Source organism: Marmoricola sp. OAE513, assembly GCF_040546585.1.
Lineage (GTDB): Bacteria > Actinomycetota > Actinomycetes > Propionibacteriales > Nocardioidaceae > Marmoricola.
In genome coordinates this window covers 55631-509097 of the sequence record NZ_JBEPOC010000001.1, presented here as the reverse complement: position 1 = coordinate 509097, position 453467 = coordinate 55631, and the positions used below count along the sequence as shown (strand labels likewise).

The following is a 453467-nucleotide window of genomic DNA, read 5'->3' as shown; positions in this document are numbered from 1 at the left end:
CCGACTCCATCTCGACGTACGAATCGACGCGTCCGTCGTGGAAGCCGGTCACGCAGCACTGATCATCGGCGACTCGCAGCGCGGACTTTCCCCATCTCTGCAAGGGGAAAGTCCGCGTCGCTCGTTTTCGAGCCAGGAGCGCGTCCTGGGAAATCGTGTTTCCTGATCATTTCCCAAGCGGAAATTTCGTACGACGACACGCGCACCCGAGCATTGTTCCGACGCGCCGTTTTGCCTAGCGTGCAAGGAGAAAGTCGAGCAAGGCGCTCGATACCAGACGTTCACGAAAGGGAAGCTTGTGAACAAGAGTCAGTTGATCGACGCTCTTGCGGCCCGCTTTGAGGGAAACAAGAAGGCGGCGGCGCACGCGCTGGAGTCGGTGCTCGACACCATCACCCGTGAGGTGGCCAAGGGCGAGAAGGTCGCCATCACCGGTTTCGGTTCCTTCGAGAAGCGCGTCCGCGAGGCCCGCTGGGTGCGCAACCCCGCGACCGGCGAGCGGATGAAGTCCAAGAAGACCAACGTCCCGAAGTTCAGCGCCGGCGCTGAGCTGAAGGCGATCGTCTCCGGCGCCAAGAAGCTCCCGGCCCTCGTCGAGTCGCAGGTGGCCCGTCCGGCTGCGGCTGCTTCGCGGACCGCCGCCGCGGCCAAGAAGACGGCGACCAAGACGGCCGCTGCTGCCAAGAAGACCGTGGCGAAGAAGGCTCCGGCCAAGAAGGCGCCCGCGAAGAAGGCTCCGGCGAAGAAGGCGCCCGCGAAGAAGGCTCCGGCGAAGAAGGCTCCTGCCAAGAAGGCTCCCGCGAAGAAGGCTCCGGCGAAGAAGGCTCCGGCCAAGAAGGCGCCCGCGAAGAAGGCTCCGGCGAAGAAGGCTCCGGCCAAGAAGGCGCCCGCGAAGAAGGCTCCGGCGAAGAAGGCTCCGGCCAAGAAGGCGCCCGCGAAGAAGGCTCCGGCGAAGAAGGCTCCGGCCAAGAAGGCAGCGAAGAAGAAGTAACGCCTGAGAGAAACGGCGGCATTCCCCTCGGGGAATGCTGCCGTTTCCGTTTCTCCGGTCGGTCAGGTGAGGCTGGCGGCGACTTCTGCGGTCCGCGCGCCGACACCGAACTGCAGGGCTGCGGTGAGGTCCTCGGTGGTGTCGACGTCCAGCCGCAGCGACACGTGGTCCAGGGCGACCGCGGCGGCCCCGGTGCCTGCGTGCGCCTGCGCCGACCCGACGCCGAAGTGCGGGTCCAGCTCGGTGCCGGCCGGCGCGAGCAGGAAGGTCGTCCCGGTGCCGCTGGCGTCCGGCACGAAGCAACGGCCGACGGCCGAGGCGAAAAGGCTGCGCACGTCATCGGTCCGCAGGCAGGGCAGGTCGGCCAGCATGACGGCGATCCCGGCGCCCGGGGCGGCGACGCGGGCGGCGGCCCGCACCAGTGCCCGGTTGAGGTCACCCTCGCCCTCGTCGGGGACGATCTGGCAGTCCACGCCGGCGAGCAGCTCCGTCAGACCGCCGGCGTCCCCGACCACGTGCACGCTCACCAGGTCGCACGCGGCGGCGGCGGTGATGGCGTCCCGGGCGAAGGCTGCCATCAGGCGCGCGCGGACAGCGGCGCTCCCTACTCCGAGGCGGCTCTTGGCGCCGCTCCCGTCCTTGACCGGGATCAACAATGCATAACGGGGTGTTGTCACAGCACTGATCCTCCCAGCCGCGTCGGTAGTGTGCTCCTGCACGGGTGCCTCGGGGTGCTCGGAGGTTGTCGTCTGGAGGTGTCGGTGTGGTCAAGGTGCGCAAGCTCCGCGAGCGACGCGGATGGGCGTGGGGCACGGTCGTCGCGATAGTGAAGCCCACCTTGCTGGCCACCACGAAGCACGAGTGGATCGACGGCGAGAAGATCCCGGCCACCGGCGGCTGCGTCGTCGCGATGAACCACATCTCGCACATCGACCCGCTGACGCTGGGCTGGCTGCTCTACGAGCACGGTCGCCTGGTCCGCTACCTGGCCAAGGACGCGCTGTTCGAGGTCCCGGTCTTCAAGTACATCATCCGGGACGCTCGGATGATCCCCGTGTCCCGATCGAGCACCGACGCCGCGAAGGCGTTCGACGCCGCCGTCGAGGCGATCAACGCGGGCGGGTGCGTGGGTGTCTACCCCGAAGGCACCATCACCAAGGACCCGACCGGCTGGCCGATGCGCGGCAAGACGGGTGCTGCCCGGATGGCCCTGGAGACGGGGTGCCCGGTGATCCCGATCGGTCAGTGGGGAGCGCACGAGATCCTTCCGCCGTACACGTTCCGACCGCACCTGCTGCCACGGCGGACCGCGCGCTACAAGGTGGGCGACCCCGTCGACCTGTCGGACCTCCGCGGCCGGCCGCTGACGAACGAGGTCCTGCACGAGGCCACCGACCGGATCATGGCGGCGATCGCGGGGTTGGTCGGGGATCTGCGCGGCGAGGCCGCTCCTGCCGTACGGTTCGACCCGAAGAAGGCCGGGGTCAACGAGACCGGCAACCCGAACGCCGAGGACCACAAGAGGGGACGGAACAGCTGATGGCACGCGTGGCTGTGTTCAGTGCAGGCTCCTGGGGGACGGCGTTCGGGATCGTGCTCGCGGACGCGGGCAACGACGTCACGCTGTGGGCGCGACGCGAGGACGTCTGCGCCAACATCAACGACAAGCACGAGAACACCGACTACTTCCCGGGTATCGAGCTTCCGTCCTCGATCACCGCGACCACCGACCCGGCGGTTGCTCTCGAAGGCGCCGAGTACGTCGTGCTGTCGGTCCCGTCGCAGTCGCTGCGCCAGAACCTCGCCGAGTGGGCACCGCTGGTGCCGCAGGACGCCGTCTTCATCTCGCTGATGAAGGGCGTCGAGCTCGGCACCACGAAGCGAATGAGCGAGGTCATCGCCGAGGTCACCGGCGCAGGCCCCGAGCGGATCAGCGTGATCAGCGGCCCCAACCTGGCCAAGGAGATCGCGCTGCGCGAGCCCGCCGCCAGCGTGGTGGCCTGCGCGGACGACGCGGTCGCGCGTCGGCTCCAGGAGCTCTGCCACTCGCGGGCGTTCCGGCCCTACCGCAGCACCGACGTGCTCGGCTGCGAGCTGGGCGGCGCCTACAAGAACGTCGTCGCGCTGTGCGTCGGCATGGCCGTGGGCCTGGGGTTCGGCGACAACACCACCGCCTCGGTGATCACCCGCGGTCTCGCCGAGACGGCGCGGGTCGCGATGGCCCAGGGCGCCGACCCGCTGACGCTGATGGGTCTCGCCGGTCTCGGTGACCTGGTCGCGACCTGCTCCTCGCCGCTCTCGCGCAACCGCACCTTCGGCGAGAAGCTCGGTCAGGGGATGAGCGCCGAGGAGATCTACGCGACGACCAGCCAGGTCGCAGAGGGCGCGAAGTCCTGCTCCTCGATCCTCGAGCTCGCCCGCAGCATCGGTGTCGACGCGCCGATCGCCGAGCAGGTCGACGCGGTCGTGCGCGGCGAGATCGGTGCGCGCGACATGATGGACGCGTTCATAGCCCGACAGACCAAGGCCGAACGCGACTGACCTCTCACGACGTCAGCGGGGCTGAGCCTCAGACGGCGATGCCGTAGTTGATCCACGTCGAGCTGATCTCCATCCCGAGGCCCAGGTAGAGGTCGAGCGCCCCTGTCCGGGAGTCGGTGCTCAGCTCGGAGCGGCCGTTGCCGACCTCGCGGGCAGCGGCGAACGCGGCGGCCAGGAGCGCCTTCGCCAGCCCCTTGCCGCGCTGGTCCGCCCGGACGGCGACCTTGCTGACGAACCCGGTCCCGTCGGGGTCGAGCACGACGTGCACGCCGCCGACGACCTCGCGGTCCGGTCCGGTGACCAGCTGGAGGTTCCACGGCTCGAAGCCGGGACGCTCGACGACCTGGGCGCGCCAGTCGTCGTACGGCTGCTTGTCACGCACCGACCACTCCAGGAACGCGTCCTCGATCACGTGGTAAGTCGCCTCGACGTCCTCCGCCTCGGCGATGCGCAGCCCGTAGCCCGCGGGGAGTGGGAGCTGCGGGATGTCGCGACCGGCGGGGAGCTCCAGCACCCAGGAGGTCCACCGCTGGTGGTAGCCGAGGTCCCGGAGCAAGGTCTCGCCGGGGGAGCCCTCCGGCACCGGCATGCCGATCTCGCTCTGCCCCTGGGCGCGCGCGGTGTCCTGCATCCAGTGCGCCAGGAAGGTGCCGATGCCGCGGCCGGTCTCCTCCGGGTGCACGCACGCGTCACCGCGGGCGGGTCCGCTGACCTCGGCGTACCCGAGCAACCGATCGCCCTCGAAGACGCCGATCGTGCCGGCGTCCAGGTCGAAGCTCGGGCGGTTCCAGTCGCCGATGATGTCGGCCTCGGTGATGACGACCGAGCCGATCGTCGCCATCTCGAAGGCGGCCATCACCTCGACGACCGCAGGGGCGTCGGCCAGGACCAGCGGGCGCGAGGAGACGCCGTCGGGGAGTCCGGTCACGACGGCAGCCCGGCGACAAGGTCGTCCCAGAGGTCGTCGACGTCCTCGATGCCGACCGAGAGCCGGACCAGCCCCTCGGGGATCGTGCTCGGCTCTGCGGCCCAGCGGCGACGCCGCTCGAACATCGACTCGACGCCCCCCAGCGAGGTCGCGTGCACCCAGAGCTTCGTGCTGTGGGTCAGCACGTCGGCCACGGCGGCGTTCTCCAGCACGATCGCCAGCATGCCGCCGAACCCGGGGTAGCGGACGTCGACCACGGCCGGGTGCTCGCGCAGCCGCCGGGCCAGCTCGGTCGCGTTCGCCTGCGCCCGCTCGACGCGCAGCGGGAGGGTGCGCAGGCCGCGCAGCGCCAGCCAGGCCTCGAAGGGCCCCGGGATGGCCCCCAGCAGGTCGCGGCGGCGCTTCAGCACGTCGTACAGCTCGGCGTCACGGGTGACGATGGCTCCCATCAGCACGTCGGAGTGGCCGGCGATGTACTTGGTCGCCGAGTGCACGACCAGGTCGGCGCCGAGGTCCAGCGGTTGCTGCAGCAGCGGAGTCGCGAAGGTGTTGTCGACCACGACGTAGGCACCTGCCGCGTGCGCTGCCTCGGCGATCGCAGCGAGGTCGGCCAGCTCCATCGCCGGGTTGCTCGGCGACTCCAGCCACACCAGGGCGGCGTCCTCGCAGGCGGCGGTCACGGCCGCGGTGTCGGTGAGGTCGACGAGCACGGTCCTGATCCGTCCGCGCGACTCGAGGTCGGCCAGCTGCATGGTGGTGCCGTTGTAGGCGTGCCGCGGCGCGACGACGACCTGGTCGGCGCCGACCAGGTCGAGCACGACGGAGACGGCGGCGAGACCGCTGGCGAAGGACAGGCAGAGCGCTCCCTGATCCCCGCCCTCGAGGTCGGCGAGCGCCTCCTCGAAGGCGGTCCACGTGGGGTTCGCGTAGCGGCCGTACTCCCGGTCACCCCCGGCGACGTAGGTCGCGGCCATGGTGATCGGGACGTTGAGCGGCTCGTCGCTCTCGTGCGGCGGGCGGCCGACGTGGACGGCGCGGGTGGCAGGTCGCATGTCCCAACCCTAGTGGCCGGTAGGGTCGTCCCCATGTCCTCGCAGCCCGCCGACAGCACCCCCGAGCGCTCCCGGATCCGGGTCGCGGTGGTCTTCGGCGGCCGCTCCAGCGAGCACGCGATCTCGTGCATCTCTGCGGGCAGCGTGATCAACGCGCTCGACCCCGAGAAGTACGACGTCGTGCCGATCGGCATCACCACCGACGGTCGCTGGGTGCTGGAGTCCAACGAGGGCGGACGCCTCGCTCTCGGTCCTGCCGGCGAGCTCCCTGCGGTGACCGGCGACCGCGAGGTCGCGCTCAGTCCCGAGGCCGACCTCGTCGTGAGCGAGCCCGGTGCCGTCCCGACCCGTCTCGGCGAGGTGGACGTGGTCTTCCCGGTGATGCACGGTCCCTGGGGGCAGGACGGCACGTTGCAGGGGTTGCTCGAGCTCTCCGGGGTCCGGTACGTCGGCGCCGGCGTGCTGTCCTCGGCGGTCGGCACCGACAAGATGTTCATGAAGCTGCTCTTCGCCGCCCAGGGCCTGCCGGTGCTTCCGTGGGTGCTCGTCCGTCCCGGCGCCTGGGAGCGCGACGAGGCGGCGATCTCCGAGGCGGTCGCCTCGCTGGGCTACCCGGTCTTCGTGAAGCCCGCCCGCGCCGGGTCGAGCTTCGGGATCAGCCGCGTCGACCGCCCCGAGGACCTGGGCGAAGCGATCACGGAGGCCCAGCGGTTCGACCCCAAGGTGCTCGTCGAGGCAGCGGCCGAGGGTGCCCGCGAGGTCGAGATCGGTGTGCTCGGCGGACTCGACGGCAAAGAGCCGCGCACCAGTGCGATCGCCGAGATCACCGTCGACGCGGCGCACACGTTCTACGACTTCGAGGCCAAGTACCTGCCCGAGCAGAACACCGCGCTGCAGGTGCCGGCGGACCTCGGGGACGCGGTCGCGGCCAGGGTGCGCCAGTTCGCGCTCGAGGCGTTCGCCGCCCTCGACGTGGAGGGGTTGGCACGCGTGGACTTCTTCGTCTTCGACGACGGACGGGTAGTCCTCAACGAGGTCGAGACCATGCCGGGATTCACCGCGACGTCGATGTTCCCGCGGATGTGGGCGGCCTCCGGCCTGGAGTACCCCGAGCTGCTCGACCACCTGGTCGCCCTCGCGCTGGCCCGGGGGACCGGCCTGCGCTGACCCGAGGGCTGGCCGGGCAGGCTAGAGGTGCACGACCTGGCAGGTCAGCGACCGGATGATCCCGTCGACCTGGCGGACCTTGGTCAGCACGAGCTTGTCGAGCTCGTCGAGGTTGCGGGCCTCGGTGCGGACGATCACGTCGTACGGACCGGTGATGTTCTCGGCCAGGGTCACGCCCTTGATCTCCCCGATGCGGGTCGCCACCTCCGCGGCTCGCTTGACGTCGGTCTGGATCAGTACGTATGCCTGAGCAACCATGTGAGCTCCCTGAGTTCTCGACGCTGAGTGGCCAGTGACGAACCTACCGGACACCTGCCGCGGTGCGAATCGCCGGTGGGATGACAGAATTGCCCCATGACGTCCCCGCCGCCGGGTGCCACCGTGGCCGACCTCGGAGAGTTCGGGCTGATCCAGCAGGTCGTCAGCCGCTTCGAGCAGGGCCCGGCGGTCTTCGTCGGCCCGGGTGACGACGCCGCGCTGCTGCGCACCCCCAAGGGTCACGTCGTGGTCTCCACCGACCTGCTGGTGGAGAACAGGCACTTCCGCAGGGACTGGGCCGGGGCCACCGATGTCGGGCACCGTGCCGCGGCGCAGAACCTCTCCGACATCAACGCCATGGGTGGCACCCCGACCGCCCTGACCCTCGGGCTGACGCTGCCCCCGGACCTCGAGGCGCGGTGGGTGCTCGACCTGGCCGACGGGGTCGCTGCCGAGGCGGCCCTGGTCGGGGCCAGCGTCATCGGCGGCGACATCACCCGGGGTACGGAGATCGTCATCGCCGTCACGGTCCTGGGGGAGTGCACGGTCGCTCCGGTGCTGCGCAGCGGGGCCCGCCCGGGTGACGTCCTCGCGATCGCGGGTCGTCAGGGCTGGGCAGCGGCAGGTCTCGCGGTGCTGGGGCGCGGTTTCCGCTCACCCCGCGCGGTCGTGCTGGCTCACCAGCGCCCGGAACCGCCGTACGCCGCCGGCCCACTGGCAGCGGCCGGGGGAGCGACCTCGATGATCGACGTGTCCGACGGGCTGGTGGCCGACGTGGGCCACCTGGCGCACGGTTCGGGTGTCCGCATCGACGTGTGGTCGGGGGCCTTCGACCTCGACGGGCCGCTGCAGGCCGTCGGCGCGGCGCTGGGGGTGGAGCCGATCAGCTTCGTCCTCGGCGGTGGCGAGGACCACGCGCTGGTGGCGACCTTTCCGGGCGACGCCGTGCTGCCCGAAGGTTTCCGGGCGATCGGTGCTGTGCTCGCGGCGGGGGAGGACGGCCCGGAGGTCACCGTCGACGGTGAGGAATACGAGGGTCCCTCGGGTTGGACGCACTTCTGAGGCACCAGGCACCTCAGGCCGAACTGGTTCAAAACGACAGCAACGGCGCCGTGCCGGAGCACCGCGCCGCTGCCGAGGAACGTACTTAGCGGGAGACCTTGCCGGCCTTGAGGCAGCCGGTGCAGACGTTCACGCGCTTCGGCGTGCCGTTCACGGTCGCGCGCACGCGCTGGATGTTCGGGTTGAAGCGACGCTTCGTGATCTTGCGCGACCAGGGTCGGTTGTTGCCGAAGCCGGGCTTCTTGGCGCAGATGTCGCAGACGGCAGCCACCGTGCACTCCTTGATTCTCGTTCAAACAAAGTCAGGGTCCCGTCCCGGACGTCGATCCGTTCTGGGCAACCGAAGAAGGATAAACGACACCACCCCCTGCGCGCGAATCGAGCACCGGATCGGTAGCGTGATCCACAACATCTGTGCACCCTGACCGGGCGCGAGGACCGAGGGCGGGGAATGACGGCTGGCACGCGTGGCGAGCAGATCGCCACCTTCGATCTGGGAACCGTACGCCGGTTCGCGGATCTGGCCGTCGAGGGGCTCTCCGCCGCCCGCGAGGAGATCGACGCGCTCAACGTCTACCCGGTCCCCGACGGGGACACCGGGACGAACATGTTCCTGACCATGGAGTCGGCCCGGGGAGCCCTGCGCGAGCACCTGGAGGCGGCCGAGGCCGCCGAGCCGGGCGTCGAGCCCGACCTCCGTGCCGCGCTGCAGGCCTACGGACGTGCCGTCCTCCTCGGCGCCCGCGGGAATTCAGGGGTCATCCTGAGCCAGCTGCTCACGGCGCTGCTGCGCCGGATGGGGAAGGGCGGCCCCGAGGACCGCTCCGCCGTGCTCATGGCCGAGGGCTTCGCGCTGGCCAGCGAGGCGGCGTACGCGGCGGTCGGGAACCCGGTCGAGGGCACCATGCTCAGCGTCGCGAAGGCAGCGGCCACCGCCGCTGCGGTCCGGGCCGAGGACCCGCAGGCCCACCTGGGCGACGTCCTGCACGCGGCCGCCGAGGCGGCCCGGGAAGCCCTGGCCCGCACCCCCGACCAGATGCAGCTGCTCCGCGATGCCGGCGTGGTCGACGCCGGTGGCCGTGGGCTCTGCGTGATCCTGGACGCCGCCGAGACAGCGGTGACCGGCCAGCGCCCGGTCGGCGCTCCGCAGAGCACCGGCAGCGCTCGCAGGATCCCGCAGCCGATCGCTCCCGCGCTGCCGACCGGCGACCTCACCGAGGGCGGGCCGGCGTACGAGGTGATGTACCTGCTCGACGTCGAGTGCTCCGAGGACGCGGACGAGAGCGAGGTCATCAAGGACCTGCGCACCCGGCTCGGCGCCCTCGGCGACTCCGTCGTGGTCGTCGGCGGCGAGGGTCTGTGGAACGTGCACGTGCACACCGACGACGTCGGGGCCGCCGTCGAGGCGGGCATCGACACCGGTCGTCCACGACGCATCCGGGTCACGCACTTCGCCGAGCAGATCACCCGTGCGCAGGAGCGGCGCGCGACCCGTCGAGGTCGTGCGGTGGTCGCGGTCGCCGCAGGCGAGGGGATCGGCGCGATCTTCGCCGAGGCCGGGGCGAAGGTGCTCATCGGCGGACCCGGACGTCGTCCGAGCACCGGCGAGATCCTCGAGGCCGTGCTCGGCAGCGGCGCCGACGAGGTCGTCGTGCTGCCCAACGACCCGGATTCCCTGGGCGTCGCGCAGGCCGCTGCCGCTGCCGCCGAGGAGGGCGGCGAGATCCGGGTGGTGGTGGTCCCGACCCGGGCGCAGGTGCAGGGCATCGCCGCGATGGCGGTGCACGAGCCCGGCCGCGGCTTCGACTCCGACGTCGTCCAGATGACCTCCGCGGCGCGCAGCACCCGGCACGGTGCCGTCACCGTGGCGGCCAAGCAGGCGATGACCACCGCCGGCCCCTGCGAGGTCGGCGACGTGCTCGGCGTGCTGCAGGGGGACTTCGCGATCGTCGGGCAGGACCGGTTCGACGTCGCCGTTCAGCTGCTCGAGCGCATGCTCGGCGGGGGCGGCGAGCTGGTGACCCTGGTCTCCGGTCAGGACTGCGGCGATCTGACCGAGCGGCTCGAGCAGTGGATCGCCGGTGCCCACGCCGGCGTCGACGTGCTCGTCTACGACGGCGGTCAGGAGCGGTACCCGTTGCTGCTGGCGGTCGAGTGAAGGTCAGCTGGGAGTCGGCCCTCACGACGATCGGGGGCAAGAAGGCCGCCGACGTCGTCAAGGAGACCGGCTACGAGACGGTCGGCGACCTGCTCGGCCACTACCCGCGCAGCTACGTCGAGAAGGGTCGCCTTAGCGACCTCGGCCAGCTGCAGGAGGGCGACATGCTCTCGCTGGTCGGCGAGATCGTGTCCTCGGCGCAGAAGACCTACCAGGACCGGCGGACCCGGAAGACGGCGTACCGGCAGGAGGTGCTGGTCAAGGCCGAGGACGGCACCCTGCGGATGACGTTCTTCGACCGCGCGCACCACACCGCTCGGTGGCGGGCCGAGCAGCTGGCGGCCGGGAAGATCGGGATGTTCTCCGGCAAGCTCAAGTGGTTCAACGGGCACTGGGAGCTGAACAACCCGAACTCGCGGATGTACGGCGACGACGCCGACGACGCGGCGGACGCCTTCGCGAAGATGCCCGAGCTGATCCCGATCTACCCGGTGACCGGCAAGGTCGACAGCTGGCAGCTCGAGGAGCTCATCGGCCTGGCGCTCGAGCTGGTCGACGACATCCCGGACACCCTGCCCGCAGCGGTCCGGGCCGAGCGGGAGCTGCTCTCGGCCGACCAGGCGCTGCGCTGGATCCACCGACCCGACAACCACGGAGAGCTCGGAGCCGCCCGCAAGCGGCTCAAGTACGACGAGGCGTTCACCACCCAGATGGTGCTCGCGAGGCGTCGTGCGAACCACCGCGCCGAACCGGCCGTGCCGCGTCCGCTGCGCACCGACGGGATCCTGGACGCGTTCGACACGCGGCTGCCGTTCACCCTGACGGCCGGCCAGGAGCGGGTCGGGGACGAGGTCGCCGACGAGCTCGCCTCGGACCACCCGATGCACCGACTGCTCCAGGGCGAGGTCGGCTCCGGCAAGACGCTGGTCGCGCTCCGGGCGATGCTGCAGGTCGTCGATGCCGGAGGACAGGCAGCCCTGCTCGCGCCCACCGAGGTCCTGGCCCAGCAGCACTTCCGCTCGATGGCCTCGATGCTCGGCGACCTCGCCGAGGGCGGCACGCTCGGCAGTCTTCTGGGCGGTGCCGAGCAGGCGACCCGGCTGGCACTGCTCACCGGGTCGATGAGCACGGCCGCGCGCCGCCAGGCGATGCTCGACGCGGCCAGCGGGGAGGCCGGCATCGTGATCGGGACGCACGCGCTGCTCGAGGAGAAGGTCCAGTTCTTCGACCTCGGCCTCGTCGTCGTCGACGAGCAGCACCGCTTCGGCGTCGAGCAGCGTGCGGCCCTGACCGGTAAGGCGGGGACCCCGCCGCACGTCCTGGTGATGACCGCGACGCCGATCCCGCGGACCGTGGCGATGACGGTCTTCGGTGACCTCGACACCTCCACGCTCTCCGAGCTGCCGGCCGGTCGTGGCGAGGTGCAGACCAGCGTGGTTCCGGTGCAGGTGCAACCGGCCTGGCTCGACCGCGCCTGGAGCCGGATCCGCGAGGAGGTGGCCCAGGGACGGCAGGCCTACGTGGTCTGTGCCCGGATCGGTGACGAGCCGCCGCCCGAGGACGGTCCGGACCTGTTCGCCGTGGAGGACCTCGCCCCCGACCTGGCGAGCGGACCGCTCGCGGGCCTGCGGGTGGAGATGCTGCACGGCCGGATGACCCCGGAGGACAAGGACCGTGTCATGCAGTCCTTCGCCTCGGGCCTGGTCGACGTCCTGGTCTCCACGACGGTGATCGAGGTCGGCGTCGACGTCCCGAACTCCACGGTCATGGTGATCCTCGACGCCGAGCGCTTCGGCGTCTCACAGCTGCACCAGCTCCGCGGCCGGATCGGCCGCGGAGGCCACTCCGGTCTCTGCCTCCTCGTCACCAGCGCGGCGCCGGACTCGCCGAGCATGGAACGCCTCACCGCGGTCGCCGGCACCCGCGACGGTTTCGAGCTCTCCCGGATCGATCTGGAGCAGCGGCGCGAGGGCAACGTCCTCGGTGTCGAGCAGAGCGGCCGACGCTCAGCGCTGCGGCTGCTGTCGGTCCTCACCGACGAGGACGTGATCGTGGCGGCGCGCGAGGCCGCGACGGCGTACCTGGCCTCCGACCCCGACCTGGACGGTACGCCGGCGCTGAAGCGCGCCGTGGAGATCCTGGAGTTCTCCGAGCGCGCCGAGTTCCTGGACAAGGGGTGAGGTCCGGATGACACGCATCATCGCGGGCACGGCGAAGGGTCGCCGGGTCCGGACGCCTGCGGGGGACGTCACCCGCCCGACCTCGGACCGGGTCCGGGAGGCGCTGTTCTCCGCGCTGGAGGCCCAGTTCGGTTCGCTGCACGGACTGCGCGTCCTCGACCTGTACGCCGGCTCCGGCGCCGTCGGGCTGGAGGCGGCTTCCCGCGGGGCGACCGCCGTGCTGGCGGTGGAGTCGGACCGGCGCACCGCGGCCCTGATCGCCGAGAACGCCCGCACCCTCGGGCTCGCCGTCGAGGTCAGCGCGCATCCCGTCGAGCGGGTGCTGACCGCTCCGGCCCGAGAACCGTTCGACGTCGTGTTCCTCGACCCGCCGTACCCGCTGCCCGCGGAGGCCGTGACCGAGGCGCTCGGTCTGCTGGCGACCGGAGGCTGGCTCTCGGAGGGCGCCGCTGTCGTGGTGGAGCGGTCCCGGCGTAGCGTTGAGCCTGCGTGGCCGGACGGACTCGGGACCGCGAGGCAGAAGAAGTACGGCGAGACGGTGCTTTGGTACCTTCGCCGCCCCGAAGCAACGGAGGAGTAGCACGTGCGGAAAGCGGTCTGCCCGGGGTCGTTCGACCCGGTCACCAACGGCCACCTCGACATCATCGCGCGCACCTCGGACCTCTTCGACGAGGTCGTCGTCGCGATCGGGGTGAACAAGTCGAAGGCCAGTGCCCGGCTGTTCACCGCCGAGGAGCGGATGGAGATGATCCGCGAGGCGATCGCACCGTACGGCAACGTCACCGTGGCCGGTTTCGAGGGTCTGCTGACCACCTTCTGCGAGCAGAACGGCATCAAGGCGATCGTCAAAGGACTGCGCGCGGTCAGCGACTTCGACTACGAGCTGCAGATGGCCCAGATGAACTCCTCGCTGGCGCCGACCGTGGAGACCGTGTTCGTGCCGACCAGCCCCGAGTACTCGTTCCTGGCGTCCTCGCTCGTCAAGGAGGTGGCGACCTTCGGTGGTGACGTCTCCGCGCTGGTGCCGCCGTTCGTGCTGGAGCGCCTGACCGCGCGGCTCGCCGCGAGGCGTGCCGCCGCCGAGGGGGCCTGACCGGTGAAGGAGGACATCACCCGACGCCTGGACGCGCTCCGCAGCGCGGTCGACGCCGCACGCTCGGTGCCGATGTCGGCGTCGGTGATGATCAACCGCCACGAGCTGCACGAGCTGCTCGGTGAGCTGGAGATGACGATCGACCAGTCGCTCTCGCACGCGACCCGAGGTCCTCGGGGAGCGGGACGCGTTCGTCGACACCGGCCGGATCGAGGCCATCGAGCTGCTCCGGGAGGCCGAGCGCCGCAGCCAGGACATGGTCTCCGACACCGACGTGTTCAAGCTCGCCCAGCTGCGCGCCGAGGAGGTCGTCGCGGACGCGGAGCGGGACGCTGCCCGTCTGCGTTCCGAGGCCGAGGAGTACGTCGAGGCGAAGCTGGCCAACTTCGAGCACACCCTCACCAAGACGGCCGACCGGATGGTGCTGGGTCGCTCGCAGATCGCCAAGCTGGCGCCCGAGGAGCTCGAGGACCTCAAGGTCGAGACCGACCAGTACGTCACCGAGAAGCTCACCGAGTTCGAGAACATGCTCGTCGAGGCCGTGCAGGTGCTCCGCAAGGGTCGCGCCCAGCTGACCGGGGGACACGTGCACGGGCTGGCCGACGACACCGATGTCGGCGCGATCAGCCTGCCCGAGCACCTCGACCGCTGAGCCGAGATGTCCGATTAGCCCCTCGGGACCGAGTCCGGCTAGACTCCCGGAGGTTCTGCAGAGGCTTAAACGGAAGTGACATCTTGCGCAATCTCGACCCGAGAGCGCCGCTCGTGCTCGATACACGCGAGCTCGGCCGCCGCCCGGGGTCCCAGCGCACGGTGACTCTCACCGCGGAGGCTCCTGCAGAGCTGGGTATCGAAATCCTGGGCGTGCCCGAGGGTTCGGAGGTCAGCTTTGACCTGCGGCTCGAGGCGGTCATGGAGGGAGTGCTCGTCAGCGGGACGGCGTCAGCCGAGCTCGAGGGTGAGTGCGCACGGTGCCTGGAACCGATCGAGGACGAGGTCACGATCGACATCCAGGAGCTGTTCCTCTACGACGACTCCCAAGACGGTCACTCGTCGAGCGACGAGGAAGCCGACGAGGAGACCGATGTCCGTCGGACCGAGGGCGATCTGATCGACCTCGAGCCGCTCCTGCGGGACGCGGTGGTGCTCGCACTGCCGTTCCAGCCGTTGTGCCAGGACGACTGTCCGGGACTGTGCGCCGAGTGCGGTGCTCGCCTGGCGGACGACCCGGACCACCGGCACGAGGAGCCGGTCGACATCCGGTGGGCGGCCCTGCAGGACGCAGTGCTTCCCGACGGGGAGTCCGACGAGAAGTAGCACCACCCCAGACGTTGAAACTGGCCGGGGGAACCCGGCCGCTGACAAGGAGTACATCGTGGCTGTTCCGAAGCGGAAGATGTCGCGCAGCAACACGCGCCACCGTCGTTCGGCCTGGAAGACCGTCGCCCCGTCGCTGGTGACGTGCAGCAACCCGGCCTGCGGCTCGAAGCACCTGCCGCACCGCGCGTGCCCCGAGTGCGGTCAGTACGGCGCCAAGGCCGACCGCCGCCAGGTCCTCTGACACCTGACGTCGGCGTGACGCAGACGCACGACGCGGAGGCGTTCAAGGACCTGCGCAGTTCGCTCGGTGACCCCGTACTGAGTCCCGAGCTGCTGGAGCTCGCCCTCACGCACCGCTCGTTCGCGTACGAGAACGGTGGCTTGCCGACCAACGAGCGCCTGGAGTTCCTGGGGGACTCCGTGCTCGGCGTCGTCATCACCGAGACCCTCTACCGCACCCACCCGGACCTCTCCGAGGGCCGGCTGGCCAAGTTGCGCGCAGCCGTGGTCAACGCCCGCGCACTGGCCGACGTGGCCCGCACCATCGGGTTGGGCCCCTACGTGCGCCTCGGCAAGGGTGAGGAGTCGACCGGCGGGCACGACAAGGCCTCGATCCTGGCGGACACCGTCGAGGCGGTCATCGGGGCGACCTTCCTGTCCGGCGGCCACGACGCCGCCGAGAAGCTCGTGCACCTGCTCTTCGACCCGCTCCTGGAAGCGGCTGCTGCGCTCGGCGCCGGCCTCGACTGGAAGACCAGCCTCCAGGAGTTCTGCGCCGAGCACGACCTCGGTGTTCCGATGTACCTGATCGAGGACGACGGTCCCGACCACATGAAGACCTTCACGGCCCAGGTCCGCGTGGCCAACCGGCTGCACGGCCACGGTGTCGGCCGGTCGAAGAAGGAAGCCGAGCAGCAGGCTGCCGAGTCGGCGTACGCGACGCTCGTCTCCGAGCTGCCTGCCGAGTCGTCGGCCGACGTGCCGGCGACCGACGGCGCCGACGCCTGATCGGCCCCCGTGCCCGAGCTGCCCGAGGTCGAGGTCGTCCGCCGTGGCCTCGAGGCGCACGTGCTGGACCGCCGGATCTCCGCGGTCGAGGTGCTGCACCCACGCCCGGTACGCCGGCACCTGCCCGGCCCAGCGGACTTCGCCGCGACCCTGACCGGTCGGACCTTCACCGCGGCTCGGCGGCGGGGCAAGTACCTCTGGTTGCCCCTGGACTCCGGTGACGCGCTCCTCGGCCATCTCGGCATGAGCGGTCAGATGCTGGTCCAGCCCCGAGGCGCCGAGGACGAGCGGCACCTTCGGGTCCGGTTCAGCTTCGAGGGTCGGGACGCGCCGGAGCTGCGGTTCGTCGACCAGCGGATGTTCGGCGGTCTGTCGTTCGCTCCCGGGGGAGCCGAGCTCCCGGTCGAGCTCGAGCACATCGCCCGGGACCCGCTCGACGAGCTGTTCGACGACGCGGCGTTCGTGGCCCGCGCCCGGCGCAGCGCCTCGGGCATCAAGCGGATCCTGCTCAACCAGACGGTGATCTCGGGCGTCGGGAACATCTACGCCGACGAGGCGCTCTGGCTGGCCGGGCTGCACGGCGAACGCCGCGGCGACCGGCTGCGCGTCGTCGACGTCGAGCGCGTGCTCGCCGGCGCGCGCACCGTCATGCTGGCCGCCCTGGGGCAGGGGGGCACCTCCTTCGACGCGCTGTACGTGAACGTGAACGGCGAGAGCGGGTACTTCGACCGGTCGCTGGAGGTCTACGGGCAGGAGGGCCGGCCCTGCTCGCGCTGCGGCACCGCCATCACCCGGGTGCACTTCATGAACCGGTCGTCCTTCTTCTGCCCGCGGTGCCAGCCCGCTCCCCGGGGCCGGGCAGGTTCGGTGCGCCCGCGCTGATCTTGCTCCTGAGCGCTCCTCGTGCGATTCTTGTAGACGGCCCGAACGGGTCCGACCACCGCCTCAGTTCCCCGGAGGAAACTTTCATGGCCAAGGCACTGCACGGCTACCTGGGAGGCACCGACCCCCGCGTGACCGCCCGCCTCGCTCGTGAGAACCAGCTTCTGCGTCAGCGCATCGCTGACCTGGAAGCCGTCACGCTTCGTCTCCAGATGGAGAACGACACGCTCGGCGCCCTGGTGGGCACCAACGACGAGGTTCTCGAACCCGCCTGACCTCCTCGGCCCTCACCGCCGAGGACTCCTCGTGAGCCCGCGTCCCGCAGGCCCTGAGGAGTCACCGACCCCGTCCCCGGGCCGGCGCCACGGTGGCCGTCCGACACGCGGTCGGCCTCTCCCGGAGCGGTCCGCAGCCACGTAGTCTCGACGTGCCGCTTCCCCCGGCAGGAGTTCTGCATAGGATTCCTGTTCGCGCACTCACATGATCGCGCCCCCTGCCGGAACGAGGAGCTGACGTTGTACCTGAAGAGCCTGACCCTGAAGGGGTTCAAGTCCTTCGCCTCCGCGACGACGCTCCAGCTCGAACCGGGCATCACCTGCATCGTCGGCCCGAACGGCTCCGGCAAGTCCAACGTCGTCGACGCCCTCGCCTGGGTGATGGGTGAGGCCAGCGCGAAGAGCCTGCGCGGCGGCAAGATGGACGACGTCATCTTCGCCGGCACGGCGGGACGCCCGCCCCTGGGTCGCGCCGAGGTCGTGCTCACCATCGACAACTCCGACGGTGCCCTGCCGATCGAGTACGCCGAGGTCACCATCAGCCGGACGATGTTCCGCACGGGTGGTTCGGAGTACGCGATCAACGGCACCCCGTGCCGGCTGCTCGACGTCCAGGAGCTGCTCTCGGACTCCGGCATCGGCCGCGAGATGCACGTCATCGTCGGGCAGGGTCAGCTCGACACGATCCTGCGCGCCACCCCGGAGGAGCGGCGCGGGTTCATCGAGGAGGCGGCCGGCGTCCTCAAGCACCGCAAGCGCAAGGAGAAGGCGCTGCGCAAGCTGGAGTCCACGGAGGGGAACCTGACCCGGCTCTCCGACCTGCTCAGCGAGATCCGTCGTCAGCTCAAGCCGCTCGGTCGGCAGGCCGAGGTGGCCCGTCGTGCGCAGACGGTCCAGGCCGACCTGCGCGACGCCCGCGCCCGCCTGATGGCCGACGACCTGGCCGCGGCCCGCGCGTCGCTCGAGCAGGAGCTCGCCGACGAGACGGTGCTGGTCGCCAGGCGCGCCGAGGTCGAGGCGGACATCGCCGCGACCCGCGAGATCGAGGCGGCGCTCGAGGCGGCCCTGCGCGAGGACCTGCCCGCGCTCGCGCGCGCCCAGGAGACCTGGTTCGGGCTCTCCGGCCTCCGTGAGCGCTTGCGCGGTACGGCGAGCCTCGCCGCTGAGCGGGTGCGCAACGCCGCCGTGGAGCCCGAGATCCCCGCCGGTCGGGACCCGGCCGAGCTCGAGGCTGCCGCCGAGCAGGTGCGCGTCGAGGAGGCAGCGATCCTCGCCGAGGTCGAGCAGAACCGCGGAGCCCTGGAGGAGGCCGTCACCGCCCGGACCGCTGCCGAGCAGGCGTTCGGCGAGGAGGAGCGTCGGATCGCCGGCCTCCAGCGCGCTGCCGCCGACCGTCGCGAGGGCATGGCGCGCCTGCACGGCCAGGTCAACGGCTTGCGGAGCCGTGCCGCCGCGGCCGAGGAGGAGGTCGCGCGGCTCGAGAACGCCCGCGCCGAGGCCGTCGCCCGCGCCGAGAAGTCCGAGCAGAGCTTCACCTCCCTGGAGACCCGGATCGCCGGCCTCGACGCCGGCGAGGAGGGACTGGACGCCGAGCACGAGGGTGCCAGCAGCCAGCTGGCCGACATCGAGGAACGCCTGACCAAGCTGCGCGAGGAGGCCCAGGCCGCCGAGCGCGAGAAGAGCGCCCTGGGCGCCCGCAAGGAAGCCCTCGAGATCGGTCTCAACCGCAAGGACGGGGCAGGCGCCCTGCTGGCTGCTACCGAGTCGGTCTCCGGCCTGCTGGGTTCGGTCGCCGCGCTGCTGACCGTGCGCCCGGGTTACGAGGCCGCGGTCGCCGCCGCGCTCGGCGGCGCTGCTGACGCGGTCGCCGTGACCGATGTCGACGCGGCGATCACGGCCATCGGACACCTCAAGGACTCCGACCTCGGACGGGCCGGCATCCTGCTCGGGGGTGCCGACGTCGACGACGCGTCCTGGCCCGGCCTCGGTGCCGGAGCCGTCTACGCGCTCGACGTGATCGAGTGTCCCGCGGACCTGCGTCCGGCGCTGTCGCGGCTGCTGTTCAAGGTCGCCGTGGTCGACGACCTCGCCGCGGCCAAGGCCCTGGTCGCCGAGGCCCGCGACGTCACGGCGGTCACCCGCGAGGGCGACGTGCTCGGTGCCCACTTCGCCGCCGGCGGCTCCTCGAGCCAGCCGAGCCTCCTCGAGGTCCAGGCCGCCGTGGACGAGGCGACCGAGTCGCTGAACCGCGCCGGTCACGAGCTGGACCGGCTCACCTTCGCGCTGAGCGCGCTGGAGTCCGAGCGCGAGGAGGCCTCGCACCGTGTGGACGTCGCGCTCGCCAAGCTGCACGAGTCGGACGCCGCGCTCGCCGCGGTGGCCGAGGAGCTCGGTCAGTACGGGTCGCAGGCACGGTCGGCCAAGGCTGAGGCCAGCCGCCTCGAGCAGGCGATCATCGCCGCGCAGGAGTCGCACGCCAAGGACCTCTCCGGCCTCGCCGAGCTCGAAGCACGGCTCGCGGCCGCCGAGGAGGCTCCCGAGGAGGAGCCGGACACCGAGACCCGCGAAGCGCTGGGCGACGCCGCGCGCGCCGCCCGGGCCCACGAGATGGAGTCGCGCCTGGCGCTGCGCACCGCCGAGGAGCGCGCCCGCGCGCTGCACGGCCGGGCCGACAGCCTGGTCGCCCAGGCGCAGGCCGAGCGCGATGCCCGGGCGAAGGCGATCGAGCGTCGCGAGCGGCTGATCCGTGAGGGCGCCGTCGCCGAGGCGGTCACCCGCGGTGTCGCGGTCGTCCTGGCCCGTCTGGAGGAGTCCGTCGAGCTCGCGTCGGTCCAGCGCACCCGCGTCGAGCAGGGTCGCGTCGGACGTGAGCAGGAGCTCGTGGACGCCCGCGAGAAGCTGCGCGGCCTGGCCACCACGTTGGACGAGCTGGTCAACTCGGTGCACCGCGACGAGATGGCGCGCACCGAGCAGCGCATGCGGATCGAGCAGCTCGCGGAGAAGGCGCTGGAGGACCTCGGCCTGGATGCCGACGCCCTGGTCGCCGAGTACGGACCGGACCAGCTGATCCCCTTCACGGGCGAGGTCGAGGAGGGCCAGGAGGTCCCCGAGCCGGCGTCGTACGACCGGGACGAGCAGACCAAGCGACTCCGGTCCGCCGAGCGGGCGCTGGCGCAGCTCGGTCGGATCAACCCGTTGGCGCTCGAGGAGTTCTCGGCGCTCGAGGAGCGGCACAAGTTCCTCACCGAGCAGCTCGAGGACCTCCGGCGTACCCGGCGCGACCTGCTGGACATCGTCAAGGAGGTCGACGAGCGCGTCGAGCAGGTCTTCACCGAGGCGTACGCCGACGTGGTCACGGCGTTCGACGCGACGTTCGCGCGGCTCTTCCCCGGGGGTGAGGGCCAGCTGGTGCTCACCGACCCGAGCGACATGCTCACCACCGGCATCGAGGTCGAGGCCCGCCCGCCGGGCAAGAAGGTCAAGCGGCTCTCGCTGCTGTCGGGAGGCGAGCGCTCGCTGGTGGCGGTGGCCTTCCTGGTCGCCCTCTTCAAGGCCCGGCCGTCGCCGTTCTACATCCTCGACGAGGTCGAGGCCGCGCTGGACGACACCAACCTCGGCCGCCTGCTGGAGATCTACGAGGAGCTGCGCGAGAACAGCCAGCTGCTGGTGATCACCCACCAGAAGCGGACCATGGAGGTCGGTGACGCTCTGTACGGCGTCTCGATGCGGGGTGACGGCGTCTCCGCCGTGATCAGCCAGCGCCTGCGCGAGACCGAGAGCGCATGAGCCCCGCGCAGGACCGCCCGACGCGGGCGGACTACGTCGAGTGGCGCCGTGCGACCACCCGGTGGCGCGACGACGACGCCTACGGCCACCTGAACAACGCCACCTACTACGAGCTCTTCGACACCGCGGTGAACGCCTACCTGTACGAGGCCACCGGGCTCCAGGTCCGGCTCCTCCCGCAGATCGGCGTCGTCGCCGAGACCAGCTGCCGGTACTTCCGCGAGATCGGCTTCCCGGCCCCGATCGACATGGGCCTGGTCGTGGACAAGGTCGGCACCTCCTCGATCATCTACCGGATCGGCCTGTTCCAGGGAGGTGACGGATCACCGGAGGAGGTCGCCGCCGCCGAGGGCCGTTTCGTCCACGTGTACGTCGACAACACCGACCCCGCACGACCCTCGACCCCGATGCCGGACCCGATCCGCGCTGCGGTCTCGAAGCTGTTGGTTTCCTCACAGCCCGCGGGGGAGTGAGTACCGGGCCTTGCCCGGGGGTAGAAGGATGGGGCTGCAAGCCCCTGCTGCTCTCTCGGAAGGACGACCCTGTGCTCTCGATCATCGTGGTGATGCTGGCGATCCTCGTCGCGGCGGCCGTCGTCGTCGTGTACGTCGCGTACCCGCACCGCGACCAGGAGGTCCCGGGAGCACCCTGGCTGGGTGACGCGATGAAGCGCGGTGTCGACGCGATGCCGACGTTGGAGGACGAGTTCACCCGCCGCTGAGCAGGTCTGCGGTGCTCTGGTTGGATTGACCCCATGGGTGCCACCGAATACCTGATCATCGGCGCGGTCGTCGCGCTGCTCGCGATCGCGCTCGTCGTCGGTCTCGTCGTCCGCGGGCGGGAAAGCGCCTCCCCGGCGCCGGCGCCCGCCGAGGTCGCTCCGACCGCTCCGGCTCCTGGCGAGGAGGACTCCCCGGCCGCCACCACCGAGTCCGCCGCGCCGACAGCGGTCCTCGACCGCCCGGAAGCACCCGCCAGCCGGCTCGTCCGGCTACGTCAGCGCCTTGCCGGATCCCAGGGCGGCCTCGGTCGCGGCCTGCTGTCGCTGCTGTCCCGCGACCGTCTCGACGAGGACACCTGGGAGGAGCTCGAGGACACGCTCCTGACCGCGGACATGGGCGTCGGCCCGACGACCGAGGTGGTCGGGCGGCTCCGTACCCGTCTGCGCGTCGAGGGCGGCAGCGCCGAGGACGCTCGCACGGTGCTGCGCGAGGAGCTCCTCGGTCTGGTCGACCCGAGCATGGACCGGTCCCTGAACCTCACCGGGCCCGACGGGGCGCCCTCGGTGATCCTGGTCGTCGGCGTCAACGGCGCCGGCAAGACCACCTCGGTGGGCAAGATCGCCCGGGTACTGGTCGCCGAGGAGCACAGCGTCGTGATGGGTGCGGCCGACACGTTCCGTGCCGCTGCCACCGAGCAGCTGAGCACCTGGGGGGAGCGGGTCGGTGTCGACGTCGTGTCCGGTCCCGAGGGGAGTGATCCCGCCAGTGTGGCGTTCGAGGCGGTCCGCACGGGTGTCGAGCGCGCCGTGGACGTCGTGCTGGTCGACACCGCCGGGCGCCTGCAGAACAAGGCCGGTCTGATGGACGAGCTCGGCAAGGTCAAGCGCGTCATCGAGAAGCAGACCCCGGTCACCGAGGTCCTGCTGGTGCTGGACGCGACCACCGGTCAGAACGGGCTGGTGCAGGCGCGGGTCTTCAGCGAGGTCGTGGACGTCACCGGCATCGTGCTCACCAAGCTGGACGGGTCGGCCAAGGGCGGCATCGTCGTGGCGGTCCAGCGCGAGCTGGGCGTGCCGGTCAAGCTGGTCGGCCTGGGCGAGGGGCCCGACGACCTGGCACCGTTCGACCCGGAGACGTTCGTCGACGCCATCCTGGGCTGAGCGCCGCCCTGCACGCACGCTCAGAGCGCGCTGTCCTGAGTTACGCCCCGCAGCCGCGGAGCACGAAATCGATCATCTCGTCCACCTCGTCGAGCGTCGGCTGCGCCTTGTCGATGGCGGCGTTGAGGACCAGCAGTCCGGAGATCCACGCCACCGCGAAGTCGACGCGCATGTCGGCGCGCAGCTCGCCACGGGCGATGCCGCGCTCGAACATGACGCGAGCGGCGGCCTCCTGGGCGGTGTGGGCCGCGGTGTAGAGGGCGCCGAGGCGGTCGTCGCGCAGGGACTCCGCGATCGTCATCCGCAGGTACGCCTTGCCGCTCTCGGTGGACACGAACTCCAGCGCCGAGCGGTAGGACTGGCGCAGGTCCTCGCGGATGCTGCCGGTGTCGGGGATGGGCAGCTCGGTGGTGTACAGCTGCTCGAGCGCAGCGAACGCCAGGTCTTCCTTGCCCGACCAGCGCCGGTAGACGGTCGCCTTGCCGGCCTTGGCCTTCGCGGCCACCTCGTCGACGGTCATGTTGTCGTAGCCGTGCTGGAGGATGAGCTCAGCAGCGGCCGCCAGGATGCGTTCGTCGGCGCTGGCGTCGCGCGGACGGCCCTTGCGCCGCGGAGCCGGCGGCTCGGTCGCTTCGGGGCTGGATACAGACTCGGGCACGGACAAAAGGTAGGACCCTAGACGGTCCGCGGGAAGCGAAACGCCGACATTGGAATGAGTTCAACAAATCAATTCCCGGGCGTCGCTCCCCGTGATCCGTGGCCCCGCTAGCCCGCCGCAGCGGAGAAGGGCCGCGGCGCCGCCGGTTTTCAGATCCTCTGCTCGGTAACAGGGCTCGTGGACGACGCTTTCGGCGGTCGGGTCAGTTCACACATTCGTAACACCGCCCCCGGATGTGTCACGCAAACGAAACCGCTCCGCACCGCTGCGTGAAACCTCGACCCAGGACTCTTCTCCAGACAACGCGACCCGCCCTGGTCCGACACCGCTGTCTGGCCCGGGGGTGAACGCGCAGCCACAGCAGTCTCACCACTGGAGGTTCCATGGACGGCTATTACGCCTGGATGCTCGTCGCCACAGCATTCGTGCTGATGATGACAGTTCCCGCGCTGGCCCTGTTTTACGGCGGCATGAGCCGCTCCAAGTCTGTGCTCAACATGATGATGATGTCGTTCGTCTCGGTCGGCATCGTCGGAATCGTCTACGTCCTCTGGGGCTGGTCGATGGCGTGGGGCCCCGACGAGGTCCTCGGCGGGGCGTTCACCAACCCGTTCGACCTGTTCGCCCTCAAGGACGTGCCGCACGAGAGCTACATCGGCATGGCGTTCCAGATGACCTTCGCGATCATCACCGCCGCGCTGATCAGCGGTGCGATCGCCGACCGCGTGAAGTTCTCCGCCTGGGTCGTCTTCCTGCCGCTCTGGGTGACGCTGTCCTACTTCCCGCTCTCGCACATGGTCTTCAGCTGCACCGAGGACTCCTGGATCTGCGGGCGCCAGGGAGCGCAGGACTACGCCGGCGGTACGGCGGTCCACATCAACGCCGGTATCGCCGCTCTCGTGCTCGCCGTGATCATCGGCAAGCGGGTCGGCTTCGGCAAGCAGCCCATGAAGCCGCACAACCTGACCCTCACGATGATCGGCGCCGGCCTCCTGTGGCTCGGCTGGTACGGCTTCAACGTCGGTTCCATCGTCTTCACCGGCGCCACCGACGAGGAGAACACCGCGCAGTTCATGTCCGAGACCGGGCTGACCTTCGTGAACACCACCCTGGCCACCTGCGCCGCGATGCTCGCGTGGCTGATCATCGAGCGCATCCTGCACGGCAAGGCCACCTCGCTGGGCGCGGCGTCCGGCATCGTCGCCGGCCTCGTCGCGATCACGCCCGCCTGTGGCGCGGTCGACGTCGGCGGTGCGATCGCGATCGGTGCGGTCGCCGGTGCGGTCTGCGCCTGGGCCGTGGGCCTGAAGTACAAGCTGGGTCTCGACGACTCCCTCGACGTCGTGGGCGTCCACCTGGTCGGCGGCATCGTCGGCACCCTGCTGATCGGCCTGTTCTCCACGCAGTCGGTCGACGGCCTCTTCTACGGCGGCGGCTGGGACTCGCTGTGGTCGCAGACCAAGGGTGTCCTCATCGCCGTCGCCTGGTCGGGCATCGCGACCGCGATCCTCGGCTACGCCATCAAGTACACGATCGGGTGGCGCATCACCGAGGAGGAGGAGGTCGACGGCATCGACTTCGCCGAGCACGGCGAGTCCGCGTACGACCTGGCCACCTCGGGCGGCGGTTCGGTCCTCACCAAGGAAGGGGCACTCTGATGAAGCTCGTCACCGCGGTCATCAAGCCGCACAAGTGGGAAGAGGTCCGGGAGGCCCTGGAGACCTTCGGCGTGACGGGCATGACCGTCAGCGAGGTCAGCGGCTACGGCCGGCAGAAGGGTCACACCGAGGTCTACCGGGGCGCGGAGTACGACATCGCCCTGGTGCCGAAGATCAGGATCGAGATTGTCGTCGACGACGGTGACGTCGAGGACGTCGTCGGGATCGTCGTGAAGGCCGCGCAGACGGGCCGGATCGGTGACGGCAAGGTCTGGGTCTCCTCGATCGACAGCGTGATCCGGGTCCGTACCGGAGACCGCGACGAGGCCGCGATCTGACCGGTCCGAGAACCGCACAGCAGTGAGCGTCCGTTAACACGGCCGTAACATTTCCGGCAGGCGTGCAACTTCGTGGAAACACGGGGCGCGCCTGCCGGAAACCTGTGCGCGTGAGGGTGTGGATCCATGAGCTCACCACTCCTCACACCCCTCGCCAGTGTGAGCGCGGGCGACACCGCCTGGCTGCTCACCTCCGCCGCCCTGGTCATGCTGATGGCACCGGGCCTCGCGCTGTTCTACGGCGGCATGGTCCGCTCGAAGAGCGTGCTGAACATGATCATGATGGTCTTCGGGGCGCTGGCCGTCGTCAGCATCGTCTGGGTGCTCGTCGGCTACTCGATCGCCTTCGGCGACGACGTCGCCGGTGGCCTGTTCGGGGACCCGTTCCAGTACCTCGGCTTCCGGGACGTCCTGGACACCGCGAGCGGGACCGTGCCCCACGCGGCGTTCGCGATCTTCCAGGGCCTCTTCGCCGTGATCACCTGCGGGCTGATCGCCGGCGCCATCGCGGACCGCACCCGGTTCGGCACCTGGCTGGTCTTCGCCGCCGTCTGGACCGTGCTGGTCTACGCTCCGGTGGCGCACTGGATCTTCGACTTCAGCGCGGGTGACCACGTGGGCGGCTGGATGGCCAACAAGCTCGAGGTGCTCGACTTCGCGGGCGGTACGGCGGTCGAGATCAACTCGGGCGCCTCCGGTCTGGCCGTCGCCCTGGTGCTCGGCACCCGGATCGGGTTCGGACGTGAACCGATGAAGCCGCACAACCTGACCCTGGTGATGCTCGGCGCGGGGCTGCTCTGGTTCGGCTGGTTCGGCTTCAACGCCGGGTCCGCCCTCCAGGCCGGCAGCACGGCCGCCACCGTCTTCGTGAACACCCTGATGGCCGGGTGCGCCGGCTGCCTCGCCTGGCTCCTGGTCGAGCGGATCCGCGACGGGCACGCCACGTCCTTCGGCGCTGCTTCCGGTGTCGTCGCCGGTCTGGTCGCGATCACCCCGGCGTGCGGCGCGGTGACGCCGCTCGGCGCCATCGCGGTCGGCACCGTCGCGGGTCTGGTCTGCGCCGTGGCGATCGGGTGGAAGTACAAGTTCGGGTACGACGACTCGCTCGACGTCGTCGGCGTCCACCTCGTCGGCGGTCTGGTCGGCACGCTGCTGATCGGCCTGCTCGCGACCACGGACGTGACCTCGGTCGACGGTCTGCTCTACGGCGGCGGGCTGGACCAGCTCGGCAAGCAGGCGCTCGGCTGCCTGGCGACCTTCGCCTACGCCTTCCTCGCCTCCGGCCTGATCGCGCTGGTCCTCGACCGCACGATGGGCTTCCGCGTCGAGGAGGACCACGAGGTGACCGGGGTCGACCTGGTGATCCACGCCGAGACGGCGTACGACCTGCACGCTGCCACGGGCGGGGCCCGTCCCCACCTCGGCGGCTGAGGTGGCAGTCTTCTGATGACGAACGAGAAGGAGTTGCGATGAAGCTGGTGACCGCGGTGATCAAGCCGCACAAGTGGGAGGACGTCCGGGCCGCCCTCGAGACGGTCGGCGTGACGGGCATGACGGTCAGCGAGGTCTCGGGCTACGGCCGGCAGAAGGGTCACACCGAGGTCTACCGCGGTGCCGAGTACGACATCGCCCTGGTGCCGAAGGTCCGGATCGAGATCGTCGTCGACGACGGTGACGTCGACGCGGTGACGCAGGCGATCGTGAAGGCCAGCCACACCGGTCAGATCGGCGACGGCAAGGTCTGGGTCGCCCCGGTCGAGAGCGTGGTCCGGGTGCGCACCGGCGACCGCGACGAATCCGCGATCTGACCCGACCGCTCATGACAGCTGCCGACCGGGCGGAGCGAGCCCGGGCCGCCGACGCCCTGTGCCAGGAGGCCTTCGCGTCGGTGGGCTGCCCCGAGACCGGGGTGGCCCTGGTCGCCGTCGGCGGCTACGGCCGGGAGGAGCTGGCGCCGTACAGCGACCTCGACGTCGTGCTGGTGCACGACGTGGAGGTCGAGGCGGGGGAGTGGGCCGGCAAGATCTGGTACCCGCTGTGGGACTCGGGCGCGAACATCGACCACGCCGTCCGCTCGTTCCCCGAGGTCCTCGAGCAGGCGGGCGCCGACCTCAAGGTCGCGCTCGGCCTGCTCGACCTGCGGCACCTGGCCGGCGACCCGAACCTGACCCTGCGGTTGCGGACCGCCATCCTGGCTGCGTGGCGCCGCGACGCCAAGCAGCGGTTGCCGCAGCTGCACGACCTGGTGCGCGACCGGGGCAGTCTTCTCGGGGAGATCGCGCACCTCTCGGTCCCCGACATCAAGGAGGCCACCGGTGGGCTGCGCGACGCCACGGTTCTCAAGGCGCTGACGGCCACCTGGCTCGTCGACGTCCCGCACGGTGAGCTCGAGTCGTGCAGGCAGGCGCTGCTCGACGTCCGCGACGTCGTGCACCAGGTGGCCGGGCGTGGAACCGATCGGATCGCCCCCGAGCTCTGGGCCGACATGGCTCCGCTGCTGGAGCTCCCCGACGCTGCGGCGGTCCAGCTGCACGTGCGCCGGCTCGGCAAGCGCATCACCCACCTGTCCCGGCTGGTCTGGCGTCGCGCGGACGCCGTCGTACGGCGTCCGGCGAGGTCGGCGACCACGCGCAGGCCGCAGCTGACCTCGCTCGGGAACGGACTGGCGATCGCCTACGAGGAGATCGTGCTGGACCGGGACGCCAAGCCGTCCGGGGATCCGCTCCTGCTGCTGCGCGCCGCCGCCGAGGCGGCCGAGCGCGACGTCGTCCTGGAGCCGTCGACCACGGCCCGCCTGATCGCTGAGGTGCCTCCGATCCCCGAGCCGTGGCCGGCCGAGGCGCGCGACCTGCTGGTTCGGCTCCTGGCTGCCGGGCGCGGGCTGCTGCCGGTCTGGGAGACCCTGGAGGAGACCGGGGCCCTGGCCACCATCCTGCCGGAGTGGGAGCGGGTGCGGTTGCTGCCGCACGCCTCGGTCGTGCACCGGTTCACCGTCGACCGGCACCTGGTCGAGACCTGCATCGAGGCCTCGGCGCTGATCCGGCGGGTCTCCCGCCCGGACGTGCTGATGATCTCCGCCCTGCTGCACGACATCGGCAAGGGCGGCACCGTGGAGCACAGCATCGCCGGCGAGCCGATCGCCCGCGAGATCGCTGCGCGGGTCGGGTTCGACGCCCGGGAGACCGAGCTGGTCGCCGCTCTCGTCCGCTGGCACCTGCTGCTGCCCCAGACGGCGACCACCCGTGACCCGGAGGACCCGCAGACCGTCGAGCTGGTGACCACCCGGATCCACGACCGCGAGGAGCTCGAGCTGCTCGCCGCGCTCACCGAGGCGGATGCGAAGGCGACCTCGGAGAAGGCCTGGACGACGTGGCGTGCCTCGTTGATCCGCAGCCTGGTACGGCGCGCGTCGGTCGAGCTCTCCGAGCACCTCACCTTCGAGGAGGAGCCGCGCACGGTCGACGTACCCGCATCGGTGCGCTCGGTGCCGAACGCGGTCGCGGTGACGGTGACCGAGGACGGGGACGGTTCGACGATCACCGTCATGTCGCGCGACCGTGTCGGCCTGCTCGCCGACACGGCGGCGGCGATCGCCCTGCAGCGGGTCTCCATCCGCGCCGCCCGCGTCTGGACCGAGGACGGCATCGGGATCTCCCGGTGGCAGGTCTCGCGGACCGGCATCGACGCCAAGGTGCTGCGCGAACGGTTGGAGGCCATCGCGGAGGGCCGCCTGGACGCAGGGACCCGGCTCCGGCCGGCCGACGCCGACGGTCTCGCCCCGATCGTCGTGCTCCACCCCGAGGCCTCGGAGCGTGCGACCGTGCTCGAGGTCCGTGCCGCCGACCGTCCCGGGGTCGTGCACCTGGTCTGCGCCGCACTGGCGGGGCTGGGTCTCACGGTCCGCTCGGCCCACGTCGACACCCTCGGCCCGCAGGCCGTCGACGTGTTCTACGTCCAGGACGCCGACGCCGAGGCGTTGAGCGCCGAACGGGCGGCGGCGGCCGCCGACGCGGTCCGGACGGCCCTCAGCCCCTCCGGCTGAACCTTCGCTGATCCTGACCGACGAGCCCCCGCGGGCGGTGAACTAGGCTGGTCAGCGCAGCTCTGACGTCCGACCTCGAGGATCGCCTTGTTCAACACCCTTTCCGACCGCCTTGCCGAGAGCTTCAAGAACCTTCGTGGGAAGGGCAAGCTCTCCGAGGCCGACATCGACGCCACCGCCCGGGAGATCCGGCTGGCGCTGCTCGAGGCCGACGTCGCGCTGCCGGTGGTCAAGGACTTCGTCGCAGCGATCAAGGAGCGCGCTCGCGGCGCGGAGGTCAGTGCCGCGCTGAACCCGGCCCAGCAGGTCATCAAGATCGTGAACGAGGAGCTCGTCGCGATCCTCGGTGGGGAGACCCGCCGGCTGCGGTTCGCGAAGAACCCGCCGACCGTGATCATGCTCGCCGGTCTGCAGGGTGCCGGCAAGACCACGCTGGCCGCGAAGCTCGCGCTGTGGCTGAAGAGCCAGAACTCCTCGCCGATGCTGGTCGCCGCCGACCTGCAACGCCCGAACGCCGTCCAGCAGCTCCAGGTCAACGGCGAGCGTGCCGGCGTGACGGTGTTCGCCCCCGAGCCCGGCAACGGCGTCGGGGACCCGATCTCGGTCGCCCGCGCGGGCGTCGAGGAGGCCCGCCGGACCCTGCACGACGTCGTCATCATCGACACCGCCGGACGCCTGGGCATCGACCAGGAGCTGATGGCGCAGGCCGCCGGGATCCGGGACGCGGTCAACCCCGACGAGGTCCTGTTCGTGGTCGACGCCATGATCGGTCAGGACGCGGTCAACACGGCGCAGGCCTTCCTCGACGGCGTCGGGTACGACGGCGTCGTGCTCACCAAGCTCGACGGTGACGCCCGCGGTGGCGCGGCGCTGTCGATCGCGAAGATGACCGGCAAGCCGGTGATGTTCGCCTCGAACGGCGAGAAGCTCACGGACTTCGACCTCTTCCACCCCGACCGGATGGCCTCGCGCATCCTGGACATGGGTGACCTGCTGACCCTGATCGAGCAGGCCGAGAAGAACTTCGACGCCGAGCAGGCGGCGAAGGCGGCCGAGAAGCTGCAGAGCGGCGAATTCACGCTCGACGACTTCCTCGACCAGATGCAGCAGATCCAGAAGATGGGCTCGCTCACCAAGATGCTCGGCATGCTCCCCGGCATGGGGCAGTTCCGCGAGCAGCTCGACAACTTCGACGAGCGCGAGATCGACCGGATCCAGGCGATCATCCGCTCGATGACCCCGGCCGAGCGCGCGAACCCGAAGATGATCGACGGTTCCCGCCGGTCCCGGATCGCCAAGGGCGCGGGCCGCACGGTCGCCGACGTCAACCAGCTCGTGGACCGGTTCTTCGAGGCCCGCAAGATGATGCAGCAGATGGCCAAGGGCGGCGGTATGCCGGGCATGCCCGGGTCGCCCGGGATGGCACTGGGCAAGCGCGCCAAGGCACGTCAGGCACCGCAGGCGAAGAAGGGCAAGGGGAAGCGCGTCTCCGGCAACCCGGCCAAGCGGGCGCAGCAGCAGGCGGCCGAGCCGGCCGCCCCCGCCGCGAACCCGTTCGGGCTGCCCGGCGGGGACGCCGCCGACTTCGACCCGAACGCGATGCCGGACCTGTCGAAGTACCTGAACTAGCTCCCGCGGCCGACGGGTCGCCGCGAGCGGCGCGCGATAGGTTCGCCGGGTGCCAGTGATGCGATTCCGGGGTCCGGTCCTGCCCGACGGCGAGGCCGCCGACCTCTACGTGGTCGACGGTGTCGTGTCCTACGACGCGCAGCCCGGCGCCGAAACCGTTGCCGAGGGCTGGATCGTCCCGGGACTGGTCGACGCGCACTGCCACATCGGCCTCGACGACCACGGCGCCACCGACCTCGAGACCGCGGAGGCCCAGGCGATCGCCGATCGCGACGGAGGGGCGCTGCTCATCCGCGACTGCGGCTCAGCGATGGACACCCGGTGGGTCCAGGAGCGCGCGGACCTGCCGCGACTGATCCGTGCCGGAAGGCACGTCGGTCGGACCCGCCGCTACATCCGCAACTACGCCGAGGAGGTCGAGCCGGCCGACCTGGCCGCGGCCGTGGCCGTCCAGGCCCGGCGCGGTGACGGCTGGGTGAAGCTCGTGGGGGACTGGATCTCCCGCGAGGAGGGCGACCTGGCACCGTCCTTCCCGGCCGACGCGTTCGCCGCGGCGATCAGCACCGCGCACGAGCACGGGGCCAAGGTGACCGCGCACTGCTTCGGGTACGACGTCCTGCCGGGCCTGATCGCCGCCGGCATCGACTGCATCGAGCACGGGACCGGCCTGACCACCGACCTGGTCGAGGCGATGGCCGCCGCCGGGACGGCGCTGGTTCCGACGGTGATGCAGGTCGACAAGTTCCCCGAGCACGCGGCCGGAGGGCGGGAGAAGTTCCCGGCGTACGCCGCGACGATGACCGACCTCTACGCGCGGCGTCGCGAGACCCTGATGTCGGCGTACGACGCCGGGGTGGCTCTGTACGCCGGCTCGGACGGCGGCGGGATCAGCAAGCACGGCAACCTGGCCGGCGAGGTCCTCGCGATGGCAGAGCTGGGTCTCCCGGCCGAGTACGCGCTCGGGGCCGCCTCCTGGCGCGCCCGGTCCTGGCTCGGCTGGAACGCCACGCTGGTCGAAGGGGCGCCCGCCGACTTCCTGGTCTACCCGCGCAACCCCCTCCTGGACCTCACCGTGCTGCGCGAGCCCACCGCGATCGTGCTGCGCGGCGCCGTTGTCGGCGGGCGGTCCTAAGGTCGGGACATGACCGACCTGGAGCTGGATGCAGCGACCGTGGCGCGTCTCGGTGACCTCTGCCTGACCCTGCCCGGCGTCGTGGAGGAAAACGCGTGGCACGGCGTCCGCTGGCGGGTGCGCGGACGCACCTTCGCCCACGTCCTCACCCTGGTCGACGGCCGCCCGGCCAGCTATGCGGAGGCGGCGGGCATCGACGGCCCGGCGGTCGTGCTGACCTTCCGGGTCACTGAGGAGGACCGCGAGCTCCTGCTCCGGCTGGGGCACCCGCACTTCGCGGCCAGGTGGGGGCGCGACCTCGGCGGTCTGATCCTCGCCGGTGCGGGCAGCTCACCCGACGGCGTCGACTGGAGCGAGGTCGCGGAGCTCCTCACCGACAGCTGGCGCCTGATGGCCCCGCAGAAGCTGGTGTCCCAGCTCAGTGCCGGGGGCGCCGGCTGATGAAGAGCACCGCCACCACGATCGTTCCGACCAGGCCGAGGATGCCGAACGCGAGGGCGCCGATCGCGGTGATGCCGATCGTGATCAGCTGGGACTCCCCGAACGGTGCGCCGACCCGCACCTCCTCCTCAGCCGCGGAGCAGGTGATGTCGACGCTGGTTCCGTCGGTGCTGAACTCCGCGAACGGGATCCAGGTCTCGCCGTCCGTGCCGACGTCGTAGTCGCCGACGTCCTCGGTGAGCGGCTCGACGGCGACCGCTGCGCCGTCCTCGGTAACGGCGCACTGCGGCGCGCCCTCCTCGGTCGGGAAGTAGAGCATGTGGTCACCCGAGTCGTCGAGGCTGATCGCGTGCGCCTCACCGTCGGCAGGAAGGTAGCCGTCGGTGCTGAGGCTCCGGACCACCGTCACCCCGAAGAGGACGCCGCAGACCACGGCGAGCACGAGTCCCAGCGCGCCCGGCAGGAACCACCAGGCGCTGGGCCGCTTCTTGCCCGGCGACGGTGGCACGGGGTAACCGTAGGGGACCGGCGCGCCGTACGGCGGCTGCGCCGGATATCCGTACGGCGGCTGCTGGGGCGGGTAACCGTACGGCGGCTGCTCCGGCGGGGGCGTCGTCATGGGGACAGTCTGCCGGACTCGATTTCCCGCGCTCCGCCTTCTCTGGCAGAATGTCCCGCTGAGTCTCAGGCGGTTTCGGACCCTCTATCCCGAACCGTGTGAGCCCCCCGAGCGGTTCGACCCGGTCCCCACCTGGTGCAGGCCCGCTCACCCACTCCAGAACTCGCAAGGAGACACCACAAACGTGGCCGTCAAGATTCGTTTGAAGCGTATGGGCAAGATCCGTCAGCCGTACTACCGCGTCGTCGTCGTCGACGGCCGGAAGAAGCGTGACGGAAAGGTGATCGAGGAGATCGGCAAGTACCACCCCAAGGAGGAGCCCTCGTTCATCGAGGTCACCTCCGACCGGGCGCAGTACTGGCTGGGCGTCGGCGCGCAGCCGAGCGAGGCCGTCGAGGCGATCCTCAAGATCACCGGTGACTGGCAGAAGTTCAAGGGTCTTCCGGGCGCCGAGGGCACCCTGAAGGTCAAGGAGCCGAAGCGCGACAAGCTCGAGATCTTCAACGAGGCGCTCAAGGACGCGGCCAACGAGCCGAAGCGTGAGGCCGTGACGAAGAAGAAGGCCGAGAAGAAGGCCGAGGAGCCGGCTGCTGAGGCTCCGGCCGAGGAGGCTCCCGCTGAGGAGGCTCCGGCCGCCGAGGCCGCCGCTGAGGAGGCTCCGGCCGCCGAGGCTCCGGCTGCTGACGAGACCGCCGAGGCCTGAGCACGATGCTGGCCGAAGCGCTCGAGCACCTGGTCCGTGGCGTCGTCGACAACCCCGACGACGTCTCGGTCCGGGACAAGCAGCTGCGTCGGGGTTCGATCCTCGAGGTCCGCGTGCACCCGTCCGACCTGGGCAAGGTGATCGGCCGCAACGGTCGCACCGCCACCGCCTTCCGGACCGTCGTCTCGGCCCTCGCGGGTCGCGGCGGAGCGCGTGTCGACTTCGTGGACGTCGACCGTCGTCGCTGATCGAGGCTTGATCGATGGCGGCTGCTGATCCCTCGGCGACGATCGTCGTCGGTCGGATCGGCAAGCCGCACGGCATCAAGGGCGAGGTCTCCGTGGAGCCCCGCACCGACGAGCCCGACCGTCGCTTCGCGACGGGAGCAGTACTGAAGACGGACAGCAGACGGCCCGGTGCTGCGGGTCCCGCCCACCTCACGGTGGCAGGCACCCGCTGGCACTCGGGCCGTCTGCTCGTCCGGTTCACCGAGATCGCCGACCGCAACGCGGCCGAGGAGGCCCGCGGCACGCTCCTGGTGATCCCGCTCGACCCCGACGAGCGCCCCGAGGACCCCGAGGAGTTCTACGACCACCAGCTGGTCGGTCTCACCGTGGTGACCACGGAGGGCCGCGAGATCGGCGAGGTGCGCGAGATCGTGCACGGTACCGCGCAGGACCTGCTGGTCATCGACGCCGACGGGCGCGACGTGCTGGTGCCGTTCGTCTCCGAGCTCGTCCCGGAGGTCGACGTCACCGGCGGGCGGATCGTCGTGGCGGACCGGCCCGGCCTGCTGACCGACCTGGAGGACTGACGTGATCCTCGCTCCGCTCGGCACCGTGCGTTCGCCCACTCGGTCACGAGCAAGCTCGGACGCTCGATAGGCTCCGCACGTGATTCTCGCTCCGCTCGGCACCGTGCGTTCGCCCACTCGGTCACGAGCAAGCTCGGACGCTCGATAGGCTCCGCACGTGCGCATCGACGTGGTCTCGATCTTCCCCGACTACCTCGCGCCGCTGGAGCTCTCGCTGCCCGGCAAGGCACGCGAGAAGGGTCTGCTCGACATCGTCGTGCACGACCTGCGCGACTGGACGACCGACAAGCACCGCACCGTCGACGACACGCCGTACGGCGGCGGGGCCGGCATGGTGCTGAAGCCCGAGCCGTGGGGTGAGGCCCTGGACGCGCTCGGCGCGGAGGGTGCCGTCCTGGTCGTGCCGACCCCGGCCGGGAGCCCGTTCACCCAGGTCTTGGCGGCCGAGCTCTCCGAGCGCGAGCACCTGGTCTTCGCGTGCGGGCGGTACGAGGGCATCGACCAGCGCGTGCTCGACCACGCCGCCACCCGGATGGAGGTCCGCGAGGTCTCGCTGGGCGACTACGTGCTCAACGGCGGGGAGGTGGCGGCCCTGGCCGTCATCGAGGCGGTGGTGCGGCTGATCCCCGGTTTCATGGGCAACGCGGAGTCGCTCGCCGAGGAGTCGCACGCGAACGGCCTGCTGGAGTACCCCGTCTACACGAAGCCTGCGGTCTGGCGCGGGCTGGCTGTCCCCGAGGTCCTGCTCTCGGGGGACCACGGGCGGATCGCCGCCTGGCGGCGCGAGCAGTCCGAGCGGCGTACGGCGGAGCGACGACCGGACCTGCGCCACCTCTCGGCCGGGTTCGCCGACGGGGAGATCCGCCTGGTCGCGCCTGCCGATGCCGGCGAGCTGTTCACCCTGCAGCGCGCGTGCTGGGTCCAGGAGCAGCAGGCCAACCCCGGGGTCGAGATCCCGGCGCTGCAGGAGTCGCTGGCCGACGTCGTCTCCTGGATCGCCACCGACACCGTGCTCGTCGCCCGTTCCGGTGGTCGCCTGGTGGGCGCGGTCCGGGCCAGGCTGCACGCCGAGGACGGCGCGGCGACCTGGGACATCGGGCGGTTGATGGTCGCGCCCGACGTGCAGGGCACCGGCCTGGGCCGCACCCTGCTGGAGCAGATCGAGGCCCTCGCCCCCGAGGGCGTGCAGGGCTACGAGCTCTTCACCGGGGCCGGCAGCGTGCGCAACCAGCGGATGTACCGCAAGGCCGGCTACCGGCTCCGCGGCGAGATCGAGCCGGGTGTCGTCCGTCTGACGAAGAAGGCCTGACCCCTACTTCGCTGCCACCGTCCTGGCCGTCGGGGTGCTGTCCTCGAGCAGCGCTGCCTGCAGCTCCACGATGCAGCCACCCAGCGGCGAGGCCGCCAGCTTCTGCGAGTACGGCGCCAGGGCGGCGGCGAGCTTGCCCTCCGCCTCCAGGAACGACTGCCGGTAGGGGCTGTAGAGCGGCGCGATCAGGTTGAAGCCCTGGTCGAGCAGCGCGGCGAAGGTGTCCAGCAGCGGCGTCAGCGCCGGCTCGATCTTCGGGGCGATCTCGGGGTACTTGGCCAGGATCGGGCCGAGCAGCTGGAGCAGCGGCTGGTAGGCGGCCGCCGGGGCGAACGCCTCGGCCTTGAACGGACCGAACGCGGGGGCGAACCCGATCAGGGTCTGCAGTCCACCGCTGGTGGTCGGCTCCTTGATCGGGATGACGCAGCGAGCGATCTTCACCGAGCCGGGTTCGGTCGGCTCCGCCGGGTCCGTCGGCTCCGGGGTGACCGGCGCAGCAGGCTTGCTCGGCGTCGGGGACGGCTTGGCCGGAGTGCTGATCGGCGTGCCCCCGACCCCGACCGAGACGGCCGGGAGTGCCGGCGGAACGGGCGCGGCGGGAGGTGCGGTGACCGGCGCGAGCACGGCTGCCGGTGGCGGGCCGGGGACGCTGGTCGTGGTGGTGACCGAGTCCAGCCGCACCGAGAAGGCAGCCAGGGCGAGCAGGTCGACCGCGATCAGGACGATCAGCGCGGGCTTGATGAACCGCGCGTTGCGGTTCAGCGCGGCGGCCGAGAGGACGTGGGGGACCTTCACGACGCCTCGCCCGGTGCCTCGGCCCGCCTGCGCAGGACGCTCAGGGCGAGCAGGGCGGCGAACCCCAGGACGGCGATGCCGACGGCCAGACCGATGACCGGCTTGGAGACCCGCCACTTCTCCTGGGTCACGGTCTTCGTGGTCACCGGGCCGGTCGCTGCCGGCTGCTGACCGGCGACGACCGGCGCGGCGCCGGGGACGTCGCCCGGGTTGGCGCCGGTCGGGATCGCGCCGGGGGAGGTCGGGGCGTTCGGCACGGCGGTTCCGGTGCCCGCGCCGTTCGCGGTGGTTCCGGGGTTCGCCGTTCCGCCGGCGCTGCCGCCGTTGCCGCTCGCGGCTGGCGGCTTCGTCCCGGCGGCCGGGACGAACTTGCCGACGAAGTACCAGGAGCCGGTGAACTTGTCGAAGGGCCCGCCGACGACCTGGCTGGTCCAGTGCAACGTGAAGGCTCCCGTGGCGGCGTCGTACGTGCCGGTCGCGGAGCGGGTGTTGCCGGGCGTGGAACCGTCCGGCTTCGGTGCCCCCTGGTTGAAGTCCTGGTTGTTCCAGGTGACGGCGAACGCACGCAGGTCAGCGGTGAGGGTGCTGCCGGTGACGGTGGCGCTGGGCGCCGGGACGGCCTTCTTGGTCTGCCGGTCGACCTTGGTGGTGCCGGTGGCGAAGCTGGTGCCGTAGAACGGGGCGGGCGCGGTCAGCCGGTTGGCCCTCGCGTTGCCCGAGGAGTCGAAGACCGGACTCGGCGGCGGCTGGTACGCGCCGCCGACCTTGAGGCCGCCGTCGGTTCCCGGGGCCAGGGGAGTGATGCTCTGGTCGGAGCACGAGGAGTCGTTGTTCGCCATGTAGGGCCCGTTGGGACCGCCGCTGGGCAGAATCATCCGCAGGTAGGTGCCGGTGACCTTCCCGCCCGCGCACTTGCCGGCGGTCAGCTGCAGCGTGCCGACGAGCCGGGTCGCCTTGGCAGCGGGGACGCCGGGGGCGGCCTGCGAGGGCTGCGGGACGACGACCGCGGCCAGTGCGAGCAGGGCCGCGAGCGGCGCCGCGGCGTACAGGCCCAGGTGTCGGCCCTGGTTCCTGTGCACGCGACGACCGGTGGGAATCGGGAGGGATCCAACGGAGTTCATGGTCTAAAGTCTAGCAACATGGTCGACTTGGATGACAAAGCGACCGAGTGGCGGACAGCGTCCCGACGCACCCGGACCTCGGTGCTCGTCCTTGGCCTGCTCGCACTCGGTCTGGTGGCTGGGCCCTTGGCGATGGGCATGCTCACGAAGGCCCCGCAGGGCGCCTCGATGCTCGAGGACTTCACACCCTTCATGAGCTCCGAACGCCTGGCCGGGTTCATTGCCGACCTCGACCTGATCGATGACGCCGTCTCCGAGCTGGACGCGACGGACGCGAGGGCGACCAACCCGACGTACGCGGAGTTCAGCGAGCAGTGGCCGCCGATCGAGGACGACATGTCGGGGCTGATGGGCGACGTCACCGACAACCTCGACAACTACCAGGCGATGGCGGACCTGCCCAGCTTCCGGCTGTTTCCGTGGTTCTTCCTCGCGCCCGGGCTGGTGCTCCTCGCGGTCCTCGCCGTGGTGGCGCTGCGGCGTCGCTGGACCCGGGGGAGCCAGGTCGCCGTCGCCGCCGTGGGCATCGCGCTGGTCGTGGTGCCGTTCGCCTTTGGCATGTTCGCCCGCGCGCCGAAGGGTGGCGAGATGATGTCCGCCTTTGCCGACCTCGAGACCAGCGAGAACGTCGGCCGGATCCAGGGCTACTTCTCCCAGATGGCGGTCGGTCAGGGCTCGATCCGGCTCGAGGTGGTACCGGCTCTGCAGGAGACCGGGCTGAGCGCCGCAGAGGTGGCACGGCAATTCCCCGCGACCACCGCGCTCAACGACGGCTGGGTCCACATCCTCAACGACATGACGCCGATGATCGGCGCGATGAGCGACAACGTGGACAACTACGACGCCCTCAAGTCGCTGCCGCCGTTCGCGATCTTCCCGTGGGCCTTCCTGGTCCCCGGGCTGATCGTCGTCGGCCTCGCCCTCCTCGCCGGCCGCCCGGTCCGGTTGACCCATCCGCAAGGAGAACCCGCATGAACCGCACCGTGATCGCGCTCGCCGCCGTACTGGCCCTCTCGGTGCTGCCTGGCTGCGGCAGCGACGGCGACAGGGCGCCTGCCCGGGCAGGCAAGGGCACCGAGCTCGTCGGGACCTTCCGGCTCGAGCCGGGACGGTGCACGGCGAAGGGCGCCGCGGGCTCGTACTTCCGGATGATCAACCGCGGCGGCACGGTTGCCGACGGTCCGTTCTTCGGCAACCCGGACTCGCCGTGCAAGGACAAGTCGTTCAACGTCCAGGTGCCCGGGAGCGACGGGGGACTGGTGACGGGGTCCTACCAGCCGAACCCGAAGGTCCCGTTCGACAAGGGCGGCAACGCGGTCGCCCGCCGGATCGCGCAGCCGGGCAGCTTCACCGCCATCAAGTTCGGGATCTCCACCGAGAAGGTCGACCCCGGCACCAAGAAGCGCAACCCGGAGCCGGCGATCTTCGTCGAGGACGGCAAGCTCACCGGCCAGATCACCGCCTGGACCGCGTCGTGGAACAACCTGTACTTCAACCAGGGCTCCCCGAAGCCGGGAGGCGGCACCCCCGGCCTGACGGTGCCCGTCTCGGGCACCTACGACGCCGCGACCGGCCGCTTCGTGCTCACCTGGGTCAGCGGGGTCGTCGGCGGACCGTTCGACAAGTTCGCGGGGGCCTGGCACCTCGAGGGGACCTTCGAGCCCGCGAACCGCGGCTGATTTCCCTCGGGCAGGCCGTCTCTGGCAGAATCTCCCCTCGGCCCAGTCGGCCACGATCGCCTGCGTTGCACTTCTGACCAGGGATCTGCGCGAGCACCTGCCACAGGGGGCGCAGCGCACCGGCCAGCAGCACCGGGTCATCCCACCGAGAAACACGTACCGCGGCTGACCTGTGGCGATCGCGAGGAGATACACCATGACCAACGTCATCGACACCCTTGCTGCCGCCTCGCTGCGCAGCGACGTCCCCGAGTTCCGCGCCGGCGACACCGTCAAGGTCCACGTGAAGGTCGTCGAGGGCAACCGCTCCCGCGTCCAGGTGTTCCAGGGCGTCGTGATCCGCGTCCAGGGCTCCGGCATCGGCCGCACCTTCACGGTGCGCAAGGTGTCCTTCGGTGTCGGCGTCGAGCGCACCTTCCCGCTGAACTCCCCGATCTTCGAGCAGATCGAGATCGTCACCCGCGGTGACGTCCGTCGCGCCAAGCTGTACTACCTGCGCAACCTGCGCGGCAAGGCTGCCAAGATCAAGGAGCGCCGCGAGTTCTGAGCTCCACCCTCGTTTGTGATTTCCACCAGCGAGTTGGGACTCGACGTTAGGCTCCGGACGTGACTGAACCTTCCCCCGGGCTCGCCCCGGGCGACGCTCCGAAAGACTCGGATTCGGGCACGTCATCGCCGGGGCCCAAGTCGCGCAAGGCCATCAGGTCGAAGCCTGAGAAGAAGCCGCTGCCGGTGTGGCAGGAGAGCATCCTGCTGCTCGGCATCGCGCTGGTACTCGCGATCGGGATCAAGTACTTCTTCATCCAGGCGTTCTACATCCCGTCGCCCTCGATGGAGCCCGCGTTCGTGAAGAACGACCGCATCCTGGTGCAGAAGGTCTCCTACTGGTTCGGCGGGCACCCCGAGCGCGGCGACATCGTCGTGTTCAAGGACCCCGGCAACTGGCTCAACGACATCGAGAGCAACTCGGCGAAGAACCCGTTCACCAAGACGCTCGAGGCGATCGGCCTCTACCCCTCGGGCGGCCACCTGGTGAAGCGGGTGATCGGCGTCGGTGGCGACTCCGTCGACTGCAACCCCTCCGACGCCAAGACCAAGGGCCGTCTGACGGTCAACGGCAAGGCGCTGGAGGAGAAGTCGTACCTGAAGAAGAACGTGCTGCCGTGCGACACGGAGTTCCACGTCAAGGTGCCCGAGGGTCACCTCTGGGTGATGGGCGACAACCGCAGCGACTCCGCCGACTCGCGCGCGCACACCGGCGACCCGGGCGGGGGCTTCGTCGACGACGACCTCGTCGTGGGCAAGGTGTGGTCGCTGATCTGGCCGGCCGGGCGCGCGAAGTGGATCCACACGCCCGACACGTTCAAGGACATCCCCAACCCGTAGGCGGGGCGCGGCCATGACGTTGTCCGACCGCCCGCGGGGCGCGACGATCCGGCGTGATGCCGGGTTGTACGGGTACGAGCGCGCGCTGCGCCGCGCCGGGCTGTCCCCGGTCGCGGGGGTCGACGAGGCCGGTCGGGGTGCGTGCGCGGGTCCGCTCGTGGCGGCCGCCGCGATCCTGCCCGAGGGCAAGGCCGGGTTGATCCCCGAGCTGGCGGACTCCAAGCTGCTCACCGCCAAGGCGCGCGAACGCTGCTACGCCCAGGTGGTGAAGCGGGCACTCGCGTGGTCGGTCGTGGTCGTGGAGCCGGCCGAGTGCGACCGGATGGGCATGCACGTGGCCAACATCGAAGCGCTGCGCCGGGCGCTCGCGCGGTTGGACGTGCGGCCGGCGTACGTCCTCACCGACGGTTTCCCGGTGGACGGCCTCGGGGTGCCCGGGCTGGCCATGTGGAAGGGGGACCGGGTGGCTGCCTGCATCTCTGCGGCCTCGGTGATCGCGAAGGTGACGCGCGACCGGCTGATGATGCAGCAGCACGAGCTCTGGCCGGACTACGATTTCGCCACGCACAAGGGATACATCACCGCCGAGCACACCGAGGCGCTGACCGAGCACGGACCGTGTCCGATCCACCGGATGAGGTTCGTGAACGTACGTCGCGCCGCGGGCCTCGTCGACGAGGAGCCCCTGAGTCTCGAGCCGCAGCTCGAGATCGACCTGGAGACGTTGGAGGAGACGAGCCGATGAGCGCCGAGGACCTCGAGAAGTACGAGACCGAGATGGAGCTGACGCTCTACCGGGAGTACCGCGACGTCGTCGGCATCTTCAAGTACGTCGTCGAGACCGACCGGCGCTTCTACCTGTGCAACTCCGTCGACGTGAAGGCGCGTACCGAGGCGGGGGACGTGTTCTTCGAGGTCTCGATGACCGACGCCTGGGTCTGGGACATGTACCGGCCCGCCCGCTTCGCCAAGAACGTCAAGGTGCTGACCTTCAAGGACGTCAACGTCGAGGAGCTCAGCAAGTCCGACTTCGAGCCGCCGAAGGGCTGAACCGAACCCTTCGGGAAATATGCGATAAAAGGGACAAAGGTCCCTTAAGGGCGCTAACCTCCTATCACGGATAGGGGGCCGCAATGTCGACGTGGGGTTCAGGGAAGCGCACCGAACGCGGAGCAGCCGCGGTCGAGACCGCGCTGTGCATCTGCTTCTTGGTTCTGCCGCTGGTGTTCGCGACGATCTCGTACGCCTACATGCTGAGCTTCCGGCAGTCGCTGTCCCAGGCCGCCGCCGAGGGTGCTCGCGCCGCAGCCGTGGCGCCCGCCGGCACCTCGCAGGCGGCCGCTGAGGCCGTCGCCAAGTCGGCCGTCGACGACGCCCTGGAAGGTGTTGCCGGCAACCTGGCCTGCGGCACGTCGAACCTGACCTGCACCTTCACCTGGAAGACCACGGGCTGCGGCAACGACGTGAACGGCAACGCGCTCAAGTGCCTGTCGGTCAAGGTCAGCTACCCGTACCGCGACCACTCGCTGATGCCGACCGTTCCGGGATTCGGCTTCCTGCTGCCCGACACGCTCGCCTACAGCGCCACCGCGCAGGTCGGCTGATGCGGCGCCGCGACCAGCAGGGCGCAGTCGCCGTCATGATGGCGCTGGTGACCTGCTTCGTGCTGATCCCGATGGCCGCACTGGCCGTCGACATCGGTGTCCAGCGGGTCGCCCGGCGCGACATGCAGGCGGTCGCCGACGTCGTCGCGCTCGACCTGTCGCGCCAGCTCACCGGGGGCACCTACGGCTCCTACACGGCGTCGAAGAAGGCTGCGCTGCAGACCATCGCCGAGGAGAGCCGCGACCGCAACGCCACCAACATCGGCTCCGGCAGCGGCGGCAAGAGCGCGGACATCTCCTACGAGCTGGGCACCGTGGACAACGCGGCGTACGGCACGGCGAACTACTTCACCCCGACCACCGCCTCCAACGTGATCCCCACCGCAGTACGGGTCAAAGCGACCGCGACGGTCGGCTTCGGTCTGGCCAACGCGCTGCCCGGCGACGGGTTCGGCAGCGGCTCGGCGACCCGGTACGCGATCGGCGTCCGGCAGTCCTCGGCCTGCTTCAAGCTGGGGTCGTACGCCGCCGCGATCGACACCAAGGGGTCGACGCTGCTCGGACCGCTCAACGATCTCCTCGGTCTCAACCTCGGCCTGGTCAGCTACCAAGGGCTGGCAGCCGCGAGCCTGAACCTGGCTTCGCTGGCGGCCGACTCGCACATCGGTTCGGTCGACGGTCTGCTCAACAACAACGTCACCCTCGGCAACTTCACCGCGGCGACGATCGCCGTGCTGCAGAAGCAGGACAAGCCCGGTAACGCCGCGGCGATCACCGCGCTGCAGGCCATTCAAGCGAGCGGGATCAACCTGAGCAAGCCGGTCCACGTACTCGACATGATCAGCCTGCAGAGCACCGACAGCGCCGCGCTGAACTCCGACGTGAACGTGCTCGATCTGATCTCGGGCGCGATCCAGGTCGCCAACGGGGAGCACGGCGTCGACGTCAGCAGCCTCAACGCGGCCGGGATCACCGGCAGCATCAAGGTGACCCAGGGCATCCAGACCTGGTGCGGCGTGCCGAACGACCCGAGCCCGACTGCGGTGGCGAAGTCGTCGCAGGTGAAGGTCGACCTGGGTTACTCGGTCCCGGCCAACACGAAGATCCTCGGGGTCGACATCACCGGTGGCGTCAAGATCACCGGCGGAATCGGCAACGCGACCGGCAAGCTCGTCAGCCCGAACCCGATCGTCTGCCAGGCAGGAACGGCGGCTGCCCCGGACTCCTACTCGGTCGCGGTCACGCCGGGCCTGCTCGGCCTCAGCGCGACCAGCAACCTCGAGCTCAACGGCACGATGGGAACCGCCCAGCTGGGCCTGCTGGGCACGCTGCTGCAGGGTGTCCTCGGCACGTTGATCGAGGTGAAGTTCGATCACGTGAAGCTCGGGGTGAACGCGATCACCGCGCCGTCGGCGACCTCCTCGACGAAGAACCTCCGGGTGCCGCAGAACTCGTACAACTCCACCCCGAAGGGCTCGCCGCTGTCGGCAGGAACCCGGTTCGACAAGCTCGGTCTGCTGCCCAGCCTGACCAACGACCCGCTGACGGTGGTGAGCGGCAAGATCACCATGACCACGAAGGTGCTGTTCGCGATCGCCGTCACCACTGAGATCAACCTGGACAAGAACGCCGGAGCAGGAACGGCGATCGCGGCCGTGCTCGACGGCGTCAGCAACATCCTCAAGACCGCTGTCAACACGACGCTCCCGCCGCTGCTGGACCCGGTCATCAAGAACCTCGGTGACCTCATCGGTCTGAACGCCGGCGGAGCGGACGTCTACAGCGTCTCCCGTCCGACCTGCAACGGCGCCAAGCTGGTCGGCTGAGCTCGCATCCTCCGGACCCGGTGTCCACGAGAGCGGTCCTGGGGGCTGGTCTCCACAACCTCGGGGATCCGGAGGATGCGTCTGCCTGAATCCGTGCTGTCCTCGCCGCGGAGGTGGGGACATGACCACAGCGGGACAGCGGCAGGCGCTCGGTGCCTACGGCGAACGGCTCGCCGCGCGACACCTGGCAGCGCTCGGCATGACGGTGCTCGACCGGAACTGGCGCTGCCCGGGCGGTGAGCTGGACCTGGTGCTCCGCGACGGCGAGGACCTGGTCGTGTGCGAGGTGAAAGCACGTCGCGGGGTCGGCTTCGGCCATCCGCTCGAAGCCGTGGACGACGTCAAGGTCGGTCGGCTGCGGCAGGCAGCCATGCTCTGGGTCGAGGCGCACGCGGTCGTCCCGGGAGGCATCCGGATCGACCTGGTCGGGGTGCTGCTGCCGCGACGCGGCCTCGCGGTGATCGAGCACGTCCGCGGGGTGGGCTGATGTACGCCGCGACGAAGACGGTCTCGTTGGCCGGCGCGGTCGGCCACGTGGTCGACGTTCAGGTCGACGTCACGGGCGGGCTGATCATCACCAGCATCGTGGGCCGTCCCGACGCGTCGATCAACGAGGGTCGCACGCGGTGCCGTGCGGCGATCGAGAACAGCGGCCTGGACTGGCCCTCGAGCAAACGGGTCACCATCCTGCTGTCGCCCACCGACCTGCCCAAGCGAGGCCCGCACTTCGACCTCGCGATGGCGGTCGGCGTCGTCGCCGCCACGAAGCCGTTGCCGGCCGGAGCGCTGGAGGACCTGGTGCTCATCGGGGAGCTGAGCCTCGACGGACGTCTCCGGGCGGTGCCGGGCGTGCTGCCGATGGTGATGGCCGCGGCAGCGGCCGGCATCGGACGCGTGGTCGTACCGGAGCCGCAGATCGGGGAGGCCTCCCTGGTCCCGGACGTGGAGGTGTACGGCGTCCGTTCGCTGTCCCAGGCGCTCGCGCTGCTCACCGGCGAGGACGTTCCCGAGGCGCCCGAGGTCGCACCGGTCACGGGGGAGTCGCTGCTGTCCTGGCGCGGCCAGGAACGGCTGGAACAGGTCGACCTGGTCGACGTCCTCGGGATGGCGGACGCCCGCTACGCCCTCGAGGTAGCCGCGGTCGGAGGCCACCACCTGCTTCTCACCGGCGCCAAGGGCACCGGGAAGACCACGCTGGCCGAACGACTGCCGACGATCCTCCCGGACCTGGACACCCGGGAGTCGCTGGAGCTCACGGCGATCCACTCCCTGGCCGGCGGGCTTCCGGTGGGAGCGACCGTTCTGAGGCGGCCACCGTTCCGGGCGCCGCACCACACGACGTCGCGCACCGGCATCCTCGGGGGCGGCACAGGCCGGGTCCATCCCGGCGAGGTCAGCAAGGCCACGCACGGCATCCTCTTCCTCGACGAGTTCCCCCTGCTGCCCTCGGACGTCATCGAGGCGCTGCGGCAGCCGCTGGAGAGCGGCGAGATCACCATCGCGCGCGGGGACGAGGACGCGACCTTCCCGGCCTCGGGGATGCTGGTGCTCGCGTGCAACCCGTGCCCGTGCGGGGAGTGGTCCACCCGGGTCCGGGAGAACACCTGCCTCTGCTCGGAGGTGAACCGGCGCAACTACCGACGCAAGATCTCCGGGCCGATCGCGGACCGGATCGACATCACCCGGACGATCGAACCCGTCCCGGAGCACGAGCGGAACGACCGGTTCTCGCAGCCGGAGTCCTCCGCGGTGGTCCGCGCGCGCGTCTCCGCTGCACGCCGCCGGCAGCAGGACCGGTACGGCGACGCCGGGTGGCGGCTCAACGGGCACGTCCCCGGGCCGGAGCTGCGCTCACGGTGGCCGTTGGCCGCGGAGGCCACCCGGCTGCTCGACCGCGAGGTCTACGGCGGGACGCTGACCCGGCGGGGTGCCGTCCGGGTGCACCGGGTCGCCTGGTCGGTGGCAGACCTGCGGGGTGTGGAGGTGCCCGGTCCCGACGAGCTCGAGATCGCGCTCAGGCTCCGGACCGGGGTCGACCTCGACCTGAGCATGCTCGCGCGGGTGCAACCGTGACCGCCCGGCCTGGTCCGCTCGACGCCGAGCGGCGCGCGCGGCTCGTGCTGAGCGTGGTGGGGGAGCCGGGGGATCCTCGGCTGCTGGACCTGGTCGCCGAGATCGGCCCGGTCGCCGTGCTCGAGGCGCTGGAGCAGCAGTCTGCCGGCGAGATCTCCGAGGCACTGGCCGAGCGGCTCCGCACCGCGCGGCCCGAGGACACCTACGCGGCAGCGCTGCGCAAGAAGGTCCGGTTCGTCACCCCGGCCGACGACGAGTGGCCGGAACAGCTGGAGGACCTCGCGCACGCTGAGCCGCTGCACCAGCGTGGGGGTGTCCCGCTGGGGCTCTGGGTCCGAGGACCGCTCCGTCTGGACGAGGTCGTGCAGGGAGCCGTCGCCGTCGTCGGCGCGAGGTCGGCGACGAGCTACGGGGCCCGGGTGGCCGGCGAGGTGGGTGCTGCCGTGGCAGCGTCGGGTGCGGCTGTGGTCTCCGGTGCCGCGTTCGGCATCGACCAGGCCGCCCACCGGGGTGCGCTGGCGGTCGACGGGCCGACCGTCGCGGTGCTCGCCTGCGGTGCCGACCGGGTCTACCCCCAGGCGCACCAGCAGCTCCTGGCGGTGATCGCGGACGAGGGGTTGGTGGTCTCCGAGGCGGCACCGGGCTGCGCGCCGACCCGGATCAGGTTCCTGGCAAGGAACCGCCTGATCGCAGCTCTCTCCTTCGGCGTGGTCGTCGTCGAGGCGGCGGTGCGCAGCGGTGCGCTGAACACGGCGAACTGGGGCGATCAGCTGTCCCGGGTGGTGATGGGAGTTCCGGGACCGGTGACCAGTGCCGCCTCCCAGGGCGTCCACCAGATGATCCGCGCCCGCAACGCCCTGCTCGTGACCGACGGCGGGGACGTGCTGGAGGCGGTCTCGCAGTCGGGGGAGCAGGCCGTCGTTCCGGTGGCCGGTCTGGTCAGCGTCCGCGACCTGTTGACGCCCCTGCAGCGCCAGGTTCTCGATGCGGTGCCGGTGGTGCGCGGGGCCACGCTGCCCCAGATCGCCCGTACGGCGGGTCGCCACCAGAGCGAGGTCGGCGACGCGCTCCGGGTGCTGGTCGCCCAGGAGCTGGTCGACCAGGGAGACGGGGTGCCCCGGTTGTGGCGGCTCAGAGCCGGGACAGCACCAAGGCCGAGCGGGTCCGGTTGACGCCAGGGTGGTTGCGGATGACGCCGAGCACCTTCTCGAAGTCCTGGGTGTCGGCCGCCCGCACCCGCAGGATGCCGTCGGACTCCCCGGTGACCGTGTAGGCCTCGACCACCTCGGGGATGGCGCGCACCAGGTCGCGCATCCGGTCAGGAGGAACCCGACCCTCGCAGTAGAGCTCCACGAAGGCCTCGATGGTCCAGCCGAGGGCGGTCGGCTCCACCTCGGCGCTGAACCGGCGGATCACGCCCTCGCTGCGCAGCCGGTCGACCCGCCGCTTCGTGGCCGCCGTGGACAGCCCGACCCGCTGGCCGAGGGTGGCGAAGGACTCGCGGCTGTTCTCCACGAGAGCCGCAAGAAGATTGTGGTCAATCGCATCAAGACGCAACATATGGACTCCATCTTCGAACATTCGGGGCTCTTTATTGTGTTCCGGTCATCCTACGCTCGGAGCATGACAAGTACGGTGGTTGCGCGGGAGGGCGCCGGGGACGGCAGCGCCCGCCGCCCTGCACCGCGGCACTACCTGATGTGTCCGCCGACCTACTTCGACGTGGTGTACGCGATCAACCCGTGGATGGACCCGCGGGTACCGGTCGACCGCGACCGTGCGCTGGCCCAGTGGTCCGCGCTCGTCGCTGCCTACCGGGCACACGGGCACCGGGTCGACCTCCTCGACCCGGTGCCCGGCCTTCCGGACCTCGTCTTCACCGCCAACGGCGCCACCGTCGTGGACGGACACGTCCTGCGTGCCCGGTTCGCGAACTCCGAGCGGAGCGCCGAGGCCCGGATCCACGAGGACTGGCACCGCCTCCACGGCATCCTGTACGGCGGCACCCAGGTGCAGCGGCCCGTGGCGGTCAACGAGGCCGAGGGCGACTTCGCCGTCCTCTCGGACACGGTGCTCGCGGGCTACGGGTTCCGCACCAGTCGTGCCGCGCACCGCGAGCTGGCGGCGCTGACCGGTCGCGAGGTTCTCGGCCTGCGCCTGGTGGACCCGCGGTTCTACCACCTCGACGTCGCGCTCGCCGTCCTGGACGACCGGACCGACCACGTCGCCTACTACCCGGAAGCGTTCAGCCTGGGATCGCAGAAGCTGCTCGCCGAGCGCTTCCCCGACGCGCTCCTGGTCAGCGAGACGGACGCGCTCGCGTTCGGACTCAACTGCGTCAGCGACGGGTTCCACGTGTTCGTCCCCGTGCAGGCGCCCGGCCTCGTCGCGTCGCTCGAGGCCGCCGGCTACCAGCCCGTGCCGCTCGACCTCTCCGAGCTCACCCGCGCCGGCGGCAGCATCAAGTGCTGCACCCAGGAAGTCCGTCCCGTTGCCCTGCGCCCGACCCACGACCCCCAGGAGAACTGATGACCGCGATCGCGGAGAACACCTCGCTCGGCCGGCGCCTGGTGGCGTCGGAGGACGAGCACGTCGCGCACAACTACCACCCGCTCGACGTCGTCGTGGCCTCCGGTCAGGGAGCAGTGCTGACCGACGTCGACGGGCGGGAGTACCTCGACTTCCTGGCTGCCTACTCGGCGACGAACTTCGGGCACGGCCACCCGGGTCTCCTCGCCGCTGCCCGCGAGCAGCTCGACCGCGTCACCCTGACGTCGCGCGCGTTCCACCACGACCAGCTGGCTCCGTTCGCAGCTGCGCTCAGCGCCCTGGTCGGCAAGGACATGGTCCTGCCGATGAACACCGGCGCCGAGGCGGTCGAGTCGGCGATCAAGGTGGCCCGCAAGTGGGGCTACCAGGTCAAGGGCGTCCCCGACGGCCAGGCCCGGATCATCGTCGCGGGGGGCAACTTCCACGGCCGGACCACCACCATCATCAGCTTCTCCGACGACCCGACCGCGCGGGACGGGTTCGGCCCGTACACCCCCGGGTTCACCGCCGTCGCGTACGGCGACCTCGACGCCGTGCGTGCCGAGCTCCGCGGTCCCGAGGGAGGCAACGTCGTGGCCGTCCTCATCGAGCCGATCCAGGGCGAGGCGGGGGTGCGGATCCCGCCGCCGGGCTACCTCGCCGGTCTCCGCGCGTTGACACGTGAGCACGACGTGCTGCTGGTCGCCGACGAGATCCAGTCCGGGCTCGGCCGCACCGGACGCACGCTCGCCTGCCAGCACGAGGGCGTCGAGGCCGACCTCTACCTGCTCGGCAAGGCGCTCGGCGGTGGCATCGTGCCGGTCTCCGCCGTGGTCGGCGACCGCGACGTGCTCGGGGTGCTGCGTCCCGGTGAGCACGGCAGCACCTTCGGGGGGAACCCGCTCGCCTGTGCGGTCGGGTCGGCGGTCGTCGCGCTGCTGGCAGGAGGCGGCCCGCAGGAGCGGGCAGCCCGGCTCGGGGTGCAGATGGCCGACCGGATCGCCGCGATGGTCGGGCACGGTGTCGTCGACTTCCGCGCCCGCGGACTCTGGGCCGGTATCGACATCGATCCGTCTCTCGGCACCGGCCGAGACGTGTGCGAGGCCCTCGCGCGCCGCGGGGTGCTCGCCAAGGACACCCACGGGTCGACGATCCGGCTCGCGCCGCCGATCGTGATCAGCGAGGAGCAGCTGCACCGCGGCCTCGACCAGCTCGAGGACGTCCTGCGCGAGCGCGCCTCCGGGTGAGCGGCAGGTCGGCTTCGTAGGCTGGCGCGATGGACCTGCCCGAGGAGTTCGCGACCGCGCTGGCGGCGTACGAGCGGCACCTCGTCTCCGAGCGCAACCTGACCCCGCACACCGTGCGCGCCTACCTCGGTGACGTCAGCGGGATGCTGCGTCATGCGGCGGCGATGAGCCACACCTCGCTGGAGGACCTCGACATCCGGACCCTGCGCAGCTGGTTGGCCAACCAGCAGACGCTCGGCAAGGCGCGGACCACGATGGCGCGCCGGGCGACCGCCGTCCGGGTCTTCACCGCGTGGGCACTGCGGACCGGTCGCGCGACCAAGGACGCGGGCGCCCAGCTGGGAAGCCCCAAGGCGCACAAGCCGCTGCCGCCCGCTCTCGACGTCGCCCAGGCCCGGGCGCTGCTCGAGGCGGCCGCCGTCCAGGCGGACGACGGGAGCGCGGTGGGGTTGCGCGACGTCGCGATCCTCGAGCTGCTCTACGCCACCGGTGCCCGGGTGGGGGAGCTCTGCGGCCTCGACGTCGACGACGTCGACCGTCCCCGCCGTGTCGTCCGGGTTTTCGGCAAGGGCCGCAAGGAGCGGATGGTTCCCTACGGCCTCCCGGCTGACCAGGCGCTCGAGCGCTGGCTGACCGAGGCGCGCCCGCGGCTGTTCGTGCCCGGGAGCGGTGCCGCCCTCTTCCTCGGCGCGCGCGGGGGGCGCATCGACCAGCGCGCAGTCCGCTCGATGGTCCACCGACGGCTGGCTGACGTCCCCGGCGCTCCGGACCTGGGGCCGCACGGGCTGCGGCACACCGCGGCGACACATCTGCTCGAGGGCGGAGCCGACCTCCGGACGGTGCAGGAGATGCTCGGCCACGCGTCGTTGGCCACCACCCAGATCTACACGCACGTGACCACCGACCGTTTGCGCAGCGCCTACCTGATGGCGCACCCACGGGCCTGATCGCACGTCTCAGGGTGGCCCGACCGGGAGCAGGCGGACCGGGCCCCGGCGTACCAGCGTGAGGGGATCGAGGTACTCCTCGCCGACGCGCAGTCCCCAGTGCAGGCACGCCCGCGGCGGGCAGTGGCTGCCGCCGGCCTGCACGGTGCCGAGCGTCGCGCCGCTGCCCACGTGATCCCCGACCGCGACCGAGGGCGCCACCGGTTCGTAGGTGGTCCGGCGCCCGTCCGTGTGCTCGACGACCACGACGCCCCGACCCGCGATGGTCCCTGCGAAGCTGACCGTCCCGGCCAGTGCCGCACGCACGGGAGCGCCGGCAGTGGCCAGCAGGTCGACGCCCCGGTGACCGGCGGACCAGCGTTGCTCGGGCGGGTCGAAACCGGCGACCACCTCGGGGACCGGGTCCAGCGGCCACCGGCCGGCCGAGACCGGAACAGGCGTCGTTCCGGGGCCGGCAGCGCCCTCGGCGGTCGGGGGAGCGGCAGCCGCCAGCGCGGCGGCGACGACGGCGTGCAGGGCGAGAGCAAGAGCGGGCATGGGTCGAGGTTCGCTCCGGCCACCCCCGATCAGGGCACGGATCGTCTGTGGCTGTGGAGAACCGCCGTCCAGCCGGATCTGGGGAGCGTCCGCCGTTTCGACAACCGGCCCGGCCCGCGGCTAGGATCTTCCCAGCAACCCACCTGGGTTGACTTCGCGCGCCCGCAGACCGTGCTGGTTCCTTCCTGGAGCCGGAACGCCCACGGGTGAGGGCCTTCAGTCCCGCTCGACCCCGGTCGAGAAGGTCAGGTTCTCACGCAGGCGCCAGGGCAAGCACCGCTTGCGTCCAACTGAAAACCGGAACGTGTGCGTCAGCATGCGCGCGTTCCACCACAGGAAGCAGAACAATGGCAGTCGTCACCATGCGCCAGCTCCTCGAGAGCGGCGTCCACTTCGGGCACCAGACCCGTCGCTGGAACCCGAAGATGAAGCGCTTCATCATGACCGAGCGCAACGGCATCTACATCATCGACCTGCAGCAGTCGCTGTCGTACATCGACACCAGCTACGCGTTCATCAAGGACACCGTGGCCAAGGGCGGGACGATCATGTTCGTGGGCACCAAGAAGCAGGCCCAGGAAGCGATCGCCGAGCAGGCCACCCGCGTCGGCATGCCCTACGTCAACCAGCGTTGGCTCGGCGGCATGCTCACCAACTTCTCGACCATGAGCCAGCGGATCAGCCGGCTCAAGGAGCTCGACGAGGTCGACTTCGACACCGTCGCCGGCTCGGGTCGCACGAAGAAGGAGCTCCTGCAGATGAAGCGGGAGCACGTCAAGCTCGACAAGACCCTCGGTGGCATCCGGGCCATGGGCCGGACCCCGTCCGCCGTGTGGATCGTCGACACCAACAAGGAGCACCTCGCCGTCGACGAGGCCCGCAAGCTGCGGATCCCGATCATCGCGATCTTGGACTCCAACTGCGACCCGGACCTCGTCGACTACCCGATCCCGGGCAACGACGACGCGATCCGCGCGGTCGGTCTGCTGACCCGCGTCGTGGCCGACGCCGTCGCCGAGGGCCTCATCGCCCGCTCCGGTCTGAAGACCGAGGGTGACGAGAAGGCGATCGGCGCCGACGAGCCGCTGGCCGACTGGGAGCGCGACCTGCTCGAGGGCGACAAGCCCGCCGAGGCGCCCGTTGCCGAGGCCGTCGTCGAGGCTGCTGTCGAGGCGACCGGTGGCGACTCCGCCGTCGAGGACACCCCGGCCGTCGAGGCCACCGGTGCTGCGTCGGAGGCCGCCGAGGCCGTCGCCGCCGTCGAGGCCGTCGAGAACAACGACGACACGAAGGAGGCCTGAGTCGTGGCGATCTCCGCTGCTGACGTCAAGAAGCTCCGCGAGCTCACCGGCTCCGGGATGATGGACTGCAAGAAGGCCCTCGAGGAAGCCGACGGCGACTTCGACAAGGCTGCCGAGCTGCTTCGTATCAAGCTGGGCAAGAAGGCCGCCGAGCGTGGCGCCGAGCGCGAGACCAGCGCCGGCCTCGTCGCGAACAAGGGCGGTTCGCTCATCGAGCTCAAGAGCGAGACCGACTTCGTCGTCAAGAACGAGGCGTTCATCTCCGCCGCGCAGAAGATCGTCGAGGCCGCCGAGGCGGCTCAGGCGGCCGACACCGAGGCCCTGCTGGCGGCGCCGCTCGACGGCAAGACCGTCGCCGAGGTCGTCGCGGACCTGGGTGTGACCCTGGGCGAGAAGATCGAGCTCGGCCAGGTCGCCTACTTCGGTGGCCGGTCGGTCGTCTACCTGCACCAGCGTGCGGCCGACCTGCCGCCGGCCGTCGGCGTCATCGTCGAGTACGACGGTGACGACGAGTCCGCCGCCCGTGGCGCGGCCATGCAGGTCGCCGCGATGCGTCCGACCTACCTCTCCCGTGAGGACGTCCCTGCGGACGTCGTCGCCAAGGAGCGCGAGATCGGTGCCGCCATCGCGCGGGAGGAGGGCAAGCCCGAGGGCGCCATCGAGAAGATCGCCGAGGGTCGCCTCAACGGGTTCTTCAAGGACGTCGCCCTGCTCGACCAGGCGTCGGTCACCGACTCGAAGAAGTCGGTCAAGGCCGTCCTCGACGAGGCCGGGATCACCGTCAAGCGGTTCGCCCGGTTCGAGGCAGGCGCCTGATCCGTTCCCGTTCCAGGGATACACGACACGAACACCGAGGAGGCCGGTCCGATGAAGTTCACTACGATCATCGGACCGGCCTTCTCGTACCACCAGGGCCACTCGGCGAGGGGAAACCAATGACGTACAAGCGGGTGCTGCTCAAGCTGTCCGGCGAGGTCTTCGGGGGCGGCGAGGTCGGTGTCGACCCGGACGTCGTCCAGACCATCGCGCGCGAGATCGCCTCGGTGCAGCGGGCCGGTTTCCAGGTCGCGGTCGTCACCGGCGGCGGCAACTTCTTCCGCGGGGCAGAGCTCCAGCAGCGCGGCATGGACCGCGCCCGGGCCGACTACATGGGCATGCTCGGCATCGTGATGAACTGCCTCGCCCTCCAGGACTTCCTGGAGAAGGAGGGCATCGAGACGCGCGTGCAGACCGCGATCACGATGGGTCAGGTCGCCGAGCCGTACATCCCGCGCCGTGCCATCCGGCACATGGAGAAGGGTCGCGTCGTCATCTTCGGCGCGGGCGCCGGCATGCCGTTCTTCACCACGGACACGGTCGCCGCGCAGCGCGCGCTGGAGACCAAGTGCGAGGTGGTCCTGATGGGCAAGAACGGGGTCGACGGCGTGTACGACGCCGACCCGCGCAAGGTCCCGGACGCCGTGAAGTACGACCACGTGACCTACCAGGAGGTCCTGACCAAGGGCCTCAAGGTCGCCGACGCCGCAGCGTTCGCGATGTGCATGGAGAACGACCTGCCGATGATCGTTTTCGGGATGGAGCCGGAGGGCAACATCCTCAAGGTCGTGCAGGGTGAGAAGATCGGGACGCTCGTCAGCGGAGAGAAGGAGTCACAGTGATCAACGAAACCCTCAACGAGGCCGATCAGAAGATGGGCAAGTCGGTCGACGCGACCCGCGAGGAGTTCGCTGCGATCCGGGCCGGACGTGCGAACCCGGCGATGTTCTCCAAGCTCGTCGCCGAGTACTACGGCTCGCTGACCCCGCTGCAGCAGCTCGCGTCGTTCGCCTCCCAGGACGCTCGCACGATCCTGGTGACCCCCTTCGACGTGGGCGCCCTCGACGCGATCGAGCGCTCCATCCGCGACTCCGACCTCGGCGTCAACCCGTCCAACGACGGCAAGACGATCCGCTGCGTGTTCCCCGAGCTCACCGAGGAACGCCGCAAGGAGTACATCAAGATCGCGAAGGCGAAGACCGAGGACGGCAAGGTCAGCGTGCGCAACATCCGCCGCAACGCCAAGCAGGCGCTCGACAAGCTCGAGAAGGACGGCGAGGTCGGCAAGGACGACGTCACCGGTGCCGAGAAGCGCCTGGACGGGCTCACCAAGAAGCACACCGACGAGATCGACGAGCTGCTCAAGAAGAAGGAAGCCGAGCTGCTCGAGGTCTGAGGACCCCGACCCACGCCATGAGCACCACTGACGCAGGAACTCCTGCCCCGCAGAAGGACCACGGCCGCGCCGGTCGCGACCTGCCTGCAGCCGTCGGCTCAGCCGTGGTGCTGCTGAGCGTGATCGCCGGCTCGCTGTTCTTCTTCAAGACCGCCTTCATCGTCGTCGTCTGCACCGCGGTCGTCGTGGCGATCTGGGAGCTGCACCGCGGGCTGCTCGCGAAGCAGATCGACATCCCGGAGCAGCCGCTGATGGTCGGCGGCGTCGTGATGGTGGCGGTCGCCTACTTCTGGGGTGCCCCCGCGCTGGTCACCGCCACGGCGGTCTCCGCGCTGGTGATCATGCTGTGGCTGCTGCGTCGCGGCGTCGACGGGTTCGTGCAGAACGCCACTGCGGCGGTCTTCACGCTCATCTACGTCCCGTTCCTGGGGTCGTTCGTCGCGCTGATGCTGGCCGAGGGCGGCGACTGGAGGACCACCGAGCACTTCGACGACGGCGTCAAAGGCATCGTCGCCTTCATCCTGCTGACCATCGCGTCGGACATCGGCGGGTACGTCGCGGGCGTGCTGTTCGGCAAGCACCCGATGGCACCGGTCATCTCCCCGAAGAAGTCCTGGGAGGGCTTCGCGGGCTCGCTGCTCTTCTGCGTCGGGGCCGGCGTCGGCCTGATGGACTGGCTCGACGGCGACTGGTGGATCGGCGTGGCCCTGGGGCTGATCGCCGTGGTGATGGCCACCCTCGGCGACCTCTGCGAGTCGGTGATGAAGCGCGACCTCGGCATCAAGGACATGAGCCAGATCATCCCGGGCCACGGCGGCCTGATGGACCGGTTGGACTCGCTGCTCGCCACGATCGCACCGATCTGGCTGCTGCTGCACTACTGCGTCTTCAGCTGATCGGGAACCGCGACGGAGCGGTGCGCGTCCCACCCGCATGACTCCCCGACATCTGCTCGGCACGTGCGTCCTGGTCGGTCTCCTGCTCACCGGCTGCGGCAGCACGGGGGTGGAACAACGACCTGCGGCGCGCAACGGCGTCGACGGCCCCGGGCTGACCGCCGAGTACGTCGTCACCGGGGCGACCTCAGGCGGCAAGCCGCGCCCGCTGGTGCGTGGCAGCGAGATCCGGATCAGCATCGCCGACGGGCGGATCTCGATCTCGGCAGGCTGCAACGCCATGAACGGTGCCTACACGCTGACCGGCACCCGCCTGGAGGTCGTCGGCGGGCTCGCGACCACGGACATGGGCTGCGAGAAGCCGTTGATGGACCAGGACGCCTGGGTGGCGGGGCTCTTCACCCGTCCGGTCCAGCTCAGCACCGGGAAGGACGCCGCGATCATCTCGGGCGACGTCGTTCTCGGTCTGGCTGACCGCGCCGACCTCCACCCGGACGAGCCACTCGCGGGGACGGTGTGGGTGCTCGACTCCGTCGGGGAGTCGAAGCCTGACAGCCCGGTCAGCTCGGTCCCCGAGGGCCTGGTCGCGTACCTGCGCCTCGAGGACGGGGAGGCGCTGACCTACGACGGCTGCAACGGCGGGGGAGCGCCGTACGAGCGGAAGGGTGACCGGTTGGTCTTCGGCGACCTGACCACCGACCTGCGGGGTTGCACCGGTCCGCAGGCCGACGACCTCGCCCGGCTCCACGAGGCGTACGCCGAGGTCTTCGCCGGCACGGCGTCGTACTCGATCAAGGAGAAGCGGCTCACGCTCACCCACGGCGACGTCGTGCTCGGTTTCCGGGCCGAGGATGAGGTCCCCGTCCACGACTGATTGGTCGCCTCGCTCGCGAGGTGGGAGAATCCTCAGGTCATGACTGAGCCCATCAAGACCCTCCCGCTCGTCTTCGAGGAGCCGAAGGGTCGAGGAAAGCCGCCGACGCACCTCGCCGACCTCACGCCTGCCGAGCGCAAGGCGCGCCTGGAGGAGCTGGGGCTGCCCGGGTTCCGCGCCAAGCAGCTCTCGGTGCACTACTTCGACCGGCTGGTCGACAGTCCTGATCAGATGACTGATCTTCCGTTGGGCACCCGCGATGCGATCGTCTCCGGCTTGCTGCCGAACCTGATGACCCCCCTGCGGGTGATGGAGGCCGACAAGGGCACCACCCGCAAGACACTCTGGAAGCTCTTCGACGGCTCGTTGGTCGAGTCGGTGCTGATGCGCTACCCGGGTCGCGTGACGATGTGCGTCTCCTCCCAGGCCGGCTGCGGGATGGCGTGCCCGTTCTGCGCGACCGGTCAGGGTGGCCTCCAGCGCAACATGTCCACCGCCGAGATCGTCGAGCAGGTCGTGGCCGGCGCCCGGTCCCTGGACCGGGGCGAGGTGCCCGGCGGGCCCGGTCGGGTCTCCAACGTCGTGTTCATGGGCATGGGCGAGCCGATGGCCAACTACAAAGCCGTGATCGGCGCCGTACGCCGGCTGACCGACAAGACCCCGGACGGTCTCGGCATGTCGGCGCGGGGCATCACCGTGAGCACGGTCGGTCTGGTCCCACGGATGAAGCAGCTGGCCGACGAGGGCATCCCGGTGACGCTCGCGCTGAGCCTGCACGCGCCGGACGACGAGCTGCGCAACGAGCTGGTCCCGATCAACACCCGCTTCTCGGTCGCGGAAACGGTCGAGGCCGCCTGGGACTACGCGCGGAAGACCAAGCGTCGCGTCTCGATCGAGTACGCGATGATGCGCGGGATCAACGACCAGGCCTGGCGCGCCGACCTGCTTGCCGACGTGCTGAACTCCTACGGGGACTGGGGCTGGGTGCACGTGAACCTGATCCCGCTCAACCCGACTCCTGGCTCCAAGTGGACCGCGAGCGACCCGGCCGACGAGCGCGAGTTCGTACGCCGCCTCGAGGCCAAGGGCGTCCCGACGACGGTCCGCGACACCCGCGGCAGCGAGATCGACGGGGCCTGCGGGCAGCTCGCGGCGGTCGAGCCCTGAGAATTAGACAGCCGCCCGGACGCTCAGCGTCCGGGCGGCTTCGTCGTTCGATCACTCGCTGATCAGGCGTCGACCATCGCCTCGTCGCGCCGTGCGATCACCTTCGCGGCGACCGCGCCGCCCGCGAGCGCGGCGACAGCCACCGGGTTGATGCTGCTCGCGGACAGGGTGGGCGCCTGAGCCAGGTTCACCCCCACCGGCACCGGCAGCAGCAGCTCGGCGTTCCGCGAGGCAGCGGTGCCCGACAACGACGCCAGGTTCGACTGCGGGTCGTTGGCCGAGAGCTCTCGCGACAGCGAGGCCAGAGCCAGCGTGCTGGTCGGGTTGGTGCCGGGGTCGGCCGGCCCGGCGTGGTCGATGATCGTGGTGAAGATCGACAGGGTGCCGTCGGCGTTGTCGGTGATCTCGATGACCCTGGCCTGCTGCGGGAAGTCGATGTGCGAGGCGGTGTTGATCTCCCAGAAGCCACCGGTGTTGTCGGCGCGCTTGTGGGCGATGATCTCGTTGCGGTGGGTGTGACCGTTGACCCAGGCGATCACCCGGGGCTGGGTGAGCAGGTAGCTGGTGACCGCGTCACCGAGCACCCGCAGGCTCGGGTCCAGGCCGGTCAGCACGAGCGGGTTCGCCATGCTGCCGCTGGTGTGGTGGCTGTAGACGATGACCGCCTTGTCGCCGGCCGAGGCGATGGTCGACTTGAGCCAGGCGAACTGCGCCTGGTCCAGGGAGCCGTCGGCGTACCCGTTGGGGTTGACCGTGTCCATCGCGATGTGTCGGAAGCTGCCCTCGTCGAAGTAGTAGTACGCGGTGCCGTTGGTCTTGTTGGCCGCCGTGTACCCGTGGCCGACCGGGCTGCTGGTGGTGTTGAAGTACTCGTTGATGACCTCCTTGCGCGAGAGGTTCTTGCGCGCCGGGTCCGGCGTGACCAGACGGGCGCCGGGCAGCAGGTTGATGCTGCTCAGCAGTCCCAGCAGGTCGAGCTTCTTGAGGGAGTTCAAGATGTCGCTCTGGGTGATGCCCGGCGGCACGGTGATCACCTTGACGGCGCCCCGGGAGAGCAGGTCGAGCTGGGTGGTCGAGTTCGGGAAGTTGCCCTGGATCAGGCCGTCGTGGTTGCCGAAGACGGTGTACCAGGGGAGGTCCAGGCCCTCGGCGGTGAACGGCTGGCGCGCGGTGTCGAGCAGGCCCGGGACGGTCGGGTAGCCGTGGTCCTTGCGCAGCTTGTCCGGCTGCTTGCCACCCGGCTGACCGTCGGGGTGCCAGTAGTGGGTGTCGTAGTAGATGACGTTCTTGTCCATCACGCCCTCGTACTTGGAGTGGCTGCCGCTGTCCGGGCGGACCGACTTGCCGTCGAGGATGTCGATGTTCCAGCGGATCTCGTTCTTCTGGCAGTTGTCGGAGTTGTCTCCGGTCTCGATCATGAACGACAACGGCTGGCCGGTGACCGGGGAGGAGTCCTTGATGTCGTTGACCGCCTGCACCATCGCGTCGGCGACCTGGGCGCTGAGCATCTCCCACGCCCGGTACGACGAGGACAGCAGGCCCGGCACGAGGCCGAGGTCGTTGGGGTCCTCGAAGCGGTCCAGCCACTCGACGCGGCCCGGCGACTGGTGGTCGACGACGTGGATGTCGCTGAACTGCACGAACGCCGCGAGCGGGCTGCGGGCGTTCTCGCGGTCCGGGTCGGCGGGGGTGGTGAGGAGGTCCTCGCGGACCACGTGCGCCTCACCCGCCAGCTCGACGATCTTGCCGTAGCCGGCCGCGTTGACGGGGCCGAGGCCGTAGGTCTTCGCGAGCGTGGTGCCGGCGGGGCTGACCACGCCGGCGACGGCGGACCCGGCCAGCGAGGTGACGAGGGGGACAGCGGCGGCAGTGCCGCCCACGAGTGCGGCTGAGCGCAGGACGTTGCGTCGGGACATCTCCATGTGTCGCACAACGAGCGGGCGTGGTTCAGGTCACGTTCCGGGACAGCTGGTCGGGCAGTTCGGCGGGCGGAAGTAGACCACCGCCCGAGATGTCCGGTTGGACGTCCCAGCGCGGGCCGCCCCGGTGGACACGTGTTGTCGGCGTCGGCGAGGATTGGCATCCGTGATCCGGCGGCACCGCCGGCCAGCAAGGAGTACTCGATGGCGGACGCGCCCGACCCCAGCAAGCTCGAGAAGCTGAACCGTCTCGACGCGCTCAGCGATGCCGACCTGGCGACCGTCGTCCGGGCCGGCCGCTACGTCACCCTCCCCGCGAACTGGTCGGTGATCTGGGAGAAGACTCCGGCCGACAAGGCGTACCTGATCGTCGACGGCGAGGTGTCGGTCCGCAAGGGCGGCGTCGAGATCGCCCGGCTCGGACCCGGCGACGTCATCGGTGAGATCGCGATCATCAACCACAAGCTGCGTTCGGCCAGCGTGGTGAGCCTGACTCCGCTCGAGGTCATCCACTTCACCCGCGAGTCCCTCGAGGAGCTGCTCGTCGCGGTGCCGGCGTTCGGGGATGCCCTGCGCGGCACCACGGCCGACCGCCTCGAGGCCGACCAGCAGGCCTGAGCTGTGGCGGAAGATTTCGACCCGCAGGCGATCTTCGACGCCCTCGAGCTGCACCTGCTCGGGAGCCACCCGACGCTCACCGGCCAGCAGCTCGCCGAGCAGATCGGCATCCCGCTCGAGCTCGCCCGCGCCCGCTGGCGGTCCCTCGGCTTCACCGCGGTCGGCGACGACGTGGTCGCCTTCACCGAGCTGGACCTCCAGGCGCTGCGGCTCACCCAGAAGATGCACGACCTCGGCCTGATCGACCCCGACGACGAGGCCGCCCTGATCCGCACCCTCGGGCGCAGCTTCGCGCGGCTGGCGGAGTGGCAGATCACCATGCTCGCCCGCTCGGTCGACCCCAGCCAGCTCGACGGCGTCGAGGGCCTGGTGGACCTGATGGACGAGGTCACCCCGGTCATCGAGGGCGTCCAGAACTACATCTGGCGGCGACACACGCTCAGCGCGGCGTCCCGGTTGCTGCTCGCACCACCGGTCGAGGAGGGCGTCTCCGAGGAGGTCCCGACGGCGATCGGCTTCGCGGACATCGTCGGGTACACCCGGCAGACCCGGTCGCTCACCCAGGGGGAGCTGGCCTCACTCGTCGAGCACTTCGAGGCGCTGGCGCAGACGATCATCACCGGTCACAACGGTCGGATCATCAAGACGATCGGCGACGAGATCCTGTTCGCCGCGGACTCCGCCGCCGACGCGGCTGCGATCGCGCTGGACCTGGTCGAGGAGCACGTCGAGGACGAGGACTTCCCGCAGCTGCGCGTCGGCGTCGCCTGGGGGCCCGTCCTGCACCGCCTCGGTGACGTCTTCGGGCCGACGGTCAACATCGCCTCCCGGCTCACCTCGATCGCGCGGCCCGGCCGCGTGCTGATCGACAAGGAGCTGGCCGAGGCGATCGAGGGCGACGAGCGCTTCAAGCTCCGCCGGATGCGGCGTACGTCGGTGAAGGGCTACCGGCGCCTGGAGCCCTGGGCGCTGCGCCGGCCGCTCGACGAGGGGGACCTACCCCCGGTCGCCGCCGTGCTGCACGAGCGCGGGCAGGACATCCTCCGGGTCGTCGACGAGCTCCAGGCGCGCGCCGAACGCCCGACCCCGCCCGAGCCGCTCGACTAGGTCCCACACCGCGATCTCGCGGGTCCAGTGCTCACGTCCGACGAGCACCATCGGGATCACCCCGGCCTCGCCGGCGTAGTAGTTCGCGCACGCCGCCTGGAAGATCTCCTGCACCGTGCCGGCTGCGCCGGGGAGGAACACCAGCCCTCCGCGGCACACCTTGAGCAGCACGTCCTCCCGCGTCGCGTTGCTGAAGTACTTCGCGATGGCCGAGGCGAGTGCGTTCGGCGGCTCGTGCCCGTAGAACCAGGTCGGGATGCCGAGGGACTCCGCGCCTGCGGGCCAGCGCTCCCGGACCTCGAATGCTGCCCGGGCCCAGGCTGTCACCTCGGTGAAGTCGGGCGCGTCCGCCAGTACGGCGATGGCCTCGTCCAGGGCTTCTTCCGGAGCCGTGGACAGCCACGCACCGAGGTTCGCCGCTTCCATCGCACCCGGGCCGCCGCCGGTCGCGACCGTGTAGTGCGCGGCGAGCGAGCGCCCGAGCGCGGCGGCGCCGCGGTAGCCGGGGTCGTCGCGCCGCAGCGCGTGGCCGCCGAGGACCCCGACGAGCGAGCGCCCGGTCGTGAACTCCTCGAGCGCGTCGTCGATGGCGTGGTCGTGCAGCGCCGCGGCCAGGGTCCGGTCCAGCGAGCGCTCGCCCCGGGACCACGCGTAGGCGACCGCGTCCGGCGTCGCGGCGTACCCGTCGGCCAGGTCGGCGTACAGGGTGTCGGGGGAGTAGAGAGAGCCCCGGTAGGGGTCGAACGGCACGTCCGGCACGGTGGGGAAGACGAGCCCGCCGCGGCGGTGGACGTCGCCCTCCGCCCCGGGGCCGTCCCCGGGAGCGAACCGGCAACCGAGGAACACCCCGCCGGCCACCGAGATGCGGGACAGCTCGTGCGCCCGCTCGGTGAGGTCGAGTGACTGCAGGTGCCAGCCGCGGAGCCGGCTCAGGCCGTCGTCGAGCGCCTGGTCGAAGTCCTCCAGCGTCTCGAGCTCGTGGATGTGCACAAGGGGAACCTAGCCGAGGCCTCATCTTCTGTTCACGTGACCGAAGCCGCAGGCTTGCTGTCCGTTATGGCCCGATTCCTAGCGTCAGGGCCATGAGCACACCTGGCCTGCTCCACCGACTGCCCGTTCCGCCGCAGGCGGCCCCCGGGCTCCGGGTACTGATCGTGACCGAGTCCTTCCTCCCGCAGGTCAACGGCGTGACCAACTCCGTGCGCCGGGTCCTCGAGAACCTGGAGGGGACGGCGCACCAGGCGCTGCTCGTCGCGCCGACGGGGCCCGAGGAGTACGCCGGCACGCGCGTGCGCCGGGTCACCTCGGTGGCGATGCCGACGTACCGCGACTTCCCGATCGGGCTCGCCTCCGCACACACGCTGCGGCGCATCTTCGCCGAGTTCCAGCCCGACGTCGTCCACCTCGCCTCGCCGGCGCTGCTCGGTCGCGCCGCCGGCGCGATGGCGCGGAGCCTCGGCATCCCGGTGGTCGCGGTCTACCAGACCGACCTGATCGGCTTCGCAGCTCGCTACCGCTTCCCGGGTGCGGTGGCGATGATGCGCAAGCTGACCACGAGCATCCACGGCGCGGCCGACCTCAACCTGGTGCCGTCCAGCGCGAGCGCCGACCAGCTCGGCGGTCTGGGGATGCGCAACGTCGCACTGTGGCCGCGGGGCGTCGACGACGTCCAGTTCACACCGGCTCGTCGTACCGACCAGCTGCGTGCCGAGATCGGGACGCAGGACGACGAGGTCATCCTCGGCTACGTCGGCCGGCTGGCCCCGGAGAAGGAGCTGGACCTGCTCCGCTCGATCCAGCACCTGCCGAACCACCGCCTGGTGGTCGTCGGAGGCGGCCCGGAGGAGGGTCGGCTGCGCGGGATGCTGCCCGACGCGCACTTCCTGGGCGTCCTGCACGGCGAGGACCTCGGTCGGATCGTCGCCTCGTTCGACGTCTTCGTGCACACCGGCAGCACCGAGACCTTCTGCCAGGCCGCGCAGGAGGCGCTCGCGTCCGGCGTACCGGTGGTGGCCCCGGACGCCGGTGGTCCGCGGGACCTGGTCCGCAACGGCGAGAACGGCCTGCTGTTCGCGCCGGGCGACGGCGGCGAGCTGTTCGCCTGCCTCGACGAGCTCGTCGCGAACCCGGCGCTGCGCGCGCGGATGGGCCGGGCGGCGTTCCTCGGAACCCGGGACCGGTCCTGGGCGCAGGTCACCACGACCCTGCTGGACTACTGGTCCGAGGTGGTGGTGACGCCGGCCGGGGTCCGGCTGGTGGGGTGAGGTGGCCGCCGGTTTCACACCAGCTGGCGTGAAACCGGCGAACCAGCACGTTGCAACGGTCTGATCTGCCAGGAACGGGCAGTCGACGCCCGCGAACCTGGATGGTTCACCAGGCGGAGGCCATCAGCTCCCCGAACAGCTCCTGCTCGTCGACGTCCAGCCCGCGCCGGGCGAACCAGGTGCAGACGTTGTGGCAGTCGCGCAGCAGGAAGTCGCTGCCGTTCGGGTTGGCTACCAGGTCGACCATCTGGGGCAGGTCGATGATCACGAGCCGTTCGCCCGCGGCGAGGATGTTGTACGGCGACAGGTCGCCGTGGACGAACCCGTTGCTCGCCAGCACCGTCATCGCGGTCCGCAGCTGCTCGAACCAGTCGCGGAGCAGGTCCGCCCCGGGCCTGGTCGCGGCCAACCGCGGGGCAGGTTCGCCGTCGACCGTCACGAGCTCCATCAGGATCTCGGTCCCGTCGATCTGCACCGGGTACGGTACCGGGACGCCGAGCTCCCAGCACCGCTGCAGCGAGTCCCACTCGGCGCCGGCCCACTGTCCTGCCGCGACCTCGCGACCGAAGGAGCTCTTCTTGGCCATCGCGCGGGTGACGCGGCTGTCGCGGACCCGACGGCCCTCGGTGTAGCCGCCGTTGCGGTGGAAGTCGCGGCGGTCCTCGCCCCGATACCGCTTGGCGGCCAGCTGGCAGGACTCCTCGGAGCCCGGGACCGAGCGCTCGAGCAGGTAGACCTCGGCTTCCTTGCCGGTCTTGAGGATGCCGAGCTCGTGCTCGACCGCGGCGCGGTCGGTCACCAGCCAGTCGGGGACGGGCTGCGGTCCGCGCTGCAGCGGTTCGAGGTCCCAGTACCGGCTGAACCGGGCACCGTCCTCGGGGTCGTCGATCGCGATGTACTCGAATTCGAACGCAGCGTCGACGGTGAAGAAGTCGGCGCCGTCAGGCGCCTGGTCGTGCGTAGTCATGAGAACTCCGGAAAGAAGTGGAAGGGGCGGCGGGCAGGCCGACGACAGCGACGTACATGTCACTTCTCCCTTCGCTTCGGAGCTCACGGTGACCAGAGCGGTCACGCACGGGATCGAGTGTGAACCAGGCGGCGCGGCGGCCGCAACGGGTTATTCGTCAGACGCCTCGGCGGGGTGCAGCAGGGCCGCGAGCTCTTCGACACCGTCGACCAGCCGGGTGCCGGGGCGGGCCCAGGAGGCGTTCGCGTCCACCGCGTGCACCGGTACGCCGACAGGCAGCACCCCGGCCGCCACCAGCTCCGCGGCGAGCGCCGACGAACCGTCCCGGTCGTAGCCGCAGGGAGCCACCACGACGACCTCGGGAGCGGCGGCGTGCACCTGCTCCCAGGTGACGCGCTCGGACTTGGCGCCCGGCGTCGCGAGCAGCGGATCGCCGCCGGCGAGCCGGATCATCTCCGGGATCCAGTGCCCCGGAGCGAACGGCGGGTCGGTCCACTCCAGGAACATCACGCGCGGGCGGGGCCTCCCTGCGACCCGCGCAGCGACCTCCGCGAGCCGTTCGCGCTGTGCGGCGACGAGCGTGCGGGCCTCGTCGAGATGGCCGGTCGCGGCGCCGAGGGTCTCGATCGAGCCGAGCACCTCGTCCAGCGTGTGCGGGTCGATGGTCAGGACCTCGGCGGTGCAGCCGAGGTGTGCGAGCGCGTCGTCGACCACCGAGACGTCCACGGCGCAGACGGCGCAGAGGTCCTGGGTGACGACCAGGTCGGCGTCCAGGCCCGCCAGGGCGCCCTCGTCGAGGTGGTACAGGTCCTCGCCAGCGGCCATCGCCTCGACGACGAAGGTGTCGATCTGTGCGGGGGTCAGGCCCTCGGGCATGGCCGAGGTGGACACGATCGTCCGGCTGCGCGCCTGTTCGGGGTAGTCGCACTCGAAGGTCACGCCGACGACGTCGTCCCCGGCGCCGATGGCGAACAGGATCTCGGTGGTGGAGGGGAGCAGGCTGACGATCCGCACACGTGAACTCTAAGGTGGACGCATGAGCAGCGAACCCACCGAGCAGTCCGTTCTGTCCGCCGTACCCAAGCAGCTCTACATCGGCGGGGAGTGGCGCGACGCGACCGGCGGCGCGACCTTCGAGGTGGAGGATCCGGCCACCGGCAAGGCCTTGTGCGAGGTCGCCGACGCGACTGCCGGCGACGCCCGGGCAGCCCTGGACGCAGCCGTCGCAGCCCAGGCCGGCTGGGCCGCCACGCCGCCCAACGAGCGCTCGGAGATCCTGCACCGCGCCTTCCTGGCGCTCGGCGAGCAGGCCGAGGAGCTGGCGCTGCTGATGACGCTGGAGATGGGCAAAGCCGTCTCGGAGTCCAAGGGCGAGCTCGCCTACGCCGCCGAGTTCTTCCGCTGGTTCTCCGGGGAGGCCCTGCGCCTCGACGGCTACTACAAGACCTCGGGCAACGGCGCGAGCCGGGTGCTGGTGATGCGTCAGCCGGTCGGCCCCTGCTACTTCATCACCCCGTGGAACTTCCCGAACGCGATGGGCACCCGCAAGATCGGTCCGGCCATCGCCGCTGGCTGCACGATGGTCGTCAAGCCCGCCCAGCAGACCCCGCTGTCGATGCTCGCCCTGGCGAAGGTGCTCGAGGAGTGCGGTCTGCCGCCCGGCGTGCTCAACGTGATCACCGCGACCCGTTCCGGTGAGGTCTCGTCGCCGATCATCGAGGACCCGCGGCTGCGCAAGCTGTCGTTCACCGGCTCGACCGAGGTCGGCAAGAAGCTGATCGCCCAGGCCTCCGACCAGGTCCTCAAGGTCTCGATGGAGCTCGGTGGCAATGCCCCGTTCCTGGTCTTCGCTGACGCCGACATCGACGCGGCCGTCGACGGCGCGATGCTCGCGAAGATGCGGAACATGGGCGAGGCGTGCACCTCGGCGAACCGGTTCCACGTGCACGAGTCGGTGGCCAAGGAGTTCGGCGACAAGCTGGCGGCGCGGATGGGCGCGCTCAAGGTCGGCCGCGGTACCGACGCGGGCATCGACGTCGGGCCGCTGATCGACGCCGCCCAGCAGGGCAAGGTCGCCGAGCTCGTCACCGACGCGGTCACCAAGGGCGCCACCGTGGTCACCGGCGGTAAGAAGGGTGAGGACCGCGGCTACTTCTACGAGCCGACGGTGCTCGTCGACGTCCCGCACGACGCCCGGGTGCTCAGCGAGGAGATCTTCGGCCCCGTCGCCCCGATCGCGACGTTCAAGACCGACGCCGAGGCGATCGAGGCCGCCAACCGCACCGAGTACGGCCTGGTGTCCTACGTCTTCACCAAGGACCTGACCCGGGCCTTCAAGGTCTGCGAGGCGCTCGAGACCGGGATGATCGGTCTGAACCAGGGCATCGTCTCGAACGCCGGCGCCCCGTTTGGTGGCGTGAAGCAGTCCGGCACCGGGCGCGAGGGTGGCAACGAGGGGATCGCGGAGTACCTCGAGACGAAGTACGTCGCGCTCAACATCTAGGCTCCGCGCATGACCACTGAGCGGCGCGACGTCGTCATCCTCGGCTCGACCGGATCGATCGGCACCCAGGCGCTGGACGTGGTCCGTGCGAACCCGGACCGGTTCCGGGTGGTCGGTCTGACTGCAGGCGGGTCCCAGCGCGACCTGTACGACGCCCAGGTCGCCGAATTCGCTCCGGCGTTCTCCGGGCTGGGGGAGAGCGCCTCGGTCGACGCCGCCGCCCTGGACTGCGACGTGGTCCTCAACGGCATCACCGGCGCTGTCGGCCTGCGTCCGACCGTCGCAGCGCTGGAGGCGGGCAACACGCTCGCGCTGGCGAACAAGGAGTCGCTGATCATGGGCGGCTCGGTGGTCACCTCGCGGGCCCGCCCCGGCCAGATCGTGCCGGTCGACAGCGAGCACAGCGCTTTGGCCCAGTGCCTGCGCAGCGGCTCGGAGGCCGAGGTCGCCAAGCTGGTGCTGACCGCGAGCGGGGGACCGTTCCGGGGCCGCAGCCGCGACGAGCTCGCCGAAGTCACCGTCGACGAGGCGCTGGCGCACCCGACCTGGGACATGGGCCCGGTCGTGACGATCAACTCCGCGACGCTGGTCAACAAGGGTCTCGAGGTGATCGAGGCACACCTGCTCTTCGACATCCCGTTCGACCGCATCGACGTCGTGGTGCACCCGACCTCGGTGGTGCACTCGATGGTCGAGTTCACCGACGGCTCCACGATCGCGCAGGCCTCACCGCCGACGATGCTGATCCCGATCGCCCTCGGGATGGCGTGGCCGGACCGGGTGCCAGCGGTGGCGCCGGCGGTCGACTGGACGACGGCCCAGACCTGGCAATTCTTCCCGCTGGACGACGAGGCCTTCCCCGCCGTACGGCTGGCCCGCGAGGCAGGAGCTGCCGGTGGCACCGCTCCGGCGGTCTACAACGCGGCGAACGAGGAGTGCGTGGCGGCGTTCCGTGAGGGGAGGCTGCCGTTCACCGGGATCGTCGACACTGTCGGAGATGTCCTGTTGTCGCACGGTTCCACCCGTACCGACGTAGGCTCGAACCGAACGAACCTCTCCCTGGACGACGTCCTCGACGCCGACGCCTGGGCTCGCACCGAGGTGAAACGTCTGCTGGAGAAGGACCGATGACCGTACTGCTCTACATCGCTGGTGTGCTTGCGATCGTCGTGGGCCTGGCGGTCTCCATCGGGCTGCACGAGTTCGGGCACATGATCCCGGCGAAGAAATTCGGCATCCGGGTCCCGCAGTGGTTCGTCGGTTTCGGCACCACGCTCTGGTCGACCAAGCGCAACGGCACCGAGTACGGCATCAAGGCGTTCCCGCTCGGCGGCTTCGTGAAGATCATCGGGATGCTCCCGCCGCACCCCGACAAGCCGTCGGGCAAGCCGCAGAGCGGCTTCTCCCGCCTGATCTCCGACGCCCGCGAGGCCGAGGCCGCCCTGCTCCAGCCCGGTGACGAGAACCGGATGTTCTACCAGCTGCCGTGGTGGAAGAAGGTCATCGTGATGGCCGGCGGCCCCACGGTGAACCTGGTCATCGCGTTCTTCCTGTTCGGCGGATTGTTCTACTTCCACGGCGTCAGCGAGGCCACGACGACCGTGGCGACCCGCGCGGACTGCGTGATCGCCGTCCCGAAGGGGGAGCAGGCGGCGCGCGACACCTGCCTGCCGACCGACCCTGAGGCGCCGAGCAAGACCGCGGACATCCGCCCCGGGGACAAGATCGTCGCTTTCGACGACACCAGGATCACCAGCTACACCCAGCTCCAGAAGCTGATCCGGTCGCACCCGGACGCCAGCGTCACCATCACCGTGCTGCGCGACGGCGAGACGCTGAAGAAGTCGGTCACCACCCAGGTCAACACGCTGCCCTCGATGGACGACGACCTGAAGTCGGTCAAGGTCGGCTACCTCGGCATCAGCCCCCGTACCGAGAACGTCTCGAAGGGCCCGCTCTACACCGTGGAGCAGATGGGGGACATGACCGTGGAGACGGTCAAGTCGCTCGGCCACATGCCTGCGCGGATCTGGGACGTCGGTCGCGCGGTGCTCGGTCTGCAGGACCGCGACCCCGAGGGCCCGATGAGCGTCGTCGGCATCGGACGTGTCGCCGGAGAGGTCAGCGCGGACGACTCGATCGCCGGCGGCAACAAGGTCGCGTTCATCATCACCCTGCTCGCGGGCGTGAACCTGTTCGTCGGGATGTTCAACTTCGTTCCGCTGCTGCCCCTGGACGGCGGACACATCGCCGGTGCCCTGTACGAGGCGCTGCGGCGGGGCTGGGCCAAGCTGTTCGGCCGCCCGGACCCGGGCCACTTCGACGTCGCGAAGCTGCTCCCCGTGGCCTACGTCACCGCAGGTGTCCTGCTGGTGATGACCGTCCTGCTGGTCTACGCCGATCTCGCGGTCCCGATCACCTGACGCTGATGGGTCCCGGTGCAGGTCAGACCGGTAGCCTGAGGGCATGACTTCGGTTTCGCTCGGCATGCCCGCGGCCCCGCCGCCGGTGCTGAACCCCCGCCGCCCCACCCGCCAGATCAAGGTCGGCAAGGTCGGGGTCGGGAGCGAGTCGCCCGTCTCGGTGCAGTCGATGACCACGACGCTCACCTCGGACGTCAACGCGACCCTTCAGCAGATCGCCGAGCTGACCGCGACAGGCTGCGACATCGTCCGGGTGGCGTGTCCCTCGCAGGACGACGCCGACGCGCTGCCCGAGATCGCGAAGCACTCGCAGATCCCCGTGATCGCGGACATCCACTTCCAGCCCAAGTACGTCTTCGCCGCGATCGAGGCCGGCTGTGCGGCGGTGCGGGTGAACCCGGGCAACATCAAGAAGTTCGACGACCAGATCAAGGAGATCGCCCGAGCGGCCACCGACCACGGGACCTCCATCCGTATCGGCGTCAACGCCGGGTCGTTGGACCCGCGACTCCTGGCCAAGTACGGCAAGGCCACCCCGGAGGCTCTCGTCGAGTCGGCGAAGTGGGAGGCGTCGCTCTTCGAGGAGCACGGCTTCCGCGACTTCAAGATCTCGGTCAAGCACAACGACCCCGTCGTGATGGTGCGCGCCTACGAGCTGCTCGCCGAGGCGGGGGACTGGCCGCTGCACCTCGGGGTCACCGAGGCCGGGCCGGCGTTCCAGGGCACCATCAAGTCGGCGACCGCGTTCGGCGCGCTGCTCTCCCAGGGCATCGGGGACACGATCCGGGTCTCGCTGTCCGCCCCGCCGGTCGAGGAGGTCAAGGTCGGCATCCAGATCCTGCAGTCGCTGAACCTGCGCCCGCGCAAGCTCGAGATCGTCTCCTGCCCGTCCTGCGGCCGCGCCCAGGTCGACGTCTACACCCTCGCCGAGCGGGTCACCGCCGGGCTCGAGGGGATGGAGGTGCCGCTGCGGGTGGCCGTCATGGGCTGCGTCGTCAACGGTCCGGGGGAGGCCCGCGAGGCCGACCTCGGCGTCGCGTCCGGCAACGGCAAGGGTCAGATCTTCGTCAAGGGCGAAGTCATCAAGACCGTGCCCGAGGCGATGATTGTCGAGACCCTCATCGAGGAGGCCATGCGGCTGGCCGAGGAGATGGAGCCCGTCGAGGGCGCCTCCGCGGAGGTCACCGTCTCCTGAGCGCTACCGCGTCGGGGTGACCGAGGCAGAGCTGGTCGGCGTGCCCGAGGGGGTCCCCGTCGGTGTCGTGGCGGGCGTTCCCGACGGCGTTCCACCGGGGGTGCTCGACGGCGTGCTCGTCGGGCTGCTCGTGGCCGTCGGCGCTACCGGCAGCGGGTCGTTCGGGCCGAGCCCCAGCTGTGCTCGCACCGCCTTCTCGATGACCGCGAGCGCCGCGTTGCACCGCACCCACGTCGGGCTGTCCTTCGCCAGGAATTCGAGGTCCTGGAGGGCCGCCTTCACGGCAGCCTCGTCGGTGAGCTCGACCGACGCGAGCTGACCCCAGCCGGGCGCGAGCTCGGCGTTCGCCGCCGCGGCGTTGTCCTCGAGCGTCTTGAGGGCAGCGGCGACCGCAGCCTTCTTCGGCGGTCTGCTCTTCTTGCCGCCCTTGCCCTTCGTCGGAGCCGGCAACGGGTCTGCCAGGTAGCGACCGACGTCGGCGGCGCGCTCGTCGGCCTGGAACTCCATGTCGTAGGGCTGGAGACGGGTGCTGAACTGGCGCAGGGCGGTGATCGCGTCGAGCTGGGCGGCGATCTTCTGCTGGCAGTCGGTCGCGGTGTCGGTGTTCTCGTAGTAGTCCACCGTCGCCACCACGCTCGTCCAGCGGCTGGCCAGTGCGGAGGGGTGCTTGTCCTCGTCCAGACCGACGATCGCGTCCGCGACGTCGCCCCACTGCTTGCGGCACTCGCTGAGTCCCGGGGTCTTCGCCGCGGTGGCCTTCTTCTCCTCGCTGCACCCGGCCGACCCGAGGCCGAGCACGAGGGTCGTGGCCAAGACGACCCTGGCAGCGTGGTTGACCATGTTCTCAAGGTAGCGGTTCCTCTAGGGTGTGGCCGTGATCGTCGCTTCGGAACCGGACGCCGAGCGGCCCGACGGCCGCCCCGGTACCGTGCGCGTCCTCGGCCCGGCTGACCTCTCCGCTGCGCTGGTGGTCCTGGAGGCGGATCCGGTCACCAATGTCTTCGCGGAGTACCGCAGCCGGATCACCCAGCTCGACCAGCGCTGGCTCGGCGGCCAGATGTGGGGCTACGAGCAGGAGGGCGAGCTGCTCTCGCTGTGCCACGTCGGCGCCAACATGGTCCCGGTCCAGGCATCGCCCGAGGCCTGTGCGGCGTACGCCGAGCGGGCGCTGAAGCAGCGCCGGCAGAGCTCGACGATCGTCGGCCCGCGCGATGCCGTCTCCGACCTGTGGGAGGCACTCGAGCCGTCCTGGGGGCCGGCCCGGGACGAGCGCTGGGACCAGCCGCACCTGGAGATCAGCGGTGCCGCCGAGGTGGCGCCCGACCCCGGCGTACGACGGACCGAGCCGCACCAGGTCGACGAGCTCTACCCGTCGTGCGTGGCGATGTACACCGAGGAGGTCGGCGTCTCCCCGGAGAGCGACGGCGGTCGCAACCTCTACCGCGCGCGGGTCTCGCAGCTGGTGAACCGGGGTTGGTCGTTCTCGCGGATCGAGAACGGCAAGGTGCTCTTCAAGGCCGAGATCGCCTGCGCGACGCCGTACGCGTGCCAGGTGCAGGGCGTGTACGTCGATCCGTCCCGCCGCGGGGAGGGCCTGTGCACCAGCGGCATGGCCGCCGTCGCGGAGATCGCGCGGGCCGAGATCGCCCCGACGGTGGCGCTGTACGTCAATGCGCACAACGCTCCGGCGAGGGCGGCGTACGCGAAGGTCGGGTTCCAGCAGACGGCGACGTTCTCGACCTTGATGTTCTGAGCCGGTTCGCCCACATGGCTAGGGTGGCGCCATGACTGCACCCCTGCGCCGTGACGCCAAGCTCCTCGCTACCGGATTCCTCGCCTCGGGCACGGTGCACCTCGTCAAGCCGGACGTGTGGGAACCGCTGATGCCGGACTGGGTCCCGGCGCACCGCGAGGTGATCATCTGGTCGGGTGTCGCCGAGATCGCCTGCGCCGCGGGCCTGCTGTTCCCGCCGACCCGCAAGGTCGCGGGTCTCGCCAGCGCCGCGCTCCTCGCCGGGGTGTACGTCGGCAACGTGAAGATGGCCGTCGACGCCTCGAAGTCGAAGAGCCTGCCGCTCAAGGCAGCGGCGTACGGGCGGCTGCCGCTGCAGTTCCCGATGATCCGGGCCGCCTTGCGCGCGGGCCGGAGCTGACTCAGCCGACCGGCGTCGCGCCGGCCCCGGAGAGCCGGTCGGCCTCGCGCAGGTCCTTGAAGAACCGGTACGCGACCCGGATCTTCTCCGGGCCGGCCTCGATCCGGTGCCAGATGCCCGAGCCCGGCCCGAGCCGGGTGGTCCGGGGGAGCTCGAAGGCGACGGCCTGGGGCTTCATCGAGCTCCAGTGGCCGCCGTCGAGCACCAGGACGCGGCGGTCGGTGACCGCGACCTGGCGGTACCGGTTGATGAAGAGGAACGGGATGAATCCCACGAGTGGCGCCAGCCACTGGCTGTGCGACTGCCCGATGAAGACGACCTGAAGCTGTTCGCCCGGCTGGAGGTACGGCTGTACTGCGGTCGCGAGCTTGTCCCTGAGAGCCATGGCGGAAGCCTAGAGAACGACGAGCACGGGCGGAACCGCCTAGTTGCCCCGGCACCCCCGCAGATAGCCTCTCCCCATGATCTTGAGGATGTCGTCCCTGTTCGTCCGGACGCTGCGCGATGACCCCGCCGACGCGGAGGTTCCCAGTCACCGGTTGCTGGTGCGGGCCGGCTACATCCGGCGGGCCGCGCCGGGCATCTACACCTGGCTGCCGCTGGGGCTGCGGGTGCTGCGCAACGTCGAGGACATCATCCGCGAGGAGATGGACGCGATGGGCGCCCAGGAGCTGCAGTTCCCGGCGCTGCTGCCCCGGGAGCCCTACGAGGCGACGGGTCGGTGGACCGACTACGGCGACGGCATCTTCCGGCTCAAGGACCGCAGGGACGGCGACTACCTCCTCGGCCCCACGCACGAGGAGATGTTCACGCTCGTCGTGAAGGACCTGTACTCCTCCTACAAGGACCTGCCCGTCTGGCTCTACCAGATCCAGACGAAGTACCGCGACGAGGCGCGTCCCAGGGCGGGCATCCTGCGCGGACGCGAGTTCGTCATGAAGGACTCCTACTCCTTCGACACCACCGACGAGGGCCTGGACGCCTCCTACGCCGCGCACCGCGCCGCGTACGTCAAGACCTTCGACCGGCTCGGGTTCGACTACGTGATCGTCAAGGCCACGGCCGGGGCGATGGGTGGCTCGAAGTCGGAGGAGTTCCTCGCGAAGGCTGCCGTCGGTGAGGACACCTACGTCGCCTGCACCACCTGCGACTACGCGGCCAACGTCGAGGCCGTCGAGGTGCCCGCTCCCGCCGCTGTCGGGTACGACGACGTACCGGCCGCGCACGCGGAGGACACGCCGGACACGCCCACCATCGACACGCTCGTCGCGCTGCTCAACGAGAAGCACCCGCGCGAGGACCGGCCCTGGGCTGCCGGCGACACCCTCAAGAACGTCCTCGTCGTGCTCAAGCACCCCGACGGCACCCGGGAGCCGCTGGCGATCGGTCTGCCTGGCGACCGCGAGGTCGACCAGAAGCGTCTGGAGGGCCAGCTCGAGCCGATCGAGGTCGAGCCGATGGGGGAGGCCGAGCTCGCCAAGCACGCCGCCCTGGTCAAGGGCTACATCGGCCCCGGCGTCCTCGGTGAGGAGTCGACGTCGGGCATCCGCTACCTCGTCGACCCCAGGGTGTCGGCGGGCACCCGCTGGGTCACCGGTGCGAACGAGGCCGGCAAGCACGTGATCGACCTCGTCGTCGGGCGCGACTTCACCCCGGACGGCACCATCGAGGCCGCCGACGTGCGCGACGGCGACGCCTGCCCGGTGTGCGCGGTCGAGGGACGTGACGGGACCCTGGAATCCGAGCGCGGCATCGAGATGGGCCACATCTTCCAGCTCGGCCGCCTGTACGCCGAGGCGCTCGACCTCAAGGTGCTCGACGAGAACGGCAAGCAGGTCGTTGTCACGATGGGCTCCTACGGCATCGGCGTCTCGCGCGCCGTCGCGGCGATCGCCGAGGGCAACAACGACGAACTCGGCCTCGTGTGGCCACGCGAGATCGCGCCTGCCGACGTGCACGTGGTCGCCGCGGGCAAGGAGGCCGAGATCTTCGACGCGGCCGCGGCACTCGCTGACGCGCTGTCGGGCGCTGGCCTCGACGTGATCTACGACGACCGTGCCGGCAAGGTCAGCCCCGGCGTGAAGTTCAAGGACGCCGAGCTGATCGGCGTCCCGACGATCGTGACGGTCGGTCGCGGCCTGGCCGACGGCACGATCGAGATCAAGGACCGTCGTACGGGCGAGCGGACCGAGGTGGCCGTCGGCGACGCTGCCGAGCGTCTCGTCAGCCTGGTGCGCAGCTGATCTGAACGACAGCGGGCCCCGGCACCAGCCGGGGCCCGCTGCGTCGTACGGGGTCTACCTGCAGGACGTCACCGGTGGTGGCGGTAGTGACGGTGACCCTTCTTGGCGAAGGCGTCGCCGGCGTCGAACGCGTCCGCGCCGGCCGCCTTGTCGATCGAGTCGGCGCCGGCATCGGTGAGCCGGAGGACCGTGCGGTGGTGGCCACGGTGCGTGGCGCGCGCCTTCCGGTCGGAGTCGCGGAACTTCAGCACGGCGATCCGCTCGCCGCCGACCACGGCGGTGACCTTGTTCTTCCGCTCGTTGATCCTGATCCGCGACCAGGTCACGTCGGCGTTCGTGCCGTCGAACGTGATCGACCCGCGCGCACCGTTGCGGTCGTGCGCGAGGCGGCTGTGGCGGGCGTTGCCGCCCCACTCCAGGTCGACGTCGAACTTGTCGAGCGTGGCGGCCGCGCTCCTGGTCAGCGAGAAGCCCTTGCCGCCGTTGCGGTGGTGCGATCCGTCGGCGTTCGCCGGCGCAGCGGTCGCGCCGAGGGTGCCGATGCTGAGTGCCGCGACGGCTCCAGCCGCCAGGTTCCGGGTGATGCGTGCCATGAGTAATCACCTCCAGGGAGTTCGGTTGTCATGGCTCCAGCGACCGTGCCCGCCTGGTTCGATCCGAAACACCTCCGCCAAAATCGCGTGCTCGGTCGCCTTGCTCCTCGGTAGGTTCGCCCGGTGAACCGTGCACCTGTTGACGCCGTCATCTTTGACTGGGGCGGCACGCTGACCGCCTGGCACGACATCGACTTCCACGCCGAGTCGCTCGCCCTGGCCCAAGCCGTCGTGAGTACACCGACACCCGAGGACGACCACCACCGCTACGCCACCGCGCTGCACCAGGCCGGGTCGGTCGTGTGGGGCTGGAGCCGCGACGAGCAGCGCAGCGCCACCGTCGACGACCTGTTCGAGCAGGCAGGGCTCAGCCACGACCCCGAGCTGCTGACGGCGTACCGCGAATTCTGGGAACCGCACACGCTGACCGACCCCCAGGTCGGCCCGTTGTGGACCGAGCTGCGTGCACGGGGGATCAAGGTCGGGGTGCTGTCGAACACCTTGTGGCCGCGGTCGTGGCACCGCGGCTGGTTCGAGCGCGACGGTGTCCTGGACCTGATCGACGGGGACGTGTACACCAGCGAGATCCCCTGGACGAAGCCCTCGCCGAAGGCTTTCGGAGCCGCGATGGAGGCGATCGGAGTCAGCGACCCGGCGCGCTGCGTGTACGTCGGCGACCGGCTGTTCGACGACGTCTGGGGCGCGCACAACGCCGGGATGAAGGCCATCCACGTGCCGCACAGCGTGATCCCGGCGGAGCAGGTCGGGCACACGGAGGGAGAGCCGGACGCGGTCGTGCACGAGCTCGCCGAGATCCCTGCCGTGATCGACTCCTGGTAGACCAGCGGGAACCCGGTCGACACGCCGTGTAACGCATCCGGGGGCACCTGCGCTGGTAGGTGGTGAGAGGCGATCCCGTCGCCGTCCCAGCCAGGAGGCCCTTGCATGTTCTCGTCCCTGCTTCGTCGTACGGCGACCGTCGCGGCTCTCGCGACCGCTGCCGCGACGCTGGTCTCCGTCGGCAGCGCCGTCGGCGCCGGCCCGCACACGACGTCGATCGCGATCCGCGCCACCAAGGCAGCGGTCGCACCTGGCGGCAGCGTCGCCATCAACGGCAGTCTTCGCATCGGAGGCGGTCAGGCGCTGCCGGGCAAGACCGTCACGCTGGAGGCGAAGCTCCCGGGCGAGGATGCGTTCCTCCCCGTCGGCACCGACGTCAGCGGCCCGCAGGGCGGTCTCTCCCTGACGGTCACGCCGGCCGAGACGACGCGCTACCGCTGGTCGTTCCCCGGCGATGCGGCAGCGAACAAGTCCCGCAGCGGTGTCGCGACCGTCAAGGTCCGGGTCCCGACCCACACCGCGACCCGCAAGGCGGCGTCGCTGTCGATCCGTCGTGCCACCGCGGTCGTCAACCCTGCGGGCTACGACACGGTGAGCGGCCGGTTGCTGTCGAAGAAGAAGCCGATCCGTCACAAGATCGTCGTGCTGCTGGCACGCAAGGCCGGCGCCACCGAGTGGGGCTTCGGAGCCGCGAAGCGGACCAACCACAACGGTCGTGTCCAGTTCACGGTCAAGCCGCTGGTGAAGACGTCCTACAAGCTCGTCTTCCAGGGCACCAAGAAGTACCGCAAGGCCCGCAGCGCCGTGGTGCACGTCGGGGTCCGGTCCACCGCGCTGACCTCCGCGGTCTCCGCAGGCACGATCACGCGTGGCAGCTCAGCGACCGTCAGTGGCGTGCTGACCAAGTCGGCCGTCGCGTACGCCGGCCAGAACGTCCAGCTGTGGGGCAAGCCGGTCGGCACGAAGAAGTTCGCAGCACTGGCGTCGGCGGTCTCGGGAGCCGACGGCAGCGTGACCTTCACCGTCACGCCGACCCGGTCGATGCGGTACTACCTGTTCTTCCCCAAGACCGCTGAGGCGCCTGCGGCGCGGAGTGCGACTCGTACCATCGTCGTGAAGTAACCAGCTCCGCGTGGTTCCACCAAGCCGTCGCCTCCCGTCGGCCTAGCGAAGGGATACCGGTCTGACCGGATCCGAACGCCCAGATCCGTCTCGTCGGCCTGATCACCGCACTGGTCAGGCCGACGAGTCGCTGGACCTCGCTCTCGAGCAGGCCCGGAACGGCGAGGAAGCGGGATTCGTGGAGCTCTGGCGCACGTTGCACCCCCCGCTGCTGCGCTACCTGACCGTCGGGAGGAACGACTCGCCCGAGGACCTGGCGGCCGAGACCTGGTTCCAGGTCATCCGGGATCTGCCGAAGTTCCAGGGCAGCTCCCGGGACTTCCGCGGATTCCTGTTCACCGTCGCCCGCAACCGGGCGATCGACCAGGGCAGGGGCCGTACGGCGAGACCGGTGATCTACCTCGCCGAACCGATCGACGACGAGGTGGCGCCGAGCGCCGAGGCGGACGCGCTGGAGAGCGTCTCCACCCGGGCCGCGCTCGACCTGGTGGCGACACTGCCCCGCGAGCAGGCCGAGATGGTGATGCTCCGGGTGGTCGCCGGCCTGGACGTCGCGACCGTGGCCGAGATGGTCGGCAAGAAACCCGGCACCGTCCGGGTCAGCGTCCACCGGGCGCTGAGAGCACTGGCGGAGAACCCGCGCGCACGCGCGAACGACGAGCACGAGGAGGTGGGGTAGTGATCGAGAACGACGACGAGGACTTCTCCTCCGACGACCCCATCGTGCGCGCCCTGCGCGCACCCGGAACCCCCGACGAGCTCGCCGGCGAACGCGATTTCGTCGCTGCCTTCGCTGCGCAGCGTCACCACGGGTCGGTACGCCGGATCTTCAGCCGTGTCGGGGTCGGCGCGACCACGGCGGTGGCGGCGGTCGCGCTCTCGACGGGTGTCGCGGCGGCGTACACGGGCGGTTTGCCGGACCCGGTGCAGGAGCTTGCGCACGACGTGCTCGGGCCGGTCGGCGTACCCGCGCCGGATCCGGTACGTCCCCCCGTCGTCTCGCGCACCCCGGAGCGGACCGCCGGCGCGTCGCCGACCGCGGGCGCCACCGGCCCGACCGCCACGCCCACCCCGACGGCCTCCGCCACCGAGCCGTCGGCACCGGGCTCGACGGCGACCGCCAGCTCCTTGCCGACGACGTCCGCGCCGCCGACCGCGCCCATCGGCGCGCCCACGCCGACGGCGAGCTCGTCGACCGGTGCGACAGTGCCTCCGGTACGCCGCGTCCCCGCCGCGGTCTCGATCGAGGTCTCCGACCGCCGCGTGCCTGCCGACACCCCGGTGACCGTCACGGGCGTCGTCACGGCTGAGGACGGACACCGGTTGCGCAAGCGCTCGGTCCGCCTGATGGCCCGGGTCGGCAAGCAGCGCTGGACCCAGGTTGCCGCGGCGAAGACCGACAGGCGGGGCCAGGTGGCGATCACCAGCCCGGCGCTCGCGCGGACCTCCGAGCTGCGCCTGGCCACTGCGAACAAGGTGCGGAGCAACGCCGTCCGCGTGGTCGTCGTCCCGGTGGTGACCGCGAGCAGCACGAACGAGGGTGGCACGACCACCATCACGGTCTCGGTGCGCGGCGCCAGGGCGGGAGACGCCGTCGCCGTGCTCCGGCGCAAGGACGGCACGTACGTCCGGCTGACGCAGGCCGGGCTCGATGCCGACGGCACCGCGGTGCTGACCGTGCCGACGCCCAGGAGGCAGGTGCGGCTCGTCGTACGGGTGCTGTCGACCCCGCAGCACCCGAGCGCTCAGACGAGCCTGAGGGTCGGACCGGAAGCGGGCTGAGCCCACCCTGCAGGAAGTTGCGGGGTTGTGCAGTGCACGAACCGGAAGCGGCGCGGTTGTTTCATCAGGTGCCGGGAACGGACAAGATCAAGACACGGAGCCGGGGAACATCTCGGGGGTTCCTCGGAGCTCCACCTGACGGACGGCTGCGCTGTCGAGAGCGACAAGGGCCCATCGGCGTTCTGCGCCGGCGGTGTTCTCGACGAGCTGGCCGTAGGTCTTGACGATGCGGCGCTCCAGCTGGAGCGCCGCATCGTTCAATTCTGCGGACGTGTCGAGCTTGGCCGGGATCGCGTAGGCCACCGCTGAAGCGACCGGCTCGGCGCCCGCTGCCCGCACCAGGGCCGCGAGCCGGTCCCGGTTGCGGCGGTGGAGCCGGTAGCCCTCGGACAGCTGGGCGTACAGCTGCGGCTGGGTGGACTCCGATGCCTGGGCGCCGAGCACCCCGCTCAGGTACACCGCGGCGTGCTCGTCGGCGAGGGCAGCCTGCAACGCGTCGACCGGGGTCATCCCAGGACCGCCAGCTGCTGGGAGATCCCCGCGGTCATCGTGGCGAGCAGTCGCGCGAACGGACCGCTCTCGGCACGCAGCGCCAGGCCGACGAGCTGGTCGTGAAGGGCCTTCTCGGCGGTGCGGACGTCCTTCATCGCCAGTGGGCGAGAGGCCGGAGCTGCCGGGGGAGCCTGGGCAGGTGCCGGGTCGACGTCGTCCGGTACGGCGTCCTGCAGCGCCTCCAGGTGCGCCTGGTGCAGGGCGGTCAGGCCGGCCAGCTTCGGTCCGAGACCCGGGAAGGTCGACGTCGCGAGCCGGACCTTCTCCTGGGTCGCGAGCAGCAGGCCGACGGCCGTGACGGCGAGACCGACGTCGGGAGCGAGGTCCTGGACGACCTCGGCTGCCGGCTCCTTGGTCGAGTCGAACGGGTTGTTCAGCGCACACCCGGAGAGGAGGGCCGCCGTGCCCAGGGCACCGCTCGCCAGCACGGTGCGTCGGCGAAGGACCGTCGGGCCGGTGCGGGGGAACGGGTCTGTCGGTGCCATCGTGCGCATCGTATCCAGCGCGGGGGTGGGATCCCGCGTTGCCCGGTTGCACTAGGGTTGGGGAACCACAACAACAGAGCAGGAGGTCGCCCATGGGTGTTCCGGGTACGACGGACATCATCGACCGCCTGACAGCCCTGCTGAGCGGGCCGGTGCAGGGCCTCGGCCTCGACCTCGAGGCGCTCGACCTGTCGAAGGCAGGCAAGCGGTCGGTCCTGCGCGTCGCCGTGGACAAGGACGGCGGGGTGAGCATGGACGACGTCGCCGAGGCCACCAAGGTGGTCTCCGACGCGCTCGACGAGGCCGACCTCATGGGGGGCAACCCGTTCACGCTCGAGGTCACCTCTCCCGGCGTCGACCGTCCGCTGACGCTGCCACGGCACTGGCGTCGCAACGCCACCCGGCTGGTCAAGGTGAGCCTGACCGAGGGCGAGGAGCTGACCGGTCGCATCGTCACCAGCGACGAGGACTCCGCGACGCTGGACGTGGGCGGCACCGAAGTCACGGTCGCACTCGCGTCCGTGGCCAAGGCCAAGATCCAGATCGAATTCAAGAGGGAAGGCTGAGACGTGGACATCGACATGAGCATCCTGCGCTCGCTCGAGCGGGAGAAGGAGATCTCCTTCGACATCCTGGTCGAGGCGATCGAGCAGGCGCTGCTGACGGCGTACCACAAGTCGCCGGGGGCGCTGGAGAAGGCGCGGGTCCACCTGGACCGCAAGTCGGGTCACGTCGTCGTGTACGCCCAGGAGACCACCGAGGACGGGGTCCCCGAGGGCGAGGAGTTCGACGACACCCCGGCCGACTTCGGCCGGATCGCCGCCACGACGGCGAAGCAGATCATGCTGCAGCGGCTCCGCGACGCCGAGGACGAGATCAAGTTCGGGGAGTTCTCCGGCAAGGAGGGCGACATCGTCTCCGGACTGATCCAGCAGGGTCGCGACCCCCACGACGTGATGGTCGACCTGGGCAAGCTCGAGGCGCTGCTGCCCTCGGGCGAGCAGGTCCCGGGGGAGGACTACTCGCACGGTTCCCGGCTCAAGGCGCTGGTGGTCAGCGTCCGCAAGGGCATGCGGGGGCCGCAGGTGATGCTTTCGCGCACCCACCCGAACCTGGTGAAGAAGCTGTTCGCCCTCGAGGTCCCGGAGATCGCCGACGGCACGGTCGAGATCGTCGCCATCGCCCGCGAGGCCGGCCACCGGACCAAGATCGCGGTGCGGACCGACGTCGCCGGGGTCAACGCGAAGGGCTCCTGCATCGGTCCGATGGGCCAGCGGGTCCGGAGCGTGATGGCTGAGCTGCACGGCGAGAAGATCGACATCGTCGACTGGTCCGAGGACCCGGCGGAGATGGTCGCCAACGCGCTCAGCCCGGCTCGGGTCACCAGCGTCACGGTCGTCGACGAGGCTGCGCGGGCCGCCCGGGTCGTCGTCCCGGACTTCCAGCTGTCGCTCGCGATCGGCAAGGAGGGGCAGAACGCCCGCCTGGCCGCCCGTCTGACGGGGTGGCGCATCGACATCCGCTCCGACGAGGCGCCCGAGGACTGAGCAGGAGTCGGCCGCGCAGCGGCCAGCCGGTTCGGAGTCGCGACCGGAACGCGCTAGACTCCTCGCTGGTGACCCCCCAAGACCCCCGACGCCCTTCCGAGCCTGTTCGGACGTGCATCGGGTGCCGGAAGCGGGCCGCCAAGAGTGAGCTGCTACGAGTCGTCGCAGGCGCCGGGACGGTCGTCCCGGATCCGGGCGGCTCGGCGCCGGGTCGCGGAGCGCACCTGCATCCGTCCCTTGCGTGCTTCGAGCTCGCCGAGCGAAAGCGTGCCTTCGGCCGGGCCCTGCGTCACGACGCGGGGAGCGGTGCGGGAGCGCTGGACCTGGCCGGGCTCCGCGAGCACCTCACCACCCCTGTCCGATGAACCGAGATGAAACTGGAGCATCAGCTCATGAGCCTGCGATGAGAACTTCGCGATGAGCATGCACATCAACTAGCGGTCCGCAGACCCCGGTTCATCCCCGGGCTCGGACCAGGAGGAACAAGAGTGTCCAAGGTCCGAGTCCACGAGCTCGCAAAGGAATACGGCGTCACCAGCAAGGACGTGCTGGGGATGCTGAGCGAGCTCGGCGAGTTCGTCAAGGCTGCTTCGTCGACGGTGGAGCCCCCCGTCGTGAAGCGCTTCCAAGACAAGTACGGCGCCGAGCTGACCGCCAAGGCGGAAGCAGCGGCGGCGAAGAAGGCCGCCAAGAAGGCGCCCGCCAAGAAGGCTGCTGCCAAGACCGCCGAGGCGCCTGCCGAGGCTGAGGTCGAGGCTCCGGCTGCCGAGGAGGTGGCTCCGGCTGCGGCAAAGGCTGCTCCGCGCCCGGGCCCGCGCACCAAGGCGACCGAGGTCGTCGAGGAGACGCCCGAGCCCGAGGCCCCCGCGGCACAGGCGCCGGTCGTCGAGCCCCCGGCCGAGGAGCCGCCGGCCGCCGAGGCGCCCGCCGCGCCGAAGCCGCCCACCCCGGGCGCACCGCGCCCCGGCAACAACCCGTTCGCCTCCACGCAGGGCATGGGCCGTCGTCCGGCGGCTCCCGCCCCGCGCGACGGTGGTGCGCCGGGTGCCCCGGCCGCCGGTGCTCCGGCCGGCCGGCCCGGTATGCCGCGCCCGAACCCGGCGATGATGCCCAAGTCCCCGGCCGCCTTCGGTGGTGGCCCCGGCGGTGCGCGTCCGCGTCCCGGCGGTCCTGGTGCCGGTGGTCCCGGTCGTGGCGGTCCCGGCGGTGCGCCGGGTCGCGGCGGTCCGGGTGCTCGTCCTGGTGCCGGCGCAGGAGCTCCCGGTCGCGGCGGCTTCGGCGGCGGTCCCGGTGGTGCTCCCGGTGGTGGCGGTCCCGGTGGCCGCCCCGGCGGCGGTGGCCGCCCCGGTCAGCGCGGCAGCACCCAGGGTGCCTTCGGCCGCCCGGGTGGCCCGTCGCGTCGTGGTCGCAAGTCGAAGCGCGCGCGTCGTCAAGAGTTCGAGCAGATGGAAGCGCCCACGATCGGCGGCATCCGCGTCCGCAAGGGCAACGGCGAGACCGTGCGTCTCGCTCGTGGTTCCTCGCTGACGGACTTCGCCGAGAAGGTCGGCGTCGACCCGGCATCGCTGGTGCAGATGCTGTTCTCGCTCGGCGAGATGGTCACCGCGACCGAGTCGGTCAACGACGAGACGCTGGAGCTGCTCGGCGAGGAGCTCAACTACGTCCTCGAGATCGTCTCCCCGGAGGACGAGGACCGCGAGCTGCTGGAGTCCTTCGACCTGGAGTTCGGCGCCGACGAGGGCGACGAGGAAGACCTGGTCATCCGGCCGCCGGTCGTGACCGTCATGGGTCACGTCGACCACGGTAAGACGAAGCTCCTCGACGCGCTCCGCAACGCGAACGTCGTCGACAAGGAGGCCGGTGGCATCACCCAGCACATCGGTGCCTACCAGGTGCACGCCGAGGTGGACGGCAACGACCGCCGGATCACCTTCATCGACACCCCCGGTCACGAGGCCTTCACGGCCATGCGTGCCCGTGGTGCCCAGGCCACCGACATCGCGATCCTCGTGGTCGCGGCCGACGACGGCGTGATGCCGCAGACGGTCGAGGCGTTGAACCACGCCAAGGCCGCCGGCGTCCCGATCGTGGTCGCGGTGAACAAGATCGACAAGCCCGAGGCGGACCCGACCAAGGTCCGCGGACAGCTGACCGAGTACGGCCTGGTGCCCGAGGAGTACGGCGGCGACGCCATGTTCGTCGACGTCTCGGCGAAGTCGAACCTCAACCTCGACAAGCTGCTCGAGGCCGTCGTGCTGACCGCCGACGCCTCGCTCGACCTGCGTGCCAACCCGCGTCAGGACGCGCAGGGTCTCGTCGTCGAGGCGCACCTGGACCGCGGTCGCGGCCCGGTCGCCACGATCCTGGTGCAGCGCGGAACGCTCCGTGTCGGCGACTCGATCGTCGCCGGTCCGGCGTACGGCCGCGTGCGCGCCATGCTCGACGAGCACGGCGAGAACATCGAGGAGGCCGACCCGTCGCGTCCGGCCATGGTGCTGGGTCTCTCCGGGGTCCCCGGCGCGGGTCAGAACTTCATCGTGGTCGAGGACGACCGTATGGCCCGTCAGATCGCCGAGAAGCGGGAGGCGCGCGAGCGTGCCGCCATGCAGGCCAAGCGCCGCGTGCGTCGCAGCCTCGAGGACTTCATGGCGTCGATGGAGAAGGGCGAGAGCCAGGAGCTCAACCTCATCCTCAAGGGCGACGTGTCCGGTTCGGTCGAGGCTCTCGAGGACGCGCTGGCCCAGATCGACGTCGGCGACGACGTCAGCCTGCGCGTCATCGACCGCGGTGTCGGTGCGATCACGGAGACCAACGTCGACCTGGCCGCCGCCTCCGACGCGATCATCATCGGCTTCAACGTCCGCCCGCAGGGCAAGGCGAGCCAGATGGCCGACAAGGAAGGCGTCGAGATCCGGTACTACACCGTGATCTACCAGGCCATCGAGGAGATCGAGGCGGCCCTCAAGGGCATGCTCAAGCCGGAGTTCGAGGAGTCGGTGCTGGGTCAGGCGGAGATCCGTGCGATCTTCCGCTCGTCCAAGATCGGCAACATCGCCGGTTGCATGGTCACCAGCGGCCTGCTGCGGCGCAACGCCAAGGTCCGGGTCATCCGCGACGGTGCCGTCATCGTCGAGACCGCCGACCTGGCATCGCTCAAGCGCGAGAAGGACGACGCCTCCGAGGTCCGTGAGGGCTTCGAGTGCGGTCTCGTCGTCAAGGGCTTCAACGACATCAAGGAAGGCGATGTCATCGAGGCCTACGAGATGAGGGAGATCCCGCGCGGCTGATTCGACGCGCCGGCGGCGGTCCGGTTTCCCGGGGTAACCGGTGAAACCGGATCGCCAGCCCGAAACTTCACCAGTTCGAGGTGGTTTTTCGTCGCCCCACGAAAAACCAGCAGGCAAGGAGCAAAGCCATGGCCAGCCCCCGCGTCCGCAAGGTCGCCGACCGGATCAAGGTGATCGTCGCCGAGATGCTCGAGCGGCGGATCAAGGACCCGCGGCTCGGGTTCGTCACCGTGACCGACGTCCGGGTCACCGGTGACACCCAGAACGCCTCGGTGTTCTACACGGTGCTCTCGCTCGGCGGCGAGCAGTCGGCGGAAGACCTGGCGGGCACCGCGGCGGCGCTCGAGTCGGCCAAGGGCCTGATCCGTTCCGAGGTCGCCAAGCAGCTCGGCATGCGCCACGCGCCGGCGCTCGAGTTCATCCACGACGCGCTGCCGGAGTCGGCCCGCGCGATCGACGACCTGCTCGACATCGCCCGGGCGCAGGACGAGCAGGTCGCCGCCAGCCGCACCGGCGCGACGTACGCCGGCGAGGCCGACCCGTACAAGAAGCCGCGTGTGGAAGACGACGCGGACGACGAGGACGAGCTCGAGGACGACTCCGAGTCGTGAACGGGCTGGTCGTCGTCGACAAGCCCGCCGGCATCACCTCGCACGACGTGGTGGCGCGGGTGCGTCGCCTCGCCGGGACCCGCAAGGTCGGCCACGCAGGCACGCTGGACCCGATGGCCACCGGGGTCCTGGTCGTCGGGGTGAACCGGGCGACCCGGTTGCTCGGGCACCTCCTGCTCACCGACAAGGGGTACGACGCCACGGTCCGCCTCGGCGCGAGCACCAGCACGGACGACGCCGAAGGTGAGTTCGTCGCGACCCACCCGGTGGGCGGTGTCTCCGAGGACGCCGTCCGCGCCGGCCTGGCATCGATGGTCGGCGAGATCGACCAGGTGCCCTCGGCGGTCTCGGCCATCAAGATCGACGGCAAGCGCGCCTACGAGCGCGTGCGGGCCGGCGAGGACGTGCAGATCTCGGCCCGTCGGGTGAGGATCAGCGCCATCACCGTCTCCCGGGTCGAGGCGGTCGACGACTTCCTCGACGTCGACATAGCGGTCGCGTGCTCGAGCGGCACCTACATCCGCGCGATCGCGCGCGACCTCGGCGCCGACCTCGGCGTCGGCGGTCACCTGACGGCGCTGCGGCGGACGGCGGTCGGGCCCTTCGGCATCGACCAGGCGCACACGCTCGAGGAGCTCGCCGAGGACTTCAGCCTGCTCGACATCAGCGACGCGGCCCGGGCGAGCTTCCCGGCGTACGAGCTGGACGACGTGCAGGCCGCCATGGTCCGGGTCGGCAAGAAGCTGCCCATCGACCTGCCCGAGCAGGTCCCCACCGCGGTGTTCGCGCCGACCGGCGAGTTCCTGGCCCTGTACGAGCGCGGGGGAGACCTCGCCCGACCCGTGGCGGTGTTCGTGTGAACGAGGACAACATCTTCCACCTCGCCCTGGTCTCGGACTGGGCAGCGGCCCAGGAGTCCGGCGACTACCGGATCTCCACGCTGGGGCGCACCCTGGAGCAGGAGGGCTTCATCCACGCCTCCCGCGAGGACCAGTGGCGCGGCGTCCGGACCCGTTTCTACACCGACGTCCCCGAGGAGCTGGTGCTGCTCGAGATCGATCCGGCGCGGCTGACCTCGCCGCTGGTGGTCGAGCCCGTGCCCGGCACCGACGACGAGTTCCCGCACATCTACGGTCCGTTGAACCTCGACGCCGTGGTCCGGATCCACGAACAGTAGGCTCGACCCGTGCGTGTGTGGCGTTTCCTCGAGCAGGTGCCGGCTGACCTCGGCCGGACCGTCGTCGTCATCGGCAACTTCGACGGCGTCCACCTCGGCCACCGGCACGTGATCGCCCGCGCCCGGGAGATCGCCGATGCCGCCGGCGTCCCGCTGGTCGCAGTGACCTTCGACCCGCACCCGATGGCGGTGCTGCGCCCCGACCACGCGCCGTTGATGCTGACCGACGTGGATACCCGGTGCGCGCTGCTGGCCGAGGCCGGCGCCGACGACGTCCTGGTCGTGCCGTTCTCCCGCGACATCGCCGCGTGGACCCCGGATCACTTCATCACCGCGGTGATCGTCGAGAGCCTGCAGGCCCGTGCGGTCGTGGTCGGTGCGAACTTCCGGTTCGGTGCCCGTGCCTCCGGCGACGTCACGACGCTGCGGGCCGCCGGGCACGACCACGACTTCACCGTCGAGGGCATCGCCCTGGACGGCGGGCCGCAGGTGTGGTCCTCGACGTACGTGCGTACCTGCCTGCTCGCCGGCGACGTCGAGGGAGCAGCCGAGGCGCTCGGTCGCCCGTACGCCGTGACCGGCGTCGTCGTGAAGGGGGACCAGCGCGGTCGCGAGCTCGGCTTCCCCACGGCGAACGTGCCGACCCAGGGGGTGGCCGCTCCCGCCGACGGCGTGTACGCCGGCTGGCTGCGCCGCACCGACGTCGAGGGCGAGGCGCCGTTCCCCGCTGCGATCTCGGTGGGCACGAACCCGACCTTCGACGGGGAGCGCGAGCGTCGCGTCGAGGCCTACGTCCTGGACCGCACCGACCTCGACCTGTACGGCGCCACGGTCGAGATATCGTTCGTCGCCCGACTGCGCGGCATGGTCGCGTTCGAGGGCATCGAGGCGCTGATCGAGACGATGAAGGGCGACGTGGTCCGGACCCGGGAGATCCTGGGCCTCTGAGCTCCGGCTCGCGACCGGCCCGGCTCAGCCGAAGGTGCCGCGGGCAAGCACGGCGCCGTCGTCGCCGCGCACGGCGAACGCCAACAGGTCGATCCCGGCCTCGCTGCCGGTCGTCGCGCTCACCCACACCAGCAGGTAACCGGGGTCGGCGGTCGTGCTGACCCCGGAGCGGACGTCGGTGTCGGTCGAGCGCGTCCGCACGGTGGCGGTGACGACCCGGGCGTCGGGGTTCGCGATCAGGCCGACGTACGTCGGCTCGCCGACGGGACCCGGCACCCGCACCATGCGTCCGTCGCGGCGCGGGAGGACGGGAGCGTCCAGGTAGCCGGCCCGGCGGACCTGGAGGTCGCCGTCGATGGCGCGCGAGCCGTAGGCGAGCCGGGGCCCGGGCTCCTCGGCCCACAGCGCGATGCTGCCGACCGAGCTTCCGTGCTCGCGGACGTAGAACTTCATGTCGACGTCGACCACCGATCCGACCGGTTCGGCGAAGGGTGCCGTGGACAGGAACACCTGCTCGGGGGAGCTGTCCTGGGTGCCCCGGCGGTCGGAGAAGCCCGCAGCATCGTGGTCGGCGTCGGGCAGCAAGGTCCACGGCGCCGCCAGCACCGCGGCGGCGACGGCGGCGGCAACCCCGATCCGCGCTCGTCGCAGGTGCGCCAGGGTCCGGCCCCGTCGTCGGATGTCGTCCAGGTCCGGGCCCGCGGACGGTGCTCGGGAGCCCTGCATTGCTTCGGTGAGCTCGGTGACGTTCATGAGTGGACCTCCAGTCCTGACCCGTTCTCGACCCGCAGCCGAGCCAGCGCGCGCGACGCCGTGCTCTTCACGGTCCCGACCGAGATACCGAGCTCCTCGGCGACCTCGGCCTCGGAGGAGTCGAAGTAGTAGCGGAGCACCACGATCTGTCGCTCCCGGACGGACAGGGTTCCCAGCAGTGCAGCCAGCTGGTCACGATCGGCGATCCGGTCGGACTGCGCGGAGCCGCCGCCGACGCCGCTCTCGGCGATGTCGGGGACGACGTCGGTGACCAGCTCGACGCGGTTCCGCCGACGGCGTACCCGATCGATCTGTGCGTTGAGCACGCACCGCCGGGCGTAGGCGTAGGGCTGTTCGGAACGCACCCTGCGCCAGGCCGCGAAGGTCTTGGCAAGCGCCGCGGAGGCGAGGTCCTCGGCATCCTGGTCGTGGCCGGTGAGCAACCACGCCGCGTGCCGCAGCCGCGGCCAAGCCGCCACCGCGAACTCGTCGAAGTCCTCGTGCACGATCAGTCCTCGCTCCCCGGGTCGCCGTGCTGGTGACCCTGTCACCCCTCTCAACGCAGCCGGTGCCTGCGAGTTTGAGTGACGGGTCGGCATCCTCAGACCCGCAACCAGGCCAGCACGGCCCGGACCCGGCGGTTGTCGTCGATGTCCGGCGGGAGGTCCAGCTTCGTGAAGATGCTGTTGGTGTGCTTGGCCACGGCCTTCTCGGTGACGAAGAGCGCGCTCGCGATGGCAGCGTTCGACCGTCCCTCGGCCATCAGGGCGAGGACCTCGCCCTCCCGTGCGGTGAGCCGGTCGACCGGCTCCTCGGGGCGCTTGGCCATGATCGAGGCGATCACCTCGGGGTCGATCACCGTGCCGCCCTCGATGACCCGGGCCAGGCCGTCGAGGAACTCGGTGACGTCGGAGACCCGGTCCTTGAGCAGGTAGCCGACCGAGCCCTCCCCGCTGGCCAGCAGCTCGCGGGCGTAGAGGTGCTCGACGTACTGGGACAGCACCATCACCGGGAAACCAGGTCGGCGCTCGCGCGCCGTGATCGCCGCGACCAGGCCCTCGTCGGTGAACGACGGGTGCAGCCGTACGTCGAGCACGGCCGCGTCCACGTCGGGTCCGGCCAGTGCGCGGTCCAGGTCGGGGGCGTTGTCGACCGAGGCGACGACGGTGTAGCCGCCGGACTCCAGGATCCTGGTCAGACCGGCGGCGAGGAGGGCATGGTCCTCGGCGAGGACAACTCGCACGGCACCTCCAGGGTGATCAGGGTGGGTCCCTGGTCGGGACTCGACACGGTCATCGTGCCGTCAAACGCTGCCAGACGTCGCATCACTCCCCGCATCCCGGTGCCTTTTTCCGGGTCGGCGCCGCCACGGCCGTCGTCGCCGACCCGGGCTCGCAGGACCGATCGCTCGTGGCTCAGCTCGACCCAGGCGTTCTCCGCGCCGGCGTGCTTGCCGATGTTCGCGAGGCACTCCGCGATGGCGAAGTAGAGCGCCGACTCCACCGGCGGTGCGGGACGTCCGGGCAGGTCGTTGGTGACGGTCACGGGGTACGCGAGGTCGAGGGCGAGCGCCTCGACGGCACCACCGACCCCGCGGTCGGCCAGCACCGGCGGATGGATGCCTCGGACCACCGAGCGCAGCTCGCCCAGTGCCGCGCTCGCGGTCGCCCGGGCGTCGGAGACCAGGTGCCGCGCCTGCTCCGGATCGCTGGTGAACAGGGTCTCCGCCAGGCCCAGACTCATCCCTACGGCCACCAGACGTGCCTGAGCACCGTCGTGCAGGTCGCGCTCGATCCGGCGCAGCTCGGCGGCGGAGTGGTCGATCGAGGAGGCCCGCGTCTCGGTGAGGACCTGGACCCGGCGCTCGAGGCGCTCGGTGTGACCGTAGCTGAGCAGCGCCAGGTCGATGCGGGCGCGGGCACGCATGATGGGCTCCGCGCCGTACCACCACACCGCCCCGGTCACGATGACGACGAAGAGCAGGAACGTCAGCAGCGAGAGCACGAACCCGATCGTCAGCGAGGTCAGCATCCAGGCGAGGTCGCGCCAGGTCATCGGGTCCCGTGCCCAGGTCGTCACCTTCGTGACCAGGTGGGCGCCCTCGGGCACCGGACGGTACTCGGCGGGAACCGTGGTGCGCAGGATCGCTGCGGCGAGATTGCGGTGCCGGGAGGCGATCCAGCGGCTTGCCGGGATGAACAGGAACAGCAGCGGCAGACCGATCCAGGCGATGGCCAGCACGCCGCCGACGACCGAGAGCACGAGGAACAGCAGGGTCGGCAGCACCATCAGCAGGTGCGCGCCGGCGTACAGGGTGAGCTTGAGGCGACCCGGGAGCGCAACCGGCTGCTCGAGGGTCAGGGTCGGCTCGGTCATGGGTTCCATTCTGGCCGATCCGGCCGGTCCGGACAGTGGTGCTGGGTCTACCCCGGGTGTGGTGCTCGCGCCCCTGACCGGAGCGCGTGGGCGAACCAGGCTGGACGCACCACCCCTGTCGGTGCGACAACCCAGGCAAGGAGCCCCCACCATGTCCACCTCCCCGCAGCACCACCCAGCAGAGCAAAAGCACAGTGCGCTCACCGCGCTTCCCCTCAGGGCCGCCCGCTGGAGCGCCACCCATCCGTGGCGCGCGATCGGCGCCTGGTTCGCCTTCGTCCTGATCGCCGTCGGCCTGGCCGTCGTGGTCCCGACGGCCGAGACCAAGGAGGCCGACTACGAGCTCGGTGACTCCGGCAAGGCTTCGTCCCTGGTCCGGGAGTCCGGCCTGGACGGCAACCCGTCCGAGGCGGTCCTCATCCGCGCCCGGGCCGGCCAGAGGATGGACCGTGACGCTGCGACCGCCGTGGCAGCCGAGATCGCGACGGACGCGAGAGCCGCTACCGGCGTCGCGTCGGTGGCCGATCCCGTGCTCAGCGAGTCCGGGAGGGCGGTCCTCGTCGACGTCGAGCTGAAGCGGGGGGCCGACGACGTCAGCGCCCTGACGAAGGTCACCGACGCGGCGGCGAAGGCGCACCCGGACCTGCGGATCAGCCAGGCCGGTGACGTCAGCATCGACGACGGCGTCGACGACCGGGTCAGCGAGGATCTCGCCTCGGCCGAGGGGATCAGCCTGCCGATCACGCTGCTGCTGATGCTGCTCGCCTTCGGTGCGCTCATCGCTGCCGGCATCCCGGTGATCATCGCGGCGAGCAGCGTCGCGGCCACCATCGGGATCACCGCACCGCTCTCGCACCTCGTGCACGCCGAGCCGACCGTCAGCAGCATGATCGTGCTGATCGGTATGGCGGTGGGCGTCGACTACTCGCTCTTCTACCTCAAGCGCGAGCGTGAGGAGCGGGCCAAGGGGCACAGCACCCCCGACGCCGTCGAGATCGCGGCTGCGACCTCGGGCCACTCGATCGTCGTCTCCGGCCTGGCGGTCATCGCGGCGATGACCGGGCTGTACGTCGTCGGCGGCGCCACCTTCAACTCGCTGGCGACCGGGTCGATCCTGGTCGTCGCGATCGCGGTGCTCGGATCCATCACGGTGCTGCCGGCGCTGCTGGCCAAGCTCGGCCGCTGGGTCGACCGCCCGCGCGTCCCGCTGCTGTGGCGCCTGAACGAACGGGTCGGTCAGGGCGGCGTGAGCAAGGTCTTCCTGGGCCCGGTCGTGCGGCGCCCGGTCGTCGCGCTGACGGTCGGCGGTGCTGCCGCGGTCGCGCTCGCCGTGCCGACTTTCGGCATGACGGTGCACGAGGCCAACCTCAAGACGCTGCCGGCCGACATCCCGCAGGTCCAGACGCTACGGGCGATCACCGCGGAGTTCCCGTCGCAGGGCGAGAGTGCCGAGGTGGTCGTGGAGGCCGCTGCGGCAGACTCCGGCAAGGTCGTCGCTGCGCTGGAGGATCTTGGCCGTGCCGCGGTCGCGACCCGGGACTTCGTCGCCACGGACGACGTCGTCCGGACCTCCACCGACGGCACGGTCTCGGTGCTGCACCTGGTCACGCCGTACGGCGAGGCCGACCCGCGCGTGGACCAGGCCGTGGCGACGCTGCGGGACGACCTCGTTCCGGCGGCCCTGGACGGGATCGAGAAGGACGGAGCCTCGGCGTACGTCGGCGGCGGCGCCGCGGAGTCCGTGGACTCGGCCGACCGGCTGCGCACCTACCTGCCGATCGTCGTCGGGTTCGTGCTGCTGCTGACCGTGGTGATGATGGGCCTCGCCTTCCGCAGCGTCGCCGTGGCGCTGCTGTCCGCGGTGCTCAACCTGGTCTCCGTCGGTGTCGCCTTCGGCATCCTGACGCTGGTCTTCCAGCACGGCTGGTTCGAGTCGCTCCTCGACTTCAGCTCGCCGGGCTTCGTCATCGACTGGCTGCCGATGTTCATCCTGGTGGTGCTGGTCGGCCTGTCGATGGACTACCAGGTGTTCGTGCTCAGCCGGATCCGCGAGCACATCCGTTCCGGTCTGCCGGTGCGGCTGGCCGTCGAGCGGGGAGTCCGCGACACCGCCGGCGTGGTCACCAGCGCTGCCGCGGTGATGGTCTCGGTGTTCGCGATCTTCGCCACGCTGAGCATGCTGGAGATGAAGATGATGGGCGTCGGCCTGGCCGCCGCCATCCTCATCGACGCCACGCTGATCCGGTTGGTGCTGATGCCGGCCGCGCTCGTGCTCATCGGTGACCGGGCCTGGAAGCGTGACGCGGGTCGGGCCCCGGTGGGGACGCAGGTGGCGGAGTCCGAGCCGGCGTACGAGCTGGTCTGAGCTGTTCCGGTCGTCGAGCTTGCCGAGACGTCTCGGCAAGCTCGACGACCGGAGTCACGGGTTCTTGTCCACCTCGGTGACCGCCCCGACCGACGGATCGGGGGCCAGGTCGCCCTCGTCCAACCAGGAGTGGTCGCCCTCGAGGTGGCCCTCGCGGAAGAAGACCACCATGTACGGGCCGCGCTCCCCGGCGCTCGGACCGGTGCGCTCGAAGTCGTGCTGGACCACGACGCCCTCGAGCCCGCGGGAGAAGGTCAGGCCGTCCTGCGGTGCGAAGTCCTTGGCGAGGACCACGTAGCTGCCCAGCTCGAGCCAGTCCGGGGCCCGGGTCGTGCTCACGCCGGCTGCGGCACCTTCTCGGTCACCAGCGCCTCGACCGTCACCGGCACCCCCGACAGCGCCGCGTTGCCGCTGACGTCGAGTCGCTCGGGGTCGGTCAGGTCGTTGATCGAGACGCCCGCGACGCCGGAGGCGTGCCCCATCCGGGTGCCGCCGACCTGGTGGCCGTAGCCGTGCGGCAACGAGACCACGCCAGGCATCATGTCGTCGGCTGCGGCGACGTCGATCTCGACCGAACCGACCCGCGAGGTGATCCGCACCAGGGCGCCGTCGGTGATGCCGCGAGCGGCCAGGTCGGCCGGGTTCATCAGCAGCTGGTGGCGCGGCTTGCCCCTGTGCAGCCGCTCGAGGTTGTGGGTCCAGGAGTTGCAGTCCTGCTTGTGCCGGCGCCCGATGAGGACCAGCTCGCCCTCGGCCGGCACGGGGAGGGTGGACCGCAGCCGGTCGAGGTCGGCGACCAGCGGCGCCGGTGCCAGGTCGATCCGCTTGTCCTTGGTCCCCAGCCGCTTCGGCATCGTCGGCCGGAGCTCGCCCAGGTCGACGCCCTCGGGGTGCTGCCGCAGCTGCTTCATCGACGTCTTGCGCCCCAGCGCCAGCAGCAGCGTGACCATCAACGTCGGGCTCATCGACATCCGGACCCGCTCGGAGACGCGCTGCAGCAACGGCTTCTTGGCGTTGATCCGCGCGTTCGTGCGGGCCGCGATCTGCTGGAAGATCTCCCAGTCGTGCAGGGCGTCCGGCTCCTTCTCGAACACCGCCGGCGTGAACCGGGCGGTGTTGCGGACACTGAGCGCGTGGAAGACCAGGTCGTAGTGGTCCCGCTCCAGCGCCGTGGTCGGCGGCAGGATCACGTCGGCGTGCCGGGTCGTCTCGTTGAGGTAGATGTCGACGCTGGCCATGAAGTCCAGGCCGGCGAACGACTCGCTGAGCCGGCGTCCGTCCGGGGTGGAGAGCACCGGGTTGCCGGCCAGCGTCAGTACCGCCTTGATCTGCCCCTCGCCCGGGGTGTCGATCTCCTCGCGGAAGACCGAGACCGGGAGCTCGCCGCCGAACTCGGGCATCCCGCGGACGCGGCTGCGCCAGACGTCGAAGTGCCCCGAGGACAGCAGCCCGTTCTTGACCACGTCGATCGCGGGCTCGGGGAAGAGCACACCGCCGACCCGGTCGAAGTTGCCGGACAGCAGGTTGAGCAGGTTGATCGCCCACTGGCAGATCGAGCCGAAACCCTGGGTGGAGAGCCCCATCCGCCCGTACGCCGCCGCGCCGTCGGCTGCGGCGAATTCCCGCGCGACCCGCCGGATCGTCTCGGCGTCCACACCACTGACCGAAGCCGCGTACTCCGGGGTGAACTCGGCGATCGCGGCCTGCAGCGCGTCCAGGTTGTCGACGTAGGACGGGGGAGTGGCCAGGTTCTCGGAGAGCAGCGTGTTGACCATCGCCAGCAGCACGACCGCGTCACTGGCCGGGCGGATGAAGTGGTGCTCGGTCGCGACCTTGGCGGTCTCGGTGCGGCGCGGGTCGAAGACGACCATCTGACCGCCGCGGGCCTTGAGGTCGCGGACCCGGTTGGGGAAGTCCGGCACCGTCATCAGCGATCCGTTGGAGGCCACCGGGTTCGCCCCGAAGACCAGGAAGTAGCTGGTGCGGTCGATGTCGGCGACCGGGAGCAGCAGCTGGTGGCCGAACTGCAGCATCCCGACGTACATGTGCGGGATCTGGTCCACCGAGGACGCGGAGAACTTGTTGCGCGTCTTGAAGGTCTTGATCAGCTCGAACCCGTGGGTCATCGAGCCGAGCGAGTGCGCGTTCGGGTTGCCGACGTAGATGCCGAGCGCGTTCTTGTCGTTCTCGTTGACGGCTTTGGCCAGACCGTCGGCAACGGCGTCGAGCGCTTCGTCCCAGCTGATCTCGGTCCAGGTCGCGTCCGCGCCCGTCCCGGTACGCCGCACGGGTCGCCGCAGCCGGTCGGGGTCGGTGTAGATGTCGGCCAGCGCCACGCCCTTGGGGCAGATGTGGCCGCGCGACAGCGGGTCCTCGTCGTTTCCGCGGATCGAGGTGACGACGTCGTTCGCGATGCTGATCTTCAGGCCGCAGATGGCCTCGCAGAGGTTGCAGACGCCGTGCTTGGTGCCGGTGAAGCCGGCGGAGGGTGCGCTCATGGAGGGATCGTCCCACCAAGTGCGCGACACGCCGGTGCGCGATCCGCAGTACTACGCAGTCCGTAGTACTGTGCGAGGCATGGATACCACTCAGCTCCTCAAGGGAGTACTCGACCTGACCGTGCTGGCGGTCGTCGAGGGCGAGGACGGCTACGGCTACGACATCGTCCGACGACTGCGCGACGGCGGACTGTCCGACGTCGGCGACGCCTCCGTCTACGGCACCCTGCGCCGGCTGTACTCGTCCGGGGCGCTGACCTCGTACGTCGTGCCGTCGGAGTCGGGTCCGCACCGCAAGTACTACGGCATCACCCCGACCGGGCGGTCGCAGCTGAAGAAGCAGCGCGACGACTGGACGGTCTTCTCCGGCACCGTCTCCGCACTTCTCGGCAAGCCCCACCTCGAAGGAGTCTCCGCATGAACACCGTCGTGATCGCCCCTGAGGTCCTGGCCTTCGTGGCCTCCGTCCGGGCACAGCTCGCCGACCTCGAGCCCGAGGAGCTGCTCGAGATCACCGACGGACTCGAGGCCGACCTGACCGACCTCGTCGCCGAGCAGGGGACCGGTGCGTTGGGGGACCCTGTCGCCTACGCCGCCGAGCTGCGTCAGGCGGCCGGCCTCGCCCCGCAGGTGCGGCGCCCCCGTGGGCGGGTGGCCCTGCTCGCGCTCCTCGACCGCGGCTTCGCCGAGGTGACCAGCCGCAAGGACGCCGCGCTCGCCGGACTGCCGGGCGATGCGTCCGGACTGCTCGCCAGCCTGCAGCCCATCTGGTGGGCCGTGCGTGGCTACGTGGCCGTGCAGTCGGCGCTGCTGTGGAGCGGAGGGTGGGCGTTGACCCCCGTGCCGGACGACAGCATCGACGGTGGACTGATCACCCTGGCGGTGATGCTGGTCAGCGTGCAGCTCGGTCGCAAGCGTCTCCCGGTCCTTCGTGACTGGGCCGGCAACGCGCTGTTCCGCATCGCGGTGATCGCTCTCAACGTGGTCGCCGCGGTGATGATCCCGGTCGTGGCCAACGGGTTCGAGCACCGGGACGCCCAGACCTTCGAGTCCGGGTACTCGCGGGGGATCAACGAGTCCGGTGCGTCGTACGTGAGCGACGAGAGCGGCGCCCAGGCCGGCCTGTACGCCGACGGCCGCTGGGTCTCCAACATCTTCCCGTACGACGCTGCCGGTCACCCGCTGGTCGGCGTCCAGCTCTACGACCAGTCCGGGAAGGCAATCGAGACGCTCGCGGCGAACGAGTGCGTCTACGACGCCGACCAGATGCCGATCGACTCGACCCGGGTGTTCTACCCGTGGTCGGACGGGGCCGCGCAGAAGAAGAACGTCTTCCCGGTGCCGAGCCGAGTGGAGGGGCCCGAGGTGGTCGACCCGGACCCGATGGCCTTCACCGGGGAGAACCGGCCCAGCGTCAGCGGCTTCCCGTTCGCCAGCGTCCCGAAGATCTCGCTCCCGGGCCTGCTCACCAGCTCGGCGAAGACCCCGGCCAAGGCGTTCGTGCCGGGACCGCGCACCGGGCCGATCAACCCGATCGACTACGGCTGCTGACCTGCGGTTTCGCACCGATCCGCTCGATTTCGGCAACGCCCGAGGCGCTGATAGTCTTGGGCGTTGCCGTCTGACGGCCGCGGATCCAGAGTGCCCGGAGGGACATGCCCCGGCGCGCCGCGCAGCACATTGTGAAGGGAGTCGACGTGTCGATCGGTACTGACGCAGAGACCAAGAAGAAGATCATCGCCGAGTACGCCACCACTGACGGTGACACCGGCTCCCCGGAGGTCCAGATCGCGCTGCTCTCGCACCGCATCTCGCACCTCACCGAGCACCTCAAGTCGCACAAGCACGACCACCACAGCCGTCGTGGCCTGCTCCTGCTGGTCGGCCAGCGCCGCCGCCTTCTCAACTACCTCGAGAAGACCGAGATCGAGCGCTACCGCTCGATCGTGCAGCGCCTCGGCCTGCGTCGCTGACAGCGTCCACGGCGGTTCGCCTTCACAGGCGGGCCGCCGTGTCTGTTAACTAGCACCTGCACGTACAACTGAATACAAACCACCATCAGGAGCGGCCCGCGATACGCCGGCCCGGTCCTCGGTAGTGGCCCCCCGTGTGCACCAGGTGCACCACCGGAAGATTCCGGTACAGCACGGTGGGCCTCGATCGAAGACCGGCCACCTTCCCCCACAGCTGTGGGGACGCAGGCAGTGCCTCACTCGTAGCCCTTGCGGGCTAAACCATGGGCTCGCGGAACGCTCCGCGAAGAGAAAGGGAAACCCTTGTCTGAGGGACCCGTCATTTCCGCCGTCGAGACCGTTCTGGACAACGGCAAGTTCGGCACCCGCACGATCAAGTTCGAGACCGGCCTCCTGGCCCGGCAGGCCGCCGGTGCGGTCACCGCGTACCTCGACGAGGACACCATGCTCCTGTCGGCGACCACCGCCGGCAAGCAGCCCAAGGACCACTTCGACTTCTTCCCCCTGACGATCGACGTCGAGGAGCGGATGTACGCCGCGGGTCGCATCCCCGGCTCGTTCTTCCGGTCCGAGGGTCGTCCGGGCGAGGACGCGATCCTCGCCTGCCGCCTCATCGACCGTCCGCTGCGCCCGACCTTCAAGAAGGGCCTGCGCAACGAGGTCCAGGTCGTCATCACCGTGATGGCGCTGAACCCCGACGCCCAGTACGACGTGCTGGCGATCAACGCCGCGTCGGCGTCCACCCAGATCTCCGGCCTGCCGTTCACCGGCCCGGTCGGCGCCACCCGCGTCGCGCTCATCGAGGGCCAGTGGGTCGCGTTCCCGTCGCACAGCCAGGTCGAGAAGGCCGTCTTCGACATGGTCGTCGCCGGGCGGGTCACCGAGACCGGTGACGTCGCGATCATGATGGTCGAGGCCGAGGCCACCGAGCAGACCATCGAGCTCATCCAGGGTGGAGCCCAGGCCCCGACCGAGGAGGTCGTCGCCAGCGGTCTGGACGCTGCCAAGCCGTTCATCAAGCAGCTCTGCGAGGCGCAGGTCGAGCTGGCCAAGCAGGCCGCGAAGCCCGTCCAGGAGTTCCCGATCTTCCTCGACTACGAGGACGACGTGTACGAGGCCGTCAAGGCGCACGCCTCCGAGGCCACCGCTGCCGCGCTCACCATCGCCGGCAAGCAGGAGCGCGAGGACAAGCTCGACGACATCAAGGCCGACGTGCTCGCCGCCCTCGGCGCGCAGTTCGAGGGTCGCGAGAAGGAGATCGGCGCGGCGTTCCGCTCGGTCAACAAGTCGCTGGTCCGCCAGCGCGTGCTGCGCGACAAGATCCGCATCGACGGCCGTGGCCTGACCGACATCCGGACCCTGTCCGCCGAGGTCGAGGTCCTGCCCCGCGTGCACGGCTCGGCGCTGTTCGAGCGCGGCGAGACGCAGATCCTGGGTGTCACCACGCTGGACATGCTCAAGCTCGAGCAGCAGCTCGACGGTCTCTCCCCGGAGAAGTACCGCCGGTACATGCACAAGTACATCTTCCCGCCGTTCTCCACCGGTGAGACCGGTCGCGTCGGTTCGCCGAAGCGTCGCGAGGTCGGTCACGGTGCGCTCGCCCGTCGCGCGCTCCTGCCGGTGCTCCCGAGCCGCGAGGAGTTCCCGTACGCGATCCGTCAGCTGTCCGAGGCGATGGGCTCCAACGGCTCGACCTCGATGGGTTCGGTCTGCGCCTCGACGCTGTCCCTGCTGCAGGCCGGTGTGCCGCTGAAGGCGCCGGTCGCCGGTATCGCGATGGGTCTGATCTCCGACACCGTCGACGGCAAGACCGAGTACGTCGCGCTCACCGACATCCTCGGTGCCGAGGACGCGTTCGGTGACATGGACTTCAAGGTCGCCGGTACCAAGCAGTTCGTCACCGCCCTGCAGCTCGACACCAAGCTCGACGGCATCCCCGCCGACGTGCTGGCCGGCGCGCTGACCCAGGCACGGGACGCCCGTCTGGCGATCCTCGAGGTCATGGCCGAGGCCATCGACGGCCCCGAGGAGATGTCGATCCACGCTCCGCGGATCATCACCATCAAGATCCCGGTCGACAAGATCGGCGAGGTGATCGGGCCCAAGGGCAAGGTCATCAACCAGATCCAGGACGACACCGGCGCGAACATCTCCATCGAGGACGACGGCACCATCTACGTCGGTGCCACGAACGGAGAGGCCGCCGAGGCCGCCCGCCAGGCGATCAACCAGATCGCCAACCCGACGATGCCGGAGGTCGGCGAGCGCTACCTCGGTACCGTCGTGAAGACGACCAACTTCGGTGCGTTCGTCTCGCTGATGCCGGGCAAGGACGGGCTGCTGCACATCAGCAAGCTCCGTGCGCTGGCCGGCGGCAAGCGGGTCGACAACGTCGAGGACGTCGTCTCCGTGGGTCAGAAGATCCAGGTCGAGATCGGTGAGATCGACGACCGCGGCAAGCTGTCGCTGGTCCCGTACATCGAGGACGCCGAGGGTTCTGAGGCTCCTGCCGAGGAGTCCGACGGCGAGTGACGCTCGCAGCTGAGCAGAAGCCCGGCACGACCCGCACCCTCATCGGAGGCGTCCAACGGACTGTCCTTCCGGGAGGGCTGCGGGTCGTGACCGAGCACGTCCCCGGTGTCCGCTCCGCGGCCATCGGGGTCTTCGTCGGCGTCGGGTCGCGTGACGAGACGCCGGCGCTGAACGGCGCCTCCCACTTCCTCGAGCACCTGCTGTTCAAGGGAACCCCGACGCGTACGGCGATGGAGATCTCCTCCGCGCTGGACGCCGTCGGGGGCGAGTTCAACGCCTACACCGCCCGCGAGTACACCTGCTACCACGCACGCGTGCTCGACGCCGACCTGCCGATGGCGGTCGACGTGCTCGGCGACATGCTGACCGCGTCGGTGATCACGCCTGAGGACGTCGAGGCCGAGCGCGAGGTGATCCTCGACGAGATCGCCATGCACGACGACGACCCGGACGACGTGGTGCACAACCTCTTCGCGGCCAAGGCGTGGGCGGGTACGTCGCTCGCCCGACCGATCGCGGGCACCGCGGAGTCGATCCGGGGGCTGACCCGTCCGCAGATCAACCGCTACTACAAGTCGCGGTACACCGCGCCGGCGATGACCGTGGCCGTGGCCGGCAACATCGTGCACCGCGACGTCGTGCGGCTGGTCCGCAAGGCGTTCTCGCGCAACCACTTCCTCGCCGACCTCGACGCGCGGCCGCTGCCGCCGCGGCTGGCCGAGAAGCCCCGGGCGACCAAGGCGGGCGAGGAGCACACGACCCGTCCGTTCGAGCAGGTGAACCTGGTCCTCGGCATGCGTGGTCTGACCCGGTCGGACCCCCGGCGCTACCCGCTGGGTGTCCTCAACGCGGCGTTCGGTGGGGGATCCTCCTCCCGCCTGTTCCAGGAGGTCCGGGAGCGTCGCGGCCTGGCCTACTCGGTCTACTCGTTCGCGACCAGCTACTCCGACGCCGGCATGGTCGGCGTCGCGGTGGGCTCGCTGCCCAGCAAGTCGGCCGAGGTGCTCGACGTGGTGCGCAGCGAGATGGCCCGGATGGTCGAGTCCGGGCTCACCCAGGAGGAGCTCGACCGGGGTCGCGGCCAGATGCGCGGCGGCATGGTGCTCAGCCTGGAGGACACCGGCTCACGGATGACTCGCCTCGGTGAGGTCGAGCTGTTCCAGGACCGGCTGCTCTCGCTCGACGAGGTGCTCGAGCGCCTCGACGCGGTTACGCTCGCCGACGTCCACGAGCTCGCGTCGGACCTGTTCCGGCGGCCGGAGACGCTGGCCGTCGTCGGTCCGGCCTGAGGGTTTTCGGCAGGCTCGACCAACGGGGTCGGCTCGATCAGTTCAGCGCGGTCCAGAGCACCCCGGCGCAGGTGATCGACCAGAGCACGCTCGTGAACGAGCCGATGATGAACCGTTCCGCGGCACCGGGCTGCTTGAGCTCGGGGTAGCGGCCCAGTCCCTTCATCGCGAGCACGATGGCCAACCCCTCGGGCCAGCCGGCGACGAGCGTCACGAAGATCGCGGCGCGTTCCATCGCGCCGATCCAGGCGCCGCCGCGCAGGACGTTGCCGGCCTGCTCGATCGGCCCGCCGTGGTCCACCACGTGCAGCACGGCTGCGGTCACCGGACCGCCGCCGAAGATCGCCAGGGCGGCGACGAGCAGGATCAGGGTGCCGCGCAGACCGTCGCCGTGCGCGACGTACGACGGGTCGAACAGCGCCCAGCAGCCCAGGCCCGTCAACGTGAGCACCCCGAGGGCCGACCCGAGCTGGTGAGCGCGGTCCTGGGTCCGCAGGAACCACCCGGGCAGGGTTCCGGCCAGGGCCAGCAGCAGTGCTGCGATCGTCACCCGTCCTCCTCCAACATCTCGTCCAGCAGGTCCGCGAGCAGCCGGGCGGCCCGGTCGCTCTCGATCAGTCCTGCCGCTTGGGCCCGCTGGGACACCGCCGACTGGCTGATACCGAGGCGGGAGGCGGTCTCCGCGTAGGTCAGGCCCTCGGCGAGCAGGTCGGCGACCTCCCAGCCGCGGTCGCTGCGCCGGGTGAGCACACCGGCCCACAACCAGGCGACGGTCTCGATCTGCTCCGCACGGTACGCCGAGGCCCCGACAACACAGAGGCGGCTCGCCAGCTGCTTGGCACGACCGACCGCCTGCCGCGCGAGCACGAACGCCTCGCCCCGTCCTGCACGGGTCGAGGAGGGGAGCGGGAGCTCGACCGCGCCGAGCCCGAGCCCGATGTTCCAGGCGCCGTCGCGCAGCAGCAGCTCGAGGCGGGCGACCACGGACCTGCCGTCGGACAGGACGCCCTGGACCTCGTCGCCGGCGGTCCGTTCGAACGGGAGCAAGGTCGGTCCGAGCCCAGGATCGTTCAGCAGGTGGAGCACCTCTGGCACCAGGTCCGGGCCCGCTTGGCTGCCGCGTTGGTCGACGGTGAGAACTGCGCTGGTCATCAAGGCACCATCCTTATCTCCTGAGACATAAGGAATATACCTTATGTATGCGTGCTGAAGGCAAGAACCTGTTCCGCTAGGCTGACCCGGTGAGCACACGGAAGGTCGGCGTCCTCGGGGCGCAGGGCAAGGTCGGGCGCGAGATCTGTGCAGGCGTGGAGGCTGCCGAGGACATGGATCTCGTCGCGGCGCTCGACGTCGGCGACAGCCTGGACGACCTGGTCACGAACGGCGCCGAGCTGATCGTCGACTTCACCCATCCCGACGCCGTTATGGGCAACCTCCGTTTCTGCATCGAGCACGGCATCGGCGCCGTCGTGGGCACCACCGGCTTCGACGAGGACCGGCTGGCCGAGCTGCGCGACCTTCTCGGCGACGCTCCCCGCAGTGGCGTGCTGATCGCCCCGAACTTCTCCATCGGCGCCATCCTGATGATGCGGTTCTCCGCCCAGGCGGCGAAGTACTACGAGTCGGTCGAGATCATCGAGCTGCACCACCCCACGAAGGCCGACGCACCTTCGGGCACCGCCGCCCGCACGGCCCGGCTCATCGCCGAGGCACGCCGCGACGCCGGGCTGCCGGCGCCCCCGGACGCGACGTCGACCGGTCTCGACGGAGCCCGCGGGGCGGAGGCGGACGGTATCCACGTGCACAGCCTCCGGATCCGCGGCCTGGTCGCGCACCAGGAGGTCGTCCTCGGCGGGCCGGGAGAGACGCTGACGATCCGTCACGACTCGATGGACCGGGCGTCGTTCGTGCCCGGCGTGCTGCTCGGCCTGCGCCGGATCGGTGGAGCCCCCGGCCTGACCGTCGGGCTCGAGGCTTTCCTGGACCTCGACCGGTAACTCCTGCACGTTCCTGCAGCGCAGGGATTGCCGACTACCCGCCCCCTGCGAGCGGGTGGATGCTGTGGCCTCCGAGGATGCCGCCAGGTGTCCTCGACATCTCTCGGGAGGAACACGCATGCGCACCCCTGCACGCCTCATCGGCGGTCTGGTCGTCTCCGCGACGACCGTGGTCGCCACCGCACTGACCCAGGCCCCCTCGGCCGTCGGCGCCGCCCGCCCCTCGGACCCCACGCCGGCCCAGGCCGCCGTCGCGGCGGTCAAGGACCACGCCGCCGGTACCCGGTTCGGCAGCGGCCAGACCCTCACGGCCACCAGCACCAGCACCGACCTGGACGGCACCCGGCACGTCCGGCTCGACCGCAGCTACCGCGGTCTGCCGGTGGTCGGCGGCGACCTCGTCGTGCACCTGAGCGCGGGAGAGCAGTGGAAGGGCGTGAGCCAGACGCTCGCGGTCGCTCCTGATCTGGCGACCGCCCCGGCAGTCGGCGCGGACCGGGCCGAGGACGTCGCGCTGGCCCCGCGCACCGGCCGCGCCCGCATCACCGGCCAGAAGGTCGACGGCTCCCGGCTGGTGGTCGACGCGACCGGCGCCACCGCTCGGCTGGCGTGGCAGGTGACCACGTCGGGCACCCAGGCGGACGGCACCCCGAGCCGGCTGCTCAGCTACGTCGATGCCCGGACCGGCGCGAGGATCCGTTCCGAGCAGCAGATCCAGACCGACGCCGGCTCCGGCCAGTCGTTGTACGCCGGCACCGTCCCGCTGGACCTCACGAAGAGCGGCTCGACGTACCAGCTCAAGGACCCGGTCCGCGGCGGGACCTACACCACCGACGTCGCCAACGGCACCGACAGCGGGCTGTGCACCCTGCTCGGCGTCGGTTGCAAGACCGGGACGCTGTTCACCAGCCCGGACGCCAGCTTCGGGACGGGGACGACGACCTCACGGGAGTCCGCAGCGGTCGATGCCCAGTACGGCACCGCGGTGACCTGGGACTTCTACAAGAACACCTACGGACGCAACGGGATCTTCGGCACCGGTGCCGGCTCCTACAACCGGGTGCACTACGGCACCAAGTACGTGAACGCCTTCTGGGACGGCGAGAAGATGACGTACGGCGACGGCGACGGCACGAACTACGGACCGCTGACCTCCCTCGACGTGGCCGGTCACGAGATGTCCCACGGCGTCACCGAGAACACCGCCGGTCTGACGTACTCGGGGGAGTCGGGTGGTCTGAACGAGGCCACATCCGACATCTTCGGCACCCTGGTCGAGTTCTACGCGGCCAACGCCAACGACCCGGGCGACTACCTGATCGGTGAGCGGTTCGACCTGAAGAACCACCTCGGGCTCCGCCGGATGGACAACCCGGCTGCCGACGGTGACTCGGTCAACTGCTGGTCGAGCACGGTGAAGAACCTGGACGTGCACTACTCCTCCGGGGTCGGCAACCACTTCTTCTACCTGCTCGCCGAGGGCTCGGGAACCAAGACGTTCGGCGGCGTGAAGCACACCAGCACGACCTGCAACGGTTCGACGGTCGGAGGCATCGGCCGTGCTGCGGCCGGGCAGATCTGGTACCGCGCGCTGACGACGTACATGACCTCGAACACCAGCTACGCCGGTGCCCGGGTCGCCACGGTCAAGGCCGCCACCGACCTGTACGGCGCGGGGTCGGCCCAGGTGGCCGCAGTGAACGCGGCGTGGAGTGCGGTCAACGTCGCCTGAGGTCGCGTGCCGTCGTACGGGAGCTGTCGGGACCTGCGTTGCATGTTCGTGCAGCGCAGGTTTTGACAGGTTCCGAAAGGTGCAGGAAACAGCCAGTCTGGGGGCGAGGAGATTTCTCGGCTTCCTCGTCCCGGAACCCCCAGGCGCGTCCCCGCCGCTGCTGCAGTCGCCACGGACCCAGCAGGCAGGTCGGACGGCGTGCAGAACCCGGGACCGGGCGCCCGTTTGGGAGAACGGCACCCCTCGCTGAGATTTGGTCCGGTCCGCCCCCAGCACCTCCCTGCCGGAGGCGGACCGGACCACCTAGCGCGAGGGGTCCGCACTGGGGGTGCGGGCTCCTCGCCCGCCCTCCGCAGCCGACCCCGAGCGGCTGCCGAGCGGCTGCCGGGCGGCTGCCGGGCGGCTACAGCAACCGCAGCAGCGCCGCCGTGGCCGCAGACACCACGACGACCAGCAGGAAGGGCGCACGCAGCAGCAGCGCCACCGCCGCGGCACCGAGGCCGGCCAGGCGCGCGTCGATCGTCAGCGTCGGGTGCGAACCGTCCCCGCCCGAGAACACCTGCACGGCGATGAGCGCCGCCAGCAGCGCGACCGGGAGCAGGTCGGCGACCCGTTGGACCGACCGGCCGCTCCAGCACCCGGGCAGGGACTGACAGGCCCGCCAGCTTGAGCAGGTAGCAGGCCGCGGCGCAGGCGCCGATCGCGATCCAGGTCATCGGCGCCGTCAGCCCCTCAGGCCCAGTCCGAGCGCGACCACACCGGCGGCCAGCACGGGGATACCGGCCGGGGTCAGCGGCACCAGCAGCAGCGCCAGGGCGGCGGCCAGGGCCGCCGCGATCCGGGCGGTCGGGGTGTCCAGCCGCGGCCACAGCAGAGCCAGGAACGCGCCCCCGACGGCGGCGTCGAGACCGTAGTCGCGAGGGTCGCCGAGCGAGTCGCCGGCGACGGCGCCGACCAGGGTCGCGGCGTTCCAGAGCACGAAGACGCCGATGCCGGTGGTGAGGAAGCCGACCCGGGCGGCAGCCTGCGTGCTCCGGGTGACGCTCATCGCGGTGGACTCGTCGATGAGCACGTGCGCGGCCGCCGCCCGCCGTACGCCGGTCCAGCCGAGCAGCGGCGCGAGCTTGAGGCCGTAGAGGCTGTTGCGGACCCCGAGCAGCATCCCGGAAGCCGCGCCGAGCAGAGGAGCCCCGCCGGAGGCGATCACCGAGATGAACGCGAACTGCGAGGCGCCGGTGAAGACGAGCAGCGAGAGCGCGCAGGTCTGGGCGGTGTCGAGACCGCTGCCGACGCCGAGCGCCCCGAACGAGATGCCGTACGCGCCGGTGGCCACCGAGACGGCCAGACCGTCCCGGACGATCTGGCGCCGCTCGACCGGGTCGAGCCCGTCCCCGGGGGCCGGTCGCACGACTAGCCCAGGTCCGTGTGCAACCGCACCTGCTTGACGGTGACGCTGCCGTCGCCGGTCAGGTCGAGCGTCCGGTGCGCTCCGTCGGGCCCCCAGCCGGCCGCGGTCAGGAAGGCGCGGGTGGTGTCGTCGGCGGCGGGCAGCCAGGTCACCGCGCGGCTGAACCGGTCAGCCTTGAGGGTGTCGACGGCGGCCTGCATCAGCCGGGAGCCGTGACCGCCGTTGCGCTTGTGCGGGTCGACGGTCAGGTCGGTGACCTCGCCGTCGGCGATCGGGTCGCGGTCGGGGTCGCCCGCGGGGCCGGTGACGGCGAACCCGGTCACCAGGTTGCGCTCCAGTGCGATCAGGACCCGGTTGCGGGCGTCTGCCGGTTGGGCCAGCGACGCTCGCCAACCCTCGGCGATCTGGTCGGGCTCGAGCGCGGCGAGCACCTCGGCGGGGAGCAGGCCGGCGTACGAGCTGCGCCAGGCGCGGACCTGGACTGCGGCGATCGCGGGTGCGTCGTCGGACCAGGCAACACGGCAGGAGACGTCGGCACTCACCAGGCCATCAAATCAGGTGTCTGCGGACTCCACGTCGGCGGCATCGAGCAGGTCGAGGCGGGTCTCCGCACCGCACAGCACGACGCTGGCCGCCACGCTGATCACGAACGCACTGATAGCGAGCGGCCACCAACCGTCGCGGACCTCGTCGTTGAACAGGGCGATGCCGACGGCAGCCGGGATCGCGGTCTGCAGCAGGATCTGCGGCGAGGTGGCTGCGGTGACCGAGGTCCGGTTGAGCGCCACCGAGTACAGCAGGAAGCCGAGCGACCCGAAGAGGCCGATGCTGATCGCGGTCGCCAACGTGTCCGGTTCCCAGGAGAAGTCGACCAGAGCCCTGGTCGCGATCGGGGAGAGGCCGTAGGCCACCCCGGCCAGCGTGGCCAGCACGACGCCGGCCAGGGGGTGGGTCGAGCGCCAGGCCAGCCAGCCCAGCAGGCCGACCGTCGCCAGGACCGAGTAGAGCGCGATCGTCGTGCGGTCGGTGAACGTCGACTGGCCGATGTCACCCGCGGCGATCGCGAGGATGCCCAGCCCGGCGACCATCGCTGCCACCGCGACCCAGTGCTCCCGGCGCAGGGGCTCGCCCATCACGAACGACGCGAGCAGGGCGGTGACGACGAGCGAGGCGCCGACGCCGACCTGCGCCAGGTAGAGCGGGAGCTCCGCGATCGCGACCAGGTGCAGCAACCAGCCGACCAGGTACGCGACCAGCACGCCGAGCATCGGCCGGGACAGCAGGCCGTGCTTGCGGATGATCGAGGCCTGGATGGCGGCGATGGCCCCGAAAAGCGCAGCGGCCAGCAACGCAGCCGACATGCCCACAATCACCCTCGGAGTCTGCCACGGGATGCCGACAACCGACGGTAGGTTAGGGGTATGCAGAGCTACCTCGACCTGGTGCAGCGGATCCTCGACGAGGGTACGGAGAAGTCCGACCGCACCGGCACCGGGACGTTGTCGGTCTTCGGTCACCAGCTGCGCTACGACCTCTCCGAGGGCTTCCCGCTGGTGACGACCAAGAAGATCCACACCCGCTCGGTCTTCGCCGAGCTGCTCTGGTTCCTGCGCGGCGACACCAACGTGAAGTGGCTCCAGGACCGCGGGGTCTCGATCTGGGACGAGTGGGCCGACGAGAACGGCGACCTCGGTCCGGTCTACGGCTACCAGTGGCGTTCCTGGCCCACCCCGGACGGTCACCACGTCGACCAGATCAAGCAGGTCGTCGAGCAGATCCGCAGCAACCCCGACTCGCGCCGGCACATCGTGTCTGCCTGGAACGTCGCTGACATCCCGCAGATGGCGCTCGCCCCGTGCCACACGATGTTCCAGTTCTACGTGGCCGACGGGAAGCTCTCCTGCCAGCTCTACCAGCGCTCGGCGGACGTGTTCCTCGGCGTGCCGTTCAACATCGCGTCCTATGCGCTGCTCACCCAGATGGTCGCCCAGGTCTGCGACCTGGAGGTCGGCGACTTCGTGCACACGCTCGGCGACGCCCACCTCTACACCAACCACCTCGACCAGGCCCGGTTGCAGCTCACGCGCGAACCGCGGCCGCTGCCCACGCTGCACCTCGACCCGTCGGTGAAGGCGCTCGACGAGTTCGACCTCGAGCACATCACCCTCGACGGCTACGACCCGCACCCGGGCATCAAGGCCCCGATCGCCGTATGACGGTGACCCTGGTCGCCGCCGTTGCCGACAACGGCGTGATCGGCAACGACGGTGACATCCCCTGGCGGTTGCCCCCCGACTTCGCGCACTTCAAGGCGCTGACGCTGGGGCACGTCCTGGTGATGGGACGGGCGACGTACGAGTCGATCGGCCGTCCGCTGCCCGGCAGGACGACGATCGTGCTGACCCGGGACCCGTCCTGGTCGGCCGAGGGTGTGCTGACCGCACCGGACCTGGCCACGGCCCTGCGGTTGGCCGAGGGCATCGACGACGAGGTGTTCGTCGTCGGCGGAGCATCGGTGTACGCCGAGGCGCTGGCGGTCGCCGACGTCCAGGTGCTCACCGAGGTGCACCTGGACCCCGAGGGCGACACGTTCTACCCGGAGTTCGACCCCACCCGGTGGGTCGAGACCCAGCGGGTGCCGCACACCCACGAGGGCACCGCGTTCGAGTTCGTCTGGTGGGAGCGGGTCTAGAGCTGCGCGAGAGCCTCGGTCGCGACCCGCTCGAACACTGCCGTCTCGGCGTGGAAGTAGGAGTCCGGGATCGGCCAGTGGATGACGAGCTCGTCGAAGCCCATGGCCAGGTGCCGGCCGGCGAAGTCCACGAACCGGTCGAAGGACTCCAGCGGTGCGTTGGCCTCCGGGGTGAAGCCGGTGAGCAGCACCTTGCGGATCGTCGCCGGGTCCCGGCCGATCGACGCGCAGGCGTTCCCGAGTCGCTCGACCTGCCCGGCGATGGCGACGTCGGACTCGGCTGCGGTGCCGGTCTCGAAGATCTTGTCGTCCCCGGTGGTGACCCACGCCTGTCCGAAGCGTGCCGCCAGCGCCAGACCTCGCGGCCCGGAAGCGGCCACCGCGAAGGGCAGCCGCGGGCGCTGCACGCAGCCCGGGAAGTTCCGCGCCTCGTACGCCGAGTAGAACGTGCCCTCGCTGGTCACGTCGGGCTCGAGCAGCAGCCGGTCCAGCAGGGTCACGAACTCGGCGAACCGGTCGGCGCGCTCGCGCGGTGACCACGGCTCGTGGCCGAGCACGGCGGCGTCGAAGCCGCTGGTGCCGGCGCCGATGCCCAGCGTGATCCGACCGCCGGAGACGTCGTCGAGGGAGATCAGCTCCTTGGCGAGCGTGACCGGGTGCCGGAAGTTCGCGTTCGTGACCAGGGTGCCGAGCCTGATCCGCTCGGTGGCGGTCGCCGCGGCGGTGAGCGTCGGGACTGCGCCGTACCAGGGGCCGTTGCGGAAGGTCCGCCAGGACAGGTGGTCGTAGGTGTACGCCGTGTCGAACCCGAGCTGCTCGGCGCCGACCCAGGAGTCCCGGGCGCCTTCCCTCCAACGCTGGTAGGGCAGGACGACGGTGCTCAGGACGGGACTGCTCATGCGAGCAGGCTAGTGCGGCGGGGTGCGCCCGAGCCTCAGATTTTCCCGGCCGCCAGGGTCAGGGCCGCGACGACCTTCTCCTTCACGACGTCGGCCGACTGGCCGTCGCCCTGGAGGTAGGTCACCTGGACCAGGGTGCCGCCCACGCGCACGAGTCCGCCGCCCTGCTGGTTCTCGCCGCCGGTGGTGCCGGTCTTGACGTAGGCCTCCTCGCCCACGCCGTCGACCGGGCCGCCGCCGTCACCCTGGAGCACGCCCGAGACGCCGGTGATCGCCGCTTCGAAGCCGCCGTTCGCATCGTCGTACGCGGTGGCGGTGAAGCTCACGCTGGGTTTTCGCGGGTCGTCCTGGGCGAAGTTGCAGCCTCCTCCCGGGACGTCCTCGTGGGTCACCGTGCCGCCGACGATGGCACCGGCCTCGTCCGCGGTGATCTCGGTGCAGACATCGATGAGACCGCCCGAGGCGGTGTCGGTCTCATCGTCGCCCGTGGGTGCCGTGGTCCCGTCGGTGCTCGAGGAGTCCGACCCCTTGTCGCCGTCGTCGGAGCCGCACGCCGACACGGTGGCGAGCGCGCCGATCAGCGCAGCCGTGGAGAGCAGACGGGGCAGGGACACCTGGGTTCGCATGGTGGCAACGTAGCCAGTCGGCGGCTTCGCCGATAAGTAGGGTTTTCGCCTGTTCGGTCAGGAGCTCTCGGCCACCGCGAGCCGGAGCAGGCTGACCACCAGCGAGCGCACCCGGCCGCGAGTGAGGCCCGCGCTCTGCGCGAGCTCCACGCTGATCAGCCGGTCACCGATGCGCACCGCGCCGGCGCCCTGGAGCTGGTCGCCGCCGAAGGAGGTCCCGGTGACGACGAACGCAGCGTCGCCGATGCCGGCGAGATCCTCGGGCTCGCCCTCGACCGCGGAGGTCGCGTTCTCCTTCGCGCCGGTCATGCCACCGGACATGTCGGCGTACGGGTGGTCGATGAAGTTCGCGGCCGGGGGCCGGGGCTTCTTCGGAGCGAAGGCGCAGCCGCCGCCGGGGATCGCCGCACCGGTGACGGTGTTGCCGAGCACCGCGCCGACCTCGGCCTCGCTGAGCTCGGCGCAGACGCCGCCGCCGGCCGCTGCCGGCTCGTCGTCGCCGTCGGCGTCACCGCTGCCGCGGGTGGGCTTCTTCGTGGGCTTCTTGGTGGGCTTCGCGCTGGCGGTCGGCGAGCTGAGGGGAGTGGGCGACGGGGTCGGCGTGGCGCTCGGGGTGAGGGCAGGGGCGGTCGGCTCCGGCGCTGTGACTGGCTCCGGATCGTCGCCCTTCCCGCACCCTGCCAGCACGCCGGCGGTCAGCACCGCGGCGATGCCCGCGGACAGCAGGCGGAGGGAGCGGGGGGCGGGCGCAGCGGAGGTTCTCACCCGGGCGAAGGTACTCCGGGAAGGCCGCCGATCCGGGGAGGCTGGCCGCCGCGGCACAACCCTGAGGCGCCGACGGCTCCAGGGCGACTAGCCTTGACCCCATGAGCCTGCCTGCAGCCCCCTTCGGCCGGGTGCTCACCGCGATGGTGACACCTTTCAACGACGACGGATCGGTCGATCTCGACGGCGTCGCGAAGGTGGCGGACCACCTGGTGAACAACGGCAACGACGGCATCGTCGTCAGCGGTACCACCGGTGAGGCCCCGACCACCTCGGTCTCCGAGGACGGCGAGATCCTGCGCGCGGTGATCGACGCGGTCGGCGACCGCGCCACCGTGATCGCAGGCGTCGGCACGAACCACACCGAGCACTCGGTCGAGCTCAACGAGCAGGCGGCGAAGGCCGGGGCGGACGGCGTGCTGCTCGTCTCGCCGTACTACAACAAGCCCACCCAGGCGGGCATCGCGGCGCACTTCGAGGCCGTGGCCGACGCCAGCGACCTGCCGATCATGCTCTACGACATCCCGGGCCGCACCGGGGTCACGATCGCCCCGGAGACCTTTGCGCGGGTCGCCAGCAACGCGAAGTTCGTCGCGGTCAAGGACGCCGTCGGTGACCTGTTCCGTGGGGTCTCGATCATGGCCGAGACGGGCCTGTCGTTCTACTCCGGCGACGACGTCCAGAACCTCGGCTGGTTGACGCACGGGGCGGCCGGCCTGGTCTCGGTCGTCAGCCACGTCGCCGGCAACCAGTACGCCGAGATGGTCGCGGCCGTCGACGCGGGCGACCTCGAGCGCGCGCTGGGTGTCTACACCGACCTGCTGCCCGTCGTCGACGCGATCATGAACCACGCGCCGGGCGTGATGACCGCGAAGGCGGCTCTGGAGCTGATGGGGGTCACCTCGAACCGGGTCGTGCGGCTGCCCTTGGTCGAGGCGGACGACGAGCTCGTCGGCCTGGTGCACGAAGCCCTCGCCTCGGCCCACCTGCTGCCGACCGCCGAGTCGAACTGAGCGGGTAGCTGATGAGCCACGCGCACCCCGAGCTGTCCGAACCGTCCGCCCTGGCGAAGGGAGGCCTGCGGGTCATCGCACTCGGCGGCCTCGGCGAGGTCGGTCGCAACATGACCGTCTTCGAGTACGGCGGCCGGCTGCTGATCGTCGACTGCGGCGTGCTCTTCCCGGAGGAGAACCACCCGGGCGTGGACCTGATCCTCCCGGACTTCGACGCCATCCGGGACCGCCTCGACGCGGTCGACGCGCTGGTGCTCACGCACGGCCACGAGGACCACATCGGCGCGACGCCGTACCTGCTCCGCGAGCGCCACGACATCCCGCTGGTGGGTTCGCAGCTCACCCTGGCGCTGCTGGACTCCAAGCTGCGCGAGCACCGCATCTCCGACACGGTCCGGCACATCGTCGCGGAGGGCGAGACGATCTCGTTCGGTCCGTTCGAGCTCGAGTTCGTCGCCGTCAACCACTCGATCCCGGACGCGCTCGCGGTGGCGATCAAGACCGGTGCCGGCGTCGTGCTGCACACCGGTGACTTCAAGATGGACCAGCTGCCGCTCGACGGTCGGATCACCGACCTGCGGGCGTTCGCACGGCTGGGCGAGGCCGGGGTCGACCTGTTCCTCACCGATTCCACCAACGCCGAGGTGCCGGGGTTCACGACCTCGGAGAAGAACATCACCCCGGTGCTCGACCGGGTCTTCCACACCAGCAAGGACCAGCGGATCATCGTCGCGTGCTTCGCCTCGCACGTGCACCGCGTCCAGCAGATCCTCGACGCCGCGCACGAGCACGGCCGCAAGGTCGCGTACGTCGGACGCTCGATGGTCCGCAACATGGGGATCGCCCGCGACCTGGGCTACCTCAACGTCCCGCCGGACCTGCTGGTCGACCCCAAGGAGCTGGCCAACCTGCCGGCGGGCATGGTCGTGATGATCTCGACCGGGTCGCAGGGCGAGCCGATGTCGGCGCTGAGCCGGATCGCCCAGCGCAACCACAACTTCGTGACGATCGAGGAGGGGGACTGCGTCGTCCTGGCCTCCTCGCTGATCCCGGGCAACGAGAACTCGGTCTACCGGGTGATCAACGGCCTCACCGCGCTCGGCGCGAACGTCGTGCACAAGGGCAACGCGTTGGTGCACGTCTCCGGCCACGCCAGCGCGGGCGAGCTGCTCTACTGCTACAACATCGTCAAGCCGCGCAACGTGATGCCGGTGCACGGCGAGATCCGGCACATGTACGCGAACGCCGAGCTGGCCAAGCTGACCGGCGTCCCCGCGGACAACGTCGTGGTGGCCACCGACGGTGTCGTGGTCGACCTCGTCGACGGCCAGGCCTCGATCACCGGCAAGGTCGACTGCGGGTACGTCTTCGTCGACGGGAGCTCGGTCGGCGACATCACCGAGAGCGACCTCAAGGACCGCCGGATCCTCGGCGAGGAGGGCTTCATCTCCGTGATCGTGGTGATCGACTCCCAGACCGGCAAGGTGGTCAGCGGCCCCGACATCCATGCCCGCGGCTTCGCCGAGGATGACGAGGTGTTCAACCAGATCAAGGGACCGATCACCGACGCGATCGACAAGGCCGTCAACGAGGGCGTCACGGACACCTACCAGCTCCAGCAGAGCATCCGGCGGGTGGTGGGTCGTTGGGTCTCCGGCAAGCACCGCCGCCGCCCGATGATCATCCCGGTCGTCCTGGAGGCCTGAGCCGATGCCTGTCCCGTCCGAGACCGAGTTCGTCAGTTACCAGCAGTGGGGTCTCGACTTCTTCGCCGAGGCCGTCAGCGAGGACCGGATCCTCGGGGCGGTGAACAACATCGCCGGGCAGCCGATCGACTTCGGTCCGATGGGCGTCGGGCCGGGCAAGATCGCCAAGGTCCGGGCGTACGGCGAGATCGGCGCCGCCAGCGCGCACCGGATCGAGGGTGCGCAGATCTCCTACCGGGTCGAGCTCCCCGTCAGCCTCACCTTCGAGGTCAACCTTCAGGTCGAGACGCACACCTTCCACGCCGAGCTCCTGGTGCCGCTGACCCTCACCGCGCAGGCCGTCGAGGGCGTGAAGATCTTCATCACGATCGACCCGCCGCGCAGCTCCGAGATCGAGGTCAAGGTCCAGGCCGAGGGCATCCGCGCGACGATCATGCAGCGCGTGGTCAACATCGAGGGCGAGCTCAAGCGCTTCGTCGCCAAGTACGTCGCACGGGAGACCAGCAAGCCGCACATCGAGGAGGCCCGGGTCATCGACGTCTCGGCCGCCATCGACAAGGCCTGGGGGTCGATCGCGCCGAAGCCGGCGAAGTCCACGGTGACCGACGACTTCGCCGAAGCACTCGAGGCCGAGATCCGCGAGAACGAGGACACCCTCCTCGGTCCGATCGAGGGCTGAGGTGACCGACCGCCGGCTGCCGCGCTCGAAGACGGTGAGCGTCGTCGTACCGGCACCGCCGGAGGCGGTCTGGGCCGTGCTCACGGATGTCACCCGGGTGGGGGAGTGGAGCCACGAGGCCACCGGGGCCCGGTGGGTCCAGGGCGACGGCCCGACGGCGGGCAACGCCTTCAAGGGCACCAACCGGCTGCGCTGGATCCGGTGGTCGCGGCCGTGCACGGTCGTCGAGTCGGTGCCCGGCGTCCGGTTCGCGTGGACGACGAACGGCGGGCTCGCGGGGGACGCGACCCGGTGGAGCTTCGAGCTCGAGGCGGTCCCCGAGGGGACCCGGATCACCGAGACCTACCAGATCGAGAAGATGCCTCGCCTGCTGGAGGCAGCTGTGGTGCGCCTGATGCCCACGCACCTGGACCGGGCCGCGGCGATGGCCGGCGACCTGGCGCGGCTCGGAGATCTCGCCGCGCGCTAGACGAGCACGTTGGAGAAGAACATCCCGCCGAGGTAGACGTACTGGACGGCGAAAAGTGCGAGCACCGGCAGCTTGACCGCGGGATGCAGGTTCTTCAGCAGCACCAGCCCGACGAACATCTGGGCGTGGTTGCGGTACCAGGACATCTGCGCGCCGGCGAGGAACGGCATCAGGAAGATCGCGCCGAGCAGCAGCACCGCGGCCCACTGCTCGACCTCGAGCCGGCGGTCGCGTACCAGCTGCCATCCGGTCCACGCGACGACCAGGACCACAAACGCCAGGTTGAACCAGAGCTGCCAGTGGTTGGCGCCGGTGCTGTGCGCGGCCAGCCACGAGTCGTTGCCCGGCGTGATCGGGAAGGTGAAGTCGAACTTCCGGGCGTCGTCGAACTCGGTGAAGGGGTTGCGCAGGCCGCCCTGTCCGTAGCTGGACCGGTTGATCTGCTCGTAGGCGTCCCAGTGCCCGGTTGCCGTCCACATCACCCACGTGGCCCAGAGCACGCCGCTCGCCGCGAGCGCGGCGGAGCCGAGCGCCTTGGCGACGCGCCGGCGTACGGGGTCGGACTGCCAGGCGAAGAACACGCTGAGGACGAGCATCCCGACGACCACGGCGCCGACGAGGTGGCAGGACGCGGCGACGAAGCCGGCTGACCCGGCAAGCAGCCAGGACCCGCGCTTGACCCCGATCACCGCGACCAGCAGCGCGAAGGTGCCGAGCGCGATCGGGAAGACGGCGTGGAAGTAGATCCCGCCTGCGAAGACCACCCCGAGCGCCATCGTGAGGCCGGTGGACCAGGTGAGCCGGGAGCCGAGCAGCCACCAGAGCGCGAAGAACATGCCGAGCAGGGCCAGCTCGGAGACCAGGATCCCCGCGGCGTCGTACGACAGTCCGGTCGCGGAGAAGATCCGGACCACCATCGGGTAACCGGGGAACCACGCCACGTTCCCGCAGATCACGTCGGGGAACCCGGCGTCCTTGTAGCCCGCCCGGTCCCAGCAGTTGAACATCTCGTAGCCGGAGCGCGAGATGGACAGGTAGTGGGTGGAGTCCCAGCGCTCCCGGCCAGCTGCCGACCAGTACGCGACGTCCGTGGCGCGGGCGACCGCCCAGGTCAGCAACGTCGCGGCGACCCAGGCGACCACCGGCGGGGTCGACCAGGTCAGCCAGCTCGCGGCGCCGTTCGGCGCGGGCCGGCGCAGCAGGGTCGGGGCCGCGGTCATGCCCGCATGATTCCACCTCCCGGAACCACGCCGACGACGTGCCGGGCAACACGCGGCGTGTGACGCATGTGAATGGTGGGGCTGACGAGTACATTGCGACCATGGCGACCCGTACGTCTTCCCCGCCGGCGTCGCGTAGCAGGAGCACTGCAAAGGGTGCTTCTACGACGCGTTCCCGGCCGTCCGGTAGCCAGGGCAAGCGCAAGCCTGCTGCACGGAAGCCCGCCGCTTCGAAGAAGAAGCGACCGGCCCCGCGAGCAGTCCGCAACGGTCCTGGTCCCGTTTCGCGTACCTTCGGTGCGCTCGGACGCGGCGTGGCCGCCGTCTGGTTGGGCGTGGCGGGAGGTGTCGGCTCCGGCGCCCGCAGGATCGGCCAGGGCGCCCGGGACCTCGAGCCCGAGCAGCGCCGCGACGGTGCCGGCCTGTTCCTGATGGCGTTCGCGGTCGTCGTGGCCGCCGCGGTCTGGTGGCAGCTGCCCGGCCAGGTCTTCGGCGGCGTGCGCGCCGCGGTGGCCGGCTCGGTGGGCCTGCTGGCGTACTTCGTGCCGCTGATGCTCGTCTACATCGCCTGGCGCAACATGCGCGACCCGGAGGCCAACGGCCCCGCCGGTCGCCAGGTCGTCGGATGGGCGGCCCTGCTCTTCGGCGTCCTCGGCATCGTGCAGATCGCCAACGGATCGCCCGAGCCCAAGCTCGGCGACACCACCGACATCCAGGACGCCGGTGGCGCCCTGGGGTTCGTGGTCGCCAAGCTGCTCACCGACCTGCTGAGCACGCCGTACGTCGTCGTGCCGCTGCTCGCACTGCTGTCGTTCTTCGGTCTGCTCGTGGTCACCGCCACGCCGCTCTACCAGGTGCCGACACGCCTGCGCACGATGCGCGACAAGGCGCTGGGCCGGTACGTCGAGCCCGAACCGGAGCCAGAGCCGAAGAAGCGCCGCAGCCGCAAGGCGCTGATCGACGACGGCATCGACCCGGACATGGGCGACGTCGCCTACGACAGCCCGGTCCTGGAGGACCGCGAGGTCAAGAAACGCCGGGGCAAGAAGGGCGACGACGCGGGTGTGGACGTCTTCGACTTCGACGCCGCTGCCGCCGAGTCCGACGCCAAGGTCGACCTCGAGCCCCCGCCGCACACGCCGTTGCCGGTGCGCGTCGAGCAGCTCAGCCTGTCCGGCGACATCACCTACACGCTGCCCGAGAGCGACATCCTCAAGCCGGGCAGCGCGCACAAGGCCCGGACGCCCGCCTCGGACGCCGTCGTGGAGCGTCTCACCGCGGTCTTCGAGGAGTTCGACATCGACGCGTCCGTCACCGGCTACACCCGCGGTCCGACGGTCACCCGGTACGTCGTCGAGCTCGGCCCCGCGGTCAAGGTCGAGAAGATCATCAACATCCAGAAGAACATCGCCTACGCGGTGGCCTCGGCCGACATCCGGATCCTCTCGCCGATCCCGGGCAAGTCCGCCGTCGGCATCGAGATCCCGAACACCGACAAGGAGATCGTCTCCCTCGGTGACGTGCTCCGGTCCAACAGCGCCCGCAACGACCACCACCCGATGGTCGCCGGGCTCGGCAAGGACGTGGAGGGCGGCTTCGTGGTCGCCAACCTGGCGAAGATGCCGCACCTGCTGGTGGCCGGTGCCACCGGTTCGGGAAAGTCGTCCTTCATCAACTCGATGATCACCTCGATCCTGATGCGGGCCACGCCTGATGAGGTCCGGATGATCATGGTCGACCCGAAGCGCGTGGAGCTGAACGCCTACGAGGGCGTCCCGCACCTGATCACGCCGATCATCACGAACCCGAAGAAGGCCTCCGAGGCTCTCCAGTGGGTCGTCCGCGAGATGGACATGCGGTACGACGACCTGGCGAACTTCGGCTTCCGGCACATCGACGACTTCAACAAGGCCGTCCGGGCCGGCAAGGTGCAGGTGCCCGCGGGCAGCGAGCGCCAGCTCGCGCCGTACCCGTACCTGCTGGTGATCGTCGACGAGCTCGCCGACCTGATGATGGTCGCGCCCCGCGACGTCGAGGACGCGATCGTCCGGATCACCCAGCTCGCCCGTGCGGCCGGCATCCACCTGGTGCTGGCCACCCAGCGCCCGTCGGTCGACGTGGTCACCGGCCTGATCAAGGCCAACGTGCCCTCGCGGCTCGCGTTCGCGACCTCCAGCCTCGCCGACTCCCGGGTCATCCTCGACCAGCCGGGGGCGGAGAAGCTGGTAGGCCAGGGTGACGGGCTGTTCCTGCCGATGGGAGCCTCCAAGGCGATCCGGGTGCAGGGCAGCTGGGTCACCGAGGCCGAGATCCACCAGGTCGTGAAGAAGTGCAAGGAGCAGCTCGAGCCGACCTACCGCGACGACGTCACCGCCCCGGCGGCGTCCAAGCGCGAGCTCGACGACGACATCGGTGACGACCTCGACCTGGTGATCCAGGCGATCGAGCTGGTCGTCTCCACCCAGTTCGGCTCGACCTCGATGCTGCAGCGCAAGCTCCGCGTCGGGTTCGCCAAGGCCGGGCGCCTGATGGACATCCTGGAGAGTCGCGGGATCGTCGGCCCGAGCGAGGGTTCGAAGGCGCGCGACGTCATGATCAAGCCCGATGACCTCGACGACGTCATCGCGTCACTGCAGGGGGAGCTGTGAGCCAGGAGCAGTACGACGGACCCGTCGTGGAGCAGGACGAGGACGAGCAGGACGTGGTGGCGATCCGTCGCAACGTCGTGCTCAGCGGTGCCGTCGGTGGCGCCGCCGTCCTGTTCGGCGTCGCCTACCTGATCCGTGCCGGGTCGACGTTCGAGGTGCTGGTCGGCCTGCTGCTGCTGGCGGTCGCCGCGATGAACCTGCCGGCGCTCGCCTCCGCGCGCACGCCGGTGCTCGTCGCCGACGGCCAGGGCATCCGGCTCCGCGTCGGCCTGACCTGGCGGGGCCTCCCGTGGGAGTCCGTGCGCCAGGTCGTCGTCGAGCCCCCGCGCTCGCGGTGGACCGACGGCCGCCTGGTGATCGTGCCGCGCGACCGTTCCCGGGTGCTGCGCCGCCTCGGCACGCTCGCCGAGCTGCACCTGCGCTGGAACAAGTACTTCTACGGCGCCTCGTTGAGCGTGCCGCTCGGGATGACCACGCTGAGCGACAGCGTCGACCTGGCTGCCGAGCTCGTCGACCTCGCGGACGGACGCGTGGAGATCGTGCACCTGCACGGCCGTGCGCCGTCGCACCCTGCCGCCTCCCAGGCGCCGACCAGCTACAACGACGAGGGTCTCCCGATCCCGGACGAGGACGACTGGGTCCCGTCGCCGCAGGCGTTCGACGAGACCGCCTTCGACGACGAGGTGCACGAGGTCGTGGCGGGAGCGGTCCTGCTCGACCCGGTGGTTGAGGTCGAGCCCGTCCTGCCCGAGCCCGTCCTGCCCGAGCCTGCGCTGCCCGAGCCGGTCCTGCCGCTGCGCGCGGTCGCCGAGCCGAACCGCGTCGACGTCCGGCTCGACCCGGAACCGGTCGAGGACCCCGAGGCGCGCACGTACCAGGATGAGGACGCGGTGCTCCCCGACGACGTCGAGCACACCGAGCCGGTGGTCCTGGCCGCTGTGGAGAACCCGCCGTCCTGGGACGAGCTCCCGCCGGAGATCGTGATCGACGACCTCGCCGACCGCCGTCCGCCGGTGCTCGAGCCGTTGATCGGCGCGAAGGTCGCGCACGCGCGCGAGTGCCTGGACATGAGCATCGAGGAGCTCAGTCAACGCACGCGGATCCGCCCCCACGTGCTCGAGGCCATCGAGCGCGACGACTTCGACCCGTGTGGCGGCGACTTCTACGCCCGCGGCCACCTCACCGCGATCTCGCGCGCCCTGGGCCTGACCCTGGATCCGCTGCTCGCCATCTACGACGAGCGCTACGCCCAGGCGCCGATCAACGCGCGCCGCGTCTTCGAGGCCGAGCTCTCCACAGGGCTGTCCGGCGGCATGCGGGCCACCCTGGGAAGCCCGCGGTGGAGCCTGCTGATCGGGTCCGTGCTCTGCCTGACGATGGTCTGGGGCCTGGCGCGGATCTTCGCGGGCGATCCGGAGGAGCTGAACGCGGCGCCGGAGACCAGCCATTCCGCCGGTCTCGCCGGCAACCAGACGCCGATCACGTCGCCGAAGATGAAGACCTCCGGGATCACGGTCCGCGCGGCGTTTGCGCCGAGCCACGTCGCGGTCAAGGACCGGGACGGGCACGTGCTCTGGTCCGGCGACCTGGCCCAGGGAAAGACCCGCAAGATCGTCGGCCTGGCGCCGTTCAAGGTGGTGGCCGACAACGCCGGCGCCATCGAGGTGATCATCAAGGGCAAGACCCAGGGCGTCGTGGGCACCGCAGGGGCCAAGGGTTCGAAGACCTTCGGCCACCGCTGAGGCGCGTCGTCCGGTTCGCTCTGGGGGCGGTCCGACCGGCATAATCGGCCCCGACATGACTTCACCCTCCGCTCCCGGCCACACCGTCGCGCTCGTCACTCTCGGGTGCGCCCGCAACGAGGTGGACTCCGAGGAGCTGGCCGGCCAGCTCGAGGCCGGCGGCTTCCTGCTGGTCGAGGACCCGGCCGACGCCGAGACGGTCGTGGTCAACACCTGCGGCTTCGTCGAGGCCGCCAAGAAGGACTCGGTCGACACGCTGCTCGCCGCGGCAGACCTCAAGGACGCCGGCTCGGCGAAGGCGGTGGTGGCCGTCGGCTGCCTCTCCGAGCGGTACGGCAGCGAGCTCGCCGAGTCGTTGCCCGAGGCGGATGCCGTCCTGGGGTTCGACGACTACCCCGATATCGCCGCGCGGCTGCGCTCGATCCTGGCAGGTGACAAGCAGCACGCGCACACGCCGTCGGACCGGCGCAAGCTGCTGCCGATCTCGCCCACCCAGCGGATCGACGTCGACGTCGTCGTCCCGGGCCACTCCTTCGAGGTCGCCGCGCAGGTGCCCGAGGACCTCGCGGACATCGGTGCGGGAGCGCCGTCGACCGGGCCCCGCGCCGTACGCCGCCGCCTCGACGGCGGACCGATGGCGCCGCTCAAGCTGGCCTCGGGCTGCGACCGCCGGTGCGCTTTCTGCGCGATCCCGAGCTTCCGCGGCTCGTTCGTCTCCCGCCGTCCCTCCGACGTCCTCGCCGAGGCGCGCTGGCTGGGGGAGCAGGGCGTCAAGGAGCTGTTCCTGGTCTCGGAGAACTCCACGTCCTACGGCAAGGACCTCGGCGACATCCGGCTGCTGGAGACGATGCTGCCCGAGCTGGTTGCCGTCGACGGCGTCGAGCGGGTGCGGGTGTCCTACCTGCAGCCGGCCGAGACGCGTCCGGGCCTGGTCTCCGCGATCGCCACGACGCCGGGGGTGGCCGACTACTTCGACCTGTCCTTCCAGCACGCCTCGCCGACGGTGCTGCGCTCGATGCGTCGCTTCGGTGACCCGGAGTCCTTCCTGACGCTCCTCGCTGACGTACGACGCCAGGCGCCGGCCGCGGGTGTGCGCTCCAACTTCATCGTCGGGTTCCCCGGCGAGACCGACGAGGACTTCGCGACGCTGAGCGACTTCGTCTCCGAGGCCAGGCTGGACGCCATCGGTGTCTTCGGCTACTCCGACGAGGACGGCACCGAGGCGGAGACGTACGACGGCAAGCTCGACGAGGAGGTCATCGCCGAGCGGCTCGAGCACCTCACCGCGCTGGCCGAGGACCTGACCGCCCAGCGCGCCGAGGAGCGCATCGGCGAGGAGGTCGTGGTGCTGGTCGAGGCACTCGGGCTCGAGGGTCCGGGGACCGCCGAGGGCCGGGCCGCGTGCCAGGGTCCCGAGGTCGACGGGTCGACGACGTTGACCGGCCTGTCGGGTGCCGTGGCCGTGGGTGACATGATCAGGGCGAGGGTCGTGGCCACCGAGGGCGTCGACCTGGTCGCCGAGGCTCTCTGAGTGAGCACCGAGCCGGCAGGAGCAGGGAGGGGAGCGATGAGCGAGCACAAGCCGAGCAACTGGAACGTGCCCAACGCCCTGACCACCCTGCGCATCGTCATCACGCCGTTCTTCGGGATCGCCCTGCTCCACGACGGCGGTGAGGACAACGGGTGGCGCTGGATCGCCTACGCGCTGTTCGCCGTCGCGATGATCACCGACAAGATCGACGGTGACCTGGCCCGCAAGCACAACCTGATCACCAACTTCGGCAAGATCGCCGACCCGATCGCGGACAAGGCGATCACCGGGATGGCGTTCATCGGCCTCTCGATCATCTACCCGGTCCTGTGGTGGGTGACGGTCCCGGTGCTGCTGCGCGAGTGGGGCGTCACGCTCGCCCGGCTCTCCATCGCGAAGCAGGTCGTGATGCCGGCCAGCCAGTCGGGCAAGGTCAAGACGATGGCGCAGGCGCTGGCGCTCGGTGGGTTGGTGGCGCCGTTCCACTACCTCAGCGGCGGTTGGGACGTCCCCGGTGACGTCGTCTGGTGGACCGCGGTGGTGCTGCTGGTCGTGGCCGTCGTGCTGACGATGACCTCGGGCTACGAGTTCGCGCGCGACGTCGTGCGGCACCGTCGCGGTGCTGCTGCCCCGGCTGACGCCTGAGCCCCAAGCCCGGCCCGAGCCCGGCCTGAGCCCCGGGCGGTCAGTCGCCGGTGCGCTGCTGCGGCACCCGAGGTGCCCGGTAGCGGGTGATCGCGGCGTGCATCAGCACCGGATCGATCTGCGTGGGCCCGAGCTCGACGACCTTGCCGTCGGCGGTCTCCAGGCGCACGCGCCAGTTCGGGCGGTTCGTGCGTCCGGTCTCGATGATCCGGCGGACCGGGCCGGTGAGGTCGAAGTCGTCGGTCTCCCGACCGCGACGCACCGAGACGACCGGGCCGTCGAGGGTGACCGTGGTCGGCGTCGAGACCGACAGCGCGGTGTAGGTCATCAGGGCGATGTTCGTGAACGCGACGAGGACGGCGAGTGCGTCGAAGGTCTGCACCCAGAGCGTCAGGAAGAGGCCGACCCCGGCACCGACGAGGGCGAGCGCGAGCAGCGCCTGCCCGAAGATCCGCCGCGGTTTCGGTTGCCGCCAGGTCCCGTGCAGGTCGCTCTCCGGGATCTCCGGCTGTGCCGGGGTGACGAGCCGGGCGAGCATCTGGGCACTGAGCTCGGCGCCGACCTGGGACCGGAGGTCGGGACCGGACCCCGCGGGGGTGGTCTCGCGTCCGCGCATCGGTCCTCCTTCGTACGTCGACCCGGCCGGTTCCGGTAGGGAGATTCTGCGTCACTGCCGCGCCCAGCGCGACCCGGGCTCGCCGCGCGGACGCGATGGTATAGACCTATTCGGCAGCAATTGCCCCGGTGCGCTCGATTTCCTGCCGAAGTGTCCGCGCTGCCTGTACCAGCGTCAGGTGGGTGAACGCCTGCGGGAAGTTGCCGACCATCCTGGCGTTCCCGGCGTCGTACTCCTCGCTCAGCAGACCGACGTCGTTGGTCAGCCCGACCAGCCGGGTCATCAACGCGGTGGCGTCGTCGTGCCGCCCGGCCAACGCGTACGCGGAGACCAGCCAGAACGAGCACGCCAGGAACGGGTGCTCGTCGCCCGGGAGACCGTCGACCCCGGTCTCGGTGCGGTAGCGGAGCAGGAGGCCGTCGCGGAGCAGGTCGTTCTCGACTGCCGCGATGGTGCCGAGGATCCGCGGGTCGTCGCCGGGGAGGAACCCCACGACCGGCAGCAGCAGGAGCGAGGCGTCCACCTCGTCGGTGTCGTCGTGCTGGGTGAAGGTCCCGCGGGCCGGGTCGAAGCACCTCGTCTCGACGTCGGCGCGGATCGTGTCGCGCACGTCCCGCCAGAGCTCGACCGGTCCGCTCAGTCCGTGGTCCTCGACGCCCCGCACCATCCGGTCGAAGGCGACCCACATCATCACCCGGCTGTGGGTGAAGTTGCGCTGCGGGCCGCGGATCTCCCAGATGCCGTGGTCCGGCAGGTGCCAGGTGTCGACCAGACCGTTGACCAGGGTGCGCTGCAGGCTCCAGCTGTCCCGGGTCTCGGCGAGACCCAGGTCCCGCGCCGCGCCGAGAGCGGCCAGGACCTCGCCGACGACGTCGCCCTGGCGCTGGTCCACCGCGGCGTTGCCGATCCGGACCGGACGGGAGTCGGCGAACCCGGCGAGGTGGTCGAGCTCGAGCTCGGGGATGTGGCGACCGCCGTCGACGGTGTACATGATCTGGAGGTCCTCGGGGTCGCCGGCGATCGCGCGCAGCAGCCAGTCGCGCCACGGGCCTGCCGTCTCCGGACGCGCGTCCCCGGGACCACCGATCATCGCCTCCACGGTGAGGGACGCGTCCCGCAGCCAGGTGTAGCGGTAGTCCCAGTTGCGGACCCCGCCGAAGTCCTCGGGAAGCGAGGTCGTGGGTGCGGCGATGATCCCCCCGGTGTCCTCGTGGGTCAGTGCGAGAAGGGTCAGCATGCTGCGCCGGACGGCATCGGTGAACGGGCCCTCGTCGGGGGCGCCACCGCTCCACTCCTGCTGGAGCTCGACGGTGCGGGCGAGCGCGGCTTCCACGTCGACGTGCTCGGGCAGGTCGCGGTGCGACGGGATCCAGGTCAGCGTGAAGTCGAGGGTGTCCCCGGCGGTGACGGTGAACGTGTCCTGGTGCCGGCCGTCCACGGCGTGCGGCAGGCGTGGCCCGGCCAGGACGAGCTTGTCGGGTCCGGCCACGGCGACGATCACCTCTGCGCCGTCGGTCACGGCGCGACGCACCCAGGGTCGGATCCGGCCGTAGTCGAAGCGGATCACCAGCTCGTGGCAGAGGTCGACGGTGCCCTCGAGTCCCTCGACCCGCCGGATCACGTCGGCCCGCCGGTCCCGGACGGGCATCAGGTCGGTGACCCGCACCGTGCCGGAGCTCGTCGTCCAGGTCGTCTGCAGGACGTTGGTGCCCTCGACGTACGAGCGCTCGGTGGTGTGCTCGCCGGCATCCGGCGCGGGCCCGATCTGCCAGCGGGACCTGTCCTCGTCGCCCAGCAGGGCGCTGAAGCAGGAGGGGGAGTCGTAGCGCGGCAGGCAGAGCCAGTCGATCGACCCGTCGATCCCGACCAGGGCGACGGTGTGCTGGTCGCCGATGATGGCGTAGCTCTCGATGGCAGGAATGCTCTGCGTCGGGGGCGCCATGACTGTGCAGACTAGCCTTGCCTCCATGAGTGCCGACCTCACCCCCGCGCAGAGCCTGGCGGCCACCGTGCACCGGGCGCTGCTCGCCCGTGGCGAGAGCGTCGGCTGCGCCGAGTCGCTCACCGGTGGTGGCCTGGCCGACCTGCTCAGCGGTACGCCGGGCGCCTCGGCCACCTTCGCCGGGGGAGTGGTCACCTACGCGACCCGGGTCAAGCGTGACGTCCTCGGCGTCACCGCGTCGCAGGTGGTCTCCGCCGACTGCGCCTCGCAGATGGCTCGGGGAGCCCAGCAGCTGCTCGGGACCGACTGGGTGCTGGCGACGACCGGCGTCGCCGGGCCGGAGAAGCAGGACGACAAGCCGGTCGGCACCGTGTACGTCGCACTGGCCGGCCCGAAGGGTGTTCAGGTCCTCCGGCACGCCCTGGACGGCGACCGGACGCAGATCCGCGCCGCCAGCTGCGTGGCCGCCCTGGAGGCGCTGGCCGATGCCCTCGGCTGAGCCGGACGCGCAGCCCGAGCTGGTTGCCGCCGCCGACCGCCTGTACGCCGGAGCGGTCGGCGACTTCACGGCGTCGCGCGACAGCGCGGCGAAAGCCGCGACCGCTGCGGGCGACAAGCCGCTCGGCGCTCGGATCAAGGCGCTGCGGAAGCCTTCGCTCGCGGCATGGGCGGTCAACGTGCTGGTCCGGCGGGAGAGCGAGCAGATCGACCAGGTCCTCGAGCTCGCGGCATCGCTGCGTGCGGCCGCCGAGTCGCTGGACGGGGACGGCCTGCGCACGTTGACCCGGCAGCGACGCCAGCTGACCGCAGCCCTCACCACGACCGCGGGCCAGCTGTCCCGCGAGCACGGCGTGCGCCTGACCCCGGCAGTCGCCGACCAGGTCGAGGGGATGCTGACCGCGGCCCTGCTCGACCCGGTCGCCGGTGACGTCGTGCGCTCCGGCTTGGTCGTCACGGCCTTCTCCTCCACCGGTGTCTCCGAGCTGGACGTCGCGGCCGTGTGCGCCGTGCCGGAGGCGCTGGGGTACCGCGCCGCGGCGGTCGAGGCACCGGGTGAACCGGCGCCGCCGGTGCTGCACGTCGTCCCCGACGACGGTCTGCGTCTCGAGGCCGCTCAGGAGAAGGTCGAGGATGCCGTCCTCGGGGTGGCTGAGGCGCAGGAGGAGCTCGACCACCTGGTCTCCCGTAACGAGAAGCTCCAGGCGCGGCGGTTGCAGCTGCAGGGCGAGATCGACGAGCTCCGGCGCAGGCTCGCCGGGCTCGAGGACGACGTGGACGCGGTCGACGAGGAGGTCGACGAGCTCGAGGACGCCGTGGCTGAGGCACGCGAGATCCTCGAGGTCGCCGAGGAGAACCTGGCCGAGACGCGGGCCGAGCTGGAGAAGCTCGAGCGCTAGCTGTAGTTCCCCGGCAGGTTGTGAACGGTCACGCCCAGCCCTTGCTGCGCTCGACCGCCTTGAGCCACAGTGCGTACGCCGCGGCGGTCTTGTCCGCGGCGGCGGGGTCCGGCTCGAAGACGCGGTCGAGCTGCCAGCTGGAGCGCAGGTCCTCGGTGCTGTCCCAGACGCCGGTGCCGAGACCGGCCATGAAGGCGGCGCCGAGCGCGGTCGTCTCGACGATCTTCGGACGTTCCACCGGGACGCCGAGCAGGTCGGCCTGCAGCTGGCAGAGCAGGTCGTTGGCCGCAGCGCCGCCGTCCACGGCGACCGAGGTCAGTGCAGGCATCGTGTCGATCACGTCGCGGACCTCGTAGGTGATCGCCTCCAGCGTCGCCCGGACGATGTGCGCACGGGTGGTGCCGCGGGTCAGGCCGAGGATCGCGCCGCGGGCGTGCGGGTCCCAGTGCGGGGCTCCCAGGCCGGTGAGCGCGGGCACGAACACGACCCCGTCGGTGGAGTCGACGGTCGCCGCGATCGCCGCCGTCTCGGCTGCGGTACCGACGATCTGGAGGCCGTCGCGCAACCACTGCACCGCGGCGCCGGTCACGAAGATCGCGCCCTCGAGGGCGTAGGTGATCTCCCCGGAAGGCGCCCGCCACCCGGCGGTCGAGAGCAGGCCGGCGTCCGAGCGCTCGACGGTGCTCCCGGTGTTGGTGAGGATGAACGAGCCGGTGCCGTAGGTGCACTTGGAGTCACCGACGTCGAAGCAGGTCTGGCCGAACAGCGCCGACTGCTGGTCGCCCGCGATCCCGGCGATGGGCAGGTCCAGGTCGAGGAAGCTGCGCGGGTCGGTGCGGGCCAGCTCCCCCCAGCTGTCGACCACCTCGGGCAGCGCGTCCCGCGGTACGCCGAACAGGGCGCAGAGCTCCTCGGACCACTCGCCGCGCTCGAGGTCGAAGAGCAGCGTGCGGGAGGCGTTGGAGACGTCGGTGACGTGCCAGGTCCCGCGGGACATCCGGGCGATCAAGTACGAGTCGACCGTGCCGACGGCGTACCGGCCAGACTCGACCAGCGCCCAGGTGTGCGGCTCGTGCTCCGCGAGCCAGGCCAGCTTGGTGCCGGAGAAGTAGGGGTCCAGCCGCAGACCGGTGAGCTCGGCGACCCTGTCCTCGTGCCCCTCGGTCTTGAGCCGCTCGCAGATGTCGGTCGTGCGGCGGTCCTGCCAGACGATCGCCCGGCGCGGGGACCCGAGGGTCTCGCGGTCCCACAGCAGGACGGTCTCGCGCTGGTTGGTGATGCCGATGCCGGCCAGGTCGGCGGGGGTCCCGTCCCAGGCCTTGAGCGCGGCGCGGGTCGACTCGATGGTCGCCTGCCAGATCTCCTCCGGGGAGTGCTCGACCCACCCGGGGTGCGGGAAGTGCTGGGCGAACTCCTGGTAGCCGCGGGCGGCGATCGTGCCGTCGGCGGTCACGACCACGGCCGTGACACCCGTCGTCCCGGCGTCGATGGCCAGGACGTTGCTGGCGGTCATCCGGCGGCCCCGGCGGTTCCGGCGGTTCCGGCGGCTCGGAGGGCCTCCAGCACCTGGGCGTCGATCCAGCTGCCGTCCTCGGCGACCCGCATCTCGTAGTTCTCGGTGCCCACCCAGGCTGCCAGGCTGGGGTGACCGGTGGCGGCGACGAGCCCGGCGATCTCGGCCTCGAGCTCGGGGGTGACGGTGATCCGCTCCTCCTCGGTGGAGGCCGTCAGGTACAGGTCGTTGAGTGCGAGCAGCCGCGTGAGCTCGGTGATCGGGGACGCGTGGTCGTCGACGCGCAGGTCGACCGCGACGTCGTCGTTGCCGCCGTACCCGGCTCCCTCGCTGACCACGAGCAGCGCGGCCGACTGACGACCGCGCTTGTCGCCGCCCGCGGCATCGCCGGCGGCGAGGGCGGCGAGCAGTCGTCGGGCCAGGGGTGCATCCTCGGGCGAGGCGTCCCAGGCGGCCTTCATCTCCTCCACGACCTCCGGGCCGGTGAGGATGTTGCCCTGGATCGCGACGCCCTCGCCGGTCAGCCCGCCGGCCCAGTCGAAGCAGTCGTGCCCGGTGTGCGTGGCGGCCCCACCGTCCACGTCGACCAGCCCGACCTGGCGGTGGCTGTGCTTGTCGTCCTCCTCGAGCATCCGGTCCAGCGCGACCTGGGCGGTGGCTCCCTCGTCGAGCAGGGAGAGGCCGATGCCCTTGAACGCGACGTTCGCCTCGGCCTGGGTGGCGACCGCGCCGACCCCGGCGACCGCTGCCGGGACCGCGTTGCCCACGGCGAGGAACTTCGAGGCGACGGCGACGCCCCAGGACTGCCCGTCGGCCGAGCGCGCGACGATCGAGAAGGTCATGGCGTGACCCTAGCGAACGTGGCTAGGGTGGGAGCACTCACTGGATCGTTCCAATTGTGGAGGCAGCGGATGCGCGTCGGAGTACTCACCGGAGGCGGTGACTGCCCGGGCCTGAACGCCGTGATCCGGGCCGTCGTACGCAAGGGCGTCAAGGAGTACGGCGACGAGTTCGTCGGCTTCCGCGACGGGTGGAAGGGGCCGCTCGAGGGGCTGACCATGGCGCTGGGGATCGACCAGGTGCGCGGCATCCTGCCGCGCGGCGGGACCGTCCTGGGGTCCTCGCGCACCAATCCGTTCTCTATCGAGGGTGGTGTCGAGCAGATCGAGGCGAACCTGGCGGCCGCCGGGGTGGACGCGTTGATCGCCATCGGTGGCGAGGACACGCTGGGTGTGGCCACGAAGCTGCACGAGCTCGGTGTGAAGGTCGTCGGTGTCCCCAAGACGATCGACAACGACCTCTCCGGGACCGACTTCACCTTCGGCTTCGACACCGCGGTGAACATCGCCTCCGAGGCCATCGACCGGTTGCACACCACGGCGGAGTCGCACCACCGGGTGCTGGTGGTCGAGGTGATGGGCCGGCACGCCGGGTGGATCGCCCTGCACGCCGGGATCGCGGGCGGCGCCAACGTGGTGCTCATCCCCGAGCGGCCCTTCGACATCGACGAGGTCTGCCGGTACGTCGAGGCTCGGTTCGAGACCAAGTACGCCGTCATCATGGTGGTCTCCGAGGGAGCGGTGCCGGTCGAGGCCGAGGACGGGAGCGGCATGACCCTGCTGACCGGGGAGAAGGACGCCTTCGGGCACGTGCGGCTCGGCGGCATCGGTGAGCGCCTGGCTGCCGAGATCGAGACCCGCACCGGCAAGGAGGCCCGTGCCGTCGTGCTCGGTCACATCCAGCGTGGCGGTACGCCCACGGCGTTCGACCGCTGGCTGGCCACCCGGTTCGGTCTGCAGGCGATCGGAGCGGTCCACGACGGCGACTTCGGGACGATGATGGCGCTGCGCGGCACCGACATCGTCCGGGTGCCGCTGAGCGAGGGGACCTCGGAGCTCAAGCTGGTGTCGCCCGAGGAGTACGCCGAGGCGGAGATCTTCTTCGGCTGAGGACGCATGAGGAGGGCGCTTTCTGGGTACCAGACGCCCATGTCTGCCCTCAGCGAGCGCGAAGAGACCGACGTCAACGGCCCCAGTCCCGACCTCAAGAGGGTGATGGGCCCGGGCCTGCTGCTGCTCTTCATCGTCGGAGACATCCTCGGCGCGGGCGTGTACGCGGTCACCGGTCGCCTGGCCGGCCAGGTGGGCGGCGTCGCCTGGCTTCCGTTCCTGGTGGCCTTCGCGGTGGCGACGCTGACGGCGTACTCGTACCTGGAGCTGGTCTGCAAGTACCCCCAGGCGGCGGGCGCGGCGCTGTACGCGCACAAGGCCTTCGGCGTGCACTTCGTGACGTTCCTGGTCGCGTTCACCGTGGTCTGCTCGGGGATCACGAGCGCGGCGACCTCGTCGGGCCTGCTGGCCAGCAACCTGCTGGTGGGCCTCGAGGAGGGCATCCCGGCGATCCCGACCGGCGACGGTGCCACGCTGGTCGTGGCGCTGGCCTTCATGGTGGTGCTGGCGCTGGTCAACCTGCGGGGTGTCGGCGAGAGCGTGAAGTTCAACGTGATCCTGACCCTGGTGGAGATGGCCGCGCTGGCGATCGTCATCGTCATCGGCTTCGTCGCGATCGGCGGCGGCGACGGTGACCTCGACCGCATCACGGTGTTCGAGAACCCGGACGACAAGGGCCTGTTCGCCGCCGTCACGGTGGCGACCGCGATCGCGTTCTTCTCGATGGTCGGCTTCGAGGACTCGGTCAACATGGTCGAGGAGACGAAGGACCCGCACCGGATCTTCCCGCGTGCGATGTTCACCGGCCTCGGGATCGCGGTCATCATCTACATGCTGGTCGCGGTCTCGGTGGTCGCGGTGATCCCGGCGGGGGAGATCGCGACGCCGAAGAACCCGGAGGCGGGCATCCTGCTCGACGTCGTGCGCGTCGGCGCACCGGACCTGCCGATCGACAAGATCTTCCCGTTCATGACGGTCTTCGCCGTCGCGAACACCGCGCTGATCAACATGCTGATGGCGAGCCGCCTGGTCTACGGCATGGCGAACCAGGGCGTCCTTCCCCGTGGTCTCGGCAAGGTGCTGCCGAAGCAGCGCTCGCCGTGGACCGCCATCGTCTTCACTACGGCACTGGCGCTCGTGCTGATCGTGGTGGTGCGCCTGGAGGCGGAGAACACCGTGGTGGCGGCGTTGTCCGGGACGACCGCGCTGCTGCTGCTCGCCGTGTTCGCGGTCGTGAACGTCTCGGTCCTGATCCTCCGCCGCGAGCCCGGACGCGACGGTGCCTTCACGGCTCCGACCGTCGTCCCGGTGATCGGGGCGATCGCGTGCCTGTACCTCCTCGGTCCGTGGGCCCGGCTGGACGCGGACATGATCCAGTACAAGATCGCCGCCGGCATGCTCGGCGTCGGCGTCCTGCTCTGGCTGCTGAACTTCGCGATCAACAAGCACGAGGGGGAGAGCACGACGTTCGAGGACGTCGGCAAGCTCGAGTAGCGGCCCTCGGCCCGGGTCAAGGCAGCAGGACGACCTTGCCGTAGGCCCTGCCGTCGTTCAGCAGGCGGTGCGCCTCGGCCACCTCGTCGAGGCCGAACGTCGCTCCGAGGTGCACCTTCAGCGATCCGTCACCGGCGTGCCGGGCGAGCGGGACCCGGGCGCTCGCCCGGATCTCCTCGCCCGGATCGGCTCCAGGTCCGCCGCCGAGAACCTTGATGCCGGCGGCCGGTCCCTGGGCGAAGTTGGCGATCGTCGCGATCCGGTCGCGGTCGGCGACGAGTGCGAGCGACGTCTCCAGGGCCTCGTCGGTGCCCACCAGGTCCAGCGCGACGTCGATGCCCCCGGGAGCCACCTCGCGCACCCGGTCGGCCAGTCCCGGCCCGTAGACGACCGGTTCCGCCCCGAGCTCCTCAAGCAGGCCGTGGCGCTTCTCGCTGGCGGTCGCGACGACGGAGGCGCCACGCAGAACCGCCAGCTGGACCGCCATCAGGCCGACACCTCCGGAGGCGCCGTGGATCAGGACGGTGTCGTTCTCGCCGACCGCGGTCGCGGTGAGCAGGTGCACGGCGGTCGCCCCGGTGAGCATCAGTCCGGCCGCCTCCGGCCAGTCCAAGTGGGAGGGCTTGCGGATCACGGCGCTGGCCGGGACCACGACGTCCCCGGCGTACGCGCCGGAGATGCGGAACGCGATCACCTCGTCGCCCACAGCGATCGGGCCCTCGGGTCCGTCCGCGTCCGGTCCGACGGCCGTGACGACTCCGGCAGCCTCGAAGCCCAGGCGCAGCGGGAGCTTGCTCGGGTCCGTGCCGAACGCACCGTTGTAGGACTTGATGTCGGCGGGGTTCACCCCGCACGCGAGCACGGAGATCGCGACCTCGCCCGGGCCGGGTGCCGGAACGTCGACGTCGACCAGGGCCAGGTTCTCGGGTCCACCGAAACCGGTAGCGACCACTGCGGTAGTCATGGTGGGCGAACGGCCCCGTCCGGACACCTATTCCCAGCCGCCGCGCGTGGCCACGTAGGCTTGGCGGGTGCTGGACCCGAATTCCTCGATCCCCGATCTCGCAGCGCTGCACGCCCTCGGCGCGGCGCAGCAGCCGACGTACCCGGACAGCGCCGCGGTCGACGACGCCGTGGCCAAGCTGCGGTCCTTTCCGCCGCTCGTCTTCGCGGGGGAGTGCGACGACCTGACCGCCAAGCTCGCGGCGGTCAGCAGGGGTGAGGCGTTCCTGCTCCAGGGTGGCGACTGCGCCGAGACCTTCGACGGGGTCACCGCCGACATCATCCGGAACAAGCTCCGCGTGATCCTGCAGATGGCCGTCGTGCTGACCTACGCGGCTTCGGTGCCGGTGGTGAAGCTCGGCCGCTTTGCCGGTCAGTACGCCAAGCCGCGCTCGAGCGACTTCGAGACGCGTGACCTGCCCGGGATCGGACCCGTCACCCTCCCGGCGTACCGGGGCGACGCGGTCAACGGCTACGAGTTCACCGAGGCGGCCCGGATCCCGGACCCGCAGCGGCTCGTCGACGTCTACCACTCGTCGGCCTCGACGCTGAACCTCGTGCGTGCGTTCACCACCGGTGGTTACGCCGACCTGCGCCAGGTGCACGCCTGGAACACCGACTTCGTGCAGGGCTCGGCCGTGGGCAGCCGCTACGAGGCCGTCGCCAACGAGATCGACCGCGCGCTGACCTTCATGAAGGCGATCGGCGCCGACCCGGACGAGTTCCACCGGGTCGAGATGCACTCGAGCCACGAGGCGCTGGTGCTGGAGTACGAGCACGCGATGACGCGCATCGACTCCCGCACCGAGCAGCCCTACGACGTGTCCGGCCACTTCGTCTGGATCGGAGAGCGCACCCGTCAGCTCGACGGCGCACACGTCGAGCTGCTCAGCAGGATCAAGAACCCGATCGGCGTGAAGCTCGGTCCGACGACGAGCGCCGACGACGCCATCGCGCTGGCTGCCAAGCTCAACCCGGAGAACACGGCCGGCCGACTCACGTTCATCACCCGGATGGGGGCGGGCAAGATCCGCGACCTGCTGCCGCCGCTGGTGGAGAAGGTCGAGGCCGCGGGCGTCCAGGTCGCGTGGGTCTGCGACCCGATGCACGGCAACACCTACGAGGCCTCGTCGGGCTACAAGACCCGCAGCCTGTCCGACGTCACCGCCGAGGTGCAGGGCTTCTTCGACGTGCACCGGGCACTGGGCACCTGGCCGGGCGGCATCCACGTCGAGCTCACCGGTGACGACGTCACCGAGTGCGTCGGCGGGCTCGAGGACCTCGCGGAGATGGATCTCGGCAACCGCTACGAGTCGGTGTGCGACCCGCGCCTGAACCGCGTGCAGTCGCTGGAGCTCGCGTTCCTCGTCGCCGAGATGCTCCGCAAGGCCTGACAGGCCCCTGCTGCCTCGTCGAGCCGACCGGGCCCCGGCGCTGGCCCCTGGCGCTGGCCCCCGGCGCTGGCCCCCGGCGCCGAACTCAGGCGCCGAACTCAGGCGTTGACCCCGGTTCTGACCCGCGAGCTCTCAGAACCCAGCCATGACTTTCAGTTTTGAGCTCGTCCGGTCCAGAACCCGAGCGGGTCTCCACGGTTCTGAGCTTCGGAGGCTCAAAATCGACTATGGCCTTGGGGATCTGGACCGAGGGGTGTCACGCACAAGTCGACGGGGCGGCTCTCGCACCGCCCGGGCTTCAGCGTCGGACCCGTTCTCCGGCGTCGACGCGCCCGACGACCGGCGGGATCTGGCGCACGGCCTGGGCCAGGGCGCGCAGCTCGTTGCCGAGCAGCGCCTGCGGACCGTCGCACAGCGCCGTCTCCGGGTCCGGGTGCACGTCGACGATCACACCGTCGGCGCCGACCCCGATGGCCGCCTTCGACAGCGGCACGACCAGGTCCTTGCGGCCGCCGGCGTGCGACGGGTCGACGATGATCGGCAGGTGGCTGATGCCCTGGATCACCGGGACGGCCGAGATGTCGAGGGTGTTCCGGGTGGACGGCTCGAAGGTCCGGATGCCGCGCTCGCAGAGCACGACGTCGAGGTTTCCGCGCTGGGCGATGTACTCCGCCGCCATCAGCCACTCCTCGATGGTGGCGGTCATGCCGCGCTTGAGCAGCACGGGCTTGCCGGCGTCACCGACTGCCTGGAGCAGCCCGAAGTTGGCCATGTTGCGGGTGCCGATCTGGAGCATGTCGGCGTGCTCGGCGACCACCGTCACGTCCCGGGCGTCGACGACCTCGGTCACGATCGGCAGACCGGTCGTCTCGCGGACGTCGGCCAGGATCTCCAGGCCCTTCACTCCGAGACCCTGGAACGCGTACGGCGACGTCCGCGGCTTGTAGGCGCCCCCGCGCAGCAGCGTCGCGCCGGCGGCCTTGGCCATCTCGGCGGCCTCCAACGTCTGCGTCGGTGTCTCGACCGCGCACGGGCCGGCGATGAACGTGAAGGTCTCGGGACCGATCGGCACCTGGTGGCCAGCAGGGCCGACCCAGACCGTCGAGCGGTCCGGGTGGTGCTGGCGACTGACCAGCTTGAAGGGATCGGAGATGCGGTGCACGGCGGCGACGCCGGCCATGCTGCGCAGGTTCAGGCCGTGGAACGACTCGATGTCGCCGACCAGTCCGATGATCGTCCGGACCACCCCGCGGGACACGAATGCCTGCCCGCCGACTCCCTCGACGCGCTCCGTGACGTGGGCGATCTGCTCGTCAGTGGCATCAGGGGCCATCACCACAACCATGGGGCAGACCCTAGTGCGGGCGTCCACCAGCCGGACACTGATTTCGGCCCGCGAGACGCCCGGCCGGTCCGCTACGTCGCGCGCAGACCATCCATGACGATCTTCAGGATGCGCTCGGTCTGCTCCCGGTCGAAGTTCGGCATCATCGTGCAGCCACCCACGAGGCGCAGCACGTCGGGTGAGGTGACGTCCGAGCGGATCTCGCCTGCTTCCTGCGCACGGGTCACGAGCACCTCGGCGTTGCCGTAGATGACTCCGCGCGAGTGCGTCATCAGCTCGGACTCGCGCCCGACGGCCTCGACGAGCTCGGCGAAGATGTGCCGCTTGGTCGCGGCGTAGTCCACGAAGGCTGCCAGCCACAGCTCCAGCGCCTCGACAGGGGAGTGGTTCGGGATCACCTTCTCCGCGGCTTCCCGCAGGAGATCGACCTCGTCGCGGTAGACGGCCTCGAGGAGGTCCAGACGCGTCGGGAAGTGTCGGTACAGCGTGCCGATGCCGACGCCGGCGGCCTTGGCGATCTGCTCGAGGGAAGCCTCGCCGCCCTCGGCGGTGAACACGTCCCGGGCAGTGGTGACCAGCTTGGCTCGGTTGCGCGCGGCATCGGCCCGAAGCTTGGGCGCGCCGTCGGCGGGCGTCGCATCAGTCATTCCACATGTCCCTTGCATAAACGGAGGCACCCTCCGTATAGTAAGTGGAGGCGCCCTCCATATATTACCTCAGCCCACCGGCTGAACAACCCTTCACCCAAAGGCGGATCACACCGTGTCCGAACAACTTATCGCCGAGAACCCGGCGACCTCTGCACCAGACGAGACCGAGCACATCAAGAACCCGAGCCGTGACCGGCGTGGTCTGGTCCTGGCCACCATCCTCATCGCCCAGCTGATGGTCGTGCTCGACCTCAGCATCGTCAACGTGGCCCTGCCGAACATGCAGGAAGCGCTCGGCTTCAGTGCCACCGGGCTGTCCTGGGTCCTCAACGCCTACAGCCTGACCTTCGGCGGACTGCTCCTGCTGGGAGCGCGTGCCGGCGACCTGCTGGGTCGGCGCCCCACCTTCCTGGTCGGGATCGCGATCTTCACGCTCGCCTCCCTGGCCGGCGGGTTCGCCACCTCGGGAGCCGCCCTGGTCGTTTCCCGGGCGGTCCAGGGCCTGGGCGCGGCGCTCGCCGCTCCCGCGTCCCTGTCCCTGCTGACGACGATGTTCCCCGAGGGCCGGGAGCGCACCCGAGCGCTCGGTCTGTACACGGCCGTCTCGGTCGGCGGTGTGTCCTTCGGCCTCGTGGTCGGAGGCATCCTCACCGAGTTCGCCTCGTGGCGCTGGGTGATGCTCGTGAACGTCCCGATCGGCATCGCCGTCGCGACCACGGCGTGGCTCTCGGTCCCGCACACCCCGCGGCGCCGCGGCCGGTTCGACCTGGCCGGCGCGGTGACGTCCACCGCTGGTGTCTCCGGACTGGTCTACGGCTTCGTGCACGCGGCCTCGGCCGGTTGGAGCAGCGTGGTCACCCTGACGTCGGTCATCGGCGGTGTCGCCCTGGTGGTCGCCTTCATCGCGATCGAGCGTCGCGCCGACGAGCCGATCACCCCGCTCGGTTTGTTCGCGAGCCGGGTCCGCAGCGGGGCGCTGCTCGCTCGGATGTTCCTGATCGCCGGTGCGATGGGCGCGTTCTTCTACTTGACCCAGTACCTGCAGGACGTCCTGGAGTTCACGCCGATCCAGGCCGGGCTCGCGTTCCTGCCGATGACTGCGGGCGTGTTCCTCGCCTCGCAGTCGAGCTCCCGATTCCTCGTCGAGCGTCTCGGTGAGCGGATCGTGATGATCGTCGGTGGAGTTCTCAGCCTGGCCTCGTTGGTCTGGTTGACCCAGCTCGACGTGCACAGCGGGTACGGGGACGTGGTCGTCTCACTCGTGCTCCTCGGTCTGGGCAACGGCCTGGCCTTCGTCCCGCTGACGTCCTCGGCCCTGCACGGTGTCCAGCCGCACGAGGCCGGCGCTGCGGCCGGACTGGTCAACGTCGCCCAGCAGGTCGGCTCGGCCCTCGGGCTGGCAGGCTTGGTGACCGTCTCCGGTCACGCGGCCCGCAACGCCGACCCCGCAGGAGTCCTCGACGGTGTGCAGCACGCGCACGCGGTGTTCCTGTCCGGGGCGCACGCGGCCTTCGAGGCGGCGACGGTCATGCTCGTGGTGACGCTGTTCCTGGTCACGTTCGTGATCAGGCGGGGCCAGGTCGCCGAGGAGCCGGTGCCCGTCCTGGTCGACTGATCCGGGCCTGAGGCCGCCGGCCCCGGACCCGGCCCGGCCCGTGTCCCGAGCCCCGAGCCTCTGAACCTCGGGCCCCGGCACACGACGCTGGCGCCCTGCGCGAGCCCGTCGTCCTAGATGACCGTCAGGACGACGACGCTCCCGTGGGGCGCCAGCGTTCCGGCGTCCGGGTCCGAACCGGCGACCACGTTGTACCCGAGGTAGAGCGCGCTCTGGCGGACCTCGACCCGGAACCCGAGGCCCTCGAGCAGAGCCTGGGCCTCGGTGGCGCTCTTGCGCCGCACCTTCGGGATCTCGATCATCTCGACGCCCTTGGAGACGACCAGCGTGATCGTGTCCTTCTTGAAACCCTTGCCCGAGTTCGGGGTCTGCGAGATGACGTCCCCGGTCTTGACGGTGTCGCTGAAGTCCTCGGTCAAGCGGACCTGGAAGCCCAGCTCCTTGAGCTTCTTCTCGGCCGTCTTCGCCTTCTTGCCCGTGTAGTTCGGGATCGCCACCGGCTCCCGGCCCTTGCTGACGGTCAGGTCGATCAGCGTGCCCAGCGGCTGGTCCTCGCCGGCGGCGGGGTTGGACCGGATCACCTGTCCCTTGGGGATGGTCTCTGCGTACCGCTGGGTCACGGTGCCGACCTCGAGCTTCACGCCCTCGAGGATCGCGGTCGCCTCGGCCACGGTCTTCCCCTTCAATGTCGGGACGGCGGTGAGCTCGGGGCCCAGCGACACGACGACCGTCACGGTGTCGCCCTTGCCGATCCGGTCCCCGGGATCCGGGTTCGTGCCGATGATGGAGTCCTTCGCCACCTCGGTGGAGTACTCCGGGGTCCCGAGCCGCAGCTTCAGGTCGGCCCGGGCCAACCTGGTCTTCGCATCCGCGACCTGCAGACCTTCCAGCGACGGCACGGTCGTGTACCGGCCGAGCTGCCACGCGCCGACGCCAGCGGCCAGTGCCAGGACGAGGACGGCGACGAGCGCCCACATGCCGCGGCGCCGCGACCGGTCGCGCTTCGGCCCCGGGACGACGGGCTCCTCGGCGAGCGGACGTCGCGCCTCCGGCGGGAGCGGCGGCGGAACGGAGTCCCGTGTAGGCGGCCGGACCGATCCGGTGGGCAGAGGCCCGGTCCGCACGGGCCCGGTCCGCACGGGCCCGGTCCGCACGACCGGTTCGGTGTAGTCGTCGTAGTCCGCGTCGGCGGCCTGGTCGTAGACCTCGTCGTGGGCCCGGACCGCCGCGCGGTCCACCGGGATCACCCCGGTCGGGATGCTGTCGGGCTGGTGCCGCGAGCTCGGCAGCAGGTCGGCCACGAGCTCGGGATCGTCGACGATCCCGTGGTCCAGCGCCTGGCGCACCCGACGTACCTGGTGCAGCAGCACCCGCGCGTCGGAGGGGCGGAGGTCGCGGTCGCGGGCGGTCGCGCGCGCGACCAGCGCGTCGACGTACGCCGGCAGCTCCGGCACCCGCAGGGACGGCGCCGGGATGTCCTCGTGCACGTGCTTGTAAGCCACCTGGATCGGGTTCTCGGCCTGGTGCGGCTTGACCCCGGTGAGCATCTCGTAGATCAGCACCCCGGCGGCGTACACGTCGGAGCGGGCGTCGGCCCTGCCGTCGACGACGAGCTCGGGGGAGAGGTAGGACACCGTGCCGATGAGGACGCCGCCCGCCGCGGTGTGCTGCGTCTCCGCGTTGACGGCGCGGGCCAGCCCGAAGTCGGCGACCTTGACCCGGCCGTCGTCGGCGATCAGGACGTTCTCGGGCTTCACGTCCCGGTGGATGATGCCGGCGGCGTGCGCGGCGGCGAGCGCGGCCAGCACCGGCTCGATCAGCGCCAGGGCTCGGCCGGCGTCGATCGGGGCCTCGCGGCGGATCACGTCGCGCAGGGTGATTCCCGGGACGTACTCCATCACCAGGAAGAGCGTGCCGCGATCGGCACCCTGGTCGAACACGGAGACGACGTTGTGGTGGGACAAGCGGGCGGCGGAACGCGCCTCGCGCTCGAAACGGGCGACGAACTCGGGGTCGTCGACGAGGCCGGCGTGCATCACCTTCACCGCGACGGTCCGCTCCAGGCGCAGGTCCTCGGCCTGGTAGACGGTCGCCATGCCGCCGCTCGCGACCTGCTCCCCGATCTGGTACCGGCCGTCGAGAACGCGCCCGATCAGCGGGTCGTCAGCACGACCCGTGTCCTTGCGCTCCACAGCGTCCTCCATCGTCGACCGGTGGGGAAGGTCCCGGTCAGTGCTGAAGTTTAGTTGCTCGGGACCCGGAATCGCGGGAGCGCGGCCCTTGCTGGCAGCATGGTCTCGTGACCGATTCCACCGCTCCCGGCGACGTCGACCTGTCCGAGCTGATCACCGACTGGCTCGACTGGAAGGGCGCGGCAGCTGAGCTGGGCGTCACCGTGAGCAAGGTCCGGCAGTACATCCGCGAGCACCAGCTCGCCGCCGCGGTGCCCGCTCCCGGCCTCGGACAGCTGGTCCCGGCCGAGCTCATCATGGACGGTGCCATCGTCAAGGGCGTCCCGGGACTGCTCACGACGCTGCACGACGGCAACTTCGAGGACCGCGAGATCCTCGCGTGGATGTTCACCGCGGACGACTCGCTCCCGGGGCGCCCGATCGACGCGCTGCGCGAGAACCGTGGGTCCGAGGTCAAGCGTCGAGCCCAGGCGATGTCGCTGTAGGCCTCACTCGTTTCGGTGCAGCCGCTTCGGGCTGTCAGGCAGCGCTGCCGGGGGCAGCACCAGCGGCGGAGCAGCGTCCGGTACGACGTCGTCGAGCCAGCCGTCGTGCTGGTCGACGAGCAGCTCGAGCACGATCGCCGGGGCATCGGTCAGCACCGCCCAGGGGTGGTCCTCGTCGTCGTCCTCGCCGGCGTACCGCTCCCGGGCGACCTCGACCTCGTAGCCGTCGGCGGCCAGCTGCCGCTCGACGTCACGAGCCGCGTCCTCGTCGAAAAAGATCCCGCGCACCGGCGTCCTAGAACCCGCGCTGGGTCGCAGCGGCGGCCAGCTCGCGCAGGACGCTGCGGGCCTCGTCGCGGACGTCGGCCACCTCCAGCGCCGCCAGAGCCCTGTCGGTCAGATCGGTGATCATCTCCTCCACCTGCGCCTCGGCACCGCTCGCCCGGATCAGGCGGCGCAGCCCGGCCACCTCGTCCTCGGTCAGCGGACCTCCCAGGCTGCTGTCCAGGTGCGCGCGGTCGGCCGGCCCGAGGCCGTCGAGCGCCAGCGCGATCAGCACGGTGCGCTTGCCCTCGGAGAGGTCGTCGCCGGCCGGCTTGCCGGTCACCGCAGGATCCCCGAAGACGCCGAGCAGGTCGTCGCGCAGCTGGAACGCCTCGCCCAGGGGAAGGCCGAAGCGGGTCAGCTGCTCGATCACCTCCGGCGAAGCTCCGGCCAGCGCGGCGCCCAGGTGCAGCGGTCGCTCGATGGAGTACTTGGCCGACTTGTAGCGGACCACCTGCATCGCGACCTCGACGTCGGTGGTGCCACGGGCCTGCGCCGAGACGTCGAGGAACTGGCCCGTGACCACCTCGGTGCGGGTCAGGTCGAAGAAGCCGAGCGCGGCGAGCACCCGCTCGGCCGGCAGCCCGCAGGTGCGCAGCAGCTCGTCGGACCAGGACAGCAGCAGGTCGCCGAGGAGGATGGCCGCGGAGGCGCCGTACTGGGCCGCGTCGGCGTTCCAACCCCGCTCGCGGTGCAGGGTCTCGAAGGCGCGGTGCGTGGCCGGACGGCCACGGCGGACGTCGGAGGCGTCCATGTAGTCGTCGTGCACCAGCGCGCTCGCGTGCAGCAGCTCGAGCGAGGCGCAGGCGCGGAGCAGAGCGGTCGCCGTGGCATCGTCGGTCGGCTCGGCCAGGGCCCGAAAACCCCACCAGCAGAAGGCGGCCCGGAAGCGCTTCCCGCCGGAGACGCTGACCCGCGCGTGCTCGACCAACCGGTCGGCGTCCTCGCCGAGCGCCGAGAGCCAGGTCGCCTGGTCGTCGATGAAGCGCTGGACGCACTCCTCGATGCCGTCGCGGAACGCCCCGGGGTCCCAGGTGGGCAGCACGACTTCCTGAGACTCGGTCACGCGCCGAGCGTATCGCTCGTATTCTCACTGCCATGGCGACGGGACGACCTGACAGCATCGCGACCCTCCTGGGTCAGGGCGAGCGCTCCTTCTCTTTCGAGTTCTTTCCTCCCAAGGACGAGGCCGGCGAAGAAGTGCTGTGGCGCTCCCTGGGCGAGCTGGAGGAGCTGAAGCCCACCTTCGTCTCCGTCACGTACGGCGCCGGCGGTACCACCCGTGACCGGACCATCGAGATCACGGGTCGGATCGCCCGGGAGACCTCGATGACGCCGATGGCGCACCTGACCTGCGTCGGCCACACCGTCGAGGAGCTCGGCGAGATCCTCGACTCCCTGGCAGATGCCGGGGTTTCCAACGTGCTGGCGCTGCGCGGTGACCCGGCCGGTGGTCCCGGAACGGCGTGGGTCAGCACCGAGGGTGGTGTCGACTACGCGGCCGACCTCGTCGGCCTGGTGAAAGCGCGGGACCAGTTCTCGATCGGCGTGGCGGTGTTCCCCGAGGGCCACCGCGACTCGACCTCGCTGGACTCCGACGTCGCGGTCATGAAGGCCAAGTACGACGCGGGCGCCGAGTTCGGCGTCACGGAGATGGTGCTGCGTGCGTCGGACTACTTCGGTCTGGTCGAGCGCAGCCGCGCCGCCGGTATCGACATGCCGATCATCCCGGGCATCATGCCGATCCTGGCGATCGGCTCGATGAAGAAGATGGTCGAGCTCTCCGGGCGGGAGATGCCGCAGGAGGTCCTCGACCGCATCGAGCCGCTGGCCGACAACCCCGAGGCGGTGCGCGCCGAGGGCATCCGGATCGCCACGGAGCTCTGCGACGACCTGCTCGCCGGCGGCGCGCCGGGCCTGCACTTCTACACGCTGAACCGGAGCAAGGCGACCCGCGAGATCTACGCCGCTCTCGCCGTCAACGCGTGACGGTTTCACACCATCTGGTGTGAAACCTCGCGAACTGCCCGAAGTATCAGGCTGTTCTGTCGGTTTCCCACCACCTGGTGTGAAACCGACACGCCTAAGCGGGCCCGATCAGCTGGGCCACCAGCGCTGCCGAGAGGCCGACGCTGGGAAGGCCTGCTCCCGGGGTCGTGTGCGCGCCGGCGAGGTACACCCCGCTGATCGGTGACTGCGTGCCGACGCGGTGCTTGACGGTGCCGCGGCCCTGCCACAGCACCCCGAACGGCGAACCGTTCCAGTGCTCGACGAGCTCGCGCGGGGACCGGTCGACCCGGACCTCGACCTGGTCGCGGACCCGGATGCCGCGCCGGGCGAGCGCGGTCACGATGTCCTCGGCGAGCTGGCCCCGGCCGAGCAGGGTCCAGGCGTGCGCGCCCTCGGGTGCCGTGCCCGTCGTCCGCAGCACGATGGTGGGGTCGCCGTGCAGGACGACCTCGTGCGGCAGGTCGGGCACCTCACCGGTGACGCCGATGTACGACATCACCGGCGGGATCGCCGGCATCGTGCGCTCGACGTGTTTGGCGAGCGCGGGCAGGCGGCGCGGGTCCATCGCCACCACCACGGCGTCGGCGGCGTGGTCACCGGACTCCGTCCGTACGGCGACCACGGCGCCGTTCTCCACGACCAGGTCCAGAGCCGTGCTCCCGCTGACGACGGTGACGCCGCGGGTGCTCAGACGGTCGGCGAGCACGTCGACGAGCTGCCCCATGCCCCCCGGGAGCGTCCAGGCGCCGAAGTTCTGCTCGACGTAGGACCAGACACCGACCCAGGCCGGCACGTTGCGCGGGTCGTGCCCCTCGAACTTCGCCGCGTGCATCGCGAGCAGCTGGAGGCGCTTGTCCTTGAACTCCTTGGTGACCATCTTGTGCAGCGTCAGGCGGGTCTCGAGCAGGGCAAGCGTCTGCTTGGCGGCGTGCTCGGGGAAGAACGGACGCTCGAACCAGTCCTTGCGCAGGACCTCCCACACCTCGGCGAAGTCGTCGACGTAGCTCGTCCACTTCTCCCCGGCGCCGTTGCCGAACGCGCGCTCGACAGCCTCGAGCTGGGCAGCGCGACTGCCGCCGGGAAGGTCGAGCACGGTCTCGTCCTCGAACCGGTGCCGCGCCACCGGCTCGACGGGGACGAGGTCGATCTCCTTCTCGGCGGGGCGTCCTGACTTGCGGAAGAAGTCCCGGATCACCGCCGGCAGCAAGGTGCTGGTCGGGCCCTCGTCCCAGCGGAACCCGTCCTTCTCGACGTACCCGAGCGCACCACCCAGGGTGTCGCGCGCCTCGAGCAGGGTCACCTCGTGGCCGAGCTTGGCCAGCCGGGCCGCACTCGCCAGTCCGCCGAACCCGCCACCGATCACCACTACGCGCGCCATGCGCACACCTTAGGGGTGTGTGCCAGCGGTCGGCCTCAGGCCGGCGCGGTCCTGTTCTTCCAGCGTCTCCAGCCGCGGCGGACCAGCCTGAGTGCGAGCCGCAGCAGCACCAGCCCGACGACGAGCAGCACCAGGCAGACGGCGCCGGCCAACCAGGGGTGCCGGATCGCGACCAGGACGATGCCGACCACCGCGATGTCCTCGACCAGGCTGGCAGCGATGTTGGTGAAGGGCTCGGGGGAGGTGTTCAGCGCCAGTCGGCCCCCCGCCTTGACGCTGTGGCTCGCGAGGGCGGTGCCGCCGCCGAGCGCGGCGTACCCGGCCTGCTCCAGCGAGGTCGCGTCCCCCGAGACCAGCAGGGCGATCGTGGTGCCGATGGCAGGACGGACGATCGTGGAGATCGCGTCCCAGGTGGAGTCGACGTACGGGATCTTGTCGGCGAAGAACTCGATCGAAGCCATCACCGCGGCGGCGAGGAGCACCTCGGTGCGTCCGAGTGCGTCGGGAAGGTCGGCGAACGAGCCGAACCGCTCCGAGAGGCCGAGCACGAGGACAGCCAGGTAGGCGTTGACGCCGCTGGCCCAACCGCTGGAGAACACCAGGGGGAGAAGGTCCATGGCGAGAGGCTATCCGGCGTTATTCGGTCGAGCCGGGTCCCGCTCGCGGCGTACCGTCAGCCGGGTGGAGATGACCGAGATCGCTGACCTGGACGCCTTGGTGGCCCTCATCGGGGAGCCGCTGCCGCGCGCCCGGGACAAGGCCAGGCACGCGCTGACCGACCTCGACCGCGACTGGCTCGCGGCGTCCCCGTTCTGCGTGATGGCCACGTCGTCGGCGGACGGTGCCTGCGACGCCTCGCCGAAGGGCGACCCGGCCGGCGACCTGGTGCACGTGATCGACGACGTCACGATCGCGATCGCCGAGCGACCGGGCAACCGGAGGGCGGACGGGTACAAGAACATCCTTGAGAACCCGCACGTCGGGCTCACCTTCTTCATCCCCGGTCGCGGTGACACGCTGCGGGTCAACGGGCGTGCCCGACTCGTCTCGGACGCACCGTTCTTCGACCAGATGGTGGTCAAGGGCCACCGACCGGTCCTGGCCGTCGTCGTCGACATCGACGAGCTGTTCCACCACTGCGCCAAGGCCTTCCTGCGGTCGGGTCTGTGGGAACCGGAGACCTGGGACCCGACCGGCACCGTGCCGCGCCGCGCGGTGATCGCCCAGCGGCTCGACGCCTCCGAGCTCAGCCTGGAGGAGCTCGACGAGTACTACGGGGAGCAGTACACGGCGGGTCTCTACGGCCCGACCCCCTAGTCGGGCACCACCCGGCTCGTCAGCCGCGCTCGACGATCGCCTTCAGCGTCTCGGCGTCGCGCGCGACCACCGTGGTGCCGTCGGTGGCGGTGACGATGGGTCGCTGGATCGTGCGCGGGTTCGCGACCATCGCGGCGATCCAGTCCTCGCGGTGGGCGGCGTCGCGGGGGAGGTCGATGCCGGCCTCCCGGGTCTCGGCCGTCCGCGCGACGTGCCAGGGGTCGAGCCCCATCCGGTCGAGGACCTCGCGCAGCTCGGCGACCGACGGTGGGTCGTCGAGGTAGCGCCGGACGGTGTACTCGATACCGGCGGCGTCGAGCTCGTCGGTCGCAACCCGGCACTTGCTGCAGGCAGGGTTGATCCAGATCTCCATCGGGTCCTCAGTTCACGTCGATCTCGGTGGCCCCGGTCAGGGCGAGCAGCTCGGGGTAGTCGGTGGAGAAGACCGCCGCCGGGTGCGCCGGCCGCGGCCCAGAGCACGTCGTACGACGCCAGGGCGCGGTCCAGGTAGGTGCGGATCGGAGCCGGGTGGGCGATCGGGGAGACGCCCCCGATCACCTGGCCGGTGTGCTCCTTGACGAACTCGGGCTTCGCGCGGCGCAGGGCGCTCGCTCCGATGGCGGCGGCCACCAGCTCCACGTCGACGCGGTGCGCGCCCGAGGTCAGGATCAGGACCGGTTCGAGGTCGCCGGACTCCGCCGGTGCGGCGAAGAGCAGGCTGTTGGCGATCGCGCCCACCGCGCAGCCGAGCGCCTCGGCGGCGAGCGCGGCCGTGTGCACCGAGTCGGGGAGCACGACGATCCGGCCTGCGCCGCCGAGCTCGGTCAGCCGGGCGCGGAAGCGGGCGATCGAGGGGTGCTCGTCCTGGGACTGCTCGGTCATGCGGCGAACGTATCCCAGGTGCCGCGCGGGGGCTTGACGTGGTGTCGGTGGGGAGGTGTACCTTGGATTCATTCGAACAGATGTTCGAATGACGCTCCGGTGGAGGGTGACTTCGACCCCCACTCTCCACCGGAGCACCGACACAACCGGTGACGGCCGAGGAGATGGGAAGGAGCAAGACGGTGCAGACATACCAAGACCTGGTGGAGGTTCGGAAGGGTCCTGTCCCCGGCTACGGGGCGGACGGCCCGGGCTCCGTCCTGACCGACCTCCGGCCTGACCTGCGGCTCGACCCCCTGCCCGAGGACGGCCCGCAGCAGTTCCTGTGGCGCGGCCGGCTCTGGCAGGTGCGCGAGATCTTGTCGCACTGGGTGGAAGCCGGCGCCTGGTGGCTCCGGCGACCCGAGGACGCTCCCGGCCGGTCCGCCCTGATGACCGAGCGCCTCGTCTGGCGCGTGACCGCGGCCCGCGGTCGCGCCGTCGCCACCGAGGACGACCCGGGTTTCGGCGTCTTCGACCTCACCTTCGACGGAGCCGAGGGCGTCTGGCGCCTGGCCGGCTCGCTGGACTGAGACCCGATGTCCTACCAGTCCCGACCTGCGATGAACGTCCAGCTCCCGGCCGCGACGCACTCCTACCTCGAGCGCTCGGCGGAGTCCTTGCGCGAGGCCATCACCTCCGACGACGTGCCGCAGCGGTACGCGCTGGCGCACGTGTCGGCACTGCGGGCGACTGCGGCGCTGCTGGCCGCCCGCACCCAGCCGACGCCGGTCGCACGCCGACGCCAGAAGAACGCCTGGGTGCTGCTCGCCGAGGTCGCGCCGGAGTTCAGCGAGTGGGCCGCGTTCTTCTCCTCGGGCGCCCAGAAGCGGTCGGCCGCCGAGGCTGGTTCGCGCCGTGCCGTGACCGAGCGCGAGGCCGACGACCTCGTCCGTGACGCCGACCGCTTCCTCGCGCTCGTCGAGACGTCCTTGGGGCTGGTCGAGCACCAGTCCATTCGCGTGGCCTGACGTCGCCATGCACGGCACCGGGCCGCGTGGTCGTCGCGTGAGCTCGCTGCGCACGAAGGAGCCCTGCGCCCTCCGCCGTGCCCTGCGCCGCACCTGGCAACGTCAGGACTCGACGTTGGTCGAGGTGCCCTAGTGTTTGAGGCATGGACCCTGAGCGCCCTCTGGAACGCCGAGCCTCCGTGCGGACGGCGGTCCTCTGGGACACCTGCCGTGCCCGGCTCGACCAGGCTGCCGACCAGACCGTGGTCGACATCGGCGGTGGCACGGGCGGGTTCGCGGTCCGGGTGGCCGAGCTCGGCCACGAGGTCACGGTCATCGATCCCAGCCCCGACGCGCTCGCGGCCCTGGGTCGTCGCGCCGCCGAGCGTGGCGTCGCCGACCGGGTCATCGCCGAACAGGGTGACCTCGCCTCGCTCGGCGAGCTGGTCGAGGCCGGTAGCGCTGACCTGGTGCTCTGCCACGACGTGCTCGGGCTGGTCGCCGACCCGGCCGAGGCGCTCGCCACGATCCACGCCGCGCTGCGTCCTGGCGGAGCGCTCAGCCTCCTCGTCAACCAGCGGCACGCGGCCGTGCTCGCCCGGGCGATGGCTGGTCAGTTCGACGCCGCTCGCGCAGCCCTCGACGACTCGACGTCGCCCGAGGGTCGGTTCACCGCGGACGAGGCCGAGGGCCTTCTCGTCGACGCCGGCTTCACCGTCACCGACGTGCAAGGCATCCGCGTCTTCGCGGACCTCGTCCCCTCGACGCTGCTGGACCTGGAGCCGGGCGCCGTCGCCGGGTTGGTCGAGCTCGAGCGCGCGGTGGCCGGTCGTACCGAGTTCTTCGCCCTGGCCGGTCAGATCCACCTCCTCGCCACCGCCTGAGTCGCCGCCTGCGCCGCCTCCTGAGTCGACTCCTGAGAGCTCGCAGGTTCAGGGGTGGTGGCTGGCAAGGCGGAGCGCAGCAAAGCGGACGTCGGCTGACGACAGCGCAACCAGGCGCAGCGCGTGAACCCGCAGGACGGGTCGGAGGAGTGCCACATCCTCCACGTCGACATGGACGCGTTCTACGCCTCGGTGATGCTGCGCGACCGACCCGACCTCCACCACGTCCCTGTCCTGATCGGAGGGGGACACCGCGGTGTGGTGCTCGCCGCCAACTACCCGGCCCGCGACTTCGGGGTCCGCTCCGGGATGTCCGGGCGCGAGGCGCAACGGCTCTGCCCGCAGGCGGTCCGGCTGTCCCCGGAGTTCAGCGAGTTCGAGGCCGTGTCGCGTTCGGTGATGGAGACCTTCCGGCAGGTCACGCCCCAGGTCGAGGCGTACTCGCTGGACGAGGCGTTCCTCGACGTCTCCGGCGCCGGACGACGGATGGGCACGCCGCTGCAGATCGCGGAGCGGTTGCGCGCCACGATCTACGACGAGCAGCGGATCACCTGCTCGGTCGGGCTGGCCGGCACGGTCTCGGTGGCCAAGCTCGCCAGTCGACGGGCCAAGCCCGACGGAGTGCTGATGGTCCCGCCCGACCGGGTCATCGAGTACCTGCACCCGCTCGACGTCGGCGAGCTCTTCGGAGTCGGGCCCAAGACCCGTGCCAAGCTGCACAAGCTCGGCCTGCTCACCGTGGGTGACATCGCCGCCATCGAGCTGCCCACCCTGAAGCTGATGGTCGGCAAGGCCTCGGGGGTGCACCTGCACGAGCTCGCCTGGGGCACCGACCGCAGCACGCTGACCCCGCGCCGCTCCGACGACGACCCCGAGCGCAGCATGGGGGCCGAGGAGACGTTCTCCCGCGACACCGCCGACCCCGACGCGATCAACGCCGAGCTGCTCCGGCTCGCCACCAAGGTCACGTCCCGGATGCGGCGCGCCGACCTGGTCGGGAGGACCGTGGCGATCCGGGTCCGGTACAGCGACTTCGAGACCATCACGCGGTCCCGGACGCTGCCTGACCCGACCGACGTCACCGCCGAGGTGTACGCCGCTGCGGCGGCGCTGTTCGCGGCCCTGCGCAACCAGCGCGGGATCCGCCTGGTGGGGGTCCGGGTCGAGGGGCTGCGGGCGCGGAGCAGCGCCGACCGGCAGATGACGCTGGGCGAGCGCGAACGGGGCTGGTCCGAGGCAGACCGCGCCGTGGACCGGGCGGGACAGCGCTTCGGGAGCGGAACGATCCGCCCTGCGACCCTGCTCGGGCGCCGCCGCCCGTGAGGAGCGTCCGGTCGCCCCGCCCGCGCAGGTCCCGACTTTCCCTATGAATTCGCGATCTCGGGTACCGCGTTGCCCAGTGCCTGCCTAGACTTGTGGTGTTGGATCACCATCTGTCCGTTGGAGGAACCCGTGCCGCTCTCGGAAGAAGAGCTCCGTCTGCTCGAGCAGATGGAACGCGCGCTCGCCGCGGAGGACCCCAAGTTCGTCTCCGCCCTTCAGGGCCGGACGCTCCGCCAGGCGGCGCGGATGCGCTCGCTGGCCGCCGGTCTCGTCTTCCTCGGCGGCATCGCGATGCTGCTCGGCGGCGTGATGACCGACGCCGGCACCGTCTCGGTCCTGCTCGGCGCTCTCGGCTTCGTCGTCATGCTGGCCTCCGCCATGGTGGGTCTCGCTGCGTGGCGGGGACACCAGGTTCCTGATGAGCGTCCGGCCGGTCCCGACGCCCTCTTCGACTTCGACGACCACCCGCACCGCTTCGAGGCGATCGACGGTGGTCGTGCCGGTCGCGTCAGCCGCCCGAAGCGTCAGCGTCGTCCGCGCAAGCAGGGCACGTTCATGCAGCGCATGGAGCAGCGCTGGCAGAACCGTCGCGACCAGGGCGGTTACTGAAAGCTCAGGTCTCGAGATCGAGCCCGGCACAGCCTCAGCGCAGGTCGCTGAGGCTGTTCTCGTTCCTGGCGGCCACGGCCCGGCCCGCGCCGGCGAACAGTGACCGCGGCGCCCACGCCGCGAGCCGTGCCTGTCGGGTGGTGACCGCCAGCTCGATCAGGTCCGACCACCGACCGACCGCTTCCAGCGCCTCGAGCCGGTCGAGCTCGTCCGGCTCGAACCTCTCCTGGTAGCGGGCACGCTCCACCAGGCGCACCAGCGTCTCCAGCACGGCGCGGTCCTCGGCGGTGCGGCTGCTGGTGTCCGAGCGGAACACCCGGTCCGCGACGAGGTCCGCGATCATCTGCGGCGACCGCGTCTCGGGCCAGGCGATGCCGTGGTCCAGGCAGGTGGCCCGGAGCTCGTCCCAGAGTCCTTCGACGTCGGCCCGCGGGTCGGCCTTGGGATCCAGGCGGCGCATCCGCTGGCGGTTCCGGAGCGCGCGCGGCGTGACCGCGGCCACCAGCAGGAGCAGCAGCGCACCGACCGCGATCGGCAGGACCGGGGTCGAGGTCGACCGGGTCGGCTCGACCGGGTCGACCTCGGCGTCCGGCTTCGCGGTCGGCGCCGGCGCGCTCGTCTCCGGTGCCTGCGTCGTCGTCGGCAGTGCCGGGTCCGGTCGGTCGACGTTGCCGCGGGTCCAGTTCGGAGCGCTCCCGGTCCGGGTGCTCGGCGTCGGTTCGAACCGCACCCACCCGTAGCCCCGGAAGTAGATCTCCGGCCAGGCGTGCAGGTCGTCGCTGGTGTAGGTCAGGTCGGTCCCCGAGGACTCGCTCGGGGAGAGGAACCCGACGACGACCCGCGCCGGGATGCCCAGCGACCGCGCCATCAGCGCCATCGTCGCCGCGAACTGCTCGCAGTACCCGACCTTGTCCGTCGTCACGAACCTGGCCAGCTGCTCGAGCCCCTCCCCGGCGGCCGGCGCGAGGGAGTAGGTGAAGCCGCCCTTGCTGCGGAACCAGTCCTGCAGCAGCACCGCCTTGGCGTACTGGGTCTTGCCCGCCGCGGTGATCTCCGTCGCGATGTCCGTGACGACCTTCGGCAGGTCCGGCGTCGCGGTCATCGTCTCCAGGACGTCCGGCGGGGGCGCCGGGGCCTGGTCGAGTGCGGCGGAGCTGAAGGCCGGGGTGAACGCCGTCAGCCGGTACCCGACCCCGGTCGGCGGGGTGTCGTCGACGTTGGCGATGTCGAGGAAATTCGGGTCGTAGCGCCAGTCGCCGTCGTCGATGCTGATCGTCCGGGTCGAGTACGGCGTCGGCAGCCAGGTGGTGCGGAAGGCACGGCTGGTCACGAGGTCCCAGCTCGAGCTGCTGCCCGGTCGACCCGGGCTCAGGCCTTCCGGTTCCGGGAGCCGACCGTCGGCCGCGTCCGCCGCCTCGAGGCTGCGCGGGGACGGCACCCAGGCGTCCTTGCGGAACCGGTCGAGGACGGTCAGGCGGACGTACGTCGGGTCGGACGCATCCGTCGTCGCGTCGAGCAGCGGCAGGTGGTCGTTGCGCACCAGGTCGCGGCGCAGGTTCACCAGCGGGTTGGTCAGCGACACGCTCTTGGCCTCGCCGGAACCGGTGCCGCCACCCTTGCCGGACTCGCGGAAGAACCCGTCGCCGACCGGTACGCCGAGGGACAGCACCAAGGCCGCCGCGGTCGTCGCCGCGCCGATGCCGAGCGCTGGTGCGCCCAGGGCGCCGAGCCGCAGCACCGGGTCGTCCTTGTTGACACCGCGCGTGTCGGAGGCGAGTCCCCAGGCCATCGCACGATCGGCCTCGAGCACCGCGAGCAGCAGCGCGAAGCCGAGCGCGGTGCCGACGTACACCGGGACCGGCAGGCCGCCGTCCAGAACACTGATCGGTATCGTGACCGCCACCAGGACCGGGAGGCCTGCCCACGCGGGGTGCCGCAGCCCGCAGGCCAGCAGGTCGACCAGCAGCACGACGCCGGCTCCGACGGCGATCAGGTAGACCGGCGCGTCGACGAAGCTCGCCGAGACCGGGGCCCCGTAGCTGTTGATCGCCTCGGCCCCGTCGCGGACCTGACCGAAGAGCTCGGCGAGACCGTGCGGCGTCGGGACCCACCCGCCGAGCAGGTCGTCGGCGCGCTGCCGGTGGTGGAACCAGACGGTCACGACGACCAGCTGCAGGGGGAGGACGGCGTACCAGCGGAGCCGCAGGACGCGCCCGGCCGAGCCGACCAGGGCGATCAGGAGAGCGGCGACGAGCGCCGGCCCGCTGAACTGTGCCGGGTGCTCGACCAGGCCGCGCCACGAGCAGATGGCGACCCACCCGAGGACGGCGGCGACCAGGGAGCCCGCGAGGGTGAAGGCGGTCCGCTCGGTCATCGGCCGAGCTCCTTCCACACCGCAGGCAGCGAGTCCGCGCGGTTCAGGTCGGTTGCCTTCCAGCCGCGCTCGCGGAGGTAGGTGGTGCTGGTCCCGGTCACGTCTCCGGCGAGCCGGTCGCGGGGTGACCAGGAGTCGACGGCGAGCGAGACGGCGTACGACGAGCTTCCTTGGGTGTGCAGCCGACCGAGGACCCGGCGGTCGTGGTCGTCCAGCGCGCCGAGGACGCCGATGAAGAGACCACCGGTGCCGCCCTCGTCGATCCAGGGAGTGCTGATCCGGGTCTCCGCGGTCGTGGCCAGGGCCGCGAGGTGCTCGAGGATCGGACCGGTCGACGCACCACCGGGCACGTCGTGCCAGGCGTGGTCGAGCTCGTTGCCGTCGGCGCTGACCAGACGCACCTGGAACCCGAGCCGGCTCAGGTGCACCGCGATCGACGCGGTCGCGGTCACCGCGCGCTCGAGGGAGGAGTCCGGTCCGCTGCCGCGGTGCGCGACCGCCCGGTTGTCGATGAAGAGCGTGCAGCGGGAGTGCCACGGCTGCTCCTCGCGACGCACCATCAGCTCGCCAGTGCGTGCCGTGCTGCGCCAGTGCACCCGGCGGAGGTCGTCACCGAGCCGGTACTCCCGGACACTCGTGTCCGCGGCGCTGCCGATGGAGAACGGGCGCGGACGGTTGTCGCCGCTCCCGGACCACGCGCCGATCGGTCCGATCACCGGCAGCGGCTCGACCACCGGGACGACGACCAGGGGAGTGGTCCGCGGGAAGGCCCGTTGCAGCGAGAGCATGCCGAACGGGTCGGCCACCTTCACCGACAGCGGGCCGACCTCGTAGATGCCGCGGACCTCGGCCTGGACCGGGTACTGGACCAGACGCTTGCGGCCGGACTGCATCCAGCCGATCAGGAACCGCGGTCGGTGACCCAGTGCCCAGGGAACCTGCTCCTCCACGAGCAGCAGCCCGGTCCGCGCGCCGACGTTGGTCAGGTGCAGCTGGACAGTCGTGCCCTGGCCGACCTCGACCACCGGTGCGGCGATGGTCCGGGTCAGGCTCAGCCGCGGTCCGGTGCGCGCGACCACCAGGGCGGTGACCACCGGGATCAGCAGCACCAGCACGCCGATCCGGACCAGGTCGCGCTCGCCGAGCGCCAGCCCGCACAACGCCGCCGTGACGCCGCCGGCCACGAAGGCACGTCCGCGCACGGTCAGCGTGCCCAACGTCGACCGCAGGCGCGAGGGCCGCCGTCCCGTCGTCCGCGCAGCGGTGGCCGTGGACATCGTCAGCTCAGCGGGGGACCGGCAGGGATGCCAGGATCGAGGCGAGGATGTCGCCGGGACCCCGGCCGCTCATCGCGGCGTCGACAGTCGGCAGCAGTCGGTGCGCGAGCACCGGTGACGCCAGTGCGTGCAGGTCGTCAGTGGTCACGAAGTCGCGGCCGTCCATCGCGGCCCAGGCCTTGCCGGCCCGGACCAGGTGCAACGTCGCGCGCGGTGAGGCGCCGAGCCGGAGCTCCGGCGAGGTGCGGGTCGCAGTCGCGATCGCCACGGCGTACTGCTGGACCGAAGGGCGTACGTCGACCTCCGAGACGATCGAGACCAGCTTGCGGATCTCGGCGGCGTCGGTGACCGGCTCGAGGTCGTCGATCGGGCTGGAGGTCGTGCGTGCCGAGAGCATCGCGATCTCGGCGGCCATCACCGGGTAGCCCATCGAGACCCGGGCCAGGAAGCGGTCGCGCTGCGCCTCGGGCAGTGCGTAGGTGCCCTCCATCTCCAGCGGGTTCTGGGTGGCGATCACCATGAAGGGGGACTCCAGGCCGAAGGTCTGGTTGTCGACGGTGACCTGCCGCTCCTCCATGCACTCGAGCATCGCGGACTGGGTCTTCGGCGAGGCGCGGTTGATCTCGTCACCGATGACGATGTTGGCGAAGATGCCGCCGGGGCGGAACTCGAAGTCCCGGGTCTCCTGGTTGTAGATCGAGACGCCGGTCAGGTCCGAGGGCAGCAGGTCCGGGGTGAACTGGATCCGGCGCACCGTCAGGTCGATGGAGCGAGCCAGCGCCTTGCTCAGCGTCGTCTTGCCGACGCCGGGGACGTCCTCGATCAGCAGGTGGCCCTCCGCGAGCAGCACCACCAGCGACATCCGGACGACGTCCGGCTTGCCCTCGATGACGCGCTCGACGTTCGCCTGCACCCGGTCCGTGACCGCTCTCAGTGCGGCCAGGTCGCTGCTGGGTGCTCCCGATCGCGCGCCTGCCGCTGGCTGCACTCGTTCCTCCATGGCCCTAGTCAACATCACCGCTCCACGTGGGGCGGCAGGACTGGGACGTCGGTGGGGGCCGATCGGTTCCGGGAGCTCGAAAACCGCCACCGCCAGAAATCTGGTGAGAAAGGGAGAGAAAGGGAGCGAAGGTGGTTGACGGTGGGGCGTTGTGGAGTAAAGTGGAGGAAAGTGGTGGAAGAGAAGGACGAGGTGGTGGGATGTTCTCCGGCACCTACCGCCCGAAGCTCGATGACAAGGGCCGTCTCTTCCTCCCGGCGAAGTTCCGCGAGGCGATGGGAGACGGGCTGGTGATCACCCGGGGGCAGGAGCGCTCGGTCGACGTGCGCACCCAGGCCGACTTCGACTCGTTCGCCGTCAAGCTGCAGAACGCGCCGCAGACCGACGCACGGCTCCGGCACCACACGCGGATGCTGTTCGCGCTCGCCTCGGACCAGAAGCTCGACAAGCAGGGCCGTTTCACGGTCACCCCGGAGCTGCGCGAGTACGCCGGCCTCTCCAAGGAGTGCGTCGTGATCGGCGTCTACAACCGGCTCGAGATCTGGGAGCCGGCCGCCTGGGCGGAGTACACCGCCGCCCAGGAGCAGGCGTTCTCGGACGTCGAGGAAGAGGTCTACCCGGGCCTCTGACCCACGTCAGGTTCCCGGCGCCCCACAACGCCCCACCAGAAGTCGCAGAACACAACTCAACACAGGTGATCGCCGGACCAGGCTCGTGTCCGCTCCCGCCTCACGGCCGTCTGTCGCACCTTCCCCGGTGACAGAAGACCGCTTCCCGAGGAGCGAGCGGACCCGAACCTGACCCGGCGATCACCAAATTCTCACCACCACACCAGCCATCAGGGGTCGAAACCATGAGCGGATTGAACGAGGCCACGCCGGCCCGACGCGTACGTCACGACGTACGCGACGGTGTCGCGCTGATGGCGTTCTCCGCGGTCACCAGCGTGGTGCTCGGCCTGGTCATGACGCTGCTCATCGGACTCGGCAAGTAGGGCTCGGGCAGATGACGACCCCCTCCCACGTCCCGGTGCTCCTCGACCGGGTCGTTGCCCTGGTGGCCCCCGCGCTCACCGCGCCGGGCAGCGTGTTCATCGACGCGACCCTCGGCCTGGGCGGTCACAGCGAGGCCGTGCTGACCCGGTGCCCCGAGGCGCACGTGATCGGCGTCGACCGCGATGTGCACGCGCTCGACATCGCCGGCAAGCGGCTGGAGCCGTTCGCGGAGCGGACCACCCTGGTGCACGCCGTGTACGACGAGATCCCCGACGTCCTGGCCGACCTCGGCCGGGGCCCGGTGCAGGGGATCCTGTTCGACCTCGGCGTCTCCTCGATGCAGCTCGACGTCGCCGAGCGCGGGTTCGCCTACGCCGTCGACGCACCGCTGGACATGCGGATGAACGACACCACGGGCCTGACCGCCGCCGACGTGCTCAACACCTACAGCGGAGCGGACCTGGCCCGGATCCTCAGCTCGTACGGCGAGGAGAAGTTCTCCCGCCAGATCGCCCGGGCGATCGTGAAGGAGCGCGAGACCGAGCCCTTCGCCACCTCGGCCCGCCTCGTCGAGCTGCTCTACGACGTGATCCCGGCGCCGGCGCGTCGTACCGGGGGACACCCCGCCAAGCGCACCTTCCAGGCGCTTCGCATCGAGGTCAACGACGAGCTCGGCGTGCTGCGGCGGGCGATCCCCGCGGCGATCGACTCGATCGGCATCGGCGGGCGGGTCGTCTTCATGAGCTACCAGTCGCTCGAGGACCGGATGGTCAAGCAGGTCATCACCAAGCGCGGCACGTCCACGGCGCCGGTCGACCTGCCGGTCGTCCCCGAGGAGCACCAGCCCGAGCTGAAGCTGCTCACCCGCGGCAGCGAGAAGGCCTCGGCCGCCGAGATCGAGGAGAACCCCCGCGCCGCATCCGTCCGGGTGCGCGCCGTCGAACGGATCCGCTTCAAGAAGGACGCAGCATGAGTCAGACGCAGAGTGTCCGGGTCCGGTCGCAGCGCACGGCCACGGCGGCCGTCGAGCGTGCTCGGCTCTCCCTGGTCCCCAGCCGCCCGTCGTCGGCTCCGCGGGCGCCGTTCGCGATCCTGGTCTTCCTCATCCTCGGCGCCGGCGTCCTCGGGCTGCTCATGTTCAACACCCAGATGCAGCAGGCCTCGTTCCACGCCACCGAGCTGCAGCGGAAGGCGGACGCGCTGCAGGCCAAGAGCCAGGCGATGAGCCAGGAGCTGGAGGACAAGCGCGACCCGCAGCGGCTTGCGCGCGCTGCCCGCAAGCTCAACATGGTGACGCCGCCCAACCCCGCGACGCTCAACCTCAGCACCGGGAAGGTCGAGGGCGAGCCGCAGGCCGCCACCCCGGAGAACCGGACGATCATCATGTCCGACAGGACGCCGCTGCCGCCGTGGGGAAACCGCAAGCCGATCACGAGGTTCATCGATCCTCCCGCCGGACAAACCTCCACCGCGAACGGCCCTGCCTCCGGCGCAAACGCGTCCGCCGCAGGTACGAATGACTCACCCACGAACGCGGACGATGGAGCCCAGCGTTGACCCAGCCTCGCCGACCGGCCGCGCGCAACCGCAACCGGACCCGGACCGACCAGCGCACGCTGCGGGGTTCGTCCGAGGCGCGGCTGCGCTCGGGGATGATCGTGATCGCGATCGTCGTGTCGATCTTCGGCGCCCGGCTGTTCCAGCTCCAGGGTCTCGACCCCCGGTCCTACGCGACCCGCGCCGACGCCGAGGGTGTCGTCACGGTGCCGCTGCCGGCGACCCGCGGCGAGATCCTCGACCGCAACGGGGTCGCGCTGGCCGAGACGATCAGCGGGCTGACGATCGTCGCCGACCCGCAGGCGACCAACCCGAACGCGGAGAAGATCGCCCGCATCCTGGCCAACAAGCTCGACCTCGACTACTTCGACGTGCTGGCCAGTCTGCGCAAGACGACGGACAAGAGCGGGAAGAAGCTGCACTTCGTCTACGTGGCGCGTCGCGTGCCTGCCGGTCTGGCCACTGCGGCGGTGGCTGAGGTCAAGAAGGCCAAGTACCTCGGCATCGACACCCTCGCCGACCCGGTGCGCACCTATCCCGCGCACGACGTCGGGTCGAACCTCCTCGGCTTCCTCAACACCGACGGCAAGCCGCTGGCCGGGCTGGAGAAGTCGTTCGACACGCTGCTCTCCGGCAAGGACGGCAGCGAGACCTACGAGGTCGGCGGCGGAAACCGGATCCCGCTCGGTGAGAACTCCCAGGTCAAGCCGGTCAACGGGAAGGACCTGAAGCTCACCATCGACCGCGACGTGCAGTGGTACGCCCAGCGGGTGCTGCGCACCGCGGTCCAGAACTCGCGGGCGGTCTCCGGCGCCGCGCTGGCGATGGACACCAAGACCGGTGAGATCCTCGCGTTCGCCGACTACCCGACGTACGACGCCAACAACCCGGCAGCCGCCAAGAAGGTCGACCGCGGCAGTCGTGCGCTCAGCGACGTGTACGAGCCCGGGTCGGTCGAGAAGGTGTTGACCACCTCGGCGCTGATCGACGCCGGCAAGGTCACGCCGCGGACCCGGATCAAGGTGCCGAAGGACCTCCCGGTCCTCGACCGGGTGATCCACGACTACTTCGAGCACGACAACATCAAGCTCACCCTCGCCGGCGTGATCGCGAAGTCCTCCAACATCGGCACCGTGCTGGCCACCCGTCAGTTCAAGCCCCAGCAGCTGTGGGGCTACCTCGACAAGTTCGGCCTCGGTCAACGCCCGAACGTCGGCCTGCCCGACGCCACCCGCGGGCTGCTCCCGGACGCCTCGACCTGGTCGGAGCTGAGTCAGGCGACGATCTCCTTCGGCCAGGGCGTCTCGGTCAGCGCGCTGCAGATGATCACCGCGGTCAACGCGATCGCCAACGGCGGCGAGCGGATCTCGCCCAGCCTGGTGAAGGGCAGCGCGACCACGGTCGACGGCACCGAGGTCGGCACCGACACGGCCACCCGCACGCGCGTGGTCAGCCCGGCCGCCGCCGCGGCCACGGCGCAGATGATGGAGATGGTCGTCACCGAGGGAGCCGGCACCGCACCGATGGCGGCCATCCCGGGCTACCGCGTCGCCGGCAAGACCGGTACCGCCCAGCAGGTCGGCAAGAGCTGCGGGTGCTACGACGGCTCGCTGGCTGTCTCGTTCTCGGGCTTCGCGCCCGCGGACGACCCGCGGTTCACCGTGTACGTCGTCATCCAGAAGCCCGCCGGGGGAGCGACCGGCGGTGGCACGGCAGGTCCGGTGTTCCGCAAGATCCTGTCCTACCTGCTGCAGAAGTACGCCGTGCCGCCGACGAACACCCCGCCCGCCGCGCTGCCCGTGGAGTGGTGAACCGATAGGTTCGTGGCTGTGTTCCTCGCCTCGCTCGTCAACGCGCCGTCGCTCGCTCGGTCAAGAGCACGCTCCGGCGATCGTTAGGCTCGGCGCGTGTCACTGACCCGTCCCGCGCACCCGATCGCCACCCCTGTGGGCGATCTGGCTGCCAGGACCCGTGCGCGTGTGCTCGGCGGGACCGACGGTGTGAGCGTCACTGGCCTGAGCCTGAGCTCGCGCCGGGTCACCCCCGGCGACCTGTACGCCGCCCTCCCGGGTTCCGCGGCCCACGGCGCCGACTACGCCGCCGACGCGGTCGACGCCGGTGCTGTCGCGGTCCTCACCGACCCGGCCGGTGCCGACCGGCTGACCGGGGCGACCGTCCCGGTCCTGGTCGTCGACGACCCGCGGGCGCTCCTGGGCAGGCTCGCGGACGAGATCTACGGGCACCCGGCCGGCTCCCTCACGCTGATGGCCGTCACCGGTACCCAGGGCAAGACCACCACCACCCGCCTGCTCGAGGCCGGGCTCGAGCAGGCGGGTCTGCGCGCTGCGGTGATCGGGACCGTCGGCACCCGGATCGCCGGAGCCGAGGTGAAGACGGCGCTGACCACGCCCGAGGCCCCCGACCTGCACGCCCTCTTCGCCGTGATGGTCGAGCAGGACGTCCGCGGCTGCGCCATGGAGGTCTCCAGCCACGCCCTGGTGATGGGGCGCGTCGACGGTGTCGTCTTCGACGTCGCGGCGTTCGTGAACCTCGGCCGCGACCACCTCGACTTCCACGCCGACCTCGAGGACTACTTCGCGGCCAAGGCGTCGCTGTTCACTCCCGAGCGCGCCCGCCTCGGCCTCACCAACGTCGACGACGAGTTCGGCCGCCGCCTGCTCGAGGTCGCCGGCATCGAGATGCGCACGTTCTCGACCGAGGGCAACCCGGCCGACTGGCGGGCGGTCGACGTGCAGCTGCGGCCGGAGGGTTCGACGTTCACGGTGATCACGCCCACGGGGGAGCAGGTGCCCGCGGGCGTGCCGCTCACCGGTGCCTTCAACGTCTCCAACGCGCTCTGCGCCGTGGCGCTCGCCGCCGAGGCCGGCTTCGACGTCGCCGCGGTCGCCGCGGGGATCGCCTCCTCCGGGGGCGTTCCCGGTCGTCTCGAGCGGATCGACGCCGGGCAGGACTTCCTCGCGGTCGTCGACTACGCCCACAAGCCGGACGCCCTGGAGGCGGCCGTGGCAGCACTGCGCCCACTGACCACCGGTCGGCTGATCCTCGTCGTCGGGGCCGGCGGCGACCGGGACGCCGGCAAGCGTCCGCTGATGGGCGAGATCGGGGCCCGCTCCGCCGACGTGCTCGTGGTCACCGACGACAACCCGCGCAGCGAGGACCCGGCCGCCATCCGTGCGGCAGTCCTGGCGGGCGTCCCCGCCGACGCGCACGCCGAGGTCGTCGAGATCGGCGACCGTGGCAGCGCCATCGCCCATGCGGTCGGACTGGCCGGACCCGGTGACACCGTGCTGGTGGCGGGTAAGGGACACGAGACCGGCCAGGAGGTGGGCGGCCCGGGGGACGTGGTGGTGCACCCGTTCGACGACCGTGACCAGGTCCGTGCCGCACTGGAGGGAAGAGCCCGATGATCGCCATGACGCTCACGGAGATCGCCGAGGTCGTCGGCGGCGAGGTCGCCGACCCGCTCCAGGGGCCCACGGTCGTCAGCGGTCCGGCGTTCCTGGACAGCCGCGAGCCCGCGCCAGGCGGGCTCTTCCTCGCCATCGCAGGGGAGCACGTCGACGGTCACGACTACGCCGCGGGAGCGGTCGCGGGCGGAGCCGCCGCGGTCCTCGCCAGCCGGCACCTGGATCTCCCCGGCGTCGTCGTGGACGACGTGCAACGAGCCGTCGGGGCGCTCGCCGCCCACGTGCTCGCCACGCTGCGTCGTCGGAACCCCGACCTGGTCGTGCTCGCCGTCACCGGGTCCCAGGGCAAGACCAGCGTCAAGGACATGCTCGGCGCGGTGCTCGCCGACGCGGGCCCGACGGTGGCGACGTACGGGTCCTTCAACAACGAGCTCGGCCTGCCGCTGACCGTGCTCCGTGCGGAGGAGACCACCCGCTACCTCGTCCTGGAGATGGGCGCCCGCGGGATCGGTCACCTTGCCGACCTCTGCGCGATCGCGCCCCCGGACATCAGCATCGTGCTCAACGTCGGTAGGGCCCACCTGGGCGAGTTCGGTTCGCAGGAGAACATCGCGATCGCGAAGGGCGAGCTGGTCGAGGCGCTGGGTCCGAACGGCGTCGCCGTGCTCAACCTCGACGACCCCCTGGTCGCGGGGATGGCTCCGCGCACGAAGGCGGCCGTGCACACCTTCGGCGAGGACGTGAACGCCGGCCTGCGGCTGTCCGACCTCGAGGTCGACGACCTCGGGCGACCGTCGTTCGACCTCACGACCGGCGCCGAGCGGGTGCACGTGAACCTCGGGCTGCTCGGGGCGCACCAGGCCCGCAACGCCGCCGCAGCGACCACGGCAGCTCTGGCGGCGGGCGTCCGTCTGGAGGACGTCGCCGCGTCCCTGCAGCGGCTCACCGCGCTGTCGAAGTGGCGGATGGAGCTGCACGAGCGGGCCGACGGTCTGGTGGTCATCAACGACGCCTACAACGCCAACCCGGACTCGATGGCGGCCGGTCTGCAGACCCTGGCCGGGATCGGGGAGCGGGCCGGTCGTCCCACGGTCGCCGTCCTGGGGGAGATGCGCGAGCTCGGTGCGACAGCGCTGGAGGAGCACCGCGCGATCGGCCGGCTGGCCGCCGACCTGGGCATCTCGCGGGTGGTCGTCGTCGGGGAGGGCGCCCAAGGGATTGCTGAGGGGATTGCTGAGGGGATCACTGAGGCCAACGACACAGCCGTCTTCCACCCCTCGGTGCGCGATGCTGCCCTCGCCGTGCGGAACAATGTCGACGGCACGGAGATCGTGCTGGTCAAGGCATCGCGGGCGGCCGGGTTGGAACGGGTCGCCGACGCGTTGCTGGCCGACGACCGGGCTGACGACGAGGCGAAGGAGGCGAAACCGTGAGAGCAGTCCTGCTCGCCGGCGGTCTGTCGCTGATCTTCACCATCATCGGGACCCGGGTCGCGATCTCGGTCTTCGCGAAGCGGGGCTACGGCCAGCTGATCCGCGAGGACGGGCCGACGACGCACCACACCAAGCGCGGCACCCCGACCATGGGTGGCCTGGTGATCGTGCTGGCCACGGTCGTCTCCTACTTCCTGGCCAAGCTCATCACCGGCGTGCACCCCTCGGCGTCGGCGCTGCTGCTGCTGTTCCTCTTCGTCGGGCTCGGTTTCGTCGGGTTCCTCGACGACTTCATCAAGATCTACAAGCAGCGCAACCTCGGTCTGCGGAGCAAGGCGAAGTTCATCGGTCAGACGCTGGTCGCGGTGATCTTCGGCTTCCTGGCTCTGTGGAAGCACGCGCCGTTCGTCGACGCCGACGGCACCACGGTGGCCAGCCGCGCGATCTCGTTCACCCGCGACCTCGACTCGTTCAAGCTCCCGCTGGCCCTGATGGTCGTGTTCATCGTGCTGCTGATCGCCGGCACCAGCAACGCCGTGAACCTCACCGACGGTCTCGACGGCCTCGCCGCCGGCGCCTCGATGATGGTCTTCGGTGCCTACACGCTGATGAACATCTGGCAGAACAACCAGGACTGCGGCGGCACCCGGGTCGCGGTATCCGGTGCGGTCGGTTCCTGCTACGTGGTCCGCGACCCCCTGGACCTGGCCGTCATCGCCGCCGCGATCACCGGCGCCTGCTTCGGCTTCCTCTGGTACAACGCCTCGCCCGCCCAGATCTTCATGGGTGACACCGGCTCGCTGGCTCTCGGTGGTGCGGTCGCCGGTATGGCCGTGATGACCCGCACCGAGCTGCTGCTCGCCCTGCTCGGGGGCCTGTTCGTGATCCAGACGATGTCGGTGATCCTGCAGGTCGGGTACTTCAAGGCGACCAAGGGCAAGCGGCTGTTCCGGATGGCGCCGCTGCACCACCACTTCGAGCTGCTCGGCTGGGAGGAGATCACCGTGGTGATCCGCTTCTGGCTGATCGGCGCGGTCTTCGTCGCCGCCGGTCTGGGCGTCTTCTACGCCGAATGGGTGGTCGGAGGATGAGCACCGTTGCCGTCCCGTCCTGACCAGCTCGGCCGGCACGACTCCTGGGAGGGCGTCGACGTCGTCGTCGCCGGCATGGGCGTCTCCGGTTTCGCCGCCGCCGACAACCTGACCTACCTGGGTGCTTCGGTGACCGGCCTGGACGACGGCGAGCCCGGGGCCCGCGCCGAGCGGGCCGCGCTGCTCGAGGACCTCGGCGCCACGATCCGGTACGGCGAGGGCTCCACCGCCGTGCTGCCCGAGGACGTCGACGTGCTGATCACCTCACCGGGCTGGCGGCCCGACACCCCGCTGCTGGCGCAGGCCGCCGCCCGGGGCATCCCGGTCTGGGGCGAGGTCGAGCTCGCCTGGCGTCTGCGCGACCCGGAGAACCCGGTGCCCTGGCTGGCCGTCACCGGCACCAACGGCAAGACGACGACGGTGCAGATGCTCGCGCAGATGCTGCGCCGGGGCGGCCACCGCGCGGTGGCCGCGGGCAACGTCGGGCTGCCGCTGGTGGAGGCCGTGATGACCGGGTACGGCGAGGACGGCGACCCCTACGACGTCCTGGCGGTCGAGCTCTCCAGCTTCCAGCTGCACTACACGTCCTCGATGAGTGCGCACTCCGCGGCGGTCCTCAACGTGGCCCCGGACCACCTCGACTGGTACCCCTCGATGCAGGCCTACACGGCGGACAAGGGCCGGATCTACGAGCAGGTCCAGCACGCCTGCGTCTACAACGTCGCCGACCCGGTCACCGAGCAGCTCGTCGTCGACGCCGACGTCGTCGAGGGCGCACGCGCGATCGGTTTCACCCTCGGGATGCCGTCGGTCGGCATGCTCGGTCTGGTCGAGGACGTCCTGGTCGACCGGGCGTTCGTCGAGAACCGCCGCGAGGCGGCCGCCGAGCTGTGCACGCTGGCCGATCTTGCCTCGCCGGCCCCGCACATGGTGGCGAACGCCCTGGCAGCGGCCGCGCTGGCCCGCTCGTACGGGGTCGCCCCGGTGGCCGTGCGCGACGCGCTGCGCGAGTTCAAGCCCGACGGTCACCGGATCGCGGAGGTGGCCACCTTCGACGGGGTCACCTGGGTCGACGACTCCAAGGCCACCAACCCTCCCGCAGCGCTGGCGTCCCTGCAGGCCTACGAGTCGGTCGTGTGGGTTGCCGGGGGACTGGCGAAGGGAGCCACCTTCGACGACCTCGTCGAGAAGGTCGGGAACCGGCTGCGCGCGGTAATCCTGATGGGTACTGATGCTGATGTGATTGGTGAGGCGTTGTCCCGACACGCCCCGGATGTGCCCGTCTTCCGGCTCGCCGCCGGAGAGACTGCTCCCATGGAAAGGGTCGTGGCGGAAGCCGCGGCGCTGGCACGACCGGGGGACACGGTTCTCCTTGCTCCCGGATGCGCCTCCATGGACATGTTCGCCAACTACGGCGCCCGCGGCGATGCCTTCGCCGAGGCGGTGCACCGCAGGCAGCGGGCTCAGGACAGCTGACGCAGGAGGAAGAGTGAGCGCCACCGCGCACCCCGGTGACCGGACCTACGGCAGCAGCGCCGGTGTCCGGACCTGGATCGCGACGATGCGCCGCCACCTCGACCGGCCGCTGACCCCGTACTACCTGCTCCTCGGCGCGACCACGCTGCTGCTGGCCATCGGCATGGTGATGGTGCTCAGCGCCTCCAGCGTCGAGGCTTTCGAGAACCAGGGCGGCAACAGCTACTACTGGGCGACCAAGCAGCTCATGTGGGTCGTCGTGGCGCTGCCGTGCGCCTGGATCGCCACCCGGCTGCCGCTGAAGGTCCTGCGGCTCGCCTCCTGGCCGATGCTGCTGGTGGCCGCCGGGATGCTCGTGGCGACGCAGACCTCGCTCGGCGTCGAGGTCAACGGCAACAAGAACTGGCTCGGCGTCGGTCCCTTCCAGGTGCAGCCCTCGGAGGTCGCGAAGTTCGCGATGATCCTGTGGTGTGCCGACGTCTACGCACGCAAGGACCACCTGCTGGCCAGCTGGAAGCACCTCGTCGTCCCGGTGATCCCGGTGGCCGCAGCGATCACCGGCCTGGTCCTGGTCGGTGGCGACCTCGGCACGGCCCTGGTTCTGGTCGCGATCACCCTCGGCATGCTCTGGGTGGTGGGGGTCCCGGTGCGGTTCTTCTTCGGCGCTGCGAGCCTCGCCGGCGTCGTGGTCCTGTTCCTCGCGGCCAGCAGTCCCGAGCGGATGGAACGTCTGACGATGTTCACCAAGCCGTTCTCCGACTTCCAGAACTCCGGGTGGCAGGCCGGCCACGGCATCCTCGGCATGGCCAGCGGCGGCGTCTTCGGCAAGGGCATCGGCGCCAGCCAGCAGAAGTGGGGAAACCTGCCCGAGGCCCACACCGACTTCATCTTCGCCGTGCTCGGTGAGGAGATGGGCCTGGTCGGCACCCTGCTGGTGCTGGCGCTTTTCCTGGTGATCGCCTACGCCGGCCTCCGGGTGGCGGCGCAGGCCGAGAACCTCTTCGTGCGCTACGCGACCGCCGGGATCGTGATCTGGCTGACCGCGCACGTGATCATCAACATCGGCATGGTCCTCGCCCTGCTCCCGGTCATCGGCATCCCGCTCCCGCTGGTCTCCTACGGCGGTTCCTCGCTGGTGCCCGAGCTGGTCGCGCTCGGCCTGGTGATCGGTTTCGCCCGCTCCAACCCGAACGCCGCCGGTGAGCTCCAGCGCCGTCGCAACGAACGCCGTCGCCTCCGTGCCGTGAACGCCGGGGCGGCACGGACCGCTGGACTGCGATGAGGGCACTGCCGTGAAGCGCGTCCTGCTGGCCGGCGGAGGTACAGCGGGGCACACGTCCCCGCTGCTCGCCGTCGCCGACGCCCTCGGGCGCCGGGACCCCGATCTCGACATCGTCTGCCTCGGCACCCCGCGCGGGCTCGAGGTCACCGTCATCCCCGCAGCCGGCTACCAGCTCGAGCTGGTCTCGCCGGTGCCGCTGTCGCGCAAGCTGAACGCCGACCTCGTCCGCACACCCGGACGACTCCGTGCGTCGGTGAACGAGGCGACCGCGGTCCTGGACCGGCTTCAGCCCGACGTCGTCGTCGGCTTCGGTGGCTACGTCTCGGTGCCCGCCTACCTGGCCGCGCGCCGGCGGAGGACGCCGCTGGTGGTGCACGAGGGCAACGCCCTGCCCGGCATCGCCAACAAGCTCGGCGCGCGCTTCACCCGGTACGTCGCGACCAGCTTCCCGGGCACCAACCTCCCGCACGCGGTCGTCACCGGTCTGCCCGTACGCCGGATGATCGCCACGCTGGACCGCGCCGCGCTGCGGGCCGAGGCGCGCGCCTTCTTCGGCCTCGACGCCGATGCCCCGACGCTGCTGGTGACCGGCGGCTCGCAGGGGGCGCAGCGGATCAACGGCTCGATCGTGGCCGGGGCCGGTGCGCTGGCCGCTGCGGGGGTGCAGGTGCTGCACGTGATCGGTCCCAAGAACGAGCTCGAGGCACCGACGACCCCGGGCGGGCCGGCGTACGTGGTGCAGAACTACGTCGACCGGATGGACCTCGCGTACGCCGCCGCCGACCTGGTGGTCTGCCGCTCCGGTTCCAACACGGTCACCGAGGTCTCCGGCGTCGGGCTTCCGGCCGTCTTCGTCCCGCTCCCGATCGGCAACGGCGAGCAGGCGCTCAACGCCCGCCCGGTCGTCGACGCCGGCGGAGGCCTCCTCGTCGCCGACGCGGCGTTCACCCCCGAGTGGGTCCGGGCGACGCTGCCCGGACTGCTCACCGACGTCGCTGCGCGCGAGGCGATGGGCGCGGCGGCAGCCGGGGTGATCCCGCTGGACGCCGACGAGAAGGTCGCCGACCTGGTCGAGGCAGCGGCGCGAGGAGGGCGGCGATGAAGGTCCCCGTCCCCGCCGAGCTGCTGCCCGCCGAGGCCCTGGGTCGCGTCCACTTCGTCGGTATCGGCGGCGCCGGCCTCTCCGGCATCGCCCGGATCATGCTGGCCCGCGGCATCGAGGTCTCCGGCAGCGACGCGAAGTCCTCGGCGACCATCGAGGCGCTGCGTGCGCTCGGCGCCCGGTGCTACGTCGGCCACGCTGCCGAGCAGGTCGCCGAGGTCGACACCGTCGTCGTCTCGACCGCCGTCCGCGAGGACAACCCCGAGGTCACCGAGGCCGTACGCCGCGGCCTGCGGCTGCTGCCGCGCTCGGCCGCGCTCGAGGCGGTGATGCAGGGACGCGAGGTGATCGCCGTGGCCGGCACCCACGGCAAGACCACCACCACCTCCATGCTCACGGTCGCCCTGCAGCACTGCGGCGCCGATCCGTCCTTCGCCATCGGGGGCGACCTCAACGAGTCCGGCTCGAACGCCCACGACGGCACCGGCCGACTGTTCGTGGCCGAGGCGGACGAGAGCGACGGCGCCTTCCTGGTGTACTCGCCGCGGGCCGCGCTCGTCACCAACGTCGAGGCCGACCACCTCGACAATTACGGCACCGAGGAGGCCTACCGGGCCGCCTTCACCGAGTTCCTCGGTCGGATCGACCCCGACGGTTTCGTCGTCGGCTGCGTCGACGACCCCGGGGCCGCGGACCTTCTCACCCAGGCCGAGCGCCTCGGCCTGCACAGCGTCGGCGTCGGCATCGGCACCAGCGGCGAGCCGGCCGAGGTCAAGGCGGAGAACCTGCGCCAGGTGGGGCCGACCTCGACCTTCGTCGTCGTCGACCGCGGCCGCCGGCTGGGCGAGGTCCAGCTGCAGGTCCCCGGGCAGCACTACGTGCAGGACGCGCTCGCTGCACTGGCCTGCGGCCTGCGGCTCGGCTTCCCCTTCGCCGACCTGGCACGCGGGCTCGGCGCCTACACCGGCACCCGGCGCAGGATGGAGCTCAAGGGCGAGGTCGGCGGGATCCGGGTCTACGACTCCTACGCGCACCACCCGCGCGAGATCGTCGGTGACCTCGAGGCAGCGCGGTCGTTGGCTGCCGGCGGCCGGATCGTGGTGGCGTTCCAGCCGCACATGGTCTCGCGCACCCGGATCTTCGGGGCCGAGATGGGCGAGGCGCTCGGCGCGGCCGACGAGGTCGTGGTGATGGACATCTACGTCGCTCGCGAGGACCCGGAGCCGGGGGTCACCGCAGCACTGGTCGCGGACGCCGTCCCGCTCCCGCCCGCGCAGGTCGTGCTGGAACCCTCGTGGTCCGCCACAGCCGAGCACCTCGTGCAGCGCGCCCGCCCGGGCGACCTCATCCTCACCCTGGGTGCCGGCGACGTGACGCTGCTGGGACCCTCGGTCCTCGAGCTGCTGACGACGCGCGCCGCCGAGGGTGCCGGGTCGTGATCGGCGAGTACGGCGACACGGCAGTAGGTGACGACGAGGACACCACGGTCGTCGCCGCACCCGACTTCGGACGACGACGCTTCCGCGCCCGGCTGGACAGGTGGCGCCGCTGGATCATCCTCGCGCTGGTCGCGATCCTGCTGGTCACCGGCGGGTGGTTGATCTACTTCTCCTCCGTCCTGGCCGTGAGCCAGGTCGAGGTCACCGGCAACGCCCGGGTGACCACGGCCCGGGTCGAGCGGGTCGCCGGCGTACCGATCGGTCGTCCGATGGTGCGCACCGACCTCGCCGCGATCAAGGCGCGCGTCGAGGCGATCCACGCGGTCGAGTCCGTGGCGGTCTCTCGCTCGTGGCCGCACACCGTCGTGATCGAGATCGTCGAGCGCACCCCCGTCGCCGTCGTGGACCGGGGCGGCAAGCTGCAGGCGCTCGACGCCTCGGGCGTCCTGTTCGGCGGCTACTCCCGAGCCCCTGACGACCTCCCGCTGGTCGAGACGCGAGCGGACGTCAGCGCGTCCGCACTGGCGGAGGCTGCGAAGGTGGTCGGCGCCCTGCGTGCCGACGTCGCCGGGCGCGTCGAGAAGATCAACGTGCAGACGATCGACAAGATCAACCTCGAGCTCACCAAGGGCGTCACGGTCCAGTGGGGGAGCGCGGAGGGGTCCGAGGACAAGGCCCAGGTCCTGGTCCTCCTGCTGAAGCGCAAGGGCGTCAAGGAGATCGACGTCAGCGTGCCGGGTCGTCCGACCACGCGCTGACCGCACCGACTTTCGTCATCTCTGCAAGAAGTTCCGCCGCTCCGGGCGTGTTGCCGCAGAACTCGGGTCCGCGTTGCCTACGTTGTTCGAACGGTCGCAGGTTGACATAACATTAACTCTCCACTAGAGGGTTAAGGTTCCCCAGCCGGTCCGGACAGGATTTCCCACCACGTTCGAGAAGGGCACCCGCCATGGCAGCACCGCAGAACTACCTGGCCGTGATCAAGGTCGTCGGTATCGGCGGCGGCGGCGTCAACGCAGTCAACCGGATGATCGAGGTCGGGCTGCGCGGCGTTGAGTTCATCGCCATCAACACCGACGCGCAGGCACTGCTGATGAGCGACGCCGACGTCAAGCTGGACATCGGCCGCGAGCTCACCCGCGGCCTCGGCGCCGGCGCGAACCCCGACGTGGGCGCGCGCGCCGCGGAGGACCACGCGGACGAGATCGAGGAGGTCATCAAGGGCGCCGACATGGTGTTCGTGACGGCCGGCGAGGGTGGCGGCACCGGCACCGGTGGCGCCCCCGTGGTCGCCAAGATCGCCCGCTCGCTCGGCGCGCTGACCATCGGTGTCGTCACCCGTCCGTTCGCCTTCGAGGGGCGGCGCCGCTCGACCTCGGCCGAGGAGGGCATCGCCAACCTCCGCGAGGAGGTCGACACGCTGATCGTCATCCCGAACGACAAGCTGCTCTCGATCGCCGATCGCAACGTCAGCATGCTGGACGCCTTCAAGCAGGCCGACCAGGTCCTGCTGCAGGGCGTCTCGGGCATCACCGACCTGATCACCACCCCCGGGCTGATCAACCTCGACTTCGCCGACGTGAAGTCCGTGATGTCGAACGCCGGCTCCGCGCTGATGGGCATCGGCTCGGCCCGTGGCGAGAACCGTGCGGTCGAGGCCGCCGAGCTCGCCGTCTCCTCGCCGCTGCTCGAGGAGTCGATCGACGGCGCTCAGGGCGTGCTGCTCTCCATCGCCGGTGGTTCGGACCTCGGACTCTTCGAGATCAACGAGGCGGCGGCGATGGTGGCCGACGCCGTGCACCCGGAGGCGAACATCATCTTCGGTGCCACCATCGACGACGCCCTCGGCGACGAGGTGCGGGTCACCGTCATCGCCGCCGGGTTCGAGGGCGGTCGCCCGAAGCGTCGCGAGGACGCCCCGGGCCTGCGTCGTCCGGTCCCGCCGATCAAGACCCAGACCCAGGAGGAGACCCGGGAGGCTGCTCGCGCGATGGTCGAGGAGCGTCGTGCCGCGTCCACCCCGGTCAGCCACAAGGAGCCGGTCACGGTCGCGGCCACGCCGACGACGCAGAACGTCGACTTCCAGGACGACCTCGACGTGCCCGACTTCCTGAAGTAGAACACCCGGTTCCTGGCACGGTCCCTGGTGTACCTCCACAGAACATCGCTCGGCCCCGTCGACCTGGCCTTCACGGACAGGTACGGCGGGGTCAGCGGCGTTCCGTACGACGAGCTGAACCTGGCCGTCGAGGGCGGTGACGACCCGGACGTCCGTGCCGAGAACCACCGGATCCTGCTGGCGGACTTCGCGCCCGGCGACGTGCTGGCGGACCTGCACCAGGTGCACGGCGCCGACGTCGTCGTGGCCACCGCTGCGGGGTTCGCCGTACGACCTGACGCGGACGGGGTGGTCGCCACGGAGCCGGGCGTGACGCTGATGGTCCGGGCTGCGGACTGCGTCCCGGTCGTCCTGGCCGATCCCGGCAACGGCGTGATCGGAGTCGCGCACGCCGGGCGGCTCGGCATGGAGCGGGGCGTCGTCCCGGCCACGGTCGCCCGGATGCGTGCCCGGGGTGCAACCGCGATCAAGGCCTGGATCGGTCCGCACATCTGCGGGCGCTGCTACGAGGTGCCCCAGGCCATGCGGGACGCGGTCGGCGGCTCGGTCCCCGAGGCGGTCGGCACCACGAGCTGGGGGACTCCTGCCCTCGACCTCGGAGCAGGGGTCCGCGCCCAGCTCGAACGTGACGGGGTGGAGGTCACGGCGCTGGAGGTCTGCACGCTCGAGACTCCGTCGCTCTACTCCTACCGTCGCGACGGGGTCGGAGCCGGCCGGCTGGCCGGCGTCGTCCGGGTACGCCGATGAGCCGCGCCGAGGAGCTCGCGGCGAACCTCGCCGCGGTGCGCACCCGCATCACCGATGCCGAGACCGCAGCCGGTCGCCCCGCCGGCGGCGTCCAGCTCGTCGTGGTGACCAAGTACTTCCCGGCGTCCGACGTACGGATCCTCGCTGACCTCGGTGTCACCGCGGTGGGGGAGAACCGGCACCAGGAGGCGCAGGCCAAGGCCGCCGAGTGCGCCGACCTCGGGCTGGACTGGCACTTCATCGGCTCGATCCAGAGCAACAAGGCGGCCGCGATCGCGGCGTACGCGAGCACCGTGGAATCGGTGGACCGGGTCAAGCTCGTCGGCGCGCTCGACCGCGGTGCCCAGCAGGCAGGTCGCGAGGTCGGGTGCCTGGTCCAGGTCAGCCTGGACCCGCCGGGCGCGAGCGGCCGCGGTGGCGCCGACGCGAGCGCGGTGGCGGCGGTCGCCGACGCGATCGCGGCGTCCTCGGCACTGCGCCTGCGCGGCGTGATGGCGGTCGCCCCGCTCGGGGAACCGCCGGCGCCAGCCTTCGAGCGGCTCGCTGCGATCTCGGCCGAGCTGCGCCGCGACCATCCCGGGGCGACCGTCGTCTCCGCCGGGATGAGCGGCGACCTGGAGCACGCCGTGAAATACGGCGCGACACACGTGCGCATTGGCTCGTCGGTCCTCGGTTCGAGGCCCTCGATCCACTAATCTCAACAAACAGGACACACAAGCAACTCCAGTCCCACCCGGGTCGGAACAGGCGTAGAGGAAGAGGATTCATGAGCGGCGCGATGCGAAAGATGGGCGTCTACCTCGGACTGCTCGAGGACGCCGACGGCGACTACGCCGAGCTCGACAACGCGTACGACGAGCCCGCTCGTCGTGCACCCGAGACGACCCGTGCCGTCTCCAACATCTCCGAGCGTCGTCGCCCGGCGCCGGCGGCACCCGCCCCGGCGGCAGCGCCGGCCCGTGCCGCGGCGCCGCTGTCCAGGATCACGACGCTGCACCCGCGCACCTACAACGAGGCCCGGGTCATCGGCGAGAACTTCCGCGACGGCATCCCGGTCATCATGAACCTGTCCGAGATGGCCGACGAGGACGCCAAGCGCCTCGTCGACTTCGCCGCCGGTCTGATCTTCGCGGTCCGTGGTTCGATCGAGCGCGTGACCAGCAAGGTCTTCCTGCTCTCCCCGCCGAACATCGAGATCGGCGCCGAGGAGAAGGAGCTCATCGAACAGGGCGGCTTCTTCAACCAGAGCTGATCCCGCGATGAATCCTGTCGGGAGCACGATCGCCTTCGTGCTCTGGGCCTTCATCGGCCTCGTCTTCGTCCGCCTCGTCTTCGAGATGGTCCAGAGTTTCGCGCGCAGCTGGGAACCCCGCGGTGCCGCCCTGGTCGCCCTCGAGACGGTGTTCACCATCACCGACCCGCCGATCCTGGCATTCCGCAGGATCTTCAAACCCATCCGGATCGGTCCGGTGGCCCTGGACCTGAGCGTCCTGCTGGTCCTGGTGGTCTGCTACATCCTGCTGGCGATCAACGCAGCGATCTGGGTCTGAGGCCGCGCTGGCTCCACCGGACGAGATGCCGAGAATGCCGCAGATCGCCCAACCCGCTATTGTTCAACAGCACCGTGCTTAACAAGATCGTGTTTGTCCGACTAACGAAGAATGGGTGAGGTCATGCCGCTGACGCCTGAGGACGTGAGCAACAAGCGCTTTACTCCGGTCCGGCTCCGTGAGGGCTACGACATGGGTGAGGTCGACCAGTTCCTCGACGAGGTCGAGGCTGAGTTGGAGCGCCTGAACAAGGAGAACGACGACCTCCGAGCCAAGCTGAGCGCCGCCCAGAGCGGTGCCGCCCCGGTTGCTGCGCCGCTGCCGCCCGAGCCGGTCTTCGAGAAGGCCCCCGAGCCGATCGCACCGCCGCCGCCCGCCCCGGTCGCCGCTGCTCCGGTCCAGGAGTTCAAGGTCAGCACGGTCGCCGACGCCTCCAGCGCTGCTGCCCGGCTGCTCGAGATCGCGACCCGCAACGCTGACGAGCTCGTCGGTGACGCGAAGGACGAGGCCGACAAGATCGTCGGTGCCGCCCGCACGAAGGCCGAGCGCCTCGAGGCCGAGACCAAGGCCAAGACCGACCGGCTCGAGTCCGACGCCCGCACCCGTGCCGCCATGCTCGACTCCGAGACCGAGGCCCGCCGCAAGGAGATCTTCGGCAACCTCGAGAAGGAGAAGGAGAACCTCAACGGCGAGATCGAGGGCCTCCGTTCGTTCGAGCGCGAGTACCGCAGTCGCCTGAAGAGCTACTTCACCCAGCAGCTCGAGGCGCTCGACGGCTCGACCCAGACCGGTGGCGGTCTCCCGCCCGTCGGTCAGATCGAGCACGCTCCCAAGCGTCTGCGGTCCATCCTCGGCGAAGACGCCGACGACTGATCAGCGTTGCGCTGCACCACGTCTCGCAGCGCTGACAAGCACAGCACGTAGCACGAACGGCGCCTCTCCTCCGGGAGAGGCGCCGTTCGTCGTTCCTGTCCGGGTCAGACCTTGGCGACGGAGAACGCGAAGCCGAGCTCGTCGTCGCTGAACGTCAGCGGGGCTTCGCCCGCGGTCATCGTGGTGGCCAGCACCTCGCCGGCGATCAGGTCGGCGTGCTCGGCGACCGCCGCAGCCAGGTCGCCGGAGGCGGACCAGGTGAGCGTGATCCGGTCAGAGACCTCGAAGCCGCTGTTCTTGCGCGCTTCCTGCACCATCCGGATCACCTCGCGTGCCAGGCCGGCACGGACCAGGTCCTCGGTGAGCTCGAGGTCCAGCGCCACCGTCTCGCCCTGCTCGTTGACGACCGACCAGCCCTCGCGCGGACGCTCGGAGATGATCACCTCGTCGGCGAGCACCTCTGTCGGCGTCCCGTTCACGTCGACCGTCGCACGACCGTCCGCCGCGATCGCGGCGGCCAGCGCACTGGCGTCGGACTCGGCGATGGCGGCGGCCACCGTCGGGGTCTCCTTGGCGAACCGCTTGCCCAGCGCGCGGAAGTTGCCCTTCGCGGAGTGGTCGACCAGGTCGGCACCGGCGGCGCTGAGCGGCTCGATCGCGCCGAGGTTGAGCTCGTCGGCGACCTCGGCCCGCAGCTCGTCGGTGAGCCGCTCGAAGGCGGCCGTCCCGACGAGGGCCCGCCGCAGCGGCTGGCGGGTGCGCACCTTCGCGTCGGCGCGGGCGGCACGGCCCAGCTCGACCAGGCGACGGGCGATCGCCACCCCGGCGGACAGGTCGGCGTCGACGTCCTCGGGGACCGGGGTCGGCCAGGAGGCCAGGTGCACCGAGGACGGCGCGTCCGGCGTGACGGGCACGACCAGGTCCTGCCAGACCTGCTCGGTGATGAACGGCACCAGCGGCGCCATCAGCTTCGTCAGCGTCTCCAGGGTGTCGTGCAGGGTCTGCAGCGCGCCCGCGTCGCCGTCCCAGAAGCGGCGTCGCGAGCGACGCACGTACCAGTTGGACAGGTCGTCGACGAACTGGCCGAGCAGGTTGCCGATCCGCTGGGTGTCGAACCGCTCGTACGCCGCCGTCACCTCGACGACCAGGCTGGCCGTCTCCGCGTGCAGCCAGCGGTCCAGGACCGGCCGGTCCTGCACGGCGGGTGCGTCGCCGGTGCCCGGCGTCCAGCCGGCCGTGCGCGCGTACAGCACGTGGAAGGCCACCGAGTTCCAGTAGGTCAGGAGCACCTTGCGCACGGTCTCCTGGATGGAGGCGTGCCCGACGCGGCGGGCCGACCAGGGCGATCCCGAGCAGGCCATGAACCAGCGCACGGCGTCGGCGCCGTGCTCGTCCATCAACGGGATCGGTTCGAGGATGTTGCCGAGGTGCTTGCTCATCTTGCGGCCGTCCTCGGCGAGGATGTGCCCCAGGCAGAGCACGTTCTTGTATGAGGACTGGTCGAAGACCGTCGTGCCGACCGCCATCAGCGTGTAGAACCAGCCGCGGGTCTGGTCGATCGCCTCACAGATGAAGTCGGCGGGGTAGGCCGCCTCGAACTTCTCCTTCGAGCCCTCGACGTGCGGGTAGCCCCACTGCGCGAACGGCATCGAGCCCGAGTCGAACCACGCGTCGATCACCTCCGGAACGCGCGTCGACAGGGCACCGCAGACCGCTCCTTGGTTCTCCGACGGGCAGGCGAAGGTGATCGCGTCGACGTACGGGCGGTGCGGGTCGAGCTCGGACTGGTCGGTCCCGGTGAGCCCGGACAGCTCGGCCAGCGAACCGACGCACGTCTGGTGCCCCTCGGTGCAGCGCCAGATCGGCAGCGGCGTGCCCCAGTACCGGCTGCGGGAGAGCGCCCAGTCGATGTTGTTGTTCAGCCAGTCGCCGTACCGGCCCCACTGGATCGTCTCGGGGAACCAGTTGGTGCCCTCGTTCTCCCGCAGCAGTGCGTCCTTGACGGCCGTGGTGCGGACGTACCAGGACGGCTGTGCGTAGTAGAGCAGCGCGGTGTGGCAGCGCCAGCAGTGCGGGTAGCTGTGCTCGTAGGCGACGTGCCTGAACAGCAGGTCGCGGCTCTCGAGGTCCGCGGTCAGGTCGGCATTGGCGTGCCGGAAGAACTGGCCGCCGACCAGCGGGACGTCGTCGGCGAAGTGGCCGTCCGGGTTCACCGGGTTGACCACCGGCAGGCCGTAGGACTTGCAGACCGCCATGTCGTCGGCGCCGAACGCGGGGGACTGGTGCACCAGGCCGGTGCCGTCCTCGGTGGTGACGTAGTCGGCGAGGACGACGAAGTGTGCCTCGCTGGGGAAGTCGACGATCTCGAAGGGCCGCTGGTAGCTCCAGCGCTCCATCTCGCGGCCGGTGATCGAGGCGATCTCCGTGTGGTCTTCACCCAGCACGGCGTCGAGCAGCGGGCGGGCGACGACGACCTTGCGGCCCGCCGAATCGGATGCCGTCTCGGCCAGGACGTAGTCGACCTCCGGGTTCACCGCGACGGCGGTGTTGGAGACCAGCGTCCACGGCGTCGTCGTCCAGACGAGGAGGTCCGCGCCCTCCCACGGTCCACTGGTCAGGGCGAACCGGACGTAGACCGACGGGTCGGTCACGGTCTCGTAGCCCTGGGCGAGCTCGTGGTCCGAGAGTCCCGTGCCGCACCGCGGGCAGTACGGCGCGACGCGGTAGTCCTCGACCAGCAGGCCCTTGCCGTGGATCTGCTGCAGGGCCCACCAGACCGACTCGACGTAGGAGGAGTCCATGGTCCGGTAGGGGTCCTCGGTGTCGACCCAGTAGCCCATCCGCTCGGTCATCTGCTCGAAGGCGCCGACGTGGCGGGTCACCGACTCGCGGCAGCGGTCGTTGAACTCGGCGACGCCGAACGCCTCGATGTCGCCCTTGCCGGAGAAACCCAGCTCCTTCTCGACGGCGAGCTCGACGGGCAGGCCGTGGCAGTCCCAGCCGGCCTTGCGGACGACGTACCGGCCACGCATGGTGTGGAACCTCGGGAACAGGTCCTTGAAGACCCGGGCCTCGATGTGGTGGGTGCCCGGCATGCCGTTGGCGGTCGGCGGGCCCTCGAAGAAGGTCCACGGCTCACCGTCGCGGGTCAGCGCGACCGACTGCTCGAAGGTCTTCTGCTCGGCCCAGAGGTCCAGAACGCCGCGCTCGAGGGCGGGCAGGTCGACCTGGGGGGCAACGGGGCGGTACTGGTTCACGGTGTTCGTCCTTCGGAGGTCTTCTCGAGTCCAACCGAAGGGACGAGCGCCGTTCCGGCTCCCGCGGTACCACCCTCCTTGGCCGGCTGACGCTCGTACGTCGGTGCCGACCCGCTCTTCGTCTGCTGCTGCCGGTTCTAGTCCGCCCCGGTGCTGATCGGGGCGTTTCTTCCGGCGGCTCCGGGGTGATGGCCCCATCGATGCCGTGCAGCGGGTCCATTCTGCCAGAGGAACCCGTGCGGAATCATCCGGGATTCACGGAATGGCGAGTTGAAGGCTCTGGCGCAGGGACATATCCTCGCGCCCACCTGGTTATGACCTACGTCATATTTCCTACAGCCCGATGGGGGCGAAGCGCGATGGCTGCATCACCCAAGAAGTCGCTGGTCAGTCGAGCGGGCGCCGCTGCCCGCAAGGTGGTCAAGAAGGCGGCTCCCGCGAAGAAGGCAGCCCCCGCCAAGAAGGCGGCGCCCGCGAAGAAGGCTCCGGCCAAGAAGGCGGCGCCCGCGAAGAAGGCGGCGCCCGCGAAGAAGGCTCCGGCCAAGAAGGCAGCACCGGCCAAGAAGGCCGCGCCCGCGAAGAAGGCAGCTCCGGCGAAGAAGGCCCCCGCCAAGAAGGCAGCACCCGCGAAGAAGGCGGCGCCCGCGAAGAAGGCTCCGGCCAAGAAGGCAGCGCCCGCGAAGAAGGCCGCGCCCGCCAAGAAGGCTCCGGCCAAGAAGGCAGCACCGGCCAAGAAGGCCGCGCCCCCGAAGAAGGCCCCCACCAAGAAGGCCGCGCCGGTCAAGAAGACCGCTCCGGCGAAGAAGGCTGCACCGGTCAAGAAGGCGCCCCCCGCCAAGGCGGCGCCTGCCAAGAAGGCCCCCGCGAGCAAGGCGGTGGCGCCGAAGTTGGAGGCACCTGTCAAGGTAGCGCCCGTGACTTCTGCGCCGACCCCGAAGACCCCGGTCAAGACGGCCGCCCCGATCAAGGCTGCCACCTCCAAGTCCAAGCTCGTCGTCCGCGAGGACGAGAGCCCCTGGACCAAGGACGAGCTCAACGAGGTGCGCAACACCCTGCGTGCCGACGTCAAGCGGTTGAAGGCCGAGCTCGACGTGGTCGAGAGCGACCTCGCCCACATGATGTCCAGCGGCGGCGAGGGTGCCGGCAACGACACCGCGGACGTGGGCTCGGCGACGTTCGAGCGCGACCAGGAGATGACGATCGTCAACAACGCGCGCGACATGCTGGTGCAGTCCGAGCACGCGCTGGACCGGATCGCCGACAAGACCTACGGCGTCTGCGAGGTGTGCGGCAACCCGATCGGCAAGAATCGGTTGATGGCATTCCCGCGTGCGACAATGTGCATGACATGCAAGCAGCGCGAGGAACGTCGCTAACCAGCGACGGGGAGTCTCCCCAGCCGACGGAGGACTCCGGCTCCCGGCTGGTTCCGATCCTCGCCATCGGTCTGGTCGCCCTGCTGGTCGACCTGGGCACCAAGGTCCTCGCCGTCGAGCGTCTCGCCGACGGTGAGCCGCGGCACTTCATCGGATCGTTGCTCCAGCTGCACCTGACCAGGAATCCTGGCGCCGCCTTCAGCACCGGCACCTCGATGACGCCGTGGATCTCCGCCTTCGGCTGCGTGGCGCTGGTCGTCGTGCTGGTCGTCGCCCGCCGGGTGCGGACGCCCTTGTGGACCCTGGCCTTCGGCCTGCTGATCGCCGGCATCGCCGGCAACCTGGTCGACCGGTTCTTCCGCGACCCGGGTCCGCTGCGGGGGCACGTCATCGACTTCCTCGAGCTGCCGAACTGGCCGATCTTCAACATCGCCGACATCTGCATCAACATCGCGGCCGGACTGATCATCCTGCAGTCGCTGCGCGGTGTGCCGCTGGCAGGCCGGGAGGAGAAGTCGGAGAAGTCCTCGTGAGTGCCTCCGCCGCCGAGGAGCGTGCCCTCCTGGTCCCCGACGGTCTCGCCGGCGAACGCGTCGACGTCGGCCTGGCCCGGATGTTCGGCATCTCCCGGTCCAAGGCCGCCGACCTGCTGAGCGAGGGTCTGGTGCAGCTCGACGGCAGCACCGCGATGAAGTCGGACCGGCTGCTGCCGGGGACCCTTCTCGAGGTGAGCCTGCCCGCAGCCGGCGACCCGCTCGAGATCAACGCCGAGCTGGTCGAGGGCATCCGGATCCTGCACGACGACGAGTCGATCGTCGTCATCGACAAGCCGGTCGGCGTCGCCGTGCACCCCTCCATGGGCTGGACGGGGCCGACCGTCGTCGGCCACCTCGTCGCAGCGGGGTACCGGATCGCCACCAGCGGAGCACCGGAGCGGCAGGGGATCGTGCAGCGCCTGGACGTCGGCACGTCGGGCGTCATGGTGATCTGCAAGGGCGAGCGCGCGTACTCGGTCCTGAAGAACGCCTTCCGCAACCGCGAGATCGACAAGACCTACCACGCGCTGGTCCAAGGGCACCCGGACCCGCTGGCCGGCACCATCGACGCCCCGATCGGGCGGGCCCCGAAGTCCGACTGGAAGTTCGCGGTGCGCGAGGACGGCAAGCACAGCGTCACCCACTACGAGACGCTCGAGGCGCACCGGTTCGCCAGCCTGCTGGAGATCCAGCTGGAGACGGGCCGCACCCACCAGATCCGGGTGCACATGGCGGCGCTCAAGCACCCGTGCGTCGGCGACCTGACGTACGGCGCCGACCCGACGCTCGCCAAGCGGCTCAAGCTCGAGCGCCAGTGGCTGCACGCGATCCGCCTCGGGTTCACCCATCCCGACTCGGGGGAGCACGTCGAGTACGAGTCGACCTACCCGGCGGACCTCGCGAGCGCGCTGGAGAAGATCCGTGACGCCCACTGACGACGTCCTGCTGCGACCGGGCACCCCCGAGGACCTGCCCGAGATCGCCGAGCTGTTCCTGGCCACGCGGCGTGCCGCCGTACCGCAGATGCCGCCGGTGGTGAGCAGCGACGACAAGGTGCGCGCCTGGTTCGACGAGCACGCGCACACCCAGGAGATCTGGGTGGCCGAGGACGGCGACCTCATCGGGTTCGCCATGGTCGAGGGCGCCTGGCTGAACTCGCTGTACGTCGGGCCGCACCACCAGGCCGGGGGAGTCGGGTCGATGCTGCTCGACCTGGTCAAGGCCCAGCGGCCGGACGGCTTCGGCCTCTGGGTGTTCGCGAGCAACTCCTCGGCCCGCGGCTTCTACCACCGGCACGGTCTGGTCGAGCTGGAGCACACCGACGGGTCCGGGAACGCGGAGAAGGCGCCCGACGTCCGGATGGTGTGGCCCGGGCGGGAGCCGCTGAGCTACCTGCGCGGCCAGATCGACGCGGTCGACGACGAGCTCGCCCTGCTGCTCGCCCGGCGGCTCGCGCTGACCGCGACCGTGCAGGGCTTCAAGGACAACCCGGGGCAGTCCGGCCGCGACCCCGAACGGGAGGCGGCCATCGCTGCCCGGATGGCGGCGCACGCACCCGGACTGGGCCTGGCAGCGATCACCCGGATCATGCACACGGTCATCGGGGAGTCCCTCGATGCCTACGAACGGGACCGGTGAGGTCCGCGTCACTCCGCACCGCGGGAACCGACTCCGCGGCCGACTCGTTGGGGAAGACATGCACAACCACTTCAACGGCCTGAAGACCGCGCTGCTCCTCGGCGGCATCTTCGGCCTCCTGCTGGCCATCGGCGGCGCGATCAGCGCGTCGACCGGGAGCATGGCCTTCATCTGGCTCTTCGCGCTGTTCGGCGTCGGCATGACGGCGTACGGCTACTGGAACTCCGACAAGATCGCCATCCGTGCGATGCAGGCGGTCCCGGTGACCGAGCAGGAGCAGCCGGCCATGTACCGGATCGTCCGCGAGCTCTCGATGACCGCGGGCAAGCCGATGCCGGCCCTGTTCGTCTCCCCGACCAGCGCGCCCAACGCGTTCGCCACCGGCCGCAACCCCGACCACGCCGCGGTGTGCTGCACCGAGGGCATCCTCGAGCTGCTCGACGAGCGTGAGCTGCGGGGCGTGCTGGGCCACGAGCTGATGCACGTCTACAACCGCGACATCCTGACGTCGTCGGTCGCGGCCGCGGTGGCCGGTGTGATCACCTCGGTGGCGCAGATGATGATGTTCGCCTCGATCTTCGGCGGTGGCGACGACGAGGACCGCCCCAACCCGCTGGTGCTGATCCTGATGTCGCTGCTCGCCCCGATCGCCGCGTCGGTGATCCAGATGGCGATCAGCCGTACCCGCGAGTACGACGCGGACGAGGACGGCGCCCGGCTGACCGGTGACCCGATGGCCCTGGCCAGCGCGCTCAACAAGCTCGAGCACGGGGTGGCTGCGCGGCCGTTGCAGCCGACGCCGCAGCTGCAGAACGCGAGCCACATGATGATCGCGAACCCGTTCCGTGCCCAGGACGTGTCCAAGCTCTTCTCGACGCACCCGCCGACGGGGGACCGGATCGCCCGGCTCCAGGAGATGGCCGGGCGCGGTCCCGGCCGTTTCTGAGGCGCGACGAGGGTAGTTTCCACCGGCGCCCGGCGTGTCCTCGAGGACGCGCCGGGCGCTGTTTCGTCCTCCGTCCCGGGATGAGGAATGTCGGCCGTGCCTGACACAATCGCGATCACCGGGGACGTAGGCTGACAACCTTCCCCAGGCAGTTCCGAGACGCTTCGGCGTCCCCATCCGCAACCCCTGGGAAGGTGATCCCCGCTCCATGACAACGCAGTCGGCCGGCGCCGCGGACTTCGTCCACCTGCACGTGCACACCGAGTACTCGATGCTCGACGGCGCCTCGCTGCTGGACGGTCTCTTTTCGCGGGTCAACGACCTGGGCATGACGTCGATCGCCATGACCGACCACGGCAACCTGCACGGTGCCTTCGACTTCTACTCCAAGGCCAAGAAGCACGGGGTCAAGCCGATCATCGGCATCGAGGCCTACGTGACGCCCGGGACGCAGCGCTCCGAGCGCCGGCGGGTCCGGTGGGGGCGGGGCGACGCGGCGGAGGAGGGCGGCGACGACGTCGCCGGCGGCGGTGCCTACACCCACATGACCATGTGGTCGGAGTCGACCGAGGGCATGCACAACCTCTTCCGGCTCTCATCCCTGTCGAGCCTGGAGGGCTACTACTTCAAGCCGCGGATGGACAAGGAGATCCTGCAGACCTACAGCAAGGGCCTCATCGTGAGCACCGGCTGTCCCAGCGGCGCGATCCAGACCCGGCTCCGTCTCGGGCAGTGGGACGAGGCCGTCCAGGAGGCCGGCGAGCTCCAGGACATCTTCGGTCGGGACAACGTGTTCCTCGAGCTCATGGACCACGGCATCTCGATCGAGAGGAGGGTCCGCGACGACCTGCTCAAGCTCGGCAAGCAGCTCGGCATCCCCCCGATCGCCACCAACGATTCGCACTACAACAACCCCGAGGACGCCGACGCCCACGACGCCCTGATCTGCGTCGCCTCGGGCAAGCGGCTCTCCGACGCCAACCGCCTCAAGTTCGACGGCGGCGGCTACTACATCAAGTCCGCGGCCGAGATGCGCGCGCTGTGGGCCGACGGGTTCGGCATGCCCGAGGCGTGCGACAACACCCTCGCCATCGCGGAGCGCTGCCAGGTCGAGTTCACCGAGTCCACGGGCGGCTACATGGCCCGGGCGGACGTGCCGGCGGGGGAGACCGAGGACTCGTGGTTCCGCAAGGAGGTCTGGCGCGGCATCGAGGCGCGCTACCCCGGCGAGCGGTTGACCCAGGAGGTCCGCGACCGGGTCGAGATGGAGCTCGCGATCATCTCGCAGAAGGGCTACTGCGGGTACTACCTCGTGGTCGCCGACTTCATCGGCTGGGCGAAGGACAACGGCATCCGGGTCGGCCCCGGCCGTGGTTCCGGTGCCGGTTCGATCGCGGCGTACGCGCTGCGGATCACCGACCTGTGCCCGCTGGAGCACGGGCTGTTCTTCGAGCGGTTCCTCAACCCCGAGCGGCCGTCGATGCCCGACTTCGACATCGACTTCGACGACGTCCGCCGCGGCGAGGTCATCCAGTACGTCAGTGACAAGTACGGCTCCGAGCGGGTCGCCCAGATCGCGACCTTCGGCCGGCTCAAGTCCAAGGCCGCCATCAAGGACGCGGCCCGGGTCCTCGACCACGGGTTCGCGATCGGCGACAAGATCACCAAGGCACTGCCCGCCGACGTGATGGGCAAGGGCGTCGCGCTCAAGGACATCTTCAACCCGGAGCACAAGCGCTACAACGAGGGCGGCGAGTTCCGCACCCTGCACGACCAGGACCACGACGTCCGCACCATCTACAACACCGCGCTCGGCCTCGAGGGCCAGATCCGCAACTGGGGCGTCCACGCCGCCGGCGTCATCATGTCCAGCGAGCCGCTGATCGACATCGTCCCGATCATGGCGCGCCCCCAGGACGGCGCCGTCATCACGCAGTTCGACTACCCGATGTGCGAGTCGCTCGGCCTGGTCAAGATGGACTTCCTCGGGCTCTCCAACCTGCGCACGCTGGAGGACGCGCTCGCCAACATCGAGGCGAACCGCGGCGAGAAGGTCGTGCTCGAGGACCTGCCGTTCGACGACCGGGCGACCTACGAGCTGATGGGCCGCGGCGACACGCTCGGCGTCTTCCAGCTCGACGGTGGCGGCATGCGTGCCCTGCTGCGCTCGATGCAGCCCGACCAGTTCGCCGACATCACGGCCGTCTCCGCGCTCTACCGCCCCGGCCCGATGGGTGCCGACTCGCACAACAAGTACGCACACCGCAAGAACGGTCGCCAACCGATCGAGCCGATCCACCCCGCTCTCGCCGATGCCCTCGAGTCGGTGCTGGGCGAGACCTACGGCCTGATCGTGTACCAGGAGCAGGTGATGGCGATCGCCCAGCAGCTCGCCGGGTTCTCGCTGGGTGCGGCCGACAACATGCGGCGCGCGATGGGCAAGAAGGACGCGGAGAAGCTTGCCAAGGAGTACGACGGCTTCGAGGCCGGGATGCTCGAGCGCGGTTTCCCGCGCGAGGCGATCAAGAAGCTCTGGGAGGTTCTCGTCCCGTTCGCGGACTACGCCTTCAACAAGTCGCACTCGGCGGCGTACGGCGTCATCACCTACTGGACCGCCTACCTCAAGGCGAACTACCCGACCGAGTACATGGCCGCGCTCCTGACGTCCGTGAAGGACACCAAGGACAAGATGGCGATCTACCTCAACGAGTGCCGCCGGATGAAGATCCAGGTGCTCCCACCGGACGTGAACGCCTCCGCCCACGACTTCACCGCGGTCGGCAACGACATCCGCTTCGGCCTCACCGCCGTGCGCAACGTCGGCCACAACGTCGTCGACGGCATCGTGTCCGGGCGTGAGGAGAAGGGCCGGTACGCCGACTTCAACGACTTCCTCGACAAGGTCCCCGCGGTGGTCTGCAACAAGCGGGTGATCGAGTCGCTCGCCAAGGCGGGCGCGTTCGACGACATGAAGCACAAGCGCCGGGCGCTGGTCGCGGTGCACGAGGTCGCGGTCGACCAGTACGCCGACCTCAAGAAGAACGAGGCGATGGGGCAGGACTCCCTGTTCGCCGGGCTCGAGGGCCTCGACGGCGACGACGCCGGTTTCGGCGCCTCGGTGACGGTGCCGGACATGGAGGAGTGGGACAAGACCACGCTGCTGGGGCACGAGCGCGAGATGCTCGGCCTCTACGTGAGCGACCACCCCCTGCTGGGTGTCGAGCACGTCCTGGCTGCGGCCGGCGACTGCACGATCGGACAGCTGCTGCTCGACGAGGAGCGCGCCGACAACTCCACCGTCACCGTCTCCGGCCTCATCACCAGCGTGCAGCGCAAGATGACCAAGCGGGGTGACACCTGGGCAATGGTGACGCTGGAGGACCTCGAGGGTGCCATCGACGTGCTGCTGTTCCCCAGCGCCTACCAGCTCGCGGCGACGCTGCTGACCGAGGACGCCATCGTGACGGTCAAGGGTCGGCTGTCCCGCCAGAAGGACCAGCCCGAGCTGCACGGTCAGGAGGTCACCCTCCCCGACCTGAGCGACGGTCCGAGCGGACCGGTGGTCATCTCGATCCCCTCGACGCGGTGCACCCCGCCGGTCGTCGAGCAGCTCAAGGAGGTGCTCTCGACCCACCCGGGGATGTCGGAGGTACGTTTGAAGCTGATGAGCCGTACTTCGACGAAGGTGTTCCGGATGCCCGACCAGCTCAGGGTGACTCCCACCCCGGCCCTGTTCGCCGACCTCAAGCAGCTGCTCGGCCCGGGCTGCCTGGGATGAGCGACCAGAACCCGCTGACGCCTCCCGGTCCGTCAGCCCCGGTGCCGCCTGCCACGTCGGGCCCGGCGTTCCCGGACTTCCCGTCGGTGACCGAGGCCGAGGCCGCCGAGCAGCGCCGCGAGCTGATCACCGAGCTGGTCACCAGCGCACTGGTCGTCCTGGCCTGGTTCGCTGTCGCCGCGGTGATCGGTGCGCTGATCTGGGTCGAGGTCACCCCGCTCCCGGAGTTCACCCGGATCGCCACCACCGGGACGATGGACGAGGAGCAGCTGGCCAAGCAGTTCTCGACCAACGGCTGGTTCACGGTGATCGCAGCGATCGGTGGGCTCGTCTCGGGCCTGGCGCTCCTGCTGCTGCGTCGGAAGTCGCCGGTCGCGATGGTCGGCATGGTCGCCGTCGGGGGAGCCGTGGCGACCCTGGTGATGCTGCAGCTCGGGCTGGCCTGGGGGCCCGGGGACCCCAACGTCGCGCTCGGCGCCGCGCAGATCGGGGACAAGGTCCCGGTGCAGCTCAAGCCCGACGCAAAGGCCGTCTACTTCGCGTGGTCGATCGCGGCCCTGCTCGGCGCTGCGCTCGCCCTCTGGCTCACCGAGTCGTTCGCGAACCGCCGTGCGGAGCTGGATCAAGCGCCCGGCAGCGCGCCGTACGCCAGGTAAGGTGCCTCGCGTGCGGCCCCCGCACGCTCCCGCCGAAGCTGAGGAACCGCCATGTCTGACGACCAGACTCCCGTCGAGCCCACCGGGTCCACGGAGCCCACGGTGCCCGTCGAGCCCGTCCAGCCCACCGAGCCCACCGTGCCCGTCGAGGGCACCGAACCGACGGCCACGCTGCCGCCGGGTGCAGGGGCAGCCCACCAGGACGAGGCGGTTGCCGTGGCGCCCGAGCCCGCCGCGGGCGGCAAGAAGGGCCGCCGTGGGCTGGTCGTCGGGATCGTCGCCCTCGTGGTCGCCGCGCTGCTCGGCGGCGGCGCCTGGGCCGTCGTGTCCTTCTTCTTCGGTGGCGGCCCGCAGCCGGAGGAGGCCCTGCCGACCTCGACGGTGGCCGTCATCAGTCTCGACCTGGACCCGTCCGGTGGTCAGAAGATCGCGGCGATCAAGGCGATCCGCAAGTTCCCCGCGCTGAAGGACGAGCTCGGGATCAACACCCGCGACGACCTGCGCAAGTTCGTGTTCGAGAAGGCCACCGAGGACGAGGACTGCGGCCTGGACTACGACGACGACATCAAGCCCTGGATCGGGCAGCGGGTCGCGTTCGCCGCGGTCGACCTCGGCGACAAGAACCCGGTCCCGGCCCTGGCTCTGAAGATCGAGGACCAGAAGAAGGCCAAGGCGAACTTCCAGAAGCTCGTCAGCTGTGCGGACCTCGGCGACGACGTCGGTTTCGCCGTCGGCAAGGACTACCTGATCGCCAGCGACTCGATCGCGCACGCCAAGAAGATCCTCGAGGACGGGCAGGAGAAGCCGCTCGCCGACGACAAGACCTACAAGAAGTGGGCCGACGAGGTCGGCGACAAGGGCGTCGTGAACTTCTACGTGAGCCCGAAGGTCATCGACTACGCCTCGGACCTCCTCGACGAGTTCGGCAGCGAGCTGTTCGGCGGCACCACCTCCGGGGAGCTCTCCTCGGACAGCCTGGAGGGCGGGTTCGGTGAGTCCGCAGCGCGCTCCGGTGGCAGCACGGCCGACCCGGACTGCGACACCGACGCCGTCGGTTCGATCAAGGACGGTCTGAAGAACTTCGGTGGCCTGGCCGGCACCGTCCGCTTCGCCGATGGCGGCATGGAGCTCTCGGTGGTCAGCGGTGGCAAGAAGGGGGGCGGTGTGCCGTCCTCCTCGGTCGGCAAGCAGATCCAGGCACTGCCCAAGGACTCCGCACTCGCGTTCGGGTTCGGTGTGCCGAAGGGCTACGCCGACGACTTCGTCACCGGGTTCAAGGCCGGTACGTGCGGCGAGGAGGGCGACCTGCTCGGCGAATTCGAGGACGAGACCGGTCTGAAGATCCCTGAGGACCTCGACACGCTGCTCGGCAAGGCGCTCACCCTGTCGCTCGGCGGTGACGCCCCGGCCGACCTCGCTCAGATCGAGGGTTTCTCCGAGATCCCGGTCGGTCTGGTGGTGCACGGCGACGGCCAGAAGATCAAGGATCTGATCGCCCGTCTCGAGGACACCTTCGGCGCCAGCCTGGCTGACGTGCAGATCGGGGTGAAGAGCTCTGGTGACCGGGTCGTGCTCTCGACGTCGGAGGACTATGCCGACTCGCTGCTGGAGAACGGCTCGTTGGGCGACAGCTCGCGTTTCAAGGACGCCATCCCGGAGGCCGGACGCGCCTCGTCGGTGTTCTACGTCGATTTCAACTCCGAGTGGCGCGACGCCATCATCAGCGCGATCGAGGACTCGGGAGCAGACGCCTCCGAGGTCCGCGACGTGGACGAGAACACCAAGCCGCTGAAGTCACTGGGCATCAGCTCGTGGAACGACGGGGGCGTCGCCCACATCCTCGTCAAGCTCGCGACCGACTGATCGCAGCGGTCGAGGCACTGGTCGCCGTGACCAGGTCCGCGGGTGCGAGCCCGAGGTCCAGGCCACGGCGGCCGCCGCTGACGTAGATCCGCGTCAGCGTCAGCGCCGACTCGTCCAGGACGGTCCGCAGGGTCCGCTTCTGGCCGACGGGCGAGATCCCGCCCACGACGTATCCGGTCACCCGGGTCGCGTGCGCGGGGTCGGCCATGGCTGCCTTCTTCGCGCCGACGGCGACCGCGAGCGCCTTCAGGTCGAGCAGGCCGAGCACCGGGACCACGCCGACGACCAGGACGCCGTCCGCTTCGGCCAGCAGGGTCTTGAACACGGTGGCGGGGTCCAGCCCCAGGGCCTCGGCGGCCTCCAGCCCGTAGGACGTCGCCGCCGGGTCGTGCTCGTAGGTGTGCACCGTGAACCCGATCCCCGCCTTCTGCAGCGCCACCATCGCCGGCGTCCCGCTCGGGGCCTTCTTCGCCATCAGTTGGGGGACCAGCGGGTGCGCGAGACCTCGGTGGCCGGCAGGCTCGGGACGGCGCGCATCGCCCGCATCTCCTCCCGCAACGACCAGCGCAGCATCCGCAGCCGCTCCAGGGCGGTCGGAGCCTCGAGCAGCTCCTGGCGCTCGGTCTGGCTGAGCAGGCAGGTGGCGGCGAGCGAGTACGACAGGTACGTGGGGTCGTGGGGCATCGGCCCGGCCAGAACCGGCCCGCCGCGGAGCTCGGAGAGCTCGTCCCGGTAGGTCTCGAAGGTCAGGAGCGTGCGCGCGGCCTCCTCCTCGGCCTCGGGATCGGTGACCTCTGACGGATCCTCGAGCAGCTCGTACTCGCCGGTGAGGTACTCGCCGCTGCCGTCGACGTCGCTGAGCACCAGCCGCTGACGGCCGGTGACCTCGATGTCGAACCGCCCGTCGTCGTACCGCTCGACCTCGGTCAGCTGCACCAGCGTCCCGGTGCGGTGCATTGACTGCATGCCGTGCTCGCCGACCTCGTAGCCCTCCCTGATCGCGACGACGGCGAAGACCCGGTCCTCGCGGTTCTCGATCGCCAGCAGGTCACGCATCAGGGCGCGGTAGCGGTCCTCGAAGATGTGCAAGGGGGTGACCACGCCGGGGAACAGGACCGCGTTCAGCGGGAACACCGGAATCCTGATCACGTTCGGAGCCTAGCGAGCGCCCGAGCTTGCTCGTGGCCGAGTGGGCGACGAAACGTTGAGGAGTGAAGCGAGGATCACGTTCGGAGCCTAGCGAGCGCCCGAGCTCGCTCGTGGCGCCGTCCCGTGACCGAGCGGTGAAATCCGGTCGGAGTCGTGCGGCGGGCCTCCCTAGAATGGGACGCATGTTGCGCAGGATCGATCTGAGGGGCGCCGCTGCGTCGTCCCCGGACGCAGAGTCGCCGGACTACACGACGTTGGTGCCGCGGGCTGACTTCGACGTCGAGTCCGCGCTGCACGTCGTGCGCCCGATCTGCGACGACGTCCGAGACCGCGGGGTCGAGGCGATCCTGGAGTACTCGGCCAGGTTCGACGGCGTGACCGGCACCGACATCGCGGTTCCTCCCCAGGTCATCACCGCTGCTCTCGAGGCTCTGGACCCCGCCGTGCGCGCCGGGCTCGAGGAGTCGATCCGCCGCCTCCGGGCCACCTGCGAGGCCGAGCTGGAGGCCGACGTGGTCACCGACCTCGGTCCGGGTGCCCGGGTGACCCAGCGGATGATCCCGGTCGACCGCGTCGGTCTCTACGTCCCCGGCGGCGTGGCGCCGCTGGTCTCCAGCGTGGTCATGAACGTCGTCCCGGCCCAGGTCGCCGGCGTCCGCTCGATCGCGTTGACCAGCTCGCCGCAGAAGGACCACGGCGGGCTCCCGCACCCGACCATCCTGGCCGCGTGCGCCCTGCTCGGGATCACCGAGGTGTACGCGGTCGGCGGCGCCCAGGCGATCGCCATGCTGGCCTACGGCGCCGGTCCGTGCCGCAAGGTCGATCTGGTCACCGGTCCCGGCAACATCTACACCGTCTCCGCCAAGCGGCTCCTCAAGGGCGTCGTCGGCATCGACTCCGAGGCGGGTCCGACCGAGATCGCGATCCTGGCCGACGACACCGCCGACGCGGCGTACGTCGCCGCGGACCTGATCAGCCAGGCCGAGCACGACCCGATGGCCGGCTCGGTGCTGGTCACCGACTCGCTGCGCCTGGCCGACGAGGTCGAGGCAGAGCTCGACAAGCAGGTCCCCGCGACCAAGCACGTCGAGCGGATCCGCACCGCACTGACGGGCGAGCAGTCCGGCATCGTCCTGGTGGACGACGTCGACCAGGGGCTCGACGTCGTCAACGCCTACGCCGCCGAGCACCTCGAGATCCACACCGCGGATGCTGCCGCGGTGGCTGCCCGGGTGCGCAACGCCGGCGCGGTGTTCGTCGGCGCGTACGCGCCGGTCTCGCTCGGTGACTACTGCGCCGGGTCCAACCACGTCCTGCCGACGGCCGGGGTGCGCGTGCCACTCCTCGGGTCTCTCGGTCAGGGCCTTCGTGCGCGCCGTGCACGTCATCGAGTACTCGGCCGAGGCCCTCGCCGAGGTGGGCGGCCACGTGATGACACTGGCCGACGCCGAGGACCTCCCCGGCCACGGCACCGCGGTGCGGGTGCGGCTGGACGACATCGAGGGCAGTCAGCCGTGACCTTCCCGCCCCTGCGCGAGGAGCTCCGGGGCGTCGAGCCGTACGGCGCGCCGCAGCTCGACGTGCCCGTGCAGCTCAACGTCAACGAGAACCCCTACGGCCCCTCGGCCGAGACCGTGGCGGACATTGCCGCCGCGGTGGCCGCTGCTGCGACGACGCTGAACCGCTACCCCGACCGGGAGTTCACCGAGCTCCGCGAGGGGCTGGCGGCCTACCTGAACGGTTCGGGCGGCTCCGGGCTCTCGGCGGACCAGATCTGGGCGGCCAACGGTTCGAACGAGATCATGCTGCAGGTGCTCCAGGCGTTCGGCGGGCCTGGTCGGACGGCCGTCTCGTTCGCGCCGACGTACTCGATGTACCCGGAGTACGCGCGTGACACGAGCACGACCTGGGTCGCGGGTCGCCGTCACGAGGACTTCTCCTTCGACCTCGACCACGCCGCCGCCCTGATCGCCGAGCACGCCCCGGCCGTGGTGCTGCTGCCGTCCCCGAACAACCCCACCGGGACGGCGCTGCCGCACGAGGTGATCGGGAAGCTGTGCGACCTGCTGCCCGGAGGCATCGTCGTCATCGACGAGGCGTACGGCGAGTTCCGGCGCGAGGGCGTCCCCTCCGCGCTCGAGCTGCTGCCGTCGTACCGGAACCTGGTGGTCACCCGCACGATGAGCAAGGCGTTCGCCCTGGCCGGCGCGCGCCTCGGCTACCTCGCGGCCGCGCCGGAGATCTGCGACGCGCTGCGTGTGGTCCGGCTGCCCTACCACCTCTCCGCGGTGACCCAGGCGACGGCGAACGCGGCCCTGCGGCACGCCGACGAGCTGCTGGCCAAGGTGGCCGAGCTGCGCGCCGAGCGGGACAGCACGGTGGAGTGGCTGCGGGCACAGGGGCACGCGGTCGCGGACTCCGATGCGAACTTCTGCCTGTTCGGGCTCTTCGAGGACCGGCATGCGGTGTGGCAGGGCCTGCTCGATCGGGGAGTGCTCATACGGGAGACTGGTCCCGACGGATGGCTGCGGGTCTCGATCGGTACCGCTGCCGAGATGATGGCGTTCAAGGACGCCCTCACCGAGACTTTGACAGTGATGCGGAAAGAGACGGAACTGACATGAGCCGCAAGGTGCGCCTGGAGCGCGAGACCAAGGAGTCGAAGGTCCTCGTCGAGCTAGACCTCGACGGGAGCGGCCGGACCGACATCTCGACCGGGGTCGGTTTCTACGACCACATGCTCACCGCGTTCGGGCGGCACGCGCTGTTCGACCTCACCGTGCAGACCGAGGGTGACACCCACATCGACGCCCACCACACCGTCGAGGACACCGCGATCGTGCTCGGCGACGCCCTCAAGCAGGCGCTCGGCGACAAGTCCGGAATCCGTCGCTTCGGGGACTCCCTGGTGCCCCTCGACGAGGCCTTGGTCCAGTGCGCCGTCGACGTCTCCGGGCGCCCGTACTGCGTGCACACCGGCGAGCCCGAGGGGCAGCAGTTCGTGCTCATCGGCGACGCCTACCTCGGGTCGCTGACCCGGCACGTCTTCGAGACGCTCGCGCACCACGCGAGCCTCGGCCTGCACGTGCGGGTGCTCGGCGGTCGCGACCCGCACCACATCGTCGAGACGCAGTTCAAGGCCGTCGCCCGGGCGCTGCGCGACGCGGTCGCCTTCGACCCGCGCGAGACCGGCGTGCCGTCCACCAAGGGAACCCTCTGACCGTGGCCCCTCACGTCGTTGTCCTGGACTACGGATCAGGCAACCTCCGCTCCGCCGTGCGCGCTCTCGAGCGCGCGGGTGCCGAGGTCACGCTCACCTCGGACAAGCAGGCCGCGCTGGACGCCGACGGACTCGTCGTGCCCGGCGTCGGTGCGTACGCCGCGTGCATGGAGGGCCTCCGCGGGGTCAAGGGCCCGGAGATCATCGGGCGCCGCCTCTCAGGCGGCCGTCCGGTGCTGGGCATCTGCGTGGGTATGCAGGTGCTCTTCGAGATCGGCGTCGAGCACGGCGTGACGTCCGAGGGCTGCGGCGAGTGGCCGGGGACCGTCGAGCAGCTGCAGGCTCCGGTCGTCCCGCACATGGGCTGGAACACGGTCGAGGTGCCCGAGGGCACCGTGCTGTTCGAGGGCGTCACCGGGGAGAGGTTCTACTTCGTGCACTCCTACGGGGTGCGCGACTGGTCGCTGGTGACCAACGACCGCACCCGGGCGCCCCTGGTGACCTGGTCCGAGCACGGCGGCGACCGGTTCGTCGCGGCTGTCGAGAACGGCGCGCTGTGCGCGACCCAGTTCCACCCCGAGAAGTCCGGCGACGCCGGCGCCCGGCTGCTCGCCAACTGGGTGGGCTCGCTGCGGACAGCATCGTGAGTCCGCTGTGAGCAAGGAGCGGGCCCGGCGGCGCGAGGTCCGCGAGGCCGAGGCCGCCGCCCGGGCGGAGGCCCGCGCTGTCGCGGAGGCGAAGGTCGCACGCAAGCGTGCCCGCAAGGCCGCCTGGCAGCGACGGCTCGGCCCGTTCTCCCCGCGCGGGGAGACCGGCAAGCAGACGGGTGCACTCGCGAACAAGCGCCGTACCCGGCTGCGCGTCATCCTGATGCTGCTGCTCGCGGTCCAGGTCTTCACCTGGTTCGCGCGCCCTGACTGGCAGGCCCGGCTGGCAGCTTTCGTGATCGCTGTCTTCGCCTTCCCGGTGCTGGCCGTGTTCGCCCTCTGATGTGATCGACCCACCCACCCGACTGGAGCACCCCGTGAACAAGTCCTCGACCCCCCACCTCGAGCTGCTGCCCGCCGTCGACATCGCCGACGGCCAGGCCGTCCAGCTGGTGCAGGGCGTCGCCGGCTCGGAGAAGCGCTTCGGTGACCCGATCGAGGCGGCTCTGCGCTGGCAGGAGGCTGGCGCGGAGTGGCTGCACCTGGTCGACCTCGACGCCGCCTTCGGGCGGGGCAACAACCGCGAGCTGCAGGCCGAGATCGTCGGCCGGCTGGACATCATGGTGGAGATGAGCGGCGGCATCCGCGACGACGAGTCGCTGGAGGCGGCGATGGCGACCGGCTGCCGCCGGGTCAACATCGGCACGGCCGCGCTCGAGCAGCCGGAGTGGTGCGCCAAGGCGATCGCGTCGCACGGCGACCGGGTCGCCATCGGCCTCGACGTCCGCGGCACCACTCTGGCGGCCCGTGGCTGGACGCGGGACGGAGGAGACCTCTACGAGGTGCTGACCCGGCTGGACTCCGAGGGCTGCGCCCGGTACGTCGTCACCGACGTGAACAAGGACGGCATGCTGCAGGGGCCCAACCTGCAGCTGCTCAAGGACGTCAGCGCCGTCACCGACCGGCCGCTGGTCGCCTCGGGCGGGGTGACCGAGCTGCACGACCTCGAGGCGCTGATGGACCTGGTCCCGATCGGCGTCGAGGGCGCCATCATCGGCACCGCGCTGTACGAGGGCCGCTTCACGCTGGAGGACGCGCTGCGCCTCACCTGGCCGGAGCGGTTCGGCTCGTGAGCCTGGCGGTGCGCGTGATCCCGTGCCTGGACGTCGACGGCGGCCGGGTGGTCAAGGGCATCAACTTCCAGGAGCTCCGCGACGCCGGGGACCCCGTCGAGCTGGCCAAGGTGTACGACGCCGAGGGCGCCGACGAGCTCACGTTCCTCGACATCTCGGCCTCGCACGAGGGCCGGGCGACCACGATGGAGATCGTCTCCCGCACGGCCGAGCAGGTGTTCATCCCGCTGACCGTCGGCGGCGGTGTGAGCAGCGTGGAGGACGTCGACCGGCTGCTGCGTGCGGGTGCGGACAAGGTCGCGATGAACACCGCCGCGCTGCGTCGCCCCGAGCTGGTCGCCGAGGTCGCCGACCGCTTCGGCAACCAGGTCCTGGTGCTCTCGGTCGACGCCCGCCGGGCGGCGGGCACGGACTCCGGGTTCGAGGTGACCACGCACGGCGGCCGGCAGTCGGCCGGCAAGGACGCCGTCGCGTGGGCCGTCGAGGCCGCCGCACTCGGCGCGGGCGAGATCCTGCTCAACGCGATGGACGCCGACGGCACCCAGGACGGCTTCGACCTCGAGCTGCTGCGGCTGGTCCGGGCCGCGGTGAACATCCCGGTGATCGCCAGCGGTGGCGCCGGTGCGCTCGAGCACTTCGCGCCGGCGGTCGAGGCCGGCGCCGACGCGGTGCTCGCGGCCACGGTGTTCCACTTCGGGACGCTGCGGATCGGCGACGTGAAGGACACCCTGCGCGAAGCAGGACACCCGGTTCGGTAGCACGCCGGCTGGTTGAGGTGCGGCCGCGCTGGCGGGCGCCTCGAAACCTGGTGAACCCGGCGCTCAGTCGGGCGTCCAGCACAATCCGTACCGCTGCCCGTTGCTCCACTGGGCTCGGGTCGGCCACTCGAAGCTCCAGCGCAGCTTGGTCAGGTTCGTCTCGCGACGCGCGTCGATGTCGCGGCACGCGGAGTCCGCCGCCTTCCCGGCGGCCTTGCCGAGATAGACCGCACCGGCCGGCAGGTTGATCGAGGCCCGGGCGCGCCAGGAGTGCTTGGCCGCGCACGAGACACGGGTGAAGTCAGGTGAGCCCGGAGCGGCGGTCCCGCAGGTGCCGTACCGGTTCAACGCGGAGGCGCTGGCGAGCAGCCCCTTCGTCCTCGCCGGGAGACGGGCGAACGTGGTCGCCCCGTCCGCGATCACCAGGTCGCAGCGGAACCAGCGAGCACCGGTGTCGAACTGCTTCAACGTGGGGGAGAACCACACGGCCTGGACCCGGCTCAACCGTCGGGTCTCCGCGCTGCCCCCGACGTGCGCGTCGACCTTCGCGCGGCACCGGTTCGCCACCTGGCGCTGCAGCCGGGTCGAGTCGATGGCAAGCAGGTGCCCGTCTGCCACCGGGTCCAACGTGCCGACCGACACCGTCACCGACGTGTGCCGTCCCGAGCACGGCACCGCCGGTGCGCTGCTGCTGAGCTCGAGAGCGGCAGCGACGTCGATGTCGTAGCAGGCGCCGACGTCGGGTGCGGCCGCGGGCACCACGGCAGCGGGCGCCTCGGGGTCCGAGCGCTTCTCGTCCGACCCGCCGCCGCACCCTGCGAGCAGGAGCCCGGCAGCGATCAGCGCCGCGAGCCCGCTTCGCCTGCGTGTGCCGCTCACTTGGTCGTCCTCGCCCAGCAGACGGCGCGGCGGTTGCCGCCGTCCCAGTGGTCCTCGCGGAACCACGAGTAGCCGAACTCGAAGTCCGGCGGATAGCCGAGCCAACCGCGCACCGAGTCCTTGCAGTAGTCGCGGCTGCGCACCTCGGCCAGACGGTCGCCCGGGTAGGCGTCGTCGGGCTGGCCGATCTTGACCGTGGTCACCGCACGCCAGGTGTGCGGCTCCGTGCACGCCACCTTCGTACCGGTGCTGACGCTCTCCCCGTCGGCGCACGTGAACCAGGCGTCGGGCAGGTCGGTGCCGAACATGCCCTCGGCCTCTTCCGGCAGCGGCCGCAGCGACGTCGCGTCCTGGGGTCCTCCGACGACGTCGCAGCGGAACCATCGCGCCCCCTTGTCCCAACCACGCTCGGAGGGGCGGAACCAGGCCCAGCTGAGCCGGGAGCGCATCACCATCGACTCGTCGGCGCCGAGGTAGGAGCCGAACGCCTTCGTGCAGGCGGCGTAGACGTACCCCGCGTGTCCCTTGTCGTCGTACGCGGTTCCGGTGCTCCTCGGGAGCTCGCCGACGAGGAAGGTCTGCGCCGTGTGCTCCTTCGCGCAGGCGACCGGCTTCCCGTCGTTGCTGGCCCTGGTCAGGTCGCGTGCGCTGAGGTCACGACAGGCACCGACCCGGGGCGGGGTCTTCGAGTCGGACGCGGTCTGGGCTGCGTCGCTGCCGCACCCGACCAGGGGCAGCAGGCACAGCGCCAGGGCGCCGATGACGACGGCTCGCACGGTCCCTCCTCAGCCGGCCGACAGGGCCGCGATCGTACCGCCCAGGACGTACGCCGCCTCGAGGTCGTCGGCACCGGGATCGCCGAGCACCTCCAGCGTCGTGTAACCCTGCTTCCAGCCGAGCGCCCCCGTGATCGCCAGTACCGAGCGGACGGCACCGGTGACGTCGTACCGGCCGTGCACGTAGAGACCGAACGGCCGCCCAGCTGTCGAACCGGCCGTCGACCCCGCCGCGTCGCCGGCAGCACCGCTGTCGTCCAGGGCTCCGCCGACCGCCAGGAAGGTCGAGTCGAACATGTGCTTGAGGGCGCCGGACATGTAGCCGAAGTTCGCGCTGGTCCCGAGCACGTAGCCGGACGCCGCCAGGAGGTCGTCCGCGGTCACCTCGAGGGCGTTCCGGACGACGACCTCGACCCCCGTGACCTCCGGGTCCTGCGCACCCGCGACCACGCGGTCCCGCAGCGCCGTGAGCGTCGGCGTCGGCGAGTGGTGGACGACCAGGAGGTGGGGCGTGCTCGGGGGCATGAGCGCCAGTCTGCCCGAGACGCTATGCTGAGCAGGTCATGTTGATGCGCCAGCTCCTTCTTCGCTGCCGCAGCGAGGTCTGAAGAACGTCGGACCCCCTCGCTGCGGAGGCTTCGCGTACGCCGGCACCCACCTCACAGCGAGAGATTGATCCATGACTGAGAACAACCCGGCGATCCACCTGAGCCGCACCGTCAACACGCAGCAGCCGAGCGGCATGCCGGTGCACCGGTACGCCGCCTTCGAGCCCGTCACCGTCCCCGACCGCACCTGGCCGGACACTAAGATCACGCACGCCCCGCGGTGGCTCTCCACCGACCTGCGCGACGGGAACCAGGCGCTGATCGACCCGATGAGCCCCGAGCGCAAGCTGCGGATGTTCGACCTGCTGGTGAAGCTGGGCTACAAGGAGATCGAGATCGGGTTCCCGGCGGCGAGCCAGACCGACTTCGACTTCGTGCGCCAGATCATCGAGGGCGACAAGATCCCTGACGACGTCCGTGTCTCGGTGCTGACCCAGGCCCGCGAGGACCTGATCGAGCGGACGGTGTCGTCGCTGGTCGGTGCGCCGAACGCGACGGTCCACCTCTACAACGCGACCGCCCCACTGTTCCAGCGCGTGGTGTTCGGGGTGAGCCCGGCCGAGTGCATCGGGATCGCCACGCGCGGCACCGAGTGGGTGATGAAGTACGCCGAGCAGCTGCTGGAGGGCACCGACTTCGGCTACCAGTACAGCCCGGAGATCTTCACCCAGACGCCGACCGACTTCGCGCTCGAGGTCTGCGAAGCCGTCTCGGACGTCTGGCAGCCCGAGGCCGGTCGCGAGATCATCCTCAACCTGCCGGCCACGGTCGAGATGTCCACCCCGAACACGTACGCCGACCAGATCGAGTACTTCGGCCGCAACCTGACTCGTCGCGAGCACTCGGCGATCAGCCTGCACCCGCACAACGACCGTGGCACGGCGGTCGCGGCGACCGAGCTGGCCCTGATGGCCGGCGCCGACCGCGTGGAGGGCTGCCTGTTCGGGCACGGCGAGCGCACCGGCAACGTCGACCTGGTCACCTTGGCGATGAACCTGTTCAGCCAGGGCATCGACCCGCAGGTGGACTTCAGCGACATCGACGAGGTCCGTCGTACGGTCGAGTACTGCACCCAGCTGCCGGTGCACCCGCGGCACCCGTGGGCCGGCGACCTGGTGTACACGGCGTTCTCCGGCTCCCACCAGGACGCGATCAAGAAGGGTCTCGAGGACCTGGAGAAGATCGCTGCGGAGAAGGGCATCCCCGTGGCCGACGTGCCGTGGGAGGCGCCGTACCTGCCGATCGACCCCAAGGACGTCGGCCGCACCTACGAGGCCGTGATCAGGGTCAACAGCCAGTCCGGCAAGGGCGGCGTCGCGTACCTGCTCAAGTCGGAGCACAAGCTGGACCTGCCGCGCCGGCTGCAGATCGAGTTCAGCCGCGTGGTGCAGGCGCTCACCGACGGCGAGGGCGGCGAGATGACCGCCGAGGCCATCTGGGCCACCTTCCAGGGCGAGTACCTGACCCGCGAGAACCCGCTGCGCCTGGACTCGGTGCACTCGTCCTCGGCGGCGGGGGAGAAGGACCAGCTCGTCGTCGGCGTCGTGGTCGAGGGCGAGCCGATGGAGCTGAAGGGTTCCGGCAACGGCCCGATCGCCTCGTTCGTGGAGGCGATCAACGCTCTTCCGCAGGAGTGGGACGTCCGGGTCCTCGACTACACCGAGCACGCGTTGTCCGAGGGCGGCGACGCGATCGCCGCGGCGTACGTCGAGTGCGCCGTGCGCGGTCAGATCCTCTGGGGCGTCGGCCTGGACGCCAACATCGTGACCGCCTCGCTCAAGGCTGTCGTCTCCGCGATCAACCGCGCCTGAGCGCGGCTCGTGTGCCTCAGCGCGTCACCTGCGACGCGCTGAGGCGCACGACCGATATCCCTCCGCGGGGGCGCGCTGACCTCTAGCCTCGGCTCATGACGCTCGTCTCCGAACGCATCGGGCAGTTCTTCGTCGACGACCACCGCCTCGAGTACACCGAGTTCGGGGCCGGCGACCGGTGGGTGGTGCTGGTGCCCGGACAGCTGATGCCGCGGCGGATGCACCAGCCGCTGGCACGCAAGATCGCCGCGGCGGGCGCGCACGTCATCACCCTCGACCTGCTCGGCCACGGGCGGTCCGACCGGCCTGACGACCCGATGGCCTACTCGATGACCGCGTTCGGCGAGCAGGTCCTGGCCCTGCTGGACCACCTCGGCGCCGACCGTGCGGTGCTGGGCGGCACCTCGGCGGGCGCGAACGTCTGCCTGGAGGCGGCCGTTCTCGCCCCTGACCGGGTGCAGGGCCTGCTGCTGGAGATGCCGGTGCTCGACAACGCGGTCGAGGCGGGCATCGTGACACTCTCGCCGCTGCTGTTCATCGCCCGGTTCGCGCCGTTCGCCGTGCGCGGCGCCCGCATCCTCTCCCGGGCGGTGCCGCGCGGCATCGTCCCGTTCTGGGTCGGCGTCGGGCTGGACACCCTCGATCAGCGCCCTGGCGCGCTCGCAGCGACCGTGCACGGCATCTTCTTCGGCCGTCTCGCCCCCTCGGCCAAGCAGCGGATCGCGATCGACGTCCCTGCCCTGGTCGTCGGGCACGAGCGCGACCCGCTGCACCCGGCTGCGGACGCGGCGATGCTTGCCGAGGAGCTTCCCGACTCGACCTTCGTCACGGCGCGGAGCCTGTGGGAGTGGCGGGTCCGCCCTGCGCGGCTTGACGAGATCGCCGTCGGCTTCGTCGTCGGTTGCTGGGCCCAGCCGGCCACGGGCAGGCTCGCGGACGCATCGTCCTGAGTTCGTGGCTGCCGCGTCTGGGCACTACTAGTCTCGAACCGAGAGGAACGAGTCGCCGGGGAAAGGGGCTGGTCTGATGCGCACGCGATCTCCCTTCGTCCGGGGCATCCAGCAGCTCCTCGGGCGGGAGACGGCCGACCCGCGCATCGCCCAGATCCTCTTCGTGGTGCCCGCACTGGCGGACTTCGCCTTCGTCGCGCTGCACGGCAGCTCGGCGCTGGAGGGCACCTACCTCGCCGGGCTCGGCGTCGTCGCGCTCTCGACCGCGATCGCCTTCGTCCTCGGCAAGCGACCGGCCGCGGAGCGCTTCAGCGTGCTGGTCCCCGTGCTCGACATCGTCGCGCTGGGGTTGCTCCGGTTGGACCCGGAGAGCACCGCGACGATCGCGCTGGTCTTCCCGGCCACTTGGTTGGGTCTGCAGTTCGGGCGTCGCGGATTCGCCATCACCCTGGTCATGGCCGTCGGGGTCTTCGGCCTCCCGATGCTGCTGCGCGACGAGGCTGCGATCGACCTCGCCCGGACGGTGCAGCAGCTGCTCCTCGCGGGGGGCTGTGCGCCTTCGCCGTCTCGGTGACCGCGGAGCTCTGGCAGGACAAGGTCGTGGAGGCGGCCGACGCGCAGAAGATGCTCGAGAGGGCGGTCGGCGACAGTGCCGACCAGCGCCGGTTCAACGAGGCCATCCTCAACAGCGTCGACGTCGGCCTGCTCGCGCTCGACGCCCACGGGGACGTGCACTCGATCAACCCGCGCCACCAACGCTTCCTGGAGGCGCTGGGCGGCAGTGACGGGATCCTGGACCAGGTCGGCCGCACCTTCGGACCCGACGGCTTCACCGCCCTCGCCGAGCACGAGCTGCCCACGTGGCGTGCGGTGCAGGGCGAGACGCTGCGCGACTACCTCATCTGGGTCGGCGACCACGTCGGCGAGCGGCGCGCCTTCGCGGTCTCGGTCTCGCCGTTCTTCGCCCCCAACGGGGTGTTCGACGGCGCGGTGCTCGCGTACCACGACATCACCGAGCTGATGACGGCTGCGCGTCTCAAGGACGAGTTCGTCGCCACCGTCAGCCACGAGCTGCGCACCCCGCTCACCTCGATCGTCGGGTACGTGGACCTGCTGCTCGAGGACGTCACCGGGATCCCGGCTGACGCGCGCGCCTTCCTCGAGATCGTCCAGCGCAACGCGCGCCGGCTGCACCGCTTGGTCGACGACCTGCTCTCCGACGCCCTCAAGCTCGGCCGGGCGGAGCTGCACCTGGGACGGATCTCCTTGGCGGGCGTCGTCCGCGCCTCGGCGGTCGAGGCGGAGAAGGCGGCGCACGCCGCGGGACTGCACTTCGACGTACGGCTGGGGCGGGCGCTGCTCGAGGTCCACGGCGACGGTGAGCGGTTGTCGCAGGTGATCGACAACGTGTTCAACAACGCGATCAAGTTCACCCCGCCCGGCGGGACGATCACCGGATCGCTGCGGCGCGAGGGGCGCCAGGCCGTCGTGCACATCGCGGACACCGGCCGTGGGATCCCGCCCGAGGAGCTCCAGGACGTGTTCGTCAAGTTCTTCCGCTCGCCCGGCGTGCAGCTCGACGCCATCCCTGGCACCGGCCTGGGGCTCGCGATCTCCAAGACGATCATCGAGGCCCACGGCGGCAGCATCGACATCTCCAGCGTCGTCGGCGAGGGGACCGCCCTGGAGATCCGGTTGCCCCTCGTCGGTCCGCCTGCAGCGCGATCCCGCTAGCCGCGGCGCACCAGCGCGTCCAGGGCGTGAATCCTGGCCCGAGGGGGGAGAATGCTCGGGTGCCCCTCTACACCGACGAAGCGATCGTGCTGCGCACGCGCAAGCTCGCGGAGGCGGACCGCATCATCACGCTGCTGACGCGTCAGCACGGTGTCATCCGCGCGGTCGCCAAGGGCGTCCGGCGTACGTCCTCACGCTTCGGGTCACGGCTGGAACCGTTCACCCACGTGGACCTGCAGCTCGCCGAGGGGCGCAACCTCGACACGATCACCCAGGCGGTCACCCGGGCCCCCTTCGGGGAGTCGATCAGCTCCGACTACGACCGCTACACGGCGGCGTCGGTGATGGTGGAGACCGCCGAGCGGTTGGTCGCCGAAGAGCGCGAGCCGTCGGTGCAGCAGTACCAGCTCCTGATCGGTGGCCTGCGGGCGATGGCGTCCGGCGACTACCGGCCCTCGGACGTGATGGACTCGTTCATCCTGCGCTCGCTGGCCGTCGCCGGCTACGCGCCCTCCTTCGACGGGTGCGCCCGCTGCGGGCTGGAGGGTCCGCACCGCGCGTTCCACCCGGCCTCGGGTGGCGTGCTCTGCGCCGACTGCCGGATGCCGGGGTCTGCTCACCCGACCCTGTCCACGATCGCCCTGCTCGGGGCGCTGCTCGCGGGGGACTGGCCCGGGGTCGCGCAGGCCGACGACCGTGACCGTCGCGAGGCGCGCGGGCTGGTCTCGGCGTACCTGGCCTGGCACCTGGAGCGAGGGCTCCGGTCGATGCCGTACGCCACGGGCTAGGTCTCGACGTGATCCTCGCTGCGCTCGTCAACGGGACTTCAGCCACTCGGTCACGAGCAACCTCGGACGCTCGGTGATCGTCGCTGCGCTCCTCAACGCTCCTCGCTCCGCGGACGCCGGAGCAAGCTCCGCGCCGCTCCGGTCGGTCGCGTAGCCTCGTCCCGTGCGCAGAACCCGACGTCAGGCAGCTCGCGGGCCGGTGAAGTACCCCGAGCCGCACCCCAGCGGAGCGAAGCCGCCGACGATCCCGGCCGACCTGGTCCCCGAGCACATCGCGGTGATCATGGACGGCAACGGACGCTGGGCCAACCAGCGCGGGCTGCCGCGGACCTCGGGCCACGAGCGTGGCGAGCAGGCGCTCGTCGAGGTCGTCAAGGGTGCGATCGAGATCGGCGTGAAGGCGATCTCGGCGTACGCCTTCTCGACCGAGAACTGGTCGCGCTCTCCCGAGGAGGTCCGGTTCCTGATGGGCTTCAACCGCGACGTCGTACGCCGGCGGCGCGAGGAGCTGCACGAGCTCGGTGTCCGGGTCCGCTGGGCCGGACGCGCGCCGCGGCTGTGGCGTTCGGTGATCAAGGAGCTGCAGGTCGCCGAGGAGCTGACGCAGGCGAACGACGTGCTCACCCTGACGATGTGCGTGAACTACGGCGGCCGTGCCGAGATCGCGGACGCCGCGGCTGCTCTGGCCCGCGACGTCGCCGCCGGCAAGGTGAACCCGAACCGGATCGACGAGCGCACCTTCGCGCGCTACCTCTACGTCCCCGAGGTGCCCGAGGCCGACATGGTCTGGCGGACCTCGGGGGAGGAGCGGCTCAGCAACTTCATGCTGTGGCAGGCCGCCTACTCCGAGTTCGTCTTCACCGATGTGCTCTGGCCCGACGTGGACCGGGTCGAGCTCTGGAAGGCGATCGAGATCTACGCGCAGCGCACCCGGAAGTTCGGGGCGGCCGAGGACCTCGCGCCGAACGGATGAGCGAGTTCAGCAGTTCGCGCGCAGCGCGGATTGCTGGACGTGCGATGGCAAGGCGGAGGAGTGAAGGCGTCCTTCAGCGCAGCGCAGCGGAGCGGACGTCGATCGACGACAACGCAGCCAGCGCTCGTTCAGCAGTTCGCGCAGGTCCCGAAGATCTCGAGCGTGTGGCTGACGTCGCGGAAACCGTGGTCCTCGGCGACCCCGTGGGTCCACCGCTCCACGGCCGGGCCCTCGACCTCCACGGTCGCACCGCAGGAGCGGCAGACGAGGTGGTGGTGATGACTGTCGCTGCACCGCCGGTACGACGCCTCGCCGGCGTCCGAACGGAGCACGTCGATCTCGCCGGCGTCGGCCATCGCCTGGAGGGCGCGGTACACGGTGGACAGGCCGACGTTGTCGCCGGCCGCGCGCAGCGACTCGTGCACCTGCTGGGCGGTCCGGAACTCGTTGCACCCCTGGAGAACGCCGGCGACGGCAGTTCGTTGCCGGGTCGGGCGCAGCGGACGGGGATCAGTGCTCGTCATAGTGACCTCCGTGCACCGCGTGGCGGTGACCGTTGTGGATGTAGTCGACGTGGTCCCCGTGCTCGACCGCGACGTGCCCGCACCCGGGTCCGTGCTGGTGCCGGTGCGGCTCGAGGACCCGCTGCTGCTCGGGCTCCTCGGCCATCTCGAACGGGACCCGCGCCTGCCGGCGCCGCTGGACCAGCACGCCTACCGGCGCGGTCACGGCGAACCCGAGGAGAGAGACCAGCACGATCGTGGCGCCCGGGGGCGCATCGACGTACGCCGTCGTCGTGATGCCGACCACGGCCGCCAGCAAGCCCGCTCCCATCGCGGCGAACATGGTGGCTCGGAATCCCTTGGCGAACTGCTGGGCGGTGGCCACCGGGATGACCATCAGGGCACTGACCAGAAGCAGGCCGACGGTGCGCATCGCGACGCTGACCGAGACCGCGGCGAGCACCGAGATCAGGACGTTGTAGTAGCCGGCACGCAGGCCGGTCGTCCGGGCGTGGTCCTCGTCGTTCGCCACGGCGAAGAGCTGCGGGCGCAGCGCGACACTGAGAGTGATCACCACGGCGGCCAGCGCGATGCTCACCCAGACGTCGGCGTCGGAGATGGAGACGATCGATCCGAACAGGTAGGACTGCAGCGCGAAGGCACCCTGGCCGGCGAACGAGACGATCATGAGACCGCCGGCGATGCCGCCGTAGAAGAGCAGCGCGAGCGCCACGTCACCGGAGGCCTTGCCGGTGGCACGGATCAGCTCGATCACGAGCGCCCCGAGGATCGCCACGCCCACGGCAGTCGCCGTCGGGGAGGCGCCGGTCAGCAGGCCGAGGGCGACGCCGGTCACGGTGATGTGCCCGATGCCGTCGCCCAGGAGTGACAGTCGTCGCTGGACCAGGTAGGTGCCCACGGCAGGAGCTGCGAGGCCGGTCGCCGCCCCGGCGAGCAGGGCTCGCACCATGAAGTCGGAGAACAGGATGTCGAACATCAACCCTCCCGACCCAGGGGCGCGGCGACACCCGGGAATCCGCCGGGGACGACCCCGGGAACGGGGCTCGGGGAAGCTGCGGACGGCTCGCAGTGCGCGTGCCCGTGGCCGTGGCCGGGTGCGCCCGACGGGTCCCCGTCGTAGGAGACCCGTCCCTCGCGCAGCGTCACCGCGCGTTGGATCAGCGGCTCCAGCGGGCCGAGCTCGTGGAGGACGACGACGACGGTGGTGCCTCGTTCGGTCAGGTGCTCCAGCGTGGCCGCGAGGGCGTCCTGGCTGACCAGGTCGACGCCGGCGAGCGGCTCGTCGAGGAGCAGGAGGTCCGGTTCGCCGGCGAGCGTGCGGGCGAGCAGCACGCGCTGCTGCTGGCCACCGGACAGGATGCCCACCGGGTGCTGCGCGCGGTCGGACAGACCGACTGCCTCCAGGGCGGCGTGCACCGCTGCCCGGTCCGCGGCCCGCTCGGGAACGAACGGTCGGCGGCGGGACAACCGCCCCGAGGCCACCACCTCGCGCACCGTCGAAGGGACGCCCTGGGCCATCGGGGAACGCTGCGGGACGTAGCCGAGCCGCGACCACGACCGGAAGCCCGTCAGCGGGACGCCGAAGAGCCGGACCTCGCCCGCGGAGAGCGGGAGAAGTCCGGCCACGGTCTTGACCAGGGTCGACTTGCCGGAGCCGTTGGCCCCGAGGAGGGCGACCACCTCGCCGGGATCGACGCGCAGGTCGACGTCGCGGAGGATCGGTCTCCCCGCGATCTCGACGGACCCTCCGGTCACCTCGAGAACGGGGTTCGGTGCGGTGCTCATGAACAGGAGTCTGCCTTCTGGATCGCTGCGAGGTTCGACCGCATCAGGGACAGGTAGTCCTTCCCGGCGGTCGCGTCGCTCAGTCCCTCGATCGGGTCGAGGACCGCGGTGGTGATCCCGAGGTCGTCGGCCAGCGTCTTCGCCAGCTTGGGGCTGGCCAGGGTCTCGTTGAACACGGTCGTGATCTTGTCGGTCCGGATCAGGTCGGCGAGCTCGGCGAGGTGCTTCGGCGAGGGTTCGGCGTCGGGGGAGAGGCCGGCGATGGCGTGGACCTCGAGGTCGTAGCGCTCGGCGAAGTAGTTGAACGCGTCGTGGCTGACCACCAGGGTACGGCTGGTGCAGGCCTGCAGGCCGGCGCTGATCTCCTGGTCCAGGGCGGCCAGGTCCTTCTGCAGGGCGTCGTTGTTGGCGCGGTAGTCGGCGGCGTGGTCGGGATCGATCTTCGCCATCTTCGCGGTGAAGGAGTCCGCCACCTGGGCGAGCAGGGTCGGGTCCTGCCAGAAGTGCGGGTCACCGTCGTGGTCGTGGCCGGCGCCCTCCTCGTGGTCCTCGCCGTGCTCATCGGCGTGCTCGTCCTCGTGGTGGAGCTCGATCACCGAGGCGACGTCGAGCCGCTCGTCAGGACCGGAGTTCTCGATCGCCTTGTCGACCGCGGGCTGGAGCCCTGCCTCGAACAGCACCAGGTCGGAGCCGGCCAGCTCGGCGACCTGGCGGGTCTTCAGCTCCAGGTCGTGCGGTTCGACCCCGGGCGCCGTCAGGTTCTCGACCTTGGCGTGGTCACCGACGATGCGCTCGGCGACGAACTGCAGCGGGTAGAACGAGGCGACGACGGTCGTGCGCCCGTCGTCGGAACCCCCGCACGCGGAGAGCGGGAGCAGGATGAGGCCGGCGAGTGCGACCTTCAGGGAGCGGGATCGGGGGATGCGGAACATGGGAATGATTCTCATTTGAAATGGGAATCATTGTCAAATCAGCGAACCGCGCGACGCGAGGTGACGGACGCGCTCAGGTGAGCGCAGTCGGCGCGTCTCCCGTCTTCACCAGCTCGACCACGGGCTTCTCCGGCACCTCGTCGGCCAGGAACCAGCGGAACGCGAGCATGCCGCGCTGGTTGTCGAGCGTGGTCACGGCGTTGGGGTGGTCGAGCTGCGTGCGGGCCACCACGATCGTGATGCTTCCGTCGCTGTTCTTGACGGCGGTGTGGTTGTTGAGCGACGTCTTGCCGTCCGCGGCGTTGTGCCCGGCCATGTACTCGGTCCACGGCATGAAGTTCCAGAACCGGAAGCTGTTCGGGGGCGTGTAGGTGAGCACCAGCGCCTCGTCGGCCTCGAGGTCGTAGGACCCGAAGCAGTACGTCGCGTCGGTCGCCGACCAGCCGAAGTTGAAGTCCGGCACCCGGTAGGGCTCGGCCACCATGTTCACGCCGTCCGGCGTCTCGTGCCCGAGTCCGAGCCGGTCCTCGTCCACCCGCTCCTTGATCGTCATCGGCACGATCATGAACATCGTCCGCATCCAGCTCAGCGTGGACCGCAGCGCCTGCGCGGTGGCAGCGTCCGAGCGGACGATCGGGTCCGGTTCGTCGAGGCACTCGATGTGCCACTCCACCGGCTTCCCGGTCAGAGGATCTGCCTGGTAGTCGCGGGTGAGAGCGGCGGCCGTGTCCGGCGTGAACTGGATCCACGGGCCGTCGTACCCTTCCGGCTTCCGTGCGCCGAGGTAGAAGCTGAAGTTCCCGGCGTCGTCGAATTCCAGGTCGGCGTCGTTGACGACGCCGATCACCTTGTCCGACCAGGCGCCGGGCGAGGGTTCGTTGTAGACCGTCACGGAGAAGTACGCGCTGTCGTTGCGGGTACCCCAGATCCGGTAGGTGCGGTCCGGGTCGAAGATCGCGAACGCGTACGCCGCGTCGGTGTTGTCGCCGCCCCAGCGCCGGTCTCGGCGGAACGGGGTGACGGTGTCGACCCAGACCGGTCGGCTCTTCTCCGGGTAGAGGTAGATGTCCAGGCCGATGCCGAGGATCGTGCCCAGCATCCGGTAGCCGTTGACCACGCCGGTCTCGGTGGTGACCGCGCGGTCGCCCTCGAGGAAGCTCGCCTGCAGCTCGTCGAGCCCGGCGAGGAGCTCCTGCCAGGCTGCGGTGGTTTCCCAGTTCTGGTTCATCGGGACGTGCCTTCCGTGATGAGGTGGGTGATCCGGTCGACCCAGCGACGGTGTCCCTCCGGTGTGGCGAGGTCGTCGGGGTGGAGCAGCAGGGCGAAGAACGCGGCACCCGCGACGAGGTCGAGCAGCGGTTGCTCGATCCCGCCGAGCGCGTCGGAGAAGCGCAGGAGCAGGGCGGCGTGCAGGCTCGGGTCGGCGGTGATCGCCGCGACGAGCCCCGGAGCGGCGGCGCGGGCGACGGGGTGGGAGAACGCCGCCAGCGAGCCGGCGACCAGGTCGCGGACCGACGGCGATCCGTCGGGCGCGGGGATCGTCAGCGACTGCGGGAACGCCGCTTCGTGCACGAGGTGGTCGAGTGACGCCCACCGTCGGGCGAGGGCGGGGCGCGTGGTGCCGGCCCGCTCGGCAATCGCGGTGAGGGAGAGGCCGGCGTAGCCGACCTCCAGCAGGAGCGCCCGGACGGCGTCCAGCACCGCCTCGTCGATCCGGCCGTCGCGGGGCCGCCCGAGGCTCTGTTCAGAGGCTGAGGCCTGTGTCACCATTCCGATACAGAACGTAACGGAAGTAGGCGCGGCATGGAAGCAGTGAGACTGACCGATCTCGCAGTGCCCGAGTTCTCCTCGGACGTCACCGCGATCTTCGAGGTGATGGGAACGATGGCCGCCGACCTGCGGCTGGACTCCGACCAGCTGCACGCGATGGCGTCGGAGCAGACCGGGCTGACCGACTTCGGGCCGCGCGACTACACCGACCGGCTCGGCGTGCTGCTCGCCGCCCTGCGGGAGGTGGAGGACGTGACGCCGGCGGGACTCCTCAACCTGCACACCCAGCTGCTGCAGATGCTGAAGAACCGGTTGCTGCTCACCGATCTGCTGGCCCGGCACCCGGAGATCCGTGACGTGGACCTGCTGCCACCCGTGGTGATCGCCGGACTCCCGCGCACCGGCACGACGCACCTGCACAACCTGCTTTCCGCCGGCCCGACGTTCCGTTCGCTGCCGTACTGGGAGAGCGTCGAGCCGTTCCCGGTGGCGGCCGAGCGCGACCACGTCGAGCCGAGGCGCGAGCGCACCGGGCAGGCGGTCTGGTTCGCCGACGAGGCGATGCCGCACTTCAAGCGCATGCACGAGATGACGACCGACCACGTGCACGAGGAGATCCAGCTCCTGGCCAACGACTTCTCGACGATGTTCTACGAGACGATCGCCGAGGTGCCGGCCTGGCGCGACCACTACCTGGCCTGCGACCAGACCCCGCACTACGCCCACCTGCGGGTGCAGCTCGCCGCTCTGCAGCACCTGCGCGGCGGACGGCGCTGGCTGCTCAAGTCGCCCCAGCACCTCGAGCAGCTGCCGGTCCTGGCCGACGTCTTCCCGGGGGCGGCCGTCGTCGTCACCCACCGCGACCCGGTCTCGGTGGTGGTCTCGATGGCGACGATGGTCGTCTACAGCGCCCGGATGCACCGCTCGCCGGTTCCGGTCGAGCGACTCGGTCGTTACTGGGCCGACCGGATCGCGCTGATGCTCGATGCGCTGGTCCGTGACCGGGACGTGCTCGACCCGTCGAGCTCGCTCGACGTGCGCTTCGACGAGTTCATGGCCGACGACCTCGGCACCGCTGAAGGTGTCTACGAGCTCGCGGGGGAGCCCGTGACCGACGAGGCACGGGCGGCGCTGCGCGGCTACCTGGACAACCACCAGCGCGACCGGCACGGACGGATCGACTACCGCGCCGAGGACGTCGGCCTGGATGTCGACGACCTGCGGGAGCGGTTCGCGGCGTACACGGCGCGGTTCCTCTAGCCGCTCGGTCGTCGAGCTTGACGAGACGTGGCCACCACTACGCTTCAGCCATGCTGGTCGTGAACCGTTTCCGTGCCGAGGACGAGTCGTTCCGGGACGACCTGGAGAAGGCGCACGCCGCGCTCGCGGCACGCCCGGGGTACGTCGACGGTGACGTCGGTCGCAACGTCGACGACCCGACCCTGTGGACCCTGGTCACCCGCTGGGCCGACGTGGGCAGCTACCGCCGCGCGCTGTCGTCCTACGAGGTGAAGCTCCACGCCGTCGCCACGCTGAGCCGGGCCCTCGAGGAGCCGAGCGCCTACGAGTTCGTCGTCCCCGGGGAAACCCTGAATGTGACCGACGTGCGGTCTCTGTAGGCTGTCCGTTCGTCCGGCAGCCAGCCGGGCGGATCGAACAGGAGCTGAGAACACCGTGGCCAAGAAGCCCCCGTCCGTCGTCGACAACGTCGTCTCCCTCGCCAAGCGTCGCGGGTTCGTGTACCCGTGCGGAGAGATCTACGGCGGCACCCGGTCCGCGTGGGACTACGGCCCGCTCGGGGTGGAGCTCAAGGAGAACATCAAGCGCCAGTGGTGGCGCTCGATGGTGCAGTCGCGCGACGACGTCGTCGGCCTCGACTCCTCGGTGATCCTGCCTCGCCAGACCTGGGAGGCCTCCGGTCACGTCGCGACGTTCTCGGACCCGTTGACGGAGTGCCAGTCCTGCCACAAGCGCTTCCGGGCGGACCACCTCCAGGAAGCGGTCGCCGAGAAGAAGGGCGGCAACCCCGATGACGTGGACCTCGCCACCCTGGCCTGTCCGAACTGCGGCACCCGCGGCGCCTGGACCGAGCCCCGCCAGTTCTCCGGTCTGCTGAAGACCTACCTCGGCGTGATCGAGGACGAGTCCGGGTTGCACTACCTGCGTCCCGAGACCGCGCAGGGCATCTTCCTCAACTTCGCCAACGTGGTGACCTCCAGCCGTCAGAAGCCCCCGTTCGGCATCGCCCAGATCGGCAAGAGCTTCCGCAACGAGATCACCCCGGGCAACTTCATCTTCCGCACCCGCGAGTTCGAGCAGATGGAGATGGAGTTCTTCGTCAAGCCGGGTGAGGACAAGGAGTGGCACCAGTACTGGATCGACACGCGCACCGCCTGGTACGTCGACCTCGGCATCAAGGCCGACAACCTGCGGCACTTCGAGCACCTGCCCGAGAAGCTCAGCCACTACTCGACCCGCACGGTCGACATCGAGTACCGGTTCAACTTCGCCGGCTCGGAGTGGGGCGAGCTCGAGGGCATCGCGAACCGCACGGACTTCGACCTCAAGACGCACTCGGAGGCCTCGGGCAGCGACCTGTCCTACTTCGACCAGGCCGCCAACGAGCGCTACTTCCCCTACGTCATCGAGCCGGCGGCCGGTCTCTCCCGCAGCCTGATGACCTTCCTGGTCGACGCCTACACCGAGGACGAGGCGCCGAACACCAAGGGCGGCGTCGACAAGCGCACCGTGCTCCGGCTCGACCCGCGCCTCGCGCCGGTGAAGATCGCCGTGCTGCCGCTGAGCCGCAACGAGGACCTGTCGCCGAAGTCGAAGGCCCTGGCCGCCGACCTGCGGCAGCTGTGGAACGTCGAGTTCGACGACTCCGGCGCGATCGGTCGCCGTTACCGCCGCCAGGACGAGATCGGGACGCCGTACTGCGTCACCGTCGACTTCGACACCCTCGAGGACAACGCCGTCACCGTCCGCGAGCGCGACTCGATGAGCCAGGAGAGGATCTCCCTGGAGGGGCTGCGGACCTACTTCGCCGAGCGGCTGGTCGGTTGCTGATGGTCCGGGATCGGCGGTTCGGCGCCGTTCGGGAGCCTCGCTCCGTGCACAATGTGCGGATGAAGTCGCTGGTTCGTGTTCTCGTGGCGGTCGTCGGCCTGACGACCGTGCTGGCCGGTTGCACCGACGCCAAGGATCCCGATGCGAAGAAGTCGCCGGGTACCCCGGCTGCCACCGCGCAGACCCAGGTCCCGGTCCCGGACGGCGTCGAGCTGACCGAGTACGGCACCGACCTGACCTTCGGTCAGTCCGCGAACGTCGCGTACTCGCCGAACGACGAGCGCCAGACGGTCCTGCAGCTCACGGTGAACGGGGTGACCCAAGGGACGATCGACGACCTCTCCGGCTACACCCTCGAGGAACGCACCCGGGCCTCGACGCCGTACTACGTCAAGGTGACGGTCAAGAACGTCGGACAGGGTGACGTCGGCCAGACGCCGATCCCGCTGTTCCTCGTCGACAACCGCAACACCCTGATCTCGGCGTCGAGCTTCACGAACTCGTTCACCAAGTGCCCCTCTGTCCCGCTGCCGACCACCTTCGCGCCGCAGGCCTCGCTGGCGACCTGCCTGGTCTTCCTGGCGCCGGACCACGGCACCATGACCGGCGTGAGCTTCCGTGCCGTGCAGGAGTTCGCTCCGATCGTGTGGACCGGTGAGCTGACGGTGCCTAAGAAGAAGAAGAAGGACAAGAAGTCCTGAGCGCAGCTGCTTCTCCCGCACCGTCCGGGCTGACGATCGGCTCGGTGCAGGTGCGCACCCCGGTGGTGCTCGCTCCGATGGCCGGCATCACGAACGCGGCGTACCGGCGTCTCTGCTTGGAGCAGGCGACCGCTCAGGGCGGTAGCAGCCTGTTCGTCTGCGAGATGATCACCAGCCGTGGCCTCGTCGAGGGTGACGCGACCACGAAGTCGATGCTCGTCTTCGACGAGCTGGAGACCGTCCGGTCGGTCCAGCTCTACGGCACCGACCCGCGCGTACGTCGGCAAGGCCGCCGAGATCCTGTGCGCCGACTACGGGGTGGGGCACGTGGACCTGAACTTCGGCTGCCCGGTCCCGAAGGTGACGCGCAAGGGTGGCGGCGCCGCGCTGCCGTGGAAGCGGAACCTGCTCGGGGAGATCCTGAACGCTGCGGTCTCGGCCGCTTCGCGGTACGGCGTCCCGGTGACGATGAAGACGCGTCTCGGCATCGACCCCGACCACCTGACGTACCTGGACGCGGGCCGGATCGCCGAGGAGTCCGGGGCTGCCGCCATCGCGCTGCACGGACGCACCGCCATCCAGGGCTACTCCGGGACGGCGGCCTGGGAGCCGATCGGCGAGCTCGTCGAGCACGTGAACATCCCGGTGCTCGGCAACGGTGACATCTGGGAAGCCGCTGACGCGTTGCGGATGGTGGCCGAGACCGGCGCCGCCGGGGTCGTCGTCGGCCGCGGCTGCCTGGGACGCCCGTGGCTCTTCCGGGACCTGGCTGCTGCGTTCGAGGGGGACGATGTCCAGGTCCTGCCGAACCTCGGCGAGGTCGCGACGATGATGTACCGGCACGCCGAGCTGCTCGGTGTGCACATGGGCGAGGAGCGGGGCTGCAAGGAGTTCCGCAAGCACGTGTCCTGGTACCTGCGCGGGTTCGGTGCCGGCGGCGAGCTGCGGCACGCGCTCGCGCTGGTCAGCTCGCTCGCGGAGATGGAGAAGCTGCTCGCCGAGCTCGACCACGACGAACCCTTCCCGCAGGCGATCCTGGGCGCCCCGCGCGGGCGTCAGGGGAGTGCCCGCAAGAAGGTGGTGCTGCCGGACGGTTGGCTCGACGACATGGACGGCAGCGGCCTGGAGATGTTCGAGGACGCGGACGAGATCTCCGGCGGCTGACCCCTCCCGGGGTGGTTGAAAGTCGCACGGAAGTGGCCCGGTGCACGTCCGGTTCGTCCGGTTTTGACGTGAGTTCGATTGGCCTTCCGTTACCGAACCGTGTTCTTATGGGCGGGCCCTTCCGGGAGGGACTGCCCTTGTAGTCAACGTTAGGACGCCAGGTGACCCGAGGCCGACACAGCCTTGCTTCACGCAACGCCCGAGTTCAAAGACTCACCCTGATCACCGCTCCGCTGGTGACCTGCGCCGCCGTCGGCGCGGGCATCACGCTGACCGACGGTGGTGCGGCGACGACTCGCATCGACATCGCCCGGCAGGCCTCGGCGACGATCTCCGCCGAGCACGAGCGGACCGTTCAGCTCTCCCGCGACGCAGCACGCCAGGCCGTTCCCGAGGTCAATGGCCGCCGCTGGACGACCGCGGAGCTCGACCTCCGCCTCAAGCCCGACGAGGACGCCAAGACTGCCGGGGAGCTGAAGAGCCTCCGCAAGATCGGCATCACCGGCAAGAACCGCAACGGCTTCACCCAGGTCGTGGTCGGCAAGAAGACCTACTGGGTCACCGACGACTACCTGGCGAAGAAGAAGCCGACCGACCCCGCGCACCTGCCGATCGCCGGCAAGCCGTGCGCCGGGACCAGCGGCGTCGAGAGCGGCCTGACCCGTGACGCGATCCGCGTGTACCGCGCGGTCTGCAACAACTTCCCGCAGATCACCCGCTACGGCGGCCGCGACGGCCACGGCGAGCACAGCACCGGTCGCGCGATCGACATCATGACCAGCGACGTCGCCACCGGTAACGCGGTCGCCGAGTTCCTCAAGGCGAACGCGGCCGAGTTGAACCTCTTCGACGTCATCTGGCACCAGCGGATCTTCACGCAGCAGCGCGGCGGAGAAGGCTGGCGCTCGATGCCCAGCCGGGGCTCGGCCACCGCCAACCACATGGACCACATCCACGTTTCTGTGTACTGAGGCCCGCCAGCCGCGGCGCCCGGCCGCGTTGTCGTCAGTCGAAGTCCGCTCCGCTGGCGCTCCGCTGAAGGACGTCTCCTTCCTCCGCCTTGCCGTGCACCACGTCTGACGACCCTCAGCACCCAGAAATGCAGGCGAGGCGCTACGGTCCCGCCATGGCATTCGCACCCGGGCCCCCGCTGACCGACACCGCCGTACGTCTCGTCCTGCTCGGTAGCGGCGAGCTGGGACGCGAGGTGGCGGTCGAAGCCGTGCGCCTCGGCTGCGAGGTCCTCGCCGTCGACCGGTACGCCGGCGCGCCGGCGATGCAGGTGGCGCACCGGCACGCGGTGGTCGACATGACCGACCCGGTCGCCCTGCGCGCCCTCCTCGACGCCGAGCGCGCGAACCCGTGCGCCGAGCTGCTCGTCGTCCCCGAGCTCGAGGCGATCGCGACCGCCGAGCTGGTCGCGCTCGAGGCCGAGGGGCTGCACGTCGTCCCGACCGCGCGCGCGGCGCGGCTCACGATGGACCGGGAGGGCATCCGGCGCCTGGTGGCCGAGGAGCTCGGGCTGCCGACCTCGGCGTACCGCTTCTGCGACAGCGAGGCCGAGGTCGCCGCTGCCGTGGAGGCGCTCGGCACCCCGTGCGTGATCAAGCCGGTGATGTCGTCCTCCGGCAAGGGCCAGAGCGTGATCCGCTCGGCCGACGACGTCGCGCGCACCTGGGCCTACGCCCAGGAAGCCGGCCGCGTCGGTGCTGGTCGGGTGATCGTCGAGGCGTTCGTCGAGTTCGACTACGAGATCACCCTGCTCACCGTCCGGCACGCCGGCGGTACGTCCTTCTGCGACCCGATCGGTCACGTCCAGGAGGACGGCGACTACCGGGAGAGCTGGCAGCCGCACCCGATGTCGGACGCGGCGCTGACGGCCTCGCGCGAGCTCGCGACCGCGGTGACCACTGCCCTCGGCGGCACCGGCATCTTCGGCGTCGAGCTGTTCGTCGTCGGGGACGAGGTGCTGTTCTCGGAGGTCTCGCCGCGGCCGCACGACACCGGCATGGTGACGATGACGACGCAGGCGCTCAGCGAGTTCGCGCTGCACGTGCGTGCGATCCTCGGCCTGCCCGTCCCCGCCGGCACCGTGCCGCTGCTGGCCGCGGGCGCTTCGGCGGTCTGCCTGGCCACCACCGAGGGGCGTGCACCGCGGGTGGTCGGTGTCGACGGCGCGATGGCGGTGGACCCTAGCGTCGACGTCCGCGTGTTCGCCAAGCCTGATGCCAGGCCGAACCGGCGGATGGCTGTCGCACTGGCCAAGGGCCCCGACGCCGAGAGTGCGCGGGCGACCGCGCGGGCCGCAGCCGCGCAGCTGGCTGTGGAGTAGTGCTCGGCGCGCCCCGGCACACCGATTATTCGCGAGCGGGAACACCGGGCACGGCCCTAGGGTTGGGCCACTGTGAGCACTGACCCCGCGACCGACGCCATCTCCGGCGACGAGTCGGGGACGACCCTCATGGACGGCTTCCGCGTCCTCGGGGTGGCGATCCGACGGGAGCCGTGGATCTTCACGATCTCCACGCTCGGCAGCGTCCTGTTCGGCGCGCTCACGGTGGCTGATGCCTGGGTCCTCGGTTGGTCCACCGACCACGTGCTGCTGCCCGCCTTCGACGAGGGCTCGACGACCGCCGGTCTGGTGATCGCGGTCATCGCGCTCTTCGTCGGCGTGGCGATCCTGCGAGCGGTCGGCATCGTCGCCCGCCGGCTCGGGGCCGGCGTCATGCAGTACCGGATGCAGGCGGCGTACCGGCGCGAGGTCACCGCGCAGTACCTCCGCCTCCCGATGGCCTGGCACCAGAAGCACCCGACCGGCCAGCTGCTGTCCAACGCCAACGCCGACGTCGAGGCGGCCTGGGCGCCGATCGCGCCGCTGCCGATGGCGGTCGGCACGGTGGCGATGATGGTCATCGCCGTGGTGCAGATGCTGCTCGTCGACCTGACCATGGCCGCCGTCGGACTGATGGTCTTCCCGCTCGTCACTGTCGCCACGCTGGCCTACCAGCACCTGTCCTCGCCGCTGTTCACCCGGATCCAGGCCCTGCGCGCCGAGCTGTCGGAGATCGCTCACGAGTCGTTCGACGGTGCGATGGTCGTCAAGACGCTCGGGCGTGAGGCCCAGGAGACCGAGCGCTTCGCCGAGAAGGCGAACCAGCTGCGCGACCTCGGCATCCGGGTCGGCCGGATCCGGGCGATGTTCGACCCGATCCTCGAAGCCATCCCGAGCCTGGGCGTCCTCGGTGTCCTGGGCGTCGGGGTCTGGCAGATCGAGAACGGCAACGCCGGTGCCGGTGACGTCGTCACGATCGCCTACCTGCTGACCATCGTGGCGTTCCCGATCCGGTCGATCGGCTGGCTGCTCGGAGAGTTCCCACGCTCGGTGGTCGGCTTCCGCCGGGTGCACCGCGTGCTCGACGAACCCGTCGAGACGACGTACGGGACTGCTCGTCTGGAGGCGAACGGCCAGGGTGCCCGCCTCGAGGTCGAGGACCTGCGCTTCTCCTACGTCCCGGGCCAGGACCTCCTCGCCGACCTCGACTTCGTCGTCGAGCCCGGAGCCACCGTCGCGGTGGTCGGGGAGACCGCGTCGGGCAAGAGCACGCTGACGACCCTGCTCACCCGGCTGGTGGACCCCGAGGCCGGACACGTCCGCGTCGACGGCGTCGACCTGCGCGACCTCGCCCCCGGGCAGCTCGCCGGCCAGGTCGCGCTGGTGCCGCAGTCCGCCTTCCTCTTCGACGACACAGTCCGCGGCAACGTCACCCTCGGCGAGGACGTCAGCGACGAGGAGGTCTGGTCCGCCCTGCGCACCGCCCAGGCGGACGGCTTCGTGGCGGCCCTGCCCGAGGGCCTCGACAGTCGGTTGGGCGAGCGCGGGACGACGCTGTCCGGCGGGCAGCGCCAGCGTCTCTCCCTGGCCCGCGCGCTCGTACGCCGACCGCGGCTGCTGATCCTCGACGACGCCACCTCGGCGGTCGACCCCGAGGTGGAGGCCCGCATCCTCGCGGCCATGGGTGCCGCATCCGGGGACGCCACCCTCGTCCTGATCGCCTACCGCAAGGCCACCATCGGTCTGGCCGACGAGGTGCTGTTCCTCGTCGACGGGCGGATCGCCGACCGCGGGCCGCACGAGGACCTGCTGCAGCGCAACGCCGCGTACGCCGACCTGGTCAACGCCTACGAGCAAGTCGAGGCGACCGATGACTGAGCGAGGTGCCCGATGAGTGAGCAGCTCGCGGGCGCCGGGACCACGATGGACTCCGGCGAGAACATCTCCGCCTGGCAGACCCTGAAGCGCGGTGTCGAGATCTCGCCCGAGCTCCGCGAAGGGTTCTGGGGCACGATCACCCTCGCCCTGATCGGCACCGCCGGCCGGGTCGTCGTCCCGATCGCCGTGCAGAAGACGCTCGACCGTGGCGTCAACGGACCCGACGGCGTCGACCTCGGCTTCGTCGGCGCGATGGCGGTGCTCGCGACCGTCGCGCTCGTGGTCACCGGCGTCTCGTCGTACCTGATGACGGCGCGGCTCTTCACCACCGCCGAGCGTGGTCTCGCGACCCTGCGGATCAAGGCGTTCCGGCACGTCCACGACCTCCCGCTCCTCACCCAGAACACCGAGCGTCGCGGCGCACTCGTCTCGCGGGTGACGAGCGACGTCGACCAGGTCAGCCAGTTCCTCGTCTTCGGCGGGATCATCGGCATCATCAGCGTCGGGCAGATCGTCGTCGCGACGATCATCATGCTCTTCTACAGCTGGCAGCTCACGATCGTCGTCTGGCTGTGCTTCGCGCCGCTGTTCGCGTCGCTGCAGTACTTCCAGCGTCGGCTCTCGGAGTCCTACGGTGTCGTCCGCTCGATGGTCGGTCAGATGCTCTCGGTGGTCTCCGAACCCGTCGTCGGCGCGCTGGTGGTGCGGACCCACGCGATCGAGGACCGCACCCAGGCCCGGATCGACGACTCGATCGACCGCTACCAGGCCGCCAGCACCCGGGCCCAGGGCCTGACTGCTTTCTCGTTCTCCCTCGGCGGACTCTCCGGCGGTCTGGCGAACGCCGGCGTGATCGTGGTCGGCATCTGGCTCGGCCAGGGGCATCTGTGGGGAGGCGACCTCAGCTCGGGGGAGATCCTGGCCTTCGCGTTCCTGGTGACGTTGTTCGTCAGCCCGGTGCAGATGGGCACCCAGGTGCTCACCGACGGCCAGAACGCGATCGCCGGCTGGCGACGAGTGATCGGAATCCTCGACACGCCGGCCGACCTCGACGACCCGGGCACCTCCGGAGTCACGCTGCCGCAGGGTCCGATGACCGTCGAGTTCGACGAGGTCGACTTCGCCTACCCCGGCGGGCCGCGCGTCCTCAAGCGGGTCAGCGAACGCATCGAGGCGGGTTCCCGGGTCGCGGTGGTCGGGGAGACCGGGTCGGGCAAGACGACGTTCGCCAAGGTGCTCACCCGGTTGATGGACCCCACCGGCGGCACCGTGCTGCTCGACGGGTTCGACCTCCGCACGGTCGACTTCGCCTCGCTGCGCCGGCGCGTGGTGCTCGTGCCGCAGGAAGGTTTCCTCTTCGACTCCACCCTGTTGGCCAACTGCCTGTACGGCGACCTGGACGCCGGTCCCGACGACGTCCGCCGCGCGATCGACGAGCTCGGTCTGGGTGACTGGCTCGAGGGCTTGCCCCTCGGGCTGGCGACCCGGGTCGGGCAGCGCGGTGAGTCGATGAGCGCGGGGGAGCGGCAGCTGGTCGCGCTGGTCCGCGCGCACCTGGCGGACCCCGACCTCCTGGTGCTCGACGAGGCGACCAGTGCAGTCGACCCGGCGCTGGAGATGCGCATCGGGAGGGCCCTCGAGCGGTTGATGGCCGGCCGGACGAGCGTCACCATCGCGCACCGGCTGTCGACGGCGGAGAACGCCGACGAGGTGATCGTGTTCGACCGCGGCGAGGTCGTGCAGCGAGGCAACCACCTGGCGCTGGTGGACGAAGGTGGCGTCTACGGCCGCCTGCACGCCAGCTGGGCCGCTCAGCAATCCACGTGACGGCTCCTGGGATACTGGACGGGTGACCACCCTCGACCCTGCGATCGTAGCCCGGCTCAAGCGCAACGAGGCCGGGCTCGTTCCCGCGATCGTCCAGCAGCACGACACCGGCGAGGTGCTGATGCTCGGCTGGATGGACGACGAGGCGCTGCACCGCACGCTGACCACGGGGCGAGGCACCTACTGGAGCCGGTCGCGCGAGGAGTACTGGGTCAAGGGCGACACCTCCGGCAACACCCAGCGCGTGGTCGAGGTGCGGCTGGACTGCGACGGCGACACGATCCTGCTCAAGGTCGACCAGCAGGGTGCGGCGTGCCACACCGGCGACCGGACCTGCTTCGACGCGGACCTGCTCGGCCATGGCTGAGAGCGAGCGGTCCGCCCGCTTCGCCCCGGTGGCACTTCTCGGCATCATCTCGACCGGGTTGCTCGCAGTAGCCGGGTCGAAGCCCTGGTTCAGTGCCGCCGTCGACTACAAGGCGACCCTCGGCGGCACGGTGCCGGAGACGACGGCCGACATGCCGCTGGCGCTCGCCTGTGCCCTGGTCGCGCTGGCCTCCTGGGGCGTCGTGCTGGTCACCGGCACCCGGGTACGTCGGATCGTCGTGGTCCTCGGGCTGGTCGCGGTCCTCGGCGTCCTGGCGTGCGTGGTCGCCGCCCCCTTCACGCTGCCCGACGACGTCCGGGCGCAGCTGCTCGCCGGCAGCGGGGACGTCCCGGTGGATCCGACCGGGTGGTTCTTCGCAGCCGCCGTGGCGGCGGTCGTCGCGCTGGTCGTCCTGGTCGTGGCCTGGGTGCTGGTCCCGCGCTGGCCGACCATGTCGAGCCGGTACGACGCCCCGGGCCGTGCCGGCGCCGCTTCCGACCTCGACCCCGATACCGCCGCGTCGATCGACCTCTGGAAGGCGCTCGACGAGGGTCGCGACCCGACGGCCCCCGGTCCCCTCTAGACTGCTGCCTGCCCCGCCAGACCTGCACGCCCACCGTGCGCCCCAGCAAGGAGTCGAACCGATGTCGGACAACCACGGGAACACCCCCGCCGCCTGGACCGCTGTGTTCGTCGGCCTGGCCAGCTTCGTGGTCGCCGGTATCGGTCTGATGGTCTTCTCCTGGCCGATGTTCTGGATCGGGTGTGCGCTGACCCCGCTGGCTCTCATCGTCTTCGTCGTCATGGGCAAGCTCGGGTACCACGAGAGCCACTGACGGCTCCGTGACCGCCGCGTCGAACGTCGCCCCGCGCTCGGCGCTCCTCGCCCCCGTCGGCACCGCCGCGGGTCTCGGACTGGCGGTCCTGGGGCTGCACCTGCGCGACCCGCACCGGCACGGCTCGTGGGGGCTCTGCCCGTTCCAGGTCCTCACCGGGTGGGACTGTCCCGGCTGCGGCGGCCTGCGTGCGGTCCACGACCTCAGCAACGGATCGGTCTCGGCCGCCTGGCACAGCAACGCCGTGCTGGTCGCGTTCGTCCCGGTGCTCCTGGTCGGCTGGGTCCTCTGGCTGCTGCGTGCGTCGGGTCGGCGGGTCGTGGTGCCCCGCGTCGGCCGCCGGTCGTTCTGGGTCGCGCTCGCCGTCGTCGTGCTGGTCGCGTTCGCGGTCCTGCGCAACACCCCGTGGGGTCAGCCCTACGCGGCCTGAGGTCCGAGCCACGGCCTCCGGAGAAATCCGCTGGCGGCGCATGAGAGCCTTGCCCCACGCCTTGAAACCACGTCCGCGCCCCACCAGTGAGGTCTCCATGTCTGTGCTCGACGACATCGTCGCCGGTGTCCGCGAGGACCTCGCCGCCCGCAAGGCGCGCACCTCGGTGGTCGACCTCCGCGCGATGATCGCGGACACCGATGCGGCGCGCGACCCGATGCCGGCTTTCCGCGCACCGGGCCTGAGCGTGATCTCCGAGGTCAAGCGCCGCTCCCCGAGCAAGGGCGACCTCGCCGACATCCCGGACCCGGCCGCGCTGGCCACGGCGTACGCCGCCGGCGGTGCCGACGCGATCTCGGTGCTCACCGAGGAGCGCCGGTTCAACGGATCGCTCGCCGACCTGTACGCCGTCCGGGCCGCGGTCGCGACGCCGATCCTGCGCAAGGACTTCATCGTCAGCGAGTACCAGCTCCTGGAGGCGCGCGCCGGGGGAGCAGACCTGGCGCTGCTGATCGTCGCCGCGCTCGACGACGCGACCCTGGCTGACCTCTACACGACCGCGATCGGGCTGGGCCTGACCGTGCTCGTCGAGGTCCACGACGAGGACGAGGTCGAGCGCGCGCTGGCGATCGGCACCGACCTGCTCGGCGTGAACGCCCGCAACCTGAAGACCCTCGAGGTCGACCCGGACGCGTTCGGCCGCCTGGTCACGCTGGTACCGGACGACGTGGTGAAGGTGGCCGAGTCCGGCATCGGCGGCGTCGCTGACGCCGAGCGCTACGCGGCACTCGGCGCGGACGTCGTGCTGGTCGGAGAAGCTTTGGTCAAGGACGGCGACCCCACCGCAGCGGTCGCAGCACTACGAGCAGTGGGACGAGAGGACAGCTGACGTGAGCAGCGGGATGGGACCTGACGAGGCAGGCCGGTTCACCGGTCCGGACGGCCAGGACTTCGGTGGCAGGTGGATGCCCGAGGCCCTGATCGCCGAGCTCGACGAGCTGACCTGGGTCTGGACCGCAGCGATGGCCGACCCGTCGTTCACCGGGGAGTTCCAGCGGATGCTGGTCGAGTACGCTAACGTCCCCAGCCCGCTGTACGACGCCACCCGGCTCTCCGAGACCGCCGGTGCCCGGATCCTGCTGAAGCGCGAGGACCTCAACCACACCGGGGCGCACAAGATCCGCAACGTGCTCGGACAGGCCCTGCTCGCCAAGCGGATGGGCAAGACCCGCCTGATCGCGGAGACCGGCGCCGGTCAGCACGGTGTCGCCACGGCGACCGCGGCGGCGTACCTGGGCCTGGACTGCGTGGTCTACATGGGCAAGGTCGACACCGAGCGCCAGGCGCTCAACGTCGCCCGGATGAACCTGCTGGGCGCCGAGGTCGTCGCGGTCGACTCCGGCAGCATGACGCTCAAGGACGCCATCAACGAGGCGATCCGCGACTGGGTCGCCTCGGTCGAGCACACCGCGTACTGCTTCGGCACGGCTGCGGGCCCGCACCCGTTCCCGGCGATGGTCCGCGACTTCTGCCGCGGCATCGGTGACGAGGCCCGCGAGCAGGTGCTCGCTCTGACCGGTGGGCTGCCCGACGTCGTGACCGCCTGCGTCGGTGGCGGCTCGAACGCGATCGGCATGTTCACCGCGTTCCTCGACGACGTCGACGTGCGCATCGTCGGCTTCGAGGCGGGTGGCGACGGGGTCGACACCGACCGGCACGCCGCCACGATCCACGCCGGCGACATCGGCGTGCTGCACGGTGCCCGCACGTTCGTGCTGCAGGACGAGGACGGCCAGACCATCGAGTCGCACTCGATCTCCGCCGGCCTGGACTACCCGGGTGTCGGGCCGCAGCACGCGTTCCTCGCGCACATCGGTCGCGCCGACTACCAGCCGGTGACCGATGCCGAGGCGATGGACGCACTCGCCCTGCTGGCCCGGACCGAGGGCATCATCTGCGCGATCGAGTCGGCGCACGCGCTGGCCGGTTCGCTGCGGCTGGCGAAGGAGAACCCGGGATCGACGATCCTGGTGAACCTGTCCGGTCGCGGTGACAAGGACATGGGGACCGCCATCGAGTGGTTCGGTCTCGGGGCGCCCCAGGAGGAGGTCGGATGACCGCGCGCAGCTCCTCGCACGCGTTCGCGACGGCCAAGGCCGAGGGCCGCGCGGCCCTGGTCGGCTACCTGCCCGTGGGTTTCCCCGACGTGGCGGGATCGGTCGAGTCGCTCAAGGTCCTGGTCGACGCCGGCTGCGACATCATCGAGATCGGCCTGCCCTACAGCGATCCGGTGATGGACGGCCCCACCATCCAGGCAGCTGCGCTGCAGGCGCTCGAGGGTGGTGTCCGGACGGCCGACGTCCTGCGTGCCGTCGAGGCGGTCGCCGCGACCGGCACGCCGACCCTGGTGATGACCTACTGGAACCCGGTCGAACGGTACGGCGTCCCGCGCTTCGCCGCTGACCTGGCGAGCGCCGGGGGAGCGGGTCTCATCACCCCGGACCTCACCCCCGACTCCGGCGCGCACTGGAGCGCCGCCGCCGACGAGCACGACCTGGACAAGGTCTTCCTGGTCGCGCCGTCGTCGACCGACGAGCGTCTCGCGATGACCACGGCGGCCTGCCGCGGCTTCGTCTACGCCACGGCCGTGATGGGAGTGACCGGTGCGCGGGAGAGCACCAGCGACCTCGCCGGTCCGCTGGTCGCGCGCGCCAAGGCACTCAGCCCGAAGGGGGCAGCCCTGCCGATCGGCGTCGGGCTCGGTGTCTCCAACGGGGCCCAGGCCGCCGAGGTGGCGTCGTACGCGGACGCCGTGATCGTCGGCTCCGCCTTCGTCCGCTGCCTGCTCGACGCGCCCGACCGGTCCACCGGCTTGAAGTCGCTGCGTAGGTTGACCGAGGATCTTGCGGCGGGCGTCCGCGCGACGCCCGCCACCCACGAGTAGGAGCGCCGTGATCGCCGAGTTGGTTCCCCAGTTCATCCCCAGTCCGTCCGAGGGGGTGTGGCACCTGGGGCCGGTGCCGATCCGCGCCTACGCGCTCGCGATCATCCTCGGCGTCTTCGCCGCGATCTGGTTCGGGGAGAAGCGCTGGGTCGCTCGTGGAGGCGTCGCCGGCCAGGTCGGCGACGTCGCGATCTGGGGCGTTCCGTTCGGGCTCGTCGGGGCCCGGCTGTACCACGTGATCACCGACCACAACCTGTACTTCAGCCACTCCTCGAAGCCCGAGCACAACTGGGACCCGGTGGGCGCCCTCGAGGTCTGGCACGGCGGCCTGGGGATCTGGGGCGCGATCGCGGGCGGCGTCTTCGGCGGGATGTTCGCCTGCCGTCGCTACGGCATCAAGTTCCGACCGATGCTCGACGCGCTGGCGCCCGCGCTGCTGCTCGCCCAGGCGATCGGCCGGTTCGGCAACTACTTCAACCAGGAGCTGTTCGGCAAGCCCCTGGACAAGCCCTGGGGCCTGAAGATCGACGGCGCGCACCTGCCCAAGCAGCCGGACGGCAGCGCGTTCGACGTCGACAAGTACTTCCCGGACGGCCCGCCGTACACGTTCCACCCGACGTTCCTCTACGAGGCGCTGTGGAACGTGGGCGGCATCGGTCTGATCCTGTTCCTCGACCGCAGGCTCAAGCTCGGCTTCGGGCGCTGCTTCGCGCTGTACGTGATGGTCTACTGCGCGGGTCGCGGCTGGATCGAGAACCTGCGGATCGACTTCGTGGAGGCCAACGACGTCTTCGGTCTGCGGCTGAACGTCTGGACCTCGATCATCCTGTTCCTGCTGGCACTCGCGTACTTCGTGGTCGCGGGCCGCAAGCACCCGGCACCGGCGTCCCGCGAGGAGTCGGTCCTGGTGGAGGGCGTCGAGGCGGCGGACGGCGCGAAGGCCGACGAAGCGGACGAAAAGGTCGCCGACGCCGCGGAGGCAGTGCCCGAGAGCGACACGCCGCGCTGACCTGCGGCGCAGCAGTCCGATCTGCGGCGTTCGTCACGCGTCCACGGGCGGAAACCGAGATGCTCGGGACGCCCTCGCTGATGTAGTCTGATCCTTCTTCCGCACGGGCCAGTGAAGTCCTGTGCAGCATGCTTCCACCGCAGCACAGAGCCGGGTCCCACGCGGGGCCCAGCCGCGTGCGCACGATGACGACGGGAGAATGCAGATGCACGCATTCCCGCCGCCCGCACCTGGGGCACTCACCAACGGCAACCTGGGCTTCACGAACTACCCGCAGGCTCAGGGTCTCTACGACCCGAAGCACGACCGTGACGCCTGCGGTGTCGCGTTCGTCGCGACACTGACGGGCGTTCCCAGCCACGCCATCGTCACGCAGGCGCTCACCGCCCTGCGCAACCTCGAGCACCGCGGTGCCGCGGGTGCCGAGCCGAACTCCGGCGACGGCGCCGGCATCCTGCTCCAGGTCCCGGACCGCTTCTTCCGCGAGGTGACCGCCGAGCTCGGCTTCGAGCTGCCCGCCCAGCACGCGTACGCCGTCGGCACGGCCTTCCTGCCCGGCGACGCCGAGCACGTCGAGAAGACCCGCCGGCGCATCGAGGAGATCGCTACCGAGGAGGGCCTGACCGTCCTCGGTTGGCGCGAGGTCCCCACCGACCCGTCCTCGCTCGGCAAGACCGCGCACGACTGCATGCCGTCGTTCGCCCAGATCTTCGTCGCCAGCAGCGGCAGCCGTCTGCTCGGCATGGGCCTGGAGCGGCTCGCGTTCTGCCTGCGCAAGCGTGCCGAGCGCGAGACCGACGTGTACTTCCCCTCGCTCTCGAGCCGGACCATCGCCTACAAGGGCATGCTCACCACCGACCAGCTCGACCACGTCTTCCCGGACCTGGTCGACGAGCGGGTCGAGTCGGCGGTCGGAGTCGTGCACTCGCGCTTCTCGACCAACACCTTCCCGAGCTGGCCGCTGAGCCACCCGTTCCGGTTCATCGCGCACAACGGTGAGATCAACACCGTGATGGGCAACCGCAACTGGATGCGCGCTCGCGAGGCGCTCCTGGAGAGCGACGTCATCCCGGGCGACCTGGAGCGGCTGTTCCCGATCTGCACCCCGGGCGCCAGCGACTCGGCCTCCTTCGACGAGGTCCTCGAGCTGCTGCACATGGGTGGCCGCAGCCTGCCGCACGCGGTGCTGATGATGATCCCCGAGGCGTGGGAGAACCACACCGAGATGGACGCGGCTCGCAAGGCTTTCTACGAGTTCCACTCCGCGATGATGGAGCCGTGGGACGGACCGGCGTGCGTCGTGTTTACCGACGGCACCCAGGTCGGGGCCGTGCTGGACCGCAACGGTCTGCGCCCGAGCCGCTACTGGGTCACCGACGAGGGCCTGGTCGTCCTGGCCAGCGAGGTCGGCGTGCTCGACCTCGCCCCGGAGTCGATCGTCCGCAAGGGCCGCCTGCAGCCCGGCAAGATGTTCCTCATCGACACCGAGGAGCACCGGATCATCGAGGACGAGGAGATCAAGTCCTCGCTCGCCGCCGAGAACCCCTACGACGAGTGGCTCCACGCCGGACTGATCAAGCTCTCCGACATCGCCGACCGCGAGCACGTCGTGCACAGCCACGCGTCGGTCACCCGTCGCCAGCAGATCTTCGGCTACACCGAGGAGGAGCTGCGCGTCATCCTGACGCCGATGGCGAACACCGGTGGTGAGCCGCTGGGCTCGATGGGCACCGACACCCCGGTGGCCGTGCTCTCGGACCGGCCGCGCCTGCTGTTCGACTACTTCGCGCAGCTGTTCGCGCAGGTCACCAACCCGCCGCTGGACGCGATCCGCGAGGAGCTGGTCACCAGCCTGAACGGGTCGATCGGCCCCGAGGCGAACCTGCTGTCGCCCGGCCCGTCGTCCTGCCGCCAGGTCGTGCTGCCGTTCCCGGTGATCACCAACGACGAGCTGGTGAAGATCCGGCACATCAACAACGAGGGTGACCACCCCGGTTTCGTCACCCACGTCGCACGCGGTCTGTACGACGTCGCCGGCGGCGGTGAGGCCCTCGCCGAGCGCCTCGACGAGATCTGCGCCGAGGTCTCCGCGGCGATCGCCGGTGGAGCGCGCATCATCGTGCTCTCCGACCGCCACTCGGACGCCACCAAGGCGCCGATCCCGTCGCTGCTGCTCACCGCGGCGGTCCACCACCACCTGGTCCGGGAGAAGTCCCGCACCCAGGTCGGCCTGCTGGTCGAGGCGGGCGACGTGCGCGAGGTGCACCACGTCGCGACGCTGATCGGCTTCGGTGCCGCTGCGGTCAACCCGTACCTGGCGATGGAGACCGTCGAGGACCTCGCCCGGGACGGCTTCTACGTGAAGGCGGAGCCCGAGCAGGCCGTCAAGAACCTGGTGAAGTCGCTGGGCAAGGGCGTGCTCAAGGTGATGTCCAAGATGGGCGTGTCGACCGTGGCGTCGTACACGGGCGCGCAGATCTTCGAGGCCCTCGGCCTGTCCGAGGAGCTCGTCGACAAGTACTTCACCGGCACCACCTCCAAGCTCGGGGGCATCGGCCTCGACGTGATCGCCGAGGAGGTCGCCCTGCGGCACCGCACGGCGTACCCGATCGACGGCATCGCGCCCGCGCACCGCGACCTCGCCATCGGTGGCGAGTACCAGTGGCGCCGCGAGGGTGAGCTGCACCTGTTCAACCCCGAGACGGTCTTCCGTCTCCAGCACGCCACGCGCTCGGGCCGCTACGACGTGTTCAAGCAGTACACCTCGGCGATCGACGAGCAGGCCGAGAAGCTGATGACCCTGCGCGGGCTCTTCCGCTTCAAGGACGGCGCGGAGACCCAGCGCGCCCCGATCTCGATCGACGAGGTCGAGCCCGTCTCGGCGATCGTCAAGCGGTTCTCGACCGGTGCCATGTCCTACGGCTCGATCTCGCGGGAGGCCCACGAGACGCTGGCGATCGCGATGAACCGCCTCGGCGGCAAGTCGAACACCGGTGAGGGCGGCGAGGACGCAGACCGGCTCTACGACCCCGAGCGTCGCTCGTCGATCAAGCAGGTCGCCTCGGGACGCTTCGGCGTCACCTCGGAGTACCTGACCAACGCCGACGACATCCAGATCAAGATGGCGCAGGGTGCCAAGCCCGGCGAGGGTGGCCAGCTGCCCGGCAACAAGGTCTACCCCTGGGTGGCCAAGACCCGGCACAGCACGCCCGGCGTGGGCCTGATCTCGCCGCCGCCGCACCACGACATCTACTCGATCGAGGACCTGGCCCAGCTGATCCACGACCTGAAGAACGCGAACCCGTCCGCACGGGTGCACGTGAAGCTGGTCGCCGAGGTCGGTGTCGGCACGGTTGCCGCGGGTGTCTCCAAAGCGCACGCGGACGTCGTCCTGATCTCCGGTCACGACGGTGGCACGGGAGCGTCCCCGCTGACCTCGCTCAAGCACGCCGGTGGTCCCTGGGAGCTCGGCCTGGCCGAGACCCAGCAGACCCTGCTGCTCAACGGGCTGCGCGACCGCGTCGTGGTGCAGGCCGACGGCCAGCTGAAGACCGGTCGTGACGTCGTCATCGCCGCGCTGCTCGGCGCCGAGGAGTACGGCTTCGCCACCGCTCCGCTGGTGGTCTCGGGCTGCATCCTGATGCGGGTCTGCCACCTCGACACCTGCCCGGTGGGCGTCGCGACGCAGAACCCGGTCCTGCGCGAGCGCTACTCCGGCAAGGCCGAGTACGTCGTGAACTTCTTCGAGTACGTCGCCGAGGAGGTCCGCGAGATCCTCGCCGAGCTCGGTTTCCGCAGCCTGGACGAGGCCATCGGCCACGCCGAGGTGCTGGACGCCGCTCGCGCGATCAACCACTGGAAGGCCGCCGGGCTCGACATCGAGCCGGTCTTCCACGTGCCCGACCTGCCCGAGGGTGCCGCCCTGCGCAACACCACCGTCCAGGACCACGGCATCGACAAGGCGCTCGACAACGAGCTCATCGCGATCTGCGCCCCGGCGCTGGAGAACGGCGAGCCCGTGCGTGCCCAGGTCGCGATCCGCAACGTCAACCGGACGGTCGGCACCATGCTCGGACACGAGCTGACCAAGCGGTACCGCGCCGAGGGTCTGCCCGAGGGCACGATCGACATCACCTTCACCGGCGAGGCGGGCAACTCGTTCGGCGCGTTCGTGCCGAAGGGCATCACGCTGCGGATCGAGGGCGACGCCAACGACTACGTCGGCAAGGGTCTGTCCGGCGGTCGCATCGTCGTGCGCCCCGACCGGGCCGCGACCTTCGATGCCTCGCAGCAGATCATCGCGGGCAACACGATCGGGTACGGCGCGACCTCGGGCGAGATCTTCCTCCGCGGCCAGGCCGGCGAGCGGTTCTGCGTCCGCAACTCGGGCGTCACCGCGATCGTCGAGGGCGTGGGCGACCACGGCTGCGAGTACATGACCGGCGGCACCGTCGTCGTGCTCGGCCCGACCGGGCGCAACTTCGCGGCCGGGATGAGCGGCGGTACGGCGTACGTGCTCGACCTCGACCCGGCGCGCACCAACCGCGAGCTCGTCGACCTCGGACCGGTCCCGGCCGCCGACGTCGCGAAGCTCGAGGGCCTCGTGCGCAAGCACCTCGAGGAGACCGGCTCGACCGTGGCCGAGTCTCTGCTGGCCGACTGGGACACCGCGGTGACCCGGTTCACCGAGGTCATGCCCCGCGACTACCGGACCGTGATGGAGGCGAAGGCGAAGGCCGAGGCCGACGGACTCGGCGAGGCCGAGGTTGCGAAGAAGATGATGGAGTCCCTCCATGGCTGACCACACCCACGGCACCGAACTGAAGGGTGCGAACAATGGCTGACCCGAAGGGCTTCCTCAACAACGGCCGCGAAGTGGCCGAGCGCCGTCCCGTCGAGGAGCGCGTCCAGGACTGGAACGAGGTCTACCCCGGTGGACCCGGTCGCGCGCTGCTGCCGATCATCCGCACCCAGGCCTCGCGCTGCATGGACTGCGGCATTCCGTTCTGCCACCAGGGCTGCCCGCTGGGCAACATCATCCCGGAGTGGAACGACCTGGTCTACCGGGACGACTGGGACGCCGCGATCGAGCGCCTGCACGCGACCAACAACTTCCCGGAGTTCACGGGTCGCCTCTGCCCGGCCCCCTGCGAGACCGCCTGCGTGCTCGGCATCAACCAGGACCCGGTGACGATCAAGAACGTCGAGGTCTCGATCATCGAGCGGGCCTTCGAGTCCCACAACGTGCGGCCGCAGCCGCCGGAGTGGCTCTCGGGCAAGACCGTGGCCGTCATCGGCTCCGGCCCGGCCGGTCTCGCCGTCGCGCAGCAGCTCACGCGTGCCGGTCACACGGTCGCGGTCTACGAGCGCGCCGACAAGATCGGTGGCCTGATGCGCTACGGCATCCCCGAGTTCAAGATGGAGAAGAAGGTCCTGGACCGACGCCTCGAGCAGATGCGTCGTGAGGGCACCGTCTTCCGCGCTGGCGTGAACGTCGGTGAGGAGCTCACCGGCGACCAGCTTCGCGACCGGTACGACGCCGTCGTGCTCGCGGTCGGCTCGACGATCGCCCGCGACCTGCCGGTCCCGGGCCGCGAGCTCGGTGGCATCCACCAGGCGATGGAGTTCCTGCCGCAGGCCAACCGCGTCGCCGTCGGGGAGTCGGTCGACGGGCAGATCCGCGCCGACGGCAAGCACGTCGTCATCATCGGTGGCGGTGACACCGGAGCCGACTGCCTCGGTACGTCGATCCGTCAGGGAGCTGCCTCGATCACCCAGCTCGAGATCATGCCGCGCCCGGGCGAGGAGCGTCCCGCCAACCAGCCGTGGCCGACGTACCCGATGACCTTCAAGGTCTCCTCCGCGCACGAGGAGGGCGGCGACCGGGTCTACGCGGTCTCCACCCAGGAGTTCCTGGGCAACGACGAGGGCAACGTCAAGGCGCTGCGCCTCGTCGAGGTCGACGGCTCGTTCCAGCCGATCGAGGGCACGGAGAAGGAGATCCCGGCGGACCTGGTCCTGCTGGCGATGGGCTTCGTCGGTCCCGAGAAGGCCGGCGTCGTGGAGCAGCTCGGTGTCGAGCTGGACGAGCGCGGCAACATCGTCCGGGACAAGGACTACGCCTCGACCACGCCCGGCGTGTTCGTGGCCGGTGACGCCGGTCGTGGTCAGTCGCTGATCGTGTGGGCGATCGCCGAGGGACGTGCCGCTGCTGCCGCGGTGGACAAGTTCCTGGGCGGCAAACCGGCCACGACGCTCCCCGCGCCGATCCCGCCGACCGAGCGCCCCATCACCGCCTGACCCGACCCGGCAGCAATGTGCAGCTGTCCTGCGCTGACCCGGCAGCAATGTGCAGCCGTCCTGCGCTGACCCGGCAGCAATGTGCGTGTCTTCGTGCACATTGCTGCCGGGTCGGCGAGATGGGGGCGCACATCGCTGCCGGGTCGGCGAGGGGCTTGGAACGTTCAAGGGCGTGAGCGATAGGCTCCGTACGTGCGTAGAGCAAAGATCGTCTGCACCCTCGGTCCGGCCGTCTCCACGAAGGAGTCGATCCGGGCACTGGTCGACGCAGGCATGGACGTCGCCCGCCTGAACCTGAGTCACGGCACCCATGCCGACCACGAGGCCGTCTACAAGATGGTGCGCGAGGCGTCCGACGAGAGTGGTCACGCGATCGGGGTCTTCGCCGACCTCCAGGGGCCGAAGATCCGGCTCGGTTGGTTCCGCGACGGTGGCGTTCGGATCAACGCCGGCCAGTCGTTCACGATCACCACCCGCGAGGTTTCCGGCGACAACGAGATCGCCTCGACCACGTACGAGGGCCTGCCCGGCGACGTCAGTCCCGACGACCAGATCCTCATCGACGACGGCAAGGTGCGGCTGCGGGTCACGGCCGTCGACGGTACCGAGGTGCACACCCGGGTCGAGGTCGGCGGACGCGTCAGCGACCACAAGGGCATCAACCTGCCTGGCGTTCCGGTCAGCGTGCCGGCGCTCTCGGAGAAGGACATCGAGGACCTGCGGTGGGCGCTGCACCTCACCGTCGACTTCATCGCGCTGTCCTTCGTGCGCTCGGCCAAGGACGTCGAGGACGTGCGCCGGATCATGCGCGAGGAGGGCGTCATGCTTCCGGTGATCGCGAAGATCGAGAAGCCGCAGGCGATCGACAACCTCGACGAGGTGATCAAGGCGTTCGACGGGTTCATGGTCGCGCGCGGCGACCTCGGCGTGGAGTGTCCGCTCGAGGACGTCCCGTTCCTGCAGAAGCGCGTGGTGGCCAAGGCCCGGCGCAACGCCAAACCCGTCATCGTCGCGACCCAGATGCTCGAGTCGATGATCTCCGCTCCGGCGCCCACCCGCGCCGAGGCCTCCGACGTCGCCAACGCCGTGCTCGACGGCGCCGACGCCGTGATGCTGTCCGGCGAGACCAGCGTGGGGGAGTACCCCATCGAGACAGTGCGCACGATGGCCCGGATCATCTCCTCCACCGAGGACCACGAGCTCGAGCGGATGGCCGCCATCGACTGGCAGCCCAAGACGCGCGGCGGCATCGTCGCGAAGGCAGCCGCCGAGGTCGCCGAGCGAGTAGGGGCGAAGTACCTGGTCGCCTTCACGCAGTCCGGGGACTCCGCCCGTCGGCTCGCGCGCTACCGCGGCACGATCCCGGTGCTCGCGTTCACCCCCGAGGCGACGGTGCGGTCACAGCTCTCGATGACCTGGGGCGTCGAGACGTTCAAGACCGTCGAGGTCGAGCACACCGACCAGATGGTGCGGCAGGTCGACGAGCAGCTGCTCGACGCGGGCCGCGTCAAGGAGGGCGACATCGTCGTGATCATCGCCGGCAGTCCTCCGGGCATCCCCGGATCGACCAACGCCCTGCGCATCCACCGGATGGGCGACGCGATCAACGAAGTCGCGCCGGCGTACCGACGGCTCAGCTAGCTTCCGTTCGGCGGCAACGGGTTGCGCTGCGGCTTCGGCGGTCGGCCCGGGTCGATCACGTCGCTGCCGTAGCGGGACTTCAGCCACCGGTCCGCCTCCTCGCGGGTGCTGCCCCCGAGCTCCGACACCGCGTCCTTGATCCCGAGGTGCACCCCGAGCGCGATCGCCCAGATCAACAGGAAGGTCGACGCCGCTCCGAGGATCACCGCAGCGAGCGCCCCGCCGTCCCCGGCGGCGACGAGTCCGCCGACCAGGTAGCCGATGATGGCCAGGAACAGGAACAGGCTGCGCTCCACGAGAGCTCCTCGGGTCGGGGGTTCGACCAGTGTGCCACCGCTCGAGGGGTGCTACTGCTTGATTCCGATCAGCTCGGTAAGCCGCGCGACGTCGGCTCGTCGCGAGACCGAGAGGACGCGAGGATTGGTCTGGCGGTACTCGACGCCTACCAGGTCCAGCGTTTCGCGGCACCACCGCATGATGTCGTGGGACTCGTTCACGAACTGCCAGCGCGGGTACTCGTAGCGCTTCCTTTCGCCGGCGACCATGCGGGTCGCCCAGTTCTTGACCAAGGAGCCGTCGGAGTGGAAGAGGCCGCGAAGGAAGTCAGCCGGATGTTCCTCCACGATGGCACGCTGCCAACTCGTCATCGTCAGCGTCCGTTCGTGCTTCCGGCCAGGTCCGTGCTGCGGGAACAGACAGGGCCAGTGCTTCCAGTTCGACTGGACGCTGATGCATCCGGGCGCGGGCACGAGGTGCGTCGGGCGGTCGGGGTGTACAGCACGGACCACCGAAGCGACGTCGGCCAGGATCGCGGGCAGCTTCGCGTCGCACGCGATCCGGAGCGCGTGATACCGCGCTGCCCGCGAGATGCAGCCGTCGCCGAGGTAGTAGCCGAACAGGGCTGCATAGGCCGGCGTGGAAGTGAACGGAGCCGGGCACGGTCGCGCGCCGCCACTCGATCCGCGGGGATCGTCGCGCCACCGCCGAAGCGCTGCCCGGCTGACACCCAGCTCGTCGGAGATGGCGTTAAGCGACATGCCTGCCGCGACTAGACCGAGGGCGCGGGACCGAAACTCCGTGTCGTACATGACCCCACAGTCGTGGCACCCACGGACAGATTTGGTGCCCCGAGTCGGATTCGAACCGACACTGGATGTGGTTTGAGCACATTGCCTCTGCCGTTGGGCTATCGGGGCGACAGCAAGCCCAAACGCTACCGGACAGCCCGCCGCTCGCCGCACTCGGTAACCTGTCGCCGTGACCGAGACACCTACCACCCCGACCCGCCGCGTCGTGATCGCCGAGGACGAGGCGCTGATCCGGCTCGACCTCGCCGAGATGCTGGCCGAGGAGGGGTACGACGTCGTGGCAGCGGTCGACGACGGCGAGCAGGCGATCGCGAAGACCGAGGAGCTGCGCCCCGACCTCGTCATCCTCGACGTGAAGATGCCCCGGCTCGACGGTATCGCCGCGGCGGAGCGGATCGCCTCCCAGCGGATCGCCCCGGTCGTCATGCTCACCGCGTTCAGCCAGCGCGACCTGGTCGAGCGCGCACGAGACGCCGGCGCGATGGCGTACCTGGTCAAGCCGTTCGGCAAGTCCGACCTGGTGCCGGCGATCGAGATGGCGGTCAGCCGGTTCGCCGAGCTGCAGATGCTGGAGGCCGAGGTCGCCGACCTCAACGAGCGGCTCGAGACCCGCAAGGTCGTCGACCGCGCCAAGGGGGTCCTGCAGGAGAAGTTGAGCCTCAGCGAGCCCGACGCGTTCCGATGGATCCAGAAGACCGCGATGGACCTGAGGCTCTCGATGCGCGAGGTCGCCGTCGGCGTCGTCGAGCACGGCATCGAGGTCAAGTAGGGGCCGAGCCGGGCCTTTGGTCCCGCTCTTGTGACGGGAGTGATTCCGCTTCGTCACAAAATGGCAACGGTCGAGATCCGTCGCCTGACGTTCCCCCGCAGACGAATATCCGGTGCTAGGTTCCCGGAGAACGTGCGATCGAACTCCTTATCGTTCGCATCCAACCGTCAAGCGGAGGAAAGATGATCCGTTCCACCAAGTCCCTGCGCACGCTCGCAGCCCTTGCGGGTGTCGCTGCCCTGACCCTGAGCGCCTGCGGCAGCTCAGACGACGATGGCGACAAGAAGTCCGCTGGCGGCGCCAGCGAGCTCTGTGGCAAGAACCTCGCCTTCCTCGGTGCACTGACCGGCGACGCCGGTGCACTCGGCCAGAACATGGTCAACGGCATCGAGCTCGCTCTCAAGGAGCACAACGACAAGAACGCTGACTGCAAGATCAGCCTCAAGAAGTTCGACTCGCAGGGGTCCCCGGACAACGCGCCGGGTCTGGCCACCCAGATCGTGAACGACGACTCCATCTTCGGTCTCGTCGGCCCGGGCTTCTCGGGTGAGTCGCTGGCCACCGGCAAGACGTTCTTCGAGGCCGGCCTGCCGTCGATCTCCCCGTCGGCCACCAACGTGACCATCACCGACCAGGGCTGGACCACGTGGCACCGGGTCATCGGCAACGACGACGCCCAGGGCAAGGCCGACGCCGGCTACCTGACCGGCAAGGTCGGCGCCAAGAAGGTCTTCGTCGTCGACGACGGTCAGGACTACAGCAAGGGCCTCGCGGGTACCGTCAAGGACGCCCTCGGCGACGCGCTGGTCGACTCCGACCAGATCTCGGTCGGCGACACCAACATGTCGGCCGTCGTCCAGGCCGTGAAGTCCTCCGGTGCGGACGCCGTGTTCTACGGCGGCTACTACACCGAGGCCGGCCTTCTCGCGAAGCAGCTGCGCCAGGGTGGCTTCAAGGGCACGTTCATGTCGGGTGACGGTTCCGAGGACCCGAACTTCGTCAAGGTCGCGGGCAAGGAAGGCGCCGAGGGCGCTGTCCTCTCCGCCCCCGCTGGTCCGGCACCGTCGGGCTTCGGCGCCACGGGCCTGTACGCCACCCAGGCGTACGACGCCACGAACATCTTCCTGGCGGGCATCGAGGACGGTGCGTCCAACGGCGAGGAGCTGAACAAGTTCATCGGTTCCTACACCGGTGACGGTGTCAGCGGCCCGATCGCCTTCGACGACAAGGGTGACATCAAGGAGTCGAAGATCTACGCCTACTTCGTCAAGAGCGGCGAGCTGGACGTGGCGAACCCCGAGGTCATCGAGTAATCAACCTCGACTGATCAACTGAACAACGCTGTGGCCGGAGGGCGACCTCCGGCCACAGCATTCAGCAACGGGTGAGGGGATCCCCTTGGACTTGATGACGGTCACGACGTACAGCGTCCACGACCTCTTCGGAAGCTTCGACAACTTCGCGAGCTACACCACCGGCGGCCTGGTCTACGGCGCCATCTACGCACTCATCGCCCTGGGCTACACGATGGTCTACGGCGTGCTGCAGCTCATCAACTTCGCCCACTCCGAGGTCTTCATGTACGGCACCTTCGCCGTCGCCTGGACCTTCGTGTTCCTGCACGGGACCGACTCCGCGTCGCAGTCCCTCGGTGAGGCGTTACCCATACTCCTGGTCGCGCTCCTCGTGGCCATGTTCGTCTCGGCTCTCGTGGCTCTGTTGCTCGAGCGGGTGGCCTACCGTCCGCTGATCAACAAGAACGCCCCCAAGCTGATCGCGCTGATCTCCGCGATCGGTGCCTCCTTCGCCCTCGCCGAGGCCATGGGTCTCCGCGACCGGTTCGCGAAGTGGGTCGGGCTGGACGACAACCTCAAGGACTACGTCTCCCCGGAGAAGGCGCGCGACGTCTACTCCAACCCGGTGACGATCAACCCGCACGACCTGTTCAGCATCGGCGGCTATACCGTCACCGACGTCGACCTCGTCGTGATCGGCGCCGCCATCCTGATGATGGTCGCGCTCGACCAGTTCGTGCGCCGCACCCGTTTCGGTCGCGGCATCCGGGCGGTCGCCCAGGACCCCGAGTCGGCAGCCCTCATGGGCGTGAACTCGACGCGCGTCGTCCAGGTCACCTTCCTGATCGGTGGCCTGATGGCCGGCGTCGCGGCAACGCTGTACATGCTCAAGATCGGGTCGACCCGGCAGAACGCCGGCTTCATCCTCGGCGTCAAGGCGTTCACCGCCGCTGTCATGGGAGGCATCGGAAACCTCCGTGGCGCCCTCCTCGGTGGTCTGCTCCTCGGTGTCATGGAGAACTGGGGATCCGCGGTCTTCGGCTCGCAGTGGAAGGACGTCGTCGCGTTCGTCCTGCTCGTCCTGATCCTGCTCGTTCGACCGTCGGGTCTCCTCGGTGAGGCGCTCGGAAAGGCGCGTGCGTGATGGCCACCCAGACCCAGCCGCCGGTCGGTACCTGGCGCAACCCCCTCGCGGTCATCGGTGACAAGTGGGACGGCGTGGTCAACGCCTACAACCGTCAGCCGCTGTTGGTCAGGGCACTGCTGATCGCCCTCGTCCTCGTCCTCGTCTACGCCCTTCCGCTGCTGCGGCCGCCGGTGCTCACCACGCAGAACATCGACTTCGGCGGCGTGATGTTCCGCGTCGCCGCGTTCGCGCTGGTAGCGCTCGGCCTGAACATCGTGATCGGGTACGCCGGTCTGCTCGACCTCGGGTACGTCGGCTTCTACGCCACGGGTGCCTACACGACTGGTGTGCTCACCGCCCAGCACGGCAGCTGGCCGTTCTTCCTGGCTCTGCCCATCGCGATCGTGGTCACGATGATCACCGGAGTCATACTCGGAGCACCCACGTTGCGGGTGCGCGGCGACTACCTCGCCATCGTGACGCTCGGCTTCGGTGAGATCATCCGGATCTGCGTGAAGAACATCGAGTGGCTCGGCGCCTCGGCCGGCATCAAGGACATCCCGCACCCGAACACGATCGGGCCGGCGGCCAACCCGCCGTTCGACAAGGGTGGCCTGTTCGAGATCCCCCGGGTCCAGTGGGACGGCTTGACGCCGTCGTTGGACTACGACCACGCCACGCACTTCCTGGTCTTCGGTGCGCTGGACGCGATCCCGTACTACTGGCTCCTGCTGACGGCGCTGATCCTGGTGCTCATCGGTGACCGGCTGATCAAGGCCAGCCGCGTGGGCCGCGCCTGGGAGGCCACCCGGGAGGACGAGGACGCCGCCGAGCTGATGGGTGTCCCGACGTTCAAGTACAAGCTGATGGCGTTCGCCCTGGGTGCTGCGATCGGCGGCCTGTCCGGTGCGTTCTACGCCAGCGGCCAGGGCGGCTACATCAGCCCTGACAGTTTCCCGCTGCTGCTGTCCATGCTCTTCGTCGCGGCGGTCATCGTCGGTGGATCCGGTAACCGCTGGGGAGCGATCGCGGGTGGAGCCCTGGTGGCCTACCTGCCGGAGCGCTTCCGCGAGTTCGCCGACTACCGCCTCCTGGTCTTCGGCCTGGCGCTCACGGTGCTCGCCGTCTGGAAGCCGGACGGCCTCCTGCCGCCGCGGAGGGTCAGGCGGGCGAAGGCTGCGGAAGCCGAGATCGACGCACTCGAGCTCGGTGAGGACGACGGGGGAGTGAAGGCATGACGAACGAAGCCAGGGCGATCCTCGAGGTCGACAACGCCACCCTCCGGTTCGGTGGCCTGACCGCTCTCAACCAGGTCAGCTTCGACATCAAGGAGGGCGAGATCCTCGGCCTCATCGGGCCGAACGGCGCCGGCAAGACGACCTGCTTCAACGCGATGACGGGCGTCTACCAGCTCACCGACGGTCAGATCCGGTTCGACGGCAAGCCGTTGACCAAGATGAAGCGGTTCAAGATCACCCAGCTGGGGATCGCGCGCACCTTCCAGAACATCAGGCTCTTCAAGGCGATGACGGTCCTGGAGAACGTGATGGTCGGGGCGGACGCGCACAGCAAGGTGAGCTTCTTCGAGGCGCTCTTCCGGCTGCCGCGGCACCGTCACACCGAAGCAGCGTCGCTGGCGCGGGCGAAGGAGCTGCTCGACCTGGTCGGCATCAAGGCCGGCCACGACGAGCTGGCCGCGAACCTCTCGTACGGCGACCAGCGACGCCTCGAGATCGCGCGCGCGATGGCGACCAACCCGAAGCTGCTGTGCCTCGACGAGCCGGCAGCCGGCTTCAACCCCGCCGAGAAGGTGAAGCTCATGGAGCTGATCCGGAAGGTGCGGGACAACGGCTACACCGTGCTGCTGATCGAGCACGACATGCGCCTGGTCATGGGCGTCACCGATCGGATCGTGGTGCTCGAGTTCGGTCAGAAGATCGCCGAGGGAACCCCTGCCGAGATCCGCGATAACCCCGCGGTGATCGCGGCCTACCTGGGAGTGGACGAAGAAGATGCTTCTTGAGGTCAACGGCCTGTGCGTGAACTACGGGCACATCGAGGCCATCCGTGACATCTCGTTCGGGGTCGAGGAGGGCACGGTCGCAACGCTGATCGGAGCCAACGGCGCGGGCAAGACGACGACGCTCAAGACCCTGTCGGGTCTGCGCAAGGTGCGGGCCGGCTCGGTGATCTTCGACGGCAAGGACATCACCAACATGCCGCCGTACGAGCGGGTGCTGCTGGGCCTGAGCCAGTCACCGGAAGGTCGTGGCTGCTTCCCGGGCATGAGCGTCCTGGAGAATCTGGACATGGGCGCCTACGTCCGCAAGGACCGCAAGACCGCGGCGTACCGGCAGGACCTGGAGCGGGTGTTCCACCTGTTCCCGCGGCTGGAGGAGCGCCGGAACCAGGCGGCCGGAAGCATGTCCGGTGGTGAGCAGCAGATGCTCGCCATCGGCCGCGCCCTGATGGCCAAGCCGCGCCTGGTGCTGCTCGACGAGCCCTCGATGGGTCTCGCGCCGAAGCTGATCCAGCAGATCTTCAACATCATCACGGAGATCAACAACCAGGGCACCACGGTGCTCCTGGTGGAGCAGAACGCGGCTCAGGCACTCAAGCGCGCGCACACGGCCCACATCCTGGAGACCGGCGAGATCGTCCGCTCGGGGACGGGTGCCGAGCTCGCCGGCGACGACAGCGTGAAGGCCGCGTACCTCGGCGGCGACGTCTAGCTCCTGACGGCGTCCGACGTGGTGCATGGCAGGGCGGAGGAACGCAGGCGTCCTTCAGCGAAGCGCAGCGGAGCGGACGTCAAGTGACGACAACGCGGCCAGGTGCCGCGTGGGGCGCCGTCAGCGGAACCAGGTCACGACCTCGACCAGTACCGGCGCGATCAGCAGTGCCGGCAGCAGGTCGCCGACCTTCACCTGCTTGATCTCGAGCAGGCGCAGCGCCACGCCCACCAGCAGCAGTCCGCCGGTGGCCGTGAGCGCTGCGAGGTGCGCGTCGGGCACGAAGTCGCCCAGGACGGCGCCCAGGGCGGTGAGTGACCCCTGGACGACGACGAGCGTGACGACGCTGGCCACCACGCCCCAGCCGAAGGTGGCCGCGAACGCGATCGCGGCGAAGCCGTCGAGAGCGGACTTCAGCAGCAGCTGGTCGGCGCCGCTGCCGATGCCCTCCGTGATCGAGCCGAGGATCGTCAGCGGGCCGACGCAGAAGACGAGGGAGCTGATCAGGAAGCCCTGGATGAACCGGGTGCGGGCGTCCTCGGCGACGGCGTCGGCCCCCTCGGCCGACGCCGCGCTGCCGGTGAACCGGCGCTGCAGGTAGTCGCCCAAGCCCTCGATCCGGTCCTCCAGGCGCAGCAGCGACCCGACGATCGCGCCGGTCGCCAGGGCGCCCAGGACGATCAGCATCGGCGCGGAGTCGCCGACCGCGTCGGACAGCGAGCCGTCGGTCACCGCGATCGCGGACGTCCCGGCGATCAGCAGGGTCACCAGTCCGAGGGCGTCGGTCACCCGGCTCCGCACCCGCACGGGCAGCCGGTGGCCGATCAGGACGCCCAGCGTGCCCCCGAGGAGGACCGTCGAGGCGTTGACCAGCGTGCCGGTTCCTGTGAACACGAGAGACCCCTAGAAGTGGTGGAAGGTTGAAGCGTAGTGTGCACGCTCAGACGGTTTCGGGCTCTCATCGGGTGTGAAGGAGACAACGAATGTCGCGTCACGTGCTGGATGTCCGCGACGCGTGTCCCGAGGACGCGCAGGCGCTGCTCCGTCTCTGGTCCGAGAGCGGTCCCCGAGGTGTCGAGACAGCCAGCCCGCGCCCGGTCGAGGAGGCCGCCGCCGCGCTGGCCCAGATCGCTGCGGACCCGGACGAGCGCGTCATCGTCGGGCTCTTCGAGGACGAGGTCGTCGCGGCGATCCACCTCCGCCGCGCCGCGATGAGCCCGCTGCACACCGACATGGCACTGCACAGCTCCTACCTGCTGGTCAGCCCGGAGCACCGCAAGCACGGGTTCGCACGGATGATGCTCGACGCCGCGGTGACCTGGGCGGAGGACAAGGACATCGCCCACATCACGGCGATCACCTCGAGCGGCTCGCGTGACACCAACCGGTTCCTCGCCCGCCTCGGGCTCGGCACCGTGGCATCGGTACGGGTGGCGAGCACGGCGGTGCTCCGCCGCAAGCTCACCCCCGAGGTGCTGCGCACCCGGACGGACCGGCGCAACCTCGGGCGGATCCTGGCCCAGCGCCGCTCGGTCCAGCGGGTCGTCATCGACCCCGAGGCCGCAGAGTAACCGTCAGCTCGGCGGATCGATCAGCGCGCAGGTGATCCGCGAGGTGCAGACCCGCTTGCCGCGCTCGTCGGTGATGACGATCTCGAACGCCGCGCTGGTGCGACCCAGGTGGATGGCGGTCGCCGTACCGGTGACGGTGCCCGAGGTCGCGGAGCGGTGGTGGGTCGCGTTGATGTCGACACCGACCGGGATCTTGCCGAGAGTCTGGGCGTGCAGGCCCGAGCCCATCGATCCGAGGGTCTCGGCGAGCACGACCGAGGCGCCGCCGTGCAGCAGCCCGTAGGGCTGGGTGTTGCCCTCGACCGGCATCGTCGCGACGATGCGCTCCGCGGACAGCTCGACGACCTCGATGCCCATCTTGTCGTTGAGGGCACCCATTCCTTGCGGCATCGCGGCGATGTAGGCCTCGATCTCGTCCTTGTTGCTCATGCCCCCATCCTGCCCCCGAGCGCCGAGGCTGACGTTGTCGGGGCCACCCACTAGGGTCGAGACGTGCCCGCGAACGACTCCGACAGCCAGCGCCCACGCCTCCTGCTCCTCGACGGCCACTCCTTGGCCTACCGGGCTTTCTTCGCCCTGCCGGTGGAGAACTTCTCCACGGTGACGGGCCAGACGACCAACGCCGTATACGGGTTCACCTCGATGCTCGTCAACGTGCTCCGCGACGAGCAGCCGACCCACGTCGCGGTCGCGTTCGACCGGTCCCGCAAGACGTTCCGGCTCGCGGAGTACCCGGAGTACAAGGCCAAGCGCAACAAGACTCCTGACGAGTTCAGCAGCCAGCTCTCGATCCTGCGGCAGCTGCTCGACACCTTCTCGATCCCGCACCTCGACTACGAGGGCTTCGAGGCCGACGACATCATCGCCACGCTGGCGACCCAGGCCCTGGCCGACGGCTTCGAGGTCCTGATCCTCACCGGCGACCGCGACTCGCTCCAGCTGGTCACCGAGAGCTCGACGGTGCTCTACCCGATGCGCGGGGTCTCCGAGCTCGCCCGGATGACCCCCGAGGCCGTCGAGGCCAAGTACGCCGTCCCGCCGCACCGCTACCCCGAGCTCGCCGCGCTGGTCGGCGAGGACTCGGACAACCTGCCCGGCATCCCCGGGGTGGGCCCGAAGACGGCGGCGAAGTGGATCGCGACGTACGACGGCCTGGAGAACGTGATCAACCGGGCTGATGAGGTCGGTGGCAAGGCGGGGGAGAACCTGCGCGCCCATCTCGACGACGTGATCCGCAACCGGCGGCTCAACGCGCTGGTCCGCGACCTGCCGCTGGAGCTGACGCCGGCCGACCTGCCCCGTGCGGAGTGGGACCGGCAGGCAGCGTTGGCCCTGCTGGACGAGCTGGAGTTCCGCGGGGAGCTGCGCACGCGCATCCTCGACACGCTCGCCCCCGAGGAGGAGCCCGAGGTCGAGGGCGGCTTCGAGCTGGCCGGCCAGACGGTCGACCCGGGCGCCCTCACGGAGTTCCTCGACGGCCTCGGCGCGGACCGCGTCGGTCTGCACGTTCGGGGCACCTGGGGGTCCGGCACCGGCCGGGTGGACGGGCTGGCGTTCGCGCTGGCTGACGGCACCGCGGCGTACGTCGACGTCGCCGGGCTGACCCAGTCCGACGACGCCGCCCTGGCCGGGTGGCTCGCCGATGCGGACCGGCCGAAGATCCTGCACGACGCCAACGGGCCCCTGCTCGCGCTCGGTGCCCACGGCTGGCAGGTCGCGGGCCTGGAGACCGACACGGCGATGATGGCCTACCTGGTCGCGCCCGACCAGCGCAGCTACGCACTGGCCGACCTGACGCTGCGCTACCTCAAGCGCGAGCTGAAGCAGGACAGCGGCGACGACCAGGGACTCCTCTTCGAGGCCGGGAACGAGGTCGCTGAGACCGCGATGCTGCACGCCCGCGCGGTGCTCGACCTGTCCGAGACGCTGGCCTCCGAGCTCGAGGAGCACGGGGGCACCCAGCTGCTCGCCGACATCGAGCTCCCGCTGGTCGAGGTGCTGGTGGGGATGGAGCGCGTCGGCATCGCCGTCGACTCCGACCTGCTCCGCGGCTTCGAGGCGGAGTTCTCCGACTCGGTGCGCGCCGCCGCCGCCGAGGCCTACGACGTGATCGGCAAGGAGATCAACCTCGGGTCGCCCAAGCAGCTCCAGGTGGTGCTCTTCGACGAGCTCGACATGCCCAAGACCAAGCGCACCAAGACCGGCTACACCACCGACGCCGACGCCCTGCAGGACCTGTTCGTCAAGACCGAGCACCCGTTCCTCGCGCACCTGCTGCGCCACCGCGACGTCAGCCGGCTGCGCCAGACGGTGGAGGGCCTGCTCAAGACCGTGGCCGACGACGGCCGCATCCACACCACGTTCAACCAGCTGATCGCCGCGACCGGACGGCTCTCCAGCACCGAGCCGAACCTGCAGAACATCCCCGTCCGCACCGAGGAGGGCCGCCGGATCCGGCAGTCCTTCGTGGTCGGCGACGGGTACGACGCCATCATGACCGCGGACTACAGCCAGATCGAGATGCGGATCATGGCGCACCTGTCCGAGGACACCCTCCTCATCGAGGCCTTCAACTCCGGTCGCGACTTCCACCAGATCACCGCGGCCCGGGTCTTCGGCGTCGAGCCCACCGAGGTCAACACCGAGATGCGGGCGAAGATCAAGGCGATGAACTACGGCCTGGCGTACGGACTGTCCGCCTTCGGCCTCTCCCAGCAGCTCAAGATCGAGACGGGTGAGGCCAAGGGCCTCATGGACGAGTACTTCGAGACCTTCGGCGGCATCCGCGACTACCTCGCAGGTGTCGTCGACGAGGCCCGGCGCACGGGCTTCACCGAGACCATCATGGGACGCCGCCGCTACCTCCCCGACCTGACCAGCGACAACCGTCAGCGACGGGACACCGCCGAGCGGATGGCGCTCAACGCTCCCATCCAGGGATCGGCGGCGGACATCATCAAGGTCGCGATGCTCAACGTCGACCGTGCGCTGACCGAGGCCGGGATGTCCTCGCGGATGCTCCTCCAGGTGCACGACGAGCTCGTCTTCGAGGTCGCGCCGGGGGAGACCGAGACCCTCGAGGCCCTGGTCCGTGAGCAGATGGCGGCGGCGGCCGACCTGACTGTGCCGCTGGACGTCTCGGTCGGCACCGGAACCAGCTGGCACGAGGCCGCGCACTGACCCGGTCGCGCACCGGCGATCGGGAGATTTCGGACTAATCGCCGTGCTGTAATGGTCCTGTGGGAGCGAGGGCCGACGTGCAGTTCGACGACGCTGTCGCGTCCCCGGACGACCTCCCGAAGGCCGAGAAGGCCATCCAGGTCGACGCGCTGACGGGTCTGCGCGGCTTCGCCGCTCTGGCCGTGGTCGCTGTGCACGCCTCGGGCCGCACCGACTTCGACTGGTTCGGCATCCACGGGTACGGGCCGGTCAGCCTGTTCGTGCTCTCCGGGTTCCTGCTCTACCGGCCGTGGTCGGTCTGGGCACTCGGCCGCGGTACCCGCCCGGAGGTGCGCACCTTCGCCCGACGCCGCCTGCTCCGGATCTTCCCGGCGTACCTGGTGGTGATGTTCGCGATCGCGGTGATGCTGCCGGAGTCGCAGCCCAACGGCCCCGACGGCTGGCTGCGCGCCGTCACCCTGACCGGCACCTTCGCCAGCGACGGGTTGCGTCCCGGCTTCGAGCAGACCTGGAGCCTCGGCACCGAGCTGAGCTGGTACGTCGCACTGCCGTTCCTGGGGCTCGTCGCCGGTCTGGTAGCCCGGCGGCGCACGCCGCGCGGGGCGTTCTGGTCCACGCTCGGCCTGCTGGCCCTGTCGATCCCGGTCACCATCGCCTGGCGGATCTGGACCGAGGTCGAGGACCTGGGCAAGGAGTTCACCTACTCGTTCTGGCTGCCCGGCTTCCTGGTCTGCTTCGCCGGCGGAGCCGCGGTCGCTCACGTGCTCGAGGGGGAGAAGGCCGGCATCGTCGACCTGACCCGGGTCCGTGGCTGGTTCCAGCGCTCGTGGTTGCTCTTCGTGGTGGTCGTCGTGACCGTGCTGGTCTGCAACTCCGCGCTCGGCGGCCCGACGGCGTACGTGCCGGCGACGTTCAGCGAGCGGCAGGTCCGGTTCGGCTGCTCGACCCTGCTGGCCCTGCTCCTGCTGGCCGGCGCCGTGCTGTGCCGCCCGACCTCCTGGCTTCCGCGGGTGATGTCGACCCGGTTCCTCACCGCGATCGGTCGCTGGTCGTTCGGCATCTACCTCTGGCACCTGCCGGTGATCGTGCTGCTCGAGGACGACTTCGTGCACCGCACCGGCTTCGGCGGGTTCCTGCTGTGGATGTCCTGCATCCTGGCGATCTCGATCCCGCTCGGGGCGGCGACCTACGCGTGGGTGGAGAGCCCGGCGATCAGCTGGTCGAAGAAGAAGCCTCGGTCGACCGACCGCGCCGCTGTGACGGGTGCAGCATCGCCGTCACCACGAGACTGACCAGGACGCCGAGGTCCACCAGCGCCACGGCCCGCACCAGCTGGTGCCCGTTGTCGACGAGCAGCGAACCGACGGCGACGAGCACCAGACCCGCCCACACGATGAGCACCGAGGCGCGGTGCTGGCGAGCGACGACCTCGTAGACCATCAGCTGGATCAGGGCGAGCAGGGTGCCCAGCGTCGCGAACAGCCAGATGTTCGGCTCGACCTCGGCGTACTTGGAACCGCCGATGAAGGTGATCGCCAGCGAGCTCAGCACGACCGCGCCCAGCGTCGCCACGGCGCCGATAGCGGCGACCGCGGCGAGCCCGCGCAGGTACATCCGGTGCTGGCCGGCCGACGAGGCCATCGAGGGGAACGCGATCACCACGACGAACTGCGGGAGGAACAGCACCGCCTTGGTCAGGATCAGGCCGCCGGCGTACAGGCCGGCGTCGTGCTCGTCGAAGCGCGCCCGCGCCAGGATCACGTCGACGTTGGAGAGCGCGAAGAACGCCAGCAGGGCGTAGGAGTTGCCGGCCACCTCGCGGAGGATCGTGGTCGTCCCGGACCACGCGGCCGCGGCGCTCGCCCGTCCGCGCAGGGCGAACCAGCCGATGACGGCCGGCACCCAGGCGGCGATCGCCACGGCGACCATGGCGCCGAAGGTCGAGTCGAAGACAGGCATCAGGGCCAGGCCGAGCGCCAGGCGACCCAGGCCCATCCCGAGGTACACCGCGGACAGGGCTCCCCAGCGACCCTCTCCCTGGAGCACGCCTGCCTGGCCGCCCATGATGGTCAGCGGCACCGTGCTCACGCCGATCATCGCGGCGGCCGCCCAGTCGTCGAGGTCCAGGGCCAGGCTGATCAACGGAGTCAGCGCGAGGCAGGCAGCGCCGAGCGCCCAGGCCGATCGGTGCGACGCCGCCATCACCGCCGACTCGATCTCCGCGCGCCGAGACGGTTCTGCGGCCACCCGACGAGCGCCGGTGGCCTGCAGCCCGAGCGCGACCACGTTCACCACGAGCAGCAGCGCCATCAGGCTGGCGATCCCGCTGTACTCGCGAGGGCCGAGCAGGCGGGCGGCGATGATCTGGAACCCGTACGTCGCGACGTTCATGATGCCCATCGCGATCGCGATCCCGGCACTGCCGCGGACGACCGCGCGCAGGGTGCCGGTTCTCGAGCTCACCCGGGCGAGCCTAGGTCACCTGGTCGTTGGCCGGGGTGCAACGCGTCAGTAGGGTCAGGACGTGTCCCGGAGCCGGGACGTCGGCGCGCAGCGCAGGGGAGGTGGGACGGTGCCAGAAGCAGGCTCTGACGCAGGTTCTGACCCAAGCTCTGGCGCAGGCTCCGCCAGCCGCACGGCCCACGAGGTCGTCGGGCTGTACGGCGATCCCGACACCACCTGGGGCATCTTCCTCGAGCTCGGCCTGAACGTCCCGACCCAGGTCGACGCCGTACGCCGGGGACTCGCGGATCTCGTCGCGGCGCACCCGCACCTCGGCCCGGCCCCGGAGCCGGAGCAGGCCACCGAGGCAGCCTGGGACGAGCGGTTGCAGCACCTGGCGGCGGCGCCGTACGACGGCAACGGACCGCTGGTGCGGGTGCTGCTCGGCCCGGGCAAGGTCGTGGTCGCCGCTCACCACGGCGTCTGCGACGGCCTCGGGCTGCTGGCGATCGCCGAGGCCGCGACCGGCCTGGAGCTGCGCTCGCAGGCGAAGGGGATCGGTGACCGACCTGCCCCGGTCGGCTTCCTGCGCTCCAGCCTGTCCCGCCTGACCGAGGCGCTGCTGCGCCCGCCGCCGCGGTTCGCCTCGCACGTGGTGGACCCGTCGCCGCGCGAGCACCTCGAGATCCTCTCGGTACCCCGACGGGCGGTCGGGTCGGTCGACCTGGCGCTCGCGGTCGCGCAGGTCTTCGCCGCGTGGAACGCCGCGGGCTCGGAACGTCCGCTGCTGGTGGCCGGGGCCTCGCGCCGCGAGCCCGGGGCGTCCGCCCCGGACCGGCAGACCGCGTACCTGCGCTTCCGGGTCGACCCGCGCTGGACCCGCGAGCAGGCCAGGGCCGCGTTCGCCGCGGTCGAGCCGGAGCCGGAGTTCCCGGAGACCTCGGCCCGCGGCATCGGGCCGCGGGTGACCCGGCTGCTCCGCAACCGCCTCGGCGGGACGGCGCAGATCAGCAACCTCGGCGTCGTCGAGTCGCCCGGACTGGAGTACGCCGCCATGTTCCCGGCCCTCAGCGGCCCGCGAGCGCTCGCCGTCGGGCTCGTCACCACGAGCACGTCGACATCCCTCAGCCTGCGCACGCGCGGCAGCGAGTTCAGTGCCGCCGACACCCGCGAGCTGGCCGGTCTGATCGCAGCCGCGTTGACGGACTGACCGACTCAGTACGGGTCGTACGGCGAGTCGTGCCCGAACAGTCGGGCGACCGGCCGGAGCCTGAAGCGCAGCAGCACCTTGACGAAGACGTTGCGGATCCACCACGGCATCTCCCCGAGGATGCGGAGGCGGTCGCGGGCCGACGGCTTGCTGCGGAAGAACAGTGCCTGGGAGTCGCTGCGCCGCTCGTACCGGATCTCGGAGGAGAACAGCACGTGCACCAGGATCCCGAGCGTGACGCCGATCGAGGAGAAGCAGTCGTGGATGACGATCGGGCCGCCGGCGGGCAGGTGCTCGGCCCACTTGAGGTCGTCGCTCAGCGTCCAGTAGTCGTGCTTGCCGTCGATGTAGAGCATGTCGAAACCCTCGGACCAGGTCGGCCGGAGCTTGGTGCTGTAGTCGGCGCGCAGGTCGACCAGGTCTGCGACCTGCGCCTGCGCGAGGTGGGTCTCGAACTTGGTCCGGGTCGGCGTACCGCCGAAGAGCTTCCCCTCGACGAACGGGTCGACGGCGATGACGCTGCCGCCGAGCGGCTCCAGCGCCTTGGCGAGCACCACCGTCGAGCGGCCCTGGTGGCTGCCGATCTCCAGCACGCGGGAGCCGGGAGCCAGGGCTCGGGCATGATCGAAGAGGAGTCGTGCTTGACCAGGCTTGAGCCAACCCGGAATGGTGTCAGCGATCGCCCACACGGTCTCGAAATCGGCGTCGGCGCTTGCCATGGGAAATACGGCCTCTCGGGATAATTCGGGCGATACACTCAGGGAGCAGGTTACTGAATGTTGGCACGAGAAGGTGGGGATCTGGTGTCGTCGAGCCAGTCGCGCGCCTCCGGCGTGCGCAGGTCGCGAACAGCTCAGGTCCACTATCTCGTGGTCCTGGCGCTCGGCGTGCTGACCTTCCTCCAGCGACCCGGCAAGACCACCTTCGACACGAAGTTCGACCTCAGCGCCGACCCGGGTGCGTTCCTCGCCGCCACCCTGCACCTGTGGAACCCCGAGCTGTCCTTCGGCGAGCTCCAGAACCAGGCTTACGGCTACCTGTTCCCCCAGGGAACGTTCTTCTGGGGCGGTGACCTGCTCGGCGTCCCGGACTGGATCGTCCAGCGCTGCTGGTCGGCCCTCATCCTCATCGCAGCGTACGACGGCGCCCGTCGGCTGTTCCGCGCGCTCGCCTCGACCGGCACCACCCGTGGTCCGGCCTGGCTCCCGATCCTCGCCGGCCTGGCCTACGCGTTCTCGCCCCGCCTGCTCGGTCTCAGCGGCGTCCTGACCGCGGAGATCCTGCCGACCGCCGTGCTGCCGTGGGTGGTACTGCCGCTGGTCCGCGCGCTGCAGGGTCGGATCTCGCCCCGCCTCGGCGCCCTGCTCTCCGGGGTCGCAGTGCTCTGCATGGGTGGCGTGAACGCGGTGGAAGACCTCGCGACGCTGCCCCTGCCGGCGCTGATCCTGGTCTTCTCGCTCGGCACCGTCGTCGGTCGTCGGCTCGCGCGCTGGTGGGTCCTCGCCGTCGCCCTGGCCTGCGCGTGGTGGATGCTGCCCCTGCTGGTGCTCGGCAAGTACAGCCCGCCGTTCCTGGACTACATCGAGACCGCGGCCGCGACCACGCACCCGCTCGGCTGGACCAACGTCGTCCGCGGGGCCGACCACTGGCTCGCATTCGTCAACGTCGGGGGAGAGCCGTGGTGGCCGGGCGCTTTCGACCTGGCCACGATGCCGTTGCTCATCGGACTCACCGCCGTGGTCGCGGCGCTGAGTCTCGGCGGCCTGTTCCACGCGTCGATGCCCGCGCGGGTGCCGCTGGCCCTGAGCGCCCTCCTCGGCGTCGTGCTGCTGACCATGCCGCACATCTCCACGCTCGGGAGCCCGCTGTCCGGCGGCGTACGTGAGCTGCTCGACGGGATGCTCGCCCCGCTGCGCAACGTCCACAAGGTCGACCCGTTGGTCCGGCTACCGCTGGCTCTCGGTCTGGCCCACGGCGCGGGCCTCCTCGCGGCCTGGGTGCTCGCTCGCTCCGAGGGGCGCGCTGCCTCCCGCGTCCGGCTACCGCGTGCGACCCGGCTGGTCGTGCCGGTGCTGGCGGTCGCCCTGCTCGCCTCCTCGGCCCTCCCGCTGTTCGAGCGGACGCTGCGCAAGCCCGGGTGGGACGCCGTCCCGCAGTCCTGGGAGCAGGCCACCGACTACCTCGCCGCGCACGCCGACGGCCGGCGCGCGCTGGTGCTGCCGGGTTCAGGGTTCGGCCAGCAGACGTGGGGCTGGACGATCGACGAGCCGATCCAGGGGCTCGCCAGGAGTCCGTGGGTCTCGCGCACCCAGGTGCCACTGGTGCCCGGGCCGACGATCCGCTTCCTGGACTCGGTCGAGGACCGCATCGCTGACGGGCGCGGGTCCCCGGTCCTGGCCGACACCCTGGCGCGCGCCGGCATCGGGTTCGTCGTCGTACGCCGTGACCTCGACCTGTTCGCCAGCGACGCCCCGTCGACCTCCACGGTCGACCAGGCGGTGAAGAGCAGCCCCGGCCTGGCGAAGGTCGCCGCCTTCGGATCGACCGGGGTCGGCGACCAGGCGGCGATCACCGTCTACCGGATCGACCGCGACGTCCCGGTCGTCGAGGCCGTCGACGCAGGCGGCGTCGCCGAGGTCGCCGGCGGGCCCGAGGACGTCATCTCCCTGATCGAGGCCGGGTTGCTACTGCCCACCCGCCCGGTGCTGATCCGTGGCACCGCGACGAAGGCCGAGACCCCCGACCTGGTGGCCGACGGCTACCGGCTCCGCGAGCGGCAGTTCGGGCGGCTCCGGGACTCGTTGAGCCAGCTGATGACACCGCAGGAGAAGTACCGCAACGAGCGTCGGGCCCACGACTACCCGGGCGTCGAGGGGGCGGACCGGGTGGCCGCGTCGTACCCGGAGATCAGCGGGCTGACCGCCTCGTCGTCCTCGGGGTACGCCGACACCCTCGGAGCGGTGCGGCCCGAGCTCGGCCCGTACTCCGCGGTCGACGGCGTTCTCGACACCTACTGGCGGTCCGCGCCGCTGGAGAAGCCCGAGGGCCAGTGGCTCGCGGTGCGCCTCAAGGAGTCTCAGCCGCTGCCGTACGTCGACGTGACCGTCGGCGTGGACGGTTACAGCGGCGTACCAGTACGCAAGATCCGGGTCGACGCCGGCGGTCAGGTCAGCGACCACGACGTCGACCCGGAGACGGGTGTCGTCCGGGTGGACCTGTCGGGTGCGCCGGTCCGGGAGGTCCGCGTCACCGTGCTCGACACCTACCGGCACCCGCGGTTCGGAGTCGTCGCGATCCGCGAGATCGGCTTCCCCGGACTCGCCCTCGGCCGCACCCTCGTGGTGCCCTCGGCGGGCGCCGACGCGGCCACCGAGTTCCTCTTCCGGGCGCAGCCCGAGCGGCGCGCCTGCGTCACCGGCGACCTGGGGCAGGACTGCGATGCCGAGGCCGCCCGGCCCGCCGAGGAGGCAGCCGGGCTGAACCGAACCTTCACCACGGACTCGTCGGGGACCTGGACGCTCTCGGGCACGGTCACCGCACGCTCGTCCGCGAGCACCGCGCAGCTGCTGCTGCCGCTCGGCCGCCAGGTAGCCGTCACCGCGAGCTCGGTGCTGGCGCACGACCCGGCGGTCTCGGGACAGTTCGCGTTCGACGGCAACCCGAGGACCACCTGGATCGCTGCTCGCGGCGGGCAGGACCAGTCGCTCGAGCTCCGCTGGAAGGGCAAGCGCACCCTCACCCGGCTCCAGCTGGTGGCTGCTGGGGGCCTGACACGGTCAGCCGGGTCTGCCGTGCTGGAGTCTGACGGCCAGCGCCGGGAGGTCAGCCTGCGCGGCGACTCGCTCGGCTACTTCGACGCGCTGCGCACGGACCACGTGAAGATCACCTTTCCCGGCAGCGACACCGACCGCCGCTCGCTCGGCATCGCGGACCTGGTGATCGCCGGGCTCGAGGACCTGACCTACTCGCCGTCGGCGTCCAGCATCACCGGGGCGGAGTGCGGCCTAGGGCCGCAGGTCCGGATCGACGGCAAGGTGACCCAGACCCGGGTGACCGGTCGGATCCGGGACGTCCTCAGCGGAGGTGCGTTGCGCCTGCAGGCATGTGGTGGCGACCTCGAGCTCGCACCGGGCACGCACACGATGACCGTCGCCTCGACGGATCGGTGGGTCCCGACCACCGTCGCGCTCAAGGTGCCGAAGGACCCGTACCTGGCCCTGTCCTACCCCGCCGACCGCACGACGAGGATCACGCACTGGAGCTCGACCGACCGCTCGGTCCGGATCGGTGCCGGGAGCGCCGCGATCCTGCGGATCCCGGAGAACCTGAACGCCGGTTGGCGGGCGACGCTCGACGGCAAGGTGCTGAAGCAGGTGGCGCTGGACGGGTGGCAGCAGGGCTATCGGGTGCCGGCGGGTGACGGCGGCACCGTGCACCTCGTCTACACCCCGGACGGCACCTACCGGTTGTTCCTGCTGCTCGGCGGCATCGCCGGCGTGCTGCTGCTCGGGCTTGCCCTGGCCGTCGCGCTGCGCGAGCGGCATCGTGAGCCGGCCGTCCCGGTCCTGCCGACCGCGTGGGGACGGGCGCTGCCGATCGGTCCGTTCGGGCTCGCCCTCCTGGTCGTCGCCTGGGTGGCCGGCGGCGTCCCGCTGCTGACCGGCACCGCTCTCGGGCTGCTGCTGCGCCGCAAGGTGTCGCCGGTGTGGGTCGGCGCGGGGGTGGTCGCCGTCGCGGGAATCGCGGCGGCCGTGCTCGCGCAGGTCGACCCTGACCAGTCCTGGTCGGTCGTCGACGCCGTGACCGGCGGCGCGGTCGGCGTGCTGCTCGCGTCCCTGGGGCGCACGCCTCACGAGACGCCGACGAAGGAGGCCGTCGATGCCTGAGACCGTCCGTGCCTGGACGACCCGAGCCGGGCTGTTGGCGCTGGTCGTGATCGCCGCCCAGCTGCTGTGGCGAGCGGTGCTCCTGGGCCACGGCTACTTCTCGCAGGACGACTTCCTGGTGATGGCCTCGACCAAGGCGGACGGCGCCTGGAGCATGCTCGACGCCGACTACGCCGGCGGGTTCTCCCCGGCCGGCACCGCGCTGGTCGCTGCGTGCGTCGGTCTCGCCCCGCTCAGCTGGCCGCTTGCCGCCGGCGTCGTGCTGACCCTGCAGACGGCGGCCACCGCGACCATGTGGCTCGTCCTGACCCGGTTGCTGGGGGACCGCTGGCTGCGTCTGCCGCTCCTGGTCATGTTCGCCTTCTCGACGCTGACACTGTGGTCGACCCAGTGGTGGGTCCTCGGTCTGGCGTACTGGTCCGCGACGCTGATGCTCCTGGTCGCCGTCTGGGCCGTGCTCAGTGCGACCGACGAGAACCGGGTCCGACGTTCCGGCCTGGCGCTGGCGGCGTTCGCACTGGCCGTGCTCTTCGACGAACGCGCCGTGCTGTTCCCGGTCGTGCTGGTCGGCGTCGCGCTGATCGCCGCGGGCGGCGACACCGTGCGCGCCCGGTTCCGTACGGCGGCCCGCGACTTCAGTGCCCTCGGTGTCGGCCTGCTCATCGTGCTCGCCGGGTACGCCGTGCTCCGCTGGCGTGCTGCACCGCTCGACCTCGACCTCGGTAACGACCTCGGTCAGGTCGTCACCGGCTACCTGCGGCACAGCTTGGCCGAGGTCTTCAACGGCCCCTGGTCCGGCTCGCTCCCGGCGCACGCGTACCTGGTCCCGGTGTCCTGGATCGTGGCCCTGAACGGTGCGCTGCTGCTCGGGCTGGTCGGCCTGACCACCCAGCACGGGCGAGCCTCGGCCCGCGCGGCCTGGGGAACGCTCGTGGTCTTCGTCGCCGGGTCGGTCGGCGTGCTGGCCCTGACCGGTCGCGCCGACGTTCTCGGCTCGCTCGGCCTGGTCCACCGCTTCGGTGCCGAGCTCGCGGCGGTCGTCGTGATCGCGGCCGCCGGCGCCCTGCGCGAGGTGGAGTTCCCCGACCTCTCAGCACGCGGCAGCTTCTTCTCCCCGCTCGGCCTCGAACGCGGAGCCAGCGCTGTCGCGTGCGTCGCCCTGGTCGTCTCGGCCGCCATCTCGGCCGGCTTCCTCGCCTCCAACCTGTACCACTCCGACGACCGCGAGTACGTCGAGGCGATCCGGTCGGGGCTCCGCGCCGACCCGAAGGTGGTCCTGCTCGACGGTGGTGTCCCCGTCGGCGTGATCAGTGCCTGGTACGGCGAGCGCGCGACAGTTCGCAACGTCGTCGGGTACGCCCCCGAGCGCCCGGTCTTCGACCTCCCGAGCCATGCGCTGCGGATGGTCCGCGAGGACGGCTCGCTGGCGAAGGTCGCCCTGGAAGGCCCTGTGCGCACCAAGGCGTCGGACGACGAGCAGTGCGGTTACCCGGTGCGCTCGACCGGCACGCTCGTGCCGATGGAGGCCGACGTCCCCGACGGGCGTTGGGTCCTCCGGATCGGTTACTACACCAGCGCCGACGGCTTCGCCGACCTCGACGTCGCCGGCGGCCACCAGCGGTTCGCGGTCCGCTCGGGTCTGAACGCGGTCGACGTCGTCGTCAACGGTGGGTTCACCAACTTCCGGATGACGCTCGAGGACCCGACGACCACCCTCTGCCTGACCGACGCGTCCGCCGGGGTGCCGCGCCCCGAGCCGAAGTGACCCGATGACGCAGCGGACACGGACGGCGCAGGACAGGCGGCTCGCTGCGGCGGGCTCGGCGACGATCGTCGTCCTGTCCGGCCTCGCTCTCGCTCCGGTGCTGCTGTCCCGCGGTTTCGTGCTGATCGGCGACATGGCGTTCGTCCCCGACCAGCCCTGGAGCCCAGCCTGGCTCGGCCTGGACGGGTCGGTACCGCGGGCTGTCCCGGCCGACGCAGTCGTCTCGGTGCTCAGCCAGGTGCTGGCCGCTGACCTGCTGCAGAAGGTGGTCCTGCTCGGTGCGCTGCTGCTCGCCGGGTTCGGGATGCGGCGCTTCACCGGCAGTCTCCTCGCGGACAACGCGCGCCTCGCGCCGCTGGGTGCGGCCGTCCTCTACCTGTGGAACCCGTGGGTGCTCGAGCGGTTGGCGATCGGCCACTGGGGACTGCTCCTCGGGTACGCCGCCCTCCCGTGGGCAGCGGCCGCCGCCGTGGCGTTCCGCGAGCACGCCGACCGTGCAGGTCTGGCTGCGGTCGTCCTGCCGCTCGCCCTCGCGTCCTTCGCCAGCCCGACCGGCGGCCTGCTCGCCGGGTTCGTCGTGCTGGTGCTCGGCACCGACCGCGCCCGGGTGCGCGACGCGGCCACCCTGCTCGCGGCTGTGGCGGTGACCAACCTTCCGTGGCTGCTTCCCGGCGTCCTGGGCAGCGCTGACGCGAGCGATCCGGCGGGTGTCTCGGGCTTCGCCGCCCGGGCGGACACGCCGTACGGGGTGCTCGGCTCGGTGCTCTCCTTCGGCGGGATCTGGAAGGCCTCGGTGGTACCCGGGGAGCGCGACTCGGTGCTGCTGGTCGGCCTCGCGCTGCTGGTCACCCTGGCCTCGCTCGCCTTCCTCGCGCGGGCGCACCGACGGCTGCTCGGCGTCGGTCTCGTCGGGCTCGGGCTCGCCGTGCTGCCCACCTGGGGTCCGGGCAACGACCTGGTCACCTGGCTGGTCCGTGAGGTACCCGGCGCCGGACTGCTGCGCGACTCGCAGAAGTGGTCCGCGCTGCTGGTGCTCGCGGCGTGCGCCGGGTTCGCGCTCGTCCTGGATGCGGCGAACCGCGCGCTGCGCAAGAACGCTCTGCCGGCGCGGGCCGTCATCGGGACCGCCGTCGTCTTCCCGGTGGTGCTGCTGCCGTCCTTCGCCTGGGGGATCGCGGGCAAGCTCGAGCCGGTCGGCTACCCCCGGGAGTGGACGCAGGTGCGAGCCGTGCTCGACCACCAGCCTGCGGAGAGCCGACGCATCGTCGTGCTGCCGTTCTCGGCGTACCAGGCGTTCGCCTGGAACGACGGGCGCGCGGCGCTCGACCCGGCGATCCGGTTCTTCCCCGGCGAGGTGATCAGCAACGACGCCCTCGGTGTGGGTGGCGGCAAGGTGGTCGTAGGCGAGGACCGGACAGCCGCCTCGATCGCGCAGGCGCTCGAGCAGGGACGCCCGCTGCTGCCGGTGCTGAGGTCCGCGAGGGTGCGCTACGTGCTCGTGGAGCGGACGGCCGCCGGGGGAGCCAGGATCGACGACGCCGACCTCGTCACGGCCGGTCGGGTGCTGTACGACGGCTCGGAGCTCCGGCTCATCGACCTCGGCTCCGGCGAGGTCACCGGTACCCGCCCGTACGCCCCGGTCGTGGTGGTCGGCGACCTGCTCGCCCTCGTGGCGGTGACGGCATCAGGAGGTTTGATAACAGTTCGGCGCATTCATGGCAAAAGGGACAAGATCGGGTAACATGGTCATCGGGAGAACGCACAACGACAGGTGAGGGAACCGATGTCATTTCTTGGATTTGGAGCCGCGGGCGGCAGTGCCACGTTCGGCACCGTTGCCGTTGCCGGGGTCGGTGGAGCACTCGTCGCCGGCGCCTTCGCCGTAGCGACCACGCAGGTCGCTGCGAACATCACGCAGCCGGGGGAGACCAAGGCGAACGTCTCGAACGTCAACGCCCCGAACTACGCGAAGTAGTTCCTCCAGCAGCACCAGAGCTCAGAAGGTCCGTCACGACCCGAAACGTGACGGGCCTTCTGCTCGTTTTCAACCGGTCGTCGAGGTTGCCGAGACGTGGCGACCAGGGCGCAGACCTCACCGCATCTCGACAAGCTCGATGACCGAGTGCAGGCTCGATGACCGAGCACAGGAAGGGGCCTGACCTCACTGGAGGTCAGGCCCTTCCGGGTTCGTGGTTCGTCAGCGGGCGTCGAGAGCCGCGCCGATCGTCGCAGCCGCCGCCTCCCAGGTGAACTCCGCGGACCGGACCTCGGCCTTGTGGCCGAGCTCCTCGCGGAGCTGCTCGTTGCGCAGCAGGACGGCGATCTGGGTGGTCAGGTCGGCGCGGTCGGTGGCGAGCAGGCCGCTGACGCCGTCGAGGATCGCCTCGGTGACTCCACCGGCGCTCGCGTAGGCGACCGACGCGGTCCCGGCGTGGCCGGCCTCGACGATCGAGAGGCCCCAGCCCTCCTTGACCGACGGCAGCACGTGCACCCAGGACGAGGACAGCTCCTCGAACTTGGTGCGGTCGCTGACGAAGCCGAGGAACTCGACGCGGTCGTCGAGCCCCAGCTCGGTCGTCAGCTGCTGCAGCGCCTCGCCCCACCAGCCGTCGCCCAGGACCCGGAGGCGGACGCCCGGGAATTCCTCGGCGAGCTCCGGCAGCGCGGCGATGACGTGGTCGATCTGCTTGTGCGGGACCAAGCGGCTGAGCACCACCAGCGTCGGGTGCTCGGACTTCTCCCGGGCCTCGTACGCCGGCACCGGCGGTAGGCCGTTGTAGGCCAGGGCGATGCTGTCGGGCCGGACGCCGAGGCCGACGAGCTCGCGACGGGTGATGTCGGAGACGGCGACGTACCGGCGGCCGCGGTTCGCGCGGACGGCGACCCGGGACTCCAGGAACCACCCGATCTTCGCCAGCACGGGACCGACCACGGTCCACTGCTCGCGGTGCACGTGGTGCACCAGGACGACCACGCGTGCTGCGGTCAGCCAGGAGGCCAGGAACGGCATTCCGTTCTGGACCTCGAGGACGGCATCGAGCCGGCCGAGCCGACGACGCAGGGCCCCGGTGCACAGCAGCAGTGCCACCCAGAGGTAGACGGTCAGGTGGCCGCCCCGCCGGATGAACCGGATGCCGTCGACGACCTCGTCGCGCGCAGCGCCCGGGTAGGCCGCAGTCACCCAGGTCACCTGCTTGCCTGAGTCACGCATCTCTTTGGCTACTTGATGGACGTAGAGCTCCGAGCCCCCACCTTCGGGGTGCCACGGGTCACGCCAGTTCAGGACCGCGACGCTCGTCGGTGCTGACGAACGGGCAGGCTGAACCCCCCTTTTCAAGGACCGCACAGTGGTTCTCCCTCCCCGGTGCGATACCGAATCTGTGACCACGGTAACATTGGAATGTGGTTTTTGTCCGATTGTTCCGATCTACCGGGTTGGCCCGTTCTGTTCGCTTGTTCCGTTCCTTCCTGACCGAGCAGACCGATCCGGACGGCTTCTACCGGCTGATCGCCGAGGACGCGATCGACCTGGTGCGTGAGCACGTGGACCCCGTGGGTAAGCTCGTCGCCGACTTCGGAGGCGGCCCGGGGTTCTACTCGGCGGCGTTCCAGGAGGCCGGCGCAACCACGGTGCTGATCGATGCCGACATCGACGAGATCCGTTTGCACGGGCGTCGTACGCCGGGATCGGTCGTGGGACTGGCGGAGCGCTCGCCGCTGACCGACGGCGCGGTCGACATCGCGTTCTCCTCCAACCTGCTCGAGCACGTCCGCGACCTCGGCGCCGTCTGCGACGAGATCGTCCGGGTCGTCAGGCCCGGGGGAGTGGCGGTGCTCTCGTACACGATCTGGCTCGGGCCCTGGGGAGGTCACGAGACATCGCCGTGGCACCTGCTCGGCGGCCACTACGCGGCACGACGGTACGAGCGGAAGAACGGCAAGCCGCCGAAGAACGTCTACGGCTCGTCGATGTTCGCGGCGTCCGTGACCGACGGGCGTCGCTGGCTCGCGTCGCGCCCAGACCTCGAGGTCCTGGACCTGCGTCCGCGCTACTTCCCGCGGTGGTCCTCGTTCCTGCTGCGCGTCCCGGTGCTGCGCGAGCTGATCACCTGGAACCTCTGGATGGTCGTGCGCAAGAAGGCTTGAGCCCGGGCGAGCGGCCCTGTGGGGTTGTCTACACCGGAATGTCACGATTCAGGTAACGACGGGGTTAATGTCCCGTTTAGGGCATGTTTCCTGTTACCGTCGCCCTGTGCGTTGTGGGAGGGAGCCCAGGGCGCCGTACTGGGAGGGAGCGCGTCATGCGCCGTTTTAGTCTTGCATTGGTTGCCGTGGGGGCATTCCTCGTCGTCCTGGCACCGATGATCCGTTTCTACGCCTACCCGCGCCTGGCAGTGGCTCCGGCCAACCAGATCAGCGAGACCGGGCTGCAGGCCAAGGGCGCCACGATCTTCGACGCGGGCACCCTGAAGGAGATCGTCACCGACCTCAAGATCAAGGTGAGCACCGTCGGCGACGCGAAGGCGGCCAAGGAGCACAAGGGCTCGGTCACGTACGTGAACACCACCGTGACCACCGACTCCGCCGGCACCATGACCGGCCCGAACGGCGAGGTCCGCGGCGAGATCGAGCGGATGACCTTCGACGCTCGCACCGGCGAGGCGACCCCGGGGATCAAGGACGACTTCGTCTCCGACACCCCGGGCGTGGAGGACAAGCTGGTCCACAAGGGCCTGGTCGCCAAGTTCCCGTTCGAGACCCAGAAGAAGACCTACATGTTCTGGGACTCCACGCTGCTCAAGGCTGTGCCGATCAAGTACCTCGGCACCACCAAGATCGAGGGCATGGAGGTCTACAAGTTCGGTCAGACCATCCCCGCCACCCAGTACGACACGATGGACGCGCCGCGGAGCATCCTCGGTGAGTCGGGCGACGGGAACGTCGAGGCGCAGATGATGTACTCCGTCGACCGCACGCTGCTCGTCGAGCCGCACACCGGCGTGATCATCAAGCGCACCGAAGCGCAGAACAACACGATCGACTACCAGGGCACGCCGCGGGTCACCACGACCAAGGCCGTCGTCACCTACGACGACAAGACCGTGCGCAAGAACATCGACGACTACGGTTCGCAGGGCTCGATGCTCAACCTGGTCCGCAACGTCGTTCCGCAGGTCGGCTTCGTCCTCGGTCTGGTCCTGATGATCGGTGGCGTCATGATGACCCGCCGCCAGGCCTCGTCGGGCGGCGCCCGCGTGAAGGAGCGCGAGGCGGTCCACGCCTGAGGCGTCGTTCGTAGAACGGTCCCGGTCATCGAGCCTGTCGAGATGCGTCTCGGCAGGCTCGACGACTGCCTACGCCAGGTCGGCCACGTAGAGCGCCGTTCCCGGCGTGAGCAGCCCGCGGGTGCGGCTCCACCCGCCCCAGACCCGGTCGTGGTCGGCCGGCCACTCCGGCTCGATCAGGTCGACGAGCCGGTAGCCGCTGGCGCTGAGTGCTCGGACCCAGTCGCCCAGGGTCCGGTGGTGCTCGACGTACGAGGTCTCGCCGGTCTCGTCGTCGACCTCGACGTACGGCGTCCGGTCCCAGTACGACTGGCTCGCCAGCAGCCCGCCCTCGGCGGGGTCGTCGGGGAACATCCACCGGGTCGGGTGCGTGACGGAGAAGGCGAACCGCCCGCCCGGGCGGGTGACGCGAGCGATCTCGGCCACCAGCGCGTCGGCGTCGGAGATGAACTGCAGCGCCCCGAACGCGGAGAAGACGATGTCGAAGGCGTCGTCGACCACGGGGATCGCTGCCGCGCCCGCGCAGATCGTCGGCACCCGGGTCTCGTGCTCCTGGTCGATCCGTCGGCTGTGCTGGAGCTGACGCATGGAGACGTCGAGGCCGACCGGCCGACCCCCGTGGCGCAGCACCCAGCGTGAGCACTGGCCCGCGCCGCAGCCGAGCTCGAGGACGTCCTTGTCCTCGACGTCGCCGAGCGCACGGACGGCGTCCTCGCGGACGCCCTCGGGACCCCAGAGGAAGCCTTCGTCACCCAGGAACTCGCCGTGGGTGGACTGGTACTCGTCGGCGTACCGGTCCCAGTCGGCGCGGTTCGCGGTGAGCGAGTCCTGCTCGTCGACCGGGCGTCGTTCGACGCGGACCGGTCGGTGGGGGGCGGTCATGAGGAGATGATTGCACTGACGACCCCGGTCGCGGGCTCCGGCCGGTTGGACTCAGGCCCTCGGGACGCCGTACGATTCTCGGTGCGCCAGAAGTCTGCCTGAGTCTCAGACGTAGCAGCCTCTCGCTCGCTGTCCGGTCCGCGGTTCCGTGGGCCAGCGAAATGAATTCGTGATGGTGATCAAGGGCTTCTCGCGTGCCCGCACTACATCTGTCCACCAAGGATCCATTTCCCTTATGACTTCCATTCTCTACTCCGACGCTCCGCAGGTCGCGATCAACGACATCGGCTCCGAGGAAGACTTCCTCGCCGCGATTGACGCCACCATCAAGTTCTTCAACGACGGCGACATCGTCGAGGGCATCATCGTCAAGGTCGACCGCGACGAGGTGCTGCTCGACATCGGTTACAAGACCGAAGGTGTCATCCCCTCCCGTGAGCTCTCCATCAAGCACGACGTCGACCCCAACGAGGTCGTCAAGGTGGGTGACTCGGTCGAGGCCCTCGTTCTCCAGAAGGAGGACAAGGAAGGCCGTCTGATCCTGTCCAAGAAGCGCGCCCAGTACGAGCGCGCCTGGGGCACCATCGAGCAGGTCAAGGAGGAGGACGGCGTCGTCACCGGCACCGTCATCGAGGTCGTCAAGGGTGGTCTCATCCTGGACATCGGGCTGCGCGGCTTCCTGCCGGCCTCCCTCGTCGAGATGCGTCGGGTCCGCGACCTCCAGCCGTACGTCGGCAAGGAGCTCGAGGCGAAGATCATCGAGCTGGACAAGAACCGCAACAACGTCGTCCTGTCGCGTCGTGCGTGGCTCGAGCAGACCCAGTCCGAGGTCCGCCACGGCTTCCTGACCCAGCTGCAGAAGGGCCAGATCCGCAAGGGTGTCGTGTCCTCCATCGTCAACTTCGGTGCCTTCGTGGACCTGGGTGGCGTCGACGGCCTGGTGCACGTCTCCGAGCTGTCCTGGAAGCACATCGACCACCCGTCCGAGGTCGTCACCGTGGGCGACGAGGTCACCGTCGAGGTGCTCGACGTCGACATGGAGCGCGAGCGCGTGTCGCTGTCGCTCAAGGCGACGCAGGAGGACCCGTGGCAGCACTTCGCCCGGACCCACCAGATCGGCCAGATCGTGCCCGGCAAGGTCACCAAGCTGGTTCCGTTCGGTTCCTTCGTCCGCGTGGAGGAGGGCATCGAGGGCCTGGTGCACATCTCCGAGCTCGCCGAGCGTCACGTCGAGATCCCGGAGCAGGTCGTCCAGGTCAACGACGACGTCATGGTCAAGATCATCGACATCGACCTCGAGCGTCGCCGGATCTCGCTCTCGCTGAAGCAGGCGAACGAGACCTCCACGGCTGCCGAGGCCGAGGACTTCGACCCGACCCTGTACGGCATGACCGCCACGTACGACGAGCAGGGCAACTACATCTACCCCGAGGGCTTCGACCCCGACACGGGCGAGTGGCTCGAGGGCTACGAGGACCAGCGCAAGGTCTGGGAGGACCAGTACGCCAAGGCGCACGAGCGCTGGGAGGCCCACGTCAAGCAGCAGGCCGAGGCGAAGGTCGCCGACGCCGAGGCCGGCGAGGCCACGTCGTACTCCAGCGACGCTGCGACCGAGGGCGACGCTGCCGAGGGTGGCTCGCTGGCTTCCGACGAGGCCCTGCAGGCCCTGCGCGAGAAGTTGACCGGCGGCCAGGCCTGATCGGCCGGCTCCACGTCTGAAGGACGAGCCCGGATCCCCCAGGGGGTCCGGGCTCGTTCGCTTTTGCCGGCTCGTGTCTTCGTTTGCCCTGCACGGCCATGCTGTCCGACCTACCATCGTCAGCATGTTCAACGGGGGTAAGACACTGCGCACTGTCACGTGCCTGGCACTGATGGCGACCACGGCGGCACTGGTTCCGAGAGATTCGGTGGCTGCGCCACCGCCGGGACCCAGCTACTCCTGCACCACGGACGCAGGTCCGTCGGGCTCGAACCCGACCAAGATCATGGTGGCGGGCGATTCCATCACCGCCGGGTCCGTCGGTGACTACACCTGGCGGTACTGGCTCTGGCGCAACCTCGTCGACCGTGGCGGCAACGTGGACTTCGTGGGCGCGTTCGACGACCTGATCGACCCGGTCACCCAGGTGCGCGGCAGCAAGAAGTACCTGGACTGCAACTTCGACATGGACCAGGAGGCGCGCACCTCGGCGCGGCTCTACAACCCGGACGCGAGCAAGGCCAGCTACACCCGCCCGTTCACGTCCACCGACAAGACCCAGCCGAACTATCCCGGATCCTCCAGCTGGATCCGGGGAGCGGTCGCCAAGTACGACCCCAACATCCTGGTGGCGTTCGCCGGGAACCTCGACATCGCCTACCCGACCTCGACGGGGACCGAAGCCCAGAAGGCTGACGAGGCGATCAAGTTCATGACGACCTTCATCAACCAGGCCCGGCTGGGGAACCCCCAGGTCGACATCGTGCTGACCGCGCTGACACCTCCGACCGCAGGTGAGTCCCGGTTCTCCCGGTACAACAAGGGGCTGGCGAACCTGGTGGCGACGAAGAGCACGTCGGCAAGCAAGATCGTGCTCGCGAAGATCCCGAGCTGGTCCAGTCACACCTGGGACGGTTACCACCCGGACGCGCTCGGCGAGGTGGCCATCGCCGCGGCCATCACCGACGGGATCCATCGGCTCAACACGGCGTTGCCCGCCAGGCCGAGCACCCTGCAGAAGCCCCGGATCGGACCGCGACGGCCCGCCGTCCTGAACGCCTCGGTGCCCGGCACCAACCAGGCGAAGCTGACCTGGACCTACCCGCCGGGCGGGACCCGCGCACTCGTCTACGCACGCAACGTCAGCGGCAACGGCCCGTGGGTCCTCCAGGCCGACCTGGTGACAGCCGCGCTGCGACGGTTCTACAAGACCATCGGCACGGGGACCTGCGGTGAGGCCCCCTGCACGACGTACACGGTCGGAGGGCTGTCCGGCGGGACGACGTACGAGTTCGAGGTGCGGGTCGGGAAGGGTCGGGCGATCGCGGCCGACATCGTCTCCAACATCAAGAAGGTCAAGGCGACCGGGGGTCTGGGCAAGGTCGTGCAGACCAAGCCGGTCCGCGGGGTCCGGAAGGTCACCGTGCGGTGGCCGAACTTCGCCGGCGCGACCCTGTACGAGGTCCGCTGGCGCAGGGCGGGAGCTGCGGCGTGGGCCGGTACGACGACCTCGCCCGGAGGTGCTCGCGTGATCTCCGGCCTGAAGGCGAAGAAAAAGTACGGCTTCCAGGTGCGTGCCAAGAATGCTTCGGGCTACGGGGCGTGGAGCAACGAGGTCTTCGCGGTTCCGAAGAAGAAGAAAAAGAAGTCGTGAGCCCCGGGGTAGCGCGCAGGCGTTACACGAGCCGACCGATCGGTCTGGACCGTTCGGGTTTCGGTGTGGGAACCCACCCGCGGCCACCTAGGGTTGCGCCGTGATCAGATCTCGGGTGATGCACGTCGTGATGGCGGGGGCGCTGGCCGCCGCACCGCTGGCACTGGTAGGGAGCTCGAGCGCGGCACCGCCTCCGGGGCCGGGGTACCAGTGCTCCTCGAACGACGGACCCGAGGAGCCGAACCCGATCAAGATCATGATCGCCGGGGACTCGATCACCAACGCCTCAGCCGGCGATTACACCTGGCCCTACTGGCTCTGGAAGGACCAGGACGGGCGCGGCGCGAACGTCGACTTCGTCGGGCGATTCCAGGACACGATCAACGCGAACACCCGTGAGCAGGGAAGCCGTCAGTACATCGACTGCGACTTCGACCAGGACCACGAGGCGCGACCGGGCGTGAAGCTGTGGACGGACCCGGACAACCTCCCCAACGGCAAGTTCGGATTCGGCTCGGCGGCCAACTACCAGAACAACCCGGTCTACCCGTACTACCCGGGAGCGACCAGCTGGATCCGCGGCGCCGTGACCGCGCACACGCCCGACATCATCGTCCTCTTCGCCGGCGGGAACGACCTGGCTCGGACATCCGAGGAGCCCGAGCTCGCTGGGCTCAACGACCAGCAGATCGCGGCCTTCGTGGCCGGGAAATTGAAGGGCGTCATCGCGCAGGCGCGTCTCGGCAACCCGGACGTGGACGTGGTGATCACGACGGTCCCGACGACCAGCGCCACCAGCCGCGCGGGGAGGTACAACGCGCTGCTGCCCGGGGTCGTGAGCGACCTCAACACGGCCAACGCACGCGTGGTTCTCGCCACCCTGCCCGGCTGGTCGAACCACACGTGGGACGGCGTGCACCCCGACGCCGTGGGCGAGGTCGCCATCGCCGCAGCCATCGACGACAAGCTGCACGCGATCAACCCCGCCCTGTTCGCGCGCCCGAACCCGCTGCCGACCCCCAAGATCGGACCGCGGATGACCGCGGTCCTGGACCCACCCGCTCTCGACGGGGACAACAAGGTCAAGCTCACCTGGACCTTGCCCTTCGGGTCGGACCGCACTGTCGTCTACGCCCGGAACAAGAGCGGGAACGGACCGTGGGTGCGTAAGGCGGACCTGGTGCTCGGCTCGCTGCGCTACTACTACCCGTCGGTGGGTACGCAGGCCTGCGGCACGGTGTACACGCTGCCGCAGACACCTTGCACGACGTACACGGTCAGTGGCCTCTCCGGCGGGACCGAGTACGAGTTCATGCTCGCCTCGGCCAAGGGCCTGGCGCTGTCGCCCGACCTGAGATCGGCTGCGGTCGCGGCGACGCCGACCGGACCGGTGGGTCGCATCGACGCACCGGCCGCCGTCGCTGGCCTGCACGCGGTCACGGTCTCGTGGACGAACCTGGGTGGAGTCCCGGGGTACGACGTCCAGTGGCGGCAGGGCGGTACCAACGTCTGGAAGTCGACGACATCGGCGGGGTCGTCGCGCGTCATCAGCAGCTTGGTAGCAGGCCGTGCGTACGCCTTCCGGGTGAAGGCCCAGGGCACCGCGACCTGGTCGACCGAGGTTGTGGCGAAGCCCCGGGCCAACGCCCTGGCTGTCGGCAAGAAGCCTGTCCTGACCAAGGTCTCCGGCAAGAAGATCCGGGCGACCTGGGCGGCATCTGCTGGAGCGCTGAAGTACCAGGTCCAGCGACGGGTGAAGGGCGGGGCGTGGAAGGTCGTCGCCACGACCACCGCGCGCACGCTGGTGAGTAAGAAGCTCACCAAGGGCAAGACGTATGAATTCCGGATCCGCCCGTTCGACGGCGACGTCGGCGGTGCTTACTCGCCGACTGCCAAGCGCAAGGTGTCCTGATAGGTCCGGAACGACCGGATTCGCCCTTCGTTACGGCACCGGTTGGGGTGTCTGGACCAGGACCGCGCTGCCGGGGCGATGGTTCTTCATCGGTGCCGCTGCCGACCTAACCTGATCCGATGCTCACCGGGGGAAACACGCCAGCGCGGCCTCGCGCTCGCACCGTCATCGGGGTCGGTCTTGTGTCGGTCCTGACCGCCGCCCTGCTCGCGCTCAGCTCCACCAGTGCCCGCGCGGCGGAGGAGAAGCCGTGCGCCTCGTCGGTGACCCCGGGAGCCGGCGCGACGAAGATCCTCCTCAGCGGCGACTCGGTCACGCACGGGTCCCGAGGGGACTGGACGTACCGGTACTTCCTCTACAAGCAGCTCGTCGCTGCCGGGGTGGACGTCGACCTCGTCGGCAACAACAACTGGCTGATCGACCCGAACAAGTCGACCTGGCCGTTCTGCGAGTACGTCGACACCGCGTTCGATCTCGACTACACCGCGTACCCGGGCGGCAAGCTGGCTGACTTCAACGTTTCCAGCAGCAACACCGGGAACAAGCCCTGGATCCGCTACGAGGTCGAGACCCGGGGGGTCCAGGTAGCGATCGCCGTCGTCGGGGCGAACGACCTCTACAAGGGCGCGACGCCCCAGCAAACCCTCGCGCAGGCTCAGCAGTACGTCGCGAACGCACGACTGGGCAACCCGGACGTCAAGATCGTGCTCGCAACCGTCCCGACCGCCACGGGCGCCAACGACAAGTACGCGCAGTACAACACCATGCTCGCTGCCGCGGTTCCCCAGTGGTCGACCCCGCAGAGTCCGATCGCGCTCGCGAACGTCATGTCGAACTGGGGCACGACCGCCTACACCTGGGACCAGATCCACCCGAACGTCATCGGCGAACAGCTGATCGCCAAGGGTCTGACGGACGCACTCCACGCACTCGGAGTGACCCCTGACGCGGGAGTCGATCTCGACCCCGCGTACAAGGTCGGTCTCCGCAAACCGGTCACGAACTTCGCGGCATCGCTCAACGGTTCCGCGGTCGACCTCTCCTGGACCCTGCCGGTGGGCGGGAGCGGGGTCCAGGTGATGGCGCGCGACACGTCCAACGGTGTCGTCGGGAGCTGGTTCGTGGTCAAGGACCTGAGCTGGGTTCCGGCGGACTTCTACGGCATCGGTGGCTGCCAGCAGTCGTCGCCCTGCACGTCGTACAAGATCACCACGCTTCAGGCCGGGCACTCCTACGACATCGATCTGCACTCGGAAAAGGGAACGGCGGTCGCCACTGACCTGTGGGCGGTGAAGCCGGGAGAGGATCCGGCCTCGGCGAGCCTGAGCGAGGCGGCGTACTCCTTCACCATGCCCGGCACCCCGCCGGCCCCGCTGAGCGTGCCGGTGCTCAACGCGCCGACGGCCGGCGCCAACGCGGTCGCGCTGTCGTGGTCGGCGGTCTCGGGGGCGACCTACGAGGTTCGTTCGCGGCTCGCCGGGGCGGGCACCTCCACCACCGTCGCGGTCAGCGCTACGTCGAAGACCATTGCCGGACTGGACCCGGGGCAGAGCTACGGGTTCCAGGTCCGAGCACTGCGGGACGGCGCCGCGAGCGCCTGGAGCGACGAGCAGCTCGCCACCCCGAAGCCGGCTGCCCCGGTGCTGAACACGCCCGCGCCCGTCGTCGGGGGAGTCACTGTCTCCTGGCCCGCGGTCCCCGGCGCCGACAGCACCTACAACGTCCGGTGGCGGGTTGCCGGGTCCGGCAGCTACACAACGGATACCGTCAACGGGACCAGTCGGACGATCTCCGGGCTGGCCCCGGGGCAGAGCTACGGATTCCAGGTGCAAGCCGTCGCGAACGGGACGACCGGGGACTGGAGCGCCGAGAAGAGCGCGGCGCCGAAGCTCGAGACGCCCGTGCTGAGCAGCGCGACGCCCGGCGTGCACGCGGCGACGCTGTCCTGGTCGGCGGTGCCCGGTGCGACGGCGTACCGCGTCGCGTGGCGGATCGGCTCGGGAGGTTGGAGCTTCTCCAGCTACGCAGCCGGCACGACGCGGACGGTCAGCGGCCTACTTCCGGCCACGAAGTACGAGTTCGTGCTCCAGGCCCAGGCCGGCAGCTCGCTCAGCAGCCACAGCGCGGGCAAGTTCGCGGTCCCGAAGGCGAACGTCATCGGCCAGGCGCTCAAGCCGACCCTGAAGGCGCTCGCGGGCTCGAAGGTCAAGGTCACCTGGGGCAAGGTCCCCGGTGCCAACCGGTACGTCCTGCAGTACCGCAAGGGGACCGGCGCGTGGAAGAGCACGGGCTACCTCACGGGCACGGCCTACACGACCGGCAAGCTCACCACGAAGAAGAAGTACGAGTTCCGGTACGTGCCCTACGACCACTCCGTGGCAGGCAAGGTCTCGCCGTCCTCGAGGATCAGGACCAAATAGCCACACGGGACGAAAGTCCCGCTTAGGCTGACGCGGTGGGAAACAGGAAGACACTCGGGCGGGCCCTCGCGGCGTTGGTTCTCTCTGCACTGGTAGCGGCGGTGCTGGTCACGATGCGCAGCACTGCGACCGCGGCGATCCCCGGCGACCCGCTGTGCGTGGCCAAGCCCGCGAGCGTGGCGAGCGGCGCGACAAAGATCATGATCGCGGGTGACTCGATCACCAGTGCGTCCGCCGGTGACTACACCTGGCGGTACTTCCTCTGGAAGCACCTGGTGAACCCGAACGGGGTCGCTAGCCCGGCGCCGGCGGCGTACGACTTCGTGGGCCCGTACTCGAACCTCGTGCAGCCGGTCAGCCCGTACGCGCGCACCAGCGACGACTACAACTGCGACTTCGACAAGCAGAACGCTGCGATCCCGGGCGCCTCGATCACGAACTACACCGCCGCCCAGACGCTCACCGGGAACCCGCTGGTCCAGGCCACGGTCATCCGCAACCTGACTAAGGACAACGGTGCCAACGTGCTGGTCGCCTTCGTCGGCGCCCAGGACCTGAGCAAGACGGGCGCCGACACCGCGACGGCCGACCAGGTGCTTGCCCGCACGCAGACCATGGTCGTCGAGGCGCAGAAGGCGAACGCTGCGATCAAGGTCGTCCTCGTCACCGCACCGGAGGACGGTTCGGTCGCGAAGGTCGGCGAGTACAACACCAAGCTCAAGGCGCAGGCGCCCGGTTGGTCGACCGCGAGCAGCAAGGTCGCCGTCGCCACCACGGCCACCGGCTGGGCCACCGCCGCCCTGACGTACGACCGGATCCACCCGAACCCGCAGGGTGAGGTCACCATCGCTGCGGACGTCGCCGACGCTCTCGAGAAGGTCGGGGTCGGTACGGCAGCCGCGCGACCGCTGCCGAACTACGCGGCGTACGTCGGACCGCACGCGCCGGCCGTGCTCGCCCAGCCGACGATCAACGGGGGGACTGCGAACCTGTCGTGGACGTTGCCGCCGGGCTCGACGGTCTCGGCGGTCCAGCGCAACGACTACACCGCGGGCACGGGCTGGACGACGTTCACGCCGGTGATCGACGTCAAGGCCGGCGCGTCCGGACCGCCGTACGTCAGCACGTTCGCGGACACCACGTACACGCCTGGGCACGTCTACCAGTACCGGATCATCTCGGCGAAGGGCACGACGATCTGGACGTCGATCGGGACGAACAACCCGGCGTTCATCGCGCCGCCGTACGTCCAGTACTCGACGAGCATCACCTCGAACGTAGTCACGGTCCCGTCGGGGGCGACCCTGCCGCCCACGGGTACGCCGACGACGCCGACGGCCACCCCCACCACGCCGCCGACGACGACCCCCACCACGACGCCGACGGTGACCACGACACCGACTCCGACGGTGACGGTCACGCCGACTCCGACGCCGACCACCACGACAACGGCCAACCCCGGCAAGGCGGGCGCCGTGTCCTCGTTCAGCGCGACGCCGACGGTGCACGGGATGGCCCTCAGGTGGGGGACCGCTCCGGGAGCGGTGAGCTACTACTTCACCTGGCAGGCCGCCGGTGACCCGAACACGTACGGGAAGATGGTCGCGGCGAACGTGCACGCGTACAACATCAGCGGTCTGGCAGCCGGGCGCACCTACGGGTTCCGGGTCCAAGCGTTCGGCAGCGACGGAGAGGGTGGCCCGCTGTTCGTGAAGCTGAACCGCGCCCCGCTGCCCTACGCGCTGGCGAAGCCGTCCCCGAGGACGACCGCCACCACGACCCACAAGATCAAGGTCGCCTGGGCGGCGGTCGCGCACGCGAGCAAGTACCAGGTGCAGCGGCGTCCCGTCGGTGGGTCGTGGAAGACCTACTTCTCCTCGACGGCCCGGTCCTACAAGACCGGCAAGCTGGTCAAGGGCAAGGCCTACGAGTTCCGGGTGCGGGCGTTCGACGGTGCTGCCGCCGGTCCGTGGTCGGCGACGGTCAAGCGCAAGGCCAAGTAGACCGGTCTACCTGCGGAATCCGACTTATCAGGACCAACCGGGACCGGTTGTCCGCGAGGATTTCGAATCGGACATGTCGGGTGCCTAGGCTGCCGCCGTGGCATCCCTCCGCTCCGCGTCTGCATGCGTTCTCAGCGTGCTGCTCGGGGCTGTGCTGACGGCCGGAATCAGTTCCGCCGGCGGCGCGTCCGCGGACCCTGCTCCGCAGACGTGCGCGCCGGCCGCGACGCCTGACCCGGCGACGAACCCGAAGCGGATCATGCTCACCGGTGACTCCATGACGAACGGGTTCTCCGGCGACTACACGTGGCGCTACTTCTTCGACAAGCACCTGCGCGACTCCGGGGTCGGCTTCGACTTCGTCGGTGGTTTCAACGACCTGCTCGACCGGTACACCCAGGCCGCGGACAACCACGAGTACGCCGTGTGCGGGTTCGACTGGGACCACTACGCCCGGGGTGGAGCCAAGTTGTCTACCCAGGTGGCAGGCGGAAGCAGCTCGAACGTCTCGGCGGCGGTCACGGCGTACCGCCCGGACGTCGTGGTCGAGTACTACGGCTACAACGATCTGATCAACAAGAACGCACCCGACGGCGCGGGCGACACCCCGGCGACGGTCGTCGCGAACGCGAAGCTGTTCGTCGAGCAGGTCCTCGCGGTCAACCCGAACGCCACCGTCGTCCTGGCCACGGTGAACTGGGCAGCGATCCCGAACACGGCGCAGCAGTGGAACAAGGCGCTGGTCAAGAACGCGCCGGTCTTCAACACCGCGCTCAAGACTGCCGTCGCGCAGTGGGCGGCGGACGGACTCAGAGTCGTTCTCGCCGACGTGAACAAGTACTGGCTCGGCTTCAGCGACACCTACGACGGCTCGCACCCGAACTCGCACGGCGAGGTGCACATCGCGCAAGGGATGGAGGAGGCGTTCCACGGCATCGGGATCGGCGACGCTCCGGACCTGGCGCAGACGCTCCCGCTGCTGGGCCCGCAGGTCGCCCCGACGCTGGGGGTCACCGGGGTGAACGGGAAGCTCACGCTGACCTGGAACAACCCGCCGGGGGCGATGGGCATGGTCTTCTACTGCCGAGAGCCCTCCTTCAGCCAGGTCTGGACCCAAGCAGCGACCCTGACGTGGACTGCCGGAGGTCGCGTCACCTCGACAGGCATGACGCAGTGCAGAAGCGGCGCGGCGGTAGCAGCGGGCCATACCTACGAGATCTACGCGAGGGCCACGGAGTACTACCAGCTGGCCGACGTCTTCTCGAACATCGTGAGCATCACCGTCGGGGGCGCGACGACGACCCCGACGGTGATGCCGACGGCGACCCCGACGGCGACGGCGACCCCGACGGCGACGGTGACTCCTACTCCCACGCTCACCCCGACTCCCACGCCTACGCCGACGACGGCGCCCACCAAGCTCGGCAAGGTCCAGAACCTCTCCACCACGGCGGGCTACCACCTGGTGAACCTGAGGTGGAACGCCCTGCCCGGCGCCACCGGCTACCGGCTCGCGTGGCGCACGGCGGGGACGAAGAACTACGCGTTCATCTCGCTCAAGGGGACCTCGGCCCAGATCAAGAACCTGATGGCCGGTCAGGCCTACGAGTTCCTCGTCCGGGCCGAGACGCCGATGGCGGGGGACTACAGCGTCACCCGGACCGCCAAGGCCGGCGGTGTCGTCGTCGCTGCGCCGGCGCGACCGAAGCTGACCCGGCTGGCGAAGCACCGGATCAAGGTCACCTGGAAGAACCCCGGTGGGGCCACCCAGTACGACGTCCAGTACCGCGTCGGCTCAGGCCCGTGGCACGTGCTGACCTCGACGTCGGCGCGGACCTACAAGACTCGCAAGCTGGTGAAGGGCCGGACCTACGAGTTCCGGATCCAGCCCTTCCACCAGCTCGTCCAGGGCCACGTCTCCGCAGGCTCCCGGATCAAGGTCCGGTAGGGCTCAGGCGGCGGTCAGGGCACCGGCGCGCGCTGTGCGGGCCGGAGCAGGCTTGCGGACCGTGGTGGTCCGGCGGTCGGGGACGACCGTGTCGACGTCGCCGTCGTCGGTCGGCTTCTTGTACGAACGACCGGTGAAGGTGTCGTTGCGGACCCAGGCGACCAGGCCGGCGAAGCCGGCCACCAGGGCGGACAGGGCGATGGCGTTGCTCAGGATCTCGTTCATGGCAGTAATCCTGCGCCACAACGAATCCTGCCAACAGTGGCAGATATGACAGGTTGCCTCGATATTCTGCCAAGTTCGTGCGACAGTGGTGAGCATGCTGAAGAACGTCGCTGCGATCGCTTTCGACGGGATCGCCCCCTTCGAGCTCGGAGTCGTCTGCGAGGCCTGGGGGATCGACCGCACCGAGGACGGCGTCCCGGCCATCGATTTCGCTCTCTGCGCGCCGAAGCCACGCGTCTCGACCAGCATGGGCTTCGACCTGCACGTCGAGCACGACCTGAGTCGCGCCGCCGAGGCGGACCTGGTCTGCGTGCCGGCGGTCAAGGGCGTCGGCGCCATGGGCGAGGACGTCCTGCAGGTGCTGCGCGACACCGTGGGCCGCGGCGGCCGCGTCCTCTCGGTCTGCTCGGGCTCGTTCGTCCTGGGAGAGGCTGGCCTGCTCGACGGTCGCGACTGCACCACCCACTGGATGCACGCCGAGCGGATGCAGGCCGAGTTCCCGCTCGCCAACGTGATCCCCGAGGTCCTCTACGTCGATGCGGACCCGATCATCACCTCCGCCGGCTCCGCGGCCGGTCTGGACGCCTGCCTGCACCTGTGGCGCAAGGAGTACGGCAGCAAGATCGCCTCGATCGTGGCGCGGCGCATGGTCGTGCCGCCGCCGCGCGAAGGCGGGCAGGCGCAGTTCATCGCCCGCCCGGTCCCGGACTGCGCGGCCGAGACGCTCGGGCCGCTGCTCTCCTGGATTGCCGAGAATCTGGGGGAGGACCACAGCGTCGAGGCGCTTGCCCAGCGCGCACTGATGTCGCCGAGGACCTTCGCCCGCCGATTCCGGGCCGAGACCGGGGCAACTCCGCACGCGTGGGTGACCAACCAGCGGGTCCAGGCTGCCGAGCACCTGCTCGAGGCCAGCGACGCCTCGATCGAGTGGATCGCCGGTGAGGTCGGGTTCGGCAACTCGGCGACCATGCGCCAGCACTTCACCCGTGCGCGCGGAATCAGCCCGCAGGGCTACCGGGTGTCCTTCCAGTGCTCCGACGACGAGCAGACCGCCTGACCCCGGGGACTATCGCAGGTGGCGGCGGAGGATCTTGCCGGTGAGCGTGCGGGGGATCTCCGCGACGACGCGGTAGTCCTTCGGGCGCTTCGGAGGGGCGAGCCGTCCGCGGGCCCAGACGTCCAGCTCGGCGGGCGTCGCGGTCCCGACGTACGCCGCGCAGACCCGCTGACCCCAGTCGTCGTCCGGTATCCCGTACACGGCGACGTCGGTGACGCCGGGGTGCTCGGCCAACGCGTTCTCGACCTCGGCCGGGTAGACGTTGACTCCTCCGCTGATCACGAGGTCCTCGCGGCGGCCCTCGAGGTAGAGGTAGCCGTCCTCGTCGAGCCTTCCGAGGTCGCCGACGGTGAAGCTGTCGCCCTGCCAGGCCGCCGCCGTCTTCTCGGGAGCGTTGAAGTAGGTGAACCGGGCGTGCTCGGGGACCGAGCACCAGATCAGGCCGTCGTCGTCGACACTGAGGCGGCGCCCCGGGCGGGCACGTCCGACCGTGCCAAGGTGCTGCTCCCACTCCTCGCTCGCGCAGGCGGTGAACTGACCCTCGGTGGACCCGTAGAACTCCCAGGTCGAACCAGGGGGGAACGCCTCGATGAGACGCCGCTTGAGGTGGTCGGGGCACGGAGCGCCGGCATGGGCGACGAGCCGGAAGCAGGTCAGGTCCGGCCAGCCCGTCTCGTCCCAGTACGTGAAGAGCCGCTGCAGGTGCGCCGGCACGCAGAACATCGTGGTGGGGCGTTCGGTCCGGATCGCGGCGGTGACGGTCTCCGGGTCGAACGCGCCCGGGATGACCAGCCGACCGCCGGCGAGCAGCGTGCCGACCGCGAACCGGAGTGGCGCCGAGTGGTAGAGCGGGCTGAGCACGAGGTTCACGTCGTTCGCGGCGAACCCCCAGAGGTCGCGCTCCTCAGCGACCAGGGCGGCCGCCGAGGTGGGGGAGAGCACTCCGCTCCAGACGCCCTTGGGCGTGCCCGTGGTGCCGCTGGTGACGTGCATCGGGCGGGCCTGCGGTAGGTCGCCGGGCTGCCACCCGTGGTCGAGCGCGACGAGCTCGTCGGCGCTGGTCACGACGAGGGACGGGGTCAGGTCGGCGAGGATCTGGGTCCGCTCGACCTCCGTCAACCGCGGGTCCAGCGGGATCGGTACGACGCCGCGCGCCAGCAGGGAGATCACCACGTCGACGTACGTGGGCGAGCCCGGGACGAGGAGGGCGACCCGGTCCCCGGGGTTCAAGCGCTCCGTCGACACCCCTCGATTCTCGCGCACGTCTGTCGGGGGTGCGTCCTAGCGTCCGCTCATGGAACCCATCAACGTCCGCGTACGCGGCTCGCACACCAGCTCCTACCCGGCAGAACGCGGGACCGTGCACTGCGAGATCAGCCTGCAAGGCCCTGACCCGGTCGAGGTCATGCGCGCCGTCACCGCCTCGCTGCGCGACGTGGTCGCTTCGGTGCAAGACCTCCACGACAAGCGCTCGGGGCCGATCACCTGGTACTCCGTCGATCAGGTGAGCACCCGGGCCTGGATCCCGCGGGACCGGAACGGCAACGACATGGCCGAGGTGCACCAGTCGAGCGTCAGTCTCGAGGTGAAGTTCTCCGACTTCGACGAGCTGTCTTCCTGGGTGACCGCGGGTTCGGAGGTCCTCGGCTTCAGCGTCGGCTGGGTCGACTGGACGCTGACGTCCAAGAAGCGGGAGGCCGTCGAGGTGAAGGCGCGCCAGCGTGCCGTCCGGGATGCGCGCAAACGTGCCCAGGACTACGCCGACGCGCTCGACCTGGGACAGGTTCAGGTGCGCGCGATCTCGGACCCAGGGCTCGGGTTTCCCGCGCTCACCCAGAACGGACCGGATCGACACCTCGAGCTGCTCGGCTCGGTGGGTGGTGCCGAGGACGCGACTTCATCGGGCGAACGCGTTCTGGTGCCCAAGAACATCGAGGTGGGAGCTTCCGTCGATGCCGAGTTCGTCCTGGCGTCCTGACACGCTCAACGCTTCTCGCCCCGCGGACGACGGAGCAGGCTCTTCGCTGCTCCGCTCGTGCGCGTAGCCTCGCCCTGTGACGACACGAGTAGGCCTGACCGGCGGCATCGCCTCGGGCAAGAGCACCGTCTCGGCGATCCTCGCCGAGCTGGGCGCAGTGATCATCGACGGAGACGTCCTGGCCCGCGAGGTGGTCCAGAAGGGCACCCCCGGGTTGGCGGCCGTGGTCGCCGAGTTCGGGGAGGGCATCCTGACCCCCGACGGCGACCTGGACCGCCCCGCCATGGGTGCGCTGGTGTTCGGTGACGCCGCCGCGCGCAAACGGCTCGAGGCGATCGTGCACCCGTTGGTGTTCGAGCGGATCATCGACCTCGAGGCGAACGCCCCGGAGGGCTCCCTGGTCGTCCACGACATCCCGCTGCTGGCCGAGAGCGGTCGCGCCGACACCTTCGACGCGGTCGTCGTGGTCGACGTACCGGCCGAGCTCCAGGTGGAGCGGATGGTGCGCGACCGGGGGTGGACCGAGGACGAGGCACGATCCCGGATGGCAGCCCAGGCGAGCCGGGAGGACCGGCTGGCGATCGCGTCCCACGTCATCGAGAACACCGGGACACTCGAAGACCTCCGTCGCCGGGTGACGGAGGTCTTCGAGGTGCTGGGCGGTCGCGGGTAATCCCCTAACCCCGCGACCGGGCCGTGGTGGGTTGCGTGAACCCTCAGGCCGCCAGGTCCGGGTCGGCGAGGCGCCGCAGCTTGGCGATCGCCTCCCGCTCCAGCTGGCGGACCCGCTCGGCGGAGATGCCGTGCTTGGTGCCGATGTCGGCGAGCTTGTGCTGCCGACCGTCGACCAGGCCGTAGCGCGACCGGATGATGTCGGCGGACCGCTCGTCGAGGTTCTCGACCAGCGTGTTGAGCCGGTCGCGGGCCTCGGTGTCGAGCACGGTCAGGTCCGGGCCCGGAGAGCTCTCCTGCGCGATCAGGTCGCCCAGGGAGGTGTCGCCGTCGACGTCGAGCGGGGTGTCGAGGCTGACGTGGTCGCGACCCCAGGCGATCAGGTCGAGGACCCGGTCGAGGTCGAGGCCGAGCTCGGTGGCGATCTCGCTCGGGTCGGGCTCGCGGCCCAGCTGGCGTTCCAGGGTGCGGCGGGCGGAGGAGACCTGGTTGAGCTCCTCGACCACGTGCACCGGGAGCCGGACGACGCGTGCCTGCTGGGCGATCCCGCGCGTGATCGCCTGACGGACCCACCAGGTGGCGTAGGTGGAGAACTTGTAGCCCTTCGCGTAGTCGAACTTCTCGACGGCGCGGATCAGGCCGGTGTTGCCCTCCTGGATCAGGTCGAGCATCGGCATCGCGCTGCGGCCGTACTTGCGGGCGATCGAGACGACCAGGCGCAGGTTCGCGTTGATGAACTGCTGCACGGCCCGCTCGCCCTCCTCGACCATCCACTCGAGCTCGGCCTGCGTGGCGAAGCCGGGGGCACCGCCCTTGCGGCGTCCGACCCGACCCTCCTCGAGCAGAGCGGCGGCCATCAGGCCGGCCTCGATGGTCTTGGACAGCTCGACCTCGGTGATGGCGTCGAGCAGCGGCGTCCGTGCGATCTCGTCGAGGTACAGCCCGACGCTGTCACGGCCTTCGATCTCACGTTCGGTGCGACGTACGGTCACGGTGGCCCTCCCTTTCCTGCAGTGGGGCCTGGGGTGCTGGCTCCGACTGTTTCAACGCTTGGCCCGGGTGGGGGATTCCCTCCCGGTTGATGCCCTACGAGATGTACGACGTCTGAGAAGTGCCCGAAGTTGCCAGGATTACGCGTTCTCAGACACTTCTCAGTGACCATTCGGAGCCGCGGCTGCCCCAGACTGGACCCGTGCACGACGAATCGCCTCCGGGGAGGCCCCGGATCGACCTGAACGCCGACCTCGGCGAGGGCGTGACCGACGACGTCGGACTGCTGGAGGTGGTCACCAGCGCCAACGTCGCGTGCGGGTTCCACGCGGGGGACGAGCGCGTGATGCGCGAGGTCTGCGAACGGGCGGCTGCCGACGGGATCGCCGTGGGAGCCCAGGTCTCCTACGCCGACCGGGAGGGCTTCGGCCGCCGCCGGATGGACGTGGAGACCGGTCTGCTCACGCAGTGGGTCGCGGAGCAGGTCGAGGTCCTGGGACGGATCGCGACGGCGGCCGGGACCCGGGTCAGCTACGTGAAGGCGCACGGTGCTCTCTACAACCGGATCGCGGACGACGCAGAACAGGCTGCGGCGGTCCTTGCCGGCAGCGGTGACCTGCCGGTGCTCGGACTTCCCGGCTCGGTGGTCCTCGGCCTGGCGGTCGCGGCCGGACGTGATGCGGTCGGGGAGGGGTTTCCCGACCGCGGCTACACCGACGACGGCCGCCTGCTGCCGCGCGACCAGCCGGGCGCCCTCGTGGAGGAGGCGGCCGACGTGGCTGCGAACGCCGTCCGGCTGGCGGCCGACCCGCGACTGCGCACGGTGTGCGTCCACGGTGACTCACCGGGTGCCGTGGCCACGGCGTGGGCCGTACGACGGGCGCTCGGCGGAGCTGGCTACGACGTCAGACCGCGGTCACCGTCGTCCTAGTTCTCCACAGGTGCCTGTGGGTCGACCTGTGGAAAAGCACCTGAATCTGTGGATGTGAATACGTCTGTTGTGGACAACTTGGCGACACGAAAAATCTCTCGAGAAATGTTGTCGAAACCCCTTGCGCGTGTGCTGCTGGTCACGTAGAAATCTCTTACCGCGGCCCGCAAGGGCAGCGGGGATCAGCTGGAAGATTCGGACTCGCCCGGCGAGGCAACTCGTCGGAAATCCCTGGGTGATGAAGGGATTCAGGGCCGGAGATGAAGGCAGGTTCAGGACAGGAGCATCACCGCCGGTCCACCTGTAGGGCCCGTGAAACTCATACTTTCACGGGCCCTACGCCCATTTTGGAGTGCATTCTTTCGCGACCCGAAGAATGCGCCCGAAATAGCACCCGAAATGCGAGCCGATTCGGGCTGCGGCACATGTGGACGACCCTGTGCGGCAGACTCCTGACATGGAGGCACTCCGCGTAGGGCAGCACGCGCTGCTGGTCGAGTGCGCCTCGGACGCGCAGGTGGCGGCGACGTACGCGATGGTGCTCGCCCGGGCCGGTGAGCTCGGGGCGACCGACGTCGTGCCGGCGGCGCGCTCGGTGCTGCTCGACGGCCTGGCGGACGTGGCCGCAGCGCTGACCCTCCTGGCAGGTCTGACTGCGCCTCTCGCCGAGGAGTCTGCTCACGTCGGCCACCCCGAGGGCTTGGTCGTCCAGCTGCCCACGTCGTACGACGGCCCTGACCTCGACGAGGTCGCCCGTCAGTGGGACGTGACCACCGCCGAAGTGGTGGCGCTGCACCGGCGTACGACGTTCGTGGTCACGTTCTGCGGATTCGCGCCCGGCTTCGCCTACTGCTCGGGTCTGCCCGACGGCCTGGACGTGGCGCGTCGGAGCGAGCCGAGGGCCTCGGTCCGGCCTGGGTCGGTCGGTCTGGCGGGCGCGTACACCGGTGTCTACCCGAGCTCCTCGCCCGGCGGGTGGCAGCTGATCGGCACGACCACCGCGACGCTGTGGCGACCCGACGCGGACCAGCCGGCGCTGCTGACCCCCGGGACGCGGGTGAGGTTCGTCGATGGCTGAGAACGCCCGCTCGCTGGAGATCCTCGACGCCGGCGCTCTGACGACCATCCAGGACCTGGGGCGGCCCGGGCACGCGCACCTCGGCGTTCCCCGGTCGGGCGCGCTCGACGTACCGGCCCTCCGTCTGGCGAACCGGCTGGTGGGGAACCCGGAGGCGGCTGCGGGGCTGGAGACCACGCTGACGGGCGTGCGGTTCCGCGTCTCCGCAGCACTGCGGGTCGCCGTCACGGGGGCGTCGTGCCCCGTCCGGGTCGACGGTCGCGACGTGGGCTGGGGGACAGCGGTCTCGGTGCCGGCTGGATCGAGCGTCGAGGTCGGCGCCGCCACCTCCGGGCTGCGCTCGTACGTCGGCCTCGCGGGTGGTGTCGCCGTCGAGCCCGTGCTCGGGTCGCGCTCGACCGACCTGCTCTCCGGGCTCGGTCCGGCACGCGTCGCGGTGGGGGACCTCCTGCCTCTCGGAGAGCCCGGTACGACGGCCCCTGCCGTCGAGGTGGCGCGCACGTCGGCGCGCAGCGTGCTGACCCTGGACCTCGGGCCGCGCGACGACTGGTTCCACCCGGAGGCGGTCGCCGCCCTCGAGGGCGCGACGTACACGGTCGCTGCGGAGTCCAACCGGATCGGCCTGCGCCTGGCCGGTACGGCGATCCAGCGGGTCCGCGCCGGTGAGCTGCCCACCGAGCCGATGGTGCTGGGCGCCGTGCAGGTGCCCCCGAACGGGCAACCCGTCATCTTCCTGGCCGACCACCCGACCACCGGCGGCTACCCGGTCGTCGGGGTCGTACGGGCCGAGGACCTTGCGGCCTGCGCCCAGGCGCGGCCGGGGGACCGGCTCACTCTTCGGGTGCGGGCTGCAGCGCGCGCAGAGCCGGGTCGTCCGCCGCGAAGCTGAGCACGCGTCCCGGCCCGGAGGTGGCGGTCTCGAAGCGAACCGTCACGACCCCGCGGCCCGACCCCCAGACCCATCCCTGGCCGTGCTCCTCATGGACCACGTCGAGGCCCGGCAGCCAGTAGCGCCGCGGGGCGAGAGCGGCGAGCGCGGTCTCGGTGTCGTCGTCCAGCTCCTCGTCGGGGACGTCCTCGGTGCCGGTGAAGAGGTCGTCCTGGATCCAGTCCGCCAGACCCGAGACGCCGACCCCGAGCAGACGGACGCCGCCCGAGGTGTCGAGCTCGGCGAGCAGGGACTTGGCGACCCTGTTGACGGTCCTGGCGTCGTCGGTCGGGCCGGGCAGCGTCGCGGACCGGGTGTGGGTGGAGAAGTCGTGCAGCCGGACCTTCAGGGTGACGGTGCGTCCGGACATCCGTGCCTTGCGCAGGCGCTCGGTCACCTTGACCGACTGCCGCTCGACCAGGGCGTCGAGGATGCGGCGGTCCACGTGATCGGTCTCGTAGGTGTCCTCGACGCTGATCGACTTGGCCTCGCGCTCGGCGACCACCGGTCGGTCGTCGGTGGCGCGGGCGAGGTGGTAGAGGTTGGTGCCCTGAGCCTTCCCGATGACCCGAACCAGCTCCTCGATGCTGATCGACTCCAGCTCTGCCACGGTGTGCACGCCGATCCGTCGCAGGTTCTCCGCCGTCGCCGGCCCGACGCCGGGGATGACGGTGACCTGCATGGGGCGGAGCAGGTCCTGCTCCATGCCGGGCGCGATCACGACCATGCCGTTCGGCTTGTCGAGCTCGCTGGCGATCTTGGCGATGAACTTCGAGGTGCCGATCCCGACCGAGGAGGTCAGACCGCCGGTCGCGTCGGCAAGCCGTTCCTTCAGGTCGAGGCCGAAGGCGCTGACGGCCGTGACCGAGAGGTCGGTCAGGTCGGAAGCGGCCAGGTCGACGAACGCCTCGTCGAAGGAGAGCGGTTCAACCAGCGGGCTGATCTCGCGCAGCAGGGACATCACGATCTGGCTGGTCTCCCGGTAGGCGTGGAACCGACCCGCCAGGAACGCGGCGTTCGGGCAGCGCCGTCTCGCCTCGGCGGTCGGCATCGCCGAGTGCACGCCGAACGCGCGGGCCTCGTACGACGCCGTTGCGACGACCCCGCGTCCGCCGATCCCGCCGACCACCACCGGCTTACCCCGCAGCGACGGCTTGTCGCGCTGCTCGACGGCGGCGAAGAACGCGTCCAGGTCGATGTGCAGGATCGACGGGTCGGAACGCATCTGTCGATCGTAGGGGGAAGCGCCGACGTCCACAGGGGTCGTCACCCGGGGGCGCTCCACATGCCGCTCGCGGTTCGGGCCGGGTCGTCCGTGGGTCCCGTGAGGGTCGCGGCATGGACACCTACACCGCACGCACCCCCGTCGACCTGCTCGCCCTCGTGCCGATCGTGATCGGCTTCCACCCTGAGGACTCCGTCGTGATGCTGACCTTCGGAGCGCCCGGGCCGACCGAGGGCCGCTCGTCCTTCCAAGCAAGGGTCGACCTGCCTGTCGTCGAGCACGAGCAGCGCGCCGTCGCGGGCATGCTGCGCGAGGTCGCCCGGCGCCACGAGGTGCCGCGGGTGGCGCTGGTCCTCTACACCGACGACGACGCGGCGGCCTCCAGCTTCGCGGACCTGCTGGTACCGGGGCTGATCCACGACGACGTCACCGTGGTGGACGTGCTCCGGGTCGACGGCGAGCACTTCTTCCGGGTGGGGAACCAGGACGACCCCGGGACGCCCTTCGACCTCGGGTCCCACCCGCTGACCGCAGCGGGGGTGCTGCGCGGGCGGGTGGTGATGGAGAGCAGGGAGGCGTTGGCCGACACCCTGGTCTCCCTGGACACCAACGACACCGCCGCGATCGAGAAGGCGGCCAACGACTTCACCGACGAGCTGCTGGCCAGCGGAACGACGGGGGAGTCGGTCACCGAGGTGATCGGCGCCCACGCGCGCTGGCTCCAGGAGGTGCTGGCGGAGCTCGCCGACTCGCGGTCCCCGGTGACGGCGGACGAGGCCGGCAAGCTGCTGATCCTGCTGTCCTTCGACGCGCTGCGCGAGGTCGCCTGGTCACAGCTCCACCGGCAGAACGCCGAGGGGTACGTCGAGCTGCTGCGCGGTCTGCTCCGACGGGCACCCGAGGAGCTGCGCCCCGGGGTCGGCGGCCTGCTGGGCCTCGCCGCCTGGCTGGCCGGGGACGGTGCGCTGGCCTGGTGCGCCTTGGACCGGTGCCTGGCGGTGGACCCGGAGGACAAGCTGGCCGAGCACGTGGTTGCGCTGCTGGAGTCCGCGGTGCCACCCGCGGTCTGGGCCCCGGTGCCGGCCGAGGAGCTGCCGCTGTTCCGCAGCCTTGCGGCCCGGGGCTCGGCCGCCTCCTAGTCCGCCTCCTAGTCCGCCTCCTAGTTCTGTGACCAGTTGCCCCCTAGGGTCGGTGCATGGGCCAGGACGTGGACCACCAGGAGTTCAGCCGTGCTGACCGGACCAAGCACCGGGAGAAGGTCCGGCAGTGCCTGGACGTGCTCGCGCTGATGCTGCGCCAGGCCCAGTTCGACTCGGTCGACCCGATGACGGGACTGGAGATCGAGTTCAACCTCGTCGACGAGCTGGGGGAGCCGGCGCTGAAGAACGCCGAGGCTCTGGCCGCGATAGCCAACCCGCTCTTCCAGACCGAGCTCGGTCAGTTCAACCTCGAGATCAACGTGAAGCCGCGGACGCTGGCGGGCGACGGTCTCGCTGGCTTCGAGGCGGACCTGCGCGCCAGCCTCAACGACGCCGAGTCGCGCTCCGCGGCGGTCGGGGCGCACCTGGTGATGATCGGGATCCTGCCGACCCTGAAGCCGGGGCACCTCAGCCCGAGCACGATCAGCCCGAACCCGCGCTACCAGCTGCTCAGCGACCAGATCCTGCACGCCCGCGGCGAGGACATCGCGATCACGATCAACGGAGTCGAGAAGCTCGCGGCGCGGGCCGACTCGATCATGCCGGAGGCGGCGTGCACGAGCACCCAGCTGCACGTGCAGGTCAGTCCGGAGGACTTCGCGGCGTACTGGAACGCCTCGCAGGCCATCGCCGGCGTGCAGCTCGCGCTCGCGGCCAACTCGCCGTACCTGCTGGGCTCCGAGCTGTGGAGCGAGACCCGGATCCCGCTCTTCGAGCAGGCCACCGACACCCGCAGCGAGGAGCTGAAGGAGCAGGGGGTGCGCCCGCGGGTGTGGTTCGGCGAGCGCTGGATCACCTCGGTCTTCGACCTGTTCGAGGAGAACGTCCGCTACTTCCCGGCGCTGCTGCCGATCACCGAGGAGGAGGACCCGCTCGCGGTCCTGGAGGCCGGTGGCACCCCGATGCTGCCCGAGCTGCGGCTGCACAACGGCACGGTGTACCGCTGGAACCGGCCGATCTACGACGTCGTCGACGGACGCCCGCACCTGCGGGTGGAGAACAGGATCCTGGCCGCCGGCCCCACGGTCCTCGACACGATGGCGAACGCCGCCTTCTACTTCGGCCTGACCCGTGCACTGGCCGAGAACGAGCGACCGCTGTGGTCGCAGATGTCCTTCTCGGCGGCCGAGGAGAACTTCCACATCGCCGCTCGCGACGGCATCGACGCGCAGGTCTACTGGCCGGGCGTGGGACAGGTGGCCGCCACCGAGCTGACCCTGCGACGGCTTCTGCCCCTGGCGCGCCAGGGGTTGGAGGGCTGGGGCGTCTCCGCGCAGGAGTCCGACCGGTTGCTGGGTGTGATCGAGGCCCGGTGCCTGGCCGGTCAGAACGGCGCGACCTGGTTCCGCGACCAGGTGCACGCGCGTCAGGGCGGTGGGGTCGATCGTGCCGAAGCCCTGCGGCAGACGTTGCTGGAGTACCGCGAGCGGATGCACAGCAACGAGCCGGTGCACACCTGGTAAGACCGATCTGCTCAGGCCAGCAGGTCGAACCACCCGGTTCGGGTGATCACCAGGAACCGGGTCAGACGGTGGTCGAAGCGCCCGTACGCCGTCCGGGCCGAGGTGCACCACGCGAAGTCGGCATCCCCGGGGGCGAGCTCCCCCGGGCGGGTCATCCAGCAGTCGGTCACGGTCAGGTCGAGACCCTCGAGCGCCATCTCCAGGAGGTCGGTGCACATCGGGCCGTCCAGGTCCGGGTCGTGCGGGATCTGCAGGTGTGCTCCGCCCAACGTGCCCACCCGCACCGTCGTGGGGTGCGTACGCCGCCCCCGGCACTCGCGGCGGAACGCGGCTGCCGCGCGGGCGAGCGCTCGGTCGGCGATGACTCTGCGAGGTTCGGTCACCGGGACAGGGTGGGACATCGCGGGCCGCCGGGTCGGTCGCGATCCACAGGCGTGCGGCATCCTTGACCCATGGCCATCCAGATCACCGGCGACGACGCTGCCGACAAGGTTCTCTCCGACGATCCGTTCGTGCTGCTACTCGGCATGCTCCTTGACCAACGCTGACCGATCCCGCGTCAACTGTTCACCGACGTGAACAGTTCGATGTTCACCGATTCGCGCAACCATCGCCTCCGGCCCGGATGTCACCTGACTCGATGGCTTGACTGCGTACGCTCGGCAAATGTCTGGTGCAAGGATTGCGACGGCCTACGACGGCCGAGCAGACGAGTACATCGAGTTGTTCGGCTCAATTGATCAGTTGTCGCCGCTCGATCGCGGATCTATCGAGTCGTGGAGCCGGGATATCGCAGGCCTCGTGCTCGATGCGGGATGCGGACCGGGTCACTGGTCTGCATTCATGGCAGAGGCGACCCGAGGCGACGTCCTTGGGGTCGATGCTTCGCCGGTCATGATCGCCTCAGCTCGACGCCGATTCCCTAACGCCCGCTTCGTCGTGGGGGACCTCACCGCGCTTCCGCTCGCCGGCGGGGTCGTCTCGGGCATTCTCGCGTGGTTCTCGCTCATCCACATGGAGCCTGACGAGCTCTCAGTGGCCCTTGGCGAGTTTGCGCGCGCGTCGTCACCGGGCTGTTCGCTCCTGCTGGGCTACTTCGAGGGCACTCCACGCGTCGCCTTCGATCATGCGGTCGCCACGGCCTACTTCTGGACCGAGAGCTCCCTGGCCGACGTGCTCGGGCAAGCCGGCTGGGTGGTCAGGGATGCAGCGACCAGGCTCGACCGCGGTCATCGCCCTCACGGGCAACTCTGGGCAGAGCTGGAGCCGTGATCCACCTCCGTCGTCCTGCGTGAGGACGACGTGGGTCACGGCAAGTCCGGACATCTCGACGTCGGGCACGCGACCTGACCGGTGCGCGTCACATTCCATCGCTCTGTTCGGTCGTTCTCGTGGACCTTCAGGAAGGATGGGAGCCGTGAACGATGCGCACGTGGCCGAAGGTGACGCGGCGACGCTTCTGACGGAGCGGGCGCGCCTGTTGGCGATCGGGTACCGGATGCTCGGGAGTCGTTCGGAGGCCGAGGACGCGGTCCAGGAGACCTATGTGCGCTGGTACCGGCAGACCGAGCATGAACGTGCTGAGGTGCGGAACCCGGCGGCTTGGCTGACCACGGCGATGTCGCGTGTGTGCCTGAACGTCCTGGGGTCGGCTCGGCACCGGCGTGAGTCCTATGTGGGCGAGTGGCTCCCCGAGCCGTTGGCAGCGGGGTCTGTCCTCGCGGCACCTTCCCGGGCCGCAGGTGCGGACCCTGCTGAGCAGGCTGCGGTGGCCGATGACGTCACGATGGCGTTGATGGTCCTGCTCGACGCGCTGACGCCGGCCGAGCGGGTTGCGCTCGTCCTGCACGATGTCTTCGGCTACCAGTTCAGTGAGATCGCGGACATGGTCGGGAGGACTCCCCAAGCGGTGCGGAAGCTTGCCTCCACCGCGCGCCGACACATCGACGAGGAACGGCGTCGAGACGTGACCCCACTCCAGCAGCGGCAGGTGGTCGAGTCGTTCTTCGCAGCGTGTCGTTCCGGGGACGTTGCCACGCTCGTCGAGAAGCTCGACCCCGAAGCGGTCGTCGTTGCTGACGGCGGGGGCCAGGTCAGCGCCGCGTTGAACCCGGTCTGTGGAGCAGACCGCGTCGCGCGGTTCCTCGCCGGCATCTTCATCAAGTGGCCCGAGATTGAGGCGTCGTTGGAAGACGCACATGGCGAGACCCGGATGGTGCTCCGCCGAGGCGCAGCGGTTGCTGGCGTCGCGACCTTCCGCGTCGCTGCCGGGAGGATCAGCAACGTCTGGCTCGTCCTCAACCCGGGAAAGCTCGAGACGTGGACGGGCATCGAGGACCTGCCCGAGGGGGATTGAACCTCACACTCCGCGGTGATGCTCGGTCGAGCAGGCATGAGCACTTACAAAGAACAGTCGAGCAGGGGCCGCCTCAGGGTTGCCGTGGCGGGTGGCACGGGGACCGTTGGTCGTCACGTCGTCGAGCAAGCCCGCCAGCGGGGCCATGAGGTCGTCTCGTTGTCCCGTGCCGATGGCGTCGACCTGATCGCCGGCTCCGGCCTCGACGGCGCCCTCGCGGGTGTCCAGGTCGTGATCGACGTCGCGTCCCAGATGGTGCAGAAGAGCCGGCAGTCGCGCGAGTTCTTCGGCACGGTCACGCGCAACCTCCTCGATGCTGAGGCCCAGGCAGGGGTGCCGCATCACGTAGCGCTCTCGGTCGTCGGCAGCGACCGGGCGCCCACGGGCTACTACGCCGGAAAGATCCTCCAGGAAGAGCTCCTCGCGTCCTCACCGGTCCCGTGGACGCTCCTGCGGGCAACGCAGTTCCACGAGTTCGCCAACCAGATCTACGGTGCGGTCACCCTCGGGCCGTTCGTGGTCGTCCCGAAGATGTCCTCCGAACCCGTCGCCGCAGCCGAGGTGGCCGCACGCCTCCTGGACTTGGCCGCAGGCAAGCCAGCGGGACGCGTGAAGGACCTGGGCGGACCACGACGCGAGGTCCTGGCCGACATGGTCCGCGCGTACGCCCGAGCCTCCGGCAAGCCCGACAAGGTGATCGAGATCCCGCTGCCCGGAACCCTCGGACGCGCCATGCGCAACGGAAGCCTCACCAGCAGCCCGGACGCCGACCACGGCACCACCACGTTCAGCCAGTGGCTGTCCACGACCTATCCGGAGTGATCAACCCCACCCTCACACCCGAGACCGCAGCTCGGTCGAACACGCGAGCCCGATAACCACAGCTCACCCATCAAGCAGAAGTCGCACAAGGAGAACCATGACCACCCATCAGCCCCGTCTCAACCTGACCGCAGCCGCACCCAAGGCCGCGAAAGCGCTCTTCGCCGCCGACCAGGCCCTTCACGAGTCACCCCTCGACCAGACCATCCTCGAACTCATCAAGCTCCGGGTCTCCCAGATCAACCAGTGCGTCCACTGCATCGACCTGCACACCCACGACGCGCTCAAGGCCGGCGAGGCCCCCGACCGGCTCTACCAGCTCGTGGCCTGGCGCGAATCCGCCCTCTTCACCCCGACCGAGCGCGCTGCCCTCGACTACGCCGAAGCAGCAACCACCCTGACCGAACACGGAGTCAGCGACGAGATCTGGACCGCAGTACGCGAAGCCTTCACCGACGAGGAACTCGGAGCCCTAGTCGTCCAGACCGCCCTCATCAACGCGTTCAACCGCTTCGGCGTCCCGCTCCTCATGCCCGCACAGAACCGCACCTGAAGAAGCCGCTCTCCCGACGAGTGCTGGTCACGCCGTCGCAGGAGTCGTCTCACCCTCGGGGACCCAGCGCCTGGCGCCGGGTCCCCGAGCTTCGAGGCCAGGGGCCGCCGCCCGCGAGCCCCGCGCGACAAGCCGCGGCGCACCCACGCAGCAGACTCGGAAGCTGCCTGGAAATCGGTAGGCAAGCGGGAGGGCTCACGGCTACCGTGCGGATGCCAGACCTGGAGATGAGGAGGTGGAACCCGTGAACGCATCGACATGGGCGCTCCCCTCAGGGATCGTGGCCGGACGCTAGAGCAGTCCGGGAGCGCCGTACCCGAGCACTCCCGAAAGGCACGACCATGCAACCGACCTCAGAGCGGCTTCTCGACAACGGCATCCGCGAGCGTCATTTCCTCCTCGATGGCACCGCTGGCATCCTGTGGACGCCGCCAGCAGCCACGCAGACTGCACCAGTTCCACTCATCCTCCTGGGCCACCCGGGCGGACTGGACGCGTTGTACCCCCGCCTCGAGGCCTGAGCCCGACACTGCGCCGCACTCGGCTTCGCCAGCACCGCCATCGAGCTACCCGGATCCGGGCACCGGCCAGCGATACCCGCCGTCGACCAAGCCCGCATCGAACTCCGTCGCGCAATCGCTGCGGGCGAGCGACCAGGCGACGATGTAGTCGACCGACTGGTCCTCCCGCTGGTCGACCAGGCTGTCCCCGAGTGGCGAGCCCTCCTCGACAGTGCTCTAGCGCTGCCCGAGATCGGGGGTCCGGTGGGCATCTCGGGAGGCATCACGGCCATCGGTGTCCGAGCGGCGCTGGTAGAGCCACGCATCGTGGCGGCCGGCCTGTTCGCCGGCAGCTTCGTATCGAGAGGAATCGTCGAAGAAGCCCGGAGGGTCACCATCCCCCTACATCTCCTGCTCCAGTGGGACGACCGCGGGAACGACCGGCAAATGGCGCTCGACCTGTTCGATGCGTTCGGCTCGGCGGAGAAGACGCTCCAAGCGAACCTAGGAGGCCACACCGGCGTCCCGCCACATGCTGCGGATGATGCCGGTCGCTTCTTCCTCCGGCACCTTCGGCGGGAGTAGGCCCGGATCTCAGCAGATCCGTGCGTCCGCGCGGTTCAGGCGTGAGGCATGCTGAACCCATGAAGCTGGCAATCACCGGGGACGAGCACGCGGACGCCGTCCTGAACTCCGAGCCCTTTGCTGTTCTTCTTGGAATGTTGCTGGACCAGCAGTACCCGATGGAGCACGCCTTCCGCGGTCCTGCCAAGCTGCTCGACCGCTTCGGGACTCTCGACCCCGCCACCATCGCAGCGGCCGACCCCGAGGAGTTCGCGGCGCTGTGCGCGGTGACGCCGGCGGTGCACCGGTTCCCGGGGTCGATGGCGACCAAGATCCAGGCTGTTGCGAGGGATGTCGTCGACATCTACGGCGGTGACGCGTCCCGGATCTGGACGGAGGCCTCCTCGGGTGCCGACCTGGTCAAGCGGGTGATGGCGCTGTCCGGTTTCGGCAAGCAGAAGGCTCAGATCTTCACCGCTCTGGTGGCCAAGCAGGTCGGCGTACGGCCCGAGGGTTGGGAGAAGGCGGTGGGTGACTACAGCCTTGACGGGTACCGGTCGGTGGCCGACGTCGTGGACCCTGCGTCGCTGCAGAAGGTGCGCGACTACAAGAAGGAAAAGAAGGCCGCCGCCAAGGCTGGCTAGCCCTGCTCGCGCCGTTCGGGGTCCCGATCCGTGGTTTTCAGCACCGGCGTGACAGAATGACCGGGCGGCTGTTGACAGGTACGGGCTTTGCCGCGCCCGAGCAACGATTCATCAAGTCTGACCGAGAGGTAGTTCGTGTCCTCGAGCTCGTCCACCGCGACCAAGAAGTCCGCCTCCAAGGCTTCGCCGGCCGCGACGAAGAAGGCACCTGCCAAGACCACCGCCAAGGCTGCTGACAAGGCTCCCGCCAAGCCCGCAGCCAAGAAGGCCCCGGCCACCAAGGCGGCGGCTCCTGCGGCGAAGAAGGCTGCGTCCGCGAAGAAGGCTGCTGCGGCGAAGACCGCTGCGCCAGCGAAGACGGCCGCCCCCGCCAAGACGGCCGCTCCGGCGAAGAAGGCTCCGGCCAAGTCCGCCGCGAAGAAGGCCGCCGCTGTGGAGGAGGCTGTTGCGGTCATCGGTCCTGACGGCAAGAAGGTCCTGCCCGACGTCTCGGACGAGCAGTTCGAGGCCGACGTCGCGGCCGACCCGACGATCGTCGAGGACGAGAAGTCGGCGTTCACCGTCTCGGCGGCCGACGAGACCGACGAGCCTGCCCAGCAGGTCATGGTCGCCGGTGCGACCGCTGACCCGGTCAAGGACTACCTCAAGCAGATCGGCAAGGTGCCCCTCCTCAACGCCGAGATGGAGGTCGAGCTCGCCAAGCGGATCGAGGCCGGACTGTTCTCCGAGGAGAAGCTGGCCAAGGGCGGCAAGATCAGCCCGAAGATGCTCGACGAGCTGGAGTGGATCTCCGACGACGGCAAGCGGGCCAAGAACCACCTGCTGGAGGCCAACCTGCGACTCGTGGTCTCGCTGGCCAAGCGCTACACCGGTCGCGGCATGCTGTTCCTGGACCTGATCCAGGAGGGCAACCTCGGTCTGATCCGTGCGGTCGAGAAGTTCGACTACACCAAGGGCTACAAGTTCTCGACGTACGCGACCTGGTGGATCCGTCAGGCCATCACCCGCGCCATGGCCGACCAGGCTCGCACCATCCGCATCCCGGTGCACATGGTCGAGGTCATCAACAAGCTCGCCCGCGTCCAGCGGCAGATGCTCCAGGACCTGGGCCGCGAGCCCACGCCCGAGGAGCTCGCCAAGGAGCTCGACATGACCCCCGAGAAGGTCATCGAGGTCCAGAAGTACGGTCGTGAGCCGATCTCCCTGCACACCCCGCTGGGTGAGGACGGCGACTCCGAGTTCGGCGACCTGATCGAGGACTCCGAGGCGATCGTCCCGGCCGACGCGGTCAGCTTCACGCTGCTGCAGGAGCAGCTGCACGCGGTCCTCGACACGCTCTCCGAGCGCGAGGCCGGCGTCGTCAGCATGCGCTTCGGTCTGACCGACGGTCAGCCCAAGACGCTGGACGAGATCGGCAAGGTCTACGGCGTCACGCGCGAGCGGATCCGTCAGATCGAGTCGAAGACGATGTCGAAGCTGCGGCACCCGAGCCGTTCGCAGGTCCTGCGCGACTACCTGGACTGATCAACCGGCTGCTCGTCTCCTCGTAGACAGGTTCGGAAGCCGCGGCGTACCGTCGTGCCCGGGTGGGGAGCCTGATCGAGAGGTGCCCGAGATGAAGGTCTGCAGCGGCCGTGGCGGGCTCTGACCTGCTCGCCGGCTCCGGCTGGGTGACCGACGGTGGCCTGGAGACCGACCTGATCTTCAACCACGGGGTCGATCTCCCGGAGTTCGCTTCGTTCCCGCTCGTCGAGGACGCCGACGGCGCCGCGCTGCTGAGGCGTTACTACGCCGACTACGCAGCCATTGCGGGTGGAGCGGGCGCCGGTCTGCTCCTGGAGACGCCGACCTGGCGGGCGAACCCCGACTGGGGGAAGGTGCTCGGCTACGACGTGGGCGGCCTGGACCGAGCCAACCGTGCCGCGGTCGATCTCGCGCGTGCTGCTGCGACGGCGTCCGGGCTCGACCGGTCTCTGATCAGTGGGGTCGTCGGCCCTCGGGGCGACGGGTACCTGGCCGGCGGGGAGGACCCGGACGAAGCAGCCGAGTACCACGCCGCGCAGGTGCGGTCTTTCGCTGCTGCCGGAACCGACCTGATCCACGCGATGACGATGACCGGGCCGGCCGAGGGGATCGGGGTGGTGCGCGCTGCCCGGGACTCAGGTCTGCCGGTGGCCGTCTCGTTCACCGTCGAGACCGACGGACTGCTGCCCGACGGCAGCACGCTCGAGGCCACGCTGAACCGGCTGGAGAACGAAGCTCCGGCGGACTGGTACGGCGTGAACTGCGCGCACCCGACGCACGTGCTGCCAGCGCTGGACGGCGGCGCCTGGCAGGAGCTTCTCCAGTTCTTCCGGCCGAACGCGTCCACGATGTCGCACGCCGAGCTCGACGAGATGGAAGTCCTGGACGCGGGCGACCTCGGCGTGCTGGCGTCCTCTGCGAACACCTTGCGGACGCAGGTGCCGTCGGTCACCGTGCTCGGCGGGTGCTGCGGCACCGACAGTCGTCACGTGGCGGCGCTGTGGGGCGCTTGACGCGGGGCGCGCGAGCCGTAGGTACTAGGCTCCGGCCATGAACGTCGGCACCGTCGTTGAGCTCTGGCGCTACCCGGTCAAGTCGATGGGTGGCGAGTCGCTCGACACCGCCGCTGTCGACCGCCGCGCCCTGCACGCGGACCGGATGTGGGCAGTGCGCGACCTGGAGCTGGATGCGGTCACCACCGCGCGGCGACTGCCGCAGCTGCTGGGCTGCTCGGCCCGGTACGTCGAGGAGCCGGCCTCGGGGGTCGGGCCGGGCGACGTCGCCGACGTCGTCGTCACCTTCCCGGACGGCACGCAGATCAGCAGCGTCGACCGGGACAGCATGGATGCTCGGCTCACCGAGCTCGTCGGCAAGCACGTCGCGCTCGTCCCGCTGCCACCGCTGCACGACAAGGCGGCGTACCGAGGTGTGCTGGCGTCGAAGAAGGACATCCGCGGCCAGTTCGGCATCGCCGAGGACGAACCGCTGCCGGACCTCTCGATGTTCCCGCTGCGCAAGCTCGCCGAGCTGTCGATCTACGCCACGCCGATCGGCATCTTCGCCGACGCCTACCCGCTGCACGTCGTGACGACCGCGAGCCTGCGGACGATGGCGACGTACGGCGGGGACTTCGACGTACGCCGCTTCCGGCCGAACATCGTCGTCGACACCGATGTCGAGGGGCTCGCCGAGCAGGACTGGATCGGCGGAACACTGCACGCGGGCGGGGTCAGTGCCGCGATCGCGATTCCGACCGTCCGGTGCACGGTGCCCCTGCGCGAGCAGCCCGGCGTATCGGCCGACCCCGCCGTGGTGCGGTCGATCTCCCAGCACGGCGACCGCTGCTTCGGGGTGTACGCCGAGGTGGCCGACCCTGGCACCGTGCGGGTCGGCGATGCCGTCACCCTTGACATGCCGGAGCGGGGAGCCGTCGCCGAGTCGCTCGGTCGACTGGCGGACCGGTTCAAGCGGAACGCGTTGCGGACCGGCAACAAGCTGCTGCCGCGCTGAACCTAGACGAGGTCAGGTTCTGGTGCAGGATCCTCGCTCGGGTCCTCGCCGGGCGGGACCGGGTCCTGATCCGGCTCGGTCAGGGGACCTTCGTTCGGTTCGTCGGGGTGCAGGCTCATGGCGTCCTGGTACCCAGCTCCGCCTCGGGCACGCTGTCCGGCGAGTCCGTCACCTCAGCCACCCGGCGGCTCCTGCCGGCCTGGAGCACCAAGCCGGCCAAGGCCATCGCCAGCCCGACCAGACCGGCCACCTCGAAGCCGCGCTCCCAGCCGCCGTGGTCGACGGCGAAGCCGACGATCGGAGCACCGGCTGCACCACCGAGCGTGAGCGCCGACCCGTGCCAGCCCATCACCTCGCCACGCACGCGTGCCGGCACCGCCCGGGTCAGGTCGTCGATGGTGGCGGTGATCGTCGGAGCGCAGAAAAGGCCGGAGACGAACAGTGCGACGGTGAACAGGAACCGGCCCTCGGCGAAGGCCACCAGCGTGGTCGACCCGGCGAGCAGCACCAGCAGGATGCTGGCGGGCGGGTGCTTGTGCAGGGCGCCGTACACGATGCCGCCGACGGCGGACCCGAGTCCCCACAGTGCCAGCACCCAACCGATGGAGCTGGCATGACCCATCTCGCGCATCGCAGCGATCGTGCCGAGGTCCTCGCCGGTGAGGATCACGGTCGCGGTCACCGCGATGAGCAGGATCCCGACGACCGCGGGGGACAGCCACTCGCGGACCCGCGGCTTGGCGCTGCCGTCGTTCTCAGACGGGTCGACCCCCAGCGGCGGATTCTCGATCCAGAGCGCGATCCCACCGAGGACCGCCAAGAGCTGGAAACCGAGAAGGGCGATCGGCGTCGGCAGGTACACCGCCCCGAGAACGCCGAGCACAGGCCCGATCATGAAGGAGAACTCCACGACGACCGAGTCGACCGACAGCACTGCCGTGCGCTGGGCGTCGGGGACAGCGCCGATGAGGACCTGACGCACGATCGAGAACGTCGGCATCATGAAGAGCCCGCCCACCGCAACGAGCACCAGCAGCGGCCAGTAACCGACCCACGGGGCGATCGACCAGCACACGGTCATCACCACGATCGAGGGCACCAGCGAGGCCCGCAGGCCGATCCGGTCCAGGCGCCGGCCGCGCCAGGGACTGCTGATCGCGAGCGCCAGCGAGTACACCATGTCGACGGCGCCGGCGGCCCCGTAGGACAGGTCGAGGTGGTCGACCACGTGCAGGGTCAAGACCACGCCAGCGGCCCAGATCGGGATGCGCACGAACAGCCCGAGGACGAGGATCCGACGTACGACCCGGTTGCGAGCCAGGTCGGCGTACGTCGAGAAGCGCATCGGACAAATCAACCACACGCCCGCGGGCCCGGGCACGCCATTTATCCCGTCGTACGCCGACGCAGAAACCGCCCGGCCAGTTCACGCTGGCCGGGCGGTCCTGAAAGTCGTGCCCCCACTCGATCTCACGGGCAGACCCGCGAGCTCAGTCCCTCCAAACCGTGAGAAGGCAATGGACGGTGGACCGGTAGCACTACGTGCCGAACGGTAGTGAACATCTGTGGGCTCTGCGACCGTGTCACGGCGAGTTCACGTTCTGGTCTGGACCGTTTCCAGTCTCGAAAATCCGTTCGGAGACGCGAGTGCCGCCCCGCTGCTCTCGCCCAAATGGGGGTCCGGAACGAGAAGCGGGGCGGCGGTGGCGCACGCTGGGGGTGGTGCGTCATGACGACACTACGTGCCCGAAATGCCAGAAATCCTCGAAACCGGTATCTCGGTCGTGTGGGCTGTACCACCCGGCCGATTCGCGTCCGGGTGACCGCGCGGACACCAGAGCGCCCCGCACTGCCTGGGCATGCCGTGCGGGGCGCTGGGCGAGGTGGGCGCGTCCGGGAGAACGCGCTCGCTCGGTTCCTCCCTGGTGCTCACGCTAGGCCCGCGGACGGGTCGGGTCTGTAGCGCGAAGGGGTCGTCCGTTTGGAGACCAAGGTCCTCTGCCTAGTCGGCTGCGGCCTGCTCCTTCGCCCACCTGTAGTCGGCCTTCCCGGACGGCGACCGTGCGATCGAGGGGCGGCGGACGATGGCCTTCGGCAGCTTGTACCGGGCCACGTGGTGGGCTGCCTCGGCGATCAGCTCCTCGTCGGTGGCCGTGCTGCCCTCGCGGAGAGCGACGATCGCGACGACCTCGCTGCCCCAGCGCTCCGAGGGGCGCCCGGCGACGATGACGTCGCTGATGTCGGGGTGCGCGGCCAGCGCCCGCTCGACCTCCTCGGCGAAGATCTTCTCGCCACCGGAGTTGATGGTGACCGCATCGCGCCCGAGCAGCCGGATCCGACCGTCCTCGAGCAGCTCGGCACGGTCACCGGGCACCGAGTAGCGGACGCCGTCGATGACCGGGAAGGTTCGCGCGGTCTTCTCGGCGTCGCCCAGGTAGCCCAGCGGCACCAGGCCGCGCCGCGCCAGCCAGCCGCCACCCTCGCCCGGCGTGAGCGCCCGGCTGCGTGCGTCGTCGACCACGGTCGTGTCGGCCTCCGGGTTGAAGACCGCGGTCTCCGCCTCGGCGCCGGCTGCGGAGTAGTGGTTCATCTGGATGCCGGTCTCCGAAGAGCCGACCGCGTCGAGGATGAGGATGTTCGGCAGCGCCTCGTGGATCCGGTGCCGCACGGTGGGGGAGATCGGGGCGCCACCGTTGTTGATCGCGGCGAGTCCGGAGAGGTCGTAGTCGCCGCGCTCGATCTCGTCGATCAGGGGGCGGGCCATCGCGTCGCCGACGACGGGGATGCTCATCACGCCCTCGCGCTCGGTGGTGCGCAGCCAGTCGACGGCGTCCATGTTCATGATGTTGTCCGGCAGCACGACGCGACCGCCACCGGTGAACATGTGGAAGGTCGACCACTGGGCAGCCCCGTGCATGAACGGCGCGGTCATCAGCAGCCGGATGCCGCCGCCGGCGTTGCGCGCCGCCTCGGCGATCTCGTCGTACGACGTGAACGGGTCGGGAGAACCGAACGGCCGTCCGCCCATGGCGGCGACATAGATGTCGTGCTGGCGCCAGATCACACCCTTGGGCATGCCGGTGGTGCCGCCGGTGTAGAGCAGGAAGGCGTCCTCGCCGAGCGGCTCGGGCAGCGGTACGGCGGGGGTGCTCACGACGGTCTCGTAGTCCACGGCGCCGGGCAGCAGGGCGTTGCCGGTCTCGTCGGCGACCTGGATCAGCACCCGCAGCGAGGGCACCTTGTCCAGCAGCGCCGCGACCCGGGGCGCGAACTCGGCATGGAAGACGAGCGCGGTGGGTGCGGCGTCGTTGAGGAGGTAGATCAGCTCCTCCTCGACGTACATGTAGTTGATGTTGAACGCCGCCCCGCCGGCCCGGTACGCCGCGAGCATCGCCTCCGGGTACTCGTTGCCGTTGCGGAGGTAGAGCCCGACGGTGTCCTGGCCGATCTCGTGACCTGCGAGGTCGGCGCGGGAGGTGTGCCGTCCGATGCCCTGGGACGCCAGGTAGTGGGCGACACCGGAGATGCGCGCGTCCATGACGCCGTAGGTGAGCCTGCGGTCGCGCCAGACCAGGGCCTCCTGGTCGGGGACGACGGCAGCGACGGTCGAGAAGACCTGCGCGAGGTTGAACTCGGTGCCCACCGGGGTCACCACCCTTCCGGGAGGCTGGTGAAGTCGGGCTGGCGGCCCTCGGCGAACGCCGTGAGCGCCTCGATGTTGGCCGGGCCGCCCATGAGCTCGGCAAAGCAGGCGTTCTCACGCTCGCGGGCGGCGGCGATCTCGGCGCGGATCGGTTCGGTCATCGTGCGCTTGACCGCGACCAGGCTGGAGATCGGGCGGGCGGCGAGGAGCTCAGCGTGCTTGCGCGCCTCCGGCAGCAGGTCCTCGGGTTCGCAGACCCGCCAGACCAGGCCCATGTCCTTGGCCTCGGCGGCGCTGACCCACTCCGCGGAGAGCAGCATCCAGGCGGCGTTCTGGCGTCCGACCAGCTGCGGGAACAGCAGGCTGGAGGCCGCTTCGGGGGCGACGCCGAGGCTGGTGAACGGGCACTTCAGCTTGGCGGTGGTCGACATGAAGGCGAGGTCGGCGAACCCGAGGATGGTCGCGCCGATGCCGAGGCCCAAGCCGTTGACCGCGCAGACCAGTGGCTTGGGAAACGCGACGAGCGCATCCAGCAGGCCGAGGAAGCCGTGCTCGCCCCGCTCGAAGTCCGGGTTGGTGGCGAGCTGGTGCATCTCGAGCAGGTCGGTGCCCGCGCTGAACGCACGCCCGGCACCGGTCAGCAGCACCACGGCGACGGACGGGTCCGCGGCGGCGTCGAGGAGCGCTTGCGCGGTGGCGTCGTACAGGGCTTCGTTGAAGGCGTTGAGCGCGTCCGGCCGGTCCAGGATGAGGGTGCGGACCCGGTTTGCGTCGTCGATCTGAAGCGTCATGCGCCGACTGTAGAACAGGTTCCTAGATTATTTAGACAACTGTCCAAACTGTCGTGGCGGGTGTGTCGGGCGGCTCAAGGAAGCGACACGAAGACGACCGAGGCGGTGCACAGCAGCAACCCGAACGCCTGGGTGCGGTGCACACGCTCCCGCAGCACCGCGATCGCCAGCAGCACCGTGAATGCCGGGTAGAGCGAGGTGATCACTGCCGCGATGCTGAGCAGGCCCTCGTTGGTGGCCAGGATGAAGAACAGCACGGCGCAGGTGGCCAGCAAGCCGGGCAGGAGCCCCCACAGGTCGGCGCGAGCGCGGGGGACCGGGTTGCCGCCCAGCAGCAGTGCAGCGACCACGAGCGAGGCGATCGACATCGCCTGGGCACCGGCCAGCGGCCAGTACCCGGCGTCGTCGCCGACCTGTCCGAGTGCGGCGAACAACAACCCGAAGCCCACGCCCGCCAGGACGCCGTCGAGCAGTCCGCTGCGGGCCCCCTCGTCAGCCGCGGCGGTCTCCTCGCGGGAGACGAACCAGATGCCGGGCAGGGCCAGGACGATGCCGATCCAACCGATCCACCCGGGGCGCTCGCCTCCGAGGACGCCGACGGCCAGGGGGATCAGGACGGCGCCGAGTCCGGAGACCGGCGCGACGACGCCCATCCGACCCGACGCCAGGCCGCGGTAGAGGAACGCCGTGCCGGTGCCGCTGCCGAGACCGGCGAGAAGGCCCCACAGCACGTCGGGCCGGGTCGGGTCGCCGGGGTCGAACAGCGCGATCACGACGGCGCCCGCCGTACCGCCGACGCAGGCCAGGAATCCGATCGGCCACACGGAGGTACGCCGCGACGCGACCCCGCCGATGAAGTCCGACAGGCCGTAGAGGACGGCAGCGACGAGCGCGAGAGCGACGGTCACGTCGCGAACACGCCGACCAGCCAGGCCCCGGTCGCCAGGACGGCGAAGACCAGCTCGATCAGGATCGAGAGGCCGACCGCCTTGAGCGCTGCCTTGGTCGCGGGCCAGGCCGACTCCTGCGGGACCCTCCCACGCTCGGAGAGGTAGATGCCGAGCACGAACCCGATCGGGAGGCCGATCACGGGGAGAACGAAGAACCCGACGAGCCCCAGGGCGCCTCCGAGCAGCAGGGTGCTGGTCGGGACACCGCTGTCCTTGAGCCGCTTGCCTGGCAGCAGGTACTTGACCACGGAGCCGGCGACGAGGAATGCCAGGCTCCCGGCGAAGGCACCCCACGCCGCGGGCTCGTCGACCAGGACGGCCCAGAACAGCACGGAGAAGGCGATCAGGATCGATCCCGGCATGAACGGCAGCAGGATGCCGACGAAGCCCAGGGCGATTCCCAGGAGGAAGAAGGCGTCGAGCGAGTCCACGGCGGAAGTCTCTCAGTCGGGGAGGGCAGGCGGACCAGCGGAGAAAGCACGATGCCCCGGTCGAGGACCGGGGCATCGCATCAGCTGAGCGGAGCTGTCAGCTCTCGTCGTCCGCGGCGCTCGCGGGCGTTGCTGCCAGCTTGGCCGTCTCGTCGTGCACGTGCGACGCGATCTCACGAAGCTTGTCGCCGTGCTCGCGCGCGTGGTGGGCGCAGAAGAGAAGCTCGCCGCCGGCCTGGAGGGATACCCGGAGGTACGCCTGCGCGCCGCAACGGTCACAACGGTCGACCGCCGTCAACGGGGTCTCACTCGGGGCTGTCGCAGTAGTCACGTTGGCCTCTCTTTCCTTCTGCCGGTGCCTGTTCAACTCGGGGGAGTGCTGAGAAGTTCCTCGCCATTGAGTCTCATCGGGCTCAACATCAAACCATGCCGTTTACTTCCCTCTCGGCCCTTTTCTACTCGCGAGACGAGAGGTTGTGACGAGTGTTACCCACCTCACCAACAATCATCGGCAGCAACGCCTCGGTGTTGCGCGGAATTTGTAGGTTCGTGACCTTGTAGGTTTTCCGGTGAGATGGCCGACAACACCTACAACGCCCAGCACCTGCTCGTTCTCGAGGGTCTGGAGGCGGTTCGCAAGCGCCCCGGCATGTACATCGGATCGACCGACACCCGCGGTCTGATGCACTGCCTCTGGGAGATCATCGACAACGGCGTGGACGAGGCGTTGGCAGGCGCGGCCGACAAGGTCGAGGTCATCCTGCACCCCGACGGCTCGGTCGAGGTGCACGACAACGGTCGCGGCATCCCCACCGACAAGGAGCCCAAGACGGGCCTCCCCGGGGTCGAGGTGGTGGCCACCAAGCTGCATGCCGGCGGCAAGTTCGGGGGCGGTTCCTACACCGCGACCGGTGGCCTGCACGGTGTCGGTCTCTCGGTGGTGAACGCGCTGTCCTCGCGGATGGACATCGACGTCGAGCGGTCGCCGGCGGTCCAGGGCATGAGCTTCCAGCGCGGCGTACCGGGCACCTTCGCCGGAGACGGCCCGACGGCGGACTTCATCCCGGGGTCTGGTCTGTCCCGCAAGGGAGCGCGGGTTGCGAAGGGCAAGTCCGGCAGCCGGATCCGCTTCTGGCCCGACAAGCAGGTCTTCACCAAGGACGCGAAGTTCGAGCTGGAGGGGCTCATCGGCCGCGCCCGCCAGACCTCCTTCATCGTCCCCGGCCTCGAGCTGGTCATCCGCGACGAGCGTGGTGCCGAGCCTGTCGTCGAGAGCTTCAAGCACGCCGGCGGCATCTCGGAGTTCGCCGAGTTCCTCTCCGAGGGCGAGCCGGTGACCGACGTCCTGCGGCTGCAGGGTGCGGACACGTTCACCGAGACGGTCCCGCTGCTCGACGACAAGGGCCACATGACTCCGCAGGACGTCGAGCGCGAGCTGACCGTCGACGTCGCGGTGCGCTGGACGACCAGCTACGAGACCGAGATGCGCTCGTTCGTGAACGTGATCGCCACCCCCAAGGGCGGCACCCACGTCTCCGGCTTCGAGACCGCGCTGACCAAGACCTTCAACGACGCGATGCGCGCCGGGCGGGTGCTCAAGGTCAACGACGCCGACGTGATCAAGGACGACGTCCTCGAGGGCATGACCGCCGTCGTCACCGTCCGGCTCGCCGAGCCGCAGTTCGAGGGCCAGACCAAGGAGGTGCTCGGTACGCCGGCCGCCCGGTCGGTGGTCCGCAAGGTCGTCGCGACCGAGCTCAAGAAGTTCCTGACCTCGACCAAGCGCGTCGAGAAGGCCCAGGCCAAGCTCGTGATGGAGAAGGTCGCCGGCGCTGCCAAGACCCGGCTGGTCGCACGGCAGCAGCGCGACACCCAGCGCCGCAAGAACGCCCTGGAGTCCTCGGCGCTGCCGGCCAAGCTGGCCGACTGCCGCTCCAACGACGTCGAGCGGTCCGAGCTCTTCATCGTCGAGGGTGACTCCGCACTCGGCACGGCGAAGCTCGCGCGCAACTCCGAGTTCCAGGCGCTGCTGCCGATCCGCGGCAAGATCCTGAACGTCCAGAAGGCCCAGGTCGCCGACGTCCTCAAGAACACCGAGTGCGCCTCGATCATCCAGGTGGTCGGCGCGGGATCGGGTCGGACGTTCGACGTCGACGCCGCGCGGTACGGCCGGATCATCTTCATGGCCGACGCCGACTCCGACGGCGCGCACATCCGCTGCCTGCTCGCGACGCTGTTCTTCAAGTACATGCCCGACCTGGTCACCCAGGGCCGGGTCTTCACCGCCGTACCGCCGTTGCACCGCATCGAGCTGTCCAACCCGAAGAAGGGCATGGACAAGTACGTCTACACGTACTCCGACCCCGAGCTGCAGCGGAAGCTCGCCGAGCTCACCAAGAAGGGCGTCCGCTGGAAGGACCCGGTGCAGCGCTACAAGGGTCTGGGCGAGATGGACGCCGACCAGCTGGCCGAGACCACCATGGACCCGCGCCAACGGACCCTGCGCCGGATCACTGCGGACGACGCTGCGCGCGCGGCGGAGGTGTTCGAGCTGCTGATGGGTTCGGACGTCGCGCCGCGCAAGGACTTCATCGTGGCCGGGGCGTACGAAGTTGATCAGGACGCGATCGACGTGTGAGCTCCTCGCTGAACCTGTTCGTTCTCGGGTGACGCGACCGACCAAGACTCATGACCCATACGCGCCCATCGGAGGATGGGTCGTTCGCCCGATGAGGCGACCCGTGCGCGCTTCCTAGCGTGGAAGCATGAACGTGACCAGTCTGCCCGTGCTCGCCGGGATCGCCGCGACGGTAATCTTCGCGTCGAGCACGCTGCCGATGCTCGGCAAGGCGCTGCGGACCCGGGACCTGTCGTCGTACAGCCTGGGAAACCTGGTCCTGGCCAACGTGGGAAACGTGGTGCAGTCGGTCTACGTGTTCAGCCTGCCGGCCGGACCGCTGTGGGCGCTGCACGCGTTCAACCAGGTCAGCACGGCGTTCATGCTGGTGTGGTTCCTGCGCTACGAGATGCGGTTGCTGCGGCGACGTCGTACGAGGACCGCGGCCACGCAGAGCAACACGAAGATCCCGACGATGGTCGCCAGGTAGATCCCGTTCGAGGAATCTTCGAGCGAGCAGCTGACCTCGTTGCCGTACTTGTTCGCGCACTGCGGTGGTTGCGTGTCAGTCGCCGACCAGACGAGGAACTGGAAGCTGATCACCGTCGCGATCGCGATCGCCAGGACCAGGTTGAGCAGGACGACTCCCGGGTGGACGAGGTTGCGTCGGGCCTCAGGGCTGGCTGCCATCGACCCAGCGTCGCACGACCGGTGCTGGACACCGCCGCCTCGACGCGCTTGAGTGTGATCCGGGTCACGTGGGGTGATCCCTCGGGCACTAGGAGACCTCGGATGACTCACCGCACCCGTTCTGCCGTCCTGGCCGCACTGGCCTCGTTCTCACTGCTGGTCACCGCCTTGCTGGTGGCGCAACCGGCGCACGCGGCCGGGGCGTCGTACGTCGCGCTCGGCGACTCCTACGCCTCGGGGGTCGGCACCCGCAGCTACATCAGCGACGGCACGTCCTGCCAGCGCTCGACGTTGGCGTACCCGTCGCTGATCGCGGCGAACCGCGGCTACGCGCTCACGTTCAAGGCCTGTTCGGGAGCGAAGGTCTCCGACGTCACCAGCACGCAGCTGAGCGCGCTGTCCAGCACGACCCGCTTCGTGACGATCTCGGTCGGTGGCAACGACGCGGGTTTCTCCTCGGTGCTGACCGAGTGCGCGAAGCCAGGGTGGGCCAGCAATTGCGACGGCAAGATCGACACCGCGCAGTCCTACATCAACGGCACCCTCCCCAGTTCGCTCTCGACGCTGTACGCGAGCATCAAGTCGAAGGCGCCGAACGCCAAGGTGGTCGTGGTCGGCTACCCGCGGATCTTCAACGGCGAGGACTGCAACGCCGGGACGTTCTTCAGCCCGGCCGAGGAGACCCGCCTCAACGCGATGGCCGACCTGATCAACTCCAAGATCTCGGCGCAGGCCTCGAGCAAGGGCTTCACTTTCGCCAACCCGACGAGCCGGTTCGTCGGGCACGCGGTCTGCGACAGCCCGGAGTGGCTCAACGGCCTGTCCAACCCGGTCTCGGACAGCTACCACCCGAACAAGACCGGGCACGCGTCCGGCTACTACCCGCTGGTGAACCCCCTGCTCGTCTGAGCAACAGAGCGGTTGACTGCAGGCATGAACTCCTCCTCGCGCCCGACGGCGCTCGTGACCGGGGCGACCCGGGGGATCGGTCTGCAGACCGCGCTCGTCCTGGCGCGCTCCGGCTTCGACGTCGCGGTCTCGGGACGCACCGTCGCCGAGGGGGAGGGCACGGTCGCGCCGCGTGTCAGCGGCGCGGACACCGAGCTGCTCGCCGTACCCGGGAGCCTGGAGTCGACGGCGGAGCAGGTACGTGCTGCGGGCGCCGCGTGCTTGGCCGTGCCGATGGACCTCACCGACCGGGCCAGCGTGCTGGCGGCCGCTGCGCAGGTGCACGAGGCCTGGGGGCCGTTGGACCTGCTGGTGAACAACGCCTTCGTGCACCAGCCTCAGCAGTCCTTCGACGACCTGACCGAGGACTCGTTGCGGCGGAGCTGGGAGGGCAACTTCCTGCACCAGCTCGCGCTCACCCGCGCCGTCCTCGCGCCGATGGCCGAGCGTGGTCGGGGCACGATCGTGAACATGGCGTCCAGCTCGGCCACGTACGACCCGCCGGCAGGTCCGGCGGCGGGTGGCTGGGGTCTCGGTTACTCCTCGTCCAAGGCGGCGTTCGGCCGGATCGCCGGTGCCGTGAACGCCGAGTACCGCGAGCGCGGGATCCGTGCCTTCAACGTCGACCCCGGCTTCGTCGTCACCGAGTCGGGTCGAGTGCGCGGCGGAGCGGAGAACATCGGCGAGACCGGGGGTTTCCCGTCCGCGGACCCGGCGGCGTCCGGCACGGTCATCGCGTGGCTGGCCACGCACGCCGAGGCTGATCGCTTCCTCGGCAAGGTGATCTGGGCCCCCAAGCTCGCCGGCGACCTCACCGGGGAGCAGGCGTGAGCGCGTTGACCCCGGCCGACCGGTTGGACCTGGTCGAGCTCACCGCCCGGTACGCCGCCGCGGCCGACAGCCGCGACTGGGACGGCGTCGCCGAGCAGTTCACGCTCGGGGGCGTCCTGGTCACCCCCGATCCGCCGCACTCGATGGAGCCGGTCGTCGACCGGGCAGGGCGGGACGCGATCCGCGAGACGGTCAGCCGCATCGGCCGGTTCGCCCGCACCGTGCATCACCTGACCGGCAGCGTCTGGCAGGCAGACGGCGACGGCGCCTCCGGCCGTACGACGGCGATCGCCCACCACGTCGAGGCGGGACCCGAACCGCTGACCTGGGTCTGGCACCTCGTGTACGACGACCGCTGCGCGCGCACCGACGACGGTTGGCGGTTCACCCGTCGCTCGCTGACCCTCGTGCTCGTCGAGTCCCGGCCGGTCTTCAAGGTGCTGCCGTTCGACCCGACGAACGCCCGCTGAACGCGGGCGCAGACCGCTACGGTCGGCCCATGGAATTCGACGTCATCGCTCCGGTCGGCGCGACCACGACCGCTGACCCCGCCTGGATGGTTCCGTTCGCCCAGCACGTCGAGGCCTGCGGCTTCGGCTCGCTCGTCGCGGTCGAGCACGCGGTGATGCTCTCGGAGTACTCCTCGATCTACCCGTACGACGCGTCGGGCCGCGTCGAGCTGGCGGCGGACTGCCCGGTCCCGGACCCGCTGGAGCTGCTCTCGTTCCTCGCCGGTGCGACGACGACCCTCGGGCTGGCCACCGGGGTCCTGGTCCTGCCGAACCACCACCCGGTCGTGCTGGCCAAGCGGATCGCGACCCTGGACGCGCTCTCCGGCGGTCGGTTCCGGCTCTGCGTCGGGATGGGCTGGATGCGCGAGGAAGTGGAAGCGTGCGGTGTCGACTTCGAGACCCGCGGGCGTCGCGCCGACGAGCAGATCGAGGTGCTCCGCGCCCTGTGGAGCGGCGAGCCGACGACGCACGAGGGGGAGTTCTTCTCCTTCGCCCACGCGGTCTGCCGGCCGGCGCCCGGTGAGCGCTCGATCCCGATCCACGTCGGGGGCCACACCCGGGCTGCGGCGCGGCGAGCGGGACGCTTGGGGGACGGCTTGCAACCGCTCGGCGTCGCCGGGGAGGAGCTGGTCGAGCTCCGTCGCCTGATGGCCAGCAGCGCCGAGGAGGCCGGACGGGACCCCGAGGCGCTCGAGCTCTCGCTGGGCCACCTCGTGACCCGGATCGACGAGGGCAAGGTGGAGCGCCTCGCGCAGGCAGGAGCAACCCGGGTCGTGCTGGCGATGTCGGACACGACCGACCTGGACCGGGCGCGCGACGAGCTGTCCGCGTGCGCCGAGCGCCTGGGTCGGGCTGGTTAGACCCGGCTCAGACGATCTGGTCGAGCAGACCGGAGTCGACGTCGTACAGGAAGCCGCCGACCGGCACGGTGTCGGGGATCAGCGGGTGCGACTTCACCTTGGCGACGTCGTGCCGCAGCGCGGCCGCCTGGTCGGCGATCACGTGGAACGGCTGCCACGTCGAGTCCTGACCGGCCGACGCGGTCACGCGCTCGTGCAGCTGGTCCTCGGTGGCCGACGCCATCGCGCAGCGGGTGTGCGGGATGACCAGGATGCGCTGGACCTTGAGCAGGTGCACACCGAGCACGAGTGCCTCGAGGGCGGCCTCGGTGACGCGACCTCCGGGGTTGCGGAAGATCTTGGCGTCGCCCGGCTTCAGGCCGATCATGTGCAGCGGACTGATCCGGGAGTCCATGCAGGTCACGAGGGCGACCCCGGCATGGGCGACGCCGTCGAAGCCGGCGAGATCGAAGTGGGCGGCGAACTCGCGGTTCGCGGCAAGCAGGTCGTCGAAGTCTGAACTCACGCCTGCAGGTTAGTGGAGTAACGGAACCGGTCGACATCGCGCTGTCCAAGAGGCGGTCACCGCACCCGGTGACCTCCAGAACTTGTCAGTCTGGGAACTCAGGCGGCAGGGTGGTGCTGTCGTCGTCGTTTCGGGAAGGTCAGCCGATGTCCGGGCTCTCTAGGTCTACCAAGGCCGTCATCCTCGTGGCCCTGGTCGCGCTCCTCGGGCTGGTCCCGATCTCCGCGGCCAACGCTGCCGTCTCGATCACGCTCTCGCGTGGCTCCGTGATCGGCGGTGAGTCGATCAACGTCGGCGGGACGATCGGTGAGAAGAAGGTGCGCAAGGTCGTCCTCCAGCGTCAGTCCGGGAAGACCTGGGTGACCGTCGTCCGCAGCCAGACGACGAGCAAGGGCGCGTACAAGTTCGGCTACAAGCCGCCGACCAAGGCCGGGTCCAGGACGGTCCTGCGCGTGCTCGCCCCGAAGACCAAGATCAAGGGCAAGAAGTACGGCAAGCTCGTCTCCGGTGGTCGCAGCGTGCTGACGGTCGGCCAGAAGGCCACCGTCACCGCGCCGTCCGTCGTCAACCAGGACGCCTCGTTCACGATCAGCGGCAAGTTCGAGCCGGCCCGGATCGGTCGGGCCGTCGTGGTGCAGAAGCCGAACGGGAGCTCCTGGGTCGCGGTGACGCCGCAGCGGTTCCAGACCTCCGCGGGCGTCGTGAACTTCCCGATGACGCTGAAGACCCCCGGCACCTTCACGTTCCGCGTCACCGCCCTGGCCTCGGACGGCGCGCCTGCGGTGTCCTCCGCTCCGGTCGAGGTGACCGTGTCGCTCCCCGTCCCCACGAACCTCCAGGCGACGCCCGGCAACGCCAGTGCGGCTCTGAGCTGGAACGCCGTGACCACGCCCGGACTCACCGGCTACAACGTCTACAGCTCGACGGACCCCAACGCGTCACCGGCCGCGTGGACGAAGCTCACCTCGAACCCGATCAGCGCGACGAGCTACAACGCGACGGCGCTGACGAACGGCGTCACCTACTACTTCGCCGTCACGAGCGTGAAGGCCGGTGACGAGTCCGCGTTCTCGACGAAGGCGAGCGCGAAGCCGGTGGAACCGGCCGACACCACGCCGCCTGCTGTCCCGACAGGGGTCACGGCGGAGGCTGGAACTGCGAGCGCCCAGGTCTCGTGGAGCGCGGTCGCAGCGAGCGATCTCAAGGGCTACAAGGTCTACCGCGGCACGAGTGCTGCCGACCCCAACCCGACGCTGCTGACGCCTTCGGCTATCACCGCGACCTCGTTTGCGGCGTCCGGGCTGAACAACGGCACCACCTACTACTTCTTCGTGACCAGCGTGGACAACGCCGGCAACGAGTCCGGCAAGTCGACGCCTGCGTCCGCCACGCCCCAGCCCGGTGCCGACACGACCCCGCCGCCGGTCCCGGGCGGCGTCCAGGCATCCGCCGGAAGCGGCACCGCCCAGGTCAGCTGGTCGGCCGTCTCGGCCGCCGACCTCGCCGGCTACAAGGTCTACCGCGGTGCCAGCGCCGGCGACGCGAACCCGGTCCTGCTCACGCCGAACCCGGTCACCGAGCTCACCCTCCCGGTGAGCGGGCTGAGCAACGGCACCACCTACTACTTCTTTGTCACCAGCATCGACACCAGCGGCAACGAGTCCGCGAAGTCGACTCCCGCCTCCGCGAAGCCGGCGGCGCCACCCGCCGGCTGGGCAGCCGTCAGTGCGGGGGAGGTGCACACCTGCGCGATCGGCACGGACAAGTCGCTGTACTGCTGGGGCCAGAACCGGTACGGCCAGCTCGGCAACCCGACCGGAGTGGAGACGGGCAACGCCTACGCCACCCCGACGCGGGTCGGGTCGGCGACGTGGATGAGCGTCTCCGTCGGAGACGGGTTCACCTGCGGCATCCAGGAGCCCGGAACGCTGTGGTGCTGGGGACGCGACACCTACGGACAGATCGGTGTGGCGCCGAATGCCGACCTGCAGGCGCCGCACCCGACGCCCACCCAGGTCGGTGCTGCGAGCACCTGGACCAGCGTCGCCGCCGGCGGTGAGTCTGCCTGCGGCATCGTTGCGGGCAACGCTTCCTGCTGGGGCCTGAACTACGCCGGTCAGCTCGGCAGCGCCGCGAACTCGGGCTCGCTGACCCCGAACCCGACGCCGACGACGGTGGCCGGCGTCACCTCGCCCACCTCGGTCACGGTGGGCGCCGACCACGCGTGCGCCGTTCAGTCCGGCGGCACCTTGAAGTGCTGGGGCTCCAACACCCTCGGGCAGCTGGGCAACGCGACCAACGCCGGGTCCGGCGACCCCAATGCGATTCCGCTGCAGGTCGCGGGCACGACGTGGGCGAGCGTCTCGGCGGGCGAGTTCCACACCTGCGCGACCACGACCACCAACACGCTGTCCTGCTGGGGCCAGAACGGGTGGGGCGAGCTCGGCAAGGCGGCCTCCGAGTCGCCGTTCGACGAGAACCCGACCCCGTCGGCTGTGAGCGGCACGACGTGGAAGCAGGTCTCCGCGGGAGGAGACCACACCTGCGCGACGACGACCGACAACACGGTCTTCTGCTGGGGTCGCAACCAGAGCGGCCAGCTCGGCAAGGCTGCCAACACCACGGCGAACGCGACTCCGGCGAAGGTCGGTGCGGGCACGTGGGCCACCGTCGACGGCGGCGGCCAGTCCACCTGCGCGCGCAACAACGCCAACCAGGTGTTCTGCTGGGGCCTGAACGAGTTCGGTCAGCTGGGCAACAGCGGCGTCATCGGCCAGGGGGCGCCCACGGCGGGCACCACCACCCCCAACCCGACCCCGCTGGTCGTGCCGGTCCCGAGCTGACCGGCCTCAGGACCTGCTGACGGTCCGAGCCTCGAACAGCCGGACCGGCTTGGCGACCTTGCCGCAGGACTCGGGCCGGGTCTCGCCCGACTCGTACGACCGCACCGCCACCCACCAGCGACGACCGTCGCGGTGCTCGACGGTCCAGGCGTCGACGTCGGGGACCACGACGAGGTCGTCGATCCCGAGGATGCCCTCTGTGCGGCGTACGTGGTCCTCGGCGACCTGGGCGCCGGCCGACCAGGTCGAACGGCCACGGTAACCGGTCAGCTCGAGCTCGCCGCGGTCCGCCGCGGCGAGCAGCGGGGTCGCGTCGAGGACCCTTCCGTGCAGGGTCCCGGACGGCAGCAACACCGTGGTTGGCGCGAACCGGTGCCCCGAGGTGTGCGTGACCTCCCAGACCCGCTCCGGGTACGACGCCTGGGCGTGCGCCGCGACCGGTCGCCCGAGCCGGGCGCAACAGGTGTCCCGGGTGCCGTTGGTGCACACCAGCAGGTGTGACTCGGTGGTCGGCTCCAGCGACGGCACGGAGCCGTGCACTGCCGCCAGGTCACCAGCGGCGACAGAGGCCCAGTCGAGGTCGAGGAGGACCGCCGGGGAGCTGATCGTGCCGGTCAGCAGCCAGGACCCGTCCGGGTGGGTGTAGCCGATCAGCACGGCGCGTTCGTCGGCTCCGGTGTCGGCGGTGCGGCCGGGGCGCCGGATCAGGGAGGGCCGTACTCCGTGCGCGCCCGCCACGGTCTCGATCCGGGCGCCCAGCTCGGCGTCGAGGTGCGAATCGGTCCACGCCTTCGCTCCCCACGGCCCGTTCTGCTCCAGGCACACCCAGGCGATCGCACCGGGGGCGGAGCCGATCAGGGCCTCGCCGGCCGCGGTGGTGGCCTCGGTGCAGGGGAGCGCTTCGAGCGCCTCGGTGCTCACGCCCCCCATCCAACCAGGGGGGTGTCCGCGTTCCGCGTCTGCGCTCCGCGGAAGAGGACCAGCGCCAGGAGCCCGGCGACGACCGCGCTGATGCCGGCGCCGACGAAGATCGCGTGCAGCTGGGCGATGCCGGCGTCCCCGAGCTGGTCCTGGTACTTGTCGCACAGGCCCCTGCCCTCCCCGCAGACCTCGTCGACGCTCTGGGCGACCGCGTAGTAGCGGCGCAGGCCGATCGTTGTCAGGGCAGAGATCCCGATCAGCATGCCGACCATCCGGCTCACCACGAGCATGGCGCTGGTGACGCCGTGGACGGCGGCGTCGGTGCTGGCGAGCAGCGCCGCGTTGACGGGAGCCAGCGCGAGCCCGAAGCCCAAGCCGGTGAGCGCGAGGACGGCGCCGGTGGCGAGATGGTTCTCCAGGGCGTCCTCGCCCCACCGGCTCATCAGGCCGAAGCCGACGGCCGCGCAGACCATGCCCCCGGCGGTGATCAGCGTCGCCGGGAACGCGCGGGTCAGGTACCCGCCGACCAGAGCCCCGACCGGCAGGGCCACGAGCAGCTCGACCAGCACCAGGGCGGCCTTGACCTGGGAGTCGCCGTAGATCGTCAGGCGGGCGAAGACCGGGATGTCGACCAGAGCGGCGATGAGCGCCGCGCCGATGAAGAAGCTGACCAGCAACGACCCGATGGCCGGCAGGGCGGCGAAGGCGCCCCGCGGGATCAGGGGAGCGGCGGCGTGGCGCTGGTGGACCGCGAACCCGGCAGCCGCTGCGGCTGAGGCAGCCAGGTAGAAGGGGCCCTGGTCGGAGAAGACCTGGACCTCGGGGTTCGCGGTGGCGAACGCCAGGATCACCCCGCCGAGCGCGACGGCGAGCAGCAGTGCCCCGAGCAGGTCGGCCTGGCGGACCGTCGACCACCAGTCCCGTACGTCGAAGAACGGCCGGCGTCCGAGCGTCAGCCACCCGATCAGCAGCACGCCGAGGCCGATCGCGACGAGCCCGACCTGCGAGGCCCAGATCGAGCCGGCGATCCCGTCGTCGCCGAACGGCACGAACGGGCCGCCCCAGTCGACCGAGGTGATCAGGGCGTCAGGTTGGAGCATGACCAGGAGCAGCGCGGCGATCCACGCGGCAGCGAGTGCGAGCCCGATGGCGTCGACGTGCCTCCGCGGGTGATCAGCGTCGGCTTGCCGGCGCCCCAGCGCCGAGATGCCGGCGGCGAGGACGAGGCCGACGGCCAGGTTGATCCAGAAGATGTCGCGCCAGGTCCCGAAGGCGAGCACCACGGCGCCGTACAGGGGGCCGATCACGCTCCCGAGCTCCTGGACCGCCCCGACCACGCCGAGCGGGATTCCGCGACGCTCCACCGGGTAGATGTCGGCGACCAGGGCGAGGGTCACCGGGACGAGACCGCCACCGCCGACGCCCTGGAGGAAGCGTCCGGTGACCAGGCTCGGCAGGTCGTACGCCGCCGCCGTCACCAGCGAGCCGAGACCGAAGACGAGGAGCGAGACGGTGAGCACCGGCAACCGTCCGCGCAGGTCGGCGATCCTACCGATCAGCGGGAGCATCGCGACGTAGCCGAGGAGGAACCCGCTGATGATCGGGGCCGCGCGCTGAAGCTCCTCGCCGGACAGCCCGGCAGCGGTCATCATCTCCGGGAGGGAGAGGACCACCACGTAGGTGTCGGCTGCCGCGAAGGCGACCGCGACCGCGGCCAGCCCGAGCAGCGCGTGGGGGCCGGCGAACCGGTTCGCAGTGCTCACGGCTTCTTGATCTTGCCGACCTCGCCGTACTTGTCGAAGACCAGCTTGAAGGTGGCCGCGTCCTCGCCGTCGAAGAAGTCCCCGGTGATGGACAGCGTCACGATCGTGTCGTCGGCGATGCCGATGACGGCCTGGTAGTCGCTGTCCTTGCTGGCGCTCGGGATGATGCCCGCGACCCGCTCGCCGCTGACCGTGCCGGTGTAGGTGGTGACGATGTCCTTGCCCTCGCGGGTCCGGTCCGTCTGCTTCGCGTCGCCGAGCTCGAGCAGGATCCCGGAGATGCCCTTGCTCGGGTCGATGAAGTCGGCGGGGTCGGGCGCACTGAACTCGGCCGGGTCGATCTTGGCGAAGGCGGCGCTGAACGGGAGCTTGGCGTAGACGTCCCCGTCGACCGAGACCACCGGGATCTCGGCGGCGAAGCCCTTGTAGACCACCTTGACCTTGCCGTCGAACGCCGGTTGGTCGGTGAGGCTGCCGTCGGCACCGAGGACGGCGTCGCCCTTCGGCGTCGCCTTGGTCGACATCGTGAAGTGCACCCCGGAGGCGTCGTCGAAGCTCTTCTTCGCTCCGGCGAGCGCTGTCTTCGCGTCCACCGGCTTGCCGCCGCCCGACGAGTCGTCCCCGCCGCAGCCGGTGAGGGCGAGCATCGCGACCAGGACGGTGGCTCCCAGAGCCTTCAGTGTCATGCGCCTAGCCTGCCACGGGTCCGGCGCACGCAGTGATCGGCTGGCTGCCGGGCACGCCGGAGCCGTCCCGCTTGCCGTCCGCAGCGGGCAGGTCCACCGGAGCGCCACTGGCTGCAGCTGCTCGCGCCGGCGCCCGTCCTGCCCACGCGAACACCAGGGTGTCCTCGCCCTTGAGGAACCGGTGGCACCGGACGCCGCCGGTCGCGCGGCCCTTGCCCGGGTACTCGACGAACGGGGTCACCTTGACCATCCCGGACTCGGTGCCCGGCAGGGCGGTGCTCGCTCCGGAGACGGTCACCACCACGGCCTCGGCCGCGGGGCCTTCGACCACGCCGAACCAGGCCGCCTTCGCGTTGCCGGAGAGCTTGATGCCGGCGATGCCGCCGCCGGAGCGTCCCTGCGGGCGGACCGCCTCCGCGCCGAAGTGCAGCAGCTGCGCGTCGTCGGTGATGAAGCAGAGCTCCTCGGTGCCGGTCCGCAGCTCCAGTGCTCCGACGACCTGGTCGCCGTCGGCCAGCGCGATGACGTCCCAGTCGTCCTTGTTGGACAGGTACTCCGGCTTCACCCGCTTGACCACGCCCTGGGCCGTGCCGAGCGCGAGCCCGGGGGAGTCGGCCGCGAAGGTGGTGAGCCCGAGCGGGCGCTCGCCGGCCTCCAGGGTCAGGAACTCCCCGACCGGAGCGCCGCCCTGCAGGTTCGGGTGGTTCGCGGTGCGCGGCAGGGTCGGCAGGTCCAGCACGTTCAGCTTGAGGACGCGCCCGTGGGTGGTCAGCACGCCGACCTCGCCCCGCGCCGTGGCAGTCACGTGCGAGGAGATGACGTCGTGGCGGGCTCGTTCGCCGGCGTCGCCGAGCGGCTCGACGTCGGTGGTGCGCGCCAGCAGCCCGCTGGAGGAGAGGAACACGTGGCACGGGTCGTCGGCCACCTCCAACGGCGTGGCCGAGCTCGTCGTGACGACGCCCGAGGACTCCAGCAGGACCGTACGACGTGGCGTGCCGTAGGTCTTGGCGACCTCGGCCAGCTCCTCGGAGACGACCTTCCGCAGCCGGTTCTCATCACCCAGGATCTCGTCGAGACCCGCGATCACGGCGACCAGCTCGTCGCGCTCCTTGTCGAGCTCGAGCTTGGAGAACTTGGTGAGCCGGCGCAGCGGCATGTCGAGGATGTAGTTGGCCTGGATCTCGGTGAGGTCGAAGACCGTCATCAGCCGCTCACGGGCGGCCTCGGCGTTGTCGCTGGCCCTGATCAGCTGGATGACCTCGTCGATGTCGAGGATGGCGAGCAGCAGGCCCTCCACCAGGTGCAGCCGGTCGGCGGCCTTGCCGCGGCGGAACGTCGAGCGCCGGCGGACCACGTCGAAGCGGTGCGCGAGGAAGACCTCGAGCATCTCCTTGAGGCCCAGCGTGCGGGGCTGACCGTCGACGAGCGCGACGGCGTTGATGGCGAACGAGTCCTCCATCGGCGTGCTCTTGAAGAGCTGCTCGAGCAGGGCCTCGGGGTGGAAGCCGTTCTTGACCTCGATGACCAGGCGCAGGCCCTTCTCCCGGTCGGTCAGGTCCTTCACGTCCGCGATGCCCTGGAGCTTCTTGGACTGGACGAGCTTCTTGATCGCCTCGATGACGCGCTCGGTGCCGACGCCGTAGGGGAGCTCGGTGACGACGATGCCCTTGCGGCGGGTGCTCACCGACTCGATCCGGGTGGTCGCGCGCATCTTGAACGAACCACGTCCGGTCTCGTAGGCGTCCCGGATACCGTCCAGACCGATGATCTTGCCGCCGGTCGGCAGGTCCGGGCCGGGGATGAACCGCATCAGCGCGTCCAGGTCGGCCTTCGGGTGGGTGATCAGGTGGCGGAGCGCCTGGATGGTCTCGATCAGGTTGTGCGGCGCTATGTTCGTCGCCATGCCGACCGCGATGCCGGCGGCGCCGTTGACCACCAGGTGCGGGATCGCGGCGGGCAGCACGGACGGCTCGACCTCGCGCCCGTCGTAGTTCGGGCGGAAGTCGACGGTGTCCTCGTCGATGGTGGCGGTCATCGCGACTGCCGCCGGGGACATCCGGCACTCCGTGTACCGCATCGCTGCCGGCGGGTCGTCGGGCGAGCCGAAGTTTCCGTGGCCGTCGATGGTCGGCACCCGCAGTGACCACGACTGCGCCTGACGGACCAGCGCGTCGTAGATCGCCGTGTCGCCGTGCGGGTGGAACCGTCCCATGACCTCACCGACGACGCGGGAGGACTTCACGTGTCCACGGTCGGGGCGCAGGCCCATGTCGTGCATGCCGTAGAGGATCCGGCGCTGGACCGGCTTGAGGCCGTCGCGGGCGTCGGGGAGGGCGCGGGCGTAGATGACCGAGTAGGCGTACTCCAGGAAGCTGGCCCGCATCTCGTCGCCGACGTCGATGTCGACGATGTGTTCTTCGAAGTCTTCGGGCAGGGGAGCAGCGGTACGACGAGCCATGTGGCGCATTCTCCCAACAGGGGCGGACGATCCGGTGCAGGGGCACGCGTACCGGGTCGCTGATCTTGGCCGATCTGGTCACACGTCCGTTACGTGAGCCCGGTAGATTGCTCGTGTGACTGCGGCCGATTCCTCCAGCCCCGCGGCCGGCGGGTCCGCGGAGACCTGGCCCGCCCACTGGGCGGCCGACGTCGTGCTACGGGACGGGCGAACGGCCCACATCCGGCCGATCTCACCGTCGGACTCCGACGGCCTGGTCACCTTCTACGCCGACGTCTCCGACCAGTCCAAGTACTTCCGGTTCTTCGCGCCGATGCCGACGCTGTCCGAGCGCGACCTGCGCCGCTTCACCGAGGTCGACCACCGCGCCCGGGTCGCCTTCGTGCTCACCGTCGCGGAGAAGATCCTCGCGGTGGCCAGCTACGAGCTGCTCGAGCCCGGCGAGGCCGAGGTCGCCTTCCTGGTGCAGGACGCCCACCAGGGCCGGGGCATCGGCCAGCAGCTGCTCGAGCACCTGGCCCAGGCTGCGCGGGAGCGCGGCGTGCACCGGTTCGTCGCCGAGGTGCTCCCGGACAACCAGCGGATGCTGCAGGTCTTCCACGAGCAGGGCTACCAGGTGGCCGGGGACTGGGACGAGGGGATCATGCACCTCGAGTTCAACATCGACCCGACCGAGACCGCGATGGGCGTGATGGCCGCCCGCGAGCACCGGGCCGAGGCAGCCTCGATCGAGGCGTTCCTCTCGGCACGCAGCGTCGCGGTCATCGGTGCCTCCCGTCGCTCGGACACCATCGGTGCAGCCCTGGTGCGCAACCTGGTGCTCGGCGACTACTCCGGTCGCGTCTACGTGGTGAACCCGACGGCCGAGGCGGTGGCCGGGATGCCGGCGTACGCGCGGGTGGGGGACATCCCCGGCGACGTCGACGTGGCGATCGTCGCGGTCCCGGCCGACGCGGTGCAGGACGTCGTCCTGGACTGTGCGGCCAAGGGCGTGCACGGCCTGATCGTGATCTCCTCCGGTTTCGCCGAGACGGGTGAGGAGGGCCGGCATCGCCAGCGTCGCCTGGCCGGTCTGGCTCGGTCCTACGGTCTGCGGCTGATCGGACCGAACGCGCTCGGCGTGATCAACACCGCGGTCGACGTGTCGTTGAACGCCTCGCTCTCCCCGGTGATGCCTCCGCGCGGCCGGGCCGGCTTCTTCTGCCAGTCGGGTGCGCTCGGGTCCGCGATCCTCGAGAAGGTCCGCGGCCGCGGCCTGGGCTTGTCGACCTTCGTCAGTGCCGGCAACCGTGCCGACGTCTCCGGCAACGACCTGCTGCAGTACTGGGAGGAGGACGAGGCCACCGAGGTCGTCCTGCTCTACCTGGAGTCGATCGGAAACCCGCGCAAGTTCTCGCGCATCGCCCGCCGCGTCTCGCGCAGCAAGCCCGTCATCGCGGTCCGGTCCGGCCGCACCACCCAGGGTGTGCCGATGGGCCACGTGGTTCGCACGATCGAGGCGCCCCAGGCGGCCGTCGACGCCATGTTCCGACAGGCGGGCGTCATCCAGGTCGACACCCTCGACGAGATGTTCGACGTCGCCCAGCTGCTCGCCCACCAGCCGCTCCCGCGGGGCTCCAAGGTCGGCGTGGTGGGCAACTCCGACGCCCTGGGCTTGCTCGCCTCGGACGCCGCCGCAGCCAGCGGTCTGCAGGTCACCCAGCAGGTCGCCCTCGGCGTCGAGTCGACCGCGGAGGACTTCGAGGAGGCTCTCGACAAGCTCATCGACTCCCGCGACGTCGACGGTGTCGTCGCGATCTACATCCCGCCGCTGAACTCCGGGGGAGCCGAGGTCGCCAACGCGCTCGCCGCGGTCTCCGAGCAGTCCGACAAGCCCATCGTGGCGACGTTCCTCGGGCGCGAGGGTGTCCCCGAGCTGCTGCGCGTCCCAGACCTCGCCGGCAACACGGCCGGACGCGGCTCGGTGCCGTCGTACCCGGCGGTGGAGCAGGCCGTCCGGGCTCTCTCCCGCGTCGTCGAGTACGGCGCCTGGCTGGCACGCCAGCCGGACGAGGACGAGGTGCTCGAGGACATCGACCTCGACGCCGCGACCCGGATGCTCACCGAGTTCCTCATCGAGAACCCGCGCGGACGCGAGCTGACCTTCGCCGAGTGCAAGGAGCTGCTCGGCTACTACGGCATCGACCTGTGGGACCGGATCTCCGTGACCAGCGCGAGCGAGGCCGTCGCGGCCGCGGCCGACCTCGGGTGGGACGTCGTGCTCAAGGCCACCGCCGAGCCGCTGCGGCAGCGGCCCGACCTCGCGCACGTGTGGCGCAACATCGCGGACGCCGACGAGATGGCGCACGCCTACGACGAGCTCAGCAAGATCGCCTCCACCGTCGAGGACCCGGGCTTCGTGGTGATGCGGACGGCACCTCCCGGCGTACCGGTGCAGCTGGACGGCCTGGAGGACCCCCTGTTCGGGCCCGCGGTCTCGTTCTCGGTGGCCGGTGCCATCACCGAGCTGCTCGGCGACCTCGCCTACCGGATCCCGCCGATCACGGCGCTCGATGCCCACGAGGCGGTCCGTTCGGTCAAGGCCGCTCCGTTGCTGTTCGGCCACCGGGGCAGCGAGCCCGTCGACGTCGAGGCGGTGGAGGACCTGTTCCGCCGGGTCGCCCAGCTCAAGAACGACCTCCAGCAGGTCTGCGCGGTCGACCTCAGCCTGGTGCACGCGACTCCCGACGGCGTCGCGGTGCTCGACGCGTCCATCCAGGTCCTCCCCGTCGTGGACCCGCGCTCGGACTGGTTCACGCGGCGGATGAACGTGCACCCAGGGGACACGATTCCCGACGGTGTCGTCGCGCCGTCCTGACCGGGTGCCCGGGAGGGCGGCGTGACACACTGACGCCCGTGACTGAGGACCAGACCGGCGATCTCGCGACCGCCATCGAGAAGAGCGGCTACTACCCGGCGGTCGTGCGTGCCGGGGTCGACGCGGCGATCGCCGGCGAGACGGTGGTGTCCTACCTGGTGCACCACGAGCCGACCATCGACCGCGACGAGGTGCGCCGTCACATCACCGTGGTCGTGCTGACCCCGACGCGCCTGATCCTCTGCCACACCGACGAGCACGCGCCGGACGACCTCCTGCCCGAGCCGTACACCTCCACCTCCACCGAGGCGGTGAAGCTGTCCCAGGTGAAGTCCGTGGTCGTGAACCGGATGGTCGCCAACCCGGCCACCGTCACCGCAGCTGCCCTGCCGGCCCCCGCCGAGGCCGTCGTGACGATCGGCTGGGGCGGGATCAACCGGGTCGACCTGGAGCCCGCCACCTGCTCGGATCCGCAGTGCGAGGCCGACCACGGGTACACCGGTGTGCTGGCCTCCGACGACTTCTCCCTCCGGGTGAGCTCGGCCGCCGATGGTCAGGAGTCGGTGGACCGGCTGCTGGCCTTCGCCGAGAGCCTCTCGGCCAGCACCTCGGCGTGACCCGGTGAGCGCCTCCGGCTTCGTCGAGCCCGCGTACGGCGGCCGCAGCCTGGGGGACATCCTCCCGGCGGTGGCGACGGCACTGGGCGCGGACGTCGGCTTCCACCACACCGACCTGGTGCTGCCGCCTGCCCGCCAGTACGTGATCCTGCTCGTCGACGGCCTCGGTCACCGCCTGGTGGCCGAGCACGCCGAGCACGCGCCGTACCTGGCAGCGCTGCTGAACGAACCCGGCGTCGCCGGCGTCCCGTCGACCACGGCGACCAGCCTCACCTCGCTCGGCACGGCGATGACTCCCGGGGAGCACGGCCTGGTCGGGTTCACCTCGCGCGTCCCGGGCACCACGACGCTGCTGAACGCCCTCTTCTGGGACAAGCAGGTCGTCGACCCCGGCGAGTGGCAGCCGCACCCGAGTGCCTTCGCGCGCCTGCGCAGCGTCGGAGTCAGTGCCACCGTTGTCAGCAAGCACGAGTTCCTGGACTCCGGCCTGACCCTGAGCGGGTTCCGGGGCGCCGAGTTCGTCGAGGGTGACAAGGTCGGCGAGCGCATTGCGGCGGCGGTCGCCGCCTCGGCCCAGACGCCCTCGGTCACCTACCTGTACGACGGTGACCTCGACTGGACCGGACACCGGTACGGCGTGGACTCGCCCCAGTGGCGCGCCCAGCTCTCCGCGGTCGACGCCAGCGTCGAGCAGCTGCGCGAGTCGCTCGACCCGGGCATCCGGCTGGTCGTCGTCGCCGACCACGGCATGATCGACTGCCCGCTCGAGGAACGCATCGACATCGACGAGCACCACGAGCTGCGCGACGGCGTCCAGCTCGTCGGGGGAGAAGCCCGCTTCCGCCACCTCTACTGCCCGAGCCGCGCGCTGGACGACGTCCTGGCGACCTGGCGCGGCTTCCTCGGCGAGCGGGCCGAGGTGCTCGCGCGCGACGAGGCGATCGAGCGTGGCTGGTTCGGCGCGGTGAACCCGCAGGTGCGTCCCCGTCTGGGAGACGTCGTCGTCGCGGCCCGCGGACGGACCGCGCTGATCAGCATGACCGACTTCCCGTACGAGAACTCGCTGGTCGGCTTCCACGGCTCGCTGACGGCTGCGGAGATGGAGATCCCGATCCTGATCTGCTGAGCCGTCGGGCCCGCCGCGCCGCGTAACGGCCAGACGTGCACTCGCGCTGTCGGGATGAGAAGGTGGAACTTCCTGGCCCAGTCTGACCAACTGCACCGGTCCGACCAGCCATTTTCGTGTGCGGAGAGGACCAATCGGACGATGGCTGACCGGATCGTGCTGCACGTCGGCGGGATGAAGACGGGTACGAGCTTCGTCCAGTCCGTCCTGTACTGGACGGCGGACATCCACGAGCGCGCCGGCCTGCTGTTCCTCGCGAAGTCCTACCCGGCCCAGGTCAGCGCGGTGAAGCGTGTGCTGGCTACGCCGAAACGGCCGGAGAGGCACGACGAGTGGCGTGCGCTGGTCCAGGAGGCCCGGGACTTCGACGGCGAGGCCGCGATCGTCTCGATGGAGTTCATGAGCTTCGCCAAGCGCCACCAGGTCGACGCCTTCATGGCTCCGCTGGAGGGCATGGACGTGCAGGTCGTCCTCACGGTCCGTGACCAGTTCGCCGCTATCCCCGCCCAGTGGCAGTCCTACGTACGGCGCTTCGGCGTGGATCCGTGGTCGACGTACCTGCAGCGGATCGACCCGTCACGGCAGAAGCGCGACGACGCGAACACCCACGCTGCCAAGGGCTACACCCGGGCCCAGCGGGTCGACCTGATGCTCGAGCGCTGGGGAACCCACCCCGGCGTCGGCAAGCTCGACGTGATCACGACACCGGACCGGACCGCTCCGAAGGAGGAGCTCTGGAACCGGTTCGCCGGCGCGATCGGGGTGGATCCGAGCCTGGCCGTCGACGTCCAGCACCGTTTCGACAACTCCTCGCTCGGCTACGCCAGCGCGGAGGTGATGCGCCGGTTGAACCCGTACCTCATGGGTGTCCCCGCGCCGGTCTACCGAATCGGTCTGCGGCCGCTGGTCTGGGACGCGCTCACCCCACGCCGTCAGGCCGAGGGCAAGCCCGCGCTGGACCGCAGGGCGGCCGAGTTCGCGCGAGCCTCGAACCAGCGGATCAGGGACGCGATCACCGCGGGCGGTTACGAGGTGCACGGCTCCTTGGATGCGCTGCCGGTTCCTGCGTCGCTGCCCCGGCTGGCGCGCAAGGCGGCCGACCCGGACAAGCACGCCGTCAAGGACGCCGCGGATGCCCTGTGGGACCGGACCGCCCGCGAGCTCGACGTGGACGCGTCGGCCCGCCCGAAGAAGATCGATGCCGTGATCGCGGACCTCGGCCGGATGATCCCGCTGACCCCCCGCTGGCGCGAGGCATTGGCGGAGCGCACGCCCCCGGAGTGACCCGTCACGCCGAGAGGTCCGGGATGTCCCACCGTGTAACGCCCAGAGGTCTGGGATGTCCCACCGTGTGGCGCCGAGAGGTCTGGGATGTCCCGCGTGGTGACGCCGAGAGGTCTGGGATGTCCCGCGTGGTGACGCCGAGAGGTCTGGGATGTCCCGACGTGCTGGGACATCTGAGCCCGCTCGGCGGGTTGGGGCGGGACATCTGAGCCCGGTCGGCGGGTTGGGCTGGGACATCTGTGCCCGGTCGGCGGGTTGGGCTGGGACATCTGTGCCCGGTCGGCGGGAGGTCAGCTGAAGGGCAGGGGCTCGCTGACCATGGAGACGGCCTGCGCACGCGCTGCGGTCATCCGACGACGGTGGTGCTGGCGGCACAGCACCTCGTAGGCGACCTCCGCCGGCTCCACGTCCTGCGCGTCGACGTCCCCGACCACGATGACCTCGCCCTCCGTGACCATCTCGCCGTTCTCGGTGCGCGCGTTGTGCGTCGCGCGCTTCCCGCACCAGCAGAGCGCCTCGACCTGGAGGACGTGGGTGCGGTCGGCGAGCTCGACCAGACGCCGAGATCCGTCGAACAGCTCGGTCCGGAAGTCCGACATGATGCCGAACGCGAAGACGTCGATCTGGAGCTCGTCGACGACGCGGGCGAGCTGGTCGATCTGGCGGGGGGCGTAGAACTGGGCCTCGTCGCAGATCAGGAAGTCGATCCGGGCGCCGTGCGTCAAGGAGTCCACGACGTAGTGCCAGAAGTCGAAGTCAGGCGTGACCTCGAGGGCGTCGTGCTCCAGTCCGAGGCGTGAGGAGAGGATGGCCTCGCCGGCCCTGTCGTGGGTGGTGAAGATCCGGCCGATCCGACCACGAGCCGCGTGGTTGTGGTTGGTCTGCAGCGCGAGCGTGCTCTTCCCGGAGTCCATCGTGCCGGTGAAGAAGTGGAGTTCAGCCATCGGGGAGGATTGTGCCATGAGCCCTCTCGTCACACCGGCCGAACTCGACGCGCTCCTCGGCCGCGTCACCGTCCTGGACGTCCGCTACCGGATGGGGGGTCCCGGCGGCGTGGCCGTGTACGTCGAGGGGCACGTCCCGCACGCCCTGTACGTCGACCTGGACACCGCGCTCGCGGCGCCTCCGGGGGAGCGCGGTCGGCACCCGCTGCCCGACCCGGAGGCGTTCGGCGCGGCCATGCGCAGCGTCGGCGTCTTCGCCGAGCGGCCCGTGGTCGTGTACGACGACTGGGAGGGCCGGGCAGCCGCACGGTGCTGGTGGCTCCTCAAGCACCACGGCCATCCGGACGTCCGGGTTCTCGACGGTGGCTGGTCCGCGTGGGTCGCCGCCGGGGGCGAGGTCGAGGACGGGATGCGCCTTCCGCACACCGGGGACTTCCAGCCCGGCCCCGGGGTTCTTCCCGTCATCGAGACCGACGAGGTCCTGGCCTTCGCCGACCGTAGGGTCCTGATCGACGCCCGCAACGCCGACCGGTACGCCGGTGAGACCGAGCCCGTCGACCCGGTCGCCGGGCACGTCCCCGGCGCTCTCAACGTGCCGACCGGCACCAACCTGCGCGTCGACGGCAGCTTCCGCAGCGGGACCGAGATCGCCGCGCTCTACCAGGCCGCGGGTGTCGCGTCGGGCGCCGAGGTCGGCGTCTACTGCGGGTCGGGCGTCACTGCCACCCACGACATCCTGGCGCTGGCGCACGCCGGGATCGAGGCGGCTCTCTACCCGGGTTCGTGGAGCGAGTGGGTCGCTGACCCGAGCAGACCGGTCGCTACCGGTCACCAGCCCTAGCTGCCCTCAGTCGCCGCTGCGGCGGAGCACGACCACGACGATCCCGATCCCGACCGCCAGCCCGACCAGGGCGCCGAGGAACGGACCCCACTCGGTGTCGGTGAGCTCACCGAGGGCGGCGCCGCCGTACGACAGCGCCATGGCGCCCAGGGCGAGCCCGATCCGGAACAGCATCGACCGGACGAACGTCCGGGTGAACGAGGCGTCGTCCCTCCCGGTCTCGGGGCCCGGCTCGGTTACCAGTGGACGCCCTTGAGGACGCGCGCCATCATCGCCTGCTCCGAGGTGGGCGCCGTCGGGGCGTCACCGCGCGCAGCAGCCGAGTCGGGGAAGATCTGGTAGGCGAGGTGCAGCACCCGGAAGGCGACCTTCGGGGCGAGGGTGTGCGCCAGCGCTCCCAGGTTGCCGGTCATCGTGTTGATCTCGTGCGGCCGGTCGACCAGGGCACTGATGACCTTCGCCGCGGCCTGGCCGGGGCTGATCGTCGGGAACCTGTCGTACATCTTGGTGGGGGCGATCATCGGCGTGCGGACCAGCGGCATGTGGATCGAGGTGAAAGAGACGCCGTCACTTACGAGCTCGCTGGAGACCACGTTGCTCCACGCGTCCAGCGCGGCCTTCGAGGCGACGTACGCGCTGAACCGCGGCGGGTTGGTGAGCACGCCGATCGAGGAGATGTTCACGATGTGCCCGGAGCGCTGCTCCCGCATCTTCGGCAGCAGCCCCATGATCAGCCGGATCGCCCCGAAGTAGTTGAGCTGCATGGTGCGCTCGAAGTCGTGGAACCGGTCCTCGGACAGCTTCAGCGAGCGGCGGATGGATCGACCGGCGTTGTTGACCACGTAGTCGATGTGCTCGAAGTCGTTGCTGAGCTGGGTCGTCAGCGCGTCGATCGCCTGCAGGTCGGAGAGGTCGCACCCGTAGGCGTGCGCCTGGCCACCCTGGCTCTCGATCAGCGCCTTGGTCTGCTCCAGCTTGTCCTTGCCGCGCGCGACCAGGATCGGGATCGCGCCGGCCTTGGCGACCTGGACGGCGGTGACCAGACCGATGCCCGAGGAGGCGCCGGTGATGACGACCGTCTTGCCCTTCAGGGCGGAGACGGCCGTGCGGTCGGACTTGATCGACTCGTCGAGCATCTCCTCCCAGTAGGACCACAGCGTCGAGGCGTAGGACTCCAGGTCGGGCACCGCGATGCCGGAGCCGGCCAGGGCCTTCTGCGTCGACTTCGACGCGTAGACCGACGGGAACGACGCGTGCTCGAGGACCTCGGCCGGGATGCCGAAGCGGCCCAGCGTCTGGTTGAGCGCCAGGTGCGCCGGCGCGGTCTTGAGGATCGCGCCGACCAGGGCGCCGGGGCGCAGGTTGCGGGGGAGCAGCGCGGTGGGCAACCGGTTGGTGACGCTGCGGTCCACCGGTACGGCGAACTGCGGCGCCTTGGCGGCCGCGGCGAAGGTGTTGAACAGGTCGACGGTGTTCTGCGGCTCCGGGTTGACCAGGTGGAACGCCTCGCCGTTGCGGTCCGGCAGGTGACCGATGTGGTCCATCGCCTTGGCGACGAAGTCGACCGGGACCACGTTCGTGTCGCCCAGGTCCACGCCGACCAACGGCAGCCAGGACGGCAGGTTGTCCCGCATGATCTTGAACATCGGGAAGAAGTAGTAGGGGCCGTCGATCTTGTCGATGGCGCCGGTCTCGGAGTGCCCGACCACGATCGCGGGCCGGTAGACCCGCCAGGGGACCCGGCTCTCGGTGCGCACGATCTTCTCGGACTCGAACTTCGTGCGGTGGTACGCCGACGGCAGGCCCTGGCCCTCGTCGAACATCGACTCGTCGAAGATGCCGCGGTAGTCACCGGACGCGGCGACCGACGAGACCTGGTGGAACACGCCCGCGTCGACGGCCTCGGCCAGCGACAGCGCGGCTCGGGTGCCCCCGACGTTGAGCTCCTCGTTCATCTCCTCGCTCGCGGTCATGTCGTAGATCGCGGCGAGGTGGAAGAAGTGATCGATCTTGCCGGTGTTCTCAGCGATCCAGTCCGGGTCCACGCCGAGCTGGTCGGCGCGCAGGTCCCCGATAACCGGGACGAGCCGGTTGCTGCCTCCCCAGAGGGTGATCAGCGCGTCAAGACGCTCCCGGGAGCTCTCGCGGCAGAGCAGGTAGATCGTGCCCTTGCGGTTCTCGAGGAGCTCGGTGACCAGGTAGCGACCGATGAAGCCGGTCGCGCCGGTGACGAAGTAGGACATGGTGCCTCTTCACTGTCGCGGTGATCGGGGTCTGGACGGAGATTTCATTCAACTGCGAACGCGTCTCCGCGTCACGTGTTGGCGCGATGTTACTGGCTGGTAACTACCTACGCCACCGTAGGCGTGAATCGGTCCGGACAGGTGGGCCGGAGACCGTGCCCGGACCGATCACTCGTGCTTGCCGCCGCCGAACATGATCTCGTCCCAGCTCGGGACCGAGGAGCGGCCCTTCTTCTTGGGAGCGGGCGTCTCGGCTGCCGGAGCCTCGGGCTCCTCGACGGGCAGCGGATCGGTCTCGTCGAAGGTTTCGTCGTACGACGCGGGCTCGCGCTCGCGCACGTGGACCGGCTCGGGAGTGGGCTCCGGTTCCGGCTCGGGCTCAAGTTCAGGCTCGAAGAAGCTGATCGTCTCGTGAACCGGCTCGGGCTCACGGGCAGGCTCCGCGGGGACCTCGGCGATCCAGTCGGCGTCGGCGTGATCCGCGATCGGGTCGTCGGTCGGCTGGCTCGCCGGCTCGTGCACCGGTGCGGACTGGCGCACGGCGGCGACGGTCTCGCTCAGGTCCGAGGTGTTCACCGAGGACTCGTCAGGCTCGTCGTCGCGCTCGCGGACCAGCTCCAGAGCGTCGTCACCCAGCGGCAGCTCGTCGACGTCGCCGGATGGGACTGCGCTGAGCCGACGGGTCGGTTCCGGGGCGGCGGGAGTCGGCACCGACTCGCCCGTGAGCAGGCGAGCGTCGTCGTTGTCGGCGAGGACGTAGCGCCCGGGCATGTCGTAGGTGAACTCGGCGCGGTGCTCGGTGCCGCGGACGACGTACGTGCCGACGAGGTTCCAGCGGCCGTCCTCGCGCCGCCAGGCGTCCCACTCCACGTCGTCGGCGCGGACGGAGACGGTGCTGAAGTACTGGCGCGAGGCGTCGTCCAGGGTGCGCGCAACGGGACTGGCCTCGGTGGTGGCGCGCCGGATGGAGGACTTCACGGCCGTGGCGGCGACGTGGGCACGCTCGGCGAGCACCGGCGCCGCAAAAGCCATGATCCCGTCGACGGTGGTCTGGGCAGCGGCGGCGACGGCCTCGGGGGTCTCACCGGACCGGATCCGGGCCTGGATGTCGCGCGGTCGCAGTGCGCTTTCCATTCTCATCTCCTGGCCTCGTCGTACCGGTTGGGCGAATCCGTGTCCCTGGTCCTTGCGCTCGGCCGGCTTCTCCTCGTTCGCCGCCTCGCCGAGGGTGGCTCGGAGATCGTCGGCCGGTACGGAGAACTCCTCGCCCGTCGGGCTGGTCAGGACGACGTCCTTGCCGTCCTCGGTCAGCCCCACCGGGGTGAGGTGTTGCATCGTTGCCGACTCCTTCGTTGCGCGTGCGTCGAGCCTACCTTTCGCCAGGCCCAGTACGGCGGACCCGACGCGTGCTGCGCGCCGCCTAGGCTGCTGCCATGGTTGGCGACTCGCCGCTCCTCGTGAGCTTCGATCTCGTCGGGATCTTCGTCTTCGCGATCTCCGGCGGCCTGGTCGCCGTCCGCAAGCAGCTCGACGTGTTCGGCGTCCTCGTCCTCGCGGGCGCGACGGGGCTCGGTGGTGGGTTCCTGCGCGACGTGCTCATCGACGCGACGCCGCCTGCCGCCCTCGACGACTGGCGCTACCTCCTGGTGCCGGTGGCGGCCGGGCTGGTCACCTTCGTCTTCCACCCGACGATCGGACGGATGGAACGGGTCGTCAGCGTCTTCGACGCAGCCGGCCTCGGCCTGTTCTGCGTCACCGGGGCGCTCAAGGCGCTCGACTACGGGCTCTCGCCGGTCCCGGCCGCGCTGATGGGCATGCTCACCGGAATAGGCGGCGGCATCCTGCGCGACCTGCTCGCCGGGCGCGTGCCGGTGATCTTTTCCAGCGAGCTCTACGCCACCCCGGCGCTCGCCGGGGCCGCCTGGGCCGTGCTCGCGCACGAGCAGGGCTGGACGCTCGCGGTCATCGCGATCCCCGGCGTGCTGCTCTGCTTCGGGTGGCGGGTCGGCGCGATCCTGCGGAACTGGCGCGCACCGATCGCGCGGGGTCCGGCGAGCGTCTGATCAGTCCCCGAGCACCCGACGCAGGTACGCGTTGCTGAACACCCGGTCCGGATCGAGCCGGTCCCGGACCGCCTGGAACTCGCCCCAGCGCGGGTACGCCGGCTCCAGGTCGGCGGCCGTGCGGGTGTTGAGCTTGCCCCAGTGCGGGCGGCCGTCGTACCCGCGCAGGATGTTCTCGACGCCCGCGAAGTAGGCCGTGTGGTCGGTCTGGGCGTTCATGTGGAACGCGAGATACATCGACTCCCGGCCCGAGGACGTCGACAGCGCGATGTCGTCGGCGGGCGTCGTGCGGACCTCGATCGGGAAGCTGATGTTGATGCCCGAGGAGTCGATCCATTTCCGCACCTCGCGCAGCGCCTCGAGCCCGACCTCGCGCGGGACGGCGTACTCCATCTCGCGGAAGACCACCGACCGCGAGCTGGTGAAGACCTTGTGCGGGACGTCGGAGTAGGTCCGCTCCGACAGCATCTGGCCGGAGATGTTGTTGATCTTCGGGATCCAGCCCGGGCGCCGGTTGCCGATCTTGTTGACGACACCGAAGAGCGTGTTGGAGAGCAGCTCGTCGTCGAGCCAACCACGGAACCGACCCACCGGCTGGGCCTCGTCGAGGATCCGGTTGTTCTCCTTGGCCAGGATCCGGTCGGTGTGCGGGAACCAGTAGAGCTCCGCGTGGTGGTTCTCCTCGGCCATCCGGTCGAACTCGGCGATCGCCTCGTCCCACAGCATCGGGAACTCGTGCGCCTCGAGGGTGAACAGCGGTTCGACCTTGAAGGTGATCCGGGTGAGGATGCCGAGCGCCCCGAGGCCCAGGCGCGCCACGGCGAACACGTCGGGGTTCTCCTCGGCCGTGGCCCGGATCGTCTCGCCGGTCCCGGTGACGAGCTCGAGCCCGGCGATCTGCGCGGACAGCGAGGCGACGACGCCGCCGGTCCCGTGAGTGCCGGTCGAGGTCGCTCCGGCGATCGTCTGCTCGGCGATGTCGCCCATGTTGTGCAGCGACAGTCCCGCCTCGGCGAGCGCGCTGTTGAGCAGGTGCAGGGGAGTGCCGGCGTACGCGGTGGCGGTGAGGTTCTCGGCGTCGGCCTCGATCAGGCCGGACAGCTCGGAGGGGTCGAGCATGATTCCCTCGGGCGCGGCGATCCCGGTGAACGAGTGGCCGGTGCCGGGCATCTTGACGGTGGTGCCGAGCTCACGGGCCTGCTGCACCGCTCCGACCACGTCCTCGGTCGTCGTCGGGTGCAGGACCTCGGTCGGTGCGGTGGTGGTGAGTCCGGACCAGTTGCGCCAGGCGTGTGCCGTCATGGCGGCAGGTTAGTCCCCGACCGGGGCGACCACCGGCTGCGGCTCGGGCTCGCGGCAGCTCAGCGCGGCCGCCAGGGCCAGCGCGCCTGCACCGACGCAGACCCAGTACGTCGCCGACCCGTCCGCGTGGTCGGCGACCAGGCCGGACACGAACGCACCCGGCGCGAGTCCCGCCGAGATACCGGTCTGGAAGATGGCCATCGTCTCGGTCAGCCGGGACCGTGGGCTGGACGCCTCCACCAGGGAGACGATCGCGATCAGCGAGGGCGCCAGCGCCGTGCCGATCACGAACAGGACGGCACCGAGCAGCACCAGGTTCGACAGGAACGGCAGCACCAGCATGCTGCCGGACAGAAGTCCGATGCCGGTCTGGAACCGCCGCAACGGGCTGGTCCTCCAGGTGAGGGCGCCGGCCACCACGCCGGCGACGAGGCTGCCGAACGAGAACACCCCCAGCAGGAGACCGGAGACGGCCTTGTGCCCGGCGTCCTCGGCGACCGCGACCGTGCCGACCTCGATCGCCCCGAACAGGGCGCCCATGGCGGTCGCCCCCAGCGCGATCGGGACGATCAGCCGCCAGGGGAGCGGCTCGGTGGCGTCCTTGTGCTCGACCGGGTGCGCCGGCGGTGCCGTCCGCGGCTGGGCCGCGAGCGCCACCGTGCCGACGGTGCCGAGGCCGAGGGCGACCAGGAGACCGGTCTGCGGGGCGTAGAGCGTGGACAGGAACGTCACCAGCGCCGGGCCGGTGACGAAGACGACCTCGTCGACGACGGCCTCGACGGCGAACGCGGTGTGCCGCTCCTCGTCGTTCTGCGCGACGTGTGCCCAGCGGCCGCGGACCATCGAGCCGACCTGAGGCATCGCGGCACCCGCGAGCGCCGCCAGCACGTGCGACCAGGGCTGCGACCAGTCCTCGGTGACCGAGGTGATCAGCAGTGCGGTGGTCGCGGCGAACGCGATCGCGTCCAGCCAGAGCACCGGGGTCTGGCCCCACCGGTCGGCGAGCCGGCCGTGCGGGATCGCGACGACGGCGTTGCCGATCACGAAGGCGGCCGAGACCTGACCGGCCAGTCCGTAGGAGTCGGTGAGCTCGCTGACCAGGATCACGATGCCCAGGGTCATCATCGCGATCGGGAGGCGTGCGACCAGTCCGGTGGCGGAGAAGGCGGCAGAACCTCGGTGGGCGAAGACGCGGCGGTAGGAGTCGAGCATGACCGGTCGAGACTACGGGGTGGGCCGGGTCGATCTCACCCGGGTTTCTCCGCCACCTAGGATTTCGGGCATGACTGGTGCCGCCCCGTACGACGCCTTGCTGCTGGTCTCCTTCGGGGGCCCCGAGAAGCCCGATGACGTCGTCCCCTTCCTGCGCAACGTGACCGCCGGCAAGAACATCCCCGACGAGCGGCTGGTCGAGGTCGGCGCGCACTACACGCTGTTCGGTGGTCGGAGCCCGATCAACGACCAGAACCGCGCGTTGCTCGACGCGATCCGTGAGGATCTCGCCAGCCACGACGTCGACCTGCCGGTCTACTGGGGCAACCGCAACTGGGACCCCTACCTGACCGATGCGCTGGAGCAGATGAAGGCCGACGGGATCACCCGCGCCGCCTGTCTGGTCACCTCGGCGTACTCGTCGTACTCGGGCTGCCGGCAGTACCGGGAGAACTTCGCTGACGCGGTCGCCGAGGTCCCGGGAGCCCCTCAGCTGGACCGGTTGCGCGCCTACTTCAACCACCCGGGCTTCATCGAGCCGAACCTGGACGCGACGCTCACGGCGCTCGCGGGTCTGCCCGACGCCCTGCGGGGCGAGGCCCACCTGGTCTTCGTGACCCACTCGATCCCGACGACCATGAACGACACGTCCGGCCCGATCGGCGGTGCCTACGCGCATCAGCACGTGACCGTGATGGACGAGATCGTCGACCGGGTCCGTGAGGAGACCGGGCACCGCTACCCGAGCGAGCTCGTCTACTGCTCGCGGTCGGGGCCGCCGTCGATGCCCTGGCTCGAACCCGACGTGAACGACCACCTCGAGGCGCTCCACGAAGCAGGCGTTCGGGCTGTCGTGCTGGTGCCGATCGGGTTCGTCTCGGACCACATGGAAGTCATCTACGACCTCGACACCGAGGCGGCAGCGACGGCCGAACGGCTCGGGATGGCGTTCGAGCGGGCCGCGACCGCCGGGGTCGACCCGCGCTTCGTCGCGATGATCCGGGACCTGCTCCTCGAGCGTGCTGCCGTCGAGCGGGGCGAGGAGCCCGAACGGGCGGTCATCGGACCGGTGCCGGCGGCGTGGGACGTCTGCGCAGCCGGGTGCTGCCCGAACCCGCGCGGACCCCGCCCGGCGCTCTGCGGCTCGGACTGAGGTGCCGGGTGACCGCATCGACCGGCGCCGATCTCGACGAGCTGCTCGTGCTCGCCACCGACATCGCCCGCGAGGCCGGTGAGCTGATCCGCAGCGCCCGTGCCGCCGGGGTCGAGGTCGCCGAGACCAAGAGCAGCGCGACCGACATCGTCACGGCTGCGGACCAGGCCAGCGAGGCACTGATCAAGCGCCGCATCCTGGCCGCCCGCCCCGACGACGGCATCCTCGGCGAGGAAGGCTCCGACCAGGACGGCACCACCGGGGTGCGCTGGATCGTCGACCCGATCGACGGCACCGTGAACTACGCGCACGGCCTGGCCCAGTACGCCGTCTCGATCGGGGTCGAGGTCGACGGCGAGCCCGCCGTCGGCGTCGTGCTCAGCCCGGCCCAGGACGTGGAGTACACCGGGGTCGTCGGCCGCGGCGCGTGGCGCAACGGCGTCCCGATCCGTGCAGCCGAACCCGTCCCGCTGGAGAGGGCGCTGGTCGGCACGGGCTTCTCCTACCAGCGCGACCTGCGGGTCAGCCAGGCACGGACCTTCTCCGCGCTGCTGCCGCAGATCGCCGACGTACGCCGGTTCGGCTCGTGCGCGCTGGACCTGTGCGCGGTCGCCGAGGGCACCCTGGACGCCTACGTCGAGGAGGGCATCGGGGGAGCGTGGGACTATGCGGCCGGGCGCGTGATCGCCCACGAGGCGGGTGCCCGTGTGGAGGTCCTGACGGGCGTCTTCGGACGCATCCTGGTGGTGGCCGCACCGACGCCGTCGTACGCCGGATTCCGGGCTCTGGTGGGCTCCTGCGGCTTCGTCAGGGAGCGGGAACAAGCAGCCCCCGAGCGTGGTTGAGTCCTTTCGCAGAGCGGCTCGCCGTTGGAACGTGCTATTTCCGGCTAGGTGGTGCACAATCTGCGCGCCGTCACAAAAAGGCGGTAGGTAGAACAACGGGGGCAGGAGAGGGACGATGGCAACCGATTACGACGCACCACGCAAGACCGAGGAAGAGCAGAACGAGGACAGCCTCGAGGAGCTCAAGGCGCGGCGGCACGACAAGAACTCCGGCAAGGTCGACGAGGACGAGACCGAGGCTGCTGAGTCCTTCGAGCTGCCCGGCGCTGACCTGAGCCACGAGGAGCTCGCTGTCGAGGTCATGCCTCGTCAGGACGACGAGTTCACCTGCATGAGCTGCTTCCTGGTGCACCACCGCAGCCAGCTCGCTGACGAGAAGAAGCGGATCTGCCGCGACTGCGTGTGAGCTGACAGACGACGGAACGGCCGCCGACCCGGATGGGGTCGACGGCCGTTGGTCGTTCTCGGGTCCGTTCTCGGGGGCCGCGTCTAGCTCTGCGACCCCGGAGGCAGCTTGCCGACCGAACGCGCGTAGTAGTCCGCCGCCCGCCGCGTCGCGAGCATCCGGGCGATGCCGACCAGCAGACCGCTGAGCCCCGCCCACAGCAACGCCTCGTTGAGGCTCACCTCCGGGTCGGCCGGGTTGGCCGGCGGCTCCTTGCCGGCCGCTGCCTTCCAGGTCGCCGTCAGGCCCTTGCGAGCCACGCTCGCGGCGAGCAGCGCCGCCACCAGCGAGAACGCGCCCCAGATCTTCGAGCTGTCCTGCTCGCCGTTGGTCTCGGCGTTCTTCGACATGTTCACCTCGGGTTGGTCGACGGAAGTGTCCAGCCTAGCGAGTGCGCTCAGGCGTCGGCGGGGGACCGCTCGGTCAGTGCGGCGGCCAGCTTGCGGGGGTGCCTGGTCGACAGCAACCAGTACGGCGCCGGGTCGCTCGGATCCTCGATGGCCACCCGGACGGCACGGGAGATGTAGGGCCGCGTGTGCAGGAATGCCCGCGCGTTCGCCTCGACGCCGTGCACCCGGCGGGTGGCGTCCTTGTCCAACGGCTCGGCGGTACCGAGGTGCTCCAGCGCGATGTGCGCGGGTCCGGCGTACAGGACGCCGTCGCGGACCTCGATCCTGCTCGACCCGACCCAGGAGAACAGGCCGAACACGATCAGCAGCAGGGCGATGGTGCCGGCCCAGGCGAACCACTCCGGGAGCGCCACGATGAACGCCAGCCAGATGGTCGCGACGAACATCGTCGCCTGCACCCACCAGCGCAGCGGGACGTGCAGGCGCTCGCTGTAGGCGGTCGGCATGTCACTCCCTCTCTGGCTGGTCCTGGACCCGTGTCCGTGGGCAAAGCCTGACATCCCGGGCCCGGATGCCCGCCGGTAGGGTCCATCCAATGTTGTCGATCCAGATCACCCGCCTCGATCCCGGGCTCCCTCTGCCGGCGTACGCGAAGCAGGGAGACGCCGGCGCGGACCTGTACGCGCGCGAGGACGTGACGCTCCAGCCGGGACAGCGACAGCTGGTCCCGACCGGCATCGCACTCGCGCTCCCCGACGGGTACGTCGGCCTGGTGCACCCGCGTTCGGGGCTGGCCGCCAAGGCCGGGCTCTCCATCGTGAATGCGCCCGGGACTGTGGACGCGGGCTACCGTGGCGAGATCCAGGTGTGCCTGGTGAACCTCGACCCCACGACCCCGATCGTGCTCTCCCGCGGCGACCGGATCGCCCAGCTGGTGATCCAGCGCTTCGAGACCGCGGACTTCGTGGAGGTCGACACGCTGCCCGAGTCCGCTCGGGGTACGGGGGGCCACGGCTCCACAGGAGGATTCGCATGAGACTGCGCCGCAAGAACACCGACCCGGTCGTGGAGCCTGCCGGGACGCCCGACGCCTCGGTGGTCGAGCCTGCCGAGACGTCTGCTGACCCGGCGCCGGCCGGTCCCGTCGACGTCGAGGACCTCGACCCGGACACGACCTACATCGACCTCGGCAGCATGCTCGTCGCGCCGGTCGACGGCCTCGAGCTGCGGCTGCAGGTCGACGAGGACTCCGGCGAGGTGCTGGCCGTGCTGCTGGTCGCCGAGGAGGGCGTGCTGGAGATGCGTGCGTTCGCGAACTCGCGCGGCGGCGACCTCTGGGACGAGGCGCGCAGCGAGATCGCGGCCGACACCGAGCGTCGCGGGGGCACTGCGACCGAGCGTGAGGGTTCCTTCGGTACCGAGCTGTACTGCCAGGTCCCGGTCGAGGGCCCCGAAGGAGAGTCCCTGGTCCAGCCGTCCCGGATCGTCGGCTACAACGGTCCGCGCTGGTTCGTGCGCGCGACGATGGCCGGCCGGCCCGCGATGGACGCCGAGTACTGCGCTCCGTTCGAGCAGGCGATCCGTTCGCTCGCCGTACGCCGCGGCCACGAGGCGATGGCTCCGGGAGAGCCGCTGCCGCTGAAGCTGCCGCCCGAGGCACGTCCGCAGACCGAGGACGAAGCGGCTACCGACGCAGGACTACGCTGACCCGCATGGCACACACCAAGGGACGACTGCGCAGCGGCATCCGCCAGTGGGCGAGCCAGGCGCACGCCGAGGCGGTCGACCTGCAGCGCGACGTCGCGAAGGCGGCGAAGGCGGGCTGCCAGCGCATCGACGACGCCCCCGACCGCGAGATGGTCACGGTGCAGGGCACCCTGAAGACCGTGACACTGCGCCCCCGCGGCGGCGTACCCGCCCTGGAGGCCGAGCTGTACGACGGCAGCGGCACCATCACCGTGCTGTGGCTGGGACGTCGCCGGATCGCCGGCATCTTCCCGGGCCGCGCCATCCGGGTGACCGGGCGGATCGGGGTCCACGGCGGGGTGCGGACGATCTACAACCCGCGCTACGACCTGCGGTACTGAGAGCCGATGGCGACACCGACCACCCCGTCGATCGAGACGGTCGAAGCGGCCGTCCGCGCGCAGCTGGCCAAGGCGCTCGGCGGGCGACGCGGCATGCTCGAGGCGGCTGTCCCGACCCTGCTGTTCACGCTGATCTGGCTGCCGACGAAGGAGATCAAGCTCGCGCTGGTCATCAGCGCTGCGTCGGCCCTGGTGCTCCTCGTGGTCCGGCTCGTGCAGCGCACGACCACGCAGTTCGTGCTGAACGCGCTGTTCGGGATCGGCGTCGGGTGGTTCTTCGTGCACCTGTCGGCGAGCTCGGGAGGCAGCGCGGACGACCAGGCACTCGCCTACTTCCTGCCCGGCATCATCACCTCGGGCGGCCTGTCGGTGATCACGGTGATCTCCTGCCTGACCCGGTGGCCGCTGGTCGGCTTCATGGTCGGCAGCGTCGCCGGAGACCCGACCGCCTGGCACGACAACCCGCAGATCGTGAAGCTCTGCGTGCAGCTGACCTGGCTGCTGATGCTGCCCGGTCTGGTCGGCGTCCTGCTGCAGGGACCCGTCTGGCTGCTGGGCCACCAGGGCACGCTCGAGGCCGACACCGCCGTCACCATCCTGACCGGGCTGCGGATCGGTCTCGGCTGGCCGCTGCGGGTCGCGTCCTGGTCGGCACTGGTCTGGCTGCTGGGGCGCAACCACACGCCGATCGACCCGGCGTACGACGTGGACCTGGGTCCCGCCGACGGTCGCACCGCGGAGGCGTGACCCCCCTACTGGTGCCCGCCGGGGTTGAGCAACCGCTCGAGGTCCTCCTCGACGTCGGCCTGGCAGACGAACAGCAGCTCGTCGCCGGACTCCACGGGCTGCTCCGGCGTCGGCGTGTAGACCTGGCTGTCGCGGAGGATCGTCACCAGCGAGCAGTTGTCCGGGAACGGGATCAGGCCGGACGGCTTGCCGACGTAGGGGGAGTCCTCGGGCAGGGTCATCTCGACGAGGTTCGCCTGCCCCTGGCGGAAGGTGAACAGCCGGACAAGGTCGCCGACCGTGACGGCCTCCTCGACGAGCGCGGACATGATCCGCGGGGTCGACACGTTGACGTCCACGCCCCAGGCCTCGGTGAACAGCCACTCGTTGTCCGGGTGGTTGACCCGGCCCACCGTGCGCGGCACCCCGAACTCGGTCTTGGCGAGCAGGGAGGTGACCAGGTTGGCCTTGTCGTCGCCGGTCGCCGCGATCACGACGTCGCAGTGCTCCAGGCGCGCCTCCTCCAGCGAGGAGAGCTCGCAGGAGTCGGCGAGCAGCCACTCGGCGTCGGGAACCCGCTCGGGCTTGATGGAGCGGGGCTCCTTGTCGATGAGCAGGACCTGGTGGCCGTTCCCGATCAGCTCGCGGGCGATGGAACGGCCGACGGCGCCTGCTCCGGCGATGGCTACGCGCATGGGACTACTCCGCTTCCGGGCCGGACTCGATGACGGCGTACGCGTGGGTGGCGTTCTCCTCGCGCAGCACGACGTGCAGCAGGTCGCCCTCCTGGATCACCGACTCGCGGGTCGGCAGCATGCCCTCGCCGAGGCGGTCGATCCAGGCGATCCGGCACTTGGACTGTTCCTGGAATTTCACCGTGCGCTCACCGATCCACGGCTCGGAGGCCGGGACCCTGGTCGAGGCGGATGGTGCCGGACGGGTCGCGGAAGTCCGGCTCGGCGCCGGCGGGCAGCAGACGCCGCAGGACCTGGTCGGCGGTCCACTTCACGGTGGCGACCGTGGTGATGCCCAGACGCTGGTAGACCTCGGCGCGGCCGGGGTCGTAGATGCGGGCGACGACCTGCTGGATCCCGAAGGTCTCCCGGGCCACGCGCGCCGCGATGATGTTGGAGTTGTCGCCGCTGCTCACCGCGGCGAACGCGTCGGCGCGTTCGATGCCGGCGTCGGTGAGCACCTGCTGGTCGAAGCCGTAGCCGGTGACCTTGAGACCGTTGAACGACGGGCCGAGACGCCGGAACGAGTCCGGGTTGCTGTCGATCACGCTGACGGTGTGGTTCCGGTCCTCGAGAGAGCGCGCCAAGGTCGAGCCGACCCGGCCGCATCCCATGATCACTACGTGCACGTGCGAAACGCTACTGCACAGCGGAGCCCATCAATGCCTAATGGTGGCCGTCTGTGCTCTACCGTTTCCTCTCGTGATCCTCACTTCGTTCGTCAATGAGCTCTCGGCCACTCGGCCACGAGCAAGCTCGGGCACTCGATAGCCTCGGCTCATGGGTGTTGGTGGCGTATCCAAACGGATCATCCTCGGTCGCAAGCTCCGGAGCTCGCAGCTCGGCGAGACCTTGCTCCCGAAGCGCATCGCCCTCCCCGTTTTCGCCTCCGACGCACTGTCCTCGGTCGCCTACGCGCCCGACGAGGTCTTCATCATGCTCTCGGTCGCGGGCATCAGCGCGTACAGCTTCAGCTGGAAGATCGGCCTCGCCGTCGCGCTGGTGATGGCCACCGTCGTGCTGTCCTACCGGCAGAACGTGCACGCCTACCCGAGCGGCGGTGGCGACTACGAGGTGGCCACGGTCAACCTCGGCAAGAAGGCCGGCGTCACCGTCGCCAGTGCCCTGCTGGTCGACTACGTGCTCACCGTCGCGGTGTCGGTCTCCTCGGGCGTCCAGAACGCCGCGGCGGCGATCCCGTTCGTGAACGGCCACGAGACGGAGTGGGCCTGCGTCCTGGTCGCGATCCTCGCGGCGATGAACCTCCGCGGTATCCGCGAGTCCGGAGCGGCCTTCGCCATCCCGACGTACGGGTTCATGATCGGCGTGCTCGGCATGGCGGCGTACGCGGCCCTGCGCAGCGCCGAGGGCAACCTCCCCGACGTCGAGAGCGCGAAGTACACCTTGGAGGCCGCCTCCGGCTACGGCGGCGACATCAGCACGATCGCGATGATCTTCCTGCTGGCCCGGGCGTTCTCGTCGGGCTGTGCGGCCCTCACCGGAGTCGAGGCGATCTCGAACGGCGTGCCCGCGTTCCAGAAGCCGAAGAGCAAGAACGCCGCGACCACGCTGGCGCTGCTCGCGGCGATCGCGATCACCATGCTGCTCTCGATCATCATCCTGGCCCGCAACATGGGCCTGAAGTACGTCGACGCCAAGGACATCGAGCGCCTCAAGAACCCCGACGGCAGCGCACTGAAGGACGGCTTCGACCAGCACACCGTCATCGCGCAGATCGCCCGCGCCGTGTTCAGCGACTTCTCGCCGGGCTTCTACTTCGTCATCGCGATGACCGGCATCATCCTCATCCTGGCCGCGAACACCGCCTTCAACGGCTTCCCGGTGCTCGGCTCGATCCTGGCCCGCGACGGGTTCGCCCCGCGCGCGCTGGGCTCACGCGGCGACCGGCTCGCCTACAGCAACGGCATCCTCTTCCTGGCCGCGATCGCCATCATCCTCATCGTCGCCTTCCAGGCCGAGCCGACCCGGCTGATCCAGCTCTACATCGTCGGCGTCTTCGTGTCGTTCAACCTCAGCCAACTCGGCATGATCCTGCACTGGACTCGGCACCTGAAGACCGAGAAGAACCCGGCCGAGCGTCGCCGGATGTACCGCTCCCGCGCCATCAACACCTTCGGGCTCGCGATGACCGCCGTCGTCTTCGTGATCGTGCTGCTCACCAAGTTCCTGGCCGGCGCCTGGATCGCGATCCTGGCGATGATCGTCTTCTACGTGATCATGATGCGGATCCGGCGGCACTACGACCGCGTCGAGGCCGAGCTCGTCATCGGCGACGCCGACCCGATCATGCCGACCCGGGTGCACGCGATCGTGCTGGTCTCCAAGCTGCACAAGCCGACGATGCGCGCCCTGGCCTTCGCCAAGGCGACGCGTCCGAACGTGCTGGAGGCGATCTACGTCGGGTTCGAGCAGGAGCAGACCGACAAGCTCCTCGAGGGCTGGGACGAGCGCCGCATCGACGTCCCGCTCAAGGTGCTCTACTCGCCGTACCGGGAGATCATCCGCCCGATCGTCCAGTACGCCGTCCAGATCCGCGAGGCGAACCCGCGCGGAGTCGTCGCGGTTTACATCCCCGAGTACGTCGTCGGCCGGTGGTGGGAGCAGCTGCTGCACAACCAGACCGCCCTGCGCCTGAAGGGTCGCCTGCTCTTCACGCCAGGCGTCATGGTCACCTCCGTGCCCTACCAGCTGCGTGGTTCCGAGGTCGGCAAGGAGCGCGAGGACTGGGAGCTGCTCCGCTCCCGTCCCGGTGACATCCGCCGCGGCGGTCGCGACCGATGAGCCGCCTCCGGACGCCGTACGAGGTCGGCGACCGCGTCGAGGCCACCATCGGCCCCGTCGCTCACGGCGGTCACATGGTCGCCCGCCTCCCGTTCGAGGACACCTCGGTCGTCGTCTTCGTCCGGCACGCCCTGCCCGAGGAGCGCGTCGTCATCGAGATCACCGACGTCGCGAAGCGCTTCCTGCGCGGTGACGCCGTCGAGATCCTCGAGCCGTCGCCCGATCGTGTCGAGGCGCCGTGCGCGCTGGCCGGTCCCGGCGGTTGCGGTGGCTGCGACTTCCAGCACGTAGCCCTGCCGGCCCAGCGCAGGCTGAAGGCAGCTGTTGTCTCCGAGCAGCTGAAGCGTCTTGCCGGGATCGATCACGACGTCGCCGTCGAGCAGGTCCGTGGGTCTGCCGACGGCCTGCACTGGCGCACCCGGATGCAGTACGTCGGACTGCCCGAAGGGCGGTACGGGCTCCGCAAGAACCACTCCCACGAGATCGTGCCCGTCGAGGACTGCCTGATCGAGGCGCCCGGCGCGCGCATCGTCCTGGCCGGAGAACCTCCGGTCCGGGGCACCGTGACCGAGACCGTGCTCGGGCGCTCCTTCGACGTCGCCGGCGACGGCTTCTGGCAGGTGCACCCGGGTGCCCCTGAGACACTCGTGGGCGCAGTGATGGACCTGCTCGCCCCGCAGCCCGGTGAGCGCGCGATGGACCTGTACGCCGGCGTCGGCCTGTTCTCCGCTTTCCTCGCCGAGGCGGTCGGCCCGACCGGCAGCGTGACGAGCATCGAGGGCGACCGGCGGGCCAGTGACCTGGCCGGCTCGAACCTGGCTGATCTCCGCCACGTGAAGACCCGTGCCGGCCGCGTCGACCGGGTCCTGGCCGAACTGGACACGATGGCGGACATCGTCGTGCTGGACCCGCCGCGCGAGGGAGCCCGCAAAGAGGTCGTGGACGCGGTCGTCGACCTGGCGCCACGCGCCGTCGCCTACGTCGCGTGCGATCCTGCGGCACTGGCACGCGACCTCAGCTACTTCGCTGCGCGTGGCTACAAGCTCGCGAACCTGCGCTCGTTCGACATGTTCCCGATGACGCACCACGTCGAGTGCGTAGCGCTGATCGAACGGGTGGGCTGACCGATCAGCCGCGGTCGAGCTTGCGCCCGGCCTGCATCCCGATGAGCCGGGTCACGACCATCGCGATGTAGAAAATGCCGGCGATCTGCTCGAACATCACCACGCTGCGCGCGTGCCCGGTGATGGGCACGATGTCGGAGAGCCCGGTGCTGGACAGCGTCGTCACCGAGAGGAACAACAGCTCGGTCCAGGTGCGCGCCGCCTCCGGGTCTACCGCGGCGGTGAAGGCGCCCGGGTCGAGAGCCTGGACGACGACGTACAGGTGCGCGAAGGCCCAGGCCAGCAAGGTGAAGACCGCGCCGATGGCGAAGAGCTCGTCCACGGTCACGTGGTCGTCGGCGAGCATGTAGTAGAGCATCGCGGCGGCGGCGTAGAGGTACAGCGCGCACTCGAAGCCGGAGGCCCAGGGGGCCAGGTCCTCGTTGTTGCTCACCACCTGGATGGCCAGGAGCACGACGGCCGGCAGAGCGATCAGGATCGCGACCCAGGACAGCAGGGGAGTGGCCCGGACGGCCACGATCGCCAGGCCGAGCACCAGCAGCCCGAACAGCGCGAACAGCTGTCGGCCGGCTACTGAGTCGTCGAGGAACGGGTACAGCAGGATGCCGACCAGCTGGGCCGCCAGCAGGACGGCGCACGGTGTGCGACGTGCGAACGCGATCACGGGTCGAGGCTAGCGAGTGCCCGAGCTTGCTCGTGGCCGAGTGGCCGAGCTCCCGTTGACGAGCGCAGCGAGGATCATGGGCAGAGGCTAGACGGCGGGCCGACTCCTCGGGGAGTTCCCTGGGGCTGCTCCAGAAAGTTTGATATCGTGTATCTTGACATCAAGATATATCTGCGGCCAGCAAGAGTTAGGCAAACCTTCCTTACGCCCGACCGGCTGAGGTGGGCAAGATGGCCCCAGACTTCCAGTTGATCCACCTTCCGACTTGAGGAGAACGCCCGTGGCGAGCGTCGACAGCTTCGGTGCCAAGAGCACCCTGGACGTGAATGGCAAGGCCTACGAGATCTTCCGGCTCGATGCCGTGACCGGTGACGGCGTCGACGTCGCGTCGCTGCCGTTCTCGCTCAAGGTGCTGCTCGAGAACCTGCTGCGGACCGAGGACGGCGCGAACATCACCGCCGACGACATTCGGTACCTCGGCGCCTGGGACGCCGACGCGCAGCCGGACAAGGAGATCCAGTTCACGCCGGCGCGCGTGATCATGCAGGACTTCACCGGCGTCCCCTGCATCGTCGACCTCGCCACGATGCGTGAGGCCATGGCCGACCTCGGCGGCGACGCCACCAAGATCAACCCGCTCGCGCCCGCCGAGATGGTCATCGACCACTCCGTGATGGCCGACGTCTTCGGCACCACCGACGCGTTCGAGCGCAACGTCGAGATCGAGTACGAGCGCAACCGCGAGCGCTACCAGTTCCTGCGCTGGGGCCAGGGCGCCTTCGACGACTTCAAGGTCGTCCCGCCGGGCACCGGCATCGTCCACCAGGTCAACATCGAGCACCTCGCCCGCACCGTCTTCACCCGTGAAGTTGACGGTGAGCTCCAGGCCTACCCCGACACCTGCGTCGGCACCGACTCGCACACCACCATGGTCAACGGCATCGGCGTCGTGGGCTGGGGCGTCGGCGGCATCGAGGCCGAGGCAGCGATGCTCGGCCAGCCGGTCTCCATGCTCATCCCGCGGGTCGTCGGCTTCAAGCTCTCCGGCGAGCTGCCCGAGGGTTCGACCGCCACCGACCTCGTGCTCACCATCACCGAGATGGTCCGCAAGCACGGTGTCGTCGGCAAGTTCGTCGAGTTCTACGGCCCGGGCGTCTCCGCGCTGCCGCTGGCCAACCGCGCCACCATCGGCAACATGAGCCCGGAGTTCGGGTCGACCATCGCGGTCTTCCCGATCGACGAGGAGACGGTCAAGTACCTCAAGCTCACCGGCCGCAGCGAGGAGCAGCTCGCGCTGGTCGAGGCGTACGCCAAGGAGAACGGCCTCTGGCACGACCCGGCCGCTGAGCCGCGCTACTCCGAGAAGCTCGAGCTCGACCTCGCGACCGTCGTCCCGAGCCTCGCCGGCCCGAAGCGGCCGCAGGACCGTGTCGAGCTGTCCAACGCCGCGCCCGCCTTCGCCTCCGAGCTGCCGACGTACAGCTCGAACCCGGACGCGAAGATCCCGGTCACGCTGGCCGACGGCACCTCCTTCGAGCTCGAGAACGGCGCAGTCACGATCGCGTCGATCACCTCGTGCACGAACACCTCCAACCCCTCGGTCATGATCGGCGCAGCGCTGCTCGCCAAGAAGGCCGTCGAGAAGGGCCTCGTCCGCAAGCCGTGGGTCAAGACCACACTCGCGCCGGGTTCCAAGGTCGTCACCGACTACTACGAGAAGTCCGGCCTGACGCCGTACCTCGACAAGCTCGGCTTCAACCTGGTCGGTTACGGCTGCGTGACCTGTATCGGTAACTCCGGTCCGCTCATCCCCGAGGTGTCCGCGGCGATCAACGACAACGACCTCGCCGTCGTCTCGGTGCTCTCGGGCAACCGCAACTTCGAGGGTCGGATCAGCCCCGACATCAAGATGAACTACCTGGCCTCCCCGCCGCTGGTCGTCGCCTACGCGCTGGCCGGCTCGATGAAGGTCGACCTGTTCAAGGACCCGCTGGGTCAGGACTCCGACGGCAACGACGTCTTCCTCAAGGACATCTGGCCGAGCCCGTCGGAGGTGGAGGAGACCATCGCCGCGGCGATCAACTCCGACATGTTCGGCGAGTCCTACTCCGACGTGTTCGCCGGTGACGAGCGCTGGCGCTCGCTGCCCACGCCCGAAGGCAACACCTTCGAGTGGGACCCGAGCTCGACGTACGTCCGCAAGGCTCCGTACTTCGACGGCATGCCCGACGAGCCGACCCCGGTCAGCGACATCGAGGGCGCGCGCGTCCTGCTGAAGCTCGGCGACTCGGTCACCACCGACCACATCAGCCCGGCCGGTGCGATCAAGAAGGACAGCCCTGCTGGTCGTTACCTCGCCGAGCACGGCGTCGAGCAGCGCGACTTCAACTCCTACGGCTCGCGTCGCGGCAACCACGAGATCATGATCCGCGGCACCTTCGCGAACATCCGGCTGCGCAACCAGCTGGCCGAGGGCACCGAGGGTGGTGTTACCCGCGACTTCACCAACGGTGGCGAGGTCACCTCGGTCTACGAGGCCTCCGAGAACTACATCGCCGCGGGCATCCCCCTGGTGGTTCTCTCCGGCAAGGAGTACGGCTCCGGCTCGTCGCGCGACTGGGCGGCCAAGGGCACCTCGCTCCTGGGCGTCAAGGCCGTCATCGCCGAGTCCTACGAGCGCATCCACCGCTCGAACCTGATCGGCATGGGTGTCATCCCGCTGCAGTACCCCGAGGGCCAGAACGCCGAGTCGCTCGGCCTGACCGGCGAGGAGACCTTCTCCATCACCGGTATCACCGAGCTCAACGAGGGCCGTACGCCGAAGACCGTCAAGGTCACTGCCGGCGACGTCTCCTTCGAGGCGGTCGTCCGGATCGACACCCCCGGTGAGGCGAACTACTACCGCAACGGCGGCATCATGCAGTTCGTGCTGCGGAGCCTGCTGAAGGGCTGACCCCGCCGCCGGTCGTCGAGCTTGCCGAGACGTCGGGACCACGCCGGTCGTCGAGCCTGCCGAGACGTCGGAACAGTCCCGGTCGTCGAGCCTGCCGAGACGTCGGAACAGTCCCGGTCGTCGAGCCTGCCGAGACGTCGGAACGCCCCGGTCATCGAGCTTGCCGAGACGTCGGAAACTTTTCTCCACCAGCACCCAACCTTTCGGCCCCACCCGTGCGTGACACGGGTGGGGCCGAAGGCTTTCTGGAAGGGTGAGAACCGATGGACGATCTCGGAGCAGCGCTGCGTGAACTTGCCGGACAGGCAGTCGCACCGTCGGTGAACGACCCCGCCGGCTTGTGGAAGCAGGGACGGGCACGCGTGCGTCGGCGCCGGCTCGCTGCTGTCGGGGTGGCTGCCGTGCTCCTGGGCGTCCTGGCAGGGCTCGGTACCTACGTCGCGGTTCCGACGGCGTCCGTCGTACCCGTGCAATCGCCGCACGCTCCGGCTGTTCCCAAGAACGTCTGGCAGGGTCCCGACTGGCTCCCATCCACCGCGGACGAGGGCCCGGTGGGAACCGTCGCTGCTCTCGGCGTCCGCCGGGACAAGTACAGCGAAGGGCGCTTCGTGGTCTCAGCGCGGACGGGGGAGTACCGACTCCTCGAGCTTCCCGGGTACCGAGCGCTCTACGCGGAGTCGCACCTGCAGCTCTCGCCTGATGGCAATCACATCGCTTACTGGTACTTCGACAAGGCGGGCATGAAGTCCGAACGAGCCTTGCCCAAGGGTGCCGCGGTGTACGACACCCGCACAGGCGACGTCGTCCGCTGGCCGTACCCGTACGCAACCGATCCGAAGTTCTCGCCGTACAGCGTGCGGAGTCTGCTCTGGATCGACAGGGGCCACCTTGCTCTCTTTGGTGCGAGTGACGGACCGGGTGAAGGCTACGAGGACCGCACCTTCGTCTGGGACATCGGAATGTCGACTCCCGAGCTCTTGAACTTCGAGTTCCCTTCGGTCGGGAACGTTGGTCCTCCCAACCTGGACGGGCGAATCCTGGGGAAGACGGTTCCGCTCGACGACGACCGGCATTACGGATTCATCGCGGGCTCCGGCAGGCTCACCCCCGGGTCGACGGTCACCCTGCCGCCGTCGGACGGCGAATACGACTACACCGAGCCGACGAGGCAAGGGTCGCTGGTGGTGGTCAACCACTTCGGCTTCGACCGACGTGTCCTCGTGGGTGAGGCGGACCGGCGAGGGGTCGTCAAGCGCGTGTCCCCGATCGCAGGCTTGGCCGGCGCGGAGGTTCTCGGTTGGCTCGACGCGAAACACGTGCTGTCCCTGACGCACCCTGCAGGTGCAGGGGAGCACCAGCTGTCCATCACCGATCTCGCCACTGGGATGACGAAGAAGGTCGGCAGCGCGGAGGGTGCAGGCGGCGAAGATTACAAAAACCCAGACGGGTCGCCGTTCTTCCAGGTTGCCACCGACCTGCTGGGAGAGCCTTTGGTCGAGGGAGTGCATCCACCCAGCCTCGACCCGCGTCTGAGGATCGCGGGTCTAGTTGCTGGCGGAGTCGTGCTGTTCGTGGCGCTTGCTGCAGGAGCATGGGCCCAACGGAGGCGACGTGTCTGAGCTCGAGGACTCGTTCACTGACTACGTCAACGGGCGTCGTCCCGCGCTCGTGCGCATGGCGTACCTGCTCTGCGGAGACGTGCACCTGGCCGAGGACCTGGTGCAGGCGGCTCTCGTCAAGGCCGTCGCGCGATGGGCGCGCATCGGCGATCAGCCGGAGCCATGGCTCCGCAAGGTCATGGTCAACGACCACATCTCCCGCTGGCGGAAACACGGGAGCCGCGAACGGTTGTTCGCGTCGTTGCCCGATGCCCCAGGTTCGGCAACTGATCGCGACCACGATCTCGCCCGCGCCCTGCGTTCTCTCGCCCCCAAGCAGCGAGCCGTCATCGTCCTGCGCTACTACGAGGACCTGACCGAGGCCGAAACAGCCCGTATCTTGGGGGTCTCCCTCGGCACGGTGAAGTCCCAGCACAGCGATGCCCTGGCCCGCCTGCGCGGCATGCTGCCGACCCTCCACGCAGCCGCGAAAGAAATCTGACCCGAGCACCCCACCTTCTTGCCACCTCGTCGCGTCGTAACGAGCAGGATGGCCTTGGCAGGAGGAAGCATGCGTACCGAGCTCGGTGAACGGTTGGACGACCTGGCGACCCAGGCGCCCGCAGGGATCTCTGCGGACGGCCTGTGGGACCGCGGTCGTCGCCGGCAGCGCGTACGCCGCGCGGCAGGCACTGCGGCGGCTGCCGCCCTGACACTGGTCGCGGTGCTCGGCGGCGTACAGGTCGCGCGGGACATGGATGGGCCACCCCAGCCTGCCGACGAGCCTCGCGGTCTCGGGCACCTCCCGAAGCGTCTGTACGAGCCATCGGCGTGGACACCGGGCACCGACGAGGCCGGTCCTCCTGGACGGCTCGCCGCTCTGGGCGCGAGCGACCGGAGGCGCTCGGTGAACTGGTTCACCACGGTCAGCTACACGGGGATCTACGGTGTCTCGGCCGTCGACGGCTCGATCCGGTTCCTCGACCTCCCGACCACCGACGACAAGACGATGCCGGGGCAGATCCGCGACGCGGCCCTGTCTCCCGACGGCCGGACCGTCGGCTTCGTCCGCTCCGACGACACCCCGACCGCGGACTCGCACGCGGTCGGCTGGGGCCTCTACGACACGGTGACGGGCAAGGTCACCGAACTGGCGGATCCTGACGTCAGCCGCCCGGAGATCGATTTCGTCGGGCAAGAGCTTCTCTTCAGCGGGGACTCCCGGTACCTGATCACCGGCTACGCCCCGGACGGCCAGACCGACGACAAGGCCGACTCGTACGTCGCCTGGGACGTGCGCACCGGAAGGAAGACCGTCATCGAGGGACCGGGGGAGAAGTGGCTCCCGAACCCCGGCTCTGCCCCCTCGGGCATCGTCTGGTCGCGCGACCGCAACGTCTACCGCTTCGACCCGGCGACCGGGCAGCGGCAGACGTTGCGCACGGCGATGGACGCGGGCACGGCCTCCTTCGGTCCCGACGGGACGGCGTTCGCGTACGTCGGAGTACCGCCGGTCGACCCCGATCCTGACGTGTCGACGCCGTGGCCGCTGTTCGTCGGGCCGGACAGCAAGCACCTCCGGGTCGTACCCGGGATCACCGACGTCCGCGACATTCTCGGGTGGGTCGACAGCACCCATGTCGTCGTGGTGATCAAGAACGTCGACTACGCGATCGTCGACATCACCGATGCGACCGCCGAACGCGGGACCATCGACCTCGGCCAGGACGACCTGCTGCGCTCGCGGTTCGCCTCAGACCTCTGGGCGAACCCGCTCGTCGACGGCACCAAGCCGGAGCAGTACCGCAACCCGGCCATCGCGCGCGCGACGACGACCGGTGCCGTGGTCGTCGGACTCGTGTGCCTCGTCATCTGGTGGAGGCGGCGTGTCTGACCGTCCCGACTTCGAAGCCTTCGTGGTGGCGCGCTCCGGTGCGCTGCTCCGTACGGCGTACCTGCTCACCGGGCACGGTGCGGACGCCGAGGACCTGCTTCAGCGTGCCCTGATCAAGGCGGTGCCGGCCTGGTCGCGGATCGACCACGACCCGGAGTCCTACGTCCGCAAGATCATGGTGCGGGAGAACATCTCGCGCTGGCGCGGTCGGCGGTGGCGCGAGGTCACGACCGACCGACTCCCCGAGTCGCCGTCGAGCGACCCCGCGATCGAGGACCGGCTCGCCCTGGCTGCTGCGCTCGCCACCCTGGCTCCTCGGCAGCGAGCGGTGATCGTGCTGCGCTACTTCGAGGACCGGACCGAGGCCGAGACGGCGGAGCTGCTGGGTATATCGGTGGGAACGGTGAAGTCCCAGCACCGTGACGCGATCGCCCGGTTGCGTGCGGTCCTCCCGGTCGCGGAGGTCGCTAGCCTGCTGGGGTGAAGGTGCCGTCGGCGATCGCAGCGCTTGCCCGCCCGCGCTGGTGGCGTACCGGCAACGCGTGCTTCCCGCTTACCGCCCGCATGTTCGGTAGCTGGTGGGTCCTCCGCGTCAACGGCTTCCCGGACCACCCGCTCTACACGCTGTTCGTGGACCAGGTCGGGCAGGGCGACCTCGACGATCTGCCGAGGCGCTGGGGCAAACCGGACAGCGTCGCCGGTCCGCAGCTCGAGGGGGCCGATCAGCTCGCGGTGCTCGATGGTCTCGACAAGTTCGAGGTCTACGGTTCCGAGCGCGGAGAGCCGTGCCAGGGTCTGTACTGCTGCGGGTGGGAATGAGCCCCTGACCTAACCTGACTCCATGATCGTCGCCATCAGCATCAGCCCGTCCGGAGCCGACGAGACCGGGGGTGTTAGCGAGGCCGTCGCCGAGGCCGTCCAGGTGATCCGCGACTCCGGTCTCCCCAACGAGACCAACTCGATGTTCACCAACATCGAGGGGGAGTGGGACGAGGTGATGGCCGTCGTGAAGGCAGCCGTGTTCAAGGTCGCCGAGACGTCCCCTCGCGTCGGATTCGTGCTCAAGGCCGACATCCGCCAGGGCTTCGAGACCGGTCAGATGACGGCGAAGGTTGAGCGGGTCGAAGCGGCGCTGGAGAAGAACGCGTGACCCGACAGCTCGTCGTCTGGATCGACGACTGGCAGTGGCAGTGCTGCGGCGAACCGTTCCAGGTCGGCTCGGAGGTCGACTGGACGATGTCGGACCAGCCCGATCGCGACTGGCTCGTCCCGGTCCTCGGGGCGGAGCTCGCTGGCTCGTTGACCCACGCTGAGGACCACCACGGCGGCCTGGAGAACAGCCACGCCGGGATCGCCGCCACGGTGCAGCGCATCCGGGCCGTGAGCAGCGAGTACGGACCGAACCCCGACCTCCCGCACGAGAACGCGATCTCGCCTATTCCTGGCACCGGGCTGATCGAGGACGTCGCCGAGGGCACCGGCCACCACAAGCCGGGCGGCGGCCGCCGCTTCGTCGGGTACGTCGTCGACCTCGTCGCCGAGTAACCCCGCCAGCGCTGTGCTGGGATGGGGTCATGGCAGTTCTCGAGGTCGACAGCCTGTCCAAGTCCTACGGTGCCCGTACGGCGCTGAACGGGACGACGTTCTCGGTGGGAGCCGGTGAGATCTTCGGCTTCGTCGGCTCCAACGGAGCCGGCAAGACCACCACGATGCGGATCATCCTCGGGGTGCTCGCAGCGGACTCCGGCGCGGTGCGCTGGGACGGCCGCGCGATCGACGCGGACCTGCGTCGTCGGATCGGCTACATGCCCGAGGAGCGCGGTCTCTACCCGCGGATGAAGGTAGGCGAGCAGCTGGTCTACCTCGCCCGGCTCTACGGGATGGACCCCGCGGCGGCGCGCGCCTCGATGGAGCGGTGGACCGAGATCCTCGGCGTCGCCGAACGTCGTGACGACGAGGTCGTCCAACTCTCCCTCGGCAACCAGCAGCGCGTTCAGCTGGCCGCGGCCCTGGTGCACGAGCCCGACCTGCTCGTGCTCGACGAGCCGTTCTCCGGCCTCGACCCGGTCGCCGTCGACGTGATGAGCGGTGTCCTCAGCGAGCGCGCGGCCGCTGGTGTCCCTGTCCTGTTCTCCTCCCACCAGCTCGAGCTCGTCGAGCGGCTCTGCGACCGCGTCGGCATCATCGCGGCAGGGGAGATGGTCGAGGTCGGTGCGATCGACGACCTCCGCCGTCACGAGGTTCCACGCTGGCGGGTCGACGGACCGACCGCCGAGGCTTGGTCTGCAACCGTGCCCGGTGCACGCGTGCTCGTCGCCGACGGCGCCAGCACCGTCGTGGAGATCGACCCGGACGGCACGACGACCGAGCAGGACGTCCTCGCCGCCGCGCTGAAGGCAGGCCCGGTCCACGGCTTCGGGTTGGAGCGCCCGTCCTTGACCGAGCTCTACCGCGACGTCGTCACCCAGCGGGCCGCGACCGAGGGGGCAGCGTGAACGCCTCCACGGTCGTCCGGCTGGTCTCCGGCCGCGAGATCCGGGCGAAGGTCACCTCGAAGTCGTTCCTGCTCGCGACCGGAGGGCTGCTGGCGATCGTGGTGCTCGGCGGCCTGCTGATCAAGGTCGTGGGCACCTCGGACACCTTGAAGGTCGGCGTCGTCCCGGAGACGGCAAGCCTGTCGTCCTCGGTCGAGACGCTGGCCGGCAAGACCGACATCGACACCAAGAAGGTGGCCGACCGGAAGGCCGGCGAGAAGCTGGTGAAGTCCGGCGACCTCGACGCGCTGCTCGTCGGTACGCCGACCAAGCTGACGGTCGTCGTCGAAAACGACCTCGACGCGACGCTCGAGTCGGTGTTCACCGCGCTCTCCCAGCAGCAGGCGCTCGCGGGCGAGATCAGCAGCCTCGGTGGTGACCCGGACAAGGTCGCCGGATCGCTGGCCTCTGCGGTCCCGACGGTCAAGGAGCTCGACCCGAAGGAGCAGGACGGCGGCCAGGTCGTCGCGGCGTACGTCGTGGGGATCCTGATCTTCCTGGGCCTGATCACTGCCGGGCAGCTCGTGGCCCAGGGGGTCGTGGAGGAGAAGTCCAGCCGGGTCGTCGAGCTGCTGCTCGCCACGATCAAGCCGTGGCAGCTGATGGCGGGCAAGGTGCTCGGCATCGGCGCCGTCGGGGTGCTGCAGCTGGTGGTCGTCGTGGCCGGAGGCGTGGGCAGCGCGACCGCCTTCGGGCTCCTCGACACCAGTGAGCTCAACCTCGGCGCCACCGCGCTCGCGGCGATCGGCTGGTTCGTGATCGGATTCGCGTCCTACGCCCTCGTGCTCGCCGGGCTGGCGGCACTGGTCTCACGTCAGGAGGACGTGAGCTCGGTGATCTCGCCGGTGATCACGCTGATGGTCGTCCCGTACGTCATTGGGGTCTCGGTGGGCACCTGGGACCCGGAGAATCCGCTGGTCGTCTGGTTCTCGCGCATCCCGTTCACCTCACCGATGGTGATGCCGATCCGGATCGCGGGTGGCGGCGTCGCGGCCTGGGACGTCGCCTTGTCCGTCGGCCTGTCGTTGGCCGTCCTCCCGATCCTGGTCTGGCTTGCGGGGCGGCTGTACTCGAACGCCGTGCTGCGTACCGGCGACCGGGTCTCTCTCGTGGCCGCTCTCCGGTCCGAGCCCAAAAGCAAGAACTGAGCCGTCCCCCCAGGGCGGCTCAGTTCTTGTACCGACTGCAGTCGGTGGGTTCCCGGACCCCCGGGACGGCTCAGGACAGCTGTGAAGAACAGGGTCAGGCAGGCGCGGGGCTCAGGCGCCGGCGGTGAGCAGCTGCTCGAGCCAGGCGTCGATGTCGGTCTGCTCGGAGCCGACCGGCACGGCCTCGATCGAGGCGTAGACGAAGTCCTGGATGGCGCGGGTCGGGAACTGCAGCAGCGTCTCGCCGGCCGGGGAGTCGAGCTCCACGATCACGACGGCTTCGCCGCACGGGCTCAGGCAGGGCCAGACGTGCACGTCACCGTCACCGGTGGGCTCGTACTGGCCTTCAACGAGCAGGTCCCGGGCGAAGGTCCAGTTGACCGGGCCGGCGACGGTGCTGAGCGTCATCGTGACCGCCCACGGGTCGGCGGGGTTGTAGCTGAACTCGGCCGAGAGGTCGTGGTCCTGCTCGGCCTCGACGGTCGCGATCTGAACGGCCATCGTGCTGACGGTGGTGGTGAGGTTCCGGTCCATCATCTTCGTCCCTGTCCTGAGTAGTTCGTGTGCTGTTCTTCGGCACTGGAACGGGGAACATTCGATTTCATGACACGAAACGACTTCAGTGGTCCAGTTCAATCTGCCCAGTGGTCCAGTTTCGAGTGCCCATATGTCCGTATTGACTCGGTATGACCGGCGTCACACGCAAAGAGGCCCAGCCGGTCCGGCTGGGCCTCTCTGAACGGGCGAATCGGTTGGAACCGGTCAGGCACTGACCTTCGAGCGGTCGATCGACCCGAGGATCGGCTCGGATTCGATGATGCCTTCCTCGCTCGGGGCGAGACCTTCGGAGAAGACCTTGGCGGCCTGGCGAGCGCGCAGCTCCAGGTGCGCCTCGGCCGGCTTGTCGTAGCCGTAGAGCTCACGCGCCTCCGCCGGCGTCCGCACGACCGGCTCGGTGGGCGTGACGCCGTAGAAGATCGGCGCGACCACCGGCTTGGTCATGGGGGAGAGGAAGCCGAGGAGCTCCAGCTTGACACGCTTGTTGGTGTTCGCGACCAAGAAGGCGATCTTCATGACCGGGACCACGCCCAGGTCGACCGCGCGGGACTGCTTGATCCCGCCCATCTCGCGCATCCAGCGCGGCATGGTGGTGATGGTCGCTGCGCGCAGCGTCCGGCCGACGACCCAGCTCACGGGGGCGAACACGCGCGGCATCGGCGGCAGCATCACCGACGCGTCGAGGAGGTGGTGCATCGCCTTCCGGGCGATCCCGGAGCCGATCAGGTGCGGCTTCATCTCCTCGTAGTACGCGCGCAGCTCAGCACGCGTCGCCGGGATGTCGTCGGGAGAACAGGTCTGCAGCTCCGCGGCGACGGCGCACTCCGCCCAGTACTGGCGCTCCTCGGCCTCACTGAGCTTGCCGGGGCCGTACATCTCGTACGCCTTGAGGATCGAGTGCCAACCGGTCAGCTGGATCCAGAGCTGAGACTCCGGGTCGTTGGCGTCGTACTGCTTGCCGGTGACCGGATCCGTGCCCACGGCCTTGGAGTGCACCTTCACCAGAACGTCCGCCGCCTGGGATGTCGATCGGGTGTCGGCGAACGCGACCATCGCGAAGTAGCGCAGCGTCCGGTCGTACCGGGTCCTCGGGCGGGCGTAGATGCCCTGGGTCTTGTCGACGGCGGCGACCAGCGCCGGGTCGAGCTCCTCGATGACGACGGCGCGCTGGAAGCCAACCGTCAGGGAGGTCGGGTAGCTCCAGACCTTCCAGGTGACGGAGTCAGGACCGAAGAAGCCGTAGTCCTCGTGCGGGGTGATCTCGGGCTTGCTGAAGAGTGCCATGCGCCAATTACTACACGCCTGTAGTAATTGTGCAATAGACTGTTCGGGTGCCCGCGAAAGAATCTGCGCAGAAGGCGGCTCGCCGCCCGTACGCCGCCCGGGTCCCGGCAGACGTACGCCGCGCGCAGCTGCACGACGCGGCACTGAGGATCATCGTGCGCGACGGCTACGACGCGATCTCGATCGAGACGATCGCCCAGGAGGCCGGCGTCACCCGTCCTGTCGTGTACGGCGTCTTCGCGGACCTGCGCGACCTGCTCACCACCCTGCTGGACCGGCAGCAGGCTCGGGCCTTGCAGCAGCTCGCCGAGGTGCTGCCGCCGTCCCCGGACCTCTCCGACCCCGACCGCCTGGTTGCCGAGACTGCACGCCGGATGATCGATGCGGTCCGAGGCGACCCGATGACCTGGCAGCCGATCCTGCTCGCCCGCACCGGCATGCCCGAACAGGTCCGAGCGCGCATCGACACCGACCGCGCCAACCTGACCACCCAGATCGCTGGACTGCTCGAGCTCGGCCTTGCGATCCGTGGGGGACCGGTGCTCGACCCCGAGGTGCTGGCGCACGCGATCGTCGCCGTCCTGGAACACTTCGGCCGCCTGCTGCTCGCCGAGCCCGACCTGTTCGACACCGACAGGCTGGTGGCGACGATCACCGGACTTCTCGGCGCGCTGAAGTAGGAGAGCTCTTCCCTCGTTCGAACAGGTGTGCGAACATAGAACACATGTTCGCACCGCGCTCCGAGCCCGCCCCCGTCCCTCGCTCGATCCCGATCGGCGGAGCGCCCGTGGCGCCTCCTGGCTGGCCCAGCCAGGTGCGGCCACCCGACTCCCCGGAGTGGGAGCGCACGGCCACCAACTGGCTGCTCGACATCTGCCCACCTGAGTACCGCGACTACCCGGGGCTGCGACGCCACCCGGCGATCCTCGCCCGGTTCGCGGTCCTGCACGTCGAGGCCGGTCAGGCTGCCGTCCAGCGGGGCCTGAGCGAGGTGCGCGGGCTGCTGCGCGACATCGCCTCGCACGCCGAGGTCGCTGCCGCGGTCGACGTCTGGCAGAGCGAAGGGGCCCGGCTGATCGCGACCCGTCGAGCCGTCGGGCTGGTCGAGGACGCCCTGCGCGGGCAGAGGTACGCCGCCCGGATGGCCGCCCGCACCGCCTGACCCGTCGGCGCATCTGCCACAGTGGGCCGCATGGCCGGCCCGTACCACTCCCGACTCGCCGTACTCCTGCTCGTCGACGACCGCGGCTGGGTGCTGCTGCAGGAGCGCGACGAGCACGCGCCCCGCGCTGCGAACCAGTGGGGCATGGTCGGAGGTCACGTCGAGGACGGTGAGGAATTCGAACCCGCTGCCTACCGCGAGCTTGCCGAGGAGACCGGCATCGAGCTGGAGGCCGGTGACCTCACCCTGTGGCGCGAGGACGAGTACACCTATCCCGACGGTCACCACGGGCTCTACCAGATCTGGGCAGCGCGCACGGAGATCACCGACGCCGACATCGTGGTGGGTGAGGGGCGCCGGATCGTGTTCGTCGACCCCCACGAGATCCCCGCTCTCGACCTGGCTGGCTCCTCGCGGCACTTCGTCCCCGAGTTCCTGACCTCCGACCTCTACGCCACCTTGCGGAGCGCGCTGTGAAGCCGCTGCGGATCGTCCCGGTCCCGGCGCACGGCACCGAGGACGTCCTCGTCGGCCCGGATGGCACCGTCTACACCGGAACCGCAGATGGCGACCTGCACGCGCTCGCACCCGACGGCTCCAGCCGCATCGTTGGGACCACCGGCGGTCGTCCGCTCGGGCTCGAGCTGCTTCCCGACGGGCGCCTGCTGGTCTGCGACGCCCACCACGGCCTGTTGGCGGTCGACCCGCGCGACGGCGAGCTGGAGACCCTGGTCGACTCCTTCGACGGTCGACCGCTGGTGTTCTGCAACAACGCCGCGGTCGCGACCAACGGGGACATCTGGTTCTCCGACTCCTCGACCCTTTTCGGGATCGAGGACTGGCGCAAGGACTTCGCGCGCAACACCCGCACGGGTCGCCTGCTCGTACGCCGTGCCGACGGGTCGGTCGAGCTGGTCCTGGACGGACTCGCGTTCTCCAACGGGGTCGCGCTGGCGGCGGACGAGTCCTACGTCGCGGTCGCGGAGACCGTCGCCAGGACGGTCGTCCGGTGGTGGCTGACCGGGCCGAGGGCGGGGGAGCGCGACCTGCTCTGCTCGGACCTCCCCGGCTACCCCGACAACATCGCTCGCGGCTCCGACGGTCTGATCTGGGTGACGCTTCCCTCGACGCGGGATCCGCTGGTCGAGCGGATCCTCACGCTGCCGACGCCGTTGCGCAAGGCGCTCTCGAACATCCCGCAGGGCCTCCAGCCGCAGCCCAAGCGGGTGGTGAGGGTGATGGCCTTCGACGACGCCGGCACCTGCGTGCACGACCTGGAGGGCGACGCGACCGGTTTTCACATGGTCACCGGGGTCCGCGAGCACGCGGGGCAGGTGTGGCTCGGGAGCCTGGAAGAGGCGGCAGTTGCGGTGATCTCGCTGGGCGCCGACTAGAGTAGGACTTCACCGTTCGGCCACCAGGTGCCGGACGATCACGGGGCGAGAGAGGCAGGGCATGGGGCACCTCGAGTCGATCACCGGGCCGCAGGACCTGCGCCGGCTCGACGACCGTCAGCTCACCGAGCTCGCAGCCGAGATCCGCGACGAGCTGATCCGCACCTGCGCCCCGCGCGGCGGACACCTCGGGCCCAACCTCGGCGTCGTCGAGCTGACCCTGGCGATCCACCGGGTTTTCGAGTCCCCGCGCGACAAGGTCGTCTGGGACACCGGTCACCAGGCCTACGTCCACAAGATGCTCACCGGGCGGGCCTCCGCCTTCGACACCCTGCGCACCGAGGGCGGACTGTCGGGTTACCCCAGTCAGGCCGAGTCCGAGCACGACCTCGTCGAGAACTCGCACGCCTCCACGTCCCTGTCCTACGCGGACGGCCTCGCGAAGGCTTACGCGATCCGCGGCGAGGACCGGCACGTCGTCGCCGTCGTCGGTGACGGCGCACTGACCGGCGGTATGGCCTGGGAGGCCCTGAACAACATCGCGATCGGCAAGGACCGCTCGCTCGGTCATGGTCGTCAACGACAACGGCCGGTCCTACCAGCCGACCGTCGGTGGTCTCGCCAGCGCGCTGACCACGCTGCGCACCAACCCGCGCTACGAGCAGGTGCTCGACCAGGTCAAGCGCCGCCTCCAGGGCGTCGGCGGGGTCGGCTCCGCGGCGTACGACGCCCTGCACGCGATGAAGAAGGGCATGAAGGACGCCCTCGCACCTCAGGGCCTGTTCGAGGACCTCGGCCTGAAGTACGTCGGCCCGATCGACGGTCACGACCGGGTGGCGGTCGAGAACGCCCTCACCCAGGCGAAGCGCTTCGGTGGACCGGTGATCGTGCACGTGATCACCCAGAAGGGCTTCGGGTACGATCCGGCCGAGCGCAACGAGAACGACCAGATGCACCAGGTCGGGCCGATGGATCCCGAGACCGGCACGCCCATGCCCAAGGGCCGGATCTGGACCGACTTCTTCACCGACGAGATCGTGAAGATCGGTGAGGAGCGCAAGGACGTCGTCGCGATCACCGCGGCCATGCTCTACCCGGTCGGGCTCGACCGGTTCGCTGCTCGCTTCCCCGAGCGCACCTTCGACGTCGGCATCGCCGAGCAGCACGCCGTCACCAGTGCTGCCGGACTGGCCATGGGCGGACTGCACCCGGTGGTCGCGATCTACGCGACCTTCCTGAACCGCGCCTTCGACCAGGTCCTGATGGACGTCGCTCTGCACAAGTGCGGTGTCACCTTCGTCATCGACCGCGCCGGTGTCACCGGCGACGACGGTGCGAGCCACAACGGCATGTGGGACATGTCGATCTTCCAGGTCGTCCCCGGCCTGCGCCTGGCGGCGCCGCGCGACGGCGCCCGGGTGCGCGAGCTGTTGCGCGAGGCCGTCGCGGTCGACGACGCTCCGACGATCGTGCGCCTGCCCAAGGGCGCCCCGCCCGAGCACGACATCCCGGCGGTCTCGACCGTCGGTGGCGTCGACGTGCTCGTGCGCCGTGGCGACAAGGACGTCCTCATCGTCGCCCCCGGGTCGATGGCCGGTACCGCGGTGGACGTGGCCGGCCGACTGGTCGACCAGGGCATCGGCGTGACCGTGGTCGACCCCCGCTGGGTCAAGCCGATCGACGCCGCACTCGCGCCTCTGGCCGGTGAGCACCGCCTGGTCGTGAGCATCGAGGACAACGGCCGTGTCGGTGGCTTCGGCGCCAACCTGCTGGCCTTCCTGAACGATGCCGGTGTCGCCACGCCCTTCCGTCTTCACGGCATTCCGCAGGAGTTCCTGGACCACGCCAAGCGCGAGGCCATCCTGGAGAAGATCGGCCTGACCGCCCAGGCCCTGGCTCGCAAGATCGTCGAGGACGTCACCGCGCTGGACGCGGGGCACTCGCTGGTCGACATCGACTAGGACGCGCGGTTGTCGACCCGCCGCGGCTCTCGGGCCGCTCTTCTCGTCGTCCTCCTCTCGCTCGTCGGTTCGCTCCTCGTCGGCTGCTCCGGGGACGGTGACGAGAGCCTGCTCGGGGACGGAGGCACAACAGGGTCGGTGTCACCGGACGAGGCCCAGAAGCTGCTCGACCGGCGGGCCCACGCCGTCCGCGCGGGCGATCTCGAGGAGTTCCTCGCGACGCTCGACCCGACCAACCCGCAGCTGCTGACGCGGCAGCGCCGCTACTTCGCCAACATGCAGGCGCTCCCGCTCGAGGCCTTCCGCTACCGGGTGCTGAAGGCCGAGTGGCCCGCCCAGCTGCGGGCGCCCGGCTGGGGCAAGGACGTCTCCCTGCCGCAGGTCCGGGTGGCCACCCAGCTCGACGGTTTCGACGAGGTGCCCGTGCGCCGGATCACCGGGTTCGCGTTCGCCCGCAAGAACGGCAAGCCGGTGATCCTCTCCGAGCTCACCGGCACCAAGAAGCAGTTCCCCGGCTCCAGCCCGGCGCCGTGGGACCTCGTCCGGATCCGGGTGCAGTCCGACGGGGACACGCTGCAGATCTACGACGCGGGGACCTGGGCCAAGGCAGGCGAGATCGGTTCCGTCGTACGCCGCGGCGTCGCCAACGTCCAAGAGGCGCTGCCCTTCTCGTGGGACGGCAAGGTGGTCGTCTACGTGTTCTCCCGCAAGGCCGTGCTGAACAGCTTCGAGGGAGTCCCCGGCGGCAACATCACCCACCTCGGTGCGATGACCTTCCCGATGTACGCCGACCTCGGCCAGCCGACCGTCGCCGGCGTCCGGTTCACGCTGCTGCCGAGCTCGATCCGGGCGGGGCAGCCGTTCCTGGACCGCATCACCCGGCACGAGCTGACCCACGTCGCCGTCGGCGAGCGGGACGACGGCGCGCCGGTGTGGTTCGCCGAGGGACTCGCCGAGTACATGGGCGCGCGCTCCATCTCCAAGCGCAGCCGGCGGATCGCCACCGTCGCGGTGACCCGTGCTCGCGACGGCGTCGCGGGGCTGCCGGCGTCGAAGGGTTTCAACGGCGACGACCAGGCCTGGAACTACGCGCTGAGCTGGATGGCGTGCGACTACATCGCCGCGACCCAGGGCGAGAGCAAGCTGTGGGAGCTGATGGAGGCCTTCCACCGCTCCGGTCAGGGCACTCCCGACGACATGGCGGACTCGGTCCTCCTGCGGGTGATCGGGATCGACGGCACCGACCTGGCGAACCGTGCGGCGAAGAGGATCCTGCGGATCTACGGCTAGGACGTGGATCACCCCGACCCGGGGGCATATCCGCGCTCACCGCAGCGTTGGACCTCTAGGCTGGAAGAAGATCGGCGAGGACTGAGGAGCAGGCAGTGACGCAGGCACGTTTCGTGCACATCGTGGACGACGTTCCCGAGCTCGACGGACTGAGCGACGGGCCGGTGATGGTGACTGCGCTCGACGGGTTCCTCGACGCCGGCAACGCCTCCGCGCTGGCGATCGGGCACCTCCTTGAGAGCTCCAGCAGCCGCGTCGTCGCGAGCTTCGAGGTCGACGAGTTCTTCGACTACCGCGCCCGGCGTCCTCCGATGACCTTCCTCGAGGACCACTACGGCGACTACGACGCCCCGCGCCTCGTGGTGCGGCTCCTGCACGACCAGGCCAACACGCCGTACCTGCTGCTGAGCGGCCCCGAGCCGGACATGCGCTGGGAGGGCTTCGCCGAGGCGGTCCGCCAGGTCATCGAGCACTTCGACGTCCGTCTCACGGTGTCGCTCGGTTCGGTGCCGATGGCGGTGCCGCACACCCGGCCGATCCAGCTGACCAACCACGCCACGTCCAAGCGGCTGCTCATCTCGAGCAACGTGTGGGCCGGTGAGATCCGGATCCCCTCGAGCGCCCAGTCGCTGCTCGAGCTGCGGCTCGGCGAGTGGGGGCACGACGCCACCGGCTTCGTCGCGCACATCCCGCACTACGTCGCCCAGTTCGGCTACCCCGAGGCTGCGTCGGCGATGCTGACGCAGATCGGTGCGGTCACCGGCCTGCGCTGGGACGTCAGCGATCTCGACGAGGCAGCTGACGACCGCCGGGTCGAGATCGCGAGCCAGGTCGCCGACTCCGACGAGGTACGCGCGGTGGTGGAGGGGCTCGAGCAGCAGTACGACGCCTTCCACTCCGGTGCTGAGAACCTCCTGGACGCGACCGCCGACGCGCTCGGTGACGCACTGCGTGCCGGTGAGGGGCTGCCGACCGGCGAGGAGCTCGGTGCCCAGTTCGAGGAGTTCCTGGCCGGACTCGACCAGCCCGACGACGAGCGCAACGACTGATGCCGTCCAACATCACCGAGCTGATCGACCTGCTCGACCTTGAGATGATCGAGGACAACCTGTTCCGCGGGAAGCAGCCCAAGACCGAGCTCCAGCGGGTCTTCGGTGGCCAGGTCGCCGCGCACGCCTTGGTGGCGGCCTCGCGCACGGTCCCGGAGCCGTTCGTGGTCCACTCGCTGCACTCCTACTTCCTGCGCCCCGGCGACACCTCGGTGCCGATCGTGTACGACGTCGAGAAGCTGCGCGACGGTCGCTCGTTCGTGACCCGAAGGGTGCTCGCCCGTCAGCACGGTCACCCGATCTTCGCGATGACGCTGAACTTCCAGATCCCCGAGGACGGCCTCGAGCACCAGGACGTGATGCCGGAGGTGCCGGGTCCCGACGAGTCGATCCCGCTCGGGGACATCTTCTCCGCGCGCAACCACGACGCGAGCGAGTGGGAGCGGGAGTGGGCGGCGCTCGACGTCCGGTACGCCGGCAACTCGCGGCCCGGCGGTGAGCTGCCCAACGACAAGGAACCGGCCCGTGCCCGGCTGTGGATCCGGACCAACGGTGACCTGCCGGACTCGCCGCTGCAGCACGCCGCCGCGTTCACCTACAGCAGCGACATGACCCTGATCGGTGCGTCCCTGGTGCCGCACAACCTGTTCGTGTCCTCGCCGAACATGCAGGCGGCGTCCCTGGACCACACCATCTGGTTCCACCGCCCGTTCGCGGCCGACCAGTGGTGGCTCTACGACCAGCACAGCCCGGTCGCCCACGGTGGTCGCGGCCTGATCACCGCGAAGGTGTTCACCCCGGACGGAACCCTGGTGGCGAGCGTCGCCCAGGAGGGTCTGATCAGGGTTCGCCCCACCGGCGCCTGATCGCGACTACCGCTCCGACGCAGGTGAGTCCGGCTGCGGTCCAGTACACCCAGGCTCGCGACTGGTCTTCATGGTGGTTGCGCGACGGCTTCTGCACGATCTCCTGCCCAGCTGCTTGCTCCGCCGTCTCCTCCGCGGCAGCGAGCGCACGCACCTGATCGATGAACGCGGGTGAGAGGAAGAAGTTGCATGCGCCCGTCCGGAGAACTCCGTCAGCGTTCCGGTACATCGAGAACAGGACGGGTCCGGACCGCATGTCCTTGCTGTTCCAGTCGTCCCACCCCAGCCCGGCCGCAGTCAGCTCGAGGCGTTCGGTGAACGGCCCACCGCGCAACGTCTCGTCCACGTGCAGCACGACCCGCTCATCTGCGGCTTCACGGACCCGGCCGATCACCAGGCCGGGCGACTTCAGCAAGGCCTCGGCATCGGGCCGCATGCACGACAGCGCTGAGGCAGGTGGAGCCCCGATCGCAGGGCCGAGCATCGCGAGGAACGCGACCAGCGCCCACCGAAGTAAGAAGGTCATGCCCCTGAGACGTTGATGGGCCCGCATCGGTTTCGATACGGGCCCGACAAACGTCGTACGAGAAGGAGGGGGCCTCAGCGGACCCGACCGACGAGGTGCGGCTTGCCGTTCTTCGGGTTGGTCAGCGAGAAGTCCAGGCCCCCGTCGACGACGCGGGACCCGAAGGCCACCTTGGTCGGCAGCAGCACCGGCTTCTTGAACTCGACCTCGACGGTCGCAGCGTCCGGGACGCGGCTCTCCATCGCGGCGACGCAGCGCGCCTTGGTCCAGATGCCGTGGGCGATCTGGCTGGGGAAGCCGAACGCCTTGGCGGTCAGCCCGTAGAGGTGGATCGGGTTGTAGTCACCCGAGACCGCGGCGAACTTGCGGCCGAGGTCGGCCGGGAGCCTCCACTCGGTGCCGCTACCGGGGATGACGTCGAACGGCTCGCCCTCGGGCTTGGCGTCCTTGTCCCCGCGACCGGGGCGCAGGTACGTCGAGACCGAGTCCCAGACGACCTCGTCGGTCCCGGCCGCGGTGACGGTGGTGACGAAGTCGAAGATCGTGCCCTTGGAGTGCGCGCGCTTGTTCGTCACCGTGGCGGAGACGTCGAGGCGCTCGGTCGGAGCGATCAGGCGGTGCCGGGTCATCGAGTTGCGCAGGTGCACGCTGCCGATGGCGGCGTACGGGAACGAGCTGTCGGTCATGATCCCCATGTGCAGCGGGAAGGCCAGCGTGTGCGGGTAGTTGAACGGCAGGTGCTGCGAGGGCGCGAACCCGCAGACCTCCCGGTACGTCGCCAGGTTCTCGAGGTCGACCGCGACGTCCTTGCGCGACAGCGTCAGGTCCGGCAGGTCGCCGCCCTTCTTGGCGACGCCCGGGATGAGGTTCACGCCCGGGACGATCGGCAGCGCCGCCTTGAGCATCGTCGGCAGCGGTGAACCTGCCGCGTCGATGACCTTCTCCGCCATCTCAGGCGCCCAGCATCATCTGGCCGCAGACCCGGACGACGTTGCCGTTGACGGCCGACGAACCTGGGGAGGCGTACCAGGAGATCGCCTCGGCGACGTCCACCGGGAGACCACCCTGGGCCATCGCGTTGAGGCGCTGGCCGACCTCGCGGGTCGCGAAGGGGACCGCGGCGGTCATCGCGGTGATGATGAAGCCCGGCGCCACCGCGTTGATGGTGATGTCGTTCTTCAGCTCGGGGGCGAGGGCGTCGACGAACCCGATGACGCCTGCCTTGGAGACCGCGTAGTTGGTCTGACCGACGTTGCCCGCGATACCGGCGATCGAGGAGACGCCGACGATCCGACCGTTCTTGTTGATCAGGTTCTGGTCGAGCAGCTCGCGGGTGATCCGCTCCGGAGCGGAGAGGTTCACGGCGATGACCGAGTTCCAGCGGTCGTCGCCCATGTTCGCGAGCTTCTTGTCGCGGGTGATGCCGGCGTTGTGGATCACGATGTCGACGCCGCCGTGCTTCTCCTTGACGTGGTGCGCGATCCGCTGCGGGGCGTCCTTGCCGGTGATGTCCAAGGTGAGCTGGTCGCCGTCGAGCTCCTTCATCAGCGTCTGCAGCTCGCTGGCGGCCTGCGGGACGTCGATGCCGAGCACGGTCGCGCCGTCCCGGTGCAGCACCCGCGCGATCTGCTCGCCGATACCGCGCGAGGCGCCGGTCACGATCGCGACCTTGCCGGCCAGCGGCTTGTTCTGGTTCGCGACCTTGGCGGCCTTCTTGGTACCGGTCAGACCCAGGCGTGCGACCTGGCCGGAGACGTAGGCGGACTTGGGGGAGAGGAAGAACGCGAGCGTGGACTCGAGCGTGGACTCGGCGCCCGGGGCGACGTACACCAGGTTCACGGTGCTGCCCTTGCCGATCTCCTTGCCGAGCGAGGCGGGTGAAGCCCTCGAGGGAGCGCTGGGCGATCCGTTCGTCGACGGAGTCGGTCTGGGTCGGGTTGGTGCCGATCACGACGACGCGGGCACAGCTCTTGAGGCTGCGCAGCAGCGGGGTGAAGAACTCCTGCAGGGCGACGAGCGCTTCGGGGGAGGTCAGGCCGGTGGCGTCGAAGACGAGGCCCTTGTACTTCTCCTCCTTGCTCGGGGAGGTGGTGCTCGCGATGCCGAGGTTGTCCAGGGTGGTGGTCAGCGTGGCAGCCAGGCGACCGTCGCCGCCCACGACGACGGTGCCGTCGACCAGGGGAGCGCCCTCGGTGTACCGCTCGAGCTTCTCCGGGGCGGGCAGGCCGAGGTTCTTCACGAACATCTGGCCGATCGGGCTGGAGCTGAAGGACTGGTAGCGGTCGCTCATCGGGGGTTCCTAGCGTCGGGTCGGGGCGTCAGTCTTGAGGTTGGGTCGATCGAAATGTAACTTCAGGTGTAACTCGGAGTCCACATTTCGTGATGTGGCACTCACTTGGTTCCGCAGGCACATGTTACCTGCCAGTATTGAGGGACCTTCTCGTCGATCAGGAGTAACCGTTATGCAGGCCAAGACCCGCCGCGTCGCCGTTCTCGGTGGCAACCGCATCCCGTTCGCGCGCTCCAACAGCGTCTACGCGACCGCCTCCAACCAGGAGATGCTGACCGCCGCGCTCGACGGCCTGGTCGCCCGCTTCAAGCTCGAGGGCGAGCAGCTGGGCGAGGTCGCCGCCGGCGCCGTCCTCAAGCACTCCCGCGACTTCAACCTGACCCGTGAGTCGGTGCTCGACACCCGGCTCGCCCCGGAGACCCCGGCCGTCGACCTCCAGCAGGCCTGCGGCACCGGTCTCCAGGCGATCATCTACGTCGCCAACAAGATCGCCCTCGGCCAGATCGACTCCGGCATCGGCGGCGGCGTGGACACGACCTCCGACGCCCCGATCGCCATCGGCGAGAAGCTGCGCAAGAAGCTGATCAAGCTCAACAACGCCAAGACCAACGCCGACCGGGTCAAGATCCTGGCCTCGATCCGCCCGGGCGACATCAGCCTGGCCATCCCGTCCAACGGCGAGCCGCGCACCGGCCTCTCGATGGGTGAGCACCAGGCCCTGACGGCACTCGAGTGGCAGATCACCCGCGAGGACCAGGACGTCCTGGCCGTCAATAGCCACCACAACCTCGCCGCTTCCTACGAAGCCGGCTGGCAGGACGACCTGATCACGCCGTTCAACGGTGTCGAGCGGGACACCAACCTGCGCGGCGACTCCAAGCTGGAGAAGCTCGCGACCCTGAAGCCGGTCTTCGGCAAGGGTGAGGCGGCCACCATGACGGCGGCCAACTCCACCCCGCTGACCGACGGCGCCTCCGCCGTCCTGCTCGGCTCGGAGGACTGGGCCAAGGAGCACGGCCTCGAGCCGCTCGCGTTCCTGGCCGACTACGAGACCGCTGCGGTCGACTTCGTGCACGGTGGCGAGGGCCTGCTGATGGCTCCGGCGTACGCCGTTCCGCGGATGCTCGCGCGTGCCGGCCTGACCCTGCAGGACTTCGACTTCTACGAGATCCACGAGGCGTTCGCCTCGCAGGTGCTCTCCACGCTCAAGGCGTGGGAGGACCCGATCTTCTGCAAGGAGCGTCTGGGCCTCGACGCGCCGCTCGGCTCGATCGACCGCTCGAAGCTCAACGTCAAGGGCTCCTCGCTCGCCGCGGGCCACCCGTTCGCCGCGACCGGGGGCCGCATCGTCGCCAACGCCGCCAAGCTGCTCGCCGAGAAGGGCGAGGGCCGTGCGCTCATCTCCGTGTGCGCTGCCGGCGGTCAGGGCGTCGTCGCGATCCTGGAGCGCTGATCAAGGACGCGTCAGCGGCCTTGATCGTCGGTCATCGAGCAGCGAGCCACGGCTGAGCCTGCGAAGCCGCGGACCGAGCGTGTCGAGATGCGGTGAGACGACCGGAGTCTGAAGTGAGCGAACTCCCTCGACGCCTCGGCGTCGGGGGAGTTCTGCTTTCACGCTGCCGAGCTGCCTGTCGCCAGCGCGACCGCAGTGTCCGTCAGGAAGCTGCGCACCTGATCACCCGAGATGTGCGAGATCGTCGGGATGCCTGGGGCGCTCTCCTTGACCAGCAGGCCGATCCGGGCGAGCTGGAGTGCGCCCAGCCCTGAGGCGTACATGTAGTTGGCAGCGAGCACGCTGTCCTGGGTCTTGAACTCGCCCGACTCGATGCCGGCGTCCAGGGTCTCCTTCAACGTGCGCAGGCACGAGGAGATCGCCCGGCCGAGGCGGAAGAGAGCGCCTTCGCTGACCTGCTCGAGGAGCTCGGGCCCGGGACGACGCATCAGGGTCTGGGCGCAGTCGACGAACGCCGGGTACTGCAGGCCGTAGTCGACGAACGCGCCGACAACCGCTCGCAGGCGGTCCGAGGGCGTCCCGGTGGCTTCGTCGGACGCGGTCTCGAGCCGCTGCTTCAGCTCCTCGAGGTACCCCTCGACCGCGAGCGCGAACAGCTCTTCCTTGCCGCTGAAGTGGCGGTAGATGATCGCGCGGTTGATCCCGACAGCCCGGGCGATGTCATCGATCTGGGCGTCGCGGACGCCGGTCTCGTCGAAGAGCTGCCGGGTGGCGGCGAGGATCTGCTGCTCACGCGCCTTGCGCCGGGCGGCCGCCGCCGACTGCCGGGAGGGGGTGCTCATGGTGAGAATCGTAGTGCAACTCCGATTTACACACCTGTCGCAGCAGAAATCAGTCCGAGCCGGTCAGCGCGATCCGGGCCGCCTTGGAGTTGTCGGTGACGACCACGTCGACGCCGAGGCTCGCCAGCTCGTACCAGCGCGCTTCCTTGTTGACCGTCCAGGCGATGACCATCTTCCCGGCGGCGTGGATCGTGTTCACCCGCGCGCGCGTGATCAAGCTGTCCTTGACGAAGATCCCGACCGAGAGCGGGTCCAGGGTCGGGTCGACCTCGGACTCCTCGTTGGCGATGATCGCGACCTCGGTGCTGGGACGTTGCTGGTGCAACGCCTCGGCGACCGCGAGGTCGAACGTGTTGAAGACGGCTCGGTCGTCCCTGTTCATCGGGTTCTCCGGCACGAATCGCCGGTAGCCGGGATCGTTCTTGTGCAGCTCGTCGTAGGCGCCGATGGCGTCGACGAGGGCGACCGCCTCCGTGGTGCTGCCGAGCTTCGGCTCGACGAGCAGGCGTGCGTCGGTGTTGCTGGAGAGCCGGACCTCGTCCAGCGTCTGCTCCAACGTCGGTACCTGCTGGCCCGGGAACCCCTTCCAGGCCCCGGCGTCCAGCCGCTTGATCTCGCACAGCGTGAACCGGTCGACCAGAGGCCGCCCGTTGAGGTACTTGGTGGGGTTCTTGGCCGGCGGGAACTTCTTGAGCACGTCGGTGGTGCGGCTGAAGTCGGCGTCGTGCAGCGCGATCCAGTGCACGTCCCCCACGCCCGTGCTGTACGCCGAGCAGGCCCCGTTCGCGAGATCGGCCTCGGTGTCCGGCGCCGTGCGCTGGAAGTCGGTCTCCAACCAGTCCGTGTCTGTGTTGAGCGCGCCCCGGTACGCGTCGATCGTGTTCTCCGGGTAGTGGCTGGAGTAGCCGCGGTGCGCGGCCACCTTCATCCGGGTCAACGGCATCACGTACACCGGGACGACCGTGCCGATGTGCTCGGCTGCTCCCCGGGACGCCTTGGCGACGGCCCGGAACTTCACGGTGCCGACCGCATCGACGTGGTACGAGAACGAGGCGTTCCCGGCGCTGCTGGTCTTCGTGGAGACGACTGTCTGCCAGCCCAGTCCCTCGTTCACCTGCACGACGACCGGTCGGCCGGAGCGAGCGGGACGGAGCACTGCTTTCCCGGTGACACTGGTCCCGACGTTGGCGCCGCCGCGGGTGCTGATCGCCGCGGTCTGTCCTTGCCGGTAGACGGTGAGCGCGCGCGACTCGCGGCGCTTGCGCAACGTGCCCTTGTACCGGACCGCCTTGCTGGCGACGCGCCACACGTCCTTGGTGTTCGGCTGGGTCACGGCGAAGGAGTACAAACCGGACGACGTGATCGACCTGCGCACGACGACCTTCCACTTGCCGCCCACCAGACGCTGCAGCGCCGCGACCCGAGGGACACTCCTGCCGAGGCTGCCGCTGATCGTGAACGTCTCGTTGATGATCGGCCGCGAGACGCTGGACTTCGGTGCGCTCTTGAGGAGCACGCGCGCCGCGGCCGACGCCGGTGGGGTCGCCACGAGCACGGCGGTCAGGGCGAGCAGCAAGGACAGCCCGAGGACGGACGGAGCCACGAGACGTCGGCGGAGCACGGACGGCAGCCTAGGCGAAACGGACAGAACAGAGAATTCGGCGTACCGGTACACGCACCTGGAGCGTCGGAGCGAGGCCGATCGTTACACGGTGTCCAGGCCGGTCGCTCACCGACGCCGGCGCGGCTCAGCGCAACGCCTGCACGCTCTCGATCGTGTCCGCCTCCGCCGGGGACTTGTCGTCCCGGTACCGCAGAACTCGGGCGAACCGGAGCGCGACGCCCCCGGGGTAGCGCGTCGAGCGCTGCACCCCGTCGAACGCGATCTCGACGACCTGCTCAGGTCGCACCGTCACGACCCAGCCGTCGTCCTCGGTCTTGAGCTCGGTGAAGCGCTCGGTCTGCCACGCGAGCATCTCGTCGGTCATGCCCTTGAAGGTCTTGCCCAGCATCACGAAGCCGTCGCCCGACCGTGCGCCGAGGTGGATGTTCGACAGCTTCCCCCGGCGCCGGCCCGACCCCCACTCGACGGCGAGGACGACCAGGTCGAGCGTGTGCCGCGGCTTCACCTTCACCCAGGCGGCACCGCGACGGCCGGCGGCGTACGGCGCATCAGGATCCTTCACGATCACGCCTTCTTGGCGCGCCGCAACGACCCGGTCGAAGAACGCGGTGGCTTCATCGGCGTCCTGGGTCACCAGACGTTCGGTGCGCATCGACGCGGGGACGACGGCGTCGAGACGTGCCCAGCGTTCGTGCCCGGGGCTCTCGATGAGGGAGTCGCCGTCGGCGGCGAGCACGTCGAAGAAGAACGGCTGGGCCGCGCGGCCGGCAGCGGAGGCCGTTTCCGACGCGGTCTCCTGGAACGGTCGCGGCGTACCGTCGGCGTCGACGACCAGCGCCTCTCCGTCCAGGATCAGCCGATCGACGGGCAGGGCGCGGACGGCCTCCACGACGGCCGGCAGGCGATCGCCGATCTCGTCGAGGCTACGGGTGAAGACCTGGACGTCGTTGCCGCTCTTGTGCACCTGGATCCTGATCCCGTCGAGCTTGGTGTCGACCACGAACGTGCCGGACCAGTCGGCGACGGCCTCACCGACCGACGGCGCCGAGGAGGCGAGCATGGGTCGGATCGGGCGGCCCACCACGAGCGCGAAGTCGGCCAGGGCCTCGACCCCGCCGGTCAGTGCGCTGACGGCGATCGGGCCGGTGGGAGCGCTGAACATGGCGGCCCGTCGCACTGCTGCCAGCGGGACGTCGGCGGCCGCGGCGATCGCGTCGAGCATCACCGAGTCCAGGGCACCCTGACGCACGCCTCCGGTCATGACGGCCCGCAGGAACTCCTGCTCGGCGTCGGTCAGCGAACCGAACAGGTCGGCCAGGGCGGTCTTGCGAGCCAGGGACGACCCCGTCCCGCTCATCCGCGAGAGTGCTTCGAGGATCGCGTCCACCTCGAGCAGGGAGCGCGTCGGTTCCGCGGCTGGCGCCGGCAAGTCGCTGAGTCCGCGCCAACCGACCCCGGTACGCCGCTGCCGCAGGGTCCCGGACAGGTACGTCGCCGCCAGCTCGATCTCGTCCTCGGGCGCCGCCCTGAGCAGGTCCGCGATCAGGGCGCGCTTCTCCAACCGCGACCGGGTGGCGGCGACAGCGGCGGACGTGGTGGCAAGGTCGGCGAGGTGCACGGGTCCATCCTGCCCGGGGTGACCGACAGCTATTCGACCTCGAACGAGAAGTCTGCGGTCCCGACGTCGATCCCGCTCGCGCCACCGTGATCGTCGGAGTGCCCGGCTAGGTTGAATCCGTGACCGAGCCCCAGACCCGCACCTGGACCCCGAACTGGCCGTGCCCGGTCGGGGCGGTCCTCCGGGTGCACCGTCGAGGTGCCGGGGACCCGACGTACCAGGTGCTGCCTGACGGCGCGCACGCGCGCGCGATGCGGAGTCCGGACGGCCCGGTGACGTTGCGCGTCGAGCCGCTCGACAGCGCCGGCCGTGTCGTCGCCCAGGCGTGGGGGAGCGGGGCGACGTGGGCGCTCGATCACCTGCCGACCATGCTCGGAGCCGACGACGACCCCAGCGGTTTCGAGCCGCACCACGACGTCGTCGCGGCGGAATGGAAGCGTCAACCGCACTGGCGGCTCGGCCGCACCGGCCTGGTCATGGAGTCGCTGGTCCCGACGATCATCGAGCAGAAGATCACCGGGCAGGAGGCCTTCGGCGCCTTCCGCACCCTCGTCCGCCGGTACGGCGAGCGGGCGCCCGGAGACCTCGGCCTGCTGCTCCAGCCGACGCCGGAGACGCTGCGCACGATCCCCTCGTGGGAGTGGCTCAAGATCCCTGTCGACGGTGGTCGCTCACGCCCGCTCCTCGCGGCCGCCCGGGTCGCGAGCTCGATCGAGCGCGCCGGTCGTGCATCGTTCGAGGAGTTCGACCGACGCCTCCGCAGCATCCCGGGCATCGGGGTCTGGAGCAGCGGCGAGGTTCGTGCGACCGCTCTGGGCGACCCGGATGCGGTGAGCTTCGGCGACTACCACATCGCGAAGAACATCACGTGGGCGCTGACGGGGGAGCAGGGCGACGACGACGCCCTCGCCGAGCTGCTGACGCCGTACGCCGGGCACCGCCACCGGGTGCAGCACCTGCTGGCAGGCGCAGGAAGACCCCGGCGGGGGCCGCGGATGTCTCCGCGAACCCACCTGCCGGGGTCGTCCCGATAGCTAGTCGATCAGCTCGCCAGGTACGAGCTCGCGACGCCCACGTGGATGTCGGCGCCGATCGGCAGACCGAACTTCTTGGTGGACAGGGTGACCCGCAGTCCGACGATCGCCGAGTAGCCCGGCTTGGTCAGCTGCTGGTTGATGTACACCTGGCCGATCCCGAGGATGTAGATCTGGGTGTTCGGCTTCACGTCGATCGGGATCTTCTTGCCCGCGACCGTGAGGTGCACGAAGTTCAGCTGCGCCTCGGAGATGTTGTCGTTCGCCGCCTTGCGCACGTGCGACGTCACGTCCACGGCATCAGCGGTGATGAGTCCACCGAGGAGCTTGATCTTGGCGAGGCGTGAACCTGTGGAGACGTCTGAGTACGCCGGGATCGTCTTCGCGTTCACCCGTGTGGTGATCGCCCCGATCTCGGCGACCCCCGGGATGTTCGCCGCCGCGATCGTGACCTCGTGCTCCTGGCCGTTGGTCCCGTTGGACGGGATCATGACGATGCCGGTCGGCTGAGCCAGAACCTTGACCTGCTCGCCCGCCTGGATGCCGGCGAAGGTCGCGTACGCGAAACCGCCGACCGCCGAGGCGTCGGCGTCGCTGCCGATCGGGACGATCGTGGCCTGGGTCGGGTTCAGCTTGATCTCCGCGCCCGTCGGAGCGCCACCCTGTCCCTTGAGAAGGGTCAGGTGCAGCGCGGTGCCCATCGTCCGAACGGTCTTGCCGGGGATCGACTTGTCGACGCGGGTCTCGTTGATGACGACCTCGACGATGCCGGGGACCGTGATCTTGGTGTTGGCCGGGACGTTGAGCGGGTAGGCCTTGCCGGCGATGGTCAGCCGGACGAACGTGGTCGACGTTCCGCCGTCGAGCCCTGCACTGCTCGCGCTGGCGAACGAGGTGCTCTCGATGGCGTCTGCCTTGATCACGCCCCCGAGCAGGCTGATCCCGGCGATCTTCACGCCGGAGGTGATCTTGACGCCGTCCCCGCTGGCCGTCGCTTCCTGGCCGGAGGTGATCGCACCGAGGTTGACGAGGTTGGCCACGTCGACCTTGGCGACCGAGATGCCGGCCTTGGCGGGGATGACCGAGTCGGCGAGGTTGGACGACGCCGTCAGTCCGGAGCTGATCGTCGTGCCGAGCGCAGTGATCTGCGAGCCGCCGGACGAACCCTGGTACACGTACTTCTGAGGGCCAGCAGCGTTGGCTGGCTGAAGAGCGGCGAAGCCCACGGTCGCGATGAGCGCGGTGACGCTGGCTACGGAAACGAGTCGGCGCACGAGGCACCTCCATGAGGTATAGGCAACGGGTCGCCGAGAACGACCCGACGGGAGGGAGATCGCCGTCAGTATGTCACCACTTCGGGTCCTTGAGGAAACTCGACCCACAAATGTCGTGTGACGTATTCCTTTCTGTAAACCGCTGTGACAGTCTCCGTTACACCTCGCCGGTGCCGTGTCGGTGAGGCAGGAAGGAGTCGCCGATGCCTCAGCTGGTGACTCCCGCACACGGCGCCGGGGTCGACCTGTCGACGCCCGCCGCGCGCGCGTCGGCCGTCGAACGAGCGGTCGAGCACCTCGACGCCTCGCCTCCCGGAGCAGTCGGAGCCCTGCGCGTCGAGCTCGCCGTCGCCGCGGGTGCCACCGAGGTCTGGACTCTCGACTTCAGCGGGTCCGGCGTACGGCTCGCGCCGGACCAGGAGCCGGACGCCGTCCTGCGCGCGTCGGTCGAGGACGTGCTCGACCTCGTCGCCGGTCGCGCCGACGGGGCGCTGCTCCACCTCGCTCAGCGGCTCGAGGTCTCCGGCGACGAGTCCTTCGTCCTGGCTCTGGGCACCGCTGTCCGGGTGCCCGGCGCTGACCGTGCGCTCATCGATCCTGCGTCGCTCGACCCCGAAGCCGTCTCCTCTGCCATCGCCGGAGTCGACGTGCGCCATCTGGCAGCCGTCATGTCCGGGGGCTTCCGCGAGCTCGTCCTCGCGGAGGTCTTCCGACGCATCCCCGAGTTCCTCGTCCCGGAGAAGGCCGAGCGGGTCTCGGTCTCGGTCGCGTTCGAGATCGAGCGCGAGCCCGAGGGAGAGGCGGCCGACCGGTACGTCGTGAGGATCGTCGACGGGCTCTGCACCGTCATCCCGTACGCCGGCCCCGAGGTCGCGGCGGACGCGACCCTGGTTCTGGAGGGTCAGGAGTTCCTCCGCCTCGTCCTGGGACACCTGAACCCGGTGCGCGGCGTGCTCTCCGGCCAGATCCGGGTGCGGGGCCAGGTGATCAAGGCGCTCGGCTTCCACTCCGTCGTCAACATCCCCGGAAGCTGACGGTTGCTGGATGACAAATTCACTGGCACAGTACCGCTGCAAACGAAATGTGACCTGCGTAACTCTCGGCGGCCTCGCTAGTTGTGAAGGCGTCGTCCGCACTCGACCGAACGTCATGGGGAGGCAAGGGTGAGTTCCTTCGCGGTCGCCGGCAGAGCCGGTCTCGAGTCGATGAAGGACCGGTCCCGGACCGGGGTCGTCACCAGCGGCAACCTCGTCGTCCTCGGTGTGGCCTCGCTCTGGGCGCTGGTCACCGACATCCTCGGCCGGCGCTTCTCCTGGTCGGAGTTCATGCTCCAGGCCTGGTTCATGACCCGGGTCTCGCTGCTGCCGACGATCCTGGTGGCGATCCCGTTCGGCGTCATCACCTCGGTCCAGATCGGCGCCGTCGCCAACCAGATCGGTGCCACCTCGTTCAGCGGCGCGGTCAACGGCATCGGCGTGCTGCGCCAGGGTGCACCACTGGTCACCTCGTTGATGATCGCCGGAGCTGTCGGATCCGCGATCTGCTCCGACCTCGGCGCACGGACGGTGCGTGAGGAGATCGACGCGCTCAAGGTCATGGGTATCTCGCCGATCCAGCGGCTCGTGGCGCCACGCATCCTGGCGGCGCTCACCGTCGCCCTGCTGCTGACGGTGATCGTGGCGATGACCGCCATGACCACCGCGTTCATCATGAACGTCGGTGGAGGCACGATCTCCTCGGGCGCCTACCTCGACTCGTTCGTCAGCTTCTCGCGACCGGCCGACTTCGTCCTCGCCGAGCTCAAGGCCGTGGTGTTCGGATTCATCGCGACGGTGGTCGCCGCCCACAAGGGCTTGAACGCCTCCGGTGGTCCGAAGGGCGTGGCAGACGCGGTCAACCAGGCGGTGGTGCTGAGCGTCATCCTGCTCGCCGGTGCCAACGTCGCCATCACCCAGGCCTACGTCATGCTCTTCCCCCAGGGGGCCGCGTGACCGCCCCGGCCGACAACCTTCCCGAGGCGCCTCGGAAGACCGTCTCCGACGTGATCGTCGGGGCCGTCGACCGGATCGTGGCCAGCCTCGCGCAGCTCGGCGACTTCGGCACCTTCGCCGGCAAGACGGTCGTCTCCGCGCCGATCACGCTCAAGCTGTACACCAAGGAGGTCCTGCGCCAGCTCAAGGACATCGCCTGGGGCAGCGGCGCGATCATCGTCGGCGGCGGCACCATCGGCGTGATGATCCTGCTGGCGTTGTCGGCCGGTACGTCGCTGGGTATCGAGGGCTTCAGCGGTCTGGAGATCGTCGGTCTGGCGCCGCTGACCGGCTTCATCTCCGCGAGCGCCAACACCCGCGAGCTGGCGCCCCTGATCGCGGCGCTCGCGCTCGCCTCGCAGGTCGGCTGCCGGTTCACCGCCCAGCTCGGGTCGATGAAGATCTCCGAGGAGGTGGACGCCCTCGAGGTGATGGCGGTGGAGCCGATGCGGTACCTCGTCACCACCCGGGTCATCGCCACCAGCATCGCGATCCTGCCGCTCTACCTGATCGGCCTGATCGGCTCCTACATGGCGTCGATGTTCTCGGTCGTGGTCGTCTTCGGCCAGTCGCCGGGTCAGTACGACCACTACTTCTCGACGTTCATCCTCGGGCGCGACGTGTTCCTGTCGGTGATCAAGATCCTGGTCTTCGCCACCGCCGTCACCCTGGTGCACTGCTGGTACGGCATGCGCGCCTCCGGTGGCCCGCAGGCTGTCGGCGAGGCGACCGGTCGCGCGATCCGCGCGAGCATCGTGCTGGTCGTCATCCTCGACATGATCATGACGCTGCTCTTCTGGGGCGGGAACTCCGGCTTCAGGGTCTCGGGGTGATCGGCCGTGGCTAGAGCAGCAGTCCGGGTCGAGCTGACCCGCTCCGACTACGCCAAGCGCGGTCTGGTGGTCGCCGTCGGCATCGCCCTCCTGCTGGGCCTCCTGTTCCTGCGCTCGTCCGGGACCTTCGGTGGCCCGGCACACCTCTCCGCCCAGCTCGCCGACGCCGGTGGTTCGCTCGGCAAGAACGCCGACGTGAAGGTGCGCGGCGTCATCGTGGGCAACGTGACCGGTATCGAACGCGGTCCCGAGGGCGGCGTCCGGGTGAAGCTGAACATCACCCGCGACAAGCTCGACATGATCCCCTCGAACGTCGTGGCGCGGATCCTGCCGGCCACCGTGTTCGGGACCTCCTTCGTCGACCTGACCACGAACGGCCCCGGGGCCAGGTCCGCCCTGAAGGCCGGCACCGTCATCCCCGCCGACGCGACCCAGGGGACCCTGGAGCTGCAGCAGGCCCTCGACGACATCGACACGCTGGTCAAGGCCGTGGGCCCGGCCGAGCTCGCCTCCGCGATCGGATCGGCTGCCCAGGCCCTCGACGGACGCGGCACCCAGCTCGGCGAGACGATCGACCTCGCCGACGAGTACCTGCGCAAGCTCAACCCGAAGCTCCCGCTGGCCCGCAGCGACCTGCGCAAGCTCGTGGCCAACCTGGAGCTCGCCCGCGACGTCGCCCCTGACCTGCTCAAGGCGACGAACGACGCGCTCGTCACCGCGCGGACGATCGTCGACCAGCAGGCCTCCCTGGCCACCTTGATCACCGGCGGTACGGCGCTGACCGTGCAGGCCGACACCTTCCTCGACGCGAACAAGGCGAAGCTCGTCCGCTTCATCCAGAACTCGGCGGTGCTCCTCAACGTGGTCTACACCAACCGGCACGCCGGGATCACCGACGCGATCATGACGAACCGGATGTTGAACGCGAAGCTGAGCACGGTGATCTCGCACGGGTTCATCAACTCCTCGACGTCCTTCCTGCTCGACGTTCCGCCGTACTACACCGCTGCGGACTGTCCGCGGTTCGACGCGGCGCGCGGCGACAACTGCACCGGCCTCGGCCGGGCGAGCGTGGGCGCGATGGTGGACGGGGGTGCTCGATGATCCAGGGCTTCCGGTCCATCGTCATCAAGTTCGCCGCCTTCGCGGCCGTCGCCGGTCTCCTCGGCGTGCTGCTGGTCAACACGATGCTCAACGGCCTCAGCGGTGACACGGGGTCCTACAAGGCGAACTTCGTCGACGTCGCCGGTCTCCGTGCAGGTGACGACCTCCGGGTCGCGGGCGTTCGCGTCGGCCGGGTGACCGGCATCAAGATCACCCAGGACGGCGCCCAGGTGAGCTTCGACCTCATCGAGGGGCAGCCGATCCTGGACTCCACCAAGATCGTGATGCGCTACCAGAACCTGCTCGGTCAGCGGTACCTCGCGCTGGTGCAGTCCGGTGACAAGGGCAGGGCGCTGAAGTCCGGTGCCGTCGTACCGGTGTCCAGGACGAGTCCGGGCTTCGACCTCACCGAGCTGCTCAACGGGTTCCGGCCTCTGTTCGAGGCGCTCAAGCCGGACGACGTGAACGAGCTGGCGAGCTCGTTGGTGAAGGTCCTCCAGGGGGAGGGGGGCACCGTCGAGTCGCTGCTCCAGAAGACCAGCACGCTGACGAACTTCCTGGCCGACCGGGACCAGCTCGTCGGGGAGGTGCTGACGAACCTGACGCCGGTGCTCACCAACATCGCCGGACAGGGCACCGAGCTCCGTTCCACGGTCGTCGAGCTGAAGGCGCTGATGACCGGGCTGGCGAAGGACCGCAAGTCGATCGGCGCGTCCATCGACGGCATGAGCCAGCTGATCGGTGCGACCTCGGGTCTGCTCGAGGACATCAAGGTCCCCACGGTGAAGGCCGTCAAGAGCTTCCGCAGCGTGATGACCTTGTTCCTTCGGAACAAGGAGAAGTTCGTGGCCGCGATCCAGTCCTTCGGGACCACGTTGGCCGCGCTCGGTCGGGCGAGCTCGTACGAGAGCGCGGTCAACATCTACCTCTGCTCGGTGATCCTCAAGATCGGTCCGCTCAAGCAGAACCTCAACGGCGGCGCGAACGGCCCGTGGTCGGAGGTGTGCCGATGAGCGCCGAGAAGGGCACCCTGGACCGGGCGGTGGACTGGTTGACCAGCACCGGTGCACGGCTGGCGCGCGACCCGTTCAAGATCGGCGTCGCCGCCCTGGTGGTCGGCGCGCTCGTCGCTGCGATGGTGGTGGTGACGACCTTCGTGACGGTCGGCAAGAAGTCCTACACCGCGGTGCTCGAGCAGACCGCCGGCCTGCGGGTCGGGGAGGACGTCGAGGTGCACGGGGTCCCGGTGGGCTCGGTGCGGTCGATCGAGCTGGACGGGGACAAGGTCCGCGTCGGGTTCGTGATGGACGGCGACATCGAGCTCGGCGACGAGAGCACCGCCGCGGTGAAGGTCGCGACGCTGCTCGGCACCCACTACCTGGCGGTCGACCCGCAGGGCAGCGGCACGATCGGGACGATCCCGCTGTCGCGGACCTCCGTCCCGTTCAACCTCCAGGACGTCCTGGAGAAGGGCACCCAGAACCTGGACAAGCTCGACCCGGTCCTGCTGGCGAAGGCACTGACCGAGACGAGCAAGACGCTCACCGCGTCCAGCCAGAACATCGGGCCCGCCCTCACCGGCATCGCCCGGCTGTCCGAGGCCGTCGAGAAGCGGAGCGGCCAGACCAGCAGCCTGCTGACGGCGGCGCGCAGCGTCACCGACCAGCTCTCCGACAGCAGCGCCGACATCGTCACGCTGATGCAGCAGAGCAACCTCGTGATCGGGGAGATCACCTCGCGTCGCAAGGCGATCCACACCCTGCTCGTGCAGACCACGACGCTGGCGAGCAGCCTCGACCAGATCATCGAGCGGACGAAGGGCGACATGGCCCCGGCGTTGCGGCAGCTGAACGAGGTCCTGGCCACGCTGCGCGCCCAGGACAAGACCCTCAAGGGTGTCCTGGACACGATGGCGCCGACGGTCCGCTACCTGGCGAACGCCACCGGCAACGGGCCCTGGGGAGACCTGTGGCTCAAGGATCCGGCGCTCCCGCCGGACGACCTCTCCTGCAAGCTGGGAGGCTGCTGATGAACGCACGGTTGCGCAAGCGGGCACTCGCCTTCGGCCTGCTGATCGCCCTGATCCTCGGCTTCACCGGGTGCTCGACCCCGGTCGTGGGCGAGGACAAGATCGAGGTCACCGCGCTGATGAACGACTCGGCCGGACTCTTCGTGGGCAACGACGTGGGTGTCCTGGGCGTCACCATCGGCAAGGTCACCTCGATCACCCCCGACGGACCGAACGTCCGGGTCACGATGAAGATCGATGCGGATCAGCCGATCCCCGCGGACGCGGGGGCCGTCGTGGTCGCCCGGTCCGTGGCCACCGACCGGTACGTCGAGCTGACGCCGGTCTACAAGGCGGGCAAGAAGATGGCCGACGGTGCCGTGATCCGGCAGGACAGGACCCGGACACCCGTCGACTTCGACGACGTCCTCGGCGCGTTGAACACCTTCGCCACCGGGATCGCCGGCTCCAAGGACACCCAGAACGCGATCAAGAACCTGCTGTCCTCAGGCTCCAAGGCCCTCGAGGGGCAGGGCGAGACCTTCAACCGCGCCGTGACCGCACTCGGTGGTGCGGTCGACTCGATCTCCGGCCAGCGCGAGAACATCACCAGCACGGTGAAGTCGCTCGACACGCTGACCGGCACCATCGCCTCGAACCAGAAGCTCGTCCGCGAGTTCATCACGCAGGTCAGCGAGGCCAGTGCGCTCCTCGCGGGGGAGCGGAAGAACTTCCAGTCCTCGCTGCGGTCGCTGAGCTCGGCGGTCGAGTCGATCGCCGACTTCGCGCACACCAACCGGCAGCAGCTGGTGAAGGCGCTCAACCAGAGCACGACCCTGATGTCGTCGCTGCTGACGAAGCGCAAGCAGCTGACCGAGATCGTGCGCGTCATGCCGGTGACCCTGCAGAACCTGGGTGCGATCTACCACAACGGGCGCCTGCGGGTCCGCCTCGATCCGCTGGTCATCACGCCGCTCGGCGGCATCACCAACGCGTTGTGCCTGGCCACGCCGACCGACTTCTGCTCCGCGTTCGGGCCGTCGCTGCTGAACCTCAACAACCTCCTCACCCTGCTGGGACTGAACAAATGAGCGCGCGGACGAAGTGGGTCGGAGCGCTCGTCGCCGGAGTGCTCGGGGTCGGCGTCCTGACGGCGTGCGGCCCGACGATGCGGGACATCCCGCTGCCGGGATCCGGCGTCAGCGGGGACACCATCACCGTCACCGTCCAGTTCGACGAGGCCCTCAACCTCGCCCAGGGCGCGTCGGTCAAGGTCAACGGTGTCGACTCCGGCAAGGTCCAGTCGGTGAAGGCGAAGAACTTCAAAGCCGTCGCGACGCTGAAGGTCCGAAAGGCGGCGAAGATGCGGACCGACGCCACTGCTCGGCTGCGCTACACCACGCCTCTCGGAGAGCTCTTCGTCGATGTGAGCAACCCCGCCCGGGGACCGTTGCTCCAGGACGGCGACGCCGTCGCGAAGAAGAACGCGAGCACGGCGCCGACCGTCGAGGATGCTCTCTCCTCGGCCTCGCTGCTGATCAACGGCGGCGGCCTGAACCAGCTGCAGACCGTCACCGAGGAGCTCAACGCTGCGGTCGGCGGTCGTGAGGGGAAGGTGCGGGCACTGCTCGACAACGCGGACACCTTCCTGACGGAAGCCAACGCCACCACCGGTGACATCGACGCCGCGCTGCGTGCCCTGGCCGGCGTCTCGAAGGTCCTCAACGACAACAGGTCCACGATCGACGCCGCGATGAAGGACATCCGGCCGGCCGCGAGGGTGCTGCGCGAGAACACCCCGGACTTCACCAGGTTGCTCGCCAAGCTGGCCGAGTTCGCCGACACCGCCAACGACGTCGTCGGCAAGACCCGTGGGCAGATCCTCCAGATGGTCCGCGAGGTCGGTCCCGTGCTCGACGAGCTCCTGGCCGTCAAGGAGGACCTCGGGCCGTCCTTCGACGACCTGGTGAACCTGAGCAAGCTGTTCAAGGCAGCTGTCCCGGGTGACTACGCCAACATGAAGCTGACGATCGAGTTCGACAAGCTGTCGCTCCCGAACCTGCTCGGCCCGGGGGGCGGCGGGTCGACGGGGAAGGCGGGCACGCAGAAGTCGGCGTCGACGGGCAACACGTCCGGCCTCGGAGCGATCGGCGACGCGATCAACGGTCTGCTCGGCGGACCGTCCAAGAAGCCTCCGACGACGAAACCTGCTCCGCCCTCGTTGCTCAGCCTGTTGCTCGGAGGTGGCAAGTGAAGCTCGTCGAGCTCCTGCGCGACCGGCTCTGGCAGAGCCTGTTCGGCGTGATCCTGGTCCTGCTGATCACGGTCGCTTACCTGTTCAGCTCGGTGCTGGACACGCCGCTCCTCGGGGGCACCAAGGTGGTCAAGGTCGAGATGTCGGCGACCGGTGGGCTCTTCGAGGGCTCGGCCGTCACCTACCGCGGCGTCAAGATCGGCAAGGTCCGCAAGATCGAGCTGTCCGCCGACGGTGTGGTGGCGACGGTCGCGATCACCTCGGACGACAAGATCCCGGTCAGGTCCGTGGCCAAGGTCCGCAGCCTCTCTCCCGTGGGGGAGCAGTACCTGGACTTCCAGCCCAGCACGAGGAAGGGTCCGTACATCAAGGACGGCGCGACAGTTCCGGCGACGTCGACCGACCTCCCGAAGACGTTGGCATCGACGGTCATCGCGGTGAACAAGGTCCTCGACCAGGTCAACGCCGGGCAGCTGCACACCCTGCTGACCGAGCTGAGCGTCGGGTTGGCCGGCACCGGCAAGGACCTCGGCAAGATGGTCGACCAGGGCCAGGTCCTGCTGGAGGACCTGAACCAGATCTGGCCGGAGACGGACAGGCTGCTGACCAACGGCAGCACGGTGCTCGACATCGGGGTCCAGCAGTCCGACGACATCCGGAGCCTGGCGGTCAACGCGAAGGACTTCGCGGCGTTCCTGCGCTCCTACGATCCCGAGCTGCGCAGGACCCTGAAGGCCGCGCCGGGCCAGATCAGGACACTTCGGGCGCTCATCACAGACGCGGCGGCCGTGCTGCCCGGGTTCCTCGGCCAAGCGGTCCAGTTCTCCGATCTCTTCCGCGCCTACGCACCGCACTTCGGCGCGCTGCTCCAGAACTACGCGCCGGGGCTCGGCGTGCTGGGCAAGGCCGTGCGGGACGGCGTCCTCTACATCGAAGGCATCCCGCAGCGTCCGACCAAGTGCGTCTACGACAACCCGCGACGCGACCCGAAGAACCCCGAGGTCCGGCCTCTCGTGACCTCGGGCCACTGCCCCTCGTCCACCCCGAACCAGCAGCGCGGCGCGTCCCACGCTCCTGGCCCGGTCCGGTGACGCCGGGACGCTGGCGCACGCTGGCGCTGGTCCTCGCTGTCGCACTCGGGGTCGCGCTGGTCGGATGGGCCGAAGCGCGCTCGGGCGACGAGGGCTCGTCGAAGGCCGACCGGGCTCTCGCGCTCGCTGCTGCGGAGAAGGGTGCGACCGCGGCGGCTCGCAAGGCCGCGGTCAACTTGACGACGTACGACTTCTCCTCGATCGACGCCGACTTCGCCTGGATCGACGACTCCGGGACGGAGAAGTTCAAGGCCGAGTACGCCAAGGTCAGCGCGCCGATCAAGAAGGCCGTCGCCGAGCTCAAGGTGCACGCGGAGGGCAGTGTCGACGAAGCCGCCGCGACGGCGAAGGACGCGGACCACGTGACGGTGCTGCTCTTCGTCGACCAGACCCTCCTCAGCGGGACGAGCACCGAGCGCCAGCTGGCGACGCCGAGGATCACGATGACGATGGTGCGCGAGGACGGTCGCTGGCTGGTCGACGACGTGGCCGTCCGCAACCTCGCCGGCAGCTAGCGCGACGGGTCGGGCTCGAGCCGCAGCGTCATCAGGGTGGTCGCGAGCATGTCGTAGTGCCCGATCAGGAGCAGCAGCTCCAGGGCGGTCCGCTCGTCGTACGCCGCTCGCAGCGCGTCCCAGGACGTGTCCGTGAGGTCCTTGGTGCCGATCAGCTCCTCGGTGATGGCCATCAGCAGCTGCTCGTGGCCCTGCCAGCCCTCGGCGCTCGACCCGACCGTGATCCTCTCGACGTCCGCCGCGGTCACCCCGGCGCGACGCCCGAGGCGGACGTGGTGGGTGAACTCGTAGTCGCACCCGCGCAGGCTCGCCACCCGGAGGATGACCATCTCGGTCTCCCGGCGCGGCAGCTTGCCACCCGGCATCAGCTTGCCGGCGAAGTGCAGCCACCCCCAGAACAGGCCCTTGCCGCGGCCCAGGGTGGTGAAGATCGCCGGCGGAGCGGTGTTCGTCGCCCGCCCGGCGATCCGGGAGAAGGCCCAGATCACCGGGCCGAGCTCGCGGACGCCGCCGGGCCTGATCCGTGGCTCGCTCATGCGTCGTCCCGGACGGCACGGCGTACGTCGGGGAGCGCCTTGTTGGCAACCCGGTTCATCACCGTCATGGCGAGGTTGTAGCCCGGAGGGAAGTACCGCTGAGCCAGGTGCGCGACCCTGATGTCAGGGGAGGTGTAGACCCAGTACGTGTTCCTCTTGATCCCGCGCAGGATGGCTTCGGCCGCTTCCTCCGACGTCACCGCGCGCTTCTTGAAGTGCGCCTTGAGCTTGCGGAACTGGGGGCTGGCGTTGTCCACGCCGGCGATGTCCACGGTCTCGGTGAGGCCGGTGTCGACGCCTCCGGGCACGACCAGGCTCACCCCGATCCGGTGCGGCGCCAGGTCGAAGCGGAGCACCTCGGAGACCCCCCGCAGTCCGAACTTGCTCGCCGAGTACGCCGCGTGCCACGGCATCCCGATGATGCCGGCGGCCGACGAGACGTTGACGATCTGGCCGCCCCGGCGGGCCTCGATCATCGGCGGCACCAGGTACTCCAGGACGCTGATCGGACCCATCAGGTTGATGTCGACGACCCGCTGCCAGGTCGAGTGCGTCATCGCCCTGATGGTGCCCCAGGAGGCGATGCCGGCGATGTTCATCACGACGTCCATCGAGCCGTGGTCCGCGGTGATCTCCGCCGCCATGGCGCGGACCCCGTCGTGGTCGGAGACGTCCACCGGGGCGGCGTACGCGACGTCGCCCCCGGCGTCGGTGATCTCGGCGACGACGTCGATCAGGCCTTGCTGGTTCACGTCGGTGAGGAACAGCACGGCACCCTCGCGCGCAGCGGCGACGGCGGTGGCGCGACCGATCCCGCTGGCGGCACCGGTGAGGAAGACGTTCTTGCCGCGGAGGTCGCGGACGGGAGGCTTGAGCATGACCCCGACCCTAGCGACTGCGCGCGGTCGGGGTATCCCTCTGCGGTAGGAGTCAGAGCAGGTGCCGCAGCGGGTTCAGGACGGCCTCGGTGAACCGGCGGTGGATGCCGCGCGCGTTCCAGTCGCGCGGGGCCAGGTGCGAGCACTGCTCGAGGTCGGAGCGGAAGATCTCCTCCATCACCTTCGCCATGCCGGGGTCGATGAACTCCACGTTGATCTCGTAGTTGCCGGACATGCTGAGACGGTCGATGTTCGCGGTTCCGACCGTGGACCACTTGCCGTCGATGGTGGCGGTCTTGGCGTGCACCATCGCACCCTCGAACCGGTGGATCTTGACCCCGGCGTCGAGCAGCTGCCCGAAGTAGCCCCGCGAGATCCAGTCGGCGACGACGTGGTTCGACGTCCGGGGGAGCAGGATCTGGACGTCGACGCCGCGACGGGCGGCACCGACGAGGGAGTCGACGAAGTCCTGGTCCGGGATGAAGTAGGCGTGCGTCATCCAGATGTTGCGGCGGGCGCGGTTGATCGCCTCGAGGTACATCGACCGGATCGGGAACATCCACTGCCTCGGCAGGTTCCGGTGCAACCGGATCCGGGGCTCCCACTCCGCGTCGGCGGTCTCCAGCAGCAGCGGGCGGCGGCCGCTGCGGTGGTCGTTCCAGAAGTCGGCGAAGGAACGCTTGAGGTCCCAGACGGCCGGTCCGGTGATCCGGCAGTGCGTGTCCCGCCACTCGGTGGCGTACGGCGCACCGATGTTGAACCCGCCGACGAAGGCGACGCTGTCGTCGACCACCAGTACCTTGCGGTGGTCCCTGCCGTAGCGGCGGATGTCGAAGAACCGCCAGCCGGCGTTGTAGATCGGGTACTTCAGCACCCGGAGCACCTTGGAGAAGGTCTTGAACCGCGGGTCGACGACGATGTTCGCGAACGCGTCGTAGATCGCGTAGACCTCGACGCCGCGGTCGGCGGCCGCCGTCAGCGCCTCCTTGAACCGCTCGCCGGTCTCGTCGCCCTTCCAGATGTAGGTCTCGAACAGGACCTGGCTGCGCGCACCCTCGATAGCGGTCAGCATGTCGTCGTACAGGTCGGCGCCGTAGGTGTAGGTGGTGACCGTGCCGGTGCCGATCTGGACGTCCTGGGGCGGCAGGGTCGGGAACGGCTGCGGCTTCTTGCCGCGCCGGCGCCAGGAGTCGACCAGGGTCAGGCTGATCGCCAGGACCAGCTGCACCCCGAGGATCGTGAGAGCAGTACGTCGCAGCACCGGCCAGAGCTCGCGCCCGGCCAGGACGAGGGGGTTCCTCCGCGCGACGGTCACGGGTCGAGGCTACCGAGTGTGCGCCGCGGGATCGTCACCGCAGCGCCCAGCGGGACATCAGGGTGATCTCGACGCGGTGGCTGCCGCGTTCGGGGGCGAAGCCGCGGTCGTCCGCCTTGGCCAGGGCGAACCGGGGGACCGGTCCGGCGCCGTCCGTCTCGGCGAGTCGGAGCAGGGGCCCGAGCTCTCGCCCGGCCAGGGCGGCCAGCTCCTCGGCCTTCCCGCGGGCGTCCTGGTACGCCGCCGCACGAGCCCTGCTCGCCAGCTCGGACTCGTCGGCGACGCCCCAGGTGATGCCCTGGAGCCGGAACGCGTCGCCGGCGGACCCGGTAGCGGCAGCCACCAGGTCGCCCAGCGACGTGAGGTCGCCGACCCGGACGCTCAGGTCGTGGGACGCACGGAAGCCGGCGCGCGCGTTGTCGGGGCCGGCGTACTCCTCGTGCACCGTGCTGCCGGTGGACCGGATGTCGCCCTCGGCGACACCGTGCTCGCGCAGCACCACGCCCAGCGCGGCGACCCGTTCGTCGACCTCGGTCAGGGCGGCTGCGACCCCGGGGCGCACGGCGGTGACCGACAGGCTGAGGTCCAGCCGGTCGGGGATGCCGGTGGCGACCCCGGAACCGGTCACCTCGAGATAGCGCTTCATGCTCCGAATCTAGTCCGTCACCCCTCGCCGGGACGGCCTTGTCGGTGCCGGGTCCTAGGCTTGCGGTATGCGTCCAGTCACCGACCTCAAGCGCCGGGTGGCGCCGTTCAAGGTCACCTCCGACTACCAGCCCGCCGGCGACCAGCCCGCCGCGATCGCAGAGATCGACAAGCGGATCTCCGGCGGCGTCAAGGACGTCGTGCTCCTCGGCGCGACCGGCACCGGCAAGACCGCCACGGTCGCCTGGGTCGCCGAGCAGCTGCAGCGGCCGATCCTGGTGATGCAGCCGAACAAGACGCTGGCCGCCCAGTTCGCGACCGAGCTGCGCCAGCTGATGCCGGACAACGCCGTGGAGTACTTCGTCTCCTACTACGACTACTACCAACCCGAGGCGTACGTCCCGCAGACCGACACCTACATCGAGAAGGACTCCTCGATCAACGAGGAGGTCGAGCGCCTGCGGCACTCCGCGACGAACTCGCTGCTCACCCGGCGGGACGTGATCGTGGTCTCGACGGTCTCGTGCATCTACGGTCTCGGCACCCCCCAGGAGTACGTCGACCGCATGCTGCGGCTCAAGGTCGGCGCCGAGATGGACCGCGACAGCGTGCTGCGCCAGCTCGTCGGCAACCAGTACACCCGCAACGACCTGTCCTTCACCCGCGGCACCTTCCGGGTCCGCGGCGACACCTTGGAGATCTTCCCGGTCTACGAGGAGCACGCGATCCGGGTCGAGTTCTTCGGCGACGAGATCGAGCGACTCATGACCCTGCACCCGGTGACCGGCGAGGTGATCACCGACGACCAGGAGCTCTACGTCTTCCCCGCGACGCACTACGTCGCCGGTCCTGAGCGGATGGAGCGGGCGATCCGGGGCATCGAGGCGGAGCTGGAGGAGCAGCTGGCCGTGTTCGAGCGCCAGGGCAAGCTGCTCGAGGCCCAGCGCCTGCGGATGCGCACCACCTACGACATCGAGATGATGCGCCAGGTCGGGTCCTGCTCGGGCATCGAGAACTACTCGATGCACATCGACGGTCGTACCCGCGGAAGCGCCGCGAACTGCCTGCTGGACTACTTCCCCGAGGACTTCGTCCTGGTGGTCGACGAGTCGCACGTCGCGATCCCCCAGATCGGCGGGATGTACGAGGGCGACATGTCCCGCAAGCGCAACCTCGTCGACCACGGGTTCCGCCTGCCGAGCGCCATGGACAACAGGCCGCTGAAGTGGGAGGAATTCCTGGACCGGATCGGCCAGAGCATCTACCTGTCCGCGACCCCGGGTGACTACGAGCTCGCGAAGGGCGGCGGTGTCGAGAACGCGGTGCAGCAGATCATCCGGCCGACCGGGCTGATCGACCCCGAGGTGATCATCAAGCCGACGAAGGGCCAGATCGACGACCTGATCGGCGAGATCCAGTCGCGGACCGAGAAGCAGGAGCGCGTCCTGGTCACCACGCTGACGAAGAAGATGTCGGAGGACCTCACCGACTACCTCCTGGAGAACGGGATCCGCACGCGCTACCTGCACTCGGAGGTCGACACGCTCAAGCGGATCGAGCTCCTCCGCGACCTGCGGCTCGGCCTGTACGACGTCCTGGTCGGCATCAACCTGCTCCGGGAGGGTCTCGACCTTCCCGAGGTGTCGTTGGTGGCGATCCTGGACGCCGACAAGGAGGGCTTCCTGCGGTCGGACAAGTCGCTGATCCAGACCATCGGTCGTGCAGCGCGCAACGTCTCCGGCCAGGTGCACATGTACGCCGACAAGATCACGCCCTCGATGGAGAAGGCGATCGAGGAGACCAACCGTCGGCGCGCGATCCAGGTCGCCTACAACACCGAGCACGGGATCGACCCGAAGCCCCTGCGCAAGAAGATCGCCGACATCACCGAGATGCTCGCTCGCGAGGACGAGAACACCGAGGAGCTTCTGGCGACCTGGGGCGGGATGGACGCCAAGTCCAAGAAGGCTCCGGTGCCGGGGCTCTCGAAGATGCGTGAGGTCAACCCCGACCTGGCCGGACTCCCTTCCGCGGACCTGGCCGAGCTGGTCCAGCAGCTCACCGATCAGATGCACTCCGCCGCGGCCGAGCTCCAGTTCGAGGTGGCCGCCCGGATCCGGGACGAGATCCAGGACCTGAAGAAGGAGCTGCGGCAGATGATGGAAGCCACCAAGTAGCTGCAGCTCGGAAAGTTCCACCTCCGGGGCGCGTGATCACCGCGGCGAATCCTCGTCATGAAGGAAGTTCCCAACTTCTTTCTGGCAGGGAGGGTCTCCGTGGCGATCTCCGTCGCATCGCTGGTGCGTGGACCGGGCGAGATCACCGCCATGGTCGTCGACGTCACCCGGGCGGTGTTCACGACCCGTTTCCAGGGCCGTGAGTTCGTCGAGCAGGCCTGGTTCATCACCAGCGTCACCCTGATGCCGACGATCCTGGTCTCGATCCCGTTCGGAGCCGTGATCTCGCTCCAGGTCGGCAGCCTGACCGGGCAGCTCGGCGCGCAGTCGTTCGCCGGGGCCAGCGCCGTCCTCGCGGTGGTCCGTGAAGCGGCTCCGATCGCGGCTGCCCTGATCATCGCCGGTGCAGCCGGCTCCGCGATCTGCTCCGACATGGGAGCCCGCAAGATCCGCGAGGAGATCGACGCGATGGAGGTCCTCGGCGTCGACCCGGTCGAGCGTCTGGTCGTCCCGCGCGTCCTGGCGACGGTGTTCGTGTCCCTGATGATCAACGGGATCGTCATCGCGGCCGGCATCGGCGGGGGCTACTACTTCACCGTCATCATCCAGGGCGGGTCGGCCGGGGCCTTCCTGTCGTCGTTCACGGCGCTCGCCTCGCTGCCGGACCTGTACATCTCCATGGTCAAGGCCGTGATGTTCGGGTACCTCGCTGCGATCGTCGGGGCGTACAAGGGGCTTCATGCCGGCGGCGGCCCGAGCGGGGTGGGTCGAGCGGTGAACGAGGCCGTGATCGTCGCGTTCATGGTGCTGTTCGCGCTGAACTCGATCCTGACCGCCATCTACTTCCAGCTCGTTCCGCAGAACGGGATCTGAGCGATGTCCGTGATCGGTGAGGTCGGGGCGGCCCTGGTCCGCGAGCAGCGCGCCAAGATGGAGGAGCGCGGCGACCAGCTGCTGTTCTACGCCCGCGCGATCGCGTGGACGCCCCGGGCCCTGCGCCGGTACCGGCGCGAGATCAGCAACACCTTGGCGGAGGTCGTCTTCGGGTCCGGGGGCCTGACGCTGATCGCGGGGTCGGCCGGGGTGATCGCGTTCATGGCTTTCTTCGCCGGCACCGAGGTCGGCATCCAGGGCTACGCCTCGCTGCAGCAGATCGGTGTCAGCAAGTTCTCCGCCTTCATCTCGGCCTTCTTCAACACCCGCGAGGTGGCGCCGCTGGTCTCCTCGATCGCCCTCGCCGCCACCGTGGGCTGCGGGTACACGGCGCGGCTGGGGGCCATGCGGATCTCCGAGGAGATCGACGCCCTCGAGGTGATGGGCATCCCGTCGCTCCCGTTCCTGGTGACCACGCGGATGATCGCGGCGTTCACCGCGGTGATCCCGCTGTACATCGTCGCGCTGTGCTCGTCGTACCTCTCGCCGCGGTTGATCACGACGCTGATCTACCACCAGCCCGCCGGCACCTACGACGCGTACTTCGTCAAGTTCCTGCCTCCGATGGACATCCTCTGGTCGTTCCTCAAGCTTATCGTCCTGGCGGTCTCGATCATCCTGATCCACTGCTACTACGGGTACACCGCCTCGGGCGGTCCAGCGGGTGTGGGGACCGCGGTCGGCAAAGCGATCCGGACCTCGATCGTCACGGTGGTCGTCGCCGACTTCTTCCTGAGCTTCGCGATCTGGGGCTCCACCACCACCGTCCGGATCACCGGGTAGGGGCGGCGCCGTGCTGATCAACATCCACCACGACAACCCGTCCGAGCACCGGCGGCTCCTCGTCGCGGGCATCGCCTACTCGCTCGGTCTGGTCCTGCTGATCTGGCTCTCGATCGCCATCTACAACAAGACGTTCACCTCCGTGACCATGGTGACCATCAAGGCGGACCGCGCCGGTCTGCAGCTCCCGAAGTTCGGTGACGTACGGCTGCACGGCGTGCTGGTCGGCCAGGTCCGGGAGATCAGTCAGGACGGCAGGCAGGCTGTCATCCGGGTGGCACTGCAGCCCGATGCTGCGCGCCGGATCCCCGGGAACGTCGACGTGGAGATCCGTCCGACCACGCTCTTCGGTCAGAAGTACGTCGCCCTGGTGGACCCGGGAGCACCGTCCCGCACGCCGCTGCGCGACGGAGACGTGATCCCGTCCTCGCGGGTCGTCACCAACGTCGAGCTGCAGCAGGTCCTGGCCACGCTGTTCCCGCTTCTCCGGTCGATCCGTCCTCAGGATCTGAACACGACGCTCAACGCCCTCGCCACCGCGCTCGCGGGTCGTGGCGAGCGCTTGGGCGAGACCGTGAGCGGGTTGAACAGCTACCTGGCGCACCTGAACGTGCACCTGCCCACGCTGGAGGCCGACCTCGCAGGTCTCGCGAGCGTCAGCAGGACGTACGCCGTGGCGGCACCGGACCTGATCAGGCTGATGAAGAACGCCACCACCACGGCGCGCACGATCTCGGCCCAGCGTGCGCAGCTGGCCGGATTCATCCAGGCGACCACCCGCCTCGCGATCACCAGCAACCAGGTGCTGACCCGCTCGGGAGACCTGATCGTCCGCGAGGTCGCGCTGTCACGGCCGCTCGTCGCGCTCCTGGACACCTATTCCCCGGAGTTCACGTGCCTGCTGAAAGGGCTCGACCGGTACACGGGGCGCCTCGCCGAGATCTTCAAGGGGAACAGGGTCCGCCAGACGCTCAGTCTCGACGGCGTGCAGCGGCGCGCCTACACCGCCGCCGACAAGCCGGAGTACGCCGGCACCGGGCACGGACCGTGGTGCCTGGGACTTCCGAACCCTCCGGTGCCCGCAGCGAACACGCCGCTCCCTGACGGCAGCACGCTCGACAACCCGGGGGAGCGCTGATGTCGGCTCGGAGCACCCTGACCGCGGTGGCTGCGGTCAAGCTGGTCATCTTCACGGCGGTCTCGCTGGTGGTGACCAGCGTCCTCGCGATGATCATGGGGAACTTCGGGTTCGGCTCGACCACCGAGTACCGCGTGATGTTCTCCAGCGCGAGCATGATCAGCAGCGGGGACGACGTCCGCATCGCCGGCATCACGGTCGGCTCGGTCTCCGACGTCGAGATCGTGGACCGGTCGCGCGCCCGGGTCACGATCAAGGTACGCAGCAACGTCCCGCTGACGGAGTCCAGCGGCGCCAGGATCCAGTTCCTCAACCTCGTCGGCACCCGGTACCTCGCCCTGGTCCAGGGGGCTCCGGGGGCACCGCGCCTGGCGGCAGGGAGCACCATCCCGATGTCCCGGACGGAGCCTGCACTGGACCTCACCGAGCTGTTCAACGGGTTCCAGCCCCTGTTCAGCGCGCTCGACCCGCAGCAGATCAACGACCTCTCCCTGAACCTCGTGAAGGTGCTCCAGGGGGAGGGCGGCACCGTCTCGGAGCTGCTGTCCCGGACGGCCTCGCTCACCAACACCCTGGCCGACCGTGACGAGCTGATCGGGGACGTGATCACCAACCTCTCGGCGATGCTGAGCACCGTCGACGACCACCGCCGCGAGCTCAGCACCCTGGTGGTCCAGATGCGGGGGTGGTTGGGCGGTCTGGCCCGTGACCGGAAGACCCTCGGATCCTCGCTGAAGAACATCAGCGACCTCTCCGGCGAGCTCGCCGACGTACTCACCCAGGGTCGTCCTTTCCTCAAGGACGACATCGCGCAGATCAGGAGGATCGCCGCCACCATGGCGAAGCCGCAGAGCCAGAAGCTGGTCGACGAGATGCTCACCCGACTGCCCGTGATGTTCCGCCGGCAGACCCGGATCGGGACCTACGGGTCCTGGTACAACTACTACCTCTGCGACGTCGAGGCGTCGATCAAGCTGCCCCGGGTCGACCTGGCTCAGCTCGCGATCCCGAACCTCACAGGGCCGATCCTGGACCAGATCGTCGGCAACCTGACGAACATGAACTTCCACAGCACCGCGGAACGGTGCAGCTGATGGCGCGGCACACCGACCAGAGCATCAGACGCCTCGGGATCATCTCGCTGACGTGTCTCCTCGTGGTGATGGCAGCAGCGTTCAACCTGCAGCGCTTCCCAGGTTTCCGAGGCACCGGGTACAGCGCGGACTTCGCGGACGCCTCCGGGCTCGCCCCGGGCGACATGGTCCAGATGGCCGGCGTCAAGATCGGCAAGGTCACCGGGATCGAGGTGCACTCCCAGAAGGTCCGGGTTCGGTTCGAGCTGCACGGTCAGACGATGGGGGAGAAGGCTCGCGCCTCGGTCGAGGTCCTCAACCTCCTGGGCAGCAAGTACCTCCGGATCGAGTCCGAGGGAGCTGGTGACCTGCCTGAAGGCTCGACGATCCCCCTCAGCCGGACCCGCTCCGGCTACGACATCGTCAGCACCCTGTCCCACCTCGCGACGACCACCGAGGACATCGACACCGGTGCTCTCGCCAAGGCGTTCACGACGCTCTCCGGCACCCTCGACGCCGCCTCCCCCGACGTCCGTGCGAGCTTCACCGGCATCAGCCGGGTCTCGCGGGCGATCGCAGAACGCGACCAGGCGCTGGAGGGACTCCTCCACCATGCCGACAGCGTGACGGCGCTCCTCGCCGCGCGGAAGGGTGACCTCGTCGCGCTGATGGAACAGGGCGACCTGGTCTTCGCCGAGCTGCAGAGCCGGAGCGAGGCGATCCACGCCCTGCTGGTGAACGCGCGGCGGCTGGCGCAGTCGCTGCGCGGGGTGGTCAAGGACAACGAGGCCCAGATCGGGCCGGCACTCGCCGACCTGCAGACCGTCGTGACCCTTCTCCAGAAGCGGGAGAGCGCCATCCGGGCGACGATCCACAACCTGGCGCCGTACGCGCGGATCTTGGTGAACGTGATCGGTACGGGGCCGTGGTTCGACGCCTACGTACCCAACCTGGTCGGCCTGGCCAGCGGTGAATTCGCCCCGGGAGAGCGGTGATGGACGTGCGCAGGACGCTGGAGCTGATGAGCGGGAGGCTGGCGGCCGGACTGGTCGCGCTGCTGGTCGTGCTGACCGGGCTCACCGTCTTCGTCGGCGGCGACGACGAGCGGACGGTGACGGCCCACTTCTCCCGGGCCGTCGCCCTCTACAAGGGTTCCGAGGTGCGCCTGATGGGCGTGCCGATCGGGACGATCACCTCGGTCACCCCCGAGGGCGACAGCGTCCGGGTCGTGATGACGTACGACGCGAGGTACAAGCTGCCGGCGACGGCCCGGGCGGCCATCATCACGCCGACCCTCGTCTCCGACCGGTTCGTCCAGCTGGCGCCGGCGTACACCTCGGGGCCCGAGCTCGCCGACCACGCCGACATCCCGCTCGACCGGAGCGGTACGCCGGTCGAGCTCGACCGGATCTACCGAAGCCTGGCCGACCTGAGCAGCGCGCTCGGACCGAACGGCGCGAACAAGAACGGTGCGCTCGCCTCCTTGATCACCTCAGGAGCCCACGCGTTGGGCGGCAACGGCGCTCTCGCGAACCAGACCCTGCGGTCGATGTCGGAGGCCGTCCAGGCGTTCGGCGACAACAGCGGCGCGCTGTTCAGCTCGGTGCGGCAGCTCTCCGAGCTCACCGGAGCACTGGCACGCAACGACGACGTGGTCAACAGCTTCGTGGCGAATCTCGCGGGCGTGTCCGCCGATCTTGCCGGAGAGCGTGACGACCTGCGCAGGGCACTGGTCTCGTTGGCCCAGGTAGTGAAGGAGGTCCGCGGGTTCGTGCGCGACAACCGGGCGTCGCTCACCAGCAACATCAAGGGGCTCTCCCGTGTCCTGGGTGCAGTGGCCTCGGAGTCCGATGCCCTGGGGACGGCGCTGCAGCTCGCCCCGCTGGGGCTGGGCAACCTCGCGCTCGCGTACGACCCGAGCACCGGTTCGATCGGGTCACGCATGCAGCTCGGTCCCACCGGGTCGAGCCTCGGCAACATCCTCTGCGACGTCGTGGCGAACGCCAGGATCCCGAACTCCCAGCTGGCTTGCTCGTTGCTCAAGAAGCTGGTCGGGCCGTTGAGCGGCAGCACCGACATCGGTGCCGGACGCCACCAGGCAGCGCGTGTCGGAGCAGCGCGCCCGAGCACGGACCTGGGTCAGCTCCTCGGGGCCGCCTCGTGACGCCCCGGTACGCCGTGCGCCTCGTCGTGCTGGCAGTGGCAGCGGTGCTGCTCTCGTCGTGCAGGTTCGACGGCGCCTACGACCTGCCGCTGCCGGGCGGAAAGGCGGTGGATCCCGACGACGCCATCACCGTCACCGCTGAGTTCACCGACGCGCTCAACGTCGTCCCGAGGACCGCGGTCATGGTGGACGACGTTCCGGTGGGGCAGGTCTCCGAGGTGGAGCGGGTCGGCTGGCACGCGAGGATCACCCTGCAGGTCCGCCGCGACCTCGACCTCCCGGCGAACACCGAGGCGGACATCCGCCAGACGAGCCTGCTCGGGGAGAAGTACGTCGCGCTGCTCGAACCCGCGACGAAGCCGTCGGGGCGGCTGAGGACGGGCGACAACATCCCGCTGTCGCGGACCGGCAAGAACCCGGAGGTCGAAGAGGTGCTCGGCGCGCTCTCGGGCGTGCTCAGCGGTGGCGGGATCGAGCAGATCAAGACGATCAGCGTCGAGGTCAACACGATGCTCAACGGCCGGACGGAGGACGCCCGGGGCGCGCTCGCCAACATCACCAGGCTGGTCGGGTCGTTGGACGACCAGAAGGGTTCGATCGTCGCTGCCATGGCCGCGGTCGACCGACTGGTGCGCACCCTGAACAAGGAGCGCACGACCTTCGGTGCCGCGATCGACGCGGTCGGGCCGGCTCTCGAGGTTCTCAGCGGCCAGCAGGACCAGCTGACCCGCATGCTCGTGCAGCTCGACAGGCTCGGAGCGGTCGGGACCCGGGTGCTCCGCGCGAGCAAGGCAGACCTGCTGGCTACGCTCCGGCACCTGGCCCCCGCGTTGCGCGAGCTCGCGGACGCCGGCGACTCGCTCCCGCGCGGCATCTCGATCCTGGCCAGCTTCCCGTTCCCGAAAGAGGCCGCCGACCTGGCGATGGGGGACTACGCGAACGCGTTGTTCCGGATGGACTTCGACCTCGCCAAGCTTCTCGGCACCGGGGGATCCTCGGGACTCCCGAACCTCGCGAACCTGTGCGCCTCGGCACCGCTGAACCTGCTGTGCCCCCGGACGCAGGCGACACCTGGGTTCGCCGGTCTGCTCCGAGGAGGGCCCCGATGACCGCCGGTGTCCGGAACCGACTGATCGCCTTTGCGATCCTCAGCGCCGTGGGGATCGTGTACGTGACCGCGGGCTACCTCGGGCTGATCGACAAGGTGACCGGTCGCGGCCTGACCCTGCACGCTGATCTCCCCGCCTCGGGCGGCATCTTCGTCGGCAGCGACGTCTCCTACCGGGGCGTCAACGTCGGCAAGGTCAACCGGATGACGGTCATCCCCACTGGGGTCCGGCTCACCTTCACGGTCGAGGAGGGCACCCGGATCCCGCGGTCGGCCCCGCTCTTCGTGCACAACCTGTCAGCGGTCGGGGAGCAGTACCTGGACTTCGAGCCCAGCAGCGGCAAGGGCCCGTACGCCGGGGAGGGCCACACCTTCGTCGGCACCGCGGCGAGCCTCCCGGTGGCCACCGACGACGTGCTGCTGAAGGTCGACGGGCTGGTCAGTTCCGTGGACCGCGCTGACCTCCAGACCTTGGTCACCGAGCTCGGCACGTCCTTCCGCGGGACGGGGGATCCGCTGCGCCGGATGGTCGACGCCGGATCGTCGTTGGTGGACCAGGCTCGCGCCAACGAGGCGGAGACGATCGGGCTGCTGGAGTCCGGCAGGACGGTCCTGGCGACCCAGCGAGCCCACGCCGCCGGGATCCGCTCGCTCGTCACGAACCTCGCCGACCTGACCGGCACGCTCCAGGACTCCGACGTCGAGCTCCGAACGATCCTCCAAGGGGGGACCGTGGCGGTGAACGAGGTGAACGCGCTGATGGCCGGGCTGGCGCCGACACTCCCGGTGTTCCTCACGAACCTGGTGACCGTCAACCAGGTGGTCACCGCACGGCTGAACGCGCTGGAGCAGACGCTGGTCACTCTTCCCGTCGTGGTCTCAGGCGGGTTCACGGGCACCCCCGGGGACGGCTACGGGCACATCAACCTGCAGTTCGACTACGGAACTCCGGCGTGCACCGCCGGCTACCTGCCGCCGGCGCAGTGGCGGCCCGCGACGGACCTGACTGACACGGCGCCGTACACCGATGCGCACTGCGCCTCGGGACCGCCGGTGAACCAGCGGGGGTCCAAGTACGCACCAGCGCCGTCGAGTGTCACCGGCAACAGGAACCGGGTTTCGCCCTACGATGCAAGCACCGGACAGGTCAGCGAGAACCTGTCCATCGGGAGGCACACCGTGTTCGGCGACAACTCCTGGCAGTGGATGCTGCTGGGCGAGGCACCATGAGGCGTCCGGTCCAGGTCGCAGCAGTCGTGACCGCCGTGCTGGCGACCACGTTCGTCGCGATCCTCGGCATCCGACTGTTTCGTGCTGATCCCGCCCCTGGTCGCGACGACGCGTCGGTCGCCCTGAGCGAGCGCAACGCAGCCGTCGCAGCCGCCGCCGAGAAGGCCACCCTCGCGTTCCTCGACGTCGACTACCGCAGCATGGACTCGCGGATCGACAAGGTGCTCGCCCTGGCGACGGGCACCTTCAAGGAGCAGTACTCGACTGCTCGGACCAACCTCGCCTCCGCTGCGGTGCAGGGCAAGGCGACCTCGATCGGCAAGGTCAACCACGTCGGCATCAGCGAGGTGACCCGCAGCTCCGCCGTCGCCCTGGTCGCTGCCGACAGCACCGTCTCGAACTCGTTGATCACCGAGGCGAAGGCGAAGGGTCAGTCGGTGGACGAGAAGCGCTACTACCGGTTCCGTCTCGACCTCAGGCTGGTCAAGGGCACCTGGCTCGTCAACGATCTGCAGTTCGTCGGATGAGCGCGCCGCAGGACGACGAGAAGGTCTGCCCCTTCTGCGCCGAGACGATCAAGGTGGCGGCGGTGAAGTGCCGGTTCTGCCAGTCCGACCTGCCGCCGGTGCCCGCGGCGCACGAGCCCCCGCCGGAAGCCTCGTTCGACGAGCCCGGGACGGACGTGCCCGAGGTCGTGGACGGGGCGGCCGAGGGGGAGGTGGACGAGACGTCACCGGCGCGCGGAACCTCGAAGGTCCCCGCCCTGCTGGTCGCGCTGGTGCTCGCGGGACTGCTGTTCGCGGCCGGTTCGGTCTGGCTGGTGGTCAACGGGCTCACGCAGGACGACGCCCGCGAGGACGGTCTGCGGATCGGGATCGGCAACCAGGTGGTCAGCACCGAGTTCCGCGACGCGGCCCTGCGGAGCGCGTCCGTGAACGCGGTCACGGCACTGTCCTACTCCTACAAGACCCTGGACGCCGACGAGAGCAAGGCACGCGCGGTGATGACCGCCGACTTCATCAAGGAGTACGACGAGGTCATGAAGCAGGCCTCTCCGAAGGTGCTGAAGGCCAAGCTCACCCTCAAGGCGACCGTCGTCGCGTCGTCCCTGGTATCGATCGAGCCGCGCAGGGCGCAGGCGTTGCTGTTCGTGAACGCGGTGACGACCGCGGAGGACTCGCCGAAGCAGCAACTGAACCAGAACCGCGTGCTGATGACGCTGACGCGCAAAGATGGCGACTGGATCGTGTCGAAGATCGAGGCGTTCTGATAAATTAGAACAGGTTCCACTTTGCGGAGCCTCGCTGCCCGGAAGGACGTTGCGGTGCCCTCTACCCACCAGACCGACGTGCTCATCGTCGGAGCCGGTCCCGCCGGTCTTTTCGGCGCGTACTACGCGGGCTTCCGCGGGATGTCGGTGACCCTCGTCGACTCCCTCCCCGAGATCGGCGGTCAGGTCTCGGCTCTCTACCCCGAGAAGGCGATCCTCGACGTGGCGGGCTTCCCGACCATCAAGGGGCGCGAGCTCGTCAACGCGCTGGTCGAGCAGGCGTCCAGCGCCAAGCCGACCTACCTCCTCAACGTCACCGCGAACGCGCTCACCGTCCACGACGACCACGTCGTGATGGGGTTGGACGACGGCTCCGAGGTGCAGGCCAAGGTTGTCGTGGTCACTGCGGGCATCGGCAAGTTCACGCCGCGCCCGCTCCCGGCCGGCGACGGCTGGGAGGGCCGCGGTCTGGTCTTCTTCGTCCCGTCCTTCGAGGAGTACGTCGGCAAGGACGTCGTGATCGTCGGCGGCGGTGACAGTGCGTTCGACTGGGCGGACCAGCTCGAGGGCATCGCGAACTCGATCGTCCTGGTGCACCGTCGCGACCAGTTCCGCGCCCACCAGGCGACCATCGACAAGGTGCTCGCCGGACCGGCCGAGGTGATCACCAAGGCTCAGGTCACCGCCCTGTCGGGCGAGGGGCACGTCGAGCAGGTGGAGATCACCCTGGAGGACGGCGAGGTGGTCACGCGTCCGGCTCAGGCCGTGGTCGCCGCGCTCGGGTTCGTCGCCGACCTCACCGCGATGAAGGAGTGGGGTCTGGAGTTCGACAAGCGGCACATCGTCGTCGATTCGGCCACCCGCACCAACCTGCCCCGTGTCTTCGCCGCCGGTGACATCACCGAGTACGAGGGCAAGGTCCGCCTCATCGCCGTCGGGTTCGGCGAGGTCGCGACCGCGATCAACAACGCGGCGCCGTTGATCTTCCCCGATCAGGGCGTCTTCCCGGGGCACTCGAGCGAAGGCTCCTGACCCTCCCTCACGACTTTTCCAGACCAGAACGCACACCCGGAGGAACCACCATGAAGATCAAGGTCGACTTTGACCTCTGCGAGTCCAACGCCCTGTGCGAGGCCCTCGCGCCGCAGAACTTCGAGATCGACGACGACGACTTCCTGCAGATCACCGAGGAGAACGTCACCGACGAGAACCGCGACGCCGTGGCCCAGGCGATCGCGGCGTGCCCGAAGTCCGCGATCAGCCTCGTCGAGGGCTGACCGGCCCCAGCAGCTCCCGCTCCCTCCGCACCTGACCAGAAAGCAGTACTCGCATGCCTGAAACCACTGACCCGCTGAGCCTGGACGGCCGCGTGGCCATCGTCACCGGCGCCGGAGCCGGTCTCGGACGCGCCGAAGCCGTCGCCCTGGCCAAGGCCGGCGCCGCGGTCGTCATCAACGACCTGCCGGGCGCGGGCGACGAGGCGGCCGAGGAGATCCGCGCACTCGGCGGTACGGCGACCGTGGTCGCCGGCGACGTGGGGGAGCGAGCCACCGCGGACGCGATGATCGAGGCGGCCGTGAAGCTCGGCGGCGTCGACGTGGTGGTCAACAACGCCGGTGTCACCCGCGACAAGATGATCTTCAACATGACCGACGAGGAGTTCGATCTCGTCACGAAGATCCACCTGCGCGGCCACTTCCTGCTCTCCCGCAACGCTGCGGCGTACTGGCGCGCGAAGCACAAGGAGTCCGGTGAGCAGGTCTACGGCAGCATCATCAACACCGCGTCCGAGGCCTCGCTGAGCGGTTCGCCGGGTCAACCGAACTACGCCGCCGCCAAGGCCGGCATCACGGCGCTCACGCTCTCCAGCGCGCGCAGCCTGGGTCGGATGGGCATCCGTGCGAACGCGATCGCCCCGCGGGCCCGGACCGCGATGACCGCGGCCGTTTTCGGCGAGGACACCTCGGGCAAGACCGTCGACCCGTACTCGGCCGAGCACGTCGCCCCCCTGGTGGCCTACCTGGCCTCCCCGGCGGCGGCAAACATCACCGGTCAGCTCTTCGTCGTGTACGGCGGCATGGTCGCCCTGATCGGCGCCCCGGTCGTGGAGCAGCGGTTCGACACCACCGGCGACGCCTTCGACCTCGCGGAGCTCGACAAGTCGCTCGGCGGCTACTTCGAGGGCCGTGATCCCAGCGTGGGCTTCGCCGCCGACTCCGTCATGCAGCTGAAGGTCTGAGGACACCCGATGAGCAACCGACTGCACGGCAAGGTCGCGATCGTCACCGGCGGCGCGATGGGCCAGGGTGCTGCGATCGCCCGCGACTTCGTCGCCGAGGGTGCCAAGGTCGCGATCGCCGACGTGGCCGACGAGCAGGGCCAGGCCCTGGCCGACGAGCTCGGCGAGAGCGCCTACTTCCGGCACCACGACGTCAGCGACGAGGCCTCCTGGACCGCGCTGGTCGAGGACGTGAACGAGCGCTTCGGTCCGGTCAACGTCCTGGCCAACAACGCCGGCATCCTCCGTTTCGGCGACATCGAGCGGATGACCGTCGAGGAGTTCATGCTGGTCTTCAACGTCAACCAGCTCGGCACGTTCCTGGGCATGAAGGCTGTCGCCCGCACGATGCGCAAGAACGGCGGCGGTTCGATCATCAACTCCTCCTCGACCGAGGGTCTCGGCGGGATGGCGTCCCTGGCGGCGTACGGCGGCACCAAGTTCGCGGTGCGCGGCATGACCAAGGCCGCGGCGATGGAGCTCGGGCCCAAGGGCATCCGGGTGAACTCGATCCACCCCGGCATGATCGACACCCCGATGACCCGCCCGCACGGCGGCGACGCGGCGATGGAGTTCGGTGCCTCCCGCGTGCCCCTGCGCCGCGTCGGTCACCCGGCCGACGTCTCGCCGCTCTACGTGTTCCTGGCCAGCGACGAGTCCAGCTACATCAACGGTGCCGAGATCGCGATCGACGGCGGCGTGACCGCCACCCACGCCTTCGGCGCCTGACGCTGACCTGGCACCGATGTGCCGCTGAATCACGCTGACCCGGCAGCGATGTGCACAGGGTGCTGCACATTCCTGCCAGGTCAGCGGTGCTGAGGTGCGTATCGCTGCCAGGTCAGCGCAGGACGAGGCGGACGGCCGTCTCGATGTGCTCGGCGGTCTCCTCGGCGGTGGCGCGGCCGGTGACCCAGCTGACCAGGGCGGAGAGCCAGACGTCGGAGATCACGCGGGCGATGGCGACGTCCTGGTCCGAGGGCTGCTCGCCCTCGACGTAGGCCTCGCCCTTGATCGCCCGGTTGAGCATCGAGGTCATCTGCATGCCGACCACGTGGATCTCGGTGGCCACGGAGGCGTCGGCGAACATGAAGGCCCGGGTCAGCGCCTCGGTGAGGTTCGCGTCGCCCTGCATGCCGCGGGTGGCTCGTCGCAGCACGTAGATGACGCGCTCGGCCTCGGAGTCGCCGGGGACCGGCTTGCGGCCGACCATGCTCGAGGTGTCGTCGAACTGGCGCGCGAGCGCGGAGACCAGCAGGTGGATCTTGCTGGGGAAGTAGCGGTACAGCGTGCCCAGGGCCACGTCGGCCTGCTCGGCGACCGCGCGCATCTGGACGGCGTCGAAGCCGCCCTTGGAGGCGAGCGCGATGGTGGCGTCCAGGATCCTGCGGCGGCGGTCGCGCTGCGCGGCGGACCCGAGGTCGTCGGCCGTCAGCGAATTCGTCGTCAAGATCTGCAGCCTTCCGGGGCGTTGGGAGAAGCTTGGTCGATCCTGCACAATTGCCTGATTGACCTTGATTCCAAGGCTAGCAGCGGGATCAGTCATAATAGAAACACGTTGCAGTTCCGAAACAGCGAAGAAACAACCGGGGTCGACCCGGGAAATTTGGGAAGGGCGGGCCTTTGCGCATCGCACTCGTGTCCTACCGCAGCAAACCGCACTGCGGAGGACAGGGCGTCTACGTCCGTCACCTCAGCCGTGAGCTCACGGCGCTGGGTCACAGCGTCGAGGTCTTCTCCGGCCAGCCGTACCCCGAGCTCGACGAGGGGGTCGGCCTCACCAAGCTGCCCAGCCTCGACCTGTACCGCGACCCCGACCCGTTCCGGATGGTCTGGCCCTGGGAGTTCCGCGACCTGATCGACGCGCAGGAGTTCGCGATCATGTGCACCGCCGGCTTCCCCGAGCCGCGCACCTTCGGCAAGCGGCTGCTGCGCGCGATGCGCGACCGCAAGGACGACTTCGACATCGTCCACGACAACCAGGTGCTGGCCCACGGCGTCATGGACATCGAGAAGGAGGTCGGCATCCCGGTCCTCACGACCGTGCACCACCCGATCACCTTCGACCGCCGCGTGGACATCGCTGCGGCTCCCTTGCGCAAGAAGCTCAGCCTGCGCCGCTGGTACGGGTTCCTGAAGATGCAGGGTGCCGTCGTACGCCGCGCCCGCTGGATCCTGCTGCCCTCGGAGTCCTCCAAGGTCGACGCGGCCAACGACTTCGGCGCCGACATCAACAAGATGCAGGTCATCCCGCTGGGCGTGGACGACTGCTTCGTGCCGCCGACCAAGCCGCGCGTCAAGGGCCGCCTGGTTGCGATGGCCAGCGCCGACGCCCCGATGAAGGGCATCGCCACCCTGCTGGAGGCGTTCGCCAAGCTGCGCACCGAGCGCGACCTCGAGCTGCTGCTGGTCACCAAGCCCACCCCGGGCGGACGGACCGAGAAGCTGATCGAGGAGCTGGGGATCGGTGAGCACATCAAGTTCGTCAACGGCATCAGCGACGCCGAGCTCGTCGAAGTGATGGGCTCCGCGGAGATCGCCGTCGTCCCGTCGCTCTACGAGGGGTTCTCGCTGCCGACCGCCGAGCTGATGGCCTGCGAGACGCCGCTGGTGGTGAGCCGGACCGGTGCCATCCCCGAGGTCGTCGGCCCCGACGGTCTGTGCGCCGAGCTGGTCGCCCCCGGGGACGTCGGCGAGCTGGCGAGCACGCTGGCCTCGCTGCTCGACGACCCCGAGCGCCGCGAGCGCCTCGGCAAGGCCGGCCGCGTCCGCGCCCAGGAGCTGTTCAGCTGGGCCGCTGTCGCCAGGGCGACCGCCGAGGCCTACGAGCGCGTGATCGCCGACTACGCGGTCAACCCGACCAGCACGCACCAGCGCGTCAAGCGCATCAAGAAGGGCAAGAACTGATGCTGACTGTTGACTTCGACCGCCTCGGACTCCGTCCGGGTGACCGCGTCATCGACATGGGCTGCGGCGCCGGGCGGCACGCGTTCGAGATGTACCGCCGTGGCGCCGACGTCGTCGCGTTCGACCAGGACGCCGACGAGCTGGCGAACGTGCTCGAGCTGTTCGGCGCCATGAAGGAGGCCGGCGAGGTCCCCGTGGGTGCCGCCGCCGACATCAAGGAGGGCACCGCGCTCGCGCTGCCGTTCGCGGACGGCGAGTTCGACCGGGTCGTCTGCTCGGAGGTCCTCGAGCACATCTGGGACGACGTCACCGCCATCTCCGAGCTGATCCGGGTGCTGCGCCCCGGCGGCACGATGGCGATCACGGTGCCGCGCTGGCTGCCCGAGGTCATCAACTGGCGACTGTCCCCGGACTACCACAACGCCGAGGGCGGCCACATCCGGATCTACACCGACCACGAGCTCATCGACAAGGTCACCAAGGGCGGTCGCCCGAACGACGGCACCCCGGGCGACGCGATGACCTACGAGGGCAAGGACCACGCCCACGGCCTGCACTCGCCGTACTGGTGGATCAAGTCCGCGGTCGGCGTCGAGAACAACGACCACCCGCTGGTGAAGGCGTACCACCAGGTCCTCGTCTGGGACATCATGAAGACGCCGCGGTACTCGACCGTCACCCGCCTCGCGGAGAAGGCCCTCAACCCGCTGATCGGCAAGAGCATGGTGCTGTACTTCCGGAAGCCGGAACTGACGGCTTGAGCGCGGTGAACCCTGGCGGACGCACCTGGCAGATCCCTGCCGTCGACGGCGTGCTCACCTCCGAGCAGGTCGCGCTGACGGCTGCCTCGATCGCCGCGATGCAGGAGCCCAGCGGCGCCGTCCCCTGGACCCCGGGGGAGAAGACCGACGTCTGGAACCACGTCGAGGGCGCGATGGCGATGCTCGTCGGGGGCGAGATCGAGGCCGCCGAGCGTGCCTACGACTGGTGCGTGCGGACGCAGCGCTCCGACGGGTCGTGGCCGATGGAGATCGTCGTCGGTGAGATCAAGGACGCCTCCGGCGAGACCAACATGTCGGCGTACCTCGCGGTGGGCGTCTGGCACCACTGGCTGCTGCGCCGAGATCGCTCGTTCGTGAACCGGATGTGGCCCGTGGTGAAGAAGGGCCTCGACTTCGTCGTCGGGCTGCAGCTCCCGTTCGGTGGCATCGCCTGGTCCCAGGAGTGGGCCGTCGGTGCCGATGGAAGCTGGGGCCCTGCGAAGGTCAACGAGCAGGCCCTGCTGGCCGGATCCTCGAGCATCTACCAGGCGCTGCGCGCGGGGGTCGCGCTGGCCGATCTGGTGGGAGACCCGCAGGTCGACTGGGAGCTCGCCGGCGGTCGGCTGGGGCACGCACTGCGCCGCCACCGCGACCTGTTCCTGGACAAGTCCGAGTTCTCGATGGACTGGTACTACCCGGTCCTGGGTGGTGCCGTCCGTGGCAACGCCGCCGTGGAGCTCCTGGAGCGCGAGTGGGACACGTTCGTCATCGACGGCAAGGGCATCAAGTGCGTCGTCCAGAACAACTGGGTGACCGGCGCCGAGACCTGCGAGCTGGTGATGTCGCTGGACGCGATCGGTGACCACGAGCGCGCGCTGGAGCAGTTCGCCGCGATGCAGCACCTGCGCGTGGAGGACGGACGCTACTGGACGGGCTGGGTCTTCCCCGAGGACGTGAACTGGCCGGACGAGAAGACCACGTACACCGCGGCGGCCGTGGTGCTCGCCGCCGACGAGCTCTCCCGCACGACCCCCGGGTCGGGGATCATGCGCGGCGACACCCTGGCGCCGCACTTCGAGGAGATCGCCCTGGAGTGCAGCTGCACGGGGACCTACGTCCCGGCTTGAACCGAACCCGCCGGTAGCCGGTCGGCACGGTCCTAGGCTCGTACTTCCTCGGGAGGGAGGACGAGCGTGGCGCACCCGGACACGTTCCACCGGCAGATCGTCGAGTCCAGCACGGACGGTCTGTGGCTGGTCGACACCCACGGACGGACGCTCTTCGCGAACGCCCGGGTCGGCGAGCTGCTCGGTCTGACCGAGGCTGAGGTCCGCGCGGCCCGCGCCAGTGACGTCTTCGCCAGCCCGTGGTGGGCCACCGACGTCGGCGCCCTCGACGTGCAGCGGCTCTGTCGTCGGCCCGACGGGTCGCAGATCCCGCTGCTGGTCAGCGAGCGCCCGTTGCTGGACGACGAGGGCCGCGTGATCGGACGCCTGCACCAGATGGTCGACGACCGCCGCCGGTGGACGTTGCTCGACGAGTTCCGGCGGAGCCAGAGCCAGCTCGCCGAGGCCCAGACGATCGCCCGGCTCGGCAGCTGGGAGGTGCGCACGGAGCCGGCTGAGGTCAGCTGGTCCCAGACCATGTACGACGTCCTCGGCGTCGACCGCGCCACCTTCGCCGCCGGGTATGCCGGCTTCACCTCGATGATCGTTCCCGAGGACCGCGACGAGGCGGTGCGCAGCTGGTCACGGATCGAGCGCGACCCCGGCCAGCAGCGCCTCGACGTACGGATCCGGCGCACCGACGGCGAGGTCCGCTGGATGCGGGTCGTGGGCGAGGTGCTCGAGCGCGACGACGACGGGCGGCCGGTTCGTTTCGGTGGCACCGTCCAGGACGTGCACGAGCTCAAGCAGACCGAGCTGGACCTGCTGGACGCCGTCGAGGTGAACACCCTGATGCAGGTGCTCGCCACGGCCGCCAACGAGGCGACCACCTTCGGCGAGGCACTGCTGTCGTTGCGTGACCTGCTCCTGGCGCACCCGGACTGGCAGCGCGCGGTCGCGTTCGACGTCCGCGACGGGGCCCTGGAGTTCCTTCCGCTGGTGCCGGACGACCCGGTGCTGCCCTCCACGTACGAGCAGGCGGTGGCCGTGCGTGCGCTCGCGGTCGGCGCGACGGTCTTCGAGGAGGACTGGGAGCCGGCAGCCCCGATGATCGCCTTCCCGATCACCTACCAGGGCGAGACCGCCGCGGTGCTGGTGATCACCGCTCGGTCGCCGTTCGAGCGTCACGCGATGATGCAGTCACTGGTGGACCAGGTGGCCGGGCAGCTGGACCAGGTCCTCGCGCGTGACCGCACCGCGCTGGAGCTGGCCGCGGCCCGTGACGTCGCCATGGCAGCGTCCCAGGCCAAGTCCGACTTCCTGGCGATGATGAGCCACGAGATCCGCACGCCGCTCAACGGGGTCATCGGACTCAACGACCTGCTGCTGCACACCGAGCTGGACCCCCGCCAGCGCGAGCTCGCCGAGGCGATGCAGGGAGCGGGGCGAGCACTGATGGTGCTGATCAGCGACATCCTCGACCTGTCCAAGATCGAGTCCGGCAGCCTCGAGCTCGAGGACGTCGACTTCCAACCGGCGGTGGTCGTCGAGGGAGTGCGCGACCTGTTCGCCGCCGACGCGCTGAGTCGCGGGATCACCCTGGACGTGGTGATCGATGCCGGCGTTCCCCGGCACCTGCAGGGTGATCCGAGCCGGTTCTCCCAGATCCTCTCCAACCTGGTCTCGAACGCGGTCAAGTTCACCCACGAGGGCAGGGTCCGCATCACCGTGGCCGCCTCGGGCCGCGGCGAGGACGTCGAGCTCCAGGTCGAGGTCTGCGACACCGGGATCGGGATGGACGCCGGCCAGCAGGCCCGGGTGTTCCAGCCGTTCCGGCAGGCCGACGTCTCGACGAACCGCACCTTCGGCGGGACCGGCCTGGGACTGGCGATCGCGCAGCAGCTCGCCGAGGCCCTCGGCGGCCGCATCGGCGTCCGCTCGTCCCCGGGTGCCGGGAGCACCTTCTGGTTCACCAGCAGGTTCGGCGTACCGGCCGACCAGGCCGTCGTCGACGCCGAGGCGCCCGCTGAGCGCTCGCACGGCGGACACGTGCTCGTGGTCGAGGACAACGAGGTCAACCAGCTGGTCGCGGTCGGGATGCTCGAGGTCCTCGGCTACACCTCCGAGGTCGCCGACGACGGTGCCGCGGCGGCCGCCCGGGTGGCGACCGGCCGGTTCGACGCGGTGCTCATGGATCTCCAGATGCCCCGCCTCGACGGGTACGGCGCCACCCGGCTGATCCGGCAGGCCGAGCATGGCGGGGCGCAGGTCCCGATCATCGCGCTGACCGCGTCAGCCACGGCCGGAACACACCAGGCCTGTCAGGAGGCCGGGATGACCGGCTTCCTGACCAAGCCGGTGCGGCTGGACGACCTCGCGACGACCCTGCGCGAGCAGCTGGCAGGAGGTCGGGCTGCGCGTCCTGCGCCGGTCCAGGTCGTCCCCGCGCAGCTCGATCGGACGTCCGCGCGCCAGGTGCTGGACCCCGATCGTCTCGACGAGCTCGCCGAGATGGGCGTCGAGGCGCTGCCGCTGATCACCCGCGCCATCGACAACTTCCGTCGCGACGGGGTCGAGCACCTCGCCGGTCTGGAGGAGGCCTGGGAGCACCGGGACGCGCCGGTGCTGCGCACGGCGGCGCACAAGCTCAAGGGCAGCGCGGCGAACCTCGGCGTCAACCGGGTCGCGGCCGTCGCGCTGGCGATCGAGCTGCTCGCCGAGTCTGGAGACGTCGAGGGCATCGGTCTGAAGCTCATCGAGCTCGCCGCCGAGATGGATGACGCCGTCGTCGCGCTCGGTGCGTACCGGTTCCCGGGTGCGGCACGCTCGGCCTGACCGGCGGGGATCAGCGGCGCTGCAGCACGCGCATCGACCCGACCGTGCCGACGGGTTCGAAGTCGCCGCTGTCCACGGCCCGCTGCCAGACGTGGAACGGTGCCTGGCCGCCGTCCTCGGGGCGTTCGAAGACGTCGTGGATCACCAGCACGCCCCCGGGCTGGACCCAGCGGGCGAACCCGGTGTAGTCGGCCTGGGCCGGTTCCTCTGAGTGGCCGCCGTCGATGAACAGCAGCGCGACGGGGGTGCGCCAGTGCCGTGCGACGGTGGGGGAGTCACCGACGACGGCGACGACCCGGTGCTCCAGGCCCGCTCGATGGACGGTGCGCCGGAAGGTCGGAAGGGTGTCCATCAGGCCGATCTCGGGGTCGACCACCGTGGGGTCGTGGTGCTCCCAACCCGCCTGGTTCTCCTCGGAGCCACGGTGGTGGTCGAGGGTGAACACCGTGCTGTCGACCGCCTCGGCGGCGGCACCGAGGTAGATCGCGGACTTGCCGCAGTAGGTGCCGATCTCCAGGGCCGGCCCGTCGGCGAGGTGCGCGAGCGCGGTCGCGTACAAGAAGTCGCCCTCGTCGGTGGGCATGAAACCCTTGGCGGCCAGGGCGTGCTCGAGCAGGGCGGGATCCATCGCGGTAGTCACGTCGGGCACCCTACGTGTTCGGGCGGAGGCGGCCGGAGCGTGCTCCGGGTCGGCGTAGCGAGGAGCGTCGAGGAGCGTAGCGACGATCATCCGTGGCACAATGAGAACCTGTTCTAGTTCTCCAGGAGGGCCTCATGCCGATCGGCATCAGTGACGATCACAGCGAGCTCGCGACCACGGTCCGCAAGTGGGCCGAGAGCCAGGGCTCGATCGCCGCTGTCCGCGCTGCGGAGACCGACCCGTCGGCGCTGGAGCCCTGGGGTGCGCTCCCCGCGGAGATGGGCCTGACGTCGATCGCTCTGCCCGAGTCCGTCGGTGGGGGCGGGGGCTCGCTGCTCGACCAGGCCGTCGCCGTCGAGGCCGCGGGCTACGCGCTGGTGCCCGGCCCCTTCCTGACCACGGTCGTCGCCGGCCTGATGTACGACGACGCCGAGATCCGCGCGGGCATCGCCGAGGGGACGATCACCGTGGGTCTCGGGGTCTCGCCGCTCGGGATCATCGGCGCCGGTGCCAGCACGCACGTCTCGGTGCCGACCGCCGAGGGCCACGTGCTGGTGCCCGCTGACCGGGCCGAGATCCTCCCCGGCGAGTCGGTGGACCTGACCCGCAGAGTCGCCGAGGTCCGCGTCGGGGACGTCTCCGGTCTGCCGACTTACGCCGGTGCCGGCGCGCCCCTGGAGCTCGTCGTGCTCGCCGCCGCCGAGGCCTCCGGCATCGCGCGCTGGTGCCTCGACGTCGCCGTGGACTACGCGAAGGTCCGCGAGCAGTTCGGCAAGAAGATCGGTGCCTTCCAGGCGGTCAAGCACCTCTGCGCCGAGATGCTCGAGGTCAGCGAGAGCGTGACCGCCGCTGCCTGGGACGCTGCCGAGGCGTTCGAGGTCGGGGGCGAGCAGGCCCGGTTCGCGGCCGCGGTCGCCGCCACCACCTGCTTCGACGGCGCGGTCGAGGTCGCCAAGAACTGCATCCAGGTCCTCGGCGGCATCGGCTTCACCTTCGAGCACGACTCGCACCTCTACCTGCGCCGCGCGATCGCTCTGCGCGCCGCGCTGGGCGACACCGGTGCGTTCGCAGCCGAGCTGAGCGCTGTCGCCGCGTCCGGCGTACGGCGCTCGGGTGACATCGATTTCGGCGGTCTCGACGAGCAGTTCCGCGCCGACGCCGTCGCCGAGGCCCAGCGGATCGGCGGCCTCCCCGAGGCCGAGCAACGCCTGGCGCTCGCCGACTCCGGCTTCCTGACCCCGCACTGGCCGGCCCCGTTCGGCCTGGGTGCCGGCCCGGTCCAGCAGCTGGTCATCGACCAGGAGCTCGAGGCTGCCGGGGTGGAGCGCCCCGACCTGGTCATCGGTGCCTGGGCGGCACCGACGATCCTCGAGGGCGGCACCGACGAGCAGCGCGAGCGCTGGGTGCGCCCGACGCTCACCGGCGAGATCACCTGGTGCCAGCTGTTCAGCGAGCCCGGTGCCGGCTCCGACCTGGCCTCGTTGCGGATGAAGGCCGAACGCACCGACGGTGGCTGGTTGCTGACCGGCCAGAAGGTGTGGAACTCGATCGCCGAGCGCGCCGACTGGGGCGTCTGCCTGGCACGTACCGACGCCGAGGCGAAGCCGCACGCCGGCATCACCTACTTCGTCGTCGACATGAAGGCTGCGGGGATCGATGTACGACCGCTGCGGGAGCTCACCGGCGAGGCGCTGTTCAACGAGGTCTTCTTCGACAACGTCTTCGTCCCCGACGACTGCGTGATCGGTGAGATCAACGGCGGCTGGCGGCTCGCTGTCACGACGCTCGCCAACGAGCGGGTCGCGATGGCCGGCTCGAAGCTCGGCGAGAGCGTCGAGCTGTCGATCGACCTGCTCGACGAGGTGTCCGCGCCGAGCGCTCCGGAGAAGATCGGCCGGGCGATCGCTCTGGCCCAGGTCGTGAAGCTCCTCGCCATGCGCTCCACGCTCCGGTCGATCGCGGGGCAGGGCCCTGGTGCCGAGTCCAGCGTCGCCAAGCTCGTCGGGGTCCGGAACCGCCAGGACTCCGCCGAGCTCGCGATGGAGCTGCTCGGCCCGGAGATGTTCACGACGTCGGAGCGCGCGCTGGCCGCCAACGACCTGTTCCTGCGCAACCGGTGCCTCTCGATCGCGGGCGGGACGACGCAGATCCTGCGCAACGTCGCCGGCGAGCGGATCCTCGGTCTGCCGCGCGGCTAGGTTTCGACAGGCTCGGCCAACGGGGCCGCAGGCTGGACCGACGGGGCTGCAGGCTCAGCCGACAGGGACTGCCGGCTCCTCGCTGGTCGCCGTCCGACGGTTCGCGCGGTGCCACTCCAGCCAGCGCTCGACCGAGCGCAGCACGTGCTGGCTGCGGATCGACGAGAACACCTCGAAGGCGTGCTGGGTGCCCGGGAGCTCCAGGTAGGTGGTCACGCCGGTCGAGACCTCCTTGAGCTTCGCGACGAACGCGCGTGCTTGCTTGATCGAGACCAGGCCGTCGTTGACGCCGTGGATCACGAAGAAGTCGGGGGAGTCCGGGGTCACGTGCGTGATCGGCGAGGCCAGCTCGAACGGACCGTTGTCGTCAGCGGCGTTGAGCTTGAACACGCGTGGGCCGAGGAAGATGTCGCGCATCGCGATTGCCGCCTTGTCGCCGGTCACACCGCCGAGGTCGTAGACCCCGTAGAACGGCACGCACGCCGAGACGCGGGTGTCCGCGTCCTCGAAGCCCGGCTGGTACTCCTTGACGTCCGGCGTCAGCGCGGCGAGGGAGGAGAGGTGGCCGCCGGCGGAACCGCCGGTCAGCACGACGTACGACGGGTCGCCGCCGTACTGGGCGATGTTCTCCCGCACCCAGGCGATGGCCTTCTTCACGTCGATGATCTGGGCCGGGAACGGGTGCTTGGGCGCCAGGCGGTAGTTGATCGCCACCGACACCCAGCCGCGGGCCGCCATCCGGTTCATCAGCAGGATGCCCTGCTGGTCCTTCTCGCCGATGGTCCAGCCGCCCCCGTGGATCTGGATCAGCACCGGAGCGTCGGTGAGGTCGACGCCCTCGGGACGGTAGATGTCGAGCCGGGCCCGGCTGCCGCCGTCGCGGTAGTTGATGTCGCGGATGACCTCGACGCCCGGCTTCATCAGGGTGAACGGGCGGGCGACCTCGCGCAGCGGCACCTTCAGGTCGGCATCGGTGGGTCGGTTCGGGAGCGCGTCGAGGTAGTCGGCACCCAGCGAGTCGACGAGGGCCTTCTCGGCCAGGACGCCGGATCCCGTCGCCCCGCGGATCGAGTAGAGCAGCGCGCCGACCGAGGCGCCCGCGAGCAGCACACCGGTCCTGGTCGCCTTGCCGCGCGCGACGGCCTGCAGGGTGTCGAGAGCGGTCAGCGCGACGATCTGCGGAGCCAGCTCACTGGTCGGCCAGCCGACGGCGAACCCGAGCGGAGCCGCCTTGCCGGGCAGCGGCTTGGCCACGTTGGCAGCGAGCAGTGCGGTGATGACGCGTCGGCGCAGGTAACCCATGCGCAGAGCCTAGCGAGCGCCCGAGCTTGCTCGTGGCCGAGTCGGCGACAGCGGGCGGCTGAGCGCAGCGAAGCCTGTGCAGCGAGCGTACTGGCGGGATTGTCACGGTCCCGTGGGTGTCCGCACCCGCTGGTCTGGACGAGAACGAGAACGCGTTCCAGTGCCGAATATGATGCGCGCATGGACCGTCTCAGTGGCCTCGACGCCAGCTTCCTCTACCTGGAGAGCTCGGCTCAGCTGATGCACGTCTGCGGCATCATCCAGCTCGACCCCTCCACGATCCCGGGCGGCTACTCCTTCGAGGGCATCAAGGCCGACCTCGAGGCCCGGATCTCGACGATCCCCGACTTCCGGCGCAAGCTGAAGGAGGTCCCGCTCGAGATCGACCACCCGGTCTGGATCGACGACGAGGACTTCGACATCGACCGGCACGTGCACCGGCTCGCCGTGCCGTCGCCGGGTGGTCCGGCCGAGCTGGCCGAGCTGTGCGGCCACATGGCCGGCATCCCGCTGGACCGCTCCCGCCCGTTGTGGGAGATGTGGGTGATCGAGGGCCTCGACAACGGTCGGCTCGCGATCTTCACCAAGATGCACCACGCCACCGTCGACGGCATCTCCGGCTCCAACCTGGTCTCGTTCCTGTGCAGCCTGGAGCCGAACGCGCCGCTGCTCGACATCGCGCCGCTCGGTGAGCGCTACGGCTCGGCCCCGGGCGACTGGGAGCTGTTCGGGCGCGGCATGCTCAACAACCTCGGCAAGCCGCTGCACTTCGCCCGCCTGATGGTGCCGACCACGAAGACGATCAGCCGCACGATCGCCCGCGCCCGGCAGGGGACTGCGATGGCCGCGCCGCTGACCGCGCCGCGGACGTCGTTCAACGGCAACATCACCGGTCAGCGCTCGGTCGGGTACGCCGACATCTCGCTCGACAAGATCAAGGAGATCCGGCACGCCGTCGAGGGCGCCACCGTCAACGACGTCGTGCTCGCGATCAGCGGCGGTGCCCTGCGCCGCTACCTGGAGGAGCGCGGCGAGCTGCCGGAGTCCTCGCTGCTGGCCAGCGTCCCGGTCTCGGTGCACCACACCTCGACCAAGACCGGTGGCACCAACAAGGTCTCCTCGATGTTCACCAAGCTCGGCACCGATGTCGCTGACCCCGTGGCCCGGCTCAAGCAGCTCGCCGAGGCGAACGCGCACGCCAAGGACCACCACAAGGCGATCCCGGCCGACACCCTGCAGGACTGGGCCGAGTTCGCAGCCCCGCGCACCTTCGGACTCGCCGTCCGCGCGGTGGCCAAGCTGCGACTGGCGGAGAAGGGGCCGGTGATCCACAACCTGGTGATCTCTAACGTCCCCGGCCCGCCGGTCCCGCTGTACTTCATGGGCGCCAAGATCGTCGGCTTCTACCCGCTGGGCCCGATCTTCCACGGAGCCGGTCTCAACGTCACCGTGATGAGCAGCAACGGCCAGATGCACGTCGGACTGATCGCCTGCCGCGAGCAGATGCCGGAGATCGCGGACCTCGCGGCTCACTTCCCGGCCGAGCTGGACGACCTGTACGCCGCCGTCATCGGCTGAGGCGACTCAGCGCTTCTTCGCCACCACCATGAACGACTTCGAGATCGCCCACGCCGCGGGCACCTTCCGGATCACGGCCATCCCGACCCGGTAGTGCAGCGGCGTCCCGAGGTGGGTCGCCGTCGGGTCGGCAGGCAGCGTGAAGCGCCAGTCCCAGTCGTGCTTCGCCAGCGCGCGGCGCATCGTCGGGTAGGTGCGGGCGTAGGACGCGTCGGTGTAGTCCTCGCCCCGGCCGGACCACCGCAGGTACCGGTTCGCCGCCGGCAGCGGCAGCCAGGACAGGAACGGGAGGCCGTAGTGCACCTCGCGCGGCCAGAGCCGGTTGGGCATCAGCAGGTAGAGGACGCCTCCGGGCCGCAGCGCCCGGTGGATGCGTCGCAAGGCGTCGGCCTGGTTCGGCAGGTGCTCGTAGACGTTGTCCAGGACGATCAGGTCGTACTCCTCGACGGCGTCCAGGCCCTCGGTGCCGGCGTGCACGAACTGCAGGTTCGGGTGGTCCGCGAGCAGTGCGAGTGACTCGGAGTGCAGCTCGGCGGTCGGCTCCATCCCCACGGCGCTCCGGCACACCGAGGCGAGCTCGGCCGCGGTGAACCCGTAGCCGGACCCCAGGTCGAGCACGTCGAGCTGGTCGACCGGCTTCGGCAGGTCCTTGGCGCAGGTCAGCAGCGCCTGCTGCGCGAAGGCGGGCGCTGCGGCAGCGCTGAGACCGCGCATGTCCATGTGCTCGGCGTAACCGGGACGGTCGGGTGAAGTCACGGGACCATCCTGCCCGTTCCCGGCGCCGGGGAACCTCAGGCGCTCGCCCTCAGCCTGCTCGCGCGGCGTCCGGCGGTCGTGTCCACGGCCTCCAGGAACGCAGGTGTGAAGACCTTCGAGTCCAGCACGCAGCCGGCGTGGCCGCACTCGGCGACGTGCACCGTGGCGCCCGGGATGGTGGCCGCGATGGCGCGCTGCCGGTCGGGGGAGAGCACCTTGTCCTTGGTGGTCACCACCACGGCCGTCGGAATGTCGATCTGGTGCAGCCAGGGGGTCGAATGGTGCCGACCCAGCGAGGCGACGGCCTGGGCCACGGCCCACGACGACGTGCTGCGCCACTCGCCGAGCGCCCAGGTGTGGGTGTCGCTGGGTTCGAGAAGCGCATCGGTGGCGACCTTGGCGGCCGCGTTGAGCGTCTTGCTCCGGCTGAACGTGCTGAAGGCGCCCATGCCGAGCTCCATCGCCTGGTGGAAGACCCGTTCGGTCCCGGTCGTCCGGAAGTGGTCGGTGGTCGCGGCCAGCACGATCCCGCCGAAGCGCTGCGGGTGCTGCCGCCAGCACCGCTGCGCCACGATCGATCCCATCGAGTAGCCGGCGACGATCGGCTGCACCAGGTCCAGGAGGTTGGCGATCGCGGCGACGTCGTCGGCGCAGTCACGGATCGAGAAGTGCTCCGAGACGATCCCGCGCCCGTGCCAGCGCTGGTCGAAGATCACCACCCGGTACTTGGCGCTGAGCTTCTCGACCACGGGGAACCAGGTGAGCATGCCGGTGCAGCCGACGGCGTGCAGCAGGATCACCGCCGGAGCCTCGGGCGTCGGTCCGGGGATGTCGGTCAACCAGGTCCGGCCCCGTCCGGGCACGTCGAGCCACCGACCCTTGGGCACCACCACGTCCGGTACGTCGACGAGGTCGCGCAGCAGGTCGGGCAGCGACGGCAGCGCGGGCAGGGGCGGGAGCGACGGGAGCAGCAAGGGGGAACTCCTCGATTCGGGTGATGAGAAGAGTAGTGCTCGATCCGTGGTTGTCAGGCTAGAGTAGAACAGGTTCCAGTTTTAGTTCTTCGAAGTTTCTGTGAAGGGAGCGCTGCGGCGTGTCTGAGGTACGCGAAGAGATCCGCTCGGTCGTGGCAGACGTCCTCGACAAGGGCGGTGCGAGCTGGGAGGCGTGCGCCGAGGCGGGACTGCTCGGTCTGGCTGCTCCCGATGCCCACAGCGGCGAGGGACTCGGCCTCGGCGAGGTCGGCGTCCTCCTGCACGAGGTCGGTAAGCGCGCGCTCGACCTTCCCGTCTGGGAGACGCTCGTCTGCGGCTTGCTGACCCTGTCCGCCGCCGGCGCGGAGGACGTCCAGGCCCGGTTCGTCCCTGAGATCGTCGCCGGCAAGCTGCTCCTGGCCCCCGCGCTCAACGAGCCCGGCAACGCCCTGCCCGCCGCGCCGGCGACCACGCTGCGCGACGGCAAGGTCACCGGCCACAAGATCGACGTCGCGCGTCTGGAGGGCAGCGTGCTGCTGCTCGTCTCGACCGATTCCGGCGTGGCCCTGGTCGACCCGTCCGGCCCGGGCGTCACGGCGACACCCAACTACTCCTCGCGCACCGTCCCGGCTAACGAGGCCCGAGGCCTGGGCGAGACCGGATACACCTTCGACGGCGCCCCGGCCGTGGCCGTCCTGGAGGACAACGCTGCGGAGGTGCTCCGGGAGCACGCGGTCGCCGGCCTGCTGCTCCTCGGCGACGGGCTGATGGCCGGCGCCCTGGAGCTGACCGCCGGCTACATCAAGGAACGCGGTCAGTTCGGGCGCAAGCTGGCCGAGTTCCAGGCGGTCGCGGTGCAGATCGCCGACGTCTTCGTCGTGGCCCGGATGGCGGCACTGGCGGCCGAGTCCGCCGCCTGGCGGGTCAGCGAGGGCCTCCCGGCGGCTGACGACCTGGCCGTCGGAGCCGCGTGGTTCACCGACCGGGTGCCGGCCGCGCTGCAGACCTGTCACCACCTGCACGGCGGCATGGGCGTCGACGAGACCTACCCGCTGCACCACTTCTTCTCCCGCGCCAAGGACGTCGCGCGACTCCTCGGCGGACGGGCCGCCACGCTGGCCGCGGTGCCGGTCACCGAGACCGAGGGCAAGAACCTCGAGCTCACCGAGGCGCAGCGCGCGTTCAAGGACGAGGTCCGGAGCTACTTCTCCACGCTGGTCAGCGACGAGGACAAGCTCGACATGATGGAGAACCGTCATGGCGACGCCTACCACCGCAACATCAAGAAGATGGGTGACGACGGCTGGATGGGCGTCGGCTGGCCGGTCGAGTACGGCGGCAAGGGGCTCGGCGAGATCGAGCAGCAGATCTTCGCGAACGAGGCTGCCCGCGGTGACATCCACCTCCCGTCGGTCACCCTGCAGACGGTCGGTCCGACGCTCCAGTCGTTCGGCACCGACAAGCAGAAGGACATGTTCCTCAAGCCGATCCTCGCCGGCGACGTGCACTTCGCCATCGGGTACTCCGAGGCCGACGCCGGCACCGACCTGGCCTCGCTGCGCTGCGCGGCCAAGAAGGACGCGAACGGCGACTGGATCGTCAACGGCCAGAAGATGTGGACCACCGGCGGGCACGCTGCCGACTACATCTGGCTCGCGGTGCGCACGGACCCGGACGCCCCGAAGCACAAGGGCATCTCGGTCCTGATCGTGGACACGAAGGACCCGGGTTACTCCTGGACCCCGATCGTGACCTGCGACGGCTCGCACCACGTCAACGCGACGTACTACAACGACGTCCGCGTCCCGGCCGACATGCTCGTCGGCGTGGAGAACGAGGGCTGGCGCCTGATCACCACCCAGCTCAACCACGAGCGGATCATGCTCGGTCCCGCCGGTCGCCTCGAGGGTCTGCGCGACGAGGTGATCGCCTGGGCCCAGGACAAGACCGACGCGCACGGCACGCCGCTGCTCGAGGTCCCCGCGGTCCGCGACATCCTCGCCCGGGTCACGGTGTCGTTCCGGGTCAACGAGCTGCTCAACTGGCAGGTCGCCGGTGGTGGGGGGCACGACCCGAAGGCCGCCGTGGCCGACGCGTCGGCCTCGAAGGTGTTCGCCTCCGACGAGGTCCAGCGCCTCGGCCTCGACCTCGAGGAGATCGTCACGGCGTACGGCGACCCGGCCGACCCCGCGACGGCGACCCTGCTGCACTTCCTGGACTCGACCTCCAAGCGCAACCTGGTGCTCACCTTCGGTGGTGGCGTCAACGAGGTCCAGCGCGAGCTGATCGCGATGTTCGGCCTCGGCCTGCCGAAGGTGCCCCGATGAGCACCGACGAGCTCGACCTGGGCGGCGAGTGGGACCACGACCGGATCATGGCCGAGGTCGACAAGATGTTCGCGATGGGCGAGACCAGCCCGCGCGAGGCGCGCGACCCGATCAACCAGCCGATGATCAACAACTGGACCGAGGCGCTCGGCGAGACCGACCCCCGGTACGCCAACGAGGGAGGCGCCGGCATCGCGCCGCCCGCGATGGCGCAGGTCTGGACGATGTACGGCCTGGACCCGACCCGTCCCTCCGACGACCCGCTGCACGGCACCATGCAGATCTTCGACGCGGCCGGCTTCAAGTCCGTGCTCGGCACGAACTGCGACCAGACCTACCTGCGCGACGTCCGCGTCGGGGAGAAGGTCTCGATCACCACCAAGCTCGAGTCGGTCGTCGGCCCGAAGGTCACCGGCGTCGGCGAGGGCTACTTCGTCTCCACGCTGAACACCTGGTGGGTGGGCGAGGGTGACGAGCGCGAGGCGGTCGCGACGATGCTGTTCCGGGTGCTGAAGTTCAGGCCCGCGAAGCGAGCGCCCAAGGTCGACAAGTCCCGGACGATCCGCCCGCAGATGAACCAGGACACCGATTACTTCTGGGAGGGCACCCGCGTCGGGGAGCTCAGGATCCAGAAGTGCAACGCCTGCGGCGAGCTGCGGCACCCGCCCGGCCCGATGTGCCCGACCTGCCACGCCCACGACCGCGCGTACGTCGTGGCCAGCGGCAAGGGGACCGTCTTCTCCTACCTCGTGCACCACGCCCCGCAGCTGCCGGGCAAGGAGCTGCCGATCACGCTGGCGCTGATCGAGCTCGAGGAAGGGCTGCGGATGATCGGCGAGGTCCAGGGCCGTCGCGAGGAGGTCGCCATCGGCGCCCCGGTGCAGGTGGTGTTCGAGAAGATCGACGACGAGCTGACGCTCGCCCAGTGGGAGGTGGTGGGCTGATGGCCGCGACCGGTACGACGCTCCCGGCCTGGGAGCTGCCGCTGACCCCGACGCTGATCGTCTCCACCGCGATCGCGACCCGGGACTTCCAGGACGTCCACCACGACCGCGACCTCGCCCAGGGGCACGGCTCGAAGGACATCTTCATGAACATCCTGACGACCACCGGCTACGTCCAGAAGTACGTCGGCGACTGGGCTCGCGAGGCCGTCGGACCCAACTTCCGGATCACCTCGTGCGGGCTGCGGCTCGGCGCGCCGGCGTACCCGTACGACACGCTCGCGTTCAGCGGCACCGTCGTCGACAACGCCGACGACGCCCCGGCCGGCACGGTGACGATCGACGTCGTCGGCGTCGTCTCGCTCGGCAACCACGTCAACGCCAAGGTGACCCTCGTCGTCAACGAGCAGAGCGGAGCTGCGCAGTGACCCGCACCCTGAGCGGCAAGTCCGCCATCGCCGGCATCGGCGCGACCGAGTTCTCCAAGGAGTCCGGGCGCTCCGAGCTCCAGCTGTCCTGCGAGGCAGTCCTCGACGCGCTCGAGGACTGCGGCCTGCAGACCTCCGACGTCGACGGCCTGGTCACCTTCACCATGGACAACTCCTCGGAGATCGCGGTGGCCCGCGAGCTCGGCATGGGGGATCTGCGCTTCTTCAGCCGGATCAACTACGGCGGCGGCGCCGCCTGCGGCACGGTCCAGCAGGCCGCTCTCGCCGTCGCGACCGGTGTCGCCGACGTGGTCGTCTGCTACCGCGGCTTCAACGAGCGCTCGGGCATGCGGTTCGGTCAGGTCTCCAGCTGGGCGGCCACCCAGGTGAACTCCAACGGCCTCGACAACGCCTTCTCCTACCCCTACGGTCTGTCCACCCCGGCCGCGACGGTCGCGATGCAGGCGACCCGCTACATGCACGAGTACGGCGCCACGTCGGCCGACTTCGGTGCCGTAGCGGTCGCCGACCGCAGGCACGCCGCGAACAACCCGAAGGCGTTCTTCTACGGCAAGCCGATCACGATCGAGGAGCACCAGGCGTCGCGCTGGATCGCCGAGCCGCTGCACCTGCTCGACTGCTGCCAGGAGAGCGACGGCGCGGTGGCGATCGTGGTGACGACCCCGGAGCGGGCGGCCGACCTGAAGCAGAAGCCTGCGACCATCACGGCGGCGGCGCAGGGCAGCGCCCCGGACCAGTACGTGATGACCTCGTACTACCGCGACAACATCGGCGTGCCGGAGATGGGCGTGGTCGGCCGCGAGCTCTGGCGACAGGCGGGGATCACCCCGGCCGACGTGCAGACGGCCGTGCTGTACGACCACTTCACGCCGTACGTGCTGATGCAGCTGGAGGAGCTCGGCTTCTGCGGCCGGGGCGAGGCCAAGGACTTCGTCAAGGACGGCGCCATCGAGATCGGTGGGCGGCTGCCGCTCAACACGCACGGTGGTCAGCTCGGTGAGGCGTACATCCACGGCATGAACGGCATCGCCGAGGGTGTCCGGCAGATCCGGGGCACCTCGGTGAACCCGGTCCCGGACGTGCAGAACGTCGTCGTCACGGCCGGTACCGGGGTGCCGACGAGCGGTCTGATCCTGAGCGCCTAGAACGCTCAGGACCTCGGCCGTCCGGCCGATAGGAACGGATCCAGCCGGAGCACGGACGCTCCAGGGCTTTCTCGTTGCCACGGAAGGTGACGCCCCATGCTCAACCCCGGACGCTCCCAGCGACGACTCGTCGCGGTCGTGCTCGTCTCGCTCGTCGTCGTCCCGCTCGTGGTCTCCCGGAGCGGCTCCAGCGCTCGGGCGGAGCTCTGCGCGAAACCGACGGTGGCGCTGCGGATCGGTGACTCGATCGCCTGCGTGCACTCCGACGAGGCGCCTCCGGGCGTGGACGTCACCGAGCGCCCGAGCACCGCGGACCTGAAGGAACGCCCGGGAGCCGGCGAGGCGGCGTACGAGGCGGCGGCCGACCTCGGCGTCCCGACGCCGACCGAGGTCGCGACCACGGCCACGGGCCCAGCCGTGGAGTGCGACGGCGACGGTCAGTCCGGGTACCGGGTGCAGGCGATGTACGTCGTCGAGGCGAGCAAGACCAACCGGTTCGCCTCGCTGCTGCCCTCGTTCCGGTTGTGGGCCGCGGGTACCGACGACGTCGTGAACCGCTCCGCCGCGCTGACCGGCGGCGTCCGGCACATCCGCTACGTCACCGACGCCGGCAGCGGCGGGACCTGCGTGGCGAACGTGCTCAACGTGACCGTCCCGGCCGGCTCGATGAGCAGCTTCGGCACCACGGTCGCGGCTGTCCAGGCGCTCGGCTACACCAACCCGGCTCGCAAGTACCTGATGTGGACCGACGCGACCGTGCTGTGCGGTGTCGCCAGCATGTACACCAGCGACGGAGCCGCCCAGTCGAACCCGAACAACGGCTCCTACGCCCAGTACGCCCGCGTCGACGCCGGCTGCTGGGGGCTCGGCAACGGGTCGGGGGAGCACTCGGTCGAGGCGCACGAGCTGATGCACACCTTCGGCGGGGTGCAGGCCACCGCGCCGCACTCCACCAAGGTCGGTCACTGCTGGGACGAGTCCGACACCATGTGCTACGCCGATGGTGGCACCTTCGCCATGAAGCAGATCTGCCCGTCGGCGAAGGAGTACTTCTTCGACTGCAACAACGACGACTACTTCTCGACCTTCCCGGCGACCGGCAGCTACCTGGCCACCCACTGGAACTCCGCGGACTCGCGGTTCCTCATCGGGGGTGGCAACGGGTCGGGGGGCGGGACGCCCGGAGCGCCGACCGTCCTCGGCGCGACCGTTTCGGTGAACAACCCGGCGGTGCCGGGTCTGGCGACCCAGGTCTCGGTCGCTCCGCAGCTCCCGACCGGACGGACGCTGACGAAGGTCGCCTGGACCTCCAAGCGCGCCGACTGCGCCTTCGCGACGCCGGCAGCCGTGCAGTCGACGGTCACCTGCGCGGCCACCGCCAGTACGGCGACCACGGTCACGGTGACGCTGACCGACTCCAGCGGCGCGACCACGTCGGTGTCCAGCCCGCTGACGTTCAGCACCGGGTCGGCGAGGCCGGTGACCTTGGCGATCGCAGCGGCCAACCAGTCCTCGGCCGACGGCCCGACGGCCTCGGTCTGCACCGGTGCACCGTTCGGTCTCAGTGCGACCGTCGTCGACGTGGCCAGCGGCTCGCCGGTCAAGGGCCTCGCGGTGTCGTTCAAGAAGCAGAGCGGGGGAGTCCTCGGCTCGCTGGGCAACATCGTCTCCTCGGTCCTGGGCGTCTCCGGCCTCAACCCGAGCATCACGACCACGACGTCGTTCACGGCTGCCACGGCGGCGGGCGCCGTCTACGCGGCCGGCACCTCGCCGACGCTCGACGCCGTGCCGGGGACGTGTGCGACGACGCTCACTGCTGCTGCGGACAAGCTCTCGACGTACTACGGCGACCCGGTCGTCGTCACCGGTCGCGTCACCCGGGTGGTGGCGGGGAGGACGATCGGTGTCGGCGGCCTGGCGGTCCCGGTGAGGCAGACCGTGGTCGGGACGACCACCAAGGTCACCACCCTCGCGACGGCGACCACGACTGCGGACGGCACGTACGCCGTGACCGTCAAACCGGTGGCGAGCGGCGCACTGACTGCGGAGATCCCCGGGAGCACGGCGTACGCCGCTCGGTCGACCTCGATCGGCACCGCGCAGGTGGCCGTACCCGCGACGACGCTGACCGGTGCCGTCAGCGCGGACGACGTCGGCTTCGGCACCCCGGTGACCGTGTCGGGGCAGCTGAACCGGGTGGCCGGCTCGAGCACCACCGGGATCAAGGGTTCCGTCGCGGTGATGGTGACCGCGCCCGGGAAGGCGGCCGTCCGGATCGGGTCCGCGACCGCCTCGACGACCGGCGCGTACTCGGTCGCGGTCCCGCTCAAGATCTCCGGCGTCCTCTCCGTGGTGTACGCCGGAGCCGCAGGCCAGCCGGCCGTCACGACTGTGGTGGGCCCGGTGACGGCCGGCACCTGGACGACCCAGCTCACGGCGGCGGCGTCGTCGACGAGCATCGGCCTCGGAGGGACCACGACGCTGACCGGCACGGTGACGAAGACCTACGGCGGGCGCACGCTGCCGGCCCCGGCGCTGAGGATCTCGTTCTTCTTCGTTCCCGGCGGCTCGACCACCAGGAGCCTGCTCGGGTCGGCGACGACCACGACCGCGGGCACGTTCAGCGCCAGGGTGGCCCCGAAGTCGTCCGGTGTGCTGTCGCTGCTGCTGGCCGCCGTCCCGGGTTACACCGAGGCCAGCGGGGGACCGTTCCCGATCACGGTCAGCTGACGGGGCGCAGCTTCTCGGCGAAGAACGCCAGCACCCGGTCGACACCCTCCTGCTGCCGGTCCTCGGTCAGGGTGCCGTGGCCCTTGCCGGGGAACTCGACCTTGAGGAAGCCGTCGCCCAGCTCGCGGGTCAGCGTCCGGAACTTGGTGCCGGTCATCGGATCGGCGGGGTACTCCAGGCCGAGCACCTGGCAGCCGCCGGCGACGCGGTCCTTGACGACCTGGAGGTCGGCGGGGGAGAGACCGACGTCTGCAGCCAGCTTCTTCCCTGCCGCGAAAGGCGCCGAGGGCTGGGCGAGCACGGGGGCGGCGACGGACGGGTCGACCATCATCGCCAGCGCGAACCCGCCGGTGAAGCACATCCCCAGTGCCCCGACGCCCGGGCCGCCGAGCTCGCCGTGCAGCTCGCGCGCCAGCGAGCGCAGCCAGGTCGCGATCGGGGCGGTGCTGTGCGCGCGGAGCTTGTTGAACTCGGCGCGGACACAGACGTTCGCGAGCGTTCGGGCGACCGAGATCCCGGTCATCGGCTCCTCGGCGCGACCGAACAGGTGCGGCATCACGACGGTGAAGCCGGCATCGACGACCTCCTGGCCGAACGCGATCACCTTCGGAGTCGGCCCCGGGATCTCGTGGATCACGATGACGCCCGGTCCGGTGCCCTTGCGGTACGTCGGGAAGGTCAGGTCGCCCTCGGTGTGATCGGCCAGGGTCCAGGTGCTCAGCTCGCCCGTCATGGCAGTCACTATGGCGAAGTTCGCCCCTGTGGACGAGGGGAGCCCGAGATCCGAGGTGATGTAGCCTTAAATCATGAGTCACCGGACGCAGATCACTCTCCAGGATGAGCAGTACGCCCTGCTCCGAGCCGAGTCCGCGCGTACCGGTCTGGGTCTGGCTGAGCTCGTTCGACGTGCGCTCGACGCCACGTACGGCGCGAGCATCTCCGCTGCGGAGCGGAGGACGCGGCTCGATCTGGCTTTCGGGCTCTGGGCGGACAGGGATGACGACGAGCTCGAGCAGCTGCAAGCCTCGCTTCGCCCCGGCCTCGGGCACAAGCTCGCGTCCCTGTGACGACGACGCTGATCGACACCTGCGTTCTCATCGACGCCCTGAAGGGGCGCGCCGAGGCCGCCGAGGTGATCAGCCGCCGGTTCGACAGGGGGGAGCGAGTCGTCGGCTCGGTCCTGACCAGGACCGAGATCATTGCGGGTGTGCGAACAGGTGAGGAACGCACCGTCGCGCGCGCGTTCGAGCTGATTGAGTGGCTACCGGTTGACGGCGTGACGGCCGACCGTGCAGGCCTTACGCCACCCCGGCCTCGGCCGCACGGCTAGGCCGGAGTGACGACGCAGTCGGCGAGCACGGGGGCGCCGTTGCGCTCCTCGCGGGAGGACGCGATGGTCGCGGAGACGACGATCTTCTCGCCCTCGTTCCAGGCCTGAACCCGGATGGTCTCGCCCGGGAACACGACGCCGGCGAACCGGGCGCTGAAGCCCTTGACCCTGCTCGCGTCGCCGCCGAGCAGCTCGTCGGTGACGGTGCGCAGCACGATGCCGTAGGAGCAGAGGCCGTGCAGGATCGGCGCGGGGAAGCCGGCACCTTGAGCGAACGCCGGGTCGGCGTGCAGCGGGTTCCGGTCACCGCAGAGGCGGTAGAGCATCGCTTGCTGCGGCGTCACGTCGTACGTCGTGTCGGCGTCCGGCTTGCGCTCGGGGATCTCGACGGCGGTCGCGTCGCCGCGGTTGCCGCCCCAGCCGCCCTCACCCTTGACGAAGATCGAGGAGCGCACGGTCCACAGCTCGTTGCCCGCGTCGTCGGTGGCGACCCCCTCCTGCCAGATGACCGCGGCCTTGCCCTTGTCCCAGACGTCGCTGATCTTCGTGCTCAGCGTCGCGGTCCCCGAGGTCGGGAGCGGGCCGTTGACGGTGATCTCCTGGGCGCCGTGCACGACCTGGGCGAGGTTGATGTCGCAGCCGGGCAGGTCCAGGCTCGGCGGGTTCGTCTCGTGGAACGACGGCGCGACGATGCCGAACGACGGCAGCACCTGCAGGTTCTCGTCGTCGAGCGTGTAGCGCAGCGCCTTGGGGTCGAGGTTGTCGCCCGGGCGGGATCCGGCGCCGATGCCCAGGTGGTAGAGCAGCACGTCGCTGCTGTTCCAGCTGAAGGTCCGGTCGCCCAGATCGGCACCGATCGCGATGTCGGGGTTGATCGGCATCAGGCTGCTCCCTCGTTCGTCGAGCCGCTGCTCGCGATGTCCTCGGCGGCCAGGTACCCGAACGTAATCGCGGGACCGATGGTGGCGCCAGGGCCGGCGTAGGTGTTGCCCATCACGGCCGAGCTGGCGTTGCCCGCGGCGTACAGGCCCTCGATCACCGAGCCGTCGGCGCGCAGGACGCGGGCACGCTCGTCGGTGACCAGACCGCCCTTGGTGCCGAGGTCACCCGGCACGATCTTGACCGCGTAGAACGGGCCCTGGTCGATGGTGTGCAGCGACGGGTTCGGCTTCACGGTGTGATCGGAGTAGTACTTGTCGTACGCCGACTCGCCGCGACCGAAGTCCTCGTCGACGCCAGTGGTGGCGAATCCGTTGAAGCGCTCGACGGTCGCCGTGAGGTCCTCGGCGGGAACACCGATCTTCTCGGCGAGCTCGGCGATCGAGCCGGCCTTGCAGATCACGCCCTCCTTGAGCCAGCGGCCGGGGAAGGGCTGGCGCGGGCCGAGGCCGGCGAACAGGTAGCGGTTGCGGTACCGCTGGTCGATGATCATCCAGCTCGGGACGTGGGTGACGCCGGTGGCCTCGCCCTTGTAGATCTCGTGGGTCGCCTCGACGTAGGGGAGCGCCTCGTTCATGTAGCGCTTGCCCGCCTGGTTGACGATGATCGAGCCCGGCAGGTTGCGCTCGGCCAGGCAGAACCACGGGCCGTTCGGGAGCGGGATGGTCGGTCCCCACCAGGAGTCGTCCATCAGGTCGATGTCGGCGCCGGCGGTGATGCCGGCCAGGATGCCGCCGCCCTGGTTGCTCGGGGCGCCGGTGGTCCAGTCGACCGAGGTCGGCTGCGGCTGGTACTTCTCGCGCATCTCGAGGTTCTTCTCGAACCCTCCGGAGCCGACGATCACGCCCCTGGTCGCCCGGATCTCCTGCGTCTGGCCGTCCTTGAGCACCTTCACGCCGACGACGCGCCCGTTCTCGAGGACCAGGTCGGTCAGCTCGGTCTCGTAGGAGATTGGCACGCCGGCGTCGAGGAGGCCCTTGCGCAGGCCGATCGCGATGGCGTTGCCCATCGCGTACATCTTCCGGCCCAGCACCAGGCTCAGCAGCCGCATCAGGGTGGCGCGGAGCAGGACGAGCGGTCCCTTGACCGTGCGCATGCCCAGGCTGATCTTGCGGTAGTCGCGCTGGCGGATGATCAGGTTCGCCGGCGCCTTGCCGTACGGCGGGTGCAGCCGGTCCAGCTCGGCGCCGAGGAACTTGGCGTTGATCGGGAGCGGCTCGACCGTGCGCCCGCGAGGACGCCCGCCGGGCGCCTCGGGCAGGTAGTCGGCGTACTCGGGGACCCAGTCGAACCGGAGCGGGGTGTTCTCCTTGATGAAGTCCATCACCTCCGGACCGCGGTCGAGGTAGGTCTCGCGGCGCACGGCCGGGACCTTGTCGCCGACGATCGACTGCAGGTACAGCTTGGACGCCTCGGCGTCGCCGGGGTCGACCTCGCCGGCCTTCTTGATCGCGTAGTTGCCGGGGATCCAGACACCGCCGCCGGAGCGGGCGGTCGATCCGCCGAAGTAGGCGGACTTCTCGATCAGCAGGGTGTCGAGACCCTGCTTCGCAGCGGCGAGGGCGGCCGTCATGCCGGCGCCACCGGCACCGACCACCACCACGTCCACGGTGTCCTTCAGGGTGACTTCGTCACGGGCGCTCATGACAAGAAACTGTAACAGGTTCTAGTATGGGTCTCGTGACCTCTCCGGAAGCAATTGCAGAAGCCGTCGAACGGCTCGCGACGGCCCAGTCGACCCGCGTCCCGTGCGCCGCCGTCCGGGACCTCATCGGCACCGATGACCTGCCTGCGGCGTACGCCGTGCAGCAGGGGCTGGTGCAAGCACGGATCGCCGGCGGGGTACACGTCGTGGGCCGCAAGATCGGCGCCACCTCGAAGGCCGTCCAGGACCAGCTCGGCGTCGACCAGCCCGACTTCGGGTACCTGTTGAGCGACATGGACGTCTCCGGCCAGGACCCCATCTCGATGCGCACGCTGGTCCAGCCCCGGGTCGAGGCCGAGGTCGCGTTCCGGCTGGGCAAGGACATCAACCCGGCGACCGAGGAGGAGATCACCCTCGAGCTCGTCCGCGACGCCGTTGAGGTCGCGCTGCCGGCGCTGGAGATCGTCGACAGCCGCATCGAGAGCTGGGACATCAAGTTCACCGACACCGTCGCGGACAACGCCTCGTCGGGGCTGTTCGTGATCGGCACCGACGCGAAGCCGCTCTCCGAGATCTCGCCGGTCGACGTCGAGATGACGCTGACCATCAACGGCGAGGTCCGGTCCTCGGGCAACGGCGCTGCCTGCCTGGGCGACCCCCTGGAGGCGTTGCGCTGGCTCGCGGTCCAGGCCTACCGGTTCGACGACCCGCTGCGCGCGGGCGCCCTGATCCTGTCCGGGGCCCTGGGGCCCTTCGTTCCCTTCGCCGCGGGAGATGATGTCGTGGCGTCCATCAGCGGGTTCGCACCGCTCAGCGTGAAGTTCGGAGAGTGAGCATGTCCAAGTTGACCGCCGCGATCGTCGGGCCCGGCAACATCGGCACCGACCTGATGTACAAGCTGCTCCGGTCCGAGGTGATCGAGCCGCGCTGGATGATCGGCGTCGTCCCCGACAGCCCCGGTCTCTCACGCGCGGAGTCGGAGGGTCTGATCGCCTCGGCCGAGGGCGTCGACTGGCTCCTGAAGCAGGACGAGAAGCCCGACTTCATCTTCGAGGCCACCAGCGCCTACGTGCACCGCGAGTACGCACCCCGGTACGCCGAGGCCGGCATCAAGGCCGTCGACCTGACGCCCGCTGCCGTCGGCCCCGCCTGCATCCCGGCGGTGAACGGCGACGAGCACGCCACCGCCGAGAACGTCAACATGATCACCTGCGGCGGGCAGGCCACCATCCCGATGGTCGCGGCCGTCTCCCGGGTGACCCCGGTGTCGTACGCCGAGATCGTCGCCTCGGTCTCCTCGCTGTCGGCCGGTCCGGGCACCCGTCAGAACATCGACGAGTTCACCCGCACCACCGCCAAGGGTGTCGAGACCATCGGCGGTGCCGCCCAGGGCAAGGCGATCATCATCCTCAACCCCGCCGAGCCGCCGATGATCATGCGCGACACGATCTTCTGCGCGGTCGGACCCGACGCCGACCGCGAGGCGATCACGAAGTCGGTGCACGACATGGTGGCCGCGGTCCAGCAGTACGTACCCGGCTACCGGCTCCTGCAGGAGCCGCAGTTCGACGACCCGAGCGAGGCGACCCGCGGCGCGACCAAGGTCAGCGTCTTCCTCGAGGTCGAGGGCGCCGGCGACTTCCTGCCGCCGTACTCGGGCAACCTCGACATCATGACCGCCGCCGCGACCCGTGCCGGTGAAGGCATGGCACGCGCGATCCTGAACGGGAGCAACTGACATGAGCATCGCAGGACCCGCAGAGCTGAACGCCCTGACCCGCACCTGGCGCGAGGTCGACCCGACGTCCGACCTGGACATCCGGCTCACCGACACCTGTCTGCGCGACGGCTCGCACCACAAGCGCCACCAGTTCACCGGCGACGAGGTGCGATCCATCATCGGCGCCCTCGACGAGGCGGGTGTCCCGGTCCTCGAGGTCACCCACGGTGACGGGCTGGGCGGGTCGAGCTTCAACTACGGCTTCTCCAAGACCCCCGAGCAGGAGCTCATCAAGATCGCGGCCGAGACCGCCAAGCGCGCCAAGATCGCGTTTCTGATGCTCCCGGGCGTCGGTACCAAGGACGACATCCTCGCTGCGCAGGGCAACGGCGGCTCGATCTGCCGGATCGCGACGCACTGCACCGAGGCCGACACGGCCGAGCAGCACTTCCGGCTCGCCCGGGACCACGGTCTGGAGACCGTCGGCTTCCTGATGATGAGCCACACCCAGTCGCCCGAGGTCCTCGCCAAGCAGGCGCGGATCATGGTCGACTCCGGCTGCCAGTGCGTCTACGTCGTCGACTCGGCCGGTGCGCTGATCCTCGAGGGCGTCTCCGACCGGGTGGCGGCCGTCGTCGCCGAGATCGGTCACGAGGCGACCGTCGGGTTCCACGGCCACGAGAACCTCGACCTGGGCGCCGGCAACACGGTGATGGCCGTCCGCGCGGGTGCCACCCAGATCGACGGCTCGGTACGCCGTTTCGGCGCCGGTGCCGGCAACACGCCGCTGGACGCCTTCGTCGGCATCTGCGACAAGCTCGGCTGGAAGACCGGCGTCGACTTCCTGAAGATCATCAACGCCTCCGAGGACGTCGTCCGCCCGGCCATGCCCGAGGAGTGCCGCCTGGACCGGATGACGATGATGATGGGCTACGCCGGCGTGTACTCGTCGTTCCTCAAGCACGCGGGCAACGCGGCCGACCGGTACGGCGTCTCCGGCGCGGAGATCCTCGCCGAGGCCGGCCGCCGCAAGCTGATCGGCGGCCAGGAGGACCAGCTGATCGACATCGCCCTGCGCCTGAAGGCGGCTCAGGAGGGCTGACCTCCGCTGCGCGACCAGCGCCGAGCAGCACGAAGCCCCGCAGCGTCCCACGCTGCGGGGCTTCGTTCATGCCCGCGCCCCGACCCCAGGGGGTCGCGGGCAGCGGAGGGGTCAGGCGTGCTGGACACCCTCCTCGTCCCTGGTCGCCCTCCGGCGGGCGATGAGCGCGACGCCGAGGGCTGCGGCGGCCGAGAACAGGCCGAGCCCGACGTACCAGCCGAGGCCGGTCTCCTCGGACGGGGCGGCCGACGGCAGGCCCTCATCGAACGCGTCGTCGAACGCGCCGTGCTGGCCCGCGTCGACGCGGTTCGGGGTCACGATCGCGGGGTCGGCGGCCGGAGCGGCGTCCTCGGCCACGTCCTGGTCGGCCGGCTCCTCGGGCAGGTCGCACCCGGTGAAGCAGCCCTGGTCGGGCTCGTCGCCCGGCTGCTCGGGCTCGTCGTCGGAGCCCGGCGCGCTGTCGAGGTCCTTCGGGCCGTCCTTCGGGTCCTCACCGCCGCACCCGTGGGTGCAGCCGGGGGCGTCGGTGATCTCCCCAGGATTGTTGCCGGGGTTGTCTGCCGGGGGAGTCGGCTCCGGGGTCGGGGCGTCCTGGAACGTCGGGCCCTCGGGGTCGACGATCGGACCGACCTGGATCGTCCCCGGACCGTTGCCGGGACCGTTGCCGGGGCCCTCGGCGTGCGCGGCGGTGGTGGACACGGTCAGGGCAGCGACGGCGATGCCGGTCGCGGCGACGAGCTGAGCTGCGGTGCGGGCGATGCTGTTCATGGGGTTCTCCTGGTTTCGTGGCCGCCCTGGGTGGCGGCTTCACGAGTAGGAGCACCGGGCCGTCGAGAACCTTGCAACTTTCGGCCGAGAACTTTTTCGGCCCGGTTCGTCCCGTTTCAGGCGCCTGTCAGGTCACGTCTCTGTCACGACCCACGTCGTCGCGCAGGGTTCGTGGACGAACAGGTAGAACGTGTTCTAGTATTGGTGCAGAAGCACCCCTACGTACGAGGAGAAGTCATGAGCCAGGCAGTTCTTGAGGGAGTTCGCGACCTGCTTCCCACGCTCCGTGAGCGCGCGGACGAGACCGAGCGGCTCCGCGTCGTCCCCGAGGCCTCCGTCAAGGAGCTCGAGGAGACCGGCTTCTTCCGGCTTCTCCAGCCGAAGCGCTTCGACGGGTTCGAGTCGGACCCGGTGGACTTCTACACCGCCGTCCGCGACATCGCGAGCGCCTGCGGTTCGACCGGCTGGGTCTCCAGCGTGGTCGGCGTCCACCCGTGGCAGGTCGCCCTGTTCGCCGACGAGGCGCAGCAAGCCGTGTGGGGATCCGACACCAGCGTCCGGCTGAGCTCGTCCTACGCGCCGACCGGCAAGGCCACGCTCACCGAGGGCGGCTTCCGTCTGTCCGGCAAGTGGAGCTTCTCCTCGGGCTGCGACCACTGCCAGTGGGTCCTGCTCGGCGGACTGGTCTTCAACGAGGACGGCAACGTCGTCGACTTCCGCACCTTCATGATCCCGCGCAAGGACTACCAGATCCTCGACGTGTGGCACATGGTCGGACTCGCGGGCACCGGCTCGAACGACATCGTGGTCGAGGACGTGTTCGTCCCCGAGGCGTTCACGCTGTCGATGGGCGAGACCGGCCAGTGCCGCGGTCCGGGTCAGGAGCAGAACACCTCCGACCTGTACAAGCTCCCGTTCCACTCGATCTTCACCGGCACGATCACCACGCCGATCATCGGCATGGCGCGCGGCGCGTACGCCGAGCACGTCGAGATGCAGCAGAAGCGCGTCCGGGCGGCGTACCTGGGCGAGAAGGCCACCCTGGACCCGTTCGCCGCGGTCCGGATCGCCCGCGCGTCCTCGGAGATCGACGCGGCCTGGGCGCTGCTGACCAACAACATCCGCGAGGAGCAGGCCTACGTCGCCAAGGGGGAGAAGATCCCGCTGGAGCTGCGGCTGCGCGTCCGTCGTGACCAGGTCATCGGCTCGCAGCGCTCGATCGACGCGATCGACGCGCTGTTCGAGGCCTCGGGAGGCCGTGCACTGACCAACGGCACCTACCTCCAGCGCGCCTGGCGTGACGCCCACGCGGGCCGGGTGCACGCCGCGAACGACCCGGAGCGCGCGCTGCAGATGTACGGCGCCCAGCAGTTCGGCCACAAGGTCGACCCGGGGATGTACTGAGCCGTGACCGATTTCAGCAAGGAAGCAGTCCGCCGGTCGGCGAAGGCCGGCGACATCACGCTGAACTACTACGAGGCCGGTGAGGCCAAGGCCGACGTCGGCGCCGGTCTTCCGTTCGTGATGCTGCACGGCGGCGGACCGGGCGCCTCGGCGTGGAGCAACTTCGGCCCGGCGCTGCCGCGGTTCGCGGAGAACTTCCGCACCCTGCTGGTCGACCAGCCCGGCTTCGGCCAGTCCGACAAGCCGCCGGTGGACGCGAACTACTTCCGCTACTCCTCGGACTACCTGGTCAAGTTCCTCGACGAGCTGCAGATCGAGAAGGTGCACCTGCTCGGCAACAGCCTCGGAGGCGGTACGGCGACGCGGTTCGCGCTGTCCTACCCCGACCGGGTCGCCCGGCTGGTGCTGATGGGCCCCGGCGGTCTGTCGCTCAACCTGTTCCACGCCGACCCGACCGAGGGCGTCCAGCGCCTGATGGACTTCTCGATGGCTCCGAGCGAGGAGGCCCTGCGCAAGTTCATCTCCAGCATGGTGGTGAACCAGGCCCTGGTCACCGACGAGCTCGTCGCCGAGCGGTTCGCCGACGCCACCGCGCCCGGCTCGCTGGAGGCGATGCGCTCCATGGGCGCCTCCTTCTGGAACCCGGAGTGGGCCGAGGACGGGATGCTCTGGCGCGAGGTGCACAAGCTGCGCAAGCAGACGCTGCTCACCTGGGGCCGCGAGGACCGGGTGAACCCGCTCGACGGCGCCCTGGTCGCGCTCAAGACGATGCCGAACGCACGGCTGCACGTGTTCCCCAATTGTGGGCACTGGGCCACAGATCGAGGCGGCCGCCGAGTTCGCGACCGTCTGCACCGAATTCCTGCGACCGCACGTCGAAAGGGCGAAGTCGTGACCATCGACATCAAGTCCATGGGCTACATCCGGGTCGCGTCCACCGACCTGGAGGCTTGGAAGGTCTTCGCCGGCAAGGTGCTCGGCGTCGCCGAGGGCCGCGGCCCGAACCCGGAGAACCTCTACTTCCGAATCGACGCCGTGTCCGCGCGCATCGTCGTCTTCCCCTCCGACGTCGACCAGCTCGACGCCACCGGCTGGGAGGTCGCCGACCACGTCGCGCTGGAGAACGCCCGGCAGCACCTCAAGGAGGCCGGTGTCGTCTACCAGGAAGGCACGCCCGAGGAGCTGGCCGAGCGCCGGGTCCAGGAGCTGATCCGGTTCACCGACCCGTGGGACAACGTCTTCGAGCTCTTCCACGGCATCACCTACGAGTCCCGGCCGGTCGTCACGCCGTACGCCGCGAAGTTCGTCACCGGGGACCAGGGGATGGGGCACATCGTCATCCCCGTCCTCGATGACGTCGAGGCGCTGCGCTTCTACACCGAGGTCCTCGGCTTCCGGCTGCGCGACTCGATGAGCATGCCTGGCGAGTTCGTCGGCAAGGAGCCTGGCTCCAAGATCTGGTTGCGCTTCCTCGGTGTGAACCCGCGGCACCACAGCCTCGCCTTCCTGCCGATGCCCAACGCGTCCAAGTGCGTGCACGTGATGCTCGAGGTCGACGAGCTCGACCACGTCGGTCGCGCGCTGGAGCGGGTCAAGAAGTACAAGGCCCCGCTGTCGGCGACGCTCGGCCGGCACATGAACGACGAGATGGTGTCCTTCTACGTGAAGTCGCCAGGTGGGTTCGACTTCGAGTTCGGCACCGAGGGCCTGCAGGTCGACGACGCCCGGTGGGTCGCCCGCGAGAGCACGGCCGTCTCGTACTGGGGTCACACGTTCGGCGGGAGTGCCTGAACGATGAACAATCGGGGGGTGACGAGCCCAGGATCCAGTGCAGTCCCGGAAGGGATGAACCCGAACGCCCGGGAGACCTGGCCGTCCCAGGAGCTCGTGAAGTCCTGGCTCGGCAACGAGCTGGACTTCGAGCTGCGCCTCGGAGAGCACACCCCCATCCCGGACGACCCGGAGGCTGCCGCCCGTGCGCGCCGGTTCCGCGACGTGCTGGGCCTGTTCTGCAGCGGTGTCACCGTGGTCACCTCCGTCTCCGACGGCCAGCCCGTTGGCATGACCTGCCAGTCGTTCTCCTCGGTCTCCCTGGACCCGCCGCTGGTGATGTTCTCCCCGGCGAAGACCTCGCGCGCCTGGCCGCTGATGCGTCGTGCGGGATTCTTCTGCGTCAACATCCTCGCTGCCGGGCAGTCCGACCTCTCCAACGGGATGGCGACCAAGGGCGACGAGAAGTTCGCGGGCGTGAGCTGGTCGACCGCAGCCACCGGGGCACCGCTGATCGAGGGCGTCCTCGGGTACGTCGACTGCACGGTGCACCAGGTCGTCGAGGCGGGGGACCACTACATCGTCATCGGCGCCGTCCAGGAGCTCGGCTTCGGCGACCGCTCCGGAGCCCAGCCCCACGAGGGCCCGATCGACCCGCTGCTGTTCTTCGGTGGGAAGTACACCCAGCCCCAGTAGGACGCCCAGTAGGACGCCCAGGAGGGAGCCCGGTAGGGGACCCAGGAAGGGACCCGGTCGGTACGGTGGAGCCATGCCGGTCTTCCCCGACTCCCCGACGGTCATCGCTGCTGCCGAGGCCGCGCAGGCGCGGACCGCGGACGAGGCCGACGACATCGAGACCGACTTCAGCGTGCGGCTGGTCCGCACGTTCCTCGGTCTCTGCGAGAACCCGCGGACCCGGTCCGGCATGCTCCGGATGGTGCGCGCGTCGGTGAGCAGCGCCCGCGCGGGGCAGGCCTTCTACCGGGTCCTCAACCGCAGCGTGGTGAATCCCGCCGCCCGTGCCACCGGCGTGCACGCGTCCGCCCTGCGCCTCGAGCTGGTCTGCGGCCAGCTCGTCGGGCTGGCGATGATGCGCTACGTGCTGCAGGTCGAACCGGTCGCCTCGGCCCCGGTCGAGACCGTCGTCCGCAGTCTCGCTCCGGCGATCCGGGCCACGCTCCAGGGCACCTGAGGGAACCTGTGGACGCCAGCGGCGGCCGCAGCGGGGGTTCGGCCAAGGTGTGCCGATGGATGCCCTCGACCTCGGTGTGCCCTTCACCCCGGCAGGTGCGGCCCGCGCCGGCCTCGGCAGGTCGGCGCTCGACCGGATGGTCCGGATCGGTGCGGTCACCAGGCTGGTCCGCGGGGTGTACGTCGCCTCGTCGGCCGAGCTGACCCCGGTGGTCCGGGCCGAGGCCGTGGCCCTGGTCTCCAGCCGCCGGCACCTCGTGGTCGGACGCACCGCGGCATGGGTGCACGGCGCGCCCGCCCTGCGTGCACGGCCGCACGACCCGGTCCCGCTCGACCTCGACGGACGACGCCGGTACCCCGGCGCGAAGGTGCCGCTGCGCCCGGACGAGGTCACCGAGCTGGGCGGGTTGCGGCTCACCTCGCCGTTGCGCACGGCGTACGACGTCGCGCGCCAGCTGGCACCGGAGCGGGCGCTCCCGCTGCTCGACGGTCTGCTGCGCGTCGGTGCCCTCACCCACGCGGAGCTGATCGCCCGCACCGCGGAAGGCCCCGAGGTCGCCGGCGGCGCCCAGGCGCGGGAGCTGGCCGCGATCGCCGACGGCCGCGCCGCCGGCATCGAGGAGTCGGTGCTCCGCCTGCACTGGTTGCACGCACGGCTGCCCACGCCGACCCCGGGGTGGCGGGTCGCCGGGGTGCGGTGTGCGCTGGCGCTGCCGGTGCACCGGTTCGGCGTCGTCCTCGCGGGGCAGACCAGCGCCCAGGACGTGGCCCGGTGCCAGCACGTGGGCTGGCAGCTGCTCGCGATCGGTCCGGAGCGGATCCGCTCGAGCGACCCCTCAGCCGCTGCGGGTCACCTGGTCCGTGCCTTCCACGGGCACCTGCTCAGCCAGATGCGGTGACGTAGGTTGACCGCCATGGACATCCCTCTCGGCTGGCGCACCGACCTGGCGGTCCTCCGGCTCTCCGGAGCGCAGATCGTCGACCACGGCGACCACCTGCAGGTCACCAGCCCGGACAACCCGACGTACTACTGGGGCAACTTCGTGCTGGTCACCGACCGGGATGCGGTCGACGACCCGCAGCGTTGGCTCGACGTGTTCGAGGCCGAGTTCCCCGACGCGGAGCACCGGGCGATCGGGCTGGTCGCCGCTCCCGAGGACCTCGGCGCCTGGCACGCGCTGACCCTTTTTCTCGAACCTGCCGAAGTTCTCGTCACGGCGGACCCGATCGGTCCGGGACCGCTCGCCGACGGCTACGAGGTCCGGCCGCTCACCACCGAGGACGACTGGGGGCAGTCCACCCGGATGCGTCAGCTGGCGTTCCCCGACCAGGACGAGTTCGAGGAGACCAACACGCGGTCGCGGGTCGAGGTCTCGCGCACCGGTGCGGTGACCTGGTTCGGCGCCTTCGCGGACGGAGCGCTCGCCGCGGAGCTCGGCATCGCCGACTGCGGCGACGGGGTCGCGCGCTACCAGAGCGTGCTCACCCACCCCGATCACCGGCGCCGCGGACTCACCCGGCACCTGCTGGCCGTGGCAGCCGAGCACGCCCGGTCGCGCGGAGCCACCGACCTCGTCATCGTCGCCGACGGGGACAGCGACGCCGGGCGGCTCTACCGTCGCGCCGGCTTCGTCCTCGACGACACCATGTACGAGGTCAGCCGGGTCCCCGGCATCGAGGCCACGCCCGAGTTCAGCTGAGCGCCGCGATGGCGTCAGCGATCGCCAGCGTGCGCTGCGCCGATTCGACGTGCAGGTTCTCGACCATCCGGTTGTTGTAGGTCACCACGCCGGTCGTGCGCGCGTCCCAGGCCGCGATCAGACCGCGGGCGTCCTCGACGGCCTGGGCGGACGGGGCGAACGCCTCGTTGGCGCCCTCGACCTGGCCCGGGTGGATCAGGGTCTTCCCGTCGAAGCCGAACTGCCGACCCTGCTCGCACTCGGCGAGGAAGCCGTCGAGGTTCTTCACGTCGTTGTAGACGCCGTCCAGGATCGCGACGCCGGCAGCACGCGCTGCCAGCAACGACAGCGACAGGGCCGTCAGCAGGGGAGCCCGGCCCGGTACGTGCTCGGCGTACGTCTCCTTGACGAGGTCGTTGGTGCCCATCACCAGCACGGCCAGGCGCGGCGAGGCGGCGGCGAGCTCGCGGACGTTGAAGATCGCCTCGGGCGTCTCGACCATCGCCCAGAGCTTGGTGTGCTCGGGAGCCCCGGCGGCCTCGATCGCGGCGACCAGGCTGCGCACCTCGTCGGCGCTGTTCACCTTCGGGACCACGATGCCGTGCGGGCCGGCAGCAGCGGCGACCTTGATGTCCTCGTCGTGCCACTCGGTGCCGATGCTGTTGACCCGGATGGTCAGCTCGCGGTTGCCGTACTCACCGGACTTCACCGCGGCCGCGGCGTTGAGCCGGGCCTCCGGCTTGGCCTCGGGTGCCACGGCGTCCTCGAGGTCGAGGATCAGCGCGTCGCAGGCGATCGTCTTGGCCTTCTCCAGCGCGCGCTCGTTGGAGGACGGCATGTAGAGGACGGAACGGCGGGGCTTGAACTCGGTCATGTCAGTCCTCCAGCGTGATCGCGTCGTAAGCGGTCTTCAGGTCGGGGTCGATCGCGGCCAGCTCCTCGGCGAGCGCGACCATCACCTTGCACTGCTTGACCGAGGCGTCGTCCTCCATCTTCCCGTCGAGCATGACCGCGCCGGTGCCGTCGCCCATCGCGGCGATGACGCGACGGGCGTGCTTGACGTCCTCGACGCTGGGGGAGAAGACCTTGTTGGCGATCTTGATCTGCACCGGGTGCAGGGACCAGGCACCGACGCAGCCGAGGAGGAAGGCGTTGCGGAACTGGTCCTCGCAGGCGACCGTGTCCTTGATGTCGCCGAACGGGCCGTAGTACGGGTAGATGCCGTGCATCGCGCAGGCGTCGACCATCCGGGCGATCGTGTAGTGCCAGAGGTCCTGCTGGTAGGTGGTGCGGTCACCCTCGTAGAGCGGGACGCCGTCGTCGCCGCGCTCCGGGTCCTGGCGCACCAGGTAGCCCGGGTGGCCGCCGCCGACGCGGGTGGTCTTCATCCGGCGGTCAGCCGCCAGGTCGGCCGGACCGAGCGAGAGACCCTGCATTCGCGGGCTGGCCGCGCAGATCTCCTCGATGTTGGCGACGCCGCGCGCGGTCTCCAGGATCGCGTGCACCTGGATCGGCTTGGTGATGCCGGCCTTGGCCTCGAGCTGGGCGAGGATCCGGTCGACGTAGTGGATGTCCTCGGCGCCCTGCACCTTCGGGACCATGATCACGTCGAGCTTCTCGCCGATCGCCGGAACGAGGGTGGTGAGGTCATCGAGCACCCAGGGGGAGTCCAGCGAGTTGATCCGGGTCCAGAACTGGGTCGGACCGAAGTCGACCGTCTGGCCCACCTTCACGAGACCCGCGCGCGAGATCTCTTTGTTCTCCGCCTTCACGGCGTCCTCGAGGTTGCCGAGCAGGACGTCCACGGTGCCGACCATGTCGGGGACCTTGGCGGCCATCTTCTCGTTGCCCGGGTCGAAGAAGTGGATCGCGCGGCTCGGGCGAGCCGGGATCTCACGGAGCGGGGCCGGGGCACCGACGGCGAGCGGGGCGAAGAAATCCTTGGCAGAACGCATAGGGCGGAAGTTATCAGTGCCTGCTACCGGTCGGTATGACCGATCCGACAGGCGGTTAGTGTTCCGACGTGGAACACATCACACGCCGCGATCCCCTGCGGGTCGGCTTCGTCCCCGGGGTGACCCCGGGCAAGTGGGAGACCGCCTGGGTCGAGCTGCACCGACGCACGAAGACGCAGCACCTGACCCTCGTGCCGGTCGAGGTCGACGACGCCGAGCGCCTGGTCCGCGACGGTGAGCTCGACATGGTGATCATGCGCGGCTGGGCCGAGGTCGACGGGGTGCATCAGATCCCCCTGTACAAGGAGACGGCGGTCGCCGTCGTGGCCAAGGACCACGCTGCGGCAGCGTTCGACGAGCTCGAGCTCCGCGACCTCGCCGACGAGCTGGACATCCTCGCGGAGTTCCCGGACCTCGATCTCCCGATGGCGATCGAGACGGCGGCGGCTGGCACCGGGTACGTGCTGGTCCCGATGTCCCTGGCCCGGTTGCACCACCGCAAGGACGTCACGGCGCGGCCGGTGCTGGACGCGAAGAAGTCGCCGGTCAACTTGGTCTGGCTGGTCGACCGGGACGACGTCGACACCCAGAACTTCGTCGGGGTCGTCCGCGGCCGTCGACCGAACAGCAGTCGCTGAGTCGGATCAGGGTCGATCTAAGGCATTCACCCGATGCGAGCAGGTACCTCAGGAACCGAGGGTTGAGGTACCGCGACGCTGAAGGATGACCGATGACCGACTCCCTGCCCTGCCAGACCCACCCCGACCTGTTCTTCGCCGAGCGCCCGGCGTTCCTCGACCAGGCCCGTGCGCTCTGCGCCTCCTGCCCGGTGGTCGACCTGTGCCTGGCCGGCGCCACCGAGCGGGCGGAGCCGCACGGGGTCTGGGGCGGCCAGATCTTCGTCGACGGTGCCGTGGTCGCGAGCAAGCGCGGGCGCGGTCGTCCCCGGAAGACAGCCGCCTGACCGGTAGATTCGCGGTGTGCACCCCGCCGTCCCCTTCGACGTGACCTGGGCGTCCGCCGGCGAGCCCGCGGACGTGGTGATCGTGCAGGCGCTGACGGCGCTGCTGGGCCCCGGGCCGGTCCGCAGCGGCCGGCTGTGCCCCGAGTGCGGTGGTAGCGACCACGGCAACCCGTGGGCCGTGCACTCCGGCGAGCAGGTCCCGGTCTCGATCGCCCGCGCCGGGGGCCACCTGCTCGTCGTGCTGGCGCCCGGGGCCGAGTCCGTCGGGGCCGACGTCGAGGACGTCGCGGCCATCGAGGCCGACTGGCCAGGCACGGTGCTCGCGCCCGGGGAGACCGCGACCACGACCGCCGAGCGCGTGGCGCTGTGGGTCTCCAAGGAGGCGATCCTCAAGGCCGACGGCGTCGGCCTGAACCGGTCGATGGAGGAGGTCGTCGTCGCCGAGTACGACGGCGATCTGCAGCAGATCGCCGCACCGCTGGGCTTCGCCGCCGCGGTGGCGCTGCGTCGCGGCTCAGGGGAGTGACCGACCGTCGCGACTCGACTCGACCGTTCACCTCCTGTTCACCTGCAGGTGCTCAGAATGGCCGCGTTCGGTGATTCTTCAACATCCCTGAGGAGCAGCACGTGAACGCACCCGGTATCGAGCAGCAGATGACCTCCGTCGTCGAGGACCTCACCCAGGACTTCGCCGGCAGCCACACCCCCGAGCAGGTGGCGGCGGTGGTCCAGCGCTGGCGTCAGGACATCGAGCCGTCGGCCAAGATCCAGGACTTCATCCCGGTCCTCGTCCGCCGCTTCGCCCGGGAGGAGCTCGTGGCCGGACTCAAACCGGCGCGGACCGCCGTCTGAGGAGTCAGACCACCCGAGCCCGGTGCTGGTGCGCCGGGCCGTTGAGCTGCGAGAGTGCGTGCGCGCGCTTGAAGACGAGCTGTACGTCGTGCTCCCAGGTGATCGCGATGCCGCCGTGCAGCTGCACCGCCTCCGAGGCGATCTTGTCGAGTGCGTCGGAGCAGTAGGACCCGGCGACCGAGGCCAGCCGGATGAGCCGTTCGCGGTTCTCCTCGCTCGGGTCCGCGACGTACGCCGCGGCCACCGCGGTCGCGCCCCAGCTCGCCGAGCGGGACGCCTCCAGCAGGACCAGCATGTCGGCCATCCGGTGCTTCAGGGCCTGGAAGGAGCCGATGGGACGCCCGAACTGCACCCGCTCGCCGGAGTACTGCACCGTCATGTCGAGGGCACGTTGCATCGCGCCGACCTGCAGAGCGGACGCCAGGGCGGTGCTGATCGCACGGACGTCGTCCGGGGTCTCGGCCGCCTGCTCTGTCACCGCGAGCCGCAGCGTCTGGTCCATCGACCCGGTGCGCTCGGTGGGCTCGAGCACCACGGCCCCGAGCTCGAACGGGAGCACCTCGCCGGCGGCGAGCCGAGGAAGGAGGTCGGCCTTGTCCTCGTCCGAGCCGTGCAGCAGCAGCTGGGCCGTGCTCAGCGCGGTCGCGAGCAGGGGCGTAGGGGTGAGGAACTCGCCCAGCACCTCGAGCACGACCGCGGTCTCGACCAGCGAGGCGCCGAAGCCGTCGTGCTCCTCCGGGACGGCGAGGGCGGCAACGCCGATCTGCTCGACCAGCGCCGACCACAGCGCCGCGTCGTACCCGGTCTCGGTCTGGACGGCCGCACGGACGGCTTCGCTGTCCGACCGCTTGCTCAGCATGCCGCGGACGGCGGCGGCGAGCTCGTCCTGCTCCTCGGTGCGCGCGAAGTGCATCAGCCGGCCTGCTTCTGGTCGGTGATCGCCTCGAGCACCCGGCCGCGGTGGTACGCCGGGGTTCCCCAGGCGGTGACGAGCGCGCGGATCCGGTTCAGCCACAGGCTCAGGTCGAACTCCGCGGTGTAACCGATCGCGCCGTGCACCTGCAGACCCGTGCGGGCGGCGAGGTAGGCGGCGTCGGCGGCGTACACCTTGGCGGCCGAGACGGGCACCTCGCCGAGAGCGGCGCCGAAGACCAGCGGACGGGCGAAGTCCAGGGCGATCCGGACGTCGGCGAGCTGGTGCTTGATCGCCTGGTACGAGCCGATCTCGCGCCCGAACTGCTTGCGCTGCTTGACGTAGGTCACCGAGTCGGCCAGCACCCGCTCGCCGGCGCCGACCAGCTGCGCTGCCGCGGCCAGCACGGCCCGGTCCAGCGCCTCGGCCCCGAACGCCTCGCCGCCGGTGACCTCGGTCAGCGTCCGGGTGGAGTCGATGGAGGCGTGCTGGGCGCCGGCGGTGCCGGACAGCAGCCGGGCCACCTGGGCGTCCGCGGCGTACGGCGCGAGCGGAGCAGCGGCGGCCGTCACCATCTCGCCGCTGGTCTGCGGGGACAGCGCGGCGGACTCGATCCACGGGCCCACGGCGAGCTCGTGTCCCAGGACCTCGAACGCGACGACGAGGTCGACCAGCGTGCCACCGAGGCCGCCGTCCTCCTCGGGAGCGACGAGCGCCGTCAGGCCCAGGTCGGCCAGCCGGCCCCACAGCTTCACCCCGGGGGCCGTGTCACCCCCGGCCCACGAGCGGGCCACGGCGACGGAGTCGGCGGAGCGCATCAGGTCGGTGATCGCCTCGGCGAACCCGGTCTGCTCCTCGGTCAGCTCGAACTTCACTTGGCCGCACCTTTCGGCTCGCGGGGGAGGCCGAGGATCCGCTCGGCGATGATGTTGCGCTGGATCTCGTTGGTGCCGGCGTAGATCGGACCGGACAGGGAGAACACGTACCCGTCCATCCACGGGGTCTCGAGCAGCTCAGCGTCGGCGCCGAGCAGGTCGAGGCCGGTCTCGTGCAGCGCGATGTCCAGCTCGCTCCAGAACACCTTGTTGACGGAGCCGGCCGCGCCCATCTCGCCGCCGTCGGCCAGCCGCGTGACCGTGCCCCAGGTGAACAGGCGGTAGGCCTGCGCACCGATCCACGCGTCCACGACCGCGTCGCGCGACTGCGGGGCGTCGGCACCGTTCAGCTTCCAGAGCTCCACGAGCCGGTCGGCCGCGGCGCAGAACCGACCGGGGGAGCGCAGCGAGAGACCGCGCTCGTTGCCGGCCGTGCTCATCGCGACCCGCCATCCGTCCCCGGGAGCACCGAGCACGTCGGCGTCCGGGACGAAGACGTCGTCGAAGAAGATCTCCGCGAAGCCGGCCTCGCCGTCGAGCTGGGCGATCGCGCGGACGGTGATGCCCTCGGCGTCGAGCGGGAACAGGTAGTAGGTCAGGCCCGCGTGCTTCGCGCTGTCCGGGTCGCTGCGGAACAGGCCGAAGCCCCAGTGTGCGTAGGTGGCCCGCGAGGACCAGGTCTTCTGACCGTTGAGGATCCAGCCGCCGCGCTCGTCGTCGCGGACGGCGGTCGACCGGATCGAGGCGAGGTCGGAGCCCGCTTCGGGCTCGGACCAGGCCTGGGCCCAGATCTTCTCGCCGGTCGCCATGCTCGGCAGGAAGCGCGCCTGCTGCTCGGGGGTGCCGTGGTCGAAGATGATCGGCGCGAGCAGGAAGATGCCGTTCTGGGAGACCCGCCCGGGAGCTCCGGCGCGGTAGTACTCCTCCTCGAAGATGACCCACTCGATCAGCGACGCCTCGCGCCCCCCGACCTCCCGGGGCCAGGAGACGACCGAGAGCCGTTCGGCAGCGAGCTTGGCCTCCCACTCCTGGTGCAGGGCCCAGCCGGCCTCGGTGTCCATCGAGGGCAGCGGCTCGGCGGGCACGTTGGCGGCCAGCCACGAGCGCACCTCGGCCTGGAAGGCCAGCTCGGACTCGGACAGCGTCAGATCCATCAGTTCTCCCTGAGGTCGTTCTTGAGCACCTTGCCCGACGGGTTGCGCGGCAGCGCGTCGGTGAAGGAGACGAGGCGGGGGGTCTTGTAGTTGGCCAGGCGCTCGCGGGCGAACCCGATCACGTCGGCCTCGGTGATCCCGCTGCCGGGGCTGCGGACGACGATCGCCTTGCCGATCTCACCCATCCGCTCGTCCGGTACGCCGATCACCGCGACGTCGGCGACCCCGTCCATCCGGGCGAGCGCCTGCTCGACCTCGGCCGGGTAGACGTTGAAACCACCGGAGATGTACATGTCCTTGAGCCGGTCGGTGATGCGCAGGTTGCCGGCCTCGTCGACCTTGCCGATGTCGCCGGTGTGCAGCCACCCGTCGGCGTCGATCGCCTCGGCGGTCGCCGCCGGGTCGTCGAGGTAGCCGAGCATGACGATGTCGCCGCGCACCAGCAGCTCGCCCTCCTCGCCCGCAGGGACGGCCTCGTTCGTGCCGACGGTCGCGATCCGGACCTCGGCTCCGGGGATGGCCCGCCCGCAGGTGTTCGCGACCAGGTCGTCGGCGTCACCCTCGCGGCACATCGTGACGACGACGGCCTCGGTCATCCCGAAGGCGGTGTAGACGTTGTCGATCGCGAGACCCTCAGGGGCGGCGGCTCGCATCCGCTCGATCAGCACCACCGGGACGACCGCAGCACCGGTGATCGAGAGCCGCAGGGAGGACAGGTCGTAGTCGGCGCGGTGCTCGGCACCGAGCAGGGAGGTGAAGATCGTCGGCGCGCCGGGCAGCACCGTGATCCGCTCGCGCTGGATGGTCGCCATCGTCTCGTCGAGGTCGAAGGTGGCGACCGGGTAGAGGGTGGCGCCGGTGAGCAGCCCGACCACGATGCCGATCTTGTAACCGAAGGAGTGGAAGAAGGGGTTGACCACCAGGTAGCGGTCCTCGCTGGTGACGCCGCCGATCTCGGCCCACGACCGCGAGACCGCGATCGTCTGCCGGTGGGCGCTCATGGCGCCCTTGGCCCGGCCGGTGGTCCCGGAGGTGAACAAGATGTCCGCGACGTCGTCGGGGGAGACCGCGTCGGCGCGGGCGTCCGCAGCGGCGAGCTCGGCGGCCCCGGCGGCACGGACCGCCTCGAGGTCGGTCAGCTCCAGGACCGCGCGAACGGCCTCCAGGTTGCTCGCGGCCCGGAGCTCGGCGACCTGGTCGCGCCCGAGGAACCCGTTCGCGACGAGGACGAGGGTGGCGCCGGTGCGGTCGACGATGTCGGCGACCTCGTGCCCGGTGTACCGCGAGTTGACCGGCACCAGCGTGCCGCCGGCGTACGAGACGGCCAGGCCTGCCACCAGCCAGTCGATGCTGTTCGGTCCCCAGATGCAGACCCGGTCGCCGGGGGCCATCCCGTGGGCGAGGTAGCCAGCTGCGACCGCCCGGACGTCCTCGAGCAGCGCGGCGAAGCTCAGCGAGCGGTCCCCGTCGACCACGGCGGGGTGCTCGCCGTACGTGCTGGCGGCGTCGCGCAACGCAGCAGGCAGGGTGAGCGCCACGGCATCCTCCACAGTCGGACTCGAAACCAAGCAAGTGCTTGGTAGGCTACCCTACAGGAAACGCACCCCCGGAGAGTGAGCATCCAGTGGACCTGACGGACTCGAGCGAGGACAAGGCCTTCCGGACCGAGGTCCGCACATGGCTGAACGACCACCTGGTCGGGGACTTCGCCGCGCTCAAGGGGCTCGGTGGCTCCGGGAAGGACCTCGAGGCGCACGACGAGCGGCTCGCGTGGGACCGGCACCTGGCCGAGCACCGGTGGACCTGCATCGGCTGGCCGACCGAGTACGGCGGCCGCGGACTCTCCCTGATGCAGCAGGTGATCTTCCACGAGGAGTACGCCCGCGCCAACGCGCCCGCCCGGGTCAACCACTTCGGCGAGGAGCTGATCGGGCCGACGCTGATCCACTTCGGCACCCCCGAGCAGAAGGACCGCTTCCTACCCGGAATGCGCTCGGTCGAGACGCTGTGGTGCCAGGGCTACTCCGAGCCGAACGCCGGCTCCGACCTCGCGAACATCGCCACCAAGGCGCGCCTGGAGGGGGACGAGTGGGTGGTGGACGGCCAGAAGGTCTGGACCTCGCTGGCCCAGTTCGCCGACTGGATCTTCGTCCTCGCCCGCACCGAGCCCGGCTCCAAGCGTCACCAGGGCCTGAGCTTCCTGCTGATGCCGCTGGACCAGGACGGCATCGAGATCCGGGGGATCGAGCAGCTCACCGGCGGGGCCGAGTTCAACGAGGTCTTCTTCACCGGGGCGCGGACGGCGGCCGACCTCGTCGTCGGTGAGCCCGGCCAGGGCTGGGGCGTGGCGATGGGCCTGCTCGGCTTCGAGCGCGGCGTCTCCACCCTGGGGCAGCAGGTCGGCTTCCAGCGCGAGCTGGCCGGCCTGGTCGAGGCCGCGCGGGCCAACGGCACCTTCGACGACCCGATCGTCCGCGACCGGCTGGCCCGCGCCACCGTCGAGCTCGAGGTGATCCGGCTGAACGCCCTGCGCACGCTGGCGCAGAACAACGCCGAGGCGCAGTCCGCAGGGTCCGCGAGCATCGCGAAGCTGCTGTGGGCCACCTGGCACCGCACCCTCGGCGAGATCGCCATGCTCGTCCGCGGCACCGAGGCGCTCGCGGCGGGGCCGTCGCCGTCGAGCTACGACCTCGACGAGTGGCAACGACTCTTCCTCTTCACCCGCGCCGACACGATCTACGGCGGGTCCGACGAGGTCCAGCGCAACATCCTCTCCGAGCGCGTGCTCGGCCTACCCAGGGAGACCCGATGACCGACCAGACTTCGACGACACTGCGACCCGAGCAGCCCACCCCTGACTACGTCCCGGGTCACGGCCTGCTGAAGGACAAGGTCGTCGTCGTCACCGCTGCGGCCGGCGCGGGTATCGGAGCGTCGATCACCCGGCGTGCCCTGGAGGAGGGGGCCAAGACGGTGGTCCTCTCCGACACCCACGAGCGCCGGGTCGCCGAGGCGCACGAGGCGCTGGCGACCGAGTTCGGCGCCGAGCGCGTGCTCTCGGCCGTCGTCGACGTGACCAAGGAGGAGGACATTACCGCCCTCCTCGATCTGGCCGACACCGTGGGCGGGGTCGACGTGATGATCAACAACGCGGGCCTCGGTGGTACCGCCAGCGTCCTGGAGATGACCGACGACCAGTGGAGCAAGGTCCTCGACATCACCCTGACCGGCACCTTCCGCAGCGTGCGCGCCGCATCGAACCGGATGATCGCGAACGGGACGAAGGGCGTCATCGTGAACAACGCCAGCGTGATCGGCTGGCGCGCGCAGGAGGGTCAGGCCCACTACGCCGCAGCCAAGGCCGGGGTGATGGCACTGACCCGATGCGCCGCGCTGGACGTCGCGCCGCACGGCGTCCGGATCAACGCCGTCTCGCCGAGCCTCGCGATGCACCCGTTCCTGGCCAAGGTGACCTCGGACGAGCTGCTGCACGAGCTGAAGCAGCGCGAGGCGTTCGGCCGCGCGGCCGAGCCGTGGGAGGTCGCCAACGTGATGGTCTTCCTGGCCAGCGACTACTCGTCGTACCTGACCGGTGAGGTGATCAGTGTCAGCAGCCAGCACGCCTGAATCTCGACTGAGCTCGATCACCGGGACGCGGCGCGACGAGCTCCTCGCCATCGCAGCGGGGCTCTTCGCCGAGCGCGGTTTCAAGAACACCACCGTCCGCGACATCGCGGACGCTGCCGGCATCCTCTCGGGGAGCCTCTACCACCACTTCGACTCCAAGGAGTCGATGGTCGACGAGCTGCTCGACACCTTCCAGACCGAGCTCTGGAAGCAGTACGACGCCATCGAGGCCAGCGACCGGACCCCGAAGGAGAAGCTGGTCGCCGTCGTCCAGGCCTCCTTCGAGGCGATCGGCGAGCACCGCAACGAGGTGGCGATCTTCCAGAGCGACGCGCTGTACCTCGCGACGTTCGACCGGTTCGACTACCTGATCGAGCGGAACCGGAAGTTCCGCACCCTGTGGACCGGGCTGCTCGAGGCGGGTGTCGCCAGCGGCGAGCTGCGTGCGGACCTCGACGTCGCCCTGGTCTACCGGTTCCTGCGCGACACCGTCTGGGTGGCCGTGCGGTGGTACCGACCCGGCGGCACCCTGACCCCGGCCGACGTGGCCGACCAATACCTCACCATCCTCCTCGAAGGAATAGCGAAGGGATCTCCTCATGCCTGAGGCCTACATCATCGACGCCGTCCGGACCCCGGTCGGCAAGCGCCGCGGCTCGCTGGCCGCGATGCACTCCGCCGACCTGGGCGCGCACGTGCTGAAGGCGCTCGTGGAGCGCACCGGCATCGACGCCGGTGCCGTCGACGACGTGATCATGGGCTGCTGCGACACCATCGGGTCGCAGGCCGGCGACGTCGCCCGCACCGCGTGGCTGGTCGCCGGCCTGCCCGACCACGTCCCGGGCGTCACCATCGACCGGCAGTGCGGCTCCTCCCAGCAGGCGGTGCACTTCGCCGCGCAGGGCGTCATGTCCGGCACCCAGGACCTGGTCGTCGCCGGAGGTCTCCAGAACATGTCGGCCATCCCGATCTCCGCCGCGATGCTGGTCGCGGACCAGTACGGGTTCACCACGCCGTTCGCCGAGTCGCCGGGCTGGAACGACCGGTACGGCGACGTCGAGGTCTCGCAGTTCAACTCCGCCGAGATGATCGCCGAGAAGTGGGGCATCAGTCGTGAGGAGATGGAGGAGTTCGCTCTCGCCTCGCACAACCGGGCGAAGGCCGCCATCGCCGAGGGCCGGTTCGACAACGAGATCGCGCCGGTGACGCTGGCCGACGGGACCGTGTTCACGACCGACGAGTGCCCGCGCGAGACCTCCCTGGAGAAGATGGCCGGTCTCGAGCCGCTGGCCCCGAACGGACGGATCACCGCCGGTGTCGCCAGCCAGATCTGCGACGGCGCGTCGGCGCTGCTGATCGCCTCCGAGGCGGCCGTCCAGGAGCACGGCCTGACCCCGCGCGCCCGGATCCACCACCTCAGCGTCAAGGGCGACGACCCGATCTGGATGCTCACCGGTCCGATCCGGGCGACCCGACACGCGCTGGAGAAGACTGGTCTGACCATCGACGACATCGACCTGTTCGAGTGCAACGAGGCGTTCGCCTCGGTCGTGCTCGCCTGGGCCAAGGAGCTCGAGGTCCCGCTGGAGAAGGTCAACGTCAACGGTGGGGGCATCGCACTGGGTCACCCGATCGGCGCGACCGGTACCCGCATCATGGCCACGCTGCTCAACGAGCTCGAGCGCACCGGCGGTCGCTACGCGCTGCAGACGATGTGCGAGGGCGGCGGCCAGGCCAACGTGACGATCATCGAGCGCCTCGACCACGCCTGAAACCAGTACGGACGACCAGGTCCGCTCGGGCACACTGCCCAGGTGGAGCTGTTCTTCTGCGACCCGGACGACCTCGAGGCGGTCTCGGCGTACGTCGGTGCCGCTGAGGCGGCCCGAGCTGTCGACGCGCCGTGGGAACAGGCGCCGACGATCACCAGGATCCGGGCCGAGATGCGCCACGGCTTCGACGGCGAGCCGGGGGAGCACTACCTGCTGCGCGCCGACGGGAGGGTGGTGGGGACCGCGGCGATCTTCGTCAGCGACCGCGACAACCGCGAGCTGGCCTGGGTGGAGCTCGTCGTCCTGCCGGAGGTGCGCCGACGCGGGCACGGCCGTGCCGCGCTCGCGCTGGTCCTCGACCGCTGCCTGGCCATCGGTCGGCCGCTGATCGTGCTGTACGGCTGGGAGAGCGACGCTGCTCGCAGATTCGCCGCAGCGGCTGGGTTCGAGCTGGAGAGCACCGAGATCCGACGCCTGCTCGAGCTCACCGGCACGGCCGACCAGGACGCGCACCTGCGCTCCGTGCGCGACGCGGCGACCGCTCGTGCCGGCGGCTACCACCTGGTCCGGTTCACGGGTCGCACCCCGGCCGACCTGCTCCCGGACCTCGTACGCGTCACCGCCGCCATCAACGACGCGCCGCGCGACGGTCTGGAGTACGAGGACGAGCTCTACGACGTCGATCGAGTGCGGGCCTACGAGAGCGCGCAGGTCGAGGCCGGTCGACGGCTCTACCGGGTGGTGGCGAGCACCGCGGACGGCGAGATGGTCGGTCACACGGCGGTCTCGGTCGACAGCGAGGACCCGACCTGGGCGGACCAGCACGACACCGCCGTCGTCCCGGAACACCGGGGCAGACGCCTGGGCCTGCTGCTGAAGAGCTCGATGGCGCTCTGGTTGCGCGACGTCGAGCCGCAGCTGCGGTGGGTCGGCACCGAGAACGCCGAGTCGAACGGTCCGATGATCGACGTGAACGAGGAGCTGGGCTACCGGGTCGCCGGGCGACAGCTGCTGTTCCAGCGTCGGCTACGGTTCACCCCATGCGTGGATTCGGTGCAGCCCTCCTGATCGGTGCCCTCCTCCTCACCAGCGGATGCGGGGGTGAGGACGAACCCGAGGCCAAGAAGCCGGCGACCTCGAAGGCGGCCGACCCGAACTCCGGTGTGCGCCCGAGCGTGAAGGACCTCGCCACCGCCCTGCAGAAGGCTGAGCAGGCGGACGGGAAGCCCTACACCAAGAAGCAGGCGATCTGCATCGCGTCGATCCTGGAGGCCTCGAAGGTCTCCAACGACGGTCTGCGTCAGGCGATCGCGAACCCGGGCAGCTACGCGCCGTCCGATGCCGACGCCACCGTCGTGAAGGGCCTGATCGGGAAGGTCAGCGCCTGCTTGATCGATGAGCTCCGCACGCCGTCCCCGACGTCCTAGGAGACCAGAAGGTGCCCAGAATCCTGCCCAGAATCCTGCCCAGCACCCTGCTGGCCCTCGCGCTGCTGCTGGCGAGTGCGTGCGGCGAGGAGCCGGACGGACGGCTCTCGGTCGCAGAGGTGACCGAGAGGCTGCAGACCGGCAACGACTTGTTCAACCTCGGTGCCGCGGATCTCGGCACGAAGGTCTACTCCTGCATCGCGAGAGCGCTGGTCTCCTCGGACCTCACCGACAAGGGTCTGGAGGCGCTCGTGGACGGCGATCAGAAGTACGTCGCGACCGATGCCGAGGCGACCGTGCTCACCGAGCTCAGCACCCGGCAGATCGAGGCCTGCAAGGCGGCTCCGTCCGGGTAGCAGCACCCGGGAAGTGGGCTGTGCCAGACTCCGCTTCGGACCGGGACGCGCTCGGTCCATGAAGGAGTTCTCTCATGGTGCGGAAGATCGGCGTGGCTGCAGCGACTGCGGCCCTCCTGCTCACGGCGGCCTGTGGCGACGGTGAGCGTCCCTCGGCCGACGAGGTCGCGAAGAGCTTGAAGGGTGGCAAGGCTGCCGAGGTCCTCGGGTCCACCAGCAACCTGCTGACCGACAAGGGCATCGACTGCATCGCCGAGGCGATCGTCGACTCCAAGCTCTCGAACGAGGCCATCCGTGCCCTCGTCGAGGGCAAGGACAAGTTCCGGGGTGACAAGGGCGACAACAAGGCGATGACCAGCCTTCAGGGTGACATCGCCAAGTGTGCCGAAGGCAACGTCAAGGTCCAGTGAGCGGCCGCCCGCTCGGCCCGCCCTCAGTCCGCTGCGGGCAGGCCGGCGGGTTCGACCAGGCTGTGCAGGTACCGCTTGGTGTTCGCCCGCATCGGCTTGTTCGCGAACCGGCCGTTGAGGAAGGCGAACGCGGTCGAGTAGGACGTGAGTGCTGCGGCTGCGTGGGTCGGCGCGTAGTTAGCCGACAGCCTCACCCGCGCGCCCTGTCCGGCCCAGCGCTCGGCGAGTCCTCGGCCGCACTCGAACGGCACCACGTCGTCGAGGTGGCTGTGGGAGACCAGCGCCTCCATCCGCGGGTACCGGCCGTCACCCAGCTTCTGCTCGGCGACGATCGTCGCGAAGGGCTCCTCCCGGAGCATCGAGCCGATCGAGCGCCCGTCGGCGGTCAGGGTGCTCGAGCGGGTGAACGCGTAGCGGCGCAGCGACTCGAACATGCACTGGTGGGTCAGTGCGGCGGCGACCTCGTGCCCCCGTTCGCTGAGCAGCGGACCGAGGTCGATCCCGTAGTCGCTCGACAGCCCGACCAGCGCGTAGCCGAGGAACGCGAAGTAGGGGCTCCCGTCGAGCATCGCGGCGACCAGCGGGAAGTCAGCCGGGACGGCCCCGCAGACGGCGCCTTTCACGTCGAGCTCGGGGGCGTACTCGTGCCAGAGCTCGGCGGCTGACGCGGCCGCGCCGCCGCCCTGGGAGTACCCGGCGATGGCGGTCGGACCGCTGACCGGGATGTCGGGGTTGTCGAGCTGCTGCGCCGCGCGCAGGGCGTCGAGGACCACGTGCCCCTGCACCTGGCGCGACATGTAGGTGTGGGTGCCGTCCACGCCGAGGCCCTGGTAGTCCGGGACGACGACGTTGTAGCCGCGCGCCAGCAGACCCGTGATGAAGATGGATTCGTACTCGCGCCCGGCCGCCATCTGGCGCGACGGGGCGCACTGGGTCCCCATGCCCTGGGTGCCGACGGCGAAGACGACCAGGCCGCGGTCGTCGCGCTTGGTCCGTGGCCGTGTCGGGGTCAGCACGGTGCCGGTCACCGGGATCGAGCGGCCGAGCCGGTCGGAGGTCGTGAACATGATCCGCTCGACCCGGGCCGGTGCGGGAACCAGCTTGAACGGGTCGATGTAGAACCTGCCGGGCTCGGCACGGATCAGCGAGCCAGGGGTGGCCGGGACATCGTCGGGCCGGTCGTAGAACGGGTCGCTCGGCTTCGTCTCCAGTTTGCGCGCCCCGACGGCGGTCAGGGCGAAGCGGATGGCGCGGTCGACGACGCTGTCCTCGGTCACGCTCCGATCCTGCCAGTTCCCGAAGGGCTCAGGCGAAATATCCCTGGGTGCGCTTCAGCTCAGCGGCCGCCTGCGTGACGACCCGCTCGATGAGCTCCGCGCAGGTCGGCAGGTCCTCGATCACGCCGACGACCTGACCCGAGGCGAGGATGCCGGCGTCCGGGTCGCCCTCGACCAGGCCTGCCTTGAGCATCATCGGGGTGTTCGCCGCCAGCACCATCTGCGCCCAGGACCGGTCGGAACCGTGCTTCATGGCCTGGCCGTCCTTGATCAAGCCGACCCAGGACATGCCGCTCATCCTCTTGAACGCCAGGGTGCGCCGGGCCGTCGGACCGAGTCGCTTCAGGGCGCTGGACTCCTCGACGGAGTCGACCAGGTCGGTCCGCAGCATCCGGTGCGGCATGCCGTCGACCTTCGCGGTCACCACGGTGCCGTTGAGGTCCGCATCCAGGTACCGCTGCTTGACGGCGTCCGGGACGGTCGAGTCCTTGGTCAGCAGGAAGCGGGTGCCCATGCCGATTCCGGCGGCGCCGTAGGAGAGTGCTGCGGCGAGACCACGACCGTCGAAGAAGCCGCCCGCGGCGATCACCGGGATGTCGACGGCGTCGAGCACGGTGGGGAGCAGCAGGGTGGTCGGGACGCTGCCGGTGTGGCCACCACCCTCGCCGCCCTGGATCATCACGGCGTCGGCGCCCCAGGAAGCGACCTTCTTGGCGTGCTTGGGCGCGCCGATGCTCGGGATCACGACGATGTCGTGCTCCTTGAGCTTGGCGATCAGCTCAGGCTTGGGGGCCAGCGCGAACGAGGCGACCTTCACGCCGTACTCGATGAGCAGGTCGCAGCGGGCCGGGGCGTCGGCGGCGTCGGCACGCAGGTTCACGCCGAACGGCTTGTCGGTCCGACCCTTCACCTCGACGATCGCCTTCTCGAGCTCCTCGTGCGTCATCGTGGCCGAGGCGAGGATGCCGAGGCCGCCGGCGTTCGCGGTGCCGGAGACCAGGCGCGGGCCGGCGACCCAGCCCATGCCGGTCTGCACGACCGGGTGCTTGATGCCCGCGAGCTCGGTCAGCGGGGTGCGGAGAAGCTGGTCGGTCATGACTCGTCCTTCTGGGCCACCACCGGCGGGACTTCGCGGTCCCGGAAGTTCTTCGGGTCGAGCACGTTGCGGATGATCATCAGCTCGGTCTCGGTGGGCTCGCGGGTGACGGGGATTTCCGCGGGAACCTCGAGCTCGAAGCCCGTGTTCTCCACGACCTCCTCGACCGTGACGCCCGGGTGCAGGCTGATCAGCCGCACGGTGTCCTCGGCGCCCTTCACGTCGAAGACGCCGAGGTTCGAGACGATCCGGTGGATGTCGTTGTACTTCGACGCCCCCGGCCCGGCCGCCTTGGCGCGCGCGGGCCCGACGCCGGAGACGATGTCGACGTTCTCCACGAACACGCGGGTGCTGTGCTTCGGCACCCAGTACGACGTCCGGTTGTTCACCGTGTTGCCGGGGGCGCCGCGCGACCCGAGCAGCTGGCGCTTCGGCTGCGCGAAATCACCGATGGCGGAGATGTTCTGGTTGCCGTGTTTGTCGACCTGGGTCGCTCCCATCATGACGTGCCGCTTGCCGTACGCCACGACGTCGAAGACGCGCCGGAACGGGATCCAGCCCTCGACCACGTCGGCCTTCGCGAAGATCGGGGGAGTGCCGCCCAGGAAGAGCGACTCGCCGTCCGAGATCACCAGGTCGGGGTTCGAGGTCAGCTTGGCGAGCCGGACACCGATCATCGGCATCGTGCCCATCGGGCTGGCGAAGATCTCGCCGTCGTCCTTGAACGCGTCGGCCACCGCTGCTGCGCAGACCTCTGCGCGGGAGGCGCCGTTCGTCGAGCCTGTCGAGACGTCGTTCACTTGGTCGCTCCCTCGAGCTCGGCACGGAATGCGGCAACTGCGGCCTGGTACGCGTCTTCGTCGCCGGACAGGAACCGCTCCTCGAACGCGGCCCAGTCCTCGTCGGACCCGCCGGCCGCGGCGGCGTACGCCTTCTGGAACTTCTCGTCGCGCTCGTAGTCCGGCGTGCACACGGTGAAGTGCGCACCGTTCGGCGTCTCGACGACGCCGTCGACCATCATCCGGCTGATCAGCAGCCGCTGGACCGGGGTGTCGATGGTCAGGCCTGCGGTGTCGACGATCTGCTCGACGCTCACGAAGGCCTGGTCTGCGGCCTGGACGAACAGGTCGTCGAAGTACGGGTCCGGACCCAGGTAGGTCGCGTTGCCGTGCGCGTCGGCGCGGTTCATGTGCACCAGCGCGACGTCGAGCTTGAGCGCCGGCACCGCCGTCAGCTCCTCGAAGTCGCCGTTCTCGTCGGCGTACGGCGACGCGACGGTCTTGATCCAGGCGTTGTTGACCAGCACGTCGGAACCGAGCCCGGCCCGCATCGGCAGGAAGGGCAGGCGCTGCGCCGCGGCGTACAGGC

The 453467-nt window shown here is 70.0% G+C and carries 436 protein-coding genes, 1 tRNA gene and 6 pseudogenes (2 of these 443 running past the window's edge); 308 read left to right on the top strand and 135 right to left on the bottom strand.

Translation table 11 applies throughout. From position 1 onward, the window contains the following. Both leuD and ABIE44_RS02480 read left to right on the top strand, forming a co-directional pair. A protein-coding gene (gene leuD / locus ABIE44_RS02485; RefSeq protein ID WP_209722619.1) for a 3-isopropylmalate dehydratase small subunit crosses the window boundary here: on the top strand, nt 1-62 show its end. Its footprint begins 541 nt before the window's first position; the window shows 62 of its 603 coding nt (coding positions 542-603); its start codon lies beyond the left edge, outside the window; its stop codon occupies nt 60-62. Nucleotides 63-298: 236 nt separating this feature from the next. Continuing rightward, complete coding sequence (locus tag ABIE44_RS02480; RefSeq protein WP_354437784.1) at nt 299-991, top strand: HU family DNA-binding protein; 693 nt, start codon at nt 299-301, stop codon at nt 989-991. Nucleotides 992-1053: 62 nt separating this feature from the next. Here ABIE44_RS02480 and cofC read toward each other — a convergent pair whose 3' ends face one another. Continuing rightward, a complete protein-coding gene (cofC, locus tag ABIE44_RS02475) occupies nt 1054-1668 on the bottom strand; it encodes a 2-phospho-L-lactate guanylyltransferase (RefSeq protein ID WP_209722625.1) in 615 nt (204 codons plus the stop codon). 86 nt (nt 1669-1754) lie between these two features. Here cofC and ABIE44_RS02470 point away from each other — a divergent pair, with 86 nt between their 5' ends. After that, on the top strand, nt 1755-2531 hold the full coding sequence (locus ABIE44_RS02470) for a lysophospholipid acyltransferase family protein (RefSeq protein WP_209722629.1): 777 nt from the start codon (nt 1755-1757) through the stop codon (nt 2529-2531). After that, on the top strand, nt 2531-3532 hold the full coding sequence (locus ABIE44_RS02465; RefSeq protein ID WP_209722632.1) for an NAD(P)H-dependent glycerol-3-phosphate dehydrogenase: 1002 nt from the start codon (nt 2531-2533) through the stop codon (nt 3530-3532). Before ABIE44_RS02470 ends, ABIE44_RS02465 begins: the two co-directional genes overlap by 1 nt. A gap of 28 nt (nt 3533-3560) precedes the next feature. Here the strand turns inward: ABIE44_RS02465 and ABIE44_RS02460 are convergent, their stop codons facing one another. Then, on the bottom strand, nt 3561-4460 hold the full coding sequence (locus ABIE44_RS02460; RefSeq protein ID WP_354437783.1) for a GNAT family N-acetyltransferase: 900 nt from the start codon (nt 4458-4460) through the stop codon (nt 3561-3563). After that, on the bottom strand, nt 4457-5512 hold the full coding sequence (locus tag ABIE44_RS02455) for a trans-sulfuration enzyme family protein (protein WP_209722635.1): 1056 nt from the start codon (nt 5510-5512) through the stop codon (nt 4457-4459). The genes ABIE44_RS02460 and ABIE44_RS02455 overlap by 4 nt, the downstream gene beginning before the upstream one ends. Before the next feature lie 33 nt (nt 5513-5545). Between ABIE44_RS02455 and ABIE44_RS02450 the strand changes: the two genes are divergently transcribed. After that, nucleotides 5546-6679, top strand: a complete 1134-nt coding sequence (locus ABIE44_RS02450; protein WP_209722638.1) for a D-alanine--D-alanine ligase family protein — start codon at nt 5546-5548, stop codon at nt 6677-6679. A gap of 21 nt (nt 6680-6700) precedes the next feature. On the opposite strand, the gene ABIE44_RS02445 is transcribed toward ABIE44_RS02450, so the two are convergent. Next, on the bottom strand, nt 6701-6937 hold the full coding sequence (locus tag ABIE44_RS02445; protein ID WP_209722641.1) for an Lrp/AsnC family transcriptional regulator: 237 nt from the start codon (nt 6935-6937) through the stop codon (nt 6701-6703). Between the two features lie 96 nt (nt 6938-7033). Between ABIE44_RS02445 and ABIE44_RS02440 the strand changes: the two genes are divergently transcribed. Next, nucleotides 7034-7999 (top strand): thiamine-phosphate kinase, encoded by a 966-nt coding sequence (locus ABIE44_RS02440; protein WP_209722644.1) that lies wholly within the window; start codon nt 7034-7036, stop codon nt 7997-7999. A gap of 85 nt (nt 8000-8084) precedes the next feature. Here ABIE44_RS02440 and rpmB read toward each other — a convergent pair whose 3' ends face one another. Further along, nucleotides 8085-8270, bottom strand: coding sequence for a 50S ribosomal protein L28 (gene rpmB, locus ABIE44_RS02435; RefSeq protein ID WP_110238881.1), 186 nt, complete (start codon nt 8268-8270; stop codon nt 8085-8087). Between the two features lie 180 nt (nt 8271-8450). Between rpmB and ABIE44_RS02430 the strand changes: the two genes are divergently transcribed. The 14 genes from ABIE44_RS02430 (at nt 8451) to ftsY (ending at nt 22583) form a co-directional block, all read left to right on the top strand. Then, the gene (locus ABIE44_RS02430) at nt 8451-10157 is read left to right on the top strand and encodes a DAK2 domain-containing protein (RefSeq protein WP_209722647.1); all 1707 of its coding nucleotides are present in this window, start codon (nt 8451-8453) and stop codon (nt 10155-10157) included. Next, nucleotides 10154-12337, top strand: a complete 2184-nt coding sequence (locus ABIE44_RS02425) for an ATP-dependent DNA helicase RecG (protein WP_209722651.1) — start codon at nt 10154-10156, stop codon at nt 12335-12337. Before ABIE44_RS02430 ends, ABIE44_RS02425 begins: the two co-directional genes overlap by 4 nt. Before the next feature lie 7 nt (nt 12338-12344). Continuing rightward, nucleotides 12345-12917 (top strand): 16S rRNA (guanine(966)-N(2))-methyltransferase RsmD, encoded by a 573-nt coding sequence (gene rsmD / locus ABIE44_RS02420; RefSeq protein ID WP_209722654.1) that lies wholly within the window; start codon nt 12345-12347, stop codon nt 12915-12917. Nucleotides 12918-12920: 3 nt separating this feature from the next. Next, a complete protein-coding gene (gene coaD / locus ABIE44_RS02415; protein ID WP_209722657.1) occupies nt 12921-13430 on the top strand; it encodes a pantetheine-phosphate adenylyltransferase in 510 nt (169 codons plus the stop codon). Between the two features lie 256 nt (nt 13431-13686). After that, complete coding sequence (locus ABIE44_RS02410; protein WP_354437781.1) at nt 13687-14082, top strand: hypothetical protein; 396 nt, start codon at nt 13687-13689, stop codon at nt 14080-14082. A 113-nt stretch (nt 14083-14195) separates the two neighbouring features. Continuing rightward, nucleotides 14196-14747: a YceD family protein gene (locus tag ABIE44_RS02405; RefSeq protein ID WP_354437780.1), complete on the top strand. Its 552-nt coding sequence runs from the start codon at nt 14196-14198 to the stop codon at nt 14745-14747. Nucleotides 14748-14805: 58 nt separating this feature from the next. Beyond that, the gene (rpmF, locus tag ABIE44_RS02400; RefSeq protein ID WP_209722665.1) at nt 14806-14991 is read left to right on the top strand and encodes a 50S ribosomal protein L32; all 186 of its coding nucleotides are present in this window, start codon (nt 14806-14808) and stop codon (nt 14989-14991) included. 14 nt (nt 14992-15005) lie between these two features. Further along, on the top strand, nt 15006-15758 hold the full coding sequence (gene rnc / locus ABIE44_RS02395) for a ribonuclease III (RefSeq protein WP_502912692.1): 753 nt from the start codon (nt 15006-15008) through the stop codon (nt 15756-15758). Between the two features lie 9 nt (nt 15759-15767). Next, nucleotides 15768-16640, top strand: a complete 873-nt coding sequence (mutM, locus tag ABIE44_RS02390; protein ID WP_209722671.1) for a bifunctional DNA-formamidopyrimidine glycosylase/DNA-(apurinic or apyrimidinic site) lyase — start codon at nt 15768-15770, stop codon at nt 16638-16640. A gap of 86 nt (nt 16641-16726) precedes the next feature. Continuing rightward, on the top strand, nt 16727-16915 hold the full coding sequence (locus ABIE44_RS02385) for a hypothetical protein (RefSeq protein ID WP_209722673.1): 189 nt from the start codon (nt 16727-16729) through the stop codon (nt 16913-16915). 240 nt (nt 16916-17155) lie between these two features. Next, nucleotides 17156-20701 carry a chromosome segregation protein SMC gene (gene smc / locus ABIE44_RS02380; protein ID WP_209722676.1) on the top strand — a complete coding sequence of 1182 codons (3546 nt, stop codon included), beginning with the start codon at nt 17156-17158 and terminating at the stop codon, nt 20699-20701. Then, nucleotides 20698-21174, top strand: a complete 477-nt coding sequence (locus ABIE44_RS02375) for an acyl-CoA thioesterase (protein WP_209722679.1) — start codon at nt 20698-20700, stop codon at nt 21172-21174. Before smc ends, ABIE44_RS02375 begins: the two co-directional genes overlap by 4 nt. A 71-nt stretch (nt 21175-21245) precedes the next feature. Further along, entirely contained in the window at nt 21246-21422 is a 177-nt protein-coding gene (locus tag ABIE44_RS02370; protein ID WP_209722682.1) for a hypothetical protein, read from the top strand. A 33-nt stretch (nt 21423-21455) separates the two neighbouring features. Next, nucleotides 21456-22583: a signal recognition particle-docking protein FtsY gene (gene ftsY / locus ABIE44_RS02365; RefSeq protein ID WP_209722685.1), complete on the top strand. Its 1128-nt coding sequence runs from the start codon at nt 21456-21458 to the stop codon at nt 22581-22583. 40 nt (nt 22584-22623) lie between these two features. Here ftsY and ABIE44_RS02360 read toward each other — a convergent pair whose 3' ends face one another. Further along, nucleotides 22624-23241, bottom strand: a complete 618-nt coding sequence (locus ABIE44_RS02360) for a TetR/AcrR family transcriptional regulator (protein WP_209722688.1) — start codon at nt 23239-23241, stop codon at nt 22624-22626. A gap of 383 nt (nt 23242-23624) precedes the next feature. On the opposite strand from ABIE44_RS02360, the gene ABIE44_RS02355 reads away from it, so the two are divergent. The 8 genes from ABIE44_RS02355 to ABIE44_RS02320 all read left to right on the top strand — a co-directional run bounded on the left by ABIE44_RS02355 (nt 23625) and on the right by ABIE44_RS02320 (nt 32481). Then, nucleotides 23625-24899, top strand: coding sequence for an ammonium transporter (locus ABIE44_RS02355; RefSeq protein ID WP_209722690.1), 1275 nt, complete (start codon nt 23625-23627; stop codon nt 24897-24899). Then, nucleotides 24899-25237 carry a P-II family nitrogen regulator gene (locus ABIE44_RS02350; protein WP_123234362.1) on the top strand — a complete coding sequence of 113 codons (339 nt, stop codon included), beginning with the start codon at nt 24899-24901 and terminating at the stop codon, nt 25235-25237. Before ABIE44_RS02355 ends, ABIE44_RS02350 begins: the two co-directional genes overlap by 1 nt. Nucleotides 25238-25363: 126 nt before the next feature. Beyond that, on the top strand, nt 25364-26668 hold the full coding sequence (locus ABIE44_RS02345; RefSeq protein ID WP_209722693.1) for an ammonium transporter: 1305 nt from the start codon (nt 25364-25366) through the stop codon (nt 26666-26668). A gap of 38 nt (nt 26669-26706) precedes the next feature. Continuing rightward, entirely contained in the window at nt 26707-27045 is a 339-nt protein-coding gene (locus tag ABIE44_RS02340) for a P-II family nitrogen regulator (RefSeq protein WP_209722696.1), read from the top strand. Nucleotides 27046-27056: 11 nt separating this feature from the next. Beyond that, nucleotides 27057-29279, top strand: a complete 2223-nt coding sequence (locus ABIE44_RS02335) for a [protein-PII] uridylyltransferase (protein ID WP_209722699.1) — start codon at nt 27057-27059, stop codon at nt 29277-29279. 87 nt (nt 29280-29366) lie between these two features. Further along, entirely contained in the window at nt 29367-30908 is a 1542-nt protein-coding gene (gene ffh, locus ABIE44_RS02330; protein WP_209722702.1) for a signal recognition particle protein, read from the top strand. A gap of 58 nt (nt 30909-30966) precedes the next feature. Further along, complete coding sequence (locus tag ABIE44_RS02325) at nt 30967-32040, top strand: amidohydrolase family protein (RefSeq protein WP_209723739.1); 1074 nt, start codon at nt 30967-30969, stop codon at nt 32038-32040. A gap of 9 nt (nt 32041-32049) precedes the next feature. Further along, nucleotides 32050-32481, top strand: coding sequence for an MmcQ/YjbR family DNA-binding protein (locus ABIE44_RS02320; RefSeq protein ID WP_209722704.1), 432 nt, complete (start codon nt 32050-32052; stop codon nt 32479-32481). Here ABIE44_RS02320 and ABIE44_RS02315 read toward each other — a convergent pair. Then, nucleotides 32459-33100: a hypothetical protein gene (locus tag ABIE44_RS02315; RefSeq protein ID WP_209722707.1), complete on the bottom strand. Its 642-nt coding sequence runs from the start codon at nt 33098-33100 to the stop codon at nt 32459-32461. The genes ABIE44_RS02320 and ABIE44_RS02315 overlap by 23 nt on opposite strands. A gap of 184 nt (nt 33101-33284) precedes the next feature. On the opposite strand from ABIE44_RS02315, the gene rpsP reads away from it, so the two are divergent. The 4 genes from rpsP to trmD all read left to right on the top strand — a co-directional run bounded on the left by rpsP (nt 33285) and on the right by trmD (nt 35926). After that, nucleotides 33285-33803, top strand: coding sequence for a 30S ribosomal protein S16 (gene rpsP, locus ABIE44_RS02310; protein WP_209722710.1), 519 nt, complete (start codon nt 33285-33287; stop codon nt 33801-33803). 5 nt (nt 33804-33808) lie between these two features. Further along, complete coding sequence (locus ABIE44_RS02305; protein WP_209722713.1) at nt 33809-34051, top strand: RNA-binding protein; 243 nt, start codon at nt 33809-33811, stop codon at nt 34049-34051. Between the two features lie 14 nt (nt 34052-34065). Continuing rightward, nucleotides 34066-34617 (top strand): ribosome maturation factor RimM, encoded by a 552-nt coding sequence (gene rimM / locus ABIE44_RS02300; protein WP_209722716.1) that lies wholly within the window; start codon nt 34066-34068, stop codon nt 34615-34617. A 157-nt stretch (nt 34618-34774) separates the two neighbouring features. Beyond that, nucleotides 34775-35926, top strand: a complete 1152-nt coding sequence (gene trmD, locus ABIE44_RS02295; RefSeq protein ID WP_209722719.1) for a tRNA (guanosine(37)-N1)-methyltransferase TrmD — start codon at nt 34775-34777, stop codon at nt 35924-35926. Nucleotides 35927-35929: 3 nt separating this feature from the next. Here the strand turns inward: trmD and ABIE44_RS02290 are convergent, their stop codons facing one another. Together ABIE44_RS02290 and ABIE44_RS02285 are read right to left on the bottom strand one after the other, a co-directional pair. Then, a complete protein-coding gene (locus tag ABIE44_RS02290; RefSeq protein ID WP_209722722.1) occupies nt 35930-36721 on the bottom strand; it encodes a hypothetical protein in 792 nt (263 codons plus the stop codon). Continuing rightward, complete coding sequence (locus ABIE44_RS02285) at nt 36718-37842, bottom strand: hypothetical protein (RefSeq protein ID WP_209722725.1); 1125 nt, start codon at nt 37840-37842, stop codon at nt 36718-36720. Before ABIE44_RS02285 ends, ABIE44_RS02290 begins: the two co-directional genes overlap by 4 nt. A gap of 18 nt (nt 37843-37860) precedes the next feature. Here ABIE44_RS02285 and ABIE44_RS02280 point away from each other — a divergent pair, with 18 nt between their 5' ends. The 11 genes from ABIE44_RS02280 to dprA all read left to right on the top strand — a co-directional run bounded on the left by ABIE44_RS02280 (nt 37861) and on the right by dprA (nt 47582). Further along, nucleotides 37861-38817, top strand: a complete 957-nt coding sequence (locus tag ABIE44_RS02280) for a hypothetical protein (protein WP_209722728.1) — start codon at nt 37861-37863, stop codon at nt 38815-38817. After that, entirely contained in the window at nt 38814-39521 is a 708-nt protein-coding gene (locus ABIE44_RS02275) for a hypothetical protein (RefSeq protein WP_209722731.1), read from the top strand. The genes ABIE44_RS02280 and ABIE44_RS02275 overlap by 4 nt, the downstream gene beginning before the upstream one ends. A 196-nt stretch (nt 39522-39717) precedes the next feature. Continuing rightward, on the top strand, nt 39718-40068 hold the full coding sequence (gene rplS / locus ABIE44_RS02270) for a 50S ribosomal protein L19 (RefSeq protein WP_209722734.1): 351 nt from the start codon (nt 39718-39720) through the stop codon (nt 40066-40068). A gap of 59 nt (nt 40069-40127) precedes the next feature. Then, nucleotides 40128-40907: a signal peptidase I gene (gene lepB, locus ABIE44_RS02265; protein WP_354437778.1), complete on the top strand. Its 780-nt coding sequence runs from the start codon at nt 40128-40130 to the stop codon at nt 40905-40907. Nucleotides 40908-40926: 19 nt separating this feature from the next. Beyond that, complete coding sequence (locus tag ABIE44_RS02260; RefSeq protein ID WP_354438353.1) at nt 40927-41652, top strand: ribonuclease HII; 726 nt, start codon at nt 40927-40929, stop codon at nt 41650-41652. Then, a complete protein-coding gene (locus tag ABIE44_RS02255; protein WP_209722740.1) occupies nt 41649-41957 on the top strand; it encodes a DUF2469 domain-containing protein in 309 nt (102 codons plus the stop codon). The genes ABIE44_RS02260 and ABIE44_RS02255 overlap by 4 nt, the downstream gene beginning before the upstream one ends. A gap of 83 nt (nt 41958-42040) precedes the next feature. Next, complete coding sequence (locus ABIE44_RS02250; RefSeq protein ID WP_209722743.1) at nt 42041-42511, top strand: TadE/TadG family type IV pilus assembly protein; 471 nt, start codon at nt 42041-42043, stop codon at nt 42509-42511. After that, nucleotides 42511-44337 (top strand): pilus assembly protein TadG-related protein, encoded by a 1827-nt coding sequence (locus ABIE44_RS02245; RefSeq protein ID WP_209722747.1) that lies wholly within the window; start codon nt 42511-42513, stop codon nt 44335-44337. The genes ABIE44_RS02250 and ABIE44_RS02245 overlap by 1 nt, the downstream gene beginning before the upstream one ends. A 121-nt stretch (nt 44338-44458) precedes the next feature. Beyond that, nucleotides 44459-44824, top strand: coding sequence for a YraN family protein (locus ABIE44_RS02240; protein WP_209722749.1), 366 nt, complete (start codon nt 44459-44461; stop codon nt 44822-44824). Further along, nucleotides 44824-46410 carry a YifB family Mg chelatase-like AAA ATPase gene (locus ABIE44_RS02235; protein WP_209722752.1) on the top strand — a complete coding sequence of 529 codons (1587 nt, stop codon included), beginning with the start codon at nt 44824-44826 and terminating at the stop codon, nt 46408-46410. The genes ABIE44_RS02240 and ABIE44_RS02235 overlap by 1 nt, the downstream gene beginning before the upstream one ends. After that, nucleotides 46407-47582 carry a DNA-processing protein DprA gene (gene dprA, locus ABIE44_RS02230; RefSeq protein ID WP_209722755.1) on the top strand — a complete coding sequence of 392 codons (1176 nt, stop codon included), beginning with the start codon at nt 46407-46409 and terminating at the stop codon, nt 47580-47582. The genes ABIE44_RS02235 and dprA overlap by 4 nt, the downstream gene beginning before the upstream one ends. Here the strand turns inward: dprA and ABIE44_RS02225 are convergent. Next, nucleotides 47542-47970: an Lrp/AsnC family transcriptional regulator gene (locus tag ABIE44_RS02225; RefSeq protein WP_354437776.1), complete on the bottom strand. Its 429-nt coding sequence runs from the start codon at nt 47968-47970 to the stop codon at nt 47542-47544. The two genes, dprA and ABIE44_RS02225, sit on opposite strands and share 41 nt — an antisense overlap. Nucleotides 47971-48033: 63 nt before the next feature. Here ABIE44_RS02225 and ddaH point away from each other — a divergent pair, with 63 nt between their 5' ends. Genes ddaH through ABIE44_RS02210 form a run of 3 tightly spaced genes read left to right on the top strand, consistent with a single transcriptional unit; the run spans nt 48034 to nt 51133 of the window. Next, the gene (gene ddaH / locus ABIE44_RS02220) at nt 48034-48939 is read left to right on the top strand and encodes a dimethylargininase (RefSeq protein WP_209722758.1); all 906 of its coding nucleotides are present in this window, start codon (nt 48034-48036) and stop codon (nt 48937-48939) included. Further along, nucleotides 48939-50186 (top strand): ornithine--oxo-acid transaminase, encoded by a 1248-nt coding sequence (rocD, locus tag ABIE44_RS02215; RefSeq protein WP_209722761.1) that lies wholly within the window; start codon nt 48939-48941, stop codon nt 50184-50186. The genes ddaH and rocD overlap by 1 nt, the downstream gene beginning before the upstream one ends. A 29-nt stretch (nt 50187-50215) precedes the next feature. Then, nucleotides 50216-51133, top strand: coding sequence for a tyrosine recombinase XerC (locus ABIE44_RS02210; RefSeq protein WP_209722764.1), 918 nt, complete (start codon nt 50216-50218; stop codon nt 51131-51133). A gap of 9 nt (nt 51134-51142) precedes the next feature. Here the strand turns inward: ABIE44_RS02210 and ABIE44_RS02205 are convergent, their stop codons facing one another. After that, nucleotides 51143-51670 (bottom strand): murein hydrolase activator EnvC family protein, encoded by a 528-nt coding sequence (locus tag ABIE44_RS02205; protein ID WP_209722766.1) that lies wholly within the window; start codon nt 51668-51670, stop codon nt 51143-51145. Between the two features lie 347 nt (nt 51671-52017). Here ABIE44_RS02205 and rpsB point away from each other — a divergent pair, with 347 nt between their 5' ends. From rpsB to rlmN, 7 genes are all read left to right on the top strand, one after another. After that, on the top strand, nt 52018-52971 hold the full coding sequence (gene rpsB, locus ABIE44_RS02200; protein WP_209722768.1) for a 30S ribosomal protein S2: 954 nt from the start codon (nt 52018-52020) through the stop codon (nt 52969-52971). Between the two features lie 3 nt (nt 52972-52974). Then, the gene (gene tsf / locus ABIE44_RS02195; RefSeq protein ID WP_209722770.1) at nt 52975-53787 is read left to right on the top strand and encodes a translation elongation factor Ts; all 813 of its coding nucleotides are present in this window, start codon (nt 52975-52977) and stop codon (nt 53785-53787) included. A gap of 119 nt (nt 53788-53906) precedes the next feature. After that, the gene (gene pyrH / locus ABIE44_RS02190; protein ID WP_209722772.1) at nt 53907-54629 is read left to right on the top strand and encodes a UMP kinase; all 723 of its coding nucleotides are present in this window, start codon (nt 53907-53909) and stop codon (nt 54627-54629) included. After that, on the top strand, nt 54629-55183 hold the full coding sequence (frr, locus tag ABIE44_RS02185) for a ribosome recycling factor (protein WP_209723745.1): 555 nt from the start codon (nt 54629-54631) through the stop codon (nt 55181-55183). Before pyrH ends, frr begins: the two co-directional genes overlap by 1 nt. 17 nt (nt 55184-55200) lie before the next feature. Then, a complete protein-coding gene (locus ABIE44_RS02180; RefSeq protein WP_209722775.1) occupies nt 55201-56079 on the top strand; it encodes a phosphatidate cytidylyltransferase in 879 nt (292 codons plus the stop codon). 37 nt (nt 56080-56116) lie between these two features. Continuing rightward, a complete protein-coding gene (locus tag ABIE44_RS02175) occupies nt 56117-56953 on the top strand; it encodes an META domain-containing protein (RefSeq protein ID WP_209722778.1) in 837 nt (278 codons plus the stop codon). A 39-nt stretch (nt 56954-56992) separates the two neighbouring features. Then, nucleotides 56993-58120: a dual-specificity RNA methyltransferase RlmN gene (gene rlmN, locus ABIE44_RS02170; RefSeq protein WP_209722781.1), complete on the top strand. Its 1128-nt coding sequence runs from the start codon at nt 56993-56995 to the stop codon at nt 58118-58120. A gap of 62 nt (nt 58121-58182) precedes the next feature. Here rlmN and ABIE44_RS02165 read toward each other — a convergent pair whose 3' ends face one another. Beyond that, entirely contained in the window at nt 58183-60042 is a 1860-nt protein-coding gene (locus tag ABIE44_RS02165; protein WP_354437775.1) for a TIGR03767 family metallophosphoesterase, read from the bottom strand. A 201-nt stretch (nt 60043-60243) separates the two neighbouring features. On the opposite strand from ABIE44_RS02165, the gene ABIE44_RS02160 reads away from it, so the two are divergent. Continuing rightward, nucleotides 60244-60657, top strand: coding sequence for a cyclic nucleotide-binding domain-containing protein (locus ABIE44_RS02160; RefSeq protein WP_209722785.1), 414 nt, complete (start codon nt 60244-60246; stop codon nt 60655-60657). A 3-nt stretch (nt 60658-60660) separates the two neighbouring features. After that, on the top strand, nt 60661-61764 hold the full coding sequence (locus ABIE44_RS02155; protein ID WP_354437774.1) for an adenylate/guanylate cyclase domain-containing protein: 1104 nt from the start codon (nt 60661-60663) through the stop codon (nt 61762-61764). Here the strand turns inward: ABIE44_RS02155 and ABIE44_RS02150 are convergent. After that, nucleotides 61654-62754: an LOG family protein gene (locus ABIE44_RS02150; RefSeq protein ID WP_209722788.1), complete on the bottom strand. Its 1101-nt coding sequence runs from the start codon at nt 62752-62754 to the stop codon at nt 61654-61656. The two genes, ABIE44_RS02155 and ABIE44_RS02150, sit on opposite strands and share 111 nt — an antisense overlap. A gap of 92 nt (nt 62755-62846) precedes the next feature. Between ABIE44_RS02150 and ABIE44_RS02145 the strand changes: the two genes are divergently transcribed. Beyond that, nucleotides 62847-64028, top strand: a complete 1182-nt coding sequence (locus tag ABIE44_RS02145; RefSeq protein WP_209722791.1) for a glycosyltransferase family 4 protein — start codon at nt 62847-62849, stop codon at nt 64026-64028. Between the two features lie 106 nt (nt 64029-64134). On the opposite strand, the gene ABIE44_RS02140 is transcribed toward ABIE44_RS02145, so the two are convergent. Then, nucleotides 64135-64995 (bottom strand): serine protein kinase RIO, encoded by an 861-nt coding sequence (locus tag ABIE44_RS02140; protein ID WP_209722794.1) that lies wholly within the window; start codon nt 64993-64995, stop codon nt 64135-64137. A 150-nt stretch (nt 64996-65145) separates the two neighbouring features. Next, entirely contained in the window at nt 65146-66009 is an 864-nt protein-coding gene (locus ABIE44_RS02135) for an ABC transporter substrate-binding protein (RefSeq protein ID WP_209722797.1), read from the bottom strand. A gap of 22 nt (nt 66010-66031) precedes the next feature. On the opposite strand from ABIE44_RS02135, the gene ABIE44_RS02130 reads away from it, so the two are divergent. From ABIE44_RS02130 to ispG, 4 genes are read left to right on the top strand one after another with little or no spacing between them, the layout of a single operon-like run. Next, the gene (locus ABIE44_RS02130; RefSeq protein WP_209722800.1) at nt 66032-67498 is read left to right on the top strand and encodes an NAD-dependent succinate-semialdehyde dehydrogenase; all 1467 of its coding nucleotides are present in this window, start codon (nt 66032-66034) and stop codon (nt 67496-67498) included. A gap of 9 nt (nt 67499-67507) precedes the next feature. Next, nucleotides 67508-68629, top strand: a complete 1122-nt coding sequence (locus tag ABIE44_RS02125; RefSeq protein ID WP_209722803.1) for a 1-deoxy-D-xylulose-5-phosphate reductoisomerase — start codon at nt 67508-67510, stop codon at nt 68627-68629. After that, nucleotides 68626-69921, top strand: a complete 1296-nt coding sequence (locus ABIE44_RS02120; RefSeq protein ID WP_209722807.1) for a M50 family metallopeptidase — start codon at nt 68626-68628, stop codon at nt 69919-69921. The genes ABIE44_RS02125 and ABIE44_RS02120 overlap by 4 nt, the downstream gene beginning before the upstream one ends. A 43-nt stretch (nt 69922-69964) precedes the next feature. Next, on the top strand, nt 69965-71116 hold the full coding sequence (gene ispG / locus ABIE44_RS02115; RefSeq protein WP_209722811.1) for a flavodoxin-dependent (E)-4-hydroxy-3-methylbut-2-enyl-diphosphate synthase: 1152 nt from the start codon (nt 69965-69967) through the stop codon (nt 71114-71116). A gap of 3 nt (nt 71117-71119) precedes the next feature. On the opposite strand, the gene ABIE44_RS02110 is transcribed toward ispG, so the two are convergent. Beyond that, nucleotides 71120-71956 carry a hypothetical protein gene (locus ABIE44_RS02110; protein ID WP_209722815.1) on the bottom strand — a complete coding sequence of 279 codons (837 nt, stop codon included), beginning with the start codon at nt 71954-71956 and terminating at the stop codon, nt 71120-71122. A gap of 34 nt (nt 71957-71990) precedes the next feature. Here ABIE44_RS02110 and ABIE44_RS02105 point away from each other — a divergent pair, with 34 nt between their 5' ends. Beyond that, nucleotides 71991-72869 carry a GNAT family N-acetyltransferase gene (locus ABIE44_RS02105; protein WP_354437773.1) on the top strand — a complete coding sequence of 293 codons (879 nt, stop codon included), beginning with the start codon at nt 71991-71993 and terminating at the stop codon, nt 72867-72869. A gap of 31 nt (nt 72870-72900) precedes the next feature. Beyond that, nucleotides 72901-73269 (top strand): DoxX family protein, encoded by a 369-nt coding sequence (locus ABIE44_RS02100; RefSeq protein WP_209722818.1) that lies wholly within the window; start codon nt 72901-72903, stop codon nt 73267-73269. 1 nt (nt 73270) lies between these two features. On the opposite strand, the gene ABIE44_RS02095 is transcribed toward ABIE44_RS02100, so the two are convergent. Then, nucleotides 73271-73654 carry a hypothetical protein gene (locus tag ABIE44_RS02095; RefSeq protein WP_209722820.1) on the bottom strand — a complete coding sequence of 128 codons (384 nt, stop codon included), beginning with the start codon at nt 73652-73654 and terminating at the stop codon, nt 73271-73273. Between the two features lie 76 nt (nt 73655-73730). Here ABIE44_RS02095 and ABIE44_RS02090 point away from each other — a divergent pair, with 76 nt between their 5' ends. Then, entirely contained in the window at nt 73731-75512 is a 1782-nt protein-coding gene (locus tag ABIE44_RS02090; protein WP_209722823.1) for a proline--tRNA ligase, read from the top strand. 68 nt (nt 75513-75580) lie between these two features. Here ABIE44_RS02090 and ABIE44_RS02085 read toward each other — a convergent pair whose 3' ends face one another. Continuing rightward, nucleotides 75581-76105 carry a hypothetical protein gene (locus tag ABIE44_RS02085; protein WP_209722826.1) on the bottom strand — a complete coding sequence of 175 codons (525 nt, stop codon included), beginning with the start codon at nt 76103-76105 and terminating at the stop codon, nt 75581-75583. A 123-nt stretch (nt 76106-76228) separates the two neighbouring features. On the opposite strand from ABIE44_RS02085, the gene ABIE44_RS02080 reads away from it, so the two are divergent. The 4 genes from ABIE44_RS02080 (at nt 76229) to ABIE44_RS02065 (ending at nt 79849) form a co-directional block, all read left to right on the top strand. Further along, nucleotides 76229-76945: an HAD family hydrolase gene (locus ABIE44_RS02080; protein WP_209722829.1), complete on the top strand. Its 717-nt coding sequence runs from the start codon at nt 76229-76231 to the stop codon at nt 76943-76945. A 105-nt stretch (nt 76946-77050) separates the two neighbouring features. Further along, on the top strand, nt 77051-78067 hold the full coding sequence (locus tag ABIE44_RS02075) for a hypothetical protein (RefSeq protein WP_209722833.1): 1017 nt from the start codon (nt 77051-77053) through the stop codon (nt 78065-78067). A gap of 178 nt (nt 78068-78245) precedes the next feature. Further along, nucleotides 78246-78746, top strand: coding sequence for an RNA polymerase sigma factor (locus ABIE44_RS02070; RefSeq protein WP_209722836.1), 501 nt, complete (start codon nt 78246-78248; stop codon nt 78744-78746). Then, nucleotides 78746-79849 carry a hypothetical protein gene (locus ABIE44_RS02065; protein ID WP_209722839.1) on the top strand — a complete coding sequence of 368 codons (1104 nt, stop codon included), beginning with the start codon at nt 78746-78748 and terminating at the stop codon, nt 79847-79849. The genes ABIE44_RS02070 and ABIE44_RS02065 overlap by 1 nt, the downstream gene beginning before the upstream one ends. 87 nt (nt 79850-79936) lie before the next feature. Here the strand turns inward: ABIE44_RS02065 and ABIE44_RS02060 are convergent, their stop codons facing one another. Together ABIE44_RS02060 and ABIE44_RS02055 are read right to left on the bottom strand one after the other, a co-directional pair. Then, nucleotides 79937-80359 (bottom strand): DUF4439 domain-containing protein, encoded by a 423-nt coding sequence (locus tag ABIE44_RS02060; RefSeq protein WP_209722842.1) that lies wholly within the window; start codon nt 80357-80359, stop codon nt 79937-79939. Further along, the gene (locus tag ABIE44_RS02055; protein WP_209722845.1) at nt 80356-80886 is read right to left on the bottom strand and encodes a hypothetical protein; all 531 of its coding nucleotides are present in this window, start codon (nt 80884-80886) and stop codon (nt 80356-80358) included. The genes ABIE44_RS02060 and ABIE44_RS02055 overlap by 4 nt, the downstream gene beginning before the upstream one ends. A gap of 92 nt (nt 80887-80978) precedes the next feature. On the opposite strand from ABIE44_RS02055, the gene rimP reads away from it, so the two are divergent. The 8 genes from rimP (at nt 80979) to ABIE44_RS02015 (ending at nt 88456) form a co-directional block, all read left to right on the top strand. Further along, nucleotides 80979-81452: a ribosome maturation factor RimP gene (gene rimP / locus ABIE44_RS02050; protein ID WP_209722848.1), complete on the top strand. Its 474-nt coding sequence runs from the start codon at nt 80979-80981 to the stop codon at nt 81450-81452. A gap of 3 nt (nt 81453-81455) precedes the next feature. Beyond that, nucleotides 81456-82433: a transcription termination factor NusA gene (nusA, locus tag ABIE44_RS02045; RefSeq protein WP_209722850.1), complete on the top strand. Its 978-nt coding sequence runs from the start codon at nt 81456-81458 to the stop codon at nt 82431-82433. Further along, the gene (locus ABIE44_RS02040; protein WP_354437772.1) at nt 82391-82798 is read left to right on the top strand and encodes a YlxR family protein; all 408 of its coding nucleotides are present in this window, start codon (nt 82391-82393) and stop codon (nt 82796-82798) included. The genes nusA and ABIE44_RS02040 overlap by 43 nt, the downstream gene beginning before the upstream one ends. A gap of 123 nt (nt 82799-82921) precedes the next feature. Continuing rightward, nucleotides 82922-85720 carry a translation initiation factor IF-2 gene (gene infB / locus ABIE44_RS02035; RefSeq protein ID WP_209722858.1) on the top strand — a complete coding sequence of 933 codons (2799 nt, stop codon included), beginning with the start codon at nt 82922-82924 and terminating at the stop codon, nt 85718-85720. Nucleotides 85721-85848: 128 nt separating this feature from the next. After that, nucleotides 85849-86331, top strand: coding sequence for a 30S ribosome-binding factor RbfA (rbfA, locus tag ABIE44_RS02030; protein WP_209722861.1), 483 nt, complete (start codon nt 85849-85851; stop codon nt 86329-86331). Next, the gene (gene truB, locus ABIE44_RS02025; RefSeq protein WP_209722864.1) at nt 86328-87191 is read left to right on the top strand and encodes a tRNA pseudouridine(55) synthase TruB; all 864 of its coding nucleotides are present in this window, start codon (nt 86328-86330) and stop codon (nt 87189-87191) included. The genes rbfA and truB overlap by 4 nt, the downstream gene beginning before the upstream one ends. Next, nucleotides 87188-87508 carry a DUF952 domain-containing protein gene (locus ABIE44_RS02020; RefSeq protein ID WP_209722867.1) on the top strand — a complete coding sequence of 107 codons (321 nt, stop codon included), beginning with the start codon at nt 87188-87190 and terminating at the stop codon, nt 87506-87508. The genes truB and ABIE44_RS02020 overlap by 4 nt, the downstream gene beginning before the upstream one ends. Nucleotides 87509-87517: 9 nt before the next feature. Beyond that, nucleotides 87518-88456, top strand: a complete 939-nt coding sequence (locus ABIE44_RS02015) for a bifunctional riboflavin kinase/FAD synthetase (RefSeq protein ID WP_209722870.1) — start codon at nt 87518-87520, stop codon at nt 88454-88456. Between the two features lie 24 nt (nt 88457-88480). Here ABIE44_RS02015 and ABIE44_RS02010 read toward each other — a convergent pair whose 3' ends face one another. From ABIE44_RS02010 to ABIE44_RS01995, 4 genes are all read right to left on the bottom strand, one after another. Beyond that, nucleotides 88481-89209 carry a hypothetical protein gene (locus tag ABIE44_RS02010; protein WP_209722874.1) on the bottom strand — a complete coding sequence of 243 codons (729 nt, stop codon included), beginning with the start codon at nt 89207-89209 and terminating at the stop codon, nt 88481-88483. Next, on the bottom strand, nt 89206-89715 hold the full coding sequence (locus ABIE44_RS02005; RefSeq protein WP_354437771.1) for a SigE family RNA polymerase sigma factor: 510 nt from the start codon (nt 89713-89715) through the stop codon (nt 89206-89208). Before ABIE44_RS02005 ends, ABIE44_RS02010 begins: the two co-directional genes overlap by 4 nt. A 95-nt stretch (nt 89716-89810) precedes the next feature. Next, nucleotides 89811-90452: a LuxR C-terminal-related transcriptional regulator gene (locus tag ABIE44_RS02000; RefSeq protein WP_209722877.1), complete on the bottom strand. Its 642-nt coding sequence runs from the start codon at nt 90450-90452 to the stop codon at nt 89811-89813. Continuing rightward, the gene (locus tag ABIE44_RS01995) at nt 90404-91585 is read right to left on the bottom strand and encodes a sensor histidine kinase (RefSeq protein WP_209722880.1); all 1182 of its coding nucleotides are present in this window, start codon (nt 91583-91585) and stop codon (nt 90404-90406) included. The genes ABIE44_RS02000 and ABIE44_RS01995 overlap by 49 nt, the downstream gene beginning before the upstream one ends. A 151-nt stretch (nt 91586-91736) precedes the next feature. Here ABIE44_RS01995 and ABIE44_RS01990 point away from each other — a divergent pair, with 151 nt between their 5' ends. Next, complete coding sequence (locus ABIE44_RS01990; protein ID WP_209722883.1) at nt 91737-93950, top strand: MMPL family transporter; 2214 nt, start codon at nt 91737-91739, stop codon at nt 93948-93950. Nucleotides 93951-94004: 54 nt separating this feature from the next. Here the strand turns inward: ABIE44_RS01990 and ABIE44_RS01985 are convergent, their stop codons facing one another. Beyond that, complete coding sequence (locus tag ABIE44_RS01985; RefSeq protein ID WP_209713121.1) at nt 94005-94289, bottom strand: hypothetical protein; 285 nt, start codon at nt 94287-94289, stop codon at nt 94005-94007. Next, complete coding sequence (locus tag ABIE44_RS01980; protein WP_209713123.1) at nt 94286-96448, bottom strand: molybdopterin-dependent oxidoreductase; 2163 nt, start codon at nt 96446-96448, stop codon at nt 94286-94288. Before ABIE44_RS01980 ends, ABIE44_RS01985 begins: the two co-directional genes overlap by 4 nt. Before the next feature lie 79 nt (nt 96449-96527). Here ABIE44_RS01980 and ABIE44_RS01975 point away from each other — a divergent pair, with 79 nt between their 5' ends. The 5 genes from ABIE44_RS01975 to ABIE44_RS01955 all read left to right on the top strand — a co-directional run bounded on the left by ABIE44_RS01975 (nt 96528) and on the right by ABIE44_RS01955 (nt 102242). After that, nucleotides 96528-96869 carry a PadR family transcriptional regulator gene (locus ABIE44_RS01975; RefSeq protein ID WP_209713125.1) on the top strand — a complete coding sequence of 114 codons (342 nt, stop codon included), beginning with the start codon at nt 96528-96530 and terminating at the stop codon, nt 96867-96869. After that, nucleotides 96866-97999, top strand: a complete 1134-nt coding sequence (locus ABIE44_RS01970) for a hypothetical protein (RefSeq protein ID WP_209713127.1) — start codon at nt 96866-96868, stop codon at nt 97997-97999. Before ABIE44_RS01975 ends, ABIE44_RS01970 begins: the two co-directional genes overlap by 4 nt. 146 nt (nt 98000-98145) lie before the next feature. Further along, nucleotides 98146-98421 carry a 30S ribosomal protein S15 gene (rpsO, locus tag ABIE44_RS01965; protein WP_354437769.1) on the top strand — a complete coding sequence of 92 codons (276 nt, stop codon included), beginning with the start codon at nt 98146-98148 and terminating at the stop codon, nt 98419-98421. A 303-nt stretch (nt 98422-98724) separates the two neighbouring features. Then, nucleotides 98725-100953 carry a polyribonucleotide nucleotidyltransferase gene (locus ABIE44_RS01960; protein WP_209713129.1) on the top strand — a complete coding sequence of 743 codons (2229 nt, stop codon included), beginning with the start codon at nt 98725-98727 and terminating at the stop codon, nt 100951-100953. Further along, entirely contained in the window at nt 100950-102242 is a 1293-nt protein-coding gene (locus ABIE44_RS01955; protein ID WP_209713131.1) for a M16 family metallopeptidase, read from the top strand. The genes ABIE44_RS01960 and ABIE44_RS01955 overlap by 4 nt, the downstream gene beginning before the upstream one ends. 37 nt (nt 102243-102279) lie before the next feature. Here ABIE44_RS01955 and ABIE44_RS01950 read toward each other — a convergent pair whose 3' ends face one another. Together ABIE44_RS01950 and ABIE44_RS01945 are read right to left on the bottom strand one after the other, a co-directional pair. Beyond that, entirely contained in the window at nt 102280-102792 is a 513-nt protein-coding gene (locus ABIE44_RS01950; RefSeq protein ID WP_209713133.1) for a hypothetical protein, read from the bottom strand. Beyond that, nucleotides 102789-103394, bottom strand: a complete 606-nt coding sequence (locus ABIE44_RS01945; protein WP_209713135.1) for a transposase — start codon at nt 103392-103394, stop codon at nt 102789-102791. Before ABIE44_RS01945 ends, ABIE44_RS01950 begins: the two co-directional genes overlap by 4 nt. An 89-nt stretch (nt 103395-103483) precedes the next feature. On the opposite strand from ABIE44_RS01945, the gene dapB reads away from it, so the two are divergent. Both dapB and ABIE44_RS01935 read left to right on the top strand, forming a co-directional pair. After that, nucleotides 103484-104239, top strand: coding sequence for a 4-hydroxy-tetrahydrodipicolinate reductase (gene dapB, locus ABIE44_RS01940; RefSeq protein WP_209713137.1), 756 nt, complete (start codon nt 103484-103486; stop codon nt 104237-104239). A 118-nt stretch (nt 104240-104357) separates the two neighbouring features. After that, a complete protein-coding gene (locus ABIE44_RS01935; protein WP_209713139.1) occupies nt 104358-105971 on the top strand; it encodes a M4 family metallopeptidase in 1614 nt (537 codons plus the stop codon). A 403-nt stretch (nt 105972-106374) separates the two neighbouring features. Here ABIE44_RS01935 and ABIE44_RS01930 read toward each other — a convergent pair whose 3' ends face one another. The 4 genes from ABIE44_RS01930 to ABIE44_RS01915 all read right to left on the bottom strand — a co-directional run bounded on the left by ABIE44_RS01930 (nt 106375) and on the right by ABIE44_RS01915 (nt 108740). Next, nucleotides 106375-106536 carry a hypothetical protein gene (locus ABIE44_RS01930; RefSeq protein WP_354437768.1) on the bottom strand — a complete coding sequence of 54 codons (162 nt, stop codon included), beginning with the start codon at nt 106534-106536 and terminating at the stop codon, nt 106375-106377. Between the two features lie 159 nt (nt 106537-106695). Further along, nucleotides 106696-107379: an AzlC family ABC transporter permease gene (locus tag ABIE44_RS01925; RefSeq protein WP_209713144.1), complete on the bottom strand. Its 684-nt coding sequence runs from the start codon at nt 107377-107379 to the stop codon at nt 106696-106698. 2 nt (nt 107380-107381) lie between these two features. Then, on the bottom strand, nt 107382-107921 hold the full coding sequence (locus ABIE44_RS01920) for a GNAT family N-acetyltransferase (protein WP_354437767.1): 540 nt from the start codon (nt 107919-107921) through the stop codon (nt 107382-107384). A gap of 12 nt (nt 107922-107933) precedes the next feature. After that, complete coding sequence (locus ABIE44_RS01915; RefSeq protein WP_209713146.1) at nt 107934-108740, bottom strand: DMT family transporter; 807 nt, start codon at nt 108738-108740, stop codon at nt 107934-107936. Nucleotides 108741-108800: 60 nt separating this feature from the next. Here ABIE44_RS01915 and ABIE44_RS01910 point away from each other — a divergent pair, with 60 nt between their 5' ends. Both ABIE44_RS01910 and ABIE44_RS01905 read left to right on the top strand, forming a co-directional pair. Next, a complete protein-coding gene (locus ABIE44_RS01910) occupies nt 108801-109595 on the top strand; it encodes a thymidylate synthase (protein ID WP_209713148.1) in 795 nt (264 codons plus the stop codon). Beyond that, on the top strand, nt 109592-110071 hold the full coding sequence (locus ABIE44_RS01905) for a dihydrofolate reductase (protein ID WP_209713150.1): 480 nt from the start codon (nt 109592-109594) through the stop codon (nt 110069-110071). The genes ABIE44_RS01910 and ABIE44_RS01905 overlap by 4 nt, the downstream gene beginning before the upstream one ends. On the opposite strand, the gene ABIE44_RS01900 is transcribed toward ABIE44_RS01905, so the two are convergent. From ABIE44_RS01900 to ABIE44_RS01890, 3 genes are read right to left on the bottom strand one after another with little or no spacing between them, the layout of a single operon-like run. Next, nucleotides 110068-110970 (bottom strand): LLM class flavin-dependent oxidoreductase, encoded by a 903-nt coding sequence (locus ABIE44_RS01900; RefSeq protein ID WP_209713153.1) that lies wholly within the window; start codon nt 110968-110970, stop codon nt 110068-110070. The genes ABIE44_RS01905 and ABIE44_RS01900 overlap by 4 nt on opposite strands. A 35-nt stretch (nt 110971-111005) precedes the next feature. After that, nucleotides 111006-111596 carry a hypothetical protein gene (locus tag ABIE44_RS01895; protein WP_209713155.1) on the bottom strand — a complete coding sequence of 197 codons (591 nt, stop codon included), beginning with the start codon at nt 111594-111596 and terminating at the stop codon, nt 111006-111008. Between the two features lie 57 nt (nt 111597-111653). Beyond that, nucleotides 111654-112361 (bottom strand): hypothetical protein, encoded by a 708-nt coding sequence (locus ABIE44_RS01890; protein WP_209713156.1) that lies wholly within the window; start codon nt 112359-112361, stop codon nt 111654-111656. 101 nt (nt 112362-112462) lie between these two features. Here ABIE44_RS01890 and dapA point away from each other — a divergent pair, with 101 nt between their 5' ends. The 4 genes from dapA to ABIE44_RS01870 are packed head-to-tail and all read left to right on the top strand — an operon-like array spanning nt 112463 to nt 116228. Further along, nucleotides 112463-113374: a 4-hydroxy-tetrahydrodipicolinate synthase gene (gene dapA / locus ABIE44_RS01885; RefSeq protein WP_209713158.1), complete on the top strand. Its 912-nt coding sequence runs from the start codon at nt 112463-112465 to the stop codon at nt 113372-113374. Nucleotides 113375-113385: 11 nt separating this feature from the next. Beyond that, nucleotides 113386-115080: a ribonuclease J gene (locus ABIE44_RS01880; protein WP_209713160.1), complete on the top strand. Its 1695-nt coding sequence runs from the start codon at nt 113386-113388 to the stop codon at nt 115078-115080. A gap of 4 nt (nt 115081-115084) precedes the next feature. Beyond that, the gene (locus ABIE44_RS01875; RefSeq protein WP_209713162.1) at nt 115085-115759 is read left to right on the top strand and encodes a hypothetical protein; all 675 of its coding nucleotides are present in this window, start codon (nt 115085-115087) and stop codon (nt 115757-115759) included. Nucleotide 115760: 1 nt separating this feature from the next. Further along, nucleotides 115761-116228 carry an SRPBCC family protein gene (locus ABIE44_RS01870; RefSeq protein ID WP_209713164.1) on the top strand — a complete coding sequence of 156 codons (468 nt, stop codon included), beginning with the start codon at nt 115761-115763 and terminating at the stop codon, nt 116226-116228. On the opposite strand, the gene ABIE44_RS01865 is transcribed toward ABIE44_RS01870, so the two are convergent. Then, nucleotides 116225-117448, bottom strand: coding sequence for a putative hexosyltransferase (locus tag ABIE44_RS01865; RefSeq protein ID WP_209713166.1), 1224 nt, complete (start codon nt 117446-117448; stop codon nt 116225-116227). The genes ABIE44_RS01870 and ABIE44_RS01865 overlap by 4 nt on opposite strands. A 101-nt stretch (nt 117449-117549) precedes the next feature. Here ABIE44_RS01865 and ABIE44_RS01860 point away from each other — a divergent pair, with 101 nt between their 5' ends. The 4 genes from ABIE44_RS01860 to pgsA are packed head-to-tail and all read left to right on the top strand — an operon-like array spanning nt 117550 to nt 124014. Then, nucleotides 117550-120096, top strand: a complete 2547-nt coding sequence (locus ABIE44_RS01860; RefSeq protein WP_209713168.1) for an FtsK/SpoIIIE family DNA translocase — start codon at nt 117550-117552, stop codon at nt 120094-120096. Beyond that, the gene (locus ABIE44_RS01855; RefSeq protein ID WP_209713170.1) at nt 120093-121838 is read left to right on the top strand and encodes a RodZ domain-containing protein; all 1746 of its coding nucleotides are present in this window, start codon (nt 120093-120095) and stop codon (nt 121836-121838) included. Before ABIE44_RS01860 ends, ABIE44_RS01855 begins: the two co-directional genes overlap by 4 nt. 55 nt (nt 121839-121893) lie before the next feature. Further along, entirely contained in the window at nt 121894-123369 is a 1476-nt protein-coding gene (rimO, locus tag ABIE44_RS01850; protein WP_209713172.1) for a 30S ribosomal protein S12 methylthiotransferase RimO, read from the top strand. Further along, on the top strand, nt 123370-124014 hold the full coding sequence (gene pgsA / locus ABIE44_RS01845) for a CDP-diacylglycerol--glycerol-3-phosphate 3-phosphatidyltransferase (RefSeq protein ID WP_354437766.1): 645 nt from the start codon (nt 123370-123372) through the stop codon (nt 124012-124014). 40 nt (nt 124015-124054) lie between these two features. Here pgsA and ABIE44_RS01840 read toward each other — a convergent pair whose 3' ends face one another. Beyond that, complete coding sequence (locus tag ABIE44_RS01840; RefSeq protein ID WP_209713174.1) at nt 124055-124630, bottom strand: hypothetical protein; 576 nt, start codon at nt 124628-124630, stop codon at nt 124055-124057. Nucleotides 124631-124736: 106 nt separating this feature from the next. Further along, on the bottom strand, nt 124737-126572 hold the full coding sequence (locus ABIE44_RS01835; RefSeq protein ID WP_209713176.1) for a glycoside hydrolase family 15 protein: 1836 nt from the start codon (nt 126570-126572) through the stop codon (nt 124737-124739). 25 nt (nt 126573-126597) lie between these two features. Here ABIE44_RS01835 and ABIE44_RS01830 point away from each other — a divergent pair, with 25 nt between their 5' ends. Then, nucleotides 126598-127071 carry a CinA family protein gene (locus tag ABIE44_RS01830; RefSeq protein WP_209713178.1) on the top strand — a complete coding sequence of 158 codons (474 nt, stop codon included), beginning with the start codon at nt 126598-126600 and terminating at the stop codon, nt 127069-127071. Further along, a complete protein-coding gene (locus tag ABIE44_RS01825) occupies nt 127058-127969 on the top strand; it encodes a hypothetical protein (protein WP_209713180.1) in 912 nt (303 codons plus the stop codon). The genes ABIE44_RS01830 and ABIE44_RS01825 overlap by 14 nt, the downstream gene beginning before the upstream one ends. 28 nt (nt 127970-127997) lie before the next feature. Here ABIE44_RS01825 and glpK read toward each other — a convergent pair whose 3' ends face one another. Further along, nucleotides 127998-129482, bottom strand: coding sequence for a glycerol kinase GlpK (gene glpK, locus ABIE44_RS01820; protein WP_209713182.1), 1485 nt, complete (start codon nt 129480-129482; stop codon nt 127998-128000). Continuing rightward, entirely contained in the window at nt 129479-130324 is an 846-nt protein-coding gene (locus tag ABIE44_RS01815) for a DUF1028 domain-containing protein (RefSeq protein ID WP_209713184.1), read from the bottom strand. The genes glpK and ABIE44_RS01815 overlap by 4 nt, the downstream gene beginning before the upstream one ends. 69 nt (nt 130325-130393) lie before the next feature. Here ABIE44_RS01815 and ABIE44_RS01810 point away from each other — a divergent pair, with 69 nt between their 5' ends. Both ABIE44_RS01810 and ABIE44_RS01805 read left to right on the top strand, forming a co-directional pair. After that, nucleotides 130394-131431, top strand: coding sequence for a 6-phosphofructokinase (locus ABIE44_RS01810; protein ID WP_209713186.1), 1038 nt, complete (start codon nt 130394-130396; stop codon nt 131429-131431). A gap of 39 nt (nt 131432-131470) precedes the next feature. Then, the gene (locus ABIE44_RS01805) at nt 131471-132925 is read left to right on the top strand and encodes an APC family permease (protein ID WP_209713188.1); all 1455 of its coding nucleotides are present in this window, start codon (nt 131471-131473) and stop codon (nt 132923-132925) included. A gap of 16 nt (nt 132926-132941) precedes the next feature. On the opposite strand, the gene ABIE44_RS01800 is transcribed toward ABIE44_RS01805, so the two are convergent. Further along, nucleotides 132942-133889, bottom strand: coding sequence for a quinone oxidoreductase family protein (locus ABIE44_RS01800; RefSeq protein WP_209713190.1), 948 nt, complete (start codon nt 133887-133889; stop codon nt 132942-132944). Nucleotides 133890-133956: 67 nt separating this feature from the next. Here ABIE44_RS01800 and ABIE44_RS01795 point away from each other — a divergent pair, with 67 nt between their 5' ends. After that, nucleotides 133957-135321: a class II 3-deoxy-7-phosphoheptulonate synthase gene (locus ABIE44_RS01795; protein WP_354437765.1), complete on the top strand. Its 1365-nt coding sequence runs from the start codon at nt 133957-133959 to the stop codon at nt 135319-135321. A 298-nt stretch (nt 135322-135619) separates the two neighbouring features. Here the strand turns inward: ABIE44_RS01795 and aroF are convergent, their stop codons facing one another. Next, on the bottom strand, nt 135620-136666 hold the full coding sequence (gene aroF, locus ABIE44_RS01790) for a 3-deoxy-7-phosphoheptulonate synthase (protein WP_209713192.1): 1047 nt from the start codon (nt 136664-136666) through the stop codon (nt 135620-135622). Between the two features lie 71 nt (nt 136667-136737). Beyond that, nucleotides 136738-137313: a TetR/AcrR family transcriptional regulator gene (locus ABIE44_RS01785; protein WP_209713194.1), complete on the bottom strand. Its 576-nt coding sequence runs from the start codon at nt 137311-137313 to the stop codon at nt 136738-136740. Nucleotides 137314-137428: 115 nt separating this feature from the next. On the opposite strand from ABIE44_RS01785, the gene ABIE44_RS01780 reads away from it, so the two are divergent. Then, nucleotides 137429-138931: an MFS transporter gene (locus ABIE44_RS01780; protein ID WP_354437764.1), complete on the top strand. Its 1503-nt coding sequence runs from the start codon at nt 137429-137431 to the stop codon at nt 138929-138931. Between the two features lie 113 nt (nt 138932-139044). On the opposite strand, the gene pknB is transcribed toward ABIE44_RS01780, so the two are convergent. Beyond that, nucleotides 139045-141135: a Stk1 family PASTA domain-containing Ser/Thr kinase gene (pknB, locus tag ABIE44_RS01775; protein ID WP_209713196.1), complete on the bottom strand. Its 2091-nt coding sequence runs from the start codon at nt 141133-141135 to the stop codon at nt 139045-139047. Between the two features lie 95 nt (nt 141136-141230). Between pknB and ABIE44_RS01770 the strand changes: the two genes are divergently transcribed. Beyond that, the gene (locus ABIE44_RS01770) at nt 141231-141608 is read left to right on the top strand and encodes an Rv2175c family DNA-binding protein (RefSeq protein ID WP_209713198.1); all 378 of its coding nucleotides are present in this window, start codon (nt 141231-141233) and stop codon (nt 141606-141608) included. Nucleotides 141609-141611: 3 nt separating this feature from the next. On the opposite strand, the gene ABIE44_RS01765 is transcribed toward ABIE44_RS01770, so the two are convergent. Both ABIE44_RS01765 and ABIE44_RS01760 read right to left on the bottom strand, forming a co-directional pair. Further along, a complete protein-coding gene (locus ABIE44_RS01765; RefSeq protein WP_209713200.1) occupies nt 141612-141896 on the bottom strand; it encodes a hypothetical protein in 285 nt (94 codons plus the stop codon). Between the two features lie 7 nt (nt 141897-141903). Further along, nucleotides 141904-142998, bottom strand: coding sequence for a polyprenyl synthetase family protein (locus ABIE44_RS01760; protein WP_354437763.1), 1095 nt, complete (start codon nt 142996-142998; stop codon nt 141904-141906). Nucleotides 142999-143030: 32 nt separating this feature from the next. Between ABIE44_RS01760 and metF the strand changes: the two genes are divergently transcribed. Next, nucleotides 143031-143921, top strand: a complete 891-nt coding sequence (gene metF, locus ABIE44_RS01755) for a methylenetetrahydrofolate reductase [NAD(P)H] (RefSeq protein WP_209713202.1) — start codon at nt 143031-143033, stop codon at nt 143919-143921. 94 nt (nt 143922-144015) lie between these two features. Here metF and ABIE44_RS01750 read toward each other — a convergent pair whose 3' ends face one another. Further along, entirely contained in the window at nt 144016-145320 is a 1305-nt protein-coding gene (locus ABIE44_RS01750; protein WP_209713204.1) for a phytoene desaturase family protein, read from the bottom strand. Nucleotides 145321-145355: 35 nt separating this feature from the next. After that, nucleotides 145356-145937 carry a DUF4126 domain-containing protein gene (locus tag ABIE44_RS01745; protein ID WP_209713206.1) on the bottom strand — a complete coding sequence of 194 codons (582 nt, stop codon included), beginning with the start codon at nt 145935-145937 and terminating at the stop codon, nt 145356-145358. A 70-nt stretch (nt 145938-146007) separates the two neighbouring features. Here ABIE44_RS01745 and ABIE44_RS01740 point away from each other — a divergent pair, with 70 nt between their 5' ends. Continuing rightward, on the top strand, nt 146008-146637 hold the full coding sequence (locus ABIE44_RS01740; protein ID WP_209713208.1) for a pyridoxamine 5'-phosphate oxidase family protein: 630 nt from the start codon (nt 146008-146010) through the stop codon (nt 146635-146637). A 19-nt stretch (nt 146638-146656) separates the two neighbouring features. On the opposite strand, the gene ABIE44_RS01735 is transcribed toward ABIE44_RS01740, so the two are convergent. Both ABIE44_RS01735 and ABIE44_RS01730 read right to left on the bottom strand, forming a co-directional pair. Next, the gene (locus ABIE44_RS01735) at nt 146657-147010 is read right to left on the bottom strand and encodes an ArsC/Spx/MgsR family protein (RefSeq protein WP_209713210.1); all 354 of its coding nucleotides are present in this window, start codon (nt 147008-147010) and stop codon (nt 146657-146659) included. A 137-nt stretch (nt 147011-147147) separates the two neighbouring features. After that, nucleotides 147148-147519: pseudogene (locus ABIE44_RS01730) on the bottom strand (YbaK/EbsC family protein); the annotation flags it as partial. 203 nt (nt 147520-147722) lie between these two features. Between ABIE44_RS01730 and ABIE44_RS01725 the strand changes: the two are divergent. The 5 genes from ABIE44_RS01725 to ABIE44_RS01705 all read left to right on the top strand — a co-directional run bounded on the left by ABIE44_RS01725 (nt 147723) and on the right by ABIE44_RS01705 (nt 151324). Next, nucleotides 147723-148091 carry a DUF6504 family protein gene (locus ABIE44_RS01725; RefSeq protein ID WP_209713213.1) on the top strand — a complete coding sequence of 123 codons (369 nt, stop codon included), beginning with the start codon at nt 147723-147725 and terminating at the stop codon, nt 148089-148091. 6 nt (nt 148092-148097) lie between these two features. Continuing rightward, nucleotides 148098-148529 (top strand): SAV_6107 family HEPN domain-containing protein, encoded by a 432-nt coding sequence (locus ABIE44_RS01720; protein WP_209713215.1) that lies wholly within the window; start codon nt 148098-148100, stop codon nt 148527-148529. Nucleotides 148530-148672: 143 nt separating this feature from the next. Further along, nucleotides 148673-149392 carry a methyltransferase gene (locus tag ABIE44_RS01715; RefSeq protein ID WP_209713217.1) on the top strand — a complete coding sequence of 240 codons (720 nt, stop codon included), beginning with the start codon at nt 148673-148675 and terminating at the stop codon, nt 149390-149392. Nucleotides 149393-149515: 123 nt separating this feature from the next. Further along, nucleotides 149516-150715 (top strand): DNA polymerase IV, encoded by a 1200-nt coding sequence (dinB, locus tag ABIE44_RS01710; protein ID WP_354437762.1) that lies wholly within the window; start codon nt 149516-149518, stop codon nt 150713-150715. 129 nt (nt 150716-150844) lie between these two features. Continuing rightward, a complete protein-coding gene (locus tag ABIE44_RS01705; protein WP_209713219.1) occupies nt 150845-151324 on the top strand; it encodes an SCO2097 family morphological protein in 480 nt (159 codons plus the stop codon). Between the two features lie 34 nt (nt 151325-151358). Here the strand turns inward: ABIE44_RS01705 and ABIE44_RS01700 are convergent, their stop codons facing one another. Genes ABIE44_RS01700 through ABIE44_RS01690 form a run of 3 tightly spaced genes read right to left on the bottom strand, consistent with a single transcriptional unit; the run spans nt 151359 to nt 155975 of the window. After that, the gene (locus tag ABIE44_RS01700) at nt 151359-153698 is read right to left on the bottom strand and encodes a transglutaminase TgpA family protein (protein WP_209713221.1); all 2340 of its coding nucleotides are present in this window, start codon (nt 153696-153698) and stop codon (nt 151359-151361) included. Further along, nucleotides 153695-154975 (bottom strand): DUF58 domain-containing protein, encoded by a 1281-nt coding sequence (locus ABIE44_RS01695; protein ID WP_209713224.1) that lies wholly within the window; start codon nt 154973-154975, stop codon nt 153695-153697. The genes ABIE44_RS01700 and ABIE44_RS01695 overlap by 4 nt, the downstream gene beginning before the upstream one ends. Nucleotides 154976-154982: 7 nt before the next feature. After that, a complete protein-coding gene (locus tag ABIE44_RS01690; RefSeq protein ID WP_354437761.1) occupies nt 154983-155975 on the bottom strand; it encodes an AAA family ATPase in 993 nt (330 codons plus the stop codon). Nucleotides 155976-156175: 200 nt separating this feature from the next. Between ABIE44_RS01690 and mraZ the strand changes: the two genes are divergently transcribed. From mraZ to ABIE44_RS01595, 19 genes and pseudogenes are all read left to right on the top strand, one after another. Beyond that, nucleotides 156176-156604 (top strand): division/cell wall cluster transcriptional repressor MraZ, encoded by a 429-nt coding sequence (mraZ, locus tag ABIE44_RS01685; protein WP_209713227.1) that lies wholly within the window; start codon nt 156176-156178, stop codon nt 156602-156604. A gap of 224 nt (nt 156605-156828) precedes the next feature. Next, nucleotides 156829-156969, top strand: coding sequence for a hypothetical protein (locus ABIE44_RS01680; protein WP_209713229.1), 141 nt, complete (start codon nt 156829-156831; stop codon nt 156967-156969). An 11-nt stretch (nt 156970-156980) separates the two neighbouring features. Further along, nucleotides 156981-157943: a 16S rRNA (cytosine(1402)-N(4))-methyltransferase RsmH gene (gene rsmH, locus ABIE44_RS01675; RefSeq protein WP_209713231.1), complete on the top strand. Its 963-nt coding sequence runs from the start codon at nt 156981-156983 to the stop codon at nt 157941-157943. Continuing rightward, nucleotides 157940-158527 (top strand): cell division protein FtsL, encoded by a 588-nt coding sequence (ftsL, locus tag ABIE44_RS01670; protein ID WP_209713233.1) that lies wholly within the window; start codon nt 157940-157942, stop codon nt 158525-158527. The genes rsmH and ftsL overlap by 4 nt, the downstream gene beginning before the upstream one ends. Beyond that, a complete protein-coding gene (locus ABIE44_RS01665) occupies nt 158524-160338 on the top strand; it encodes a peptidoglycan D,D-transpeptidase FtsI family protein (protein WP_354437760.1) in 1815 nt (604 codons plus the stop codon). The genes ftsL and ABIE44_RS01665 overlap by 4 nt, the downstream gene beginning before the upstream one ends. Nucleotides 160339-160434: 96 nt before the next feature. Continuing rightward, nucleotides 160435-161955 carry a UDP-N-acetylmuramoyl-L-alanyl-D-glutamate--2,6-diaminopimelate ligase gene (locus ABIE44_RS01660; RefSeq protein ID WP_209713235.1) on the top strand — a complete coding sequence of 507 codons (1521 nt, stop codon included), beginning with the start codon at nt 160435-160437 and terminating at the stop codon, nt 161953-161955. 5 nt (nt 161956-161960) lie between these two features. Next, entirely contained in the window at nt 161961-163388 is a 1428-nt protein-coding gene (locus tag ABIE44_RS01655; RefSeq protein WP_354437759.1) for a UDP-N-acetylmuramoyl-tripeptide--D-alanyl-D-alanine ligase, read from the top strand. Then, nucleotides 163385-164479 carry a phospho-N-acetylmuramoyl-pentapeptide-transferase gene (gene mraY / locus ABIE44_RS01650; RefSeq protein WP_209713239.1) on the top strand — a complete coding sequence of 365 codons (1095 nt, stop codon included), beginning with the start codon at nt 163385-163387 and terminating at the stop codon, nt 164477-164479. The genes ABIE44_RS01655 and mraY overlap by 4 nt, the downstream gene beginning before the upstream one ends. A gap of 6 nt (nt 164480-164485) precedes the next feature. Then, nucleotides 164486-165955: a UDP-N-acetylmuramoyl-L-alanine--D-glutamate ligase gene (gene murD / locus ABIE44_RS01645; protein WP_209713242.1), complete on the top strand. Its 1470-nt coding sequence runs from the start codon at nt 164486-164488 to the stop codon at nt 165953-165955. A 13-nt stretch (nt 165956-165968) separates the two neighbouring features. Further along, the gene (gene ftsW / locus ABIE44_RS01640) at nt 165969-167237 is read left to right on the top strand and encodes a putative lipid II flippase FtsW (RefSeq protein ID WP_354437758.1); all 1269 of its coding nucleotides are present in this window, start codon (nt 165969-165971) and stop codon (nt 167235-167237) included. Nucleotides 167238-167247: 10 nt separating this feature from the next. Then, a complete protein-coding gene (murG, locus tag ABIE44_RS01635) occupies nt 167248-168339 on the top strand; it encodes an undecaprenyldiphospho-muramoylpentapeptide beta-N-acetylglucosaminyltransferase (protein WP_209713246.1) in 1092 nt (363 codons plus the stop codon). Continuing rightward, nucleotides 168336-169778: a UDP-N-acetylmuramate--L-alanine ligase gene (murC, locus tag ABIE44_RS01630; protein WP_209713248.1), complete on the top strand. Its 1443-nt coding sequence runs from the start codon at nt 168336-168338 to the stop codon at nt 169776-169778. Before murG ends, murC begins: the two co-directional genes overlap by 4 nt. Beyond that, complete coding sequence (locus ABIE44_RS01625; protein ID WP_209713250.1) at nt 169775-170536, top strand: cell division protein FtsQ/DivIB; 762 nt, start codon at nt 169775-169777, stop codon at nt 170534-170536. Before murC ends, ABIE44_RS01625 begins: the two co-directional genes overlap by 4 nt. Before the next feature lie 191 nt (nt 170537-170727). Beyond that, a pseudogene (ftsZ, locus tag ABIE44_RS01620) lies at nt 170728-171673 on the top strand (cell division protein FtsZ); the annotation flags it as partial. 251 nt (nt 171674-171924) lie between these two features. Next, the gene (locus ABIE44_RS01615; protein WP_209713254.1) at nt 171925-172644 is read left to right on the top strand and encodes a purine nucleoside phosphorylase YfiH/LACC1 family protein; all 720 of its coding nucleotides are present in this window, start codon (nt 171925-171927) and stop codon (nt 172642-172644) included. Next, nucleotides 172641-173339 (top strand): YggS family pyridoxal phosphate-dependent enzyme, encoded by a 699-nt coding sequence (locus ABIE44_RS01610; protein ID WP_209713256.1) that lies wholly within the window; start codon nt 172641-172643, stop codon nt 173337-173339. The genes ABIE44_RS01615 and ABIE44_RS01610 overlap by 4 nt, the downstream gene beginning before the upstream one ends. A 71-nt stretch (nt 173340-173410) precedes the next feature. Continuing rightward, nucleotides 173411-173896: a cell division protein SepF gene (locus ABIE44_RS01605; RefSeq protein WP_209713258.1), complete on the top strand. Its 486-nt coding sequence runs from the start codon at nt 173411-173413 to the stop codon at nt 173894-173896. 7 nt (nt 173897-173903) lie between these two features. Then, complete coding sequence (locus ABIE44_RS01600; RefSeq protein WP_209713260.1) at nt 173904-174194, top strand: YggT family protein; 291 nt, start codon at nt 173904-173906, stop codon at nt 174192-174194. 123 nt (nt 174195-174317) lie between these two features. Further along, nucleotides 174318-175067 carry a DivIVA domain-containing protein gene (locus ABIE44_RS01595; RefSeq protein WP_209713262.1) on the top strand — a complete coding sequence of 250 codons (750 nt, stop codon included), beginning with the start codon at nt 174318-174320 and terminating at the stop codon, nt 175065-175067. A gap of 104 nt (nt 175068-175171) precedes the next feature. Here ABIE44_RS01595 and ileS read toward each other — a convergent pair whose 3' ends face one another. Then, nucleotides 175172-178324, bottom strand: coding sequence for an isoleucine--tRNA ligase (gene ileS, locus ABIE44_RS01590; protein WP_354437757.1), 3153 nt, complete (start codon nt 178322-178324; stop codon nt 175172-175174). A gap of 359 nt (nt 178325-178683) precedes the next feature. Between ileS and ABIE44_RS01585 the strand changes: the two genes are divergently transcribed. From ABIE44_RS01585 to ABIE44_RS01550, 8 genes are all read left to right on the top strand, one after another. Then, the gene (locus tag ABIE44_RS01585) at nt 178684-179700 is read left to right on the top strand and encodes a TraR/DksA family transcriptional regulator (RefSeq protein ID WP_209713266.1); all 1017 of its coding nucleotides are present in this window, start codon (nt 178684-178686) and stop codon (nt 179698-179700) included. Further along, the gene (gene lspA, locus ABIE44_RS01580; RefSeq protein WP_209713268.1) at nt 179673-180233 is read left to right on the top strand and encodes a signal peptidase II; all 561 of its coding nucleotides are present in this window, start codon (nt 179673-179675) and stop codon (nt 180231-180233) included. The genes ABIE44_RS01585 and lspA overlap by 28 nt, the downstream gene beginning before the upstream one ends. After that, nucleotides 180230-181171 carry an RluA family pseudouridine synthase gene (locus ABIE44_RS01575; protein ID WP_209713270.1) on the top strand — a complete coding sequence of 314 codons (942 nt, stop codon included), beginning with the start codon at nt 180230-180232 and terminating at the stop codon, nt 181169-181171. Before lspA ends, ABIE44_RS01575 begins: the two co-directional genes overlap by 4 nt. Then, nucleotides 181158-181874, top strand: coding sequence for a GNAT family N-acetyltransferase (locus ABIE44_RS01570; RefSeq protein WP_209713272.1), 717 nt, complete (start codon nt 181158-181160; stop codon nt 181872-181874). Before ABIE44_RS01575 ends, ABIE44_RS01570 begins: the two co-directional genes overlap by 14 nt. A gap of 58 nt (nt 181875-181932) precedes the next feature. After that, nucleotides 181933-182820, top strand: a complete 888-nt coding sequence (gene htpX / locus ABIE44_RS01565) for a zinc metalloprotease HtpX (protein ID WP_209713274.1) — start codon at nt 181933-181935, stop codon at nt 182818-182820. Nucleotides 182821-183028: 208 nt separating this feature from the next. Then, nucleotides 183029-186598 (top strand): DNA polymerase III subunit alpha, encoded by a 3570-nt coding sequence (dnaE, locus tag ABIE44_RS01560; RefSeq protein ID WP_209713276.1) that lies wholly within the window; start codon nt 183029-183031, stop codon nt 186596-186598. After that, the gene (locus tag ABIE44_RS01555; RefSeq protein WP_209713278.1) at nt 186595-187254 is read left to right on the top strand and encodes a hypothetical protein; all 660 of its coding nucleotides are present in this window, start codon (nt 186595-186597) and stop codon (nt 187252-187254) included. The genes dnaE and ABIE44_RS01555 overlap by 4 nt, the downstream gene beginning before the upstream one ends. Nucleotides 187255-187305: 51 nt before the next feature. Continuing rightward, a complete protein-coding gene (locus ABIE44_RS01550; RefSeq protein WP_209713280.1) occupies nt 187306-189117 on the top strand; it encodes a DUF3352 domain-containing protein in 1812 nt (603 codons plus the stop codon). Here the strand turns inward: ABIE44_RS01550 and ybaK are convergent. Together ybaK and ABIE44_RS01540 are read right to left on the bottom strand one after the other, a co-directional pair. After that, entirely contained in the window at nt 189098-189592 is a 495-nt protein-coding gene (ybaK, locus tag ABIE44_RS01545) for a Cys-tRNA(Pro) deacylase (RefSeq protein ID WP_209713282.1), read from the bottom strand. The genes ABIE44_RS01550 and ybaK overlap by 20 nt on opposite strands. Continuing rightward, entirely contained in the window at nt 189592-190266 is a 675-nt protein-coding gene (locus ABIE44_RS01540; RefSeq protein WP_209713284.1) for an LON peptidase substrate-binding domain-containing protein, read from the bottom strand. The genes ybaK and ABIE44_RS01540 overlap by 1 nt, the downstream gene beginning before the upstream one ends. Nucleotides 190267-190448: 182 nt before the next feature. Here ABIE44_RS01540 and hisD point away from each other — a divergent pair. From hisD to hisF, 7 genes and pseudogenes are all read left to right on the top strand, one after another. Next, nucleotides 190449-191784 (top strand): annotated as a pseudogene (hisD, locus tag ABIE44_RS01535) (histidinol dehydrogenase). Beyond that, nucleotides 191781-192890, top strand: coding sequence for a histidinol-phosphate transaminase (locus ABIE44_RS01530; protein ID WP_209713288.1), 1110 nt, complete (start codon nt 191781-191783; stop codon nt 192888-192890). Before hisD ends, ABIE44_RS01530 begins: the two are co-directional and overlap by 4 nt. Beyond that, complete coding sequence (gene hisB / locus ABIE44_RS01525; RefSeq protein WP_209713290.1) at nt 192887-193486, top strand: imidazoleglycerol-phosphate dehydratase HisB; 600 nt, start codon at nt 192887-192889, stop codon at nt 193484-193486. The genes ABIE44_RS01530 and hisB overlap by 4 nt, the downstream gene beginning before the upstream one ends. Before the next feature lie 2 nt (nt 193487-193488). Continuing rightward, nucleotides 193489-194133 (top strand): imidazole glycerol phosphate synthase subunit HisH, encoded by a 645-nt coding sequence (hisH, locus tag ABIE44_RS01520; protein WP_209713292.1) that lies wholly within the window; start codon nt 193489-193491, stop codon nt 194131-194133. Nucleotides 194134-194140: 7 nt separating this feature from the next. Beyond that, entirely contained in the window at nt 194141-194476 is a 336-nt protein-coding gene (locus ABIE44_RS01515; protein WP_209713294.1) for a hypothetical protein, read from the top strand. Between the two features lie 34 nt (nt 194477-194510). Continuing rightward, the gene (gene priA, locus ABIE44_RS01510; RefSeq protein WP_209713296.1) at nt 194511-195266 is read left to right on the top strand and encodes a bifunctional 1-(5-phosphoribosyl)-5-((5-phosphoribosylamino)methylideneamino)imidazole-4-carboxamide isomerase/phosphoribosylanthranilate isomerase PriA; all 756 of its coding nucleotides are present in this window, start codon (nt 194511-194513) and stop codon (nt 195264-195266) included. Continuing rightward, the gene (gene hisF, locus ABIE44_RS01505; RefSeq protein WP_209713298.1) at nt 195263-196024 is read left to right on the top strand and encodes an imidazole glycerol phosphate synthase subunit HisF; all 762 of its coding nucleotides are present in this window, start codon (nt 195263-195265) and stop codon (nt 196022-196024) included. The genes priA and hisF overlap by 4 nt, the downstream gene beginning before the upstream one ends. A 63-nt stretch (nt 196025-196087) precedes the next feature. Here the strand turns inward: hisF and ABIE44_RS01500 are convergent, their stop codons facing one another. Genes ABIE44_RS01500 through ABIE44_RS01490 form a run of 3 tightly spaced genes read right to left on the bottom strand, consistent with a single transcriptional unit; the run spans nt 196088 to nt 198204 of the window. Continuing rightward, complete coding sequence (locus ABIE44_RS01500; protein WP_209713300.1) at nt 196088-196903, bottom strand: septum formation family protein; 816 nt, start codon at nt 196901-196903, stop codon at nt 196088-196090. Then, the gene (locus ABIE44_RS01495; RefSeq protein WP_209713302.1) at nt 196900-197679 is read right to left on the bottom strand and encodes a septum formation family protein; all 780 of its coding nucleotides are present in this window, start codon (nt 197677-197679) and stop codon (nt 196900-196902) included. Before ABIE44_RS01495 ends, ABIE44_RS01500 begins: the two co-directional genes overlap by 4 nt. A gap of 9 nt (nt 197680-197688) precedes the next feature. Next, nucleotides 197689-198204 carry a flavodoxin family protein gene (locus tag ABIE44_RS01490; RefSeq protein WP_209713304.1) on the bottom strand — a complete coding sequence of 172 codons (516 nt, stop codon included), beginning with the start codon at nt 198202-198204 and terminating at the stop codon, nt 197689-197691. 154 nt (nt 198205-198358) lie between these two features. Between ABIE44_RS01490 and leuA the strand changes: the two genes are divergently transcribed. The 6 genes from leuA (at nt 198359) to ABIE44_RS01460 (ending at nt 204543) form a co-directional block, all read left to right on the top strand. After that, on the top strand, nt 198359-200098 hold the full coding sequence (leuA, locus tag ABIE44_RS01485) for a 2-isopropylmalate synthase (RefSeq protein ID WP_354437756.1): 1740 nt from the start codon (nt 198359-198361) through the stop codon (nt 200096-200098). A gap of 95 nt (nt 200099-200193) precedes the next feature. Continuing rightward, complete coding sequence (locus tag ABIE44_RS01480) at nt 200194-201048, top strand: alpha/beta fold hydrolase (protein ID WP_209713306.1); 855 nt, start codon at nt 200194-200196, stop codon at nt 201046-201048. Nucleotides 201049-201124: 76 nt separating this feature from the next. Beyond that, nucleotides 201125-201622 carry a hypothetical protein gene (locus ABIE44_RS01475; protein ID WP_354437754.1) on the top strand — a complete coding sequence of 166 codons (498 nt, stop codon included), beginning with the start codon at nt 201125-201127 and terminating at the stop codon, nt 201620-201622. Continuing rightward, on the top strand, nt 201619-202782 hold the full coding sequence (locus tag ABIE44_RS01470; RefSeq protein ID WP_354437752.1) for a sensor histidine kinase: 1164 nt from the start codon (nt 201619-201621) through the stop codon (nt 202780-202782). Before ABIE44_RS01475 ends, ABIE44_RS01470 begins: the two co-directional genes overlap by 4 nt. 59 nt (nt 202783-202841) lie before the next feature. Then, nucleotides 202842-203570, top strand: coding sequence for a DNA repair protein RecO (gene recO / locus ABIE44_RS01465; protein WP_209713310.1), 729 nt, complete (start codon nt 202842-202844; stop codon nt 203568-203570). Nucleotides 203571-203733: 163 nt separating this feature from the next. Then, nucleotides 203734-204543, top strand: a complete 810-nt coding sequence (locus tag ABIE44_RS01460) for an isoprenyl transferase (RefSeq protein WP_354437750.1) — start codon at nt 203734-203736, stop codon at nt 204541-204543. A gap of 128 nt (nt 204544-204671) precedes the next feature. On the opposite strand, the gene ABIE44_RS01455 is transcribed toward ABIE44_RS01460, so the two are convergent. From ABIE44_RS01455 to ABIE44_RS01430, 6 genes are all read right to left on the bottom strand, one after another. Continuing rightward, on the bottom strand, nt 204672-205067 hold the full coding sequence (locus tag ABIE44_RS01455; RefSeq protein WP_209713312.1) for a Fur family transcriptional regulator: 396 nt from the start codon (nt 205065-205067) through the stop codon (nt 204672-204674). Then, a complete protein-coding gene (locus tag ABIE44_RS01450; protein ID WP_209713314.1) occupies nt 205054-206043 on the bottom strand; it encodes a metal ABC transporter permease in 990 nt (329 codons plus the stop codon). Before ABIE44_RS01450 ends, ABIE44_RS01455 begins: the two co-directional genes overlap by 14 nt. Then, complete coding sequence (locus ABIE44_RS01445; protein WP_209713316.1) at nt 206043-206852, bottom strand: metal ABC transporter ATP-binding protein; 810 nt, start codon at nt 206850-206852, stop codon at nt 206043-206045. Before ABIE44_RS01445 ends, ABIE44_RS01450 begins: the two co-directional genes overlap by 1 nt. Then, nucleotides 206849-207784, bottom strand: coding sequence for a metal ABC transporter substrate-binding protein (locus tag ABIE44_RS01440; RefSeq protein ID WP_209713318.1), 936 nt, complete (start codon nt 207782-207784; stop codon nt 206849-206851). Before ABIE44_RS01440 ends, ABIE44_RS01445 begins: the two co-directional genes overlap by 4 nt. 73 nt (nt 207785-207857) lie before the next feature. Beyond that, nucleotides 207858-209012 carry a DUF1214 domain-containing protein gene (locus ABIE44_RS01435; RefSeq protein WP_209713320.1) on the bottom strand — a complete coding sequence of 385 codons (1155 nt, stop codon included), beginning with the start codon at nt 209010-209012 and terminating at the stop codon, nt 207858-207860. Then, entirely contained in the window at nt 209009-209551 is a 543-nt protein-coding gene (locus ABIE44_RS01430; protein WP_209713322.1) for a helix-turn-helix domain-containing protein, read from the bottom strand. Before ABIE44_RS01430 ends, ABIE44_RS01435 begins: the two co-directional genes overlap by 4 nt. Nucleotides 209552-209587: 36 nt before the next feature. Here ABIE44_RS01430 and ABIE44_RS01425 point away from each other — a divergent pair, with 36 nt between their 5' ends. The 20 genes and pseudogenes from ABIE44_RS01425 (at nt 209588) to pyk (ending at nt 234052) form a co-directional block, all read left to right on the top strand. Then, nucleotides 209588-210814: a sulfotransferase family protein gene (locus tag ABIE44_RS01425; protein ID WP_209713324.1), complete on the top strand. Its 1227-nt coding sequence runs from the start codon at nt 209588-209590 to the stop codon at nt 210812-210814. Nucleotides 210815-210864: 50 nt separating this feature from the next. Next, entirely contained in the window at nt 210865-211173 is a 309-nt protein-coding gene (locus ABIE44_RS01420; RefSeq protein WP_209713327.1) for an antibiotic biosynthesis monooxygenase family protein, read from the top strand. Nucleotides 211174-211228: 55 nt separating this feature from the next. Further along, on the top strand, nt 211229-212623 hold the full coding sequence (locus tag ABIE44_RS01415; RefSeq protein WP_209713329.1) for a glycine--tRNA ligase: 1395 nt from the start codon (nt 211229-211231) through the stop codon (nt 212621-212623). A gap of 59 nt (nt 212624-212682) precedes the next feature. After that, nucleotides 212683-213324: a hypothetical protein gene (locus ABIE44_RS01410; RefSeq protein WP_209713331.1), complete on the top strand. Its 642-nt coding sequence runs from the start codon at nt 212683-212685 to the stop codon at nt 213322-213324. Nucleotides 213325-213401: 77 nt separating this feature from the next. Next, nucleotides 213402-214488 (top strand): annotated as a pseudogene (dusB, locus tag ABIE44_RS01405) (tRNA dihydrouridine synthase DusB). A gap of 236 nt (nt 214489-214724) precedes the next feature. After that, nucleotides 214725-215459, top strand: a complete 735-nt coding sequence (locus tag ABIE44_RS01400) for a VldE C-terminal domain-containing protein (RefSeq protein ID WP_209713333.1) — start codon at nt 214725-214727, stop codon at nt 215457-215459. 155 nt (nt 215460-215614) lie between these two features. After that, nucleotides 215615-216820 carry a formate-dependent phosphoribosylglycinamide formyltransferase gene (purT, locus tag ABIE44_RS01395; protein ID WP_209713335.1) on the top strand — a complete coding sequence of 402 codons (1206 nt, stop codon included), beginning with the start codon at nt 215615-215617 and terminating at the stop codon, nt 216818-216820. 72 nt (nt 216821-216892) lie between these two features. After that, nucleotides 216893-218698, top strand: coding sequence for an ABC transporter ATP-binding protein (locus ABIE44_RS01390; RefSeq protein WP_354437746.1), 1806 nt, complete (start codon nt 216893-216895; stop codon nt 218696-218698). Nucleotides 218699-218710: 12 nt separating this feature from the next. After that, nucleotides 218711-220525 carry an ABC transporter ATP-binding protein gene (locus ABIE44_RS01385; RefSeq protein ID WP_209713337.1) on the top strand — a complete coding sequence of 605 codons (1815 nt, stop codon included), beginning with the start codon at nt 218711-218713 and terminating at the stop codon, nt 220523-220525. Between the two features lie 22 nt (nt 220526-220547). After that, the gene (gene hisI / locus ABIE44_RS01380) at nt 220548-220892 is read left to right on the top strand and encodes a phosphoribosyl-AMP cyclohydrolase (RefSeq protein ID WP_209713339.1); all 345 of its coding nucleotides are present in this window, start codon (nt 220548-220550) and stop codon (nt 220890-220892) included. Beyond that, nucleotides 220885-221475 (top strand): Trp biosynthesis-associated membrane protein, encoded by a 591-nt coding sequence (locus ABIE44_RS01375; protein ID WP_209713341.1) that lies wholly within the window; start codon nt 220885-220887, stop codon nt 221473-221475. Before hisI ends, ABIE44_RS01375 begins: the two co-directional genes overlap by 8 nt. Before the next feature lie 61 nt (nt 221476-221536). Further along, the gene (locus tag ABIE44_RS01370) at nt 221537-221728 is read left to right on the top strand and encodes an HGxxPAAW family protein (RefSeq protein WP_209713343.1); all 192 of its coding nucleotides are present in this window, start codon (nt 221537-221539) and stop codon (nt 221726-221728) included. A 7-nt stretch (nt 221729-221735) separates the two neighbouring features. Continuing rightward, nucleotides 221736-222158, top strand: a complete 423-nt coding sequence (locus ABIE44_RS01365) for a DUF2752 domain-containing protein (protein WP_209713345.1) — start codon at nt 221736-221738, stop codon at nt 222156-222158. Between the two features lie 97 nt (nt 222159-222255). Beyond that, nucleotides 222256-223047 carry an indole-3-glycerol phosphate synthase TrpC gene (gene trpC, locus ABIE44_RS01360; protein ID WP_209713347.1) on the top strand — a complete coding sequence of 264 codons (792 nt, stop codon included), beginning with the start codon at nt 222256-222258 and terminating at the stop codon, nt 223045-223047. A 13-nt stretch (nt 223048-223060) separates the two neighbouring features. Continuing rightward, nucleotides 223061-224275: a tryptophan synthase subunit beta gene (gene trpB, locus ABIE44_RS01355; RefSeq protein ID WP_209722919.1), complete on the top strand. Its 1215-nt coding sequence runs from the start codon at nt 223061-223063 to the stop codon at nt 224273-224275. Beyond that, nucleotides 224272-225102 (top strand): tryptophan synthase subunit alpha, encoded by an 831-nt coding sequence (gene trpA / locus ABIE44_RS01350; RefSeq protein WP_209713349.1) that lies wholly within the window; start codon nt 224272-224274, stop codon nt 225100-225102. The genes trpB and trpA overlap by 4 nt, the downstream gene beginning before the upstream one ends. 7 nt (nt 225103-225109) lie before the next feature. After that, nucleotides 225110-226111, top strand: coding sequence for a prolipoprotein diacylglyceryl transferase (gene lgt / locus ABIE44_RS01345; protein WP_354437745.1), 1002 nt, complete (start codon nt 225110-225112; stop codon nt 226109-226111). A gap of 253 nt (nt 226112-226364) precedes the next feature. Then, the gene (gene gltB, locus ABIE44_RS01340) at nt 226365-230912 is read left to right on the top strand and encodes a glutamate synthase large subunit (RefSeq protein ID WP_502912750.1); all 4548 of its coding nucleotides are present in this window, start codon (nt 226365-226367) and stop codon (nt 230910-230912) included. Between the two features lie 35 nt (nt 230913-230947). Then, nucleotides 230948-232411, top strand: coding sequence for a glutamate synthase subunit beta (locus ABIE44_RS01335; RefSeq protein WP_209713353.1), 1464 nt, complete (start codon nt 230948-230950; stop codon nt 232409-232411). Between the two features lie 192 nt (nt 232412-232603). Beyond that, nucleotides 232604-234052, top strand: coding sequence for a pyruvate kinase (gene pyk / locus ABIE44_RS01330; RefSeq protein WP_209713355.1), 1449 nt, complete (start codon nt 232604-232606; stop codon nt 234050-234052). On the opposite strand, the gene ABIE44_RS01325 is transcribed toward pyk, so the two are convergent. The 3 genes from ABIE44_RS01325 to ABIE44_RS01315 form a co-directional block, all read right to left on the bottom strand. Next, a complete protein-coding gene (locus ABIE44_RS01325) occupies nt 234049-234348 on the bottom strand; it encodes a hypothetical protein (protein WP_209713357.1) in 300 nt (99 codons plus the stop codon). The genes pyk and ABIE44_RS01325 overlap by 4 nt on opposite strands. A 51-nt stretch (nt 234349-234399) precedes the next feature. After that, nucleotides 234400-235140, bottom strand: a complete 741-nt coding sequence (locus ABIE44_RS01320) for a helix-turn-helix domain-containing protein (RefSeq protein ID WP_209713359.1) — start codon at nt 235138-235140, stop codon at nt 234400-234402. Between the two features lie 32 nt (nt 235141-235172). Beyond that, nucleotides 235173-235248 (bottom strand) — tRNA-Leu (locus ABIE44_RS01315). A 61-nt stretch (nt 235249-235309) separates the two neighbouring features. On the opposite strand from ABIE44_RS01315, the gene ABIE44_RS01310 reads away from it, so the two are divergent. The 6 genes from ABIE44_RS01310 to ABIE44_RS01285 all read left to right on the top strand — a co-directional run bounded on the left by ABIE44_RS01310 (nt 235310) and on the right by ABIE44_RS01285 (nt 241062). Next, nucleotides 235310-235909, top strand: a complete 600-nt coding sequence (locus tag ABIE44_RS01310; RefSeq protein WP_209713361.1) for an ANTAR domain-containing response regulator — start codon at nt 235310-235312, stop codon at nt 235907-235909. 182 nt (nt 235910-236091) lie between these two features. Beyond that, nucleotides 236092-237222, top strand: coding sequence for a branched-chain amino acid ABC transporter substrate-binding protein (locus tag ABIE44_RS01305; protein ID WP_209713363.1), 1131 nt, complete (start codon nt 236092-236094; stop codon nt 237220-237222). A 94-nt stretch (nt 237223-237316) separates the two neighbouring features. Then, the gene (locus tag ABIE44_RS01300; RefSeq protein ID WP_209722924.1) at nt 237317-238348 is read left to right on the top strand and encodes a branched-chain amino acid ABC transporter permease; all 1032 of its coding nucleotides are present in this window, start codon (nt 237317-237319) and stop codon (nt 238346-238348) included. Further along, entirely contained in the window at nt 238348-239568 is a 1221-nt protein-coding gene (locus tag ABIE44_RS01295; protein WP_209713365.1) for a branched-chain amino acid ABC transporter permease, read from the top strand. Before ABIE44_RS01300 ends, ABIE44_RS01295 begins: the two co-directional genes overlap by 1 nt. Beyond that, nucleotides 239565-240353, top strand: a complete 789-nt coding sequence (locus ABIE44_RS01290; RefSeq protein WP_209713367.1) for an ABC transporter ATP-binding protein — start codon at nt 239565-239567, stop codon at nt 240351-240353. Before ABIE44_RS01295 ends, ABIE44_RS01290 begins: the two co-directional genes overlap by 4 nt. Continuing rightward, nucleotides 240343-241062 carry an ABC transporter ATP-binding protein gene (locus tag ABIE44_RS01285; RefSeq protein ID WP_209713369.1) on the top strand — a complete coding sequence of 240 codons (720 nt, stop codon included), beginning with the start codon at nt 240343-240345 and terminating at the stop codon, nt 241060-241062. The genes ABIE44_RS01290 and ABIE44_RS01285 overlap by 11 nt, the downstream gene beginning before the upstream one ends. A gap of 120 nt (nt 241063-241182) precedes the next feature. Here ABIE44_RS01285 and ABIE44_RS01280 read toward each other — a convergent pair whose 3' ends face one another. Further along, nucleotides 241183-241956 (bottom strand): DUF554 domain-containing protein, encoded by a 774-nt coding sequence (locus ABIE44_RS01280; protein ID WP_209713371.1) that lies wholly within the window; start codon nt 241954-241956, stop codon nt 241183-241185. A gap of 89 nt (nt 241957-242045) precedes the next feature. Between ABIE44_RS01280 and ABIE44_RS01275 the strand changes: the two genes are divergently transcribed. Then, nucleotides 242046-242633, top strand: coding sequence for a GNAT family N-acetyltransferase (locus tag ABIE44_RS01275; protein ID WP_209713373.1), 588 nt, complete (start codon nt 242046-242048; stop codon nt 242631-242633). A 3-nt stretch (nt 242634-242636) separates the two neighbouring features. On the opposite strand, the gene ABIE44_RS01270 is transcribed toward ABIE44_RS01275, so the two are convergent. After that, a complete protein-coding gene (locus tag ABIE44_RS01270) occupies nt 242637-243062 on the bottom strand; it encodes a hotdog fold thioesterase (protein WP_209713375.1) in 426 nt (141 codons plus the stop codon). Between the two features lie 63 nt (nt 243063-243125). Here ABIE44_RS01270 and polA point away from each other — a divergent pair, with 63 nt between their 5' ends. After that, entirely contained in the window at nt 243126-245813 is a 2688-nt protein-coding gene (gene polA, locus ABIE44_RS01265; protein WP_209713377.1) for a DNA polymerase I, read from the top strand. A gap of 59 nt (nt 245814-245872) precedes the next feature. Beyond that, nucleotides 245873-247105: an acyltransferase family protein gene (locus ABIE44_RS01260; protein WP_354437744.1), complete on the top strand. Its 1233-nt coding sequence runs from the start codon at nt 245873-245875 to the stop codon at nt 247103-247105. On the opposite strand, the gene ABIE44_RS01255 is transcribed toward ABIE44_RS01260, so the two are convergent. After that, entirely contained in the window at nt 247026-248276 is a 1251-nt protein-coding gene (locus ABIE44_RS01255) for a polysaccharide biosynthesis protein (RefSeq protein WP_209713381.1), read from the bottom strand. The genes ABIE44_RS01260 and ABIE44_RS01255 overlap by 80 nt on opposite strands. A 61-nt stretch (nt 248277-248337) precedes the next feature. Between ABIE44_RS01255 and ABIE44_RS01250 the strand changes: the two genes are divergently transcribed. Beyond that, nucleotides 248338-249465, top strand: coding sequence for a hypothetical protein (locus ABIE44_RS01250; protein ID WP_209713383.1), 1128 nt, complete (start codon nt 248338-248340; stop codon nt 249463-249465). Between the two features lie 5 nt (nt 249466-249470). On the opposite strand, the gene ABIE44_RS01245 is transcribed toward ABIE44_RS01250, so the two are convergent. Beyond that, on the bottom strand, nt 249471-250184 hold the full coding sequence (locus ABIE44_RS01245; protein WP_209713384.1) for a class I SAM-dependent methyltransferase: 714 nt from the start codon (nt 250182-250184) through the stop codon (nt 249471-249473). Nucleotides 250185-250268: 84 nt separating this feature from the next. Between ABIE44_RS01245 and ABIE44_RS01240 the strand changes: the two genes are divergently transcribed. From ABIE44_RS01240 to ABIE44_RS01225, 4 genes are read left to right on the top strand one after another with little or no spacing between them, the layout of a single operon-like run. Beyond that, on the top strand, nt 250269-254351 hold the full coding sequence (locus ABIE44_RS01240) for an alpha-(1->3)-arabinofuranosyltransferase domain-containing protein (protein WP_209713386.1): 4083 nt from the start codon (nt 250269-250271) through the stop codon (nt 254349-254351). Further along, complete coding sequence (locus ABIE44_RS01235; protein ID WP_209713388.1) at nt 254344-256116, top strand: hypothetical protein; 1773 nt, start codon at nt 254344-254346, stop codon at nt 256114-256116. Before ABIE44_RS01240 ends, ABIE44_RS01235 begins: the two co-directional genes overlap by 8 nt. A gap of 4 nt (nt 256117-256120) precedes the next feature. After that, nucleotides 256121-257857 (top strand): MmpA family trehalose lipid delivery protein, encoded by a 1737-nt coding sequence (locus tag ABIE44_RS01230; protein WP_209713390.1) that lies wholly within the window; start codon nt 256121-256123, stop codon nt 257855-257857. Nucleotides 257858-257899: 42 nt separating this feature from the next. Beyond that, nucleotides 257900-258091: a hypothetical protein gene (locus ABIE44_RS01225; RefSeq protein WP_209713392.1), complete on the top strand. Its 192-nt coding sequence runs from the start codon at nt 257900-257902 to the stop codon at nt 258089-258091. Nucleotides 258092-258313: 222 nt separating this feature from the next. On the opposite strand, the gene ABIE44_RS01220 is transcribed toward ABIE44_RS01225, so the two are convergent. Then, nucleotides 258314-259462 carry a glycosyltransferase family 4 protein gene (locus tag ABIE44_RS01220; protein ID WP_354437743.1) on the bottom strand — a complete coding sequence of 383 codons (1149 nt, stop codon included), beginning with the start codon at nt 259460-259462 and terminating at the stop codon, nt 258314-258316. Nucleotides 259463-259569: 107 nt separating this feature from the next. On the opposite strand from ABIE44_RS01220, the gene ABIE44_RS01215 reads away from it, so the two are divergent. Together ABIE44_RS01215 and pgfA are read left to right on the top strand one after the other, a co-directional pair. After that, nucleotides 259570-260262, top strand: coding sequence for a class I SAM-dependent methyltransferase (locus tag ABIE44_RS01215; RefSeq protein WP_354437742.1), 693 nt, complete (start codon nt 259570-259572; stop codon nt 260260-260262). A gap of 83 nt (nt 260263-260345) precedes the next feature. Further along, entirely contained in the window at nt 260346-261401 is a 1056-nt protein-coding gene (gene pgfA, locus ABIE44_RS01210) for a cell envelope lipid trafficking protein PgfA (protein ID WP_354437741.1), read from the top strand. Nucleotides 261402-261470: 69 nt separating this feature from the next. On the opposite strand, the gene ABIE44_RS01205 is transcribed toward pgfA, so the two are convergent. Continuing rightward, nucleotides 261471-262283 (bottom strand): class I SAM-dependent methyltransferase, encoded by an 813-nt coding sequence (locus tag ABIE44_RS01205; RefSeq protein WP_209713400.1) that lies wholly within the window; start codon nt 262281-262283, stop codon nt 261471-261473. 235 nt (nt 262284-262518) lie between these two features. Here ABIE44_RS01205 and rpsA point away from each other — a divergent pair, with 235 nt between their 5' ends. The 6 genes from rpsA (at nt 262519) to ABIE44_RS01175 (ending at nt 273919) form a co-directional block, all read left to right on the top strand. Further along, on the top strand, nt 262519-263982 hold the full coding sequence (gene rpsA / locus ABIE44_RS01200; RefSeq protein ID WP_209713402.1) for a 30S ribosomal protein S1: 1464 nt from the start codon (nt 262519-262521) through the stop codon (nt 263980-263982). Nucleotides 263983-264106: 124 nt separating this feature from the next. After that, complete coding sequence (locus ABIE44_RS01195) at nt 264107-265636, top strand: SGNH/GDSL hydrolase family protein (RefSeq protein ID WP_209713404.1); 1530 nt, start codon at nt 264107-264109, stop codon at nt 265634-265636. Between the two features lie 100 nt (nt 265637-265736). Beyond that, the gene (locus ABIE44_RS01190) at nt 265737-267548 is read left to right on the top strand and encodes a fibronectin type III domain-containing protein (protein WP_209713406.1); all 1812 of its coding nucleotides are present in this window, start codon (nt 265737-265739) and stop codon (nt 267546-267548) included. A gap of 182 nt (nt 267549-267730) precedes the next feature. Next, on the top strand, nt 267731-269968 hold the full coding sequence (locus ABIE44_RS01185) for a fibronectin type III domain-containing protein (RefSeq protein ID WP_209713408.1): 2238 nt from the start codon (nt 267731-267733) through the stop codon (nt 269966-269968). Nucleotides 269969-270003: 35 nt separating this feature from the next. Further along, nucleotides 270004-271971 (top strand): fibronectin type III domain-containing protein, encoded by a 1968-nt coding sequence (locus ABIE44_RS01180; RefSeq protein ID WP_209713410.1) that lies wholly within the window; start codon nt 270004-270006, stop codon nt 271969-271971. A 97-nt stretch (nt 271972-272068) separates the two neighbouring features. Beyond that, nucleotides 272069-273919 (top strand): fibronectin type III domain-containing protein, encoded by a 1851-nt coding sequence (locus ABIE44_RS01175; RefSeq protein ID WP_209713412.1) that lies wholly within the window; start codon nt 272069-272071, stop codon nt 273917-273919. Nucleotides 273920-273922: 3 nt separating this feature from the next. On the opposite strand, the gene ABIE44_RS01170 is transcribed toward ABIE44_RS01175, so the two are convergent. Then, nucleotides 273923-274144: a hypothetical protein gene (locus ABIE44_RS01170; protein WP_209713414.1), complete on the bottom strand. Its 222-nt coding sequence runs from the start codon at nt 274142-274144 to the stop codon at nt 273923-273925. Between the two features lie 94 nt (nt 274145-274238). On the opposite strand from ABIE44_RS01170, the gene ABIE44_RS01165 reads away from it, so the two are divergent. Continuing rightward, a complete protein-coding gene (locus tag ABIE44_RS01165) occupies nt 274239-275201 on the top strand; it encodes a GlxA family transcriptional regulator (protein WP_354437740.1) in 963 nt (320 codons plus the stop codon). A gap of 9 nt (nt 275202-275210) precedes the next feature. Here the strand turns inward: ABIE44_RS01165 and ABIE44_RS01160 are convergent, their stop codons facing one another. Further along, nucleotides 275211-276446 (bottom strand): class I adenylate-forming enzyme family protein, encoded by a 1236-nt coding sequence (locus tag ABIE44_RS01160; RefSeq protein WP_209713418.1) that lies wholly within the window; start codon nt 276444-276446, stop codon nt 275211-275213. A gap of 49 nt (nt 276447-276495) precedes the next feature. On the opposite strand from ABIE44_RS01160, the gene ABIE44_RS01155 reads away from it, so the two are divergent. Together ABIE44_RS01155 and coaE are read left to right on the top strand one after the other, a co-directional pair. After that, nucleotides 276496-277179: an SIMPL domain-containing protein gene (locus ABIE44_RS01155; RefSeq protein WP_209713420.1), complete on the top strand. Its 684-nt coding sequence runs from the start codon at nt 276496-276498 to the stop codon at nt 277177-277179. 76 nt (nt 277180-277255) lie between these two features. Continuing rightward, nucleotides 277256-277852, top strand: a complete 597-nt coding sequence (coaE, locus tag ABIE44_RS01150) for a dephospho-CoA kinase (protein ID WP_209713422.1) — start codon at nt 277256-277258, stop codon at nt 277850-277852. Between the two features lie 43 nt (nt 277853-277895). On the opposite strand, the gene ABIE44_RS01145 is transcribed toward coaE, so the two are convergent. Beyond that, nucleotides 277896-278843 carry a sigma-70 family RNA polymerase sigma factor gene (locus ABIE44_RS01145; protein WP_209713424.1) on the bottom strand — a complete coding sequence of 316 codons (948 nt, stop codon included), beginning with the start codon at nt 278841-278843 and terminating at the stop codon, nt 277896-277898. A gap of 200 nt (nt 278844-279043) precedes the next feature. On the opposite strand from ABIE44_RS01145, the gene ABIE44_RS01140 reads away from it, so the two are divergent. The 3 genes from ABIE44_RS01140 (at nt 279044) to ABIE44_RS01130 (ending at nt 281739) form a co-directional block, all read left to right on the top strand. Next, nucleotides 279044-279772, top strand: a complete 729-nt coding sequence (locus ABIE44_RS01140; protein WP_354437739.1) for a LamB/YcsF family protein — start codon at nt 279044-279046, stop codon at nt 279770-279772. Between the two features lie 457 nt (nt 279773-280229). Next, nucleotides 280230-280850, top strand: coding sequence for a 5-oxoprolinase subunit B family protein (locus tag ABIE44_RS01135; RefSeq protein ID WP_209713426.1), 621 nt, complete (start codon nt 280230-280232; stop codon nt 280848-280850). Further along, nucleotides 280843-281739: a 5-oxoprolinase subunit C family protein gene (locus tag ABIE44_RS01130; RefSeq protein ID WP_209713428.1), complete on the top strand. Its 897-nt coding sequence runs from the start codon at nt 280843-280845 to the stop codon at nt 281737-281739. Before ABIE44_RS01135 ends, ABIE44_RS01130 begins: the two co-directional genes overlap by 8 nt. On the opposite strand, the gene ABIE44_RS01125 is transcribed toward ABIE44_RS01130, so the two are convergent. Next, a complete protein-coding gene (locus ABIE44_RS01125; RefSeq protein WP_209713430.1) occupies nt 281681-283003 on the bottom strand; it encodes a DNA polymerase IV in 1323 nt (440 codons plus the stop codon). The two genes, ABIE44_RS01130 and ABIE44_RS01125, sit on opposite strands and share 59 nt — an antisense overlap. Before the next feature lie 113 nt (nt 283004-283116). On the opposite strand from ABIE44_RS01125, the gene ABIE44_RS01120 reads away from it, so the two are divergent. Both ABIE44_RS01120 and ABIE44_RS01115 read left to right on the top strand, forming a co-directional pair. Continuing rightward, complete coding sequence (locus ABIE44_RS01120; protein WP_209713432.1) at nt 283117-284142, top strand: DUF4192 domain-containing protein; 1026 nt, start codon at nt 283117-283119, stop codon at nt 284140-284142. Nucleotides 284143-284198: 56 nt separating this feature from the next. Further along, the gene (locus tag ABIE44_RS01115; RefSeq protein WP_209713433.1) at nt 284199-285665 is read left to right on the top strand and encodes a glutamate-cysteine ligase family protein; all 1467 of its coding nucleotides are present in this window, start codon (nt 284199-284201) and stop codon (nt 285663-285665) included. Between the two features lie 11 nt (nt 285666-285676). On the opposite strand, the gene ABIE44_RS01110 is transcribed toward ABIE44_RS01115, so the two are convergent. After that, nucleotides 285677-286048, bottom strand: coding sequence for a hypothetical protein (locus ABIE44_RS01110; RefSeq protein ID WP_209713435.1), 372 nt, complete (start codon nt 286046-286048; stop codon nt 285677-285679). A 283-nt stretch (nt 286049-286331) separates the two neighbouring features. On the opposite strand from ABIE44_RS01110, the gene ABIE44_RS01105 reads away from it, so the two are divergent. The 9 genes from ABIE44_RS01105 (at nt 286332) to ABIE44_RS01065 (ending at nt 294638) form a co-directional block, all read left to right on the top strand. Further along, a complete protein-coding gene (locus tag ABIE44_RS01105) occupies nt 286332-286937 on the top strand; it encodes a class I SAM-dependent methyltransferase (RefSeq protein ID WP_209713437.1) in 606 nt (201 codons plus the stop codon). Nucleotides 286938-287082: 145 nt separating this feature from the next. Next, nucleotides 287083-288021 (top strand): RNA polymerase sigma factor SigJ, encoded by a 939-nt coding sequence (gene sigJ, locus ABIE44_RS01100; RefSeq protein WP_354437738.1) that lies wholly within the window; start codon nt 287083-287085, stop codon nt 288019-288021. Nucleotides 288022-288039: 18 nt separating this feature from the next. Next, a complete protein-coding gene (locus ABIE44_RS01095) occupies nt 288040-288843 on the top strand; it encodes an SDR family oxidoreductase (protein ID WP_354437737.1) in 804 nt (267 codons plus the stop codon). Between the two features lie 97 nt (nt 288844-288940). Beyond that, nucleotides 288941-289396, top strand: a complete 456-nt coding sequence (locus ABIE44_RS01090; RefSeq protein ID WP_209713443.1) for a carboxymuconolactone decarboxylase family protein — start codon at nt 288941-288943, stop codon at nt 289394-289396. A gap of 764 nt (nt 289397-290160) precedes the next feature. Then, nucleotides 290161-290481 (top strand): hypothetical protein, encoded by a 321-nt coding sequence (locus ABIE44_RS01085; RefSeq protein ID WP_354437736.1) that lies wholly within the window; start codon nt 290161-290163, stop codon nt 290479-290481. 59 nt (nt 290482-290540) lie between these two features. After that, nucleotides 290541-291104, top strand: a complete 564-nt coding sequence (locus tag ABIE44_RS01080) for an HhH-GPD-type base excision DNA repair protein (RefSeq protein WP_209713444.1) — start codon at nt 290541-290543, stop codon at nt 291102-291104. A 135-nt stretch (nt 291105-291239) separates the two neighbouring features. After that, nucleotides 291240-292628 (top strand): RNA polymerase sigma factor, encoded by a 1389-nt coding sequence (locus ABIE44_RS01075; protein ID WP_209713446.1) that lies wholly within the window; start codon nt 291240-291242, stop codon nt 292626-292628. 110 nt (nt 292629-292738) lie between these two features. Continuing rightward, the gene (locus tag ABIE44_RS01070) at nt 292739-293641 is read left to right on the top strand and encodes a homocysteine S-methyltransferase family protein (protein ID WP_209713447.1); all 903 of its coding nucleotides are present in this window, start codon (nt 292739-292741) and stop codon (nt 293639-293641) included. A 37-nt stretch (nt 293642-293678) separates the two neighbouring features. Further along, nucleotides 293679-294638: an MOSC domain-containing protein gene (locus ABIE44_RS01065; RefSeq protein ID WP_209713449.1), complete on the top strand. Its 960-nt coding sequence runs from the start codon at nt 293679-293681 to the stop codon at nt 294636-294638. 115 nt (nt 294639-294753) lie between these two features. On the opposite strand, the gene ABIE44_RS01060 is transcribed toward ABIE44_RS01065, so the two are convergent. The 6 genes from ABIE44_RS01060 to ABIE44_RS01035 form a co-directional block, all read right to left on the bottom strand. Further along, on the bottom strand, nt 294754-295983 hold the full coding sequence (locus tag ABIE44_RS01060; protein WP_209713451.1) for an MFS transporter: 1230 nt from the start codon (nt 295981-295983) through the stop codon (nt 294754-294756). A gap of 657 nt (nt 295984-296640) precedes the next feature. Beyond that, the gene (locus tag ABIE44_RS01055) at nt 296641-298281 is read right to left on the bottom strand and encodes an acyl-CoA synthetase (protein WP_209713453.1); all 1641 of its coding nucleotides are present in this window, start codon (nt 298279-298281) and stop codon (nt 296641-296643) included. Nucleotides 298282-298286: 5 nt separating this feature from the next. Further along, nucleotides 298287-299072, bottom strand: a complete 786-nt coding sequence (locus ABIE44_RS01050; protein WP_209713454.1) for an enoyl-CoA hydratase/isomerase family protein — start codon at nt 299070-299072, stop codon at nt 298287-298289. Between the two features lie 74 nt (nt 299073-299146). Next, nucleotides 299147-299980 carry a DMT family transporter gene (locus tag ABIE44_RS01045; RefSeq protein ID WP_209713456.1) on the bottom strand — a complete coding sequence of 278 codons (834 nt, stop codon included), beginning with the start codon at nt 299978-299980 and terminating at the stop codon, nt 299147-299149. Continuing rightward, nucleotides 299977-300453, bottom strand: a complete 477-nt coding sequence (locus ABIE44_RS01040; RefSeq protein ID WP_354437735.1) for a DUF456 domain-containing protein — start codon at nt 300451-300453, stop codon at nt 299977-299979. Before ABIE44_RS01040 ends, ABIE44_RS01045 begins: the two co-directional genes overlap by 4 nt. 97 nt (nt 300454-300550) lie before the next feature. Further along, a complete protein-coding gene (locus tag ABIE44_RS01035) occupies nt 300551-300784 on the bottom strand; it encodes a DUF7455 domain-containing protein (protein ID WP_209713458.1) in 234 nt (77 codons plus the stop codon). Between the two features lie 243 nt (nt 300785-301027). Between ABIE44_RS01035 and ABIE44_RS01030 the strand changes: the two genes are divergently transcribed. Beyond that, nucleotides 301028-303091 carry a DNA gyrase/topoisomerase IV subunit B gene (locus tag ABIE44_RS01030; RefSeq protein WP_209713459.1) on the top strand — a complete coding sequence of 688 codons (2064 nt, stop codon included), beginning with the start codon at nt 301028-301030 and terminating at the stop codon, nt 303089-303091. A gap of 127 nt (nt 303092-303218) precedes the next feature. After that, a complete protein-coding gene (locus ABIE44_RS01025; RefSeq protein WP_209713461.1) occupies nt 303219-303560 on the top strand; it encodes a hypothetical protein in 342 nt (113 codons plus the stop codon). Here the strand turns inward: ABIE44_RS01025 and ABIE44_RS01020 are convergent. Then, on the bottom strand, nt 303473-303760 hold the full coding sequence (locus tag ABIE44_RS01020; RefSeq protein ID WP_209713463.1) for a hypothetical protein: 288 nt from the start codon (nt 303758-303760) through the stop codon (nt 303473-303475). The genes ABIE44_RS01025 and ABIE44_RS01020 overlap by 88 nt on opposite strands. Before the next feature lie 102 nt (nt 303761-303862). Here ABIE44_RS01020 and ABIE44_RS01015 point away from each other — a divergent pair, with 102 nt between their 5' ends. Genes ABIE44_RS01015 through ABIE44_RS01000 form a run of 4 tightly spaced genes read left to right on the top strand, consistent with a single transcriptional unit; the run spans nt 303863 to nt 306911 of the window. Further along, nucleotides 303863-304669: an SGNH/GDSL hydrolase family protein gene (locus ABIE44_RS01015; protein ID WP_209713464.1), complete on the top strand. Its 807-nt coding sequence runs from the start codon at nt 303863-303865 to the stop codon at nt 304667-304669. A 24-nt stretch (nt 304670-304693) separates the two neighbouring features. Next, the gene (locus ABIE44_RS01010) at nt 304694-305539 is read left to right on the top strand and encodes an SDR family NAD(P)-dependent oxidoreductase (RefSeq protein WP_209713466.1); all 846 of its coding nucleotides are present in this window, start codon (nt 304694-304696) and stop codon (nt 305537-305539) included. Continuing rightward, nucleotides 305536-306009: a nuclear transport factor 2 family protein gene (locus ABIE44_RS01005; RefSeq protein WP_209713468.1), complete on the top strand. Its 474-nt coding sequence runs from the start codon at nt 305536-305538 to the stop codon at nt 306007-306009. Before ABIE44_RS01010 ends, ABIE44_RS01005 begins: the two co-directional genes overlap by 4 nt. Before the next feature lie 29 nt (nt 306010-306038). Then, a complete protein-coding gene (locus ABIE44_RS01000) occupies nt 306039-306911 on the top strand; it encodes an LLM class F420-dependent oxidoreductase (RefSeq protein WP_209713469.1) in 873 nt (290 codons plus the stop codon). Between the two features lie 7 nt (nt 306912-306918). Here ABIE44_RS01000 and ABIE44_RS00995 read toward each other — a convergent pair whose 3' ends face one another. Further along, nucleotides 306919-307416, bottom strand: coding sequence for a beta-class carbonic anhydrase (locus tag ABIE44_RS00995; protein WP_209713471.1), 498 nt, complete (start codon nt 307414-307416; stop codon nt 306919-306921). 146 nt (nt 307417-307562) lie between these two features. On the opposite strand from ABIE44_RS00995, the gene ABIE44_RS00990 reads away from it, so the two are divergent. Further along, on the top strand, nt 307563-310259 hold the full coding sequence (locus ABIE44_RS00990; RefSeq protein ID WP_209713473.1) for a fibronectin type III domain-containing protein: 2697 nt from the start codon (nt 307563-307565) through the stop codon (nt 310257-310259). A gap of 6 nt (nt 310260-310265) precedes the next feature. On the opposite strand, the gene ABIE44_RS00985 is transcribed toward ABIE44_RS00990, so the two are convergent. From ABIE44_RS00985 to ABIE44_RS00970, 4 genes are read right to left on the bottom strand one after another with little or no spacing between them, the layout of a single operon-like run. After that, a complete protein-coding gene (locus ABIE44_RS00985; protein WP_354437734.1) occupies nt 310266-311180 on the bottom strand; it encodes a ferredoxin family protein in 915 nt (304 codons plus the stop codon). Beyond that, nucleotides 311177-312943, bottom strand: coding sequence for an MFS transporter (locus ABIE44_RS00980; protein ID WP_209713477.1), 1767 nt, complete (start codon nt 312941-312943; stop codon nt 311177-311179). The genes ABIE44_RS00985 and ABIE44_RS00980 overlap by 4 nt, the downstream gene beginning before the upstream one ends. Continuing rightward, nucleotides 312940-313629, bottom strand: coding sequence for an LppX_LprAFG lipoprotein (locus tag ABIE44_RS00975; protein WP_209713479.1), 690 nt, complete (start codon nt 313627-313629; stop codon nt 312940-312942). The genes ABIE44_RS00980 and ABIE44_RS00975 overlap by 4 nt, the downstream gene beginning before the upstream one ends. Nucleotides 313630-313633: 4 nt before the next feature. Further along, nucleotides 313634-316087, bottom strand: coding sequence for a DNA gyrase/topoisomerase IV subunit A (locus tag ABIE44_RS00970; RefSeq protein WP_209713481.1), 2454 nt, complete (start codon nt 316085-316087; stop codon nt 313634-313636). A gap of 115 nt (nt 316088-316202) precedes the next feature. Between ABIE44_RS00970 and ABIE44_RS00965 the strand changes: the two genes are divergently transcribed. From ABIE44_RS00965 to ABIE44_RS00950, 4 genes are all read left to right on the top strand, one after another. Then, nucleotides 316203-318944, top strand: coding sequence for a bifunctional acetate--CoA ligase family protein/GNAT family N-acetyltransferase (locus tag ABIE44_RS00965; protein ID WP_209713483.1), 2742 nt, complete (start codon nt 316203-316205; stop codon nt 318942-318944). A 38-nt stretch (nt 318945-318982) separates the two neighbouring features. Continuing rightward, entirely contained in the window at nt 318983-319561 is a 579-nt protein-coding gene (locus ABIE44_RS00960) for a DUF5998 family protein (RefSeq protein ID WP_209713485.1), read from the top strand. A 4-nt stretch (nt 319562-319565) separates the two neighbouring features. Next, nucleotides 319566-320687, top strand: coding sequence for an alkaline phosphatase family protein (locus tag ABIE44_RS00955; protein WP_354437733.1), 1122 nt, complete (start codon nt 319566-319568; stop codon nt 320685-320687). Nucleotides 320688-320828: 141 nt separating this feature from the next. Next, on the top strand, nt 320829-321971 hold the full coding sequence (locus ABIE44_RS00950; protein WP_209713489.1) for a hypothetical protein: 1143 nt from the start codon (nt 320829-320831) through the stop codon (nt 321969-321971). 290 nt (nt 321972-322261) lie between these two features. Here ABIE44_RS00950 and ABIE44_RS00945 read toward each other — a convergent pair whose 3' ends face one another. Next, the gene (locus ABIE44_RS00945; protein ID WP_209713491.1) at nt 322262-322915 is read right to left on the bottom strand and encodes a thymidine kinase; all 654 of its coding nucleotides are present in this window, start codon (nt 322913-322915) and stop codon (nt 322262-322264) included. Between the two features lie 16 nt (nt 322916-322931). Here ABIE44_RS00945 and ABIE44_RS00940 point away from each other — a divergent pair, with 16 nt between their 5' ends. Continuing rightward, the gene (locus ABIE44_RS00940) at nt 322932-323756 is read left to right on the top strand and encodes a sulfurtransferase (protein ID WP_209713494.1); all 825 of its coding nucleotides are present in this window, start codon (nt 322932-322934) and stop codon (nt 323754-323756) included. 6 nt (nt 323757-323762) lie between these two features. Here ABIE44_RS00940 and ABIE44_RS00935 read toward each other — a convergent pair whose 3' ends face one another. From ABIE44_RS00935 to sepH, 3 genes are all read right to left on the bottom strand, one after another. After that, complete coding sequence (locus tag ABIE44_RS00935; protein ID WP_209713496.1) at nt 323763-323930, bottom strand: hypothetical protein; 168 nt, start codon at nt 323928-323930, stop codon at nt 323763-323765. Between the two features lie 62 nt (nt 323931-323992). Continuing rightward, on the bottom strand, nt 323993-325999 hold the full coding sequence (locus tag ABIE44_RS00930) for an SDR family oxidoreductase (protein ID WP_209713498.1): 2007 nt from the start codon (nt 325997-325999) through the stop codon (nt 323993-323995). A gap of 168 nt (nt 326000-326167) precedes the next feature. After that, the gene (sepH, locus tag ABIE44_RS00925) at nt 326168-327334 is read right to left on the bottom strand and encodes a septation protein SepH (protein WP_209713500.1); all 1167 of its coding nucleotides are present in this window, start codon (nt 327332-327334) and stop codon (nt 326168-326170) included. Nucleotides 327335-327432: 98 nt separating this feature from the next. Between sepH and ABIE44_RS00920 the strand changes: the two genes are divergently transcribed. Then, entirely contained in the window at nt 327433-328062 is a 630-nt protein-coding gene (locus tag ABIE44_RS00920) for a trimeric intracellular cation channel family protein (protein ID WP_209713502.1), read from the top strand. Here the strand turns inward: ABIE44_RS00920 and ABIE44_RS00915 are convergent, their stop codons facing one another. Together ABIE44_RS00915 and ABIE44_RS00910 are read right to left on the bottom strand one after the other, a co-directional pair. Beyond that, complete coding sequence (locus ABIE44_RS00915; protein ID WP_209713504.1) at nt 328063-329364, bottom strand: D-arabinono-1,4-lactone oxidase; 1302 nt, start codon at nt 329362-329364, stop codon at nt 328063-328065. It lies immediately after the preceding gene. Between the two features lie 9 nt (nt 329365-329373). Further along, on the bottom strand, nt 329374-330576 hold the full coding sequence (locus tag ABIE44_RS00910; protein ID WP_209713506.1) for an MFS transporter: 1203 nt from the start codon (nt 330574-330576) through the stop codon (nt 329374-329376). A gap of 70 nt (nt 330577-330646) precedes the next feature. Here ABIE44_RS00910 and ABIE44_RS00905 point away from each other — a divergent pair, with 70 nt between their 5' ends. The 3 genes from ABIE44_RS00905 (at nt 330647) to ABIE44_RS00895 (ending at nt 332980) form a co-directional block, all read left to right on the top strand. Beyond that, on the top strand, nt 330647-331729 hold the full coding sequence (locus ABIE44_RS00905; RefSeq protein ID WP_209713508.1) for a ferrochelatase: 1083 nt from the start codon (nt 330647-330649) through the stop codon (nt 331727-331729). An 8-nt stretch (nt 331730-331737) separates the two neighbouring features. Continuing rightward, nucleotides 331738-332574: an inositol monophosphatase family protein gene (locus tag ABIE44_RS00900; RefSeq protein WP_209713510.1), complete on the top strand. Its 837-nt coding sequence runs from the start codon at nt 331738-331740 to the stop codon at nt 332572-332574. 115 nt (nt 332575-332689) lie between these two features. Continuing rightward, nucleotides 332690-332980 carry a DUF4193 domain-containing protein gene (locus ABIE44_RS00895; protein ID WP_209713512.1) on the top strand — a complete coding sequence of 97 codons (291 nt, stop codon included), beginning with the start codon at nt 332690-332692 and terminating at the stop codon, nt 332978-332980. 83 nt (nt 332981-333063) lie between these two features. Here ABIE44_RS00895 and ABIE44_RS00890 read toward each other — a convergent pair whose 3' ends face one another. Then, nucleotides 333064-333369: a DUF4235 domain-containing protein gene (locus ABIE44_RS00890; RefSeq protein WP_209713514.1), complete on the bottom strand. Its 306-nt coding sequence runs from the start codon at nt 333367-333369 to the stop codon at nt 333064-333066. 47 nt (nt 333370-333416) lie between these two features. Further along, nucleotides 333417-333875: a DUF3093 domain-containing protein gene (locus ABIE44_RS00885; protein WP_209713516.1), complete on the bottom strand. Its 459-nt coding sequence runs from the start codon at nt 333873-333875 to the stop codon at nt 333417-333419. Nucleotides 333876-333964: 89 nt separating this feature from the next. On the opposite strand from ABIE44_RS00885, the gene dut reads away from it, so the two are divergent. Genes dut through ABIE44_RS00865 form a run of 4 tightly spaced genes read left to right on the top strand, consistent with a single transcriptional unit; the run spans nt 333965 to nt 336203 of the window. After that, nucleotides 333965-334405 (top strand): dUTP diphosphatase, encoded by a 441-nt coding sequence (gene dut / locus ABIE44_RS00880; RefSeq protein ID WP_209713518.1) that lies wholly within the window; start codon nt 333965-333967, stop codon nt 334403-334405. After that, nucleotides 334402-335076, top strand: a complete 675-nt coding sequence (locus ABIE44_RS00875) for a DUF3710 domain-containing protein (protein ID WP_209713520.1) — start codon at nt 334402-334404, stop codon at nt 335074-335076. The genes dut and ABIE44_RS00875 overlap by 4 nt, the downstream gene beginning before the upstream one ends. A 5-nt stretch (nt 335077-335081) precedes the next feature. Continuing rightward, complete coding sequence (locus tag ABIE44_RS00870; protein WP_209713522.1) at nt 335082-335456, top strand: OB-fold nucleic acid binding domain-containing protein; 375 nt, start codon at nt 335082-335084, stop codon at nt 335454-335456. A gap of 6 nt (nt 335457-335462) precedes the next feature. Then, nucleotides 335463-336203: a DUF3159 domain-containing protein gene (locus tag ABIE44_RS00865; protein WP_209713524.1), complete on the top strand. Its 741-nt coding sequence runs from the start codon at nt 335463-335465 to the stop codon at nt 336201-336203. A gap of 5 nt (nt 336204-336208) precedes the next feature. On the opposite strand, the gene ABIE44_RS00860 is transcribed toward ABIE44_RS00865, so the two are convergent. From ABIE44_RS00860 to ABIE44_RS00850, 3 genes and pseudogenes are all read right to left on the bottom strand, one after another. Further along, on the bottom strand, nt 336209-336877 hold the full coding sequence (locus tag ABIE44_RS00860; protein WP_209713526.1) for a potassium channel family protein: 669 nt from the start codon (nt 336875-336877) through the stop codon (nt 336209-336211). A gap of 4 nt (nt 336878-336881) precedes the next feature. Then, nucleotides 336882-337058 (bottom strand): hypothetical protein, encoded by a 177-nt coding sequence (locus tag ABIE44_RS00855; RefSeq protein ID WP_354437730.1) that lies wholly within the window; start codon nt 337056-337058, stop codon nt 336882-336884. 32 nt (nt 337059-337090) lie between these two features. After that, nucleotides 337091-337530: pseudogene (locus ABIE44_RS00850) on the bottom strand (potassium channel family protein); the annotation flags it as partial. Between the two features lie 166 nt (nt 337531-337696). Here ABIE44_RS00850 and ABIE44_RS00845 point away from each other — a divergent pair. Together ABIE44_RS00845 and ABIE44_RS00840 are read left to right on the top strand one after the other, a co-directional pair. After that, nucleotides 337697-339718 (top strand): APC family permease, encoded by a 2022-nt coding sequence (locus ABIE44_RS00845; RefSeq protein ID WP_209713530.1) that lies wholly within the window; start codon nt 337697-337699, stop codon nt 339716-339718. Continuing rightward, nucleotides 339715-340842 (top strand): class I SAM-dependent RNA methyltransferase, encoded by a 1128-nt coding sequence (locus ABIE44_RS00840; protein ID WP_209713532.1) that lies wholly within the window; start codon nt 339715-339717, stop codon nt 340840-340842. The genes ABIE44_RS00845 and ABIE44_RS00840 overlap by 4 nt, the downstream gene beginning before the upstream one ends. Nucleotides 340843-340846: 4 nt before the next feature. On the opposite strand, the gene ABIE44_RS00835 is transcribed toward ABIE44_RS00840, so the two are convergent. Beyond that, a complete protein-coding gene (locus tag ABIE44_RS00835) occupies nt 340847-341506 on the bottom strand; it encodes an ion channel (protein WP_209713534.1) in 660 nt (219 codons plus the stop codon). Nucleotides 341507-341786: 280 nt separating this feature from the next. Here ABIE44_RS00835 and acnA point away from each other — a divergent pair, with 280 nt between their 5' ends. The 10 genes from acnA to ABIE44_RS00785 all read left to right on the top strand — a co-directional run bounded on the left by acnA (nt 341787) and on the right by ABIE44_RS00785 (nt 351633). After that, a complete protein-coding gene (acnA, locus tag ABIE44_RS00830; RefSeq protein ID WP_209713536.1) occupies nt 341787-344459 on the top strand; it encodes an aconitate hydratase AcnA in 2673 nt (890 codons plus the stop codon). A gap of 263 nt (nt 344460-344722) precedes the next feature. Beyond that, entirely contained in the window at nt 344723-346078 is a 1356-nt protein-coding gene (locus tag ABIE44_RS00825; RefSeq protein ID WP_209713539.1) for a hypothetical protein, read from the top strand. After that, a complete protein-coding gene (locus ABIE44_RS00820; protein ID WP_209713541.1) occupies nt 346071-346559 on the top strand; it encodes a SigE family RNA polymerase sigma factor in 489 nt (162 codons plus the stop codon). Before ABIE44_RS00825 ends, ABIE44_RS00820 begins: the two co-directional genes overlap by 8 nt. Before the next feature lie 69 nt (nt 346560-346628). Beyond that, nucleotides 346629-347951 (top strand): hypothetical protein, encoded by a 1323-nt coding sequence (locus tag ABIE44_RS00815; RefSeq protein ID WP_354437728.1) that lies wholly within the window; start codon nt 346629-346631, stop codon nt 347949-347951. Continuing rightward, nucleotides 347944-348435: a SigE family RNA polymerase sigma factor gene (locus ABIE44_RS00810; RefSeq protein WP_354437727.1), complete on the top strand. Its 492-nt coding sequence runs from the start codon at nt 347944-347946 to the stop codon at nt 348433-348435. Before ABIE44_RS00815 ends, ABIE44_RS00810 begins: the two co-directional genes overlap by 8 nt. Beyond that, a complete protein-coding gene (locus ABIE44_RS00805; RefSeq protein WP_209713544.1) occupies nt 348432-348770 on the top strand; it encodes a hypothetical protein in 339 nt (112 codons plus the stop codon). Before ABIE44_RS00810 ends, ABIE44_RS00805 begins: the two co-directional genes overlap by 4 nt. A gap of 22 nt (nt 348771-348792) precedes the next feature. Next, nucleotides 348793-349101: a thiamine-binding protein gene (locus ABIE44_RS00800; RefSeq protein ID WP_209713546.1), complete on the top strand. Its 309-nt coding sequence runs from the start codon at nt 348793-348795 to the stop codon at nt 349099-349101. After that, entirely contained in the window at nt 349098-349496 is a 399-nt protein-coding gene (locus ABIE44_RS00795; protein ID WP_209713548.1) for a DUF6578 domain-containing protein, read from the top strand. The genes ABIE44_RS00800 and ABIE44_RS00795 overlap by 4 nt, the downstream gene beginning before the upstream one ends. A gap of 29 nt (nt 349497-349525) precedes the next feature. Beyond that, complete coding sequence (locus ABIE44_RS00790) at nt 349526-350446, top strand: ABC transporter ATP-binding protein (protein ID WP_209713550.1); 921 nt, start codon at nt 349526-349528, stop codon at nt 350444-350446. After that, complete coding sequence (locus tag ABIE44_RS00785) at nt 350443-351633, top strand: ABC transporter permease (RefSeq protein ID WP_209713552.1); 1191 nt, start codon at nt 350443-350445, stop codon at nt 351631-351633. The genes ABIE44_RS00790 and ABIE44_RS00785 overlap by 4 nt, the downstream gene beginning before the upstream one ends. Nucleotides 351634-351744: 111 nt before the next feature. On the opposite strand, the gene ABIE44_RS00780 is transcribed toward ABIE44_RS00785, so the two are convergent. Together ABIE44_RS00780 and ABIE44_RS00775 are read right to left on the bottom strand one after the other, a co-directional pair. Next, entirely contained in the window at nt 351745-352170 is a 426-nt protein-coding gene (locus tag ABIE44_RS00780; RefSeq protein ID WP_209713555.1) for an SsgA family sporulation/cell division regulator, read from the bottom strand. Nucleotides 352171-352395: 225 nt separating this feature from the next. Next, the gene (locus ABIE44_RS00775) at nt 352396-353475 is read right to left on the bottom strand and encodes an oxygenase MpaB family protein (protein WP_209713557.1); all 1080 of its coding nucleotides are present in this window, start codon (nt 353473-353475) and stop codon (nt 352396-352398) included. Nucleotides 353476-353522: 47 nt separating this feature from the next. Between ABIE44_RS00775 and ABIE44_RS00770 the strand changes: the two genes are divergently transcribed. The 8 genes and pseudogenes from ABIE44_RS00770 (at nt 353523) to ABIE44_RS00735 (ending at nt 361197) form a co-directional block, all read left to right on the top strand. Then, a complete protein-coding gene (locus ABIE44_RS00770) occupies nt 353523-354155 on the top strand; it encodes a TetR/AcrR family transcriptional regulator (protein WP_209713558.1) in 633 nt (210 codons plus the stop codon). A gap of 44 nt (nt 354156-354199) precedes the next feature. Further along, entirely contained in the window at nt 354200-354637 is a 438-nt protein-coding gene (locus ABIE44_RS00765) for a hypothetical protein (protein ID WP_209713560.1), read from the top strand. 30 nt (nt 354638-354667) lie between these two features. Further along, nucleotides 354668-355114, top strand: a complete 447-nt coding sequence (locus ABIE44_RS00760) for an NUDIX domain-containing protein (RefSeq protein WP_209713562.1) — start codon at nt 354668-354670, stop codon at nt 355112-355114. Next, nucleotides 355111-356031, top strand: a complete 921-nt coding sequence (locus ABIE44_RS00755; protein ID WP_209713564.1) for an SMP-30/gluconolactonase/LRE family protein — start codon at nt 355111-355113, stop codon at nt 356029-356031. The genes ABIE44_RS00760 and ABIE44_RS00755 overlap by 4 nt, the downstream gene beginning before the upstream one ends. Nucleotides 356032-356092: 61 nt before the next feature. Then, nucleotides 356093-357992: pseudogene (gene dxs / locus ABIE44_RS00750) on the top strand (1-deoxy-D-xylulose-5-phosphate synthase). 9 nt (nt 357993-358001) lie between these two features. After that, nucleotides 358002-359282: a hypothetical protein gene (locus ABIE44_RS00745; RefSeq protein ID WP_209713568.1), complete on the top strand. Its 1281-nt coding sequence runs from the start codon at nt 358002-358004 to the stop codon at nt 359280-359282. A gap of 95 nt (nt 359283-359377) precedes the next feature. Continuing rightward, the gene (locus tag ABIE44_RS00740) at nt 359378-360331 is read left to right on the top strand and encodes a proteasome assembly chaperone family protein (protein ID WP_209713570.1); all 954 of its coding nucleotides are present in this window, start codon (nt 359378-359380) and stop codon (nt 360329-360331) included. Continuing rightward, on the top strand, nt 360331-361197 hold the full coding sequence (locus ABIE44_RS00735) for an acyl-CoA thioesterase (protein ID WP_209713572.1): 867 nt from the start codon (nt 360331-360333) through the stop codon (nt 361195-361197). The genes ABIE44_RS00740 and ABIE44_RS00735 overlap by 1 nt, the downstream gene beginning before the upstream one ends. Here ABIE44_RS00735 and ABIE44_RS00730 read toward each other — a convergent pair. The 3 genes from ABIE44_RS00730 to ABIE44_RS00720 form a co-directional block, all read right to left on the bottom strand. Next, a complete protein-coding gene (locus ABIE44_RS00730; protein WP_209713574.1) occupies nt 361172-361723 on the bottom strand; it encodes a hypothetical protein in 552 nt (183 codons plus the stop codon). The two genes, ABIE44_RS00735 and ABIE44_RS00730, sit on opposite strands and share 26 nt — an antisense overlap. Before the next feature lie 74 nt (nt 361724-361797). Further along, on the bottom strand, nt 361798-362673 hold the full coding sequence (locus ABIE44_RS00725; RefSeq protein ID WP_209713576.1) for a MaoC family dehydratase: 876 nt from the start codon (nt 362671-362673) through the stop codon (nt 361798-361800). 1 nt (nt 362674) lies between these two features. Continuing rightward, on the bottom strand, nt 362675-363562 hold the full coding sequence (locus tag ABIE44_RS00720) for a 3-oxoacyl-ACP reductase (protein ID WP_502912686.1): 888 nt from the start codon (nt 363560-363562) through the stop codon (nt 362675-362677). Nucleotides 363563-363572: 10 nt separating this feature from the next. On the opposite strand from ABIE44_RS00720, the gene ABIE44_RS19590 reads away from it, so the two are divergent. Both ABIE44_RS19590 and ABIE44_RS00715 read left to right on the top strand, forming a co-directional pair. Then, nucleotides 363573-364073, top strand: coding sequence for a hypothetical protein (locus ABIE44_RS19590; protein WP_502912685.1), 501 nt, complete (start codon nt 363573-363575; stop codon nt 364071-364073). Between the two features lie 112 nt (nt 364074-364185). After that, nucleotides 364186-365466: an acetyl-CoA C-acetyltransferase gene (locus tag ABIE44_RS00715; RefSeq protein ID WP_209713580.1), complete on the top strand. Its 1281-nt coding sequence runs from the start codon at nt 364186-364188 to the stop codon at nt 365464-365466. 158 nt (nt 365467-365624) lie between these two features. Here the strand turns inward: ABIE44_RS00715 and ABIE44_RS00710 are convergent, their stop codons facing one another. From ABIE44_RS00710 to ABIE44_RS00700, 3 genes are all read right to left on the bottom strand, one after another. Further along, complete coding sequence (locus ABIE44_RS00710) at nt 365625-366308, bottom strand: TetR/AcrR family transcriptional regulator (protein WP_209713583.1); 684 nt, start codon at nt 366306-366308, stop codon at nt 365625-365627. A gap of 49 nt (nt 366309-366357) precedes the next feature. Further along, nucleotides 366358-367929, bottom strand: a complete 1572-nt coding sequence (locus tag ABIE44_RS00705; protein ID WP_209713585.1) for a glycerophosphodiester phosphodiesterase — start codon at nt 367927-367929, stop codon at nt 366358-366360. A gap of 127 nt (nt 367930-368056) precedes the next feature. Beyond that, on the bottom strand, nt 368057-369550 hold the full coding sequence (locus tag ABIE44_RS00700) for an ATP-dependent DNA ligase (RefSeq protein ID WP_209713587.1): 1494 nt from the start codon (nt 369548-369550) through the stop codon (nt 368057-368059). A 119-nt stretch (nt 369551-369669) separates the two neighbouring features. Here ABIE44_RS00700 and ABIE44_RS00695 point away from each other — a divergent pair, with 119 nt between their 5' ends. Beyond that, nucleotides 369670-370584, top strand: a complete 915-nt coding sequence (locus ABIE44_RS00695) for a DNA-3-methyladenine glycosylase family protein (protein WP_209713589.1) — start codon at nt 369670-369672, stop codon at nt 370582-370584. 8 nt (nt 370585-370592) lie between these two features. On the opposite strand, the gene ABIE44_RS00690 is transcribed toward ABIE44_RS00695, so the two are convergent. After that, nucleotides 370593-371858, bottom strand: a complete 1266-nt coding sequence (locus ABIE44_RS00690; RefSeq protein ID WP_209713591.1) for a choice-of-anchor P family protein — start codon at nt 371856-371858, stop codon at nt 370593-370595. Between the two features lie 203 nt (nt 371859-372061). Here ABIE44_RS00690 and ABIE44_RS00685 point away from each other — a divergent pair, with 203 nt between their 5' ends. From ABIE44_RS00685 to ABIE44_RS00640, 10 genes are all read left to right on the top strand, one after another. Continuing rightward, a complete protein-coding gene (locus tag ABIE44_RS00685) occupies nt 372062-372892 on the top strand; it encodes an SCP2 sterol-binding domain-containing protein (RefSeq protein ID WP_209713593.1) in 831 nt (276 codons plus the stop codon). Nucleotides 372893-373021: 129 nt separating this feature from the next. Then, complete coding sequence (locus ABIE44_RS00680; RefSeq protein WP_354437726.1) at nt 373022-373849, top strand: MlaE family ABC transporter permease; 828 nt, start codon at nt 373022-373024, stop codon at nt 373847-373849. Next, complete coding sequence (locus tag ABIE44_RS00675; protein WP_354437725.1) at nt 373846-374721, top strand: MlaE family ABC transporter permease; 876 nt, start codon at nt 373846-373848, stop codon at nt 374719-374721. Before ABIE44_RS00680 ends, ABIE44_RS00675 begins: the two co-directional genes overlap by 4 nt. 6 nt (nt 374722-374727) lie before the next feature. Further along, nucleotides 374728-375825 (top strand): MCE family protein, encoded by a 1098-nt coding sequence (locus tag ABIE44_RS00670; RefSeq protein WP_209713596.1) that lies wholly within the window; start codon nt 374728-374730, stop codon nt 375823-375825. Further along, nucleotides 375822-376838: an MCE family protein gene (locus tag ABIE44_RS00665; RefSeq protein WP_209713598.1), complete on the top strand. Its 1017-nt coding sequence runs from the start codon at nt 375822-375824 to the stop codon at nt 376836-376838. Before ABIE44_RS00670 ends, ABIE44_RS00665 begins: the two co-directional genes overlap by 4 nt. Beyond that, the gene (locus ABIE44_RS00660) at nt 376835-377854 is read left to right on the top strand and encodes an MCE family protein (RefSeq protein WP_209713600.1); all 1020 of its coding nucleotides are present in this window, start codon (nt 376835-376837) and stop codon (nt 377852-377854) included. Before ABIE44_RS00665 ends, ABIE44_RS00660 begins: the two co-directional genes overlap by 4 nt. Beyond that, the gene (locus tag ABIE44_RS00655; RefSeq protein ID WP_209713602.1) at nt 377854-378924 is read left to right on the top strand and encodes an MCE family protein; all 1071 of its coding nucleotides are present in this window, start codon (nt 377854-377856) and stop codon (nt 378922-378924) included. Before ABIE44_RS00660 ends, ABIE44_RS00655 begins: the two co-directional genes overlap by 1 nt. Further along, a complete protein-coding gene (locus ABIE44_RS00650) occupies nt 378921-380087 on the top strand; it encodes an MCE family protein (RefSeq protein WP_209713603.1) in 1167 nt (388 codons plus the stop codon). Before ABIE44_RS00655 ends, ABIE44_RS00650 begins: the two co-directional genes overlap by 4 nt. After that, nucleotides 380084-381178, top strand: a complete 1095-nt coding sequence (locus tag ABIE44_RS00645; protein WP_209713605.1) for an MCE family protein — start codon at nt 380084-380086, stop codon at nt 381176-381178. The genes ABIE44_RS00650 and ABIE44_RS00645 overlap by 4 nt, the downstream gene beginning before the upstream one ends. Continuing rightward, nucleotides 381175-381693, top strand: coding sequence for an Rv1363c family protein (locus ABIE44_RS00640; protein WP_209713607.1), 519 nt, complete (start codon nt 381175-381177; stop codon nt 381691-381693). The genes ABIE44_RS00645 and ABIE44_RS00640 overlap by 4 nt, the downstream gene beginning before the upstream one ends. Here the strand turns inward: ABIE44_RS00640 and ABIE44_RS00635 are convergent. Genes ABIE44_RS00635 through ABIE44_RS00620 form a run of 4 tightly spaced genes read right to left on the bottom strand, consistent with a single transcriptional unit; the run spans nt 381690 to nt 385068 of the window. Next, nucleotides 381690-382229, bottom strand: coding sequence for a carboxymuconolactone decarboxylase family protein (locus ABIE44_RS00635; RefSeq protein ID WP_209713609.1), 540 nt, complete (start codon nt 382227-382229; stop codon nt 381690-381692). The genes ABIE44_RS00640 and ABIE44_RS00635 overlap by 4 nt on opposite strands. Continuing rightward, on the bottom strand, nt 382226-383107 hold the full coding sequence (locus ABIE44_RS00630; protein WP_209713611.1) for an SDR family oxidoreductase: 882 nt from the start codon (nt 383105-383107) through the stop codon (nt 382226-382228). Before ABIE44_RS00630 ends, ABIE44_RS00635 begins: the two co-directional genes overlap by 4 nt. Before the next feature lie 52 nt (nt 383108-383159). Beyond that, nucleotides 383160-384422 carry a phospholipase D-like domain-containing protein gene (locus ABIE44_RS00625; RefSeq protein WP_354437723.1) on the bottom strand — a complete coding sequence of 421 codons (1263 nt, stop codon included), beginning with the start codon at nt 384420-384422 and terminating at the stop codon, nt 383160-383162. Nucleotides 384423-384456: 34 nt separating this feature from the next. Then, a complete protein-coding gene (locus tag ABIE44_RS00620) occupies nt 384457-385068 on the bottom strand; it encodes an SIMPL domain-containing protein (RefSeq protein WP_209713613.1) in 612 nt (203 codons plus the stop codon). Nucleotides 385069-385135: 67 nt separating this feature from the next. Here ABIE44_RS00620 and uvrB point away from each other — a divergent pair, with 67 nt between their 5' ends. The 15 genes from uvrB to ABIE44_RS00545 all read left to right on the top strand — a co-directional run bounded on the left by uvrB (nt 385136) and on the right by ABIE44_RS00545 (nt 399950). Then, nucleotides 385136-387244, top strand: a complete 2109-nt coding sequence (uvrB, locus tag ABIE44_RS00615; protein WP_209713615.1) for an excinuclease ABC subunit UvrB — start codon at nt 385136-385138, stop codon at nt 387242-387244. Between the two features lie 99 nt (nt 387245-387343). Further along, on the top strand, nt 387344-388117 hold the full coding sequence (locus tag ABIE44_RS00610; RefSeq protein WP_502912683.1) for an MlaE family ABC transporter permease: 774 nt from the start codon (nt 387344-387346) through the stop codon (nt 388115-388117). 3 nt (nt 388118-388120) lie between these two features. Continuing rightward, on the top strand, nt 388121-388960 hold the full coding sequence (locus ABIE44_RS00605; RefSeq protein WP_209713619.1) for an MlaE family ABC transporter permease: 840 nt from the start codon (nt 388121-388123) through the stop codon (nt 388958-388960). Nucleotides 388961-388970: 10 nt separating this feature from the next. Then, the gene (locus ABIE44_RS00600) at nt 388971-390098 is read left to right on the top strand and encodes an MCE family protein (protein WP_209713621.1); all 1128 of its coding nucleotides are present in this window, start codon (nt 388971-388973) and stop codon (nt 390096-390098) included. Continuing rightward, nucleotides 390098-391192 (top strand): MCE family protein, encoded by a 1095-nt coding sequence (locus ABIE44_RS00595; RefSeq protein WP_209713622.1) that lies wholly within the window; start codon nt 390098-390100, stop codon nt 391190-391192. Before ABIE44_RS00600 ends, ABIE44_RS00595 begins: the two co-directional genes overlap by 1 nt. Then, the gene (locus ABIE44_RS00590; RefSeq protein ID WP_209713624.1) at nt 391192-392166 is read left to right on the top strand and encodes an MCE family protein; all 975 of its coding nucleotides are present in this window, start codon (nt 391192-391194) and stop codon (nt 392164-392166) included. Before ABIE44_RS00595 ends, ABIE44_RS00590 begins: the two co-directional genes overlap by 1 nt. Then, on the top strand, nt 392166-393335 hold the full coding sequence (locus tag ABIE44_RS00585; protein ID WP_209713627.1) for an MCE family protein: 1170 nt from the start codon (nt 392166-392168) through the stop codon (nt 393333-393335). Before ABIE44_RS00590 ends, ABIE44_RS00585 begins: the two co-directional genes overlap by 1 nt. Next, the gene (locus tag ABIE44_RS00580; protein ID WP_354437722.1) at nt 393332-394444 is read left to right on the top strand and encodes an MCE family protein; all 1113 of its coding nucleotides are present in this window, start codon (nt 393332-393334) and stop codon (nt 394442-394444) included. The genes ABIE44_RS00585 and ABIE44_RS00580 overlap by 4 nt, the downstream gene beginning before the upstream one ends. Then, nucleotides 394441-395673, top strand: a complete 1233-nt coding sequence (locus ABIE44_RS00575; protein WP_209713628.1) for an MCE family protein — start codon at nt 394441-394443, stop codon at nt 395671-395673. Before ABIE44_RS00580 ends, ABIE44_RS00575 begins: the two co-directional genes overlap by 4 nt. Then, nucleotides 395670-396200 carry an Rv1363c family protein gene (locus tag ABIE44_RS00570; RefSeq protein WP_209713630.1) on the top strand — a complete coding sequence of 177 codons (531 nt, stop codon included), beginning with the start codon at nt 395670-395672 and terminating at the stop codon, nt 396198-396200. Before ABIE44_RS00575 ends, ABIE44_RS00570 begins: the two co-directional genes overlap by 4 nt. Further along, a complete protein-coding gene (locus ABIE44_RS00565; protein ID WP_209713632.1) occupies nt 396197-396943 on the top strand; it encodes a hypothetical protein in 747 nt (248 codons plus the stop codon). The genes ABIE44_RS00570 and ABIE44_RS00565 overlap by 4 nt, the downstream gene beginning before the upstream one ends. A 54-nt stretch (nt 396944-396997) precedes the next feature. After that, nucleotides 396998-397975 (top strand): NAD(P)/FAD-dependent oxidoreductase, encoded by a 978-nt coding sequence (locus tag ABIE44_RS00560; protein ID WP_209713635.1) that lies wholly within the window; start codon nt 396998-397000, stop codon nt 397973-397975. 50 nt (nt 397976-398025) lie between these two features. Beyond that, nucleotides 398026-398220: a ferredoxin gene (locus tag ABIE44_RS00555; RefSeq protein WP_209713637.1), complete on the top strand. Its 195-nt coding sequence runs from the start codon at nt 398026-398028 to the stop codon at nt 398218-398220. Nucleotides 398221-398273: 53 nt separating this feature from the next. Beyond that, the gene (locus ABIE44_RS00550) at nt 398274-399182 is read left to right on the top strand and encodes a 3-oxoacyl-ACP reductase (RefSeq protein ID WP_209713639.1); all 909 of its coding nucleotides are present in this window, start codon (nt 398274-398276) and stop codon (nt 399180-399182) included. Nucleotides 399183-399191: 9 nt separating this feature from the next. Beyond that, complete coding sequence (locus ABIE44_RS00545) at nt 399192-399950, top strand: glucose 1-dehydrogenase (RefSeq protein WP_209713641.1); 759 nt, start codon at nt 399192-399194, stop codon at nt 399948-399950. Nucleotides 399951-400062: 112 nt separating this feature from the next. Here the strand turns inward: ABIE44_RS00545 and ABIE44_RS00540 are convergent, their stop codons facing one another. Continuing rightward, on the bottom strand, nt 400063-400671 hold the full coding sequence (locus ABIE44_RS00540) for a TetR family transcriptional regulator (RefSeq protein WP_354437720.1): 609 nt from the start codon (nt 400669-400671) through the stop codon (nt 400063-400065). A 173-nt stretch (nt 400672-400844) separates the two neighbouring features. Here ABIE44_RS00540 and ABIE44_RS00535 point away from each other — a divergent pair, with 173 nt between their 5' ends. From ABIE44_RS00535 to ABIE44_RS00520, 4 genes are all read left to right on the top strand, one after another. Further along, the gene (locus ABIE44_RS00535; protein WP_209713645.1) at nt 400845-402128 is read left to right on the top strand and encodes a glycosyltransferase family 4 protein; all 1284 of its coding nucleotides are present in this window, start codon (nt 400845-400847) and stop codon (nt 402126-402128) included. Next, complete coding sequence (locus ABIE44_RS00530) at nt 402128-402889, top strand: class I SAM-dependent methyltransferase (protein ID WP_209713647.1); 762 nt, start codon at nt 402128-402130, stop codon at nt 402887-402889. The genes ABIE44_RS00535 and ABIE44_RS00530 overlap by 1 nt, the downstream gene beginning before the upstream one ends. Before the next feature lie 5 nt (nt 402890-402894). Beyond that, on the top strand, nt 402895-404016 hold the full coding sequence (locus ABIE44_RS00525) for a prenyltransferase (protein WP_209713649.1): 1122 nt from the start codon (nt 402895-402897) through the stop codon (nt 404014-404016). A 66-nt stretch (nt 404017-404082) separates the two neighbouring features. After that, nucleotides 404083-406830 (top strand): ATP-binding protein, encoded by a 2748-nt coding sequence (locus ABIE44_RS00520; RefSeq protein WP_209713651.1) that lies wholly within the window; start codon nt 404083-404085, stop codon nt 406828-406830. Nucleotides 406831-406840: 10 nt separating this feature from the next. Here ABIE44_RS00520 and ABIE44_RS00515 read toward each other — a convergent pair whose 3' ends face one another. Then, the gene (locus ABIE44_RS00515; protein WP_354437719.1) at nt 406841-407470 is read right to left on the bottom strand and encodes a class I SAM-dependent methyltransferase; all 630 of its coding nucleotides are present in this window, start codon (nt 407468-407470) and stop codon (nt 406841-406843) included. A 134-nt stretch (nt 407471-407604) separates the two neighbouring features. On the opposite strand from ABIE44_RS00515, the gene ABIE44_RS00510 reads away from it, so the two are divergent. After that, complete coding sequence (locus ABIE44_RS00510) at nt 407605-409668, top strand: acyl-CoA dehydrogenase family protein (RefSeq protein WP_209713654.1); 2064 nt, start codon at nt 407605-407607, stop codon at nt 409666-409668. Nucleotides 409669-409722: 54 nt separating this feature from the next. On the opposite strand, the gene ABIE44_RS00505 is transcribed toward ABIE44_RS00510, so the two are convergent. After that, nucleotides 409723-410970 (bottom strand): alpha/beta hydrolase fold domain-containing protein, encoded by a 1248-nt coding sequence (locus ABIE44_RS00505; protein WP_354437718.1) that lies wholly within the window; start codon nt 410968-410970, stop codon nt 409723-409725. A 180-nt stretch (nt 410971-411150) separates the two neighbouring features. Here ABIE44_RS00505 and ABIE44_RS00500 point away from each other — a divergent pair, with 180 nt between their 5' ends. Then, on the top strand, nt 411151-412548 hold the full coding sequence (locus ABIE44_RS00500; RefSeq protein ID WP_209713656.1) for a WS/DGAT/MGAT family O-acyltransferase: 1398 nt from the start codon (nt 411151-411153) through the stop codon (nt 412546-412548). A gap of 6 nt (nt 412549-412554) precedes the next feature. Here ABIE44_RS00500 and ABIE44_RS00495 read toward each other — a convergent pair whose 3' ends face one another. Next, nucleotides 412555-413304 (bottom strand): class I SAM-dependent methyltransferase, encoded by a 750-nt coding sequence (locus ABIE44_RS00495; RefSeq protein WP_209713658.1) that lies wholly within the window; start codon nt 413302-413304, stop codon nt 412555-412557. Nucleotides 413305-413339: 35 nt separating this feature from the next. Further along, a complete protein-coding gene (locus tag ABIE44_RS00490; RefSeq protein WP_354437717.1) occupies nt 413340-414278 on the bottom strand; it encodes an alpha/beta fold hydrolase in 939 nt (312 codons plus the stop codon). A 119-nt stretch (nt 414279-414397) separates the two neighbouring features. Between ABIE44_RS00490 and ABIE44_RS00485 the strand changes: the two genes are divergently transcribed. From ABIE44_RS00485 to ABIE44_RS00465, 5 genes are all read left to right on the top strand, one after another. Continuing rightward, complete coding sequence (locus ABIE44_RS00485; protein ID WP_209713660.1) at nt 414398-416605, top strand: acyl-CoA dehydrogenase family protein; 2208 nt, start codon at nt 414398-414400, stop codon at nt 416603-416605. Continuing rightward, nucleotides 416602-417549, top strand: a complete 948-nt coding sequence (locus ABIE44_RS00480) for a bifunctional MaoC family dehydratase N-terminal/OB-fold nucleic acid binding domain-containing protein (protein WP_354437716.1) — start codon at nt 416602-416604, stop codon at nt 417547-417549. Before ABIE44_RS00485 ends, ABIE44_RS00480 begins: the two co-directional genes overlap by 4 nt. Further along, the gene (locus tag ABIE44_RS00475; protein WP_209713663.1) at nt 417549-417977 is read left to right on the top strand and encodes a hotdog family protein; all 429 of its coding nucleotides are present in this window, start codon (nt 417549-417551) and stop codon (nt 417975-417977) included. Before ABIE44_RS00480 ends, ABIE44_RS00475 begins: the two co-directional genes overlap by 1 nt. Continuing rightward, nucleotides 417974-419143, top strand: coding sequence for a lipid-transfer protein (locus ABIE44_RS00470; RefSeq protein ID WP_209713665.1), 1170 nt, complete (start codon nt 417974-417976; stop codon nt 419141-419143). Before ABIE44_RS00475 ends, ABIE44_RS00470 begins: the two co-directional genes overlap by 4 nt. A gap of 96 nt (nt 419144-419239) precedes the next feature. Further along, nucleotides 419240-421873, top strand: a complete 2634-nt coding sequence (locus ABIE44_RS00465) for a hypothetical protein (protein ID WP_209713667.1) — start codon at nt 419240-419242, stop codon at nt 421871-421873. On the opposite strand, the gene ABIE44_RS00460 is transcribed toward ABIE44_RS00465, so the two are convergent. Beyond that, on the bottom strand, nt 421866-422606 hold the full coding sequence (locus ABIE44_RS00460) for a dienelactone hydrolase family protein (RefSeq protein WP_209713669.1): 741 nt from the start codon (nt 422604-422606) through the stop codon (nt 421866-421868). The two genes, ABIE44_RS00465 and ABIE44_RS00460, sit on opposite strands and share 8 nt — an antisense overlap. Nucleotides 422607-422679: 73 nt before the next feature. Between ABIE44_RS00460 and ABIE44_RS00455 the strand changes: the two genes are divergently transcribed. Beyond that, the gene (locus ABIE44_RS00455; protein ID WP_209713671.1) at nt 422680-422940 is read left to right on the top strand and encodes a ribbon-helix-helix protein, CopG family; all 261 of its coding nucleotides are present in this window, start codon (nt 422680-422682) and stop codon (nt 422938-422940) included. Next, nucleotides 422937-423203, top strand: coding sequence for a PIN domain-containing protein (locus ABIE44_RS00450; RefSeq protein WP_209713673.1), 267 nt, complete (start codon nt 422937-422939; stop codon nt 423201-423203). The genes ABIE44_RS00455 and ABIE44_RS00450 overlap by 4 nt, the downstream gene beginning before the upstream one ends. On the opposite strand, the gene chsH3 is transcribed toward ABIE44_RS00450, so the two are convergent. Then, complete coding sequence (gene chsH3 / locus ABIE44_RS00445; RefSeq protein ID WP_209713675.1) at nt 423200-424084, bottom strand: enoyl-CoA hydratase ChsH3; 885 nt, start codon at nt 424082-424084, stop codon at nt 423200-423202. The genes ABIE44_RS00450 and chsH3 overlap by 4 nt on opposite strands. Beyond that, entirely contained in the window at nt 424084-425787 is a 1704-nt protein-coding gene (gene kstD, locus ABIE44_RS00440; protein WP_209713677.1) for a 3-oxosteroid 1-dehydrogenase, read from the bottom strand. Before kstD ends, chsH3 begins: the two co-directional genes overlap by 1 nt. Before the next feature lie 26 nt (nt 425788-425813). Here kstD and ABIE44_RS00435 point away from each other — a divergent pair, with 26 nt between their 5' ends. Genes ABIE44_RS00435 through dmpG form a run of 3 tightly spaced genes read left to right on the top strand, consistent with a single transcriptional unit; the run spans nt 425814 to nt 428609 of the window. Further along, the gene (locus tag ABIE44_RS00435) at nt 425814-426620 is read left to right on the top strand and encodes a fumarylacetoacetate hydrolase family protein (RefSeq protein ID WP_209713679.1); all 807 of its coding nucleotides are present in this window, start codon (nt 425814-425816) and stop codon (nt 426618-426620) included. A 2-nt stretch (nt 426621-426622) separates the two neighbouring features. After that, the gene (locus ABIE44_RS00430) at nt 426623-427525 is read left to right on the top strand and encodes an acetaldehyde dehydrogenase (acetylating) (protein ID WP_209713681.1); all 903 of its coding nucleotides are present in this window, start codon (nt 426623-426625) and stop codon (nt 427523-427525) included. Nucleotide 427526: 1 nt separating this feature from the next. Further along, on the top strand, nt 427527-428609 hold the full coding sequence (gene dmpG, locus ABIE44_RS00425; protein ID WP_209713683.1) for a 4-hydroxy-2-oxovalerate aldolase: 1083 nt from the start codon (nt 427527-427529) through the stop codon (nt 428607-428609). Nucleotides 428610-428720: 111 nt separating this feature from the next. Here dmpG and ABIE44_RS00420 read toward each other — a convergent pair whose 3' ends face one another. Then, the gene (locus ABIE44_RS00420; protein ID WP_209713685.1) at nt 428721-429377 is read right to left on the bottom strand and encodes a hypothetical protein; all 657 of its coding nucleotides are present in this window, start codon (nt 429375-429377) and stop codon (nt 428721-428723) included. Between the two features lie 237 nt (nt 429378-429614). Between ABIE44_RS00420 and hsaA the strand changes: the two genes are divergently transcribed. From hsaA to ABIE44_RS00390, 6 genes are all read left to right on the top strand, one after another. Continuing rightward, entirely contained in the window at nt 429615-430781 is a 1167-nt protein-coding gene (hsaA, locus tag ABIE44_RS00415) for a 3-hydroxy-9,10-secoandrosta-1,3,5(10)-triene-9,17-dione monooxygenase oxygenase subunit (RefSeq protein ID WP_209713687.1), read from the top strand. Between the two features lie 3 nt (nt 430782-430784). Beyond that, the gene (gene hsaC / locus ABIE44_RS00410; protein ID WP_354437713.1) at nt 430785-432572 is read left to right on the top strand and encodes an iron-dependent extradiol dioxygenase HsaC; all 1788 of its coding nucleotides are present in this window, start codon (nt 430785-430787) and stop codon (nt 432570-432572) included. 18 nt (nt 432573-432590) lie between these two features. Beyond that, nucleotides 432591-433247, top strand: coding sequence for a flavin reductase family protein (locus tag ABIE44_RS00405; protein WP_354437712.1), 657 nt, complete (start codon nt 432591-432593; stop codon nt 433245-433247). Nucleotides 433248-433320: 73 nt separating this feature from the next. After that, nucleotides 433321-433743: a TetR/AcrR family transcriptional regulator gene (locus ABIE44_RS00400; protein ID WP_209713691.1), complete on the top strand. Its 423-nt coding sequence runs from the start codon at nt 433321-433323 to the stop codon at nt 433741-433743. A gap of 55 nt (nt 433744-433798) precedes the next feature. Next, nucleotides 433799-434641, top strand: coding sequence for a type IV toxin-antitoxin system AbiEi family antitoxin domain-containing protein (locus tag ABIE44_RS00395; RefSeq protein WP_209713693.1), 843 nt, complete (start codon nt 433799-433801; stop codon nt 434639-434641). Nucleotides 434642-434656: 15 nt separating this feature from the next. Next, the gene (locus tag ABIE44_RS00390) at nt 434657-435442 is read left to right on the top strand and encodes a GNAT family N-acetyltransferase (RefSeq protein ID WP_209713695.1); all 786 of its coding nucleotides are present in this window, start codon (nt 434657-434659) and stop codon (nt 435440-435442) included. Here the strand turns inward: ABIE44_RS00390 and ABIE44_RS00385 are convergent. Then, a complete protein-coding gene (locus tag ABIE44_RS00385) occupies nt 435435-436295 on the bottom strand; it encodes an HpcH/HpaI aldolase/citrate lyase family protein (protein WP_209713696.1) in 861 nt (286 codons plus the stop codon). The two genes, ABIE44_RS00390 and ABIE44_RS00385, sit on opposite strands and share 8 nt — an antisense overlap. A 1-nt stretch (nt 436296) precedes the next feature. Beyond that, nucleotides 436297-437376, bottom strand: a complete 1080-nt coding sequence (locus ABIE44_RS00380; RefSeq protein ID WP_209713698.1) for an HpcH/HpaI aldolase/citrate lyase family protein — start codon at nt 437374-437376, stop codon at nt 436297-436299. Between the two features lie 68 nt (nt 437377-437444). Between ABIE44_RS00380 and ABIE44_RS00375 the strand changes: the two genes are divergently transcribed. The 4 genes from ABIE44_RS00375 (at nt 437445) to ABIE44_RS00360 (ending at nt 439192) form a co-directional block, all read left to right on the top strand. Continuing rightward, on the top strand, nt 437445-438014 hold the full coding sequence (locus ABIE44_RS00375) for a LysR family transcriptional regulator substrate-binding protein (RefSeq protein ID WP_354437711.1): 570 nt from the start codon (nt 437445-437447) through the stop codon (nt 438012-438014). A gap of 92 nt (nt 438015-438106) precedes the next feature. After that, a complete protein-coding gene (locus tag ABIE44_RS00370; protein ID WP_209713700.1) occupies nt 438107-438340 on the top strand; it encodes a WhiB family transcriptional regulator in 234 nt (77 codons plus the stop codon). Nucleotides 438341-438356: 16 nt separating this feature from the next. Further along, nucleotides 438357-438866, top strand: a complete 510-nt coding sequence (locus tag ABIE44_RS00365) for a 4'-phosphopantetheinyl transferase family protein (protein WP_209713702.1) — start codon at nt 438357-438359, stop codon at nt 438864-438866. Nucleotides 438867-438967: 101 nt separating this feature from the next. Next, a complete protein-coding gene (locus ABIE44_RS00360) occupies nt 438968-439192 on the top strand; it encodes a three-helix bundle dimerization domain-containing protein (protein ID WP_209713704.1) in 225 nt (74 codons plus the stop codon). Nucleotides 439193-439196: 4 nt separating this feature from the next. On the opposite strand, the gene ABIE44_RS00355 is transcribed toward ABIE44_RS00360, so the two are convergent. From ABIE44_RS00355 to ABIE44_RS00340, 4 genes are read right to left on the bottom strand one after another with little or no spacing between them, the layout of a single operon-like run. Next, nucleotides 439197-440105 (bottom strand): acyl-CoA dehydrogenase family protein, encoded by a 909-nt coding sequence (locus tag ABIE44_RS00355; protein ID WP_209713706.1) that lies wholly within the window; start codon nt 440103-440105, stop codon nt 439197-439199. After that, nucleotides 440105-440980: an acyl-CoA dehydrogenase family protein gene (locus ABIE44_RS00350; protein ID WP_209713708.1), complete on the bottom strand. Its 876-nt coding sequence runs from the start codon at nt 440978-440980 to the stop codon at nt 440105-440107. The genes ABIE44_RS00355 and ABIE44_RS00350 overlap by 1 nt, the downstream gene beginning before the upstream one ends. Then, entirely contained in the window at nt 440977-442134 is a 1158-nt protein-coding gene (locus ABIE44_RS00345) for an acyl-CoA dehydrogenase family protein (protein WP_209713710.1), read from the bottom strand. The genes ABIE44_RS00350 and ABIE44_RS00345 overlap by 4 nt, the downstream gene beginning before the upstream one ends. Then, nucleotides 442134-443672 (bottom strand): FadD3 family acyl-CoA ligase, encoded by a 1539-nt coding sequence (locus tag ABIE44_RS00340; protein ID WP_209713712.1) that lies wholly within the window; start codon nt 443670-443672, stop codon nt 442134-442136. The genes ABIE44_RS00345 and ABIE44_RS00340 overlap by 1 nt, the downstream gene beginning before the upstream one ends. 86 nt (nt 443673-443758) lie before the next feature. Between ABIE44_RS00340 and ABIE44_RS00335 the strand changes: the two genes are divergently transcribed. The 8 genes from ABIE44_RS00335 (at nt 443759) to ABIE44_RS00300 (ending at nt 449726) form a co-directional block, all read left to right on the top strand. Continuing rightward, on the top strand, nt 443759-444946 hold the full coding sequence (locus ABIE44_RS00335) for an acyl-CoA dehydrogenase family protein (RefSeq protein ID WP_209713714.1): 1188 nt from the start codon (nt 443759-443761) through the stop codon (nt 444944-444946). Next, nucleotides 444943-445761, top strand: coding sequence for an SDR family oxidoreductase (locus ABIE44_RS00330; protein ID WP_209713716.1), 819 nt, complete (start codon nt 444943-444945; stop codon nt 445759-445761). The genes ABIE44_RS00335 and ABIE44_RS00330 overlap by 4 nt, the downstream gene beginning before the upstream one ends. Continuing rightward, nucleotides 445739-446368, top strand: coding sequence for a TetR/AcrR family transcriptional regulator (locus tag ABIE44_RS00325; RefSeq protein ID WP_354437710.1), 630 nt, complete (start codon nt 445739-445741; stop codon nt 446366-446368). Before ABIE44_RS00330 ends, ABIE44_RS00325 begins: the two co-directional genes overlap by 23 nt. Further along, nucleotides 446361-447533, top strand: a complete 1173-nt coding sequence (locus ABIE44_RS00320; RefSeq protein ID WP_209713718.1) for an acetyl-CoA C-acetyltransferase — start codon at nt 446361-446363, stop codon at nt 447531-447533. Before ABIE44_RS00325 ends, ABIE44_RS00320 begins: the two co-directional genes overlap by 8 nt. Nucleotides 447534-447575: 42 nt before the next feature. Next, nucleotides 447576-448601, top strand: coding sequence for a GNAT family N-acetyltransferase (locus ABIE44_RS00315; RefSeq protein WP_209713720.1), 1026 nt, complete (start codon nt 447576-447578; stop codon nt 448599-448601). After that, nucleotides 448574-448960, top strand: a complete 387-nt coding sequence (locus ABIE44_RS00310) for a hypothetical protein (protein ID WP_209713722.1) — start codon at nt 448574-448576, stop codon at nt 448958-448960. Before ABIE44_RS00315 ends, ABIE44_RS00310 begins: the two co-directional genes overlap by 28 nt. 11 nt (nt 448961-448971) lie before the next feature. Beyond that, nucleotides 448972-449316, top strand: coding sequence for a hypothetical protein (locus ABIE44_RS00305; RefSeq protein ID WP_209713724.1), 345 nt, complete (start codon nt 448972-448974; stop codon nt 449314-449316). 74 nt (nt 449317-449390) lie between these two features. Next, the gene (locus tag ABIE44_RS00300) at nt 449391-449726 is read left to right on the top strand and encodes a hypothetical protein (protein WP_209713726.1); all 336 of its coding nucleotides are present in this window, start codon (nt 449391-449393) and stop codon (nt 449724-449726) included. 23 nt (nt 449727-449749) lie between these two features. Here the strand turns inward: ABIE44_RS00300 and ABIE44_RS00295 are convergent, their stop codons facing one another. The 4 genes in view from ABIE44_RS00295 to ABIE44_RS00280 are tightly spaced (at most 28 nt apart) and all read right to left on the bottom strand, a layout consistent with a single transcriptional unit that may run on beyond the window. Continuing rightward, nucleotides 449750-451003, bottom strand: a complete 1254-nt coding sequence (locus ABIE44_RS00295; RefSeq protein WP_209713728.1) for a lipase family protein — start codon at nt 451001-451003, stop codon at nt 449750-449752. 28 nt (nt 451004-451031) lie between these two features. After that, entirely contained in the window at nt 451032-452099 is a 1068-nt protein-coding gene (locus tag ABIE44_RS00290; protein WP_209713730.1) for an NAD(P)H-dependent flavin oxidoreductase, read from the bottom strand. After that, a complete protein-coding gene (locus tag ABIE44_RS00285) occupies nt 452096-452899 on the bottom strand; it encodes a CoA-transferase subunit beta (RefSeq protein ID WP_354437709.1) in 804 nt (267 codons plus the stop codon). The genes ABIE44_RS00290 and ABIE44_RS00285 overlap by 4 nt, the downstream gene beginning before the upstream one ends. After that, nucleotides 452896-453467: the 3' portion of a CoA transferase subunit A gene (locus ABIE44_RS00280; protein WP_354437708.1), read on the bottom strand. The gene runs 331 nt beyond the window's last position; the window shows 572 of its 903 coding nt (coding positions 332-903); its start codon lies beyond the right edge, outside the window; its stop codon occupies nt 452896-452898. Before ABIE44_RS00280 ends, ABIE44_RS00285 begins: the two co-directional genes overlap by 4 nt.

What these genes read in the sequence shown, in the direction of transcription:
- ABIE44_RS02465 (WP_209722632.1), top strand. Translation starts at nt 2,531, where the DNA reads ATGGCACGCGTGGCTGTGTTCAGTGCAGGCTCCTGGGGGACGGCGTTC.
- ABIE44_RS02455 (WP_209722635.1), bottom strand. Translation starts at nt 5,512, where the DNA reads ATGCGACCTGCCACCCGCGCCGTCCACGTCGGCCGCCCGCCGCACGAG.
- ABIE44_RS02450 (WP_209722638.1), top strand. Translation starts at nt 5,546, where the DNA reads ATGTCCTCGCAGCCCGCCGACAGCACCCCCGAGCGCTCCCGGATCCGG.
- ABIE44_RS02445 (WP_209722641.1), bottom strand. Translation starts at nt 6,937, where the DNA reads ATGGTTGCTCAGGCATACGTACTGATCCAGACCGACGTCAAGCGAGCC.
- ABIE44_RS02440 (WP_209722644.1), top strand. Translation starts at nt 7,034, where the DNA reads ATGACGTCCCCGCCGCCGGGTGCCACCGTGGCCGACCTCGGAGAGTTC.
- ABIE44_RS02430 (WP_209722647.1), top strand. Translation starts at nt 8,451, where the DNA reads ATGACGGCTGGCACGCGTGGCGAGCAGATCGCCACCTTCGATCTGGGA.
- rsmD (WP_209722654.1), top strand. Translation starts at nt 12,345, where the DNA reads ATGACACGCATCATCGCGGGCACGGCGAAGGGTCGCCGGGTCCGGACG.
- ABIE44_RS02410 (WP_354437781.1), top strand. Translation starts at nt 13,687, where the DNA reads ATGGTCTCCGACACCGACGTGTTCAAGCTCGCCCAGCTGCGCGCCGAG.
- ABIE44_RS02385 (WP_209722673.1), top strand. Translation starts at nt 16,727, where the DNA reads ATGGCCAAGGCACTGCACGGCTACCTGGGAGGCACCGACCCCCGCGTG.
- ABIE44_RS02375 (WP_209722679.1), top strand. Translation starts at nt 20,698, where the DNA reads ATGAGCCCCGCGCAGGACCGCCCGACGCGGGCGGACTACGTCGAGTGG.
- ftsY (WP_209722685.1), top strand. Translation starts at nt 21,456, where the DNA reads ATGGGTGCCACCGAATACCTGATCATCGGCGCGGTCGTCGCGCTGCTC.
- ABIE44_RS02355 (WP_209722690.1), top strand. Translation starts at nt 23,625, where the DNA reads ATGGACGGCTATTACGCCTGGATGCTCGTCGCCACAGCATTCGTGCTG.
- ABIE44_RS02350 (WP_123234362.1), top strand. Translation starts at nt 24,899, where the DNA reads ATGAAGCTCGTCACCGCGGTCATCAAGCCGCACAAGTGGGAAGAGGTC.
- ABIE44_RS02345 (WP_209722693.1), top strand. Translation starts at nt 25,364, where the DNA reads ATGAGCTCACCACTCCTCACACCCCTCGCCAGTGTGAGCGCGGGCGAC.
- ABIE44_RS02340 (WP_209722696.1), top strand. Translation starts at nt 26,707, where the DNA reads ATGAAGCTGGTGACCGCGGTGATCAAGCCGCACAAGTGGGAGGACGTC.
- ABIE44_RS02335 (WP_209722699.1), top strand. Translation starts at nt 27,057, where the DNA reads ATGACAGCTGCCGACCGGGCGGAGCGAGCCCGGGCCGCCGACGCCCTG.
- ABIE44_RS02325 (WP_209723739.1), top strand. Translation starts at nt 30,967, where the DNA reads ATGCGATTCCGGGGTCCGGTCCTGCCCGACGGCGAGGCCGCCGACCTC.
- ABIE44_RS02320 (WP_209722704.1), top strand. Translation starts at nt 32,050, where the DNA reads ATGACCGACCTGGAGCTGGATGCAGCGACCGTGGCGCGTCTCGGTGAC.
- ABIE44_RS02315 (WP_209722707.1), bottom strand. Translation starts at nt 33,100, where the DNA reads ATGACGACGCCCCCGCCGGAGCAGCCGCCGTACGGTTACCCGCCCCAG.
- ABIE44_RS02305 (WP_209722713.1), top strand. Translation starts at nt 33,809, where the DNA reads ATGCTGGCCGAAGCGCTCGAGCACCTGGTCCGTGGCGTCGTCGACAAC.
- rimM (WP_209722716.1), top strand. Translation starts at nt 34,066, where the DNA reads ATGGCGGCTGCTGATCCCTCGGCGACGATCGTCGTCGGTCGGATCGGC.
- ABIE44_RS02285 (WP_209722725.1), bottom strand. Translation starts at nt 37,842, where the DNA reads ATGAACTCCGTTGGATCCCTCCCGATTCCCACCGGTCGTCGCGTGCAC.
- ABIE44_RS02280 (WP_209722728.1), top strand. Translation starts at nt 37,861, where the DNA reads ATGGTCGACTTGGATGACAAAGCGACCGAGTGGCGGACAGCGTCCCGA.
- ABIE44_RS02275 (WP_209722731.1), top strand. Translation starts at nt 38,814, where the DNA reads ATGAACCGCACCGTGATCGCGCTCGCCGCCGTACTGGCCCTCTCGGTG.
- rplS (WP_209722734.1), top strand. Translation starts at nt 39,718, where the DNA reads ATGACCAACGTCATCGACACCCTTGCTGCCGCCTCGCTGCGCAGCGAC.
- ABIE44_RS02255 (WP_209722740.1), top strand. Translation starts at nt 41,649, where the DNA reads ATGAGCGCCGAGGACCTCGAGAAGTACGAGACCGAGATGGAGCTGACG.
- ABIE44_RS02250 (WP_209722743.1), top strand. Translation starts at nt 42,041, where the DNA reads ATGTCGACGTGGGGTTCAGGGAAGCGCACCGAACGCGGAGCAGCCGCG.
- ABIE44_RS02245 (WP_209722747.1), top strand. Translation starts at nt 42,511, where the DNA reads ATGCGGCGCCGCGACCAGCAGGGCGCAGTCGCCGTCATGATGGCGCTG.
- ABIE44_RS02240 (WP_209722749.1), top strand. Translation starts at nt 44,459, where the DNA reads ATGACCACAGCGGGACAGCGGCAGGCGCTCGGTGCCTACGGCGAACGG.
- ABIE44_RS02235 (WP_209722752.1), top strand. Translation starts at nt 44,824, where the DNA reads ATGTACGCCGCGACGAAGACGGTCTCGTTGGCCGGCGCGGTCGGCCAC.
- ABIE44_RS02225 (WP_354437776.1), bottom strand. Translation starts at nt 47,970, where the DNA reads ATGTTGCGTCTTGATGCGATTGACCACAATCTTCTTGCGGCTCTCGTG.
- ddaH (WP_209722758.1), top strand. Translation starts at nt 48,034, where the DNA reads ATGACAAGTACGGTGGTTGCGCGGGAGGGCGCCGGGGACGGCAGCGCC.
- rocD (WP_209722761.1), top strand. Translation starts at nt 48,939, where the DNA reads ATGACCGCGATCGCGGAGAACACCTCGCTCGGCCGGCGCCTGGTGGCG.
- ABIE44_RS02210 (WP_209722764.1), top strand. Translation starts at nt 50,216, where the DNA reads ATGGACCTGCCCGAGGAGTTCGCGACCGCGCTGGCGGCGTACGAGCGG.
- ABIE44_RS02205 (WP_209722766.1), bottom strand. Translation starts at nt 51,670, where the DNA reads ATGCCCGCTCTTGCTCTCGCCCTGCACGCCGTCGTCGCCGCCGCGCTG.
- rpsB (WP_209722768.1), top strand. Translation starts at nt 52,018, where the DNA reads ATGGCAGTCGTCACCATGCGCCAGCTCCTCGAGAGCGGCGTCCACTTC.
- pyrH (WP_209722772.1), top strand. Translation starts at nt 53,907, where the DNA reads ATGACGTACAAGCGGGTGCTGCTCAAGCTGTCCGGCGAGGTCTTCGGG.
- ABIE44_RS02180 (WP_209722775.1), top strand. Translation starts at nt 55,201, where the DNA reads ATGAGCACCACTGACGCAGGAACTCCTGCCCCGCAGAAGGACCACGGC.
- ABIE44_RS02175 (WP_209722778.1), top strand. Translation starts at nt 56,117, where the DNA reads ATGACTCCCCGACATCTGCTCGGCACGTGCGTCCTGGTCGGTCTCCTG.
- rlmN (WP_209722781.1), top strand. Translation starts at nt 56,993, where the DNA reads ATGACTGAGCCCATCAAGACCCTCCCGCTCGTCTTCGAGGAGCCGAAG.
- ABIE44_RS02165 (WP_354437775.1), bottom strand. Translation starts at nt 60,042, where the DNA reads ATGGAGATGTCCCGACGCAACGTCCTGCGCTCAGCCGCACTCGTGGGC.
- ABIE44_RS02160 (WP_209722785.1), top strand. Translation starts at nt 60,244, where the DNA reads ATGGCGGACGCGCCCGACCCCAGCAAGCTCGAGAAGCTGAACCGTCTC.
- ABIE44_RS02145 (WP_209722791.1), top strand. Translation starts at nt 62,847, where the DNA reads ATGAGCACACCTGGCCTGCTCCACCGACTGCCCGTTCCGCCGCAGGCG.
- ABIE44_RS02140 (WP_209722794.1), bottom strand. Translation starts at nt 64,995, where the DNA reads ATGACTACGCACGACCAGGCGCCTGACGGCGCCGACTTCTTCACCGTC.
- ABIE44_RS02130 (WP_209722800.1), top strand. Translation starts at nt 66,032, where the DNA reads ATGAGCAGCGAACCCACCGAGCAGTCCGTTCTGTCCGCCGTACCCAAG.
- ABIE44_RS02125 (WP_209722803.1), top strand. Translation starts at nt 67,508, where the DNA reads ATGACCACTGAGCGGCGCGACGTCGTCATCCTCGGCTCGACCGGATCG.
- ABIE44_RS02120 (WP_209722807.1), top strand. Translation starts at nt 68,626, where the DNA reads ATGACCGTACTGCTCTACATCGCTGGTGTGCTTGCGATCGTCGTGGGC.
- ispG (WP_209722811.1), top strand. Translation starts at nt 69,965, where the DNA reads ATGACTTCGGTTTCGCTCGGCATGCCCGCGGCCCCGCCGCCGGTGCTG.
- ABIE44_RS02110 (WP_209722815.1), bottom strand. Translation starts at nt 71,956, where the DNA reads ATGGTCAACCACGCTGCCAGGGTCGTCTTGGCCACGACCCTCGTGCTC.
- ABIE44_RS02100 (WP_209722818.1), top strand. Translation starts at nt 72,901, where the DNA reads ATGACTGCACCCCTGCGCCGTGACGCCAAGCTCCTCGCTACCGGATTC.
- ABIE44_RS02095 (WP_209722820.1), bottom strand. Translation starts at nt 73,654, where the DNA reads ATGGCTCTCAGGGACAAGCTCGCGACCGCAGTACAGCCGTACCTCCAG.
- ABIE44_RS02090 (WP_209722823.1), top strand. Translation starts at nt 73,731, where the DNA reads ATGATCTTGAGGATGTCGTCCCTGTTCGTCCGGACGCTGCGCGATGAC.
- ABIE44_RS02085 (WP_209722826.1), bottom strand. Translation starts at nt 76,105, where the DNA reads ATGGCACGCATCACCCGGAACCTGGCGGCTGGAGCCGTCGCGGCACTC.
- ABIE44_RS02075 (WP_209722833.1), top strand. Translation starts at nt 77,051, where the DNA reads ATGTTCTCGTCCCTGCTTCGTCGTACGGCGACCGTCGCGGCTCTCGCG.
- ABIE44_RS02060 (WP_209722842.1), bottom strand. Translation starts at nt 80,359, where the DNA reads ATGACCCCGGTCGACGCGTTGCAGGCTGCCCTCGCCGACGAGCACGCC.
- ABIE44_RS02055 (WP_209722845.1), bottom strand. Translation starts at nt 80,886, where the DNA reads ATGGCACCGACAGACCCGTTCCCCCGCACCGGCCCGACGGTCCTTCGC.
- rimP (WP_209722848.1), top strand. Translation starts at nt 80,979, where the DNA reads ATGGGTGTTCCGGGTACGACGGACATCATCGACCGCCTGACAGCCCTG.
- rbfA (WP_209722861.1), top strand. Translation starts at nt 85,849, where the DNA reads ATGGCCAGCCCCCGCGTCCGCAAGGTCGCCGACCGGATCAAGGTGATC.
- ABIE44_RS02010 (WP_209722874.1), bottom strand. Translation starts at nt 89,209, where the DNA reads ATGAACGTCACCGAGCTCACCGAAGCAATGCAGGGCTCCCGAGCACCG.
- ABIE44_RS01995 (WP_209722880.1), bottom strand. Translation starts at nt 91,585, where the DNA reads ATGACCGAGCCGACCCTGACCCTCGAGCAGCCGGTTGCGCTCCCGGGT.
- ABIE44_RS01990 (WP_209722883.1), top strand. Translation starts at nt 91,737, where the DNA reads ATGTCCACCTCCCCGCAGCACCACCCAGCAGAGCAAAAGCACAGTGCG.
- ABIE44_RS01980 (WP_209713123.1), bottom strand. Translation starts at nt 96,448, where the DNA reads ATGAGCGCACCCTCCGCCGGCTTCACCGGCACCAAGCACGGCGTCTGC.
- ABIE44_RS01975 (WP_209713125.1), top strand. Translation starts at nt 96,528, where the DNA reads ATGGATACCACTCAGCTCCTCAAGGGAGTACTCGACCTGACCGTGCTG.
- ABIE44_RS01970 (WP_209713127.1), top strand. Translation starts at nt 96,866, where the DNA reads ATGAACACCGTCGTGATCGCCCCTGAGGTCCTGGCCTTCGTGGCCTCC.
- ABIE44_RS01945 (WP_209713135.1), bottom strand. Translation starts at nt 103,394, where the DNA reads ATGACCAGCGCAGTTCTCACCGTCGACCAACGCGGCAGCCAAGCGGGC.
- ABIE44_RS01935 (WP_209713139.1), top strand. Translation starts at nt 104,358, where the DNA reads ATGCGCACCCCTGCACGCCTCATCGGCGGTCTGGTCGTCTCCGCGACG.
- ABIE44_RS01915 (WP_209713146.1), bottom strand. Translation starts at nt 108,740, where the DNA reads ATGTCGGCTGCGTTGCTGGCCGCTGCGCTTTTCGGGGCCATCGCCGCC.
- ABIE44_RS01910 (WP_209713148.1), top strand. Translation starts at nt 108,801, where the DNA reads ATGCAGAGCTACCTCGACCTGGTGCAGCGGATCCTCGACGAGGGTACG.
- ABIE44_RS01905 (WP_209713150.1), top strand. Translation starts at nt 109,592, where the DNA reads ATGACGGTGACCCTGGTCGCCGCCGTTGCCGACAACGGCGTGATCGGC.
- ABIE44_RS01900 (WP_209713153.1), bottom strand. Translation starts at nt 110,970, where the DNA reads ATGAGCAGTCCCGTCCTGAGCACCGTCGTCCTGCCCTACCAGCGTTGG.
- ABIE44_RS01895 (WP_209713155.1), bottom strand. Translation starts at nt 111,596, where the DNA reads ATGCGAACCCAGGTGTCCCTGCCCCGTCTGCTCTCCACGGCTGCGCTG.
- dapA (WP_209713158.1), top strand. Translation starts at nt 112,463, where the DNA reads ATGAGCCTGCCTGCAGCCCCCTTCGGCCGGGTGCTCACCGCGATGGTG.
- ABIE44_RS01880 (WP_209713160.1), top strand. Translation starts at nt 113,386, where the DNA reads ATGAGCCACGCGCACCCCGAGCTGTCCGAACCGTCCGCCCTGGCGAAG.
- ABIE44_RS01875 (WP_209713162.1), top strand. Translation starts at nt 115,085, where the DNA reads ATGCCTGTCCCGTCCGAGACCGAGTTCGTCAGTTACCAGCAGTGGGGT.
- ABIE44_RS01865 (WP_209713166.1), bottom strand. Translation starts at nt 117,448, where the DNA reads ATGACCGCGGCCCCGACCCTGCTGCGCCGGCCCGCGCCGAACGGCGCC.
- ABIE44_RS01860 (WP_209713168.1), top strand. Translation starts at nt 117,550, where the DNA reads ATGGCGACCCGTACGTCTTCCCCGCCGGCGTCGCGTAGCAGGAGCACT.
- rimO (WP_209713172.1), top strand. Translation starts at nt 121,894, where the DNA reads ATGACTTCACCCTCCGCTCCCGGCCACACCGTCGCGCTCGTCACTCTC.
- ABIE44_RS01840 (WP_209713174.1), bottom strand. Translation starts at nt 124,630, where the DNA reads ATGCGCGGACGCGAGACCACCCCCGCGGGGTCCGGTCCCGACCTCCGG.
- ABIE44_RS01835 (WP_209713176.1), bottom strand. Translation starts at nt 126,572, where the DNA reads ATGGCGCCCCCGACGCAGAGCATTCCTGCCATCGAGAGCTACGCCATC.
- ABIE44_RS01830 (WP_209713178.1), top strand. Translation starts at nt 126,598, where the DNA reads ATGAGTGCCGACCTCACCCCCGCGCAGAGCCTGGCGGCCACCGTGCAC.
- ABIE44_RS01825 (WP_209713180.1), top strand. Translation starts at nt 127,058, where the DNA reads ATGCCCTCGGCTGAGCCGGACGCGCAGCCCGAGCTGGTTGCCGCCGCC.
- glpK (WP_209713182.1), bottom strand. Translation starts at nt 129,482, where the DNA reads ATGACCGCCAGCAACGTCCTGGCCATCGACGCCGGGACGACGGGTGTC.
- ABIE44_RS01815 (WP_209713184.1), bottom strand. Translation starts at nt 130,324, where the DNA reads ATGACCTTCTCGATCGTCGCGCGCTCGGCCGACGGGCAGTCCTGGGGC.
- ABIE44_RS01810 (WP_209713186.1), top strand. Translation starts at nt 130,394, where the DNA reads ATGCGCGTCGGAGTACTCACCGGAGGCGGTGACTGCCCGGGCCTGAAC.
- ABIE44_RS01805 (WP_209713188.1), top strand. Translation starts at nt 131,471, where the DNA reads ATGTCTGCCCTCAGCGAGCGCGAAGAGACCGACGTCAACGGCCCCAGT.
- ABIE44_RS01800 (WP_209713190.1), bottom strand. Translation starts at nt 133,889, where the DNA reads ATGACTACCGCAGTGGTCGCTACCGGTTTCGGTGGACCCGAGAACCTG.
- aroF (WP_209713192.1), bottom strand. Translation starts at nt 136,666, where the DNA reads ATGGTTGTGGTGATGGCCCCTGATGCCACTGACGAGCAGATCGCCCAC.
- ABIE44_RS01785 (WP_209713194.1), bottom strand. Translation starts at nt 137,313, where the DNA reads ATGACTGATGCGACGCCCGCCGACGGCGCGCCCAAGCTTCGGGCCGAT.
- pknB (WP_209713196.1), bottom strand. Translation starts at nt 141,135, where the DNA reads ATGGAGGACGCTGTGGAGCGCAAGGACACGGGTCGTGCTGACGACCCG.
- metF (WP_209713202.1), top strand. Translation starts at nt 143,031, where the DNA reads ATGGCGACGGGACGACCTGACAGCATCGCGACCCTCCTGGGTCAGGGC.
- ABIE44_RS01750 (WP_209713204.1), bottom strand. Translation starts at nt 145,320, where the DNA reads ATGGCGCGCGTAGTGGTGATCGGTGGCGGGTTCGGCGGACTGGCGAGT.
- ABIE44_RS01745 (WP_209713206.1), bottom strand. Translation starts at nt 145,937, where the DNA reads ATGGACCTTCTCCCCCTGGTGTTCTCCAGCGGTTGGGCCAGCGGCGTC.
- ABIE44_RS01740 (WP_209713208.1), top strand. Translation starts at nt 146,008, where the DNA reads ATGACCGAGATCGCTGACCTGGACGCCTTGGTGGCCCTCATCGGGGAG.
- ABIE44_RS01735 (WP_209713210.1), bottom strand. Translation starts at nt 147,010, where the DNA reads ATGGAGATCTGGATCAACCCTGCCTGCAGCAAGTGCCGGGTTGCGACC.
- ABIE44_RS01720 (WP_209713215.1), top strand. Translation starts at nt 148,098, where the DNA reads ATGTCCTACCAGTCCCGACCTGCGATGAACGTCCAGCTCCCGGCCGCG.
- ABIE44_RS01715 (WP_209713217.1), top strand. Translation starts at nt 148,673, where the DNA reads ATGGACCCTGAGCGCCCTCTGGAACGCCGAGCCTCCGTGCGGACGGCG.
- ABIE44_RS01700 (WP_209713221.1), bottom strand. Translation starts at nt 153,698, where the DNA reads ATGACCGAGCGGACCGCCTTCACCCTCGCGGGCTCCCTGGTCGCCGCC.
- ABIE44_RS01695 (WP_209713224.1), bottom strand. Translation starts at nt 154,975, where the DNA reads ATGTCCACGGCCACCGCTGCGCGGACGACGGGACGGCGGCCCTCGCGC.
- ABIE44_RS01690 (WP_354437761.1), bottom strand. Translation starts at nt 155,975, where the DNA reads ATGGAGGAACGAGTGCAGCCAGCGGCAGGCGCGCGATCGGGAGCACCC.
- mraZ (WP_209713227.1), top strand. Translation starts at nt 156,176, where the DNA reads ATGTTCTCCGGCACCTACCGCCCGAAGCTCGATGACAAGGGCCGTCTC.
- ABIE44_RS01680 (WP_209713229.1), top strand. Translation starts at nt 156,829, where the DNA reads ATGAGCGGATTGAACGAGGCCACGCCGGCCCGACGCGTACGTCACGAC.
- rsmH (WP_209713231.1), top strand. Translation starts at nt 156,981, where the DNA reads ATGACGACCCCCTCCCACGTCCCGGTGCTCCTCGACCGGGTCGTTGCC.
- ftsL (WP_209713233.1), top strand. Translation starts at nt 157,940, where the DNA reads ATGAGTCAGACGCAGAGTGTCCGGGTCCGGTCGCAGCGCACGGCCACG.
- ABIE44_RS01655 (WP_354437759.1), top strand. Translation starts at nt 161,961, where the DNA reads ATGACGCTCACGGAGATCGCCGAGGTCGTCGGCGGCGAGGTCGCCGAC.
- murC (WP_209713248.1), top strand. Translation starts at nt 168,336, where the DNA reads ATGAAGGTCCCCGTCCCCGCCGAGCTGCTGCCCGCCGAGGCCCTGGGT.
- ABIE44_RS01610 (WP_209713256.1), top strand. Translation starts at nt 172,641, where the DNA reads ATGAGCCGCGCCGAGGAGCTCGCGGCGAACCTCGCCGCGGTGCGCACC.
- ABIE44_RS01605 (WP_209713258.1), top strand. Translation starts at nt 173,411, where the DNA reads ATGAGCGGCGCGATGCGAAAGATGGGCGTCTACCTCGGACTGCTCGAG.
- ABIE44_RS01600 (WP_209713260.1), top strand. Translation starts at nt 173,904, where the DNA reads ATGAATCCTGTCGGGAGCACGATCGCCTTCGTGCTCTGGGCCTTCATC.
- ABIE44_RS01595 (WP_209713262.1), top strand. Translation starts at nt 174,318, where the DNA reads ATGCCGCTGACGCCTGAGGACGTGAGCAACAAGCGCTTTACTCCGGTC.
- ABIE44_RS01585 (WP_209713266.1), top strand. Translation starts at nt 178,684, where the DNA reads ATGGCTGCATCACCCAAGAAGTCGCTGGTCAGTCGAGCGGGCGCCGCT.
- lspA (WP_209713268.1), top strand. Translation starts at nt 179,673, where the DNA reads ATGCAAGCAGCGCGAGGAACGTCGCTAACCAGCGACGGGGAGTCTCCC.
- htpX (WP_209713274.1), top strand. Translation starts at nt 181,933, where the DNA reads ATGCACAACCACTTCAACGGCCTGAAGACCGCGCTGCTCCTCGGCGGC.
- dnaE (WP_209713276.1), top strand. Translation starts at nt 183,029, where the DNA reads ATGACAACGCAGTCGGCCGGCGCCGCGGACTTCGTCCACCTGCACGTG.
- ABIE44_RS01555 (WP_209713278.1), top strand. Translation starts at nt 186,595, where the DNA reads ATGAGCGACCAGAACCCGCTGACGCCTCCCGGTCCGTCAGCCCCGGTG.
- ABIE44_RS01550 (WP_209713280.1), top strand. Translation starts at nt 187,306, where the DNA reads ATGTCTGACGACCAGACTCCCGTCGAGCCCACCGGGTCCACGGAGCCC.
- ybaK (WP_209713282.1), bottom strand. Translation starts at nt 189,592, where the DNA reads ATGGCGAAGAAGGCCCCGAGCGGGACGCCGGCGATGGTGGCGCTGCAG.
- hisB (WP_209713290.1), top strand. Translation starts at nt 192,887, where the DNA reads ATGAGCCGCAAGGTGCGCCTGGAGCGCGAGACCAAGGAGTCGAAGGTC.
- ABIE44_RS01490 (WP_209713304.1), bottom strand. Translation starts at nt 198,204, where the DNA reads ATGCCCCCGAGCACGCCCCACCTCCTGGTCGTCCACCACTCGCCGACG.
- leuA (WP_354437756.1), top strand. Translation starts at nt 198,359, where the DNA reads ATGACTGAGAACAACCCGGCGATCCACCTGAGCCGCACCGTCAACACG.
- ABIE44_RS01480 (WP_209713306.1), top strand. Translation starts at nt 200,194, where the DNA reads ATGACGCTCGTCTCCGAACGCATCGGGCAGTTCTTCGTCGACGACCAC.
- ABIE44_RS01475 (WP_354437754.1), top strand. Translation starts at nt 201,125, where the DNA reads ATGCGCACGCGATCTCCCTTCGTCCGGGGCATCCAGCAGCTCCTCGGG.
- ABIE44_RS01455 (WP_209713312.1), bottom strand. Translation starts at nt 205,067, where the DNA reads ATGACGAGCACTGATCCCCGTCCGCTGCGCCCGACCCGGCAACGAACT.
- ABIE44_RS01450 (WP_209713314.1), bottom strand. Translation starts at nt 206,043, where the DNA reads ATGTTCGACATCCTGTTCTCCGACTTCATGGTGCGAGCCCTGCTCGCC.
- ABIE44_RS01445 (WP_209713316.1), bottom strand. Translation starts at nt 206,852, where the DNA reads ATGAGCACCGCACCGAACCCCGTTCTCGAGGTGACCGGAGGGTCCGTC.
- ABIE44_RS01440 (WP_209713318.1), bottom strand. Translation starts at nt 207,784, where the DNA reads ATGTTCCGCATCCCCCGATCCCGCTCCCTGAAGGTCGCACTCGCCGGC.
- ABIE44_RS01435 (WP_209713320.1), bottom strand. Translation starts at nt 209,012, where the DNA reads ATGAACCAGAACTGGGAAACCACCGCAGCCTGGCAGGAGCTCCTCGCC.
- ABIE44_RS01425 (WP_209713324.1), top strand. Translation starts at nt 209,588, where the DNA reads ATGGAAGCAGTGAGACTGACCGATCTCGCAGTGCCCGAGTTCTCCTCG.
- ABIE44_RS01420 (WP_209713327.1), top strand. Translation starts at nt 210,865, where the DNA reads ATGCTGGTCGTGAACCGTTTCCGTGCCGAGGACGAGTCGTTCCGGGAC.
- ABIE44_RS01410 (WP_209713331.1), top strand. Translation starts at nt 212,683, where the DNA reads ATGAAGTCGCTGGTTCGTGTTCTCGTGGCGGTCGTCGGCCTGACGACC.
- purT (WP_209713335.1), top strand. Translation starts at nt 215,615, where the DNA reads ATGGCATTCGCACCCGGGCCCCCGCTGACCGACACCGCCGTACGTCTC.
- ABIE44_RS01385 (WP_209713337.1), top strand. Translation starts at nt 218,711, where the DNA reads ATGAGTGAGCAGCTCGCGGGCGCCGGGACCACGATGGACTCCGGCGAG.
- ABIE44_RS01375 (WP_209713341.1), top strand. Translation starts at nt 220,885, where the DNA reads ATGGCTGAGAGCGAGCGGTCCGCCCGCTTCGCCCCGGTGGCACTTCTC.
- ABIE44_RS01370 (WP_209713343.1), top strand. Translation starts at nt 221,537, where the DNA reads ATGTCGGACAACCACGGGAACACCCCCGCCGCCTGGACCGCTGTGTTC.
- trpC (WP_209713347.1), top strand. Translation starts at nt 222,256, where the DNA reads ATGTCTGTGCTCGACGACATCGTCGCCGGTGTCCGCGAGGACCTCGCC.
- trpB (WP_209722919.1), top strand. Translation starts at nt 223,061, where the DNA reads ATGGGACCTGACGAGGCAGGCCGGTTCACCGGTCCGGACGGCCAGGAC.
- trpA (WP_209713349.1), top strand. Translation starts at nt 224,272, where the DNA reads ATGACCGCGCGCAGCTCCTCGCACGCGTTCGCGACGGCCAAGGCCGAG.
- ABIE44_RS01335 (WP_209713353.1), top strand. Translation starts at nt 230,948, where the DNA reads ATGGCTGACCCGAAGGGCTTCCTCAACAACGGCCGCGAAGTGGCCGAG.
- ABIE44_RS01320 (WP_209713359.1), bottom strand. Translation starts at nt 235,140, where the DNA reads ATGTACGACACGGAGTTTCGGTCCCGCGCCCTCGGTCTAGTCGCGGCA.
- ABIE44_RS01305 (WP_209713363.1), top strand. Translation starts at nt 236,092, where the DNA reads ATGATCCGTTCCACCAAGTCCCTGCGCACGCTCGCAGCCCTTGCGGGT.
- ABIE44_RS01300 (WP_209722924.1), top strand. Translation starts at nt 237,317, where the DNA reads ATGACGGTCACGACGTACAGCGTCCACGACCTCTTCGGAAGCTTCGAC.
- ABIE44_RS01295 (WP_209713365.1), top strand. Translation starts at nt 238,348, where the DNA reads ATGGCCACCCAGACCCAGCCGCCGGTCGGTACCTGGCGCAACCCCCTC.
- ABIE44_RS01290 (WP_209713367.1), top strand. Translation starts at nt 239,565, where the DNA reads ATGACGAACGAAGCCAGGGCGATCCTCGAGGTCGACAACGCCACCCTC.
- ABIE44_RS01285 (WP_209713369.1), top strand. Translation starts at nt 240,343, where the DNA reads ATGCTTCTTGAGGTCAACGGCCTGTGCGTGAACTACGGGCACATCGAG.
- ABIE44_RS01275 (WP_209713373.1), top strand. Translation starts at nt 242,046, where the DNA reads ATGTCGCGTCACGTGCTGGATGTCCGCGACGCGTGTCCCGAGGACGCG.
- ABIE44_RS01270 (WP_209713375.1), bottom strand. Translation starts at nt 243,062, where the DNA reads ATGAGCAACAAGGACGAGATCGAGGCCTACATCGCCGCGATGCCGCAA.
- ABIE44_RS01245 (WP_209713384.1), bottom strand. Translation starts at nt 250,184, where the DNA reads ATGGCAAGCGCCGACGCCGATTTCGAGACCGTGTGGGCGATCGCTGAC.
- ABIE44_RS01235 (WP_209713388.1), top strand. Translation starts at nt 254,344, where the DNA reads ATGCCTGAGACCGTCCGTGCCTGGACGACCCGAGCCGGGCTGTTGGCG.
- ABIE44_RS01230 (WP_209713390.1), top strand. Translation starts at nt 256,121, where the DNA reads ATGACGCAGCGGACACGGACGGCGCAGGACAGGCGGCTCGCTGCGGCG.
- ABIE44_RS01225 (WP_209713392.1), top strand. Translation starts at nt 257,900, where the DNA reads ATGTCATTTCTTGGATTTGGAGCCGCGGGCGGCAGTGCCACGTTCGGC.
- pgfA (WP_354437741.1), top strand. Translation starts at nt 260,346, where the DNA reads ATGTTTCCTGTTACCGTCGCCCTGTGCGTTGTGGGAGGGAGCCCAGGG.
- ABIE44_RS01205 (WP_209713400.1), bottom strand. Translation starts at nt 262,283, where the DNA reads ATGACCGCCCCCCACCGACCGGTCCGCGTCGAACGACGCCCGGTCGAC.
- rpsA (WP_209713402.1), top strand. Translation starts at nt 262,519, where the DNA reads ATGACTTCCATTCTCTACTCCGACGCTCCGCAGGTCGCGATCAACGAC.
- ABIE44_RS01195 (WP_209713404.1), top strand. Translation starts at nt 264,107, where the DNA reads ATGTTCAACGGGGGTAAGACACTGCGCACTGTCACGTGCCTGGCACTG.
- ABIE44_RS01170 (WP_209713414.1), bottom strand. Translation starts at nt 274,144, where the DNA reads ATGAACGAGATCCTGAGCAACGCCATCGCCCTGTCCGCCCTGGTGGCC.
- ABIE44_RS01165 (WP_354437740.1), top strand. Translation starts at nt 274,239, where the DNA reads ATGCTGAAGAACGTCGCTGCGATCGCTTTCGACGGGATCGCCCCCTTC.
- ABIE44_RS01155 (WP_209713420.1), top strand. Translation starts at nt 276,496, where the DNA reads ATGGAACCCATCAACGTCCGCGTACGCGGCTCGCACACCAGCTCCTAC.
- ABIE44_RS01135 (WP_209713426.1), top strand. Translation starts at nt 280,230, where the DNA reads ATGGAGGCACTCCGCGTAGGGCAGCACGCGCTGCTGGTCGAGTGCGCC.
- ABIE44_RS01130 (WP_209713428.1), top strand. Translation starts at nt 280,843, where the DNA reads ATGGCTGAGAACGCCCGCTCGCTGGAGATCCTCGACGCCGGCGCTCTG.
- ABIE44_RS01125 (WP_209713430.1), bottom strand. Translation starts at nt 283,003, where the DNA reads ATGCGTTCCGACCCGTCGATCCTGCACATCGACCTGGACGCGTTCTTC.
- ABIE44_RS01120 (WP_209713432.1), top strand. Translation starts at nt 283,117, where the DNA reads ATGGACACCTACACCGCACGCACCCCCGTCGACCTGCTCGCCCTCGTG.
- ABIE44_RS01115 (WP_209713433.1), top strand. Translation starts at nt 284,199, where the DNA reads ATGGGCCAGGACGTGGACCACCAGGAGTTCAGCCGTGCTGACCGGACC.
- ABIE44_RS01105 (WP_209713437.1), top strand. Translation starts at nt 286,332, where the DNA reads ATGTCTGGTGCAAGGATTGCGACGGCCTACGACGGCCGAGCAGACGAG.
- ABIE44_RS01095 (WP_354437737.1), top strand. Translation starts at nt 288,040, where the DNA reads ATGCTCGGTCGAGCAGGCATGAGCACTTACAAAGAACAGTCGAGCAGG.
- ABIE44_RS01090 (WP_209713443.1), top strand. Translation starts at nt 288,941, where the DNA reads ATGACCACCCATCAGCCCCGTCTCAACCTGACCGCAGCCGCACCCAAG.
- ABIE44_RS01080 (WP_209713444.1), top strand. Translation starts at nt 290,541, where the DNA reads ATGAAGCTGGCAATCACCGGGGACGAGCACGCGGACGCCGTCCTGAAC.
- ABIE44_RS01065 (WP_209713449.1), top strand. Translation starts at nt 293,679, where the DNA reads ATGAACGTCGGCACCGTCGTTGAGCTCTGGCGCTACCCGGTCAAGTCG.
- ABIE44_RS01060 (WP_209713451.1), bottom strand. Translation starts at nt 295,983, where the DNA reads ATGCGCTTCTCGACGTACGCCGACCTGGCTCGCAACCGGGTCGTACGT.
- ABIE44_RS01050 (WP_209713454.1), bottom strand. Translation starts at nt 299,072, where the DNA reads ATGACGCTTCAGATCGACGACGCAAACCGGGTCCGCACCCTCATCCTG.
- ABIE44_RS01030 (WP_209713459.1), top strand. Translation starts at nt 301,028, where the DNA reads ATGGCCGACAACACCTACAACGCCCAGCACCTGCTCGTTCTCGAGGGT.
- ABIE44_RS01025 (WP_209713461.1), top strand. Translation starts at nt 303,219, where the DNA reads ATGAACGTGACCAGTCTGCCCGTGCTCGCCGGGATCGCCGCGACGGTA.
- ABIE44_RS01020 (WP_209713463.1), bottom strand. Translation starts at nt 303,760, where the DNA reads ATGGCAGCCAGCCCTGAGGCCCGACGCAACCTCGTCCACCCGGGAGTC.
- ABIE44_RS01015 (WP_209713464.1), top strand. Translation starts at nt 303,863, where the DNA reads ATGACTCACCGCACCCGTTCTGCCGTCCTGGCCGCACTGGCCTCGTTC.
- ABIE44_RS01010 (WP_209713466.1), top strand. Translation starts at nt 304,694, where the DNA reads ATGAACTCCTCCTCGCGCCCGACGGCGCTCGTGACCGGGGCGACCCGG.
- ABIE44_RS01000 (WP_209713469.1), top strand. Translation starts at nt 306,039, where the DNA reads ATGGAATTCGACGTCATCGCTCCGGTCGGCGCGACCACGACCGCTGAC.
- ABIE44_RS00990 (WP_209713473.1), top strand. Translation starts at nt 307,563, where the DNA reads ATGTCCGGGCTCTCTAGGTCTACCAAGGCCGTCATCCTCGTGGCCCTG.
- ABIE44_RS00975 (WP_209713479.1), bottom strand. Translation starts at nt 313,629, where the DNA reads ATGACACTGAAGGCTCTGGGAGCCACCGTCCTGGTCGCGATGCTCGCC.
- ABIE44_RS00970 (WP_209713481.1), bottom strand. Translation starts at nt 316,087, where the DNA reads ATGGCTCGTCGTACCGCTGCTCCCCTGCCCGAAGACTTCGAAGAACAC.
- ABIE44_RS00950 (WP_209713489.1), top strand. Translation starts at nt 320,829, where the DNA reads ATGGCTGACCGGATCGTGCTGCACGTCGGCGGGATGAAGACGGGTACG.
- ABIE44_RS00945 (WP_209713491.1), bottom strand. Translation starts at nt 322,915, where the DNA reads ATGGCTGAACTCCACTTCTTCACCGGCACGATGGACTCCGGGAAGAGC.
- ABIE44_RS00940 (WP_209713494.1), top strand. Translation starts at nt 322,932, where the DNA reads ATGAGCCCTCTCGTCACACCGGCCGAACTCGACGCGCTCCTCGGCCGC.
- ABIE44_RS00935 (WP_209713496.1), bottom strand. Translation starts at nt 323,930, where the DNA reads ATGCTGTTCCGGATCGGGCTCGCCCTGGGCGCCATGGCGCTGTCGTAC.
- ABIE44_RS00930 (WP_209713498.1), bottom strand. Translation starts at nt 325,999, where the DNA reads ATGTCCTACTTCGTCACCGGCGCGACCGGCTTCATCGGTCGCTACCTG.
- sepH (WP_209713500.1), bottom strand. Translation starts at nt 327,334, where the DNA reads ATGCAACACCTCACCCCGGTGGGGCTGACCGAGGACGGCAAGGACGTC.
- ABIE44_RS00920 (WP_209713502.1), top strand. Translation starts at nt 327,433, where the DNA reads ATGGTTGGCGACTCGCCGCTCCTCGTGAGCTTCGATCTCGTCGGGATC.
- ABIE44_RS00915 (WP_209713504.1), bottom strand. Translation starts at nt 329,364, where the DNA reads ATGACGGCACACGCCTGGCGCAACTGGTCCGGACTCACCACCACCGCA.
- ABIE44_RS00910 (WP_209713506.1), bottom strand. Translation starts at nt 330,576, where the DNA reads ATGCTCGACTCCTACCGCCGCGTCTTCGCCCACCGAGGTTCTGCCGCC.
- ABIE44_RS00905 (WP_209713508.1), top strand. Translation starts at nt 330,647, where the DNA reads ATGACTGGTGCCGCCCCGTACGACGCCTTGCTGCTGGTCTCCTTCGGG.
- ABIE44_RS00895 (WP_209713512.1), top strand. Translation starts at nt 332,690, where the DNA reads ATGGCAACCGATTACGACGCACCACGCAAGACCGAGGAAGAGCAGAAC.
- ABIE44_RS00890 (WP_209713514.1), bottom strand. Translation starts at nt 333,369, where the DNA reads ATGTCGAAGAACGCCGAGACCAACGGCGAGCAGGACAGCTCGAAGATC.
- ABIE44_RS00885 (WP_209713516.1), bottom strand. Translation starts at nt 333,875, where the DNA reads ATGCCGACCGCCTACAGCGAGCGCCTGCACGTCCCGCTGCGCTGGTGG.
- dut (WP_209713518.1), top strand. Translation starts at nt 333,965, where the DNA reads ATGTTGTCGATCCAGATCACCCGCCTCGATCCCGGGCTCCCTCTGCCG.
- ABIE44_RS00875 (WP_209713520.1), top strand. Translation starts at nt 334,402, where the DNA reads ATGAGACTGCGCCGCAAGAACACCGACCCGGTCGTGGAGCCTGCCGGG.
- ABIE44_RS00870 (WP_209713522.1), top strand. Translation starts at nt 335,082, where the DNA reads ATGGCACACACCAAGGGACGACTGCGCAGCGGCATCCGCCAGTGGGCG.
- ABIE44_RS00865 (WP_209713524.1), top strand. Translation starts at nt 335,463, where the DNA reads ATGGCGACACCGACCACCCCGTCGATCGAGACGGTCGAAGCGGCCGTC.
- ABIE44_RS00860 (WP_209713526.1), bottom strand. Translation starts at nt 336,877, where the DNA reads ATGCGCGTAGCCATCGCCGGAGCAGGCGCCGTCGGCCGTTCCATCGCC.
- ABIE44_RS00845 (WP_209713530.1), top strand. Translation starts at nt 337,697, where the DNA reads ATGGGTGTTGGTGGCGTATCCAAACGGATCATCCTCGGTCGCAAGCTC.
- ABIE44_RS00840 (WP_209713532.1), top strand. Translation starts at nt 339,715, where the DNA reads ATGAGCCGCCTCCGGACGCCGTACGAGGTCGGCGACCGCGTCGAGGCC.
- ABIE44_RS00825 (WP_209713539.1), top strand. Translation starts at nt 344,723, where the DNA reads ATGGACGATCTCGGAGCAGCGCTGCGTGAACTTGCCGGACAGGCAGTC.
- ABIE44_RS00815 (WP_354437728.1), top strand. Translation starts at nt 346,629, where the DNA reads ATGCGTACCGAGCTCGGTGAACGGTTGGACGACCTGGCGACCCAGGCG.
- ABIE44_RS00800 (WP_209713546.1), top strand. Translation starts at nt 348,793, where the DNA reads ATGATCGTCGCCATCAGCATCAGCCCGTCCGGAGCCGACGAGACCGGG.
- ABIE44_RS00790 (WP_209713550.1), top strand. Translation starts at nt 349,526, where the DNA reads ATGGCAGTTCTCGAGGTCGACAGCCTGTCCAAGTCCTACGGTGCCCGT.
- ABIE44_RS00780 (WP_209713555.1), bottom strand. Translation starts at nt 352,170, where the DNA reads ATGATGGACCGGAACCTCACCACCACCGTCAGCACGATGGCCGTTCAG.
- ABIE44_RS00775 (WP_209713557.1), bottom strand. Translation starts at nt 353,475, where the DNA reads ATGGCACTCTTCAGCAAGCCCGAGATCACCCCGCACGAGGACTACGGC.
- ABIE44_RS00765 (WP_209713560.1), top strand. Translation starts at nt 354,200, where the DNA reads ATGTTCGCACCGCGCTCCGAGCCCGCCCCCGTCCCTCGCTCGATCCCG.
- ABIE44_RS00760 (WP_209713562.1), top strand. Translation starts at nt 354,668, where the DNA reads ATGGCCGGCCCGTACCACTCCCGACTCGCCGTACTCCTGCTCGTCGAC.
- ABIE44_RS00735 (WP_209713572.1), top strand. Translation starts at nt 360,331, where the DNA reads ATGCCGTCCAACATCACCGAGCTGATCGACCTGCTCGACCTTGAGATG.
- ABIE44_RS00730 (WP_209713574.1), bottom strand. Translation starts at nt 361,723, where the DNA reads ATGACCTTCTTACTTCGGTGGGCGCTGGTCGCGTTCCTCGCGATGCTC.
- ABIE44_RS00725 (WP_209713576.1), bottom strand. Translation starts at nt 362,673, where the DNA reads ATGGCGGAGAAGGTCATCGACGCGGCAGGTTCACCGCTGCCGACGATG.
- ABIE44_RS00715 (WP_209713580.1), top strand. Translation starts at nt 364,186, where the DNA reads ATGCAGGCCAAGACCCGCCGCGTCGCCGTTCTCGGTGGCAACCGCATC.
- ABIE44_RS00710 (WP_209713583.1), bottom strand. Translation starts at nt 366,308, where the DNA reads ATGAGCACCCCCTCCCGGCAGTCGGCGGCGGCCGCCCGGCGCAAGGCG.
- ABIE44_RS00685 (WP_209713593.1), top strand. Translation starts at nt 372,062, where the DNA reads ATGCCTCAGCTGGTGACTCCCGCACACGGCGCCGGGGTCGACCTGTCG.
- ABIE44_RS00665 (WP_209713598.1), top strand. Translation starts at nt 375,822, where the DNA reads ATGATCCAGGGCTTCCGGTCCATCGTCATCAAGTTCGCCGCCTTCGCG.
- ABIE44_RS00660 (WP_209713600.1), top strand. Translation starts at nt 376,835, where the DNA reads ATGAGCGCCGAGAAGGGCACCCTGGACCGGGCGGTGGACTGGTTGACC.
- ABIE44_RS00655 (WP_209713602.1), top strand. Translation starts at nt 377,854, where the DNA reads ATGAACGCACGGTTGCGCAAGCGGGCACTCGCCTTCGGCCTGCTGATC.
- ABIE44_RS00650 (WP_209713603.1), top strand. Translation starts at nt 378,921, where the DNA reads ATGAGCGCGCGGACGAAGTGGGTCGGAGCGCTCGTCGCCGGAGTGCTC.
- ABIE44_RS00635 (WP_209713609.1), bottom strand. Translation starts at nt 382,229, where the DNA reads ATGAGCGAGCCACGGATCAGGCCCGGCGGCGTCCGCGAGCTCGGCCCG.
- ABIE44_RS00630 (WP_209713611.1), bottom strand. Translation starts at nt 383,107, where the DNA reads ATGCTCAAGCCTCCCGTCCGCGACCTCCGCGGCAAGAACGTCTTCCTC.
- ABIE44_RS00620 (WP_209713613.1), bottom strand. Translation starts at nt 385,068, where the DNA reads ATGAAGCGCTATCTCGAGGTGACCGGTTCCGGGGTCGCCACCGGCATC.
- uvrB (WP_209713615.1), top strand. Translation starts at nt 385,136, where the DNA reads ATGCGTCCAGTCACCGACCTCAAGCGCCGGGTGGCGCCGTTCAAGGTC.
- ABIE44_RS00605 (WP_209713619.1), top strand. Translation starts at nt 388,121, where the DNA reads ATGTCCGTGATCGGTGAGGTCGGGGCGGCCCTGGTCCGCGAGCAGCGC.
- ABIE44_RS00595 (WP_209713622.1), top strand. Translation starts at nt 390,098, where the DNA reads ATGTCGGCTCGGAGCACCCTGACCGCGGTGGCTGCGGTCAAGCTGGTC.
- ABIE44_RS00590 (WP_209713624.1), top strand. Translation starts at nt 391,192, where the DNA reads ATGGCGCGGCACACCGACCAGAGCATCAGACGCCTCGGGATCATCTCG.
- ABIE44_RS00585 (WP_209713627.1), top strand. Translation starts at nt 392,166, where the DNA reads ATGGACGTGCGCAGGACGCTGGAGCTGATGAGCGGGAGGCTGGCGGCC.
- ABIE44_RS00575 (WP_209713628.1), top strand. Translation starts at nt 394,441, where the DNA reads ATGACCGCCGGTGTCCGGAACCGACTGATCGCCTTTGCGATCCTCAGC.
- ABIE44_RS00570 (WP_209713630.1), top strand. Translation starts at nt 395,670, where the DNA reads ATGAGGCGTCCGGTCCAGGTCGCAGCAGTCGTGACCGCCGTGCTGGCG.
- ABIE44_RS00565 (WP_209713632.1), top strand. Translation starts at nt 396,197, where the DNA reads ATGAGCGCGCCGCAGGACGACGAGAAGGTCTGCCCCTTCTGCGCCGAG.
- ABIE44_RS00555 (WP_209713637.1), top strand. Translation starts at nt 398,026, where the DNA reads ATGAAGATCAAGGTCGACTTTGACCTCTGCGAGTCCAACGCCCTGTGC.
- ABIE44_RS00550 (WP_209713639.1), top strand. Translation starts at nt 398,274, where the DNA reads ATGCCTGAAACCACTGACCCGCTGAGCCTGGACGGCCGCGTGGCCATC.
- ABIE44_RS00545 (WP_209713641.1), top strand. Translation starts at nt 399,192, where the DNA reads ATGAGCAACCGACTGCACGGCAAGGTCGCGATCGTCACCGGCGGCGCG.
- ABIE44_RS00530 (WP_209713647.1), top strand. Translation starts at nt 402,128, where the DNA reads ATGCTGACTGTTGACTTCGACCGCCTCGGACTCCGTCCGGGTGACCGC.
- ABIE44_RS00510 (WP_209713654.1), top strand. Translation starts at nt 407,605, where the DNA reads ATGCCGATCGGCATCAGTGACGATCACAGCGAGCTCGCGACCACGGTC.
- ABIE44_RS00505 (WP_354437718.1), bottom strand. Translation starts at nt 410,970, where the DNA reads ATGGGTTACCTGCGCCGACGCGTCATCACCGCACTGCTCGCTGCCAAC.
- ABIE44_RS00500 (WP_209713656.1), top strand. Translation starts at nt 411,151, where the DNA reads ATGGACCGTCTCAGTGGCCTCGACGCCAGCTTCCTCTACCTGGAGAGC.
- ABIE44_RS00480 (WP_354437716.1), top strand. Translation starts at nt 416,602, where the DNA reads ATGAGCACCGACGAGCTCGACCTGGGCGGCGAGTGGGACCACGACCGG.
- ABIE44_RS00475 (WP_209713663.1), top strand. Translation starts at nt 417,549, where the DNA reads ATGGCCGCGACCGGTACGACGCTCCCGGCCTGGGAGCTGCCGCTGACC.
- ABIE44_RS00465 (WP_209713667.1), top strand. Translation starts at nt 419,240, where the DNA reads ATGCTCAACCCCGGACGCTCCCAGCGACGACTCGTCGCGGTCGTGCTC.
- ABIE44_RS00460 (WP_209713669.1), bottom strand. Translation starts at nt 422,606, where the DNA reads ATGACGGGCGAGCTGAGCACCTGGACCCTGGCCGATCACACCGAGGGC.
- ABIE44_RS00455 (WP_209713671.1), top strand. Translation starts at nt 422,680, where the DNA reads ATGAGTCACCGGACGCAGATCACTCTCCAGGATGAGCAGTACGCCCTG.
- chsH3 (WP_209713675.1), bottom strand. Translation starts at nt 424,084, where the DNA reads ATGCCGATCAACCCCGACATCGCGATCGGTGCCGATCTGGGCGACCGG.
- kstD (WP_209713677.1), bottom strand. Translation starts at nt 425,787, where the DNA reads ATGAGCGCCCGTGACGAAGTCACCCTGAAGGACACCGTGGACGTGGTG.
- ABIE44_RS00435 (WP_209713679.1), top strand. Translation starts at nt 425,814, where the DNA reads ATGGGTCTCGTGACCTCTCCGGAAGCAATTGCAGAAGCCGTCGAACGG.
- ABIE44_RS00430 (WP_209713681.1), top strand. Translation starts at nt 426,623, where the DNA reads ATGTCCAAGTTGACCGCCGCGATCGTCGGGCCCGGCAACATCGGCACC.
- dmpG (WP_209713683.1), top strand. Translation starts at nt 427,527, where the DNA reads ATGAGCATCGCAGGACCCGCAGAGCTGAACGCCCTGACCCGCACCTGG.
- ABIE44_RS00420 (WP_209713685.1), bottom strand. Translation starts at nt 429,377, where the DNA reads ATGAACAGCATCGCCCGCACCGCAGCTCAGCTCGTCGCCGCGACCGGC.
- hsaA (WP_209713687.1), top strand. Translation starts at nt 429,615, where the DNA reads ATGAGCCAGGCAGTTCTTGAGGGAGTTCGCGACCTGCTTCCCACGCTC.
- ABIE44_RS00400 (WP_209713691.1), top strand. Translation starts at nt 433,321, where the DNA reads ATGCCGGTCTTCCCCGACTCCCCGACGGTCATCGCTGCTGCCGAGGCC.
- ABIE44_RS00395 (WP_209713693.1), top strand. Translation starts at nt 433,799, where the DNA reads ATGGATGCCCTCGACCTCGGTGTGCCCTTCACCCCGGCAGGTGCGGCC.
- ABIE44_RS00390 (WP_209713695.1), top strand. Translation starts at nt 434,657, where the DNA reads ATGGACATCCCTCTCGGCTGGCGCACCGACCTGGCGGTCCTCCGGCTC.
- ABIE44_RS00385 (WP_209713696.1), bottom strand. Translation starts at nt 436,295, where the DNA reads ATGACCGAGTTCAAGCCCCGCCGTTCCGTCCTCTACATGCCGTCCTCC.
- ABIE44_RS00380 (WP_209713698.1), bottom strand. Translation starts at nt 437,376, where the DNA reads ATGCGTTCTGCCAAGGATTTCTTCGCCCCGCTCGCCGTCGGTGCCCCG.
- ABIE44_RS00370 (WP_209713700.1), top strand. Translation starts at nt 438,107, where the DNA reads ATGACCGACTCCCTGCCCTGCCAGACCCACCCCGACCTGTTCTTCGCC.
- ABIE44_RS00355 (WP_209713706.1), bottom strand. Translation starts at nt 440,105, where the DNA reads ATGCACTTCGCGCGCACCGAGGAGCAGGACGAGCTCGCCGCCGCCGTC.
- ABIE44_RS00345 (WP_209713710.1), bottom strand. Translation starts at nt 442,134, where the DNA reads ATGGATCTGACGCTGTCCGAGTCCGAGCTGGCCTTCCAGGCCGAGGTG.
- ABIE44_RS00330 (WP_209713716.1), top strand. Translation starts at nt 444,943, where the DNA reads ATGACCGACCAGACTTCGACGACACTGCGACCCGAGCAGCCCACCCCT.
- ABIE44_RS00320 (WP_209713718.1), top strand. Translation starts at nt 446,361, where the DNA reads ATGCCTGAGGCCTACATCATCGACGCCGTCCGGACCCCGGTCGGCAAG.
- ABIE44_RS00310 (WP_209713722.1), top strand. Translation starts at nt 448,574, where the DNA reads ATGCGTGGATTCGGTGCAGCCCTCCTGATCGGTGCCCTCCTCCTCACC.
- ABIE44_RS00300 (WP_209713726.1), top strand. Translation starts at nt 449,391, where the DNA reads ATGGTGCGGAAGATCGGCGTGGCTGCAGCGACTGCGGCCCTCCTGCTC.
- ABIE44_RS00290 (WP_209713730.1), bottom strand. Translation starts at nt 452,099, where the DNA reads ATGACCGACCAGCTTCTCCGCACCCCGCTGACCGAGCTCGCGGGCATC.